This window comes from Variovorax sp. 770b2, assembly GCF_900115685.1.
Taxonomy (GTDB): domain Bacteria; phylum Pseudomonadota; class Gammaproteobacteria; order Burkholderiales; family Burkholderiaceae_C; genus Variovorax.
In genome coordinates this window covers 1-449,792 of record NZ_FOXJ01000003.1, presented here as the reverse complement: position 1 = coordinate 449,792, position 449,792 = coordinate 1, and the positions used below count along the sequence as shown (strand labels likewise).

Below are 449,792 nucleotides of genomic sequence, written 5' to 3'. Positions count from 1 at the left end.
ATGGCGCGTCGAACTCCATCATCGGCAGCGGCAACGTGCAGCTGGACCTCACCACGCGCGAGATCCTGCACAACGGCACGCGCGAGGTGCTCACGGCGCGCGAGTTCGCGCTGATGCACGCCATGCTGGAGCGCCCCGGCGCCATCTTCTCGCGCGAGCAACTGGAGAGCCGCATCTACGGCTGGGGCGAAGAGGTGATGAGCAACGCGGTCGACGTGATCATCCACAACATGCGCCGCAAGCTCGGTGCCGACACCATCCGCAACGTGCGCGGGCTGGGGTGGCGCGTGGTGGATTCATGAGCGCCGCGCCGGGCCGCCCCGGGCAAGCTCGCACCGCAGTGCGAGGCACGGAGGCTGTGCAATGAGCGTCCAGTCGCGCCGGTGGTATTCGCCGGGGTCCCTGCGCAACAAGCTGCTGCTCTGGCTGGTGCTGGTGCACGTGCTCGCGGCCATCGGCGTGGCGTGGTTCACCTACACGAGCTACGACCGCCTCATCGTCACCTTCAAGGACGACCAGATGCAGACGCTGGCCGACTCCTACGCCAGCAACGAGAACGTGCCGGTGCTCAAGCCGGGCGACAGGCAGGGCATCTACCACCGGGGCGCCTTCATCGTGCAGATCTGGAGCGCGCGGGGCGAGCTGCTGGCCACCTCCTGGCCGTCGCTGGCCGTGGGGCGCCAGCCGGGGGCGGGGCTGCACGTGGTGAGGCTCGGCCCCGGGGACAACGAGACATGGCGCGTCTATTCCACCGGCGCGGTGCCCGACGGCGGGCGCTTCAGCGTGCAGGTGATCCAGAACGGCGGCTTCGTGCGCGCGCTGGTGGAGCGGCGCGCGCTGCAGTCTGCAGCGCCCATCGCCTTGCTGCTGCCGCTGTCGCTGGCCGTGCTGTGGCTGGTGGTCTGGACCTCGTCGCGCAAGCTGCGCAGCGTGGCGCTGGACGTAGCGGCGAAGGACGAGCGCAGCCTGTCGGCGCTGTCGGTGTCCCACGTGCCCGACGAGATCGCGCCGCTGGTGGAAGCCTTCAACAGCCTGCTCGTGCGCCTGCGCCAGGCCTTCGCCGCGCAGCGGCGCTTCGTGCAGGACGCGGCGCATGAGCTGCGCACGCCCATCGCCGCGCTGGGCCTGCAACTGGACAACATGCGCGCCGAGGTGCCCGGCGAACGCGCCGCGGAGCACTACGCGCAGCTCAAGGGCGGCGTGACGCGCGCCCAGCACCTCATCGAGCAACTGCTGCGCATGTCGCACCAGGAGAGCCATGCGCAGCGCGAAGCCTCGGTGCCGCTGGAGGTGGCGTCGGTGCTGCGCGACAGCATCGCGCAACTCATGGTGATTGCCGACCGGCGCCGCATCGACATCGGCTTCGACGGTGAGATCGACACGACGGTGACCGCGCCGCCCGCGGAACTGCACAGCATCTTCGGCAACCTGATCGACAACGCGCTGCGCCACTCGCCCGAAGGCGGCATCGTCGACGTGCGGCTGCACCAGGTGAACGGAGAGCCGGTGGTCGATGTCGTGGACAACGGCCCCGGCATTCCGCCCGAGGCCATGGAGCGTGCCTTCGACCGCTTCTACCGCGTGCCCGGCACCACGGCCGAAGGCAGCGGCCTGGGGCTGGCCATTGCGCAGATGGCGGCCGGGCGCAACGGCATGCGCATCGCGCTGGAAAACCGCACGGACGACAGCGGCGCGGTCTGCGGCCTGCTGGCGCGGGTGCATCTGCGCGCGGCTTAACGGCCAGTTAACTCTCGCATAAAGGACGCGTAAAGCAGCGTTTCTACAGTGAGCCCAGGCCGAGAGAGCGGCCGCCTTTCGAGGGTCTTCCTCGGTTTCCAACAGGAGCTCACATGCGAAACATCACCCACCTGCTGGCCGTGCTTGCCACCAGCCTTGCCGCCGTCGCGGCCCATGCCGAAGCCTACGAAGGCGTGCACCAGGGCGCAAACCTGCGCGAGCGCGACGCGGTGGCGGCCGAAGCCGTCTCCACGGCACATGCCCCCAACCAGAACGTGACGCGCGGCTCGCGCGGCGCCGACCCGTTCACCTCGACCGCATCTGCCCAGTCGGTCTACGAGGACGCCGTGCTCACCGCCCATGCACCCGACCAGAACGTGAGCAGCGGATCGCGCGTGAACAGCGTCGTCGTCTCCACGATGCCGGCGGCGAAGGCGCAAGCCTCCATCGCACCCGCCACGCGCTTCTGAGCCGGCGAACGCGATGGACGATGCCGACCCGAAAGACGGCTATACGCGCCGCGCCGTGCTGGTCACCAGCGCTGCCGGCGTGGTGGCGGCCACGCTGCCGCTCGGTGTCGATGCCGCGCCGGCCGCCGACACCGCGGCGCTTGCGAACGTGACGCTGCGCATCAACGGGCAGCCTCGGTCGCTGGCCATCGATCCGCGCGTCACGCTGCTCGACGCGCTGCGCGAGCACCTGCGCCTCACGGGTGCCAAGAAGGGTTGCGACCACGGCCAGTGCGGCGCCTGCACGGTGATGGTGAACGGCCGCCGCATCAACAGCTGCCTCACGCTGGCCGTGATGCACGACGGCGATGCGGTGACGACCATCGAGGGCCTGGGCGACCCGAAGAAGCTGCACCCGATGCAGGCCGCCTTCGTCAAGCACGACGGCTACCAGTGCGGCTACTGCACGCCGGGGCAGATTTGCTCGGCCGTCGGCATGCTGGACGAAATGCGCCGCGGCATGCCCAGCCATGTGACGCACGACATCGCCGTGCGCCCGCTGTTCAGCGATGAGGAACTGCGCGAGCGCATGAGCGGCAACATCTGCCGGTGCGCGGGGTATCCGAACATCATCGAGGCCATCCGAGAGGTCGCGGGAAAAGCGGCGGGAGAAACTGCATGAGAGCCTTCACCTACGAACGCGCGCAGAGCCCGGCCGACGCCGCCGCGGCCGTGCAGCGCCAGCCCGGTGCGAAGTTCATCGCGGGCGGTACCAACCTGCTGGACCTGATGAAGCTGGACATCGAGCATCCGGCGCACCTGGTCGACGTGAACCGCCTGGGGCTCGACCGCATCGAGGCCACGCCCGAGGGCGGCCTGAAGATCGGCGCGCTGGTGCGCAACAGCGACCTGGCGGCCGACATCCGCGTGCGGCAGGGCTATCCGCTGCTCGCGCGTGCCTTGCTCTCCGGCGCCAGCGCCCAGCTGCGCAACAAGGCGACCACCGCGGGCAACCTGCTGCAGCGCACGCGCTGCTTCTACTTCTACGACACCAGCAAACCCTGCAACAAGCGCACGCCCGGCAGCGGCTGCGCGGCGATGGAGGGCTTCAACCGCATCCACGCGATCCTCGGGGCGAGCGACCAGTGCATTGCGGTGCATTCGTCCGACATGGCGGTGGCGATGCGCGCCTTCGATGCGCGCGTGGAGACCGTCTCGGCCAGCGGCAGCAGCAGCAGCAGCAGCGTGCGGCAGATTCCCATCGCCGACTTCCATCGCCTGCCGGGCGCGACGCCGCACGTGGAGACCGCGCTCGCGCCGGACGAACTCGTCACGGCCGTGGTGCTGCCCGCGCCGCTCGGCGGGCGGCAGCTCTACCGCAAGGTGCGCGATCGGGCGTCGTACGCCTTCGCGCTCGTCTCGGTGGCTGCGGTGGTCGTGCGCGAAGGCCGCACCGTCACGCAGGCGCGCCTGGCCTTCGGCGGCCTTGCGGCCCGGCCCTGGCGCAACGAGGAGGCGGAGCGGCGCCTTGTGGGCACCGACGGCGGCGCGGACGCCCGCCGTGCCGTCGCCGACCTCCTGCTCGCTGAAGCGCGCGGCCACGGCCACAACGATTTCAAGATTCCCCTGCTGCGCCGCACGCTCGATGTGACGCTGGCGCAGGCGATGACCACCGCCTGAACCCAAGAAGGCATCACCATGCAATTCACCACAGCCGCCGGCCCCAGCCCGCTGGACCGCGAGCGCATCCTGGGCAAGCCGATCGACCGCATCGACGGCCCGCTCAAGGTCAGCGGACGCGCCCGCTACAGCTACGAGTACCACGAGGAAGTGCCCAACGCGGCCTACGGCTGGATCGTGCTGGCCGGCATCGCCAAGGGCCGCATCGTCCGCATCGATACCGCCGAGGTGCGGCGCGCGCCGGGCGTGCTGCTGGTCTACACCTATGCCAACGTGCCGCGCATGGTGCCGCGTGGGCGCGCGAACCTGGTGTCGCAGCTCTCGGGGCCCGAGGTGCAGCACCATGGGCAGGCCGTGGCCTTCGTCGTGGCCGAGACGCTGGAGCAGGCGCGCGCCGCCTCGTTCCTGATCCGCATCGACTACGAGAGCACCGCGGGCCGCTTCGACCTGGCCGCCGCGCAGGCCACCGCGGTGAAGCCCGGCGACGACCCGAGCGCCGGCAGCGAGAGCGCCGCCGACACGGCCATCGGCGACTTCCAGGGCGCCTACGACGCGGCGCCCGTGCAGCTCGACCAGAACTACGCCACGCCCGACCAGCACCCCGCGATGATGGAGCCGCAGGCCACCATCGCGCGCTGGGACGGCGACCGGCTCACGCTCTACACCTCGCACCAGATGGCCAACTGGGCGGCGAGCGACGTGGCGGCGATGGTGGACGTGCCGGTCGAGCAGGTGCGCGTGGTCTCGGCCTTCGTCGGCGGCGGCTTCGGCTCCAAGCTGCGCACGCATGCGGATGCGGTGCTCTCGGCCTTCGCGGCGCGCGAACTCGCCCGGCCGGTGAAGACGGCGCTGGCCCGCGAGCAACTGCTCAACCACACGACGCGGCGCGCCGCGACGCTGCAGCGCGTGCGCCTGGGCGCCACGCCCGATGGCCGGCTCACCGCCATCGGCCACGAGACCTGGACCAGCAACCTGCCGGGCCGCAGCTACTACGAGGGTGCATCGCGCCAGACGCGGCTGCTCTACGCCGCGCCCAACCGCATGACCGCGCACCGCCTCGCGCCGCTCGACCTGCCCGAAGCCGCCGCGATGCGCGCGCCGGCCACCGCGAGCGGCCAGCTGGCCTTCGAGGTCGCGCTCGACGAGCTCGCCGAGAAGCTGCGCATGGACCCGGTGCAACTGCGCATCCTCAACGACAGCCCGTGCGACCCCGAGCGCGGGCCGTCGCGGCCTTACTCCGGCCGCAAGCTCATCGAGTGCCTGCGCGAAGGCGCGAGCCGCTTCGGCTGGGCGCGCCGCAGTGCCACGCCGGGCCGGGTGCGCGAGGGCCGCTGGCTGGTCGGCATGGGCGTGGCGAGCGCCATCCACCACCATTCTGTGCGCCCGTCGAGCGCGCGCCTGCGGCTCGATGCAGAAGGGCGCCTGACCATCGAGACCTCGATGACCGACATCGGCACCGGCACCTACACCGTGCTCGCGCAGATTGCCGCGGAGATGACCGGCATCCCGATGGACCGCATCGGCGTGCGGCTCGGCGACACGGCCTTTCCGGCCGGCGCGGGCTCGATCACCTCCATCGGCGCATCGAGCGCGGGCGCTTCGGTCTTCCATGGTTGCGAGGATCTGTGCGCCACGCTCGTGCGGCGCGCGGGGTTCGACGTGAAGACCGCGCGTTTCGAGCGGGGCCGCATCGCCTCCGGCCGGCAATCGCGCGCACTGGGCGAGCTGGCCGGCGCCGAAGGCCTGAGCGTGCTCGGCACCGTGGAGCCCGGCGACCTGCACCGCCGCTACGCGCAGGCCGCGTTCGGCGCCCACTTCTGCGAAGTGGGCGTGGACATCGACACCGGCGAGACCCGCGTGCGCCGCATGCTCGGCGTGTTCGCGGCCGGGCGCATCCTCAACATGAAGATGGCGCGCAGCCAGGCCATCGGCGGCATGGTGTTCGGCGTGGGGGCGGCGCTGACCGAGGAGGCCGTGGTCGACGTGCACCACGGCTATTTCGTCAACCACGACATGGCCGAATACTTGGTGCCGGTGCATGCCGACATCCCGGCCATCGACGCGGTCTACCTGCAGGATGCGGACGACCTCGCGAGCCCGATCAAGTCCAAGGGCATCGGCGAGCTGGGCACCTGCGGCTCGGGCGCGGCGGTGGCCAACGCCATCTACAACGCGACCGGGGTGCGGGTGCGCAGCTACCCGATCACCCTCGACAAGCTGCTGCCGGGGCTGCCGTCATTTCCTTTTTGAATCGGCGCATGTCCCGATTCAATTTGACGCTCCTCATGCCCGCGGCGAACACTAGCCGGCATGAGCAGTGAGCAGAAGATCGAGTTTTACAAGGGCCCCGCAGGCGGCTGGGGTGCACTTCGCAGCGTGACGAACGCGCTGCTGCGGCAGGACATTCCCCTCAAGGGCGCCAAGACGCTGCTCTCGGCCAACCAGCCCGACGGCTTCGACTGCCCCGGCTGCGCCTGGCCCGACCGCAACCACGCCTCGACCTTCGAGTTCTGCGAGAACGGCGTGAAGGCCGTGGCGGCCGAAGCCACCGCGCGCCGCGCCGGCCCCGAGCTCTTCGCCAAGCACACCGTGGCGCAACTGGCCGAGCAGAGCGATTTCTGGCTCGAAGACCAGGGCCGCCTCACGCACCCGATGGCCTACGACGCGGCCAGCGACAAATACATTCCCATCGGCTGGGACGACGCCTTCGCGCTGATCGCGCGCCACCTGAACGCGCTGCCCGACCCGAACCAGGCCATCTTCTACACCTCGGGCCGCGCGAGCAACGAGGCTGCGTTCCTGTATCAGCTCTTCGTGCGCGAGTACGGCACCAACAATTTCCCCGACTGCTCGAACATGTGCCACGAGCCCAGCGGCAGCGGCATGCGCCCGCAGATCGGCGTGGGCAAGGGCACGGTCACGCTGGAGGATTTCGAGAAGGCCGACGCCATCTTCATCTTCGGCCAGAACCCCGGCACCAACCATCCGCGCATGCTCGGCGAACTGCGCGCGGCTTCGAAGCGCGGCGCGCGCATCGTGAGCTTCAACCCGCTGCGCGAGCGCGGGCTGGAGCGCTTTGCCGACCCGCAGGACAAGCTGGAGATGGCGACCATGGGCTCCACGCCCATCAGCACGCACTACTTCCAGCTGCGCGTGGGCGGCGACTTCGCCGCCGTGAAGGGGATGATGAAACATGTCATCGAGCGCGAAGACGCGCTCGTCGCACGCGGCGAAGCCTCGGTGCTCGACCACGCTTTCATCGCCACGCATACCACCGGCTTCGAATCGCTCGCGGACGATCTGCGCGCCGAATCGTGGGACGTGCTGGTGCAGGAATCGGGCCTCACGCAAGAGCAGTTGCGCGCCGCGGCCGAGGTGTACCTCGGCGCGAAGAAGGTCATCGCCTGCTGGGGCATGGGCATCACGCAGCACCAGCACTCGGTGGCGACCATCCAGATGATCGTCAACTGGCTCATGCTGTGCGGCCACATGGGCCGCGAGGGCGCGGGCGCCTGCCCGGTGCGCGGCCACAGCAACGTGCAGGGCGACCGCACCATGGGCATCTGGGAGAAGCCGCCGGTGGCGCTGCTCGACCGGCTGCAGCAGGTGTTCGGCTTCGAGCCGCCGCGCGAGAACGGCCTGGACACGGTCGAGGCGATCCAGGCGATGCTCGACGGCAAGGGCCGCGTGTTCTTCGCGCTCGGCGGCAACTTCGCGGCCGCCACGCCCGACACCTACCAGACCTGGAAGGGCCTGCAGCAGTGCGACCTCACGGTGCACGTGACCACCAAGCTGAACCGCAGCCACATCGTGCACGGGCGCGAGGCGCTGATCCTGCCGTGCCTGGGCCGCACCGAGATCGACATGCAGGCCAACGGCCCGCAGGGCGTGACGGTGGAAGACTCGATGAGCATGGTGCACATCTCGATGGGCATCAACCCGCCCGCGTCCGAGCAGCTGCTCTCGGAGCCGGCCATCGTGGCGCGGCTCGCGGCCGCCACCATCGGCGCGCGCAGCAAGACGCCGTGGCTCTGGCTCGTCGAAGACTACGCACGCATCCGCGACAAGATCGAAGCGGTGTTCGACGACTTCAAGGACTTCAACACCCGCGTCGCCAAGCCCGGCGGCTTTCGCCTTCGCAACACCGCGAGCGAGCGCGTGTGGGCCACCGCCTCGAAGAAGGCCGTGTTCTTCACGCACGCCGTGCCGCGCGACACGCCCTCGCACCGGGCGCGCCTGCGCATCCGCGACACGCTGGTGTTCACACTCTTCACCACGCGTTCGCACGACCAGTACAACACCACCATCTACGGCATGGACGACCGCTACCGGGGCGTCTTCGGCCAGCGCCGCGTGGTCTTCATCCACGCCGAGGACATCCGCGCGCTCGGCATGAAGGATGGCGACTGGGTCGACCTGCAGACCGTGTGGAACGACGGACAGGAGCGCCGCGCCGACCGCTTCAAGCTCGTGGCCTACGACATTCCGCGCGGCAACATCGCGGCCTACTACCCCGAGACCAATCCGCTGGTGCCGCTGTCGGCCGTGGCCGAGAACGCGGGCACGCCGACCTCCAAGTCCATTCCCGTGGTGCTGGTGCCGCACGAGCTGCCGATCCAGAAGCTGTCGGAGGACGCGGCGGACGGGATGGTGGCAACTGCATGAGGCGCCGGGCCGTTCCCAGGGCGAATAACGCAGCGCGGAGCGCAGAGGTTGTCGAATGAGCGCACTGCTCGAAGACAGCCTCTCGGTCGCCATCCTGCGCATGCTCGCGCAGGAGCCGGTGGGCAGCGGCGTCTCGCTGCCGCGCCTGGGCAAGCGGCTGGGCCAGGGTGCGAGCGTGCTGATGCGCCGGCTCACGCTGATGGGCGATGCGGCCATCGGCGGCGTGCGCGGCCCCGGCTGGGTGCGCGTGGAGCAGCACGACGACCGCTGGGTCGCGCACCTGGAAGCCCCCGGGCGCGCGCAGGTTCAAACACTGCCCCCGGCTGACGAAAACGCCGGCTGAGCGGACAATGGCCGGCCTACCCGGAGCCACCCTGTCCATGCCACAGCCAGACCTCGCCGATTCCGAAGACACCCTGCCATCGCTCTCCCGGCACGCCGTGCGCGTGTTCGGCGAACGCGGCGTGGCCCCTGAAGGCGCGGTGCGCGACGACACGCTGGCCGCCGAGGTGCCGGTCGCGCTGGTCTTCAACGGCGTCTCGCACGCGGTGATGATGGCCACGCCGCTCGACCTGGAAGACTTCGCGCTCGGCTTCGCGCTGAGCGAAGGCATCCTGGACAGCGCGGCCGACTGCCGCGGCATCGAAGTCCAGACCATCGATGCCGTCTCGGCGGGCCTCCCCGAGGGCATGCCCGGCATCGAAGTGCAGCTGGACATTGCCACCCGCAGCTTCGAGCGCCTGAAAGGCCGCCGCCGCAGCCTCGCGGGTCGCACGGGATGCGGCGTCTGCGGCGTCGAGAGTTTCGCGGGCCTGGACATCACGCCGCAGCCCGTGCCGCCACGCGACTGGATCGAACGCATCGATCTGGAAACCGTGCTGCGCGCCTTCGCGGCACTGCCCGCGCGCCAGGTCCTGAATGCCGAAGCCGGCGCGATCCACGCCGCGGGCTGGGCCACGGTGCAGGGCGAACTCACCGACGTGATGGAAGACGTGGGGCGCCACAACGCGCTCGACAAGCTCTTGGGCCGGCTCGCGCGGGCGGGGCGCCTCGAGGAGCCGGGCTTCGTGCTGATGTCCAGCCGCGGCAGCCACGAACTCGTGCGCAAGTGCGGGCGCCTGGGCATCGCGGCGATGGCGACCATCTCGGCGCCCACCGCGATGGGCGTGCGCATGGCCGAGCTCAGCGGCCTGCGCTTCTGGGGGCTGTGCCGCGCGCCGCGCGGCGTGCTCTATGCGGACGGGCTGCCGCCGCCTTCGAATGCGCGCACTGCATCGGCCACTGCCTCTATCCCCTGATCGCTCAGGTCGGTCGTCGCCACGCTGCGGCGGCGCTCCCAGGCCTTGAAGTGCAGCTCCTGCGACTTCTGGTAATGCGGGTCGTAGTGCAGCGCCATCAGTTCGGCAAAGAGCTTGGGCAGGTCGGCCTCGTGCGCCCATTGCTGCCAGCGCGCCACCGTTTCCTTGCCCTGCAATTCCTTGAGCACGCCGAGCTTGTCGGCGAGCGCGTCGCGGTCGTCGCCGAGGTAGGCGTAGTCGCGCAGCAGGTAGGCCAGTCGCGCTTCGGGCGTGGCCGCGACCTCGATGCAAGGCGCGCCGCGCATCTGCGCCACCAGCGACAGCGGCAGCGAGAGCCGGCCGATGCGGATGCTCTCGCCTTCCACGTACAGCGGGCGCTTCAGGTCGATGGTTTCGAGCACGGTCGCGATGCGCGTCTCGAAATGCTTTTGCGAAGGCTGCGGCACGCCGGGCAGCGAACCGAGCAAAGAGCCCTTGTGGCTCGCGAAATCTTCCAGGTCGAGGGTCTGCTCGCCGCGCTCGGCCAGCGCATGCAGCACGCGCGTCTTGGCGCTGCCCGTGGCGCCGCAGATCACGCGCAGGTCCAGCTGCGGGGTCAGCGAATCGATCTGCGAGATGACGTGGCGGCGAAAGCTCTTGTAGCCGCCGGCGAGCTGCTGCGCGTCCCAGCCGACCAGCCTCAGCCACGTCACCATCGAGCCGCTGCGCATGCCGCCGCGCCAGCAATAGACCAGCGGTTTCCACTTCTCGGGCCGGTCGGCCAGCGTCTCGCGCAGGTGCCTGGCGATGTTGGCCGCGACCATCGCGCCGCCGATGCGCCGCGCCTCGAAGGCACCGGTCTGCACGTAGAAGGTGCCGACGACGCGGCGCTCCTCGTCGTCGAGCACCGGGCAGTTGATGGCACCGGGAATGTGGTCGAGCGCGAACTCGGCCGGCGAGCGGGCGTCGATGATCGTGTCGAAGGGGTGGTGGTCGCCGACCCGCACGGGCTGGCGATGACTCATGGCAGGAACCTCATGCCCCGATTGTCGCCGGAGGCCTCAGGCGTAGGCCGGACCCAATCCGCGGCGCAAGCGAGCGCTCGCAAAGTCCACCAGCGTCACCAGCACGAACATCGCGATCAGCACCGTCATCGCCTGCTGCTGCTGGAAGATCGACAGGTGGAAGTACAGCAGCTGCCCCAGCCCGCCGCCGCCCACGAAGCCGAGCACCGCGGCCATGCGGATGTTCATCTCCCAGCGGTAGAGCGTGTAGGCCACCCACTGCGGCAGCACGATCGGAAGGCTCGCATAGCTGAACGCGGTGACCGGGCCGGCGCCCGAGAGCGTGAGCGCGTGTTCGGGTTCGCGCGGCGCGTTTTCCAGCGCCTCGGCGAACAGGCGCCCCAGCACGCCGGTGGTGTGCAGCGAGAGGGCCAGCGCGCCCGCGAACGGCCCGATGCCGGCGGCCAGCACCATCAGCGCGGCCCAGACCAACTCGGGCACGCTGCGCAGGAAATTGAGGATGAAGCGCGCGACATGCCGCGGCACCCATCCGGCGCGGCCCGAGGCGGGCAGCGCGAGCACCGCGCCCGCGATGGCCGCCAGCACCGTTCCGAGCGCCGACACCGCTAGCGTCTGCAGCGCACCGCTGCCGACCTTCGCGAGAAAGTCCGGCGACACATCGGGCGGGAAAAACTCTGCGATGAACTTGCCCATGAGCCGCAGCGATTCGGCCGAGCCCAGCGCGCGGTAGTCGATGCCGAGGTAGACGAAGCTCGCGACGACCGCCACCGCGATCAGCCCCACGGCGAACCAGCAGCGCAGGCACGGCGGCGGACGCGGCGGGAGGTTGTTCATGCGAGCAGTCTCCGCAGCGCATTGCTCATCACATCGGCCAGCAGCACGAGCGCGAGGAACACGAGCAGGATGCTGCTCGCCTCGCCGCCGTTGAGCATCTTCATCGACTGGTCCATCAACTGGCCGAGGCCGCCGGCGCCGACGAAGCCCATCACCACCGAGGCGCGCACTGCGCATTCCCAGCGGTAGACGGTGTACGAGGCCAGCTCCTGCGCGGTGTGCGGCAGGAGGCCGTAGCACAGCGCCGCGAGCCGGCCGCTGCCGCTTTCGAGCAGCGCGCGTGCGGGCCGCGTGTCGGTCGATTCGAGGATCTCGGCGTAGACCTTGCCGAGCATGCCGCCGTAGGTGATGGCCAGCGCCAGCACACCGGCCGCGGGGCCGAGGCCGAGCGCGCGCACGAAGAGCAGCGCCCAGACGATTTCGGGAATGGCGCGCAGCACCATCAGCAGCCAGCGCGCGGCCTGCCGCACGATGCCGGCCTGCGCGCGCCCCGGCCCCGGGCCGATGCGCGAGATGGAGAGGGCGCGCGTCGTGACGAACGCGAGCGGCGCGCCGATCAGGAGTGCGAGCGCGGTGCCGGCCGTGGCCATGGCCAGCGTCTCCAGCGTGGCCTTGGCGAGCAATGCGAGGAAATCGGGCGAACCTGCAGGCGGAAAGAAGCCCGCGAGAAAACCGCCGATCACCGCGAGATTGCCGCTGCCGAACAGCGCCCACGGCTTGAACTCCGAGAGTGCCAGCATCGGCCAGGCGATGACGAGCGCGGCGAGCCAGCCGGCCAGCCGCCGCATCGCCTGCGGATCGCGGTGGACGATGGCGGCGGTCATGGACAGTCCGGGCGCTGGAAAGCCGCTTCAGCGGCGACGGGCCGAGGCGCCCGCTGCACCGCCACGCCGCCTTCGCTCGCATAGAGCGCCTCGAGCATCGCGGGCGTGACTTCGGTGGTCGGCAGGTCGAACATCACCTGCCCGCTCCGCATGCCGACGACACGCGGGAACCAGCGCAGCGCGAGGTCCACCGCATGCAGCGAGGCGACCAGCGTGGCGCCTGTCGCTTCGCTCTGCGCGACGAACTGGCCGATGGCCGCATCGGCCAGCGTCGGGTCGAGCGCGGAGACGGGTTCGTCGGCCAGCAGCAGGGCCGGCCGCTGGTACAGCACGCGCGCGATGCCCACGCGCTGCAACTGCCCGCCCGAGAGGCGGTCGCAGCGCTCGAAGAGGCGGTCTTCGAGCGAGAGGCGCGACAACACCTCGTGTGCGCCTGCAATGTCCGAAGGGTGGAAAAGCGATCCGAGCGCGCGCAACATCGACCACTCGCCGAGCCGGCCCGAAAGCACCGCGGTCACCACGCGCAGGCGCGGCGCAATCGGCGGCGCCTGGTGCACGGTGCCGATGCGTGCGCGCAGTTTCTTCAGTGCGCCGGCCGGCAACTGCCAGGGCTTCGCGCCCAGCGCCTGCACTTCGCCTTCACCGGGCCGCAATGCCGCGCCGAGCACGCGCAGCAGCGTCGTCTTGCCCGCGCCCGAAGGGCCGATGACGGCGATGCGCTCGCCATCGCGCGCGGCCAGCGTCACCCCGGCCAGCGCGCGCTGGCCGTTGGGATGCACCACGCCCACGCCGTCGAGCGAAAAACTCATCCGCGCGTCCCGCTCACTTGATGAGGCCAGCCGATTTCCCCGCCGTCTCGATCCCGTCGTAGTTCGACGACTTCGTCGGGATGAACTTGCTCGCGCGCTGCAGCGCCATGATTTCTTTTTGCACCGGGTTCGACGCGTCCAGCTTCAGGAACGCATCGGTCAGCTTCTTCTGCAGTGCGGGGTCCATGCCCGGGCGCACCGTCCAGTTGTAGTCGTAGTAGGTCGGCGTGGTCGCGAGCACGCGCACCTTGGCGGCGTTGGGGTTCTTCGACTCGACCAGCTTGTCCCACACCGACGCGTTGAGCACGCCCGCTTCGGCACGCGATGCGGCCACGAAGGCCACGGTGGCGTCGTGCGCGCCCGAGAACGCGACCGTCTTGAAGTCCTTCTCGGGGTTGATGCCGGCCTGCAGCAGGAAGTAGCGCGGCATCAGGCTGCCCGAGGTGGACGAGGGTGCGCCGAACGCGAAGGTCTTGCCCTTCAGGTCGGCCAGCGTCTTGGCGGGGCTGTCGATGGGCACGATGAACTTGCTGGTGAACACTTCGTCTTCCGCGCGCTGCACGATCGGCACCGCGCCGCCGTTGGTGCGGATGCGTGCCTGCACGAAGGTGAAGCCGCCCAGCCAGGCCATGTCGATCTTGTTGGTGGCCAGGCCCTCGACCACGGCGGCGTAGTCGGTCACGGGCGTGAACTGCACGTCCATGCCGGTTTCCTTCTTCAGGTAGTCGCCCAGCGGCGTGAACTTGCGCTGCAGCTCGGTGGGCGCCTCGTCGGGAATGGCCGAGACGCGCAGCACGCCCTGGGCGAGCGCGCCGAAGCTGGCGAAAGAAAAAGTCAGCGCAAGCGCCAATCGGGAGAGTTTGTTCATGGGGATGCCAGTGATGATGAAAAAAGGGGGTGTATTCAAGGGCGTGGGCGCAACGCGGGCAGGGCTTCGATAATCGCGGCTTGTCTCATTCGACCGAACCGCTGCCATGACCGCTGCCATGACCGATGCCGCACCCTCCAAGCTCCTGAATCCGCTGGCGCCGCTGCGGCTCACCAGCTTCTCGCATGGCGGCGGCTGCGGCTGCAAGATCGCGCCCGGCGTGCTGTCGCAGATCCTGAAGAACCACGCGGGGGGAATGATCCCGCCCGAGCTCATGGTGGGCATCGAGACCGCCGACGACGCGGCAGTCTACAGGCTCAACGACGAGCAGGCGCTGATCGCCACCACCGACTTCTTCATGCCCATCGTGGACGACCCCTACGAGTTCGGGCGCATCGCGGCCACCAACGCCATCAGCGACGTGTACGCGATGGGCGGCCGGCCAATCATGGCGCTGGCGCTCGTGGCCATGCCGATCAACCAGCTGCCGGTGGAAGTGATCGCCGAGATCGTGCGCGGCGGGCAGGACGTGTGCCGCGCGGCGGGCATCCCGATCGCGGGCGGCCACACCATCGATTCGGTCGAACCCATCTACGGCCTCGTCGCGATGGGGCTGGTGCACCCGGACCGCGTGCGCCGCAACGCCGATGCGAAAGCCGGCGACGTGCTGGTGCTGGGCAAGCCGCTGGGCGTGGGCGTGCTGTCGGCGGCGCTCAAGAAGGAGCAGTTGTCCGAGGCCGGCTACCGCCAGCTGATCGAGAACACGACGAAGCTCAACACGCCCGGCATCGCGCTCGCGGCACTCGATGGCGTGCATGCGCTGACCGACGTGACGGGCTTCGGCCTCGCCGGCCACACGCTCGAACTGGCGCGGGGCGCGAAGCTCACCGCCGTCGTCGAATGGTCGAAGGTGCCGCTGCTCGACAACGTCGAGGCGATGGTTGCGGAGGGCTTTGTCACCGGCGCATCCGGCCGCAACTGGGCGGGCTATGGCGCCGACGTGGAACTGGCCGCGGGCCTGCCGCCCACTGCGCAGAACCTGCTGAGCGATCCGCAGACATCGGGTGGCCTGCTCGTGAGCTGCGCGCCCGAAGCGGTCGATGCGGTGCTGGAGATCTTCCGCAAGGAAGGATTTGCAGAGGCGGCTGTGATCGGCCGTGTCGAAGCCGGAAAGCCCGCGCTGCGCGTCGTGTCCTGAACCTGGGTATTTCTCTCTCCCCCGCTGGGGGAGGGCCGGGGTGGGGGCATGCGGCGACCGATCGAGCGCGGCTGGTTCGTGAGCGCCGCGTGCCCCCGTCCCAACCTTCCCCCAAAGGGGGAAGGAGCAAGACAAAGTCAAAGACAAAAACGGCGGAAGGGGGAGGGAGTCGAACCCTCCCGGCGACGCATGGCGCCACCCACTGGGTTTGAAGCCCAGCCGCCCCACCAGGGACGATCCCCTCCCATGAGCGCTGTTCACGGGCTCGCCCCGAACAGCGACGTATCGGGCCGCAGCAGGTGCGTGTCTTTCACGCGCCGCGTATAGCCCACACGATCGAAAAACTCGAGCAGCTGGATCGCGCGCTTGCGCCCCAGCCCCGTCGCGTCGCGAAAACTCGCGGCCTGCAAACCCTCGGGCCGCGCGAGGCAATCGCGCGCCAACCCGGCCAGCCGCTCGACGGTCGCCAGCGGATAGTACAAGTCCTTCACCACCTGGAAGGTCTCGCCGCGCCGCGCGAGGCTCGCGAGGGTCTGGCGCACCATCGCCTCGCTCGCGCCGCTGTCCTTGGCGAGGTCGCGCACCCAGGGCGGGTCGAAGCCGCCATCGGCGAGTCTGGGCAGCAGCTTCTGCGCGAGCTTCTGCTCCACCTCGTTGAGCCGCGCCGCATGGTCGGGCAGGTGCAGCCAGGTGCCGCTGCGCACCAGCGCACCGCGTGCAACCAGCGCATCGAGCGCATGGCGCCACAGCGCATCGTCGGTGCGCGGGCCGGCCAGGCGCTTGAGGCGGCGCGCATCGGGGCCGACCTCATCGGGCGCCGTGCGATGAAATTCCGCGAGGCGCTCGGTGACCTGCTCTTCGAGCGCAGCCAAATGTTCCTGCGCGATGGCGGTGTGCACGATGCGCACCGCATCGCCGGGCAGCGGCAACGCGGCCTCGTCGGCCAGCGAGAGCGCACCCGCCAGCTGCGCGGCGTCGACACCGAGCGGCGCGTTGTGCAGCAGCGCCGCCACGCGCGGCGCGCGGTCGTCGATGGCCCAGGCCGCGAGCGTGCGCAGCCGCTCGGGCGTGCGCCGGTAGCGCACCGGCGCGAAGGGGTCGAGCACGCGCACGCCGGCCACGGTGCGCGTGGCCGAGGCATCGCGCAGCACGCCGCGGTCGCCGTGCCATGCGCCGACCTTCTCGCGCAGCACCAGCTGGGCCAACGCCGTCTCTCCGGGTGCGAGCGCATCGCGGTCGAGCAGCGCGACCGAGGCCATCACGTCGCTGGCGCCGAGGTGCGCATGCACCGTGGCGCCGGACCGCAGCGGCTTGGCCTCGTCGGGCCACAGCGTGAGCAGCACGTCGATGCGATCGGTCGCGAGCGCGATGGCCAGCGTGCAGACCCAGTCGCCGCGGTGCGCTTCCTCCTTCGTCACGCCGGCCAGCGCGAGCGCGCAGCGTTGTCCCGCGTGCGCCGATTCGGCCTGCTGGTTCTGCGCGTGGATGCCGCGCACCCGCACCGGACGCTCGCCGGACCCGAGCCGCAGTTCGTCGCCGATACGCACCGTGCCGCTGAAGACCGTGCCGGTCACGACGGTGCCGACGCCCGGCAGCGTGAAGGCGCGGTCCACGGCGAGGCGGAAGGCCAGATCGTCTTCGCGCGCGTGTTCCTCGCGTGCGACATCCAGCAGCCGCGCGCGCAACGCGTCGATGCCCTCGCCGGTGGTGGCCGACACCGAAAGCATCGGCGCGTTCGCGAGCGGCGTGGGCGCGAGCAGCGCCGCGACCTCTGCCCGCACCTCCGCAATCCTCGCCGCATCGACGCGGTCGGCCTTGGTGATCGCCACCGTGGCATCGCGCACGCCGAGCAGCGCCACCACGGCCAGGTGCTCGCGCGTCTGCGGCATCACGCCGTCGTCGGCCGCCACCACGAGCAGCGCATGGTCGATGCCGGTCGCGCCGGCCAGCATGGTGTGCAGCAGGCGCTCGTGGCCCGGCACGTCGACGAAACCGAGCGACACGCCATCGGGCGCATGCAGGTACGCGTAGCCCAGCTCGATGGAAATGCCGCGCCGTTTTTCCTCGGGCAGCCGGTCGGTGTCCACGCCGGTGAGCGCGCGCACCAGCGTGGTCTTGCCGTGGTCGATGTGGCCTGCGGTGCCGATGATCATCGCGTCGGCCCCGTCACATGAAATTGCGCGTGTGCAGCGCGGAGAGCCGCTCCGCCTCGTCGCGGTCGAAGCCCAGCCGCGCGAGGCGCGCGCGGCGGCCTGCTGCCATGTCGCGCTGCAGTTGCTGCACGGCCGCGTGGCCGCGCGCGATGGCGTTCGGAGACAGCTCGCCCGCCGCGAGCAGCACCAGCGCATCGAACACTTCCTCGTTGAGCCCCGCGGTGCTGGCCAGCGCGTCGTAGCGCACCTCGATGGCGTTGCGCAACTTCGATTGATAGTCGGGCTGCACCGAGAGCCGGTACTCCAGGTGCGCCATGCCGAAGGCCACGTGCCGCGCCTCGTCGCGCGCGGTGAGCCGCGCGATCTGCCGCGTCACCGGATCGGGCGCATTCGCCTGCAGGAAATTCAGCAGGTTCACGAAGCTGCCCTCGCCCAGCACGGCGAGCAAGAAGGTGGCGACCGAGAAATCCGGCGCGTCGAACAGCGTGCGCAGCGACGCCTGTCCGCCGGCCGTCGAGAGCGCGGGTTCGTGGCCGCGCAGCGTCGCGCGGCGCGTGAAAACCTCGACGTGCCGCGCCTCGTCGGCGCATTGCAGCGCCAGCAATTGCAGCACCTCGCGGTAGTGGGGATGGATCTGCCCCAGGTGCCGTGCGGGCACCAGCAGCGCGGCGTTCTCGTTCTCGATGAGGTACGTCATCACCTGCACCACGGCGGCTTCGATGGCGGGCGCCAGGCTGAATTCGGCGCCCCATTCGATAGCGGTTGCAGGGTCCCATTGCGCGGCCGCGGCCTGCCGGTAGAGATCGCCCGCCGTCGCGGCCCAAAGCTCGTGGCGGCGGTGCAATGCGAAGAAGAAACCGGGGCTGCCGGCCTCGACCGTGGCGCCGCGCGCGGCCAGTCCCCAGCTGGCTTCCGCATCGTCGGCAGGTGTGCCGTTGATGCCGCCGAGCGCGGTGCCCGTCGCCTGCGCATCGCGCCAGCGGCCTTCGGCATGCGGGCCGCGCGTGATGCGGGCTTGCGGCAGGCCGTCGACCGTCTCGAAGCGCAGCGGGTGCCCCTGGCTGCGGCACCACGCTTGCAGGTGCATCTCCCAATCCGGCGAGCGCCCGCGCACCTGCAGCTCGCCCCCCACCGGCCGTTCGGCCAGCGCGCGGCGAATGAGCAGCAGGGCGCCCTGGTCCAGGCCCAGCGACTCAATATCGATAGTCGGGGTTGAGGATGGCGCCATCGCGGCTGTAGAAGTTCTCGTCGTCCACCGCGCGTTCGAGCAGCGCGTAGCCGCTGGTGCGGCCCGCGCGCCATTCGCGCAGGCCTTCGAGCTCGAGCAGCGGCCGCACCTGCGGGTCGTCCCAGCGCATCGCCATCAGCAGCGAGACGAAACGCTCGATCGGTTCGGCGGGTGCGCCGGGGCTGGTGGTGAAGTTGCAGTGGTCGTAGGCACCGGTGCGCGCGATGACGCGCGTGCTGCCCGAAGGCAGCGTGCCGTCCAGGCCGAAGGCCAGGTGGTTGCCGTCGATGAGGCAGCAGGCATCGACCTCGCCCGCCATCAGCGCCACGGCCGCATCGCGTTCGCCGCCGATGTGGTCGCCGTGCTTGCCGCCGAGCACGTCGAAGTAGCGCAGCAGGAAGTCGCGCGGTTTCACGAGGCCTTCAGTGCGCAGATGGTCGAGCGGGATCAGCGTGGCCTGCGGCGAATCGAGCGCGCCCATGCCCACCGTCTTGCCGCGCAGGTCGGCCAGCGTCTGGATCGGGCTGTCGGCGCGCACGACGATGGCCGAGCGCAGGTCGCAGTCGGTGTCGCGCATCGCCACCGCCTGCACCTGCTGGCCGCGGCTGCGCGCGATGCGGTCGGCGCGCACCCAGGCCAGCGGCGAGTTCCACGCCAGGTGCAGCGTGCCGTCGAACTGCGCCTGGACCTGGCGCTCGTAGTTCGAATACAGCACGTAGTCGAAGGGCAGGCCGTTCTTCGCGAAGAAGGCCTTGAAGCCTTCCCAGATGGTGACCACCTTGGGCGCGTAGGCGACCGCGCCCATGATCAATACCGGTTCGGACATCGGGGATCCTTCAGAACAACGGCAGGCCGGTGATGGCCTTGCCGATGAAGTCGTAGAGCACGTCGGAGGTCGGCGCCATCACGCTCGATGCGCGCGCATCGCGGAACAGGCGCTCGATGCCGGCTTCCTTGCGGAAGGCCGCGCCGCCGCACACGCGCATGGCGATGTCGGTGACTTCGAGCGCGGTTTCCGCCGCCGCAGCCTTCACTTCGAGCACGCGCAGCATGGTGTCGGCGCGGCCCGCGCCGATGGCGGCCACGGTGTCGTCCAGCAGCGTCTGCACCATGTCGGTCTTGATGCGGGCGCGCGCGAGGTAGGCGCGGATGGTGGGCAGGTCGGCCAGCGACGAATCCAGGTGCACGTGCCTGGTCTGGCTCACATGGCCGATGGCGCGGCTCAATGCGCCTTCCATGAGGCCGACGGAGCAGGCCGCGCTGAGCACCGAGAACCAGGGCAGCACCACGCCCATCATCGTGTCGAAGCCCTTGCCGTCTTCGCCCAGGCGCGCATCGGCCGCGATGCGCACGTTCGTCGCGGTGATCGGCGTGGAGGCGTTGCCGCGCAGCCCCAGGCCATCGAAGCGGCCGGGCTGGGTGAGGCCGTCGGCCTTCGCATCGACCAGCCACAGCGTGCTCGCGCCTTCGGCCGCCAGCGGCTTGCTGGACCAGACGTAGCTGTCGGCCTCGAAGGCCGAGGTGACCCAGCTCTTGCGCGCATCGAGCACCACGTTCGCGCCGTCCGCGCGGGCGGTGCCGGTGGGCGCCCAGAAGTGGCTGCGCGAATCGGCCTCGGAGAAGGCGAGGGTGCCCAGGTGCTTGCCTGCGGCGATCGCCTTGCGCACGGCCTCGGGGCCCTGCTGCTCGAGCACGGCGGTGGCGCAGTAGTGCATGCACACCACCATCGCGGTGGAGGGGCAGGTCTGCGCGATGCGCGAGACCACCTGCGCGGCCTCCTTCAAGCCGAGGCCCTGGCCGCCGACCGACGTGGCCGAGACCAGCCCGAGCAGGCCCGCCTTGCCCAGCGCCTGGATCGTCTCTCGTGGAAAGCGTGCCTCGCTGTCGGTGCGCAAGGCCAATGGCTGCAGCGTTTCCGTTTCGATACCGGCGAGCACGTCCAGATGATTCATCGCTTTGTCCTGATGGGGTGAGGTTGAGGTTGAGGGAAGGAACTACACCAGCCGCTCGCGCAGTTCGGCGAGCTGGGCCGTGAAGGGGGCGCTGTCTTCGAGGCAGCGCAGGTCGAGAAGGAGGCGGTCTTCCGCGATGCGGCCGATCACCGGCAGCGGCAGGCCGCGCAGGGCCGTGGCGAGCCTGTCGAGTGCCGTGCCCAGGCCCTTCTTCGCGGTGCCGGCCGGCGCGAGCGCAAGGCCGGCCGAAGGCAGGCGCTCCACCGGCAGCGAGCCCGAGCCGATCTGGCCCAGCAGCGGCACCACCTGGACGGTGAAGCGCGGCGACACGGCGGCCTGCACGGCGGGCAGGAGCGCCTCGGCCATCTCTCGGATCGCCTCGGCGGGGCGGGTGAGCAGGCGCAGCGTCGGCAGGTCTTTCGCGAGCCGCTCGGGCCGCAGGTACAGCGAGAGCGTCGCTTCGAGCGCGGCCAGCGGCAGCTTGCTCATGCGCAGCGCGCGCTTCATCGGGAACTTGCGGATGCGGCCCACGGCCTCCTTGCTGCCGACGATGAGCCCGGCCTGCGGGCCGCCCAGCAGCTTGTCGCCGGAGAAGGTGACCACGTCGCAGCCGGCCGCGAGCATCTCCTGCGGCAGCGGTTCGCGCGGCAGGCCGTAGTGCGCGAGGTCGACCAGCGAGCCGCTGCCCAGGTCCGTGGCCAGCGGCACGCCGCGCGCATGCGCGATGCCGGCGAGCGTGGCCTCGTCGACCGCGGCGGTGAAGCCCTGCACCGCGTAGTTGCTCGTGTGCACCTTCATCACGAGCGCGGTCTGCGCGTTGATGGCGCGTTCGTAGTCCTGCGGGTGCGTGCGGTTGGTGGTGCCGACCTCGACCATGCGCGCGCCGGCGCTGGCCATCACGTCGGGCATGCGGAAGGCGCCGCCGATCTCGACCAGCTCGCCGCGCGAGACGATCACCTCGCGCTCGCGCGCCAGGGCCGCGATGGTGAGCAGCACGGCCGCCGCGTTGTTGTTGACCACCGTCGCGGCCTCGGCGCCGGTGATGGTGCACAGCAACTCTTCGACCAGCGAATCGCGATCGCCTCGGCTGCCGGTGGCCAGGTCGTACTCGAGGTTGTTGGGCGAGGTCATCACCGCGAGCAGCCGCTGCAATGCGGCATCGGCCAGCAGCGCGCGGCCCAGGTTGGTGTGGATGACGGTGCCGGTGAGGTTCAGCACGGCGCGCATGCGCGGTGCGAGGCGACTGTGCACGCGGGCGGCGAGGGCGTTGCCCAGGGCCTCTTGCCGCACGTCGGCAGCGGAGAGTTTGCCGGCCACGGCCCGCGCACGAAGCCCTTCGAGCAGCGCGCGCGCTTCACCGACAACGAGGGTGTGCCCATGCTCGGCCAGCAGGGCGCGCGGCGCATCGGCGCGCAGCAGTTGATCGACAGAAGGCAGATCCTGGGGCCTTGCCGTCGAGCCGTGGACCACGGACTCTTCGGGCGCCGCCATCAGCCGCCCCCGCCGTCGTCGGAGATTTCTTCAGGGTCGCCGAACAGCAGCATCAGGTTGTGGCCGCTGCGCTGGTGACCGGCTTCGGAGACCAGCAGGTCGAGCGTGACGCTGGCCAGGTCGTCGGCGACGGGTTCGACCTCGGGGTCTCGCTCCATCGCGATCTGCTTGAGGTAGTGGCCGCAGCTGTCGCAGCACTCGGCCTTCACCGCGCCTTCGCGCGCGCCGGTGGCGGGCAATTCGATGCCGGGCTCGGGCGTGAGCGATTCGAAGTGGATGCCCTTGGTGCTTTCGCAGTGCGTGCACTTGATGCGCACGTAGTGCCACTCGGTGCTGCACAGCGAGCAGTGCAGGTAGCGAAAGCCCGCCTCGTCCGCGCCGATGCGCGTGATGCTCGCGGTGGGCGCGCTGCCGCAGCACGGGCACTCGTTGCCGGGATCGGTGCGGCCATAGATGTTCTCGCCGTTGCGGTCGGCCACCTGCAGAACGAGCTGCGTCCAGTAGGCCTGCAGGCCCGAGGCGATCAGCGGCGCCGCGGCCAGGTCGAGGCCGAACATGATGCGGCGCGAGAGCAGGTCGGCCTGCTGGTCGAGCCAGGCGTCGTCGGCGGCCACCACGCGGTCGAGCGTGTCGCGCGCGGCGCCTTCGGGCAGGCGCGCGCGGAAGAGGCCGAGCAGGCGCCGCAGCTGCGTGCGCCACACCGCGTCGCGGGTCCAGCCGAAGGCGGGCATCGGCGGCTTGAGCACCTTCGCGGCGGCTTCGAGCGCTTCGGATTCGGGGAGAGAGACGGCCGGGTAGTCCTGCAGCACCTGGTGCTGCGCCTGCGCGAGGTCGGCGATGAAGACCAGGTACTCGCGCATCGGATGCGAGGCCGCGAGTTGGCGCAGCCGCAGCTGCCGGTCGGAGAACACGGCCGCGCGCACAGGCAGTCGCAGGAACGGCATCTGCCGCCCGGCCTGCATGGCGATTTGCTCTGGGTCGAGGACGCGCGTGGTGCGGATCGGTGGCGGCGTACCGGTGGGGCTCGTCATCGGCGCAGTATCACTCACCACGCGTCATTTTGCGATGCCAAAGGGGATGGTTCAGCTTGGCCCATCCTTCGGTGACGGTGCCGCGCGTCATCGCGCGCAGCGTGCCCTTGACCCAGATCGCGGCGTAGATGTGCGTGATGACCGAGAGGATCAGCACCACCGCCGAGACCGCATGCACGACCACCGCGATGCGCCGCAAGAGGATCGGGAAGAAGCCGACGAACCACGGGCTCCAGAACATGAAGCCCGTCACCAGCAGCAGCAGGAGGCTGATGCCAAAGGCCCAGAACACCAGCTTCTGCCCGGCGTTGTACTTGCCCACCGGCGGCATGCCCGACTTGTCGCCCTTGAGCATCTTCGGCGCGTTGGCGATCCAGTCGCGGTCGCCGCGGTCCAGCAGGTTCTCGCGCCACATCGTGAAGAACAGGAACACGAAGCCCAGCACCATCAAAAGGCCCATGAAGGGGTGCAGGATGCGCGTCCACGGGCCACCGCCGAAGAGCGTGCTCAGGAAGAACAGGCTCGGGTGGAAGAAGGCCAGGCCCGAGAGCGCGGCCGCGAAGAACATGATCGCGACGAACCAGTGGTTCATGCGCGTGGCGTCGCGGTAGCGGCGAAGGTAGTAGCGGGTCATCGCGTTCTCCTCATGCACGGGGTGCGTCGCGTGCGGGATCGGTGGCGGTCGATGCCGGAGGCGCTTCGATCACCACCACGTCGTCGGGCTTGCCGTCCAGGTCGGCATCCGGGTGCTCGTCCTTCGGCTCGATCGGCCCGGTCTTCATGTAGTGGAAGAAGCTGCCGACCACCGCGCCGATCATCGCGACCATCGCGAGCGGCTTGGCCACGCCCTTCCAGAGCGACACCAGCGGGCTGATGTGCGGGTCCTTCGGCAGGTTGGCATAAAGGCCGGGGCGGTCGGCATGCTGCAGCACGTACATGACGTGCGTGCCGCCCACGCCGGCCGGGTCGTACACGCCGGCGTTCGCAAAGCCCCGGTCCTTCAGGTCGACGATGCGTTCCGAGGCGTACTCGTGCATGTCTTCCTTGGTACCGAAGTGCAGCGCGCCGGTGGGGCAGGCCTTCACGCAGGCCGGCTCCAGGCCCACGCCCACGCGGTCGGAGCACAGCGAGCACTTGTAGGCCTTGTTGTCGGCCTTGCTGATGCGCGGCACGTCGAACGGGCAGCCGGTCACGCAGTTGCCGCAGCCCACGCAATGCTCGCTGATGAAGTCGACGATGCCGTTGGTGTACTTGACGATCGCGCCCGGCGCCGGGCAGGCCTTCAGGCACCCCGGGTCGTCGCAGTGCATGCAGCCGTCCTTGCGGATCAGCCATTCGAGCTTGCCGGCCTCGGGCTCGACTTCTGAAAAACGCATCACGGTCCACGAGGCGGGCGTGAGGTCGTTCGGGTTGTCGTAGGTGCCGTGCGTGGTGCCGACTTCGTCGCGCAGGTCGTTCCACTGCATGCACGCGACCTGGCAGGCCTTGCAGCCGATGCAGGTCGACACGTCGATCAGCTTGGCCACCTCCTGCACCTGCGGGCGATGGCGGATGTCGGGCGAGGGCGTGGTCGTGGCCGAGCGGGCGGCGATGTCCAAGGTTTGAAGAGAAGACATCGCTCAGGCCTTTTCGATGTTCACGGTGAACGACTTGTACTCGGGCGTCTGCGTGTTCGCATCGCCCACGAAAGGCGTGAGCGTGTTCACCAGGTACCCAGGCTTCGCGATGCCCACGAACCCCCAGTGGTTCGGCAGCCCCACCGTGTGCACCGTGCGGCCATCGACCTGCAGCCCGACGATGCGCTTGGTGACCAGCGCCACCGCCTTGATGAAGCCCCGCTTGCTCCACACCTTCACCATGTCGCCGTTGGCGATGCCCTTTTCCTTCGCGAGCTCCTCGCCGATCTCCACGAACTGCTGCGGCTGGATGATGGCCGAGGTGCGCACGTTCTTGGTCCAGTAGTGGAAGTGCTCGGTGAGCCGGTAGCTGGTCGCCACGTACGGAAAGTCCTTCGGCACGCCCAGGCGCTCCAGGTCGCCCTTGAAGATGCGCGCCGCGGGATTGGCGCGCGCCTTCGGGTTGTTCGGGTGCATCAGGTTGTTCACCAGCGGCGACTCGAAGGGCTCGTAGTGCTCGGGGAGCGGTCCCTCGGCCATGCCGGTGGGTGCGAAGAGCCGCGCCACGCCTTCGGCCGTCATGATGAACGGGCGCACCGCCTCGGCTTCCATCGGGTTCGCATCGGGCCGGATGTCGGGCACGTCGGCACCTGTCCATGCCTTGCCGTTCCACGCGATGAGGCTGCGCCTGGCGATCCATGCCTTGCCGGTGGCCGGGTCGGTCGAGGCGCCGTTGTAGAGGATGCGCCGGTTCGCCGGCCACGCCCACGCCCAGTTCTGCACCATGCCGATGCCGAACGGGTCGGCGTTGTCGCGCCGCGCCATCTGGTTGCCGGCCTGCGTCCACGCGCCGCTGTAGATCCAGCAGCCCGAGGCGGTCGAGCCGTCGTCGCGCAAGAGGCCGAAGCCCGAGAGCTGTTCGCCGGCCTTGGCCGTCGGCGGCTTGCTCGGGTCCTTCGGATCGAGCAGGTCGGTGAGGGCGCGGCCGTTGTATTCCATCGCCAGCTCTTGGGCCGAGGGCGAGTGCGGGATCTTGTAGGGCCACGTCAGCTTGACGATCGGATCGGGGAAGGCGCCGCCGTCCTTGATGTAGGCCTGGCGCATGCGGTTGAAGATGCCCGCCACGATCTCGATGTCGCCCTTGGCCTCGCCCGGCGGCTCCGCGCCCTTCCAGTGCCACTGCAGCCAGCGGCTGGAGTTGGTGAGCGAGCCGTCTTCTTCCGCAAAGCAGGTCGATGGCAGGCGGAACACCGTGGTCTGGATGTCGGCGGTCTTCACGTCGTTGAACTCGCCGAAGTTGCGCCAGAACTCGCTGGTCTCGGTCTGCAGCGGATCGATGGTGACCAGGAACTTGAGCTTGGTGAGCCCGTCGATGATCTTTTTCTTGTCCGGGAACGAGCCCACCGGGTTGAAGCCCTGGCAGATGTAGCCGTTGAGCTTGCCCTGGTTCATGAGCTCGAAGGCCTGCAGGATGTCGTAGAGCTTGTCGATCTTGGGCAGGTAGTGGAAGGCCCACTCGTTCTCGGCCGTGGCCGCGTCGCCCCACCACGACTTCTGCATGCTGACGAAGAACTTGGGGTAGTTCTGCCAGTAGCTCATCTGGTTGGGACGCAGCGGCTTGAGCGCGCGGGTCTTGTAGTAGTCGGGCAGGTTCTGCTCGCTGTCCCGCGCGAGCGACATGTAGCCGGGCAGCGAGTTCGACAGGAGCCCCAGGTCCGTCAGGCCCTGGATGTTGCTGTGGCCGCGCAGCGCGTTCATGCCGCCGCCGGGCACGCCGATGTTGCCGAGCAGCAGCTGCACGATGGCGCCGGTGCGGATCATCTGCGAGCCCTGGCTGTGCTGCGTCCAGCCGAGCGCATACATGATCGTCATGGTGCGCGTGGGCGTGCTGGTGCTCGCGATGTACTCGCAGACCTTCAGGAACTTGTCCTGCGGCGTGCCCGTGATGCGGCTCACCAGCTCGGGCGTGTAGCGCGCGTAGTGCCGCTTCATCACCTGCAGCACGCACTGCGGGTCCTGCATGGTCATGTCAACCTTGGCCATGCCGGCTTCGTCCAGCGCGTAGTTCCACGACTTGGGATCGTAGTTGCGCTTCTCGGCGTTGTAGCCGCTGAAGATGCCGTCCTCGAACTTGTAGTCAGGCCCGACGATGAACGGCGCGTTGGTGTAGTTGCGCACGTACTCCGTCTGGATCTTGTCGTTGCTCAAGAGGAAGTTGATGACCCCCGCGAGGAACGCGATGTCCGAGCCCGCGCGCACCGGTGCGTAGTAGTCGGCCATGGCGGCCGAGCGCGTGAAGCGCGGGTCCACCACGACAAGGCGCGCCTTGTTCTGCTTCTTGGCCTCGATGACCCACTTGAAGCCGCATGGATGCGCCTCCGCGGCATTGCCGCCCATGATCAGCACGACATCCGCGTTCTGGATGTCCTGCCAGTGGTTGGTCATCGCACCGCGTCCGAACGTCGGGGCCAGACTGGCCACCGTAGGTCCGTGTCAAACGCGTGCCTGGTTGTCGAATACCAGCATCCCGGTCGAGCGGAATGCCTTGTGCGTGATGTAGCCGGTTTCGTTGGACGAGGCCGAGGCGCAGAGCATGCCCGAACTGGTCCAGCGGTTGACGGTCTTGCCGTCGGCGTTGGTGGTCTGGAAGTTGGCGTCGCGGTCGGCCTTGAGCAGCTTGGCGATGCGGTCCAGCGCCTCGTTCCAGCCGATGCGCTTCCACTCGGTGCTGCCGGGCTCGCGCACTTCGGGGTACTTCAGCCGCATGGGGCTGTGCACGAAATCGAGCAGGCCCGCGCCCTTGGGACACAGCGTGCCGCGGTTCACGGGGTGGTCGGCATCGCCCTCGATGTGAAGGATGTCGGACACCACGTTCTTGGCCTTGTCGCCCAGGCTGTACATGATGACCCCGCAGCCCACCGAGCAGTACGGGCAGGTGTTGCGCGTCTCGGTGGTGCGTGCGAGCTTGAAGTTGCGCGCCTCGGCCAGCGCCGCGGTCGGCGAGAAGCCGAGCGCGACGATGCTCGAGCCGATGAGGCCCGCGCTGCTGACACGGAAGAATTGCCGGCGGCTTATGTCCATGACATCACCTCCTGCACGGCTGAAGTGGGTTGTTTCATCGGGTGTTCTTCTGTTTTGCGTGGGAAAGGGAAATGGGGCCGGCCATGTGGCCGCTATTTGGGTGCCGTGCCATCGCCGCCGCTCGGGGCAGGCGTGCCACCGGATGCTGCGCCGCCCTGGCCGCTCATGCCGCCCACGGCTGCGCCGCCTTCGGACGGGCCTTTGTGGGCGGAGGTGGGATCGACCTTGTCGCCGGAGTCGGCGGGCTTGATGCCGCTCGGGCTGGCACCGGACGCGCCGGACGAAGAGGCGGGGGAAGCCGCGCCCGTCGCCGACGCGGTGGGCTTGGGATCGCAGGCGCTCAAGAGCAAACCCAGGGCCAGGCAAAGGCCGACGGTTTGCAAGCGCTGACATCGTGACATCGACACTCCTTGTGGGGGAAGGCGGTCCGGCTGTTTTTGTGGCTTCCGTTGTTGCCGATGGGGTAGCCCCGCCACGGTAACTGGATGCTTTTTTCGCATCATGCGACAGCATGCCGCCGCGAGCAAGGGCCCGAAGGGCGCAATAACCCTTGAATCGGCCTGTCGCCTTAGGCGTCGGCTATCGTTCGCGCCATGACCGACTCCCTCCGCCTTGGCTGGCGCACCCTCTGGCGCGACCTGCGCGCCGGCGAGCTGCGCCTCTTGATCGTTGCCGTGCTGCTGGCCGTGGCCGCACTCACGGCGGTCGGCTTCTTCGCCGACCGGCTGCAGGGCGGGTTGAAGCGCGATGCGCGGCAGCTGCTGGGCGGCGATGCGGTGATCGTGAGCGACAACCCGACGCCCGACGCCTTCGTGGCGCAGGCGAAATCGCTGGGCCTGGAAGGCACAGCCACCTATGGCTTCCCGACCATGGCGCGGGCCGACGACGTGCAGGGCGGCGCCAGCAAACTCGTGGCGCTGAAGGCGGTGACGGCGGGCTACCCATTGCGCGGCAACCTGCAGACCTCGACCACTTTCGCGGGGCCGGGCGCGATCACGCGCGACATCCCGCCGGCCGGCGAGGTGTGGGTCGATGCCTCGCTGCTCGATTCGCTGGGCCTGAAGATCGGCGACCCGCTGCTGCTGGGCGACACGAGCCTGCGCGTAGGCCGCATCATCACGCTGGAACCCGACCGCGGCGCCGGCTTCATGAGCTTCTCGCCGCGCGTGATGCTCAACCAGGCCGACGTGGCGCGCACCGGGCTCGTGCAGCCGGCCAGCCGCGTCGGCTACCGCTATGCGGTGGCGGGCAACGATGCGGCGGTCAAGCGCTTCACCGACTGGGCCGAGGCCAGCATCAAGAAGGGCGAGCTGCGCGGCGTGCGGCTCGACTCCTTCGAAGGCGGCCGGCCCGAGATGCGCCAGACGCTCGACCGCGCCGAGAAATTCCTGAGCCTCGTCGCGCTGCTCGCGGCGCTGCTCTCGGCCGTGGCCGTGGCGCTGGCCGCGCGCGGTTTCGCGGCCAGCCACCTGGACGACTGCGCGATGCTGCGCGTGCTCGGCCAGAGCCAGCGCACCATCGCGATGGCCTATGCCTTCGAGTTCGCGGTGATCGGCCTCGCGGCGAGCGCCATCGGCGTGGCCATCGGCTTCGCGGTGCACTACGTGTTCGTGCTGCTGCTGGCCGGGCTGGTGGAGACCGCGCTGCCCGCCGCCACGCTGTGGCCGGTGGCCTTCGGCCTGGGCATGGGGCTCACGCTCTTGTTCGCCTTCGGCCTGCCGCCGGTGCTGCAGCTGGCGCGCGTGCCGCCGCTGCGCGTGATCCGGCGCGACGTGGGCGGGCTCAAGCCCGCATCGCTCGCGGTGCTGGGCATCGGCGTGGCGGGCTTCGCTGCGCTGCTGATGGCGGCGAGCAGCGACATCAAGCTGGGCCTGATCGCGGTCGGCGGTTTCGCGGGTGCCGTGGCCGTGTTCGCATTGCTCAGCTGGCTCGCGGTGAAGGTGCTGCGCCGCAGCGTCAACGAGACCACCGCGCCGCGCTGGCTGGTGCTGGCCACGCGGCAGATCTCGGCGCGGCCCGCCTATGCGGTGGTGCAGGTCAGCGCGCTCGCGGTCGGCCTCCTGGCCTTGGTGCTGCTCGTGCTGCTGCGCACCGACCTCGTCGCGAGCTGGCGCAAGGCCACGCCGCCCGATGCGCCGAACCGCTTCGTCATCAACGTGATGCCGGACCAGAGCGATGCGTTCCAGAAATCGCTGCGCGATGCGGGCGTGGGCAAGTTCGACTGGTACCCGATGATTCGCGGCCGCCTCATCGCGGTCAACGACAAGCCGGTGACCCCCGACGACTACGCGGAAGACCGCGCCAAGCGCCTGGTGGACCGCGAGTTCAACTTGAGCAACGCCATGGAGGCGCCCGCGCACAACAGCATCACCGCGGGCGCGTGGAAGCCCGGCGCGGCAGGCGAAGTGAGCGTCGAAGAAGGCCTGGCCGAAACGCTCGGCCTGAAGCTGGGCGACACGCTGCGCTTCGACATCGGCGGCATGCAGAACGATGCGCGCATCACGTCGCTGCGCAAGGTCGACTGGGGCTCGCTGCACGCCAACTTCTTCGTGATGTACACGGTGGCCTCGCTGCCCGACGTGCCCGTGACCTACATGGGCGCCTTCCGCGCGCCCGAGACGCGCGGCTTCGACAACGCGCTGGTGCGCGCCTACCCCAACGTGACCAACGTGGACATGAGCGCGACCATCAACCAGGTGCAGCGCGTGCTCGACCAGGTGATCCGCGCGGTCGAGTTCCTGTTCGGCTTCACGCTCGCGGCGGGGCTGGTCGTGCTTTTCGCCGCGGTGACGGCCACGCGCGAGGAACGCGCGCGCGAGTTCGCGGTGATGCGCGCCGTGGGCGCGCGCGCCAGCCTCTTGCGGCAGGTGCAGCGCGCCGAGCTGATCGGCGTGGGGCTGCTCGCGGGCTTTCTCGCGAGCATCGTGGCCTCGGTGATCGGCTGGGCGCTCGCGCGCTATGTGTTCGAGTTCACCTGGACCGCATCGCCGATCGTGCCGGTTGCGGGCGCGCTGGCCGGCGCGGTGCTGGCATTGGCGGCGGGGTGGTGGGGCTTGCGCGACGTGCTGCGCCGCCCGGTGGTCGACACGCTGCGCCGCGCGGCCGAATAGGAGTCGACAGCGCCGTACAGTTTTTTTCTTTCGCGATCGGCAAGACGGGGCCGGGGATGCAATACATTCCCCGGCCCCGTATCCATTTCAAGAAGAGAAATTCCTGCATGCGCTTGGCGTCATTCCAGATCACCAACTTTCGCTCGATCAACGACAGCGGCCCCATCGACTCCCCACAGATCACGGCGATCCTCGGTCGAAATGACAGCGGCAAATCGAACCTGCTGCGCGCGCTTCACAGCCTGAACCCGGCCGAAGGCCTGGCTGAACTCAGTCCGATCAAGGACTTTCCGCGGCACCGCCGCCTGGAGGAATGCCAGGGCGACACGCCCGTCGTCGCGACGCGCTGGGCGCTCGACGACAACGAACGCGCCGAACTGAAGGCCATCCTTCCGCGTGCCTCCGATGTGCGCCACGTCACCGCGGGCCGGGGCTATGCCGCGACGCGCTGGACCGGCTTCGAAGGCCTGGGAGAACTCTCGCTCGACGTGTCGGACATCAAGGGCAAGGTCCGCAAGATCGTGCCCGCCGTCAAGGCCGCGGCCGAGAAGATTGCAGAAGGCGCCCGCGCCACGCTGGAACAGGAGGCCGACGCCTTCGACGCCGCGATGATCCCCAGCCCCGACTACATCAAGTGGTCGGAAGGCGCGGTGAGGGCGCTGCAGGCTTTGCGCCGGGCGATGGCCGCAGCGGATGCCGAGCTCAGCGACAAGCAGGAGCAGATGCTGGTCGAACTCGAGGACATGGCCCGCGCGATTGCCAACGACACGCCCGCGCTCGCGAAGGCCAGGCAATGGGTGCTCGAAAAACTGCCGCGCTTCGTCTATGTGGACGAATACCCCGCGTTGCCCGGCCGCCAGAACATCGCCGACCACCTCGTGCGCAAGGGCTGGGGCCAGGCGACGCCCGAGCAACGCAGCTTCGAGAAGCTCTGCAAGGTCGCGGGGCTCGATCCGCAGCAGCTGCAGGACCTGCTGGAGAAGAACGACCAGGCCACGCGCAACCAGCTCGTGAACCGCGCCGGCTCGGTCGTCACGTCGGAGATCCGCCGCGTGTGGAAGGACCGCGAACTCAAGGTCCGCTTCAACCTGGACGGCCCGTACATGGACACGCTGGTGTCCGACCCGAACGGCGCCTACGAGGTTGAAGTGAACCTGGACGAGCGCAGCCGCGGCTTCCAGTGGTTCTTCTCGTTCTACATCACCTTCTTTGCGGACACGCGGGGCGCGGGCGATGCCATCTTGCTGCTGGACGAGCCGGGCTTGCACCTGCACGCGCATTCGCAGGCCGACCTGCTCGCGCACTTCGAGCACGACTTCGGCAACCAGATCGTCTACACGACGCACTCGCCGTTCATGGTGCCCACGCACCGGCTGGACGCAGTGCGCACGGCCAGCATGAGCGCGGCGGCGGGGACGACGGTGAGCAACAAGGCGGAGGGCGATGCGCGCACGCTCTATCCGTTGCAGGCGGCGATTGCGCTGAGCCGGACGGGGAGCGAGCCGATGAAGTTGCCGCCCGAGGAGAGCGTGCCGCGTGTCGAGATACCTTCCGACGAGGCACGAGTGGTCGCAGAAACTGCCATTTGATCCAGTTCGGCACCCGCGTCAGCGCGCGGTGCCTTGCAAGAAGTCCTGGCCCATCGTGTTCACGTCGCGCCGGCCCGTCGAACGCTTCGTGCCGAAGTACTGATAGACGGCAGAAGCAGTAACTTCATCGGGTGTTCTCTTGATCCAGTTCGGCGAACACCTCGTCTGCAGATCGGAATTCGCTCCGTTCGATTTCGCAGTTGCCGAGCAACAGAAGTTTCAACAGTGCGGGAATCGCTTCGATCCCCGTGGCGTGACTGGTGAGATCGTCGATGGGTTTGACCTGCATGGAGGAATTCATTGCGCTTGCTCAGCTATTGCCATGGATCAGACTGATTGTGTTCTGAGTTCGGTCTTGCTTGTTTGTGCGACTGCGCCGTCGTCCCTGAACATGTGCTCCCCCGCAAAGTCCACGAAGGCCCGCACCTTCGGCGACAACTGCCGGCTCGATGACCACAGCGCCGAGAACTGCCCCTGGCGAACGAGGTGCGCCGCGAGCACGCGCTGCAGTTCGCCGCGGCACAGCGAATCGCGCGCGAGGAAGTCGGGCATGTAGGCCACGCCCAGGCCGGCGACTGCCGCGCCGAGCATGGCTTCCATGTTGTTGCACAGAAGCCCGGGCGGCAGCTGCGTGGGCAGGCCCGGCAGGTCCCAGTCCTCGATCTTTCCGCCGGTCACGAACTTGTAGCGCAGGCAACTGTGCCGGGCGAGGTCGGCCGGCACCTGCGGCACGCCATGTTCGGCCAGGTAGCCGGGCGAGGCCACGAGCACGAAGTTGAACGGGCCGAGCCGGCGCGCGACGAGCTGCGAGTCGCCCAGTTCGCCGCTGCGGATCGCCACGTCCACGCCCTCGGCGATCACATCGACCAGGCGGTCGTTGAAATCGAGGTCGAGTTCGATTTCGGGAAAGCGCGCCTTGAAGGCCGGCAGGATCGGCAGCAGGAAGCGGTAGCCGATGGTCGGCAGGCTCACGCGCAGGCGGCCGCGCGGGGCGGCCACCGCGTCCTGCATCATCGCCCGCGCGTCGTCGAGCTCGTCCAGGATGCGGCGGCAGCGCTCGTGGAACATCGCGCCTTCCTCGGTCAGCCGCACATGCCGCGTGGTGCGGTTGAAGAGCCGGAGGCCCAACTGCTGTTCGAGCCGCGCGACGTTCTTGCCGACGGCCGAGGCCGAGATGCCCAGCAACCGCCCGGCCTTGGCAAAGCTCAACAGGTCGGCCGCCCGCACGAAGGATTCGAGTCCGCTGAAGCTGTCCATGGATTAACAACCTTGGGTTGGGAGTGTGAGGATCGATGGCGCCATTTTCATTCCATTGATTCCTTTCTATCTTCTGTTCCTCCTTCTTCCCTTCTGCGTGAAAGCCTTCGATGTCCTCGCCCTCCGACCACAAGAACTGGCTGCTCGCCGCCGTCTGCCTCGCGGCGCTCGGCATGCCGCTGAGCTTCACCGGCCCGGCGGTGGTGCTGCCCGCGATCCGCGACGCGCTCGGCGGCAGCCCGGTGCAGCTGAACTGGGTGACCAACGCCTTCATGCTGAGCTTCGGCGCGACGCTGATGGCGGCGGGCGCGCTGGCCGATGCCTACGGGCGCAAGCGCGTCTTCCTGATGGGGCTCGCGGTGGTCGCGCTCGCCGGTTCGCTGCTGACGCTCGCGCCCGGCATCGTCGCCTTCGATCTCGTGCGCGCCCTGCAGGGGCTGGGCTCGGCGGCCGCGTTCGCGGCGGGCACGGCGGCGCTGGCGCAGGTGTTCGACGGCGCGGCGCGCACGCGGGCGTTCAGCTTCATCGGCACCTCGTTCGGCGTGGGGCTGTCGTGCGGCTCGATCCTCTCGGGCTGGCTCGCCGAGAGCTTCGGCTGGCAGTCGGTGATGCTGAGCCCGGGGGCGATCAGCCTCGTGGCGCTGTGCATCGCCTCCCCGAGCATGCGCGAGTCGAGCAACCCGCATGCGATGGGGCTCGATGTGCCGGGCACGGTCACGTTCACCGCCGCGCTGACGCTGCTCACGCTCGGCGTGCTGCAGGCGCCCGACAGCGGCTGGGGCAGCCCGTGGGTGATCGGTGCGCTGGCCGGCGCGGCACTGATGGGCGGGGCCTTCATCGCCATCGAGCGGCGCGTCGCGCATCCGATGCTCGACCTGTCGCTGTTCCGCTTTCCGCGCTTCGTCGGTGTGCAGTTGCTGGCCGCGGCGCCGGCCTATGGTTTTGTCGTGCTGCTGGTGCTGTTGCCGATCCGCTTCATCGGGCTGGAAGGGCGCAGCGCGATGGAGGCGGGCGTGTTCATGTTCGCGCTCTCGGGGCCGATCCTCGGGGTGCCGACGCTCGCGGCCTCGCTCGCGCACCGGTTCTCGGCGGGCGTGATCTCGGCGGTGGGGCTGCTGGTGTGCGCGGCGGGGCTGCTCTGGCTCAGCTACTGCGCGCCGGGCACGCCGCTGCACGCGATGGTGTGGCCGCTGCTCTTGATCGGCGCGGGCATCGGCCTGCCGTGGGGGCTGATGGACGGGCTCGCGGTGAGCGTGGTGCCGCGCGAGCGTGCGGGCATGGCGTCGGGCATCTTCAACACGGTGCGGGTGGCGGGCGAGGGCATCGCGCTCGCGCTGGTCGGGGCGGGGCTGACGGCGCTGGTCGCGCTGCAGCTGGGCCGCTTGCCAGCGCATCCGGGCGCGTCGTCGCAGGCGGCGCAGCGCGTGACGACGGGCGACCTGTCGCAGGCGCTCGCGCTGCTGCCGGGCGTGGACCGTGCGGCGCTGCTGCACGCCTACGGCGCGGCGTTCGGCACGCTGCTGTGTGTGCTGGCGGGCGTGACCGTGCTGACGGCACTGGTGGTGTTCGTGTTCCTGCGCGGCGAGACGCACGCTGAAGTGGGCGCGGTGGCGTTGGAGTCGTCTGCCTGTTGAACGTATGTCTTGCTCCTTCCCCTTCCGGGGGAAGGCTGGGATGGGGGCACGCGGCCTTCGATAGGCGGCTGATCTTCGATGCGCCGCTTGCCCCCACCCCAACCCTCCCCAGCGGGGGGAGGGAGCAAGGCAGAGGTCAGGGCTCTGCGGCCTCGAAGATGTCGCGCATCCACTGCGTGAACACGCGAACCCGCGCCGACAGCTGGCGGTTCTGCGAATAGAGCACGGTCACCGGCATCGGCGGCGGCGCGAAACCGGGCATCAACACCTTCAGCCGGCCGTCCGCCAGTTCGGCCGCCACGCGATAGCGCGGCACCTGCACCAGCCCGAGTCCCGCGATCGCCGAGCCCGTGTAGAGATCGGTGCCGGTCACCGAGACGGTGGCGGGCAGGTCCACGGTCGTCACCCGGCCATCGACCGTGAATTCGAGCGGCACCACCTTGCCCGTGCCGCTGGAGATGTAGTTGACCGCGCGGTGCGAGGCCAGCGCTTCGATGCTGCCCGGCTCGCCGTGGCGCGCCAGGTAGCCGGGGCTCGCGACCGTCACCTGCGGCAGCAGCGCGACGCGGCGCCCGACCATCGATGAATCCTGCAAAGTGCCTGCGCGCAGCACGCAATCAACGCCCTCGCGCACCAGGTCGACCAGCCGGTCGTCTTCGCCGATGTGCAGTTGCAATTCGGGATAGCGCGCAAGAAACCCCGGCAGTGCCGGCACCACGAAATGCCGCGCGAGCGTGCCCTGCAGGTTCACGCGCAAGAGGCCCTTGGGCGCCTCGTTCCTGAACGAGCCCTCGGCCTCTTCCATGTCGGCCAGGAGGCGCACGCACCGGCGGTAGTAGGCCTCGCCATCCTGCGTGAGGCGCACGGTGCGGGTGGTGCGCTCCAGCAGGCGCGTGCCGATGCGCTCTTCCATGCGCTTGATGAGCGTGGTGACGGTGGCGCGCGGGATCTGCAGGTCTTCGGAGGCCTGGGTGAAGCTCTGGCGCTCGGCGATGCGCACGAAGGCCTGCATTTCCTGGAAGCGGTCCATGGGGGTGTCTGCCGTCTATTGTTCAAGTAAACGGAATTGTATTGTCGATCGGCGGGTGATTATCTTTTGGATGGAACGATCAATCATTCGTCTCACCAACCAACCAACCACTGCAAAGGAATCGCACCATGACCACCACCACTTCAACCACCACCCGCAACAGCCGCGTCGCCATCGTCACCGGCGCATCGCGCGGCATCGGCGCCGCCGTCGCGCAGCGCCTCTCGAAGGACGGCTTCGCCGTCGCCGTCAACTACGCCACGGGCTCGGCGCAGGCCGACGCGCTGGTCGCCGAACTCACGGCGGCCGGCGGCAAGGCCATCGCGGTGAAGGCCGACGTGGCCAACGCACAGGAAGTGCGCGCCATGTTCGACACCGTCGAAGCGCAGCTGGGCAAGGTCGACGTGCTGGTCAACAACGCCGGCGTGCTCAAGACCGTGCCGCTGGCCGACCACACCGACGCGCTCTACGACCAGACCTTCGACATCAACGTGCGCGGCACCTTCAACACGCTGCGCGAAGCCGCCACGCGCCTGAACGCGGGCGGGCGCATCGTCAACTTCTCGAGCACCACGCTCGCGCTGAACATGCCCGGCTACGCGATCTACAACGCCACCAAGGCGGCGGTCGAGGCCTTCACGCACGTGTTCGCCAAGGAACTGCGCGGCCGCAACGTCACGGTGAACGCCGTGGCGCCGGGCCCGATCGCCACCTCGCTCTTCCTGGACGGCAAGACCGACGAGCAGATCCAGGCCTTCGCCAAGATGCCGCCGCTGCAGCGCCTGGGCCAGCCGGAGGACATCGCCTCGGTGGTGGCGTTCCTGGCCGGCCCGGATGCGGGCTGGGTCAACGGCCAGATCCTGCGTGCCAACGGCGGCGTCGCCTGAATCCCCTTCCGTTCATCCACCCACTCGATCCAGTCTTTCGGAGAAACACCATGCAAAAGCAAATCATCCTGGTCACCGGCGCAGGCACCGGCATCGGCAAGCTCAGCGCCCAATCGTTGGCCGAGGCCGGCCACGTGGTCTACGCGTCGATGCGCGACATCGCGGGCCGCAACAGTGGCCGCGCCGCCGAGATGCGCAGCTATGCAGCAGCCAAGGGGCTGCAGCTGCACCCGCTCGAACTCGACGTGCTCTCGCAGAAATCGGCCGACGCCGCCGCGGCCACCATCGTCCGCGAGCAGGGCCACATCGACGTGGTGATGCAGAACGCCGGCCACCTCGTGGTCGGGCCGACCGAGGCCTTCACGCCCGAGGAAATCACCAAGGTGTTCGACACCAACGTGCTCGGCGCGCAGCGCGTGAACCGCGCCGTGCTGCCGTACCTTCGGAGGCAGGAGTCCGGCCTGGTGCTTTGGATCAGCAGCACCACCACCAAGGGCGGCTTCCCGCCGTTCATGGGCCCCTACGGCGCGGCCAAGGCGGCGATGGATTCATTGGCCGTCACGCTGGCCTACGAGATCGCGCGCTTCGGCATCGAGACCTCGATCGTGGTGCCCGGCGCTTTCACCAAGGGCACCGACCACTTCCCCAGCGCCGGCAAGCCGGCCGATGCCGCCACCACGGCCGCCTACGGCCGCTACGACGGCGTGATGGACCGGATCGGCCAGAGCCTGTCGGCGCTGATGCCCGACGACGCCGACCCACAGGCCGTGGCCGACGAGATCGTGCGCATCGTGGGCCTGCCTGCCGGCACCCGCCCGATGCGTTCGCTGATCGACTTCGTGGGCGATGGCGCCAAGGAAGTGTTCGAGGTGTCGGAGCGCGTGCGCATCGACTTCGCGCATCGCATCGGCATGGGCGACCTGCTCGAGGCGAAGATCAAGCGCTGAAAGCCGGGGAGGGCGTCACGAAAATCCGGTGGATCTTCCTGTCCAATAGCGGCATGGACTATCCACCGAACGAGCTCGCGGAGCGCCTGACCGAACTCGAAATCAAGTCGAGCTACGCCGACGACCTGCTGGAGCAACTGAACATGACGATCTACCGGCAACAGCAGCAGATCGACAGCCTGATCCAGCAGGTGGCCCACCTTCGGCAGCAAAGCCAGAACGCCGGGCAGGACGGGGCGGCGCGCAATCTTCGCGACGAGCTGCCGCCGCACTATTGAAAGAAAACGCTCAGCCGTGCGAGTGCCAGAGCACCGCGAAGAAATGGCAGGTGCTGCCGGCCAGAACGAAGAGGTGCCACACCGAGTGGGCGAAGCGGATCTTGTTGTCGAAGAGAAAGACAACGGCACCCGCCGTATAGAAGAGCCCGCCGGCCACGAGCCAGCCCAGCCCCGCCGGTGACATGCGCTCGTACAGCGGCACCGCCGCCATCAGCGCCATCCAGCCCATCGCCACATAGAGCCCGGTCGACCACAGCGGATGCTGCAGCCGGTTGAACAGCTTGGCGCCCACGCCCAGTGCCGCCGCGGCGCAGATCGCGCCGAACAGCGTCCACCCCCAAGGGCCGCGCAGCACGCCGAAAAGGAAGGGCATGTAGCTGCCCGCGATGAAGAGATAGATGGCCGCGTGGTCCAGCCGGTTGAACCAGGCCTTGGCCCGCCCGATCGGCAGCGCGTGGTACAGCGTGGAGATCAGGTACAGCACGATGGCCGTGCCCGCGAAGAGCGAGACACCGACCACGCTCGCGGCCTGGCCCTTCTGCGCGGCGCTGTAGATCAGGATCGGCAGCGAGGCGATCGCCAGCACCAGGCCGAGGCCGTGGCTCAGGGCATTGAAGAGCTCTTCCATGCCGGTCTGGTCGCGGACCGCGGGCGCCGGCTTCTTCGCACCGGCGGAAAGGGGCTGCAGCTGCAGGGATGGGCCATTCGTCATCAGGAACAGAACCTCAAGAATCGGTTTTGGTTCCGCAAATCTGCGCGAAACTGGCAGATCATGTTACTTGACCTGCTGTTTACCGAGTTTGCGCGCCAATGTGCGCCGATGCATGCCAAGCCGCCGTGCGGTCTCGGAGATGTTGAAGCCGGTCTCGGCCAGCATCTCGTGGATGCGCTCCCACTCGAGCGTCTTGATCGAGGTCGAGCGGTTGGTCAGTTCCACCTCGGTGGTGCCGGTGGCGCGGCCGAAGGCGGCCTCGATGTCGTCGGTGTTCGAGGGCTTGGCCAGGTAATGGCAGGCGCCCAGCTTGATGGCCTCCACCGCGGTGGCGATGCTGGCAAAACCGGTCAACACCACGATCAGCGTCTTCGGGTCGTGCCGGTGCAGCATCTGCACGCAGGCCAGGCCCGAGGCCTCGCCATTGAGCTTCAGATCGACCACGGCATAGCCTGGCGACCGGGTCTCCAGCAGCGCCTGAACTTCTTCGGCATTGCTCGCGTGCATCACCGCATAGCCGCGGCGCTCGAAGGAGCGGCTGAGCGTGCGCGCGAAGGCGCTGTCGTCCTCGACGATCAGCAACTGGCGTTCGGCTTCGGCGGTTTCCGTCATGGCTTGGTGTGGGCGATGGGCCCGGTTGGCGCGACCGTTTCGTCGTCGGCTTCCTCTTCTTCCAGCACGACGGCCGCGAGCGGCAGCGTGACGGTCACGATGGCACCGCCCTCGGGCCGGTTGCGCGCCGCGACGCGCCCGCCCAGGGTGCGCGCCACGTTGGCGACCAGGAACAGCCCGAGCCCGCCACCGGGCCGGCCCTTGCTCGACTGGTAGGGCTTGCCGAACTCCTTGAGGATCGCCGGCAGGAAGCCGGGGCCGGCATCGGTGACCGTGATCGTCAGCGCGTCGGCATCGTGCGACGCTTCCAGGCGCAGCCAGTGCGGCGACGCCTCCAGGGCGTTGTCCAGCACGTTGCAGATCATCTGCTTCAAGGCCGAATCGGAGACCATGGGCAGGTCCTGGCCGAAGCGGTTGTCGTAGTCGAACTCTTCCACCGGCCGCGTGGCGCGCCATTCCTCCACGAGGTCGTCCAGGAAGGTGCTCACCGTGGTTTCTTCGGACGACTCGCCGCGCGCCTCGCCGGCCGACAGGAGGATGCCGCTCACGATGCTCTTGCAGCGCTGGATCTGCAGTTCCATCTCGGCCACTTCGGTCAGCAGTTCGGGGTCGGAGCTGAAGTGCGGCAGCCGGCGCCAGTCGCCCAGGATCACCGCCAGCGTGGCGAGCGGCGTGCCCAGCTCATGCGCCGCGCCCGAAGCGAGCAGGCCCATGCGCACGATGTGTTCTTCTTCCGAGGCGCGCTGGCGCAGGTCGGCCAGCCGCGCATCGCGCGCGCGCAGGTTGCCGCTGATGCGGGTGATGAAGATCACCAGCAGCGCCGCATTGAGCGCGAAGCACACCAGCATGCCCTGGATGTACGGGCTCCAGAGGCCCCGGTCGTGGTCCAGCGGCAGCGCGAGCGGGCGCGAGAAGAGGGCCAGCCCCGCGAAGCACAGGCTGGTGATGACCACGATGGTCCAGGTCGACCAGGCCTTCAGCAGCACCGCGCCCAGGATCACCTGCAGCAGGTAGAGAAAGACGAACGGGTTGGTCGCGCCGCCGCTCAGGTAGAGCTGGGCCGTGAGCGTCGCCACATCGACCAGGAGCGCCAGGAACAGCTCGCCGTTGGTCACCCGGCGGTGGGTGCGCGAGCGCAGCAGGCTCACCATGTTGAAGAGCGCCAGGCAGGTGAGCACCTGCAGCATGTTGTCCAGCGGCAGCCGGATGCCGAAGCCGTAGTGCACCACCAGGATGGTGGCCACCTGCCCGACCACCGCGAACCAGCGCAGCTGGATCAGCTGCTGCATGTTCTTGTGGCCGGTGGCGTTGTCCAGGCTCGCCACGCCGGCGCGGGGCGCATGCAGCGCGCCCGCGACCGCGGCCACGGCTTCAGTCGCGATGCGCATCGGGGCGGGGGAGGGGGTCGGCATGGGCCGCATTTTCGCCGCTGCCGCCAGGAGCCCTCCGGGCGCGCCCGCGCCCGTCGCGCCAGACGAACCACGCGCCGCCCAGCACCATCAGCGCGAGGCCATACCAGGTGAGGGCGTAGACAAGGTGGCTGTTGGGAAAGGCGATGACGGTGAGGCCGCGCACGGGGTAGCCGGCTGTTTCGGGGGAGAGCGACGGATCGGCCTCGGCATCGACGAAGTAGGGCGCTGCGTTGTCCAGCCCGCGTGCGGCCGCGATGGCCTGCACGTCGCGCGAGAACCAGCGGTCTGCGGCGGGGTCGTTCTTGCGGAGAAACCCGCCCTTGGGCTCGGTGATGCGCAGGAGGCCGGCGACGGTGACCTCGCCCTTCGCCTCGGTGGCCGCGCGGCTCGTGCGTTCGCGTGCTTCGGGTGGCACGAAGCCCCGGTTGACCAGCACGACGGTGCCGTCGGCCGCGCGCAGCGGCGTCAGCACCCAGAAGCCGGCGCCCAGGCGGGTGCTGGCCTGGGTCAGGGTTTCCTTGTCATTGAGGAAGGTGCCGGCGAGGCGCACATGGCGGTATTCGTCGTCGGCCGCGTTCACTTGCGGCCAGTCGGCGCGCGCGGGGGGCTGGGCGGCCGGGGCGTGCACGCGTTGGTCGACGCGGGCGATGAGATCGAGCTTCCAGGCCCTGCGCTCGACCTGCCAGGTGCCCAGCGCGAAGAAGCCGGCAAAGGCCAGCGCCGCGCAGACCGCCAGTGCCACCCGGGCGGCCGCGGAGCGCGGGCGGCCGGACGGTGGGTTGTGGCTGGGGTGGTCTGGCGCGGGGGGCGTCAAGGCATGTTCTTCATGTCGTGCACCGACATCGGCATCATGTTGGTGTTCATGTGATACATGACCCAGAGCGAGCCGGCCAGCGTGATGACCACGAGCACGATCGTGAAGATCAGTGCCAGCATGTTCCAGCCGCTCTCGGACTTGGCGTCCATGTGCAGGAAATAGATCATGTGGACCACGATCTGCACGGCCGCGAAGCCCAGGATGACCAGCGAGGTGGTGTTCGCGCTGGGGATCACCTTGCCCATGACGAGCCAGAACGGAATCGCCGTGAGGATCACGGCCAGCACGAAGCCGGTCAGGTAGCCCTTGAAGGTGCTGTGGCTTGCGGGGCCATCGTCGTGATGGTCGTCGTGCCCATCGTGTGCGCCATGGCCGTGCGCGGCGGTGTCGATGTGGGTGTTCATGCCATCGATCCCATCAGGTAGACAAAGGTGAAGACGCCGATCCACACGACGTCCAGGAAGTGCCAGAACATCGACAGGCACATCAGGCGGCGGCGGTTCGCGGCGGTGAAGCCGTGCTTGGGCAACTGGATCATCAAGACGATGAGCCAGATGATGCCGAAGCTCACGTGCAGGCCGTGGGTGCCCACCAGCGCGAAGAACGACGACAGGAAGGCGCTGCGCTGCGGGCCCGCGCCCTCGTGGATCAGGTGCGCGAATTCGTAGAGTTCCAGGCCGATGAAGCCGGCGCCCAGCAGGCCGGTGATGGCCAGCCAGACCAGCACGCCGCCCATGCGCTTTTTCTGCATCTCGAGCACGGCGAAACCGTAGGTGATCGACGAGAACAGCAGCAGCGAGGTGTTGATCGCCACCAGCGGCAGGTCGAACAGGTCGGCGCCCGAAGGGCCGGCCGCGTAGCTGCGGCCCAGCACGCCGTACACCGCGAACAGGCACGCGAAGATGAGGCAGTCGCTCATCAGGTAGAGCCAGAAGCCCAGCAGCGTGCCGTTCTCGGGATGGTGGTCGTTGCCGACGTGGAACAGCTCGAACACGGGCGGCTTGCCCGTGGCATCGCTGTGGGCGTGGACTTGGGCGCCCGCGGGGGCGTGGAGAGCGGTGGTATCAGACATGGGCTGCTGCCAGGAGGCGGGTGCGATCGCCTTCGGTGCGAACGACTTCTTCCGCGGGGATGTGGTAGTCGCGCTTGTAGTTGAAGGTGTGGATGATCACGGCGGCCAGCATGGCAACGAAGCCCACGCCTGCCACCAGCCACATCTGCCAGATCATTGCGAAGCCGCAGGTGGCGGCCAGTGCCGCGATGATGAAGCCGGCCGCGGTGTTCTTGGGCATGTGGATCGGCGTGAAACCGTCCAGCGGCCGCTCGTAGCCACGCTTTTTCATGTCGGTCCAGGCGTCGTTGTCATGGATGCGCGGCGTGAACGCGAAGTTGTAGGCCGGCGGCGGCGAGGAGGTCGACCACTCCAGCGTGCGGCCGTTCCACGGGTCGCCCGTGGTGTCGCGCAGCGACTCGCGGCGGATGTAGCTCACCACCAGCTGGATGATGAAGGAGGCGATGCCCAGCGCGATCAGCACGGCGCCGAAGGCGGCGATCTGGAACCAGATCTGCAGCGACATGTCCTGGAAGTGGCTCATGCGGCGCGTGACGCCCATCAGGCCCAGGATGTACAGCGGCATGAAGGCGAACCAGAAGCCGACGATCCAGAACCAGAACGAGCACTTGCCCCAGAACGGATCCAGCTTGTAGCCGAAGGCCTTCGGGTACCAGTAGGTGATGCCCGCCAGCATGCCGAACAGCACGCCGCCGATGATCACGTTGTGGAAGTGGGCGATGAGGAACAGGCTGTTGTGCAGCACGAAGTCGGCCGGGGGAACGGCCAGCAGCACGCCGGTCATGCCGCCGATCACGAAGGTGATCATGAAGCCGATGGTCCACATCATCGGCAGCTCGTAGCGGATGCGGCCGCGGTACATGGTGAAGAGCCAGTTGAAGATCTTCGCGCCCGTGGGGATCGAGATGATCATCGTCGTGATGCCGAAGAACGAATTCACGCTGGCACCCGAGCCCATGGTGAAGAAGTGATGCAGCCACACCAGGTACGACAGGATGGTGATCACGACGGTGGCGTACACCATCGAGGCGTAGCCGAACAGGCGCTTGCCCGAGAAGGTGGAGACCACTTCCGAGAAGATGCCGAAGGCCGGCAGGATCAGGATGTACACCTCGGGGTGGCCCCAGATCCAGATCAGGTTCACGTACATCATGGCGTTGCCGCCCAGGTCGTTCGTGAAGAAGTTGGTGCCGACGTAGCGGTCCAGCGACAGGAGAGCCAGCACGGCGGTCAGCACCGGGAAGGCGGCGACGATCAGCACGTTGGTGCACAGAGCCGTCCAGGTGAAGACAGGCATCTTCATCATCGTCATGCCGGGCGCGCGCATCTTCACGATGGTGGCCAGCAGGTTGACGCCGGAGAGCAATGTGCCCACCCCCGCTATCTGCAACGACCAGATGTAGTAGTCCACCCCCACGTCGGGGCTGAAGAGAATGCCCGACAGCGGCGGATACGCCAGCCAGCCGGTCTTGGCGAACTCGCCCACGAACAGCGACGCCATCACCAGGCCCGCGCCGAAGGTGGTCATCCAGAAGCTGAAGTTGTTCAGGAACGGGAAGGCCACGTCGCGTGCGCCGATCTGCAGCGGCACCACGAAGTTCATGAGGCCCGTGACCAGCGGCATCGCCACGAAGAAGATCATGATCACGCCGTGCGCGGTGAAGACCTGGTCGTAGTGGTGCGGCGGCAAGAAGCCCGCGTTGTCGCCGAAGGCGAAGGCCTGCTGGGCCCGCATCATGATGGCGTCGGAGAAGCCGCGCAGCAGCATCACCAGCCCCAGGATGATGTACATGATGCCGATCTTCTTGTGGTCGATGCTGGTGATCCAGTCGCGCCACAGCGTGCCCCACACCTTGAAGTAGGTGATCGCGCCCAGGAGGGCGATGCCGCCGAGCACGACGGCGATGAAGGTCACGAGCAGGATGGGCTCGTGGTAGGGAATCGCCTCCCAGGTGAGGCGGCCGAAGACGAGCTTCGTCAGGTCAAGGTTCGCAAGCATCGTCATTCTTCGGTGGTGCACATCGCCGTGACGTATCTACGCTTGGGCGAGTTGAGGGTGTCGGGTTGCCAGCTCTGCAGGGTGGCGACATTGAAGGCGCCGGGCTTGCCCATGCCGCCGTCCGCGTCGATGGCCATCATCTGGCTCATGCACATCTTGTTGCGGTCGACGCAGCGGTTGAGGATGGCGTTGTACAGGTCCGCATCGACGGTGGCGTAGTGGCGCACGGGCTCGCGCTCGCTGGGCACTTCCAGCTTCATGTAGCCCTCGCGGGTGAGCTCGCCCTCCTTGGAGGTCTTGGCCTTCTCGACCCACTTGTCGAAGTCGTCCTTGTCAAGGCCGTGGAACTTGAAGCGCATGCCCGAGAAGCCCGCGCCGCTGTAGTTGGCCGAGAAACCTTCGAACTCGCCCGGCTTGTTGATCACCGCATGCAGCTTGGTTTCCATGCCCGGCATGGCGTAGATCTGGCCGGCCAGCGCGGGGATGAAGAAGGAGTTCATCACCGAGGAGGCGGTGATCTTGAAGCTGATCGGCACGTCCACCGGGGCGGCCAGTTCATTCACCGTGGCGATGCCCTGCTCGGGGTAGATGAAGAGCCACTTCCAGTCGAGCGCCACCACTTCGACCACCAGCGGCTTGGTCTCGGGCGAGATCTGGCGCTTGGCGTCCAGGCGGCTGAGGGGCCGGTACGGGTCCAGCGTGTGGGTGCTGATCCAGGTGATCGCGCCCAGCGCAATGATGATCAAGAGCGGCGCGGCCCAGATCGCGAGTTCGAGCTGGGTGGAGTGGTCCCAGTCGGGGCTGTAGGTGGCCTCCTTGTTCGACTGGCGGTAGCGCCAGGCGAAGAAGATGGTCAGCGCGATCACCGGGATGATGATGATCAGCATCAGCACCGTGGAGACGACGATCAGGCGTCCCTGCTGGTTGGCGATGTCGCCGGAGGGGTTCATGAGCACCGTGTTGCAGCCCGCCAGCAAGGCGAGGGGGAGCAAGACGAGCCATCGGCGAAGGGAGTGGAGGGTGGGCATGCCGAAGAGAAAGAAAGAGGTGCGTGGGCTGCGCAAAGACTCCACAATCTACGACCAAAGGTTCCCGCCGCCTATTGGACGTTTTGTCCTATGGCGGGAATCCCCGTTCGGTGAGACGCTTGGAGCCTCTGTTCAATGGTCTACCTTTGTCACTGCCGGTGACACCCGAATTACAAAACGCAATGACGACGACGTCCAGCATCAGTCCGCAAGGCGCACAGCCTGTGCCGAACACGTCCGGAAACGGCGCCAGCCTGAGCCAGAGTGGCGACGCCGATCACTCGCACATCGCCCCGGGCGAGATCGCGGTCGGCGTGATCATCGGCCGAGCCTCCGAATATTTCGACTTCTTCGTCTACGGCATCGCTTCGGTGCTGGTGTTCCCATACGTATTCTTCCCGTTCGAGCAGCGTCTGGAGGGAATCCTTTACGCGTTCGTGGTCTTCTCTTTCGCCTTCATCGCACGGCCGTTCGGAACTGTCATCTCGATGGCGATCCAGCGACGATTCGGGCGCGAAACCAAGCTGACGATCGCGCTGTTCCTGCTGGGCACCTCCACGGCCGGCATCGCCTTCCTGCCGGGCTACGAGAGCATCGGGTTCACGGCGATCGTGCTGCTGTCGGTGTTCCGCTTCTGCCAGGGCCTGGCGCTCGGCGGCTCTTGGGACGGCCTGCCTTCGCTGCTGGCGCTGAACGCACCGCCCAACCGCCGCGGCTGGTACGCCATGCTGGGCCAGCTGGGCGCGCCCATCGGTTTCTTCATTGCCAGCGCGCTGTTCGCGTTTCTCTACGCGAGCCTGTCGATCAAGGACTTCCTCGACTGGGGCTGGCGCTACACCTTCTACGTGGCCTTCGCGATCAACGTGGTGGCGCTCTTTGCGCGCCTGCGCCTGGTGGCCACCGAAGAGTATTCGCGCCTGCTCGAAGAGCGCGAGCTGCAGCCCACCAGCGTGGTCGAGCTGACCCGCTCGCAGGGCACCAACCTCTTGATCGGCGCGTTCGCGGCACTCGCCAGCTATGCGCTGTTCCACCTCATCACCGTGTTCCCGCTCTCGTGGATCACGCTGTACTCGGACCAGTCGATCACCGAATTCCTGGTGGTGCAGATGATCGGCGCGGTGTTCTGCGCCGGCGGCATCGTGGCCTCGGGCCTGATCGCCGACCGCGTGGGACGCCGTTTCACTCTGGGCGGCCTGGCCGCGCTGATCGCGGTGTTCAGCGGTTTCGCCCCCACGCTGCTCGACGGCGGCCGCCTCGGGCAGGACGTGTTCATCCTGCTGGGCTTCGTGCTGCTGGGTCTTTCGTACGGCCAGGCTGCAGGTGCCGTGACCTCGAACTTCGAGCCCAAGTACCGCTACACCGGCGCGGCGCTCACGGCCGACCTGGCTTGGCTGATCGGCGCCGCGTTCGCACCGCTGGTCGCGCTGGGGCTGTCGGCGCACTTCGGGCTGGCGTACGTCAGCGTCTACCTGCTCTCGGGCGCGGCCGGCACGCTGGCGGCGCTGGGGCTGAACCGGGCGCTGGTGCGCGACTGATCCACCCTGTGACCCATCGCCGCTCGCTTCATCGCTGCATGACCACGTTCTTCGTGGTCCTGTCGATGCTGTTCTCGCAGCTGGCGCTGGCAAGCTATGTCTGCCCGGGCGTGCCTGACACGGCTTCGATGGCTGAAATGATGGCGACGGGCGCGCCCTGCGAAGGCATGGACATGGCCCAGCCGGTGCTGTGCTTCCAGCATGCCGCCGACCTGTCGCTGTCCTTCGAATCAGTCAAATTGACCACCCCTTCGCTGCCTGCCATCGTGCAGGTGGTGGTCATGCCGCTGGTGCTGGTGTCCGAAGGCCACGCACTTCCGCAGCAGGCTGTTCTCGAGCGGCAGCATCCGCCGCCCGACCCTGTTTTTCTCGCCACGCGCAGACTTCGCGTCTGAAATCTCCGTCGACTGACCGGTGCTGGTGCGGCTCGTCCGCTTGCCAGCGATTGCCTCGTTCGTCTGCGGAGTTTTCATGTCCATTCCCTTCCCACGCGCGGTCGCGCTGGCCGTTGCGTTGCTGCCGTACCTTGCGACGGCCGCCCCCCTGTCTCTCGAGGCGGCGCTTCGGCTTGCGGCTCAGCGCTCTGAAACCACCCGCGCCGCCCGTGCCGGCGCATTGAGTGCCACGGAGGCGGCGCAAGCCGCAGCCCAGCTCCCCGATCCCACGCTGCGTATCGGCGTCGACAACCTCCCCGCAACGGGGCCGGATCGCTTTCACACAACCCGCGACTCGATGACGATGAAGCGCATCGGCATCAGCCAGGAATGGCTGTCCGCCGACAAGCGTGCCGTGCGGCAGGCGGCCGCCGATGCCTCGGTCGGCCGCGAGGCGGTGCTGGTGCAAGCCGCTGCCGCCGACACCCGCCGGCAGACAGCGCTCGCGTACGTGGACGCCTTCTACATCGGCGAGAGCCTGAAGCTCGCGACGCTCATGGCGCACCATGCGCACGAGGAGTTGGAGGCATCGCGTGCACGCCTGTCCTCGGCCGCAGGGAGCAGCCAGGACGTGTTGGCGTTGGCCGGTGCAAGAGGCGTCTCGGAAGACGAGACGGCCGACATCCTGCAGCAGCAAAGCGCCGCAGGCGTCGCGTTCCAGCGATGGGTCGGCGTGCCGCCCGACGAGCTGCTGCCTCCGGGCGCCATCGCGCTGCCGTCCGAAGAAGCCTACGTCGCCGCGCACCCCACGGTCGCGGCGATGCAGCGCGATGTCGATGTGGCAGGGCAGGCGGCAGCCGTCACCGCCTCCAACCGCAAGCCCAACTGGACCTGGGAGGTGGCCTACGGCCAGCGCACCGGCTATTCCGACATGGTGTCGGTGGGCGTGAACATCCCGCTGCCCGTCGCGCCCGGCGAACGCCAGGACCGCGACACCGCCGCCAAGCTGGCGCTGGTCGAGAAGGCCGAAGCCGATCTGGCCGAAGCCACGCGGGCCGCGACCGCCGAATACCGGTCGTTGAGCGGCGATGCACAGCGCCTGCAGCAACGCATCGACCGCTATCGCGCCGGTGTCGTCGTTGCCGCCGGCCAAAGAACGGCCGCTGCAACGGCAGCCTACCGGTCCAACCAGGGCAGCCTGGTCGGCCTGTTCGAAGCCCGGCATGCCGAGGTCGAAGCGCAGCGCAAGCTGCTCACGCTGCAGCGCGACCTTGCGAAGACCCAAGTCCAACTGGCCTTCCGGCCGCTCACTGCCGAGGTGTCGCAATGAACCGCAGGACACGCACGATCGGCGCCTCGCTGCTGGCGGCACTGCTGCTTGCAACGGGCGCGTTCTACCTGGGCCGCGAGACAGCCCGGCCCGTGGAGGCATCGATGGCCGCCACGCCCGCGGCTGAAGGCCGCAAGGTCCTCTACTGGCACGACCCCATGGTGCCGGGCCAGCGCTTCGACAAGCCGGGCAAGTCGCCCTTCATGGACATGCAGCTGGTCCCCATGTACGCCGACAGCGCAACGGGCGCGGCGAACGAGACGGGCGTGACGGTGAGCCCCGCGGTCCAGCAGAACCTCGGCATCCGGTACGCCAGCGTGCGGCGCGCGCAGACCTCCGCGTCCTTCGACGCGGTCGGCGCCGTGCAGTTCGACGAGCGGCTCCACGTTGCCGTGCAGACGCGCGTTGCCGGGTATGTCGAACATCTTTCGGTTCGCGCGCCGATGGAGCGCGTGCGCAAGGGCCAGGCGTTGGCAACGCTCTTCGCGCCCGACTGGCTCGGACCGCAGAACGAGCTGCTCGCGCTCAAGCGTTCGGGCGTTGCTCCTGACCTCATTGCGGCCGCGCGCGATCGCATGCGGGCCATGTCCATTCCCGCCGAACTCATCCGGCGCAGCGAAGAAACGGGCACGGCGCAGGCGCGCTACGTTCTTGCCGCACCGGCCGATGGCGTGGTGGCGGAACTGGGCGTGCGCGAAGGCGTTGCAGTGACGCCGGGCATGACGCTGTTCCGTATCGCGGGCCTGGAAAAAGTCTGGGCAGTGGCAGAGATTCCCGAAGCGCAGGCCGTGCGTCTCACGCGCGGCCAGAAGGTCAAGGCGATCCTTCAGGCCGATGCGGCGCAGTCTTTCGATGGCGCGCTCGACGAAATCCTTCCCGAGATCAACGCATCCACGCGCACCTTGAAGGCCCGCTTCGAGGTCGACAACCGAAACGGGAAACTGACGCCCGGCATGTTGCTGCGCCTGCAGGTAGCCGGGCCCGCCAGCACGCGGCTGGTCGTGCCGTCCGAGGCCGTCATCCGCACCGGCAAGCGCGCAGTGGTCATCGTGCGAAAGGCCGACGGCGCCTTCGAGCCGCGCGACGTGTCGCCGGGCGCGGACCAGGGCGACGACACCGAAGTCGTCGCAGGCCTGAGCGAGGGCGACCAGGTCGTGGCCAGCGGCCAGTTCCTGATCGACTCCGAGGCCCGGCTGCGCTCCGTGCTGGGCAACATGGCTTCACCCGCCGCCGCTGCTGCTGCACCACCGCCCGCCGCGCTTCACAAGGCAGAAGGCAAGGTGGAGAGCGTTGCGCCCGATGGCATCACCATCTCGCACGGCCCTGTCGCAACGCTCAAATGGCCCTCCATGACGATGGGCTTCGCCAAGGCATCGCCGAACGCTTTCCCGGACATCAAGCCCGGCGACCAGGTGCGCTTCGCGTTCAAGGAAGGCGGCCCGACAGGCTACGAGCTGGTCTCCGTGCAGCGTGTGCAACCGGGCGCCAGGCAATGATCGCCGCCCTGATCCGCTGGTCGGTCGGCAACCGCTTCCTGGTGCTGATCGCGACCCTGTTCCTGGTGGCCGCAGGCGGGTGGTCCGTTGCACGCACACCGCTCGATGCACTGCCCGATCTCTCGGACACGCAGGTCATCATCCGCACGCCCTTTCCCGGCAAGGCGCCCCAGGTGGTCGAAGACCTGGTCACCTACCCGCTGACCACCACCATGCTCAGCGTGCCGGGCGCCAAGACCGTGCGCGGCTACTCGTTTTTCGGCGACTCGTTCGTCTACGTGCTGTTCGACGACAAGACCGATCCGTACTGGGCGCGCTCGCGCGTGGTGGAGTACCTGAACCAGGTGCAGAGCAAGCTCCCCGCGGGCGCCAACGCCTCGCTGGGCCCCGACGCCACGGGCGTGGGCTGGGTCTACGAATACGCGCTGGTCGACCGCACGGGAACGCGTGACATCGGGCAACTGCGCGCGCTGAACGACTGGTTCCTCAAGTTCGAACTGAAGACCGTGCCCGACGTGGCCGAGGTCGCCAGCATCGGCGGCATGGTGCGCCAGTACCAGGTGGTGCTGGACCCCGACCGCATGCGCGCGCTCGGCATCACGCAGTCGACGGTCGTGCAGGCCTTGCAGAAGGCCAACCAGGCGTCCGGCGGCTCGGTCGTCGAATTCGCCGAAGCCGAGTACATGGTTCGCTCGCGCGGTTACCTGCGCTCGCTCGACGACTTCCGCACCATCCCGCTGGCCGCGACGGGCGCGACGCCCGTGCTGCTGCGCGACGTGGCCACGGTGCAGATCGGCCCCGAGATGCGCCGCGGCATCGCCGAGCTCGACGGCGAGGGCGAAGTGGCCGGCGGCGTGATCGTCATGCGCTCGGGCAAGAACGCCCGCACCACCATCGAGGCGGTCAAAGCGAAGCTGGAGACGCTCAAGCCCAGCCTGCCGCCGGGCGTGGAGATCGTGCCCACCTACGACCGGTCGCTGCTGATCGACCGCGCCGTCGAGAACCTGCGTGGCAAATTGATCGAAGAGTTCATCGTGGTCGCATTGGTCTGCGCGGTCTTCCTGTTCCATTTGCGCTCGGCGCTGGTGGCCGTCGTGGCCTTGCCGATCGGCGTGCTGGCGGCCTTCGTCGTCATGCACTGGCAGGGCGTCAACGCCAACATCATGTCGCTGGGCGGCATTGCGATCGCCATCGGCGCGATGGTGGACGGCGCGATCGTGATGGTCGAGAACGTGCACAAGCACATCGAGGCTTTCGAGACGGCGCAGGGCCGGCAGCCGACAGTGGCAGAACGATGGACGCTCGTCGCCGATGCATCGGTGGAGGTCGGCCCTGCGCTGTTCTTCTCGCTGCTGGTGATCACGCTGTCCTTCGTGCCCGTGTTCTCGCTCGAGGCGCAGGAGGGGCGGCTGTTCTCGCCGCTGGCCTTCACCAAGACCTACGCCATGGCGGCTGCGGCGGGCCTGTCGGTGACGCTGATCCCGGTGCTCATGGGCTACCTCGTGCGCGGGCGCATTCCGCACGAAGCCGCCAACCCCGTCAACCGCTTCCTGATGGCGGTGTACCGGCCCGCGCTGGAGCTGGTGCTGCGCTTTCCCAAGGGAACCCTCGTCGTGGCCGCCGTGCTGCTGGCGCTGACCGCGGTGCCGCTGATGCGGCTGGGCGGCGAGTTCATGCCGCCGCTGGACGAGGGCGACCTGCTCTACATGCCGTCCGCGCTGCCGGGGCTGTCGGTGTCGAAGGCCTCTGAACTCTTGCAGCAGACCGATCGCCTCATCAAGACCGTGCCGGAGGTTGCACGCGTGTTCGGCAAGGCCGGCCGCGCGGACACCGCGACCGACCCCGCGCCGCTCGAAATGTTCGAGACCACCATCCAGTTCAAGCCCAAGTCGCAATGGCGCGCGGGCATGACGCCGGACAAGCTGGTCGAAGCGCTGGACAGTGCGGTCAAGGTGCCGGGCCTGACCAACGTGTGGGTGCCGCCCATCCGCAACCGCATCGACATGCTGGCCACGGGCATCAAGAGCCCCGTGGGCGTCAAGGTGGCGGGGGCCGACCTGGCCACCATCGATGCGTTGACCACGCAGATCGAGGCTGCGGTGAAGAACGTTCCCGGCGTGTCGTCGGCGCTGGCCGAGCGGCTCACCGGCGGACGCTATATCGACGTCGATGTAGACAGGCTCGCGGCGGCACGCTACGGACTCTCGGTGGCGGACGTGCAGGCCGTGGTGTCCACGGCCATCGGCGGCGAGAACGTGGGCGAGGTCATCTCGGGGCGCGAGCGCTACCCGATCAACGTGCGCTACCCGCGCGAGATCCGCGATTCGCTGGAGCGGCTGCGGCAACTGCCCTTCGTGACCGACAAGGGCGCGCAGTTGCTGCTGGGCGATGTCGCACGCATCGCCGTCGAAGACGGCCCGCCGATGCTGCGCAGCGAGAACGCGCGGCTGTCGGGCTGGGTCTATGTCGATGTGCGCGGCCGCGACCTGCGCTCCGCCGTCAACGACATGCAGGCCGCGGTCGACAAGGCAGTGAAGATGCCCGCCGGCTATGCCGTGTCGTGGTCCGGCCAGTTCGAGTACCTGGAGCGCGCGACCGAGCGGCTGAAACTGGTCGTTCCGGTCACGCTGGCGGTCATCTTCGTGCTGCTCTACCTGCTGTTCCGCTCGTTCGCCGATGCGGCGCTGGTGATGGCGGCCGTGCCGTTCTCGCTCATCGGCGGTTTCTGGCTGATCTGGGCGCTGGGCCATTCGATCTCCGTGGCCACGGCGGTGGGCTTCATCGCGCTGGCCGGCGTGGCGGCCGAGTTCGGCGTGGTGATGCTGGTCTACCTGAAGAATGCGCTGGCGCGCCGCCTCGAAGCCGGCGAGCCGATGAACGACCAGACCCTGCTGGCCGCGATCCGCGAAGGCGCCGTGCTGCGCGTGCGGCCCAAGGCCATGACGGTGGCCGTCGTGATGGCGGGGCTGCTGCCCATCCTGTGGGGCAGCGGCACCGGTTCGGAGGTGATGACCCGCATTGCCGCACCCATGGTGGGCGGCATGGTCACCGCGCCGCTGCTGAGCATGCTTGTTGTTCCTGCCGCCTGGTATTTGCTGCGCCGTCGCGGCGATGCCGCGCGGGCTCGTTTGCCTGCCGTTTCCATTCAACCTACCGAAGGAGTCATTCAATGAAAGTCTTGCATCCCCTCGCATTCGCGCTGCTCGTCGCATCGGCCGCTGCGGCCCAGGCCCAGATGTCGAAGGACGAGATGTCGTCCATGAAGACGCCGGCCCCGGGCCAGCAGGCAGCCTCGATGCTGACCGATGCCGTCGTCCAGAAGATCGATCAGGCCGGCGGCGTGATCGTGCTGAAGCACGGCGACATTCCCAACATCGCCATGCCGGCCATGACCATGGGCTTCGATGTGGCGGACAAGAAGATGCTCGATGCGGTCAAGCCCGGCGACAAGGTCCGGTTTCATGTGGAAATCGTGAAGGGCAAACCGACCGTGACGCATCTGGAAGCTGCCCGCTGATTCGCTTGGGCGCCGGGCGTATCGCTCCGGGAAGAATGCCCGCCAGCCATCGCTGGCGCGCGCTGGCTTAGGATCGCTTCATGTTCTCCGCCGCCATCTTCGACATGGATGGGCTCCTCATCGACTCGGAGCGGCCCATCATGGCCGCCTGGATCGAAGCGGCCCGCACGCTCGACATCGAGCTTTCGCACACGCAGTACCTGCAGGTCGTGGGCCTCGCCACCGTGGAGTCCGAGGTGATCCTGGGCACGCTGCTCGGCGGGCCCGATGCCTACCGCCATGCGATCGCGCACGTGCGCAAGCTCTTGCAACTGGAGCGCTCCGACGGCACGCCGCTCTTTCCCATCAAGCCCGGTGCGGCCGAGTTCCTCGCCGCATTGCGCCAGCGCGGCACGCGCTGCGCGGTGGCATCGTCTTCCACCAGCGGGCAGATCCAGGCCTGCCTCGGGAGCCTCGACGTGCTCCATCACTTCGATGCTTTCGCGGGCGGCGACGAGGTGGCGCGCGCCAAGCCCGATCCGGCGCTCTACCTGCTCGCGGCTTCGCGCCTGGGCGTGGACCCGTCGCAGTGCATCGCTTTCGAGGACAGCGAGAACGGCGCCAAGGCCGCGCTGGCAGCGGGGCTGCGCGTGGTGATCGTGCCGGACCTCAAGCACCCGCCCGCATCGATCGTCGAGCGCGCCTTCCATGTGCTCGATTCGCTGCACGACGCGACGGCGCACCTGCCGCGGTGGTTCCCCGGCGAACTGGTGCGGCCATGATCAAGATCGGCACGCTCTGCCACGTCGTCGACAGCTGCCTCGCCTCGCCGATGACCGAGCGCGCGGTCGGCCGCATCGTCGAAGTGGTCTCGGCGCCCTATGAAGCGCCCGGCGAGCGCTACCTGCCCGGCACCTACTACGACGTGCTGTTCGAGGGCTGGACCTTCTACTGCCGCAGCGACAAGCTCGTGCCCATCTCCGATCCCGGCGCGGATGTCGGCCGCTGGGAGGACGAATTCATCGACGTCCCGGCGAGCCCGGCTCAGAGCACTTCGTCGCGCAGCTGCGGGAACACCTTCGAGACCTTCGCGAGCAGGTAGTCGCCGTAGCGGCCGCTGAAGGCGTGCACATTGGCGCGGTCCCAGCGCTCTGCACTGTCGTCGAGCGCCTGGGCGCCCGCAAGACCTTCGATGCGCTGCACGCGCGCCTCGAAATTCGGATCGAAGAACAGCGGAAACGACAGCCGGTCGCGGCCGGAGGTGTTGCGCTTCACGCGGTGCGGCGTCGACTTGTAGAGCCCGCCGGTCATGCGGTCGAGCATGTCGCCGATGTTGCAGACGAAGGAGCCGGGGATCGGCGGCGCGTCGATCCAGCCGCCCGGCGTGTGCACCGCGAGGCCGCCGACATTGTCCTGGTGCAGGACGGTGAGCAGGCCGTAGTCGGTGTGCTCGCCCACGCCCCATTGCACGTCGAGCCCTTCGGGCACGGGCTGCGAGGGGTAGTTGAAGAGCCGGAACAGGATCAGCGGATCGGCCGTGTACCGCTCGGCGAAGTACGCGGCGGGCAGGCCCAGGCTCAGCGCGATGCCTTCCATCAGGCGATGGCCGAGCTGCGTCACCGCGGCCATGTACTCCAGGATGGTCTCGCGAAAGCCCGGCACGTCGGGGAAGAGATTGGGGCCGTGCACCGGCGTCTTCGCCTGCACCAGCGGGTGCGCCGCGGGCAGCTCGGTGCCCAGGTACAGGCCTTCCTTCCAATCGGGCCGGCCCGAGGTCAGCTCGCCGCCGAGCGGAAAGAAGCCGCGCCACGCGCGCCCGCCGAGGGCCATGCGCCACTGCATCTTGGTTTCCTCGGGCAGGTCGAAGAACCGGTGGCTCAGGTCTTCGAGCCGCTGCACCAGCGCCGCATCCACGCCGTGGCCCGTGACGTAGAAGAAGCCGTGCGCGCGGCAGGCGGCGCCGATCTGCGCGGCCACGTCGTCGCGTGCGGGCGTGCCGGCCACGAGCGGCGCGACGTCGATCACGGGCAACGAGAGAAGAGGGGCGGTGCTGGTGGTGGTCATGGTCGAAGCGGGCATGTCATGCGTCGCGCGCGAACGGCGAGCGGATGTCCGAGAGGAACTGCTGCGCACGCGGGTGCTGCGGCCGGTTGAAGAAATCGTCGGGCGTCGCGCGCTCGAGCACCTTGCCTTCGTCCATGAAGATCACGCGGTCGGCCACCTCGCGCGCGAAGCCCATCTCGTGCGTGACGCAGACCATGGTCATGCCGTCGCGCGTGAGGTCGCGCATCACCAGCAGCACCTCGCCGACCATCTCGGGGTCGAGCGCGCTGGTGGGCTCGTCGAACAGCATCAGCGGCGGCTGCATCGCAAGGGCGCGCGCGATCGCCACGCGCTGCTGCTGGCCGCCCGAGAGTTCGCTCGGCCATGCATTGGCCTTGTTCGCCAGGCCCACGCGGTGCAGCAACGCCATCGCGCGCTCCTCGGCGTCCTTGCGCGTGAGGCCGCGCAGCTGCATCGGCGCCATCGTGCAGTTCTGCAGCACCGTGAGGTGCGGGAACAGGTTGAACTGCTGGAACACGAAGCCGATGCGCGAGCGGAACGCGTTCACGTCGGTGCCCGGCGCGTGGATGTCCTGCCCCTCGAAGAGGATGCGGCCCGACTGGATCGGCTCCAGCCGGTTGAAGGTGCGGATCAGCGTCGACTTGCCCGAGCCCGAAGGCCCGCACACCACGACGACCTCGCCCTTGTGGATGGTCTCGTCGATGTCGACCAGGGCTTGGTAGCTGCCGTACCACTTGTTGACGTTCTGCAGTTCGATCATGCGGACACCTTGGGGGCCGAGGCGGAAGAGGTGGTGGAGGCGAGGGTGGACATGCCGCGGCGCGCGAGCCGGCGCTCCAGCCAGTAGGCGAAGCGCGACAGGCCGAAGCAGAGAATGAAGTACGTGCCACCCAGGATCAGGTAGATCTGCGCCGGCTTGGTGAACACCTGCGTGTTGATCTGCGTCGCGATGAACGACACCTCGGCCAGGCCGATGATGTAGCCGAGCGATGTCTCCTTGATGGTCGAGACGAACTGGTTCACCAGCGAGGGCAGCATGCTGCGCAGCGCCTGCGGCAGCACCACCAGGCGCATCGCGCGGAAGTAGCTGAGGCCCAGCGCGCGGGCGGTTTCCATCTGCCCGCGCGGCAGGCCCTGGATGCCGGCGCGCACGATCTCGGCGAGGTAGGCGGCATCGAAGATCACCAGCGCGATCAGCATGGTGGTGAACTGGTCGGTCTTCACGCCCGTCACGCTGGGCAGGAAGAAGTAGGCCCAGAAGATCACCATCAAGAGCGGCAGGCCGCGCACCACGAAGACCAGCGCCGTGACGGGCCAGCGCACCCAGCGCCACGGGCTTACGCGCGCGAGGCCGAGCACGATGCCCAGCGGCAGCGCGAGCACGAGGCCGCAGGACGCGAGCAGCAGCGTGAGCACCAGCCCGCCGAGCGGGCCGTTCGGGTACTGCCCGATGAGGAAGTAGACCCAGTAGTCGTTGATGATCTGAAGCATCGCGTCAAGGTCCTCAGATCGTTCGCACGGGGAAGCGGTGGTGGTACCAGGTGGCCAGGCCCGTGATGGCCAGCGACACCGTCAGGTACGCCGCGCTCGCGAACGCGAACGACTCGAAGCTGCGAAAGGTCGCGCTCTCGACCTGTCCGGCCTGGTACATGAGTTCGGCCACGCCGATCACGGTGGCGATCGAGGTGTTCTTCCAGAGGCTCAGCGTCTGCGAGATCAGCGGCGGCACCGTCACGCGCAGCGCCTGCGGCAGGATCACGCGGCGCATGGTGTCGAGGTAGCTGAAGCCCAGCGCGCGGCCCGCCTCGAACTGCACGGTCGGGATCGCGCGGATGCCGCTGCGGATGTCCTCGGCCATGAAGGCGGCCGTGTAGAGCGCGAGCGCGACGATGGCGCTGTAGGCCTCGATGTGCCCCGCATAGAGCCACTGCTTGATGCCGTCGGGCAAGAGCTCCGGCGCGCCGAAATACCAGAAGAGCATGTGCGCGAGCAGCGGGATGTTGCGGATCGATTCCACGTATGCGAAGCCCAGCCAGCGCAACGGCGCGATCGGCGAAAGGCGCAGCAGCGCCACCACCAGCGCGATGGGCAGCGCCAGCACGAGCGAAGCCGCCAGCAGCTGCAGCGAGAGCAGGAGGCCCGCGACCAGCATGTCGTGGTACTTGCCGGTCAGCAGCAAGGAATAGTCGAACAGGGGCATGGGGGGCGACAGTATCACCGTCGCGGAGGGTATGGGCTCAAGCTCCCTCCCCCGCTGGGGGAGGGTCGGGATGGGGGCACGACGGCGTCTGATGCGTCGCGGCCTGTGCGAGGGCTGTCAGCCCCCATCCCTGCCTTCCCCCAGCGGGGGAAGGAGAAACACCAGGTCAGTCGATCTTGTCGCTGTCCAGCTTGAAGTCGCGCGTCTCGAAGCCCGATGCGGTCGTCGGGCCGTACCACTTCACGAAGATCTTCTGCGCCTCGCCCGACTTCTCCAGCTCGCGCAGCGTGTCGTCCACCACCGCCTTCAGGCCGCTCTCGCCCTTCTTGATGCCGATGGCCAGCGCCTCGGTGCTCAGGTTCTGCTTGAGCACCACGTACTGCGCCTTCGCCGGGCCCAGCTTGGCGTAGCTGCGCAGCAGCGCGGCCTCGTCGTCCACGTAGCCCACGCCCTTGCCTTGCTGCAGGGCCTGGAAGGCCTGCTGGCTCGTGTCGAAGGTCACGACTTCGGCGGTGGGCACGGCCTTGCGGATGTTGGGTTCCTGCGTGCCGCCGCGGATGGTCAGCACCTTCTTGCCGCCCAGCTGCGGGATGTCGGCGATGCCGCTGTCCTTCTTCACGATGGCCTTCTGGCCGGTCACGAAGGTGGTGAGCGAGAAGTCGATCTGCGCCTCGCGCTCCTTGTTGTGCGTGAGGCCGGCGGCCACCAGGTCCACGTGGCCCTGCTGCAGTTCCGGAATGCGCGCGGCCACGGCGATCTGCTTCAACACCGGCTTCACGCCGATCTTCCTGGCGATGGCGTTCACCAGGTCGACTTCGTAGCCGACGATCTGGCGCGTCTTGGGGTCGACGAAGGTGGCGGGCTCGTCGGTGCCGAGCACGCCGACCACGAGCTCGCCCTTTTTCTTGATGTCGGCAAGCTGGTCCGCGTGGGCGACGGTGCCCAGGAGAAAGGTGGAGGCGGCAAGGGCCGCGGCGAGCAGGGTGTGGCGCATGGTTGTTCTCTCTCCGGTTGGAAATTCAGGGCCGAACCATATCAATAAAACCTCAGATTATTAAATCGTCAATCGACATATGCATATGGCGGGTATGGGCGGCCTGCGGGCCTTGCTGGGGTAAATTCGCGGGCTTCCCCGGCATCACATCCAGCGAGGTCTTCATGATCATCAAACCGCGCGTGCGCGGCTTCATCTGCGTCACGACCCATCCCACCGGCTGCGAGGCCAATGTCAGGCAGCAGATCGACCACGTCCTGGCCCAGGGCCGGATCGCGCAAGGACCGAAGAAGGTGCTCGTCATCGGCGCATCGACCGGCTATGGGCTGGCCGCGCGCATCACCGCGGCCTTCGGCAGCGGCGCCGACACGCTGGGCGTTTTCTTCGAGCGGCCGGGCAGCGAGAGCAAGCCCGGCTCGCCCGGCTGGTACAACACCGCCGCCTTCCATCGCGCGGCGGCCGAAGAAGGCCTCTACGCCAAGAGCATCAACGGCGACGGCTTCTCCGACGACGTGAAGCAAAAGACCATCGATGCGATCCGCGCGGACCTCGGCCAGGTCGACCTCGTCGTCTACAGCCTGGCCGCGCCGCGGCGCACGCATCCCAAGACCGGCCAGGTCTTCAACTCGACGCTCAAGCCCATCGGCAAGGCCGTGACCCTGCGCGGCCTGGACACCGACAACGAGGTCGTCAAGGAAACCGTGCTGGAGCCCGCCACGCAGGAAGAAATCGACAACACCGTCGCCGTGATGGGCGGCGAGGACTGGCAGATGTGGATAGACGCGCTGCAGGCGGCCGGCGTGCTGGCCGATGGCGCGAAGACCACGGCCTTCACCTACCTGGGCGAGCAGATCACGCACGACATCTACTGGAACGGCTCCATCGGCGCCGCCAAGAAAGACCTCGACCAGAAGGTGCTCGGCCTGCGCGCCGGGCTGGCCGCCAAGGGCGGCGATGCGCGCGTGTCGGTGCTGAAGGCGGTCGTGACGCAGGCAAGCTCGGCCATTCCGATGATGCCGCTGTACCTGTCGCTCCTGTTCAAGGTGATGAAGGAGAAGGGCACGCACGAAGGCTGCATCGAGCAGGTCCACGGCCTCTTTGCCGAGAGCCTCTACGGCAGCACGCCGCACCTGGATGCCGAGGGGCGCCTGCGTGCGGACTACAAGGAGCTGGCCCCCGACGTGCAGGCGCGCGTGGTCGAGCTCTGGCCCCAGGTCACGAGCGAGAACATCCACGCGCTCACCGACTTCGCGGGCTACAAGACCGAGTTCCTGCGCCTCTTCGGCTTCGCGGTCGAAGGCGTGGACTACGAGGCGGACGTGAATCCCGATGTGGGAATTCCGAACCTCGTGCAGGCCTAGGAATCGCCCGGAGGGATACTCCCGCCCATGCAGATTCAAGAAAAGCCGCCCGCCGGCACGCCCTTCGAGTGGATCGGCGGTGAGCCGAAGGTGGAGGCGCTGGTCGAGCGCTTCTACGACCTGATGGACCTCGAACCCGCCTACGCGCAACTGCGCGCGGTGCACGGCACCAGCCTGGACAACGCGCGCCAGCGCCTCTTCTGGTTCCTGTGCGGCTGGCTCGGCGGCCCGCAGCACTACACCGACCGCTTCGGCCATCCGATGCTGCGCGCGCGGCACCTGCCGCAAAGCATCGGCGGCCACAGCATCGGCATCAAGGAGCGCGACCAATGGCTGGCCTGCATGGACCAGGCGATGGGCGAGACCGGCGTGCCCGATGACTTGCGCGCAAGGCTGCGAACTTCGTTCTTCCAGACAGCCGACTGGATGCGCAACCGCGGCGAATAAAAACAGACATCGACTCCGAAAGACTTTCCCTCATGAATCCCATCGTCATCATCGGCGGCGGCCACGCCGCGGCCCAGCTTTGCGCGGGCCTTGCCGAAGCCGGGCAGGGCGCGCGCGTGCACCTGGTCTGCGAAGAGGCCTGCGAGCCGTACCACCGGCCGCCGCTGTCCAAGGCATTTCTCAAGAGCGCCGAAGAAACCACGCAGCCGCACAAGGCGGCCGACTGGTACCGCGAAGCGGGCATCACGCTGCACCTGGGCGATGCGGCCGTGACCATCGACCGCGAGGCCCACACCGTCACGCTGCGCTCGGGCGCGGTGCTGCCGTGGGAGCGCCTGGTGCTCGCCACCGGCACGCGCGCACGCCAGATGCCCGAGCTGCAGCAGGGGCTGGAGAACGTCGCGAGCCTGCGCGCCGCCGACGAGGCGCATCGCCTGCGCGAGCGGCTCGCCGGCGCCGAGCGCATCACCGTGCTCGGCGGGGGATTCATCGGCCTCGAAGTGGCGGCCACCGCCAAGGCGCTCGGCAAGAGCGTGCAGGTGATCGAGAGCGCGCCGCGCCTCCTGGGCCGCGCCGTGTCGCCCGAGCTGTCGGCGCATGTGCTCGCGACGCATCGCGCGGCGGGCATCGACATCGTGCTCGGTGCGCAGACCGGCGCGTTCGAGGTCCAAGGCGATCGCCTGGTGTCGGTCCAGGTCAACGGCGTGAAGCAGCCGGTCGATCTGCTGCTGCTCGGCATCGGCGCCGTGCCAGAGACCGCATTGGCGCAAGCGGCGGGCATCGAGTGCGCCGACGGCATCGTGGTCGATGGCCACATGCAGACCAGCGCGGCCGACGTGCTCGCCGTGGGCGATTGCACGCGCTTTCCGGACCGCCGCGCGGGCCGCACGCTGCGGCTCGAATCCGTGCAGAACGCGAACGACCAGGCGCGCACCGCAGTCGCCACGCTGACCGGCGCCGCACGCGCGCACGATGCGGTCGCGTGGTTCTGGTCCGACCAGGGCAGCATGCGGCTGCAGATGGCGGGCCTGATGGCGGCCGAAGGCACGCCGGGTTTGACCAGCGTGCGCCGCCCCGGTCCCAAGCCCGAGGCGTTCTCGCTGTTCCACTATGTCGACGGACAGCTCGCATGCGTCGAATCGGTCAACGCGCCGGTCGATCACATGATGAGCCGCAAGCTCCTCGAAGCGGGCCGCAGCCCCGATGCGGCGGCGATCGCGGATGCGGCGATTCCGCTCAAGAACCACCTGGCGTAGGCGCGCAGCGCCCCGAGGGGCGCCCGCAGGCCGGCTTCAGCGCCGCACCGGCGCCAGCAGCACCACCAGCGCGCCCGCGCCACCCTCGGCCGGCTTGGCCTGCACGAACGCGAGCACCTCGTTCTTCTGGATCAGCCAGCGCTGCGTCTTGGTCTTGAGCACCGGCTGCTTGCCGGGCGAACCCAGCCCCTTGCCGTGCACCACGCGCACGCAGCGCAGGCCCTGCTTGTGCGAGGTGCGGATGAAGCCGCCGAGCGCCTCGCGCGCCTCGTCGCTGCGCAGGCCGTGCAGGTCGACCTGCGCCTGGATCGACCAGTCGCCCTTGCGCAGCCGCGCCGTCACGTCGGTGCCGATGCCCGGGCGGCGAAAGCTCATGGCGTCGTCGACATCCAGCAGCGTGGTCACGTCGAACTCGTCGGAGAGCGATTCGCGCAGCACGCGCTGCTCGTCGAGCTGGTGCTGGACCGGAATCGGCGCGGGCGGCTCGGGTGCGAGCGGCACCGAGGCCTTGCGGCGCAGCGGCTCTGTGGCGCCGATGGCGCGCGCGAACAGGTCTTTCTCGGCGGCGCGTTTGCGTTCGGCGGCGGCCTTGGCGGCCGCCTCGGCCGCTTCGCGCTCGCGCGTTTCGGCCAGCACGCGCTGCACCTGCTTGAGGTCGGCGAGGTTTTTGATGGAAGGGGGGCGCGAGGCCATCAGAGCACTCCTTTCTCGGCCATCGAGAAGCTCTGGCCCGGGCTCACGATGACGTGGTCGATCACGCGAACGTCCACCAGCGAGAGCGCGGCCCGCAGCGTCTGCGTGAGCGATTCGTCGGCGCGCGACGGCTCGATGCTGCCGCTGGGGTGGTTGTGCGCCAGCACCACGGCCGCGGCCTGGTGGTGCAGGGCGCGCATGACGATTTCTCGCGGGTAGACGCTGGCCTGGGTGAGGGTGCCGCGAAACAGTTCCTCCAGCACGATCAGCCGGTGCTGCACGTCCAGGAACAGCACCGCGAACACCTCGTGCGGCCGCGAGCCGATGTGCAGCTGCACGTACTGCTTGACCGCATCGGGCGAGTCGAACACCGTGCGTTCCTTGAGCTGCTCGGCCATGGCGCGGCGGGCCAGTTCGAGCACCGCGATGAGCTCGGCGCGCTTGGCGTCGCCGCCCATGCCCTTGACGATCTTCAGGTCTTCGGGGCCGGTGTGCAGGAGCCCCGAGAGGCCGCCGAAGCGCTCCAGCAGCTCCTGTGCCATCTGGAGCACGTTCTTGCCCGGCACGCCGGTGCGCAGCAGCAGCGCCAGCAGTTCGGCATCGGCCAATGCGGCGGCGCCCCGCGCGATGAGTTTTTCGCGCGGGCGGGCGTTGGCGGGGAGATCCTTGAAAGCCATCGAAACCTTGGGAAACCTTGAATGGGACGGGTGCAAGCCCCCCGTCCTTAAAATGCAGTCCAGTTTATCGGGACACCCACCTTGTCTTTGCCTACCTCCGCTGCTCCCATGTCCCCAATGTCCCATGTCGTGACTTCCGGCTCCTTCCTGACCCTGCACTACCGGCTGGCCGGTCCGGCGGGCGACATCATCAACACCTTCGCCGACAAGCCGGCGACCCTGTCGCTGGGCACCGGCGAACTTTCGCCTGCGATGGAGCAGCGCCTGCTGGGCCTGGAAGAGGGCACGCACGCCACCTTCGAGCTGCCTGCCGGCGAAGCGTTCGGCGACCGCAATCCCGAGATGCAGCAATGGGTGGCGAAGAAGCTGCTCGCGCAGATGGGCGACCCCGACGAGAAATACGCGGTCGGCGACGTGGTGCAGTTCCCCACGCCCGACGGCACGGGGAGCTACGCGGGCGCGGTGATCGAGTCGAACGAGACCGGCGTGCGCTTCGATTTCAACCACCCGCTGGCTGGCCAACCCGTGACCTTCGAGGTCCGATTGATCGGCGTGCTGTGAACCCGGGCATCGAGGAAGTCCTTCTTGCCGAGCCGCGCGGCTTTTGCGCGGGCGTGGACCGCGCCATCGAGATCGTCGAGCGCGCCATCGCCAAGTTCGGCGCGCCGATCTACGTGCGCCACGAGATCGTGCACAACACCTACGTGGTCAACGAGCTCAAGGCCAAGGGCGCGATCTTCATCGAGGACCTGGCCGACGTGCCGGCCGGCGCCACGCTGGTGTTCAGCGCGCACGGCGTGAGCAAGGCAGTGCAGCAGGAGGCTCGCGACCGCGGCTTCGACATCTTCGATGCCACCTGCCCGCTGGTGACCAAGGTGCACGTGGAGGTCGCCAAGCTCGCCAAGGAGGGCTACGAATTCATCATGATCGGCCACAAGGGGCACCCCGAGGTCGAGGGCACGATGGGCCAGCTCACGAGCGGCATCCACCTGGTGGAAGACGTGGCCGACGTGGCCGATGTGTCGCCCGCGCAGACCGAGAAGCTCGCGGTCGTCACGCAGACCACGTTGAGCGTGGACGACGCGGCCGAAATCGCCGCCGCCGTGCGCGCGCGCTTTCCGAAGGTGCGCGAGCCCAAGCAGCAGGACATCTGCTACGCCACCCAGAACCGCCAGGACGCGGTGAAGATCATGAGTCCGCAGGTCGACATCGTGATCGTGGTCGGCAGCCCCACCAGCTCCAACAGCAACCGGCTGCGCGAACTGGCCCAGCGCCTGGGCACCGAGAGCTACATGGTCGACTCGGCCGACGAGCTCAAGCCCGAGTGGTTCGAGGGCAAGGGCCGCGTCGGCCTCACGGCCGGCGCCTCGGCGCCCGAGGTGCTGGTGCGCGAGGTGATCGATCGCGTGCGGGCCTTCGGCGCGGTGTCGGTCCGCAAGATGGACGGCATCGAGGAAACCATCAAGTTTCCGCTTCCCAAGGGCCTCAAGCTCGACGACATTCCGCCGCCAGGACACATCTCTTGAACCAGCAAACGACCCACTGGCGCTCTGAAATAGAGAGCGCCTCCCGCAGGCTGAGCGAGCGCGCCGCCGATTTTCTGCGCCAGACCCCGCTCTGGAAGCTGCCGGCCTCCGCCTTCGGCCTTGCGACGCCCGGCGCAGAGGTGTGGCTCAAGCTCGAGCACATGCAGGTGAGCGGCAGCTTCAAGGCCCGCGGCATGATGAACCGGCTGCTGGCCAACGACATTCCCGAGAGCGGCGTGGTCGTGGCCTCGGGCGGCAATGCCGGCATCGCGACCGCAGCCGCCGCCAAGGCACTGGGCGTGCGTTGCCAGGTGTTCCTGCCCGGTGTCTCGCCCGAAGCCAAGCGTGCGCGTCTGCGGGCGCTGGGGGCCGAGGTGGTCGTGGTCGGCGAGCTCTATCCCGATGCGCTGGCCGCCTGCCTCACGCGGCAGAAGGAAACCGGCGCGCTGCTGACGCATGCCTATGACCAGCCTGAAGTCGTGGCCGGCGCGGGCACGCTGGGGCTTGAGATCGAAGCGCAGGGCGGTCTGCCCGATTCCGTGCTCGTGAGCGTGGGCGGCGGCGGCCTGATCGGCGGCCTCGCCGGCTGGTTCGAGAAGCGCGCCCGCGTGGTGGCGCTGGAGCCAGAGAAGGCGCCAACGCTGTTCCGCGCGCGGGAAGCCGGCGAGCCGGTCGATGTCGACGTGGGCGGCATCGCGGCCGATTCGCTCGGTGCACGCCGTATCGGCGCGATCTCCTGGGAGATCACGCAGCAGCAGGTGCAGGACGCGCTGCTGCTGTCCGACGAATCCATCCGCGCCGCGCAGCAGTGGCTGTGGAAAGAGCTGAAGCTCGCCGTGGAGCCGGCCGCGGCACTGCCGCTGGCGGCGCTGCAGACCGGCGCCTACGTGCCGCGCGAGGGCGAGAAGGTGTGCCTGATCGTCTGTGGTGCGAACGTGGATCCGGCCACCGTCGCCTGAGGTACTCGGGGCGGGGCAGGGCGCAGGCATCGCGCCCACCTAAAATCCCCGCATGCTCGACATCACCCTGCTCCGAAAAGACTTGGCCTCCGCTGTGGCCGGCCTCGAAAAACGCAAGAAGAACCAGCCCTACCTCGACGTGTCGGCGTTCACCGCGCTCGAAGCCGAGCGCAAGACCGTCCAGACCCGCTCCGAGGAAATCCAGGCGCGCCGCAACACGCTGAACAAGCAGATCGGCCCGCTCAAGGCCAAGGGCGAGTCGACCGATGCGCTGATGGCCGAAGTCAACGCGCTCAAGGCCGAGCAGGAATCGCACGCCAGGCGCCTCGAAGAGATCCAGCCCGAGTTGCAGGCCCTGCTGCTCGCGGTGCCCAACCTGCCGCACGCCAGCGTGCCGCTCGGCGAGGACGAAACCGGCAACGTCGAGATGCGCCGCTGGAGCCCGCAAGGCGGCGCCGGCGCCAACGCCACGCCGCTCGCTTTCGCGGCGAAGGACCATGTGGACCTGGGCGCACCGCTGGGGCTCGATTTCGAGATGGGCGCCAAGCTGGCCGGCTCGCGCTTCACCGTGATGAAGGGGCCGATCGCCCGCCTGCATCGCGCGCTTGCGCAGTTCATGCTCGACATCCAGACCGAGAAGCACGGCTATGCCGAGTGCTACGTGCCCTACATCGTCAATGCCGCCACGCTGAGCGGCACCGGCCAGTTGCCCAAGTTCGAGGGCGACCTGTTCGCCGCGAAGAAGGGCGGCCAGGACGGCGAGCCCGCGCCCGATCACTCGGCGCTCTACCTCATCCCGACCAGCGAAGTGCCGCTGACCAACTTCGTGCGCGACGAGGTGGTGGCCGAGTCGCAGCTGCCGATCAAGCTCACGGCCCACACACCGTGCTTCCGCTCCGAGGCGGGCAGCGCGGGGCGCGACACGCGCGGCATGATCCGCCAGCACCAGTTCGACAAGGTCGAGATGGTGCAGGTCGTGCATCCCGAGAAGAGCTACGACGCGCTCGAGCAGATGACCGGTCACGCCGAGGCGGTGCTGCAGGCATTGGAACTGCCGTACCGCGTGGTGCTGCTGTGCACCGGCGACATGGGCTTCGGCGCTACCAAGACCTACGACCTGGAGGTCTGGCTGCCGGCGCAGGACACCTACCGCGAGATCAGCTCGGTCTCGAACTGCGAAGCCTTCCAGGCGCGCCGGCTGCAGGCCCGTTTCAAGAACGCGCAGGGCAAGAACGAACTCGTGCACACGCTGAATGGCTCCGGCCTGGCGGTGGGGCGCGCGCTGGTGGCGGTGCTGGAGAACCACCAGAACGAAGACGGCTCGATCAACGTGCCCGCCGCATTGCGGCCCTACATCGGCGGACTGGAACTGTTGCGCGGTTGAATGCGCGGCCCGGACGCCCCGTTTTTATCCGCTATAATCGTGGGCTCGACAGCACCGGAGAGGTGGCAGAGTGGTCGAATGTACCTGACTCGAAATCAGGCGTACTAGCGATAGTACCGAGGGTTCGAATCCCTCCCTCTCCTCCAATAAACAAGCGCCCTTGGGCGCTTTTTTATTGCCTGCTCAGGGCGAACCGCTCAGCAGCGCCCCTTCTTTGCCTGGCCGGGCGGGCAATGGTAGCCACCGTCGCGATCGTCATGGCGGTCGTGCTGTTCGTACCGGTCATGGCGATGGCGTCTTTCGCGGCGTTCCGCCCGCCGCCAGTCGCCTTCCGTCCAGCGCCAGCCGCCGTCGGCCCGCACCCATTGACCCGGCGCATAGGCGTAGTCCGGACGCGCGGCCACGAAATAGCCCGGACGCCAGGCGTAGGCGCGTTCGTTCCATTGCCAGTGCCCTGGCACCCAGGTCTGCCCGGAGCGAGGGCGCGGCAGGCTTTCGTAGCGCGGGGCCGGTGGAGGCAATTGGACGATGCCGGGCACGTTGATGTTGACGGACACCTGCGCCAATGCAGGCAAGGCCGTTGCGGCCAACGTGGCGGCCAGCAGGATGTGGGTGATCCTCATGAGAGTCCCGTATTTGTTGTGACTGGACTTTCACAACGCAGCGCGGCGAAAAAACGAAGACAGGGATGTCCCCCGCCGGGACCGCCGGACGCCTGCTGGACTAAGGCGCGGGCCCGGCGACGATGTCCGGCATCTTCGCGGTACGCGGCTGGATCGACGCGCGCGGCTGCCTTGCCGCCGGCGGTGCCTTCGCATGCGGGGTGCCGTCGATCACGTCGAGCCGGTAGCCGAAGCTGCGCAGCGCCACCAGCATGAAGCCGTTGGACGGCCGCAGGTCGAGCTTGGCTCTCACGCGCGACAGGTGCGTGTCGAGCGAGCGCGAGAGCACCTGGAAGTCGGCCCCCCAGATCTCTTCATAGAGGTGCTCCCGCGACAGCAGGCGCCCGATGTTCCGGAAGAGAAACAGCGCCAGGTCGTATTCGCGGTGCCGCAGTTCGACGCGCCGGCCCCGGACCTTGACGGTGCGCCAGGCCGGAAGGAACTGGTAGGGCCCGAAGACCAGCTGGGGCTCGTGCAGCGCCGGGTAGGAGCGGCGAAGCAGTCCGCCGATGCGCGCTTCGAGCTCGGCGCCGGAGACGGGCGCGATCAGAAAATCGTCGGCACCGGCATGAAGGCTCATCGCCATGTCCGCGGCGTCGACCCTGGGCGTCGTGAAAAGAATCGGAAGGCGGTTGGCGGCGGCGCGCCGTATCGCCCTCACCAGCGCCGGGCTGTCGATGCCGGGCAGGCGCCAGTGCAGGATCAGCAGATCGAAACGCTGCGCCTGCATCGCCTGCACCAGCGTGGTTTCGTCCGTGTATTCGTGGCACTCGTGTCCGAGGCTCGTTGCGGTGTGGTTGACCAGTCGCAGCTGATCCCGCTCGTTGTCGAGTATTGCTATGCGCATTCCATCCCCTTGCTTCACGCGGCTCCTCGCGGAGGCGTGCCTCATCTTGGACGAAGCGGCGTCGGTCGGCAATGCTTTGGCGCGTAAAAGAGAGCAATAGCGCTCTGCGGCCGGGATTTGGTCGATGTTGACGACCGTATGGAATGCGGTTCCATCGCGCGCGCCGGAAAAGCTCTTGCGGGCCTCGCCGCGTGGGCCTCAGAGCCAGTTGCCGGTCTGCGGCATCTGAACCTTCTCGGCCGGGTCGTCGCTGGTGACGAACGAGCCGATGACGATGCTCAGGAGCGAGATGAAGATGCTCGCGAAGAGCGCGGTCCAGAAGCCCGAGACCTTGAAGCCCTTCACCAGCGAAGCCACCAGCAGGATCATCAGCGCGTTGATGACCAGCAGGAACAGCCCGAAGGTCACCAGCGTCAGCGGCAGCGTGAGCACGATCAACAGCGGCTTCACCACCGCGTTGGCCAGGCCGAGCAGCAGCGCCGACACCACCAGCGCCCCGGTGCTGTCGAACTTGAGCCCGCGAAACAGGTGGCTGGCCACCCAGAGCGAGACGCCGGTGATGGCCCAGTGGACGAGGAAGGGGGTGATGTTGTTCAGCATGTCGGTGGCGTGTGGCAGCAGACGCAGAGTTTGTTTCCGTCCGGATCGCGGAAGTAGGCGCCATGGTAGTCCGGGTGGTAGTGGGGCCTGGGGCCCGGCGGGCCCTCGCAGGTGCCGCCGTTGGCCAGCGCGCTGGCGTGCGCGCGGTCCACGGTGGCGCGGTCGGCGGCCAGCAGCGCCACCATCTGGCCGTTGCCGATCGTGGCTGGATGGCCGTCGAAGGGCGCGCCGACCAGGAACAAGGGGCGCGGCGCATCGGGGCTTTGCCAGCCGGCCCAAGGCGTGGCGTCGTCGCGAAAGCGCAGCGTCAGGCGCAGTTCGCCCATGAGCGCCGTGTAGAAACCGAAGGCGCGCTCGAAGTCGGTCACGCCGACGAAAACATGGGACAGCATGCGGTTGGGTTCCTTCTTGTTTGGTGAGTCTGCGGATATTCGCGAATATCTGCGAATTGTGGTGACCGGCCTTCTGTGGTTACCTTGGGAAACAATAGCTGGCGGCCCGTTAATATCGCCATCTCTCGGTGCCTCTTTCATGGGGGCCCATCTTCAATTGCCGGATAAGAACAAGGGGCCTGTGCCATATGGCCAATCCGTCGATCGCGAGCTTGACACCGGCACCGGCCTCGGCCGACGAGGCTGAATCATGGGTGCGCGGCGAGCTGATCCGCAGCCTGATGCGCTCTGCGCGCGGCTCCTACATCGTGTCCGCGGCGCTCATGCCGGCCATGGTCGGCCTGAACTGGGCCTACGTGCCTCGCTGGGAACTGCTCACCTGGCTCCTGGCCGGCTTCATCGCCACGGCCTGCCGCGCCTGGGGCGCGCGCGTCTATGCGGTGCGCTACGCCGGGCGCAGTTCCGCGGCGCAGCAGCAGTTCACCGAACGCTATGGCTTCATCTGGAGCACCAGCGCGGTGGTGTGGGGGCTGTCGATCCTGCTGTTCTTCGAGCGCACGCCACAGGTGAACCAGTTCATGAGCTGGCTGATCGTGGCCGGCGTGGGCACCTTTCCGCTCAACGGCCTCGCGCTGCATCCGCCGCTGCTCAAGCGCTATGTCAACACGCTGTTCATCACGATGCTGGGCGCGGTGCTGCTGCGCCTGATCACCATCAACCTGCACCAGCCGCAGTTCCAGTACGGCTACCTGATGCCGATCCTGCCGATCCTGCACTGGTTTCTGCTGCTGCGGGCGGGGCGCCACATCCACGAGACGGCGCGCAACAGCCTGGAGCTGCTGTTCCACAACCACATCCTGATCAAGTCGCTCACGCAGCAGCGTCAGGCGGCGGTGTCGGCGGTGGCGATGAAGAAGCGCTTCCTGGCCAGTGCGGCGCACGACATGCGCCAGCCGGTGCTGGCGCTTTCCCTGTACGCGGACTGGCTGCGCAACGAGCCCGAGCTGGTGCTCGAACTGGCGCCGAAGATCGTGCGCGCCACGCACGCGGTGAATGCGCTGTTCGATTCGATGTTCGACCTCGCGCGCATCGACTCGGGCCAGGTGCGCCTGCACATCGAGCGCGTCGACGTCTCCGAGCTGCTGCACGACCTGGAACTGCAGTACCGCCCGGTGGCCGAGAGCCGCGGCCTGGACTTCCGCGTGCACGTGACCGCGGGCTCCTTCCTCACCGACCCGATCCGCGTGCGCCGCATGATCGGCAACCTGCTGGCCAACGCCATCAAGTACACGACCGAAGGCGGCGTGCTGCTGGCCGCGCGGCAGACGCGCGAGGGCATGCGCGTGGAGGTGTGGGACACGGGCATCGGCATCGCGCCCGAGCACCTGCGCGACGTGTTCCTGGAGTTCTACAAGGTGGCCGACCACGCCGGCACGTCCGACGGCTTCGGCCTGGGCCTGGCCATCGTGGCGCGGCTCTCGCACGTGCTGGGCCACCCCATCAGCGTGCGGTCGCGGCTGGGCAGCGGCAGCGTGTTCCGCGTGGCGCTGCACGATGCCGACGAAGCGGTGGCCCAGGCGCGCGTGAGCGCCTCGGGCGGCTGAAGAGGAAAGTACTGCCTGCTGCCCAAAGGGCCCAAAGAGCCCAAAGAAAACCGCGCACGGGGCGCGGTTTCGAAGGGGCAGTCTCTCGCCGCCGGGATCAGCCCGACAGCAAGCCGTTGGTACGGGCGTAGTGCAGCGCTTGCGTGCGGCTCTTCACACCGAGCCGGCGGAACAGGCGCCACAGGTGAACCTTCACCGTGTGCTCGCTGATCTCCAGGTCGGTCGCGATGTCGCGATTGCTCATGCCCTTGTCGAGCATGGCGATCAGCTGCGTCTGCCGTTTTGAAAGCTTGCTGCTCGCCAGCGGCGGCTCGTCGGCTTCTTCCGACCCCGCCATCAGCAGGCCGCGCAGAGCGGCCGCCAATTCGTTGGAGCTTGCCGACTTCTCGATGTAGGTGTCGGCACCCGCCTCGATGCAGGCGTCTTCCATGTCCGCGGCCGGTGCCGCCGAATACACGGCGATCGGCACGTTGGGGTAGACCTGCTTGACCGCGATCACGCCCGAGACGCCATTCGTGTCCGGAAGCTTCAGGTCCAGGCAGAAAAGGGTGGGCGCGCCACGCTGCTGCACCGAGCTGGCGAGCTTGTCGAGCCGCTCGAGCTCGACGATGTTCTCGGCGGGTCGCAGGCGTCGCAACACCATCACGATCGCGTCGCGCATCAGGGGGTGGTCGTCGATGACATAAATGCTCATGTTTTCTTCCTTTGTGATCGCACCGTCTTCTCTCGTCTCGCTCACCGGCGGATAAGCCGGTGGGCCCTTGCCGGGTCAACTTCCATCTGTTGTGGTCGTTGCTTCCGCCAATGCCTCCAGCGCCTCTGTCACGGCGCGTGTTTGTTCTGTGTCGATGGGTTCCATCTGCGCGGCCATCGCGGCCAGCGCCGCACCGCGCTCAACCTGCAAGACCGCGATGGTACGGCCGGCTTCCTGCGGCGAGGCAAATCCACGGCTCTGCAGCAGGGTTTCGCCGCGCGCATCGAGCAGCTTGAAATAGAAGAGTCCGTCGCCGCGCTCGCGGTATTGCTTGAAGCTGGGCCTGGCGACCTTGGCCGCCTTGGCGTTGCCCTTGTCGCGGCCCGCCGCGAGGTTGCGCAGGCCCACCGCGTGGCGCAGGCGCGTCATGAAGGGCTGCGACAGGGCGCTGGCCTTCTCGGCGCCGATGAGCAGGATGCGCTCGATCTCGGCCGGATCGCTCATCAGCGCCTCGTAGCGCTTTCGCAGCGGTGCCACTTCGACTTCGATGCGCTCGAACAGCAGTTGCTTGGCGTCGCCCCAGCCGATGCCGTCGGCGTAAGCCTTGCGAAGCATCTCGGTTTCCTCGGCATCGGCAAAGGCCTGGTAGATCTGGAAGAGCGCGGAGCCCTCGGTTTCCTTGGGCTCGCCGGGCGCGCGCGAGTCGGTCACGATGCTGGCGATCTGCTTCTGCAGGTACGCGCGCGGCGCGAACAGCGGGATCGTGTTGCCATAGCTCTTGCTCATCTTGCGGCCGTCCAGGCCGGGCAGGGTGGCGACGGCATCGTCGATCTCGGCTTCGGGCAGCGTGAAGTGCTCGCCGTACTGGTGGTTGAAGCGCTGCGCCATGTCGCGCGCCATCTCGATGTGCTGCACCTGGTCGCGGCCCACGGGCACCTTGTGGGCGTTGAACATCAGGATGTCGGCGCCCATCAGCACCGGATACATGAAGAGGCCGGCGGTCACGTCCGCGTCGGGGTCCTCGCCCTTGGCGATGTTCTTGTCGAGCTGGGCCTTGTAGGCGTGCGCGCGGTTGAGCACGCCCTTGCCGGTGACGCAGGTGAGGAACCAGGTGAGTTCGGGAATCGCTGCGATGTCCGACTGGCGGTAGAAGGTCACGCGTTCCGGGTCGAGCCCGCAGGCCAGCCAGCTCGCGGCAATTTCGAGCGTGGAGCGCTGGATCAGCGCCGGCTGCTGCACCTTGATGAGCGCGTGGTAGTCGGCCAGGAAGAAGAAGCTCTCCACGCCCGGCGCGACGCTCTGCCGCACCGAGTGGCGGATCGAGCCGACGTAGTTGCCGAGATGGGGCGTGCCGGACGGGGTGATCCCGGTCAGGACGCGCAGGGGAGCGGAAGAAGACGAGGCCATGGAACGAACAGACTTAGAGCAGCAATGCCTTGAGCGGCGTGATGATGAGGTTGATGACGAAGTAGCCCACGTCCATCAGGGGCCGCAGCCAGAAGGTGCTGACCACGCCGGCGAGCACCAGCGCCATCACGATGAAGAAGCCGTAGGGCTCGATGCGCGCGAGAAAATTCTGCGCCGGTCCGCTGGGCAGCAGCCCGGCCAGCACGCGTCCGCCGTCGAGCGGAGGCAGCGGAAACAGGTTGAAGGCCCACATCACGAGGTTGACCAGAACGCCGCCCTGCGCCATCTTGATGAAAAAGGTTTCATCGACACCGGCCGCGACCAGCGCCACCAGCAGCAAGGCCCAGAGGATGGCCTGGATGAAGTTCGACACCGGCCCCGCCAGCGCCACCCAGATCATGTCGCGCTTGGGATGGCGCAGCCGTCCGAAGTTCACCGGCACCGGCTTGGCATAGCCGAACAGGAAGGCACCCGAGGTCGCGAAGTACAGCATCAACGGCATCAGGATGGTCCCGATGGGGTCGATGTGCTTCAGGGGATTGAGCGTGACCCGGCCCATCGACTCGGCGGTGTTGTCGCCGAAGTGGCGAGCCACATAGCCGTGGGCCGCCTCGTGCACGGTAATCGCGAAGATCACGGGCAGTGCGTAGATCAGGACGGTCTGTATGAGATTGGAAATATCCACTGGGCGATTGTGTCAGACGAGCATTAGTTATCGGTCCCAACTTCTTTCAGAGACCGAGCACGCCGAGCGCCCCGCGTCCCTGCCGCACCACCACCGGATCGTCGCCCGTGCCCATGGGCGTCAGGTCGACCACGGTGGTCGGTTGCGACGGGCAGGCGCCGGCGTCGATGACCGCGCCGATCTGCTTTTCGAAGCGTTCGCGAATAGTCTGCGCGTCGTTCAGCGCCTCGGTCTCGCCGGGCGCGATCAGCGTGGTGGCCAGCAGCGGCGCGCCGTGCAGCGCGAGCAGCTCCAGCAGCACCTTGTGGTCGGGCACGCGCAGGCCGATGGTCTTGCGCTGCGGATGGCTCACGCGCCGCGGCACTTCCTTGGTCGCTTCGAGCAGGAAGGTGTACGGGCCCGGCGTGGCGGCCTTCAGCAGCCGGTATTGCTTGTTGTCGACCCGCGCATAGTTGGCCAGCTCGCTCAGGTCGCGGCACAGCAGCGTGAGGTGATGCTTCTCGTCGACCTGGCGGATGCGGCGCAGCTGGTCGACCGCGTCCTTGTCGTCCAGGTGGCAGGCCAGCGCGTAGCTGGAGTCGGTGGGCACGGCCACGATCTCGCCGCGCGCGAGCAGCGTCACGGCTTGCTTCAGCAGCCGCTGCTGCGGGTTCTCGGGATGGACTTCGAAGTACTGGGCCATGGAACTGTCTCCTGATCAGGATTCCGCCGGTTCGATGGGCACGCGGCGCTCGCGCACCGTGAGCCACGCACCGGCGGCGCCGCAGACCGCGATCATCGAAATGCCGATGAGCGAATAACGGTCGGGCACTTGGGAAAAGATGAGCCAGCCGCCCAGCATGGCAAAGGCGATCTGCGCATAGAGGTACGGCGTGAGCGTGGAGGCCGGCGCCCGCTGGTAGGCCAGGATGAGGATGAAGTGCCCCACCGTTCCCATGAACCCCATGAGGCACAGCAGCGCCCACCATTCCCACGAAGGCAGGGCGGTCCATGCGAAAGGCAGCGCGAGCGACGCGATGAGCGCGCCGACCCAGCCCGTATAGAAATGCATGGTGAGCGGGTTCTCGGTCTGCGCGAGCTTGCTCGTGAGCACCTGGAACCAGGCGTTGGTCAGCACCAGGCCGATCGGCAAAAGGATCGCCCAGCTGAACGCATCGCCGCCTGGCCTGAGGATCACCAGCGTGCCGATGAAGCCGCCCGCCACCAGCGCCCAGCGCAGCGGCGAGACGTACTCCTTGAGCGTGGTCGCAGCCAGCAGCGTGATCACCAGCGGCGCGATCAGCACGATCGAGGTGAACTCGGCCAGCGGCATGTAGCGCAGGCTCAGGAAGGCCAGCGTGCTCGACACCAGCAGCAGCGCGCCGCGCAGCAGCTGGTAGCGGGGGTGCCGGGTGCGCAAGAGCGCCGTTCCGTGCAGCGGCAGCAGCACCGCCGTGGTGGCCGCGGCCTGGAAGGCATAGCGGAACCACACGCCCATCAAGATGGGCACGCCGGCCGTTGATGCCTTGGTGGCCGTGTCCAGCGTGGCGAAGCAGGCCACGGCGACGATCACCATGCCGATGCCCGCGAGGATGCGTTCGGATTCCTTGCTGCGGCTCATTTGCTGTGCGGCACGTGCGTTCGCCAGTGCGGCGCTGGCCGCGCTGTCGATGCCGGGCCCGGGGCTCTGGCTCACTGCTGGATGCGATGGCCGAGCAGTTCCCACACCGGCGTCAAGGCGCCAGGCAACGGTGGCAGCTTGCCGAGATCGCAATGGCTCTCGTCGGGGCTGTGGAAATCGCTGCCGCGGGATGCGGCGAAATCGAACTCGAGCGCCTTGTCGGCGTACTCGACATATTCGGCCGGGGTGTGGCTGCCGGTGACGACCTCGATCGCCTGGCCGCCATGCGCCTTGAATTCGAGGAACAGCGCGTATTCCTCGTTGGCCGAGAACTTGTAGCGGCCCGGGTGCGCGATCACGGCCATGCCCTTGGCGGCGGTGATCCAGTGCACGGCATCTTTCAGCGAGGCCCAGCGGTGCGGCACGTAGCCGGGCTTGCCTTCGGTGAGGAATTTGCGGAACACCTCGGAGGTGTCGCGGCAGTGGCCCTGCTCGACCAGGAAGCGCGCGAAGTGCGTGCGCGAAATCAATTCGGGATTGCCGACGAACTTCAGCGCGCCTTCATACGCGCCGTGGATGCCGACCTTGGCCAGCCCTTCGGACATTTCCTGTGCGCGCTTGCCGCGCCCGCCGCGCGTGTCGTAGAGGCCCTGCGTCATCGAAGCGTCGTCGGGGTCGAAGCCCAGGCCGACGATGTGCACGGTTTCGTTCGCGAAGGTCACCGAGATCTCGGTGCCGGTGAGATAGCGCATGCCGTTCTCGCGCGCCGCGGCCGCTGCGCGGTGCTGGCCGCCGACTTCGTCGTGATCGGTGAGGGCCCACAACTCGACCCCGTTGGCGGCTGCGCGAGCGGCCAGCGCTTCGGGCGTCAATGTGCCGTCGGAGACCACGGAGTGGCAGTGAAGATCGGCATTGAGAATAGAGGACACCCCGCCATTCTAGGGGGTCTGGAACCCTGATGCGGGCGCATGGATGCTGCGCGAGGTGCTACTAAATAAATAGCATTACTGCGCCGCTGCATGCGGCTCAGCGCTTCTTGCGGAAAGCCGCCCAAGCGGCCACCGCCGTGAAGCTCGCGACGATCGCCACCACGATCCAGAACCCGTGCTTGTGCTCCGCGAGCGGAATGCCGCCCACGTTCATGCCGAACAGGCCCGCCAGGATGTTGATCGGCAGCGCCAGCACCGTCACCACCGTCAGCACGAAGAGGCTGCGGTTGTTGTCCTCGTTGACGTTGGCGGCGATCTCTTCCTGCAAGAGCTTGATGCGCTCCTGCAGCGCCTGCATGTCGCGCAGCACCACCGAGAACTCCTCGGTCGAGCCGCGAAGCTCCTGCGCGTCGGGCTCCGACATCCATGACGGCGGCCCTTGCAGCAGGCGAAACAGCGCGGCGGGCTCGGGCGCCAGCAGCCGCTGCAGGCGCACGAGCAAGCGGCGCAGCACGCCCAGCCGTGCGCGCTTGTGGTCGAGCCGGCCGGCGAGCAGTTCGTCTTCGATGTGGTCGATGCGCGAGGTGACGCCGCGCACGATCTTCACCAGCACGTCGGCCTGCGCGCGCAACAGGTGCTCGAGCAGCTCGGTGCTGGAGCGCGGCGCATCGCCCGCCTTCACGGCCGTGCGCAGCGCATCGACCGAGCGCAGCGGCTTGGTGCGTGCCGTGACCACCAGGCGCGGGCCCACGCTGATCCACAGCGTGGAGATGTCCGAGGGCTCGAAGCTGAACTCGAAGTGCACGTCGTTGATGACCGCGATCAGCGAGTCGTCGGCACGTTCGATGCGCGTGGAGGGCAGGCCGTCGTGCAGCGTCTCGTAGAAGGTGTCGGAGAGCTTCGCGTGCCGCACGAGCCAGCGCTCCGCCTGTGCGTGGCTCAGGTTGAAGTGCAGCCACACGTACGCGCCGTTGCCGCCATCGGCGGCGTTATCGGCAGTGTCTTCGGGCTGCGCGCCGAGCCACGCCGCCGCCTGCGCCGAATCGATGGCGCGCGCGGGCTCGGGCGCCGCGGCATCGAACAGGTAGCCGCAGATCAGCCCGGCTTCGTCGCCGCCATAGGACTGGGCGGCGAGATCATGGAATGCCGACAAGGTGCGTGATCAGAAAAGACGTGTCAGAAAAGACGGGTGAAAAGCCAGTAGAGCGAACCCGACAGCAGCATGGCCACCGGCAGCGTCAGCACCCAGGCGAGCGCCAGGTTGCGCAGCGTGGACATCTGCAGGCCGGAGCCGCTGGCCGTCATCGTGCCGGCCACGCCGGAGGAGAGCACGTGCGTGGTCGAGACCGGGAGGCCATACATGTCGGCCGCGCCGATGGTGAGCATCGCCACCACCTCGGCCGATGCGCCCTGCGCGTAGCTCAGGTGCGTCTTGCCGATCTTCTCGCCCACGGTGACCACGATGCGCTTCCAGCCGATCATCGTGCCCAGGCCCAGCGCGATGGCCACGGCGATCTTGACCCACAGCGGAATGAAGCGCGTCGCGTCGTCCAGTTCCTGGCGGAGGGCGTTGACCCGCAGCTTGGTCTCCTCGTCGAACTTCGCGGCGCCGCTCTTGTCCAGGTGGCGAATGGCTTCGGAGGCCAGGTACATGTCGTTGCGCACGTTGGCGACGGCCTCGGCCGGCACCGCGGCGAGCGAGCCGTGCTCGCGCACCTGCTGGCCGATGCTGCCGGCGGTCGCGGCCAGTGCGGGCACGACCCTGTCGTTGAACTCGCGGGTGCGCACATAGGTGGAGAGCGCGTCGCGCGCCGCCGCGGGCACCAGCGCAGGCAGCGAGGTCGGCACGCCGCGGCTGAGCGCGTTCTGCGCCATCTCGGCCACGGCCACGAACTTCACCGTCTCGTTGGCGGGCATCGCGCGGTTCAGCGCGTACGCCATCGGCACCGTGCCGACCAGGATCAGCATGATCAGCCCCATGCCCTTCTGTCCGTCGTTGGAGCCGTGCGCGAACGACACGCCGGTGCAGGTGAGGATCAGGAGGCCGCGAATCCACCACGGCGGCGGCGTGTTGCCCTTGGGCTCTTCATAGAGGGCGCGGTTCTTCACGAAGGCGCGCAGCGCCAGCAGCAGCAGGGCCGCACAGCCGAAGCCCACCATCGGCGAGAGCAGGAGCGAATAGCCCACCTTGGTGGCCTGGCCCCAGTCGACGCCGCTGGTGCCGTCGCGTCCATGCATGAGCGCGTTGGCAATGCCCACGCCGATGATCGAGCCGATGAGCGTGTGCGACGAAGAAGCCGGCAGGCCCAGCCACCAGGTGCCCAGGTTCCAGATGATCGCGGCGATCAGGAGCGCGAACACCATCGCGAATCCTGCCCCCGAGCCCACCTGCAGGATCAGCTCCACCGGCAAGAGCGCGATGATGCCGAAGGCCACCGCGCCGCTGGACGCCAGCACGCCCAAAAAATTGAAGAAGCCCGACCACACCACCGCGAAGTTGGGCGGCAGCGAATGGGTGTAGATCACCGTGGCCACCGCGTTGGCGGTGTCGTGGAAGCCGTTGACGAACTCGAAGCCCAGCGCAATCAGCAGCGCCACGCCCAGCAGGATGTAGGGCACCCAGGTCGTCATGGGCGCACCCGAGGCCGTGACGTCGCCCACCAGGCTCCACGCCGTGAAGAGCAGTCCCGCGGCCAGGAGGCCCACGAAAGTGATCAGCGTGACCGGGCCGGGCTTGGCGTCCAGCTTGGGCCGGTGTGCCGCAGCGGGCGCGGCCGGCATCTCCGTGTTCGGGGCGGCGAGCGTGTTCATGGGCGGTTTTTGAGGTGTTGGAGTGGCTGCACATGGTGTTCGCGGCGTGTGACAACGGCGTGTCGGCCTACGGAAAGCCGCCGTCAAACCGTCACGCCGCAGTCATACGGGGCGTGCAGCATGCTTTTTTCTTCTCCCCAACTTCTTCTTTTCCATCATGCTGACCAGCGCCCTTCCAGACCACGAAGACCTGATGCAACGCATCGCCCGCGACCTGATCGACAGCTACGACGAAGAGCTCGAGCTGGAGATCGAAGACCGCAACATCGACGGCCTGGACCCCTCGGCCCCCACCGCCACCGACAAGGCCGCGCGCCAGGCCTACTTCAAGGAACTGTTCCGGCTGCAGGGCGAGCTGGTGAAGCTGCAGGACTGGGTGCAGCACAGCAAGCAGAAGGTCGTCATCCTGTTCGAAGGCCGCGATGCGGCGGGCAAGGGCGGCGTCATCAAGCGCATCACCCAGCGCCTGAACCCGCGCGTGGCCCGCGTGGCCGCGCTGCCCGCGCCCAACGACCGCGAACGCACGCAGTGGTACTTCCAGCGCTATGCCGCGCACCTGCCGGCCGCCGGCGAGATGGTGCTCTTCGACCGCAGCTGGTACAACCGCGCCGGCGTGGAGCGCGTGATGGGCTTTTGCAGCGACGACGAGTACGAGGAGTTCTTTCGCACCGTGCCCGAGTTCGAGAAGATGCTCGTGCGCTCGGGCATCAAGCTCATCAAGTACTGGTTCTCCATCACCGACGACGAGCAGCACATGCGCTTTCTCGGCCGCATCCACGATCCGCTCAAGCAATGGAAGCTGAGCCCCATGGACCTGGAAAGCCGCCGCCGCTGGGAGGAATACACCAAGGCGAAGGAAATCATGCTGGAGCGCACCCACATCGCCGAGGCGCCGTGGTGGGTGGTGCAGGCGGTGGACAAGAAGAAGGCGCGCCTGAACTGCATCAGCCACCTGCTGGGCCAACTGCCCTACCAGGAAGTGGCGCACGCGCCGGTCGAGCTGCCGTCGCGCGTGCGGCACGACGACTACCTGCGCCAGCCGGTGCCCGCCAACATGATCGTTCCCGAGATCTACTGAACGCGGAGATCTACTGAACGGTTTCGCGGTGGTTTGGCCGCCCGGCGCTTTGCCTTCACACTGCGCCATGGCCCGTCGTTCCACTGCTTCCGTCTTCGCCCGCGCGTACGAGCGCAACCTGAAGGCGCTCACCAGGATCACCCTCCGCAACAGCAAGCGCGTGGCGGGCCAGGTGCAGCGCGCGACTGCCAAGCGCCTGAAGCCGCCGCCCGGCAAGGGCGACTGGCTCAGCGGCGTGGCGATCGGCGCGGGTGGCGCGCGCGGCTATCACCTGTTCCGCCCCGCGGGCCTGCAGCTCAAGCCCGGCGAGAAGCTGCCGCTCATGGTGATGCTGCATGGCTGCGGCCAGACCGGGCGCGACTTCGCGGCCAGCACGCGCATGAACGCACTCGCCGTGCGCCAGCGCTTCCTGGTGCTCTACCCCGAGCAGGACCGGCTCGCGCATCCGCAAGGCTGCTGGAACTGGTACGAGCGACGCTCCGGCAAGGCCGACGCCGAGGCCGCGACGCTGATGGCCGCGGTCGACCAGGCCTGCATGCTCTACCCCGTGGACCGCGAGCGCGTCGCGCTGGCCGGCCTGTCGGCCGGGGCCAGCATGGCGGCGCTGGTGGCCACGCGCTATCCGCAGCGTTTTCGCGCCGTCGTCATGCATTCGGGCGTGGCGCCCGGTGCCGCGAAGTCGTCGGCCACCGCGCTGGGCGCGATGCGCGGCCAGAACGTGCCGCCGATGCCCGTCACCGCGGTCGGCAAGGCGATGGGCGCCGCGGCCGTCTTCGCGACCCTGCCGCCGATGCTCGTGCTGCACGGCGATGCCGATGCGGTGGTGGCGCCCAGCAATGCCGTCAACAGCGCCGCCGTGTGGGCCACGGCCATGGGCGCGCGGCCCGGCTTGCCACGCGACGTGCAGCGCGGCAAGCGCCGCCCGATGCGCGTGACCGACTTCAAGCGCAAGGGCCGCACAGTGGTTTCGCTGTGCGAGATCGCGGGGCTGGGGCATGCGTGGAGCGGCGGTGCGTCGAAGCTGCTGTTCAGCGATGCGGCCGGGCCCGATGCCACGCGCATGACCTGGGCCTTTGCGACCACGCAGTTCAGGCACGCGGCCAAGGCGGATTGAACAAACCTCTCAGGCCGTGACGCTTTCGCGCGCCGCCGCGCGCCACGCACCGGGCGCCATGCCCTTCTCGCGCTTGAAGGCCTTGCTGAACGCGGCTTCCGATTCGTAGCCCACCGCGCCGGCGATGGTGCCCATCGCTGCATTGCCCTGGCCCAGCATGTTGCCGGCCTTGAACATGCGCCACTGCGTGAGGTACTCCAGCGGCGCCTGGCCTACGCGTTCGCGAAAGCGCTGCGCGAAGGCCGAGCGCGACAGGCTCGCGGCAGACGCCAGTGCTTCCACCGTCCAGTCGCGCGCCATGTCCTTGTGCATTGCGCGCAGGGCGGGGCCGATGCGCACGTCGGCCAGCGCGGCCAGCCAGCCCGTCTGCGAATCGCCGACGGCCGCGACGTGGGCGCGCACCGCCTGGACGAACACGATGTCCGCCAGCCGGCTCACCAGCAGGCCGGAGCCCAGGCCGGGCTCGCCGGTTTCCATTGCGAGCAGTTGCAGGGTGCCCTGAAGCGCCAATGCGCGGGCTTGTTCCATCTTCACGTGCAGCAGCACCGGCAGCAGGTCCAGCAGCGGGCGCGCGGCGCGCTGGTCGAAGTGGAACCAGCCGCAGATCACCGAGCACGCAGTGCCCGTTCCACCGAGCTCTACAAGGCCGCCGATGCGGTCGCGAATGACCGAGGCGCAGCTCACCGCGGGCGTGTTCGGGTGATCGCGCAGCACATAAGGCGTGCCATGCGCCAGCACATAGCAGTCGCCCGCGGCCAGCGCGACGGGCTGGTCCACGCCTTCGACCTCCAGCAGGCAGCCGCCGCGCACCACGAGGCCGAACCGCGCGCTCTCGCCGCCGGCCAGGCTCACGCCCCAGGGGGCGCCGGCTTCGAGCCGGGCATACAAGGCGCTGCGCACGCGCATGGCGGCGAAGACGTCGTCGAGCGGGTCCATGAAGGCTCCTGTGGCAGTGGACGAATGGACAAGATTGTCGGCTTTGCAGGCATTCACTGTCCACCGGCCGGGGCAGAAACTGCGGTCTCACTCATCCGCCGCCACAGGAGCAGACACCATGAATGCCAAGACCCATTCCGCCGAGATCGCCGATGTCGCCGACCTCTCCGAACTCGCCGACCGCTACGTCGCCCTCTGGAACGAGACCGATGCCGGCGCCCGCCGCGCGGCCATCGCCACGCTGTGGGTGCCCGAGGGCGAGCACTTCGTGCGCACGCTGCAGGTCAAGGGCTACGAAGCGCTCGAGCAGCGCGTCATCGGCTCGCACGAGAAAAACGTGCGCCATGGCGGTTTCCGTTTCCGTGCGACGGGCGACGCCCAACTGCTTCAGAACGCCGTGATGTTCCATTGGGAGATGGTGCCTGCCGCCGGTGGTCCGGTGGCCGCGCTCGGGCTGGAGTTCCTGCTGCTGGCCGGGGACGGCCGCGTCGCCGTCGACTACCAGTTCATCCTGCCGACGCCTTCGGCCTGAAGCCCGGCGATGACCTCCGAGGTCATTGCCGCAGCGCCGCCTTCACCGAACACTCGAACTCATCATGACGTCATCGAACATCGCTGCTCCTGCAGCGCCGCTTTCATCCACGCCCAGCCACGGCGCGAGCGCGGCAAAGCCCGGGCCGCTCGCCCTGTGGGTCATGCTCAGCGGCACCTTCCTGGTGGTGCTGGACTTCTTCATCGTCAACGTCGCGCTGCCCTCGATGCAGCGCGAGCTGCTCGCGAGCACCGCCACCCTGCAGCTGGTGGTGGCGGGTTACGGCCTGGCCACCGCCGCGGGCCTGATCACCGGCGGCCGGTTGGGCGACTTGTTCGGTCGCCGCCGCATGTTCATGCTCGGCCTGCTGCTGTTCACGCTGGCTTCGGCCGCCTGCGGCTTCGCGCCGAATACCGAGTTGCTGGTGGCGGCCCGCGTGCTGCAGGGCCTGGCCGGTGCGTTGCTGCAGCCGCAGGTGCTGGCGATGATCGGCCTGGCCTACACCGGCGAAGACCGTGCGCGCGCCTTCGCGGCCTACGGGCTCACGCTGGGGCTCGGCGCGACGTTGGGCCAACTGGCAGGCGGATTGCTGATCCATGCCGACCTGGCCGGGCTCGGCTGGCGCAGCTGCTTTCTCATCAACGTGCCCATCGGCCTCCTGGCCTTGGCGCTGGCGCGGCGCGTCATTCCGCCGCTGGCGAACAGCAGCACGAGCAGGCTCGACCTGATCGGCATGCTGCTCGTGGCGGCCGGCTCGGTGGCGGTGGTGCTGCCGCTGGTCGAAGGGCGCGAGCAGGGCTGGCCGCTGTGGAGCTGGCTGTGCCTGGCGGCCGCATTGCCGCTGCTTGCCGCCTTCGGATTCCAGCAGCGCCGCCTTGCCGCGTCGGGCGGCGCGCCGCTGGTGGCGCCCGCGTTGCTCGCGAACCGCCGCTTCGTCATGGGGCTTCTCACCACGCTGGCCTTCTACGTTGGCAACGCCTCGCTGTATTTCGTGCTGGCGCTCTACCTGCAACAAGGTCTCGCGCTGGACCCTCTGACCTCGGGCGTCGTCTTCACGTCATTGGCGGTCGGCTTCTTCGCGACGTCGATGGCCGGCGCACGCCTGGCACGCCGCTTCGGCGGCAAGCCACCGATCGCACTCGGCGCGCTCGTGCTGGCGGCGGGGCATGCGCTGCAGTTCGCCAACGTCGCGGGATGGAGCGGGCACTCGCATGTGGTCGCATGGATGGTGCCGTTGCTGCTGGTGCAGGGCGCGGGGCTGGGCATGGTGATGGCGCCGCTGGTGTCCACCGTGCTGGCCGGGCTGCCGCCGCAGCATGCGGGTGTGGCGTCGGGCGTGCTGTCGATGGTGCAGCAGGCGAGCAATGCGCTGGGCGTGGCGCTGATCGGCATCCTCTTCTATGGGCGGCTGGGCCATGCGCCGGATGCGGCGGGCTATGCGGGCGCGTTCGGTGTGGCGTTGGTGTACCTGATGGTGTCGGCGTTGGTGGTGGCTGTGCTGCATCGGCGAGGCGCTGGCAAGGTCGGCGCATAGAGGCGAACAGCAATCCGTTGCGGACCTTGCCCAAATTGGGTGGGCTCATGCCCGATTTGGGCTTTTCGACGCGTGCCACACTCGTTCCCGCACAACAGGAACGACACGCATGGCAACCGATCTGCAACGGCTGACTCAAGACCTCCGCGACTTCGCCGAAGCGAGAGACTGGGAGCCCTTCCACTCGCCGAAGAACCTCGCATCGGCGCTCTCGGTGGAAGCCGCTGAACTGCTCGAACATTTCCAGTGGCTCACCGAAGCGCAGAGCCGATCGCTCGATCCCGAGAAGCGCGACGAGGTCGGCGCCGAGATGGCGGATGTGTTCCTCTATCTGCTGCAACTTGCAGACAAGCTCCACATCGACCTGGTCGATGCGGCCCGGCGGAAGATGGTGGTCAACGCGCAAAAGTATCCGGTCCCCGTCGATCCGCCCGCCTGAGTACCTCCGTGTACGCCACCCGGCGTATTTCCCCTTCTTGGTGCGTTCCGCAGACTCCTCTCCATCGCCAGCCACGCGCTGTCGACAAGGTTCAACCAACCCCGGAGCAGGAGTCCACATGCAACGTCGTTTCACACTCAAGGCGCTCGCCGCCGCCGCCCTGCTGGCCAGCATTTCCGCTGCGCCCGCATTCGCCGCCGACACCATCAAGGTCGGCGTGCTGCACTCGCTGTCGGGCACGATGGCCATCTCGGAAACCGTGTTGAAAGACACGGTGCTGATGGCCATCGAAGACATCAACAAGAAGGGCGGCGTGCTGGGCAAGCAGCTCGAGCCCGTGATCGTCGACCCGGCCTCCAACTGGCCGCTGTTCGCTGAAAAGACCAAGCAACTGCTCGGGCAAGACAAGGTCTCGGTGATCTTCGGCTGCTGGACCTCGGTGTCGCGCAAGTCCGTGCTGCCGGTGGTCGAGGAAATGAACGGCCTCCTGTTCTACCCCGTGCAGTACGAGGGCGAAGAGCTCTCCAAGAACGTGTTCTACACGGGCGCCGCACCCAACCAGCAAGCCATTCCGGCCGTCGACTACCTGATGAGCAAGGAAGGCGGCGGCGCCAAGCGCTGGGTGCTGCTGGGCACCGACTACGTGTACCCCCGCACCACCAACAAGATCCTGCGCGCCTACCTGAAGAGCAAGGGCGTGAAGGACACCGACATCGACGAGAAGTACACGCCGTTCGGCCACAGCGACTACCAGACCATCGTGGCCGACATCAAGAAGTTCTCGGCCGGCGGCAAGACGGCGGTGGTCTCCACCATCAACGGCGACTCCAACGTGCCCTTCTACAAGGAACTGGGCAACGCGGGCCTGAAGGCCAAGGACGTGCCGGTCGTCGCTTTCTCGGTGGGCGAGGAAGAACTGCGCGGCGTGGACACCAAGCCGCTGGTGGGCCACCTCGCGGCATGGAACTACTTCATGTCGATCAAGAACCCGACCAACACGGCGTTCATCAAGCAGTGGAGCGACTACGCCAAGGCCAAGAACATCGCTGGCCACAAGGACAAGCCGCTCACCAACGACCCGATGGAAGCCACCTGGATCGGCATCCACATGTGGAAGCAGGCGGTCGAGAAGGCCAAGAGCACCGACACCGACAAGGTGATCGCTGCGATGGCCGGCCAGACCTTCACGGCGCCGTCCGGCATCGTCTCGAAGATGGACGAGAAGAACCATCACCTGCACAAGAGCGTGTTCATCGGCGAGATCAAGGCCGATGGCCAGTTCAACGTGGTGTGGAAGACGCCGGGTCCCGTGAAGGCCAAGCCCTGGAGCCCGTACATCGAAGGCAACGACAAGAAGCCTGATTACCCGGCTGGCAAGTCGATGTAACTCGTCGACAAGTCCCTGGCTCTTGCTCCCTCTCCTCTTGGGGAGAGGGCAGGGGTGAGGGCAACGGCGGTCGATCTGGCCGCCGTGTCCGTTGGAAGGCCGCAAGCCCTCACCCCAACCCTTTCCCCGCGGGGAGAGGGGGCAACACGAACTTCAAGATGCTTCGACGAACCCTTCACTGCGCATTCGCCGCCATGCTGTTCATGGCAACGGCCGCCCACGCGCTGACCGCCGACGAAGCCCGGGCCATCGCCTCCGGCGAGTCCGAAGCCCGCATCGCCGCGCTCAACAAGGCCGTCCTCACCGCCGACGACAAGACCGCCGCGTTCATCCAGGCCATGTCCGATGACGCCGTGAAATACACCGAAGACAAGGTCTTCGTGATGAAGGACGGTCCTGAAGGAAAAGGCTACGACCCCGTGACCGGCACCGAATCGAAAGTGCCCGACACCGCCGAAGACGTCGTCAACAACAACCTCATGCGCGGCGCGCTCGATGCCGCGCAGGCCGCGCTCAAGCTCACGAGCAAGGACGACGCGGTGCGCGCGGAAGCCGCACAGGCCCTGTTCAAGGACCCCGACGAATCCCGTATACCCATGGTCGAGAAGGCACTGGCCGCCGAGACCAACCCCAAGATCAAGGCGCAGCTGGAACTCGTGCGCGCCGCCGGCATGCTCACCAGCGCCGACAAGGCCAAGCGCCTCGCCGCGGCCAAGGAGCTGGGCAACAACCGCAACCCCGACACCAAGCTGCTGCTGAACCAGCGCCTGGCCGACGAGACCGAGGCCGACGTGAAGACGGCGATTGCCGCCTCCATCGCCAACATCGACGGCGCGCTGGTCTGGGGCGACCGCATCAACGCCGTGTTCAGCGGCATCAGCCTGGGCTCGGTGCTGCTGCTCGCGGCGCTCGGCCTGGCCATCACCTACGGCCTCATGGGCGTCATCAACATGGCGCACGGCGAGCTGATGATGATCGGCGCCTACGCCACCTACGTGATGCAGGGCATCTTCCAGAAGTACATGCCCGAGGCGGCGTTCGGCTGGTACCTGGTCGCCGCGATTCCCGTGTCGTTCCTCGCATCTGCGCTGGTGGGCGCGGTGCTCGAGCGCGGCGTCATCCGCTTCCTCTACGGCCGGCCGCTGGAGACGCTGCTGGCCACCTGGGGCATCAGCCTGATGCTGCAGCAGCTGGTGCGCACGCTCTTCGGTGCGCAGAACGTCGGGGTGGAAAACCCAGGCTGGATGAGCGGCGGCTTCACGATGCTGAGCAACGTCACGCTGCCGTGGAACCGCATCTGCATCATCATTTTTGCGGTGCTCGTATTGCTCGCGATGGGCTGGCTCATCGGCAAGACGCGCCTGGGCCTGTTCGTGCGGGGCGTCACGCAGAACCGCCCGATCGCCTCATGCATGGGCGTGAACACCGCGCGCATCGACACCTACGCCTTCGCGCTCGGCTCGGGCATCGCGGGTCTGGCGGGCTGCGCGCTGAGCCAGATCGGCAACGTCGGACCGGACCTCGGCCAGAGCTACATCGTGGACAGCTTCATGGTGGTGGTGATGGGCGGCGTCGGCCAGCTCGCGGGCACCGTGTATGCGGCGTTGGGGCTGGGCATTCTCAACAAGTTCATCGAAGGCTGGGCGGGCGCGGTGCTCGCGAAGATCGCGGTGCTTGTCTTCATCATCATCTTCATCCAGAAGCGCCCGCAAGGCATCTTCGCGATGAAGGGCCGGAGCGCGGAAGCATGAGCAAGGTCACGTTGCCAACCAAAGGGCCGCTGTTGAGCGGCAAGGGCTGGACGGCCTTCTTCATCGCGCTGATCGTGGTGTGCGCCGTGGCACCGGTGCTCAACATCGTGGTGCCGGCCGACAGCCCGCTGCACATGAGCGACTACGCGGTGGCGCTGCTCGGCAAGATCATGTGCTACGCCATCTGCGCGCTGGCGATGGACCTGATCTGGGGCTACACCGGCATCCTCTCGCTGGGCCACGGCCTGTTCTTCGCACTCGGCGGCTACATGATGGGCATGTACCTCATGCGCCAGATCGGCCGCGACGGCAACTACAAGAGCGACCTGCCGGACTTCATGGTGTTCCTCGACTGGAAGACGCTGCCCTGGCACTGGACCTTCAGCGACAGCTTCATCGCCACGCTGATCATGATCGTCGCGGTGCCGGGCGTCATCGCCTTCGTGTTCGGCTTCTTCGCCTTCCGCTCGCGCATCAAGGGCGTGTATTTCTCGATCATCACGCAGGCCATGACCTTCGCGGCGATGCTGCTGTTCTTTCGCAACGAGACGGGCTTCGGCGGCAACAACGGCTTCACCGACTTCAAGCGCATCCTGAACATCCCGATCGCCACGCAAGAGATGCGCATGACGCTCTTCGCGCTCACGGGCCTCACGCTGCTGGGCTTCTTCCTCTTCGCCAAGTGGCTCATCGGCAGCAAGTTCGGCCGGGTGCTGCAGGCCATCCGCGATGCGGAAACGCGCGTGATGTTCTCGGGCTACAACCCGCTGCCTTACAAGCTCACCATCTGGGTCATCTCGGCCGTCATGTGCGGCGTGGCCGGCGCGCTCTATGTGCCGCAGGTCGGCATCATCAACCCGGGCGAGATGAGCGCGGCCAACTCCATCGAGATCGCGATCTGGGCTGCGGTCGGTGGGCGCGCGACGCTGATCGGGCCGATCATCGGCGCCTTCATCGTCAACGGCGCCAAGAGCTGGCTGACGGTGGCGTATCCCGAGTACTGGCTGTACTTCCTGGGCGCCTTGTTCATTGCTGTCACGCTGTTCCTGCCGAACGGCATCGTGGGTCTGGTGAAGAAGTGGTTGTCGCGCGAGAAGGCGGCACCCGCCGCACCGAGCGCAGGCCGCGAGGAAGCGCAGCGCGCCATGGCCGCAGGGCAGGGCATGGCGCCCGAGGCACTGCATGCGCCGCTGGCCGCCGACGTGAAGGGAGCCCGCGCATGACGCCCGACCTGATGGAAGCCGGCGCCGAGCGCGCAGCGAGAGCAGGCAGCATTCACTACGCGAGCGGCAGCACCGAGTCGGGCGGCCGCGAGGCCGGCTTCGGCCGCATCGCCACGCCGGGCGAAGTCGACATCACGCACGGCCGCATCCTGTACCTGGAAGACGTGAGCGTGAGCTTCGACGGCTTCAAGGCCATCAACAAGCTCTCCCTGGACATCGCGCCGGGCGAGCTGCGCTGCATCATCGGCCCCAACGGCGCAGGCAAGACGACGATGATGGACATCATCACCGGCAAGACGCGGCCCGATTCGGGCACGGTTTTCTTCGGCAGCACCATCGACCTCTTGCGCCACCGCGAGGCCGACATCGCCCAGCTGGGCATCGGCCGCAAGTTCCAGAAGCCGACGGTGTTCGAGCACCTCACCGTGTTCGAGAACCTGGAGCTCGCGCTCAAGACCAACAAGGGCGTGCGCGCGTCGATGCTGTTCAAGCTCGACTCGGCGCAGAGCGACCGGCTGGCCGAAGTGCTGGAGACCATCCACCTGGCCGAGAGCGTGTCGCGCCTGGCCGGCAACCTCAGCCACGGCCAGAAGCAGTGGCTGGAAATCGGCATGCTGCTCATGCAGGACCCCAAGCTGCTGCTGCTCGACGAGCCCGTGGCCGGCATGACCGACGAAGAAACGGCGCGCACCGCCGAGCTCTTCCTCACCCTCAAGGGCAAGCATTCGCTGATGGTGGTGGAACACGACATGAGCTTCATCCGCACGATCTCCGAGATCGTCACGGTGCTGTGCGACGGCTCCGTGCTGGCACAGGGCACGCTCGACGAAGTGCAGGCCGACGAGCGCGTGATCGAGGTCTATCTGGGCCGCTGAGGAAACGAACGCCATGCTGACAGTCAAGAACATCCACCAGTACTACGGCGGCTCCCACATCCTGCGTGACGTGAGCTTCCAGGCCACGCTCGGCAAGGTCACCGTGCTGCTGGGCCGCAACGGCGTGGGCAAGACCACATTGCTCAAATCGCTGATGGGCCTGGTGCCCATCAAGAGCGGGAGCATCGAACTGGAAGGCAAGCCGATCCAGAAGGCCACGCCTTACGACAGGGCAAGAGCGGGCATCGGCTTCGTTCCCCAGGGCCGCGAGATCTTCGCGCGGCTCACGGTCGAAGAGAACCTGCGCATGGGCCTGGCCTACAAGAGCGGCAGCACGCCGATTCCGTCGGAACTGTTCGAGCTGTTCCCGGTGCTCAAGCAGATGATCAACAGAAGAGGCGGCGACCTCTCGGGCGGGCAGCAACAGCAGCTGGCCATCGCGCGCGCCCTCGCGCCCAAGCCCAAGCTCTTGATCCTCGATGAGCCCACCGAAGGCATCCAGCCCAGCATCATCAAGGACATCGGCCGCGTCATCCGCATGCTGGCCGACCGCGGGGACATGGCCATCGTGCTGTGCGAGCAGTACTACGACTTCGCGCAGGAACTGGCCGACGACTACCTGGTGATGGAGCGCGGCGAGGTCATCGCGCGGGGCCTGGGCAAGGACATGGAGGCGCAGGGCGTGCGCCAACTCGTGGCGATCTGACCGCAGGCAGCGGCCCTTCGAGGCCTTGCCCGATACCGGGCCTTTGGCATCTGCGTATCGGCCGATTTCAGGGTTTACCCTAAAATTGACCCCTGCCCGTCGCCGCCGGGCACCCCTCCAGGAGCCTGGCCTTGAACGCCTCCCCACCCGCGCTGGACAGCGCGGACACCGCCATTCCCGTTTCTTCCCCGTCGTCGAAGCCCGTCAATTTTTTGCGGGCCGTGCTCGCGCTCGGCGTCGGCGGCTTCGCCATCGGCACGGGCGAATTCGTCATCATGGGCCTGCTGCCCGAAGTCGCGAGCGACATCGATGTCAGCATTCCCCAGGCCGGCCATGTCATCAGCGCCTATGCGCTCGGCGTGGTCGTCGGCGCCCCGGTGCTGGCCGTGCTCGCGGCAGGCTGGGGCCGGCGCGCATTGCTGATCGCGCTGATGGCCGTGTTCGCCGCCGGCAACTTCGCCAGCGCCATGGCGCCCGGGTATCTCTCGCTCAACCTGCTGCGCTTTGCCACGGGCCTGCCGCACGGCACCTACTTCGGCGTGGCCGCGCTCGTGGCCGCCACGCTCGCGCCACCGGGGCGCCGCGCGCGCGCCGTGGGCCTCGTGATGCTCGGGCTCACCGGCGCCACGCTGGTCGGCGTGCCCATCGCGGCGTGGCTCGGCCAGCTCTTCGGCTGGCGCGCGGCCTTCGTGTTCGTCGGCGTGATCGCGCTCGTGGCCGTGGTGCTCCTGCGCCGCGATGTGCCCGACATCGCCGCCGCGGCCGGTGCCAGCCCGTGGCGCGAGCTCGGTGCGCTCAAGCGCAAGCAGGTGTGGTTCACGCTGGGCATCAGCGCCATCGGCTTCGGCGGCATGTTCGCGGTGTTCAGCTACATCAAGCCCACGCTGACCGAGGTGGCGCACCTGTCGGTGCACAACGTGCCCTTCGTGCTCGCGCTGTTCGGCCTGGGCATGGTCACCGGCAATATCGTGGGCTCGCGGATGGCGGACAAGTCGCTGATGCGCACCATCGCCGGCGTGCTGGTGTACGCGGTGCTGGTGCTCGCGCTCTTCACCTTCGCGGCGCAGCACGTGGTCACGGCCGCCATCGGCGTGTTCCTCATCGGCACCACCGTGGCCATCGGCCCGGCGCTGCAGATCCGCCTGATGGACGTGGCCGGCGATGCGCAGACGCTGGCCGCCGCGCTCAACCATTCGGCCTTCAACATGGCCAATGCGCTCGGCGCGTGGCTGGGCGGCGTGGCCATCTCGGCCGGCCTGGGCTGGACCTCCACCGGCTGGGTCGGCGCGCTGCTCGCGCTCGCGGGCATCGGCATCTTCGGCTGGGGCGTGATGAGTGCGCGGGCCGATGCGCGCCGCCGTCCGCAAGTCGCCGCCTACGAAGGCTCGGCGGGTTGAGCGTCGCGATGTAGGGCAGGGCGGCTAGCCGCCCGATTCCCGGTTCGACGCGAAGCGCACCTTCGCATTGCGCAGGTGCACCTGCATCGCCTTGCGTGCGGCGCTCGCGTCCTTGGCGGCGATGGCGTCCACCAGCGCCTCGTGTTCCTGCAACGCCAGCTGCCAGATCGATTCGCCGACGAAGTGCGATTCCAGCTGCGTGTAGAGCTCGCCCGTGCGCTGCGCCCACAACTGCTGCACCAGCAGCTGCAGCGCGGCATTGCCGCTGGCCTCCGCGATGCACAGGTGAAAACCTTCGTCCAGTGCAATGGCCTCGGGGCTGTGCGTGGACTGCACCTTCATCTGCGCGAGGATCGACTTCAGCTGCCGCAACTGCGCAGGCGTCGCATGTCGCGCCGCCAGCGCCGCGCATTCGGCCTCCACCAGGATGCGTGCGGCCAGCACGTCGAACGGGCCGGGTGCGGACTGCCCCTTGGCCAGCGGAAGCTCGCGACGCCGCAGGTGATGTTCCTGCACGAAGACGCCGGTGCCCGCACGCAGCGCGACCAGGCCCTCCATCTCCAGCGCGATCAGCGCCTCGCGCACCGAGGGCCGGCTCACGCCCAGCAGCTCGGCCAGTTCGCGCTCGGCCGGCAGTCGCTCGCCGGGCGCGTAGTGGCCGCTGTCGATGTGCTCCCTGATCTGCTCGGCGATCTGCCGGTACAGCCGTTTGGTCTCGATGGCTCGGAAAGGAGGTTTGCTCATTCGGGGTAGGCGTGTGTCGGGTCGGAGCTTATACGGAGCGGCTCGGGCCCCGGCAGCGCATCGTCCGGACTTCGCCCCGGGGTAAACCATGATGCATCAAAGATTGCCAAGTGGCCTTACCACCTGTCCAATGGCCGCGCCGACAACAACACAACGGAGACAACCGATGCAGATGTCTTTTTCGCGCGCCGCCTTGCTTGCCATGGCGCTTTCCGCACCCCTGGCCCATGCGCAGGCCGAAGACCCGCTGGACCTGAAGATCCGCAACGGCTGGGCCGTGGCCGCCCAGCAGGACACGCCGATCGCCGCACGCAGCAACAAGGCCTCCTACCCGATCCTCACGGGCACCGACGCGGCCCAGGCCTGGCAGTACGCGGGCTCGGGCAACTGGATCAGCGGCTTCTTCCCCTCGTCGCTCTGGATGCTGCAGGCGCAGAACGCCACCCAGGGCTGGGACACGCGCGCAGCCGCATGGACCACGGGCATGGGCAACCAGTCGACCAACACCGGCACGCACGACGTCGGCTTCATGGTGTTCACGCCGTACGGCAACGGCTACCGCATGACCGGCAACGCGAGCTACCTGCAGACCATCCTCACCACGGCCAACTCGCTGTCGAGCCGCTACGACCCCGACGTGGGCGCCGTGCGCTCATGGGGTTCGATCAGCGACACCACGAACTTCCAGGTGATCATCGACAACATGATGAACATCGAGCTGATGTTCTGGGCATCGACCCACGGCGGCTCCAGCACGCTGTACGACCGCGCGCGCAGCCACGCGATCAAGACCATGCAGAACCATGTGCGGCCCGATGGCAGCAGCTATCACCTGGTCGTGTATTCGCCGACCACCGGCGCGGTGAAGTCGCGATCGACGGTGCAGGGCTACTCGGACAGTTCGACCTGGGCGCGCGGCCAGGCCTGGGGCATCTACGGCTTCACGACGACCTACCGCTTCACCGGCGAGCAGCAGTTCCTGGACACCGCGCGGCGCATGGCCGACTGGTTCATCGGCCACCTGCCGGCCGACAAGGTGCCGTTCTGGGACTTCAACGACCCCGCCATTCCCAACGCACCGCGCGACAGCTCCGCGGCCGCCATTGCCGCGAGCGGGCTGATGGAACTGTCGCTGCTGGAGACCGACGCCACGCGCGCCACCACCTACCGCAATGCCGCCAGGACCTTGCTCGGCGCGGTGCTGAGCCCGCCGTACCTCGCGACGCTCGGCTCGCCGAGCAACACGCAGGCGCTGCTGCTGCAGTCGAGCTATCACAAGAACGAAGGGCTCTACAACCAGGGCACCGGCTGGGGCGACTACTACCTGCTCGAAGCCATGCTGCGCGCACGCCGCCTGCCGCCGGGCTCGGCACCGCTCGCGACAGTGGGCGTGACGGCCAGCAGCGCGCAGGCCGGCAACCCCGCCACGGGCGCCACCGACAACAACGCGGCCACGCGCTGGAGCGCACAGGGCGACGGCCAGTGGCTGCGCATCGACCTTGGCGCCGGCGCGCTCGTGCACAAGGTCGGCGTGTCGTTCTACCTGGGCGACCAGCGCAGCGCGCGTTTCGACATCGAGACCTCGCCCGACGGCCTCGCATGGACGCCCCGCTGGCAAGGCCGCAGCAGCGGCCAGACCGCCGGCATGGAGTACTACGACATTCCCGATGCGAGCACGCGCTACGTGCGCATCGTCGGCCACGGCAGCACCGCGAGCGACTGGAACAGCGTGACGGAGATCGCCGCTTACTGAGCCAACCCCCAGGCTTCGCGCACTTCGTGTCGCTGCGCCAACCCCCTTGCAGGGGCCGATGCCTGCGGCCCGGTGGAGCCGGTTCCGCGGTATCTCTGGAAGGGGGCGTGATCCTTCTAGCGCCGCGGTTCGCGTTTGCTGAGTGGCCGGCTAGGGGCGCGTGGCGTGCGGCGCTGTCCGCTCGCGCAGGAGCGTCGCGAAGTTCTGCAGCTCGGCCGCGTTCAGGTCCGACACGGCCCATGCCTGCATGCCGCCTTGCGCCCAGTGCGCGAGCTGGTAGCCCTGCCGCGCGGAGAAGGCGGGCGCCTGCGCCTTCGCGTCGGCCGTGGGCCAGACGAAGAGGTTGATGACATGCGGGCCTGACCGGTAGACCAGCGCCGCCACCGTCCGCCCGTCCAGGTAGTCGAGCCGGCCGCCGGTGAGCGCGAAGCCTTCGGCGGCCAGGTCGACCACGGGCGGCGAGAAGTCGAGCTTGCCTGCGAACCACGGCTTCACCGTGTGCTGGTCGGTCGAGGCCACGTCGGCCAGATGCGAGGCCATCAGCGAGCGCACATGGTTGGCCGTGACGGCCTCGCCCAACGCGTCCTGCGGCGCCATCGGGACCGCCAGCAGAACGAGCGCAAGACCCCAGGCCGTGGCCGCCCCGGCGCCGAAGCCGACCAGTCCCTGCCACCAGCCGCGCCGGTTGCGCACCGGGACGGCAGGTGCGGCAACGGTCGTCGCGCCTGCCTCGGAACGCAGCGCCTGCGCAATGCGCCCGGCCAGCGCCGCCGGCGGCGTGTGCCGCACGGCATGGCGCCGGACCATCAGCCCCAGCTCGTCGTCAGGAATTGGCATGGTGTGTCCTTTCCGCCGTGTGGCCCGGGCGTTCGTCGCGCAGGCTTTCGCGCAGCAGGGCGCGGGCGCGCGAGAGCCGCGACATCACCGTGCCCAGCGGCACGCCGGCAATGCGCGCGATGTCTTCATAGCGCATCTCCTCCAGCTCGCGCAGCACGATCACTTCGCGATAGACCGCGGGCAGGGCGTCGATGGCGGCGTTGATGCGCTCGCCCTGCACGCGTTGCTCCCATTGCCGGGCCGGATCGCTCGCATCCGGAGAGGCCGGGGCCGCGGCCTCGCTGTCGCGCAGCTCGTCGAATTCCAGCTGGTCGGCCAACTGCCGGTTCTGCCGCATCCAGTCGTAGCAGGCATTGCGCACGATGCCCAGCAGCCACGGCCGCGCGTTCTCGCCGCGCAGGCTCTCGAAAAAACGAAAAGCTCGCAGGTACGCCTCCTGCACCGCGTCGTCGGCCAGCTGGTCGTCGCGCAACAGCCAGCGCGCAAGGTTCCATGCCGCATCGAGATGCGGCAGCGCGGCGGCTTCGAACTGGCGTGTGCGGTCGGTCAGATCGGTCAATGGGCTTGTTCTTCCTGCATGACGCGGCGGCCACGCGTTTTATTCCATCTTTTTTTCGGGGCCTGCGGGGAATAAGCGGGGCGCGCCGTGCGTCATGCCTTGCGTCGATTCTCTTTCCACTCTTTGTCTGGAGTCTTTCATCATGATCGCCATTCCCCGGTTTGCGCGCATCCTCGCCGTTCTCGCGGCCTCGAGCACCTTCGCTTTCACCGCACTGGCCGCGGGCCCCAAGGCCTACGTCGGCAACTTCAAGGACAGCACGGTCAGCGTGATCGACACAGGCACTGAGCGGGTGCTCGCCACGGTGCCGGTGGCCGCGGGGCCGGACGGCATCGTCATCTCCCCGAACGGGCGCAGCGTGTTCGTGAGCGGGGCCAGCGCCTCCGCACTGAGCGAGATCGATGCCGCGACCGACAGCGTGACGCACACCATCGAGGTCGGCAAGGGCCCGCAGGGCCTGGCCGCGACGGCCGACGGCCGCTGGGTGCTGGTGGCTGTCAACGGCGACGACCGCGTGGCCTTCGTCGACACCGCGACGCACACCGTGAGCGCCACCGTGCCCGTGCCCAAGCCGCACACCATCGCCGTGCGGCCCGACGGCCGGCAGGCCTACGTCGCCTCGCAGGAGCCGGGGCACTTCGCGCTCGTGGTCATCGACCTGGCGGCACGCAAGGTGGTGGCCGAGATCCCGCTTGAGAAGGCGCCGCGCGACCTGGAGTTCGGCCACGACGGCAAGGCGCTGTACCTGACGCTGGCGGGCGCAGCCGCCGTGCAGGTGCTGGATCCGGCGACGAACCAGTGGCAGACGCCCGTCGCCACGGGCGTCTCTCCTCACATCGCCCAGCACTTCGCCGGCATGGCCAGCGGCGTGGTGGTCGTGCAGGGGCCGGGCGAGGTCATGCTCTTCGACCCGGCGGCGCGCACGCCGGGTCGAAGCATCGGCGTGGGCAAGCAGCCGCACTGGCTGGACATCTCGGCGGACGGCAAGAAGCTGTGGGTGAGCAACGAAGGCTCCAACGACGTGAGCGTGGTCGACCTGGCGGGCGGGCCGGCGCACACCGTGGCGGTGGGCAATGCGCCGCGCAAGATCGCCGTGCAGCGCACGGCCGGCCCGGGCAGCGCGCACGCCGGCGGGTCGGCGCACGTTGCCATCCGCAACTTCGCTTTCGAGCCCGCGCAGGTCACCGTCAGCGTCGGCCAGACCCTGACGTGGCAGAACGACGACGGCGCGCCGCACGGCGTGGTCTTCAAGGACGCTTCGGCCGGCATCGACCTGTTGCTGCCCGGCAAGGCCTTCGCGCGCAGCTTCGACAAGCCGGGCGTATATGACTATGTCTGCTCGGTGCACCCATACATGACGGCGCGGGTCACGGTGGTGGCGCCGTCGCGCGCTGCGGCTCCTTCGGCTCAGCGCGCGCCGAGCGCTTCATAGAGCTTCAGCGCCGCGCGCGCGGTCTGCTCATCGCAGATCAGCACCGACAGCAATTTCGCCCGCAGCACGGCCGCGATGATCGGCGCCTTGTTCTCGCCGCCCGAGGCGACGATCACCGTCGGGATGCGCGCGAGTTCTTCCAGAGAAGGCGCCACCACGCGCTGGTTCAGCGCGTGCTTCACGGGCTTGCCGTGGCGGTCGAGGAACTGGCCGATGATGTCGCCCACCGCCTTGGCCTGCCGGAGGCTCGCCACCGGCACGTCCTTGGGCAGCCCGTAGCGCACCAGCAATGACCGCGTGCTCAGGTCGCCCACGCTCAGCAGCGCGACGTCGTTGGCCGCGATCTGCCCGAAGGCTTCCTTGAACACGTCCTGCGAGACGATGGTGTCGCGCGACTTCGCGCTGCCCGCATACAGCGGCGCCGCCAGGTAGCTGCACTGCGCGCCGAGCCGCGCCGCGAACGCGCTGGCGGTCTCGAAGGTGTTGATCTCCAGGCCGCGCGTGAGCCCGCCCATGATCGAGTTGACATGCAGGTTCGGCCACTGCCCCGGCGCAATGTGGCGGATCGCCTCGCGCAGCGTCGCGCCCCAACCGACGCCCAGGCCACGCACGCGCTGTGTCTCCAGCAGCCTCGACAGGTATTCGCCCGCCGTGCGGCCCAGCAGCACGGGAATGAGGTCGGGGCTCTCGGGCGTCGGAATGATCACCGCCTCGCGCAGCCCGCACACCGTGCGCAGTTCTTCTTCGAGCCGGAGGCACCCCTCGTGGCGCGAGTTGATCTTGATGCTCACGAGCCCGCTTTCGCGCGCCTCGCCGAGCAGCCGGTTCACGCGCAGCCGCGTGAGCCCGAGCTTCGTGGCGATGCCGTCCTGCGTCAGGCCCTCCATGTAGTAGAGCCAGGCCACGCGCACCGCCACCTGATCTTCCTCTGCCATGCGAATGCTCCGTTGTTGTGTGCCGATTCTGCCGCGTGATGGTGAAAACACCGGGTAGTCACCTGCTTGAAACAAATGCATTTCAGAATATACACTTGTTCATCGCCGACGATCCGGCGCAAGAATCCCCTGGAGACATGAGCGAACAGACATCCCCGTTGCGGGCCGCATTGCGCGATGCCGCGGTCACCAAAGAAGTCGTCCTCGAGCGCGCCGCGGTGCGCGCGATGCCCGACGTTCTGCGCCGCGTCGCGCCCGGTGCGCGCTGGATGCTCGTGACCGACGAGACGACATGGGACGTGGCGGGCGAAGCCGCGCAGGCGTTGCTCGAAGCGGGCGGCATTGCGCTCGCGCCACCGCTCTTGCTGCCCGCGCGCCCGCGCCTGAAGCCGCGCGTGTCGGCCTCGGCCACCATCGCCCGCAAGCTCGCCGCGCACGACCTCACGCCGGTGGCCGTGGGCTCGGGCGTCATCAACGACCTGGTCAAGCACGCGGCGTCGATCGCGGGCAAGCCTTACGTCTGCCTGGCCACGGCAGCCTCGATGGACGGCTACGCGGCCTCCGGCGCAGCGCTGCTCGACGAAGACGGCTTCAAGCGCACGCTCGCCTGCCCGCCGCCCGTCGCGGTGCTGGCCGACCTGGGTGTGCTCGGCGCCGCGCCCGCGCGCATGACGGCGTGGGGCTACGGCGACCTTGCGGGCAAGACCGTGGCCGGCGCCGACTGGCTGCTGGCCGATGCGCTGGGCGTCGAAGCCCTGAGCCGCCGCCCCTACGACATGGTGCAGGCGCACCTGCGCGACTGGCTCGGCGCGCCCGGCCGCATCGCCGCGCGCGATCCCGAGGCCACGGGCGACCTCATGGCGGGCCTGCTGGTCAGCGGCTTCGCAATGCAGGCCCACGGCAACTCGCGCCCGGCCAGCGGCAGCGACCACCAGTTCTCCCACCTGTGGGAAATGGAGAACCTGCAGATCGGCGGTGAACCTGCTGCGCACGGCGCCTGCGTGGGCGTCGGCTGCGTTGCCATGCTCGCGATGTACGAATGGCTGCTGGCGCGGCCCGACGCCGCCTTTGCATCGGCCGCGACACACGCGCAAGACGGCTTCGATGACGTCGCACTCCTGCGCGAGATCGATGCAGCTTTCGACCGCGATGAATTCCGCACCGCCGCACGCGAAGAGATGCATGCCAAGCGCGCCACGGGCGGTCGCCGCGCCCGCATCGAAAACCTCGCCGCTCTTTGGCCCGACCTGCGCGCCCGACTCTCGCATCAACTCATCGGCGCATCCGACATGCAGCAGCGCCTGCGCACCCTCGGCGGTGCTGCGCACCCCGACGACCTCGGCATCGCCGCCGCGCGCCTGGCCGCCGACTACCGCCGCGCGCGTCTCATCCGCCGCCGCTACACCGTGCTCGACCTGCTCGACGACCTGGGCTGGCTCGATGCCGCGATCACCGATCTCTTCAGCCCCGGCGGCTTCTGGTCCGCCTGAACCTGCACCCACGATCCACAGGAGACAGCGATGATGAATCCCCACCGACGCAGCACCCTGGCCACGCTGGCCATTTCATCCGCGCTATGGCTTGCCAGCGCCATGCCCGCGGCCGCCCAGCCCGTGCAGATCCAGTGGTGGCATGCCATGGGCGGCGCGCTCAACGAGCGCGTCGACGAGCTGGTGAAAAACTTCAACGCCTCGCAGCAGAAGTACGTGGTGGTGGCGGTCAACAAGGGCAGCTACGACGAGGTCATCAACGGCACCATCGCCGCCTACCGCGCCAAGCGCGCGCCGGCGCTCGTGCAGATCTACGAGCGCGGCTTCATGACGATGCTGTTGTCCGACGCGACGATGCCCGTGCAGGACCTGCTCGACCAGCGCGGCTACAAGGTCGAGTGGGCCGATTTCGTCAAGCCCGTGGCGGGTTTCTACAGCTACAAGGGCAAGCTCATGACGATGCCCTTCAACTCGTCGTCGCCCATCCTCTGGTACAACAAGGCGCACTTCGAGAAGGCCGGTTTCGCCAAGCCCGGCGAGACCTGGCAGGAGCTGGAAAAACAGCTCTACGCCATCAAGCAGAAAGGCATCTCGGCCTGCGGCTCGGTGCTCGCGGGCGACTACCACTGGAGCCTGCTGGAGAACTACAGCGCCATCAACGACCTGCCCTATGCCACCAAGGCCAACGGCTACCAGGGCCTGGACACCGAGTTCACCTACAACAAGACCTCGGTGGTTTCGCAGGTCGGGCGCATCAAGAAGTGGATCGACGACGGCGTGATGCAGATCGCCGGCCAGGGCCTGAGCCCCGAGCAGCTCTTCACCTCGGGCAAGTGCTCCACCTTCTTCGCCTCCACGGCCGCGCACAGCGGCATCGAGCGCGAGGCCAAGATCGACTGGAGCGCCACCTACCTCCCGTGGGAAGAGGGCAAGCAACCCAGGAACAGCACCATCGGCGGCGCGTCGCTGTGGGTCATGAAGGGCCAGAAGCCGGCCGAGTACGAAGCCGCCGCGGCCTTCCTGGACTACCTGGCCAAGCCCGAGACGCAGGTCTGGTGGCTCAAGGCCACGGGCTACGTGCCGCTGACCAACAAGGCCTACCAGATGGCCAAGTCCGAGGGCTACTACAAGGACCACCCGACGCGCGAGATCGCGATCCTGCAGCTCACGCGCGGCACGCCCACGGCCAACTCCACGGGCTTTCACTTCGGCAACTTCACCCAGACCATGATGGCCCAGCGCGACGAGTTCGAGAACGTGGTGGCGGGCAAGAAGACGCCGCAGGTGGCGATGGACGATGCCGTCAAGCGCGGCAACGAAATCCTTCGCCAGTACGAGAAGCTCAACAAGGGCCGCTACTGAAGCGGCACCGGTACCGGTCCCGGAAGAACGAAGCATGGCCAAGCCCGAAGCGGGACTCAAGCGCGCGCACTTCAAGGACGTGCGCCTGCCCGTGCTGCTGCTCCTGCCGCAGCTCACCATCCTGCTGTTCTTCTTTTTCATTCCGTCGTTCCGCGCGCTCGGGCAGGCCTTCTTCCTGTCCGACCCGTTCGGCAACACGGTGCACTTCGTCGGCTTCGACAACTTCGCGCAGCTGCTGCAAAGCGAGACCTACCACGAGTCGGTGAAGGTCACGGTGGTGTTCACCCTGCTGCAGAACCTGCTCACCATCGCGGTGGCGCTGGTGCTGGCCTTCGCGAGCGACCGGGTGATCCGCGGGCGCGGCATCTACAAGGCGATCATCCTGCTGCCCTATGCGATCGCGCCGGTCATCGCGGGCATCCTGTGGGCCTTCCTGTTCAACCCGTCGGTCGGGCCGCTCGCGCAGGTGCTGCATGCGATCGGCCTTGCGTGGGACCCGAACCGCGTGGGCTCGGACGCGATGATCCTGGTGATCCTGGCCGCCTCGTGGAAGCACGTCTGCTACGACTACATCTTCCTGCTCGCGGGCCTCTTGGCAGTGCCTTCGTCGCTGCTCGAAGCGGCGGCCGTGGACGGCGCGGGGCCGCTCAAGCGCTTCTTCAGCATCGGGCTGCCGCTGCTCATGCCCACGATGTTCTTCCTGGCGGTCATGAACTTCGTCTACGGCTTCTTCGAAATCTTCGCCATCGTCGATGCGGTCACGCAGGGCGGGCCGGCGGGTGCGACGAATGTGCTGGTGTTCAAGGTCTACGTGGACGGGTTCATCAACCTGGACCTCGGCTCCTCGGCCGCGCAGTCGGTCATCCTCATGATCTTCGCGCTCTTCATGACGCTGCTGCAGTTCCGTTATGTCGAGCGGCGCGTGAGCTACGACGTATGAGCCGCATTCCAAAGGAACACGCCCATGGTTGAACGCGCCCCCGTGCTCGATGCCGTCTGCCACGCGATCCTGCTCGTGGGCGTGGCCTTCGTCTGCGTGCCGCTGTACCTGGCCTTCGTGGCCGGCTCGCTCACCATCGGCGAGGTGCAGCAGGTGCCGCTGCCGTGGCTGCCCGGCGACCAGTTCGTGCAGAACCTGCGCACCGCGTGGACGCAGGCCAACTTCGGCCGGCTGTTCCTCAACTCTTTCGTCGTGGCGCTGGGCATCACGTTCGGCAAGATCGCGGTGTCGCTGCTGTCGGCCTTTGCGATCACGTATTTCCGCTTCCGCTTTCGCATGACGGCCTTCTGGCTGATCTTCGTGTCGCTGATGCTGCCGATCGAGGTGCGCATCTCGCCGACCTACGAGTCGGTGGCCAATGCGGCGCTGCCGGTGCAATGGCTGGTGGAGACGCTGCACCTGTCGGCGGTGTGGAACGCGGTCACCGGCCACAGCATCGACATCCAGCTGTCGTGGAACATGGTCGATACGTACCCGGGCCTCATCCTGCCGCTGATCGCCTCGGCCTCGGCCACCTTCCTGTTCCGCCAGTTCTTCCTCACGGTGCCCGACGAGCTGTGCGAAGCGGCGCGAATCGACGGTGCCTCGCCGATGCATTTCTTCTGGACCATCCTGCTGCCGCTCTCGCGCTCGAACATCGCGGCGCTCGCGATCATCCTGTTTCTCTACGGCTGGAACCAGTACCTCTGGCCGCTGCTCTTCACCACCGACAAGGACATGGCCACGGCGGTGATCGGCCTCAAGCACCTGATCCCGCGCTCCGATTCGCAACCGGCCTGGAACGTGGCGATGAGCGCCGCGCTGCTCACCATGCTGCCGCCCATCCTCGTGGTGGTAGCGTTGCAGCGGTCGTTCGTCAAAGGGCTGGTGGACAGCAGCAAGTGAAGCGAAAACAGCCAACAAGGACACTGCAGAAAATGATCATCGTGGGACACCGCGGCGCACGCAACCTCTGGCCCGAGAACAGCCTGGGCGGCTTTCGCAAGCTCATCGCGTCGGGCGCCGACGCGGTCGAGTTCGACGTGCAGGAAACGCGCGACGGCACGGCCGTGGTCATTCACGATCCGCTGCTCGACCGCACCACCGAAGGCACCGGCCCCGTCCGCGACCGCACGGGCGCCGAGGTGCTGGCGACGCGGTTGCGAGAAGGGCAGGGCGAGCAGGGCGGTGACAAAGGCGAATGCGTGCCGTCGCTCACCGAAGTGCTTCGCCTCTTTGCGCCCACGCGCATGGAGCTGCATGTGGAGATCAAGACCGATGCGGCCGGCGAGCTGCCCGCCGGCGCGGTGGCGCGCATGGTGCAGGCGCTGCACGACGCGGGCGTGGCGCAGCGCAGCTACCTCACCTGCTTCGTGCCCGAGGTGCTGGAGCAGGTGCTCGCCTGCTGGCCCGGCGGCCGCGTGCTCGCCTCGCTCGACCACCGCTCGGCCGAGATGCTCGGCGGCATCGGCCGCGCGCTCGCGCGCTATGCGGCGATGCCCGGGTGCGTGGTCGCGGTCGAGAAGAAGCTGCTCGCGGCCACGTGGTCGCAGTGCCTCGCCGCGCTCGGCACCGATCGACTGGGCGCATGGGTCATCAACGAGCCCGAGGAGATCGCGCACTGGCTCGCGATGCCGATACGGCAGATCACCACCGACCGGCCCGACCTGGCGCTGGCCGCGCGCCGATGAGTGCACGGCCGATATCGCGGCGGCGCCTGCTGTGCGGCGGGCTCGCCGCCGCGTCGCTGGGCCATCCCTTTCTTCGACTGCATGCGCAGCAGGCATCGCGCGCCCCCTTCACGCTGGGCGTGGCCTCGGGCACGCCCCGGCCCGACGGCATGGTGCTCTGGACCCGGCTCGCGCCCGAGCCGCTGCAGGGCGGCGGCATGGGCGATGCGCCGGTCGATGTGCGCTGGGAAGTCGCGGAGGACGAGCGCTTCCGTCGCATCGTCGCCAGGGACACGGCGATCGCCACCGCCGATCTCGCGCACTCCGTGCATGTCGAGGTCCAGGGGCTGCAGCCGGGCCGCCCGTACTGGTACCGCTTCACCGCGGGCGGCGCACGCAGCCCTGTGGGCCGCACGCGCACCGCGCCGGCCGAAGGCGATGAAGCCGCGCAGCCGCTGCGCTTCGCGTTCGCGTCGTGCCAGCAGTACGAGCAGGGCTACTACGCGGCCTACCGCGACATGGCCGCGCAGCCGCTGGACTTCGTCGTCCACCTGGGCGACTACATCTACGAAAGCTCCTGGGGCTCGCGCCACGTGCGCCGCCACGAAGGCGGCATCCCGACGCAGCTGGCCGAGTTTCGCGACCGCTACGCGCTCTACAAGACCGACGTGCACCTGCAGGCCGCGCACGCCGCCTTCCCCTGGCTCGTCACCTGGGACGACCACGAGGTGGCCAACGACTACACCGACGACGTCTCTCCGCGCACCATCGACTCCGCGCAGTTCCTGGCGATCCGCGCCGCCGCATATCAAGCGTGGTACGAGCACATGCCCGTGCCCGCGCGCATGCGGCCGCGCGGCGCCGATGCCACCATCTACGGCCGCCACCGCTTCGGCCGCATGCTCGACGTGCTGCTGCTCGACGGGCGCCAGTACCGCTCGCACCACGCCTGCCTTGCGGGCCGCAGCGCCTCGCCGCTGGCCGATTGCGCCGACCGGTCCGCACCGGGGCGCAGCTTCCTCGGCGCGAAGCAGGAGGCGTGGCTTGCGGACGAACTGGCCGCGCCGCCCGCGCGCTGGACCGTCGTCGCCCAGTCCACGCTGCTCGCCGAAGCCGACCGCAAGCGCGGCCCCGAGCACGGCTACTGGATGGACGGCTGGGACGGTTACGCGGCCTCCCGCACGCGCCTCCTCGACGCGCTGGCCGCGAACAAGGCGCGCGGCGGCGATGCGCTCGTCATCAGCGGTGACGTGCATGCCTTCTGGGCCGCCGACCTGCGCAGCGAGCCGCAGGGCCCGGCGGTCGCGACCGAGTTCGTCGGCGGCGCCATCACCTCCGAAGGCCCGAGCGCCGCCAGCGTGGCCAACATGCGCGCGAAGAACGAGCACCTGCGCTACGGCCGCGCCGACAAGCGCGGCTACGCGCTCATGACGCTCGATGCGCGCGGCTGCGCGGTCGAGTTCCGCGCGGTGGAAGACGAGAAGAACGCCGACTCGGCCGTGGCCCCCATGGCCCGCTTCTCGGTGGCGCGCGGCGCGCCCGGCGTGCATCTCGAAACCACCTGAAATCTCCGGCGCCTGCAGGATTGCGCGGCCGTGCCTATGATGGCCGCCGCCCCCCCATCTCTCCCTCATCTCCCTCGGAGCGCGCCCCCATGAGCATTCCCCCCCCCCGACTCGGCCGCACCGGCCTCACCGTTTCCCGCCTCGCCCTCGGCACCATGACCTTCGGCCTGCAGACCGACGAGGCCGTGTCGCACCAGATCCTGGACAAGGCGGCCGAAGGCGGCATCAACTTCCTGGACACCGCCGACGTGTACCCGCTGGGCGGCACCGTCGAGACCACCGGCCGCACCGAAGAGATCATCGGCAACTGGCTCGAAAAGCAAGGCCCCGCGGGACGCCGCCGCTTCGTGGTCGCCACCAAGGCGGTCAACAAAGTCGGCCCCAACCCCTGGGACCAGGGCGCATCGCGCAAGCACCTGCTGGACGCCATCGACCTCTCGCTCAAGCGCCTGAAGACCGACCACGTCGACCTCTACCAACTGCACATGGACGACCGCGAGACGCCGCTCGAAGAGACGCTGGAGGCGCTCGATGTCATCGTCAAGTCGGGCCGCGCGCGCTACATCGGCGTGTCGAATTTCCTGGCCTATCGCCTGGCCCGTGCGCTCGGCAAGTCCGACCTGCACCGGTTCACGCGTTTCGTGTCGGTGCAGCCGCGCTACAGCCTCCTGTTTCGCGAGATCGAGCGCGAGCTGCTGCCGCTCGCGAGCGAAGAGGGGCTGGGCGTGATCCCCTACAACCCGCTGGCCGGAGGCCTGCTCACCGGCAAGTACAAGCCCGGCGCCAAGCCCGAGGAAAACACCCGCTTCACGCTCGGCACCGCCGGCGGCATGTACCAGGACCGCTACTGGAACGAGCGCAGCTTCAACACCGTGACGCAGTTGCACAAGCTGGCCGACGAAGCGGGCGTGCCGCTCGCGACGCTGGCGGTGGCGTGGGTGATGGCCAATCCGCTGATCACCGCGCCGCTGCTCGGTGCAAGCCGGCCGGAGCAGTTGGACGCGACGATCGCGGCGGCGGAATACAAGCTCGATCCGGCGCTCAAGCAGAAGCTGGATGAGCTCACAGCCGAGTACCGCAAGGGCGACGCGCCGCGCTGATTTCCTGTCTTGCTCCTTCCCCCGCTGGGGGAAGGCTGGGATGGGGGCAAGCAGCGCTTGTTTGGCGCCGTGCTTCATCGACCGCCGCCGTGCCCCCACCCCGACCCCAGCAGGGGAGGGAACAAGACGACAAGCAAGATGCTCAACGCCTGCTGCCGCCTGGGTCTCCTTGCTTGACGCCAGGTGTAGGAACCGGACTGCAATCGGGCAGGTCTTCCTGGAAAGGCACCAGGTCGATTCCAGCGTAGTTGCCCCCCTTGAAGGTGGAGGACGGAGAGCTCAAGTGCGAGCTCGTGTGGACCGGTGTGCCTTCGAGCAACTGCTGGACGGCCCGCGTTGCGGCCTCGGCCCGACGCTTGGCAAGCAGCTTGGCGTCTTTGGCGTTTGCCGGGGCTAGGCCGTCGACCGTGACGCTTTTCAAGCGTGGAAATTCGCTCCTCCATTTGTCGAGCCATGCCACCAATTCCACGACTTCGGATTTTTCGAGGGTTGCGGAGTCCGCCATGAAATCAAGATCCATTGCAAATGACCTCGAGCAGGCATGAGCAGAATCCATTGCCAATATCACCGCCAGCAGGGGCAAGAAGAGCTTACCCCGCATAGCTAAATCCATAGGCGACATAGCCCGTGATGCTGTCCGCATTCCTAAGTGCCCGCTTCGTATCCTTGGCAATCGACAGGCTTTCACTCATTTTGTAGATTTCGTCCATTGAACCGAAGGTGTCGCTGAAATGTGTGACTTCGTGGATCAGGGTTTGCAATTGCGAGTCGGCCTCCGCGGATCTGTCGCGAAGCTCGCAGAAGCCAACAGCGATACCGATGGTGTGTGTCTTGACATCTGGACCGCAGACCTCGGCAATCAGTCCGGCCTTGTTCCCTGACGGCGTGCAGCCGACACTGCGCATCAACTGCTCAGAGTAGCGCACAAAGCTGTCGCATGTCAGCCCTTTGAGGACGCGCAAACACTTGGACAAACCGTCCCGCAAGTGCTGCCTCGTCTTCTCATCGTCTATTCCAAACCACTGGATAACTCTGGCTTTTTCGGGCTTTCCCCAAAGATCCAAGTCTTTCAGGCGGCGTTCAACCATCTTCACGGCATCGGCGCGCAAGCCGAGTACCAAAGTGCAGAACTGCTTGTTGGTCATGTTCGGGCAGATGTTCTCCGTCTGCTCGGCCTCCGGCGGATGCTCGACGAGGTCGTCGACAACCTTGCTGCTCGCCGCCACTGCCGCTGAATCCCCTGCGAACCAGCCCGGGAGTGCGGTGAAGCTTGGGCTGAACTCCTTCACCGCTCCAGCCATTGCGTCATCGTAAGTGAACGAATGCACCAACGTGGCAACGAGTGGAGGTGGCAACGGGCAGTGACAGACCACCACGTCACCTTCCAACGCGATTTCGGTTTTGTAAAACAGGCCTCGGCGAGGTCCGCCAGCTTTGGCAATGATGCCGACGCTGTTGCAGCCCTCACAGTAGGCTCGTCCTCCGATCAGCGCGATCCGATGGCCGTGGACATCCATCATGGGACCGCCATAGGGCAACACTGCTCCGCCTGGCGCCGGTGGGTCGCCCACCACCACGATTTTTCGCAACATTTCGAGAGTCTCCAAAATTGAGGATGGCGACTTGTATGTGGATTCACGTGATGCCAGCCTCGATCGCTGCCACTGACGTTGGTCGCATGAAGAATTTTTCACGCCCCATGGCCATTTCTGCCTCCCGACGAACCGACCCTTCCTGCAAGCGGGAGAGAGAACACGAGAGGAAGGCCGACATCGCATGGGACGCGGGTGGTGATCCTTCCTCCTCTGGGGGCAGGCGGGGGAAGAGCAAAACCGGAAACTGTCAGAACTGTCAGTTAGTCGACAGCGAAGGGTTTGAACCGGGTTCTTAGAGTGAACCCACCATGGTTCTCTTTGCTGCAACTCCTTCTTCCTTCAAGACGACAGCCGTTGCGCTCGCCGCACTGCTGCTCGCAGGCTGCGCCGTCGGCCCCGACTACGTGCGGCCCTCCATGGACCTGCCGGTCGCCTACAAGGAAACCGGCCCCTGGAAGACCGCCACACCCCAGGTCATCGACGCCAGCCACCCTTGGTGGGAGGCCTACGGCGACGTCACGCTGAGCGCGCTGGTCGTGCAGGCCAACGCCGCCAACCAGAACATCCGCGTCGCCGAAGCCCAGTACCGCGAGGCACAGGCCATTGCCGCCGCCGCGCATGCGGGCTTCTTCCCGACCGTGGGCGTCAACGCAGGCGGGACCCGCGCGCAGACCAACAGCACCGGCGCCCTCAAGCTGGGCACCACCGACACCCTCGGCCTCGCCGCGAGCTGGGAGCCCGACCTGTGGGGCGCCGTGCGCCGTTCCGTCGAGGCCGGCAATGCGGACGCACAGGCCAGCGCCGACGACCTGGCCGGGGCGCGCCTGAGCATCCAGACCACGCTCGCGCAGGACTACCTGCAGATCCGCGTCATCGACCTGCAGCGCGACCTGTACGCCAGCACCACTGCGGCCTACGCCCGGGCGCTCGAACTCACGCAGCACCAGTACGCCGCAGGCACGGTGCTGCGTTCCGACGTGGCCCTCGCGCAGAGCCAGCTCAAGTCCGCCGAAGCGCAAGCCGTCGATCTCGAAGCGCAGCGCAGCCAGCTCGAACATGCCGTCGCCGTGCTGACGGGGCAGGCGCCCGCATCGTTCACGCTGGAGCCGTTCGCACTGGCTGTACCCATGACACCTGCATCGCTCCCGCTCTCCGATGCCGTGCGCATGCAACTGCCAGTCACGCCCGCGGGCCTGCCTTCGGAACTGCTCGAACGCCGCCCCGACATCGCCGCCGCCGAGCGCCGCGTGCAATCTGCCAACGCCAACATCGGCGTCGCCAAGGCCGCCTACTACCCGCAGATCGTGCTCAGCGCCAGCGGCGGCTTCAGCGCCGGCAACCTCGCATCGCTCTTCAACACACCCAGCCGCGTGTGGTCGCTCGGCGCCGCGCTCGCGCAAACGGTGTTCGACGGGGGCCTGCGCAAAGCCCACACCGACCAGGCCGTGGCCGTCTACGACGCCTCGGTCGCGCAATACAAGCAGACCGTGCTCGGCGGCTTCCAGCAGGTCGAGGACAACCTTGCGACCCTGCGCGTGCTCGACCGCGAATCCGCGCTGCAGGCAGAGGCCGTGCAGGCCTCCCAACTCGCCGAGCGGCTGGCCCTGAGCCAGTACCGCGCAGGCACCGCCACCTACTTGAGCGTGGTGACGGCGCAGCAACTCTCGCTCACCAACCAGCGCACCGCCGCGCAGGTGCTCGGCCGCCAGCTCGCGGCCAGCGTCTCGCTGATCGCGGCCACCGGCGGCGGCTGGACCGCCGACGCCGCCGCTGCAACGACTTCCGGAAATTGATGCCATGACGACGACAACCCAAGCCCCCCTTCAGCGCCGCTCGACCTGGGTCGCGGCCGCCACGCTCGTGATCGTGCTGGGCGGCGGCGCCTGGGCGCTCAACCACAACAAGGCCTTCGGCGCCAAGCCCGAAGCACCCAGGACGCCGCCGGTGCAGGTGACCACCGCGCGCGTCACGCCGCAGAACGTGCAGGTCTACCGCTCGGGCATCGGCACCGTCGCCTCGATGGCCACGGTCACGGTCAAGGCGCGCATCGACGGGCAGCTCGACAAGGTCGGCTTCGTCGAAGGGCAGGACGTGAAGGCCGGGCAACTCCTCGCACAGCTCGACCCGCGCACCCTGCAGGCGCAGCTCGCGCAGGCGCAGGCCACCAAGGCGAAGGACGAAGCCCAGCTCGCCAACGCCCGCGCGGACCTGAAGCGCTACACCACGCTCATCGCGCAGGACGCCGCCACGCAGCAGCAGCTGGACACGCAGAAGGCGCTGGTCAACCAGCTCGCCGCCACCGTGCAGACCGACGCCGCGCAGGTGCAGTTCGCCGAGGTGCAACTGAGCTTCACGCGCATCGTCTCGCCGATGAACGGCCGCGTCGGCGCGCGGCTGGTGGACCCCGGCAACATCGTGCACGCGGCGGACACCAACGGCCTGGTCGTCATCAACCAGATCGACCCCATCGCCGTGCAGTTCACGCTGCCCGAAGACGCGGTGCAGGACATCAACCGCGTGCAGCAGCAGAGCAACCAGCCGCTCGCGGTGGTGGCCTACGACCGCGCCGGCAACCAGATGCTGGGCGCCGGCAAGCTCATCCTGCTGAACAACCAGATCGACACCACCAACGGCACCGTGCAGCTCAAGGGCAGCTTCGCCAACCCGCAGCACGCGCTGTGGCCCGGCCAGTACGTCAACGTGCGGCTGGACCTGGACCGCCGGCCCGATTCGCTGACCGTGCCCGCCGCCGCCGTGCAGCGCGGCCAGGACAGCACCTACATCTGGGTGGTCGATGCCGAGAACAAGGTCAACAACGTGCCCGTGCACGTGCTGCAGATCGCCGACGGCGTGGCCGTGATCGACAAGGGCCTGGCGGCCGACCAGCGCGTGGTGGTCGATGGGCAGTACAAGCTCAAGCCAGGCTCCAGCATCGTCGAGCCGCCGCTCGCCAAGAAGGCGGCGGCCGCCACCGCTGCCACCACCCCCAGCGGGAGCGGAAATTGAGCATCTCCGCCGCCTTCATCAAACGCCCCATCGGCACCACGCTGCTGGCGCTCGCCATCCTCCTGGTCGGTGCGGCGGTGTTTCCGCTGCTGCCGGTGGCGCCGCTGCCGCAGGTCGACTTTCCGACGATCCAGGTGTCGGCCAACCTGCCGGGCGCGAGCCCGGAGACCATGGCGTCCAACGTGGCGCAGCCGCTGGAGCGGCAGTTCTCGCTGATCGCGGGGCTCTCGCAGATGACCTCGACCAGTGGCCTGGGCTCCACGCAGATCACGCTGCAGTTCGACCTGGATCGCAGCATCGATGCCGCCGCGCTCGATGTGCAGGCGGCCATCAACGCCTCCACCGGCCAGTTGCCGGCCAACCTGCCGAGCCCGCCCACGTTCCGCAAGGTCAACCCGGCCGATTCGCCGATCCTGATCCTCTCGGTGCAGTCCAAGACGCTGCCGCTCACCGAGGTGAACGACTACGCCGACAACATCCTCGCGCAGCAGATTTCGCAGATCGCGGGCGTGGGCCTGGTCAACATCGGCGGCGCGCAAAAGCCCGCGGTGCGCGTGCAACTCGACCCGACCAAGATGGCGGGCCTCGGCCTGAGCCTGGAGGACGTGCGCACCGTGCTCGCATCGGCCACGGTGAACGCGCCCAAGGGCACGATCGACGGGCCGAACCAGAGCTTCACCGTCTACACCAACGACCAGCTCCTGAAGGCGCAGCCGTGGAACGACGTGCTGCTGGCCTACCGCAACGGCGCGCCGATCCGCGTGCGCGACATCGGCGTGGCCGTGGACGGCCCCGAGAACGCGAAGATCGCCGGCTGGGCCTATGCCGGCGCCGCCGCGCCCGAGGGCAGCACCGTGCAGAACGGCCGCTCCATCGTGCTGGCCATCACCAAGCAGCCGGGCGCCAACGTGATCGAGACGGTGGACCGCATCAACGCCGCGATGCCGCGCCTGAAGGCGTCGATTCCGCCGACGGTCGATGTCAACGCGATCATCGACCGCACGCAGACCATCCGCGCGTCGGTGAAGGACGTGGAGTTCACGCTGCTCCTGACCATCGCGCTGGTGGTGGCCGTGATCTTCGTGTTCCTTCGCAACGTGCCGGCCACGCTGATCCCCAGCGTGACGGTGCCGCTCGCGCTCCTGGGCACGGTGGCGGTGATGTACCTGCTGGGCTACAGCCTGGACAACCTCTCGCTCATGGCGCTGACCATCGCGGTCGGCTTCGTGGTGGACGACGCCATCGTGATGCTGGAGAACATCTACCGCTACGTGGAAGAGGGCATGTCGCCGATGGAGGCGGCCTACAAGGGCGCGGGCGAGATCGGCTTCACGATCATCTCGATCTCGGTGTCGCTCATTGCCGTGTTCATTCCACTGCTGCTGATGGGCGGCATCGTGGGGCGGCTCTTTCGCGAGTTCGCGGTGACGGTCACGCTCACCATCGTGGTGTCGGTCGTCATCTCGCTCACGCTCACGCCGATGCTGTGCTCGCGCTTTTTGAAGAACGAGCATGCGCGCAAGCACGGGCGGCTCTACCAGCTGTTCGAGCGCGGCTTCGACGCCATGCTCAACGGCTACAAGCGCGGGCTGCATGTGGTGCTCGACCACCAGTTCATCACGCTGATGGTCTTCATCGCCACGGTGGCGGCCACGGGCTTTTTGTTCATGGTCATTCCCAAGGGCTTCTTTCCGCAGCAGGACACGGGCTTCATCTCGGGCTTTGCCGAGTCGGCGCAGGACGCCTCGTTCGCCTCCATGAACGCCCGCATGCTGGAGCTGGCCGACGTGGTGCGCAAGGACCCCGACGTGACCGGCTTCGGCATGAACGGCAGCTCCTCCACCTACAACACCGGCAACTTCTTCATCAGCCTGAAGCCCAAGGACGAAGGCCGCAACGCCACCGCCGACGAGATCATCACGCGGCTGCGCCCGCAGCTGGCCAAGGTGCAGGGCGTGAACCTGTTCCTGCAGGCGGGGCAGGACATTCGCGTGGGCGGCCGTTCGTCCCGCACGCAATACCAGTACACGGTGACCGACGCCAACCTGGACGAGCTCAACACCTGGGCGCCGAAGCTGCTGACACGCTTCAGGGAACTGCCCGAGATCACCGACCTCGCATCCGACCAGCAGAACGCCGCCGCGTCCGCGGTGCTCACCATCGACCGCGACCGCGCATCGAGCTTCGGCATCTCGCCCGCCACCATCGACGCGACGCTGTATGACGCGATCGGCCAGCGGCAGGTGGCGCAGTACTTCACCCAGCTCAACAGCTACCACGTGGTGCTGGAGGTAACGCCCGCGCTGCAGCAGGACCCGGCGCTCTTCAGCAAGCTGTACCTCACCTCGCCGCTCACCGGCCAGCAGGTGCCGCTCTCGACCTTCGTGAAGGTGGACACCAGCAAGACCGCGTACCTCTCGATCAGCCACCAGGGCCAGTTCCCGGCGGTGACGATCTCGTTCAACCTCGCGCCGGGCCATGCGCTGGGCGATGCGGTCAACGCCATCAACAAGGCGCAGGCCGACATGGGCCTGCCGCAATCGCTCAGTGGTTCGTTCCAGGGCACGGCGCAGGCCTTCCAGGATTCGCTGTCCTCGCAGCCCTACCTGATCGCCGCGGCGCTGGTGGCGGTGTACATCGTGCTGGGCCTTTTGTACGAGAGCTACATCCACCCGCTCACGATTCTCTCGACGCTGCCCTCGGCCGGCGTGGGGGCGCTGTTGATCCTCATGGCGGGGGGCTACGACCTCAGCGTGATCGCGCTGATCGGCATCATCCTGCTCATCGGCATCGTGAAGAAGAACGGCATCATGATGATCGACTTCGCGCTCAAGGCCGAGCGCGAGCAGGGCATGGCGCCGCAGGAGGCGATCTACCAGGCGTGCCTCTTGCGCTTCCGCCCGATCATGATGACCACCATGTGCGCGCTGCTCTCGGGCCTGCCGCTGATGCTGGGCCACGGCTCGGGCTCGGAGCTTCGCCGGCCGCTGGGCTACGCGATGGTCGGCGGGCTGATACTCTCGCAGGCACTCACGCTGTTCACCACGCCGGTGGTCTACCTGTACCTGGACCGCGCCCACTACTGGTACCTGCGCCGCAAGGAAGCGCGCACGGCCCGCAAGGCCCTCAAGGGTGCAGTCGGGGGCGAAGAGACCCCGCCGGTGGCCGAAGCGCACGGCTAGGTGCCAGCCGAATGGAGCGAGACAAAAGCATGAAGATCCTGATTGTCGAAGACGAGCTGAGAACCGCGGACTACCTCTCCAAGGGGCTGACCGAGCAGGGCTGCACGGTCGACATGGCGCACAACGGCATCGACGGCCAGCACCTGGCGCTCACGCACGAGTACGACGTGATCGTGCTGGACGTCATGCTGCCGGGGCAGGACGGCTTCGCGGTGCTGCGCGCGCTGCGCGCCGTCAAGGAGACGCCGGTCATCATGCTCACCGCCCGCGACCGCGTGGAAGACCGCATCAAGGGCCTGCACGAAGGCGCGGACGACTACCTCATCAAGCCCTTCTCGTTCCTCGAACTGCTGGCCCGCCTGCAGGCGCTGAACCGCCGCGGCCGCAAGCAAGAGCCCGTGCAGCTGCGCATCGCCAACCTGCAGATCGACCTGCTCGCGCGCAAGGCTTTTCGCGGCGCGACGCGCATCGACCTCACGGCCAAGGAGTTCGCGCTGCTGGCCGTGCTCGCGCGCCGCCAGGGCGAGATTCTCTCGAAGACCGCCATCGCCGAGCTGGTGTGGGACATGAACTTCGACAGCAACACCAACGTGGTCGAGGTGGCCATCAAGCGGCTGCGCGACAAGATCGACGTGCCCTTCAGCCCCAAGGTGCTGCACACCATCCGCGGCATGGGCTATGTCATGGAACTGCGGGACACCGAGAACGAAGCACAAGGGGAGGGCGGCGCCCTGTGAAACTCGAGAAGGGCTCCATCACCGCGCGGCTGGTGGCGATGTTCGCGGTGGTGGCGCTGGCCACCTTCGCGCTCATCGGCGCCGCGCTGCACGGCGTGCTCGCGCGCGAGCTGGAGCGCCACCAGTACGAAGAGCTCGACACCACCGTCAAGAGCCTGCAGTTCTGGATCCAGGCCATCGGCACGCCCGAGCGCTGGTCGCGCGTGCAGGCCCGCATGGACGCGCTCACGCCCGAAGACGGCAGCGTGCGCTTCTGGGTGCTGAGCGACGACCCGCGCTTCCAGTACGGCAAGGGCCTGGCCGAAATCGATGGACTTACCCGCGAGGCCAACGGCCGCAGCACCGACATCCTCCTGCCGGGGCAGGAGCGGCCGTTCCGCACGCTCTCGGTCCACGTGCCGCCGTTCGAGAACCGGCCGGCGGTGCGGCTCATCGTGGGGCGCAACTCGGAGCCCTACGAACGCACGCGCGAGACCTTCCTCACGGCCCTGCTGGCCCTGGGGCTGGGCGGCGTGCTCGTGGTGGCCTTGGCGGGCTACTGGATCGCCCGCCTGGGGCTGCGGCCGCTGGAGCGGCTGTCGGGCGAGGCGCTGGCGCTGCGGCCCAAGACGCTGTCGCAGCGCCTGCAGACGACGGCGCTGCCGGTCGAGCTCTCGGCGCTCGCCGAGGCTTTCAACGGCGCGCTCGCCCGGCTCGAAGAGGCCTACGGCCAGCTGGAGGCCTTCAACGCCGACGTCGCGCACGAACTGCGCACGCCGCTCGCCAACCTCATCGGCAGCACGCAGGTCGCGCTCTCCCGCCAGCGCAGCGCGGGCGAGTTCCAGGAGGTGCTGCAGGCCAACCTGGAGGACCTGGAGCGGCTGCGCTCCATCATCAACGACATGCTGTTCCTCGCACGCGCCGATCGCGGCGAGGTGGCCACCGGGCTCGTGCTCACGCCCGTGGCGCAGGAGGTGCGCAAGACCATCGACTTCTTCGAGTTCGTGCTCGACGAAAGCGGCTCGCGGGTCGGCATCGCGGGCGACGTGCAGGCCCAGGCGCGGCTGGAGAGCGCGCTGTTCCGCCGCGCCATGTCGAACCTGCTGCAGAACGCCATCGAGCACTCGCGGCCGGGCGCGCAGATCACCGTCACGCTGCGGGAGGAACCGGCTGCGACCTGGATCGCCGTGTCGAACCCCGGCGCGGCCATCGGCGAGCAGCACCTGCAGCACCTGTTCGATCGCTTCTACCGTGTGGATGCCGCCCGCAACGACGGCGGCGAGCACCACGGCCACGGCCTGGGCCTGGCCATCGTCAAGGCGGTGGCGAGCATGCATGGCGGGCAGGTCAGCGCATCGAGCGAGGACGGGATGAACACCTTCGCTTTCAGCGTCTCGCGGGCCGGCTGAAACGGCGTTCTCGAATGGCCTGCGCCCGATACGTTCTTGGGCCATGCCGGACAATCGGGGTTCGCATGAACCCCGCTCCCACCCCGCACCCGCTTGGCGCATCGACCGAAAGGCTGGCATGGCACAGCTGATGTCGCTGCTGGTGCAGAACGCGATCCTCGTGGTGTTCGTCGCCAGCTTTGCCGCACGCCTGGGGCTGCCGGTGCCGGCCGCCGCGGTGCTGGTGGTCACGGGGGCGCTGCTGGCGGCGGGCGATGTGTCGGTCATCGGCGTGGTGCTCGCCGCGGTCATCGCCAACCTGCTGGGCGACGGCGCCTGGTTCTACGCGGGCCGCCGCTTCGGCTACCGCTTCATGCGCCTTTTGTGCCGCATCTCGCTGTCGCCCGACTCGTGCGTGCGGCGCGGCGAATCGCTCATCACCGACTGGGGCGGCCTGTCGCTGGTGGCCGCCAAGTTCGTGCCGGGCGTCTCGGTGGTGGCGCCGCCGATGGCCGGCGCGCTGGGCATGTCGGTGCGGCGCTTCATCGGCTTCGACGTGGGCGCCGCGCTCATCTGGACGGGCCTGTTCCTGGGCCTGGGCTGGGCCTTCCGAAACCAGATCCAGGAAGTGCTCGCCGTGCTGGCGCAGGCCGGCGGCATTGCCACCGCGGCGATCGCGGTGCTGCTGCTGGTGATCCTGGCCGTGCGCTACTGGCGCCGCCGCGCCTTCATGCGGCTCACCGGCATGCCGCGCATCTCGGTGGACGAGCTGTACGACATGCTGGGCGGCGAGGAGCCCCCCTTGATCATCGACGTGCGCGGCAAGGCCGGCGTGCAGGTCGATCCGCGCCGCATTCCGGGTGCGCTGCCCTACACGCTCAAGGCGCTGCAGCACCGCCACCTGGACCTGGCGATCGACCCGAACCGCGACGTGGTGCTGTACTGCAACTGCCCCAACGAGGTGTCGGCCGCGCAGGCGGCGCGCGTGCTGCTGGCGCGCGGTGCGCGGCGCGCCTTGCCGCTCACCGGCGGGCTCGATGCCTGGGTGGCCTCGGGCCGGCCCACCAGCCTGCATTGATTGAGCCTGCGCCTGCAGGAATCGAACGCGCGTGCTAAGGTGACTCGGGGCCGGGTTAACCCTTGGCACCCCCCTCTTTTCGCTCCCACCGCTCCCCAGTTACCGAGGCCTCCAGTGCCACTCCCCGACGCTCCCACCCCCACCGCGGCGAACATCGCCCGGGCCGACAAGGCCCACAGTGCCAGCCATGGCGGCGCCTCCTCCGCGCCACCCCCCGCGCAACCTCCCGCGCTGACACCCGCACTGACCTTCGTCTTCGCCGTGGCCTGCGGCCTGTGCGTGGCGAACATCTACTACGCCCAGCCGCTGATCGGCCCGATCTCCGATGCGCTGGAGCTTCACGCGGGCCTGGCCGGCCTGATCATGACGCTGACCCAGCTGGGCTACGGCGCGGGCCTCCTGCTGCTGGTGCCGCTGGCCGACGTGGTCGAGAACCGGCGGCTCATCATCGGCGCGCTGTTCGGCGCGGTCATCGGGCTGGTGGGCATCGCGCTCTCCAATTCGGCCGTGACCTTTCTCGCGGCATCGTTCGTGGTCGGCGCCTGCGCGGTCGCGGCGCAGGTGCTGCTGCCCTTTGCCTCGCACCTGGCGCCCGAGGCATCACGCGGCAAGGTGGTCGGCAACATCATGGCGGGTCTCCTGGGCGGGATCATGCTGGCGCGGCCCTTTGCGAGCATGGTGGCCGCGAGCCTGGGCTGGCGCGCGCTGTTCTGGATCTCGGCCGTGCTCATGGCCTCGCTCATCGCCGTGCTGTGGCGCGTGCTGCCCGAGCGCCGGCCGCATGCGTCCATCGGCTATGCGCGCACCATGGCGTCGCTGCCGGGCATCGTGTGGAACACGCCGCTCTTGCGCCGCCGCGGGTGGTACCAGGGAATGATGTTCGCGGCCTTCCAGGCCTTCTGGACGGCCGTGCCGCTGGCGCTGGTGCATGAGTTCGGGATGGGACAACGCGGCATCGGCCTCTTCGCGCTGGCGGGTGCGGCGGGCGCCTTGCTGGCCCCGGTCGCGGGGCGGCTGGCCGACCGTGGATGGACCCGTCCCGCGACGGGCGCGGCCATCGTCGTCGCGCTGCTGTCCTTCGTGCTGGGCGCCGTGTCGATGCACTTCCATTCGCTGGCCGGGCTGGTCGCAGCCGGCATCCTGCTCGATGGGGCGGTGCAGCTGTGCCAGGTGCTCAACTTCCGCAGCCTCTTCATGCTGGCGCCTGAACTGCGCGGCCGGCTCAATGGCCTCTTCATGACGTTCATCTTCATTTGCGCCGCGGTGGCTTCGGGCATTGCGGCCGCGGTGTATGCGTTCCACGGCTGGACCGGGTTGTGCCTGCTGGGGGGTGGGTTTGTGTCGATGGCCTTGCTGCTGTACCTGACGGAATTCCGACGCCGGCCCGTGCCTTTGGCAGTCGGCGGATAAGCGGGACTGCCGCCGGCACGCGATGAATCCACCGGGCTTCTCGCGAAAGATCCCCGTCACGCAGATGGACGCCGAAGGTGGTGCGGATCAGGAGGCGCTGATGGAGGGGCTGGGCGAGCGCGGCTTGCTGCCGCAAAACAAAAACTCCGGACGGACCGACAGGCCCCCGAGCGAAATCCCGCGATAGCGAGGAAAACGCCCAACCCGATTGACGTTGGGCAACAGTGTCATTCGGTGCATCGACCTAAAACCTGAAGTCCAGAACTTCGGGAGCAGGAAATGTTGCGCAGAACTCTTGTGGTCGGCGATCCGCCGATCTGCGGCGGCCGGGTGCTGCCTTATGTCGGTGCACTGAGCTCGACCATCCACGGCCATCAGGTCGCCTTGATAGGCGGCCGAGCCTATTGCGAGGGATGCCACAGCGTCGGCATCATCGCCAAGGCCGGCGGCCCGCGACGCGAGGGCTTCATCTCGGAGGTCGCGTTGGCTGGAGATGTGGTCATGTGCCAATGTCCTCGGCCGCAGCCCATCGCCTCCATGCTTCAAACCACCTCCTGCCATGACGATCTGTGGCACGGCGCCGACGGGGAGCCGCCACCCGATGACGTGATGGCTCTTGCGCTCGTGGATGAACACGCCGGGCGCATCGGCATGAAGAGGCTGGTGGACGACGGCGTGAAGCATCCGCCGGAGGCTGAGCAGACCGAAAACATCTGCCCGGACATGACGAACAAGGCGTTCTGTACTTTGGTGCTGGACCTGCGGGACAAGGCGGTATCGCTCATCGAGAAAAAGCGGCTGCCGGAGCTGGAGCGCTGGGGAGAGCTCGAGCAGCTTCGGGTGAAAGACTGGTTCGGTGCGTCGGATCAACCGATGCGCGAGTACCTGAGAACGGGCCTCGTCGCTTGCGCGCGGGTGCTTCGCGCTTTGAATTGCAGCAACTTCGTTCGCTTTTCCGAGACCGCGTTGAAGAACGTGGGCTGCATACTGCCGCGCAATGCCGAAGACGCTGCTGCGGCGGTCTGCAAGCCGGATACCAGAACTCGCACCATCGCGATCAACCTGAAGTTCTGTGAGCTTCGTCCGCTTTCCGCAGACGAGGACTCGATGCTTTCGACATTGATTCACGAAGTCACTCATTTCGACGACTGCTTCTGCAGCTTCGACACCCTCTACTACCTGCGCTCGAGTCGGGCCGCAGCGAAAGCGGAGCCTGAAAAGATGAAGACCAACGCAGACAGCATTGCCGGCTACATCGTCTGGGGCGAGGTGTTCTATGCAAGCTAGAGCGCTCGCATCGATCCTTCTTTTCGCGGCTTGTGCTTGCGCATCGGCATGCCAACGCATCGTTCAGGTCCCGCTGGCCTTCACCGATGGTTCAGCCGATCTCGACAGCGCCCAGGTCGTCAAGCTGGTTGCATGGATCGATCGCGCCCAATCGATGTTCGCGAGATACATCGATGCCTCTGTCGAAACGGGGGCGTCGATCGAGGCGACGGGAACGTCCCTCGCCGCGACACAGGCGCTGGCGCGCAGGCGTGCCGAGAACACCGGGCGTGCGCTGCGCATCCTGCTCCCTGTGGAGTTGCCCATCAGGCTCTCCTCGCATGCCTATCGGGAGAGAAAGCAGCTTGGCGTGTCGAGCAACGATTTCGCATCGGTGCAGCTCTATCCGGACGCCATGGCCTTGGACCTGCCGGACTGCAACCCGCAGCCGCTTCCCGGGTTCAGGGAGGAGCGCTGAGATTTGCCTGAGGGCATCGAGCCCCCAGATTTCACCGTCGTCCGGTGCGGCTGACGATCAGTCCCATCGCGTCATCGCGTCATCGGGCAGGACAGGATCAGTCGCTCCGTGAGAGGCGAATTGCTCCAGCCGGGCAGGGCGCGCTTCCGATAGGACTCCTGCGGCTTTCCTTGCGCACGGCCCTTGGTGCATAGCTCCATGCTTCATCCTTCATTGGTTGGCGTGCCTGTGTTGTAGGCCGATCCGGCGCGGCGCACTGTCAACCAACGTCACCGCATGGACTTTTTCCTCGAACCCGCGGACCAATTCTCCCACCCCTCCCCAGTGGTAGTCTTCCTCCCCCATGAACCTCCGCACCAAGATCGTCGCGCTGGCCGTCGCCCCGCTGCTCGTCGCACTGGTGCTCGTGGCCCTCGCGGTGCGGCACCAGGAGCACGACCTCGCACAGCGCGAGCGCGCCCTCATCGAGCGCAGCTACATGGCCCAGCGGCGCAGCGAATTGCGCAGCTACGTCGAGCTGGCCGTGAGCAACCTGCGGCCGCTGTACGACTCCGGCCAGGACGACGAGGCCACCCGCAACGAGGCCCTGCGCCGCCTCGCCGCGCTCGACTACGGCGACGACGGCTACTTCTTCGTGTACGACCTGGAGGGCAACTCCCTCATGCATTCGCGCCAGCCCGAGCTGGTCGGCCAGAACCTCTGGGGCATGCGCGATTCGCACGGGCGCTTCACCATCCAGGAGCTCATCAAGGGCGCGAAAGAAAACGGCGGTGCCTACGTCGAGTACGAATGGCGCAAGCCCTCCAGCGCGCAGATGGCGCCCAAGCTGGGCTACGTGACGACGCTGCCGCGCTGGAACTGGATGGTCGGCACCGGCCTGTACCTGGACGACATCGAATCGACCATGGACGCGCTGGACAAGCAGATGAACGCCAACGTCACCGCCACGCTGCTGTGGATCGCGGGCATCGCGGCGCTGTGCCTGGGCGTGGTGAGCGCGGCGGGCCTCTTCTTGAACCTCAGCGAACACCGCGTGGCCGAAGCCAAGCTGCGCCTCCTCGCGCGCCGCGTGGTGCAGTCGCAGGAAGAAGAGCGCGGCCACCTCGCGCGCGAGCTGCACGACGGCACCAGCCAGACGCTGGTGTCGGCCAAGCTGCTGATCGAATCGGCCGTCGATGCGCTCGGCCGCGACCACCAGCCCGCGCCGCCGGCGCTCGGCAAGGCGCTGCAGCGCCTCAATGATTCGCTCATCGAGGTGCGCCGCATCTCGCACCGCCTGCGCCCCGCGCTGCTCGACACGCTGGGCCTGCCCGCCGCGCTGGAGCGCCTGGGCCACGAGTTCGGCGAAGAGGGCAGCATCGACGCGTCCATCATGGTCGAGGGCGAGCCCTTCGAGCTCTCGCAAGAGGCCAAGACCGCGCTCTTTCGCGTGACGCAAGAGGCGCTCACCAACGTGCGCAAGCACGCGGAGGCGCACCGCGTGCACATCTCGCTCGGCTTTACCGACGAGGCCGTGCGGCTGGAGGTGAGCGACGACGGCGTGGGCTTCGACGTCGAGGCGATGCAGCTGGACCCCAGCCACGGCATCGGCCTTCGCAACATGCGCGAGCGCATCGAGGCGATCGGCGGGCGCCTGGCGATGCGCTCGGGCCGCGGCCACACATCCATCGAGGCCGAGGTGCCGGCCCACAGCGCGAGGCCGGAATGACAGCAGCAGCAGCAGCAGCACCATCGGCAGCGCAGCCACCCAAGCCCATCCGCCTCTTCATCGTGGACGACCACCCGCTCGTGCGCGACGGCCTGCGCGCGCGCCTGGGCGCCATGCCCAACCTGGAGATCGTCGGCGAGGCCGGCAGCGGCGCCGAGGCGCTCGCGCTCATCGACACGGTGCGGTGCGACCTCATGCTGGTCGATGTCGGCATGAAGGACATGAACGGCATCGACCTGGCCGCGCAGGTGCTGCAACGCGACCCGGGCCAGGCACTGCATCCCGCGCCGCACATCGTGATGCTCAGCATGTACGACAACCCCGAGTACGTGCAGAAGGCCATGCAGGTGGGCGCGCGCGGCTACGTGCTGAAGGACGCGCCCGCGGCCGAGATCGTGGCCGCCATCGAGGCGGTGTCGGCGGGCGGCACGTTCCTCAGCCCAGCGGTCTCGAAGAAGCTCTTTCGCAACCAGGCGCCACGCCCGCTGCTCACGCCGCGCGAGAGCGAGATCCTCACCGCGCTCGGACGGGGCGAATCGAGCAAGCAGATTGCGCGCGACCTGTCTTTGAGCGTGCGCACGGTGGAGGCGCACCGCCAGAGCATCAAGCGGCGGCTGGGCATCGAAGGGCAGGCGGAGCTCATCAAGTACGCGGTGGAGCATGCGCGGGAGTTCGGGCAGAGGTGATTGGCTGTCGATCGTGACTGGCTGATTTGCCCGTGGCGGACGCGCCGTTTTTGCAGCTGCCGACGCTGCGAAAAGTGAACTGCAGGAGCGCTCTGTCAGGGCTTTGTGTATTGCTGCTTTTGTGCGGCGATTAGCTGCGCAATTCGAGAATTACTCGGCAGAATTTTTTGCTGCGCGGGGCTGAGGTTCTCTACAGTGAATGCCCTTGTGACTCGATGACCCACCAAGTGGGCGACGAAGGCAGCACACGCAAACACACCGAACAGAGATCAATGAGCAGATGAACCGCTCCGCTTCACGGCGGGCTGTCGCGGCGATGAGCAGCGATGCGAACGTGAGGCACAAAAGGCGACGGCCACGGTGCGCGAACACCATGACCGTCTAACCGCATGACGTGCATAACCTTTAAGAAAGCACAACACATGGCTGATCGAATTATGTCCCGGGGTCCCCGGACGAACTCTTCCAACGCATCCGCGCAAACCGCATCGGATGTTCTTGAGAACAAGCTGGAGCAACTGCACACGCTGCTGTGGTGCTGCTACGGCTCAGACGATGGATGGTTCGAGGAGGTGGGGCCAGCGCATCGGGAGAACCTGGTGTGGCTTGCTTCTGATCTCGCGCAGGATGCGAAGGCGTTGTATCAGGAGGTGGGACCGATCGGGTAAGGGCTCGGGGCGCCAAGTGTTCATCGCGGCTTGGCGCTCACTTTAGATTTTGAACGGGACTCGCGATGACGTTCGCGTGCAGCGATTGGCGACGTTCGGAGGGATCGGGAGAATAGGTACCATCGGCCAATTGCAGACGTTGCTCGTGTCCCCGCGCAACAACTTGGCTTCGCCTCGATGCAAATCAAAAGCGGCCCCGCCACACCACAACTTAAGGCAGACGGATGCTTCGATTTCTTGGGTTGCTCTGCTTTTCCGCCTGCGCTGGCGTAGCCTTGGCGACCGCCGGTACCTGTGGAGTTGGCTTGTTCGCGGGAACATTCGCTTGGTGCGGACTCCCTTTCTATTGGATCGTAGGATTTCCGATAGCAATTCTGTGTGCCCTGGTCTTCGGTCTGCCCGCATACGCGGCGATGAAACGTTGGAACCTCAAACGTTGGTGGCAATTTGCTCTTGGCGGCCTTTTGCTTGCCGTTCCATTTTGGAACGAGCTTGCCATGCCGTTCGACTCCGTACGCTGGGCTCAGTCGGGGCTGTTCGATTCGCTTAACTATCTTGGTTCAGGCGCAGTTGGAGGTCTGGTCTTTTGGCTGCTTGCTGTTCGAAACACACAGAATGGAAAGCCTTGATCTGCACTTAGAGAAGAGCTCACGGGGTCCAGTCCCAATCTTCGGGCAATACGTACTCAATACCGAATAGATTGTCGGGAACACTACCTGAGCCAGCGGCGAGAGGCCGCTTTGGAGCGAATCGAACTTCGGCTTTGGGCCCGAAGCGGAAGTTCGCCTTCGTCGAAAGCGGACATTGAGCAGAAATTGCTCCACTGCTCAACGGTGATGTGGTTGTCCAAGACGCCAACGGGCGGGGACAGTGAACCAGCGCATAAAGCACTGCCCCTGCATCGCGCGCCCTTAGCCAGACAGACCATCCGGTTACAGTCGCGTTGATGGGAGGTACAGCGATGGTCAAGATCTCGGGAGTTGCGGCAATTTCTCTCTCCGTCCTGGTGTGCGCAAGTAGTGCGTTGGCAGACACGGAGACCGAGCTTCTACCTAGGGACATCGGACGTGGTGTTCATATCTCTGTGCCGCGCGAGTGGCGTTCACAGCATGCTCTAGTCGAAATGGAGGAGCGCATTCGAGCGGCCGACGCAGGAAAGCCGGGGATTGCTGGAACGGTTGGCGACCAGGTGAAAACCAAGGCGGTGCTGCTGGCAGTAGGGCAGTTCGAGGACCGTACGTCATCGCAGATCAAAGTGACGAGCCAACAGCCCCCGACCATTACCCGGGCGTACATCGCCGGGGCAACGGACGAAACGCTGAAAGCCCTGGCCCCTCGCATGGAGGACTATTTGAGGGAGTACGCGCGTCACTTGGGCAACACATTAATCTCGGTGACTCCAATGCGGGTAGTCACGTTCGGTGGCCAGCGTGCCCTCACCAGCGAGTCGGTGCGTACATCGAAGTACGGGAACCTAGTTCAGCGCCAATACATCGTCGCAACGCCGACGCAGACGCTGCTCTTCACCCTGGTGTTCCAGGAAGCCGAAGCGGCAATGCAGCGGCCGCTGTTCCAGCGCGTGGAGCAGTCCGTGCGGGTGGACTGAGGGCAGGCGACGTAACTACGAGGCTGGACTGGGAATGTCTTGCTCCGGCTAGGAACTTCACGATGAGCCATTTCCGCAATGGTCTGGGCCGACTACCAGCCGTGTAGTTGAGCGTCTGGTGTTGGCCGCTTACTGCCATTCTGGTTGTAGACCGGGCCGCGTATAACCCCAAACCCGCACAACGCCAGCTTCAAGCGAGTACGGAATGCTGTGACGCCGGAGGGTGTCGCATAGCCAGGTCGAAGAGGCGGCTTGTAGCTCCATCCACTCCAAGTCTGCAACGGGATGGACTTGATAGTAAAACTCGCCGTCCCACGCAGTGCAGAAGTCCGGCGGCGCGAACACGCTGCGAGCCCGGAACTGAGGGCGCTGTTCAGAAGGCGCCGCGAGCATCTCGGTCCGAAGCTCCGCCCACTTTGTGTGATTGAGCATTGGATGCAGCTCACCGCGCTGAACCATGGCTGCCAGTCGTTTCATATCCGCCTCGCTCGGTCGAGGCATCGTCTGGGGACCCCATTCAAATTTATGTTCGACGCTCACGCGATCCCTTCAAGTTCAGGATTCATCTCCGGCCGAATTCTGCCGCGCCTCCCAAGTTCCGCTTCTGGCCGATAGTACCCATTCGCCATATGGCACCAAAAATCAGCAACCAGTCTGAAGCGGCCTCTTGCTTAGCCGGTAAATGGCCCGCAGACCGTCTTGTCTTCAGGACGAAAGCTACGCCGCGTGCCTCGGCGCGCATGTCGCGACCATCCATCGCCCGCTGATCCGACGATGCCTCGGTGCCCGGTAAGATTCACGCGCATGTGACCGTGGCGATTCAAAAGAGAAGAGCGCTGCCGCCAGCGCTCGATTGCCCCAACCAGATGCCCGCTCTTCAAATGCTCGACCTTCCCTGCAGCCCAGCCGCCGACCGCAACAAGCAGCCGATCCTCGATGCCTTTGCCCGCATCGTCGGCGAGCAAGGCACCGTGCTGGAAATCGCCTCCGGCACAGGCCAACACGCCACATGGTTCGCCGCCTCCATGCCCCAATGGACCTGGCAACCCACCGACGCAGACCCCCGCACGCTCCCCGCCCTCGCAGCCCGCGTCGCAGAAGCCGCACTCCCCAATCTCCGTCCACCGCTCCTCCTCGACGTGATGTCACCTCAATGGCCATCGCAGGGCCACGCGTTCGCTGAAGGAGGAGAAGGAGGGGAGGGGGAAGAACAAAAGTTCGACGCCATCTACTGCGCCAACATGCTGCACATCGCGCCCTGGCCCACATGCGCCGCCCTGATGCAAGGCGCCGCGCGGCATCTGCGTCCTGGCGGGTTGCTGATCACCTACGGGCCTTACCTCGAAGACGACGTGCCGACAGCGCCGAGCAACACGGCGTTCGACGAAGACCTGCGCGCCCGCAATGCCGCATGGGGCATCCGCCGCCTGGAAGACGTGGCGGCCGAGGCGCGCCGCGCAGGCCTCGCGTTGCGCGAGCGGCATGCGATGCCTGCGAACAATTTGCTGTTGGTCTTCAGCTTCCAGTGAATACTGCGGACCTACGCTCCCAACACCACCCGACCCAAACAAGCCCATGAAAAGCCTCGCTGCTGAAGTTGTCAGATACCTCTGGGCACTGGTGTTCCTGGCCGACGACACGTTTCGCGACGAAAACTTTGTCGCCGACGAGATCGAGCGGGTCAGCTTCGAAATGTCTGACCAGTACTCACCCGAGGAGCAGCAGGCCGTCATGACGGAAGCTCGCGCTTGGCTGGCCGCTGCTACTGCAGAGCCAGACGCCGATGGGTACACACCGCGAAGACTGTTGACTCCCGAGCAACGCGAATTTCTTGAATCTCTGGCTACCGGGGCCTTCATGAATGCTGCCGGCTGAAAAGTTTCAGTCGGCCATTAGCGGGCCGAGGGCGGCCCCTCGTCGCGTTGATCAACCGGGGTTGTACTGCGCCGCGACATCCAACACCCACACCACCCCGAACCGGTCCTTCAACATCCCATACAGCGCGCACCACTGCGATGCGGCAATCGGCTGCAACACCGTCGAGCCCTCGGCCAGCTTCTCCCACAGCGAAGCGATCTCTTGCGCCGTCTCGCCGCGCACCGAAACGTAGAACGCGTTGTCGCCCTGTTGCCTGCGGGAGGACTTCCGGATGTTCCGCGCCGAGCGCATCCAGGATGTGCAGGCCACCGGCGCGAGCTTCAGGCCGCAGCGGGTGGCGTTGCTGCGGCGGTATCTGGCCGAGCTGGCGGAGCGTTAGGGCTTGGTAGCGTTGGCGGCGTTACGGCTGCTGTTCGCAGGACACTTGTGGTTGTTGCCCCTCCGCCAATTTCCACTGCGCTTGTTGGCTCTCCTACCTTTACCCCATGCAAGAACGCTTCCTCTCCGACATCCTCCAGAACAGCAACAACCGAACCATCCTCGAGCGATGGAACGCCTTGTCGCTCCCAGACGGATGGTTGGTCGCCGGCTGTCTTTTTCAAACGGTGTGGAACCTGCGCTCGGGCAATGCGCCGGAAGCAGGCATCAAGGACTACGACCTGTTCTACTTCGACGCCAGCGACACGAGCGAGGCAGGCGAGCGTCGCGTGCAAGCGCAAGTGGACGAAGTGCTCGGCGATCTCGGCATCACGGTCGAAGCTTCGAACCAGGCGCGCGTTCATCTCTGGTACGAGTCGTACTTCGGTCACCCCTACGAGGCACTGCGCAGCGCCCGCGACGGGATCGATCGCTTCCTTGTTCCGGCGACATGCGTCGGCGTCCGGCCAGGCGAGCTCTACGCGCCGAACGGCCTTGTCTTGTTGTACGACGGCGTGCTGACGATGAATCCGCTGATGCCGCATCGCGATCTGTTCGGCGCGAAGGCTGCGTCGTATCGCACGCGGTGGCCGTGGTTGCAGGTTCAGCCGGATGGTGTCCCGCACGTCGCGGCTGCTTCACGCTAAGCGTTCGGCGCAACGCCTTCTCAACGGCACCACTGTTGCTCGCAGGGAACCCCGTCGTTGTTCCCGTCCATCTTCACGCCGGGGCAGTTCTTCAGGAAGTAGGTCGCCTCCGCGCAAGAGGTCATCTGCGAGCAGTACTTGCGCCCGTCGCACGAGAAGTTCGCCGCTGCAGTCGAAGGGGCCGGCTTGCTGGAGAAATTGAGCGCCGCCGGCTGCTCGCTCTGCATGGCCGAAAGCCGCTTCGCCTGGTAGTGCTCATAGCCTTTCCAGGCACCGAAAGCCAAAAGCGCAATCACGAGCAGTCGCATCATGTTCGGTCTCCTCCGCCTCCGGGCGTGTGCGCGCGAGCTTACTTGAGCCCAGCGAAAACAGCCAGAATCGCAGCTCCTTCAAAGAGCGAAGAAGAACAGACACATGCTGAAGAAAACCCTCGCCCTGCTCGCCCTCCTGCTCCTCGCAGCCCTCGCCTACCTCGCCCTCTGGCCCGTCCCCGTCAAGCCCGTCGTCTGGTCCGCGCCCGCCGACCTCGGCTACACCGGCGCCTTCGCGGTGAACGACCATCTGGCCCAGCTCAACATGATCGACCTCGGCCGCGAAGAGGGCCCCGAGCACATCGCCATCGGCCCCGACGGCAAGCTCTACACCACGGTGCTCAGCGGCAACATCCTTCGCATGAAGCCCGACGGCACCGCGCAGGAAGTGTTCGTCAACACGGGCGGGCGCGTGCTGGGTTTCGACTTCGATGCGAGCGGCAATCTCATCGCGGCCGACGCCATCAAGGGGCTGCTGTCGGTGAGCCCTTCCAAGCAGATCACCGTGCTCACCAACCAGGTCGACGGCCAGCCGATCCGCTATGCCGACGGCGTGGTGGTGGCGCGCAGCGGCACGATGTATTTCACCGATGCATCGACGCGCTTCTCGCCGGCCGAGTGGGGCGGCACCTTCGAGGCCAGCGTGCTCGACATCCTCGAGCAATCGGCCACGGGCCGCGTGCTCGCCTACGACCCGGCCGCCAGGACGACGCGCGTGGTCGCGCGCGGCCTGGCGTTCGCGAACGGCATTGCATTGAGCGCCGACGAAAAAAGCCTGTTCGTCGCCGAGACGGGCAAGTACCGCGTCTGGAAGATCAACATCGAGGCGCGCGATCTCGATGCCGCCGCGGGCACCAACCCGCAGGCCGCCGTTCTGCTCGACAACCTGCCCGGCTACCCCGACAACCTCATGCGCGGCCTCGACGGCAAGCTCTGGGTGGGCCTGGTGAAGCCGCGCAACCCGACCATCGACAAGCTGGCAGACAAGCCGTTCCTCCGCAGCGTGACGATGCGCCTGCCGCGCGCGCTGTGGCCGGTGCCCAAGGCCTATGGCCACGTGGTGGCGTTCAGCGAAGACGGCAAGGTGCTCGCGAGCCTGCAGGACGCGACGGGCGCCTACCCCGAGACGACGGCCGTCACCGAGACGCGCGAGCGGCTCTATGTGCAGAGCCTGCATGCGAAGGGGCTGGGCTGGTTGAAGCGCTAGGGCCTGTCGATACGAACGCGCTGCGGCCGATGGCGCAACGCCGGGTCCGCTGCCTGCGACAGAATCACGGCTTCACGAGAGCCACATCCCCATGTTCTTTTCTCGCAAACCGAAGCCGCCTCCTTCCAGGCTCATCCAGCTCCACGAGTACCTCGACCTGCTGCAGGGCGGCACCGAGGAGCTCGCCCCCAGCGATGCCGTCAAGCGCAGTGCGGTGGCGCTTGCGCAGAGCCTTCGTGAGCCGCTGCGGCTGAAGGACTGGGCGGCGCCCGAGCTCGCGCAGGTCTTCGCCCGGCGCGCCAAGGCGCACGATGCGCTGCTGGTGCATGTGCCGCTGGACATTCGCGATTGCTTCTTCATCGTCATCTTCAGGAATGGCGCATCGACCGCGCAGGAGCACCTGGTCTTCGACATCGGCGCGGAGTACCAGACGCCCATGCTGGACTGTCCCGATTTCGGTGTGACGGAGCAAGCGAACGAAGCCAACATCCGCCACTGGGTCCCGTTGCTGAAGGACGAGGCATCTGCATTCGCCGTCATCGAGTTGCGCGGTGGAACGTACATGCAGGTGTATGCCGATGCCAAGGGCTTTCATCTGGAGCACCAGCTGGTCACCACGGGAGCGCACTATCACAGCGTCGAACCCTTGAGCGCCGAGGCGGCCGTCGACACGCTGGTGTCCTATGCGTGCGGAAAGTACGAATGGGCCTACAAGCGCTGGGAGTGGCTCGCGCTGTAGGCGTTTTTTTCAGACCGGTGCGTAGGCGCCCGTGCCCCCTGGCCAGGCCGTGAGCACCTCGTATCCCCCGGGCGTGACGGCCACCATGTGTTCCCACTGGGCGGAGAGGGACCTGTCCTTCGTCACGACGGTCCACCCGTCGGGCATTTGCCGGGTGTCGCGCTTGCCTGCGTTGAGCATCGGCTCGATGGTGAAGACCATCCCCGGCGCCAGCGTGAGGCCTTGCCCGCGCTGCCCGTAGTGCAGCACCTGCGGCTCGTCGTGGTAGATCTGGCCGATGCCGTGCCCGCAGTATTCGCGCACCACGCTGAAGTGCTCGCGCTGCGCGACCGACTGGATGGCATGGCCCACATCGCCCAGCGTCGCGCCGGGCCTGACCTGCCGGATGCCGGCCAGCATGGCTTCGTAGGTCGTCTCCACCAGCCGCCGCGCCAGCACGCTGGGCTCGCCTACGAAGAACATGCGGCTGGTGTCGCCGAACCAGCCGTCCTTGATGACGGCGACATCGATGTTGACGATGTCGCCCTTCTTCAGGATCTTGTCGGCCGAGGGGATGCCGTGGCACACCACCTGGTTGACGGAGGTGAGGATGGTCTTCGGATACCCCTCGTACCCCACGTTGGCAGGAACGGCGCCCTGCACGTTCACGATGTGGTCGTGGCAGATCCGGTCGAGCGCTTCGGTGCTCACGCCCGGCACGACGTGGGGCTCGATCATGGCGAGCACCTCCGCCGCAAGCTGGGCGGCCCGTCGCGACATCGCGAGTTCTTCTGCGGACTTGATGGGAACGCTGCCGCCGGTCACTGGGGCTTTCCGTTCGACGATGAGCGCGGTTTGCCAGCCGGGGCCGTGGCGGCTGCGGTGATGTCCAGGCCCCCCGACAGTTCGGCCTGGATCAGCAGTTGGCAGACCTCCCGGTAGTCCAGCTCCGGGTGCATCTCGGTCAGCATGCCGACCCGCATCCAGTGCTCTGCCTGCGAATTGATGGACCTGCTGAGGGCGTTGCCCGCCACGCGAAGGTTCTCATGCATCAGGTCCGAAATCTTGACGATGCCCATGGGCTACCTCTATATGAAACGTATATGCATTATATACATTGCATATAGTCTGGCGTCGTCCGGGCAGGCGGGGCGCGAGGAGGCTCCGGAGGCCGCTCGCGCCAATCAATCGGTATGCGCCACCGCCTTGATCTCGATCAGCTGGTGCGGAAACGCCAGCGCCGTCACGCCGACCAGCGTCACCGCCGGCCGATGCGTTCCCATGTACGCCTTGAACACCGGCACCAGTGCCTCCGTGTGCGCTTGCGGGTCGGTCACGTAGATCACCAGCTCGGCAAGGTTCGTCTTCGTCACGTGGAATCCCGCGAGCACGCGGTCCAGGTTGTCCAGCGTCTGCCGGGTCTGCACGGCGATGTCGCCTTCGCCGACGAATGCGCCCTGCATGTCGTGCGAGAACTGCCCCGAGATGTAGATCGTGCCGTTCACGCTGTACCCTTGGCCGACGCCGAAGGTCTCTTCCCATGGCACGCCGTGGCTGTAGAGGGCGGGCTGCTGTTTCATAAGCGCTTTCTTTCTTTCTGTTCTGGAGAGTGATGAACGACTGTAGTCACGCCATTGGCGAAGCGGCTTCTACACAGACGCGAAGAACTTTCCACATCGCCGACCAGAACGATCACCACCATCACCACGGCCACGGCCACGGCCACCACCCATGCTGCGTGCGAACCTGAACGAGATCCTGGTCTTCCTGGCCGTCGTCGACGAGGGCAGCTTCATTGCCGGCGGACAGGCCATGGGCCTCACGCGGTCGGCCGCGGGCAAGGCGGTGAGCCGGCTGGAAGACCGGCTCGGCGTGCGCCTCTTGAACCGCACGACGCGCACGTTGAGCCTCACCGACGAAGGCCGGGTGTTCCACGCGCGCGGCCTGCAGATCCTCTCGGCGGTCGACGAAGCCGAGGCGAGCGTGGCGGGCCGCAGCGGCACGCCGCGCGGCGTGCTGCGCCTGACCGTGCCCGATGCCTTCGGCCGGCTCGTGGTGCTGCCGCTGCTGCAAAAATACCTCGCGGCCTGGCCCGAGCTGCAGGCCGAGGTGAGCTTCGCCGATCGCGTGGCCGACATCGTCGAGGACGGCTTCGACCTGGCCGTGCGCATCGGTGCGCAAGAGGCCAGCGCCGACACGGGGCTCGTCTCCCGCGTGGTCGCCAAGTACAAGGCCGCGCTGTGTGCTTCGCCCGCCTACATCGCCGGGCGTGGCGAGCCGCAGGACATCGATGCGCTCGCGGCACACGACTGCCTGTTCTTCAGCAGCCGCAATCAAAGACAGAGCTGGCGCTTCCGGAGTGACGATGGCGCGTGGGTCAAGGCCCAGGGCCGCAGCCGCCTGCGGCTGGACAGCGGGGAGGCCCTGCGCGATGCCGCCGTCGCGGGACTGGGCATCGCGCTGCTTCCGGATTTCCTGGTGGCGGACGACCTGGCCGCGGGCCGCCTGCAGCAGGTGCTGCCGGGTCTCGATGCAGGGGACGTGAAGATCCTCGCGCTCTATCCGACACGGCGCCTGCTGGAGCCGCGCGTCAGGCGGTTCATCGACCTGATGGTCGAAACGCTGGGTACCTGAAGCGCATGCGCACGCTGATCGACATCTCGGTGTGGTTCCTGATCGGCATCGCGGTGGTCCCGCTGCTGCTGCTGGGCCTCTACGTGCTTGCCGACCACTTCGAGCTCAAGCTCGCCGATCGGCTCCTGGACCTGGCCGTCCGGCTCCTGAAGCTGCAGTGGTTCAGCGGCGGCCTGCTGAACGCCGTGGGGGGCCTCGCGATCGCTGCGCTGGGGGTCTGGGCGGTGCTGCACTTCGCGCCGCTGCTGCACCGGCTCCCGGCCGCCTTGCTGGTGCCGTTCGGGCTCTGGCGGACCTGCCTGGGCGTGGCGGTGCTCAGGGAACTCTGGAAGGCGGACGAGTCGCCCTGAACACCCGGTGACCCGCGCGGCGGGCAAGGTCACTGCGCCCCGGAGAGTGCGAGGGCGTCCGCGCCCGCCGGATAGCGCAGCTTGGCGCTCGCATCGTTCGCAGCACGCCACACGGCTTCGGCCACGTCGTTTGCGGTGGTCACTGCCGCCGGGTTGCCCAGCGTCGCGAAGATGGACTGCGCCAACGGCGCATACGCCTCGGGAATCAGACCCTGCATGCGCTGCGCTCCGTTCTCCGTGAAGCGCGTGCCCGGCCCATAGCCCGGCGCCACGAGCTTCACGCGAACGCCGAAGGGTTCGAGCTCGAACGCGAGCGATTCGGTGAAGCCCTCGATCGCGGTCTTGCTCGCGGTGTATGCCGCCACCAGCGGCATGGGCGCCAGCGTGACGGTCGAGGTCACGTTGATCACCAGCCCCGATTGGCGAAGCCGGAACTGCGGCAGCACGGCCTGGGTCATCGCCATCATGCCGAACGTGTTCGTCTCGAAGATCTCGCGCACGGTGGCCATCGGCGTCGCCTCGAACGCGCCGAAGAGACCCAGGCCCGCGTTGTTCACGAGCACGTCGATGGGGCCGGCAGCGTCGAGCGCGGCGGCGATGCTCTCGGGTTTCGTCACGTCCAGGGGCAGCACGCGCAGGCGCTCCGAGCGGGGCAGGAGTTCGGCGCGCGGCGTGCGCATGGTCGCGACGACATGCCAGCCTTGCGCATGAAAGTGGCGCGCGGTTTCCAGGCCGTAGCCAGACGAGCAGCCGGTGATCAGGACGGTCTTCATTGGGATTTCCTTGGTGAGTGAATGGAAGATGCGTCACGATATCGGCGATGGGCAGGACTTTCTATAATCATCAGTCCATCATTTGTTTGCAGGAGTCCTGAATGGCTGATCCCCTTGCAGAGGTCGTCTCGCTGCTTCGGCCGCGCGCGGTGTACTCCAAGGTCATCAGCGGCGCCGGCGCGTGGGCCGTGCGTTACTCGGCCTTCGGCGAGCCAAGCTTCTGCACGATGCTCGAAGGCGAATGCGTTCTCGCAGTCGATGGGCAGGAGCCCCTCACGCTCTCGGCCGGCGACTTCGTGCTCATGCCGTTCACGCCCGGGTTCACGATGTCGGGCCTCACACCGGACGTGCCGGCGGTCCCGGTCTTCGTGAACCCCAAGCTCGCACCCGCGCCGGTCGACGACATCCGCCACGGCAGGCGCGAAGGCCCGCCGGACGTGCGCATGCTCGGCGGCTACTTCGCGTTCGATTCGCCGGATGCCGCGCTGCTGGCCTCGCTGCTCCCGACGCTGCTGCACGTGCGCGACGTCGGGCGGCTGTCGGTGCTCGTGCAGCTTGTGAGGGAAGAGTCGCTCGAAGCGAAATCGGGGCGCGACCTGGTGCTCGAACGATTGGTCGAGCTGCTGCTGATCGAAGCGCTGCGCTCCACACCCGGCGAAGGCGCGCCGCCGGGGCTGCTGCGTGGGTTGGCGGACGCGCGGTTGTCCATCGCGCTACGGCACCTGCACGGCGACCCGGCGCAGCCGTGGACGGTCGCCGAGCTCGCGAAGAAGGCGGCGCTGTCGCGGTCGGCGTTTTTCGAGCGCTTCTCGCGCGCCGTCGGGCTGCCGCCGATGGAGTACCTGCTGGCCTGGCGCATGGCGGTGGCGAAGGACCTGCTCGCTCGCAACGACTTCGGTATTGCGGAAGTTGCCGAACGCGTGGGCTACGGGTCGGCCAGCACGTTCAGCACGGCGTTCAGCCGGCATGTGGGGCAATCGCCGGGGCGCTATGCGCGGCAGCACTAGCCTGCGCTGGTGCTCTGGAGCGCGATGCGAAATCGCAGCTCCGGCGTGCCCCCCAGCTCCGGCGTCTTGATGAACGCTTCCACGAGCACGCCGCCATTGGCGCGAATGACGTGCTGCGAGGCCAGGTTGTCCGGACTGGTCGTGATCTCGACATAGCCCAGCCCAATGGAAGCGGCCTCCGGCAGCAGTGAACGCAACGCCTCCTTGGCGTACCCCCTGCCGCTTTTCCATGGCACGACGGCGTACCCGATGTGGCCGAGGCAATAGGAGGGCAGGCTGTTCGTGCCGGGCTGCCAACGCAGGCCGATGCTGCCGCAGAACTCGCCGTCCCACAGCCACCGCCGATAGCCAGGCAGGCGCGGGACCTGGGTGCCATCGGGGAGCGTGACTTGCGGGCCCATGGCTTCGCGGTCCACGAGGCTCTTCAGGAAGCCGTCGGGATCCGCCCGTATCAGCAGGAGTTCTTCCTGCGCGGCTTCGGGCCGCAGGTTGTTGGGCGACCATCCGCGTTCGAGCGCGGCGACGTAGCCCGCCAGGTGCGCGTGTGACGGCCAGACGAGTTGTACCGGTGAAGTGGCTTCGGAAATTGGCATGGGATCGATTTTCGGCGAGAGGACCGGACCTCACGCCGCTTGCGATCGCCATGCAATCACACCCTGTGTCCGCGCCCGCACCTCGGGGGAGGCCAGGCAGGTCGCAACAGCCTCGTAGCCCGGCGCTCCAGGGTAAGGCGCGACCCGGCTGGGCGGGCTGTGATTGGCAGGGCAGAGGATGATCGATTCGTCGGGACCCACCGCGCCCAGGTCCAGGATCACGCAGGAGCGCGTCATCAGGAAGAGCGGCCGCGCGTCGGGCCCGCGGCGGCGCAAGTGCGCGATCACGGCTTGCTGGGTGGCAGCGTCCAGTCCCTGTTCCACCATGTCGACGACCACGGCGGCCCGGCCTTCGGCCTCGAGCCCGGCAAGCAGCGCGATCAACGCATCGGACACCGTCGCGCCCTCGTCGACAAGCCATGCCAGGGCCTGTTCGACACGCCGTGCGAGGACCGGGTCGGCGGCGAGTTGCGCTGTCGCACCGTCGCCTTCCAGCCGACCGAGCCCGAGGAATACGGCGGACGGCAGGATCTCGGCCAGCCGCATCGCGAACCGGGTCTTGCCGCTGCCCAACGGGCCGACGATGTAGTTCAGCGGACGGACATCGCGCAGCCTGAACAGCTCGCCACCCCAGGGCCAGGGGAGTTCGAATTCGATGTCGGGTCCCGTGGCCGATGCCAGCAGCTGCGTGAGCGCCTGGGCCGTCGGCGTCCGCCCTCGGGCGAGGTCGGCCCGCAGATGGCGAACCTTCTCGACGGTGCCCGCGAGCTGATGAACGCGACCTTCGAGCGCCGCCTGGTGCGCGGCCAGCGCGGTCTCCAGTGTCTCGGCATCGCCCTGCAGCACACGCGCCACCTGGGCGAGGCTCAGGCCCAGCGCGCGCAGGGCCACGATCTCGGCGCCGCGCGTCATCTCGCCGGGGCCATAGGAGCGCCATCCGGCGGCGTTGCGCGCCGGGTGCACGAGGCCGCGCTGCTCGTAGAGGCGCAGGGCCTTGGCAGAAACGCCGAGCCGCCTTGCGGCCTCGGCGGGGTTCAGGAATCGGGCGGAAGCATTCAAGAATCACCTCGTGGTTTGACCGGACACCGCCTTTATCGAGGCGGCCGCAGGGGCCGGGTCAAGCGGGTTCGAGGTGCACCTTACCGCAGCGGCGCCATCGTGGGCGCCTTGCGGTCCGGCACGCGGGGCTTGGGCTTCACCACGGCTTTTTCCGGCGCGGACGGGGAGAGGAATTCGTACTTCAGGTCCAGCTTGCGCTTGACCTTTTTCCAGTCCGGCACCGGCCCCGTGTCGGAATTGCGCAGGCACTGGCCGGCGATGTAGGTCTTCTGCGTCGAGCGCTCGAACTTCAGGAAGAGGCCCGAGACGCTGCCGATGTAGGCGTCGATCTCCGCGCCGTTCGCCACGCCGATGTCTTCGTCCGAAAATACATCGGGCTGCATCGTCATGCCGGCGCCCATGACGTTGGGATGCGTGTGGAAATACGCCACCGCCACGGCTTCGGCCCCCACCGGCATGCAGCCCTTGTTGCGCAGCCGCAGCCCGGGGCTCACGCTGTTGCGCTCGCCCACGAAGTACGGCGCGACATGAAACTTGTTGTTGAACTTGCAGATGACGCCGCCGAACTCGTTGCGGTTGCCGATCGACTGCACCAGCAGCGCCTGCAGCGCGGCGCGCGCGGCCTCCTCGGGGGTGTCGAAGGGCTGGTCGGGTTCGGGGAAGGGCGGTGGGGTGAAGACGGTGGTAGCCATCGTTCGAGTCTGCCGGGGGCGAGGGCGGTTTGCCATCTGCCGGAGTGGATATGACGGGCGGCCGAAGTGTCGGGGCAACATGGCAAGGCGCCTGTCCATGGGTGTTGGAAGGAGGTCGATCACACCGTCGTCGATGCACGTGTCGTGGATCGACAAGTCTTGCGTCCAGGTCAGCGCCACGCCACGCCATGTTCGTCACAGTGCGCTCCTGGAGCAACGTGAGGTCGCTGGTGCACTGGAGCCCCCGCAAGATATCGCGACGCTCAATGTGATGTCACCCACACTTGCTTGCCCGGCAGAGGCGGCATTGCGAAGCTCGACTTCAGGCGTGCAATCTCCTCGCTCGGGCCGAGTCCGAAGAAGCGCTTGAACTCGCGACTGAACTGCGACGCGCTTTCATATCCCACCTCGATGCTCGCGGCGGACGCCGTCTTCTCGTTTCGCAGCATCAGCAGGCGCGCCTGATGAAGGCGTACCGACTTGAGGTACTGCATGGGAGAACTCTGGGTGATGGTGCGAAAGTGGGCGTGAAACGTGGGGATGCTCATGCCCGCCTCGCGTGCCAGGCGGTCGACGGTGAGGCGATCGCTGAACGTGGTGTGGATGCGCCGCACGGCCTTGGCGATCTTTCCGAACTGGCCCCGGCCGGCGAGCGCCGCGCGCATCGATGCACCTTGCTCGCCGATGAGCACGCGGAAGTAGATCTCGCGCACGATCGCCGGCCCGAGCAACACAGCTTCCACCGGTGAACCCATCGCCTCGAGAAACCGGAGGACGGTCTGCGCCAACGCGTCGTCCATCGGTGTCGAGAACATGCCGGCCGGCGCGCTCGGTGCACTCTCGATGAGTTCATCGACCTGCAATGCAAGACCGGCGAGGACGGTGAGATCGAGGCTGAAGTAGATCGCAAGCAAGGGCGCGTCGGCGCTTGCATCGGTTTCCATGGTGAACGGCACCGGCACGGACACCGCGAGGTAGTGCTGCGCGTCGTAGAGGTAGACCTCGTTCGCCCAGAGTCCGCGCTTGCGGCCCTGGCAAACCACGACGATCCCGGGTTCATAGAGCACGGGGGTCGATGCCAACGGGCGATCGGAGCGAAGAAAGCGCACGTCCGGCAGCGCCGTCAGTGTGTAGCCCTCCTGCGGCGCGAGCCGCTTCAGGAGCGCGACCATGCGGGCCTGCCGCTCCTCGCGGGCGCCGGCTGCGAGATCGGGAGGCGATGCGCGCAATTTCTTCATTCATCGCACTGTGCATCAATACGGGCTGAAGATGAGCGGAAATCAGGTGCCGCTCATAGGAATAGGCAAACCAAACATCGCATCGGGACTGGCGCTCGGCGCCTTCGATTCCGAGAATCGATGCATGAAAAACACCAGGACATTCTTCATCACAGGGGTCAGCAGCGGCTTCGGTCGTGCCATCGCCAATGCCGCACTGCACGCGGGCCATCGCGTCGTCGGGACTGTTCGAAGCGAACAGGCGGCGGCGGAATTCAGAACGCAGACTCGCGAAGGGGCGCATGCGAAGCTGCTCGACGTGACGCAGTTCGACGCCGTCGCACCGCTGGCCGCTGCCGTCGAAGCCGAGCACGGGCCGGTGGACGTCGTGGTCAACAACGCGGGGTACGGCCATGAGGGCATCCTGGAGGAATCGTCGCTCGACGACATGCGCCGCCAGTTCGATGTCAACGTCTTTGGCGCGGTCGCGGTCATGAAGGCGTTCCTGCCGTTCATGCGCCAGCGCCGACGCGGCCATATCGTCAACATCACCTCGATGGGGGGCTACATCACGATGCCCGGCATCAGCTACTACTGCGGCAGCAAGTTCGCCCTGGAAGGGATCTCCGAGACGCTGGCCCAGGAGGTGAAGGGCTTCGGCATCGCGGTCACGGCGGTTGCCCCGGGATCGTTCAGGACAGACTGGGCGGGTCGCTCGATGGTTCGCAGCGCCCGTTCCATCGATGACTACGACAGCCTGTTCGATCCGATCCGGCAATCGCGCGTGGACAAGAGCGGCAAGCAGCTGGGCGATCCCGACAAGGCCGCGGCGGCGATCCTCGCCCTGGTGGACATGCCGCAGCCGCCGCAGCACCTGCTGCTCGGCAGCGACGCGCTCGGGCTGGTCCGCGCCAAGCTGGACGCCACGCAGGCGAGCCTGACGCGCCATGAGGCGCTGACGCGATCGACCGACATGGCTTGACGGGCGCGTGCATCGGTCCCGGCCGATCGACGCGCAAGCATCGTCAGCGCGTGTTGACGACGCCCAGTTCCTTGGGCGACGGCACCGCTGCCAGCTTGCTGCCGGTCCGGGCAAACACCCAGTCCACCAGCGTGTTGGCGACCAGGCTCACCCCCGGCTGGCCGGGCGCCGCTGCACCCGGCGTGCCCGCGAGCGAATCGTCGGCCGAGACGAAATCGGTGTGCTTGTAGTACTGCGACGAGACCACGGGATCCACGCGCGACTTGGCCACTGCCTCCGCGGACTGCACCGTGCCTGTCGATCCGATGTTGGTGTAGTCGGTCACCAGCGGAAAGACGGACGGATTGGTCGGCGACGCAGGGCCCTGGTGGGCGTAGTACAGCGGCACGTTGACGACGCTCTTGTCCACATCGATATGGATGCCCTTGTGGTCGAAGACGAAGGTCGGGCCCGCGCCCACGAACGACATCTCCGCCTCATAGCGCTCCGAGGGATACCAGTTCGCCGTGACGATTTCGCGGGCATCGACGGTCCGCTGGCCGCTGGTGCGGAAGTTGTACGCGATCGGTTGGATGTTGGTCCGGTTCGTGGTCCACGAATAGCCGCGAAGGAACTGGCTGGCCTTGCCGACACCGACCTTGGTCGTGGCCGGGATCGACGAGCCGCCGCCCGCCTCGAGCCAGCCGTACACCTTGGCCGGGTCGATCTGGCCGATGCGCGGCACGCACTTGCCCGAGGGCAGGATGTCGCAATCGGCCTCCGTGCCGACGACCGGCTTGAAGTCGAGCAGCCCCAGGCTTTCGCCCAGGCTCACGATCAGGGAGTCCTGCAGGTTGACGGCCAGCGGCGCCGGTGGCGTCGTGGGGGCCGTGGTCGGGCTGGTGTCGAAGCCCATGCCGGCGCGCGCGACCTGGCTCAGCCGGATCGCGCCGAGAAAGGCGTTGCCGGTGTCCGCGGCGGTGCCGGGGAAGGCGGTCGTGGTGAGCATGCCTGCCTGGCGCGGCGGAAACAGCGATTCCGCCTTCTGGTCTTCGGTCGTGTAGCGCAGGCTCGCCATCTCGCGCGCGCCGACCGCCGGCCCCGATGCCGAATTGGCGCCCGCGGCATCGGTGTAGACCGCGCGCGCGCCGCTGCGCAAGTCATCGATCGCGGTCTTCAGCGTCGTGACCTGCGTGGGGGTGGGCGAGGTGAGGGTCCCGTAGCCGCCGCCGTCCAGCATCACGATGCCGGCGAGGTTCTGCTGGCCGCGCAGGCCATCGGTGCCCAGGCGGCCTGCAAAGACGCTGGTGAAACTGCCGCCCTGCGAATGGCCCGCGAGGAAGACGTTCTTGCTGCCCGACTCCTGCTTGACGAGCGCGATCATGTTCTCGACGTCGCGCGCGTAGGTCTCGAAACCCCAGTCCGCCATGAAACCCAGGTCGCTCTGCAACAGCGGACGCCAGGTGGAGTCCACGGCGCCGACCAGGGTCTTGGGCGACGCGACGGGGAACTTGCCTTGCCCATCCAGCGCGGTCCGCCCATCGGAACCCATGACGGACTTTCCGAAGTAGTAGCTGACGGCGGCTGAAGGGTTCTTGTCGACCAGCGCGTTGCGGGCGCCCAGCGTGTCGGCCAGGTGCGCGCCGCGGCGCTGCACGATCCACACCTCCAGCCGGCAATCGACGGGGGCGGTGCCGTTCACGCAGCCGCCTTTCTTTTCATTGGCCTTCTGCACCAGCTGCGCGGCCAGGTACATCCAGTGGCCCGGCGTGCTGGAGAAGCCGGGCATGACCACCATCACCGCATTGGCGGCCCGCGGCGTCTCGCCGTCCAGGGCCGAACGCACGCGCAGGAAGGTGGCGGCATTGAACTCCTTGGGGGTCTGCAGCACGCTCGGATCGGTGGGCTGGGCGCCGCCTTCGATCTGCACATATTCGCCCACCACATCCGGATAGTCGGGCATGCGCGCCTTGGCGAGCGGATCGACGACGGGGGGATTTGTGACGGGAGGCGGGGAGCCGTTCCCCGAGGGTGGCGGCACGATCACGGGGAATTGCGTGCCCCCTCCGCCTCCGCCGCCGCAGGCCGCGAGTGCGATGGCCACCAGCGCAGCTGCGCCGCTCAGGCGCATCGGCCTTCTTTTCGAATTCATCATCTTGTCTCCGTAGCTGTTTTTATGAGACCGGGACGCCGCGCCTCATGAGAAAGCCGCGTCGCCGGTCGCATCCGGCCACGTGACCGGGTGCTCCTTGATGCTAGGAAGAATGCCTGCCGACGTGTTCCCGCTTCGCGCCAGAGAATTTGCAGATCCCGCCAAACTGCACTACGCTCGCGCGCCGATTCGAGCTTCAGCTGCGGCCCTGCCTTGGACCCCTTCAGCGCGACCCTTCCCACTTCCTACGTCAACGCCTTCGTCGAAGGACTGGCCCTTTCGCATGCGGACCTGAACCTGCTGGTGCGCCGCGCCAGCATTGACGCCCGATTGCTCGCATTGCCCGGCGCGCGGGTGACGCAGGAGCAGTTCGCAACCCTGTTCCAGCTGCTGGTGGCGCACCTGGAGGACGAGATGCCCGGCCTCTATGGCCGGCCGCTGCGCCGGGGCACGCTCAAGATCCTGCTCATCCTCATGCTGGACGCGCCCGACCTGGCGACGGCCATGCGGCGCTGGCAGCAATTCGACCGGGTGCTGCACGACGATTTTTCCTTCGAGGTCCGCCGCGAGGGCGCACTGGCCTCGATCGCCATCAGGCTCTACCCGACCCAGGCGCGCAGTGCGCGGCTCGTGCAGGAACTGCACCTCAAGCTGGTGCACGGCATCGCCTCGTGGATCGTGGGCAAGCGGCTGGGCATCGAGCGGGTCGATTTCGCGTTTCCCCGGCCGCCCGACGCGGCCGAGTACGTCTACATCTTTCCGGGACCGGTCTACTTCGACCAGCCGGCCACGGCGATGTACATCGATGCGGCCTATCTGCAGCAACCGGTGCGAAGCCGCACCCGCTCGGAACTACGCGACTTCCTGCAAGGCGCGCCGCAGAACTGGTTCTTCGTGCCCTTCGACAAGACGCTGCTGAGCCATCGCCTGCGCAGCCACCTGGAGTCGCGCCTGCACGAGAGCAGCAACATCCAGTCGGCGGCGCTGGCCCTCAATTGTTCCGAGCGCACCCTGGCGCGCCATCTCAGCGCGGAGGGAACGACGTTCCAGCAGGTGAAGGACGTGCTGCGCCGCGACATCGCGGTCCAGAAACTGCTCAAGAGCCGCGAGAGCATCGCCGCCATCGCGCGCGCGACGGGCTTCGCCACCGTCAGCGCTTTCCACCGGGCGTTCCGTTCGTGGACGGGAAGCACGCCGCTGGCATACAGGCGCCAGGCGGGCCGCGCGCACCGCGTGGCGGCACCCCAAGGGGTGACGCTCACGCAATGAGCATGTTCATTGCGCGCCACTGTGCGACTGCGCCACGACGCCACTGCGCACCATTGCGCGAGCGGCGAGCGGGTCGATCTCCCGGATGACGCGAGCGCGGTGAGGCGGCCTTTTTCGTCGGCGATCGACGCCCGTTACTTCATCAACTCGCTCAAGCTCACCGGCCTGACCTTCCCGCCATCCACTGTCGCCACCAGCGGGTCGACGATGGTGCCGCCGACGGCGTCCACGCCCTTGAAGGAGCCTGCATTGGTCTTCTCGGGCAGCTGGATGAGCGCATCGCCGATCCTGGCGCGGATGGCCGCGGCGTCGGTGGTCGTGCCGGCCATCTTCATCGCGCCCGCGAGCGCGTGGACCAGCGCGTAGTTGTAGGAAGACTCGGTGGTCGGATCCTTGTCGGCACCGTAGGCCTTGCGATAGGCCGCGGCAAAGGCCTTCGGACCTGCGCGATCGTCGTACGACACCGGCAGCACGCCGATTGCGCCTTCCAGGGGCGCGAGGCCGCCCGTGACCTTGGCCATCTCGTCGAGCTTGGCCTGGTCCATGATGAGGAAGCCGCCCTTGAAGCCCAGCTCGCGCGCCTGCTTGGCGACCAGCGCCGTGGGCTCGGAGGGACCGCCGATGAACAGCACGTCGGGCTTCTCGGCCAGCACGCGGCTCACGCCGCTGTAGAAGTCGGCCGAGCGGTTGTAAGACATGGGGTTGTTCGACACCACGGTGCCGCCGGCCTTGGTCCAGGCCGGTTCGAACAGCGCGCTCCAGTTCTTCGCGTACTCGTGGTCGCCCGGCAGCATGCCGACCTTCTTGCCGTACTTCTTCATCTCGTAGCGGGTGAAGGGCTCGATGTACGAATTGAACGTGGGCGGAATGCGGATGGTGAGCTTGTTGCCGGTCTCGGTGATCTTGGGCGTGCTGGAGTACGCCATCACGATGAACTTCTCCTGCTCGTTGAAAGCCTGCATCGCATAGATGCCGCCCGAGTGCGGCACGAACACGGCCGGCGTCTGGTGTTGCTGCACCAGGCGGCGCGCGTTGATGGCGGCTTCGGCCGGCGCGTACTTGTCGTCGAGCGCCACCAGCTCCAGCTTGACCTTCTTGCCGGCCACCTCCAGGCCCGCCGCGTTGATTTCCTTGATGGCCATCTCCATGCCGTTGACCACGTTCTTGCCATAGAGCGCGGCGCCGCCGCTCAGCGGTCCGGTGAAGCCGATCTTGACGGTCTCCTGTGCAAAGGCCGCGCCTGCGCCGAGCAGCAGGACGGCGAAGGGCAGGGCGGCAAGCCTGCGGCGTGAAAGGGCGGTCTTCATCATTGCGTTGGTCTCCTGGTTGTAGTGGGGTCAGGCCCCGATGTACGCGGCCCGCACGGCCTCGTTGTTGAGCAAGGACTCGCGATCGCCCTCCAGCGCGATGCGCCCGCGTTCGATCACATAGGCGCGATGCGCGATGGCCAGCGCCGAGTAGGCGTTCTGTTCGGCCAGCAGCACGGTCGTGCCCTGCCTGTTGATGCGCTCGATGACCTCGAACACCTGCTTCACCACCAGCGGCGCCAGGCCGAGCGAGGGCTCGTCGAGCAGCAGCACCTTGGGCCGCCCGAGCATCGCGCGGCCGATGGCCACCATCTGCTGCTGGCCGCCCGAGAGCGAGCCGGCCGGGTCGTGCTGCTTCACTTCGAGAATGGGGAAGAGGCTGAACACCTCGTCCAGCGAGCGCTGGATGCCGGCCTTGTCGCGCCGGTGCACATAGGCGCCGAGCGTGAGGTTCTTGCGCACCGACATCATCGGGAACAGCTTGCGCCCCTCAGGGCAATGCACGAGGCCCGCAGCCACGATCTCCGCCGGCCGATGTCCCGCGATCTCGCGCTCGCCCAGGCGGATGCGTCCCGCGCTCGGGCGCTGGATGCCGCTGGCCGCCATGAAGATCGACGTCTTGCCCGCGCCGTTCGCGCCCAGCAGCACGACCAGCTCGCCGGGCTCGGCATGCAGCGTCACGCCGCTCAATGCGCGAAAGCTGCCGTAGTGCAGGTCGACGCCTTCAAACCGCAGCATGGTCGGCTCCCAGGTAGGCTTCGATGACATGCGGGTTGCGGCGTATTTCGGCGGGCGTGCCCTCCGCGATCTTCGCGCCGTTGTTCAGCACGACGATCTTGTCGGCCAGCCGCATGATCATGTCCATCTTGTGTTCGATGAGGCACACGGTCTTGCCGTGGTCCACCAGCTTGCGGATCAGCGCGGCCAGGCCCACGGTCTCCTCGGGGTTCACGCCGCCGGCCGGTTCGTCCAGCAGCATCAGCTCGGGGTCGGTGGCCAGCGCGAGCGCAAAGGCCACGCGCTTGCGTTCTTCCTGCGTGATGTCGGCCGCGATGCGGTGGGCCACGTGCGAGAGGCCCACGAAGTCGAGCGCCTCCTCGGCCTTGTCGCGGCACAGGCGTTCCTCGTCGCGCAGGCGCCGGCTGTTGACGAGCACGTCCCACAGGCCCGAGTGCGTGCGCAGCCGGTGGCCCACGATGAGGTTGTCGAGCACCGTCGCGTTGTCGAACAGGTGGGTGCTCTGGAAGGTGCGCGCGATGCCAAGCCGCGCGATGTGGTCGGGGCGCATGCCGGTCACGTCCTTGCCGTTGAACACGATGCGCCCCGAGCTCGGCTTGTGCGTGCCCGCCACGAGGTTGAAGAAGGTGGTCTTGCCCGCGCCGTTGGGGCCGATGATGGCGCTCACCTGGCCGCGTTCGAAATGCGTGCTCACGCTGTCCACGGCGGTGAGGCCGAAGAACTGCTTGGTCAGGTCGTGGATCTCAAGCATTTGGCTGCGCCTCGGTGGTCGTGGCTTTCGGGGCGGAGGGCGCGGAGGGCGCGGCGGCGCGCTTCGCATCCGCGCGCCGCGCGCGGCGCTTGAGCCAGGTGCCCACGATGCCGTCGGGCAGGAAGATGATCAGCGCGATCAGCACCGGCCCGAACACCACCATGCGGTAGTCCTGCAGGAACTGCAGGCTCTGCGTCAACCACGTCACGAGAAAGGTGCCCACCAGCGGGCCCAGCAGGGTGCCGATGCCGCCCACCAGCACGAACATCACGAGGTCGAAGGTCACGGCCTCGCTCGCCAGGTCGGGCCCGAGAAAGCGCACCTGCCCCGCATAGAGCGCCCCGGCAAAGCCCGCATACACCACCGACAGCACGAACGACAGCGTCTTGGTGCGCATGAGGTCGGTGCCCAGCGCTTCGGCCAGCGCGTCGCTGTTGCGCACGGCCATGAAGCTGCGCCCGAGCAGCGAGCGCACGATGCGCGCCATGACCCAGACGCCCAGCGCCAGGAAGGCCAGCACCAGGTAGTACTGCGACAGCGGCGTGCCGAACTGCAGCGGCCCGATGCCCGTGGGCGCGGGGATGCCCATGATGCCCACCGGCCCGTGCGTGAGGCTTTCCCACTTCTCGATCAGCAGGAACATGATGTAGCTCACGCACAGCGTGAAGATCGAGAAGTAGTGGCCCTTCAACCGCAGCGACAGGATGCCGATGAAGTAGCCCAGCACCGCAGTCACGAGGCCCGCCGCCGCGAACGCGATCCAGAACGGCACCTGATGGTCCACCGTGAGAATGCCCACCGTGTAGGCACCCACCGCCATGAACGCGCCGTGCGCCAGGTTGAACTGCCCCGTGTAGCCGGTGATGAGGTTCAGCCCCAGCGCCGCGATGGCCATGATGAAGGCCTGCGTGGCCACCGAGATCAGGTAGTTGTTCTGCGCGAACAGCGGAAACGCCAGCGCAATGGCCGCGAGCAGCGCCCATCCGGCCTTGCCTTGGAAGAGCCAGCCCATCACCGCGCTCCCTTCGGCGTGAACAGGCCTTGCGGGCGGAACGACAGGATCACCACCAGCAGCACGAAGGCGATGATGTCCTTGTAGTCGGTCGAGAAATAGAAACCGCCGAAGCTCTCGGCCATGCCGATGATCAGCCCGCCCACGATGGCGCCGGGAAAGCTCCCCATGCCCCCCAGGATGATGATCACGAAAGCCTTGGTGATGACCAGGTTGCCCATGGCCGGATACACGAGGTTGATCGGCGCATAGAGCACCGCCGCAATGGCCGCCAGCGCCCCCGAGATCGCGAACACCAGGAGCGTCACGCGCGTCGCATCGATGCCCACCAGCGCCGCGCCGTCGCGGTTCTGCGCCATCGCGATGATGGTCGAGCCCAGCACCGTGTGATTGAGAAAGAGGTGCAGCAATACCATCAGCCCGAACGCTCCCGCGATGATGAGCAGGCGCTGCAACGGCGCCGTGAGCCCGAACACTTCGACGATCTGGCCGTAGGGCGTGGGCATGCGATGGAAGTCCGCGCCGAACATCGCCTGGGCGCCGGCCTCGATGAACAGCAGGATGCCGATGGCGGCGATCATGTCGTGCAGTTCCGGCGCATTGCGCAGCGGATGGAACACCAGCCGCTCGGCCAGCATCGCGATCACCGCGACCACCACGGCGGCGCCCGCCATGGCGAGCCAGTAGTTCAGGCCGAAGGCCGTCATGAGGTAGTAGCCTGCGAACGCGCCTGCCATGTAGAAGGCCCCGTGCGCGAAGTTCGGCACATGCAGGATGCCGTAGACGAGCGTGAGGCCCAGGGCCACCAGGCTGTAGACGCCTCCCACGGTCAGGCCATTGAGCAGTTGCTGAAAGAACAGTTCCACGTCGCTCCTTGTTCGTTGTGCCGTGTTCGGCAGCGCGGAACGATGCCGGCTGCCAAGGCACAGGATTGTGAAAGCCAGCGTGGGATACGTCGACTCAGGTTTGCCCGCACCAGCGCTGTCGCTTCAGCGACTCGACGGTGGTCGCTGAAGCGGCTGCGCTCCGGAGGCGACGCTGCAGCATCACCTCGCGCAAGCGCCATGCCCTCGCGAGAGGGCCGCAAGAACCTCGGGCGCTCAGTTCAGTTCGCCGTACTTCTGGTAGGTGCCCTTGAGCGCAACCTGTCCCACGCCGGGTTTCGACCAGTCGCACACGCCGTCCGGGAACACGGTGTTCAGCCGTGCCCATTGCGTGGGCGTGAACGTGGGCACGTAGTCGGCCGTGACCAGCGGCTTGAGCTGGCACTTGCTGATGTCGTTGGTCGCCGGCGCGCCGGCCTGTTGCCGCGGTTCGCCGTGCAGCGGGTACAGCGCCGAGCAGATGCCGGTGGCGCCGTAGGCCGGCGACTCGTTGAAGCGCGTGCCGTTCACGTCGAAGCAGGCATCGGTCGCCGTGCCCGGCTTGTGGGCGACGACCTTGTCGATCGACAGCGGCGCGGGATCGTCCGTGATGCCGTCGAGCCAGGCGGTCATCACGTCGAGTGACAGCGATGCGAGCGGATAGCCCGTGCGCGGGCCGACCCAGATCACCTGGTTGTCCGTGCGGCCGTTGGCGCGCTGCAGCCGTGCGCGCACCACGAGATCGCGCTCGTGCGAGTGGATGTCACCCGATGCGTCGTTGTAGGTGCGCGAATGCAGGATCGGCACCTGCGCCAGCCCGCCGCCGCCCGAATTGACGAGGCCGCTTTCGTAGGCGCGCTGCAGGGCCAGCGGGTCGCCCACGGTGCGCTTGGGCACCGGGTTGCCGTCCTTGTCGTAGCCGCCCACCTTCTCGTTGAGCAGCACGAACTCTTCGGCGCTGATGGTGCCCTTGTTGACCGCCTCCAGGCCGTACTGCAGGCCCACGTTGTCCAGCGGACTGCGCGCGAAACCGGTGGCCGGGTCGCGGCCCACGATGTTGGTGCGCATGTCGGCGGTGGTGCAGCGCGCGCCCTTGGGGTTGTTGATCGGGTCGTAGACCTTGGTCGTGTCCTTCAGTGCGCAGCCTGCCGCGTTGGTCGCGACGATGGTGTTGACGAAGCTCAGGTCCCAGGCGCGGCAGGTGCCGTTGGTGAAGCCGTCCACAGCCGCGCGCTTGGGGTTGGTCCAGGTCGCCAGGTCGGCCTTGTAGACGTTCTCCAGCAGGCGGCAGTCGGCCACGTGCAGGCTGCCGTCGGGGAAGGTCAGCGACGGTTGCAGGCCGTCCAGCAGGCCCGGGTAGATCTGCGTGATCACCAGCTGCTGGATGGCGCCGCCCGAGCCGCCGCTGCCGGCGGTCCACTTGGGCATGCCGTAGGTCTTCACAAAGAGTTCCTTGAGCATCATCAGCGTCTCGCCCTGCAGCACCGCGTTGCCGCGCTGGCCGTTCACGAGCTCGGTGGAGATCATGTAGGCGAAGCCGCGCGAGAGCTGAAGGTCGGCGAGCGCATCGGTCGCCTGGTTGACGCCCTGGTTGTACTGCGTGCCGGCCCCGCCACCGAAGCTCACGACGAGGCGGTGGTTCCAGCCCGCGCTGGGCTTGTACTTTGCCGGGTCCACGCTGTCGGCCGTGGGCTCGTCGAGCACGGCGATGCGGTAGATCGTGCGCCCGACGGTGCCCGAGTCGACGCGCACGATGTAGGGCACCTTCTTGCCTTCGATGGTCGTGGTCTGCGCCAGGTCCGACGGACGCGACAGCGGATCGGCCAGCGGCTTGAAGCTGCCCGCGGCCGTGCGGTAGAAGTAGTCGAAGCGCCGCGTGGCCGAGCAGTTGGCGTCCAGCGGCGCGCCCATGTTCGACTCGACGGTGCGGCATTCGTAGGGCGCGAGCAGCGGGCCGGCCAGGATCGGCCCGGTCTGCGCGTAGTTGGTCAGCACGAGCCTGGCTTCGGAAGCCGAGCGGCCCTGCGCGCTCGCGGTGACCGACAGCGTGTTCTCACCCTCGGTCAAACCCTTTATCACGCCGCGCAACTTGCCGGTATCGTCGGCACTGAGTTGTTCGGTGACCGTCTTTCCGTTCAGCGCCACCGTCAGCTGCGACGTGCTGCTGCCTTGCGGCGGCTTCACCTCGACCAGTGCGTCGCCGCCGCTCACGTACTGCGGCTGGCGATCGAGGGCTTGTCCAGTTGCGCCGGCGGCGGGTTGTTGTTGCCGCCGCCGCCGCCGAAGATGGGCGGAAAGGCGCTGCCGTTGTCCGAGGAGCCTCCGCAGCCCGCGAGCATTGCCGCGCCGGCGAGGGCGAATGAAAGTAGATGCAGGTGTCGCGAATGCAGCCGCGCATGCGGCTGCGCGATCGATGCCGAATCGAGCGTGTGTTTCATGGTTGTCTCTCAGTTGTTCTAGGAATCGACCCGATGACTCTCTTGCTGCCTCCTCGGGTCGGAGCCGACTCTAGCCAGCGCGTCCCGACCCGTGTTCTCGGATCGCGCCAACTTCGTTTGCATATCGCGCCATGTTGATTGCCACGGCCAAGGAACAGCGAAGCGCGCAGGCTTTCGAGCAGCGGCCGACGCTGCCCATCTCCTACGTGCAGAGCTTCCTGCACGGCCTTGCGCTCGAGGGCGACACGCTGCAGCGGCTGCTGCGCCAGGCCACCATCTCGCCCGCGCTGCTGGCGCAGCCCGCAGGCCGTGTGACCGAGGAGCAGTTCTCGCAGCTGTTCCGCGGCGTCGCGCTGGAACTGGACGACGAGATGCCCGGCCTCTATGCGCGGCCGCTGCGCTGCGGCACGCTGAAGATACTGAGCATCCTCATGCTCGATGCACCCAACCTGCACACCGCGCTGCGGCGCTGGGCGCAGTTCAACCACGTGCTGGACGACGGCTCGCGATTCACCGTGCGCCGCGACGAGCGCCATGCATGGGTGCGCGTGGACGCCTATCCGCCCAGGAGCCGCAGCGCGCGCCTGGTGCAGGAGCTGCACCTGAAGCTGGTGCACGGCATGTGCTCATGGGTGATCGGCGCGCGCATCGAACTGGCGCGCATCGACTTCAGCTTTGCGCGGCCGCACGACGCGGCCGACTATCTCTTCATGTTTCCGGGCCCGGTGCATTTCGACCAGCCGCACACCGCGATGGCCTTCGACCTCAGGTACCTCGAGCGGCCGGTGCAACCGCACTCCAAGCTGGAGCTGCGCAGGTTCCTGATGCGCGCGCCGCTGGACTGGCTCTTCGTGCCGGTGGGGCAGAGCAGCACGACGCAGCGCGTGCGCACCTTCCTGGAAGCGAACCTCGGATTCGACAGCGACATCGCGCATGTGGCCGCGGCCTTCGGACTTTCGGCGCGCACGCTGGTGCGCCATCTGCAGGCCGAGGGCATGAAGTTCCAGGACATCAAGGACGCGCTGCGGCGCGACATCGCGATCTCGCGCCTGACGCGAGGCACCGAGCCGCTGATCGCCATCGCCGTCGACCTGGGCTTCTCGAGCGTGGCGGCTTTTCACCGCGCCTTTCGCAGTTGGACCGGCGGCACGCCCGGCGACTACCGTGATCGCGAGGCGATCGCGGCGTCGCGCGAATTGCCGGAGGCCTTGCAGCAGGCCGGGACACGGTGATCGATGGCGTGGGCGCGTCGATGCGACGCTTGCCGTCACGGTCCGGCCAACGCCGCCTGCGTGTGCTCGATGTGCTTCTCCAGCAATTCCACCGCGAGGGGGATGTCTTTCGCGATGCAGGCCTTCAGGATCTGAGTGTGTTCGACCTGCGATGACTTGCGCCCCACCTTGTGCGACTGCAAGGCCCGCAGGTGCCGGGCGATGCCTCGCACGCTCTCCTCGATCATCTTGAGCAGTTTGTCGCGCCCACAGGGGCGGTAGAGCGTCAAGTGGAATTCGAGATTCAGATCGGCCCACTCCTGCGGCGATTCGCTGCCTGCGTAGCGCGCGATGATTTCCCTGGCGGCGCGGTGATTGGCGGGGCGCAGGTGCGGGATCGCCAGCTTGAGCGCTCTCGTTTCCAGCGCGATCCGGATGTCCAGCGCCTCGATCAGGTCCTTGATCGACTGCGATGCAACGGTCGATCCCTGGTGGGCGCGGTGTTCGATGAGGCCTTCGGCCTCCAGGCGCTTGAGTGCCTCGCGAACGGGGATGCGGCTGACACCGAAGCGCTCGGCCAGCGCCTGCTGCTTCAACTGCACGCCGATCCCCAGTTCACCGCTCAGGATGAGTTGCCGCAAGGATTCCGTGACGGAATCGGCCGAGAGGATCTGATCGCCGATCGGTGCCTGGGCCACCATTCGAACTCCCTTGTTGTCTTCACCATGAACTGCGCGGAATTCTACGGAAGATCCAATTGCGGATCCGTCGTTCGGAGGAGGGCAGAGGTCCACAGCGCAGCGGCTCCCCTCGATGCAGCGTCAAGGAACGGGTAAACAGATCCTTGATTGGATCCAATCTGGAACGCTTCTTGCTCGATACCTTCTTGAAGGCGAGGGCGAAAGCAAAGGCTACGAAATCGTGCGTTGTGCCCCATATTGGATCCAATGTTGGATTTTTTCATGGAGCCATTCGGTAGGTGTTTGCCCTCGATTGACCCCGCCCCGGTTGCGGCGGGCGCGACTAGCTGCCTAACATCGGCGCCTGTCTATACATCGATAGACAAAGCCCAATCATCTTTCTGGAGAGTTCATGTCCGAGTCGAGTTATCTGAACGGCACTTGCGTTTGGTCTGGTGCTGAGATGGGCCAAAACCATCGATGGGTCAAACAGTTTCCCTCGATCGTCCTGGCGCAAATCGATACAGCGTTGCAGAAGACGGAGGGGCTCGATTGGCGCAGGATCGATCGCCAGAACTTCCCGCTGCCCGATGCCACCGCGTTCTTCGACGAGGTTCGCGAAGAGCTGGAAAACGGCTCCGGCATGGTCAAGGTCCGCGGCCTCGACGTGAGCCGCTACCACCAGGAGCAGCTGCGCCGGCTCTGGTATGCCTTCGGTGCCCATCTGGGCACGCCGATGTTCCAGAACTACCGCGGCGAGGTCATGCGCGAGATCAAGGACGAGGGAATGGGCGTCGGTGCGAAGCTCTATGGGGCGACCGTCGACGAGCATGGCAAGCAGTTCCTGTCGTCCGGTGCCCGCACGTTGTCGCCGGGACAGCTGCGTTTTCATACCGATCGCTGCGACGTGGTCGGGCTGCTGTGTGTCCGCCAGGCCTCCGAAGGCGGCGTCAGCAAGCTCGCCAGCAGCGCGACCGTCTACAACAGGATCCTGGAGCGCCGGCCCGATCTGCATGCCCTTCTTTGCAAACCGATTCCCCGCAGCCGGTTCGGCGAGGAGGCCGGTGGCGAACATGTGGCCTACGATCTTCCGATCTTCGGCGTGCGGGACGGCAAGCTCACGAGCCACTTCTCGCTCACCTACATCGAGAACGCGCAGATGCTGCCCGGTGTCCGCAAGCTGAGCGATGCCGAGTGGGAAGCCATCCACCTGCTGATGGACGTCGCCGAAGCAGAGTGCTTCGAGATGCGCTTTGCGCCCGGCGACATTCAGCTGCTGAACAACCACGTCGTCTATCACGGCCGCACGGCTTTCAAGGACAACGTGCAGACCGGCGAGGACCGGATGCTCATGCGGCTGTGGCTCTCGGTGCCCAACTCCCGCGCGCTGCCCGGCGACCATGCCGTGCTGTGGGGCGATGTCGCCTCGGGCAAGCCGCACGGCGGGATCGCGCAACCCGCGGCGGCGCTGCCTGCCTGAATGAAGCAGGGCATCGAAGCCGCCGCCTCTCAATTCCAATCAACCAACGGAGCCCCGACATGAAATTCCACAAGCGCAAGCAAGCAACTTCCAACGCACGGCCGATCTCCTCGGTACTTGCCGCACTCATCGTGAGCGCCGTGTCGTGCACCGCCTTTGCGGCACCGGACTACGGCAAATGCGAAGTCACGGGTCAGCGCGGATCGGTGAAGCTGGAAACGGTGGTCCCGGGCGCGCTTTCCGTGCGACCCGTGCTGCCCTCTCCGGGGTGGTGGAACGGGGACTCGATCGACACGATCAAGGACGGGTTCGAGTACTGCATGGCCGCCAACATGGCGTACCGCGCGGGCCTGGATCGCGTGGTGGTGGTGAACCGCTCGTTCGCGCAGATCCTCACCGGACAGGCCCAGGGCTTCGACATCGCGTTGAGCCAGATCACCATCACCGACGAGCGAAAGAAGGTGGTGAACTTCACCGACCCGTACTTCAGCTCGGACCAGGGGATTCTCGTGAAAGCCGGTGTCAAGGCCGACAAGGAGAGCATCAAGAAGATGCGTCTCGGCGTGAAGCAGGGGACCACCATCCTCGGCTACCTTGCGGACAACGTCAAACCCGTGGAACAGCCCAAGGTCTTTGCCGAGGCGGCCGCGATGTACGCGGCACTGGCCGCCGGCCAGGTCGATGCCGTCCTGTACGACACGCCCAATCTGCTGGCCCGCGCCAAGCAATCCAACGGGATGTTCGAGGTCGTCGGCCGCTACGACACGGGTGAGCGCTGGGGTGGCCTCGTCAACAGGGATTCGGTGAACATGCCGACCTTCAACAAGTTGATCGAGGAGATGAAGCGCGACGGCACGTTCGCGAGACTGGCGAACCAGTACCTGACGCCCACGCTCGGTGCCGATCCCACCAAAGTGCCTGTCTTCAACCCCTGAGACCCGAGACCCCGACCATGAACAGTGCACCGCAGCAGTCCGCCGGAATGCCTTCTCCAGTCGCGGGGCAGGAGCGCCGCCTGAACATCGGAGGCATGCCGAAAGTGCCGCTGGTGCTCTTTGCCTTTGCACTGGTGGGCGTGCTTCTGGTCGTCGCGGCCAGCTGGTACACCCTCCAGTCCCTGCGTGAAGCCTTGAGGGGCAGCGCCTGGGATGGCTGGTGGACATCGGCAGGGGCAGGGGCCCTGGCGATCGCGTCGCTCGGCGTGGTCTGGCCACTGGTGCGCGCGTTCCATCGCTGCCGGGGCGTTCGGGCGGCGGCGCGCCGCATGGATGTCGTGGCGGCGCGCATCGAGAGATCCGATGCCTGCGTGCAGAGCTGGATTGCGCTGGGCTATACGCTGGCGCAATTCATCGTGGTGCTGGGCTTTCAGTTCCTGCTGGCCAACAACCAGGCGGTCGCCAAGACCTTCTTCCTGGTGCCGTTGATCGTCAAGACATTCCCGCTGGTCCTGGATGCGTTCTGGGTCAACGTGAAGATCTTCCTGATCGCGGAGGTCCTCGTGCTGGTCTGGGGCTTGATCGTGGCGCTGGCGATGTTCGCTCCCGGGGCGGCCGGAAAGCCCTTGCGCTTCATCGCCACCGCCTACGTGGACGTGTTCCGGTCGATCCCGGCTGTGCTGGTGATCTACCTCGTCGGCTTCGGCCTTCCCTTGACGGGCGTGCCCATCCTGAAGGACCTGTCCCTCACGACCTATGTGGTGGTCGCGTTGACGCTGACCGTGGGTGCCTACGTCGCCGAAATCTATCGCGCGGGGATCCAGAGCGTTCACTGGAGCCAGACGGCCGCTTCCCGGTCGCTGGGGCTGTCGCACATGCAGACGCTCCGGTTCGTGGTGGTGCCCCAGGGCGTGCGCCAGATCATTCCGCCGCTTCTCAATGCGTTCATCGCGCTGCAGAAGGACACCGCGCTGGTCAACGTGGTCGGGGTCGTCGACTCGTTCAATCAATCGATGATCGTTGCCTCGAACTACTACAACCTGTCCGCCGCGACCACCGTCGCGCTGCTCTTCATCGTCATTTCCATCCCGCAGACGCGCTTCGTGGAGCGCATGGCCCGCCGCGACCGCGCCCGCATGCGGGCGGGCAACGCTTAACAAAGTTTCAACATGTCCTTTATCGAGATCCGGGAAATTTCGAAGTCGTATGGCGACCTGCCGGTGCTCAACCGGTTGGCGATGTCGGTCGAAGAGCATCAGGTGGTCAGCCTCATCGGCCCGTCGGGGTCGGGGAAGTCGACGCTGCTGCGTTGCATCAACGGCCTGGAGCCCATCGATTCGGGAGAGATACGGGTGCACGGCGACCGCATCACGGGGCCGGGTGTCGACGTCAACGCCCTGCGCCGCGACATCGGCATCGTTTTCCAGGGCTACAACCTGTTCCCGCACATGACCGTGCTGCAGAACGTGACGCTCGCGCCGATCCAGGTCCTGAAGCAGCCGAGGGCCGAGGCCGAAGACCGCGCCATGGAATTGCTCAAGCGCTTCAGCCTCGCGCACAAGGCGAAGGAATATCCCGATCGCATGTCGGGAGGCCAGCAGCAGCGCGTCGCGATCGTCCGCGCACTGGCCATGGACCCCATGGTCCTGCTGCTCGATGAAATCACCTCCGCGCTGGATCCCGAACTGGTGTCCGAAGTGCTCAACATCGTGCGCGACCTGGCGAACGAAGGCATGACCATGCTGCTGGCAACCCACGAAATGGGTTTTGCGCGGGAGGTTTCGTCGAAGGTGTGTTTCCTGTGCGATGGGGTCGTCTGCGAGGAGGGGCCTCCGGAACAGATCTTCGCCGAGCCGCAGCGGGACCGGACCCGTTCGTTCCTGCGCAGCATCCGGGAGGCAAAGCGCATCTAGCGCGAACGATCGTGGCGATCGCCGGCTGCATGGCGATGGTCAACAAGTTTCTTGATGGCCGATGAGGAAGAAAAGAGGCGTCGAACGATGACTTCGTGCGGATCGCATCTTCACCGTCTTCATGGCGGCGTTGCTGCGATGAGCGGCTCCAGCTCGGCCCGCAGCCGCCGGATCGCCACCTCGTGCCGCAGCGTCTGCGCCCCGCGCCCGTACGTCATCGCCTTGCGCACCAGCCGCAATTGCTCGCGCTGCAGCTGCGTCTTCAGCCATCTCGCGCGCAGGCCGAAGGTCCAGCCCATCTCGCGGCGGACCTTGTAGCGCTGCAGCGGTGCGCCAAGGCGCACCCATTCGTCGTCGCGGATCAGTTCGCGCTCGGGCACGAAGTAGGCCGCCAGCGCATGCAGGTACGCGCCGTCCTCGCGCGCGGCCACCCGCCAGAAGAGCCCGGCCGCGATCATCGCGGGGATGCCCTTGACGAGAAGCATCACGGCCATCTCGCCGTAGCCGCCGTCGAAGAGGTCTTCCAGCCACGGCGAGTTCCAGATGAAGTGCATGGCCCACGCGAGCGCGAAGCACAGGAAGGCCACGGCGATCCGCGTCGCCTTCGATCGCTCCGGGTGCAGCAGGAACCACGCGACGCCGAAGGACGCGATCGTGGTGTAGGCCGCGTGGCTCCACAGGCCGCTCAGCAGCCCGCGCGTGAACAGGTTCAGGAACACCGGAACCACCTGGTTCTCGAGCGGAAAGTGCATCGACGCGTTGACGGTGTACGTGAGGTTCTCGACCACCTGGAAGCCCAGCCCCGCCATCGCGCCCACGATCAGCACCGAGAGGTAGGTCTGGAACTGGTTGCGCGCGACCAGCACCAGCAGGATGACGCCCGCGAGCTTCAGGAACTCCTCGGTGATCGGCCCCGCGATGGCCGGCCCCCAGACGGCCACGAAGTCCGGCGACACCAGCTTCGCGCACAGGCCCTGGATGGCGATGTTGGCCGGCGCGGCGAAATACACCGCACCCAGGCCTCCCCATGCGAAGGCCAGCACGAAGGCCTCGGGCGGGTGCTGCTCGAGCAGGTCGAGCGTTCGAAAGACCAGAACAAAGATCAGCGTGTACACGCCCCACACCAGGAGCCCCAGCAACGCGGTGACGGGCACCACGCGGAACCCCATCGAGAACATGTTGACCGTGTAGAAGAGTCCGTTGACGATCATCGCCGCCAGCAGCCAGAACGCTGCGCGTTGCGGTTGGAAGAACGAGTCGGTGCCCACCGGCCACTCGCCGCGGTCCTGCTCGGGGCCGGCGAGGGCCCCGGGGCTTTCTGCGCTCATGGCGAGGCCTCCAGGTCCATGGACTCCAGCATGCCGCGGGCCTCGGCCATCGCTTCGTTCAAGCCGTCGCTGGCGCCGTAGAAATCGATCTGCACGAGCGACTTGCGCTGCAGGTCCACCACCTGCCAGAAGCGGCCGGCGAGCTTGGATCCGTAGTACGCGAAGGTCTTGCCCTGCAGGCCCCACGGCGTGACGAAATCGGAGACGTCGCCGTCGATCTCCAGGTGCTGGCCCCGCTCCATGAGCCGCTGCTGGCGCACCAGCGGTCCGTCCGGCCCACCCACCCAGGGACCGGTGGTGACCAGGAACTTGTGGCCGCCCTTGAAGAGCATCAGCGACCTGCCTGCCCTGGAGCGGGCCACGTCCATCTCCCATCCGTCGGCGGGCTCGAACCGGGCATGGCCGACGGACACGGTCTGCCCCGCGGGCAAGGGGCGCGCGCCGGGCGTGCGGTTGTTCCAGAAGGTCAGGCCGCCCACGTAGAAGGCGATGGCCAGGAGTACCGCGAGTGCGCCTGGCCAGGTGCGGTACGGGATGCGGCGTGACGGCTCGGGCATGCGTCGATCGTGCCATACGATGCCGGCGACCCGGCCGCGACTTCATGGCAAAGTGCCGGCCATCCCATCGAGTCAAAAGTACGCACGCCATGGAACAAAAGATCGAAGCGCCCACCCCTGCCGAACTTCATGCCATCGCGCACCAGTTGATGCATGCGGCAGAACTGGTGTCCGAGGCGACGGGCCTGGCGTTGTCGGGAACGACGGCCGACCTGGCGGCGCTGCAGAAGGTCGTCGATTCGAAGATCGTCGAGCCGGAGGCCACGTATTCGCTGCAGGCGCTGGGCCTGGCGTTCGGCAAGGTCTTCATCCAAACGCAGGCGCACTGGGACTGGTGGATGGTCGAAGACGAGTACGGCAGGGACCCTGCGATCCGCTACAAGCAGACGACGCTGTTGCTGTTTCCCAAGACGATGCTTTCCAAGCGGATCGAGGACGGGGAGCAGGTCGATGTGGCCGAGATCTTCAAGGGGTTGCAGGAGACGGTGCGTGAGGTGCTGGCGGAGCATTACCCGGGCGCGTGACGACCGCCGATCACGCGCGGGAATTTGCCTCGCGGAACAAGAAAAAGGAAGTGCCTGTGAATGCTCCGACCGAAATAAAGGCGGCAATCGCCTTGTCGACTGCGGTTTTTGTGGTCGAGGCTTTTCAGTACGTATGGAGCGTGGCGTCGAGCAGCGAAGCGCGTACGGATTCGGATCTTGGCTGCTTTGGGTGGTCTACCCGCAACGGCTCGGAAACTATTCCGCTTGGAACTGGTTGATGACTGCGACACTTTGCTTCATGGAGCTTCTGGCCCTGGTCCTGTTGTTCCGAGGCAGGGGCGGCGCCTGGTATTCATCGGCAACCGGAAATGCCGACTCGAACATTGGACACTCATGACAAGCAAGCACTTCATCCCACTCGGTCTTCGTGTCATGCTCGGTTTTGGCGTCTTCGTGGCGTTGGCTTCGGCCATCATGTACGGCGCCAGCTTGCTGCCGTCACCTGAGCAAGGTTGTCGTGAGCACTGCGCCGTGCTGGGGAAAAGCGGAACCATGGTCCCGATCTATCGCTGGGAGCAAACGGCCGGCATGCATGGCACCGGGCCGGCTGAATGCAAGTGTTCGTAGTTCTTTGGTTTCATGTCAAGGCGGCTTCGCGGCAAACCTGTCGAGTGAGCTGGCCACGTCGATACAAAGGGGCTCAATCTCGTATGCGCGCTTCTCGAATCTTTGCTGTCCCCGTGATTGCCTGCCTTGCGGGCGCAATTGCCGCCGGAGGATGCAGCCGCAGCGAAGCGCCTTCCGCTCAAGCTGCCCCCGGCGGCTCGACCGTCAGCATCACGAACATCGCACCGAGCACCAGCGAAGTTCTGAGTGTCGGGCAATCGGTGCATCTGAAGGTCAGCGTGGCCTATGCATTGACTGCCGACTCCGGAACGCTGGGACTTGTAATCCAAGACGCAAACAACGCCCCTATCGCGCAATCGCTCGACGTTGTTCTCAAGGGCAGCGCCAGCCAAGTGTTGGAAGCGGATTTCATGGTTCCCGACACGAGGGCGATTCATGTCTTTGTTCCGCTGTCGGCCCAGGGTCAAGCGGCAACTTCTACGGTGACCAGTCGCGCCTTCAAGGTAGTGCCCAGGTAGTTGCAAGACCCTCCTGGTGTCGTGCAGAGCGTGCCAACTGGATCATCCACGTGAGCATCGCTAACGCCACGATGCGCCGCGCTCGCCCGCCGGGCCGCTAAAGTCCATGCACGTCCACAAGACCCGCCATCACCCCATGCCCGACACCACCGTGCCAACGCAACGCTCCCGCATGCCGCTGTTTCGACTGCTCCCGCTGGGCGTCTTCCTGCTGATGGTCGGTTGCGCGAGCCCACCCACGCCGCAGCGGCCGCCCGTCTCCAGCATCCCGCCGCTCACGGCCGAGCAATCGAACAGCATCACGATCCATGCGCTGGGGCTCGTGGGCACGCCGTACCGCTATGGCGGCAACACACCCGAGGGCGGCTTCGATTGCAGCGGGCTCATCGGCTATGTGTACCGCAGCAGCCTGGGGCAGGTGCCGCCGCGCACGGTGGCGCGCATGGCGTCGTTCGGCCGGCCGGTGGCGATGTCCGAGATCCGTTCCGGCGACCTCGTGCTCTTCGGCAATGCCGCGCCGTCGCACGCAGGCATCTACGTGGGCGACGGGCGCTTCGTGCATGCGCCATCGACGGGCGGCGAGGTGCGGCTCGACCGGCTCGATGGCGTGTACTGGTCGCGCCAGCCGATGCAGGCGCGCCGGCCCTGAGCCGCTGAAGCCGGCTAGATATCCAGCACCGGGAACGACTTCACCAGGTCGTCCAGTGCCTTGAGTTGCGCGAGCAGCGGTTCGAGTTGCGCCAGCGGCAGCGCGCTCGGGCCGTCGCACTTGGCCTGTGCCGGGTCCGGATGCGCTTCGAGAAAGAGACCGGCCAGGCCGACGGCCATGCCGGCACGCGCCAGGTCCACCAACTGCTCGCGCCGGCCACCGGACGCGGCGGCGCCGGCCTCGCGCTGCTGCAGTGCATGGGTCACATCGAAGATGACGGGCAGGTCTTGCGACACCTTCTTCATCACGCCGAAGCCCAGCATGTCGACCACCAGGTTGTCGTAGCCAAAGCAGGTGCCCCGGTCGCACAGGATGATCTGCCCGTTGCCGGCTTCCCTGCATTTCTCGACGATGTTCAGCACCTGCGTCGGGCTCAGGAACTGCGGCTTCTTGATGTTGATGACGCGGCCGGTCCTGGCGAGCGCCACCACCAGGTCGGTCTGCCGCGCCAGGAAGGCGGGCAACTGCAGCACATCGACCACCTCGGCGACCGGGGCCGCCTGCCAGGGTTCGTGCACGTCGGTCAGCAGCGGCACGCCGAACTCGGTCTTGACCTCTTGCAGGATCTTCAGGCCCTCGTCCAGGCCCGGGCCGCGGTACGAATGGATCGACGAGCGGTTGGCCTTGTCGAAGCTGCCCTTGAAGACATAGGGAATGCCCAGCTTGCCGGCAACGCGCACGAACTCGGCCGCGGTGCGCAGGGCCAGGTCGCGTGACTCGAGGACGTTGACGCCGCCGAACAGCACGAAGGCGCCGTCGTTGCGAACGTTGATCTGGGGATGGATGGTGACGGTGGACATGGGGCGAGCTTTCTCTGGATACGTGGCGGCATTCTCACGCCCTGCGGGAGGCGATCCGGTCTTGCCCAGGCGCCCCCTCGGGTTTTCCATTACGCAGTGCCACGCGGCCCGCCCACGCGGTCCGACGGATGGCAACGCGCCCCCATGCGGCAAAACTCCCCGGTTCCAATATCGAGGAGACATCCGCATGCAAACCCTCCGCCGCCACCTGGTGTGGCTGGTCGTGGCCGTGGTCGGCGCGTTCGCGCTCGGCACCGTCGCCCTGACCCGTGGCGAAAGCGTCAACGCCCTCTGGGTGGTGGCGGCCGCGATCTGCACCTACCTGATCGCCTACCGCTACTACAGCCTGTTCATCGCCGACAAGGTGCTGGGCCTGGACGGCAACCGCAAGACGCCCGCGCACCGCCACAACGACGGCCTGGACTATGTGCCGACCGACAAGAACGTGCTGTTCGGCCACCACTTCGCAGCCATTGCCGGGGCAGGCCCACTGGTGGGCCCGGTGCTCGCCGCGCAGATGGGCTACCTGCCCGGCCTCTTGTGGATCCTGGCGGGCGTTGTGTTCGCGGGCGCGGTGCAGGACTTCATCATTCTCTTCATCTCCACGCGGCGCGACGGCCGCTCGCTGGGCGACCTAGTCAAGCAGGAGATGGGCGTGGTGCCCGGCATGATCGCGCTCTTCGGCACCTTCATGATCATGATCATCATCCTGGCGGTGCTGGCGCTGATCGTGGTGAAGGCGCTGGCCGAATCGCCGTGGGGCACCTTCACGGTGGCCGCGACGATTCCGGTGGCGCTGTTCATGGGCATCTACCTGCGGTTCATTCGCCCGGGGCGCATCGGCGAGGTCTCGCTGATCGGCTTCGTGCTGCTCATGCTCGCGATCTTCGGCGGGCAGGCCGTGAGCCAGAGCGCCGAATGGGCGCCGCTTTTCACCTTCGACGGCAAGGCGCTCACCTGGATGCTGGTGGGCTACGGCTTCATCGCCGCGAGCCTGCCGGTGTGGCTCTTGCTGGCACCGCGCGACTACCTCTCGACCTTCCTGAAGATCGGCACCATCATCGCGCTGGCCATCGGCATCGTGTTCGTGATGCCGACGCTGCAGATGCCGGCCATCACGCAGTTCGCACAGGGCAATGGGCCGGTGTGGTCGGGCAGCCTGTTCCCGTTCTTGTTCATCACCATCGCGTGCGGCGCGGTGTCGGGCTTCCATGCGCTGATCTCCTCGGGCACCACGCCCAAGATGCTGGACAACGAGCGCCATGCGCGCTTCATCGGCTACGGCGGCATGCTGGCCGAATCGTTCGTCGCGGTGATGGCGCTGGTGGCGGCCTCGTGCATCGAGCCGGGCGTGTACTTCGCGATGAACAGCCCCGGCGCACTGGTCGGAACGACCGCGCAGCAGGTGGCGGCCACCGTGTCGAGCTGGGGCTTCGTGATCACGCCCGAGATGCTGCTGCAGACGGCCAAGGACGTGGGCGAGACCACCATCCTCGGCCGCGCGGGCGGTGCGCCGACGCTGGCCGTGGGCATGGCCCACATCCTTCACCAGGTGATCGGCGGGCAGGCCATGATGGCCTTCTGGTACCACTTCGCGATCCTGTTCGAGGCGCTCTTCATCCTCACCGCGGTGGACGCCGGCACCCGCGCCGGCCGCTTCATGCTGCAGGACTTGCTGGGCAGCTTCGTGCCCGCGCTCAAGCGCACCGATTCGCTGCCGGCCAACCTCGTGGCAACCGCGTTGTGCGTGGCGGCCTGGGGCTACTTCCTCTACCAGGGCGTGGTCGATCCGCTGGGCGGCATCAACACGCTGTGGCCGCTCTTCGGCATCTCCAACCAGATGCTCGCCGCCGTGGCGCTGCTGCTGGGCGTGGTGGTGCTGTTCCGCATGAAGCGCGAGCGCTATGCGTGGGTGGCGATTGCACCGGCCGTGTGGCTGCTGGCCTGCACGCTCACGGCGGGCTGGCAGAAGATCTTCTCGGCCGACCCGAAGATCGGCTTCCTCTCGCACGCGGCCAGGTACACCGAAGGCCTGGCCAACGGCGTGCTCGTGGCGCCGGCGAAGACGCCCGAGGCGATGTCGCGCATCGTCTTCAACGACCGCCTCGATGCGGCGCTGTGCGCGCTCTTCATGTTCGTGGTGCTGAGCGTGCTGGTCTACAGCATCAAGGCCTGTCTCGCGGCGCGCACGGCCAACCGGCCGACCACGCACGAGACGCCCTTCGAGCCCGTCGGCACATCGGCCGCGGCCGCCCACTGAGCACGCGCATGGCCCTCGCATTGCCCGAAGCCGGGCGCTACTTCGCCCGCTCGCTCAAGCAATCGCTGCGGCTGATGGTCGGCCTGCCCGACTACGACGCCTACCTCACCCACATGGCGGCCACGCACCCGGACCGGCCGCCGATGAGCTACGAGGCGTTCTTCCGCGAGCGGCTGGAGGCGCGGTACGGGGCGGGCAAGGGGCGTTGCTGTTAGGGGCCGGTCCGTATCTCGTTCGCTTGACCCGCGCGGAACGCGGGTGATAGCCTGCTCCGCCTGCGAGGAGCAGGCTTTCTTTTGCGCTGGGCAATCCAGTGAACGAACCGAGAACGGACCCAATGACTTTTTCCAAGCGCCCATTCCCCGTCAAGAACCCCGCGCCGCTGCGCACCACCTGCCAAGGCGTGCTGCTCGCGTGTGCTCTGCTGGCTGGCAACGCCATGGCCCAGAAGCCGCACCAGGGTGCGCTGGACGCGGCCACGCAGCAGAAGGACGAGGCGCTGAAGCTGCTGGAGCGCATGGTCAACATCGACTCCGGCTCGACCGTGACCGAAGGGCTGGCCAAGGTCCGTGAGATCGCCGTGGAGGAACTGCGCCAGCTCGGCGCGCGCATCGAGACCTTTCCGGCCGACCCGCACCCCGGCAGCAACGTGGTCGCCACGCTGACGGGGCAGGGCAAGAAGAAGATCCTCATCCTCGCCCACATCGACACCGTGTTCAAGGACGGCACGGCCGCGGCCAAGCCGTTCTATATCAAGGACGGCCGCGCCTACGGCCCCGGCGTGATGGACAACAAGGGCGGCGTCGTTGCCGGGCTGCAGGCGCTGAAGGTGCTGCAGAAGATCGGCTTCAAGGACTACGGGCAGATCACCTTCCTGATCGACACGAACGAGGAGATGGGCTCGGTGGGCACCACCGCGCTCATCGAGCGCGTGGCCAAGCAGCACGACGTGGCGCTGAACCTGGAGCCGGGCCGCCCGGCCGACGGCCTCGTGGTGGAGCGCAAGGGCTCGGCCACCGCGCTGGTCGAGGTGAAAGGCCTGGCCGCGCACGCGGGCGTCGCGCCCGAGACCGGCCGCAACGCCGCGATGGAGGTGGCGCACCAGGTGCTGCAGCTCTCGAAGACGGCGGACGCGGCGAAGAAGACCACGGTCAACTTCACGGTGCTCACGGCCAACGGCGCGACCAACGTGATTCCGGCCAGCGCGAGCGCCAAGGGCGACGTGCGCGTGGCCACGCCGGACGAGTTCGATCGCGTCGAGAAGGACCTCATCCGCATCTCGCAGAACAAGCTGATCCCCGACACTGAAGTGCGCGTGCGCCTCGTGCGCGGCCTGCCGCCGATGCCGCGTTCGCCCGCGTCGGACAAGCTGGTCGCGATGGCCGAGGGCATCTACGCCGAGATCGGCAAGAAGCTCACCATCGAGAGCAGCGGCGGCGCGGCCGACGCGAGCCTGGTGGCGGGCGTGGGCGTGCCGGTGCTCGACGGCTTCGGCATCGTGGGCGGCGGCATCCACACGCCGGAGGAATATGCCGAGGTCGAGAGCGTGGTGCCGCGGGTCTACCTGCTGTCGCGCATGCTGATGGACCTGAGCGCTCGATGAGCGCTCGATGAGAGTTCAGTGAGCGCGCATTGAACGCTCGTTGAGCCGACCAGCCTCAGGCCCCGCCTGAGGCGCCCTGCGTGAATTCCAGTTTTTCTTCCGGCGCGCGCAGGGCCACGATGCATCCACATCAATGACCTGTGGAGAACGTCGATGGCATCCGAACTCAACCAGATCGCCAGCTGGTCGCTGCGCTGGCGCATCTTCCTCGCGTGCGTGCTGTTTCTTGCGGCAGCACTCGCCGCGGCGGGGCCACCCGACCGTGGCCTCGAACTGCACGCGGCGCAGCGCTTCCAGCTTGCGCTCGAAGCCCAGACCGCCCGCGACTACCGCACGATGCTCCAGCAACTGCGCGAAGCCGCCACGCAGGGCGATGCCGAGGCGCAGGAGATGCTCGGCATGGTGCTGCTCACCGGGCCCGTGCTCTACGGCATGTCGGTGCGCGCGGACCGCTGCGAGGCGCGCCAGTGGATGCGCCAGGCCGCGGCGCAGGGGAGCGAAACGGCCAAGGTGCAACTGACGTTTCTCAACCGCCTGCGCAATTCGCCCGCGGGCGTGATCGCTTGCGATTGAGATGACGTGAAGCGGGCGAGCGAGCGGGCCGGCGGGTATGAGCGGCCCGCTCGTTGCGCCTCAAGGCACCCTGGACGCGCCGAGCAGGTAGTCGGTCACCTCGTCGGAGAACCGTTTGAGGCGCCCATCGACGAGCACGCCGTCCGAGCCGCCCGGGTCGGGCTGCGCGCCGGGCATGCCGTGCGCGACGAGCGCCTCGGCGCAGCCGACCCAGTCGCCGTCGTCGGTGGGCTGGTTGAGCGAGGCCCACGACAGCGAGCCGCTGACGTTGTCGCCGAAGCCGTGCTGCTCGGTCCATGCGGCGCCGTGCGCGAGCAGGAAGCGCGCGAGCGCCGCATCGCCGCGGAACACGGCGTGGTTCAGTGCCGAGCCGTCCCAGTCGCCGCCGGTCGTGGCGACCGGCCAGCCGAGCTCGACCATGAGCTGCACGGCCGCACCGCAGCCCGGCTGCGCGGCCAGCTCGGGCAGCAGGCGCAGTTGCGTGGGAGAGAGTGTGGAAATTACCTGCGGATGTTCCGCCAAGATGCGCCGTGCGGCAGGCCCGTCGCCGCGCGCGCATGCGGCGATGAACTCATCGTCGGGCGGCAACTGCGCGTCGCCGCCGGCCCGCTGTGCGAGCAGTTGCGCCACCTCCGTCAGCCCGAAGCGCAAGGCCAGCCTGCGCGCATCGACACCCTCGGGCGTGCGCACCGACGCGTCGGCACCCGCGTCCAGCAGCGCCTCGATGTGCGCAGCCGAACGCCGCCGCCGGATGGCCCACAGCAGCGGCCGCCCCCAGTCGCTCGTGGGTTCGCCGGGCGCGGCTTCGTTCGGATCGCCGCCGTGCGCGAGCAGCAGTTGCAGCGATTCGAGCTGGTCGAGATCGAGCACGCGGTAGAGCGCGTTCGTGCCGCCGACGCGCGCGCCGGCCTTCAGCAGCAGGCGCGTGCAGGCGGGCGCTTCGAGCGAGTGGTAGAGCGATTCGCCGTCGTTCGGGTCGGCGCCGGCGTCCAGCAGCAGCCGCGTGATTTCCACATCGCGGTTCTGTCCCGCGGCGCCGTACAGCGCGGAGAGGCGGTCCTCCACGGACGGCGCAGCGAGCGACGCCGGCGGCCAGCGGCTGCCGATGGCCTGGTTCGGATCGGCCCCGGCATCGAGCAGCAGCTTCGCGCAGGCGCGCAGGCGCTCGCGAAAGGCCGGCAACTGCACCAGGCTGGAGAAGGCGACCGCATTGAGCGGCGGCAGCGAGAGCGGGCCGCCTGCGCGCCGGACCCAGTCCGGATCGCGCGCGATGGTCTGTCGCAGCACGTCCTCATCGCCGATGGCACACGCGAGGTGCGGGTCGTCGCCCAGGAGACCGGGGCTTTCTTCGAGCAGGCGCGCGGCCACCGCGGGCCTGGCGAGGTTGTTGCCGCCCGAGATTTCGCCCGCATACGCGGCGCGCAGCCAGAGCAGCACCGCGCGGGTCGGGTCGTTCGCCTGCGCGATGCGTGCGAGCACAAAGCCCTGCAGATCGACCCACGACACGAAGCCGTATTCGCGCGCAAGGCACGATTGCGCGTCGTGCAGGCGCAGGCCGAGCGCGGCAATGGCCGCATCGTCCTTGCGGGCGGCGGCAGGCAGTGCGTCGCGGAATCGGGAGAGGGCGGCGGGGTCGCCGCCGCGGTAGCTGGCAAGCAGCGCTTTGGCCTGCTTCTTGAGATGCCCGAGATCGGGCCGTGCGGGAATGCGTTTCACATGAACCTCCGTGCATGAAGCGCCGACGACCCGCAAATCCGGCTGCACAAAGGAGCTGGTTGGTAGCGCCGCGCGAGCGCGCAGCAGCATGCGAAAGCAAGTGGGTTCAACCCTTCCCGCGGGCCCGGGCGCGGCTTGCACCGCGGGGGCGATGTTAGGCCATGAGGCCCGGGAGGGTCAACGCGAACCGGTCATCGCCGCGAAGCCTTGCGCAAGATCGCGCTGCAGATCGGCCGGCGCTTCGAGGCCGATGTGCAGCCGCACGACCGCGCCGCGCGCGCTCCAGTCGGTCACGCTGCGCGCCGCACGCATGTTGGTCCATGCCACGAGGCTTTCGTAGCCGCCCCACGACGAACCGCGGCCGAAGAGCGCGAGCGCATCGACGAAGCGCTCGACCGCCGCGTTTTCGGTGCCTGGCTTGAACTCGAACGAAAGCAGCCCGTTGGTGCCGTTGCAATCGCGCTTCCAGATGTCGTGGCTCGGGTGCTGCGGCAACGCGGGGCAGAACACCGTCGCCACCTCGGGCCGTGCCTGGAGCCAGTGCGCCACTTCGAGCGCGTGCCGCTCGTGCATCTGCAGCCGCGCCGAAAGCGTGCGCATGCCGCGCAGCACCAGCCAGGCATCGTCGGGGCTCACGGTCATGCCGAAGGCATCGCAGCGCTCATTGAGCGGCTGCCAGGCTTCGCGCGTGGTGGCGACGGTGCCCATCATCACGTCGGAGTGGCCCGAGAGGTACTTGGTGGCGGCCATCGTGGAGATGTCCGCGCCGAGTGCGAGAGGCCGGTACTGCACGCCCGAACCCCAGGTGTTGTCCGCCGCGAGCAGCGCGCCGCGCGCATGCGCAAGTTCCGCGAGCTTGGGCAGGTCGCACATCTCGTAGACCAGCGAGCCGGGGCATTCGGCGTAGACCAGGCGCGTGGCGGGCTCGAACAGCGCCTCGATGCCGCTGCCATCGGCCGCGAAGAAGCTGCTGCGGATGCCGTAGGGCGCGAGGAACGAATGCACGAGATTGCGCGTCGGCTCGTACACGCTGTCGGACATCAGCACGTGGTCGCCCGGCTTCAGGTACGACAGCAGCACCATGCCGATGGCGGCAAGACCCGTTGGGAACAGGCGCGTGCGATACGCGCCTTCGAGTTCGCTCACCGCATCTTCGAGCGCGAAGGTGGTGGGCGTGCCGCGTGCACCGTAGCTGAAGGCGCGCTCGTCGCCGCGGCGCGCGCGCGTGTCGCGCATCGCGGCCACGCTGTCGAACAGCACGGTGCTGGCGCGCACCAGCGGCGTGTTGACGGGCGTGCCACCGAAATAGGCAGGCGATTTGCCGGTGCGCGTGAGCCGCGTGTCCAGGGCCTGTGCAGCGGGGTCTTCTTTGTGCGAGTCGGACATGGTGGTGTTCTGTCGAGCGTGGGCTAGGCCTCTATGGTGCGTCAATCCGCCTTCGCGCCGGAGAGCTTGACGATGCGGGACCACCGGTCGATGTCTTGCTTGAGCTGCGCGGCGAAGGCTTCGGACGAGTTGGCCACCACTTCGCTGCCGCCGTCGTTCACCAGCTTGGTCACCTCGGGCAGGCGCAGCGTGCGCACGATGGCTTCGTTGAGATAAGCCACGCGCTCGGGCGGCGTGCCGGCCGGCGCGAAGAAGCCGTACCAGTCCTCGAAGCGCGCGCCGGCATAGCCCAGCTCTTCGAGCGTCGGCGACTTGGCGAACACGCCGATGCGGCGCGGGCTGGTCACCGCGAGCACGCGCAGCTTGCCGTTCTGCACGAGACCCGCGACCGAGGCGGTCGAGGTGACGAGCACGTCGACCTGTCCGCCGAGCAGGTCCGTGAGCGCGGGGCCGGCGCCCTTGTAGGGCACGTGGGTCATGTCGATGCCGTTGTCCTTGGCGAGCACCACGCCCACCAGGTGCGAGAGCGTGCCGTTGCCCGGCGTCGCATAGGTCACCTTGCCGGGCGCGGCCTTGGCCTTGGTGGCGAGGTCGGCAAAGCTCTTGAGCGGCGAGTTGGCATCGACCACGAGCGCGAGCGGCGCGGCGTTGATCTGCGTGATCGGGATGAAGTTCTTGATGGGATCGAACCCGGCCGAAGCGTAGAGCGTGGGGTTCACCGCCATGATCGACACCTGCGAGGTGAGCACGGTGTAGCCGTCGGGCCTGGACTCGGCCACCGTCTTGGCACCGATGTTGCCGCCCGCGCCGCCGCGGTTGTCGACCACCGCGGCCTGGCCCATGATTTCCGGCAGGCGCGTGGTGACCAGCCGCGCCGTCGCGTCGTTGCCGCCGCCGGGCGGGAAGGGCGAGATGAACTTCACCGTCTGCGAGGGAAAGCCGTTGCGCGCGGGCAGCGGGTCGGCCGATGCGGGCTGCAGGGCCAGTGCCGCTAGCCACGCGGCGGCGACGGCAAGGCGGGCAAAACGTGAAACGCGAAAGGCAGACGACATGGCAGGACTCCTGGGATAGGAACGGACAACGACGAGCGAAAGAAAGCGGTGGCTAGTTGTGCGATGCAGCGGAGGGCAGCCTGAAAGCCGCGCGCTCCTGCGCATCGAGCTGCGCGACCAGGCCTGTCTCCCACGCGAGGTAGCGGCGCGCGGCCTCCTTGTTGCCGTCGTGCCGGTCGTGCACGAAGAACAGGTAGTCGATGCAGTCGGCATCGGCGGGCAGCACGGGCGTGGCCTGGATGGGCAGGCCGGCGGCGCGCCATGCGGGCATGCCGCCTTCGAGCAGCAGCGGGGCGTGGCCCGCGAGTTCGGACGCGGCGGCCCATGCGGCCAGCGCGGCATCGTCGGCGACGAGCACGATCTGTCGCGTCTCGCCGGTCGCGTCGGCGGCCAGGCGCGGACGGATCGACCAGCGTGCCTGCGGAATGTGGCCGGCGCGAAACTGCATGCTGCCGCGCAGGTCGAACAGCGCGACGTCGCCCTGCGCGAGCCGCGCAGACAGTGATTGCGCATCGATGGTCTTCAACGCGGGAGCGGTCGGCGCAGCTGCAGGGGCGAGCGACAGCCCGCTCGCCAGCCCGCCTTCGAGCACGCTCGCGTCGTGCCCCATCTGCCGCAGCCAGCTCGCGACGGTCGGCGCGCGCACGCCGTCGTTGTCGAACAGCACGAGGCGCGCGCCGCGCACGCCGACGTACTGGTCGCCGGCCTGCATCAGCTGGCCGCCGGGCGTGTGCTGCGCGCCGGGCAGGCTGCCGGCGGCGAACTCCTCGGGCGTGCGCACGTCGCAGAGGAAGAGGGTGCGGCTCGTCTCCGCAGCCCACTGCTGCACGGTCTTGGCTGGCACCGTGGGCACGTCGAAGCGTTCCGCGAGCGCCTTCGCTGCGGGACGCAAATCGGTGTTGCCGCTGTCGGCCGCATAGCGCTGCGTGCCGCCGTGCCCCAGCGTGTGATCGTTCAGGTACCAGCCCTGCGTGCCGTTCTCCAGCGCGTAGACGGGGTTCGGCAGCCCGAGGTTGATGAGCGTCTGCGCGCCGATGATGCTGCGCGTGCGTCCCGCGCAATTGATGACGATCGGCGTCGTGGTGTCGGGCACCAGCCGCCGCACGCGGTAGGCCAGCTCGCCGTTCGGGCAGCAGGTCGCGCCGGGGATGTTCATCTTGTGGAACTCGCTGACGGGGCGGCCGTCGAGCACCACGACCTTGTCCTTGCGCGCGAGCATCTCGGCCAGCTGGTCGGCGCTGACGCGGGGCGTGTGGTACGTCTCCTCGGCCAGTTCGCCGAAGGTCTTGGAGGGCAGGTTGACGCCCGCGAAGAGCACGTAGCCCGCGGCCTTCCAGGCGGGGGCGCCGCCTTGCAGCACGTGCACGTCGGTGTAGCCCAATGCGGCGAGTTGCCCGGCCGCGCGCTCGGCCACGTCGGATTCGCCATCGTCATATGCGACCACGCGCACGCCGCGGCGTGGCACGAGGCGCGGCGCATCGACCTCGAGCCGGCTGAAGGGCAGCGGGATGCCGTAGAACAGGTGCGCCTCGCCGTACTGGCCATGCTCGCGCACGTCGAGCAGCGCGATCTCGCCGCCGTCGTGCAGCCAGGATTTGAGGGTCTTCGGGTCGATGTGGGAGGTCATGAGGGCAAGTCGTCGGGACGAACGAGGTCCTGCAAGGCGCGCGCCTCGCATGAAAGAAAGTGAATCGAAGAAGAAGGAGGAGGAGAGGCTTAGCGGGGCTTAGCGGCGCGTCTGCACGCCGATGCCCATCGTCTGGTACGTGCCTGCAGCCATGTCGTAGGCGGTGCGCGCGTTCAGCGTCTCCAGCGCGCGGCCGTACATGTGCAGGTGGCGAATGACCTGCTCGCCCTGGATCTCTACCGAGTGGATGTCTTCAGGCATCAGCGCGATGCCTCGTCCCTGTTCACCAGGTGCGACGACGACCAGCGCCGTCTCTTCCAACTTGCCGACGCCCGGCACCGCACCGTCGTCGGTGCGTGCATACACGCGGTTGTGCTCGGTGCCTTCGACGGCCGCGATGCAGGCCCAGGTGGTGTGGTTGTGCGGCACGATCTTCTTGCCCGGGCGCATCACGTTCAGGTAGAGCGCGTAGCTCTGGTCCGGGTCTTCGGCGATCAGGTAGCGGGCCTGGTGCTCGCCGGCTTCGGGTGGCGGAAAGTCCGCCGCGCCCCAGTACTCGGCGTGGGCGGCCAGCCCTTGCAGCGAATCGAGCACCGCATCGAGCGTTTCGCGGGTTGGTTCAGCGCCGCCGATGGCTTTCTTCATCTGGCCGATCGATGCCTCGACCGCCTGGCGGCGTTGCTCGGATGGGATGCTCATGCGGTTTCTCCAGTGGGGTTGCCTGTTTGGTGTGCATTCACTGTAGTGACGGCGGCGTGGCGCCACAATCCAAGCAGCGCAAGAAACACATCAATAAAATTAATGTATGCCCACGCTCGATCTTGAACTTCTGCGCTCGTTCGCGGCCGTCGTCAGCCACCACAGCTTTGCGGCGGCGGCCGTCCACCTGGGGCGCACGCAGTCGGCGATCACGCAGCAGATGCAGCGGCTGGAAGAGCAGATCGGCCACCCGCTCTTCGTCAAGCAGGGCCGCCAGAAGCGGCTGACCGCGCACGGCGAACGGCTGCTGAGCTACGCGCACCACATGCTCGCGCTCAACGACGAGGCGCTGCGCAGCCTCCGGCAAGGGCAGCTCGAAGGCAACCTGCGCATCGGCGCGCCGCACGACGTGGCCGAGACCATGCTGCCGTTGCTGCTGACCGAGGTGGCGCGCACCTCGCCGCTGTTGCAGCTGGACATCCACATCGGCCGCAGTCCGTATCTCATGACCTCGCTCAAGAGCGGCGAGGTCGACATGATCATCTCCAACCGCGCCGATCCGCAGTCGCAGTTCGAAGGCGTGGTGCTGCGCAACTCGCCCACCGTGTGGCTGTGCGCGGCGGGCTACGTGCACGACCCGACGAAGCCGGTGCCGCTCATCATGGCGGATGGGCCGAGCATCTTCCGCCGCATCGGGCACGAGGCGCTGGACGCGGCGGGCGTCGCGTGGACGCCGCGCTACACCTCGTCGAGCCTGATCGGCATCAAGGCGGCGCTGCGGGCGGGGCTCGGCGTGACGGCGCGTGGGGTCGAGCAGCTCGATGCGGGCCTGCGCGTGCTGGGCGCGGGCGACGGCATGCCGCGGCTGCCGGATCTCGCGTACTACCTGTACGTGCGCAGCCATGTGGTGAACCCGGTGACGCGGCAGGTGTTCGAGACGTTGAAAAAACACTTGCGGCTGCCGCGCACCGACATGCCGGCTTGAGGCGTTTGCGACGGCGCCGAAGGCGCGGTCAACAGCGGCAAGGGGCATGACGCGATCGCGAGCCCCAAGGCCGGGCTGGCCTTCGCGCTGACGCCGCAGCACGAGCTGTACCTGAACGCGGGCGTGGGCTTTCACAGCAACGACGTGCGCGGCGCGACCATCGCCATCGACCCGGCCAGCGGCACGGCGGCCGACCGCGTGCCGGCGCTGGTCAAGGGGCGGGGCGCGGAGGTGGGCTGGCGCTTCCAGCCCGACGAGAACTTCACCGCGACGGTGGCGCTGTGGCAACTCAAGCTCGACTCCGAACTCGTGTACGTCGGCGATGCCGGCTCGACCGAGCCCGGGCGCGCCAGCAGCCGCCGCGGCATCGAGGCCACGGTGCGCTGGAAGATCGACCGCGCCTGGCGCGTGGAGCTCGACGGCGCGGTGTCGCGCGCGCGCTTCAAGGGGCTTGCGCCGGAAGGCGAGGGCAACCATGTCGACAACGCCGTGGAGCGCGTGTTCGCCGCGGGCCTGACCTACATCGACGGTCCGCTGACCGCATCGCTGCGGCTGCGCTATCTCGGCCCGCGCGCGCTGGACACCACCAACACGCTGCGTTCGCGCTCGGCCACGCTGCTGAATTTCGGCGCGCGCTACGCCGTCAACAAGAACCTGACGCTCGGGCTCGACGTGTTCAACCTGGCCGGCAAGAAAGACAACGACATCGAGTACGCCTATGCGTCGTGCTCGGCGGGCGAAGTGGTGGCGGGCGCTTGCAACGGCGGCGTGAACGACCGGCATGTGCATCCGATGGAGCCGCGCACCGCGCGTGTCGGCGCACGCTGGACGTTCTGAGCGCCGTGCGGTCCGCGTCGGTTCATCGGTCAGTTCATCGGGGTGAGATGCGAATGCGGATGTGCCGGCGAATGCGCGTGGGCATGCGGTGTCGCGTCGTCCGTCAGCGCCACGACATTCGCGTGGCCGTGGCGAACGCCGCGCAGCGAGATCAGCTGGTCCACCACGCTTTGCACGGCGGCAACCGGACCGCGCAGCATCACGCACTCCATGCAGTTGCCGTGATCCAGCGGTGTCTGGTGGCAGGCGACGGCCATGCCATGGTGCGCATGGCGCAGCGCAAGGAGCCGCGAGGCCAGCGCGGGCTCGCGCGTGTCGTACACGTAGCTGACGTTCGCGATGCACGAGGACACGGCGGCGTCGAACTGCATGCCCCGCAGGCCCGCGCGGCCCAGCCCGTAGCGGATCAGGTCACGCACGGCCTCGGAGCGGCTCGTGTAGCGCTTCTGCGCAATGAGCATCTCGAACTGCCGTGCGAGTTGCGCGTCGAGGGAAATGGTGAAGCGGTTCATCGGCGGTATGCCTGCAGGTACGCGAGCTGCCACCTGTCGGATTCAGGCCGGATTCAGTCAGGAGAACGGCAGCACCTTCACGTCGAGCACCCGTTCGCACAGCCACACCGTGGCGACGGCCACCGCGGCCATCGAGCCGCCGTGCAAGACCAGCGGCGGATACCGCCGCCAGTTGCGCAACCCCAGGAGCACCACGAGCGCCACCGCCACCACCGCCAGCTGGCCGGCTTCCACCCCCAGGTTGAACTGGAGTAGCGCGAGCACGAACTGGCGCGTCGGCAGTTCGAGTTCGCCCAAGGCGCCCGCGAAGCCGAAACCGTGGACCAGGCCGAACAGGAAGCTGAAGAGCTTGCGGCGCCCGCGCAGCACCGGCCAGATGTTGTCAAGCGCTGCCACGATGATGGTGACCGCGATCGCGGGCTCGACGATGCGCGGCGAGACCGTCACGATCTTCAGTCCCGCGAGCGCCAGCGTGATCGAGTGCGCGATGGTGAACATCGTCACGATGCCGAGCATCGGCAAGGCGGCGTCCTTCCACGCGAGCACCGGCGTCCAGCTGCCGCCCTGGCGTTTCAGCACGGCGGGCAGCAGGAGGCAGATCAGGAACAGGATGTGGTCGTAGCCGATGAGGATGTGGTGGATGCCGTCGGCGAAGAAGCTGGCGGGCGCCGCGGCCTCTTGCGCCCCCGCCCACTCGATGGAGACGGGGCCGGCCGACGGGTCCAGCGAGCGCAGCAGCGACGTGGCGGCACCCCTGGTTTCGGCGCGCAGCAGGCCGCGGTGCGTCGGGTCCACGTCCTGGAAGAGACGGTAGTCGATGGACAGCGCGTCGGCCGCGCCGCACGGTGCGCGCATCTGCAGCACGAGGTAGGCGCCGTCGATGCGGTTCTCGATGGCGGGCGGTCGGGTGTCGGCGGGCGCGCACTGGCCACCCTGAAGCCGCAGCCGCCCCAGCGCATAGGCCTTGATGTCGTCCAGGCGGGTGCGCACCTCGCCCCAGGAAAGTTTCTGGTCGGCGTTGGCGTCCAGGTCCAGCACCGCATCGAGGTCGCGCAGCGCGATGTCCCAGCGCAGGTCGATGCGGTCGCCATCGCGTGAAAGTTGCAGGTAGGCGTCGCTGGCCTTGTGCGCGTGGGCCGGAAGCACAAGCAAGGCGAGCATCCAGAAAAACAGCGAGGCCAGCAAGGAGCGATGGGTGCGCGAGGTCATGGCTTGGCGTTCAAAGCAGCGCGTCGACGCGCGCATCGCGCAGGCCGATCCGCTGCACCAGGGCCTTGACTTCGGCGCGCGCCGGTTCGTTCTTTGCCGCGACGGCCGCGCGTGCGAACAGCAACAGGTCGATGGGTTCGCGCTGCAGTTTCACGTTGAGCCTGGCGAGGTCGAGCGCGCGCTTTGCATCGCCTTCGACGTCGAGCGCGAACATCGCTTCCTCGCGCGCATGGACCGCGGTGATGCCGGGCCGCTCGGCGGCCGCGCCGAAGCGGGCCTTGAGTTCGTCCGCGTCCGCGCGCGCGCCCCCGAGACCGCGCGCGGCGATGGCCATGCGCAGCAGCACTGCATCGCTGCGCGCCTCGGCGTCGAGCAGGGCGGGAATCTCCTTGGACCGGCCGGCGCGCTGCAGATAGTCGCTGTAGGCGAGCAGCAGGTAGCCCGAGCGCTCGGCCTGCAGGGCGCGGCGATAGGTGGCGTCGGCCTCGGCGGGGCGGCCGGCGAGCTCCTCGATCTCGGCCAGGCTGGTGAGCAGCCACTGGCGCGTGCCGGCCTGCTCGCGGGCCTGGAGCTGCGGGTCGTCCAGCAGTTTTTTCAAGGTGCCTCGCGCCTCGTCGTGGTTGCCTCGCAAGCCGGCGTTCTCCGCCATGCATGCAAGCGCGTAGAGCGCCGGACCGACCCGGCCGAGCGCGCGGCAGGCCGCGTCCGATTCGCTGTAGCGGCCGCGCACGCGGTAGATGGTGGCCAGCGTGATCCAGGCCTGTGCGTTGGACGGTTGCCGGGTGAGTGCGGTCTTCAGCAGCGCCTCCGCGCCGTCGAAGTCGTGCAGGAACTGCGCGATGGTGGCGCGCATCACCAGCACGGCCGGCGGTGTTTCGTCGGGTGGGGTGGCGGCCCAGTGGGCGAGGGCGCCCATGGCATGGCCGGCGTAGCGCGCGTCGCCCTGCGATCTCGCGAGTTCGAGGTAGCGGGTGGCGGCGGCGATGGCCACGGTCGCGTCAGTCGGCCGTTGCTGGAGTTCGCGGCGCAGCGTGCGCGCCTCGCGCGACCATCCGGCGACGGATGGCAGCGATTCGACGACCTCGTTGTCGTCGGCGGGAACACGGGGCGCGGCGCCGACGCAGGTCGTCGCCGCGGCCATCCAGAGGGCTGCGGCGCACGCCTGCAGTGCGTACCGCGCGGGCAGGCGCCGGTGCATCGCCGTCACTCGGTGGAGACGGGGTCCCTGGTTTCCGAGGTCGGCGGCGGATCGAACATCGCGACGTCCGCTGCCTCGGCCGTGTCGAGCCCGCCGCCGGTCACCAGCGCCTTGACGTAGGCAATGAAGGTGTCGTACGCGTCCGCTTGTGGTGGGGGGGGCGTCGGCGGCTGGCCACCGCCGGCGGGCGGAAAGGGATAGAAGCTGAAACCCCCGCCGCCGCCGCCACCACCGCAGCCCGCGAGGGTTGCGGCGACCAGGAGCGGGCCGGCGACGCGATAGAACTTGTTCTTCGTCATGGCGTTCTCTTTATTGAGCGCCTGGCAGCGGCGTGTTCAGGTAGGGGAAGGTTTCCGGGAACTGCGCCGCGCTCTGCATCGCGCCATCGGTGATCGGCGCCGAACCCGCGGGCGCGTCGGACGGCTTGCAGCCGACCTTGAGCGTGTCGGTGGCGCCGGTGGCCACGCACAGCACACCCATGGCCACGCGCAGTTCCGCATCGACCACGTCGTCGCCGGGGCGGCGGCCGTTCGGGAAGCCGGCCGTGTCGCCACCCAGGACGCCCAGGTTGTTCTGGTCGGCCTTGGGGGTCGGCGCGGTGCCGGTGTTCAGCCGCAGCATTTCCGAGGCGGTCACGTTCGCGGGCTTGTTGACGCCTTCGACGCCGGTAAGGAACGCGGCCACGAGGTCGGTGCGCGGGAAGTTGGTCGGCGCCGGTGCCGAGGGGAACAGCGTCTGCACGAGCGCAGGCAGTGTCGGGTTGGTCACGTAGTCGGCGAACTGGCCGTCGTCCTTCGGCCTGGAGCTGTTGAAGCGGTCCTTGTCCTTCAGGCCGATGACGACCTCGTTGACCAGCGGCATGCCCAGGCGCGAGACCTGCGCCCATGCGCCGCCGGCCAGCGTGGCGGTGCCGTGGCCGCGCTTGGGCGGGCTGGCGACGAGCTGGCCCTGGCGCACGCTCGCAGTGGTCCAGCCACCGATGATCGGCTTGCCGGCCGTGGTGACGCAGGCGATGGGCACCTCCAGCGCCATGGTGGTGACGTTCTTGCCCGCGAGCGCGTCGGGGTTGGCGTTCGGCTGGCCGAGCGGGTTCAGGTTGATCAGGTCGAAGACCTGGCCCAGCGCCACGCTGAACGGGTCCTTGCGCTGCCCGACGAACACGCGGCCCGGTGCCGTGCAGCCCGGGATATTGACGTTGTAGAGATGCTGGGCCGCATAGGCGGCGTAGCCCGTGGGGCCGCCGAAGGTCTTGTCGCCGATGTTGTCGGTGGGCTTGTCGAATTCCTTGACGCCGCCGGCCGCGGTGATGGCCTCGCTGGTACCGGTGCGACGGTCGCCGCGCACGATGTTCAGCGTGAAGGTCTCGCGCAGGTTGCTGGTGGCCTGGTTCGGGCCCGTGATGCCGCCGGCTTGCACGAGCGGAATGGAGACCTGCTTGCCGGCGATCGGCAGCTGGATGTCGCGCAGCGTGTTCTTGAAGCGGAACTGGAAGGTGATGTTCTCGACCGCATCGCCGTCGGTGTCCAGGTGGATCTCGTAGAGCGCGTTCGGGTCCATCGCGAAGTAGTTGGGGCCGCCGTACGGGCTCTGGTCGGGCTGGTAATTCGCGATGAGGGTGACGTAGTCCTGGCGGCCGGTCTCGTAGCTGCGGAACATGTAGAAGTCGGTGGCGTCCACCTTCGGTGTGCCGGCAATCGAGGGCGCCTCGCGGTGGCTGGAGGCGAAAGCGCCGGATGCCGTCAGCGTGCAGGCCGCGAGAACGCAGGCGTGCAAGGGAATTCGAACGAAATTCATGGCTGTCGCCCTCGGTAGGAGTCGGTTATGGAAGAGGTCCAGACCGAATACGGAGACAAGCGACGATCGGTTTGTAGGACAGCGGGCCGGGAACTTCATACGAATGCGCGCTGCTTCATACGGGCGGTGACATATCTCCCGCTTTCGACGACTTTGTGGCGGGAGGCCTTGCAGGGTGACGATTGTTCGCAGTGTTATCCGGGCCGAGCCGGAACACTGCGGCGATGCCTTCTTCTCGCACGCTTCACATCCAGAGTCCCGCCATTCCCGTTGTTCTCGGCCGCCCGGCGCTCGAGCCCGTGCGGTTATCGGGCCGGGAGTGCGTCAATGCATTGTTCGAATACGAACTGCTGCTCAAGACGCCCGACGACCTGAGCCTCGGCGCCAGCGGCGCGGCGGATTTCAACCTCGATGATTTCATCGGCCGAGAGATCGGCTGCCTCATCGAATTGGACGAAGGTGCGCCCCGCGAGATCAACGCGCTCATCACCGATGCGGCCTTCTGGGGCGAGGAAGGGCGGCATGTGCAGTACAGGCTCACCCTGCGCCCGTGGCTGCACCTGGCCACCTTGCGCACCGACTGCAGGATCTTCCAGAACCTGAACGTCGTGCAGATCCTGGATGCACTGCTGGCCGACTACGCGTTTCCGGTCGACAAGCGCCTGATGGAGGCGTACCCCTTGCGCGACTACCAGGTCCAGTACAACGAAAGCGACTTCGATTTCTTCTGCCGCCTCTGCGAGGAGTGGGGCATCAGCTACCACTTCGCGCACGCCCAGGGAAAGCACCGCCTCGTTCTGTGCGATGCGATGGGCGCTTACGGCGCCAGCGAGAGTGCCGCGTACCGGCAAGTGGAATACCACCCGCCCGGCTGGAAGCTCGATGCCGAATACCTGCACAGCGTCGTTCCCTGCCACCGGCTCACGAGCGGGCAGTACGCCAGCCGGGACTATGACTATTCACGGCCCCGCGCCGACCTCGGCACGAGCCGCAAGGACCCGCGCCCGACCGGGCAGGCCGACCAGGAGGTCTACCAATGGCACCACGCTTTCGCCGGCAGTCACTGTGCGCAACCTCGCGCGGGCATGCAGGCGGCCAACGATCCGCAAGGCGAGGGCCGCCAGATCGCCTTGCTGCGCATGCAGGCGCTGCGAACCCACGGCGCGAGGGTACAGGCCAGCGGCAATCTCCGCGGCATGGCGGCCGGTTGCACGTTCAGGCTGGCGAGGCATCCCAGGGAGCGCGCGAACGCGGAGTACCTTGTCCTGGAGACCCGCTTTCTCATCGAGGAGGTGGCACAAGACAGCCAGGTCAAGGAGGCGGCTGCCGGCAGAAAGCAGCAGTGGCGCGTCAGCGTCGACCTGACAGCCCATCCCGTCGTCGAAGTGCTTCGCCCGGTGCTCGCTCGTTCGAAGCCTTTCACGCATGGCCCCCAGGTTGCCGTCGTCGTGGGGCCCGAAGGCCAGAACCTCTGGACCGACGAGCTCGGCCGCATCAAGGTGCAGTTCCCCTGGGACCGGCTGGGCCTGAAGAACCAGCACAGCACCTGCTGGATTCGCGTGAGCTCGCCCTGGGCCGGCAACCAGTTGGGCGGCGTGCACATCCCGCGCATCGGGCAGGAGGTCATCGTCGATTTCATCGGCGGCGATCCGGACCTGCCGGTGTGCACGGGGCGCGTGCACAACCAGTCGAACCTGCCGCCGTGGGCACTGCCCGGACAGGCGGCGCTCTCGGGTTTCAGGTCGAGGGAGTTGACCAAGGAAGGCGGCAACAGCGCCGCAGGCCGCAGCAACCACCTGGTGCTGGACGACACCGACGCGAAGATCCAGGCGCAGCTCAAGTCCGACCACCAGCACAGCCAGCTGAGCCTGGGGCACATCACGCGCATCGAGGACAACGCGGGGCGCAAGGACCCGCGTGGCGAGGGCTTCGAGTTGCGCACCGACGGGCATGGCGTCGTGCGGGCCGCGGACGGGCTGCTCATCACCACCGAGGCGCGCGGCAATGCCTCCGGCCACATCAAGGCCATGGACGAGACGCTGGCCCGGCTCTCAGGAAGCCGCGGGCAGCACGAGAGCTTGTCGATGGCCGCCCAGCAGGCCGAAGCCCACGCGACAGGCGACCAGGATGCAGTGACCCGGGCATTGAAGGCGCAGAACGACGCGATCAAGGGGCCTGGCGGCAACCCCGCCGAAGGCCGTTTCCCCGAACTGGCCGAACCGCATCTGGTGCTGGCCAGCCCGGCGGGCATCCAGAGCACGACGGCGCAGTCCACGCACATGGCCAGCGGCGAGCATCACGCGCTGACCAGCGGTGGCCACACCAGCGTGAGCGCGGGCAAGAGCTTCCTGGTCAGCGTGAAGCAGGCCATCCGCATGTTCTCGTACAAGGCCGGCATCCGGCTGGTGGCGGCTGGCGCGAACATCGAATTCAAGGCGCTGCAGCAGAGCATCCACCTGCTGGCCAAGCTCGATATCACGCACGCCGCCAACCGCATCACGATCACGGCGAAAGAGGAACTGGTGGTCAACGGCGGCGGCAGTTTCAGCCGCTGGACTGCGCAGGGCATCCAGCACGGCACCCAGGGCCGATGGGTCGAGCACGCGGCCAGCCATTCGTTGATCGGGCCGATGAGCCAACCGGTCGAGCCGACTGCCTTTCCGCGCCCTGAGCTGAACCTTGCTTCGCGCAAGGACGCGACGCATCCCTTCTCTCTCTGAGCGCAGCCATGATCATCAGCCCTCCCTTCCTGCCCGATCGCGCCGGATCATCCGAAGAAGCCTGGCTCGACGCCGCGATGGCGCAGCCCGCATCGCGCCTGGCAAGTACCAATGCGCCGGAAGGCTCGTTTCCCTTGAGCCTGAAGCTGGGGTGGCACAACGGGGTTCACATCCAGGCCCCCGCGTCGGGCGGCGCCCATCTGCCCGTGCGCGCCGTGGCCGACGGCAAGGTCGTTTTCGTTCATGCGCCGACGGCACCGAACAACGACCTCGGTCATCCGCTCAACTACAACCCGTTCCACGCCGACACGCCCACGGCTGCGTGGACCAGCGACGGGTTTGTCGCGATCGAGCACAGGACCGACATCGGTGCAGAAGGGAATGTGGCGACGGAGGTCGTCTACTACAGCGCCTGCATGCACATGGCCGGCATCGCGAATTGTCCGAAGACGGCGGCTCCGTGGACAGTCGGCGATGCGGTCTGTCGCAAGGACGCGTTGGGAACACCCGGCCAGATCTACGGACATGAAGGGCAAGTCCACTTCGAGATTTGCTGCGACGAGGCGAATCTCCGGCGACTCACACGGCGAGGTCCCGATTGGGTTGACCCCTTGGCGATGCCGCCGCCCACTGCGAATGGCCGCGTCGACAGCATCTTCGGCAGCGTCTACATCTATCTGCCGGCCGCTGCGCCTACCAGCACGACCATGCCGACCAGCCAACTGCGCGTGGCCAACGGTTCAGGCGGCGCGGCAAGCGCCGGCTCCGGTCACTTTCTGCCCAACACGCTGCACAACCCCCAGTGGGTGCAAATCACATGCGAGAAGGGCGCCGCGACGCTCACCAGCTACGACAGCTTGGGTGCGCGCATCGGCGCACCGCGCAGCGACAGCCGGTACGACTACATCGGCGGTGCCGGCGCGTCAGCCGCCGTCAAGGCTGCGGCGAACCAGAGTTTCGAATACGACCTGTACGCCGTCTGCAGCGACCGCCACGGCGCGCTGGACGCTGCGACGCGCGCCGCGAGCAGTCCCAGCGGCTGGTATGAGTTGCTGCGCTTCGGACGCAACCTGGGCCCCGACCCGCTGCCCGCCAACGCCGCCCATTGGCGCAAGATCGTCACGCCTGCAGGCGAGGTCTGGGCAGACCTGAACGCGCCAGGCACCTTCAAGTTCAGCGACGCCGACTTCCTGCCGGTCATGGGCTGGAACTGCTTTGACGATGACCCGAATGCGGACCTGCGATGTGACTCGCTCCGCATGAAAACGCTGATCCGCGATCCCGACCCGAAGAATGAACAGCGCATGGAGCGCGCGGAACTGGCGAGGCGACTGGGCGATGCAAGCGTACGAACAAAGCTGCGCCGCACGATCTGCAAGTTCCCGAGCGAATGGGATCGCACGACGATCGAGGCGCGCTACGGCTGGCTGGAAACCGAGGATTTCAAGACGGCCGATGACGACGCTGCCGGCGCGCAGAAGTGGGATCGCTTTGTGAAGCATGCCCGTGCGGTGACTTTTGCCGATCTGCCGAAGGCGTTCCTGGACGCCGATTGGCGGTTTCATCCGAGGGAGTTTGTTGGGGTGATGCGCAAGTGCGGATGGTTGAGCGAGAGGGAGGTCAAACAATTGGTCCCTTTGAGCGCGCTTCGATATGGGAGAGATCCCCGCAATGGGATTTCCGGGTATTTGTGGGAGCCAATTTCGAGCCGCAGTGTGGACGCCCAAAACAATCCTGTATTGAAAGATCACCGCCTTTCGCTCAACCGAATGATGCGCAAGTACTTGATCAATACGCCGATGCGGCAAGCATCCTTCTTCGGCAACGCGATTCAGGAAACGGCTTGGCTCAGCAGACTCAGCGAAAGTGGAGGGGGCAGCTACTGGTACACCCCTTGGCACGGGCGTGGGTTCTTGCAACTCACCCACGCCAGCAACTATCTGGCCTATTGGGATTGGCGAGGACGTCACATTCCGGTGGCATTGAAGACAGCTCTTGAAACCGCTCAACGTACCGAAGAAGTGAAATCGCCCAGGCTTCGAAACGTGACTGCAATGCACGACGTCAATTTCAACGGACTTACCCCGGAAATACAGAGTTGGCGCACGGCAGTCGAGGCGCCTCGTCAGCCTCAGAGCGCAGAAAACACTTTGGCGCCAGCCGACAGCGCCGGCTTTTACTGGGCATCGCTCGGGATGGCGCGGTATGCCGACGGTGCGCATGTGCTGGAGCGCGTCGTGGTCAACACAATCAACGGCCAAGGAACGAAGGTGTATTACCGAAGCCCCGCTTTCTGGCAAGCGTCTGCCGCCGTCAATCTGCCGTCCAGTATCGCGAATCTGTACAGCGCTGCACTCAATGGATTCGACTCTCGCTGCTGTGCCTATGGATATGCAGTTGCCGTCCTGACCGAAGAATACTTTCCAGACAGCCGAGGCTTGCTCGGATTGGCCTTTCCGGAAGGCAATTCGCCAAGGAGCGTTGAATGAAGCGATGGCTGCTCCTGATCGTGATGTACGGGTGCGCTTGGACCGCATGCGCTCAAGCTCGCGCGAGACCTGATTTCCCCAAGACCTCGACGCCCACGATTGCCAACTTCGGACCCGGCTGCCGCATCCAAGTCGCGCAGCCATCCGCTTCGCGCTTCGATATCACCTATGCCCGCGAGTCGGGGTGGGGAGGCGGAATGTTTGTTTTGAATGACCTGAAATTTCTGCCGGGCGAATGGTTTTTCGGTCTTGTTTGCTACGCGGCCAGTGAAGGCCATGTACGCGAGGGGTGGGCCCTTCCATCGTCGAGTGGAGGCTGGGCGCTCCGCAAGAGCGAATCCAGCGAGCAGCTTCTGCCACTGCGAGCACTGCGCTTCTATGAATTGACTGCCAAGAATTCGCGTGGTTGGGCCGTTGCGGTGGATGACATCTCTGGTGACGAACGCTTTCGGCAGCGAGAGTTGTCCTATTGCCTGATTCGCGATTCCAAGGCGGTCTGTGGCGGGGGTTATATGGGTTATTTGCGAGATTTCCAGCGGCATAAAGATGCCGACTTGACGCCGCGCATTCTCGATTTGCTGCGCAATATTGAATTCTTGGAGGATGCACCACCGCCCTCATTGAATGAACCTGTTCGCGTCCCGCAATGACTCTTGTGATGATCCTGCTCGAGGTGTCGGTTTTTCAACATACGCGAAATCGGCAACAAGCAATGCCAGGAAATTTTTGTCAAAAGAATACTGCCGTGATATGGATCGCCTGCTTGCTATTTTTCTCGCTCATTGCACCTGCGCATTCGCAATTAAGAATGAATAGAGAGAAATTTTCTGAAAATATCAAATCCGGGTGTGGATTGAAATTTGACAGAGAGACTGTAGAAAAAATAGAAAATTCGAGTATTTCTGCATCGAAAATCGATGGTCAAAATTATATTTCCGCCGAATTTACTCTGAAGATCCGTGAAGCAAAAAAAGAGTTGGAAGCCCGAGTGGATGTGTATTGCTCAGTGCAAGGAGATTCGCCAGAAATATCGAAATCTTTCGTGGCGCCCCGTGACCAGATCGAGCAAGAGGATTCAGGCGGCCGGTACTACAGACATGTAGCTTGGCAAAGAAATGCGTCCGGAATCAATTGGAAAGGACAGGTCGCGCATGTCGATGCGCTTCATGGCGATGGTGCGGTATTACCTGTGAATTTCTATCTGATTTGCTTGAGAGTGAAAGGCAATTCATGCATTCATATCGATGTGCAGCCGCCAAGAACAGCAACAGGAAAAGTGCAGTCGGCCCTCATGAAAATGATCGGCCGCATCGAGTACTTCGAGTAAAGGACAGGTGGTTCGCTCAGGTCGACCAGATCCGCGGCGTAGCCGCAGGCAACTCCCAAAGCTCGCCTCGCCACGCCTGCCACACCTGCCGCAGCAATTGCATCGCAGGTTCCACCACCGGCGCCAGCACGCGCAGCACGACGACCTCGGCATGCGGGCTGGTCGCACCGGCGCTGTCGAACAATCCATGCGCCTCGAGCAGCGCGCGCGCATGCGCCAGCAGCGATTCGCGTCGTGCCCGCGTGGCCGGCGAGCCCGACACGAAGAACAGCGATGCGATGCACTTGTGCCCGCCGAAGCCCAGCGGACTTTCCAGCAAGCGCCGATCCACCGCATCGATGCGCCCGCGCTCCAGCCACACCCCGGGCACCTCGATGTGCTGCAGATAGCTGCCGCGCTCGAACGGCTGGTTCGCGTTCGGCAGGCCGAGCGCGGTCACGTCCCACCCGATCATCTCGGCGCCCGGTTCGACCTCGATCGTCAGCCGGTTCTCCGCCTGGCAGCCGCTGTAGCAGATCGCCTCCAGCGGCAGCCATTCGAGCCGCGCGCCCTTGGCGAGGCGGATGCGCGTGCGCTGCAAGGCCAGTTCACCTTCGGAGCGATAGAAGCGCGAGGCACCCGGCGTGGTGATCAGCCCGTGGCTGCCATCCGCCCCCTCGATGTCGATGTCGAGCGTGTCGCCGCCGACAAGGCCGCCGGGCGGATGCACCAGCACGTTGTGGCAGATCGCATCGCCCTCGGGGTACAGGCTCTGCAGGATGCGCAGCGGTCCGTCGTGACGGAAACGGGCGACGGTGCGGTCAGCTTCTTGTTGATAGTCGAGGTGGAGACGGGCGTGCCAGGGCATGCGAAGAGTCTAGTCGCGGCTTGTTGGGGAAGTACCGCGGAACCGGCTCGGCCGGGCCGCGGGTGCCGCCCCCGGCAGGGGGAAGGCGAAGCGGCACGAAGTGCGCGCAGCCTGGGGCGAGCCTGTTGCCTATTTCCAGGCGCCGTCGTGCGCCGCCGCCGATTCATCCAGCAGCGCCGGCCCGATGCATTCGATCGGATGCGGCGATGCGCGGAACACGTCGCGGCACGAGAGCTCGGCATCGCGCTGGTCCTGCCGCTCGCCGCGGAACACGCGCAGGCGCTCCGCGTCGATGCCGAACACCACGCGGCCGATGTTCGACAGGAAGATCGAGCCCGAACACATGACACAAGGCTCGCCCGAGGCGTAGATGGTGGCGCCTGCGAGTTCCTCGCGCGAAATTCCGCGCCCGGCCAGCGCGCGGATCGCATTCGTCTCGGCGTGGGCGGTGCAGTCGCCGCTCTCGCCCGTGCTGTTGTAGGCCTCGGCCAGCACCTCGCCGGCGGCGGAGACGATGATGGATCCGAAGGGCCGGTTGCCACGCCGGCGGGCCAGGTGCGACCAGCCGATGGCCTTGCGCAGATACCGCCCGTCGCGCTCGTCGAGCGCGGTTTCTTCGGGGAGCGAGGTGGTGTTGTTTGGGCTGTTGAAATTCATGCGTTGGAAATCATGCGTTCGTTGCGCGATGGGAGCATCGAGGTGTTGAAGATGGCGTCGGCCGCGGGCTTGACCTTGAGTCCGAAGACCTCGGCCACCTCGTCGACCTGCTGCTCCAGCGTGAGCTTCTTGATGTCGCCGAGGCCGTGGCTGCGCGTGTCCGCCGCGCCCACATATTGCGCCGTGACGCCCCAGCGTTCAAGCTCGATCTTCTCGTCGAGGATGGGTTCGCGTTGGCGCATGGCGGCGATGCTCGGTGCAGGGTTGGCAAAGGTCTGGACGATGGCGCGGTTGGTCGCGCGCAAAAAAGCGGCGACCACCTTGGGGTTCTGCGCGATGAGGTTGCTGCTCGCGAGGATCGCGTTGCCGTACAGGTCGACGCCCGCGTCCGCGTACTTCAGCACCGAGAGCTCCTCGGGCTTCATGCGCGCGAAGAGCGAGATGGCCGAGTCGTGGAAGTAGGTGGCGGCATCGACGTCGCCGCGCACCATCACGTTGTCGCGCGCGCTGAAGTCGGTGGTCTGCCACTGGAAGGCGTCGCCGCGCATGCCCTGCTTGCGCGCCACCATCGGCCAGGCGCGGCGGGTCGATTCGACGGCGGCCGCGGCGACCTTCTTGCCCTGCAGGCTCTTGAAGTCACCGGTCACACCGCGGTCCTTGCGGCCGATGATCACGAAGGGGGCGCGGTTGTAGTACTGGTACACGGCCTGCACCATCGGCGTGCCGGGGTTCTGCGCGTTGAACTCGACCAGCGAGCTGATGTCGCCCAGCCCCATCTGGTAGACGCCGCTCGCGATGCGCGTGATCGAGGCGACCGAGCCGGCGCCCGTGTCGATGGTCACGTCGAGGCCTTCGTCCCTGTAGTAGCCCTTGGCGTGCGCGAGGAAGAAGGGCGCGGTCTGGCCGTTGATGCGGAAGTCGAGCGTGAACTTGACCGGGGTGAGCTTGACGGCACCCTGGGCCATGACGGACGGGGCGGCAAGGGCGGCGGCTGCAGCAGCGGCGGACGTGGCCGCGAGAAAGGATCGGCGTTGCATGGTGGGGCCTCGGAATCGGTGGTCTTGAATCCCCTGCGAAAGAGCAGAAGGCGCTTCAAGAGCAATTTCCGGGCGGCGCACGTTCGTGGTGCGTGCGCTGCTGAACGCTTCTACTCTTGCCCGCATCCATGCACGACGCATGCCAAGGGCTTTTGCTCGGGCTTTGCGTGGAAACGCGTGCATTGGCGAACGGGGCGCGCCACAATCCGGGCGCGCAATTTGCAAGGCAACTTGCGCAGAGTAGAAGCGTTCAGCCGCGCGATGCCCCCCGCATCCCGGCAGGAAATTGCTCTTTCAAGTTCGTACGTACCCACGCGCAACAGAGAAGGAGTCCACGCATGCTCGTCACCCGACAACCCGTCTTCCGCAAGTTCTGGCATGCCGTCATGCCGCTCACCGAACTGGCCCACGGCCCCAAGCCCTTCAGGCTGCTGGGCGAAGACATCGTTCTCTTCATCGACGCCGACGGCCAGCCGGCCGCGCTGCGCGACCGCTGCTGCCACCGCACCGCGAAGCTCTCCAAGGGCTGGTGCGTCGATGGCGAAGGCAAGGCCTGTGGCAATGGCGCGATCCAGTGCGGCTACCACGGCTGGACCTACGACCGCAGCGGCCAGGTGATCCGCATCCCCCAATACGAGGCCGACCGGAAGATCTCGCCCGAGTACCGCACCACCGCCTACCGCTGCACTGCGCGCTACGGTTACGCATGGGTGGCGCTCGAAGAGCCCATCGCCGACATCCCCGAGATCGCGGAGTTCACCGACCCCGCCTACCGCACGATCTTCCAGTTCTACGAGGAGTGGCAGACCAGCCCGATGCGCGCGCTCGAAAATTCATTCGACAACTCGCACTTCAGCTTCGTGCATCGCGCCACCTTCGGCGTGGCCGCGAGCCCGAAGCCGAGCAGGTACGAGCTGGTTGAAAACGAATCGGGCTTCCATGCCGAGACAGTCATCGAGGCGACCAACCCCGTCAAGTTCCACGCGATCAGCGGCGTGACCGATGCGATCACCACGCGCCACATGCGCAACGCGTATTTCCTGCCGTTCTCGCGCCGGCTCGACATCGAGTACCCGAGCGGCGTTCGGCACATCATCATCAACTGCTTCACGCCCATCGACGACGGGCGCATGCAGCTGTGCCAATGGCTGTTTCGCAACGACACCGAGGCCGACTGCGCGGCGCAGATGCTGATCGACTTCGACGCGGAGATCACGCGCGAGGACAAGGACATCCTCGAATCGACCGACCCCGATGCGCTGGTGGACACGCGGCGGCGCGGCGTGGAGTATTCGATGGAGTCGGACCGGCCCGGCATGCTGATCCGCAAGCACCTGATGCAGTTGCTTGCGAAGCATGGCGAGGCGGAGATCTACCGCGGCATGGAGAGCGCGACGATTCCCATCGCCAAGGCCGCCTGAGCGGCCACTGCATCACGCGTGTGCGGTGACGGGGCTCGGGCGCGCGCCGCGCGAGGGCGCTTCTTCGTAGCGGTCCATGCCGAGCCCGTCGGTGCGGATGTCCGGCTGCTGGCCCATCACCATGTCCGAGATCAGCTTGCCCGAGCCGCAGGCCATGGTCCATCCCAGCGTGCCGTGGCCGGTGTTGAGGAACAGGTTCGCGTAGCGCGTGGCGCCGACGATGGGCGTGCTGTCGGGCGTCATCGGGCGCAGGCCCGTCCAGAACGTCGCGCGCGGCAGGTCGCCGCCCGGGAACAGGTCGCTCACCACCTTCTCGAGCGTGGCGCGGCGGGCCGGGTTCAGGCGCAGGTCGAAGCCGCCGAGCTCGGCCATGCCGCCGACGCGGATGCGGTTGTCGAAGCGCGTGACGGCGACCTTGTAGGTTTCGTCGAGCACCGTCGATTGCGGCGCGAGCGATTCGTCGACGAGCGGCACGGTGAGCGAGTAGCCCTTGACCGGATAGACCGGAATGTCGAGCCCCAGCGAGGCGATGGCGGCGCGCGAGTAGCTGCCGAAGGCCATCACGTAGCGATCGGCCGTGAGCACCTTGCCGGTCGTGGTGCGCACGCCGGTGATGCGGCCGCCCTCGGTTTCAAGACCGTCGATGGCCTGGCCGAAGCGGAAGTCCACGCCCAGGCCGCGCGCGATGTCGGCGAGACCGCGGGTGAAGAGGTGGCAGTCGCCCGTTTCGTCATTGGGCAGGCGCAGGCCGCCGGTGAGGCGGTCGCGCGCGCCGGCCAGTGCCGGCTCGACGCCGGCGAGCGCGTCGCGGTCGAGCAGTTCGTAAGGCACGCCGCATTCCTCGAGCACCGCGATGTCGCGCTGCACCGCATCCAGCTGCGCCTGCGTGCGAAACAGCTGCAACGTGCCGCCGGTGCGGTGCTCGTACGCGAGGCCGGTGTCGGCGCGCAGTTGCTGCAGGCACCCGCGGCTGTATTCGGCCACGCGCATCATGCGTTCCTTGTTGACCGCATAGCGCTCGGGCGAGCAGTTGCGCAGCATCGCGGCCATCCAGCGCAGCTGGAACAGCGTGCCGTCCGGCCGGATCGACAGCGGCGCGTGCTTCTTGAACATCCACTTGATCGCCTTCAGCGGAATGCCCGGCGCGGCCCACGGCGTGGAGTAGCCCGGCGACACCTGCCCGGCGTTGCCGAAGCTGGTTTCCTCCGCGGGGCCGGCCTGCCGGTCGAGCAGCGTGACGTCGGCGCCGGAGCGCGCGAGGTAGTAGGCCGTGGTGGTGCCGATCACGCCGCCGCCGAGAACGATGACTTTCATGGTGTATTCGCTGATTCGTATGGAATACATGGAATCTAAAGTGCACAATGCAGTGGATTCCATTGTTTTCAATCGATTGACGATGGAATCCACTGCCGAAAATCGTCCAATGCCGCCCGCGGAGTGAAATGCCGGAACTCGACCGAATCGACCGCAAGATCCTCGACCTGCTGCAACGCCAGGGCCGTGTCTCGATGACCGAACTGGCCGAGCACATCGGCCTCTCCGCCTCGCCCTGCGCCGAGCGCGTCAAGCGCATGGAGCGCGACGGCGTCATCACCGGCTACCACGCGCGGGTGTCGCCCGAGGCGTTGGGCAAGACGCTGCTGGTGTTCGTGGAGATCAAGCTCTCGGCCAAGTCGGGCGACGTGTTCGACAAGGTGAAGCAGGAGCTCCTGCACATGCCCGAGGTGCTCGAATGCCACCTCGTCTCGGGCAGCTTCGACTACCTGGTGAAGGCGCGCCTGAGCGGCATGAGCGAATACCGCCATCTGCTGGGCGACATCCTGAAGAAACTGCCGGTGGCCGCCGAATCGCACAGCTATGTGGTGATGGAAGAAATCAAGGAAACCCTGGTGCTTGCGGTGGACCGCTGAGCGCCACGGCTACCATCGCCCGCTCGTTCGCTGAACTCTCACTCCACCCACCAAGGACACCGGCAATGAGCATTTCGATCCGCCGCGACGGCACCACCGGCACGCGCCACATCCTCAAGATCCGCAACCACGAGATTCCGGTCGATGCCTCGCCGGCCGGCGGCGGCAGCGATGCGGGCCCCGAGCCTCACGACCTGTACGACGCCTCGCTCGCGGCCTGCAAGGCGCTCACGGTGCTGATCTATGCGCGCCGCAAGGGCATTCCGGTGGAAGACATCGAGGTGGTGGTCGACCGCGACGACAGCGAGGAGCGCAAGGGCGTCTACCGCCTGAAATCAGGCCTGCGCCTGACCGGCGACCTCACCGAAGCCCAGCGCGACGAGCTGCTGCGCGTGGCGGGCAAGTGCCCGGTGCACAAGCTCATGACCGAGGTGAGGACCGAGATCGAGACGGGCTGGGCCTGAGCCTCGCCCGCTCACTCCCAGAGCACCGCCTGCCCGCCCTGTTGCCAGCCCTCGGCCAGCGGCATGTAGCGCGCCTCGATCACGCTGCGGCGGATCTTCAGCGTGGGCGTGAGCAGGCCGTTCTCGATGCTCCACGGTTCGCGAACGACGATCAGGCAACCGAGCCGCTCGTGTTCTTCGAGCGCGGCGTTGGTGGTGTCCATCAACTGGTGCAGCTCGCGCTTCACCGAGTCGCGGCTCTCGGCCTGGCCCTGCGGTGACAGCATCACCAGCGCGAACGGCCGCGGCAGCCCGAGGCCCGCGACGCACACCGTGTCCACCAATGGGTGGTTGCCCAGCGCGTTCTCGATCGGCACCGGCGCCACGTAGCGGCCCTTGCCGGTCTTGAACATGTCCTTCACGCGGCCGACGATGCGCAGGTACCCGTCGGCATCGATCACGCCCTGGTCGCCGGTGCGCAGGAACCCGTCGGGCGGCAGCGTCTGTGCCGTGGCCTCGGGCATCTTGTAGTAGCCCAGCATCTGGCCCGGGCCGCGCACCTGGATCTCGCTGTCCTCGCCGATGCGGCACTGCACGCCCGGCTCGGGCAGGCCGACCGTGCCGATGCGCACCTTGCCCGGCGGATTGATGTGCGAGATGGCGAAGTTCTCGCTCATGCCGTAGCCCTCGAGCAGGTCGAGCCCGAGGCTTCGGTACCAGACCAGCACCTCGGGCGAGAGCGGCGCCGAGCCGCTGAATGCCACGCGCACCTGGTCCAGGCCGAGCGCCACGAGGATCTTGCGGCGCAGCCGCGTCGAGGCCACCGGCAACGCGAACGCCAGCTTCTGCAGCCATGGCGGAATCTTCTCGCACACGCCCTGGCGAAAGCGCACCCACAGCCGCGGCACCGAGAAGAAGAGCGTGGGCCGCGCGCGGCGCAGGTCCTGCTGGAAGGTCTCCAGGTTGTTCGCGAAGAAGACGCGGCAGCCGAAGTACAGCGACGTCGCTTCGACCAGCGAGCGCTCCGCCGCATGCGCGAGCGGCAGGTACGACAGCATGCGGTCTTCGGGCGTGATCGAGAACAGCGCGTCCGACACCTGGGCGATGTCGATCATGCTGCCGTAGCTGTGCATCACGCCCTTGGGCTGGCCGGTGCTGCCCGAGGTGTAGAGGATGGTCGCGAGCGCGTCGCGGGAGGGCAGGGCGATGTCGGCGAGCGGCGCATGCATGGCCAGCAGGTCGTGCCACTGCATCACCGGGTTGTCGTGCGGCAGCGGCGACATCGGCAGGCCCACCACCGGCAGCCCGATGGGCAGGGCGTGCTGCAGCTCGGTCCAGTTGTCGCTGGTGCCGTCCATCTTGCCGAGGAACAGGAGACGCGATTCGCTGTGCTCGAACACGTAGCGCGCATTGGCCGCGCTCAACGTGCAGTAGAGCGGGATCGTCACGTGGCCCGCCATCCAGATCGCGAGGTCGGCGATCAGCCAGTGCGCGCTGTTGCGGCCCAGGAGCGCGATGTGGCTGCGCGGCGGCAGCGCCAGGGTCTGCAGGTAATGCGCGATGCGCCGCGCCTCGTCGGCCACCTGGCGCCATGTGTAGTCGACCGTGCGGCCGTCGGCGAGCGGCTGCGTCAGGTACACCGTCTCGGGCATGGTGCGCTCCCAATGCAGCAGGCGGTGCAGCAGGGTGTCGGTCGAGGTCGTCATGGGCGCGTGGTCCTTGCGTCGGAGCAGCCGTAAGATACATACAGTCCGGACTGTATGTTAACTTCGACGCCCGATGGAACCTGCTCGAAAATGACGAGGGATTTCCCGGGTACCCTCTGCCGCTGCCGATGAAAACCGCCCCACCGCTTCCCTTGTCGAAGGCCGCCGCACCTGCGCCGCCGCCGGCCCGCCGCACCCAGGCCGAGCGCAGCAGCGCGATGCGCGAGCGCCTGCTGGCCGCCGCCATCGAAAGCCTTTCGCAAGACGGCTACGCGGGCAGCACGCTCAGCAGCATCGTGCGGCGCGCGGGCGTCTCGCGCGGCGCGCAGGTGCATCACTACCCGAGCAAGCAGGCACTGATGCTCGACGTGGTGGACGACCTGCTGCGCCGCGTCTACGGCGAGCTCGGCCGCACGATGCTGTCGATCGCCGACGAAGACGACCGGCTCGATGCGCTGGTCTCGATGCTGTGGAAGGGCATCTACTCGACGCCGGTCTTCAGTGCGTACCTGGAGTTGCAGGTGACGGCGCAGCGCGACCCGGCGCTCGCGCGCGCATTGGGTGTGATGTGGCGCCGCACCCGCGCGCTGTTCGACCCGGCCATCGCGCACTACTTCGCGCCGCGCGCCGGTGTGGAACCGCAGGTGCTGAAGACCGCGTTCTACCAACTGACCCACCTGATGACGGGGCTCGTCGCGCAGGGGCAGGACGTGGACCCGGGCGCGCTGGTGGAGCAGCTGGCGCTGTGGAAGCGCCAGGCGCGGGCGTTGATGCGTGCGCGCAAGGTGCAGGCCCCGCCGCCGCGACCGCCGCATTGGGGCCAGGGCGAAGACGCCTGACCGGCGCCGGCTACTTCGCTTCGGCGTGCTTGCGCGCGGTCTCCACGCGCTTGGCATAGCGATCGCCCCAATCGGCCAGGGGCCCGAGCGCCGCATTGAGCGTGGCGCCGAGTTTGGTCTCGGAATACTCCACGCGCGGCGGCACTTCGTGGAAAGCCTCGCGGTTGACGATGCCGTCGGTTTCCAGTTCGCGCAGCTGCTGGATCAGCATCTTCTCGCTGATGTCGGGCAGCAGGCGCTTGAGCTCGCCGAAGCGGCGCGGCTGCACGTGCAGCTCCCACAGGATGACCGCTTTCCACTTGCCGCCGATGACTTCGAATGCGGGCCCGATGCCGCAGTTGTAGGGCTTCTTCGCCTTCATGCGCTGCTCCAATACCTGCTTTTTGGTAAGTACCTGACTTTATGGTAGGTACTTGACCGTTGGCAAGTGGAATTCCTACGATGCAGCCATCATCACAACCTGCATTCGATTCGCCATGAGCAACAAGGAAATTTCAGTGATCGGCCTGGGCGCGATGGGCACCACCATCGCACGGCTTTACCTGGACCAGGGCTACAAGGTCACGGTGTGGAACCGCACGGCCGAGAAGGCCGATGCGCTGGTCGCCAAGGGCGCCGTGCTGGCGCACAGCGCGGCCGAGGCCGTGCGTGCCGCGAAGGTCGCGGTGATGTGCGTCTACGACTACCGCGCCGCCGAGGCCATCCTCGCGATGGACGGCGTTGCCGCTGCGATGGATGGCCGCTTGCTGGTCCAGCTGAGCACCGGCAGCCCCAGCGATGCGCGCGATGCCCAGCTGTGGGCGCACCGGCAAGGCGCCACCTACCTCGAAGGCGCCATCCAGGCCGCGCCGGACCAGATGGGCCAGGCCGACACGCCGATCCTCATGTCGGGCGCGCAAGCCGTTTTCCGCGAGGCGGAGCCGCTCCTGAAAGTGCTGGGCGGCGGCACCGTGTACCTGGGCGAGAAGGCCAGCGCCGCGGCGGCGATGGACCTCGCGACGCTCTCCACCATCTACGGCACGCTGCTCGGGTTCATGCACGGCGCACGCATTGCCGAGCACGAGGGCTTCGACGTGGCCGAGTTCGGCCGCATCGTCGCGGGGATCATGCCGACCTTCGCCGCGTTCCTGCAGCACGAAGGTTCGGTGATCCAGTCGGGCGACTTCAAGATTTCGCAGAGCCCGATGCGCATCTCGGTCGAGGCGACGCAGCGCATCCTGCAGACGGCGCAGGAGGCGGGCATCAACACCGAGTTCCCGGCGTTTGCCGCGGGCCTTTTCAAGCGCGCCGATGCGGCAGGGCTCGGGGGCGAGGAGATCGCGGCGCTGATCAAGCTGCTGCGCTGAAGACGCGGGTGGCTGCACGGGGTTCGCGCCTGAAAACCCCTTCGCCCTTCATGAAGATTTCCTGAAGTTGCCGGTCGGGGCTTGGCAGATACTTCGCCCCTTCCGACCTTCGGGCGACTTCGCCCCGCACTCACTCCCATGAACCTTCTGCTTGTTGAGGACGATCTCGATCTCGGCAACGGCGTGCGCATCGCGCTGGCCAACCAGGGCATGGACGTGGTGTGGGTCCGCCGCCTGGACGACGCCCTGCGCACGCTGGACGGCGGCACCTTCGACATGGTGCTGCTCGACCTGGGCCTGCCCGATGGCGACGGGCTCGATCTCCTGTTCCGCCTGCGCCGCGACCGGCAGATCCTGCCGGTGCTGGTGCTGAGCGCGCGCGATGCGCTCGACGACCGGCTGCGCAGCCTGGACGACGGCGCGGACGACTACCTCGTCAAGCCCTTCGCGCTCGCCGAGCTGCTCTCGCGCGTGCGGGCGCTGGCGCGCCGCAGCTACGGCTTCAACGACGAGACCATCCGCATGCGCGGCCTCGCGCTGCACGAGCCGACGCGCGGCGTGATCGTCGACGGCGAGCCGGTGGAGCTCTCGCGCTGCGAGTTCGACCTGCTGGCGCTCTTGCTCAAGCGCACCGGCCGCGTGGTCACGCGCCGCGTGATGGAAGAGCAGGTGCTGCCCGGCGGCCAGGCCAACGGCAGCAACTCGCTCGAGGTGCACATCTCCAACCTGCGCAGGAAGATCGGGCAGGGCTACATCCGTACGGTGCGCGGCATCGGCTACGTGATCGATATGCAGTCGCTGGTGCGGAGCACGCCCAGATGATGCGGGCCCTGGGGCTGCGCTGGAAGAAATGGAAGCAGCCTTCCCTGATGCGGCGCCTGCTGCTCGCGCAGATGGCCGTGGTGGCCCTGCTGTGGACCATGGCCATCGCGCTGCTGCTCTACGACTCGTACGAAGACCCCGAGCTGCTGAAGTACGAGAAGATTTTCCGCTCGATTCTCTCGATCGCGGAAAACCTGGCCGATCAACCCGCCCGGCAGCAGCAGAGCCTGGCGGCCTTCGACATGGCGCTGCTCGAATCCGTGGGCGACGGCGATGCCGCCTCCGACACCGCGCCGGTCATGCAGGTGTGGCAGAAGGACAAGCTGATCTACCGCTCCACGGCGGCCGTGCCCGTGATCCTCAACACGGTGCCCAACCGCATCGAGACCGTGAAGGCGGGCGGCCGCGAATGGCGCGCGCGCACGCTGGTCTCTTCCAATGGCGACACCCGCGTGATGCTGGCCGAGACCAGCGTCTGGCGGTTGACGGTGACCGTCATGTACCGCGGCTTCTACGTGCTGCCGCTGGTGATCAGCCTGCCGTTCCTGATCTTTCCGGCATGGCTCTCGATGCGCGTCGCGCTGCGCCCCTGGCGGCAGGTGACCAAGGAAACCTCCGAGCGCGGGCCCGCCGACATGACGCCGCTGTCGTACACGCCGCCGCACAAGGAGCTGCAGCCGCTGGTGCAGAGCATCAACAGCCTCCTGCAGCGCGTGCGCGACAGCACCTCGCGCGAGCGCAGCCTCATCGCCGACGCGGCCCACGAGTTGCGCACGCCGCTCGCGGCCATGCGCGTGAACGTGGAAGCGCTGAAGGAGCAGAGCACCGACGAAGGCCAGCGCGAACTCATGGGCAACCTGCTGCGCAGCAACGATCGCGCCGCACGGCTGGTGGGGCAGTTGCTGCAGCTCATGCGCAGCGATGCGGTGCTGCACGGCGACCTGCCCGTCATGCTGTCGCTCGATGCGCTGGTGCAGGACCGGCTGGCGATGATCGAAGGCCTCGCCCGCGCCCGCGGCGTGGAGCTGGAGCTCGACTGCGAGGGCCATGTGCCGGTGCTGGGCGAGCGCGAAAGCCTGGCCTCGATGGTCGACAACCTCATCAACAACGCCATCAAGTACAGCCCCGAGAACGGAACGGTCATGGTGCGGGTGGCCCGCGAGGGTGCCCGGGCGGTGCTGACCGTGGCGGACCGGGGGCCCGGCATTCCGCCCGCGCTGCGGGAGCGCGTGTTCGACCGGTTCTTTCGCAACCCCGACCAGACGCAAAGCGGCAGCGGGCTGGGCCTGGCGATCGTCAAGTCGGTGATCGACAGGCACGGTGGCGAGGTCGTGCTCGACGAAGCCCTGGGCGGCGGCCTCCGGGCCACGGTGCGGCTGCCGCTGGCGGCGGCCGAGGCCCCCCAGCCCATGCTCTGCACCTGAAACCTCCCTCCGGACACGGCCAAAGGGCTTGGTCAGGTCCATTCAGGGGCAGAGATTTACAATGCATGGCTACCCCCCGGCGCCGTCTACAGGACACTTTCAACAATGAAGTGGGTCATTCTTGCGATCTTCGCGCTCAGCGCGCTCTACGTTCACTTCCGCGGGCAGGTCCGGCATCGTTTCTTCAGACAGCTCTCTGATCACTCGACCTTCCTCGCCCCGCTGAACGTCTTCATGTACCTTTTCTCGAAGGTGCCGGGCACGCCCTACCTGTCGCCCGCGCAGTTCCCCGAGATGCGGGTGCTCGAAGAGAACTGGGAAGTCATCCGCGAAGAGGCGCTGGCCATGCGCAATGGCGGCAGCATCAAGGCTTCGAGCCAGTTCAACGACGTGGGCTTCAACTCCTTCTTCAAGAGCGGCTGGAAGCGCTTCTACCTCAAGTGGTACGACGAGGCGCACCCCTCGGCCGCCATCCTGTGCCCGCGCACGACCGAACTGCTCAAGGGCATCGGCACCATCAAGGCGGCCATGTTCGCCGAGCTGCCGCCAGGCAGCCGCCTGGTGCGCCACCGCGACCCCTTCGCCGGTTCGCTGCGCTACCACCTGGGCCTGTGGACACCTGGCGTGGAAGGCTGCTACATCGACGTGGACGGCCAGCGCTACCACTGGCGCGACGGCGAGGCCGTGGTGTTCGACGAGACCTTCATCCACTACGCCGAGAACACCACCGACCACGACCGCGTGATCCTGTTCTGCGACATCGAGCGCCCGCTGAAGTACCGTTGGGCCAGCGCCGTGAACCGCTGGTTCGCCAAGAACCTGCTGGCCGCCGCAAGCTCGCCCAACGATGCGGGCGACAAGACCGGCGGCATCAACCGCGCGTTCAAGTACATCTACCAGATCCGCGTGGTCGGCAAGCGCCTGAAGGCCTGGGACAAGCGCGCTTACTACCTCGTGAAGTGGGCCATCTTCGGCGGCCTCGCCCTCTGGATCTTCTGGTAGTCAGGCCAGGCGCCCGGCGTGGGCGCCGACCATTTCCGCCAGCGCGTCGGCCACGGCCCTGACGCGCGGCGAGCGCCTCACATCGGGGTGCACCACGCTCCACACCTCCCGCATCACAGGCCGGCCGTCGCCGGGCACTTCGACCAGTGCGGCGTCGTCGCGCGCCATGAAGTCCGGCAGCATCGCCAGGCCCAGGCCGCCGCGGCAGGCGTTGTGCAGGGCCGTGAGGTCGTTGCTGCGCAGGACGAAAGGGCGCGCGCCCGCAAGCGCCGCCAGCAACTGCTGGTGCGGCACGTTGCCGGGCGCGTCGCTGTAGCCGAGAAAGTGCCAGTCGGCCTCCGCGCGCGTCAGCCACACCGGCGCGGCGTAGAGCCGGAAGGCCAGTTCGCCGAGCTTGCGCGCGGCCAGGCCCGGTTCGGTCGGGCGCATGAAGCGGATCGCGATGTCCGCGTCGCGGCGCTGCAGGTTGGCGCTGCGCAGTTCGCCGACGATGTCCAGCGCGATGCCCGGCCATCGGTCGCCTTGCGCGGCTTGCGCGGCCCACAGCGGCACGATGAAGTGACTGGCAAAGGCCGGCGGCGCCGAGACGCGCACCGTGCCCTGATCCGCCGTGTTCGCGGCGGCGGCACGGGCGAAGGCCAGCACCTCTTGTTCCAGCCGCTCGGCGGGTGCGAGCAGCGCTTCGCCTTCCTGCGTCAGCGCCCAGCTTCGCGGCAGGCGGTCGAAGAGGCGCACGCCGATGTGCGACTCCAGCGCGCCGACGCGGCGCGCGACCGTCGAGTGCTCCACGCGCAACTGCCGCGCCGCACCCGAGAGGCTGCCCTCGCGCGCCACGGCCACGAAAAAGCGGATGTCGTCCCACGCAAGCGACGCGAGAGAAGCGGGCGCGATGGCATCGGGGCGGTGAGCTGGCGATTCGTGCACAACGGATGCGAAGTTTTGGGGAATGGCCAAGCATTCTGCCCGCCGATATCGTCCTGTGCATCGTTTGTCACTTCACAGGAATCGCCATGAGCACCATGCAACAACCCATCATTTCGTACGGCGCGCCCGTGTCCCTCGACATCGCCCAGCGCGTGGCCGCGGCCGCAGAAGCCCAGGCGCGCGCCAACGGCTGGCCGATGGTCATCGCGGTGATGGACAGCGCCGCCAACCTCGTGGTGCTGCACAAGATGGACCACGCGCAGACCGGCAGCGTTGAGATCGCGCAGGCCAAGGCGCGCAGCACCGTGCGCTTCAAGCGGCCGACGCGCGTGTTCGAAGAAGCGCTGGCCGCGGGCGGGCTGAACCTGCGGCTGCTGGCCACCGAGGGCGCCTGCCCGCTCGAAGGCGGCCTGCCACTGATGCACGAGGGCTGCCTCGTCGGCGCCATCGGCGTCTCGGGCATGCAGTCGACGCAGGATGCGCAGGTGGCGGCAGCGGGCGCAGCGGCGCTCTGACCGCCACCCTGGCCACGAGGTTCAGGCCTCGGCCAGCACCAGCCGATCGCGCCTGGTGCGTGCCCAGCCCACGAGCACGGCGAGCAGCGTGCCGCCGACCACGTCGAGCAGCACGTGCTGCCGCGTTGCGAGCGTCGAATACACGATGCCGAAGGCCCATAGCAGGTTCAGCCATTGCGTCCACGCGGGCGCGCCCACGCTGTGCAGCTGGCGGCGCAGCAGCATGGCCGTGAACACCGCGAAGGCCACGTGCAGCGATGGAAAGGCATTGCCGCCCACGTCGGTGGCCTTGAGGAACTGCAGCGCCGGGTACTGCGACCAGTCGACCGCGAACACCGGCACCGTGGTCGGAAAGAACCAGAACACCGCCAGGCCGATGGCCGCCATGACCGCGGCGCCCCGCGCGCAGACCCACAGCTCGGCCTTGTCTTTCGCGAGGGCGGGAGCCAGCGAAATGTAGAACCACAGCGAGCCGTAGAGCAGCATCGCGTCGTCGCTCACGGCCACCCAGTGGTCGATGGGCGTGAGCGGCATCACCGCCGGCGTCGACGGCGGGTTGTGCATCACCCAGAAGTACAGGAAGAAGAAGCCCGAGATGCCGGCCGTGGTGCCGATCATCTTGACGAACCAGAGCGTCGCGATCCGCTGTCCCAATGCCATGTACCAGGGCACGGAAGGACGGGATGCGGGGCTCGAGCGGGATGTCACCGATGCGGCTTTCGGGAAGGGGGAGCGCCACAGCTTATGCAACTGCATTGCGTGAACATTGCGCCTGGGCGGCGCAGGGGCTCTCCTAGAATGTCCCGCCCGTCCGCGCCACTGCCACCCCCTCAGCCTCCCATTCCCCTCATGAGAATCCTGCTTGTCGAAGACGAAGTCGATCTGGCGCAGGCGCTCGCCTCGGCCTTGCGCCAGAACCAGGCGGTGGTCGATGTGGCGAGCTCGCTGCGCGAAGCCGAGGAGGCCGCGCTTGGCGCGCAGCACGACGTGATCGTGCTCGACCGCGGCCTGCCCGACGGCGACGGCCTCTCGCTCGTGGCGTTCCTGCGCCAGAACGACATCGCCGCCGCCGTGCTGGTGCTCACCGCCATGTCCGACGTGGCCGAGCGCGTGCTGAGCCTGGACGGCGGCGCGGACGACTACCTGGCCAAGCCCTTCTCGATGGACGAGCTCATGGCGCGCGTGCGTGCGCTGGCGCGGCGTCCCGCGGTGCGCGCCAACCTGGTCATGACCATCGGGCAATTGCGCTTCGACCACCACGCACGGCAGGCCCACGTGGGCGAGACGTGCCTCACGCTGCCGCGCCGCGAATTGCTGGTGCTGGAGACCCTGCTGGAGCACCGCGGCCGCACCGTGCTGCGCGAGGCGCTGCAGGACCGCGTGTACGGCCACAAGGACGACATCCAGTCGAACGCGCTCGACACGCACGTCTCGCGCCTGCGCTCCAAGCTGGACAAGGCCGGCGCGCAGGTCGAGATCCACGCGATCCGCGGCGTGGGCTATCTCATCTGCGCGGCGTCGGCAGCATCGGCACCGTGACGCCATGAGCCTGAGCCTGCTCTCGCTGCGCTGGCGCCTCATCTGGAGCCTGATCCTGCTGCAGGTGGTGGTCGGCTCGCTGGTGCTGGGCGGCTTCATCGGCCTGGCCTGGGTGCTGGGCCGCGTGGTCGACGAGACCGGGCAGGAGACCGTCGCGGTGATCCAGCGCGCGCTGACCCGCGACGCCACCGGAAAACTGATCGTGGTACCGACCGCCGAATTCCTGCGCCTGCAGAAGGGCGACCCCAGCTTCTGGTTCATCGCGCGCGATGCCAAGGGTGCGGAAGTGCGCCACGGCGACATGCCGCCCAGGTACGCCACGCTCATCACCACGCTGGACGGCATGGCGCGCACGGCCATCGAGCCCGAGAAGGACAACACCCAGCCCAAGGCCCGCTTCGAGCGCGTCGAGACGACCGCAGGCCCGGTCAACGTGCTCGCGCAGACCGGCAGCCCGCTGTCGGTGAAGAACACGCTCAAGGGCACGGGCCTCGTGTTCCTGTTCCTGGTGGCGCCGATGGCGCTGCTCACCAGCCTGGGCGTGATCCTGGCCACGCCCTTCGTGGTGAAGCGCGGCCTGCAGGGCGTGGTGGCCACGGCCGAGCATGCGGAGGGCATCGACGTGCACGAGCGCACCACGCGCCTGCCGCTCGCGAACGTGGCCAGCGAGATCCGCCCGCTGGTCAACGCCGTCAACCGCGCCTTCGACCGGCTCAACGAAGGCTACGACCGGCAGGAGCGCTTCCTGGCCGACGCCGCGCACGAGCTGCGCACGCCGATCACCACGCTGCAGATCCACCTGGAAGGCCTGCCGAACGACCCGCTCAAGGTGAAGCTGATGCAGGCCTCGGCGCGGCTTGCCACGCTGGCCGAGCAACTGCTCGACCTGCAGCGCCTGGACCACGTCGTGCCGCAGGAGCAGCCGGTGGACCTGAAGGCGCTGTGCGAGCGCGTGGCGGCCGACATCGCGCCGCTGGCGATCCAGAACCGCTGCACGCTCTCGGTCGATGCGCCGCAGGCGCTGATGGTGCGCGGCGATGCGCCGTCGCTCGAACGCGCGCTCACCAACCTGATCCAGAACGCCATCGAGCACGGCGGGCAGGGTTGCGATATCCAGGTGCGGCTGTGCGCGCCCTCGTGCATCGAGGTGCTGGACTCGGGGCCCGGCATTCCCGAAGCGGATCGCGAGCGCGTGGTGGCGCCGTTTCACCGGCTCGTGCCGCGCGGACGGGGCGCGGGGCTGGGCCTTCACCTCGTGGCCGAGGTCGCGCGGCTGCATCGCGGGCAACTGACCATCGGATCGAGCGAATCGGGCGGCGCGAAGATGCGGCTGGAGCTGAACCTGCACGCCTGAGAGCCTCGCCGCCATGAACCTCATCGACCGGCTGCCCGAGCCCACGAACCTTGCCAGCGCGCAGGCGCTGATCGCGCGCGTGCAGGCGGTGCTCGACGCCCAGGGGCTCGCCATGCGCGCGCCGCCGCCCGAGCCCACCACCTGCTGCGGGCGCGGCTGCAACGGCTGCGTGTGGGAGGGCTGGCTCGCCGCGGTGAACTACTGGCGCGACGAGGCCTCGCTGTTGCTGGTCTAGCGCTGGCCTAGCGCTGGCCTATCGCCCTAGCGGGTCTCCCAGAACCCGCGGTGCGTGGCGATCATTTCCTCCGCCACTTCAGGCACCGGCCCGATCACCTCGATCTCTTTCTGCCCGCGCGCGAACACCTCGCGGCACGGCAGGCTGAGCGTCGGGTTCTCGGGGTGGTCGCCCGTGAGCGCGAGCAGCGCCGATTCCTCGGCGCCGTAGACCACGCGTCCGATGTGCGCCCAGTAGCTCGTGCCCGCGCACATCGCGCAGGGCTCGAAGGTGGTCACCAGCGTGCATTGCCAAAGGTAGTCGGCCGGCCAGTTCTGCGCGGCGTGGCGCGCCAGCGTGGCCTCGGCGTGATTCACCGTGTCGATGTTGCCCTGCTCGGCGAGGATGGTTTCGCCATCGGGCGCGACGAGCACTGCGCCGAAGGGGTGGCGGCCCATCGCCATCGCGCGGCGGGCCACCTCGTCGGCGCGCCGCAGCGCGCGAATGATCTGGTCGCGGGTCATGCCGGCCTCATTGGTTCTGTGAACCGCGGTGGGCCCAGCCGGTGGTGTGCTTCTCGATCACGCTGAAGAGCTCGTACATCAGCATCGCCATCGCGCCCACCACCATCAGGCCCGCGAAGGCCAGGCCCATCTGCATGGCCGATCCGGCCGAGATCAGCAGGTAGCCGATGCCCTCGTTGGCGGCCGTCATCTCGCTCACCGTGGTGCCGACGAAGGCCAGCGTGATCGCCACCTTCAGCGAGCCGAAGAAGTAGGGCATGGAGCGCGGCAGGCCGATCTTCATGAGCACGTCCCAGCGCTTGGCGCCCAGCACGCGCAGCACGTCTTCGAGCTCGGGCTCCAGCGTGGCCAAGCCTGTCGCGATGTTGACCATGATCGGAAAGAAGCTGATCAAGAAGGCCGTGAGAATCGCCGGCCCCGCGCCGATGCCGAACCACACCACCAGGATCGGCACGAAGGCCGCCTTGGGCAGCGCGTTGAAGGCCGTCATGAGCGGGTAGATCGCCGCATACGCGATGCGCGAACTGCCGATGACGAAGCCCATCAGCACCCCCACCACGATCGCCAGGCCAAAGCCGGCCATCGTGACCCAGAAGGTGCGCCACGCGTGGCCCGCGATGATTTCCTTGTATTCCCAGAACTGCGTCCAGATGCGCCACGGGCTCGGGAAGATGAAGTCCGAGACCTCGAAGCCCGCGCAGACGATCTGCCACAGCAGGAGCACCGCGACCAAGAGCAGCCAGGGCGACCAGCGTTCGATTTGCTTGGTGTTCTTCATGGCGCGCCGATCAGTGGGACACGGCTGCGGCCGTCTGCGCCGCGCCGATGCCGGTGTTGCCTGCACTTCCACGTATGGCGCCGATGTGCCCGCGCAGCTCCAGCACGATGTCGGTGAACTCCTTCGTGTAGGTGAGTTCGAGCTCGCGCGGACGCGGCAATTCGATCTCGCGTTTCACCACGAAGCGCCCCGGGCTCTTGCTCATCACGTACACCGTGTCGGCCAGGAACACCGATTCGCGCAGGTCGTGCGTCACCAGAATCACGTTGAATTGCTGCTCGGTCCAGAGGTCGCGCAGGATGCACCAGAGCTCCTCGCGCGTGAACGCGTCGAGCGCGCCGAAGGGTTCGTCCAGCAGCAGCATCTTGGGCTCGTGGATGAGCGCGCGGCAGATGCTCGCGCGCTGCTGCATGCCGCCCGAGAGCTGCCACGGAAACTTGTCCTCGTAGCCCGCAAGGCCCACCTTCTGCAGCAGCTTGCGCGCGCGCTCGACGTACTCCTTCCGCTTGGCCTTGAAGTTCGAGCGGTAGGGCTCGACGATCTCCAGCGGCAGCAGCACGTTGTCGACCGTGGTGCGCCAGGGCAGCAGCGAGGGCGCCTGGAAGGCCATGCCCGAGATCTTGAGCGGCCCGGTCACGGGCGAACCGTCGATGCGGATCTTGCCCATCGAGGGCATCTTCAGGCCCGTCGCGAGCTTCATGAAGGTCGACTTGCCGCAGCCCGAGGGCCCGACGATGGCGATGAATTCGCCGCGCTTGACCTTCAGGTCGATGGCCTCGACCGCGAAGTGGTTCTCGCGCAGCAGTTCCTCGTTGTAGGCGAGCCAGACGTCCTGGAAGTCGACGAAGTGGGCGGCGGCGTCGCTCGGTGCGCCTGCCATCACTTGCGCAGGATCCCGCTGAGTTCGGCGGCCGGCGGCAGCAGCGCGGCCGTCCACACGGCATCGGGGCTCACGCGGGTCTTGGTGTTGAAGGCGTCGGACACCTGCGAGGCCATGAGCGACATGCGGCCCGCGTTGACGGCGCCGAAGCCTTCGCTGCGCGCGTCGGCGCTGTTGATCACGGTGTCGATGGCCAGTTGCAGGCGGCGGGTTTCCAGCTTGCTGTCGATGATGCCGTCGCGCGCCTTCACCGATTCGATGCCCATCGCCGGATTGGCGATGACTTCCTTGGCGCCCTTGGCAAAGGCCGAGAGGAATTTCTTCACCGCTGCCGGGTTCTCCTTGATGAGCTTGGGCGACGCGATGATCACGTTGCCGTAGAGCTTCACGCCGTAGTCGGGGTAGGGAAGCACCACCACGTCGGCCGTCTTGGCGCCGCGCGCCTCCAGGTTCAGCAGCGAGGTGAAGGTGAAGCCGGTGATGGCGTCGATGTCGCCGCGCAGCAGCATGGTCTCGCGCAGCGTCGGGTCCATGGCGGTCCAGTTCACGGCGCCGATGTTGTTGGCCTTGGCGAAGATCGGGAACGCACGGCGGCCTGCGTCGAACACCGGTGCGCCGAGCTTCTTGCCGGCCAGGTCCGCGGGCTTGGTGATGCCGCTCTTCTTGAGCGCCATGACCGAGGCCGGCGTGTTGTTGTAGACCATCATCACCGCGACCGGCTTGTTCGGGCTGTCGGGGTTGTTGGCGTGGAATTCCATCAGCGCCGCGAGGTCGGCAAAGCCCATCTCGTAGGCGCCCGAAGCCACGCGCGTGACCGTGCCGCCCGAGCCGTTGCCCGCATCGATGGTCACGTCCAGGCCGGCGGCCTTGAAGTAGCCCTTGGCGGCGGGGTGCAAAAAGAGCGCGGCCGGTCCCTCGAAGCGCCAGTCGAGCTGGAACTTGATCGGCGTCGGGGCCTGGGCAAAGGCCGGTGAAAGGCCGAAGCTGAGGGCCGAGGCGGCGAGGAAGGACTGGAGCAGTTGGCGCTTGTTCATGCGGGATCCGTGAAGGTGAATGCTTCGGCATTCAAGCAAAAACGGTGCCCGCACGCGATTGGTGCGAACCCTTCCGGGCCGGCCATGGCGGTGCGCGGCGGAATGCTTGCGGTGCAAAAACACGAAAAAACGCCCCGCTGCGTCACCACGGCGGGGCGTTTCGATGGAAAGCAGCGCGTATTACTTCAACGCCGTCGTCGCATTCGCTACGGCCAGCGCCGTCATGTTCACGATCCGCCGCACGGTCGACGAAGGCGTCAGTACATGCGCCGAGCCCGCGCCGCCCAGGAGGATCGGGCCGACCGTGATGCCGTTGGCGCCGGTCATCTTCAGCACGTTGTAGAGGATGTGCGCCGAGTCCAGGTTCGGGCACACCAGCAGGTTCGCCTCGCCGGTGAGCGTGGTCTCGGGCAGCGCGGTGCGGCGCACTTCTTCCGAAAGCGCGGCGTCGCCGTGCATCTCGCCGTCGCATTCGATGTCGGGCGCCATCTGCGCGAACAGGTCGCGCGCCAGGCGCATCTTGCGGGCCGAGCCGCGGCTGGAGGTGCCGTAGTTCGAATGCGAGAGAAAAGCCACCTTGGGCGGCAGGCCGAAGCGGCGCACTTCCTCGGCGGCCATCAGCGCGATGCTCGCGAGCATCTCGGCGCTGGGGTCCTCGTTCACGTTGGTGTCGGTGATGAACACCGTGCGCTTCTCCAGCGTGAGCGCGTTGAGCGTCGCGAAGCCCGGCGCGCCGCGCTTCAGGCCGATCAGGTTGCGGATGTGCTCCAGGTGCACGTCGAAGCGCCCGACCAGGCCGCAGATCATCGCGTCGGCATCGCCCAGGTGCAGCATCAGCGCGGCGATGGTGGTGTTGGAGCGGCGCACCATGGTCTTGGCGGCCTCGGGCGTCACGCCGCGGCGGCCCATGAGCTTGTGGAAGGCCTCCCAGTACACGCGAAAGCGCGGGTCGTCCTCGGGGTTGACGATCTCCACGTCGGTGCCGATGCGGATGTGCAGGCCCGCCTTCTTGATGCGCGCCTCGATCACGGCGGGGCGGCCCACCAGGATCGGGTGCGCCAGGCCTTCATCGACGGCCAGCTGCGCGGCGCGCAGCACGCGCTCGTCTTCGCCTTCGGCATAGGCCACGCGCTTGGCGGTGGCCAGCTTGGCGGCGGTGAACACCGGGCGCATGAACATGCCGGTCTGGTAGACGAAGCGCGTCAGGTGCTGGCGGTAGGCCTCCATGTCCTCGATCGGACGGGTGGCCACGCCCGAAGCCGCGGCCGCCTTGGCCACGGCCGGCGCGATGCGCAGGATGAGGCGCGAATCGAAGGGCTTGGGAATGATGTAGTCGGGCCCGAACGAGAGCTCCTGCCCCGCATAGGCCGTGGCCACTTCCTCGCTGATGTCGGCCTTGGTGAGGTCGGCGATCTCGCGCACGCAGGCCAGCTTCATTTCTTCCGTGATCTTGGTGGCGCCGCAATCGAGCGCGCCGCGGAAGATGTACGGAAAGCACAGCACGTTGTTGACCTGGTTCGGGTAGTCCGAGCGGCCCGTGGCGATGATGCAGTCGGGCCGCACGGCCTTGGCCAGCTCGGGCCGGATCTCGGGCTCGGGGTTGGCCAGCGCCAGGATGATGGGCTGCGTGCCCATGGTCTTGACCATGTCGGCCGACATCACGCCGGGCGCGGAGCAGCCGAGGAACACATCGGCGTCCTTCACCACGTCGGCCAGGGTGCGGGCGCCGGTGTCTTTCTGGGCGTAGCGCGATTTGGATTCGTCGAAACCGCCCGCGCGGCCGATGTAGATGAGGCCCTTGGAGTCGCAGGCGTAGATGTTGGCGGGCTTGGCGCCCAGGCCCACCATCACGTCCAGGCACGCGATGGCGGCGGCGCCGGCGCCCGAGACGGCGATCTTCACGTCCTCGATCTTCTTGCCCACGAGTTCCAGGCCGTTGATCAGCGCCGCGGCCGAGATGATGGCCGTGCCGTGCTGGTCGTCATGGAATACCGGGATGTTCATGCGCTCGCGCAGCTTCTTCTCGATGTAGAAGCACTCGGGCGCCTTGATGTCTTCCAGGTTGATGCCGCCCAGCGTGGGCTCCAGCGCCGCAATGATCTCGACCAGCTTGTCGGGGTCGTTCTCGGCCAGCTCGATGTCGAACACGTCGATGCCGGCGAATTTCTTGAACAGGCACCCCTTGCCTTCCATCACCGGCTTGGCCGCCAGCGGGCCGATGTTGCCCAGGCCCAGCACCGCGGTGCCGTTGGTGATGACGCCCACCAGGTTGCCGCGTGCCGTGTATTCGGTTGCCAGCGACGGATCGGCCGCGATGTCCAGGCAGGGATAGGCCACGCCCGGCGAATAGGCCAGCGACAGGTCGCGCTGGTTCAGGAGGGGCTTGGTCGGGGTGATCGAGATCTTGCCCTTGACGGGCGAGCGGTGGTACTCGCGCGCTGCTTCGCGAAGTGCTTCTTCTGCGGGGGACAGGGGTGCAGCCATGAAATGTCTCCTTGTGTCTGACGGGCAACGAGGCTACCGCAAAAGCGTGACCCGTTCCCGCGGGGGGAATGCCGAAAACGCCTGAACCCATAGCCTGCGCGAAACCGGGCCGGCCGGTTCGCTAAACTCCGGCGCTGTTAACCAAGGTTAACCATAGCAAGGCGAGCTTGCCGCGGAGGGCGGCCGGCACCGTCGACCCACTACAAAGACACAAAGACAACGGAGGGGCAGCGCATGACACCCGGACCTTTCACCAGCACCGACCCGGACGTCGTGGTCATCGGCGGAGGCCCTTCGGGCTCCACCGTGGCCGCGCTGCTCGCGGACAAGGGCCACGACGTGGTCCTGATCGAGAAGGCGCAGCATCCGCGCTTTCACATCGGCGAATCGCTGCTGCCGATGAACATGCCGCTGTTCGACCGGCTGGGCGTGCGCACCGAGGTCGAGGCCATCGGCATCAAGAAGCACGGTGCCGAGTTCGTCTCGCCCTGGCACGACCACTCCAGCCACTTCAATTTCGGCGAGGCGATGGACAAGAGCTTTCCGTACGCGGTGCACGTGCGCCGATCGGAGTTCGACGAACTGCTGTTCCGCCATGCCGGCAAGCGCGGCGCGCGCACCTTCGAGGGCCAGCGCGTCACCGGCGTGGACATGGACGCCGGCAGGGGCACGCCCGACAACCGCCCCCTGGTGAAGATCAAGGCCGACGACGGCACCGAGACCAGCTGGCGCCCGCGCTTCGTGATCGACGCGAGCGGGCGCGACACGCTGCTGTCGAACCAGTTCGATGCCAAGCAGCGCAACCGCAAGCACGCGAGCGCCGCGCTGTACGGCCATTTCGCCAACGCCGAGCGCCGGCCCGGGCGCTTCGAGGGCAACATCACGCTCTTCTGGTTCGACCACGGCTGGTTCTGGTACATCCCGCTGAAGGACGGCACCGTGAGCGTCGGCGCCGTGGCCTCGCCCGCGTACTTCAAGCGCCGCCAGGGGGCGTCGCTCGAAGACTTTTTGATGGAGACCATCGCGCTCGCCCCCAAGCTGGCCGCGCGCCTTGCGAACGCCACGCTGATGGAGGGCGCCACCACCACCGGCAACTACGCCTACGACTCCAAGTTCTGCCGCGGCGACCGCTTCATGATGGTGGGCGATGCCTACGCCTTCGTCGACCCGATGTTCTCCTCGGGCGTGTACCTGGCGATGAACAGCGGCTTCGAGGCCGCGACCTGTGCCGACCACTGGCTCAAGGGCGAGTCGAAGGAGGCCGAGCGCGCCTTCCGCCACTACGAGAAGGTCATGAAGCACGGACCGAAGATGTTCTCGTGGTTCATCTACCGCATCACCTCGCCGGCGATCCGCCGCCTCTTCATGAACCCGCGCAACGTGTGGCGGATGCAGGAGGCGATGCTGTCGATCCTGGCCGGCGACCTGTTCCGCGACACGCCCATCGGCCCGCGTTTCTGGGGCTTCAAGGTGACGTACTACGCCTCGTGCATCGGCATCCTGCCGCAGGCCATCAAGACCTGGGCATGGCGGCGGCGGAACCTGAAAGAGTCGCTGGAAACGGCCAAAACCTAGCCCGCCGCCAGGCTGCGCGCACTTCGCGTCGCTGGGCCTTCCCCTGCCGGGGGCAACACCCGAGGCCCGGCAAAGCCGGTTCCCCGGTGTTTCCCGATCAGTCCGGGGCGACGGTGTGCTGCGCCAGCGCTTCGAGCGCCTTGACCAGCGCCGAGTGATCCGACTGCCCGTGTCCGAGCGCCGCGCAGGCGTTCATCAACTGTGCCGCGCCCGCCGTCTGCGGCAGCGCCACGCCCAGCGAACGGGCGCTCTGCAGCGCGAGGTTCAGGTCCTTCTGGTGCAGCGCGATGCGAAAGCCCGGCGCGAAGGTGCGCTTGATCATCCGTTCGCCGTGCACTTCCAGGATGCGCGAGCTCGCAAAGCCCCCCATCAGTGCCTGGCGCACCTTGGCCGGATCGGCGCCCGCCTTCGAGGCGAACAGGAGCGCCTCGCCCACCGCCGCGATGTTCAGCGCCACGATGATCTGGTTGGCCACCTTGCAGACCTGGCCGTCGCCCACGGCGCCCACCAGCGTGACGTTCTTGCCCATCTTGTCCAGCAGCGGCTTCACGCGCTCGAAGGTGCCTTCGTCGCCGCCGCACATGATGGTGAGGCTCGCGGCCTTGGCGCCCACTTCGCCGCCGGAGACCGGCGCGTCGATGTAGCCGCAGCCCAGCGCCACGATGCGCTTGGCGAAGGCCTTGGTGGCGATCGGGTCGATGGAGCTGCAGTCCACCACGATCTTGCCGCGCGAGTCCTTCAGGCCTTCGGCCACGCCGTGCGTGCCCGGCTCGCCGAACAGCACTTTCTCCACGTCGGGCGTGTCCGGCACCATGATGAAGATGATGTCGGCCTGGCGCGCCACTTCGGCCGCCGAGGCGCAGATCTTCGCCTTCGAGATGAAGGGCTCGGGCGTGTTGCCCTGCGTGTTCACGAAGAGCTGGTGGCCCGCGTCGAGCAGGTGGCCCGCCATGGGCGCGCCCATGATGCCGAGGCCGATGAATCCGATTTTCTGGGGCGTTGTCGTCATGTCTCTTTTTCCGATCTGAGGTTGTCTTTTATTGCGTGAGCGCTTCGCGCCAGCCCAGGCCATCGACGGTGTCGCTGCGCGGCTTGTATTCGCAGCCGATCCAGCCGTCGTAGCCCAGCGAATCGATGTGCTTGAAGAGCCACGGGTAGTTGATCTCGCCCGTGCCCGGCTCGCCGCGGCCCGGGTTGTCGGCCAGCTGGATGTGGCCGATCTGCGCCAGGTGCCTGGTGAGCGTGTTGCCCAGCTCGCCCTCCATGCGCTGCGCGTGGTAGATGTCGTACTGCACCTTCAGGTTGGGCGAACCCACCGCCTCGATGAGGGCGAGCGCCTTGTCGGTGCGGTTCAGGTAGAAGCCCGGGATGTCGAAGGTGTTGATCGGCTCGATCAGCATGCGGATGCCCGCGGCTTCCAGCTCCCGCGCGGCCAGGCGCAGGTTGTCGATCACCGTGCGGTTGACCACGTTGATGTCGGCGCCCTCGGGCACCTTGCCGATCAGGCAGTTGACCTGCGGGCAGCCGAGCGCGCTCGCGTAGTCGATCGCCATGCCGATGCCCTCGGCGAATTCGCCCGTGCGGTCGGTGAGGCAGGCGATGCCGCGCTCGCCCTTGTCCCAGTCGCCGGCGGGCAGGTTGTGCAGCACTTGCTGCAGGCCATTGGTACGGAGCGCCGCGGCGAGTTCCTTTTTCTCGAAGGGGTAGGGGAAGAGGTATTCCACCCCCTTGAAGCCCGCCTTGGCGGCGGCTTCGAAGCGTTGCATGAACGGCAGCTCGGTGAAGAGCATCGTGAGGTTGGCTGCGAACTTGGGCATGTGCGTGTCTCCTTGCTCAGTCCAGCATCTCGGCCGCCACCGCGGTGGGCGCATCGGCCGGATGTTCGGCCAGCGGCTCGAACTCGGTGATGTTGTCGATCTCGGTGCCCATCGCGATGTTGGTCACGCGCTCCAGCATCACCTCGATGACGACCGGCACGCTGAACTCGGCCATGAGTGCCTCGGCGCGCTGGATGGCCGGTGCGATCTCTTCCTGCTTGTTCACGCGGATCGCCTTGCAGCCCAGGCCCTCGACGACCTTCAGGTGATCGACGCCGTAGCTGCTCTCGATGCCGGCGTCGGGGCCCGCGTTGATGTTGTCGAACGCGAGCTGCACGCAGTAGTCCATCTCGAAGCCGCGCTGCGCCTGGCGGATGAGGCCCAGGTACGAGTTGTTCACCACGATGTGGATGTACGGCAGCTTGAACTGCGCGCCCACGGCCAGCTCCTCGATCATGAACTGGAAGTCGTAGTCGCCCGAGAGCGCGACGATCTTGCGCGTCGGGTCGGCCGCGCGCACGCCCAGCGCGGCGGGAATGGTCCAGCCCAGCGGGCCGGCCTGGCCGCAGTTGATCCAGTGGCGCGGGTTGTACACGTGCAGGAACTGCGCCGCGGCGATCTGCGACAGGCCAATGGTGCTCACGTAGCAGGTGTCGTTGCTGAAGTTGTTGTTCATGCACTGGTACACGCGCTGCGGCTTCATCGGCACTGAGTCGAAGTTGGTCTTGCGCAGCATGGTCTTCTTGCGCTCGATGCACGACCTGGCCCACTCGCGGCGGTCGGTGAGCTTGCCCGCGGCCTTCATCTCCTCGGCGACGGCGACGAATTGCTCGAGTGCGGCCTTGGCATCCGAGACGATGCCGAAGTCGGGCGTGAACACGCGGCCGATCTGCGTGGGCTCGATGTCCACGTGCACGAATTTGCGGCCCTTGGTGTAGACATCGACCGAGCCCGTGTGGCGGTTGGCCCAGCGGTTGCCGATGCCCAGCACGAAGTCCGAGGCGAGCATGGTCGCGTTGCCGTAGCGGTGGCTGGTCTGCAGGCCGCACATGCCGGCCATCAGCGGATGGTCGTCGGGAATGGAGCCCCAGCCCATGAGCGTGGGGATCACCGGCACGCCGGTGGCTTCGGCAAAGCGCACCAGCAGGTCGGACGCATCGGCGTTGATGACACCGCCGCCGGCCACGATCAGCGGGCGCTCGGCCGCCTGCAGCATGCCGATGGCCTTCTCGATCTGGGCGCGCGTGGCGGCCGGCTTGTAGGGGACGAGCGGCTCGTAGCTGTCGATGTCGAATTCGATCTCGGCCATCTGCACGTCGAAGGGCAGGTCGACCAGCACCGGACCGGGACGGCCCGAGCGCATCAGGTGGAAGGCCTGCTGGAACACCTGCGGCACCTGGCCGGGCTCGCGCACGGTGACCGACCACTTGGTGACGGGCTTGGAGATCGATTCGATGTCGACCGCCTGGAAGTCCTCCTTGTACAGGCGGGCGCGCGGCGCCTGGCCGGTGATGCAGAGGATCGGGATCGAATCGGCCCAGGCCGAGTACAGGCCCGTGATCATGTCGGTGCCCGCGGGGCCCGAGGTGCCGATGCACACGCCGATGTTGCCGGCCACCGCCCGCGTGTAGCCCTCGGCCATGTGCGAGGCACCCTCGACGTGGCGCGCGAGGATGTGCGAGATGCTGCCGCGCTGGCGCAGCGCCGAATACATCGGATTGATGGCCGCGCCGGGCACGCCGAAGGCCTGCGTGACGCCTTCCTTTTCCATCACAAGCACTGCGGCCTGGACTGCTTTCATTTTTGCCATGGGACTGTCTCCGTTAAGTGACGTCCACTTTAGGAAGCGGGGGGCATTCGAAGAAGACGGCTGGGGACCATAAAACCTATTCCGCGTTGGAATAAGTGGCTACCATGGTCGCCGCCGGGCCGCCCCAAGGCGACCGCGTCCCCTTGGGGGGCAGCGATACATGCAGTGATGAGCGTGGGGGCAAGGAGTACTCATGGACAGACTGTTGGCAATGGAAATGTTCGTGCGGGTCGTGGAGACCGGCAGCTTCTCGAAGGCGGCGCGCGAATTCAACACCACGCAACCCACCGTGACCAAGCAGATCGCGGCGACGGAAACGCGGCTTAAGGTGCGGCTGCTCAACCGCAACACGCGCGGCGTGAGCCTCACCGAACCGGGCGCGCTCTACTACGAGAAGTGCAAGACCATCGTGCGCGATGCCGAGGAGGCCGACAGCATCGTGCAGTTGCGGCAGAACCAGGCGCAGGGCCTCCTGCGCGTGGGCACCTCGGTGGCGTTCGGTCGGCGCGTGGTGGTGCCGCTGGCGCTCGAGTACATGCGCCGGCATCCGCAGGTGCAGCTCGATTTGAGCTTCGAAGACCGCTACGTCGACCTCATCGCGCAGGGCATCGACGTGGCGATCCGCATGGGCAAGCTGGCCGATTCGTCGCTGGGCGCGCGCTACCTGGGCGCGAATCCGTGGGTCATGGTCGCGGCGCCCGCCTACCTGAAGAAGCACGGAACACCCAAGCGCGCGCAGGACCTGGGCGCGCACGTGGCGCTCATCTACAGCAGCGTGGTGGGCGACGAGTTCTGGCGCATGCACACGCCCAAGGGCGAGCCGGTGACGGTGCCGGTCTCGGGGCGCTTTCGCTCGAACAACCTCTCGGCCGTGCTCGCGGCGGCGCGCGACGGGCTGGGCATCGCGCTCATGCCGCGCTACGTGGCGAGCGAGTCGATGGCCGCGGGCAAGGTGGTCGCGGTGCTGGGCGACCACGCGCTGCCCGAGCAGGAGATCCACGCCGTGTTCCCGTCGCCCAAGCTGGTGCCGGGCAAGGTGTCGGGCTTCGTGGCGTTCCTGCAGGGGCGGTTCGACGAAGGCTGGTGGTCGGCCTGATACGCACCAGCGGTTCATCGGCATCCGTTCGGGCTGAGCTTGTCGAAGCCTCGCGCGGCGCCTCGACAAGCTCGGCGTGAACGGTTCGATTTCTTCAGGCCTTCACGAACGCTCCGTGCAGGCCCAACGGCAGCGCATACGGCAGCGTGGCCTGTGCCACCGGCCCGGCGGCCAGGTGATCGGCCGCGAAGCACGAGAGCACCGTCTTCTGCCGCCCGAAGTCGAGCACCGTGCCGAGCACCCAGCCCGGGCGCGAGCCATCGGGTACGAAGACGTGCTCTTCCACCACCGCTTGCGGCCCGTAGCCGAAGCGCTGGCTGCGGCCGGTCTCGATGTCGGTGCGCGCGACCGCGCCGAAGCCCGGCAGGTCGGGCCGTGTCTGCGTCGCGTGAACGACGTGGCGATGGCGCAGCCCGACGCGGCGCGGATCGATGCGCGGGAACTCGGCGTCCAGCGCCAGTTCGGTCTGCACGGCCTTGCCGGTGCCCAGGTTCAGCGTGGCGGCCGTCAGGCGCGGCGCGGCGCGCTTCACGAGGCGCCCGCGCATCACTTCGCGGTTGGTCGTGAACACCGCATCGGCGTTTTCCGAGCGCACGTAGTCGATGTGGATCAGCGTGCCGCGCGGCGTGTCTTCCTCCCACGCGTTGCCCACGTGGAACAGGAAGCCGGCCGGCAGTTCGAGCACCTGCCGCCGCTCCCAGTCTTGCTTGTCCACGACCAGCGCGCGCATGCCCAGTTCGGGCCGCCAGACATGGGCATCGAGAAAGCTCGCACCGGCTTCCTTGCGCTTCGTGTCGTAGACCAGCGGCGGCATCAGGAACACCAGGTGCCGCGCGGTCACCGCGAAGTCGTGGACCATCGGCAGCTCGGGCACCGGCACCGCGGCCGCACGGCGGAGGGCCCCGTCGGCGCCGATCTCGTACAGCGCCAGCAGGCTCTGGCCGCTGGCGACGCCGAAGTTCCAGACGGTGCCGTCCGGGTCCACCCTGGGGTGGGCAGAGAAGGGCATGCCCGCGAGGTCGGGGCGCCAGGTCTTCACGCCCAGCGTGTCCAGCGTGCGCGCGTCGATGCGCGTGGCCGAGCCGCCCTCCCACAGCGCCAGCACCTCGCCCTGCAACGGCAGCACGCTGGTGTTGGCGACGTTGATGCTGTCGGCTGAAGCCGGCGGCTCCACGCCCGGCGGCATGGTGCCGAAGGCTTCCATCAGGTGACGTCCGGCGCGCACCTCGGCCACGCGCTTGGGCGTGGCGACATAGCGGCCCTGGTGGCGAACGTCGGCCCCGTCGATCACGAAGCGATGCACCATGCCATCGCCATCGAACCAGTGGTGATAGCGTTCGCCGCCCAGGTCGTGGCCCGCCGGGCCGATGCGAAACAGCGTGCCGGCGACGGCGTCGGGAAAGCGCCCGCGCACCGTGGCGCGGGTGAGCGGCAGGTCGTCCGGCGGCGTGGCGAAGCCGGTCTTCCAGCGCGTGCCGGCGGCCTCGAAATCGGTCTGCCAGTCGTCCTTGCCGGCGGCCGCGCGAGCAAGGGGTGCAAGAAGGGGAAGCGCACCGGCCGAGGCCAGCAGGCGCATGAGTTCGCGTCTTTGCATGGCGGCCTCAGCGCAGGTGGATGACGGCCTGCAGGTCGGCGTCCACGCCGATCGCGGCGGCGTCGAACTCGGGCGCGCCGCGGTTGCCCTTGGCGTCGTTGGAGAAGCCGTAGCGTTCGGTCGGCATGCCCACGAGGTTGGTGTCCAGCTTGCCGTTGCCGTTCTCGTCCGCGAACACGCGCACGGCATAGCGCCCCGGCGCCAGGCCGGGGAACACGAGCCGCGCCGCGCCGGCGCGCATCGGCACCATCTGCGAGGCCACCGCGGTGCCCGCGAAGCCGGCGGTGCTGTCGAACAGCGCGACGTACAGCGTGGCGTCGGCGGCGGGGCCGTCGGCCACGCTCAGGCTCAGGTCGGCGGCCAGCGCGCCCAGCGGCGCGAGGAGGGCGGCGGCGCACATCGCGCGCACGGCCGGGCGGGAGGGGAGAGCGGGAAGACGCATGGCAAGGCCTCGTTGCAGTGAAGAGGCCCCGACGATCCCGCAGGCGCCGGGCGGTGCCCAGCGGCATGCGACGAAATGCGCAAATGCGTGCGCCAAGTGCGGCAAGTGCGCGCGACCGGCGCGACCGGCGCGGGAAGTGCCGGCGTCCGCCCGGGGTTCAGCCCTTCTTGCGGTTCTCGGGCAGCGCGGCCGGGTCGGCGGCTTCGGGCGTCTGCGGCGGCTCGATGGTCTGGTGGCCGTTGCCCACGTGGCCCGAGTCGGCGAACAGGCTCCACGCCGCCATGAACAGCGCCGCGATCACCGGTCCGATCACGAAGCCGTTGATGCCGAAGATCGCCATGCCGCCGATGGTGGACATGAGCACGATGTAGTCGGGCATCTGCGTGTCCTTGCCCACCAGCACGGGGCGCAGGATGTTGTCGACCAGGCCGATCACGAACACGCCCACGAAGATCAGCACGCCGCCCTGCCAGAAGTGTCCCGTGGCCAGGAAGTAGATCGCCACCGGCCCCCAGATGAGCGCCGCGCCCACCGCGGGCAGGAGCGAGAGGAAGGCCATCAGCACCGCCCACAGCAGCGCGCCCTGCACGCCGAGGAACCAGAAGGCCAGCCCGCCGATGGTGCCCTGCGCGATGGCCACGGCCACGTTGCCCTTCACGGTGGCGCGGATCACGGTGGTGAACTTGTTCAGCAGGTAGTGCGTGTGCGGCTTGGCCAGCGGCACGGCGTCGCGCATGGTCTTGGAGAGCGTCGCGCCGTCGCGCACCAGGAAGTAGAGGAGGTACAGCATCACGAAGAAGCTGACGATGAAATCGAAGGTGTTCTGGCCGATGGCCAGGGCCTGGCTCGCGATGATCTGGCTCGCCTGCCCGGCGGCCGCCGAGATGCGGGCCTGCCAGGCCGCCATGTCGCCGAGGTTGAAGCGCTCCACCAGGTTCAGCAGCCATTGCGGCGAAGCATCCAGGATCTGCTGGAAGTAGGCCGCGAAGTTGATCTGCCCCGAGCGGATGTTCTGCGTGACCAGCGCGATTTCCTGCACCAGCGACACGCCCACCATCGCCAGCGGCAGGATCACGATGAACAGGCAGATGGCCAGCGTCGAGAGCGCGGCGGCATTGGGCTTGCCGCGCATCTTCTTGAGCAGCCACTTGTAGAGCGGCGTGAACAGGATCGCCAGCGCCACGCCCCACAGCACCGCGCCGAAGAACGGCAGCAGCACCCAGACGAAGGCGGCGGTGACGATGGCGAGCAGGGCGAGGAACACGCCGCGCTGGAGTTGGGGTGAATTCATAGGTGTCTCGGACTGTAGCCGAGCGGGGTGGCGCGATCCTGTCAGCGGGCACGCCCTTGTGCGGCGCAGCGCTGGGGCGGAACGAATTCGCCCGCAGCCCTTGCCAGACCGTCGCGGCGTGCTATTTCATCGATAGCGCGCCGCGGCACTAATGCACGGACGGCTTCAGCGTTTGCTGCGCGGCAGCGCGACCGGCGCCAGCGTGGCGCGCAGGCGGCTCGGCGCATCGGGCTCGGCGGCGGCTTCCACCTCGAGCGCGCGCTCGACGTTGCCGATGTGCTCCAGCATCAGGCGGCGCGCCTTGTCGGTGTCGCCTTCTTCCAGTGCCGCGACGATGGCGCCGTGCTCCGCGCACGATTGCCCCGCCTCGTGCTTCGACTGGTAGAGCGTGGCCGCCAGCGTGGTGCGCGCCGTGAGGTCGCGCAGCACGTCGACCAGCAACTGGTGCCCCATCTGCTCGGCCAGACAGACATGGAAGTCAGCCAGCAGGAAGGCGCGCGTGGCGGCATCGGCGCCTTCGATGGCGCGCTGCTCGTCGGCGATGTGGTCGCGCAGCTTGCGGATCACCTGGCCCAGCGGCCGGCCTTCGCTCGCGGCCAGGATGCCCGCCTCGACGATGCGGCGCGCCGAGAAGGCATCGCGCGCTTCCTCGGCCGAAGGCTCCACCACGTACCAGCCGCGGCGCGACTGCACCTCGACGAAGCCGCGCGCCTGCAACTGCATGAGGGCTTCCCGCACCATCGTGCGGCTCACCGCGAAGTTCTCGGCCAGGGCCTGCTCGCCCAGCCGCTCGCCCGGCGCGAGCTTCTGCGCGAGGATGGCCTCGACGACGCGCTCGGCGATGGCGGTGGGGCTGACGTCGGTGGCCATTGTTTTCAGTGGGCGGTGGAAGCTGCGGTGCCGGTGTTTACCACGGGCACTGCGGGTGCCTCCGCCAGCGGCTCGTCGTCCGGCGAATAGGTGCCGTCGAGCACCGCGTGCGCGCGCTCGCGGTCGATGTCGCCTTCCCAGGCCGCGATCGCCACCGTGGCCACGCAGTTGCCGATCAGGTTGCCCAGTGCGCGGGCGATGCCCATGAACCAATCGACCGACAGCACCAGCACCAGGCCGATGGCGGGGATCGCCGGAATCGCGTGCAGCGTCGCGGCCAGCACCACGATGGCCGAGCCCGGCACGCCGTGCGCGCCCTTGGAGGTGACCAGCGCGATCGCCAGGATCGTGAGCAGGTCGGCCATCGAGATCGGCGTGTTGGTGGCCTGCGCGATGAACACCGCGGCCAGCGTGATGTAGATCGAGAAGGCATCCAGGTTGAACGAATAGCCGGTCGGGATCACCAGCCCCACCGTCGAATCGCGGATGCCCATGCGGCGCAGCTTGGCCATGATCTGCGGCAGCACGCTGTCGGACGAGGTGGTGGCGAACACGATGGTGAGCTCTTCGCGCAGGTACCGCAGCAGCTTCCAGAGGCTGAAGCCCGAGAAGCGCATCACCAGCCCCAGCACCACGAACACGAAGATCAGCACCGCGCCGTAGAAGAGCGCGACCAGCATGCCCAGCTGCTTGAGCGAGCCGATGCCGTACTGCCCCACCGTGAACGCGATGGCACCCAGCACGCCCAGCGGCGCCAGCTTGATGATGATTCCCATGATCTTGAAGAGCACCAGCGAGAGCGCGTCCACCACCACCGCCACCGGCTTGCCGCGATCGCCCAGGAGCGAGAGCGCGCAGCCGAACAGCACCGCGAACAGCAGCACCTGCAGCACGTCGCCCGTGGCGAAGGCGTTGACCACCGTGGTCGGAATGAGCTTCATCAGGAACTCGACCGTGCCGCCGCTGGTGAGCTTGTCGGCGTTCGAGGCATAGGCGCTCATGGCGGCCGGATCGAGCTTGGCCGGGTCCACGTTCATGCCCACGCCCGGCTGGAACACGAAGGCCAGCACCAGGCCCATGCCCAGCGCGACGGTGGTGAGCACCTCGAAGTAGATCAGCGCCTTCACGCCCACGCGGCCCACGCGTTTCAGGTCGCCCGCGCCCGCGATGCCGTGCACGACGACGCAGAAAACGAGCACCGGGATGATCATCTTGATCAGCTTGATGAAGCCGTCACCCAGCGGCTTGAGCTTGACGGCGTACTCGGGCCAGAAGAGGCCGGCGAGCACGCCGAGCACCAGCGCGATGACCACCTGACCGAAGAGCGATTTGGCGAAGCGAGGCATGGAGTCTCCTGTCTTTATGTCTTGTCGAGGGTTGCATGCAAGGATCGCTTTTTCTTGCATGCAAGAAATGTAGGCAAGAAGGGTTCGGGCGGGGCAGAGGGTATTCCCGACACGAAGGGCTCTGACCGGCGAGATGGGCCAGCTGCTCGCAAGGCACGACTGCATGGACGCCTTGCCGGTGCCCGACATCCCCTTGCGCGTGTACGCGGGCACCAAGGGCCCGCGCGGCCGGTGGATGCCGTTCGGCGACGAACCGAACGACGGCATCGTCTCGGTGAAGGAGGTTCAGCTCGGCTCGGTTCCGGTGCAACTGCTGCCGACCATCCACACCCTCATCATGAATTCGCGCCAGGTGGCCGCCGACATCGCGACGGCGTTGAAGTGACGCGCTTCAAAGCGAGAGCGGCCTGCACCCGAACGCCTCCGCAGGAACGAAGCGAACACCCAGCAACCGCTGCCGCTCGCACTCCCGCTTGAACCCCGCCGTGCAGACCAGCATGCCCCGCACGTCCACCGCGCGCACGACGCCGAAGTTTTTCATCCGGCGCGCGTCCACCACGGCCTTGGTGATCGTCTCCAGGCAAGGCACCTGCGGAAAGTACCTGTCGAAGACCGGCTCGCCGCTGGCCAGGTCTTTCTCCACCGTGAACTCCGAGCGCTCCATGTCGAGCACCGGCAGCCAGGTCGAGGTGAGCATGAACGCATACGACTTGCGCGCAGGCTGGCGGTCCGACTGCAGCATCGTCACCGGGATGCAGCGCACCGCCATGCCGGCCGCGCGGCACACCTGCGCGAAGCGCGCCGAGACCAGCCAGCCCTCCATGCCGTAGTCGAAGTCGACCACGCCGTGCCTGGCGCGGTACTCGTATGCGGCGGTAATGGCGAAGCGGTCGGGGTTCGGGTCCGAAGGGTCCCACTGCCAGTCGTGGTTCAGGTCGCCCGCCAGGCGCGGCGGGCAGCCGTGCGCCTTGCCGGTGTCGTCGTATTCGAGGACGTAGTGGCTGCTGCTCATGGGCGGCCATTTGAGTCGTCGTTCGGGTGGCCGTTCGTCGCGATGCAGGCGTGCCCGACCGCCGCCATCTGCGCCAGGTGCGCCGCCGCCTGCGCGAAGAGCGCGGGCTGCGCCTCGAAGGCGAAGCGCGTGTGTTCGGGCAGATCGAGCGCGCCGGCGCCTTCGGGCGTGAGGGCGAGCGCAAGGCCCTCGCCCCGCACCGCGAGCGCGAGGACCTCCCCGCTGCAGGCCAGGTCCTGGCTGGTGCGCTCCAGGTACAGCGCGTCTTCCTCCAGGATGCCGGTGGGTGCCTTTCCGCACACGATGTGCAGCACGTCCAGCGGCTCGCCCAGCGAGGCGAAGCCCAACGTGAGCCACAGCATGCCGTCGTCGTCGCCCACGAAGAGTTCGACCACCTCGAAAACGGTGGCGACAGGTTCCGGCGCGGCGTGGTTCATGCGGAATGGTGTGAAGGCTTCCGCGGGGACTCTAGGAGCCCGGCGGGCGCTGCGCCAGTGTCGAAAGTCACCCCCTTGCCGTAGCGGGCATGTGGGCCTTCATTTCATTTCACTCTCGTACCATGGCCCGCATGCGAACACTCCCACTCCCCACCGGCGGCCAGATGCCGGTCCTGGGCCTTGGCACCTGGCGCATGGGCGAGGTGTCCGGCCGCCGCGCGGCAGAGGTCGCCGCGGTGCGCGAGGCCATCGGCCTGGGCTACCGGCTCATCGACACGGCCGAGATGTACGGCGAGGGCGGCGCCGAGACCGTGCTCGGCCAGGCCATCGGCGAGGCGCTGCGTGCGGGCGACGTGCGGCGCGACGAGCTCTTCATCGTGAGCAAGGTCTACCCGCACAACGCGAGCCGCCGCGGCACGCGCGAGGCTTGCGAGCGCAGCCTGAAGCGTCTCGCGCTCGATGCCATCGACCTGTACCTGCTGCATTGGCGCAGCAGCCATCCGCTGCGCGAGACGGTCGAGGCGATGCATGCGCTCGTGGCCGATGGGCGCATCGCGCACTGGGGCGTGAGCAACTTCGACACCGACGACATGGAAGAGCTGGAGGGCGTGATCGGCGGTGGCCCGGGATGCGCAGCGAATCAGGTCTATCTGTCGCTCGGTGAGCGCGGCCCGGAGTTCAATCTGTTGCCATGGCTGCGCGAACGCGGCATGCCATTGATGGCCTACAGCCCGATCGACCAGGGTGCATTGGCCGATGACGATGGGCTCAGCGAATTGGCGCAGCGCCTCGGCGTGACCGCCGCGCAACTCGCATTGGCCGCGGTGATCGCGCGGCCCGGCGTCGTCGCGATTCCGAAGGCGGTGCGCAGCACGCACCTGCAAGAAAACCTCGCCGCCGCCGAACTGAAGCTCGATGTGGCGACCCTTGCCGAGCTGGACCGCCTGCACCCACCGCCGCGGCGCAAGACGCCGCTGGCGATGATCTGAAGCGCTGGTATCTCTAGTGCGCCTCGGCCTGCTTGGCCGCCGCAATGACGGCCTGTTCGTCGTGCTTCGCGCCGTTGAGGAACAGGTTCAACAGCACCGCCACAATCGATGCCAGCAGGATGCCCGACTCGATCAGCGAGTGGATCGCATGCGGCATCCATTGCTTGAAGTTGGGCGCGATCAGCGGAATCATGCCGACGCCGATGGCCACCGCGACGATCATCGCGTTGTGGCGATTGGTCTTGAAGTCCACGCCCGAGAGAATGCGGATGCCGGTGGCCGCGACCATGCCGAACATCACGAGGCCCGCGCCGCCGAGCACCACGGTGGGCAGCGACTCGACCAGCGCGGCCATCTTGGGCAGCAGGCCCAGCACGATCAATATCGCGCCGCCCGCCACGCACACGTAGCGGCTCTTGATGCCGGTGACGGCCACCAGGCCCACGTTCTGCGAGAAGCTGGTGTACGGAAAGGTGTTGAAGACGCCGCCGATCAGCGTGCCCAGGCCGTCGGTGCGCAAGCCCCGGGCGAGGTCCTTCTGCGTGATCTTGCGCTCGGTCATCTCGCCGAGCGCGAGGAACATGCCGGTCGATTCGATCATCACCACGATCATGATCAGCGTCATCGTCAAGATCAGGATCGGGTCGAACTGCGGCATGCCGAAGTGAAAGGGCAGCACGATGTCCACCCACGCGGCCTTGCCGACTTTCTCGTAGGTCATGAGGCCGGTGATGGAGGCCACGACCGCGCCGATCACGATGCCCAGCAGCACCGAGATGTTGGCGACGAAGCCCTTGGCGTACTTGACGATCAAAAGGATCGACACGAGCACCAGCGCCGCCACGCCGAAGCCCGGGAGGTCCGCGTACCTGGGGTTGGGCACGGTGGGCATGATCGCGAAGCCCTTGGGCACCGCGGGAATGGAGCTGCCCGGCGAGGTGACTTCGGCGAGCCATTTCGCATACACCGGGTCGACCAGCGCGGGCGCCGTCGGGCCCACTGGGTTGCCGAAGATCCAGTTGATGCCCACGCGCATCAGGCTGATGCCGATGACCGCGATGATGGTGCCCGTGACCACCGGCGGAAAGAACCGCAGCATGCGGCTCACGAGCGGCGCGATGAGTATCGACACCACGCCCGCGCCGATGATGGCGCCGAAGAGCAATTGCGCGCCGTTCTGCCCGGGGTTGGCATTGGCAATGGTCACCATCGGCGCGACCGATGCGAAGGTCACGCCCATCATCACCGGCAGCTTGATGCCGAAGAACTGCGTGGCGCCCAGCGCCTGGATGAGCGTGGCGATGCCGCAGCAAAAGAGGTCGGCCGAAATGAGCAGCGCGACTTCGTCGGGCGAGAGCTTGAGCGCGCGGCCGACGATCAGCGGCACCGCGACGGCGCCCGCATACATCACCAGCACGTGCTGCAGGCCGAGGGCCGCGAGCTTGCCCGAGGGCAGGCGCTGGTCCACCGGGTGGACTGTCAAAGCAGTGGAAGAGGTCTCGGCCGTCATCGTGTATCTCCTGGCGCAGCAAGGGGAGAGAAGGCGGACGGCGCATCGTGTCGCGGCGTCCACAAAGTGTGTACGCGAAACTGTATACAATTTATGCGGCAATACGGATGCAGGAAAACCCGCATCGCCCGCGCGCAATGGTGTCGGGCTGTTTCCTGTCCCGGTTCCAGCGGTTCCAGGTCTCTAGGCGAGCAGCGCCTTGACCAGGTCCAGCTGCCGGTCGGGCTTGTCGGTGCCCAGCTCGAGGCTGGCCTCGATGCGCTCCAGGTGCTCGGTCATGCAGGCCACGGCACCTTCCACGTCGCCCTTGCGGCAGATGCGAAGGAAGTCGGAGTGCTCGTCCGACGAGCAGTGCGGGTCGTTGGACGAGTGATAGAGCATTGCGATCAGCGAGCTGCGCGCCACCAGCTCGCGCACCAGCTCCGTCAGCGTGTGGTTGCCCGTGGCCTCGGCCAGCGCCACGTGGAAGTCGCCCAGCACCTTCTCGCGCACCGTGCCCATGGCCGGGCTCTGGCGCAGCGCCGCGCGCTCGAACTTGATGTGCTGCTCCAGCACCTGGTAATCGCGCGGCCGTGCATTCGCGATGAAGAGGCGCACCACCTCGCTCTCCAGGATGCGGCGCACCGCGAACACCTCGCGCGCCTCCTGCACCGTGGGCTGCGAGACGAAGGCGCCCTTGTCGGGAATCATCTCGATGAGCTTGTCCTTGGACAGCATCAGGAGCGCCGCGCGCACCTTGGTGCGGCTCACCGAATAGACGCGGCCCAGCGCCTCTTCGCGCAGCCACGTGCCGGGCGGCAGGCGCTTCTCGACGATGGCGGTGGCGATGTCCTGGGCGATGCGCTCGATGGAGCTTCCCTTGCCAACGGCTACACCGTTCTCGGCCGGCGTGGCGATGGGTTCGGTCGGGGCGGGGGATTTGGAACTGGCGCGGGGCATGCGGAGATTGTGGCTCAGCGTTCGATGGCCATGCCCGCGCTGCCCGTATCACCCGCGGAGCGTGAAGCCTTCGAGCGCGCCCGTCATGGTCTTGGGCAGGGGGCGGGCCAGTTCGCCGCGCTTGCTGGTCTTGAGTTTCAGCGTGACGAGCGATTCGATGAGCTTGGTGCCCGCGGCCACGCCGTCGATCACCGGCACGCCCAGCAGCTCGCCGATGTGCTCGCACAGGTCGGTCATGCCGGCGCAACCGAGCACGATGCAGTCGGAGCCGTCTTCTTCGAGCGCGCGCCGGCATTCGTCGACGATGCGTTCGCGCGCGCGCGAGCCCGGCTCTTCGAGTTCGAGCACCGGCAGTTCGCAGGCGCGCACGTTGGCGCAGAAGCGCTCCATGCCGTAGATCTCGGCCAGGTGCCAGGCCTGGCCCATGGTGCGGCCCAGCGTGGTGACCACGCTGAAGCGGCTGCCGATCATGCTGGCCAGGTGCATCGCCGCCTCGGCGATGCCCACCACCGGGCCGCGCGCGAGTTCGCGTGCGGCCTTCAGGCCCGGGTCGCCGAAGCAGGCGATCACGTAGCCGTCGATGCCGTCGCGCTCGCCCGCGGCGATCTCCTGCAAGAGGCCGGGCACGGCCAGCGCCTCGTCGTAGTGGCTCTCGATGGAGACCGGTCCCATGGCCGGGCTGACCGCGACGATCTCGGTGCCGGCGTGCGCCACCGCGCGGGCGCAGGCACCGATCTTCTCGGTCATGCTCCAGGTGGTGTTGGGATTGATGATCTTGATGCGCACGGCGCGGCCCTTTCTTTCTCTTCAGTGTTTCAAGTCTTGTTGTTGCGGTTCAGGAGCACGTAGAGCACGAAGCCCAGCCCCATGCCGATGAACCACGCATAGTTCGCGCCACCGCGCAGCGCCGGCACCATCACGCAAAGGATCGGCACGAGTGCCGAGGGCACCAGCGCCTGGATCGCCTTCGGGTTGTAGCCGTTGCTGTACCAGTACTTGCCCTGCTTGCTCATGGTGTAGAGCGCGTCCACGTCGATCTGTTGCTTCCTCACGATGTAGTAGTCGGCAATCAGGATGCCGAACAGCGGGCCGATGAACGAGCCCAGCACGTCGAGCGTGTAGTGGATGACCTCGGGGCTGTTGTACAGGTTCCAGGGCGTGAGAAAGATCGAGCCCACCGCGGCGATCATGCCGCCCGTGCGCCAGCTGATGTGCTGCGGCGCCACGTTCGAGAAGTCGAAGGCCGGCGACACGAAGTTGGCCACGATGTTGATGCCGATGGTGGCGATCATGAAGGTCAGCGCGCCCAGCACGACGGCGGTGGTGCTGTCGATCTTGCCCACGGTGTGCACCGGATCGGTGATGAGTTCACCGAAAACGGGCAGCGTGGCGGCCGTGGTGATCACGGTCAGGAGCGAGAAGAACACGAAGTTCACCGGCAGGCCCCAGAAGTTGCCCTTCTTCACCGCATCGAAGCTCTTGCCGTACCGCGAGAAGTCGCCGAAGTTGAGCATCGGGCCGCTGAAGTAGCTCACCACCAGCGCAATGGCCGAGAGCATCACCGGCAGCGCGTCCCAGCCCTGGAACTTGATGCCGCCCAGGTTCAGGTCGATCTTGCTCCAGCCGGCTTTCCACACCAGCCAGCCGCACAGCACGGCCATCACCACGTACACCGCGGGCCCGGCCCAGTCGATGAACTTGCGGATGGCTTCCATGCCGTGCCAGAACACGAAGGCCTGCAGCACCCACATGACCATGAACGCGACCCAGCCCAGCGTCGAGAGGCCCACGAAGCCGTGCATGGCCACGTCGGCATACGGCGCGAGGTTGGGGAACATGTGCAGCGCCAGCACCATGAAGGCGGCCGACGCGAGGTACGTTTGCACGCCGTACCAGGCCACCGCGATCAGCCCGCGGATGATGGCCGGGATGTTCGCGCCCAGCACGCCGAAGGGCGCGCGGCACACCACCGGATAGGGCACGCCCGTCACCTGGCTGGGCTTGGCCACCAGGTTGCAGAAGAACTGCACGATCACGATGCCCACCAGCAGCGACACCAGCACCTGCCAGCTCGACAGGCCCAGCGCGAACAGGCTGCCGGCCGTGATGTAGCCGCCCACGCTGTGCACGTCGGACATCCAGAACGCGAAGATGTTGTATTGGCCCCAGGTCTGTTTCTTCAGCGGCGCGAGGTCCTCGTTGGTCAGGCGCGGGTCGTAGCCGGGCTTGATGAGGGCGTTCGATTCCGCGTGCGGCGCAAGGCCCGCTTCGCTGGCCCCGGCGGGGGCGTGGCTGACGACTGTGCTCATGGTCTTTTCCTCGTGCAGAAAGTGTTTGAGATGAAGCCCGCTTTTGACGCAAATATCGCGCCACATATCGAGTGCGTTATTTGTATACAAAAATTGGACGCAATCAAGATCATTCGGGGAATCATATATCCGTAGATTCCCTGATGCGTGCTGCTGGAGGGGCGTCGCGCCGATCTCGACGGGCGCATGGCGCGGCATTCTTCGCCCGCATGCAGGCACGTCCCGGTGTCGCGAGACAGGGGTGCGCCTTGCCACCCCGCGAAGGGACGCCGGCCCGCGCGGGGCTCAGCGTCCGATGGCCGCAATCAACGTGTTACAGAGACAGGGGCAGTCGCACGACAAAGGACGTGCCTTCCTTCGCCGAAGACGTCACGGTGGCGCATGCGTGGCGCATCGAAACCCATCGTCACGGCGGGCGCGATGTCCGCCTTGAGCTTTCGCAGCGGATAGGCGGCATAGACCTGGTCGAAAGCCTCTGCGCACAGCGCGCTCAGATCGCCAAGCAGCGGCCGTCCATGTCCAAGATCGCGCTTTTTCGGCGCCGCGAAAAGCTTTTGGTTAGCTGCCGCGGCGAGTGCGCCGGAGTTGCGTCAACAAGCTTCGGCGCTCCGCCGGGTAAACGGTCTCACTGATCTCGAGCAATTCGTTCTTGATGTTCTTGTAGTGCCGCAGAACGCGCAATCCCGCGGAGCCTTTGGGTACCTGCAACGCCGCAGCCATGGCGGCATCGATCAATACCGCATCTGCAATTTGCACGACGTCTGTGATCGACTCGTTGCACCGCCCCTCGATCATCGAACTGATCAGCACTTGGGGTTGCTGCATGACCTCTTCCTGGATCTTCGCGAAACGAATGTCCACGTAGAAGTTGGCCACCGCCAGGGGTTTGCCATCGCGTGTGTCGACCCGATATCCACTGAACACCAGCCATTTGCTCCCCAACGGCGCTTGCAACTGACGGGCGCCGCTTCGGTCCAGCGTGAATTCCCTGACAGTCACGATCTGGCGAATCTCCGATGCCGCCACGCGGACGAGATCCTCGATCGAATCGACCGTCTGCACGTAGTGCGTAGAGGCATCGACGCTCTCCACGCGGGTACCGACCGACTTCTTGCGAGAGACATAGCCCCTGTCTTGCAGTATGTCGAGCGCGGCGCGAACCGTCTGTCTGCTGACACCGTATTGCTGCGCCATGGCGATCTCGGTGGGCAGGAGACTGCCCACCGTATAGCGTCTTCCGTTGATTTCTTCGGTCAGCCGCCTCGCAAGGTCGACATAAAGAGAGGAGGGGGCGGTGCTGGCAGCTCTTGGCATTGGAACCCGACTTAAGTCCGGACATTCTACAAGTCCGGACTGGCGGCGGCCTCAGGCGAAGAACCGATCGATGGCCGCTTGGGGCAAGGCCATGCCTGTCGCCTTGGCTTTTTCCAGGACGACCCAAAAGTACCGATAGGTGGCTCGGTCATGCAGTTCTCCCTTGTACTGCGTCGGCCCCCAGTCTGCTGTCTGCGCGGCCAGCAGGATCTCGGCCGCATCGGCGACCTCCTCGTAAGCGGGCTGCATGGCTTCAACGATGGGCTTGATCTGCGCGGGATAGATGCTCCACATCCGCAGGTATCCAAGTTCGTTGCGCGCGCGGCTTGCGTCCTGGCGCACCACGTCTGCATCCTTCAGGTTCAGGCAAACGTTGTGCGAAGGCACGACACCGTTGGCCAGTGCTGCGGCTGCAACCTCGGCCTTGGCGCGGACGATCAGCCGGTGTTCGAACTGGCCGGGACTGCGCATCTGGGAAGCCGCGATCGCGCCGTTGTGCCCGCTCACGAAGTCCATCAGGCCGAAGTCGATGACCTCCAGGTTGGGGATGGTCGCGATCTGCGCGACATCGCGCAGGGCGCCGTGGGTTTCCACGAGGACATGAAGCGGAATCGCGCGGCTCAGCTGGAGGTGGCGGGCCGTTTCCTGCACGTACGCTGCGGCTGTTTCTGCTTGAGCGAACGAGGTTGCCTTGGGAATGGTGATGTAGGCGATATCGCGGCCGGCCTTCGCCAGCAGGATGTCCACGTCCTCTTTCCACGATCGATGTGCGGGGTCGTGGATGCGTGCGCCGATCCGCTTGAAGACATTCTGCGGCGAGGCAATCGAGTCTGCGACCATGTTCGCGTGGGCAATCTCTTCCCCCGCTGGCGCTCCATCCTCGCAGTCGGCGGTGATGTCGAAGATCGGGCCGTATTCGCTCTGCAGCGCGAGCGCCTTGTCGATCAGCTTCTTGCTGCCGGCGAAGTGCTCGCAAGCGGCCAGCACGGGGAATGGCTTCTCGCCGGCGAACAGCGCGTCTTTGGGATGTACAAGTTTTTGCATGGGATTTTTCCTCAGAGTCGGAGTTGCTTCTTGGGGATGACGACGGTGTAGTCGAGGTCCAGCACGACCTCGGCAGGGAAGCGGGATTTCGGGGCGTTGGCGTCGGGAAGCGCAATAGCGCGGGCAGTGCCGACGTTCTTGGCGCCGATCGTGCGCAGACGCAGGGCGCCGAGCTGGCCGCTCAACGCATAGGTCTCCATGACTTGCGTCACGCAGCTGAGGGTGTCGCCGGCGAACACCGGTGCCACATGACTGCCCCCGTTGATCGCGAGCATGCCCAGACAATTCTCCAGCCCGTCGTACGCCAGCGACCTGCAGATCGACATCACATGGCCACCGTAGACCAGGCGTTGGCCCGCGGTCGACTGCGCCATCAGGTGAGCATCGAAATGGGCCTTCGCGGTGTTCTGATAGAGGCGAGCCGCGATGCTGTGATCGCTGTCATTGACCGTCATGGACCCGATGTGGTCGATCCGTTCTCCCGCCGCGTAGTCTTCCCAAAGATCATCGAATCCGGTAACGCGGGTGACAGATGCCGGCTCGATGAACGCGGGGACGATGAGACGTGATGCATCGACATGCGAGGGCAGTGGCGGTACTGGCAGTGCCGGTGCAGCCGCGCCGTCCGCTGCTCGCTTGTGCACCATGACCCATCGCACGAAAGTCAAGACCGCTTCATCTCTCTGGTTCGTCGCGATGGAGCGCACGTAGACCACCCCGCTCTTGCCACTCGAGTTCTCCTTGGTCCCCAGCACCTGGCTCGTCACCGCCAGGGTGTCCCCGGCATGGACCGGCCGAAGGAAGCGCGCATCGGCATATCCGAGATTGGCGATGGCGTTGAGCGAAAGCTCCGGGACGGTCTTGCCGAAGACGACGTTGAACACCAGCAAGTCTTCCATCGGCGCCGATCGAAGGCCCAGCGCCGAAGCCGTGGTTGCCGCGGTATTCAGGGCTGAGCGACTGCCTGTCAGACCAATGTAGAGCGTGCGGTCGCCCTCGCTCAAGGTTCGAGGAACACCGTGCCGGAGCATCTGCCCCGGTTCGAAGTCCTCGAAGAAGTTGCCGATCCTGCTTTTCGACATGTCAGGGTTTCCTCTCGGGGCAATGGTTAAAAAACTTCATATGTACGTACTTAGTGCTTGTATCATATGTCGAACTCGGTTCTTTGTACGTACACATGGAGAAATAAATGTTCAGTTCAGGTGCGTTGTCGGATATCAGGGTCGTCGACCTCACGCAGATGCTCGCGGGGCCTTTTTGCACGCAGGTGCTCGCCGACCAAGGAGCGCAAGTGGTCAAGGTGGAGCCGCTTGAGGGGGAGGGGATGCGCCGCACCGGTCCGTTCCTGCCGGACGATCGGCTTCGGTCCTTCGGGGGCTATTTCCAGAGCGTCAATCGAAACAAGGGCTCGATCGCACTGGATCTGAAAAATCCGGAAGGACGCCAGGTGCTGAAGGAATTGGTGGCGTCGGCGGACGTGCTGGTCGAAAACTTCCGCGGTGGCGTGATGGAGAGACTCGGGCTCTCCTACGAAGAGCTTTCGCAGATCAACCCTGCTCTGGTGTATGCCGCCGTGCGCGGCTTCGGCGATCGACGCAGCGGCGAGAGTCCGTACTACCAATGGCCCGCCTACGACGTGGTCGCTCAGGCGATGGGCGGCATCATGGGCATCACCGGACCCGACGAGCACTCGCCCACCAAGATCGGGCCGGGGGTCGGCGATACCGTGCCTGCGCTCATGCTCGCGATCGGCATCCTTTCTGCGGTCCACCACGCACGCAGGACAGGGCAAGGCCAATTCGTCGACGTGTCGATGGTCGATTGCGTCCTGGCTTTGACCGAACGCATCGTCTACCAGCACTCCTACCAAGGCTCCAGCCCGAAGCCCGAGGGCAACCGGCACCCCTTGCTCTGTCCCTTCGGGCTTTTCCTTGCGAAGGACGGCTGGGTTTCCATTGCCTGCGCGACCGACGCGCTATGGCGCAAGCTGGCCCATGCGATGGGAAGACCCGAACTGGCGGAGTCCGCGGAATGCGCAACCAACGCCGCTCGCGTGGAGCACGCGGATTTCGTCATCCGGGCGTTGGAGGCCTTCACCAGCCAAAGAACCAAGGACGAACTCAAGGGCATCCTCGGCGGGGTCGTTCCTTTCGGACCGGTCTACACGGCAGAGGACGTGTTCGAGGACGCGCATTTCCACAAGCGCGACATGCTGGTGGAAGTGGACCACCCCGGAAGCGATCACCGGGTCACCATTGCCGGCGTGCCGATCAAGTTGAGCCGCACGCCAGGCGGAATCGCCCGGCGTGCGCCGATGGTCGGCGAAGACACGGATCACGTGCTCAGGTCGATCGGAATGACCGCCGACCGCATTCAGGAGCTCCGCGCAACGGGCGCAGTGGGCTGAGCATGCGCACGGAAACACATGCGGCCCGGGCCGTTCGCCAGGCGTGCGCGGATACCGACGCATTCGCACGCACCTCAAACGCTCTCTGCAACCAGGACATTTACATCATGACCCGTTCCCATTCGACGACACGGCGTTCCCTGTCGCTTCTGCTGCTCTCCTTCGCGGCCATCGGACCAGCGGCGGCAGCCGCGTATCCGGAACGCGCCGTCACCTGGGTCGTTCCTTTTGCGGCCGGTGGCCCCGCCGACGCTCTTGCCCGGAACATCGCCGAGAAGGTCGCCGAGAAACTGGGTCAACCCATCATCATCGACAACGTGGGCGGCGCAGGGGGCACCATCGGTGCGGCCAAAGTGGCGCGGGCGTCAAAGGACGGCTACACGTTCCTGCTCGGGCATGTGGGGCAGATGGCTGCGGCGCCGTCGCTGTACAAAAAGCTTCCCTACGATCCGGCCAAGGATTTCGAGCCGGTCTTCAGGCTGCCCGATACACCGCTGATCTTGCTCGTCGCAGTCAACTCGCCCAACAAGACCGTTCAGCAACTGGTGACAGGAGCCAGGGCAAAGCCGGGCACGATCAACTTCGGCAACGCAGGCGTTGGATCGACATCCCATCTGGTGGGCGCCCTGTTTGCTCAACGCGCGAATATCGAAGTGACGTCTGTTTCCTACAAAGGCGCGGCGCCGGCCATGGTGGACGTGCTTTCCGGTCAGGTCGATGCGATGTTCGACCAGAGCAACACCGCGCTGACTCAGGTCCTGGGCGGCCGCGTGCGAGCCATCGCGCAGACCGGCGCAAAGCGTTTGCCGCAATTCGCGGACGTCCCCACTGTCTCGGAAACTGTCATCCCCGGCTTCACCGCAGTAACCTGGTACGGCCTCTACGCTCCGGCGGGCACGCCTGCCTCCGTGCAGGCGGCGATGTACCGCGCCTACCGGATGGCCATCGACGAGCCCGCCCTGCGCAGCCGCTTGGCTGCTCAGGGCATCCAACTGCTGCAGGACGATGAATACAGTGCCGACGCGCTGAGGAAACTCACGACAGAAGAACGAGCGCGTTGGAAGGACGTGATCGACCAGGTGAAGATCGTCGTCGAGTAGATCGAGCCGATGCCACTGCGGTGGAACATGAATCCCGCACTGCAGATGCACGGTCAAGACGGCCGGGCGCACGTGGCCGATATACAGCGGGATGCGCTCGCTCCGCTGCCGGCAATCAGATCTACCGGGACACTCGCTCGGCGCCTCCCGGGCAAGCGGCGCCCGTCGCGATCCAGGCCTGGATCAGCCGGCCGAATTCCTTCTGCGTTCCGGGCGCCGGCTTTCGGCCTTCGCCTGGATGCCACGCCCAACCCACCAGCGGGTCGTCCGCCATGTGCTTGTGGATCTTCTCCAGGTTCATGCCGCCGTTGAGGGCCGGGTCCTTGATCTGCTTGCAGATCTCCGCGAGCGAGCGACCCTGCCAGGCCATCGATGCGGGCGCGAGGTGCCAGGCCGGATGGCCCGGTATCGATGCAATGGACGCGCCCTGCGTGCTCACGTTGGCCGCCTGGTGGCAGGCGGTGCAGCGAAGGCCTGGCAGCCCCTTGCCGGACTGGCCGGCCTGCAGATAGGGCACATGGGTGTGCAGGTTCTCTCCCTGCGTCGGCACCCGCGCGGAAGGGTGGCAGTTCAGGCAGCGCGGGCTCTGGATCACCTTGCTGGCCTCCAGGAAGATCGCCGCCGAGCGGGCCGCCGGGTCGGCGATCGCATCGAACTCGCCCGGCGCCTTCAGCGTTTCAGGCGGTGGCGCCGGCGGTGCCGCCTGCAACGCGGGAAGCGCCAGCAGCGCGAGCGCCGCCAGGAGCATCGGCAAGCCCATCGGTCGGCGCTTCATGATGTCCCTTTCAGCTGGGCCGCATCCAGCGGCAGCGCAAACGCCCGTCGGCCGGTGGCCGCGAAGACCGCATTGGCGACCGCGGCGATGGCCCCGGCCGTGCCGGGCTCCCCCACGCCGCCGGGCTCGGCGGTGCTGGCAATCAGGTGCACCTCGATCGGTGGCGCCTCCTGCATCCGCAGCACCGGATAGGTGTCGAAGTTGCCCTGCTCGACGCGCCCGTTCGCCACCGTGATGCGCCCGTAGAGCACCGACGAAAGCCCGAAGATCACGCCGCCTTCGATCTGCGCGACCACCACGTCGGGGTTCACCGCCACGCCCACGTCGGCCGCGCAGACGATGCGCTCGAAGCGCAGCTGCCCCGCGCTGTCGACCTGCACCTGGGCCACCATCGCAAAGAAACTTCCGAAGCCGTCGAACACGGCGATGCCGCGCCCCCTTCCCGGGGGCAGCGCTTCGCCCCATCCGGACTTGGCCACCGCGAGGTTCATGGCAGCCAGCGTGCGCGTCGACTTCTGCAGCAGCGGGCGCCGGAACTCCACCGGATCGATCTTCGCGCGATGGGCCAGGTCGTCCATGACGCTCTCGACGATGAAGACATTGCGCGTCGGGCCCACGCCGCGCCAGTTCCCCGTGCCCATGCCGGTTGGTGCCTCGTTGCGCGTGAAGTCCACGAAGACGTTCGGAATGTCGTAGGGACCGCTCGCCCCGTCGATGATGTCCAGGTCGATGTTGTCCTTCTGGTAGGCGGGCAGCCAGCGCGCCATGATGTTGGGCCCGACGATGCGATGGCGCCAGCCGGTCGGTCGGCCGGCGGCATCCAGCGCGACGTTCACGCGGCTGTGGTTGTGGAAGCGGTAGTAGTCGTGCCGCATGTCTTCCTCGCGGCTCCAGGTGATCTTCACGGGGCCCTTGACCTGCTTGGCGAGCAGGACGGCCTGCGTGACGTAGTCCACTTCCAGGCGCCGGCCGAACCCGCCGCCCAGCAGCTGGTTGTGGAACACCACGCGCTCGGGCGGCAGCCCCGCGGCCGCGACGGCCACCTGGTGGGCCCGGCCCACGATCTGGCTGCCGCACCACACGTCGCAGTCGCCGCCGCGAAAGTGCACGGTGCAATTGATCGGCTCCAGCACCGCATGCGCAAGCAGCGGCAGGCGGAAGATCGCCTCGTACCTGCTCGCGGCATTCGCTTCGGCGCTGGCGATGCTGCCGGTGTCGACGGCGACCAGCCCCGCACGGTCGAGCGCGGCATCGGACTGCGCCACCATGCTGGCCGTCGACACGCCGGCGTTCGCGCCCTCGTTCCACTCGATCTTCAGGGCACGGAGTCCCTTGAGCGCCGCCCAGGTGGTTGCACCCACCACGGCCACGGCGTCCTCGATCTGCACGACCTGCTCCACGCCCTTGATCTTCATCGCCTCGGTGGCGTCCACGCTGGCGAGCTTGCCGTTGAACACCGGGCAGGCGGCCACCATCGCGTAGCGCAACCCGGGCATGTGCATGTCGATGCCGAATTTCGCCGCGCCTTTCACCTTGTCCGGCGTGTCGACGCGGCGGTAGGACGTGCCGATCAGCTTGTGGCTGCCCACGGGCTTGAGCGCGGGGGACGCAGGCACCGGCAGCCGGGCCGCGGCATCGGCCAAAGCACCGTAGCCGATCCGGCGTCCGCTGGCGGAATGCATCACTTCGCCGCGCACGGCGACGCAGTCCTGGGCCGAGACCTTCCAGCGCTGTGCCGCGGCCTCGACGAGCATCATGCGGGCGGACGCGCCGGCGGCACGCAGCGTCATCCACGAGCCGCGCAGCGAGCCCGATCCGCCCGTGATCTGCCCGCCGAAGAGCGGACTTCCGTAGAGCTTCTCGTCGGGTGGCGCCGCTTCGAACTTCACGCGCGCGGGGTCGACTTCCAGCTCCTCGGCCAGCAGTTGGACCTGCGAGGTATAGGCGCCCTGGCCCATCTCCACGTACGGCAGGATCAGCGTGACCTGGCCGGCGCGGTCGATGCGCACGAACGGGTTCGGGGCAGCGGCGGTGCCGGCGGTACCGCCCGTACCGGCCGTGGCGGCCTGTGCGGGCGATGCAAAGCCGATCAGCATGCCGCCGCCGGCCGCGGCAGCAGCCACGAAGACGGCGCGGCGGGTGAGTCCTTCGCGCGCGGCAGGCGCAACAGGCGCGGCAGGTACGGCGCTCATCGGTCGCGCTCCCTGGCGCGGGCCGGCTTCGCGGACGCCAGCTGCGTCGCGGCGTGCTTGATGCCCGCGCGGATGCGCCCATACGTGCCGCATCGGCAGATGTTTCCCGACATCACGGCGTCGATGTCGCCATCGCTGGGCGCGGGGTTCGCACTCAGCAGGGCCGCGGCGGACATGAGCTGTCCCGACTGGCAGTAGCCGCATTGGACGACTTCGAGTTCGAGCCAGGCGCGCTGCAGGGCCTTGCCGACGGCCGAGCGGTCCAGCGCCTCGATGGTGCCGATCCTCGCGCTCCCGATCGAGGCGACCGGCGTCACGCACGATCGCCGCGCCTCGCCGTTCACGTGGACCGTGCAGGCGCCGCACATCGCGATGCCGCAGCCGAACTTGGTTCCCGTCAGCCCGAAGCTGTCGCGCAGCACCCAGAGCACCGGCGTGTCCGCGTCGACGTCCGCGGTCATCGGTTTGCCATTGACCACCACCGAGTAAGCCATGTGGAAGACCTCTCTTTGTTCCTCGCCGGTCGATCGTAGTCACCATGGCGTTCCCGGGCCCGGCGGATATTGCGGGGTCTAGGGCGATCTTGCGGTGGCGTTCGCGCCCCTGGATCCGGCAGGGTTCACCACTGCCCCCGGTACGCGCAGGGCGTCATGCCGCGACGACTGCGGAACACACGCGTGAACTGGCTGGGGTCGTCGTACCCCACGGCGGCCGCGACATCGGCGACCGGGTGCCCCGTGGTCCTGAGCAGTTCGCACGCATGCGCCACGCGCGTCTCCACGAGCCACTGATAAGGCGCCGTGCCCGTGGACACCTTGAAGGCATGACAGAAGTGGTGATAGGAGATGTCGACCAATGCCGCCAACGTGCGCAACGGAACCTCCACGCGCAGATCGCTGGTCATGGCATCGCACACGCGCCGCAGGTGCCGCGGCGGCAGTCCGCCCCTCTTGCTGTCGGGGATTTTTCTCCAGGCCACCGAGTGGTGCTTCAGCAGGTGCAGGACGAGCAGGCTCGCACGGCTGTCCATCTCCAGCCGCGTGGCGGGCTCTTCCTGGTCGAAGGCCCGGCGCAGGTACGCGTCGAGTTCGGGAACGAGTTGCGGATCGGAGCGCATCACGCGCTCGTTGTGCAGGATTTCCGCCTGGCTCGAAACCCCGCCCAGGTATTCCGTGGCGGCCGTTTGCACGAAGGCCTCGCTCATGTAGAAATGTGCGAGCCGTATCGGCTCGCTCGCCACAAGCCACAGGTTCCGCGATGCCGATTGGAGAAAAAAACCACCCGCGGTCAGTTCCTCGACCGTTTGCAAGGTCGGCGGCAGCACGCGGCGCACGCAGCCGCCCGACACGCGCCAGCCCAGGGTGTGAAAGGGCCGGTTGTCAGGTCGCGCCGAAGTGTCGAAGCCCTCGGGCGCATCCCACAGGGCGACGGGCATCGCCCACCCTGCGGAGAGACCGGCATTCTTGAGCGCGATCATTCCCGGGCTCGGAATGAGCCGGATCGATCTGTCGCTGCCCTCTTCGGTCGCCGCTCGCATAAGGATTTCCAACCGCAACGTCGCTTTCTCGCAGACACGTCATTGAAAGAATCCGACGGTGGCAGCGACGATTGATGTCCGTCCCTGACCGGATACTAGATCGCCGCATACGGCGGGACAACCGGGAGAACGCAGGCCGAGCGCGCCGACGCATCGGCGATACGTTCGGCAACGAAGTCTGCGCGCCTCGGCACCTTCGGCGCGCCTGGCCTACTGCGCCGCCACCTTCACGAACACCGGGTTCGAGTAGAACCACAGGTCGCTGTAGTTGCGCGCATTGATGGCGTTGAAGCGCGCCACGTTGTCCGCACCGGTCGTCTGCGCATCGAACAGCGGCTCGCCGCCGGCCGTTTCGTTGGGCACGTCGGTTCCCAGGTTGGTGCCTCGCAGGCGGAAGTACTGGTTGCCGCCGGCCTTCACCGTGTAGCTCACGGCGAAGTAGCCGTCGCCATCGAGCTTCCAGTCGCTGCGGGTGAAGCGCTTGACCACGCGGGTCGACGGGTTGGTGTCGCGCGCGTAGCCCGGCGTGCCCGGGGTCTCGCGGCCGGTCACGTCGCCGGCGATCAGGTCGACGTGGTCCACCACCGGCTTGACGTTGGCGAAGACGCCGCTGCCGAGCTGGAACTCGTAGTTGTTGCGCTCGGGGCTCTTGAAGCGGATGGTGATCTTCAGGTCTTCGCCCGGCGCGGCGGCCACTTCGGCGCCCATCTCGCCCGCGGCCCTGGCGCTCTGCACCTTGAAGTCGAGCGCGTCGATCAGGCCGCCGTTCACCGCGAAGAGCTTGCCCGCGCGCAGGGCCGCGAGCAGCGACTTCGGGTCCTTGATGTCGCCCCAGAGGTGATTCTTCGCGTACTCGCCCGGCGCATAGCCGCTGCTGTACTGGCCTTGCGAAACGGTGAAGTGGTAGTCGGAATCCGCCACGTTCCAGATGTGGCGGCCTTCGGACAGCAGCGCGTCCCAGGTGCCGCCAAGTTTCGCGACCAGGTAGTCCACGCCGCCGTAGGTGCGGGACGGCAGGTTGGCCGGGATGTAGGCGCTGTTGTAGCCGCCGCGGTCGGGCTCCATCTGGTTGCCGACCATGCCTTCGAGCGAGAACATGATGTTCGGCGCGGCGTCGTTCATCTCGCGCAGCTGGGCGATCGTGTACTTGCCCGGGTTGCGCGAGGGATGGTTGATCTGCAGGTAGCTGGTGTCGGGGTAGTTCTTCTTGAGCCAGGCGATGGCCGCGAGCACGTCGGCGTGCGTCGAGAAGGCCTTGGTGTCCTTCGCATTCCAGGCGCTCACGTCCTCCGGCGCAAAGAGCGAGGCGGCGCGGTCGGTGAAGAGGTATTCGAACTGGCTCACGGCCTTGAGCGCGGCGTCCGACATAGGGCTGTCGGTGAGGATGCCGACGTTGCCGTGGTCGTGCGTGGGCATGTCCCACTCGAAGGACGAGAAGATCGTCTTGTCCGCGTACTTGCCGCCGGCCTGCAGCGCCTTGATGCGGGGCACTTCGTACGTCGCCATGCCTTCCGAGAAGGGAATCTGCGCGGCCAGCTTCCTGCCGTCGTTGTCGTACGAGGACAGGCGCAGGTGGTTGGAGATGGCCGCCCAGTCGAGCCCGAAGTTGTCGAAGGCCTTGGCCAGCACCTGGTCGAGCGTGGAGATCTGCTGCGTGTCGTCCGACTGCATGGTGTGGATGTGCAGGTCGCCGACGGTCCAGCGGCCGGTCGGCCCGGTGGGCGGCGCGGGAGGCGCAGGCGGCGGGGAGGGTGGCTGCGCAGCAGGCGCGGGCGCCGGCGCTGCCGGAGCGATGGGCAGCCCGGCGAATGGATTGCCACCGCCGGAGCCGCCGCCGCAAGCGGTCAGCGCGGCCGCGGCGAGCGCGAGGGTAGAGAAGAGGGCGGCGGGGGAGCGGGGTGCGAGAGGATGGGATTTCATGACGGCAGACATGGCGACGGCCAGCACAAGGCTGGCCGTCGCTTCGGGGTTTCAAGAGAACCCGGAGTCTGGAATCCTGTCGTGACGCGGCGATGAAAGTGAAGTGAAAGGTTTGAACGGGAAAGGCCGCAGTCCGGGCCGCAAGAACGCTCGCTACAGTGAACGGCCGGCAGACGTCACCTGCCAGAAAAAGGACAACACGTGCGACACCTTCTCCCATCGATTCTTGCCGCCGCTCTCGCGACCCTGTCGCTAAGCGCGGTTGCCCAACCGATCACCAGCGAAAGCTGCAACGCCAAGCGCGACGCCATCGAGCACGACATCGACGCGGCCAAGGCCAAGGGCCAGGCGCAGCGGGTGCGCGGCCTGGAGCGTGCACTGAGCGCCAACCAGCGCAACTGCAGCCAGGAGCGGCTGCAGGCCGAGCACCGCAAGCGCGTTCAGGCGCAGGAGCGCAAGGTGGCCGAGCGGCAGCGCGAACTCGCGCAGGCGAAGGAGAAAGGCCGCGCCGACAAGATCGCGCAGCGCGAAGGCAAGCTGCGCGAGGAAGAGGCCGAGCTCGAGAGACTGAAAGCCGCCCACTGAAGGGCGCGGGCGGCCTCGGGGCTCGCGGGGCTCAGGCCAGCAGGTCGCTCAGCGTGCGCGCCACCACCTTGGTGGCGCGGCGCAGGTCTTCGAGCACCACGCGCTCGTCGCTGCGCTTGGCGTGCGACTCGAGCACGGTGCGCGGGCCGGCGCCGTAGATCACGCCGGGAATGCCGGCTTCGCCATAGAGGCGCACGTCGGTATACAGCGGCGTGCCCATGGCCCTGACCGGCTCGCCGAACAGTTCGCCGCCGTGCTTCTGGATCGCATCGACCAGCGGCTTGTTGCCCGCCAGCGGCTTCATCGAATTGGCCAGGAGCAGGCGCTTGATGTCCACCGTGATGCCGGCGCTCTCTGCGGCCGCATCGGCGATCACCTTGCGGATCGCCGCCTCGACTTCGACCGGGTTCTCTTCGGGGATCATGCGGCGGTCCAGCTTGAACACCACCTTGCCGGGCACGACGTTGGTGTTGGTGCCGCCTTCGATGCGGCCAACGTTGAGGTAGGGGTGCGTGATGCCCTCGACCTTCGAGGTGACCTGCTGGTAGAGCGTGTTCTGCGCGTAGAGCGCGTTGAGGATCTTCACCGCGCCCTGCAGCGCATCGACGCCGGTGGTCGGAATGGCGGCGTGCGCCATCTTGCCGTGCACCGTCACTTCCATCTGCAGGCAGCCGTTGTGGGCCGTGACGACTTCGTAGCTGAAGCCGGCCGCGATCATGAGGTCGGGCTTGGTCAGGCCCTTCTCCAGCAGCCAGCCCGGGCCGAGGATGCCGCCGAATTCTTCGTCGTAGGTGAAGTGCAGCTCGACGCTGCCCTTGGTCGGCTTGGCGACCGCTTCGAGCGCGCGCAATGCGAAGGTGAAGCTCGCGAAGTCGCTCTTGCTCACTGCGGCGGCGCGGCCGTAGAGGCTGCCGTCGGCGATCTCGCCGCCGTAGGGGTTGTGCGTCCAGCCTTCGCCCGGAGGCACCACGTCGCCGTGGGCATTGAGCGCGACCGTCAGGCCGCCGTTGCCGTCCTTGCCATATTTGCGGCGCACGATCAGGTTGGTGATCGATTCGAGACCGTAGTCCTTCACTTCCTGCGCGGGCACGGCATGCTTCTCGGCATCGAGGCCGAAGTCCTTCAGCAGCTCGGCGGTGCGCTCGGCGTGCGGTGCGTTGTTGCCGGGCGGGGTGTCGGTGGGCACGCGCACGAGTTCCTGCAGGAACTTCACTTCCTCGTCGAAGTGGGCGTCGATCCAGGCGTCGAGCTTGGCGTAGTCGGTCATGGTTGTTCTTCTATCTATCGATCGATCAGTGGGCTTGTTCGGCCGCGAGGTTGTCCAGCAAGAGCTGGAAGGCCTGCACGGCCAGTTGGATGTCGTCGTTGGTGCTCGATTCGAGCGGGTTGTGGCTGATGCCCGAGTTGATGCCGCGCACGAACAGCATGGCCTGCGGCATCACCTCGTGCAGCTTCATCGCGTCGTGGCCGGCGCCGCTGGGCATGCGAAAGAGCGGAATGCCCAGGGCATCGACGGCCTTTTCCCAGCGCTGCTGCCAGGCGGGAGCGCTCGGCGCGGCGGAGGCGCGCATGGATTCCTCGAGCTCGTAGCGCACGCCGCGGCGCTCGCAGATGGCCTTGAGTTCGGCGAGCACGTCGGCCGTGAGCGCATCGCGCTGCGCGTTGTTCGGTGCGCGCATGTCCAGGCTGAACTTGCAGCGGCCCGGCACCACGTTGATGGAGCCGCTGGGCACTTCGAGCATGCCCACGGTGCCCACCGAGTCGCCGTCTTTCGCGGCGCGCTGCTCGGTGTAGAGGATGAGTTCGGCCACCGCGGCGGCCGCGTCGCGACGGCGGTCCATCGGTGTGGTGCCGGCGTGGCTGGCCGTGCCGATGACTTCGCCCACGAAGCGCACGCCGCCGTTGATGGCGGTGACGATGCCCAGCGGCAGGTCCAGTTCGGTGAGCACCGGGCCCTGCTCGATGTGCACCTCGACGAAGCCGAGGTAGCGCGCCGGATCGCGCTGGATCTTCGCAATCTCTTCCTGCTTCAGGCCCGCGTGCTGCATGGCCTCGCGCATGGTGATGCCGTCGGCGTCCTTCTGGTCGAGCCAGCGCTGGTCGAAGTGGCCGATGAGCGCGCCCGAGCCGAGAAAGGTCGCCTTGTAGCGCTGGCCTTCTTCTTCCGCGAAGCCGACGACCTCGAAGGCGAACGGCAGGCGCTTGCCCTGGCGCTTGAGCTCGCGCACGCAGGCGATCGGCACGAAGATGCCCAGGCGCCCGTCGTACTTGCCGCCGTTGCGCACGGTGTCGTAGTGCGAACCGGTGAGCAGGGTCTTCGCATCTGCGCTTGCGCCTTCGTAACGGCCGACCACGTTGCCGACCGCATCGATGTGCACCGAGTCGAAGCCCACGTCGCGCATGAGTGCGCTGATCTGCGCGGCGCAGGCGCGGTGCGCATCGGTGAGGTAGGTGACAGTGAGCTGGCCTTTCTCGGCATAGCCGGGGTCGGTGTGCACCGAGAGCTGTTCCTGCCAGTCCCACACGTCGTTGCCGAGCGAGATGTCGGCGGCGAACTTGTCGTCCAGGCGGATCTCCGCGATGCGGTGGATGTTGCGCAGCGCTTCGCCGAGTTCGAATTCAGGGTGGTTGAACAGGCGCCGCTCGAAGGTGTCGATGATCTCGCGCTTTGCGAGGCCCGTGCCGCGCGGGCCGCGCACCGCGAGGATGAACGGGAAGCCGAACTTCGCGTTGTAGTCGGCGTTGAGCTTCTGGATCTTGGCGAACTCTTCGGGCGTGCAGTCGGTCAGGCCCGCCTTGCCCTGCTCGTTGGTCGATTCGGCCGTGAGCGTCTTGCTGACCATCGCCTTGCCCGCGAGCTCGGGGTGGGCGCGGATGAGGCCGATCTGCTCGTCGGTCGACGACGCGGCCAGTGCCTGCACCAGGGCGTGTTTCAGGTGCGCGAGCGTGCGGAAGGGGCGTGCTGGCAATGCACGTTGCGCGATCCAGGGCGAGTGTTCGTAGATGCCGTCGAGCAGCGCGACGGCTTCGGCCGGCACGGCCGCGTTCAGTTGGGAGATGGTGAGGCTCATGGGTCAGCTTCCTGTGACGGCCGATGCGGCGTCCGATGTGTAGGGATGCGCCAGCCTCCAGTGCCGCGCAATGTCCACGCGGCGGCAGACCCACACGCGGTCGTGCTGCGCGATGTGGTCCAGAAAGCGCTGCAGCGCGGTGATGCGGCCGGGCCGCCCGAGCAGGCGGCAGTGCATGCCGATGCTCATCATCTTTGGGCTGTTGTCGCCGTTCGCATCGCCCTCGGCATAGAGCGCGTCGAAGGTGTCCTTCATGTACTGGAAGAACGGGTCGGCGTGCGAGTAGCCCTGCGGCAGCGCGAAGCGCATGTCGTTCACGTCGAGCGTGTAGGGCACGATGAGCTGCGGCACCACGCTGCCGTCGGTCTTCTGCACTTTCATCCAGAAGGGCAGGTCGTCGCCGTAGTAGTCGCTGTCGTATTCGAAGCCGCCGTAGTCGGCCACCAGGCGGCGGGTGCGCGGGCTGTCGCGGCCGGTGTACCAGCCGAGCGCGCGCTCGCCGGTGAGCTTTTCGATCGCTTCCATGCCCAGGCGCATGTGCTCCCGCTCGGTGGCTTCGTCCAGGTTCTGGTAATGAATCCAGCGCCAGCCGTGGCAGGCGATTTCGTGGCCCAGTTCCTTGAAGGCGGCGGTGAGCTCGGGGTAGCGCTCCAGTGCCATGCCCACGCCGAACACGGTGAGCGGCAGGCCGCGCTTTTCGAACTCGCGCAGGATGCGCCAGACGCCCGCGCGCGAGCCGTATTCGTAGATGCCTTCCATGCTGATGTGGCGGTCCGGGTAGCTGGCCGGATTGAACATCTCGGAGAGAAACTGCTCGGAGCCCGCGTCGCCGTGCATCACGGCGTTCTCGCCGCCTTCTTCGTAGTTCAGGACGAACTGCACCGCGATGCGCGCGCCGCCGGGCCATTGGGCGTGTGGAGGGTTCCGGCCATAGCCGACGAGGTCGCGCGGGTAGGGCAGGGTGGTGTCGTAGACGGTCATAGGCTTTTCAGGACAGCGCGAGGGAGATGTCGTTGGTCGGAACCTTGCGGTCGAAGGTGAGGTTGGCCTCGACGTGTTCCAGGTGTTCGGTCATGAGGCGCACGGCGCGCTCTTCGTCGCGGGCGGCCAGCGCCTTCACGATGTCGGCGTGCTCGTCGTTGGAGTGCTCGGCCGCGCTGGTGCTCTGGTACATGAGCGTGATGAGGGCGCAGCGCGAGATCAGCTCGCCCAGGATCTGCGCCAGCACCGTGTTGCCCATGAGCTCGGCCATGCGCACGTGAAAGTCGCCAAGCAGTTCGGTGCGGCCCGAGATGTCCTCGCCCGACACGGCCGACTTTTCAAGCGCGACGTGTTCCTTGAGCGCCTTGATCTTGGCCGGCGTGACGGTACGCACGAATTCGCGCGTCATCTCGGCCTCGAGCATGCGGCGCACCTTGAACACCTGCTTGGCCTCGTCCACCGCCGGCGCCGCCACGAAGGCGCCGCGCGCGGGCTCCAGGCGGATCAGCTTGTTCTGCGAGAGCTGGAACAGGGCCTGGCGCACCAGCGTGCGCGACACGCCGAAGTGATCGGCCAGCTTCTGCTCGGCCAGCTTGGTGCCGGGCTGCAGGCGGTGCTCGACGATGGCCTTCGTGAGGGCATCGACGATCGAACGGGTGGTGGAGGACTCCATGTTTTTCATGATAGACCCAAAGCCAGTAACTGTATACACTTTTGTCCACCGGAATTTCCCGCACCCGATCCGCTTTTTGAAGGAGCGCCCCATGGGCTTGAGCACTCACGTACTGGACACGATGCACGGCGGCCCCGCGGCCGGCATGGAGGTGGCGCTGTACACCACCGACGGCGACGCCGCCACGCTGGTGAAGCGCTTCACGCTGAATTCGGACGGCCGCAGCGACGGGCCGCTCTATGACAACCACTCGCTGAAGACCGGCACCTATCGGCTGGTGTTCGATGTCGCGGGTTACTTCAAGTCGCGCAGCGTGAAGCTGCCGGAGCCGAACTTCCTGAACAAGGTGTCGCTGGACTTCGGCGTGGCGCACACCGACCAGCACTACCACGTGCCGCTGCTCGTGAGTCCGTGGAGCTACTCCACGTACCGCGGGTCTTGAGGTCAGTCCCCTTGCTGCTGACCTTCTGTGAGGGTGTCGAGTTGAAAGCGCCCGCTCTTGTCCCACAGCCAGGTGTCGGTCCACGTCACCGCGCCCAGGCGCGTGGCGGCCGGGAAGGGCGCAGCCTGCAGCACGGCGCGTTCGATCTCCGCAATGACCTCGGGCGCATGCTGCGGCGCGCGCAGCCAGTGCATCGAGACCACCTTGCCGCCCGTGTCGAGGTTCACCTGCAGCGTGCCGACCGCGTAGAGCATGGGCGGCAGCTGCCCGCTGTAGATGCGCGACCGGTTGAGGTCATAGACGTGGCGCGCGGCATCGCGCCGGTAGTCGCGCGCGGTGGCCGCGTTCGATGCGCGCGGCACGGCGCCGGATGCGCCGGCCTTGGCGCCGCTCAGCTGGCCGGGAACGGCCCCTGGGCTTCCGCAGCCGGCGAGCCAGAGGGCGCACGAAAGAAAGGATGCCGCCAATGCAACATGGGCAAGGCGGCGCGGCGTAAGCTGGGCATTCATCGCCGGGTTTATACCGTGAGTCTTCGCGGGCCCGGCAACCGAAGGTATCGGGCATGAGCGGTGCGGTCGACCAATTGCTGGCGCGCCTCCGAAAGGAAGACGCGGTGCTGGTGCGCGTCGAGTCCACGCAGGGCTCGGCGCCGCGCGAGGCCGGCACGTGGATGGCGGTGTGGGCCGATGCGCTCACAGCCACCATCGGCGGCGGCCAGCTCGAATTCCAGGCCACGCAGGAAGCGCGCGAATTGCTCGCCGGCCAGCGCGCCATCGACGGCATCCAGCGCTACCCGCTCGGTCCCAGCCTGGGGCAGTGCTGCGGCGGCGTGATGTACCTGTCGTACCAGCGCATCACCGCGGCCGATGCACCCGCATTGCAGCGCGAGCTGGTCGCCAAGCTCAAGCCCGTGGCGCTGTTCGGCGGCGGCCACGTGGGTGCGGCTCTTGCACGGCTGCTTGCCGCGCTGCCGTTCTCGGTGCGCTGGATCGACAGCCGCGACGGCGTGTTCCCGGACGAACTCCCCGCGCAGATCGACACCGAGCATTCCGAGCCCGTGCAGGACGCCGTCGCCGCGCTCGCGCCGGGCAGCCGCGTGCTCATCATGAGCTTCAGCCATGCCGAGGACCTGGACATCGTCATCGCGTGCCTGAAGCGCCTGCGCATGCGCAACGACCTGCCCTACATCGGCCTCATCGGCAGCAAGACCAAGTGGGCCACCTTCAGCCACCGGCTCGAAGCCCGCGGCTTCACGGCCGACGAACTGGCGCGCATCACCTGCCCCATCGGCGTGCCCGGCATCACGGGCAAGGAGCCCGAGGTGATCGCGGTCGCTGTGGCGGCACAGTTGTTGCAATCGCTGGGCTGAACAGGGTTTTCCCGGCGGCGACGCCCCAAAAAAGCATCCCGCTCCTTGCCAAAACTGTATACACTTTCGGTCCACAACAAGCCGCAGCGGAGCGAGGCCCATTTCATGGAGCCTGCGTTCGCGGCACTTTCTCTGCTTACAGCGCCCGCAGTGGTGAGCAGGCTGAAACCCCTCGCTGACGCCCCACGCGTCCAGAGGGTTACGCAGATGTGGAGGAACCGTAGCGAGCGACCCGAGATCGCGTCGAGGACCGGAACCGTACCCAGGTACGGTGAGGACCGCAGATGCGAGATCGGGGCGCGCAGCAGGTTCATTCACATCTGATGCGAGAGAGCACATGGAAAGCTATTACCTCGACTGGGCCAACCTGCTGCTGCGCTGGGTCCACGTCATCACCGCCATCGCCTGGATCGGCGCCTCCTTCTACTTCGTGATGCTGGACAACAGCCTCGAGAAGCCGCAGGACCCCGAGTCGCTGGCCAAGGGCGTGGGCGGCGAGCAGTGGGCCGTGCACGGCGGCGGCTTCTACAACATGCAGAAGTACACGCTGGCGCCCAAGAAGCTGCCGGACCACCTGCACTGGTCGTACTGGGAAAGCTATTCGACCTGGATCACCGGGTTCACGCTTTTCACGATGTCGTACCTGTGGAACGCGAGCACCTACCTCATCGACAAGTCGAAGATGGACTGGCAGCCCGGTGCCGCCATTGCCGTGGCGCTGGCCTTCTTCGTGGTGTTCTGGATGGTCTACGACGGCATCTGCCAGATCTTCGGGCGCCGCAAGAACGGCGACACCATCGTCGGCGTGCTGATCGCGGTCTTCATCGTCTTTGCGACCTGGCTGGCCTGCCAGTGGTTCGCGGGCCGCGCGGCCTTCCTGCTCGTGGGCGCCATGATGGCCACCACGATGAGCGGCAACGTGTTCTTCTGGATCATCCCCGGCCAGCGCAAGAACGTCGCGGCCCTGCGCGAAGGCCGGCCGGTCGATCCGGTGCACGGCCAGCGCGGCAAGCAGCGCAGCGTGCACAACACCTACTTCACGCTGCCCGTGCTGTTCGCGATGCTGAGCAACCACTACAGCTTCACGTACACGCACAAGTACAACTGGATCGTGCTGCTGCTGATCATGCTCGGCGGCGCGGCCATCCGGCAGTTCTTCGTGGTGCGCCACCGCTTCAAGCTCGGCAACGCGGGCAACCCGCTGCCGTATGCGCTGGTCGGCATCGTGGTGCTGGGCCTGACCATCGTCTGGATGAAGCCCGAGCCGGCTGCCGCTCCCGTGGCTGCAGCGGCGGCGCCGGTGGTCGCATTCACGGACGTGCAGAAGGTGCTGGAGCAGCGCTGCTTCATGTGCCACGGTGCGGCCGTGCAGATGAAGAACGTGCGCGTCGATTCGCCCGAACAGGTGGCGGCGCATGCACAGGCGATCTACCAGCAGGTCGTCGTGACCAAGATCATGCCGATGAACAACGCCACGAACATCACGGACGAAGAGCGAGCGCTGATCAGCCGCTGGTTCCAGGCCGGAGCCAAGACAAACTAGACCGCGGTCAAGAGAGCGGGCCACCGCTCCCCGCACAATCGCCGGATGGAGACAACGCAAGCCATGACCGCATCGACCCCGTCCTTCGGGCCCGCGCCCGATCCGCGCGACGCACCCCGCGCCTTCCTCGAACACCTGTACCGCGTGGCGGTGGACCGCGCGCTGCCGCTGTCCACGCTGGGCGCTCATCTGCCGAGCCCACCCAAGGGCCGCACGCTGGTGCTCGGCGCCGGCAAGGCCGGCGGCTCGATGGTGCAGGCGCTCGAAGCCCTGTGGCCGGCCGACGCGCCGCTCTCGGGCCTGGTGGTCACCCGCTACGACCACATTCCGCCGCGCCCCGAAGGCGTGCCGCAGCGCATCGAGATCGTCGAGGCCGCGCACCCCGTGCCCGATGCGGCGGGGCAAGAGGCTGCCGAGCGCATCCTCGCGCTCACGCAGGGCCTCACGGCCGATGACCTCGTGCTGTGCCTGATCTCGGGTGGCGGCTCCTCGCTGCTGGTGCTGCCGGCCGAAGGCCTCACGCTGGCCGACAAGCAGCGCATCAACAAGCAACTGCTCGACAGCGGCGCCGGCATCGGCGAGATGAACTGCGTGCGCAAGCACCTCTCGCGCATCAAGGGCGGCCGGCTGGCCGCGGCCTGCGCGCCGGCGCGCGTGGTGACGCTCACCATCAGCGACGTGCCGGGCGACGACGCGGCCGTCATCGCAAGCGGCCCCACGGTGCCCGATGCGACGACGTGCGCCGATGCGCTCGCCATCCTCGACCGCTACGGCATCGAGGTGCCTGCGCCCGTGCGCGCCCAGCTCGAAAGCGGCGAGCTCGAAACGCCGAAGCCCGGCGACAAGGCCTTCGCCGGCCACGAGACCCACATGATCGCCACGCCCCAGCAGTCGCTCGAAGCCGCGGCCAAGGCGGCGCGCGAGGCCGGCATCGAGGCGCACATCCTGAGCGACGAGATCGAAGGCGAATCGCGCGAGGTCGGCAAGGTGCATGCCGCATTGGCCCGCGCCGTGGCCCACCGCGGCCAGCCGTTCGCGCGGCCCTGCGTCATTCTTTCGGGCGGCGAGACCACGGTCACGATCCGACCGCGCCAGCCGGGCCAGGCCAAGGGCCGCGGCGGCCGGGCGGGCGAGTTCTGCATGGGCCTGGCCGGCGCGCTCATGGGCCAGCCGCAGGTCTGGGCGCTGGCCGCCGACACCGATGGCATCGATGGCGTGGAAGACAACGCCGGCGCCTTCGTCACGCCCGACACGCTGGCGCGTGCCACCGCCGCGGGCAGGAAGCTGTCGGACCACCTCGACCGCAACGACGCCTACGGCTACTTCGACGCCGTCGGCGACCTGTTCGTGACGGGACCCACGAACACCAACGTCAACGACTTTCGCGCGCTCTTGATCCTGTAACGGAGCGAGAAAGGGCGATTTCCGGGCCCCGGCGGGGTTGGGTGAAGTCGGGTTAATCTATGCCCCCGGTGGCGATTTGCCGCCGTTGTCGCATGCGCACCCCCAAGAGGTGCCGCGTCGCGCACCCCAGATTTCCCCTTTTCATCATCCAGTCCCGAAGGAAAAGTTCGCCATGACCGCCACCTACACCGACACCCGCCTCCTGATCGACAACGAATGGGTCGACGCCACCGGCGGCAAGACGCTGGACGTCGTGAACCCCGCCACCGGCAAGGCCATCGGCAAGGTGGCGCATGCCAGCATCGCCGACCTGGACCGCGCCCTGGCCGCCGCCCAGCGCGGTTTCGAGAAGTGGCGCAACACGCCCGCCAACGAGCGCGCCGCCGTCATGCGCCGCGCCGCGGGCCTCATCCGCGAACGCGCCGGCGACATCGCCAAGCTGCTGACGCAGGAGCAGGGCAAGCCGCTGGCCGAAGCCAAGGGCGAGACGCTGGCCGCCGCCGACATCATCGAGTGGTTCGCCGACGAAGGCCGCCGCGTCTACGGCCGCATCGTGCCCTCGCGCAACCTGGCCGCGCAGCAGCTCGTGCTGAAGGAGCCGCTGGGCCCCGTCGCCGCGTTCACGCCCTGGAACTTCCCGATCAACCAGATCGTGCGCAAGCTCGGCGCCGCACTGGCCACCGGCTGCTCGTTCCTGGTGAAGGCCCCTGAAGAAACCCCGGCCTCGCCCGCCGCGCTGCTGCAGGCCTTCGTCGACGCCGGCATTCCGCCCGGCACCGTGGGCCTCGTGTTCGGCAACCCCGCCGAAATCTCGAACTACCTGATCGCCCACCCGATCATCCGCAAGGTCACCTTCACCGGCTCGACCCCCGTCGGCAAGCAGTTGGCCGCGCTGGCCGGCTCGCACATGAAGCGCGTCACGATGGAACTGGGCGGCCACGCGCCGGTGATCGTTGCCGAAGACGCCGACGTGGCCCTGGCCGTCAAGGCCGCCGGTGCCGCCAAGTTCCGCAACGCCGGCCAGGTCTGCATCTCGCCGACCCGCTTCCTGGTGCACAACAGCCTGCGCGAGGAATTCGCCCGCACGCTGGTCAAGTACACCGAAGGCCTGAAGCTGGGCGACGGCCTGGCCGAAGGCACGACCATCGGCCCGCTGGCCAACGCACGCCGCCTCACCGCGATGGCCTACGTGCTGGAAGATGCGCGCAAGAAGGGCGCGACCGTGGCCGCCGGCGGCGAACGCGTCGGCGACTCGGGCAACTTCTTCGCCCCCACCGTGCTGACCGACGTGCCGCTGGACGCCGACGTGTTCAACAACGAGCCCTTCGGCCCCATCGCCGCGATCCGCGGCTTCGACACGCTCGACGAAGCCATCGCCGAAGCCAACCGCCTGCCGTTCGGCCTGGCCGGCTACGCCTTCACCAAGTCGATCAAGAGCGCGCACCTGCTGAGCCAGAAGCTCGAACTGGGCATGCTGTGGATCAACCAGCCCGCCACCCCGTCGCCCGAAATGCCATTCGGCGGCGTGAAGGATTCGGGCTACGGCTCGGAAGGCGGCCCCGAGGCGCTCGAGGCTTACCTGAACACCAAGGCCGTTTCGATCATGGGCGTTTAGTCTTCGGCGCTGGCGTTCCAGAAAGCTTGCTGGACGCCATCGAGCGCTTCGAGTTCTGTAATCACCTGGTCGAGTTCCAGTGGCTCGACCGCGGTGGCGTACAGCGTTGCCTCGATCTCCGTGTCGGCCGGCCCGAAGGCGTGCTGGTCGACATCGCGCACCGGGTAGTTCGCGGCTTCGAGCAGAAGCAGCAGCTGGTCCATCACCGCGGGCCGGGCTGCACGCGAGCAGATCACCCGCACCGTGTAGGTCGCCTCGCTCGATTCTTCCTTGATCGGGCGGCGATTGATGCGATTGACCACCGGCAGCAGCAGCGTGTTGCTCGCCAGCACGAACAGCGCCGCAATCGTCGCTTCACCGATCAGGTCGGCGCCCGCGCAGGCGCCCACTGCCGCCGACCCCCACAGCGTGGCCGCCGTGTTCAGGCCCGTGATGTTGGTGCCTTCCTTCATGATCGCGCCCGCCCCCAGGAAGCCGATGCCAGAGACCACATAGGCCGCCACGTGCACGGCCCCATCGTGACCGTGCAGCCGGTTCGCCATGTCGACGAACACCGCCGCACCCACCGCGACGAGCGTGTTGGTGCGCAGGCCCGCGGCGCGCTGCCGTATCTGTCGTTCCAGGCCGATCAGCGAGCCGAGGATGAAGGCGATCGCCACGCTGACGAAGGTGTCGAGCAGCGAGAGCAGGTTGAAGTTTTGAATGGCTTGCATCGGATGTTTTTTCATAAGAGCGCGTGCATTCAGTCCGAAGCCTGCATGCGCCGGGCGTGTTCGCGCCAAGCCCTCTTCTCGACTGTCCGGACGTTCGGTGCCTCCGCGAGATGCGCGAGGTACGCCGCCAGCAATGGAAGTTCGGCGTCGGACCTGTCACCCAGGAACTCGCGCACCGTGACGAGATTGCCGTAGCTCCTCGCATACTTCGCAGGCGTGTCGTCGACCGCGATGATCGATTCGAGTGGATAACCCTTGGATTTCAATTTCTGCAGATTCTTGATCGTCTGATAGCCGCCTGTCGTGAAGTCTCGCGCCGTCGTGCAGCGCGCGCTTGACCACATGAACTCCAGTGCGCCGTTTGGAAAGATGCGTTCGACCACCTGCGACGCGTAGCTTTCGCCTGATGCAGTCCAGATGCCGACCTTGAACTGCGCGAGAACGCTGCTCAAGAAGTCGGCGAGGTGCGGTCGCAAATGAACGCGATACGGCCCTACGCGGAAATCCTCGTCGTGCGAGAGCGTGCTTTCGGTGGCGTGGATCAGCGTTTCGTCGAGGTCCAGCACCAATAGTTTGCGGGGCTTGGGTGTCACATGCATGTCAGAAGGCCTCACATCGGGAGCACAAGCATATTTGAGGTCGATGGATGGGCCCATTTGCAGCAAGGCAAGGCGCGTGTTCGGAGGCGGCACTCCCGCCGACGATGGGCTCTCTGTTTCGCGAATGCCCCCGCCTTCGGCGCCTCCTTGATTTCGCGAAACAGAGACCACCATCAGCGTGAGCACTTCAGAGCGGTCGTTGATCGTCAGTTCATGCAGAGCGTGCCCAGGTGCGCAGGGCATCGGGTGCTCCCCGCAGCGAAATAAAGGAGGAGGGCGAAGCCCGGGGGACATTCGCGGAGGGGAGTACCCGGTGGCCTGTGCACGCGCCCCGAACAACGGCCTCAATCTTCACTGCCACCCATACCGCCGCGCATACCACCCCTTCACCGTCTGCGTGAGAACCGCGTAGCCCACCAGCATCAACACCAGCCAAGGGAAGTACGCCAGCGGCAGCGCCTGCAGCTTGAAGTAGTGCGCGAGCGGCCCCATCGGCAGCCAGATACCCACCGCGGCAATCGCCGCACCCATCGCCAGCAGCGGCCAGGCCGCGCGGCTTTGCAGGAAGGGAATCTTGCGGGTGCGGATCAGGTGAACGATCAGCGTCTGCGACAGCAGCCCCTCGATGAACCAGCCCGACTGGAACAGCGTCTGATGCGCCACCGTGTTGGCGGAGAACACGAACCACATCACCGTGAAGGTCAGGATGTCGAACACCGAGCTCAACGGCCCGAAGAACACCATGAAGCGCCCCAGGTCGGCCGGGTTCCAGCGCTGCGGCGACTTGAGGAATTCCTCGTCCACGTTGTCGAACGGAATGGCGATCTGCGACACGTCGTACAGCAGGTTCTGCACCAGCAGGTGCAGCGGCAGCATCGGCAGGAAGGGCAGGAACGCGCTCGCCACCAGCACCGAGAACACATTGCCGAAGTTCGAGCTCGCGGTGAGCTTGATGTACTTGAGCATGTTGGCGAAGGTGCGGCGGCCTTCGACCACGCCTTGCTCCAGCACCATCAGGCTTTTTTCCAGCAGGATGATGTCGGCCGATTCCTTGGCCACGTCCACCGCGCCGTCCACCGAGATGCCGATGTCCGCGGCGCGCAGTGCCGGTGCGTCGTTGATGCCGTCGCCCATGAAGCCCACCACGTGCCCGTTGGCATGCAGCGCGTGCACGATGCGTTCCTTGTGCGCGGGCGTGAGCTTGGCGAACACCTGGTGCTGCTCGACCAGCTCGCGCAGTTCGTCGTCGCGCAGGTCCTCGATCTCGCGGCCGAGCACGATGCGGCCGGCCTCGATGCCCACGTCGCCGCAGACCTTGCGCGTGACCAGTTCGTTGTCGCCCGTGAGAACCTTCACCGCCACGCCGTGCGCGGCCAGCGCGCGCAGCGCAGGGGCGGTCGATTCCTTCGGCGGATCGAGAAACGCCACGTAGCCCAGCAGCGTGAGACCCGATTCATCGGCCACGCTGTACGCAGGCTTGCGCGCATCGGCAGCGAGCGTGCGGCTCGCCACGGCCACCACGCGCAGGCCCTGCGTGTTCAGCTCCGAGGCCACGCGGTGAATGCGCGCGAGCAGTTCGGCATCGAGCGCCAGCACCTCGGCGCCGCGCTCGACGGCGGTGCACACCGACAGGATCTCTTCCAGCGCGCCCTTGCAGATCAGCAGGTGCTCGCTGCCGCCGTTCTCCACCACCACTGACATGCGGCGGCGCGAGAAGTCGAAGGGCACTTCGTCGATCTTGCGGTAGGCCGTCTGCAGCCGTGTCTCGGGCTGCATCTCGGCGTGATTGAGTACCGCCTTGTCGAGCAGGTTCTTCAAACCCGTCTGGTGAAAGCTGTTCAGGTAGGCGAGTTGCAGCACATGGTTCGAGACTTCGCCCCACGCGTTGGTGTGGCGCTCCAGCACGATGCGGTCCTGCGTCAACGTGCCGGTCTTGTCGGTGCACAGCACGTCCATCGCGCCGAAGTTGTGAATCGCTTCGAGCCTTTTCACGATCACCTTCTGGCGCGACATCACGACCGCGCCCTTGGCCAGCGTGGCGGTCACGATCATCGGCAGCATCTCCGGCGTGAGGCCCACCGCGATCGACAGCGCGAACAGCGCGGCCTCCCACCAGTCGCCCTTGGCCACGCCGTTGATCACCAGCACCAGCGGCGCCATCACCAGCATGAAGCGGATCAGCACCCAGCTCACGCGGTTGATGCCGGCCTGGAAGGCACTGGTGCCGCGGTCGGTGGCCGTCACGCGCTGCGCAAGGGCGCCGAAAAAGGTGCGGTCGCCCGTGTGCACGATGAGCGCGGTGGCGGTGCCGCTGATCACGTTGGTGCCCATGAAGAGCAGGTTCTCGCGTTCGAGCACGCCGGCTTCGTGGTCGCCGCGATCGATCGAAAACTTCTCGACCGGCATCGCCTCCCCCGTGAGCGCGGACTGGCTGATGAACAGGTCCTTGGCCGTGAGCAGTCGCGCATCGGCCGGGATCATGTCGCCGGCCGAGAGCGCGATCACGTCGCCCGGCACGAGGTCGCGCATCGGCACCTCGACGCGCACCGTGCCCGCGTGCGTGGCGTCGAAGCCCTCGTCGCCCGCCGCGCCGGCCTTGCGCCCCGGCGCGGGCCGCAGCACCGTGGAGGTGTTGCTCACCATCGCCTTGAGCCGGTCGGCCGCCTTGTTGGAGCGCGACTCTTGCAGGAAGCGCAGCACCGTGGACAGCACCACCATGCTGCCGATCACGAGCGTGGCCTTCATGTCCTCGGTGACGTAGGAGATCAGCGCCAGCACCGTGAGCAGCAGGTTGAACGGATTGCGGTAGCACTGCCACAGGTGCGTCCACCACGGCAGCGGCTGCTCGTGGCGCACCTCGTTGCTGCCCAGGCGCTTGCGCAGCACTTGCGCGTGGCCTTCGCTCAGGCCCTGGGGCGAGCTGCCGAGCCGCACGAGCATCTCGCCGGCATCGGTGCGCGACGCGGCGGCCAGCGCCTTCGCGATGTCGGGCGGCATCGCGACCGAGGTCACGCCGACCGGCTTGGAGCCCAGCAGCGTCTGCCAGCGCTCGAAGTGATGCAGCATGTGGCGGCTGCGCAGAAAGCTCTCGAAGAAGGACTTCAGGACGTTTTTCATTTTGTTTTCTCCTTGAGGAAATCAGGGGTCAGCGCGCGAAGGCCCAGGTGAAGCCCAGCGTCCACCACGCAGGTGCGTCGGCGCGCAGGCCGCGTGCGCGGCTCAGGTCGACGCTCAGCGTCTCGACCGGCGTCCAGCGCATGCCGGCGCGCCATGCGTTGCCGCCGCCTTCGCGAAAGCGCTCGGCGACGAACGAGATGGAGGGCAGGGCGGACCATTCGAGAGAGGCGCCCGAATGGCTGGTGCTCGGCTGCGCGCGGTAAAAGTCGCGGCCCAGGTTGATGTGCGCGCGCCAGCTGTCGGCGATCTGCCAGGTCACGGGGACCACGATGCTGCTGCCGGACAAACGCAACGCGGTGGCGTGTGCGTCGCCTTGCCAGCCGGCCGTGGCGAGCACGCCGGCGCTCAGGCTGTCGTTGACTGCGAAGGCCCACTTGATCTGCGGACCGGCGCGCACGGTGCGGCCTTCGCCGCCGTGCTCGCGCTCGAGATTCAGTCCGAGTTCGACCGGGCCGACGCGGCAGGCCGGGCCGATGTGCAGCAGTCCTTGCGAGGCGTGCGCATGGCGGTCGGACCAGGTCTCCAGCTGGCACTGGCCCGGATCGAGGATCGCGGCGTCGTCCACCGAATGATGGCCACCGGCGGCATGCGTCTGCGTTGCTGCAAGGCCGCAGAGGTATGCCGCCCAGAGGTGCAGGGATGGGCGCGAGGGACGTTGGGGATAGAAGCGGGGTGCGTCGAGGCGGCCGTTCGTGGCCGTCCGTGCGACACGCCGCAGGCGTTCGCGGGTCATGGGAGGTCTCCTTCGGGCACAGCGGGCCGCGAAGGAGAGCGCCTCCCGCTTCACTCAGCCGGCAGGTGTCCTCCGCAGCGCGGCGCTGCGTGGGGTGGATGCAATCGATGGGTTCAATGAAGGCGGCGCGCTAAGGCGCGAGCGAGGGTCCGGGTCCATGGTGGCCTCCTTGCGATCTGCGGTGCGGTCTTGTGGGCGCGGCGTCAGCGGTGCGCTGCGCGGGGCGGCTGCTCGAGCAGCAGGAAGAAGCTGCGGATGCGCCGCGTGGTCCAGAGCGCGGCGGCCCGGTCGAGCGTTTCGTTCTCGACGTCCTGCGCCGTCGGCGCGTGCGCAGGCTCGTGCGCCGTGGCGCGAACGGGTTCCTGCATCGGCGGCTGTTGCTGCTGCTGCTGACGGGTTTGAAATTGACGCATGACAAGGCTCCTTCGCGATGAAGGGCCTCGCGCACGGACACGCAAGCTGACTGAAAAAGTCAGTGACGCGAAACGACGGGATTCGGGAGGGGAGAACCGCTTGCCTTGAGGGCGAACGGGTCACGCTGCGTGCACGGCGGCCACAGCGCGAGAGAGCCTGCGCTAGAGGGCCGGATGTGTCACGCCTGCCGAGGCACGCGTCTTCTTGTCACTGATCCAACTGGCACTGTCCACGCACGGGGCTCCGAAGTAAAGATGCGGGATTGTTGCACCGCGTCACAATGAGCGTCAACCGTTTTGGCCATGTCCTGCACTGCGAGCAGGGTCGTTATCGCCTCATTGTTGCGGTTTGGCGTCGACCCGCGCTGCAATCTTTCAACAGGCTTTCAGTTCAATGACGAAACCCTCCGTCCTGTTCATCTGCACCGGCAACATCTGCCGATCCCCCACCGCCCACGCGCTCCTGCTGCACAAGGCCCGCCTCGCAGGCATCTCCATCGATGTCGACAGCGCCGCCATCTCCGACGAGGAGCGCGGCAACCCGCCCGATCCGCGTTCGATCGCCGAGGCGCGCCGGCGCGGCATCGCGATGCACGCGCACTGCGCGCGGCAGGTCCGCGCGAGCGACTTCGAGCGCTTCGACTGGATCGTCGGCATGACAGCGCGCCACTGCGCCGCGCTGCGCCGTCTCGCACCCGCGGGCGCCGCCCACAAGGTGCACATGCTCACCGAGTTCGCCGAGGCCGACGAAGGCGATGTGCCCGATCCCTGGTATGGCGGGCAACAAGCCTTCGTCGAGGCCTTCGACCTGATCGAGCGCGGCGTCGACGGCCTGCTGGCGCGGCTGGTCGAGCCGCCTACCAGCGCACCCGCACGCCCACCGACGCGTTGAGCGAGCTCTTGATGCGCGCCGGGCCGCCCGAGGCCCACAGCTTGCCGAGTTCGCCGTAGATCGCGGTGCGGTCGCCGAGCGCGAGCGTGACGCCGCCGGCCACTTCGGTGCTGCTCGAACCCGTCTCGCTGCGGATGGCCGTGCCGCCACCCAGGTTCAGGAACTGCGCCACGTCCGCGCCGCCGGAGGCGTGGAACACGTTGATGCGGCCGTAAGGCTGCAGCGTGCCGGCACCGGTGGCGATCTCGCCCTTGATGCGCACGCCCGCGCGCACGATGAGGCCGTCGTTCGGGTCCTGCGTCACGCGGGCGCCCGAGATGCCCGTGTCGTCCATGCGCAGGGTCTGGTGGATGAGCTGCAGCTGCGGCTCCACGGTCCAGCCGCTGCCGATGTCGAAGGCCTTGCCGACTTCGACCGAGGCCAGCAGGCTCTTGCCCTTGCCCGAGCTGCCCAGGGTTGCGATGGGCTGCACGTTGTAGCGGTGCTGGCCGGCCTGCAGCACGGCATCGGCATACCAGCCGCCGTCGTTCTGCCAGGTGGCGTAGACGCCCAGGTAGCGGTTGCGCAGGTCGTTGGTGCCCGCGTCCAGCCCTTCGATGCCGCGCGCGAAGCCGTTCACGCGAACGTTGCCTTCGAGCTGCCCGACGTAGACGCCGGCGCGCCAGTTCGTGTCGGCCCACAGGTCGGTGCCGGCCTGGAAGCCGTTCAGGCGCCCGTCGCTGCGCGCATTGGCGGTGCCGCGCTGGCTCACGTCGATGTCGGTGCTGATCACGCGGCCCCAGGCGCGGCGGCCAGGGCCGCCGGTGTTGGCGATGTCGAGCCGCGCGTCCTCGCCGCCGCGCAGGTGCAGGTTGCCCAGCATCGCGACGTTGGCCTGGCGCAGTTGCTGCGCGAGCGCGGCGTACAGCGGCACTTCGATGCGGTAGGTGGGCAGGCCGCCGGTCCCGCCTGGGCCGCCGGGGCCGCCAGGTCCGCCCGGAATGCCGCCGCCGGTGGTGGAGCGCAGGTACCAGTTCTCGCCGGCGCCGCTGGCGTCCGCGGCGTACAGCCGGTACTCGTAGGCGCCCGCGTCCACGTGGCCGCCGGACAGCGCGAACGCGTTCTTGGTGGTCTGCGCGGTGGTGGTCGCGCCGTTGAGGGCGCTGATCACCTCGATGCCGTTGCCCGTGGTCAGTGCGCCCAGGCCGCCGAGGTTGACGATCTGCACCGTGGTGTGCCCGCTGGCCGTGGCCCCGGCGCCGTTGAGCACCAGCCGGTCCGATGGGCCCGTGGCATTGAGCACCGCGCCCAGCCGCAGGATGCCGTTGTTGCCCGCGTACGGCCCGTTGACGGTGAGCGTGGTGCCCGGCGCCGCGCCCGCCAGCGAGACGGTGCCGCTGTTGGTCAGCGAGGCCACGGTCTGGCTGAAGCCGCCCAGGTCGAGCGTGGCACCGGCGGCCACGCTGGTGGCGGAGGCCGCGCTCAGCGCGTTGGCGGCGCCCGCGCTCAGCGTGCCCGCGTTCACTTGCGTCGCACCCGAATAGGTGTTCGTGCCGGTCAGCGTGAAGTCGCCCGTGCCTTGCTTGACCACGCTGCCGGTGCCGCTCAGCGTGCCGCCGAAGGTGGTGCTGGTGTTGTCGCCGCCGGTGGTGAGCGTGGCGCTGCCGAGCTTGAGCTCGCCGCCCGCGCTGCCGCCGCCCGAGAGCGAGCCGATGGTCTGGTTGAAGCCGTTCAGGTCGAGCGTGGCGCCCGCCTTGTCGGCCACTGCGAGCGGTGCGGTGGGGGTGAGCATGTCCGCCGCACCCAGGCGCAGCGTGCCGGCCGCGACGGTGGTGGCGCCCGTGTGGGTGCTGGGGCCCGCGAGCGTCAGCGTGCCATCGCCCGACTTGATGAGTTCGCCGCTGCCGCTGAGCGCGCCGCTGGCGGTCAAGTTCAGACCCGCATCGACGACCTCGATGCCGCCGCCCGCCGCGCCCACATCCACATCGCGTGCGGTGCCGGTGAAGGTGGTGCCCGTGACCTGCAGCCGCCCGCCATTCAGCGCGACGTTGCCGCCTGCCGCGCCCAGGTTGGCATCGGCCGAAACGGACAGTGCGCCACCTTGCACCGCGGTGCCGCCGGTGTAGGTGTTGGCGCCTCCCAGCACCAGCGTGCCGTCGCCGGTCTTGGCGATGCCCGCGGTGCCGGCAAGCACGTTGTTCAGCGTGGCGGTGAAGCCCGCAGACCCCGCGCCGCCGTCGCCCACGCGGATCTCCGCCTTGGCACCTGCGCCGGCGCCCAGCAGCGTGAGCGGGTCGCCGGTCAGCGTGTAGCCGCTGGCCGCGAACTGCAGGCCGGTGGCCTGCACGGGGCCGGGGGTGTTGTCCACCGTGACCGTCCCCGGCGCGCCGGTGAAGATCGCAAAGCCCGGTTGCGGCTGCATCGGCACCGTGATGCTGCCCAGCGCGTCGGTCCATACCGGCGAGGTGGTCGACCAAGTGCCGGTGCCGCCGCCTGCCTGCGTCGGGCTGGCGAGGCCGTTCGCGTTCCAGAAGTCCAGCGTCACGCCCGTGGCGTTGACGAGCGTGAAGCGCTTGTCGGCGGTGAGGTTCTGCAGCACCAGCGCCGCGCCGCCGGGCACGCCGCCCAGCGTCAGCGTGCCGCCGCCCGTGAGCGCGCCGCCGTAGTCCACGAGCCGGTACACGCCGGGGCCGAAGCCGCCGGTGTCCGTCACGTTGATGGTGGTGTTGCCCGCGATGAGGAGGTCGCCGCCCACGCTCACGCTGTCGCTCTGGCCGGGCGTGGCGAAGTTGGGGCCGGGCGCGCCGAACTGGTAGTCGAACACGCTGCCGTTGGCGAGCGACAGGTTGCCGCCGATGGTGAGCGTGCCCATCGCGCCGGGGGCGCCCGGTGCCAGCACGGCAGTGTTGTTGAGCGTGACATCGCCGCCGATGCGGCCAGTGCCCGACAGCGTGGCGCCGCCCTGTATCGTGACCGCGCCGCTCCCGGTGGCGCTGCCGGTCGCGTTGCCCACCTGCAGCGTGCCGCTGGCGGCCACGGTCGGCCCCGAGTAGGTGTTGGCGCCGTTCAGCGCCAGCGTGCCGGTGCTGCCCATCGAGATTCCCCCGGCGCCGCTGACCGTGCCGCCGATGGCGATGTTCTTGGCGCCTGCGATGCCGAGGTTGGCGTTGAGCACGACGCCGTTCGCCAGCGCCACGTCGCTGCTGGCGGCGAGCGTCGCGGTGCCGCCCACCGTCAGCGCGCCGGTGCCCAGCGCGGTGTTGCTGCCGACGCTGAGCGTGCCCGCCTGGAGGGTGAGGCCGCCGCCGAAATTGTTGGCACCGTTGAGCGCCAGCGTGCCGGCGCCGTTCTTGATGAGCGAACCGCTGCCGCTGACCACGCCGTTCAGCGCGAGGTCCACCGCGCCGCCCACCGTGAGCCCTGCGCCGAGCGCGACCGCGTTGGTCAGCGCGAGCGCACCGCCGGTGCTCGCCAGCGTGGCGGCGCCCGTGACGTCGAGCGTGCCGGTGCCCAGCGACGTGCTGGTGCCGAGCGACAGGGTGCCGCCTGCCAGCGTCACGCCGCCGCCGAAGTTGTTGGCGCCGCCCAGGGTGACGTCGGGGCCGTTGATCGCGAGTGCCCCCGCGCCGCCGACGATGCCGTCCAGCGCGATCGCATTCGCACCCGTCAGGCCCAGCGTGGCGCCGGCGCCCAGCGTGACGCCGTTGGCCAGCGCGATGCCCGGCACGCCCGCCTTCAGGGTCGCGCTGCCGGACACGTCGAGCCCACCCGTGCCGAGCGCGAGGCTGTTGCCCACGCTCAGCGTGCCGCTGCCCAGCGCGACACCGCCGCCGAAGGTGTTGGCGCCGTTCAGGGCCAGCGTCGCCGTGCCGTTGTAGCCGAGCCCGGCACCGCCGGACACCGGGCCGTTGAGCGTGATGTCGTTGGCGCCACCGACGGTCAGGCCCGCATTCAGCACGACCGCGGTGCCCACGCTCACGCCTGCACTGGCATCGAGCGTGGCGGCACCGCCGACCACGAGCGTGCTCAGGCCCAGCGACGTGTTGGTGCCCAGGCCGAGTCCGCCGCTCTGCAGCAGCACGCCTCCGGAAAAGGTGTTCGCGCCGCCCAGCGACAGCTTGGCCGTCCCGCTGCTCGTGATGCTGCCCGCGCCGGTGATCGTGCCGTTGAGCGCGAGGTCGCTGGCCCCGTTGACGGCGAGCGGCCCGTTGAGAACGAAGTTGTTGCCCAGGCTCACGTTCGCGTTCGCCGAGAGCGAGCTGGAGCCGCCGACCGTGACCGAACCCAGGCCGAGCGCGGTGTTGTTGCCCACGGTGAGCGCGCCGCCGCCCAGGTTGAAGCCGCCGGTGAAGGTGCTCGCGCCGTTGAGCGTGAGCCCCGGCGCGCCGGCCAGGTTGATGCCGCCCGTGCCGGTGATCTTGCCGTTGATCGTCAGCGCGCCGCCGCCGCCGCCCGCGCCGAAGTTCAGCGTGCTGTTCAGAACTATGTTGTTGCCGAGCGCGACACCGGGTGCACCGGTCAGCGACCCGGCGCCACCAATGGTCAGGTCGCCCGTGCCGAGCGCGCCGCTGGTGCCGACGTTGATCGCGCCGGCCTGCAGCACGGTGCCGCCGCCGTAGTTGTTGCTGCCGGTGAGCGACAGGCTTCCGCTGCCGAGCGTCAGGCTGCCGGCGCCCGCGATGTTGCCGCCCAGCGTCAGGCTCCCGGCGCCGTTGAGCGTGAGCGCGCCGTTGAGCTGCACTGTGTTGGTCAGCGTGCCCGTGAACGCGGTGTTGAGCGTTGCCGGGCCGCCCACGATGAAGAGGCCGGTGCCCAGCGAGCCGGCCGAGCCGAGCGTGAGGCCGCCCGCGTTGAGTGCCAGTCCGCCGCTGAAATTGTTGGTGCCCGAAAGGGTGAGGGTGCCGGTTCCGTTCTTGACCAGGCCGGCGCCCCCGCTGATCGTGCCGCCGAGCGTCAGGCTGTTGGCGCCTTGCACGGTCAGGCCGGTGGTCAGGTTGATGTTCTGCGCGAGCGTGATGCCTCCGACCGAGGCCTCGATGGCACCGCCGTTTCCGGTCATCGTGCCGGTGCCGAAGGACAGCGCGTTGTCGAAGATCGCGGTGCCGCCGTTGAGCATGGCGGAGCCGCTCACCAAGGCGCCTTGCAACGTCCAGGTGCCGCTGTTGACGACGAGGTTCTCGAAATTGAGGTACTGCAGCGCGGAGACGCTCCCGGTGCCGCCGTTGCCCGAACCCGGCGGGTTGACGGTGTTCTGCAGCACGAGCGTGTCGGTGCCGCCGATGCCCGCGTCGACCGTGCCGGTGGCGGCGAAGGTGAGCAGGCCGGGCGGCAGCGTGGGCGTCGGAAGGGTCACGGCCGGCAGCGGTAGCAGCGGATTGGCGATCGACGATCCGGTCACCGCGGTGAAGGTGTCGTTGCTCAGCGCCGTGCCCAGCGAGACGCTGCCGTTGATCGTGCCCGAGTTGACGAAGGTGTTGCCACCGGTGGTGGGGCTCGCGAAGGCCACGCGGCCCGTGATCGTTCCGGTGTTCGTGAAGTTGACGTTGCCGCCGCCGTAGATGGCCACCGCGATCGCGTTGACCGGGTCGAAGACGCCAAACGCGTTGATGCCGATCGTGCCGCTGTTGTTGAACGTCGTGGTTCCGGCGTTGGCGATGACGGCGGCCGTGCCGAGCAGGCCGAAGGTGCCGTCGAAGGTGCCCTCGATCAGGCCCTGGTTGTTGACCAGCACGTTGCTGCTGGTGGGCGCGATCAGGTTGCCGATCGTCAGGGCCCGCGCGAGCACCAGGGAACCCGCGGCATTCGCATCGATCGCGCCCAGGTTGGTGAGCGTGATGTCGTTGCCGCCCAGGGTCATCGCGGTGCCGCCGGGCGAGGTGCTCATGGTGCCGGTCGACTGCACCGTGACGATGAGGCCGTTCGCGGGGCTGAGAAAGCTGTTCGGACTCAGGAGGGTCGCCGGGCCATCGCAACTCACCGAGGCACCATCGGCGGGCGATGGCGGCGTGCATGCCGCTGCGGCCTCTCCGCTGTGAAGCTGCAGCGCCGCCAGCATTGCCAGTGCCGGCAGCATGCTTCGGCGCAGAACGCGGGAGCTGCTTGACCCCCCTGAACCACTGCTCTTGGTCAGTTCCGATGCGACCCGGAACTCCCCCAACCGACGATCAAAGATGACACGGTAGACATGGTTCACAGCTCGCCTCCAGCTTTGTAATGGCTGTGATTATTTGTATCGAGTCGTGGGAAATGAAAGGGTACCGAAAGGCCTAACACGAGCGCGGCGGCGCCATGAATGAGGTCAAAGGACTTGGCCGGCGTCGCCGGCGACGCTACTCGCAGAGTGCGCGAATGCCGGGCGGAATCGGCACCGCGCGGATGCCGCCGCCCTCGCGTTTCGCCGCGAAGATCCGCACTTCTTCGCATTCGAGGATCAGGTCGTCGCCGCGCGTCACGCGGTAGGTCTGCACGAAGCTCTTGTCGCGCCACTCGGCGATGCGCACCGCGATCTGGAGCGTGTCGCCGTAGCTCGCGGTCTTCACGAAGCGCGTGTGCGTGTCGACCAGCGGCGTGCCGATCACGCCCAGCGTTTGCATCGTTTCTTCCCAGCGCGGCACCCCGCATTCAGCAAAGAAGTGGCGCGAGGCCGCATCGATCCAGCGGAAGAAATTGGGAAACCAGACGATGCCGGCCGGGTCGCAATCGCCGAACTCGACGCGTGCGGTGTAGGTGATCTCTTTGCCTGTTGTACTCATCAGCCCATTCTCGTTGGCAGCCACAGGGCGATGGCCGGGAACGCGATCAGGATCACCAGGCGCACGATGTCCGTCGCGATGAACGGCAGCACGCCCTTGAAGATGGTGGTGAAACTCACGTCCTTCACCACGCTCTTGATGACGAAGACGTTCATTCCCACCGGCGGATGGATGAGCCCCAACTCCACCGTCATCACGATGATCACGCCGAACCAGATGGGGTCGAACCCCAGGTGCACGATCACCGGAAAGATGATGGGCACCGTGAGGATGATCATCGCCATCGCGTCCATCAGGCAGCCCAGCACCAGGTACATCACCATGATGAGCGCGAGCACGCCGTAGCGGCCGATGCCCAGGCCCGTGAGGAACTCGGTGAGCTTCTGCGGGCTTTGCGTGATGGTGAGGAAATAGCCGAACAGCAGCGCGCCGATCAGCACCGTGAACACCGCTGCCGCCGTGCGCGTGGCCGAGAGCAGCGCCTCGCGGATCTTTGGCCCGTCGAGCTTGCGCCGCACCAGGCCCAGGATGAAGGCGCCGCTCGCGCCCACGCCGCCCGCTTCGGTCGGCGTGAAGAAGCCGCCGTAGAGCCCGCCGATCACGAAGACGAAAAGCACCAGCGGCGCCCACACGTTCTTCAGGTCCTTGAAGCGCTCCGACCAAGGCTTCACTTCGCCGCCGGGGAGCCAGTCGGGCCGCAGCTTCACGATGATGGCAATGGTCAGCACGTACATCGCCATCGCCAGGATGCCCGGCACGATGCCCGCCATGAAGAGCTTGCCGATGTCCTGCTGCGTGAGGATGGCGTAGACCGCGAGCACCGTCGAGGGCGGCAAGATCGCGCCCAGCGTGCCGCCCGCGGCGATCACGCCGGTGGAGAACGATTGCGGGTAGTTGAAGCGCCGCATCTCCGGATACGCCACCGCCGAGAACGTGGCCGCCGTGGCCACCGACGAGCCGCAGATCGCCGCGAACCCGCCGCAGGCCACCACGGTGGCCACGCCCAGGCCGCCGCGCAGGTGGCCGATCATCGAGTTGGCCGCCTTGAAGAGCTCGCGGCTCACGCCCGACACCGACACCAGCGCGCCCATCAGCATGAACATCGGGATCACGCCGAAGGTGTAGTCGGTCACGGTGCGCATGGAGGTCTGGCCCACCAGCTTCAGCGCGGGCCCGGGGCCCACGAGATAGCTGTAGCCGACAACCCCCACGAGGCCCATCGCCATGCCCACCGGCACGCGCAACAGCATCAATGCGAAGAGGGCGACGAAGCCCAGGACTGCAACTGCATCGGGGCTCATTCGTCGGCTTTCTGTTCAGCGTGAACTTCTTCGAGCTGCTCGGGGTGAAAGATCAAGCGGTACGTGCGAATGGCGATCAGCAGCACCGCGCACACGTCGCCGAACCACGCCACCGCATAGAACGGCCAGGTCGGAATGTTCATGTCGTAGGTCAGCACGTTGTCCACATAGGTGCCGCGCACCTTGTCGAACAGCATGGCGGTCTGCACCGCCACCACGAACAGCAGCACCAGCGTGGCGAAGACGTCGATCACGCGCTTCATGCGCGGGCCCGCCGCCGTCCACACCAGGTCGACCGTGATGTGGCCGCCCCGGTAGCTGGTGGCCGCGATGCCCCAGAAGATCAGGATGCCCAGCAGCATGCGGCCGAAGTCGTAGGCGTCGGGAATCGAGGTGTCGAAGAACTTGCGCAGCACCACGGCCACGAAGATGTTGAGCGCAACGATCCCCACGAAGATGGCGGCGAGCCATTCGATCGTGTTGATCGCGCGGTCCATGAGATTGACTGGGCGTTGGGCCATGGGTCTCCGTTCTTTTTCAGGGGCCGCCGCGCACGGCCGCCCGAAGCGGCCGGCCCGCCCCGGTAGGGGGTTGGCGAAGCGACACGAAGTGCGCGCAGCCTGGGGGCGAGCAACAGTTACAGCGCCGATTTGTATTTGGCGAGGCTGGCCTTCAAGGCATCCATCACCGCCTTCGGGTCCTCGCCCACCTTCTTCACGCTCTCGGCCCATTGCGCTTCCGACGGTGCAGCGGCCTTGCGCCATGCATCGAGTTGCTCGGGCGTGAGCTTGTAGACCTCGTGGCCGGACTGCGCCGCGATCTTGGCGTGCCCCGCGAACTCGAAGTCGGCCCACGGCGCGGCCACCTTCTGCGCCCACTCGCTGGTGCAGTGGTCGTCGATCACCTTCTTCTGCCCGGCGGACATCGCGTCGTACTTGCCCTTGTTCATCACCCAGACGAAGGGCGTGACGTACAGCGGCGCATCCATGTGGTACTTCACCACCTTGTCGATGCCGAAGAGGCCGATCGAACCCCACGGGAAGGTGATCGCATCGGCCACGCCGCGCTCCAGCATGTCGCGCGACTCGGGCGCCGAGGCCTGCACGTTGGTGCCGCCCAGCGAGGTGATCAGCTGGCCCACGGTGCTCGTGGCCGGCCGCACCTTCAGGCCCTTCACGTCGGTGGGCACCACGATCTTCTTGCGCGAGTGGAAGGTGCCGGGGTCGTGCACGAACGCGAAGCAATACTTCACGTCCTTCATCTCCTTGGCCGCGTAGTTGCGGTACCAGGCGTCGATGGCGGCCGAGCCTTCCTTGCCGTTGGCAAAGAGGAAAGGCAGCGATGCACCCGCCATCACCGGGAAGCGGCCCGGCTGATAGCCCGGGTTCACATACGAGAAGTCGGCGATGCCGTCGCGCGCCATGTCGTAGTGGTCGAAGGCCTTGCCCAGTTGCTCCGACGGAAACAGGATCGCGGTGAGGGTGCCGTTCGAGGCCTTCTTGATGTCGTCGGCCCACGCCTGCAGCGCGGGATTGAGCGGATGCTGCGCGGGCACCCAGCTCGAGAGCTTGAGCTGCACGGGCTTGTCCTGCGCCTGCACGGCGGGCGTGCCGAGCACGAGCGCGGCGCAGGCCGCGAGCAGCGCGATGGGCGAGGTGCGCAACGCGTGCAACGCACGTTGGGGGCGCGTGCCGCGATAGCGGGGGTGGTGAGTGGTTTGCATGGTCTCCTTCGTTATGGTGTGTAGAAACTCGGGGATCGCTCAGGTGCCGCCGGTGGGCTTGCTGCGCTTCATCCAGCGGATGGGCTGGGCCTTGACCGGGCGGGCGGGCGCGCCGTGCGCGACCAGCGCGGCATCGAGTGCGCGGCCGGCATCGTCGGCCAATGCCGCGGTGCGTGCTGCCGCGATGGACTGCGCGCGCGCGGCGGGCGCAAGGCCGGGCTGCGCCGCGAGATGGTCGGTCACGTGCAGCAGGTTCTCCTTGCCGCGTTCGTTGGTGCTGCCATAGCCCTTGATGAGCCGGCCGCACAGCGCGATCTCCTGGCCCAGCGCCCAGGCCTCGCGCGTGCCGTGCTCCACCGCCGCGAGCCAGCGTTCGATCAGTGCCTGCTCCTCGGCGAATCGGCTGCCGCGGCGGCGCAGCCAGCGCAGCGAGGACAGGAGCCGCAATGACGCCATGCCGAACACCGAGTGGCTGCCCACCTTCAGCGGCAGCGCCCAGGGTTCGCGGCCGCGCGCCTGCCGGCCGCGGTCCCATGCGGTCACGCGGCGCGACAGCGCGGGCGGCAGCAGCGCGGCGAACTCGGCGGCGCCGGGCTTGAAGTGGTCGTAGACCTTCACGATGTCTTCGTCGGTGGCGCGCACTTCCTTTCGCACACGCTGCGCACGGCTCGCGCGGCCCTTGAGCGCGGCCACCCGCACGATGTCGTCGAAGGCCATCCACAGCGCGAGCCAGCGCGCGGCCTCGCGCGTGATGGCAAAGCCGTGGGCGCCGGCCGGATCGGCGGCGCGCTCGGCATCGAGCACCTGGCCCAATCGGTCGGCATACAGCGTCGCGTAGGCGGCGTCCTGGTAGTCGAGCACGCGGGCATGGCCGAGCGTGAGCATGTCGTGCACGGCGGGCGGAAAGCGCCGCGCCAGGTCGTCTGGCAGTGCACGCGGCGGGGGAGGCGCATCGCTGGTGTCGCCGGCCATCACGCTGTTCACGAAGGCGGCCTGCGTGCGCGGCGCACTCACGGCATCGAAGGCGGCCGCGAAGCCGCGCAGGCTGGCGGCGGCCATCTTGCCGAGCTTCTCGGGCGCGCTCGTGTCGCCGCCGCGCACCACGTGCTCGTAGGCCTCGCGCGGAAACGGGAAGAGGCCGCTGCCTGCGATGGCGCCCAGCATCACCGCGCTGACCACCGTGCCGCTGTCGCGCGCGATGGCGTTCATGTCGAACACGTGGTGCTCGCGGCTGAAGGCTTTCACCACGTCGACGAGGCGCTGCGCATCGGCGCGGCCGTCGCCGGGCTCCATGCGCTCGGCGGTGGTGAAGATGCGGGCCGACGAGCTGATGACCAGCGTGCGCAGCGGCGCGCTCATGCCGTTGCCGATCTGCCGCGCGGTCTCCAGCAGTTCCGAGGAGACGATCGCATCGAGCGCGCCCGGCACCGGGCTCAGGCTGAACACCGGGCGCCTGCCGGCCAGTTGCGCGAGCGGCACGGGGAACACCTCGATGTAGTAGGTGGTGGCGCCGGTGCGTTGCGCCACGCCGGGGATCGATGTGCTCTGCGCGGCGTAGCCGGCATGGCGGGCGATGTCCACCAGCCATTCGGTGAGCACGCCGCCGCCTTCGCCGCCGAGGGCGCAGACCAGGAGCGTGAGGGGGCGGTTGTGTTCCATGGCGCGGCTCATGCGGTTCATGCGGGTTGCAGCGCGCGCACCATCGCGCCGCGCAGCGAGTGCACGATGCGCTCGTGCCACTTCGGGTTCTGCACCACCTCGGCGCGATAGAAGCTCGGGCACAGCGTGGCCGCATGCGCGTTCGCGCCGCACAGGCCGCAGCCCACGCAGCCGTCGATCACGGTGGCCACGGGGTCGACCTTGAGCGGATCGGGGTTGTCCTTGAGCGTGAGCGTGGGGCAGCCCGACAAGCGGATGCACGCGTGGTCGCCGTTGCACACGTCTTCGTCCACGCCGTATTTCACGCGCACCACGCGCTCGCCTTTTTTCAGCAGGCCTGCAAGCCACGGCTTGATGCGGCGCTGGCGCTCGAGCTGGCATTCGCCCTCGGCGATCACCACCTTCAGGCCGTTGAAGTCGCTGGTGAGCGCCTCGGTCAGCGTCTTGCGCATGCGCTCCACGTCGTAGGTGGTCACGGTGCGCATCCACTTCACGCCCAGGCCCGTGAGCGTGGCCTCGATGGTCTGGTTCTTGTCGACCAGGCTCTGCTGCTTGTCGACGGCGCGCTCCTTCGTCTCGTCGTCGGGCGTGGAGATGATGTCCTGCGTGCCGGTGGCCGAGGTGTAGCCGTTCTTGAAGATCAGGAGCACCGCGTCGTCGTCGTTGAAGAGCGCGCTCTGCACGCCGGTGAGCAGGCCGTTGTGCCAGAAACCGCCGTCGCCCATGATCGACAGCGTGCGGCGGTTCATCATCGGCGCCACGCCCGCGCGGCTTGCCAGGCTCATGCCGTAGCCCAGGATCGAGTGGCCCATCGAGAACGGCTCGAAGGTGCCGAAGGCATGGCAGCCGATGTCGGCCGCGATGTGCACCGGCCCCGTCTCCTGCTGCGCGAGCTTGAGTGCGGAGAACACCGGGCGCTCGGGGCAGCCGATGCAGAAGCTCGGTGGCCGGTTGGGCAGCGGCGTTGCCAGCTGCCGCGCCACCGCCTCGCGGCGCTCGCGATTGCCTGCGAGCCAGGCCTCTGCGGAAGACAGGGCCTCGCCGGTCTCGATGTACTTCGCGGCGAATTTGCCGATGCCGCCCGACAGCACCTCGACGCCGTACTCGCCGGCCGCGGGCAGCATGTCCTTGCCGTGCAGCGGCGTCTGGATGTCGCGCCGGCGCAGCAAGGTGGCGATGTCCTGCTCGATGTATTCGGGCTGGCCTTCTTCCACCACCAGCACCGCGCGCTTGCCGATGCAGAAGTCGGCCACCTGCTCGGGCACCAGCGGGTAGGTCACGTTGAGCACGAGGATCGGGATGTCGGTTTCGCCGAACGCATCGGCCAGGCCCTGCTGCTGCAGGCTGCGGATCAGTGCGTTGTAGAGACCGCCCTGCACCACGATGCCCAGGTCGACGTGGCGCCCACCCGGTATCAGTTCGTTGAGGCCGTTCGCCACGATGTAGCGCCGCGCCGCCGGAATGCGTTCGTCGCCCTTGAGCTTTTCGTGGCGGAAGGTGACGGGCGGGTGCGCGAGCCGCATGTAGTCGAAGCCCGCGGGCTCGGTCATCAACGCGCGGGTGGAGACGGCGGGCGAGACGTTGTCCTTGCACTCGAAGCTGCCGCGCACGTGGCAGGTGCGGATGCGCAGCTCCATGAGGCACGGCATGTTCGAGGTTTCGGAGAGGCGAAAGCCTTCTTCCACCATGCGCACCATCACGCCCAGGTCGGGCCGCGGATCGAGCAGGCACATGCTGGACTTGAGCGCGTAGGCATGCGTGCGCTCCTGGATCACGCTGGCGCCTTCGCCGTAGTCCTCGCCCACCACGATCAGCACGCCGCCGGTCACGCCGGGCGAAGAGAGGTTGGAGAGCGCATCGGCCGCCACGTTGGTGCCGACTATCGATTTCCAGGTGACCGCGCCGCGCAGCGGGTAGTGGATGGACGCGCCGAGCATCGCCGCGGCCGAGGCCTCGTTCGAACATGCCTCCACGTGCACGCCCAGCTCGTCCATGTAGGCCTTGCCCTGGACCATGACGTCCAGCAGGTGCGACACGGGCGCGCCCTGGTAGCCGCCCACGTAGGCCACGCCCGATTGCAACAGGCCCTTGGTGATGGCGAGGATGCCCTCGCCGTGGAAGGTGGCGCCTCTGCCGAGACGCAGCATTTCTACTTCCTTGCTGAATGAGACTTCCAAGAGATTCGGCTCCGATGTTCGTGGTTGGGGGTGTTTTCGGGTGCGCGGTGCGCTGCGTCCGCATGGCGCACTCGCAGATGTCGTACGGCGGTGTTACTTGGGTGGAGGCTTCGCGGGTGCGGCGGGAAAGCGCGCAACGTAGTACGCGAGGGTGTCCAGGTCGTCCGGCGCAATGCGGCTCACCGCCTCGCCCATCGCCTGCGTGTAGCCGGGGCGCTTGCCCGTGCGAAAGCCCTGCAGCGAGAGCTGCAGGTAGTCTTCATGCTGCTGGCCGATGCGCGGCACCTGCTGGCCGCCGCTCAGGTCGGCGCCGTGGCAGATCACGCAGCGATGCTCCTGCGCGAGGGCCTGGCCGCGGGTCATGCGCGCGGCGTCGGGTGGTGTGGCGGCGGGCGGTGCGGGCACCGCGGGCAGCGTGGCGATGAACTCGGAGAAGCCGCGCAGGTCGGCATCGGTCATGGTCTTGGCGACCGCGGTCATCGCGGGGTTGTCGCGCCGGCCCTCGCGAAACAGGAACAGCTGCGTGATCGCATAGAACGAATGTTGGCCCGCGAGCACCGGCGTGCCTGCCATGTCACTGCGGCCGTTCCCGCCGTGGCACGAGGCGCAGAGCGACGCATAGCGTTGCGCATAGCTGGGCTGCGCCGATGCGGCCGATGGCGCAGGCTTCGCGCCCTGCGCAACCGCCGATGACAACGCCAGCGCCATGAAGCCCGCCGCGATCGCTTTGGAAATGACGCCGGCTCTCTTCATCGGCCGCCGTAGCTGATGCGGTAGATCGCCCCGGCGTGGTCGTCGCTCAGGAGCATCGAGCCATCCTTCAGCACGAGAAAGTCGACCGGCCGGCCAAGGTAGGTGTTGTTTTCCACGAAGCCCGTCATGAAGGGCTCGACCTTCGCGCCGCCCTTGCCGTCGGGCCAGGCGACCGCGATGTCGGCGTACTTGGTGGTGCGGTTCCACGGGCCGTGGCGGGCGATGAACATCGCGCCGCGGTACTTGGCCGGGAAGCTCTTGCCGTTGTAGAAGGTGAGGCCCAGCGCGGCGGCGTGCGGGCCGAGCAGGGCGGCGGGCTTCTGGTAGTCGTCGCAGCGCTTGCCCCAGCCGAATTCCGAATCGAGGAGGTTGCCCTGGTGGCAGTACGGGTAGCCGAAGTGCTGGTCGGGCTTGGCCACCACGTTGAGCTCGTCGTTGGGCAGGTCTTCGCTGAGCCAGTCGCGGCCGTTGTCGGTGAACCAGAGGTTGCCGGTCTTGGGGTCGAAATCGAAGCCCACCGTGTTGCGCACGCCGCGCGCGATCGTCTCGATGCCGCTGCCGTCGGGGTTCATGCGGAAGATGCGCGCATGCGCGTCGTCGGGCTCGCACAGGTTGCAGGGCGCACCGACCGCGTAGTAAAGCTTGTCGCCGTGCATGCGCAGGTAGCGCCAGCTGTGGTCCTGTCCGCCGGGGAGCTTGTCGTTCAGCACCACGGGCGTGCCGGGGTTGTCCAGCTTGTCCTCGATGCCGTCGTAGCGCACGATCTGCTTGTGCGTGGCCAGGAAGAGGGCGCCCTTGTAGAACTCGATGCCGGTGGCGAACTCGGTCTTGTCGATGATGGTCTTGGGCTTGCGGTCGCCTTTCTCCGCGATCGCATAGACCTTGTTGCCCACGAAGAGCGTGCTCACGAAGACGGTGCCCTTGGCGCCCTGGCGCAACTCGCGCGCATCGAGCACGCCCGAAGCCCAGGTCTCCACCTTGAAGCCCGGCGGGAGCTTGAACCTGGCGGTGGGCAACTGGTCGGGCGCGGTGGGAATCGGGAAGGAGGGCACCGGTGCCAGGCGCGTGGCGGCTTCATTCTTGGGGCGGCCCTTGGCCCATCCCGGTTCTTCGGCCGGAGGCTGCTGGGCCCACGCGGCGGCAGCAGTCAAGAGCAGGGCGGCGAGGGCCGCATGCGGACGGAGTCTGGCCATGTCGTGTCTCCTTCTTGTCGTGGGTGTTCGAACGGGCCGACTGGGAGGTCGGCTGAATACCGCCCGCCAGTGTGCGTGCCATGGGGCCTGCGTTCAATAAAATAATCGAGCTAAGCAATATGAATGGCATGCATATCGACTCCATCGACCTCAACCTGCTGCGTCTGTTCGATGCGGTCTACCGCGAGCGCAGCGTGAGCCGCGCCGCGGAGTCGCTGGGGCTTACGCAGCCCGCGGCGAGCCATGGCCTCGGGCGGCTGCGGCTGCTCCTGAAAGACGCGCTCTTCACACGCGCTCCCGGCGGCGTGGCGCCCACGCCGCGCGCCGACCGGCTCGCGGTGGCGGTGCAGGTGGCGCTCAGCACGATCGAGGCGGCGCTGCACGAGCCCGACCGCTTCGAGCCGCTGGTGTCGCGCAAGAGCTTTCGCATTCACATGAGCGACATCGGCGAGGGGCGCTTCCTGCCCGCGCTGATGGCCCGGCTGGGCGAGCTGGCGCCCGGCGTGCGGCTGGAGACCCTGCCGCTGCTGCCCGCGGAAGTGGCACCCGCCCTCGACAGCGGCCGCATCGACTTCGCCTTCGGCTTTCTCTCGAACGTGCGCGACACGCAGCGCGCGCACCTCCTGAAGGACCGCTACATCGTGCTGCTGCGCAAGGGCCATCCCTTCGTCAAGCGCCGGCGCAAGGGGCAGGCGCTGCTCGAGGCGCTGCAGGAGCTCGACTACGTGGCGGTGCGCACGCACGCCGACACGCTGCGCATCCTGCAACTGCTGAACCTGGAGGAGCGCCTCCGCCTCACGACCGAGCACTTCATGGTGCTGCCGGCCATCGTGCGCGCGACCGACCTGGCGGTGGTGATGCCGCGCAACATCGCGCGCGGCTTCGCGGAGGAGGGCGGCTATGCCATCGTGGAGCCGCCGTTTCCGCTGCGCGACTTCAGCGTGTCGCTGCATTGGAGCAAGCGCTTCGAGGGCGATCCGGCCAACCGCTGGCTGCGGCAGGTGATCACCGCGCTCTTTTCGGAACGCAGGTGAAAGAAGTGCGCTGCGTTCATGCAGTGGTCAGGCTCGGCATGCCAGCATCGCGCCCGTCATGAAGAAACGCATTCCCTCATTCCTGCGCCACGTCGGTCCCGGTGTCGTCACCGGCGCGGCGGACGACGACCCCTCGGGCATCGCCACCTACACGCAGGCGGGGGCGCAGTTCGGCACGGGCCTCCTGTGGACGGTGTTTCTCTCGCTGCCGTTCATGGTGGCGATCCAGCTGGTGTCGGCGCGCATCGGCCGGGTCACGGGAAAGGGCGTGGCGGCCAACCTGCGCGAGCACATGCCGCGCAGTTTTCTCATCGTGCTGGTGGCGTTGCTGGTGGCCGCCAACACCATCAACATCGCGGCCGACATCTCGGCCATGGGCGAGGCGCTGCAGCTGGTGGTGGGCGGCGGTGCGCACTTCCATTCGCTGGTGTTCGGCGTGGTCACGGTGCTGCTGCAGGTGTTCGTGCCGTACCGCAAGCTCGCCCACATCCTCAAGTGGCTGACGCTCACGCTCTTCGCCTATGTGGCGGCGGTGTTCGTGGTGCAGGTGGAGTGGGCGCGGGTGCTGCACGACCTGGTCGTGCCCCGGCTGCAATGGCGCGGCGACTACTGGATGATGATCGTCGCGCTCCTGGGCACCACGATCTCGCCCTACCTGTTCTTCTGGCAGGCCTCGCAGGAGGTCGAAGAGCTGCGGCTGAAGGGCGGCAGGCGCGGCACCGACAAGCAGGTGCGCCACGACCTGCGCCGCGTGCGGCTCGACACCTGGGTGGGCATGACCTTCTCCAACCTGATCGCGTTCTTCGTGATGGTCGTCGGCGCCTCCGTGCTGTACGCGGCCGGCGTGCACGACGTGACCTCGGCGGCGCAGGCGGCCGAGGCGCTGCGGCCATTGGCCGGCGACTTCGCCTTCTGGCTCTTCGCCGGCGGCATCATCGCCACGGGCCTGCTCGCCGTGCCGGTGCTCGCCTCGTCGGCCGCCTACGCGGTGGCCGAAGCCTTCGGATGGGAAGAGGGCCTGGAGCGGCACTGGCGCGAGGCCAAGGAGTTCTACGCCATCATCGCGGTCGCCACGCTGGTGGGCACCGCGCTGGACTTCACGCCGATCGATCCGATGAAGGCGCTCTACTGGAGCGCCGTGATTAACGGCGTGGTGGCCGTGCCGATCATGGCGGCGATGATGATCCTGGTGACGCGCGAGAAGGTGATGGGCGCCTTCACCTCGGGGCGCCGCATGCGCTGGCTGGGGTGGGGCGGCACGGCGCTGATGGGCTTCGCGGCGCTGATGATGGGGTGGGACATCGTGCGCTGAGGCGCTGAAGCCACCACCGTTCGACAACCGAAAGTACGCGCCCTGGAGCGCGTATTTTTTTGCCCCGCGTTTGTCGGGTGCGCGCGTGTATCACGCCGACGAAATCCCCTACAAGGTTCACACCAAGTTGCTGCGTCGCAACATTCTTTTGGGGTGCATGGCGCGCGAAATACGATGAAAGCCTTCGATTCCGGAAACCCCGATTCGCATCGCAACTCCAGGATGAAATCTTTCGCGCTCAAAGACCTTCGTGAAATGTTTTTGGCCCAAAAACGGTCACCGAAAATGTTGCAACCACTTGTACATTGGTCTGGCAATGTGAACTGATTGTTACCGCGGAGCACCGGCATTTCTCCTAGAGCGGCCGATGCACGACGGGTCCATTTCACGCGCACATGCATCGTTGCCAAATTCACTCAAGACCTGGAGAAGTGCATGAGTACCGTCGATCAACAGGGCCGCACCGCCCCCCTCACCTCGGGGCAGATGGCGATGTGGCTCGGCGCAAAGTTCGCGTCGCCCGACACCAATTTCAATCTCGCCGAAGCCATCGACATCGACGGCGGGATCGACCCCGACATCTTCATCGTCGCCATGCGGCAGGTGGCCGATGAAACCGAAGCCACGCGCTTGAGTTTCGTCGACACGGCACAAGGACCGCGCCAGGTCGTCGCACCGGTTTTCACCGGCGAGATTCCCTACCTCGACCTGAGCAACGAGAGCGATCCGCAGGCCGAGGCCGAGCGCTGGATGCGCGCCGACTACACCCGCAGCATCGACCTCGCGCACGGGCAGCTGTGGCTCTCGGCGCTGATCCGCCTCGCGCCCGATCGCCACATCTGGTACCACCGCAGCCACCACATCGCGCTGGACGGCTTCAGCGGCGGACTGATCGCGCGCCGCTTCGCCGACATCTACACCGCGATGGCCACCGGCAGCGCAGCGGTGCCCGAGGAGTCGCGCCTCGCACCGCTCTCGCAACTGGCCGAAGAAGAACATGCCTATCGCGAGTCCGGCCGCTTCCCGCGCGACCGCCAGTACTGGGCCGAGCGCTTCGCCGACGCGCCCGATCCGCTCAGCCTCGCCTCGCACCGCTCGGTCAACGTCGGCGGCCTGTTGCGCCAGACGGTGCACCTGCCCGCGGCCAGCGTGCAGGCCCTGCAGGCCATCGCGCAGGAGCTGGGCAGCACGCTGCCGCAGATCCTGATCGCCACCACCGCGGCCTACCTGTACCGCGCCACGGGCATCGAGGACATGGCGATCGGCATCCCCGTCACCGCGCGCCACAACGACCGCATGCGCCGCGTGCCCGCGATGGTGGCCAACGCGCTGCCGCTGCGCCTTGCGATGCGCGCCGACCTGCCGATTCCGGAACTCATCCGCGAAGTCGGCCGGCAGATGCGGCAGATCCTGCGGCACCAGTCGTACCGCTACGAGCACCTGCGCAGCGACCTCAACATGCTGGTGAACAACCGGCAGCTCTTCACCACCGTGGTCAACGTCGAGCCCTTCGACTACGACTTCCGCTTTGCAGGCCATGCCGCCAAGCCGCGCAACCTCTCGAACGGCACGGCCGAGGACCTGGGCATCTTCCTGTACGAGCGCGGCAACGGGCAGGACCTGCAGATCGACTTCGACGCCAACCCCGCGGTGCACACCGCAGAGGAACTGGCCGACCACCAGCGCCGTCTCATCGCCTTCATCGACGCCGTGATCCGGCTGCCGCTGCAGGCCATCGGCCACATCGACCTGCTCGGCGCCGAAGAGCGCAAGCAACTGCTGGTGACCTGGAACGACACGGCGCACGCGGTGCCCGACACGCACCTCACCGCGCTGATCGAAGCGCAGCTCGCCGCCAACCCGCAGGCCATCGCGTTGCGCTTCGACGGGCAGGAGATCGACAACGCCGAACTGAACCGCCGCGCCAACCGTCTCGCGCACTTGCTGCGCGCACGCGGCGCGGGCCCGGAGCGCACGGTGGCGCTCGCGATTCCGCGCTCGATGGACCTGATGATTGCGCTGCTCGCCACGCTGAAGACCGGCGCGGCGTACCTGCCGGTCGATCCGGATTTTCCGCAGGACCGCATCGCCTTCATGCTCGGCGACGCGCAACCGGTGTGCCTCGTCACCATCGAAGCCCTTGCGGAGTCGCTGCCGAAAGCCGCCCCTGCTTTGCTGCTCGATGTAGCGCAAACGATTGCGGATCTGGCGAGTTGCGACGACACCGACGCCGGCATCGCGATCGACCCTTCGCATCCGGCCTACGTGATCTACACCTCGGGCTCCACCGGCATGCCCAAGGGCGCGGTCGTGTCGCACCGCGCCATCGTCAACCGCCTGCGCTGGATGCAGGACCGCTACGGCCTGGAGGCCGACGACCGCGTGCTGCAGAAGACGCCGTCCAGCTTCGACGTATCGGTGTGGGAATTCTTCTGGCCGCTGATCGACGGCGCCACGCTGGTGCTCGCGAAGCCGGGCGGCCACAAGGACGCGGCCTACCTGGCCGACCTGATCGCTGAAGAGCGCATCACGACGGTCCACTTCGTGCCCTCGATGCTCGAGGTCTTTCTGCTCGAACCCACGGCCGCCGCATGCACCACGCTGCGGCGCGTGATCTGCAGCGGCGAGGCCTTGTCGCCCGCGCTGCAATCGCAGTTCCAGCAGTGCCTCTCGTGCGAACTGCACAACCTCTACGGTCCGACCGAGGCCGCGGTCGACGTCACCTCGTGGGCGTGCGAACGCACGGCGGACGACGATGCATCGAAGAGCGTCCCCATCGGCCGCCCGATCTGGAACACCCAGATGCACGTGCTGGACAGCGGCATGCAGCCCGTGCCGCCCGGCGTGACCGGCGAGTTGTACATCGCGGGCGTCGGCCTCGCACGCGGCTATCTCAAGCGCCCGCTGCTGAGCGCCGAGCGCTTCATCGCCAACCCCTACGGCGCCCCCGGCAGCCGCATGTACCGCAGCGGCGACCTCGCACGCTGGCGCAAGGACGGCAGCCTCGACTTCCTCGGCCGCGCCGACCAGCAGGTGAAGATCCGCGGCCTGCGCATCGAGCCGGGCGAGATCGAATCCGCGCTGCTGCAGCACCCGCAAGTCGCGCAGGCCGCCGTGGTGGCGCGCGAAGACGTGCCGGGCGAGAAGCGCCTGGTGGCCTACGTCGTTGCAACCGATTCGGCCGATCCGCAAGCGGCCGAGCTGCGCACGCACCTGGCGCAATCGCTGCCCGACTACATGGTTCCTTCAGCCTTCGTCAGCCTCCCGTCGCTGCCGCTCGGACCGAGCGGAAAGCTCGACCGCAAGGCACTGCCGCCACCCGAAGTGCAGGCTGCCACGCCCTACGCCGCACCGCGCACGCCGACCGAAAAGATCCTGGCCGGTCTCTGGGCCGAGACGCTGCACCTGCCGCGCGTCGGCGTCAACGACAACTTCTTCGAACTCGGCGGCCACTCGCTGATGATCGTGCAGCTGATGTCGATGATCCGCCAGCAGTTCATGATCGACCTGCCGGTCGACACGCTGTTCCAGGTCTCCACCATCGCGGGCCTTGCCGAACTGCTCGACCAGGAATCGGTCGCGCGCCCGAGCCTGACTCTGATGCCGCGCCCCGCGCGCATTCCGCTGTCCTTCGCGCAGCGCCGCCTGTGGCTGATGAACCAGCTCGAAGGCGCGAACCCGGCCTACAACATGCCGCTCGCGCTGCGCCTTTCCGGCGTGCTCGACGGCGCCGCGCTGCATGCGGCACTCGGCGACCTGGTGCAGCGGCATGAAAGCCTGCGCACCGTCTACCCGAACGAAGACGGGCTGCCGTACCAGCACATCCTCGACGGCGCGGATGCGCGCCCCGCGGTGATCGAGGCCGACAGCAGCGAAGAAGAAATCGCTGCGCAACTTCATGCCGCTGCGGGCCATGCCTTCGACCTCGGCAGTGCGGCGCCGTTGCGTGTCTACCTGTTCAGGCTCGCTGGCGACGAGCACGTGCTGCTGCTGCTCACGCACCACATCGCCGGCGACGGTGCCTCGCTGCTGCCGCTGGCACGCGACCTCAGCGTGGCCTATGCGGCGCGCTGCGAAGGCAAGGCGCCCGGCTGGGAGCCGCTGCCGCTGCAGTACGCCGACTACGCGCTGTGGCAGCAGGAACTGCTCGGCAGCGAAGACGACGCCGACAGCATGGCCGGCCGGCAGCGCGAGTTCTGGCGTTCATCGTTGAGCGACCTGCCCGAGCAACTGGCCTTGCCCGTCGATCACGCGCGCCCGCTCGTGCCCACCTACCGAGGCGACGTGGTGCCGCTGCAGATTCCGGCGCACGTGCACGAACGCATCCTGCAACTGGCGCGCGATGGGCAGGCCAGCGTCTTCATGGTTCTGCAGGCCGCGCTCGCGGGTCTTCTGAGCCGGCTCGGCGCGGGCGACGACATCGTGATCGGCAGCCCGGTCGCCGGGCGCAGCGACCACGCACTGGACGAGCTCATCGGCTGCTTCGTCAACACGCTGGTGCTGCGCACCGACACCTCGGGCCAGCCGAGCCTGCGCGAGCTGGTCTCGCGCGTGCGTGCCACCAACCTCGCGGCGTATGCGAACCAGGAGTTTCCGTACGACCGCCTCGTGGAGCTGCTGCGCCCCGGCCGCTCGCGCGCCAACCTGCCGCTGTTCCAGGTGATGCTGGGCTTCCAGGGCACGAGCCGCCTGTCGTTCAGCCTGCCGGGGTTGTCGATCACGCCGCAGCCGGTGGCCATCGACACCGCCAAGTTCGACCTGTCGTTCATCCTCGGCGAGCAGCGCGGCGCCGATGGCCTGCCGGGCGGCATCTCCGGCGGCATCCAGTACAGCACCGACCTGTTCGAGCGCAGCACCGTCGAGGCCATGGGGGCGCGGCTGGTGCGTTTGCTGGAAGAGGCCTGCGACGCGCCAGACGACGCGGTGAGCGGCATCCCCATCCTGAGCGCGGAAGAAACCGGCCGCCTGCTGTCCGACTGGAGCGGGTGCACGCGCGATCTCGCACCGCTCTCGTTCGCCGCCATGGTGGCGGCGCATGCCGCGGAGCGCCCGCATGCGCCCGCGGTGGTGCTGGACGACGCGACCGTCAGCTACGCCGAACTCGACGCCCGCGCCAACCGGCTCTCGCACCTGCTGCGCGCGCAGGGCATCGCGGCCGGCGCCATCGTGGCGACGGTGTTGCCGCGTTCGCTCGACCTCATCGTGGCGCACCTGGCCATCGTCAAGGCCGGCGCAGCCTACCTGCCCATCGACCCGAACCACATGGCCGCGCGCAGCGCCTTCGTGTTCGAAGAAGCCGCGCCCGCCGCGGTGCTGACGCACGATGCGCTGTTGCCCGAACTGGCCGGCGTTCCCCGCTGCATCGCGCTCGACTGCGACAGCATGGTGGCGGCACTGGCGATCCAGTCGGACGCGCCGCTCGCGCAAGCGGCCGATCCCCAGGATGCCGCCTACATCATCTACACCTCCGGCTCCACCGGCGTGCCCAAGGGCGTGGTGGTGCCGCATGCGGGCCTGGGCAGCCTGGGCACCGCGATGGCCGAGCGGCTCGCCATCGACCACGACTCGCGCGTGCTGCAGTTCTCCTCCAGCGGTTTCGACGCCTCGGTGATGGACCAGTTGATGGCCTTTCGCGCCGGCGCCGCGCTTGTGGTGCCGGGGCCGGAGCAACTGCTCGGCACAGACCTGGCCGACCTGCTCGAAAGGCAGGCCGTGAGCCACGCGCTGATCCCGCCTGCCGCGCTCGCGACCTTGCCGCACGGCGAGTTCCCGCACCTGCAGACGCTGGTGGTCGGCGGCGATGCCTGCTCCGCCGCGCTGGCGGCGAAGTGGTCAGAGGGCCGCCGCATGGTCAACGCCTACGGCCCGACCGAGATCACCATCTGCGCGAGCATGAGCGCGCCGATGAGCGCCGAAGAGTTGCCTTCCATCGGCCAGCCGATCTGGAACACGCGGATGTATGTGCTCGACAGCGCCTTGCAGCCGGTGCCGCCGGGTGTCGCGGGCGAGCTCTACATCGCCGGCAGCGGCGTGGCGCGCGGCTACCTCGACCGGCCCGCGCTGAGCGCGGAGCGCTTCGTCGCCGACCCGCATGGCGCACCCGGCAGCCGCATGTACCGCAGCGGCGACCTCGCACGCTGGCGCGCCGACGGCAGCCTCGACTTCCTCGGCCGCGCCGACCAGCAGGTGAAGATCCGGGGCTTTCGCATCGAGCCGGGCGAGATCGAATCCGTGCTGCTCAAGCACCCGCAGATCACGCAGGCGGCCGTGATCGCCCGCGAGGACACCCCCGGCGAGAAGCGCCTCGTCGCCTACTTCGTCGCGGACGCCGATCCGCAGCCGACCGAGCTGCGCGCCCACATGGCGCAGGCCCTGCCCGACTACATGGTGCCCTCGGCCTTCGTGCACCTGCCATCGCTGCCGCTCACGCAGAGCGGCAAGCTCGACAAGAAGGCGCTGCCGGTGCCCGAGCAGCAGCCCGTCGCGCTGTACGTGGCGCCCCGCACGCCGACCGAAAAGCTGCTCGCGGGCCTCTGGTCCGAGACGCTGCAGCTGGCGCGCGTCGGCATCCACGACAACTTCTTCGAGATCGGCGGGCATTCGCTCATGGCCATCCAGCTGGGCATGCGCATCCGCCAGCAGGTGCGCGCGGACTTCCCGCACGTCGAGGTCTACAACCGGCCGACCATCGCCGACCTGGCCGCCTGGCTGGACGATGCCGGCGGCACGACGCAAGCCCTGGACCTGTCGCGCGAACTCGACCTGCCCGCGCACATCCGCCCGCAGGCCACGGCGCCGAAGCTCGCGCCGCGCCGCGTGTTCCTCACCGGCGCCAGCGGCTTCGTCGGCAGCCACCTGCTGGCCGCACTGTTGCGCGACACCGCGGCCTGCGTGGTCTGCCACGTGCGCGCCCCCGACGAGCAGGCCGGCGAGCAGCGCCTGAAGCGCACGCTGGCCCAGCGCCAGCTCGGCGCGATCTGGGACGACGCGCGCATCAAGGTCGTGACCGGCGACCTCGGCAAGCCGCGCCTGGGCCTGGATGACGCCGCCGTGCAGCTGGTGCGCGATGGCTGCGACGCCATCTACCACTGCGCCGCGCAGGTCGACTTCCTGCACCCCTACGCGAGCCTGAAGCCCGCGAACGTCGACAGCGTGGTCACGCTGCTCGAATGGACGGCAGGGGGCCGCGCCAAAAGCATGCACTACGTCTCCACGCTCGCGGTGATCGACCAGAACAACAAGGAAGACACCATCACCGAGCAATCGGCGCTGGCCTCCTGGAGCGGGCTGGTCGACGGCTACAGCCAGAGCAAGTGGGTCGGCGATGCGCTGGCCCGCGAGGCGCAGGCGCGCGGCATGCCGGTGGCGATCTACCGGCTCGGCGCGGTCACCGGCGACCACACGCACGCGATCTGCAATGCCGACGACCTGATCTGGCGCGTGGCGCATCTCTATGCCGACCTGGAAGCGATTCCCGACATGGACCTGCCGCTGAACCTCACGCCGGTGGACGACGTGGCGCGCGCCATCCTCGGCCTGGCGGGGCAAGAGGCGTCGTGGGGCCAGGTGTTCCACCTGATGAGCCAGGCGGCGCTGCGCGTGCGCGACATTCCGCACGTCTTCGAGCGCATGGGCATGCGGCTGGAGCCGGTCGGGCTGGAGCCCTGGCTGGAGCGCGCGCATGCGCGGCTGGCCGTCGCGCAGGACCGGGACCTGGCCGCCGTGCTCGCCATCCTCGACCGCTACGACACCACGGCCACGCCGCCGCAGGTGAGCGGCGCGGCCACGCATGCGCAGCTCGAAGCCATCGGCGTGCCGATCCGCCCGGTGGACCGCGACCTGCTGCAGCGCTACTTCGTCGACCTGGGCATCGATACCAAGGCGCGCCGCGCCCTGGAAACCACCACCTCATAGGAGCGAACGAACGCCATGGCACGCTATCTCATCGCCGCAACCGCCTTGCCGGGACACGTCCTGCCGATGCTGGCCATCGCGCAGCATCTGGTGAAACAAGGGCACGAGGTGCGGGTGCACACCGCAAGCCAGTTCAAGTCGCAGGCCGAGGCCACCGGCGCGGGCTTCACGCCCTTCGGGCGCGCGATCGACTTCGACTACCGTGATCTCGACAAGCGCTTCCCCGAGCGCCAGCGCATCGCCTCGGCGCATGCGCAGATGTGCTTCGGCCTGAAGCACTTCTTCGCCGATGCGATGGCCGCGCAGCACGCGGGCCTCTGCGCGATCCTCGAAGACTTCGAGGCCGACGCCATCCTGGCCGACACGATGTTCTGCGGCACCTTCCCGCTGCTCCTGGGAAAGGAGCGCGAAGACCGACCGGCGATCGTCGGCATCGGCATCTCGGCGCTGCCGCTCTCCAGCTGCGACACCGCCTTCTTCGGCACCGCGCTGCCGCCCTCGTGCACGCCGGAAGGGCGGGTGCGCAACAAGGCGATGAACGTCAACCTCAAGCAGGCGATGTTCGGCGAGGTGCAGCGCTACTTCGACACGCTGCTGGCGCGCGCGGGCCTGCCCGCGCTGCCGGATTTCTTCGTCGACGCGATGGTCAAGCTGCCCGATCTGTACCTGCAGCTCACCGCGCCTTCGTTCGAATACCCGCGCAGCGACCTGCCCGCGTCGGTGCATTTCGTCGGCCCGCTGCTCTCGCCTGCGAGCCGCGACTTCACGCCGCCCGAGTGGTGGCACGAGCTGGACGACGGCCGCTCGGTCGTGCTGGTCACGCAGGGCACGCTGGCCAACCAGAACCCCGCGCAGCTGATCGGCCCGACGCTCCAGGCGCTGGCGGGCGACAGGAACATCCTGGTCATCGCCACCACCGGCGGCCCGGTGCCGCCGGCCCTCGCGGCGAACCTGCCCGCCAACGCCCGCGTGGTGCCCTTCCTGCCCTACGACCGGCTGCTGCCCAAGCTGCACGCGATGGTCACCAACGGCGGCTACGGCTCGGTCAACCATGCGCTGAGCCTGGGCGTGCCGCTGGTGGTGGCCGGCACCTCCGAAGAAAAGCCCGAGATCGCCGCGCGCGTGGCCTGGTCGGGCGCGGGCATCAACCTGGCCACCGGCCAGCCGGGCGCGCGCCAGGTCGGCGACGCCGTGCGCAAGGTGCTGGGCAACTCCACCTACCGCCAGCGCGCGGCGATGCTGCGCGAGGACTTCGCGTGCCACCGCGCGCTCACCGGCATCGCCGGCGCCCTCGAGGCGCTCGTGCAAACCGCCGCGCCCGCGGAAATGGCCTGAACGCCGCACGCGACCCCTACACAACCCGCGCACGACCCGTGCGCAACACGTACACCAGAGGAAATCGCAGATGAGCAATCCCTTCGACGACAAGAACGCCAGCTTCCAGGTGCTGGTGAACGACGAGGGCCAGCACTCGCTCTGGCCTGCCTTCATCGCCGTGCCCGCCGGCTGGCAGGTGGCGCTGGCGCCGACCGACCGCGACGCCTGCAGCGCCTACATCGAGGCGAACTGGCAAGACATGCGCCCGCGCTCGCTCGTGGCCAGGGACCTCGATGCCGCCCGGGCATGAGGATGTTCGCCCTGCACCGGCGCGGCGCCGCATGGGCGCATGCATCCCGGTTCCAGTCGCCGGTGGCTGGTGACGTGGTCGGCGTGATCGGCATGACCGGGGTGACCGGCGTGACCGGCGTGACCAGGGTTTTCGCGCCGGACGGCGAACGCGCCGCGCCCGAGGGGCGCATCGACATTCCCGCAAAGCCGCAGGGAGCCGCCATGCAACGGCCACGCAGGCCGCGCCGGCGATGAGCGTCTTCTCCGCCTGGCCGTACTTCATGCTCGTGCTGGTGGTGCTCGGCATGCTGGTGCTGCCGGTCTTCAGCGCGGCCGACGAGCCGCCGCAGCGCGACCGGCGCACCGCGACGCTGGACGGGCTGCGCGGCTTTCTCGCGCTGAGCGTCTTCGTGCACCACCTGATGGTGACCCACGGCTACATCGAGCGCGGCGAATGGACCTTTCCGCCTTCGGGCTTTCCCACCCTGCTCGGACAGGTCGGCGTGGGGGTCTTCTTCATGATCACGGGCTTCCTGTTCTGGGGCAAGCTGCTCGACGCCGAGGGCCGGCCGGACTGGCGCAGCCTCTACGTGGGCCGGCTCTGGCGCATCGGCCCGATGTACCTCCTGGCGATCGGCCTGATGTTCCTGGTCGTCGCCTGGAGAACCGGCTTCGCGCTCAGGGAGCCGGCGTGGTCCGTGCTGGGCGCGGCACTGCAGTGGCTGGCCCTGGGCATCGTGCCGCAGCAGCCCGACATCAATGGCTATGCCGGCACGGCCTTCATCCTCGCGGGCGTGACCTGGACGGTCTTCGTGGAATGGCTGTTCTACGGATCGCTGCGCTTGATGGCGCCGCTCGCGCGCGGCGGGCGCACGCCGCGCTTCGTCGCCGCCGGCTTGTTGCTGCTGTGCCTGCCGGCGCTGACGGTCGCGGCGCTGCCGTCGGCCGGCTCGCCCACGCAGCCCACGCTTGCTCTGGTGGTCGGCGCGCTGGCCTGGGTGCTGGCGTCGTTCCTCGGGGGGATGCTGTCGGCATGGTTGATCCGGCAGGGCGGCGCGAGCCAGGCGGCAGGGCGCCTGCCGGACTGGGCGGGCTCGCTGCTCGCGCTGGCCTGCCTGGCTGCCGTATTCCTCGGGTTCCCGCACATGGTCGGCCCGGCCCAGGTCCTGCTGCTCTGGGCTTTCTTTCACCTGGCCTGCCGCGGCAGCACGCTGTTCGGCCTGCTGGCCACGCGCGTGGCCCGGCGCATGAGCACGGTGAGCTACAGCATCTACCTGCTGCAGGGGCTCGTGCTGACCGTGATCTTCGCGATGCCGCCGGTGCGCGATTTCGCGATGGCCGGGGCGATGCAGTACTGGACGGTGGGCACGGTTTGCGCGCTGCTGCTCGTGGCGGCATCGGTCGCCAGCTACCGCCTCGTCGAGAAGCCGGGCATCGCACGCGGCCGGCGCGCGCGATCCGGCGCATGAAAAAGATCGAGGCCATGGTCACACCTTCCCGCCGCCGCCACCGGCCGAAGCATTCGCTGCAAGGAAATCGACGATGAGCGATCTCTCATTCCCGTTCGGTGCCGTCGTCGTCACCTATTTCCCGACCGGCGAACAGGTGGCGAACCTGCACGCGCTCGCCGCGTCGTGCGCGCACCTGTGCGTGGTCGACAACACGCCGCAGGCAGGCGATTGGCATCGGGCGCTCGTGGATGCGGGCATCCCCGTGCTGCACAACGGCAACCGCGGCGGCATCGCGGGCGCCTTCAACTGCGGCATTGCCGACCTCCAGGCGCGGGGCGCCGAACTCTTCTTCCTGCTCGACCAGGATTCGAAGCTGCCGCCCGGCTACTTCGATGCCATGTGCCAGGCCGCGACGGTGGCCCGGGAGCGGAAGGGCGAAAGCGAGGAGGACGCCGCCTTCCTGATCGGCCCGCTGGTCCACGACACGAACCTGGACGCGCTGATCCCGCAATTCGGCCTCGAGGGCAAGCGCGTCTACCAGTTCGACCTCAGGCAGCCTTTCACCGAACCGCTGGTGCGCTGCGCCTTCATGATCTCCTCGGGCTCGCTCGTTTCGCGCGGCGCCTGGGCCAAGGTCGGCCGCTTCGACGAGCGCTACGTGATCGACCACGTGGACACCGACTACTGCATGCGGGCCCTGCGCCGCGATGTGCCGCTCTACCTGAATCCGCACGCCGTGCTGCGGCACCAGATCGGCGATATCCAGGCCCGGTCGCTGTTCGGCTGGAAGATCCACTTCATCAACTATCCGGCCTCGCGGCGCTACTACATCGCGCGCAATGCGCTGGACCTTTCGCGGGCGCATGTGCGCGCCTTTCCCGCGATTCTTTTCATCAACGTTTACACGCTCAAGCAGATCCTGCCCATGCTGATGTTCGAGCGCGACCGGCTGAAAAAGACCGTCGCGCTGGTGCTCGGCTGCTTCGATGGCCTGTTCGGGCGGCTCGGGCCCCTCGGCGAGGCGCATCCCCGGGTGGGCAAATACCTGAGCCGCAGCGATTGACCTCGACCCTTCATGCGCCGCGCGCGCGCCGCGCCGCGCTCGCCTTCATCTTCGTGACCGTGCTGATCGACTTCCTGGCGTTCGGCCTGATCCTCCCCGGCCTGCCGCACCTGGTGGAGCGCCTGGCCGGCGGCAGCACCGCGACGGCGGCGTACTGGATCGCGGTGTTCGGCACGGCGTTCGCGGCGATCCAGTTCGTGAGCTCGCCGATCCAGGGCGCGCTGTCCGACCGCTTCGGGCGGCGGCCGGTGATCCTGTTGTCGTGCCTGGGGCTGGGCGTGGATTTCGTGTTCATGGCCCTGGCCGACAGCCTGCCGTGGCTGTTCGTCGGCCGGGTGGTGTCCGGCGTGTTCTCGGCCAGCTTCACCATCGCCAATGCCTACATCGCCGATGTGACGCCGCCGCAGGAGCGCGCCAGGAGCTACGGCATCGTGGGCGCGGCGTTCGGCATGGGCCTGGTGTTCGGGCCGGTGCTCGGCGGGCAACTGAGCCACATCGATCCGCGCCTGCCGTTCTGGTTCGCGGCCGGCCTGACGCTGCTCAGCTTCTGCTACGGATGGTTCGTGTTGCCCGAATCGCTGCCGCCGGAGCGGCGCAGCCGGAAGTTCGACTGGTCGCACGCCAACCCGGTCGGATCGCTGGTGCTGCTCAAGCGCTATCCGCAGGTGTTCGGGCTGGCGGCGGTGATCTTCCTCGTCAACCTGGCCCAGTACGTCTATCCCAGCGTTTTCGTGCTGTTCGCCGACTACCGCTACCACTGGAAGGAAGACGCCGTGGGCTGGGTGCTCGGCGCGGTGGGCGTGCTCAGCGTGCTGGTCAACGCGCTGTTGATCGGGCCGGGCGTGAAGCGCTTCGGCGAGCGCCGTGCCCTGTTGTTCGGCATGGGCTTCGGCGTGCTCGGCTTCATCGTCTACGGCTTCGCCGAGGCCGGCTGGGTGCTTCTGGCCGGACTGCCGTTGGGCACCTTGCTGGCGTTCGCCGGACCGGCGGCGCAGGCGCTGGTCACCCGCGAGGTCGGCGCCGCCGAGCAGGGCCGCATCCAGGGGGCGCTCACGAGCCTGGTGTCGGTGGCCGGCATCGTCGGGCCGGCGATGTTCGCCGGCAGCTTCGGCTATTTCATCGGCGCGGACGCGCCGGTGCATTTGCCGGGCGCGCCTTTCTTCATCGCCGCGGTGTTCCTCTGCATCGGCACGCTGATCGCGTGGCGTTGCGCACAGCCGAAGGCGGCAGCGACGGCGGTGCCCGAGCCGACCTGATGCGCTGCCCTGGGCGCGTCTTGCGCCCATGGCCCGGGAATTGCTCGCTCTCTCCAGGGTTTCCCCCTAGGTCGCATACCCGCGCCCACATACGCAATATGGCTCTCGCGGTATGTGGGATGCGGCCCAAGCGACTAACGTCCAGGCTTGGCCGGAAACACCGAGCCGCCCACGAGTCCGAAGAGCATGAGTACAGAGCGCAACCACATCCAACCCGTCCGCTTTTTCCACCGCGGCAAGATCGTCGACGTCAGCGGCGTGCACCCGACCCGTTCGGTGCTCGACTGGCTGCGGGAAGACGCGCATTGCACCGGCACCAAGGAAGGCTGCAACGAGGGCGACTGCGGCGCCTGCACGGTGGTGATCGGCGAGCTGGCCGGCGACGCCAACGCGCCCGGCGCCATCGGCGGGCTGCAACTGCAGACGGTCAACGCCTGCATCCAGTTCCTGCCCACCCTGCACGGCAAGGCGCTCTTCACGGTCGAAGACCTGAAGGCGCAATGTGCCACGCCGCAATCGCAAAAGTCGCCCGACAAGAAGCACCCCGTCCACACGCTGCACCCCGTGCAGCAGGCGATGGTCGACTGCCACGGCTCCCAGTGCGGCTTCTGCACGCCGGGCTTCGTGATGTCGCTGTGGTCCACCTACGAGCACCACCAGGCCGAGGGCACGCAGCCCACGCGCCAGCAGCTGGCCGACGACCTCTCGGGGAACCTCTGCCGCTGCACCGGCTACCGCCCGATCCTCGATGCGGGCCAGCGCATGTTCGACCTGCCGGGCGTGCGGCTCGACACCAAGCCCGTGGTGGCCGCGCTCACCGCCCTGCAGAACGACGGCCAGGACCTGAACTACGCCGCGCCGCTCGGCGCCCGCATGGACCACTTCCACGCCCCCAGGACCATCGCCCAGCTCGCCGCGCTGCGCGAGCAGAAGCCGCGCGCCCAGCTGCTGGCCGGCTCCACCGACGTCGGCCTCTGGGTCAACAAGCAGTTTCGCGACCTCGGCGACATCATCTATGTGGGCGACGTGGCCGAAATGAAGACCATCGAGACCCGTGGGAACGACCAGGGCGGCGAACTCTACATCGGTGCCGGCGCCTCGCTCGAATCCGCCTTCGAAGCCCTCGTGCAGCGCGTGCCCAGCCTGCAGGACGTGTGGCTGCGCTTCGCCTCGCCGCCGATCCGCCACGCCGGCACCATGGGCGGCAACGTGGCCAACGGCTCGCCCATCGGCGATTCGCCGCCGGTGCTGATGTCGCTGGACACCCAGATCGAACTGCGCCGCGGCGACGTGGTGCGCCGCATGCCGCTGCCCGACTTCTACATCGACTACATGAAGAACCAGTTGCAGCCCGGCGAGTTCGTGCAGGGGCTGGCGATTCCGCTGGCTGCCATGCGCCGCCAGGTGCGCGCCTACAAGATCAGCAAGCGCTTCGACTGCGACATCTCGGCGCTGTGCGCGGGCTTTGCGATCGAACTGGAGGAGGGCAGCGACACGGTGAAGGCCGTGCGCCTGGCCTTCGGCGGCATGGCCGCCACCGTCAAGCGTGCAGCGGGTGCCGAGGCGGCGCTCGTCGGCAAGCCGTGGACGCAGGCCAGCGTCGCCACCGCCAAGCTCGCGCTGGCGCAGGACTTCAAGCCGCTGTCGGACATGCGCGCCTCGGCCGACTACCGGCTGCAGGTGGCGCAGAACCTGATCCAGCGCCTCTGGCTGGAAACCCGCACCGAAGACGCGCTCTCCCTCGAAGAGACCAGCGTGTGGAGCGTGATGCCCCATGCCGCCGTCAAGGCAGCAGCGCAAGGACTCTGACCATGAACAAACCCATCGACGCCCGCCTGCTGCAGCCCGCCGAGGCCTTTGCCGACTACCTGAAGAACACCGCCGCGCGCATCGACCCCGTGGCCGAAGCGGTGGCGCACGACCTGGGCGCACGCGTGGGCATCAGCCGGCCGCACGAGTCGGCGCACCTGCATGTGGCGGGTGAGGCGACCTACATCGACGACATTCCCGAGCTCACCGGCACGCTGCATTGCGCGCTGGGGCTTTCGCCCGTGGCCAATGGCCGCGTCACGGCGTTGTCGCTCGATGCGATCCGCGCGATGCCCGGCGTGGTTTCGGTACTCACGGCCGACGACATTCCCGGCACCAACGACTGCGGCTCGATCATTCACGACGACCCGATCCTGCTGCCGGTGGCAGACGGCGGCGAGATCCGCTACCTCGGCCAGCCCGTGTTCGCGGTGATCGCCGAAACGCGCGAGGCTGCGCGCCGCGCCGCCGCCAAGGCCAAGGACGCGATGACCGTCGAGGCGCAGCCGCCCGTCATCACCCCGCAGGACGCGCATGCGCGCGGCCACTACGTGGTGCCGCCGATGCACATCGTGCGCAGCGGCGGCAGCGCCAACGAAGGCGACGAGGCGGCCGTGCGCGCCGTCATCGCCAAGGCGCCGCACCGCCACAGGTCCACGCTCGACGTGGGCGGGCAGGAGCAGTTCTACCTGGAAGGCCAGATCAGCTACGCCATTCCCAAGGAAGGCGGCGCCTTGCACATCCACTGCTCCACGCAACACCCGAGCGAAATGCAGCACCTGGTGGCGCATGCGCTGCACCTGCAATCGAACGAGGTGCACGTCGAATGCCGGCGCATGGGCGGCGGCTTCGGCGGCAAGGAATCGCAGTCGGCGATCTTCGCGTGCGTGGCCGCCATTGCGGCGCGCCAGCTGCAGCGCCCCGTGAAGCTGCGCCTCGATCGCGACGACGACTTCATGATCACCGGCCGCCGCCACTGCTTCTGGTACGAGTACGACGTGGGCTACGACGACGAAGGCCGCATCCTCGGCGCGGAGATCACCATGGTCTCGCGCGCCGGCCACTCGGCCGACCTGTCGGGCCCGGTGATGACGCGCGCGCTCTGCCACTTCGACAACGCCTACTGGCTCCCCAACGTGGCCATGCACGGCTTCTCGGGCAAGACCAACACGCAGAGCAACACCGCGTTCCGCGGCTTCGGCGGCCCGCAGGGCGCCATTGCCATCGAGAACATCATGGATTCGGTGGCGCGCGAATTGAAGCGCGATCCGCTCGATGTGCGGCGCGTCAACTTCTACGGCAAGGCGGAGAACAACATCACGCCCTACCGCCAGACGGTGACCGACAACATCGTCCACGAGCTCGTGGCCGAACTGGAGGCCAGCAGCGACTACCGCGCGCGGCGCGAAGACATCGCCGCGTTCAACAAGAAGAGCACGGTGCTCAAGCGCGGCCTGGCGCTCGCGCCGCTCAAGTTCGGCATCTCGTTCAACGTGAAGCACTTCAACCAGGCCGGCGCGCTGGTGCACGTGTACACCGACGGCTCGATCCTGGTGAACCACGGCGGAACCGAGATGGGGCAGGGCCTCAATACCAAGGTGGCGCAGGTGGTGGCGCACGAACTGGGCGTGAGCTTCGAGCGCGTGCGCGTCACCGCGACCGACACGACCAAGGTGGCGAACACCTCGGCCACGGCCGCATCGACCGGCGCCGACCTGAACGGCAAGGCCGCGCAGGATGCGGCGCGGCAGATCCGCGAGCGTCTCGCGGAGAGCGCCGCCGAACGCCACGGCGGCAAGGCGAGCGACGTGCGCTTCGCCAACGACAAAGTCGAAGTCAACGGCCGCTCGCTGGCCTTCAGCACCGTGGTCGGCGAGGCGTACCTGGACCGCAAGCAACTCTGGTCCGACGGCTTCTACGCCACCCCGGGCCTGAGCTGGGACAAGGACAAGATGCAGGGCCGCCCGTTCTTCTACTACGCCTATGGCGCGGCGGTGAGCGAGGTGGTCGTGGACACGCTCACCGGCGAATGGAAGCTGCTGCGCGCGGACATCCTGCACGACGCGGGCAAGTCGCTGAACCCCGCCGTGGACATCGGCCAGGTCGAAGGCGCCTTCATCCAGGGCATGGGCTGGCTCACGACCGAGGAGCTGGTGTGGCACCCGGCGAGCGGCAAGCTCACCACGCACGCGCCGAGCACCTACAAGATCCCGACCGCCAACGACTGCCCGCCCGTCTTCAATGTGCGCCTGTTCGAAGGCCAGAACTTCGAGGACTCCATTCACCGCAGCAAGGCCGTGGGCGAGCCGCCGCTCCTGCTGCCGTTCTCGGTGTTCTTCGCGATCCGCGATGCGGTGTCGGCGGCCGGCGGCCACAGGGTCGATCCGCCGCTGAAGGCGCCGGCCACGAGCGAATCGATCCTGCGTGCGCTCACCGCGGTGCAGGCCACGGCCGGCGAATGAGCACCGGCCGTGCTCGCACGGTCCGAGCGTCCACCCGACATACCCCCTACGGACTTGCGAATGCTGCGCTGTATAACTGTTTGCACAGACCAACGAGGTGTGAACAGCCATGAGAGACCAAGCGCTTTTCGACAAGATCGACCTTCATCTCATCAGGGTGCTGCACACCGTGCTGACCGACCGCAGCGTCTCGCGCGCCGCCATTCGCCTGGGGATGTACCAGCCGGCCGTGTCGGCCGCGCTCAAGCGCCTGCGGGAGCTGTCGGGCGATCCGCTGCTGGTGCGCTCGGGCTCGGGCATGGTGCCCACCGATGCGGGGCTGCGGATGATCGAGCCCGCGGCCAGCATCCTGCGTGCGGCCGAGATGCTGTTCTCCGATGCGCGCGGCTTCGAGCCGCAGTCGGCGGCCACCACCTTCCGCATCGCGGCCAGCGACTACATGGACCCGCTGTTCCTCCCGATGCTGGTGGCGCACGTCAAGCGCGAGGCGCCGCTCTGCCAGATCGAGATCCACGCGCTCTCGCCCGACTCGGACTACCACGGGCACCTGGCGCTCGGCCAGGTCGACCTGGTCATCGGCAACTGGTTGAAGCCCCCGGAAGACCTGCACATGGCGCGGCTCTTCGGCGACGAGGTGGTGTCGCTGGTCAACCAGGACCATCCGGCGGTGCGCCGCGGCTGGGACCTGGAGACCTGGCTTGCGGCCGAGCACATCGCGCCCACGCCCATGCACCCGGGCGGGCGCGGCATCATCGACCAGATGCTCGACGAGCTGGGGCGGCAGCGCAACATCACCGCGCGCTGCGCGCACTTCAGCCTCATCCCCGACATGGTGGCATCGAGCCTGCTGGTGCTCACCACCGGCCGCCAGTACTGCGAGCGTTTCGCCGTGCGGCTGCCGGTGAAGATCCTCGATTGCCCGGTGGCGCTGCCGCGCCTCATGTACTACCAGCTCTGGCACGAACGCACCCATTCGTCGAGCTCGGCGCGTTGGCTGCGCGAATGCATCAAGGACGTGGCGGCGTCGCTGCGGCCCGCGTCTTCCGCCATACCTGGCGTGTCCGGCGCGGCAATGCGCCTGCCCGCCGCCCCTGAAAAACCGGACCCCTGAGAAACCCCCGTTCGCGCCGGCGTCGTGAGCGGGGCAACGATGAAACCGCCACTACAACAGCTGGAGACAAGCGAAATGAGTACGTTGGAACAGGCGCCCAAAGGCGCCGAGCCCCGCACACCGGGGCATGTCGAGTCCGCGCGTCCGCGTGCGGCTGTGGGCAGCGCAAGCGGCTCGGGTCTGCTTGAACGCGTGTTCAAGCTCAGTGCGCACAACACCACGGTGCGCACCGAGGTCATCGCGGGGCTCACCACCTTCCTCACGATGGCCTACATCATCTTCGTGAACCCCACGATCCTCGGCGACGCGGGCATGCCCAAGGGCGCGGTCTTCGTGGCGACCTGCCTCATCGCCGCGCTGGGCACGCTGATCATGGGCCTGTACGCCAACTACCCGATCGCCATGGCGCCCGGCATGGGCCTGAACGCCTACTTCGCCTACGTGGTGGTGCTGGGCATGGGCTACACGTGGCAGGTGGCGCTGGGCGCGGTGTTCATCTCGGGGTGCCTCTTCTTGATCGTCACGGTCACCGGGTTGCGGGAGCTGTTCATCGCGGGCATACCGCAGTCGTTGCGAACGGCGATCACGGTGGGCATCGGCATGTTCCTGGCGCTCATCGCGCTCAAGAGCGCAGGCGTCGTCGCCGCATCGCCCGCCACCTTCGTCACGCTGGGCGACCTGCACTCGCCGCCAGTGGTGCTCGCCACGCTGGGCTTCCTGGTCATCGTGACGCTCGACCGCCTGAAGGTGCGAGGGGCGATCCTGATCGGGATCATGCTGGTGACGGTGCTGTCGTTCTTCTTCGGCGGCAACAAGTTCCACGGCGTGTTCGATGCGCCGCCGTCGATCGCGCCCACCTTCATGCAGCTGGACATCCTGGGCGCGCTCAAGGGCGGCATCCTGAACGTGGTGCTGGTGTTCTTCCTGGTCGAGATGTTCGACGCCACCGGCACGCTGATGGGCGTGGCCAAGCGCGCGGGCTTGCTCGTGCCCGGCAAGATGGAGCGCATGAACAAGGCGCTGCTGGCCGACAGCGGCGCGATCTTCGCGGGCTCGCTGCTCGGTACCTCCAGCACCACGGCGTATGTGGAAAGCGCGGCGGGCGTGCAAGCGGGCGGCCGCACCGGCCTCACGGCCGTGGTCGTGGCAGTGATGTTCCTGGCCTGCCTCATGATCTCGCCGCTCGCGGGCTCGGTGCCGGCCTATGCCACCGCACCGGCGCTGCTCTTCGTGGGCTGCCTCATGCTGCGCGACCTGGTCGAGCTGGACTGGGAAGACACCACCGAGGTCATCCCCGCCGCGGTGACCGCGTTGGCCATGCCCTTCACCTACTCGATCGCCAACGGCCTGGCCTTCGGCTTCATCACCTACGCGGTGCTGAAGCTGTGCACCGGCCGGGCACGGGAAGTGCATGCGATGGTGTGGGTGATCGCGGCGATCTTCCTGTTCAAGTTCGCCTACATCGGCGGACACTGAGCCGAGCGCCGTCGGGCGCCGATGGTCGCGGAAGCCGCTATTAAACTTATAGCTGCTTCCGCTTTGTTGCTGTTGAACGAGACAAACCCACGAAACCCGGCATGACAACCCCCCGACTCCAGCTCGCGCACATCACCAAGCGGTACCCCGCGGTGGTGGCCAACAGCGACATCTCGCTGGCCGTTGCTCCCGGCGAAATCCATGCCGTTCTCGGCGAGAACGGCGCGGGCAAATCGACGTTGATGAAGATCATCTACGGCTCGGTCAAGCCCGACGAAGGCACCGTCACCTTCGACGGCCAGGCGGTGGCCCTGCGCAACCCCCAGCAGGCGAGGGCGCTGGGCATCAGCATGGTGTTCCAGCACTTCAGCCTGTTCGACACGCTCACCGTGGCCGAGAACGTGTGGCTGGGCCTGGACAAATCGCTGCAGCTGGCCGAAGTGGCCCGCAACATCACCGCCAAGGCCAGCGAATACGGCCTCGATATCGACCCCTCGCGCCCCGTGCACACGCTCTCGGTGGGCGAGATGCAGCGGGTGGAAATCATCCGCGCGCTGCTCACCAACCCCAAGCTCCTGATCCTGGACGAGCCGACCTCGGTGCTCACGCCGCAGGCGGTCATCAAGCTCTTCACGGTGCTCAACAAGCTGGCCTCGGAGGGCTGCAGCATCCTCTACATCAGCCACAAGCTGCACGAGATCCGCGAGCTGTGCACGGCGTGCACGGTGCTGCGCGGCGGCAAGGTCACAGGCGTGTGCAATCCGCAGAACGAGAGCAACCAGTCGCTCTCGCGGCTGATGATCGGCAGCGAGCCGCCGCCGTTGCAGCACCGCCCGGTGCATGCGGGCGCCGTGGCGCTGCGCGTGAAGAGTCTCACGCTCGCGCGCGAAGACCAGTTCGGCGTGGACCTCGACGGCATCTCGTTCGATGTGCGCGCCGGCGAAGTGGTCGGCATTGCGGGCGTCTCGGGCAATGGCCAGAAGGAACTGCTCTACACGCTCTCGGGCGAGGACGTGCGCGCCGAGTCATCGATGGTCCAGGTGTTCGACAAGCCCGCCGGCCGGCTGCGCCCGCGTGCGCGCCGCGCGCTGGGCCTGCACTTCGTGCCCGAGGAGCGACTGGGCCGCGGCGCGGTGCCCACGCTGGGCCTCGCGCACAACCTGCTGCTCACGCGCAGCAACGCGGTCGGGAAGGGCGGATGGATCCGCACCTCGGCGCTCGAAAAGCATGCCAAGGGCATCATCGAGCGCTTCAACGTCAAGGCGGGCGGTCCGAACGCCGCGGCGCGTTCGCTCTCGGGCGGCAACCTGCAGAAATTCATCGTCGGCCGCGAGATCGACGCCAATCCCAAGCTCTTCATCGTCTCGCAGCCCACCTGGGGCGTGGACGTGGGCGCGGCCGCGCTCATTCGCGGCGAGATCCTCGCGCTGCGCGATGCCGGCTGCGCGGTGCTGGTGGTGAGCGAGGAGCTCGACGAGCTGTTCGACATCAGCGACCGCCTGCACGTGATCGCCAAGGGGCGCCTGTCGCCCTCCATCGACCGCGCCGCGGCCACGTTGCCGCAGATCGGCGAATGGATGAGCGGTCTCTGGAACAAGGAGCCGGCCCATGCTTAAGCTCGAACCCCGCCCGGAGCTCTCGCGCTTCTGGACCTTCGCCTCGCCGATCCTGGCGCTGCTCATCACGGTGCTGATCGGCGTGGCCCTCTTCGCCGCGCTCGGCAAGGACCCTGTGAAGGGCCTCATGGTGTTCTTCTACGAGCCCATCAAGAACGGCTACGCGCTCGGCGAACTGATGATCAAGGCGACGCCGCTGCTCATCATCGCGCTGGGCCTGGCGGTGTGCTTTCGCTCCAACGTGTGGAACATCGGCGCCGAGGGTCAGTTCGTGTTCGGCGCCATCGTCGCGGGCGGCGTGGCGCTCTTGGCCGACAAGAACACGGGCTCGTGGATCGTCGTGGCCATCCTCGTGGCGGGCACGCTCGGCGGCATGGTGTGGGCGGGCATCGTGGCGTTCCTGCGCGACAAGTTCAACGCCAACGAAATCCTCGTGAGCCTGATGCTGGTCTACGTGGCCACGCTGCTCCTGAGCTACATGGTGTTCGGGCCATGGAAGGACCCGAACGGCTACAACTTCCCGCAGTCCAAGACCTTCGAGGCGGTCACGCAGATTCCGCGGCTCTTCAAGGGCTCGCGCGTGAGCATCGGGCTGATCATTGCGCTGGTGGGCGCGGGGGCGCTGTGGGTGTTTTTGTTCCGCACGCGCGCGGGCTTCGCGCAGCAGGTCGGCGGCCTCGCGCCGGCGGCGGCGCGCTATGCCGGCTTCTCGGCGCGGCGCGCGGTGTGGGTCGCGCTGCTCACCTCGGGCGGCGCGGCGGGCCTGGCCGGTGCGCTCGAAGTCGCCGGGCCGCTCGGCCAGCTCACGCCTTACGTGCCGGCCGGCTACGGCTTCGCGGCCATCATCGTGGCCTTCGTGGGGCGGTTGCATCCGGTGGGCATGGTGTTCTCGGCCATCTTGATGAGCATGTTCTACATCGGCGGCGAGCTGGCGCAATCGCGCCTCGGGCTGCCCAAGTCGCTGACCGGCGTGTTCCAGGGGTTGCTGCTCTTCACGCTGCTGGCCTGCGACACGTTCATCGCCTACCGCATCCGCCGCAAGGCGGCAGCCAAAGCCATTCTCACGACGAGTTCGCTGCAAGCCAGCACGCCGCTGACCGCGCCAGTGGCGCGGCCGACCGAGGGAGCCCTCTGACATGGACAGCTACGCACTCCTTCTCGGCTCCACGCTGAGCGCCGGCACCGTGCTCGCCATCGCGGCACTGGGCCTCTTGATCAACGAGAAAGCCGGCATCGTCAACCTCGGCGCCGAAGGCATCATGCTCTGCGCCGCCATCGCCGGCTTCGCGACGGTGGTCATCACGCACAACCCCTGGCTCGGCTTCCTCGCGGGCATGGCGGCGGGCGCCTTGCTCGCGGCCTTCTTCGGCGTGCTGGTGATCTGGCTCAACACCAACCAGTACGCGACGGGGCTCGCGCTCAGTCTGTTCGGCGTGGGCTTCTCGGCCTTCGCCGGCATCAACTTCGTGCAGGCCAAGCTGCCCGAGAGCGTGTCGTATGCGATCCCGGTGCTGGCCGACATTCCGCTCGCCGGCCCCGCCCTCTTTCGCCATCACCCGATGGTGTATTTCGCGGTGGTGCTGACCTTCGGGCTCATCTGGTTCCTGTACCGCACGCGCGCCGGCCTCGTGCTGCGCTCGGTCGGCGAATCGCCCGAGTCGGCGCATGCGCTGGGCTACCCGGTGCGGCGCATCCGCTTCATGGCGGTCGTCGCGGGCGGCGCGCTCTGCGGGCTGGCGGGCGCCTACCTCTCGACCGTCTACACGCCCCTGTGGGTCGAAGGCATGGTCGCGGGCCGCGGCTGGATCGCGCTGGCGCTCACCACCTTCGCCACCTGGCGGCCGATTCGCGTGCTGCTGGGCGCCTACCTCTTCGGCGGCGTCACGATGCTGGGCTTTCACCTGCAGAGCAGCGGGGTCGACGTGCCGCCCCAGTTCCTCAGCATGCTGCAGTACATCGCGCCCATTGTGGTGCTGGCGCTGATCTCGCGCAACCCGGCCTTCATCCGCATCAACATGCCGGCTTCCATAGGGAAACCGTTCTACCCCGGCTCATAATCGCGTTTTTCGTTTTCCCGCCAACCCGTCCTTTTTGAGGATTTCCGACAATGAATGATCTGAACAAGCGCTCCCTGCTCAAGCTGGCCGCCCTCACGGCGGTCGCTTCGGCAGCCCTGATCGGCTGCGGCAAGAAAGAAGAAGCGGCAGCACCGGCCGCGGCCCCCGCGCCCGCCCCGGCACCCGCTGCAGCCGCGCCGGCCCCGGCTGCGCCGCTCAACATCGCATTCGCATACATCGGGCCGGTGGGCGACGGCGGCTGGACCTTCGCGCACGACAACGGCCGCAAGGCGCTGGAGAAGGAATTCGGCGACAAGATCAAGACCACCTTCGTGGAAAGCGTGCCCGAAGGCGCCGACGCCGAGCGCGTGTTCCGCGACATGGTCGGCCAGGGCAACAAGCTGATCTTCGGCACCACCTTCGGCTACATGGAACCCATGCTCAAGGTCGCCACCGACAGCAAGGACGTGAAGTTCGAGCATGCCACCGGCTACAAGACCGCCGACAACATGCGCACCTACGACAGCCGCACCTACGAAGGCGCGTACATGGCCGGCGTCATCGCCGGGGCCATGACCAAGAGCAACACGCTGGGCGTGGTCGGCTCGGTGCCGATTCCCGAAGTGCTGCGCAACATCAACAGCTTCACGCTGGGTGCGCAGTCGGTCAACCCGAAGATCACCACCAAGGTCGTGTGGGTCAACGAATGGTTCAGCCCGCCCAAGGAAACCGAAGCGGCCACGGCCCTCATCAACGGCGGCGCCGACATCCTGTTCCAGAACACCGACTCGCCCGCCGTGCTCAAGACCGCGCAGGAAAAAGGCAAGCGCGCCTTCGGCTGGGATTCGGACATGACCGCCTACGGCCCCAAGGCCCACCTGGGCTCGGCCACCATCAACTGGGCGCCGTACTACATCAAGGCCACGCAGGACGCGCTGGACGGCAAGTGGGCCACCGGCCAGGCCTGGTGGGGCGTGAAGGAAGGCGCCATCGACCTCGTCTCGATCGCCGAGGACGTGCCGGCCGAAACCAAGGCCAAGGTCGAGGAAGTGAAGAAGGGCCTGAAGGACGGCAGCTTCGTGATCTGGAAGGGCCCGATCCTCGGCCAGGACGGCAAGGAAGTGGTCGCCAAGGACGCGGTGGCCGACGACAAGTTTCTGACGGGCATCAACTTCTACGTCAAGGGCGTGGAAGGCAAGGTGCCGGGCGGCGACAAGAAGTAATCGCCCCGGCGATGCAAACGAAAAGGGTCGCCCAGGGCGGCCCTTTTTTCATTCCAGGAGGGATTCGCACCATGAAGCTGATGCTCATCGCCGCAGGCGCCGCGCTGCTGTCGGCCTCGCTGTCGTTCGCTGCCGGGCCCGCGAAGTTTTCGAAGGATGAGCAAGCCCTTCAGAAGGCCGTCTCCGACACCGAGATGTGCTTTCACTTCGCGGGCGAATTCAACGGAGACGGCTCCGCGCACGACAAGGAAGTCAACCGCATGCAGCGCAAGCACTGCGGCAAGGTGGGCCAGCAGCTGCTGCAGAAGGCTTATCGCGCGAATCCACAGGATGCGCGTCTCTATCCCGCGGTGCTGATGCTCAACAGCCTGAGGACGGAGTTCCTGTCCAAGGCCGAGGTGACGCGGCTCTGCGCCGTATCGAAGACCGAGCTGGTCTGCCAGTAAAAGGTCAGTGAGGCCGTGACCGCTTGCCCGCGACCACCACCTCCGCGCTGTCGACGAACCCCCGGATCAACCGCTGCCGAGGCGACGCCCGCAGCCACAGGACGCCGAAGCGCCGCGGGTCCGACGGCATCGGCAGCGGGATCTTCGCCACGCGCTGGCCTTCGAGCAGCGGCGATGCGATGTCGGGCACCAGCGAAACGCCCAGCCCGCGATCGACCATCATCGCGATCGCCAGCAGCGAGCTGAGCTCGAAGCGCTCCTGCGGCACGATGCCCGCGGCGCGCAGGTAGCGGTCGGCCTGCTTGCCGCCGCCCAGCGCCCGGTCGTAGCGGATGAGCGGCGAGGTTCGCAGCAGCTCGTGCGGATCGCGTCTGGCGAGGCGGCTGGGCGCCAGCAGCACGAGCGGTTCTTCCCGCAGCAGCGACCAGTCGAAGGTCTTGGCGAGCACGTAGGGTGGATAGAGGCACACGGCCGCATCGAGTTCGCCTTGCTGCACCGCCTTGTAGAGCGTGGCCGTCGTGCCCGATTGCAGGAACACCTTCACGCCGGGATGCGTCTTCACGAAGCGCGCGAGGATGTCTGGCAGCAGGCTGTGGATGGCCGTGTTGATGGTGCCGATGAGCAGCTCGCCGCCGGCCGCCTCGCTGTTGAGCAGCGTCTTGATGTCGCCCACCTCGCGCAGCAGGTTGCGCGCACGCTGCACCAGCAGGTGCCCCGCCTCGGTCGGCTGCACCGTGCGGCCTGCGCGGGCGAGCAGCGGCGCGTTGAGTTCGCGCTCCAGCGTGCGTATTTGCTGGGCCACGGCGGCGGGGGTCAGGTCGAGCCGCCGCGCGGCCTCCGACATCGACCCCGACTCCACCACCAGAAGAAAGCTTTGCAGGTAGGCTGTTTCCATGAAAGATAGATTTTCTATGATCTGATCATAGAAGCCATGTGTTTTTCTTTGCTCATGCGCTGCGCACACTGCGCTGCATGAGAAGCAAACTGTTCGTTCCCGGAACCCGCCCCGAGTTGTTCGCCAAGGCCTTGAGCGGCGCGGCCGATGGCGTGTGTTTCGACCTGGAGGATGCGGTGTCCGAGCCGCGCAAGGGCGAGGCGCGCGATGCCGTGCGGCAACTGCTGCAGAGCGGCGAGCCGGCCGCATCGGGCAAGACCGTGATCGTGCGCGTCAACGCGATGGACACGCCGCACTTCGCGGACGACATTGCGGCGATCGCCCAGCCCGGCGTGCACCTCATCAACATTCCCAAGCCCGAGAGCCCGGCGCATGTGCGCGCCGCGGTCCAGGCCATCGAGCGTGCCGAGCAGGCCAACGGCGTGCGCGCGCCCATCGGCCTGCTGCTGAACATCGAGGCGCCCTCGGCCTTGCGCACTGCAGCGCAGCTTGCGCTGGCGCATCCGCGCGTGGCGGGGCTGCAGCTGGGGCTCGGTGATCTGTTCGAGCCGCTGGGCATCGCGCGCCGCGAGCCGGCCGCGATCCAGCAGGCGATGTTCGCGATGCGCATCGCCGCAGGCGAGGCGGGTGTCTATGCCTACGACGGCGCGTTCGCGGACATCCGCGATGCCGAAGGATTCCGCGCCGAGGCCATGCTGTCGCGCAACCTTGGGTTCCTCGGCAAGACCTGCATCCACCCGAGCCAGATCGCAATCGCCAACGAGGTGTTCCGCCCGACAGATGAAGAGATCGCGCACGCCTGCAAGGTGGTCGAAGCCGCGCGCGACGCCGATGCCAAGGGCGTGGGCGCCTACGTGGTGGACGGAAAAATGATCGACATCCCTTTCGTGATTCGCGCACGCGCCATCGTCGCGAGCGCGCGCAGCCTGGGCCTGCTGCCGGGCTGAGTTTTTCGCTTCCTTCCGCTCTATTCAAAAAAATCAGGAGACAAGACAAATGAAGTTTTCCCCGTCATTTCGCCTTCGCACGCTCGCCGTGGCTGCTGCCGCGGGTGGCTGCCTGTTGAGCGGCAGCGCATTCGCGCAGACCGCGTACCCGACCAAGACCATCACCATCGTCGTGCCCTATCCGGCGGGCGGCTCCAACGACACCTTCGCGCGCCAGGTGGCCAAGGAACTGGGCGATGAATTGAAGCAGCCGGTCATCATCGACAACCGCCCCGGCGCGAGCGGCAACACCGGCACCGGGCAGGTCGCCAAAGCCGCGCCCGATGGCTACACGCTCGTGGCCGTGTCTTCGAGCATGACGACCAACGCGGCCGTGCAGTCCAGGCTGCCGTTCGATCCGGTCAAGGGCCTCGCGCCCATCGCCATGTTCGCCAAGGGGCCCTTCATCGTCGCGGTGAACAACGAGTTCCCCGCGAAGACGCCGGCCGAACTCATCGCGGCCATCAAGGCCAAGCCGGGGCAGTACAACTACGCGTCGTCCGGTTCGGGCAGCGTCAACCAGTTCGGCACCGAACTGCTCAAGGCCAAGGTGGGCGACCTGCAGATCGCGCACATCCCCTACAAGGGCATGGGCCCGGCCGTGACCGACCTGATCGGCAACCAGACGCAGCTCCTGATCTCCAGCGGGCCGTCGCTGCTGCCGATGGTGCGCGCCGGCAAGCTGCGCGCGGTGGGCATCACGAGCCTGAAGCCCAGCCCGATCGCGCCCGACCTCACGCCGATTTCCACAGCGGTGCCCGGCTATGAATTCGAACTCTGGTGGGGCCTGCTCGCGCCCGTGGGCACGCCGCCCGATGTGGTGGCCAGGCTCAACGGCGCCGTGAACAAGATCATCGCCAAGCCCGAGATCACCGCCAACTTCCTGCGCGAAGGCGCCATCGCCACGCCGCTCTCGCCAGCGCAGTTCGGCACCGTCATCGCCGAGGACGTCGAGCGCTGGAAGAAGCTGGCCAAACAGCAGAACATCACCGCCGACTGAGCATTGAAGAAAGAAAGATCCATGAGCCAGGACGCCCCGCACGCCGCCCCGCACGACGACACACGCCTGCCCGCGCGCACCGGCCCCGCGGGGCCGTTGAGCGGCCTGCGCGTGCTCGACCTGAGCGCCTACATCGCGGGCCCCTACGGCTGTTCGCTGCTGGCCGACCAGGGCGCCGAGGTCATCAAGATCGAACCGCCCACGGGCGACAACCTGCGCAAGTACCCCTCTACGCTCGAAGCCGAGAGCCGCGCCTTCATCGGCGTGAACCGCAGCAAGCTGGGCGTGGTGCTCGACCTGAAGAATGCAGACGACCTGGCCGCGCTGATGGCGCTGGTGCGCACGGCTGACGTGCTGGTGCACAACTTCCGCCCCAGCGTGCCGCCGCGGCTGGGCATTGCGTACGACCAGTTGAAGGCAATCAATCCGCGCCTGGTCTATTGCAGCCTCACGGGCTATGGCGAGACCGGTCCGCTGCGCGAGAAGGCGGGCTACGACCAGGTGCTGCAGAGCATGACCGGCATGTGCGCGCTGCAGGGCAAGCGCGGCGAGCCGCCCGAGATCATCTACGGCTCGGTGGTCGATTACTACGCGGCCGCACTGGTGGCCGCGGGCGTGGCCTCGGCGTTGTACGAACGCGAGAAGAGCGGGGAGGGCCAGTTCGTCGGCGTGTCGCTCTTGCGCTCGGCGCTCACGATGCAATCGGCGCGCATGGTGTGGGCCGAGGGCGAGCCGAAGGACGTGGGGCGCGACATGCGCTCGGGCGGCATCACCGGCCTGCACCCGACGCGCGAAGGCCACCTCTACATCTCGGCCAACACGCCGCACTTCTGGCAGGCGCTGTGCGCCAAGGTGGGCCTGCCCGAACTCGCGGCCGACGAGCGCTACGACTCGGTGCGCAAGCGCGCGCAGCATTTCGCCGAGATCGTTCCGCGCCTGCGCGAGGCGCTGGCTTCGCGCACCGCACTCGAATGGGAAGAGCTCTTCGGCGAGGACGTGCCCTGCGCGGCGGCCCGCACGGTCGAGGACATGTTCGACAACGCGCAGGTGCTGGCCGAGGACATGGTCGCGAACTTCGCGCATCCCACGCTCGGCGCGTACCGGGGCTTCACGCGCGCCGTGAAGTTCGGCCGCACGCCGGGCCCCGAGCCCTTTGCCGCACCGACGCTGGGGCAGCACACGGGCAAGGTGCTGAAGGCCGCGAACGCGGCGGACTGAAACACGCATGGACGTCAGCTACCCCAACAGCAGCGGCTCGCGCCGACCCGCCAGCGCGGCGCCGGCGGGCGCGTGCGATGCGCACATGCACATCTACGACGGCCGCTTCGCGCTGCATGGCTCGCCCGATGCGATGGTCGACAAGGCCACCGCCAGCGACTACCGCCTGCTGCAGCAACGCATCGGCACGCAACGCACGGTCGTCGTGCAGCCGCGCGTGCACGGCACCGACAACAGCGTGACGCTCGATGCCATCCGCGCGCTCGGCCCCGCGCGCACGCGCGGTGTCGCGGTGGTCCACCCTGACGTGAGCGATGCCGAACTCGCGCGCCTGCACGCGGGCGGCATTCGCGGCATCCGCTTCACGCTCTACACGCCGGCCAATGCAGCCACCGATTTCTCCATGGTCGAGCCGCTCGCGCAGCGCGTGCATGCGCTCGGCTGGCATGTGCAACTGCACTGGAGCGCCGGCCAGATCGCCGCGCACGCCGACCTGCTCGCCCGCCTGCCATGCACCATCGTCTTCGACCACCTCGCGCGCCTGCCGCTGCCCGATGCGCTCTCGCACCCCGCGTTCGATGTGGTGAGCCGGCTGCGCGACGACGGCCGCACATGGATCAAGCTCTCCGGCCCTTACCTCGACTCGAGGGTGGGCGCCGCGGGCGGCTACGCCGACACGACCGCCATCGCCAGGGCCTGGGTCCGCCAGGCCCCCGAGCGCGTGGTGTGGGGCAGCGACTGGCCGCACCCGACCGAGCCCGCCGTCAAGCCCGACGACGCCGCGCTGTTCGACCTGCTGGGCCAGTGGGTGCCCGACGCGGCCACGCGCCATCGCGTGCTCGTCGACAACCCGGCGCTGCTCTACGGCTTTCCTGAAACGACGACAAAGACCGAGACAACTGAATGACGAAGAGACGCATCCTGAAATCGATCGCCGCGCTGGCCGCGTGCGCCCCGTTGCTCGGCTGGGCCGCATGGCCCGACAAGCCCATCCGCATGGTCGTGCCCTATGCCGCGGGCGGCGGTGCCGACAACACCGCGCGCGTCGTCGCGCAGCAGCTGAGCGTTGCGCTCGGCCAGCAGATCGTCATCGACAACAAGCCCGGCGCGGGCGGCGTGATCGGCGAGGACAACGTGGCCAAGGCGCCTGCCGACGGCTACACCGTGCTCTACGACGCCTCCGCGTTCTCGGTGAATCCGTCGCTGCGCAAGTTGCCGTTCGACGCGGCGAAGGATTTCATTCCCGTCTCGCTGGTGGCCACAGCGCCGCAGATCCTCGTCGTGCCCGCCACCGCGCCGTACAAGACGGTGGCCGAGTTCCTGGATTACGCGCGCAAGAACCCCGGCAAGCTGAGCTTCGCCTCGGCAGGCGGCGGCACCGGCTCGCACCTGGCGGGCGAGGCGCTGAACGAGCAGGCCAAGGTCAACCTGATGCACGTGCCCTACAAGGGCGGCGCGCCCGCGCTGACCGACGTGATGGGCGAGCAGGTCTCGGCGTACTTCGGGAACGTCGCCTCGACGCTGGGCTACGTCAAGTCGGGCAAGCTGCGCGCACTGGCGGTGAGCTCCAGCAAGCGCGTGAACGGACTGCCCGACACGCCCACGCTCGCCGAGTCGGGCCTGCCGGGCTACAACGTGGTCGAGTGGAACGGCGTGTTCCTGCCCAAGGGCACGCCGGCGGATGTCGTGCAGCGACTGGGCAAGGCGGTGCAGGCGGCGGTCAACGACCCCACCGTGAAGCAGAAGCTGCTGCAGTTCGGCCTGGAGCCCGCGGGCACCACGCCCGAGGCGTTCGCCAAGTTCGTGCAGGACGAGACGGGCCGGGTGAGTGCGCTGGCGCGGGCGCGGAACATCCGGGTCGATTGAGCCGCTGACGATGAGGCCGATCAACGCGCGCAATCCGGCGGAACCGGCCCCGGATACTCCATCTCCTGCATCACCCAATCCCGCCGCGCCTGGCCATGCCGCGCGGCGATCTCGCACAGCGTGCGGTCCAGTTGCTGCACCGGCTTGAGCGACGAAGACAGCGCCAGGCGCATCGATGCTTCGCGCGCCGGTTGCGTCACGAGCACCAAGCCGCTGCGCAGCGTGACCGGCCCGGACGCAGACACCGCATCGACACTGACGTGCCCCGTGCGCGTCCACGCATCGGCAGCCAGCGCGAGCGCAATGTCGTCGGCGCCGTTCTGCACCTCGACCTGCCAGCGCTCGCCGCGCCAGAACGCGGCCTTGTTGAGCAGGTAGCTGCCACCTCGCTTCATGTTCAGGCCGAAGGGGGCGCTGTCGTGCTCGGGGCTCCACGACGTCACACCCAATTCACCGGCGATCGACTTCGCCTTCGCCGGCCCGCCGAGCGCCTCGACCAGCGCCAGCATCGTCGGCACCGAGGCGGTGATGCCCGTGGTCGTTGCGACGTCGCGGTCCATCACGTAGCGCTGGTGCGGCACGTAGGTCGCGCCGGGGTGGCGCTTCCGCAGCGTCTTGCGGTCGTACCAATGGCCTGCGAATCGCCGGCCGTCGAGCAGGCCCGCATGGCCGACCACCAGCGCGCCGGAGCAGACGCCGATCACCCGCGCGCCCCGCGCCGCCTGCTGCTTCAGCCAGGCGGCCACCGCGGGATCGTCTTCGACGATCATCGCGGGCACGATCACATAGTCAGCCCCCGAGGGATTCGCCCGATCGAAGCTCGCGAAGTCCTGCGCGCCCTCCACCTGAAGCGCGGGATACAGGTTCACCCGCCCGCTCCTGGGCGCCACGATCCGCACATCGGCCACGTTGGCACGTTTCAGCACCGCGTGGGGCAGCAGCAGATCGGTCATCTCGGTGCCCTCGTTCAGAGCGAGCACCGCGACCACCGGCTTGCCCGCGCGGCGCGGCTTCAGGGCGTCCACGAAGGCCTGCTGCTCGCGCTCCCTGGCGGCCGCATCGGCCTGTGCGGGCGGCAGCGGCGCGCCCGCGCCGCATGCTGCGAGGGCAAAGGCTGCAATACTGGCGCCGATCAGCGCCCACACCGCTCTCCACATGGCTCTGTTCTCCTGTCAACGTGACGATGACCCGAGGTTAAGAATGCCGACCCCGACCCACAAGGACGAAGACACCGCGGTTTCTGCCAGCGAGGTGGTGCTGGTGGTGTTCGACGGCGTCGAGGTGCTCGATGCCGCCGGCCCTGCCAGCGTGTTCAGCAAGGCCGAGGAGATGCGCCCCGGCACCTACCGCCTGCACATCGCATCGCCCGGTGGCGGCACCGTGTCGACCAACGGCGGATTGCAATTCGGCGGCACGCTGACGCTGCAGCAGTTGCCCGCCACCATCGACACGCTGATCGTGGCCGGCGGTGACGAGCCCGCGGTGCGCGAAGCCATCATCGAGCACCGCATCGGCGTATGGCTGAAAGAGGCCGCACCGAACATCCGCCGCGTCGCCAGCGTGTGCAGCGGCGCCTTCGCGCTCGCGGCGGCGGGCCTGCTCGATGGCCGCGAGGCCACCACGCACTGGCGCTGGTGCGACCAGCTGCAGGCGCTGCGGCCGCAGACGCGCGTGCAGCGCGAGCGCATCTACGTGCGCGATGGCCCGGTGTGGACGTCGGCCGGCGTCACGACCGGCATCGAACTCGCACTCGCCTTGGTCGAGGACGATCTCGGCCACGCCGTGTCGATGGACATCGCGCGCACGCTCGCGCTGCCGATGCTGCGCGGCGCGGAACAGCCGCAGCTGAGCCAGGCGTTGCAGGCGCAGGGCGCGGCGAGCCATCGGCTGCGCGAGCTGGTCGCGTGGATCGGCACGCATCCGCAGGAGGCGCTGTCGGTCGAGGCGTTGGCCGAGCGCGTGCAGATGAGCCCGCGGAATTTCGCGCGCGCGTTCGCGGCCGAGACGGGCAGCACGCCCGCGCGCTTCGTCGAACAGACGCGCGTGGCCGCGGCTGCGCAACTGCTCTTGCAGACGCAGTGGCCGCAGGAGCGCATCGCGGCGCACAGCGGTTTCCGTTCGGTGGATGCGCTGCAGCGTGCATTCGCGCGGCAGCATGGCGTGACGCCGCAGCGCTATCGGGATGCACGCGAGGCAGAGCAGCGCTGCAAGCCAGGAAACTAGCGAGTCACACCGGTTCACAGTTGATCCGCGCGGACCGAGACTTTCTCGACATATTCAGTTGCCGCGCCGGCCTTCTCTTCTCTACAGTGAATGCCCCGACATCAACCGAACCCACCTTGTGGGCGTGGAGGCCAGCACCCAGCGATCCATACATGCGTGAACCGCTTACCTCGCGGCGGGTCGTCGATGCGTCTCTTGCGCATCGATGCAAACGCGAGGCACAAAAGGCGACGGCCGGGGGCGCGAAAAACCCCCAGCCGTCTGACCAAATGAAGTGCAACCGCTTTTAGAAAGAGCACCCCAAGTGGCTAAACGAACTATAGCCCGGCGCAACACGCCGGTACCTCCCGAAGTCTCCGCCCAGACCGCATCGGACATTCTCGAAAACAAGCTCGCGCAGCTGAAGTCGCTGCTGTGGTGCTGCTACGGCGACGCCGACTGGCTGTGGGAGGCGGGCGTACAGTGCCGGGACAACGTGATGTGGATCGCATTCGATCTTGTGAGCGATGCAGTCGATCTGCATCAGGAATGCATGAGCAAGGGCGCTCGCATCTGACACCGGCCCGGGCTACCATCGGCCCGGCGCGGCTGCTCTGCATGAGCCTCCGCATGGAGGAGGCCCCATGAAGATCAGCCCGTTCGACGAAAGCCCGGAGCACCGCAACATCCTGCCCTACGACCCGGCGTATGCCGAGGTGTTCGCACAGGTGCAACGCTACGTTCAGGAGCGCCTCGAAGGCGTGGCGCTCGTCCACATCGGCAGCACCGCCATCCGCGGCTTGCGGGGCAAGCCGATGGTGGACATTGCCGCCATCACACAGGCTGAGAACCTTCGCGCCGCACAACAAGCGTTCGAGGCGCTGGGCTTTCATCGCCGTGCTGTCTGGGTCGACAAGGACGAAAAGCCCTATGTCTGCGGCCGCATCGCGCACGACGCACGCACGTTCAACATCAACATCCACATCTGCCACCACGGCGATCCGGTTCATGCGGACTCGCTGGCCTTCATCGATATCCTCGAGCGGCGTCCGGACCTGCGCACGCGGTATGAAGAGGCCAAGGACCGCGCGCATGCGATCGATCCCGTCAACCCGGAAATCTACAACCGCGAGAAAGCGGCGGTGATCCAGGAGATCCACGCGCAGATCGAGCACGCGGAAAAGCAAGGAACACGATCGCTCTCTCGACCAGGAACCTGAAGGACCTCCCGTGCATTCCTACGCACCCAGCATCAACTCCAGGTTCTGAACGGCCGCGCCGGATGCGCCTTTGCCCAGGTTGTCGAAGACGGCGGAGAGCAGCACCTGGCCGTGGCCTGCGTTGGTGAACACGCCCAACTGCAGGTCGTTGGTTCCGTTCAGCGCCTGCGGATCGAGGTGCGTCATCGCCTTCGCCTCTTCGAGCGACATGACCTTGACGTGGCGCGCGTTCGCGTAGTGATGCGCAAGGCATGCCTGCAGCCGGGCGCCATCGACGCCGCTCGCCAGCAAGCGCAATTCGATCGGCACGGTCAGGACGATTCCCTGCCGGTAGGCGCCATAGGCCGGCACAAAGAACGGACGGTGCGCGAGCCCGGCGTAGCCCTGGATTTCAGGCGTGTGCTTGTGCGCGAGGGCCAGGCCGTAGACCTGGGACGGCGCCACGTTCGGCACGCCGCCCGATTCGTGCGCATCGATCGCGGCCTTTCCGCCTCCCGAATAGCCGGAGGTCGCATAGACGGTCGCCGGGTATTCGCGCGGCAGCAAGCCCGCTTCCACCAGGGGCCGCAACAGGGCGATGGCACCTGTCGGATAGCAGCCCGGATTGGTGACGCGCCGCGCTTGTGCAATCCGTTGCGCATGCCCCGGGGCCATCTCGGGAAAGCCGTAGACCCAGTCCGGGTGCGTGCGATGCGCTGAACTCGCGTCGATCACACGAACGCCCGGGTTCCGGATGAAGCCGACAGCTTCGCGCGCAGCCGCATCCGGCAGGCAAAGAATCGCGATGTCGCACGCATTGATCGCCTCCTCGCGACGCTGCGGGTCCTTGCGTTCGGCTGCCGGCAGGGTCAAGAACTGCAGGTCGGCGCGATCGCGCAAGCGCTCGTGGATCTGCAGCCCGGTGGTGCCCTGGTCACCGTCGATGAAGATGGTCGGAAGACTCATGGTGTTGCGCGCTCCTGCATGGCTCTTTGGATGGATATGTCGGATTTTTCCTCGATCGATAAAATATGAAAAGTTGAATTTGGCAAACCTCTGGTTCATTTTTCCTGAAGAAGAGATCTCACATGCGCGAAATCAGCCTCGACCGCTTGCGCACGCTGGTCGCGATCGCAGACCACGGTTCCTTCGCGGCCGCGGCGCAGGTGCTGCATCTCGCGCCGCCGACGGTCAGCCTGCACATCGCCGAGCTGGAGCGACGCGTGGGCGCTCCGCTCCTGTCCCGGCGGCGCGGGAACGTGCGGCCGTCCGCAGTCGGCGAGTTGCTGGTGGAACGTGCGCGCCGGCTGCTGGTCGAGATCGAGTCGACGCTGGACGACGTGAGCCGGCAGGTGCTCGGGCTGGCCGGACGCGTGCGGCTCGGCGCCTCGACGGGCGCGATCTCGCACCTGCTGCCGCAAGCCATCGCGCGGCTTCGCCAGGATCATCCGGACATCGATGTGCAGATCGCGGTGCTGACCTCGCAGGACGCGCTGGCGCACCTGGCGCAAGGCAAGCTGGACATCGGGCTGGTCGCGCTGCCGCAGTCGCCGGTCGCGGGGCTCACGATCCGGCCTTGGCGCCGCGACCCCGTCATGGCCTTCCTGCCGGCCGATTGGAGCGCTCCCGCCAGGGTCTCGCCGGCGTGGCTCGCGACGCAGCCGCTGATCCTCAACGACGCCACCACGCGCCTGTCGCGCCTCGTCTCGGAATGGTTCGCGCTCGGTGGCCACCGGCCTGCACCACGGATCGAACTCAACTACAACGATGCCATCAAGAGCCTCGTTGCTGCAGGCTACGGGGCGACGCTCCTGCCGCATGAGGCGGGCGCTTTGCAGCCGGACGCGCGCATCGCGATGCGTCCCCTGCGCCCGGCCCTTTGGCGGGAGCTGGGCATTGCCCACCGGTCGGGCCATGTCGAACGCGCGACGCAGCGCGTGCTCGACGCGCTGTGGGCGCTCAAGGCACGTTGAGCGGCCAGGTCACGACGACCGGCTTGCCTTTGGCTTCGCTCTGCACCATCGCCCGGTGCGCCTCTCGCCCACCTGGCTGCGTGTGCGATTGACCGCCGGAAATTCACTGCGCGGTGTCTTCAGTCTCCATGGGCGGTTCCTTCCATCCCAGCACCCGCGACAACCCGCGCCCCATCACCCAGGGCAGTTCCTCGCGGGGAATGAAGTCGAGCGCTTCGACGAAATGATCCACCGCCTCCCGGTAGGTGCAGGGCAAGCGCGAGACGTCCGATCCCCAGAAGGTGCGGCGCGGCCCGAAGTGCTCGTACACGCGCTTGAGGTGCGGCCGCAAGTTGGCGAAGGGATAGCCCTCGGTGCTGTAGCACGGGGCCGCCGAGGTTTTCACCGAAACGTTCTCCAGTGCGCCCAGGCGCAGCATCGCGTCCAGGTCCGCGAAGCAGGCGTCGTCGCGCAGGTCGCTGCGGCGTCCCAGGTGGTCGATGATCAGCTGGAGCCCGGGATGGCGCCGCGCGATGCGCTCCAGCGCGTCGAGCCGCCCCGGAATGAGCAGCATGACTGGGATGCCCAGCCGCTCGCAATCGGCCCAGAACGCGTCCAGCGTGGCGTCGTCCAGCCATGCGTCCCACGGCGGCTTGTGGAAGGTCATGCGGATGCCCGCCATGTGCGGGTGCGCGAGCCACGAGGCCAGCGCCTGCGGTGCACCGGGCGCGGTCGGATCGATGCGGCCCATCACGGCGAATCGCCCCGGGTATTGCGCGGCCGCCTCCAGCGCGGTGTCGTTGCAGTCGCCCACGGGCGAGGGCGGCACGATCACCGCGCGCGCCACGCCGGCGGCGTCCATCAGGGCGACCATCTCCTCGGCGCCGATGGGCTCGGCGCGGTGCGGCCGGGCGCCGGGCACGGCAACGAAGACGGGGCTTGCGCGATGCTCAGCGGGCCACGGGCGCCCGGGCCGGTGGGCCTCCCACACATGCACCTGGGCATCGGTGACTATCACGCGGCGCCGCGCGGGTTGCGGAAGTACAGGTCGATGGCGTTGAGCCCCAGCACGCGGCGCATCGCCGCATCGGGCACCGCCTCGTCGAGCCACGCGATCGTGCTCGCGTAGGTGGTGGACTCCACGCCCACGAAGGGGCAGTCGCTCGCCCACAGCATGCGGTCGTGGCCCACGCGCCAACACAGTTCGCGGGCGAGTTCCGCGGCATGGTCGCCCAGGCGGTAGCCGCCCGACAGCTTGACCCAGGTGCGGCCCTTCTCGACCGAGCGCGTGACGGCTTCGAAGCCCGCGCAGCGCTCGCGCAGCACCGGGTCGGGCCGGCCGATGTGGTCGATCACAATCTTCACGCCCGAGCGCTCCAGGTGCGGCAGCACCTGTGGGATGCGGGGGCCGTCCAGGTGCAGGTGCACGTGCCAGTCCATGTCGGCGAGCCGGTACAGGAACTTGCGGTAGTCGAAGCTCGAAAGGTCCGGCAGCTCCTTCATGCTGATGAAGGGCAGGCGCACGCCGACGAAGCCCTCGCGCGCCAGTGCCTCGAGTTCGTGGCGGGTGGTGGACGGATCGAGGATCGCGGTGCCGCGCCACAGCGGCCGCGTGCGCAGCGCCTCGGCCATGTAGTCGTTGCAGTCGCCCCAGGGGCTGGCCGCGGCGATCACGCAGAACTTCACGCCGTGTTCGTCCAGCGTGGCCTCCAGCTGCTGCGCGGTGAACTCGTAGTCGGGGCTGTGCCGCGGGTCGGGCAGCAGCGGCATGTTCTTGCGGAAGACGTGGACGTGCGTGTCCACCAGCGGCGCGTCGGGGCGCTGCACGAGGGTGTCGGGAGTGTCGGAAACAGGCATCTCAGATCTTGATGTTGGCTTGCTTGATGACCTGCGCCCACTTGAGCCGGTCGCGTTCGAACACCGCGGCCATCTCGGCCTGCGTGCTCGCCTTGGGATCGACGCCCAGCCCCAGCAGGCGCTTGCGCAACTCCGCCTCGGCCAGGATGCTGCGCATGGCCGCATTGAGGGCGGCGGCGATGGCGGGCGGCGTGCCCTTGGGCGCGAAGAGCGCGTTCCACCCGGTGACCTCGTAGCCGGCCACGCCCGCCTCCTTCACGGTGGGCACCTTGGGCAGCCACGGCGTGCGCGCGGGGCCGGTGGTGGCCAGCGCCCGCAGCACGCCGGCATCGATGCCGCCGCGCAGGGCCGCATAGGACTCGAAGCCCACGTCCACGTCGCCGCGCTGCAGCGCCATCTGCACCTCGCCCGAGGTCCTGAACGGCACGATGGCCGCATTCAGCTGCGTGACCGACTTGAAGAGTTCGCCCGAGAGGTGCTGGGTGCTGCCTGGGTTGATGGTGCCGAGCGTGAGCTGGCGCTTCTTGCTCTCGGCCAGCAGCGCTTTCAGGTCGGCGAACGGACTGTCCTTGGCGACCAGCAGGTTCAGGTCGAAATAGCCGAGCGATGACACCGGCACGAAGTCCGCCTGCGGATCGAACGGCAGCTTCAAGAGGCTCGTGGCGATGGTGGTGCCGTTGCTGAACAGGATCAGCGTGTAGCCGTCGTGCGCCGCGCCGAGCACGTACTGCGCGGCGACCACGCCGCCCGCGCCCGGGCGGTTGTCGATGACGACCTGCGTGCCGAGCTTCTCGCCGAGCTTTTGCGCCGTGAGGCGCGTGGAGATGTCGGCCAGGCCGCCCGGGCCGAACGGCACGACGATGCGGATCGGCTGCGAGGGGTATTTGCCCTGGGCTCGCACGGCGGTGGCCCCGGCGAGGCTCGCACCCGCCGCGAGCGCCCCGAGGACGACGCGGCGCCGGCTCGGGTCATGGAAAAAACGAGGATGCATGGTGTCTCCGCTGTCTTGTGCACGGTCTTGTGCTTGATCGGCGGCAGTCTAGGGACGGGGCTGGCCCGCGCACAACTGAATTGTTTGGCGCGGGCATGCACGGCATTCATGCCCCCGGCGAATCACTCATCCCGCGCCGGCAGCGAGGTGCTCGCGCACGAGCGCGGCGGCCGTGTCCGCGAGAAAGCTTTCTTCCGCGCGCAGCGGCACGCCGGGGCGCGTGGCCACGACCAGGAGGCGCGTGATCTCCGGGCCCTCGATGGGCACCGCCGCCACGCCGTCGCCGGCCCGCACGCACAGCCGGGGCACGACGGTCAGGCCCAGGCCGCCGCGCACCATCTCCACCGCCATGGCCGTGCGCTGCGCCTCGTAGCGCCAGCGCACCTGCTCGCGCAAGGGCCCGAGCGCATCGTCGATCGTCATGCTGTTGCCCGATGGCAGGCTGATGCGGATCATCGGCTGCGCAAGCAGCTCACCCCAGGCGACGCTGCGCCGCGCTGCGAACGGGTGATCGGCGGGGCAGGCCAGCACGAAAGGCTCGCGCGCGATGGGCTGCGCCGAGAGCTTCTCGGGCACGCCCTGCGCCAGGGTGATGCCGAAGGCGGCCGTGCCGGCCTGCACGAGTTCCGCCACTTCCACCGGCGAGCTGTCGAAAAGCCGCACCTGCACCTGCGGAAAGCGCTCGGCCGCGCGCCGCAGCAGCGGCACCAGGATGCTCGCCGAGACCGTCGGCACGCAGCCGAACGCGACCCAGCGCGTGGCGTCCTGCCCGTGGCGGCGCACATCGTCGAAGGAGACTTCCAGCTGCTGCACCGCGCTGCGCGCGCGCGGCAGCAGGGCGTTGCCGGCCTCGGTCAGCGCGATGCCGCGTGAGGTGCGCACGACCAGCGCCGCGCCCAGGCTTTCTTCCAGCTTGCGCATCCGGTGGCTGATGGCGGTCTGCGACAGGTGCAGCCGCGCCGCGGCCATCGCGAAGCTGCCGCTTTCCACCACCGCGAGGAAGGCCTGGATGCCGAGGAAATCGATCTGCACTGCTTGTCTCCAATCGTTCTTTGCAGGGGAGCCCGCATGGCGTGAATATAGACATCGCGATAAACACCGCGCCGCCTGCGCTTATGCTGTGCGGGATCACAACGCAGAGTCTCCCCGCCATGACCGATTTCCGCCCCGCCTACGACCCGCGCTTCGACACCATCCCCGCCGACCGCCTCCCCGAACTGCTGCGCGCCATGCCCAAGGCCGAGTTGCACATGCACATCGAAGGCTCGCTCGAACCCGAGCTGATCTTCGCGCTCGCGCAGCGCAACGGCGTGGCCATTCCGTATGCCAGCGTCGAAGACCTGCGTCGCGCATACGCCTTCACCAACCTGCAGAGCTTCCTGGACATCTACTACGCCGGCGCGAGCGTGCTGCTGAAAGAGCAGGACTTCTACGACATGGCCTGGGCGTATCTCGAGCGCGCCGCGGCCGACAACGTGGTGCACACCGAGATGTTCTTCGACCCGCAGACGCACACGGCGCGCGGAGTGGCGATGCAAACGGTGATCGCCGGCCTGCACCGCGCGTGCGTCGATGCAGAGCCGAAGCTCGGCGTGAGCGCCTCGCTCATCCTCTGCTTCCTGCGCCACCTGAGCGAAGAAGAGGCGTTCGAGACGCTGGAGCAGGCGCTGCCGTTCCGTGACAAGTTCATCGGCGTGGGACTCGATTCGAGCGAGGTCGGCCATCCGCCCGAGAAGTTCGCGCGCGTGTTCGCACGCTGTCGCGAGCTGGGCCTGCACCTGGTCGCGCACGCGGGTGAAGAGGGCCCGCCCGACTACGTGTGGAGCGCGCTCGATGTGCTCAAGGTCGAGCGCGTCGACCACGGCGTGCAGAGCGCGAAAGACCCGGCGCTGATGAAGCGGCTCGCGCAAGACCGCATTCCGCTCACCGTGTGCCCGCTGTCGAACCTCAAGCTGTGTGTGTTCCCGGACCTCGCGCAGCACAACCTCGGCGCGCTGCTCGATGCGGGGCTGGTCGCCACGGTCAACTCCGACGACCCGGCCTACTTCGGCGGCTACATGAACCAGAACTTCACGCAGACCTTCGCAGCCACCGGGCTCAACGTGCAGCACGCCTGGCAACTGGCGGCGAACAGCTTCGAGGGCAGCTTCATCGACGAGGCGGCCAAGCGCGCTTACGTGGACCGGCTCAACGCCGTCTTCGCGAGCTTCTGATCGGCAGCAACTGGCCGCGGCACCAGCAGCGGCATCGCAACCAGCGCGCAGGCGCTCGCTGCGAGCCACACCATCGGCCAGCCCTGCAGCGCGAGCAGGTGCGGAATGGAAAAGGGCGTTACGAAGCACACCAGGAACACGCTGGTGTTCGCCATGCCCAGCGCGGTGCCGGCGCGCGCCGCGCCGGCCAGCGTGGCCAGCTCGGTATAGGCCACGCCGTGCCACGCCGACACGCACACGCCGCTCACCCCCAGCAGCACGACCAGCGCGATGCGCAGCGCCGATGAGTCGGCCGTGTGCGTGCCCGCGGCCATCACCAGCACCGCGAGTGCGGCGAACAGCGCCACGCTGAGCGCGCTGCAGGCGCGCAGGTAGGCGGGGCGGTTGCGGCGGCGGTCTGTCCAGCGGCCGCTCCACACGCGCATCACCATTGCGCCGACCTGCGTGAAGACCATGGTGGCGGTGATGGTCGCGAGACCCGCATGGCCGAAGTCGTGCAGGAACACCGTGCCGAAGGACAGCACCGCGAACTGCGGCGCGCAAAGAATGCCGATGCCCAGCACGATGCGCCAGACGCGCGCATCGCGCAGCGGGCCGGTCTTCGGGGCTTCGGCCGTGGCCGCCGGGATGCTCGGCGCATTCCGCGCGATCGGTGGCTCGTGCACCCACGCCCAGCTCATCACCGCGCTCAGCGCGCACAGCAGCGCGAGCAGGCCGTAGAGCGCGGCAAAGCCGAAATGCAGCGCGACGAACGGCAGCACCAGCGCGCCGATGCCGCCGCCCAGCGGCACGGCGGTCTGGCGGATGCTCATCGCGAGCCCGCGTTCGCTGGCATCGAACCAGGTCATCACTGCGCGGCCGCTCGCGCCATTGACGCTGCCACCCAGCAGGCCGACCAGCAGCAGGCCCGCGGCGAGCCAGCCGAGCCCGGGGATGTGCCGGGCGCTCGGCGCGGCCCAGAGCGCCATGGCGACGAGTGCGATCGCGGTGCTGCCCAGGCCCGTCAGCAGCACCGGCCGATCGCCCCAGCGGTCGGTCAGGAGGCCCCACGGCAACTCGCTCACCGCGATGCCCAGGCCCATCAGGCCGAGCACGAGGCCGAGCGTGGCGTTGTCCAGCTGGTAGCCGGTGCGCATCAGCACGGCGGTCATCGGGATGCCGCTGAAGGCCACGGAGAACGCCGCGTTGGCGGCCACGCCCGCGGCCAGCACCTTCCAGCGGTGGCGGGGCGAAGGGGAGAGGGAAGCAGGCGAGTGGGTCATGGTGCGGCGAAGTTTCCGCCGTTGCAAAGGTTTTGAAAATCAGAAAATAATGAGTGAACCGTCCACAAAAACAGGACGATAAGAAAAAGGATGAATCCATGTCCCAGGTGATGTTCGATCTCGACGTGCTGCGCAGTTTTTCCACCGGCATCGCGCTCGGCAGCTACGCCCGCGCAGCCGACCGGCTGGGGCGCTCGACCTCCGCGGTGAGCGCGCAATTGAAGAAACTGGAGGCGCAGGCCGGCACCGTGCTGTTCCGCAAGGCAGGCCGCGGGCTGGAACTCACCGACGCCGGCGAAACGCTGCTGGCCTACGCCCACCGCATGCTCGAACTCAACGAAGAAGCGGGTGCTGCCATGCGCGGTGCCGACCTCCAGGGCTGGGTGCGACTGGGCCTGCAGGAAGACTTCGGCGAGACGCTGCTGCCCGCGGTGCTCGGGCGCTTTGCGCGCGCGCATCCCAAGGTGCGCATCGAGGCCTGCGTGGCGCGCAGCGCCGAGTTGCGCGAGCGTTTGGAACTCGGCAAGCTCGACCTCGCGCTGGCCTGGGATGCGGGCGACCATCCGCCGTCGCTGCATGCCGAGCGTGTGGCGCGCCTGCCGCTGCAATGGATCGGCCCCGCCTCCGGCGATGTGCTCGATGCAGCCTGGTGGAAGGAGCGCGAGCGCCGCGAAGGCGCAGGTCGCGGCGCGCGCAAGTCCAGGGAGCCGCTGCCGCTGGTGCTGCTCGATGCGCCGTGCCCGCTGCGCGACATCGTCACCCAGACGCTCGACCGCGCCGGCGTGCCATGGCGCCATGCGTTCACCAGCGCCAGCCTTGCCGCCTTGTGGGCCGCGAGCTCGGCGGGCCTCGGCCTCACGGTGCGTACGCCGTTCGGGCTGCCGTCGCATGTGCGCGCGATCGACCGCACGGCGGTGGGCCTGCCGGCGCTGCCGCAGATGTCGATGGCGCTCTACCGCGCGCAGGCCAACGCCGAGGCACCGGTCGGGCGGCTCGCCACGCTGCTGCTGGAGGCCGTGCGGCAGCATGTGCAGATGGCTCCGGCGCAAATGCACTGAGCACAATCCGTCGGATCGTGCCGTTCCCCCGAAGGCGGCGCGGCGCCACCGTCAGCGAATAGTTCAGCGAGCAACCGGCGCAGCCGTGGACGCGGCCCGCCGCGCGAGCCAGTTCCACCCGGCGCCTGCGGCCATGAGCACGCAGGTGCCCAGGAACACGGCCCGCATGCCGATGTGCCCGCCCACGAAGCCACCGAGCAGGGGGCCGGCCACCTGACCCGTGTACTGCGCCGAGGTCGAGTAGCCGAGCATGTTGCCGGCCACGCGCTCGGGCACGTTGTGGCGGATCACGCTCGCAATGCAGGGCAGCAGCCCGCCGAGCGAGAGCCCCATCAGGAAGCGCAGCACCACCAGCTGCCAGCCCGAGGCGACGAAGGCCTGCGGAATCAAGAGCACCGCCGACACCGCCAGGCACCCGACGATCACGTTCCAGTGGCCCACGCGGTCGGCCAGCTTGCCCAGGCGCGAGGCCGAGAGGATGCTGCCGAGCGCGGCGGCGGACATCACGAGGCCGGCCGTCATCGTCACGCGGCTGGGGTCTTCGACCAGCGTGGCGACGTAGACGGTGATGATCGGCTCGATCGACATGTTGGCCAGCATCAGCAGCATGCCGGTGAAGAGCATCGCGACGAGCGGGCGCTTGTCGGGAATGGCGGCCCAGCCGGTGTCGGGCGTGTCGCTGTGCTTTGCGCTCGAGGGTGCCTTTTTTTCCTCGCGGATCAGGAAGGTGGTGGCCAGAAAGGCCACGAAGATCATCGCGCCCGCTGCGAAGAAGGTCGCGCGGATGCCGATGAGCGGCGGCAGCGCGCCGCCCACCAGCGGACCCACGAGGTTGCCGGCCATGATGGCCGAGGACATGGTGCCCAGCGCCCAGCCGGTGCGGTCCTTGGGCGTCTGCGTGGCCACCAGCACCATCGAGCCCGAGGCGTAGCCGCCGAGCAGCCCCGCGAGCAGCCGAAGTCCGACGAGCTGCCAGACGTTGCCGGCCATGCCGATCAGCGCCATCGCCACCGCCATGCCCAGGCTCGCGCGGATCAGCATGGGCTTGCGGCCATAGCGGTCGGCCAGCCGGCCCCACAGCGGCGCGACCAGCGCGGCGCTGAAGAAGGTGGCGCCATAGGCCACGCCGGACCATTGCACGATGGCCGCATGGTCCTTCACGCCCAGTTGCTCCACGTAGAGCGGCAGGAAGGGCAGCAGCAGCGTCATCGCCACGATGGTGGTGAAGGAGCCGAACATGCAGACGGCGAGGTTGCGCTGCCAATGCGCATGAGCGGCGCTGGCGTGGGTGGCGCTGCTGGCGGAAGTTGTCGGGTTCGTCATGGGGCGAACCATTGTCCGGCCATGGGGCCGGACCCGCGCCTGCCGATTCGCGGCGGCACCCATCGTGGCGTTGCATGGGTGCCGCCATGTGCCCTGGTCGGCGCCGGTCGGTGCCGGTCGTCGCGACCGGTCGCCGCCGGTCAGGCCGTCTTGAGCTGCTCGGGATCGATCGGCAGCTTGCGCACCCGCTTGCCCGTCGCCGCGAAGATGGCGTTGGTGAGCGCAGGCGCCAGCCCCGAGGTGCCGGGCTCGCCCATGCCGCCGGGGGCTTCCCTGCTTGCGACGATGTGGGTCTCGATGAGCGGCGTCTCGTTCATGCGCACCACGCGCACGTCGTGGAAGTTCGATTGCTCGATGCGCCCGTCCTTCACCGTCGCCTTGCCCCAGAGCGCACCCGAGATGCCGAAGATCACGCCGCTCTGCACCTGCGCCTGCACGGTGTCGGGGTTGACGATCACGCCCGCATCGAGCGCGCAGACCACGCGCTTGACGTTCACGTCGCCCGACTTGGCGACCTCCGCATCCACCACCAGCGCCATGAAGGTGCCGAAGGCGAACTGCACCGACACGCCGCGCCCCTGGCCCGCGGGAAGGGGCTGGCCCCAGCCGGACTTTTCGGCAGCGAGCTTGAGCACCGCCAGCGCGCGCGGGTTCTGCGCGAGCAGCGCGGTGCGGAAGGCGACGGGGTCGGCCTTCGCGGCGGCCGCGAGTTCGTCGATGAAGCTCTCGACCACGAAGACGTTGTGCGTCGGCCCCACGCCGCGCCAGAACGCGGTGGGCACCGGCGGCTCGTGGTTCACGTAGTCGACCAGGATGTTCGGCAGCGCGTAGGGCGGTTTCTCGGCGCCGTCGATGGTCTCGGGATCGAAGTTGTTGTTGTAGGCCGGCGGCAGCCAGCGCTTGAGGATCGAGGAGCCGGTGATGCGGTGGCTCCATGCGACGGGCTTGCCCTCGGCATCGAGGCCGGCGCTCACGCGGTCGTAGAAGTAGGGGCGGTACATGTCGTGCTGCGTGTCTTCTTCCCGCGTCCAGATCACCTTGACGGGGCCGTCGACCTTCTGCGCGATCTGCACGGCGCGCGTGATGCTGTCGACCTCCAGCCGCCGGCCGAAGCCGCCGCCCAGCAGGTGGTTGTGCACCGTCACCTTCTCCACCGGCAGGCCCGTGACCGCAGCGGCCGCGGCCTGCGCGCGCGTGAGCACCTGCGTGCCGACCCACACCTCGCAGCTGTCCTTGCGCACGTGCACGGTGCAGTTCAGCGGCTCCATCGCCGCATGGACCAGGAAGGGCACCTCGTAGACCGCCTCCAGGCGCTGCGCCGCGCCGGCCATGGCCTTGGCGTTGTCGCCTTCCTTGCGCACGACCGCGCCCTGCTTCTGCGAGGCCTGGGCCATTGCCTGCACGATGCTTTCCGTGCTCACCTTGGCGTTGGCGCCGTCGTCCCATTCGACGACCAGGGCGGCAAGGCCCTTCTTTGCCGCACCCATGTGGTCGGCGACGACGGCCACGCAGTCGTCCAGGCGCACGACCTGGCGCACGCCGCGCACCTTCAGCGCCGCGGCGTCGTCGATGCTGCGCACGCGCCCACCGAAGACTGGCGACTGCTTCAGCGTGGCGACCTTCATGCCGGGCACGCGCGCATCGATGCCGTACATCGCGGTGCCGTTCACCTTGGCGGGTGTATCCAGGCGCCTGGCGGCGGTGCCGATCAGCTTGAAGTCGGCTTGCGGCTTGAGTTCGACCTTCTCGGGCACGGGGAGCTTCGCCGCATCGGCGACCAGCGCGCCGTATTTGAGGCGGCGTCCGCTCGCGGCGTGGACCACTTCGCCACGCACGGCGCGGCACGAGGCCGGCTCGACACGCCAGCGTTGCGCCGCCGCCTGCACGAGCACCGTGCGGGCCGTGGCACCGGCGCGCCGCATCGGCTCGTAGGCCCCGCGGATCGTGGTGGAGCCGCCCGTCACCTGGAAGCCCAGCAGCGGGTTGCCATAGAGCTTGTCGCTCGGCGGCGCGTGTTCGAGGCGCACGCTGGCCAGGTCGATCTCCAGCTCTTCGGCAATGAGCATCGGGATGCTCGTGTACGTGCCCTGGCCCATTTCGATGAAGCCCATGACCACGGTCACCTGGCCATCGGGAGCGATGCGCACGAAGGCATTGGGTGCCCATGGCGCAAGGGTGGGGCCGGCCGCGCTGGTCGTGCCGGCCGCATCGGCCGTGGAAGGCGCGGCGCCGAGGCCCACGCCGATGAGCAGGCCGCCGCCCAGCGCGGCGCCCACCGAGAGAAAGCCGCGGCGCGACAGCGCGGCGTCGGCTTCAGGGGGTGTCAGTCGGTCGAAGATCATGTCAGGCCGCCTTCCTTGCTGGTGCTGCTGTCTTGCCGGAAAGGGCGCGTGCCGCTTCCTTGATGCCGGCGCGAATGCGCACGTAGGTGCCACATCGGCAGATGTTGCCGCTCATGGCGCCGTCGATCTCTTCGTCGGTGGGCGCTGTGTTCTTGCTCAGGAGGGCCGTGGCCGACATCAACTGGCCCGATTGACAGTAGCCGCATTGCACGACGTCCAGGTCGAGCCAGGCCTTCTGCAGTGCGCGCCCGACGCGTGTGCCCGCGAGCGACTCGATGGTGCTCACGTTGGCGTTGGCCACCGATTCGACGGGCGTGATGCACGAGCGCGTGGCCACGCCGTCGATGTGCACCGTGCAGGCCCCGCACATTCCGAGGCCGCAGCCGAACTTGGTGCCCGTCATGCCGAGCACGTCGCGCAGCACCCAGAGCACGGGCGTGTCGCCGTCGACGTCGAGCGGGCGCTCGATTCCATTGACTTTCATAGAGCTTCTTTCTTGTGGCGCCGCGTGGGACGGCTGGTTGACCGGTCGGAGGATGTCACGTAGCCTTTCGACTGGAATGTCGAAATTACCTCTTTTCAGGACATCATGCAGAAACGCATCGCCGTCGTCGTTTTTCCGGGCTTCCAGATCCTGGATCTCGCGGCTCTCGCCGCCTTCGAGCTGGCGAACCAGCAACTGGGCAAACCTGTCTACAAGGTAGAACTGCTGTCCGAAACCGGGGGCGTGGTGCCCAGCTCGATCGGCATCGACGTCGACACCAAACGGTTCACCGCCTCGAAGTTCGACACGCTGGTGATGACCGGCGCACTCACCGTGGAGCCCACCTCCGACACCCTGTGCAAGATGCTGCGCGCGGGCGGGCGCAGTTCGCGCCGGCTCGCGAGCATCTGCACCGGCGCCTTCGGGCTGGCCGATGCGGGCCTGCTCGACGGCCGGCGCGTGACCACGCACTGGGCCTTCGCGCAGGAGCTGCAGAAGCGCCACCCGCTCGCCATGGTGCAGCCCGACCGCATCTTCATCAACGACGGTGCGCTCTGGACCTCGGCCGGCATGACGGCGGGCATCGACCTGATGCTGGCGCTGGTGGAGCAGGACCTGGGCGTCGACGTGGCGCGCCTGATCGCGAAAAAGCTCGTCGTGTACCACCGCAGGGCGGGCGGGCAGTCGCAGTACTCGGCGCTGCTCGAACTCGAACCCAAGTCCGACCGCATCCAGCAGGCGCTGGTGCACGCGCGTGCCAACCTGCGCGACGCGCTCTCGGTCGAAGACCTCGCCGAGGTGGCGCACCTGAGCCCGCGCCAGTTCAGCCGCGCCTTCAAGTCGGAAACCGGCCAGTCGCCCGCGCAGGCCGTCGAGCACCTGCGCGTGGAGGCGGCGAAGGCGCTGATCGATGCGGGCGCGCTGGCGCTGAACGTCGTGGCCGATGAAACGGGCTTCGGCGATCCCGAGCGCATGCGCCGCGCGTTCCTTCGCACGCTGGGCCAGCCGCCGCAGGCCGTGCGACGGGTGGCGAGGCAGGTTGCGGAGGTGGCATAAAAGGAGGTTTATATGACATTTACGCCATCGCACTGACGGAGGAAACTTCCCTTCACGCCGCAACCACGCGGCTTCCAAAGGAACCTCCAATGACTGCTACACCCAAGGGCACCGCCCTCATCACCGGCGCTTCTTCAGGCATCGGCGCCATCTACGCCGACCGGCTCGCCCGCCGCGGCTTCGACCTCGTGCTGGTCGCGCGGAATCACGAGCGCCTGCAGGCGCTGGCCGCGAAGCTCACGGCCGAGACGGGCCGCAAGATCGAGACGATCGCCGCCGACCTCACGGAAAAGAAAGACATCGCGCGCGTCGAAGCCGCCATCCGCACCAATCGCGACCTCACGCTGCTGGTGAACAACGCCGGCGTCGGCGCCACCGCGCCGCTGCTCGCCTCGGACATCGAGAAGATGGAAGAGATGATCGCGATCAACGTGAATGCGCTCACACGCCTTACTTATGCGGCCGTGCCGGGCTTCGTGGCGCGGGGCGCGGGAACCCTCGTGAACATCGCGTCCATCGTGGCGGTCTCGCCCGAAACGCTCAACGGCGTGTACGGCGGCAGCAAGGCCTTCGTGCTCGCGTTCAGCCAGTCGCTGCAGCACGAGCTGGGCGAGAAGGGCGTGCGCGTGCAGGCCGTGCTGCCGGGCGCCACGGCCACCGAGTTCTGGGGCATTGCCGGCCTGCCGGTGCAGCACCTGCCCAGCGCGATCGTCATGACCGCCGAAGACCTGGTCGATGCAGCGCTCGCGGGGCTCGACCAGGGCGAGAAGGTCACGATCCCGTCGCTGCCGAGCCAGGACGAGTGGGACGCTTTCGATGCGGCGCGGCGTGCCATGTCGGGCCGGATTTCCAGCTCGGTGCCTGCTTCGCGCTATGGCGTGAAGGGCGTGAAGGGCGCGAACGCAGAGGCAGCCGCAGTCGCCTGAAAACGGTCGCACTAAAATCCGCACCCCGCAGTTGGGCGTCCCGGCCGGCTGCGGGTTTTTGCTTTTCCGGGGCCATGTAGAGGACCACCATGTACAAAAACCTCGCGGGCCGCGCCGTTCTGGCGTGGGCGGCCGCCTGTTTTTTATCTCCCGCTTTTTCGCAGACGCAGGCTTCGACGAAACCGCTGAAGATCGGCTTCGTCTACGTCACGCCGGTCACCGATGCCGGCTGGGTGCGCCAGCATGAAGAGGGCCGCAAGGCCGTCGAGGCGGCGCTCGGGGCGAGGGTGAAGACCACCTTCGTGGAGAACGTGGCCGAAGGGGCCGATGCCGAACGCGTGATCCGCGACCTCGCGCAGCAGGGCAACCAGCTCATCTTCACGCCCAGCTTCGGCTACATGGAACCGACGCTCAAGGTGGCGCGCGATTTTCCCGATGTGAAGTTCGAGTCGATCACGGGCTACAAGCCCGCGGCCAACGTGGCGACCGCGAATGCGCGCTACTACGAAGGCCGCTATCTCGCGGGCATCGCGGCCGGGCGCATGACGAAGACGAATGTGGCGGGCTACGTGGCGGGCTTTCCGATTCCCGAGGTGCTGCAGGGCATCAACGCGTTCACCCTGGGCATGCGCTCGGTGAACCCGAATGCGAAGGTCGCCGTGGTGTGGCTCAACGAGTGGTTCGATCCACCCAGGGAGCGCGACGCGGCGATGGCGCTCTTCAACCAGAACGCCGACGTCGTCGCCTTTCACACCGGCTCCACCGCCGTGATGGCCGCGGCGCAGGAGCGCGGAAAGATGGCCATTGCGTACCACTCCGACATGCGCAAGATCGCGCCCGATGCGCAGATCGTCGCGGTCACGCACCAGTGGGGCGGCTACTACACGCAGCGCGCGAAGGCGGTGCTCGATGGCACCTGGAAGAGCGGCAACCTCTGGGGCGGCGTGAAGGAAGGAATGATCCGCGTCGGCGACTTCGGCACCAAGGTGCCCAAGGCCGTGCAGCAGGAAGTGCTGGCGCGGCAGCAGGACATCGCGGCCGGCAAGCTGCAGCCGTTTCGCGCGGTGGCGGCCGATGTGCGCGACAACGAGGGCCACGTCGTGATCGCCAAGGGGTCCCAACTGAGCGACGAGCAGATCCTGAAGATGAACTGGCTGGTCGATGGCGTGCAGGGCCGCGTGACGCGTTGATCAACCCAGCCGCTCGACCACGAAGTCGACGAAGGTGCGCAGCTTGGCGCTCGGCCGCGCTTCGGGCAATCGCATGATGTGCACCGGGCGCGTCGGCAGTTCCCACTCCGCAAGCAACTGAACCACCTGGCCCGAGGCCAGGGCGGGGCCGAGCAGCGCATCGGCCTGCACGACCACCCCCACGCCGGCCATCGCGGCGGCGAGCAAGGCCTGCCCGTTGTTGGTGGTGAGCGGGCCGCGCACGGGCACATGCACCGTCTGGCCGTCGCGCGTGAAGCGCCATGAATGGTTCGGGCCCCAGGTGGCAAAGCCCAGCAGCGGGAACGCTTCGAGGTCCGACGGGTGCTTCGGCTGGCCGTGGCGCGCGACCCATGCGGGGCTCGCGACCGCGAACATGCGCGCGAGCGCGAGCGGCCGTGCGATGAGGCGTTCATCGACCGCCGCGCCCGAGCGGATGCCGCAGTCGAAGCCTTCTTCGGCCAGGTCGACCACGCGGTCGTTGAGCACCAGATCCACCTTCACCTGCGGATAGGCGGCGATGTAGTCGCCGATCACCGGCGTGAGCCGGTGCGCGCCGTACGCCACCGGCGCCGTGACGCGCAGCACGCCCTGCGGCTTGGCGCGCAGCGACTCGGCCACGCCATCGGCGGTGTGCACGCTCGCGAGCACATCGCGGCAGCGCTCCAGGTAGGCCGCGCCGATCTCCGTGAGCGCATGGCGCCGCGTGGTGCGCTCGAGCAGGCGCGCGCCCAGCTGGTCTTCGAGCGCGCGGATGTGCTTGCCGACCATCACGGCCGAGAGATCGAGCGCCTCGGCCGCAGCGGCGAAGCTGCCCGCGTCCACCGTCGCGACGAAGACTTCCATGGCGCGCAGCTTGTCCATATTGAGAACCCAGAGTTTCGAATTGCCGAACCGGATGGCAATTTATCAAACTATCAGTTCGCAAAACAATGGGCGCTTCTTGATTCATTCAGCGAGGTTTGTCATGAAGATTCTTGTGGTGGGCGCTACGGGTGCCATAGGCAGTGCGGTGGCCGGGGTGCTGGCCGAACGCGGGCACGACGTGGTGCGCGCAGGTCGCACGCGAGGCGACCTGCAGGTCGATATCACGAGCGATGCGAGCGTCCAGGCGCTATACGCCGCGGTGGGGCGTGTCGATGCGATCGTCTCGGCGGCTGGCGGCCTGTTCTTCGGGCCGCTCGCCGAAATGCGGCCGGCCGATTTCAACGTCGGCCTGCAGGACAAGCTGCTCGGCCAGGTGCGGCTCGCGCTGCTGGGCCAGCATGTGCTGGCCGATGGCGGTTCGATCACGCTGACCACGGGGGTGGCGGCCGAAGACCCGGTTCGTGGGGGAAGCAATGCGGCGGCGATGAATGCGGCGGTCGAAGGGTTCGTGAAAGGCGCAGCGATCGAGTTGCCGCGGGGCCTGCGCATCAATGCGGTGAGTCCGACGCTGCTGACGGAATCGTTGGCGGCGTATGGCGCGCTCTTTCCGGGTGTCGAGACCGTACCGGCCGCGCGCGTGGCGCTGGCCTATGTGCGCAGCATCGAAGGACCGCTGACGGGACGCGTGTTTCGCGTGTGGCAATGAAGAGGCGCACACGGCTTGCAGGCGCGCTGCTCGCGCTCGCCACGACGGTCGCCACTGCCGCACCGCCTGTCGTGCAGGCGCTGCCCGAGCGCTGCCCGAGGACTGGTACCCGGAGAGCGTCGCCATCGGCCCGGACGGTGCGTTCTACGTCGGCAGCTGGCGCCAGGGCGCGGTCGCCCGGTTGAAGCCGGGCGCCGCGCCGAAGGCCGAGGTGCTCGTGAAGCCCGGCGCCAATGGCCTGGCGAACGGGCAGGGCGTGCTGGTCGATGCGAAGCACCAGGCCCTGTGGGTGTGCTCGGGCAACAGCGGCTTCACCACCGTGCCGCAGACGCCGAGCGCGCTCAAGCGCTACGACCTGGCCACCGGCGCGCCGCGCGCGAGCTACGCGGTGCCCGATGCGGGCTACTGCAACGACCTGGCGCAGGACGCGCACGGCAACGTCTACGTGACCGACTCCTTCCATCCGCGCGTGCTGCGGCTCGCGCCGGGCGCGGCCGCGTTCACGGTCTGGAAGGAAGACCCGGCGCTCGCCGGCGAAGGGCCCTACAAGGGGCTGAACGGCATCGCCATCGATGGCGGGCGCGACGTGTACGTGAGCCTCGTGGCGGCGTCGTCGCATCTGCTGCGCATCGGGTTGGGCGCGGACGGCCGGGCGGGCGAGGTCACGCGCGTCGAGGCGCCGCGCGTGATGAAGAACGTCGATGCGATCCGCGCCTGGAAGCCGGGGCGGCTGGTGCTGTTCGAGAGCAATGCCTTCGGCGACGGCCCGTACGGCGGACAGGTCACGGTGGCGCGGGTCGAGGGCGCGAAGCTCGGACTGCAAACGGTGGTGGCCGGGCTCAACGATCCGTCGTCGGGCGCGGTGCGGGGCGACCGCGTCTATTTCATCGAGTCGAAGTACGCGCTGCTGACCACGCGCAAGGACGGCGACGGGCCCGTGCCGCGCGGCGTGCCCTTCGACATCCAGTCGCACGCGTTGCCGCGGGATTGAGGGGCGCTGGAGAGTGCATTCCGCATATAGCACTCATATGCGCATGGAAATTGCGGCGGCGCGGGGCTGCATTACCCTCCGCAGCCACGATGAAAAAAGCCTACCGCGCCTCCCTCCTGCGATTCGACGACGCCGGCCTGCCCGTTTTCGATGAAGACGGCCTCCTGGTCGTCGCCCCCGACAGCGCCGGTCGCCAGCGCGTCCTCGCTGCCGGCAGCCACGCCGCCGTGTCGCCGCGCCATCCCGATGCCGACGTGACCCATCTGCCGGGCCGCATCCTTGCGCCGGGCTTCGTGGACATGCACATCCACTTTCCGCAGACCGACATCATCGGTGCGCCATCGCCGGGCCTCTTGCCCTGGCTCGAGAACTACACATTCCCCGCAGAAGCCAAGTTCGTGGACCCCGCGCATTCGCGCGAAGTGGCCGATGTGTTCTTCGACGAGCTGCTGCGCAACGGCGTGACCACCTCGCTCACCTTCGCGACCTCGCACGTCGCCTCGGTCGATGCCTTCTTCGAGAGCGCGCAGCGCCGCCAGCTGCGCATGATCACCGGCAAGGTGCTGCAGGACCGCAACTCGCCCGACGGCGTGCGCGACCAGACCGAGCAGAGCCTCGTCGATACCGAGTCGCTGATCCGCAAGTGGCACAACGTCGACCGCCTGGGCTACGCCATCACGCCGCGTTTCGCGCCCACCAGCACCGATGCGCAGATGCGCGGTGCCGGCGAATTGGCCGCCAGGTACGGCGACACCTGGATCCAGTCGCACGTGGCCGAGAACCGCGACGAGGTGCAGTGGGCGCGGGAGCTCTACCCGAAGTCGCGCTCGTACCTGGACGTGTACGCCGGCTTCGGCCTGATGCGCGAGCGCGCCGTGTACGCGCACTGCATCTACATCGACGACGAAGACCGCCGCCTGATGCGCGAGACGAAAACGGCCGCGGCCGTGAGCCCGACGAGCAACCTGTTCCTGGGCAGCGGCTTCTTCGACTTCGGCGCGGCCGACCGCATCGAGTCGCCTTACGGCCTGGCGAGCGATGTGGGCGGCGGCACCAGCTTCAGCCCCTTCCACACGATGCTGGCCGCCTATTACGTGGGCCGCGAGGGCCAGACCAAGACCGGCCTGAGCATCCCGCCCTCGCGGCTGTGGTGGCACCACACCGGCGGCGCGGCGCGTTCGCTGGGACTGGGTGGCGTGGTGGGCAACCTGCAGCCGGGCTGCGAGGCCGACTTCCTGGTGCTGAATCCCTCGGCCACGCCACTGCTGGCGCGCAAGACGAAGCTGGCCAACAACCTCGAGGAACTGCTGTTCGCGATGATCGTGCTGGGCGATGACCGGCTGGTCGAGCGCACCGTGATTTCGCAGGCGGGCTGAGCGAGGAGGGCGGGGCGTTTGGCGCGTGCCACAATTCGCGCCATTCCCCCCGCAGCAGCATCGGCGACCGCATATGAGCATCAAGAGCGACAAATGGATTCGGCGCATGGCCGAGCAGACCGGCATGATCGAGCCCTTCGAGCCCGGCCAGGTCCGCGAAGCCTCCGGCCACAAGATCATCAGCTACGGCACCTCCAGCTACGGCTACGACATCCGCTGCGCGCCTGAATTCAAGGTCTTCACCAACATCCACAGCACGGTGGTCGACCCGAAGAACTTCGACGAGAAGAGCTTCGTGGACATGCACGGCGACTACTGCATCATCCCGCCCAACAGCTTCGCGCTGGCGCGCACCGTCGAGTACTTCCGCATCCCGCGCAACGTGCTGACCATTTGCCTTGGCAAGAGCACGTACGCGCGCTGCGGGATCATCGTCAACGTGACCCCGTTCGAGCCCGAGTGGGAAGGCTACGTGACGCTGGAATTCAGCAACACCACGCCGCTGCCCGCCAAGATCTACGCGGGCGAAGGCTGCGCGCAGGTGCTGTTCTTCGAGAGCGACGAAGTCTGCGAGACCAGCTACAAGGACCGCGGCGGCAAGTACCAGGGCCAGCGCGGCGTGACGCTGCCCAAGACCTGATCCCGGTGCCCTGACTGCCGGTTACGCCACCGGCCCCGGGGGCAAGTACCATCCAGCAACTATCCGGCCACATTTCTGCAAGGCCGGGAAGGAGACTGCGATGAGATGGGAAGGCAACGAACAATCGGACAACGTTGAAGATCGCCGCGGCGAAGGTGGCGGCGGCGGTGGTGGCGGAGGCGGCTTCATCGGCGGCCGCGGCATCGGCATCGGCACCATCGCGGTCGCGCTGATCGCCGGCTGGGTCTTCGGCATCAACCCGCTCACCGTGCTGAGCCTGCTCAGCGGGGGCGGCGGTACCGAGCAGGTGCAGCAGGCACCGCAGGGCCCCGCACCCAAGCCGCCTTCCGGCGACCGCGAAGCGGCGTTCGTCTCGACGGTGCTCAAGAACACCGAAGTGGTGTGGACCGACATCTTCCGGCAGAACGGCGGCAGCTACCAGGCGCCCCGGCTCGTGCTGTTCCGCGGCGCCACGCCCACGGCCTGCGGCACGGGGCAATCGGCCATGGGCCCGTTCTACTGCCCCGGCGACAAGAAGGTCTACATCGACCTGGGCTTCTACGAAACGCTGAAGAACCAGCTCGGCGCGCCGGGCGAATTCGCGCAGGCCTACGTCATCGCGCACGAGGTCGGCCACCACGTGCAGGACGAGCTGGGCATCACCGCCAAGGTCGACGGCATGCGCGGGCGCCTGAGCCAGTCGCAGAACAACGCGGTGAGCGTGCGCGTCGAGCTTCAGGCCGACTGCTTCGCGGGCGTGTGGGCGCACCATTCGCAGGAGTCGAAGAAGTGGCTCGACCCGGGCGACATCGAGGCGGCGATGAACGCCGCGCAGAAGATCGGCGACGACGCGCTGCAGCGTTCCGCGGGCCGCGCGGTCGTGCCCGACAGCTTCACCCACGGCTCCAGCGCACAGCGCCAGAAGTGGTTCGGCGCGGGTTATCAGAGCGGCGACATGAAGTCGTGCGACACCTTCAACGCGCGCAATCTTTGAGCTTCGTGGGCGCGCAAGGCCCATGTTTGTTGACTTAAGTGCTATTGAATAAATAGCAATACCGCCGGCGCGGACGTTGTCACGGCGCCGTCACTGCCGTTTTTTGCGGCAATGCGACAATAGCGGGCTCAATGACAAGCTCCTTCTCCAATCTATCGCTGGCAGAACCGCTGGCCCGCGCCGTAGCCGAAATGGGCTACGAGACCATGACACCGATCCAGGAGCAGGCCATTCCGGTCGTGCTTTCGGGCCAGGATGTGATGGGCGCCGCGCAGACCGGCACCGGCAAGACGGCGGCGTTCTCGCTCCCCTTGCTGCAGCGCATGCTCAAGCACGAAAACGCCTCCACCTCGCCCGCGCGGCATCCGGTGCGCGCACTGGTGCTGTTGCCCACGCGTGAACTGGCCGACCAGGTCGCGCAACAGGTCAAGCTGTACGCCAAGTACACCAACCTGCGCAGCACGGTGGTGTTCGGCGGCATCGACATGAAGCCGCAGACGCTGGAGTTGAAGCGCGGCGTCGAGGTGCTGGTGGCCACGCCGGGGCGCCTGCTCGATCACATCGAAGCCAAGAACGCGGTGCTCAACCAGGTCGAATACGTGGTGCTCGACGAAGCCGACCGCATGCTGGACATCGGCTTCCTGCCCGACCTGCAGCGCATCCTGAGCTACCTGCCCAAGCAGCGCACCACGCTCCTGTTCTCGGCCACGTTCTCGCCCGAAATCAAGCGCCTTGCCGGCAGCTACCTGCAGAACCCGGTCACCATCGAAGTGGCACGGCCGAACGAAACGGCCTCCACCGTGGAGCAGCATTTCTACAGCGTCTCGGACGACGACAAGCGCCGTGCGCTCAAGCAGATCGTCAAGCAGCGCGGCATCACGCAGGCCTTCGTGTTCGTCAACAGCAAGCTCGGTTGCGCGCGCCTCGCACGCTCGCTGGAGCGCGACGGTCTGCGTACCACCGCACTGCACGGCGACAAGAGCCAGGACGAACGCCTGAAGGCGCTCGCTTCGTTCAAGGCCGGCGAAGTCGACCTGCTGGTGTGCACCGATGTCGCGGCCCGTGGCCTCGATATCAAGGACGTGCCCGCCGTCTTCAACTTCGACATTCCGTTCAACGCCGAAGACTACGTGCACCGTATCGGCCGCACCGGCCGCGCCGGCGCCTCGGGCCTGGCCGTGAGCTTTGCCAGCGGCGGCAACGATGCGCGCCTGGTGGCCGACATCGAGAAGCTGATCAAGAAGAAGATCGAGCTCGAACCCGTCGAGTTCGAGGAAGACCGCCCGCGCGGCCGCATCAACGACGGACGCCGCCACTGGCGCGAAGAAGGCGAAGCCGGCGACGCACGCGACGTGCTCGACCAGCCGCGCGAACGCAGCAGCAGCAGCTTCGGTGCCGACGCCCCCCGTCGCGGCACCGGCGGTGGCGGACGCCCGCACCGTGCGCCTTCCGCACCGCGCGATCCCTTCTTCGACAAGCCCTACGAGCCGGGCGAGGCCGATGCCACGCCGGCATGGGAAGCCGCCGCCAAGGCAGCGCCCGCGCGCGGCATCTCGAGCAACATCAAGAGCAAGCGCAAGGTCGCGGCGCTGTTCAAGAGCGCCGAGCCGAGCTGATCGGCTCCAACGCTGCGAAAAAAAAGGCCGGGTGATCCCCGGCCTTTTTTCTTTGGCTGACCCGACCGGTCAGATCACCTTGAAGTGATGCGTTCCATCGCGTCCCAGTTGCGCGACCAGCCCGTACTCCCAATCCAGATACGCCTGCATGGCTTCCGCGGGCGCATCGGTGCCTTCGTAGGGCCGGCGATAGCGATCGGTGCGCGCCGTCGCAAGGCGCGTCTCGCCGGTCTCGGCGTCGAAGCCCGCCGCGAACCACGCCGCGTTGCCACCGGTGAGCACCAGCACTTCGGCATCGCGTTGTCCACGCGCATCGAGCAGCGCGCGCAGGTCGGCCGCGGCATAGCGCGCGAGCAGGCTGCTGCCGCATGTCAGCACATAGCGCTGCGATGCAGGAATCACCGCATCGACCGCGCCCGCGAGCTGCGCGCGAATCACATACCAGGCACCCGGGATGTGGCGTTTCACATAGTTGGCGCTGGTGGTCACGTCGAGCACGGCGGTGCCGGGTTGCTTCAACAATTCGGCCAGTGCCTTGGGAGCGATTTCTCCGACGGTCGCTGCAACCGGCGGGTAGGTGGGCGATGGCGTCGCGGTTTCAGTGAACGCCGAAGCAGAAGGCGCCGTGTCGGGCACATAGACCTCCCACCCCATCTGCGCGAGCCACGACGCGCTCATCGATGCGCGCACGCCGTCGTCGTCCGCCAGCACGATGCGCGCGCCGCGCACCGGCACCTGGTGGTCGGTCTCCTGCACCAGTTGTCCGCCGGGCGCGCTCGCAAAGCCGGGGAGATGGCCCGCCGCATATTCCTCTGGCGTGCGCACGTCGAAGCGATAGACGGTGCGGCCCGGCGCCTCCAGCGTCTGCAACGCATCGAGCGCGATGCGCCGCACGCCGGCCTTGTCGGCCACGCGCCGCGCATCGACCTGTGCCTGCGCGCGATGCGCATCGGACACCGCGGCCGGCGCCTGCCGACCGGCCCCATGGTCCAGCACCTGCCCTGCGAGCTTCCATCCGATCGTGCCGTTGCGCAGCGCCGCCACCGGGTTCGGAATGCCCGCATTCACCAGCGACTGCGTGCCGATGATGCTGCGCGTGCGGCCCGCGCAATTGACGATCACCTGCGTCGCCGGATCGGGTGCCAGCTCGCGCACCCGCAGCACCAGTTCCGCGCCGGGCACGCTCGTGGCCGAGGGAATGCTCATCGTCTGGTACTCGTCGAAGCGGCGCGCATCGAGCACCACCACGTTGGCCTTGCCTTCGACCAGCGCCTTCACCTCGGGCGCGGAGAGCGAGGGGGTGTGCCGCTCGTGCTCGACCAGTTCGCCGAACGACTTGCTCGGCACGTTCACGTCGCCGAACAGCTCGCCGCCCGCCGCGCGCCATCCTTCCAGGCCGCCTTCGAGCAGATGCACGTTCGTGTAGCCGAGCGCAGCGAAGGTGCGTGCCGCGAGCGGCGCGAGATCGGTGCCGTCATGCGCGCCGTACAGCACGATGAGCGTGTCCCGCCGCGGAATGCGCCGCCAGGCCTCGATCTCGATCTTCGAGAGCGGCAGGTTCGCGGCCCACAGCGGGTGTTCCTGCGCGAACGGATCTTCCTCCCGCACATCGAGCAGCGCCGTCTCTTCGCGCGCAACGAGTCGCTCGCGCACGGCGGAAAAGGGCAGGAGAGGGAAGGCAGCGGTCGTCATGCGAATGTCGATCTGAGTTCGTCGGAGCGGTCCCAGAGGTTGGGAAGCAGCGTGTTGGAGTAGCCTGAGACGAAGGGCTTGCGCCCGCCCTCGGCCGGGTAAGTATGCCGCCGTACCGCGCCGATGTTGGCGCCGTAGACGTGAATGCTGATCGACACGCGGTCCGCATGCGCGTTGTGCACACGGTGCAGGTCGCCGACGGTGGGCGACACGGCCTCCACGTCGCCGGCATCGAGCCGCACCGCGTCGCCCTGCGGCTGTGCGCGGCCACTGCTGTCGAACACATGGCCCTGGCTGTATTCCGCGCCGCGCAGCATGCCGATGAGGCCCCACACCGTGTGGTCATGGATCGGCGTGGCCTGCCCCGGTCCCCAGACGAAGCTCACGACCGAGAAGCGTTCGGTGCTGTCGGCATGCAGCAAGAACTGCTGGTAGCGCGCCGGGTCGGGCCGCGCGAACGCATCGGGCAGCCAGTCGTCGCGCGCCACCAGCGCGCGCAGCAGCGCACCGCCTTCGGAGAGGATGCGGGGCTCGTCGGGCGCGCTGTCGAGCAGCCGGCCGAAAGCGCCGACGAAGTCGCGCAGCGGCGCGATCACGCGGGGCGCTTCCAGAGCTGCGTGTCGGTGATGGCGCGCACGTCCACCCGCACCGGCAGGATGCCGTCGCGCGCCGAGCGGTCGGCCACGGCCTGCAGCAGGGCGATGTCGGCTTCGCTCACCGGCCGGCCCGCCACCGAGGCACGCGACGTGATGATGCGCGCCGACTCGATCGGCAAGCGCGTGAGCTGGCTGTAGGCCTGCGCATAGGCCTCGGGATTGGCCAGCGCCCAGTCGCCCGCGCGGCCCAGCCGGTCCAGGAACTGCACGATGGCCGCGCGCCGGGCCGGATCGGCCAGCGAATGCTCGCTCGCGGTGATGAAGCCCAGCGCGGTGTTGATGCCGCGCCCGTCGCGCAGGATGCGCCCACCCTGCTGCACCGCGATCGTGTAGTACGGATCGAAGACGGCCCACGCGTCGATCTGCCTGGAGGCGAAGGCGGCCGCCGCATCGGTCGGCAGCACGAACTTCACCGTCACCTCGCTGCGCGGCACGCCGGCCTCTTCGAGCGCGCCGTAGAGCTGGTACTGCGAGATGCTGCCGCGCGCCGACGAGACGATCACCGTCTTGCCGCGCAGGTCGCCCACGCTGCGCAAGGGCGAATCGGGCTGCACCACGATGCCCAGCGAATCGGCCTTGCCGACGCGCGTGGCGACGATCTTCAGCGGCGTCTTGCCGACGGCCGCGGCGAGCACCGGCAGGTCGCCGGCCATCGCGGTGTCGACGGCGGCGCTGCGTTGTGCCTCGAACAGCGGCGCGGCACCCTGGAAGTTGGCCCAGCGGTAGGCGAAGGGTGCGCCCTCGAGCGCCTTCGACGCCTCGAACAGCGAACGCAGGCCACCGGCCTGGTCGCCGAGGATCAGCGTGGTCTGCGACTGTGCCCACGTGCGCAGCGAACCGGTTGCGGCCAGCGAGAGCGCGGCACCTTGCTTCAGCCAACTGCGGCGCGAGGCCTTGGAGAACAGCAGATCGGTCATGCGGCAACTCCCGCCGGCAGCAGCGCGCGCTTGCCCGCGCCGACCAGGATCGCATCGTTCTGCGGCGTGTGGATGCGGCTGCACAGCACGTCGCGGTAGTGGCGCTCCAGCGGGTTCTGCCGCGTGAGGCCGTGGTTGCCGCTCAGCTGCAGCGCAAGCTCGACCACGCGGATCGCGTTGTTCGTCACCGTGTACTTGAGGAGCCCGCTGTCGGTGGCCGGCTGCGCGTGGCCGTTGTCGACGGCCGAGGCCGCGTCGTCGAGCAGCACGCGGTTGGTGCGCAGCAGCGCCTCGATCTCGCCGACATGTTCCTGCACGCGCGGCAGGCTCGCGAGCGGCGCGCCCAGGCTGCCGGGTGCGCGCTGGTTCAAAAAGTCCACCAGCCAGTCGCGCGCGGCCTGTGCCACCGCGTCGTAGAGGCTGCCGAGCAGCACGACCATCCAGGCCTGCTGGGTGGCGTGCGCGTCGATGTCGGTCTGGCTGCCGGCATCGGGCGCCCAGTCGGCCGGCGTGCGCAGGTCGACCGCGTGGTCCAGGTCGATGGCGACGTTCTCGAAGATCACTTCGTGGCTGCCCGAGGCGCGCAGGCCCAGGTGGTCCCAACTGGCGATCACGCGCACGCCGGGGGCGTTGCGGGGAACCAGGAACACGCCGGTACTCGGTGTCGGCTCCTCGGTGCGTGCCCACACGGCGAGCCATGTCAGGCCCTCGATGCCGGTGGTGTAGAGCTTGTGGCCGTCGATGCTCCAGCCGTTGCCGTCGCGCCGTGCGACGGTCGATGGCAGGCCGCCGCGCGAGGGCGATCCGAGCGCCGGCTCCACGCGCAGCGCATTGATGAGCGCGCCGTGCTCCACAGCGTCGCGCGCCACGCGTTCGCGCAACTGCGGCGGCCAGCGGTTGTCGCCGCGCGTGAGCGCATGGTGCTGCAGGTAGGTCATCGTGAGGATCAGCGCCGTGGCCGGCTCGCCGCGCGCCACGGCCGCGATCACGCGCCGGGCCGTCGCCAGCGTGGCGCTGCCGCCGCCATGCACCGCGGGCGCAACGAGGCCGATGAGGCCGCTGGCCTGCAACGCCTCGAAGTTCTCTTGCGGAAAGGCGCCGCTGCGGTCGTGGTCGGCCGCGGTCGCTGCGAACCGGGCCGACAGCCGGGCCAGCAGCGCGGTATCGACGGTGGCGGAAGGGGGTTGTTCTTCAGGCGTGGCCGACGGGCGGCGCAAGGGGAGTGCACTCATGGTTCCCGCACGGTACCGGCCCGTCGGCGGCACGAAAACGACGCATCCCGCATATGCAAACTCGTTTTTCTGCGTTCGCTTTTGGAAGGCGCCTCGGTACGGTCTCGCTTCTCTCCCATGACTCCCGTGGGCATGGAAGACGAAAGACCGCAACGCATGAAACCCGATTTCCCCCTCGATCGCCGCAGCCTGCTGCAGGCCGCCGCCGCATGGAGCGCAGCCGCCGCCGGCCTGGGTGCGCATGCGGCCCAGGCCGCAACGCCGTCGCGCGACCTCTCGGGCGTGACCTTGCGCGTCGGCACCTACAAGGGCCTGTGGCGGCCGCTGCTGCAGGCTTCCGGCCAGGCCAACACGCCCTACAAGATCGATTGGCGCGAACTCAACAACGGCGTGCTGCACATCGAGGCCATCAACGGCGATGCGCTCGACCTGGGTTCGGGCAGCGAGATCCCGCCGGTGTTCGCGGCGCGGCAGAAATCCAGCGTGCGGCTCGTCGCGGTGACGCACGAAGACCTCAACAACCAGGCCACGCTCGCCCGCAAGGACGCCCCGATCCGCTCGATCGCGGACTTCAAGGGCAAGCGCGTGGGCTACGTGCGCGCCACCACCTCGCACTACTACCTGGCCAAGCAGCTGGCCGAGGCGGGGCTCTCGTTCAGCGACATCCAGGCCGTGAGCCTCACGCCCTCGGACGGCCTCTCGGCCTTCGCGCGCGGCGATCTCGATGCGTGGGCCATCTACGGCTACAACGGCCAGCTCGCGCGCACCCAGTACGGCGCGCGGATCATCAAGACCGGCGTGGGCTACCTCTCGGGCAACTTCCCGATCTACGCCAATCCGCGCGCGCTGGACGACACGCTGCGCCGCGCGGCATTGAGCGACCTGCTGCAGCGCCTGCAGCGGTCGTTCGCGTGGATCAACGGCAACTACCTGGCCTATGCGCGCGCGCAGTCGGCCGAGACGCGCGTGCCGGTCGGCGACATCGTCGAACTCTTCAACGGCCGCAGCGGCGACTACAGCCTCGGCCCGGTCAGCGACGCCGTGGTGCGCAGCCACCAGGACGTGGCCGACACCTTCCTGAAGATCGGCGTGCTCGACGGCCCCGCCGATGTGAAGCCTCTCTGGGACCGCAGCTTCGAAAGCGTGCTGCGCCTGCCCGCCGCCTGAAACACACCAACACCCCCACACCTCGACAACAAACAAAGGACTCCCGTGAGCCAGAACATCCAGAACGACGTCGAATTCATCGGCATGATCCAGGGCCAGAAGGTCTCGGAGATCCACGCGGCCAAAGGCCCGGCCATCGACCGCGACTACGTGCGCGCCTTCGCGCAGGCACACGAGAACGCGGGCTTCGACCGCGTGCTGGTGCCGCACCATTCGACCGGCCCCGATGCCACGCTCACCGTGGCGTATGCCGCCTCGGTGACCGAGCGCATCCACTTCATGCTCGCGCACCGCCCGGGCTTCGTGGCGCCCACGCTCGCGGCACGGCAGTTCGCCTCGCTCGACCAGTTCAGCGGCGGCCGGCTGGGCGTGCACTACATCTCGGGCGGCTCCGACGAAGAGCAGCGCCGCGACGGCGACTGGCTCGACCACGACCAGCGCTACGCCCGCACCGACGAATACCTGGACGTGCTGCACAAGGTGTGGACCGCCGACAAGCCCTTTGACCACGAAGGCGCGCACTACCACTACCAGAACGCTTTCTCCGAAGTGAAGCCGCTGCAGACGCGCAACGGCAAGCCGCACGTGCCGGTGTATTTCGGCGGTGCGTCGGAGGCCGCGATCCCGGTCGCCGGCAAGTACGCCGACGTGTATGCGCTGTGGGGCGAATCGCTCGACCAGGCGCGCGAGCTCACCACGCGCGTGCGCGCCGAAGCCGCCAAGCACGGGCGCAGCGTGCGCTTCTCGGTGTCGTTCCGCCCGATCCTCGCCGAGACCGAAGAGGCCGCGTGGGCGCGTGCGGAGAACATCCTGGCCGAGACCAAGCGCCTGCGCGTGGTGCAGGGCTACAACCGCGGCGGCCCGCAGCAGAGCGAAGGCGCCAAGCGCCTGCTGGCCGCGGCCGACAAGGGCCCGCGCGTGGACAAGCGCCTGTGGACCGCCGTCGCACAGGAAATCGGCGGCCGCTCCAACAGCACCGCGCTGGTCGGCACGCCCGGGCAGGTGGCCGATGCGCTGCTCGACTACTACGACCTGGGCGTGACGACCTTCCTCATCCGCGGTTTCGATCCGCTGGAAGACGCGACCGACTACGGGCGCGAGCTGATTCCGCGCACGCGCGAACTCGTTGCGCAGCGCGCCCAATCGCAACGCAAGGCGGCCTGAGCGATGAGCGCCGTTCTCTCCATCGACCGCAGCGCGGCCCAGCCGCTCAAGCTCAACCCGAACCCGCAGCAGAAGTACTGGTTCGATCCGGTCCCGCCGCGCACCAGCGTGCAGGCCGAGCGCCGCCACCGGCAGGAGCGCCTGGCAGGCGCCTTCCGCCTGTTCGCGCGCTTCGGCTTCGCGCAGGGGCTCGCGGGCCACATCACCGCGCGCGATCCGGAGCTTGCCGACCACTTCTGGGTCAACCCGCTGGGCATCCACTTCTCGCGCATCAAGGTGTCCGATCTGCTGCTCGTCAATTCGAAGGGCGAGACGGTGATCGGCGACAGGCCGCTCAACAAGGCGGCCTTCGCGATCCACGCGGCGATCCACGAGCACAACCCGAAGATCGTCGCCGCCGCCCACACGCACTCGACCTACGGCAAGGCCTGGTCCACGCTGGGCCGCAAGCTGGACACGATCACGCAGGACAGCTGCGTGTTCCACGACGACGTGGCCCTCTTCGACGACTTCACCGGCATGGTGGTCGACACCAGCGAGGGCGACCGCATCGCAGAGGCGCTGGGCGACAGGAAGGGCGCGATCCTCAAGAACCACGGCATCCTGACCGCGGGCCCGACGGTGGAGGCGGCCGCGTGGTGGTACATCGCGCTGGACAACGCCTGCCACACCCAACTCCTCGCCGAGGCGGCCGGAAAGCCGCAGCCCATCGACGAGGAAACCGCGCGCCATACGCACAGCCAGATCGGCGGCCCGGAGGGGGCCATCCATTCCTTCTACAGCCTCTACGAAGGCCTCGTGGAAGCGGAACCCGAGCTGCTGGACTGAAGAAAAAAACTTGCTGGAGCCGTCGATGACCGCATCTCTTTCACGCCGCAGCGTTCTGCGCACAGGCGCCGCCGCCGCCGTGGTCGCCTCGGGCGGCCTGATCGCCTCGCAGGCGTTCTCGCAGCAGGCGCGCAAGCTCACCTTCGCATGGAACGCCGCCGCGTTCTGCCTCTCGCCGGTGGTGGTGGCGCAGGAGCGCGGCTACTTCGAGCGCAACGGGCTGCAGGTGGACCTGATCAACTACACGGGCTCGACCGACCAGCTGCTGGAGTCGCTCGCCACCGCCAAGGCCGATGCGGCCGTGGGCATGATCCACCGCTGGCTCAAGCCGCTGGAGTCGGGCTTCGACGTGAAGATCGTCGGCAGCTCGCACGGCGGCTGCGTGCGCCTGGTGGGCGCCAAGGCCGCGGGCGTGACCAGCCTCGCGAGCCTGAAGGGCAAGATCATCGGCGTGTCGGACATCGCGAGCCCGGGCAAGAACTTCTTCTCGATCCTGCTCGCCAAGAACGGCATCGACGCCGACCGCGACGTCACCTGGCGCCAGTACCCGGCCGACCTGCTGGACATCGCGGTGCAGAAGGGCGAGATCCACGCCATTGCCGATGGCGACCCGAACGTCTACCTGATCGAGAAGCGCAACAAGGGCGTGTTCGTCGAGGTGGCGAGCAACCTCTCGGGCGAATACAAGGACAAGGTCTGCTGCATCGTCGGTGCGCGCGGCGAGCTGGTGCGCAAGGACAAGCCGACCGTCGCGGCACTCGTGCGTTCCATCGCGCAAGCGTCGGCCTACGTGTCGGAGAACCCGAACGAATCGGCCAGGCTCTTCGCCAAGTACTCGCCCAAGGTGCCGATCGAAGACCTGCGCGCGCTGCTGGGTACGCTCACGCACAACCACCATCCGCTGGGCAAGAACCTGCGCGACGAGGTCGAGTTCTATGCGCGCGATTTCCGCGGCGTCGGCGTGCTCAAGAAGACCACCGACCCGGTGAAATTCGCCGATCACGTGTCTTTCGACCCGCTGGCATGAGCGCCGTCATCGATCGGGTGCTGGAGGCGCCGCCTGCGCCGGGAAACTGGCGACGCGCCGGCATCGAAAAGGCTGCGCCGGCTTCCTTTCCCGTGCGCGCAACCGAGGGCTTCTGGCGGACCGGCGTGCTCGCGATGGCGGCATGGCTCGCCCTCGGCCTGCTCACGATCTATTGGCCGAACAAGGCCGTGGGCTTCAGCGACTGGGCCTACACCGACGAGTTCGGCATCGCCGCGATCGCCGTGGGTGCGCTGTTGCTGGCCGTTGCATTGCTCGGGTCGCACGCAGGCCGCGTGGCCCGCGTGCTGCGGCCTGCGGGGCCGTGGCTGGTCGCGCTGCCGGTGCTCTTCGCGATCTGGGAGATCGCGACGGCCAAGCTGGCACTGCTCCCGACGCCGTTCTTCGCGCCGCCGCAGAGCCTGGTCGAAACCTACATCGACGACTGGCGCCGCCTCGGCGAAAGCCTGCTGCATTCGACCCGGCTGCTCGCCCACGGCTTCGTGCTCGGTGCGCTTGCGGGCTTTCTCACGGGCGTGACCATCGGCTGGTCGCGCATCGCGGGCTACTGGGTGCATCCGGTGCTGCGCTTCGTCGGGCCGGTGCCGGCGTCGGCGCTGTTGCCGCTCGCGTTCTTCTTCTTTCCGTCGAGCTATGCGGCGGCCGTTTTCCTGATCGCGCTCGCCACGGGTTTCCCGGTGGCGGTGCTCACCTGGTCGGGCGTGGCCGGCGTCAATCGCAACTACTACGACGTGGCGCGCACCATGGGCGCGAGCGAGCGCTTCCTGGTGCTGCGCGTGGCGATTCCCGCCGCGCTGCCGCAGGTGTTCGTGGGCCTGTTCATGGGGCTGGGCGCCGCGTTCTCGGTGCTCGTGACCGCCGAGATGATGGGCGTGAAGGCGGGCCTGGGCTTCTACCTGTCGTGGGCGCAGGGCTGGGCCTCGTACTCGAACATGTACGCCGCGCTGATCGTGATGGCCGTGCTGTGCTCGGGCCTCATCACGCTGCTCTTCAAGGTGCGCGACCGCGTGCTGTCGTGGCAGAAGGGGACCGTGAAGTGGTAGCCGCCGCCATCACCGATGCGGGCGTGCGCCAGGCCGGCGCGCACATCGACATTCGCGGCGTGAGCCACTGGTTCGACGTGCCCGCCGGTCCGTTGCAGGTGCTCGACGACATCGACCTCACGGTGAAGCCCGGCGAATTCGTCGCGCTGCTGGGCCCGAGCGGCTGCGGCAAATCGACGCTGCTGCGGCTGGTCGCGGGCCTGGAGCCCGCCACCGCCGGCCGCATCACGCAGGACGACGCGCCGATCACCCGGCCCGACCCGTCGCGCATCGTCGTCTTCCAGGACCCGACGCTCTACCCGTGGCGGAGCGTCTGGGACAACGTGGCGCTCGGCCTGCAGGCGCGCGGCGTGCTCAAGGCGCAGCGCGGGCGGGTCGACGAGGCGCTCAGGCTCGTGGGCCTCACCGACTTCGCCAAGGCTTTTCCGCACCAGCTCTCGGGCGGCATGGCGCAGCGCGTGGCACTGGCGCGCGCGCTGGTCAACGACCCGCAGTTGCTGGTGCTCGACGAACCACTCGGCAAGCTCGATTCGCTCACGCGCATCGCGATGCAGAGCGAGCTGGTCAACCTCTGGCAGCGCGCGGGCTTCTCGGCACTGCTGGTGACGCACGACGTGGAGGAGGCGCTCTTCCTCGCGAACCGCGTGATCGTGCTGAGCGACCGGCCGGCGCGCATCGCGGCGGAGATCGTGGTCGACCTGCCGTACCCGCGGCATCGTGGCCATGCGCGGCTCGCAGAGCTGCGTCACGAAGCGCTGCGGCACCTGGGGCTGGACGCCACCTGGTGAGATGAACAGCACGCCCGAGGCCGATTGGCTCAACCTGCTGATCGGCCTGCTCCAGGGCGCGCAACTGCAACTGCTGCGGGTGCTCGATGCGCTCGGGCTCGCGGCGAAGGTGCATGGGCAGGCGGCGTGGCCATGGGCACACCGGCTGTCGGGCGAGAACCTGCTGATCGACCTGGGCCAGGCGCGCAATCTCGCGTGGACGCTGGTGTGCATGGCCGCCGCGGTGCTGGCCTTGCTGGTCGCGCTGTCCTGGCGGCGCCGGCGCCTCTACGTTCTCGCGCTGGTGCCGATGCTGCTGATCGCAGCGCCATGGCCCGAGGCGCAGGTGGTGCTGGTGCCTGCGACGCCGACGAGCTTCCAGTCGTCGCCGACCGGCTTCACGGCCGCCTCCATCGCCAAGGGCCGCTTGCTCTACGCGCAGAACTGCGTGGCGTGTCACGGCGCGGACGGCAAGGGCGAAGGGCCGCTTGCCGCTTCGCTCGCGGTGTGGCCGCCGAACCTGAGCGGCCCGCTGCTGTGGCGGCGCGCCGATGGCGACCTGCTCTGGCGGATCCTGCACGGCACGCGCGGTGCGCAGCGACAGCCCACGATGCCCGGCTTCGCAGCGCGGCTCGACGAAGCCGACGCCTGGGCGCTGATCGACTACATGAAGGCGCAGGGCGCGGGCCAGAGCCTGCGCGCGCTCGGCAACTGGCCCCAGCCCATCGGCCTGCCCGACATGGCGGTGCGCTGCGGCGCGCAGCCGCCACGGCTGCTCGCAAGCTGGCGCGGGCAGCGCGTGCGCATCGTGGCGGGCAACGCCACGCCGGCGGAAGACCCGCGGCTCGTGACCGTCCAGTTGGTGCCGCCTTCGCAGACAACGCCGCCCGCCGCCGACTGCGTGGCCGACTCGCCCGCCGCATGGGAGGCGCTGGCCCTGATCGCCGGCACCGATCGCCTCGCCGGCACGCAGCTCATCGCCGACCGCGACGGCTGGCTGCGTGCGCGCGGCGAGCCCGGCAAGGCGGGCTGGTCCGACGACGACCTGCTGTGCCGCAGCGAACGCGCGTCCGCTGCATCGGCCGAGGGCGCCGCGCTGCCCGCCGATGGGCTGGGCGCACTCATCGCCCGCATGGACGCGGAGCCGGTGCGCTTTATCAAGGGCGGCTTCATTCACTGATTTTTTTTCACCGGACACGAAAGACCCCATGCCCTCGACCCTCGACCCCTCCCGCCGCAAGCTCCTCACCCAAGGCCTCGCCGCGGCCACGGCGGCCGCCTTGCCCGCCTTCTCGTTGCCGGCGCGCGCGCAGGGCCGCCCGGTGCTCAAGGCCGGCGACCAGAAGGGCGGGCTGCGCGCGCTGCTCGAAGCGGCCAATGGGCTGGAAGGCCTCGGCTACGACATCCAGTGGTCCGAATTCCCCGCCGCCGCGCCGCTGGCCGAAGCGCTGAACGCGGCGGCGGTCGATTCGGGCCCCATCGGCGATGCGCCGCTGATCTTCGCGCTGGCCGCGGGCACGCGCGTGAAGGCCATCGGCGCGAACCGCTCCGACTCCTACGGCACGGCCGTGCTCGTGCGCCCCGATTCCACGCTCAAGACCGCGGCCGACCTCAAGGGCAAGAGCATCGCCACCAACCGCGGCTCCATCGGCCACTACGTGACGCTCAAGGCCATCACCGCGGCGGGCCTGAAGCCCGAGGAGGTGAACATCCGCTTCCTCGCGCCGGCCGACGCCAAGCTCGCGCTCACGCAGGGCTCGGTCGATGCCTGGGCCACCTGGGAGCCCTATACCGCGCTGGCCGAGGTGAGCCATCACGCGCGCGTTCTCGTGAGCGGGCGCGGGCTGCTGCCGGGGCTGAGCTACCTGGCTGCGACCGATGCGGCCATCGCCGCCAAGCGGCCGGTGCTGCAGGACTTTTTGCAGCGCGTGGTGAAGGCGCAGCTCTGGTCGTACCGCAACGTGGATGCCTACTCGGCCGCGCTGGCCCGCATCATCGGCATCCCGCCCGAGGCGGCGAAGCTGCAGTTCGAGCGGCGCCAGCAGAAGTGGGTGGCCATCGATGCGAAGGTCATCGCCGACCAGCAGGGCACGGCGGATTTCTACCGGCAGGTGGGGCTCATCAAGCAGCCGCTCGATGTGAAGGCCACGTTCGACACCGGCTTCGGCGTCGCGGGCTGAACGAGGCTGAGGGGGCTAGCCCGGCGACACCTGCCAGGCGTCCGGGCGATCGGCCCGGTACGTCTGGGAGAGCGCGCGAAACTCCTGCGGCGCCATGCCGTAGGCCCGGCGAAAGGCGCGGGTGAAGTCCGACGCGCTCTTGAAGCCGACCGCATAGGCCACGTCCGTCACCATCATGTGCGGATAGCGGGCGAGCTCGTCGGCCGCTTGGCGCAGCCGCAGGTGCCGGATGTAGGCGCCCAAGCCCCCTTCGTGCTGGAACATGCGGTAGACCGTGGGGCGCGGCAGGTGCAGCGCGTTGAGCACGCCGTCGGGCGTCAGTTCGGCCCGGTGCAGGTTTGCCTGGATGTGGCGGCGCACCCGGCCGAACAGCGCCGCCCGCGCCACCGAGCGCGCATTGCCGCTCAGGCCCGCCTGCTTGCCGAAGGCGGCGACCACCAGGTGCGCGGCCGTGCGCACGGCGCTGTCGGCCGCGGCAGCCGTCATGCCCGAGATGTTGGCGCCCAGCGCCGCCACGTGCTCCAGCGCCAGCCGCGTGAGCGGCGTCGCGTCCTGGATCGTGCGGCCGTGGATGGCTTCGGGGTCGGGAAAGGTCTCCTGCACCAGCGCGGCCGGCACGAAGAAGGTGAGCACCCGGCAGTGGCTGCGCCGCATGCGCACCGGCTGGTTCATGTCCAGCGCCAGGATCTTCGCGGTGGAGATTGTGGAACTGGTCGAACGGGTGGCGCTTGTGCCGTGCCGCAGCGCGACGTCGTCCACGCCACCCTCGGCGAACACGTGGAACACGTAGTCGCGCACGCTGTCCGTGGAGATGCGGGCCAGCGAGCGCTCCAGCAGCATCGCGTCGGATCGGCAGTCGGTGAAGAGCAGGCCCTCGACCTTGTAGCGGTCGATCTCCGCCCGGAAGGGCTGCGCGACGTCGGCCTTGGACGGCAGCACGTCGATCACGTGGCCGACGCGCTCGCGCCAGGCCAGCAACTGCCGGTGTTGCGGCTCTCCAAGCACGCTGAAGTGGCTGTGCGCCACGCCGCCGCCGCAGGCCGCAAGGCTGGAGACCGGGGAGGCGCCTTGGGAGCCGGGAAGGTTCATGGGGAGGAGAAATCCGCGACGTGCGGCTGCGAGGTCACTGCGCCAATGAACAGGAAGAACCGTTAAAAAAAGCGCAAAACCGAGGGAATTCTCTCAATAACTGAGACGGACGGTCAAGTCCGCCGGACCGGTGCCAGCACTCTTGCCTTCGCGCGGCTGCATGGCCGAACCGATTTCTTGAGCGAATGAGTACCGAAATGTCCACAGGAAAAGCCGATCCCGCCACAGCCACCGGTGCCGTCGGTCATCTCTTCAACAAGGTGAACGAGGACGAGCTGGCCGCCCTGATGTTTTCCATGGAGCGCGGCGATGCGCCGGGCGCCTCGCGCATCGCGCGCCACATGCTGGCCCTGATCGCCGCGGCCGCGAAATCCCGGCCGCCTTCGGCCATCGAGACGAGGCCGCGCACGGCCACTGCGCCGGCCGCGGGCGAGGTGCCGTCGAACGGGCCGCTGTCGCCGCGCGAACTGCAGGTGCTGCAGCTGGTGTCGCAGGGATGGACCAACCGCCGGATCGCCGAGGCGCTCAGCCGCTCGGGCAACACCATCGACACGCAGATCAAGAGCATCTACCGCAAGCTGGACGTCAACTCGCGGACCCGGGCGGTCCGCAAGGCGATGGAGTCGGGCCTGCTGAGCTGGGACGCCGGCCGTCCGCAATAGCAATAACCAGCTCAGGCGAGGGCTTCAGGCGCCGCTGCGTTCCGCGGCGCGCGCCAGTTGCGACAGGCGCTTGACCAGCGGCTCGAAAAGCTCCGCCGAGGTATTGCCGTAGCCCAGCACCAGCCCGTTGTCCGACGGCAGCGGCTGCACCGAGAAGCTCGAGAGGGCCGCGGGCGCCAGGTGATGGCGCAGCGCCTCGGCGGCAATCCGGCGGTCGTCGAAGCGGGGCGGCAGGCGCACGGTCAGGTGCAGGCCGCAGTAGCCGCCGTCGATCTCGTGCGGCACTTTCAGATGCCGGGTCAGCGCCAGCCGCAGCGCCTGCTGGCGGTCGCGATACAGCCGCCGCATGCGGCCCAGGTGCCGGCCGAACTGCCCGCTTTCGATGAAATCGGCCATGGCCAGCTGTTCGTGGCGATGCCCGCCGCGCAGCATTTCTTCGAGCGGGGCCTGCACGGCCGCCATGAGCTGCGCCGGCAGCACCAGGAAGCCCAGCCGCAGCGACGGGAACATCGTCTTGCTGAAGGTGCCGATGTAGAGCACGGGCGCATCGGCCACCAGCCCCTGCATCGCGCCGATGGGCTCGCCGGTGTGGCGGAACTCGCTGTCGTAGTCGTCTTCGATGATCCAGGCGCCGTGCCGGCGGGCCTCGGCGATCAGCGCGAGCCGGCGCGCGATGCTCAGCACCGAGCCGCCCGGGTACTGGTGCGAGGGCGTCGTGTAGATCAGGCGCGGCGGGTGCTTGCGCCAGTCTTGCGCGCTCGCGTCCAGACCTTCCGGATCGACGCGGATGGGCACCATGTGCATGTCGCCCGCGCGCATCGCCGCCTTCACGCCGCGGTAGCCCGGGTCTTCGATCCAGCCCGTTTCGCCGGGGTTCGACAGCAGCCGCACGCACAGCGAGATGGCCTCCTGCGCGCCCTCGGCGATGACGACCTGCCGCGCCTCGCACCGCACGCCGCGGGCAATGGCCAGGTGCCGCGCGATGGCCGCGCGAAGCCGGGGCTCGCCCAGCGGGTTGCCGTAGCCGAGCGTGGCCGGGCTCGCGGTGCGGATGGCGCGGTCGAGCGCGCGCCGCCAGGCGGCGATGGGGAAGTGCGACAGCGCGGGCACGCCGGGGCGCAAGGCCGCGTCGGGTTCGGCGAAGGGCGTGCCGGGCTTGATCGCGGCCAGGCGCCGCGCGGTGGCGGGCGTGCCGGCCGATTTGCCGGCGCGCCGGGGAAGGGTGGGCGACGACAGTTCGGTCACCCGCGTGCCCTGGCGGTCGGGCTGCACGTAGCCTTCGGCGGCCAGGTGCTCGTAGGCTGCGGTGACGGTGTTGCGCGAAATGGCGAGCGCCTCGGCCAGCGCGCGCGAGCCGGGCAGTCGGCTGCCGGGGGCGAGGCGGCCGTCGAGGATGGCGCGCTTCAGGCGCTCGTGCAACTGGCGCTGCATCGGGCCGGCGTCGCGGTCCCTGGCGAGCGGGGATTCGAGCAGTGCGGCGAGGTCTGGCGGGTTGGGCATGAAAGCGATGGATGCAGCGTGGCACCACGAAATGAATACCCCGTGGTACTTTTCATGGCGCCACGGCGGGCGTACTTTACCGCTCTCCGGCATTGCCGCTTCTTCGCTCCTGAAAGACTCTTCATTCATGCCCGCCCGTCACAACGAATTCGGTCAATCCATCGGTCCCGAGGTCCCCGGCTGGACACCGCGCGCCCTGCCGCCGCGCCGCGCCATCGAGGGCCGGTACTGCCGCCTCGAACCGCTCGATGCGGCAAGGCACGCCGACGACCTCTACGCCGCTTATGCACAGGCCCCCGACGGCCGCGACTGGACCTATCTCTTCGTCGAACGGCCCGCCGACCTGACCGCGACCCGCGCGCACCTCGAACGCGCCGCGCAGACGGCCGATCCGATGCACTTCGCGGTCATCGACCGCCAGAGCGGCCACGCCGTCGGCACGCTCGCGCTGATGCGCATCGACCCGGCGCACGGCGCGATCGAGGTGGGCAGCGTTACCTTCTCGCCGCTCCTGAAACAGACGCCGATGTCCACCGAAGCGCAGTACCTGCTGATGAAGTTCGCCTTCGACGAGCTGGGCTATCGGCGCTACGAATGGAAGTGCGACAACTTCAACGAGCCGTCCAAGCGCGCGGCCGCGCGGCTGGGGTTCCAGTACGAGGGGCTCTTCCGGCAGGCGGTCGTCTACAAGGGCCGCAGCCGCGACACGGCGTGGTTCTCGATCATCGACAGCGAATGGCCGGTGCTGCGCACCGCATTCGAGCGCTGGCTCGCGCCGGAGAACTTCGATGCGCAGGGGCGGCAGCGCATGGCGCTGGACAAGTTCCGGCTGCCGCGCGCGGACTGAGAGCGGGGCCTACGCGGCCTTGCGCGCCTTTGCCGGTTTCCTGGCGGGCGCCTTCTTCGCCGCTGTACGCGCGCCCGGTGCCGGCAACTGCTCGCGCAGAAAGGCCAGGAAGGTGCGCACCACCTCCGGCAGCGTGCGGTCGGCCAGTGTCTGCAGTTCGACCGCGCGCCCGCGCATGCCGGGCTCGCGGATTTCGGCCGCATGCAGTTCGCCGCGCTGCACGCGTTCGCGCACGGTGATTTCTCCGGTGATGGCAAGACCGCCGCCATGCAGCACGAAATTGGCGAGCGCCTCGAAGCGGTTGCTCACCAGCACGGGCTCGAACACGAGGCCGCGGTTGCTGCACCCCACGTCGAACAGCTGGCGCACGGTGTTCTCGGGGCTGCTGAGCGCGATGGGAAAGGGATGCATCTGCGCGAGCGTCACGCTGCGCGACTTCGCCAGCGCATGGTCGGGCCGCATGATCGCGAACACCGACGCCGGCTGGCGATGCTCGACCCGGATGCCGCGCACCGCCGCACGGCTATAGGTGAGGCCGATGTCCGCCTCGCCGAGCAGCACGGCGTCGCTCACCTGCGTCGGGCCGGTGGCATCGAGCCGGAACCGCACGCCCGGATACTGCTCCCGAAAGGCCGCGATGGTGCGTGGCAGGAACTCGTTGGCAAAGCCCGAGGAGCAGGCGATGCGCACCCGCCCGCTCAGTGGGCCCTGCAGCGCCTGGATGTCCGAGAGCACGCGCTCGGCCTCCAGCGCGCCGCGCAGCGCGTGCGCCGCCAGCAGCTCGCCCGCGGCGCTGGGCGCCATGCCGCGCGGGCGGCGCTCGAAGAGCGGCACCCCGAGCAGCCCTTCCAGCGTGGCCACCTGGCGGCTCACGGCCGAAATGCTGACGTTCAGCCGCGCGGCTGCCTCGGTGAGCGAGCCGGTGCGGGCCACCTCGAGGAAGTAGCGCAATGAGGTTTCCTGGAGGCGGCGGCTTGGCATGGGCTGGGTGAAGGGAGTGAGGGGGGTGAGAGGGGATGAGGGCGACGCGCGAGGTTTGCAGGAAATGCAAAGGTAGCTCAAGAAAATAGCAATTGTTGAAAAGGTGTCCGCTTTTTATGCTGCGCGGATACCCCTTCTCCACTTGCTCCCTCTGCACTGCCAACCCATGCCCATCGATTCCGCGCCCGCTCTTTCCCGTCGAACGTCCCGTCGAACGCCTCGCCGCCTGATGGCACTGGTGCCCGCGGCCTTCCTCCTCTTGGGCCACGGCCTTGCAGAGTCGGCCGAACTTTCGCCGGCCCTCGCCGAGCGCCATGCGCAGGCCACCTACCGCGAATACTTCGAACTGCTGGCCCTGCCCAACGATGCCACCGTGGCGGAAGACATCCGCAAGAACGTCGACTGGCTCGAGCAGGCCTTCCAGAAGCGCGGCTTCAAGACGCAGCAACTGCCCAACAACGGCAAGCCGATGCTCTACGCCGAGTTCCCGGGCAGCGACCCCGCGCGAAAGACGGTGCTCTTCTACATGCACCTGGACGGCCAGCCGGTCATTCCCGCGCAGTGGGCGCAAAAGAGCCCGTGGACGCCCGTGCTCAAGCGCAGGACGGACAAGGGCGAGTGGGAAGAGATCGATTCGGCCCCGCTCTTCAGCGGCCCGCTCGACCCCGAGTGGCGCGTGTTCGGCCGGGCCTCGGCGGACGACAAGGGCCCGATCATGATGCTGCTGGCGGCCATCGATGCGCTGAAGGCAGGGGGCGGACAGCCGGCGGTCAACGTCAAGGTGATCCTGGACAGCGAGGAAGAAAAGGGATCACCCTCGATCAGCCAGGTCATGCAGGCGCACCGCGAACTCTTGCGCAGCGATGCCATCGTGATCCACGACGGCCCCATGCACGCGACCAACCGGCCCACGCTGGTGTTCGGCAACCGCGGCGCGGCCGATGCCCGGCTCACCGTGTACGGCGCCAAGGTGCCGCTGCACAGCGGGCACTACGGCAACTACGCGCCCAACCCGGCGCAGCGCCTGGCCAGCCTGCTGGCCTCGATGAAGGACGACACGGGGCGGGTGACCGTTCCCGGCTACTACGACCGCGTGAAGATCGGCGAGGCCGACCGCAAGATCATGGCCGCCGTGCCCGACGACGAGGTGGCGCTCAAGCGGCGCCTGGGCATCGCGCGCACCGACCGGGTCGGCGCCAACTACCAGGAGGCGATGCAGTACCCCTCGCTGAACGTGCGCGGCATGGCCTCGGCGGCCGTGGGCGACAAGGTGGCGAACATCGTTCCCGACAAGGCCGAGGCCGAGATGGACCTGCGCACCACGCCCGACTCCGACGCGCCCTACCTCGGCAAGCTGATCGAGGCGCACATCGTCAAGCAGGGCTACCACCTCGTGAAGGGCGCACCGACGGACGAGGAGCGCGCCCGCTACGACAAGATCGCCAGCTTCTCGTACCGCAGCGAGGGCGCCGACGCGGCGGGCTCGCCGATCAATTCACCGATCGGGCAGTGGGCCTACAAGGCGCTGACCGACACCTTCGGCGCCACGCCCGCGCCCGTGCGCATCCGCATGATGGGCGGCACCGTGCCGACGGCGGAGATCGTGCGCGTGCTGCAGGTGCCCTTCGCGATCATTCCGCTCGTGAACGCCGACAACAACCAGCATGCCGCGAACGAGAACCTGCGCATGGGCAACTACGTGACCGGCGTGCAGACGGTCTACGCGCTGATGACGCACGGGCTCTGACTCCCGACAGCGCGGGCGTTCGTCAGGCCTGCTTGCCGGGCTTCTGCGCCGCTTCGCACTTCACCTGGATCAGCTCGCGCGCGTCCAGCGTCGCGCCGATGCGCACCGCGCTCAGGCACCCGCCCCACACGCAGCCCGTGTCGGTCGAGAGCAGGTCGGGCCGGGAGAGCCAGCCGAGCGTGGACCAGTGGCCGAAGGCGACGGTGGCCGCGGCGGTCTTGCGTCCCGGCACGTCGAACCACGGCAAGAGGCCTTCGGGGGCGGGGATCGCGCCGTCCTTGGTCTCGAACTCCATCTGGCCCTCGGGCGTGCAGTAGCGAAGGCGCGTGAGCGCGTTGACGATCACGCGCAGGCGCGCGCTGCCGGTGAGCGTGTCGCGCCATTGCGCCGGCTCGTCGCCGTACATGGTGAGCAGGAAATCGCCCAGCGCCGGGCCGCGCAGCACCGATTCGACCTCCGAGGCCAGCGCGAGCGTGTCGCCCACCGTCCATTGCGGCAGCACGCCCGCGTGGACCATGAGCAGGTCGCCGCCACCGACCTGCATGTGCAGCGCCATGTGCTGGTTGCGCACCCAGTCGAGCAGCGCCTGGCTGTCGGGCGCTGCCAAAAGGTCGGCCAGCGTGTCCTTGCGGCCGGCCTTGCGCGCGCCGTGCGCCACGCCCAGCAGGTGCAGGTCGTGGTTGCCCAGGAGGCTCAGCGCCGAGGCGCCGTAGCCCTGCACGCGCCGCAGCACGGCGGCCGAGTCCGGCCCCCGGTTGACCAGGTCGCCGAGCAGAACGAGGGTGTCGCGGCTGGGGGAGAAATCGATCTCGCCGAGCAGCCGCCCGAGGGCAGGGTCGCAGCCCTGCACGTCGCCGATACAGTAAAGTGCCATTCCTTCATTCTCTCCCCCTGTTCATGGATGTCTTCCTGCTGGCCTTGCTGACCACCCTCAATGCGGTGTTCGCAATGTCCGAAATGGCCCTTTCAACCAGCCGGCGCGCACGCCTCGCAGCCCTGGCCGAAACGGGGGACACCGGCGCGGCCGCCGCGCTGAAACTGATGGAGGCGCCCACCCAGTTCCTCTCGACCGTGCAGATCGGCATCACCTCGATCGGCATGCTGAGCGGCATCGTCGGCGAGGCCGCCTTCGCCGCGCCGCTGGCGGTGTGGATGGAAAGCGTGGGCATGGGCGCGGGCACCGCCAGCATCGCCTCCACCGCGGTGGTGGTGACCTGCATCACCTTCTTCACGATCATCTTCGGCGAGCTGGTGCCCAAGCGCATCGGCCAGCTCTACCCCGAGCCGGTGGCGCGCTGGGTGTCGCGCCCGATGCGTGGCCTGGCCAAGGGCGCCAAGCCCTTCGTGTGGCTGCTGGCCGGCGCCACGGCCACCATGCTCAAGGTGCTGCGCATCGACGCCAATGCGGCGCGCTCGGTGACCGAAGAAGAAATCTCTGCCAGCCTGGAGGAAGGCGTTGACGCCGGCGTCATCGAGCAGCATGAGCACCAGATGGTGCGCAACGTGTTCCACCTGGACGACCGTCGCCTGTCGTCGCTGATGATCCCGCGCGCCGACATCGAATGGCTCGACGCCTCCAACACCGTGACGCAGGCGCTGCAGAAGGTGGCCGATGCGGCAGCGCTCAACCTCGTGCATTCCTGGTATCCCGTCTGCCGCAATTCGCTGGACGACGTGGTCGGCGTGATCAGCGTGGCGCACCTGCTGCGCCTGGGTTCCGCCCACAAGGGCGTGCTCGGCCAGGAGGCCACGCCCGCCGTGTTCGTGCCCGAGACGCTCACCGGCATGGAGCTGCTGGAGCAGTTCCGTGCCCGCGCCGGCCGACTGGTGTTCGTGGTCGACGAATACGGCGTGGTGCAGGGCCTCATGACCCCGCGCGACCTGCTCGAAGCCATCACCGGCGAACTGCAGCCCGGCATGCAGACCGACGCCTGGGCGCGCGAGCGGCCCGATGGCGTGTGGGAGCTGGACGGCCTCATGCCCGTGTCGGAGCTGCGCGCGCGCCTGGGCATCCGCGAACTGCCCGAAGAAGAGCGCGGCCGCTACAACACGGTGGCGGGCCTTTTGATGTCGGTGTCGGGCCGTCTGCCCGCGGTGAGCGAGCGCATCGAATGCGCGGGATGGATCTTCGAGATCGCCGCGCTCGAAGGCCGCCGCATCGACCGCGTGCTGGCCTCGCCCGACCCCACGGCGTCGGGCGAAGACTAGCCGGGCACGACCATGCTGTCGCTGCTCGCACTGAGCTGCCCGCAATGCTCCGCGCCGCTGCCGCGCGCCGCACGGTGGCGCACCGTCAACTGCAGCTACTGCGGCGCGACCATCACGCGCGGCGAGGAAACGGTGGAGCGCGAGAGCTTTCGCGCGGCCTTGCGGCGTGCCAATGCAGGCGTCGCAGACGTCGCAGGCGGACGCATCGTGCAATGGCGCGGCGCGCGCTACCGCGTGCTGGCGCCGCTGGGGTTCGGCGAGCACAGCGAAGTGCTGTTCGCCGAACGGCTCGGCGCGGTGCCCGAACGCGTCACGTTGAAACTCGCGCGCGAGGCATCGGACAACGATGTGCTGCTGCGCGAGGGCGCGGTGCTGCAGGCACTGCAAAGTCTCTCCGTTCCGGGCGCCGCCTACTTCACGCGCCGGCTGCCGCAGCCTTTGGGCACCGGCATCACCGAAGGCCTTGGCGATGGCAAGCGACAGGCGTTGGTGCTGCGCCATCCGACCGGTTTCTGGGGCAGCCTGCAGGACGTGCAGCAGGCCAACCCGCAAGGCATCGACGCGCGCCACGCCGTCTGGATCTGGCGCCGCATGCTCGAGGTGCTGGCCTTCGTGCATGGCGCCGGCTGGGCGCACCGCGATCTTTCGCCCGCGCATGCGCTCGTGCATCCGCGTGACCATGGCGTGCTGATCGTCGGCTGGTCGCAGGCGCGGCAGGCCTCGGGCGCCGCGCATGCGGCCGCCGCGGCGCGTGACCTCGCGCAGGCCGCGTGGACCGTGCGCGCAGTGCTGCACGGCGGCGCGGCTGGCGACCCTGGCTTCGGTACACACACGCCCGCACCGCTGGCCGCACTGCTGCGCCAGTGCAGCGAAGACACCGCCTTCTGCGAACGCCTCGGCGCGCAGGGCATCGAGCAGGCGCTGTCGGCCGCATCGCGCGAAGCCTTCGGCGCACCGCAGTTCGTTCATTTCGATCCCGCGCCGCGCGTCGGCGCCTGACACGCCAAGGAGCCATTCATGGGTTACGGAAACTACTCGCACGCCGCCCACACGGCGCTGATCGCCGACCGCGCCGCCAAGCCCGGCGCCGAGGTGTTCACGCAAACGGCCACGCATGCGCTGATGAACCCTCAGGGGCTGAAGGTGCGCGAATCGCGCGACAACGCCGACCACCCCAACTCGCTGGGCATCGTGTTCGCGCTCGACGTCACAGGCTCCATGGGCGACATTCCGCAGACCCTCGCGCGCCGTGAGCTGCCGACCTTCATGAAACTCCTGACGGACTGCGGCGTGGCCGACCCCCAGCTCCTGTTCATGGCCATCGGCGATGCGACTTCCGACCGTGCACCGCTGCAGGTCGGCCAGTTCGAATCGACCGCCAACCTCATGGACCAGTGGCTCACCTGGAGCTACCTGGAAGGCGGCGGTGGCGGCAGCGGCGAAGAGAGCTACGAACTGGCCTTCTACGTGATGGCGCAGCACACCGACATGGACTGCTGGGTCAAGCGAAAGAAGCGCGGCTACCTGTTCGTGACCGGCGACGAACTGCCGTACCCCGCCGTCTCGCGCCACCAGATCGAAGGCCTCATCGGCGAGAAGCTCGACGAGGACATTCCCATCGAGGAAGTCATCGCCGCCGCGGCCGAGACCACGAACCTGTTCTTCCTGATTCCCGACGCCCAGCGCCGCCGCCGCTGCGAGCCGCGCTGGCGCGAACTGCTCGGCGATCACGTCATCTGCATGGATTCGCCCGACGACGCCTGCGCCGTGGCGGCCGGCATCGTCGCACTCACCGAGAAGGCCGTGCCCAACCTGGACGGCCTGGCCAAGGTGATGGGCGCGACCGGCATGGCCAAGGAGCGTGTCGGCGGCGTGCTGCACGCGCTCGATGCGTACGCCGCGCTGCTCGACCCGACCGCGCCGCGCCGCGCGCCGCCGGCCGCCAGCGGGCCGCGGTCGTCGTGGTGGAAGCGGCTGTTCGGCTGAACACCGTGTGACCACCGCCGCGGCCACGCGCTACGTCTCGCTGCTGGGCCTGGGCTTCGGGGACTGCGGCAAGGGCCTCTTCACCGACCACCTGTGCGGCGCGTGGCAGGCGCACACGGTGGTGCGCTTCAACGGCGGCGCGCAGGCCGGCCACAACGTGGTGCTGGCCGACGGCCGGCACCACACCTTTTCTCAATTCGGCGCCGGCAGTTTTCATGCGGGCGTGGCGACCGTGCTCGCGAGCGCGGTGGTGGTGCACCCGACGGCACTGCGCGTCGAAGAAGAAGCGCTGCGCCGGGTGGGCGTGACCGATGCCTTTGCGCGTCTCATGATCGATGCGCGCTGCCGCGTGACCACGCCGTTCCACCAGGCCGCGGGCCGGCTGCGCGAATGGGCCAGGGGCGCGGCGGCGCATGGCACTTGCGGTGTGGGTGTCGGCGAGACGGTGCGGCAGGCGCTGGCTGCGCCCGCCGATGCGTTGCGCTACGGCGACCTCATGCATCGTGCGCACGCGCTCGAAAAGCTGGAGGCTTCGCGCGTGGCATTGCGCCGCGAGTTCGCAGGCATGGCGCCATCGCACCCCGAGGCCGCGCAGGAGCGAGCATTGCTCGGCGATGCCTCGCTCGCCCAGCGTTGGCTCGACGCCGCAGCGCCCTGTGTCCGCCTGTCGCCGCCTGCAGGCGCCGACGCCATCGGTGCGAGGCTCGCGCGTTCCGGCACCGTGCTGTTCGAAGGCGCGCAGGGCGTGCTGCTCGACGAATGGCGGGGTTTTCATCCGCACACCACGTGGAGCACGATCTCCACGGCCGCCGTCGAAGCCGTGCTGCATGACGCGGGCATCGACGCGCCCGTGCAGCACCTGGGCGTGCTGCGCAGCTACCTCACGCGCCACGGCCCGGGCCCATTGCCCACGCACGATCGCGCCCTGGACGCGCGATTCGCCGAACCGCACAACGCCGACGAAGGCTGGCAGGGTGCGTTCCGGCGCGGCCATCCCGATGCGGTGCTGCTGCGCCATGGGCTCGCAGCGGCCGGGCCGCTCGACGGGTTGGTGGTGAGTCACCTCGATGCCGTCGAAGGCGCGGGCCTGCGATGGTGCACCGGCTATCGCACTGCTGGCGGCACCCACATTTCATCGCTGCCGTTCAGCGACGAGCCAGACCTCGATCACCAGCACGCATTGACCCAATTGCTGCAAGACGCGCAGCCCCTTTATGAACCGCACCCCATCGCCACCGCGCCGGAGTGGGTGGAGCGCGTCGAAGCCCTCGGTCGCCTTCCCGTGCGCCTGGGCGCCTTCGGCCCGACGCGCAATACCGTGCGTGCGCGCGAGCACATCCGAAAGGCCAAGGCCGCATGACGCCCAACATTCCCCTGATCGTCGGCGCTGCGCTCAGCGCCCTCGCCGCGCTGCTGCACATCTGCGTCATCTTCGGCGGACCCGCGTGGTACCGCTTCTTCGGCGCGGGCGAGCGCATGGCGGCGGGGGCGGCGGCCGGGCACTGGTATCCGCCCATCCTCACGCTGCTGATCGCCTGCGTGCTGGCGACCTGGGCCGCCTATGCGCTCTCCGGTGCCGGTGTGTTGCAGCCCTTGCCATTGCTGGCTTTCGTGCTGCCCGCGATCACCGCCGTCTATCTGGTGCGGGGGGCTCGTTGCCGTGGCGCTGTTCGTGTTCGACCGGCGGCGCCTGAGCGCCTTCTGGGTGTGGAGCTCGGCCGTGTGCCTCGTGTTCGGCCTCGTGCACCTGCTCGGACTGGTGCAGGTCTGGGAGACCCTTTGAGCGAGCGCCTGGAGCGAGGCGCCGATCGATCAGCGTGACAGCAGCGCCCGCAGCCAGCGCAGAAGAAGCCAGCCCGCAATTGCCAGGACTGACGAGACCAGCAGCGCTTCGGTGGTGAGCGCGCGCTCGGCCATCTGTACGAGGTCCACCGTATTCTGGTACTCGATAAAGTAACCGCCCCGCGTGAAGAGCCGGATGAATTCCACACCCGCCTGAAGAACGCGATGCAGACCGAGCACCGCAAGCAAGGCGAAGGTCACGTAGGCCCATGGCTTGTGCAACTTGCCCCACCAGAGCGCGGCGGTGATGCCGACCAGCAGCAGGCACACGGCGACCGGCAGCACCAGCGAGAGAAGGAACGACACGGGCGCGTCAGCCTTGCGCTTCGAACCCGGGCGCCTGGCTCATCTCGGAGGCCTTGTAGATCTTGTGCTGCGCGATCGGGCTGCCTGCGTCGGCAACCACCAGCAGCCGCCAGAGCGGCTCGCGCACCGAGCATGCCTGTTCCTCGCCCGTGAGCTGGAACTTGGGCGACCCGGTGGAGGTGCCCTTCACCACGACGCGCAGAAGCGTCGCGCCCTTCGCGTTCGACACCTCGATGCCGTAGCCGATGTTCTTGCCGGTGAGGTCCTCGGCGTTGTAGCCGTAGCCCTTGAAGTGGCGCATCACGTAGTCCATCGCGGCGGCCTGGACTTCTTCGCGCGAAGCCGGCGGGGGCGGGGCCGCGACGTCCGGCTCGGCCTCGGCCACGACCGGCACGCTGCCCCGCGTCGCGGCGGCCTTCACTTCCGCCTCGTCGGGCGTCCAGCCGCGCGCGCCGCGCACCAGCACCGCAAGCTGCTGCTCCGGCTCCCAGCTGGCGACGTGCCACTCGGCATCGTCGCGCACGCGTGTGGACACCTTCGCGGCTTTGTTGCTCTCCAGCTCGGCGATGGCGACCCGGTTGGTCTGCAGCACGGCCCGGAAGCCCTGGTCCGCATCGAAGGTCCGCTTGAGCAAGGCCAGGCGGTCCTTCGCGCGCTGGACCTGGAAGGGGCTGCGCGTGCCGCCGCCGGGGCGATGTTGCGTATCGAGCGATTCGAGGCAGAACCAGCGCCCGCCGGCGCCCACGCTCACGTATTCCGCCCAGACGGTCGCAATGACGTTGTCGCCCGTTGCCAGCCAGGCCTGGTCGAACGGCTTTTCCCGCGCGTCGAACACCCCCATCTTGGCGACGATCTCGACCGGCGTGAGCCGGGGTCCTGAGAGTCGCATCTCATCGATGACGGCGAGTACGTGGGGGTCGACTTCCTTGTCCATGCGGGTGGGTTCGTGGCGTGTTTGGGGGGTGGGAGTATGCCGCATCGGGGGCGGGGCCGGCTGCGCGCGGGCCATCGCACTTGCCCGGTCGGCCGCAATCGGCCATTCTTGCGCCGCGCGCTCGTTCGAGGAAAGGAATCGGCATGACCGGGACGGATCTCCCCCGCATCTATCGAAGCTACATCGCCTGCCTGAATGCGCGGGACTGGCCGGGTCTTGGCAGGTTCGTTCACGCCGAGGTTCATTACAACGGCCGGCGCATCGGCCTGTCCGGCTATCGCCAGATGCTGGAGAGGGATTGCGACGAGATCCCCGATCTGCATTTCGACATCCGCTTGCTCATCGCCGAGCCGCCGCATATCGCCAGCCGGTTGCGGTTCGACTGCTCCCCGAAGGGCGTGTTTCTCGGGCTGCCGGTGAACGGCCGGCGAGTCTCTTTCACCGAGAACGTGTTCTATGAATTCCTGGACGAACGGATTGCGAACGTCTGGTCCGTCATCGACAAGGCGGCGATCGAAGCTCAACTCATGAACGACGGCAAGGCCGCAGCGCCGGGACGCACGGCGGCCCCCGAAAAAGCGAAGCAATCCCCATGAAGATGATCCTGACCTCCGCGACGACCCCGGACGAATACATCGCGTGCCTGGGCGGCTGGCAGCGAGACTACGCCGCCGCATTGCGGCGCGCCGTCCGCGAGGCTGCGCCCGAACTGCAAGAGCGGCTCAAGTGGGGCCACATCGTCGGCTTCCACACCGGCCCGGTGCTCCTGATACGGGCGGAACCCGACCGCGTGCTCTTCGGGTTCTGGCGAGGCCAGAGGCTCAAGCACATCGAGCCGCGCCTGAAGCCCGGTGGCACGTACGAAATGGCGACGCTCGAACTCAGGCAAGACACGCCGCTGCGCGAGGCGACGGTCTCGCGCCTCGCGACGGAGGCTGTCGAACTCAATCGCCTGTTCGGCGACCCCACTGCAAAGGCGTCGGCCTGAGCACGCCAAAAGACATGGCTTTCGGAAGGCGTGGAAGGCCGGCATTTCGCGGTGCCGCCCGTGTCACGAAAGAGCCATCGTCGGCATCGGGCCGATGGGTGTCGTCGCGTGCGATCGGCACCTCTTCGTTCTAGACTGGAATCCATGGCAAGAGGCATCGTGGTTACCTTCGTCTCGCGACGCAATTCCCTTCGCAGCAGACTGGCGCATGCCAGCCTCGCGCATCTGGGCGGGAGCCGGTTCACGGTGCTCTCGTGCGGCCAGCCGGGAAAGATCGCCGCGAACCTCCATCCCGCCGCCGTCGCCGCGCTCGACAACGCAGGCATTGCGCCGCCCGATGCGCCAGCACGCAGCTGGGATGAGCTGACCGCATCGGGCGCCCCGCGCGCGGAGTTCGTCATCACCCTGGACGAATCGACGCTTCCTTCCCAGCCGCGATGGCCGGGCCAGCCCGATTCGGCGCTGTGGGCCTTCCCCGACATTGCCGCGATCGGCAATCCCGAAGACGCGGTGCGCGCGGCCATCCAGATGATGTTCGTGCTGCGCCGGCGCCTGGAGCTGTTCGCGAGCCTGCCGCTGCACGGCGCGGACCGCGCGGCGATCCGTTCGGACCTGCGGGACCTGGCGCACATGCGATAGGTGGACAGGCCGACAGGTCCGGGGCGACTTCACATCGGCGGCATCCTGTCGAACTTCGGCAGCGCCGGGTCCAGAAAATCCCATGCGTGTCCGCGCACGCCGTAGGTGACCGCCTGCGGCCGATAGCGGCCCGGGTCGTCCAGGCTCGCGGCATGCACGGTGAACACGTCGGGCATCGCGGCGAAGGTCATGTACACGGGCGATCCGCAGGCGGGGCAGAAGGCGCGGGTCTTCACGTTGCCGCTGTCGCCGACCAGGTCCCACAGCGTGGCCTCGCCGCTGTGCTTCACGCCGCCGCGCGGAAAGGTGAGGTACGAGCCGTGGCCGGTGCCGCTCTTGCGCTGGCAGTCGCGGCACTGGCAGTCGTTCTGGAAAACCGGCTCGCCGGAGATCTCGTAGCGGATCGCGCCGCACGCGCAACCGCCGGTGTAGGGCTGGTTCATTTTTCGTGTCCTTTCGACGGTGAGGTCTTCAATGCCAGTTGCCGATCTGCACGTCGTCGGGCGCGGGCCGGCCCTTGCCGGTTTCCACCAGGTCCCGCAGGCTCAGCAGGAACACGGCCCACTTCCTGCTGCAGTGCGCGGTGAACTCGACGGCCTCGCGCCAGTTCGTGTGGCCGAAGCGGACGATGGTGTATTCGCCATCCTCGGCCAGGTCGAAGACGACGTCGGTGCCGATCCATTCCTCGGGGCCCGTCTTCACGCGCCAGTGCACCTTCTTGCCGGGCTCCAGCGCCAGCACGTCCATGCCGAAGCCGCCGATCTTTTCGCCGTCCGGCGTGCTGAATTCGAAGGCGATGTTGCCGCCGGGCCGGGCGTCGCCGGTGGTCTCTTTCGTCCACCAGCCCGCGGCACCCTCGACGCTCGAGATGGCGGCGTAGACCTTCGAGGCGGGGGCCTTGATTCCGACCCTGTGAATGATGTCGATCATGGTGTGTGCTCCGTTCAGTTGCGTTGAGGGAAGTGCGCGTACGCCGCGTGGCGTGATGGCAAATCTATTCGGGCAAGCGCGCGGAGTGGGAGTAACAAGATCGTCGTGAATCGCAGGGTTCGCGTCGCGTCGCACCGGCCGTAGGGGTGAGGCGCGTGATCTCGGCGAGGCTTCCGATGGATATCATCGCCCTCCAGATCAAAGGAGCGCATTCATGGGGAACAAGGTCCAGGGCGTGATCGCCGTCGTGTGGGGTGGATGGGCGGTGACCCGCTGGATGAATCTTCCGCAAGCCGCTGCCGGCGCCGAAGCCGGCTACTCGGCCGGAAAATCCGCAGGCATGCTGTGCTTCGCCATCGCGTTGCTGGCGTTCGGGGCCTACAAGCTGTTCAAGCGCTAGCGCGTGTCGGTGGCTCCGCCGCTTGTGCGGGCGCTGAGACGCGGCGCCCTGTCTCTTATCGAAGCCGGGCCTGAATGCTCCTCAGATTCGACAGCCACGCAAGGTAGTCTTCATCGTCTTCGCCCAACTCCGCCCACGTGTCGTGCCCATCCGCTTCGGGGTCGTCGATGATGGCCTGGATCGCATCGATCGCGGCTTGCTTCAGCGAGGCCGGCGGGGCGGCCTTTTCGGCGCACCATGCGACGACATCCGGATGGACGTCGCCGCCGTCCTTCCCGCTGAGCACGGCGAGCACCGCGCCGGCCGCGACGACGCTTTCCGTCGAGCCCGAGGTCAATGTCTCCTCGATGAACGGCAGCGCGCTGGGCGCCTCCTGCAACTCGCCAAACCAATCCAGCGCATCGTCATTGCCAAAGCTTTCCGCAGACCACGTGCCCATTGCCGAACTCCTGTGCGTGTGTGTGAGAGAGTGCACGCAGCCTAGCATCAGAATATCCACGGCCCCATGACAGAGGAGGATTCCATGGCAGTGATCGCGCAGGCGCAGCGGATGGCAGAACTGCAGCGGCTTGGCCTGTCCGCGCCCTTGGTGCGGCTGGCGGCCGGCGAATGCGTTCACGAGGCGTTCAGGGCGAGTTGTCTCGGGCCCGCGTTCTACGTTTATCACGGCGCCGATGCGCCAGCCGGCCCGCCATTGATTCCGCTGTGGGACAGCGGCGACACGGTCTTCGGCGTGCGGGAAGAATCCGATGGCCTGGCGTTCATCGAGTTCAGCATCGAGACCCCCGATGAATTCGAACGCATCGCCAGGACCGAGCAAGGGTTCTGGGCAACTCGCTTCGACTTCCTGTACGAATGCGATCTGCCCGGCGACGAACTTCAACGCGCCGCGGCCTCGGTGGGGTTTCGATTTCTGGATCGACACTTGGCGGCGAGAGAAGAAGCCGAGGAACGGCTCGACACTTTCAAAGGCCATCGGTCGTGGCTTCGGGAACTGGTGGAGACGATCGATGAGGAAGCTCTCCGGCGCTAGCAGAATTCGCCAGGCTCCCGAACGCAACCCGCGAGAACGCGCGCATGAAACTGAATTGGTCCTATCGCCTGCCGAAAGAACGCCAGGTCGGCGCAAGAGCCCCGGTCGCAAGCGCCGAAACGGTGCTGGTCGCCTTTCACTACGACAAGGCGGATTTCTACGAGAGCACGCTCGTCGCGCTCGACCGGACGACGGGCGAGGAACGCTGGCGCGCCACCATTCCCCACGTGATCAGTGAGCCCGTGCCGGCATCGGATGGCTCCGTGTACGTCAGCAGCTTTTCCGGAATGGTCCACGCCTTCGATCGCACCGGCGAGAAGCTGTGGGACGGACGATGCGGCGATCGCAACATGGGCAGGGCTTGCCTCGTCGACAACGACCGGCTCGTTGTCGCGGAAACCGGCGGCGGCGCGTCCAAGACATGGTGCCTCGACGTGCGCACGGGCTCGATCGTCTGGGCTTTCGAGAACCAGGGCCACAGCTATGCCCTTGCCGCGAACCACGGGCGCGTCGTTCACGCGACGGTGCTTGCGAAGGGCGCGGGCGTTCGCCTCCATTGCGTGGACGCCTCGAGCGGACACCCGCTCTGGGCCGTCGACAGCGCGGAGTGGATGTTCCATCCGGTCGTGCAGGACCAGACCGTTCTGATCGGCGCCCGCGGATCGCTGCGCGCCTATTCACTGCATAGCGGCGAGTTGCTTGCAAGGCTGGACCTGGAAGACAAGGAAGCCATCGACGGGCAACTGCAGGTCTCGGGCGATCGCATCTATTTCGGCACGAATGCGGGACGCGTTCGCTGCGCGGTGATGCAGAGCAAACGCTCCTTTTTCAAGACCAGGCTCTCGCTCGAGAGTGCGTGGCAGGCTGCATGCGAAGGCGGAATCCGCGGGCGCCCGGTCATGGCCGGCGAAGCACTGGCAGTGCTCGCGCCAGAGGAGGGAATCGTCTTCCTGGGCCCAGCCACCGGGCAACGGCTTTCAGCGCTCAAGATGGGCAACGGCGATGGCGGCGGCCTGCTGCATGACCGCGAGTGGCTCTATGGGGCGCTGGGGCGGGAGGTTCGGGCCTTGGGTCCGGGGTAGAACCATGGGTCGGCCGTAGCTCAAGTGCGTTCGAAAACGAACTCGACCTCGCAATCCGTTGTCGCAATACTTTGAACCGCAGCGTCCGAGGCAACGACGAAGAGCGGCTCCCGCGCAGGCACCTCATAGGGGCTGAAGACAACAGCCACCTCCTTGCCCGCGATGCGGCAGTGCAACGCCGTATGGGTCGACGAGTACTGCAGGAAGCGCGAAGCCACGACGGCATTCACCAGGTCTTCGATGCTGCATCGATCGGGTATCTCGAACGTCTGCGCCAGCGGCCCCATCTGGTCGTCCTGTGCGCAACACGCTTGCCGACGGACTTCAATCTTCATGTCGCTTCTCCGTTGCGAGGGCCCGCGCCCGCATGACGCGTCTGTCGCGCCTGTCGGTTCACGAGGCAGACTGGTCGTCGTCCGCAACCTGCAGTTTCGTCGCGATGCCATAGAGCGCCAGCATGCCCAGCACGTGCCCGATGGCAACGCCCGGCTCGCCCGATTCGATGCGCGCGATCGTCTGCACGTGCACACCCAATCGTGCAGCGGCGGCCGACTGGCCTTCGCCGGCACGCGTGCGCGCCAGCTTGGCCTGCGCCCCCATGTGCCTGATCGCCTGGAGGGCGTCGCCATCGATGTCTGCCGAGATGCGTTTGCCTTGAGCCATGGCGGGATTGTCGCTGCACAATCCAGCCGTGCCCCGAACCCCGACAGACCCCCAGCCCGCGCCCACGCCCACACCGTATTGGCTCTATCTCCTGGAGTGCGAAGGCGGCGTGTACTACGCGGGGATCGCGCTCGATGTGGAGCAGCGCTTTTTCCAGCACGTCTTCGGGCTGGGCGCCAAGTTCACACGGGCGCGTCCTCCGTTGCGCGTGCTTGCCGCCCGCGTCTATCCGGACAAGGGGGCCGCATTGCGGGCGGAAATCCAGGTCAAAGCACTGCCTCGAACCCGAAAGCTGGCCTTCTTCGAGGCGGCCGCGTAGCTCGCGATCGCGGCCCAGGAAAGAAAAAAGTATGACGATCAAAATGCTTCTGGATTTCCTCTCATGTGCCCGCAGAGCAGGCTGCGAAATGGCCTTGCCGCGTATCCCCGCCCGGTCCGTGTTTCGCTCGACCCTCGCCCTGATTTTTGCGGTCACACTCGCAGCGTGCGCCAGCCTGCCTCCGCAAATCGCCGCCCCGCCGACCGAGGCCATCGGCGACTACGCGCAGACGCCGCTGGCCACCCTCACGCAAAAGGTGCTCCCCACCGACGGCCGCTCGGGCTTTCGCCTGCAGCCCTACGGCCCCAATTCGTTCGCCACGCGCATCGCGCTGGCCAGGCTGGCCACCCGCAGCCTCGATGTGCAGTACTACCTCCTGCCGGGCGACAACACCGGCCGCACCTTGATGCGCGCGATGCGCGATGCCGCGGCGCGCGGCGTTCGCGTGCGCCTGCTGGTGGACGACCTCTACACCTCCGGCGAAGACGACCTGTTGCTGGGCCTTGCCAGCTACCCCAACGTCCAGGTGCGCCTGTTCAACCCGTTCCCCGGCGGGCGCGGCAGCCAGCTCACCCGCTTCATCAGCTCCGGCCTGGACTTTCGCCGCGTGAACCGGCGCATGCACAACAAGCTCTTCGTCGCGGACAACGCGGCCGCCGTGGCCGGTGGCCGCAACATGGCCGACGAGTACGTGATGAATGCCGAGGGCAGCAACTTCATCGACATGGACACCTTCGTGGCCGGGCCGGTGGTGCGCGACCTGTCCGCCGAGTTCGACCACTACTGGAACAGCGAGGTGGTCTACCCGCTGGAGCGCATCGCGCACAGCGCATTGAATCGCGCGCAGCTGCAGGACAACTTCGAGCGCCAGACCGCGAGCGCCAGGCCGCCCCAGGCGAGCGAGATGCCGCAGGACGGCAGGCCGGCCCATCCGAGCGACGGCGAACCGGCCCTCGTGCCGCTTGCGATCGTGCCCATGCTCAACCTGCCCTTCGAGCTGGCGAACGGCCGCTTGAGCCCGCTGCTGTGGGCCAACGCGCGGGTGCTGTTCGATCCGCTGACCAAGACAGAGGGGCTCAACGAGCGCGAAGGCTCGATCAAGGGCACCGTCACCGAGGGCGTCATCCACTGGCTCATGGGCGCCGACAAGAACATCAAGATGGTGTCGCCGTATTTCGTGCCGAGCGACGAGGCCGTGGCCAATCTCGTGCGGGCGCGCAAGGCGGGCCTGGGCGTGGAGCTGGTGACCAACTCGCTCGCATCGACCGACGAGCCCTGGGTCTACGTGGGCTACTGGCCGCACATCAAGGAACTGCTGGCCGCGGGCGTCACCATCTACGAGATCAGCCCGTCGCTGAGCGTCAAGCGCCGCAAGCTCGGCATCTTCGGCCACCGCACCGGCGCGCTGCACATGAAGAACGCGATCCTGGACCACAAGGAGGTGTTCCTCGGCTCGATGAACCTGGACCCGCGCTCGGCCAAGCTCAACACCGAGCTGGGCCTGATCATCCAGAGCGAGGAAATGGCGCAGCAGCTGGAGAGCTTCGCGGATGCGGGCAGCGCCTACACCCTGCGCCTCGATGCCGCCGGCCAGAGCGTCGAATGGGTGGAAGAAGACGACGACGGCAAGCAGACGGTCTACGACGTGCCACCGGAAACCACCGCGTGGCAGCGGCTGCGATTGCGCCTGCTGGCGCCGTTCATTCCCGAGCAGGAGCTCTAGAGTTTCAGGGCTGGCGCGGTGCCTCGGGACGCAGCCGCCGCAAGCGCACGGTGAGCTCCTTCACCAGCTGAAGTTCGCCGCGCCGCTTCGCCACGTCGAGCGCTTTCGCAAATGCCTCCCCGGCCGTCGCGTTGTCGCCGAGGGCCAGCGCGATGAGCCCGTGCAACCGGCCTGCGGCCGTGAAGTCCGGATCGAAGGCCAGCGCCTTCTCGATGTGGGCAAGGGCCGTCTGCTCGTCCTCCCGCCGGTGATACGCGAGCGCAAGGCTCATGCGCAGCAGCGCGCCGTCGCGGCCCGCGGCCAGCATGCGCTCCAGCGCCTCGGGCGAGGGGCCGGGCGGGGACGAAGAAGGTGAAGAAGAGGGTGGTGTGGTCGGCGTGGTCATGGCCCCTGGCATTGAAGGTTTGTTGCCAAAGAATACGTCTTGCACGCGGCACCGGTGAATAAACTGCGCCGATGAAAAGCAAGAGCCTGGGCATCGGAGCGGGCTTGGCCGTGGGCGTTGCCATCGGCCTGGTGCTGGACAACATCGGCATGGGAATCGGCATCGGGCTCGCGCTGGGCATCGCGCTGTCCCTGGCCGTCGACAGGAAGGACAAATGACGCCATGAGCGCTGCGGACGATATGGGCCATGTGGACGACATGGAAACCTGGTTGCTGGAAGCAGGCGACGAAATCATCGAGAAGAGGGCGGAGCAAGGCGAAGCCTCGCTCTCGCGGCCCGAGCATGCGATCTATTGCATGTGGGCCCTCGACTACGCGGTAAGGAACGCGGGTTCTCTCGATGCGCTGGAAGACGTGCACGAGACGGCGATCGAAGATCTCGCCGCCTTTGCCCGCGCGCAGCAGATCGGCGTGCTCTCCGCGCTGCTCGACATGGCAGCGGACGAGGAAGCGTTCATCGATGCGTACTACGAGCAGTTCGACGCCGCCTGCACCGAACTGAGACGCTGCAAAGAAACGCGGCATTGAGCGGGCTAGGCCGCTCCCGATCAGCGCGCATGCGTTGTGCAAACGGTCGCTTCAGGCGTGGGCAGGCGCCTTCGCACCGATCATCCAGCAGGCCGCGGTGAAGCGCACTTCGTCCGCATGCACGAACGGATCGAAGGCGGCGCGCACGGTGCCGATGACCTGCCGGCGCGTCGCCTCGTCCATGTCTTGGAGCACCTGGCCGACGGTGCCGAGGCGCGTGAAATAACCGACCAGGTCCTTCTCGGGAAAGGCGCAGTCCACATCGATCGGCTGGATGTCGATCCCGGTCCACCCACTCTCTTGCAGGATGGACGCGACCCGGTGCCTGTCTGCAAAGGCAAACTGCCCCGGCGCACCCGGCGCGCGCACCGGCATGTCCGGCAGCAGCGGCGCCGCTGCGCGCTCGGCCGTGGTCATGTAGGGGTTCTCCGCGGGGCTTCGCCACGCGATGACCTGCAGCGGCGCACCGGCGCTCGCCGCGCGGCGCAGGTTCGTGAAGGCGGCCACGGGATCGTCGAAGAACATCACGCCGAAGCGCGAGATGACGAGGTCGAAGCGCGCGGGCGCGAAGGCGTGCGTCTGCACGTCGGCGCCGACGAAGCGGGCGGTCGAGCCTTCACGCTCGGCGCGGTCGCGGGCCACCGCGATCATCGGCTGCGAGATATCGACGCCGAGGCATTCGCCCTGCACGCCGGCCGCCCGCGCCGCAGCGAGCGTCGTGCTGCCCGTGCCGCAGCCCACGTCGAGCACCCGCCGCGCCGATGCGTTGCGCACCGTGTCGGCGAGCAGGTCTTCGAAGGCGCTGAACATCCGGTCGAGCGTCGCCTGTCCGTCGATCCAGGCGCGGCCTGCGCGTCCGTTCCAGAGTGCGGCCTGTTCGTTGTCGTTCGGGTGCTGGGCGTTCATGGTCCTGATCCTTTCATGTGCCTCGAAAAAAGAGGCCGAAGCTAGACTGTGCAACTTCAAGTCGACTTGAGGTCAAGAGGTGCAGCATCTGGACATCGCCGAGGTGGCGCGGCAATCGGGAATCCCGGCCTCGACGCTGCGGTTCTACGACGAAAAGGGGCTGATCGTCTCGACCGGCCGGCGCGGCCTTCGCCGCCTGTTCCATCCCGGCGTGCTGGAGCGGCTGGCGCTCATCACGGTGGGCCGGGCCGCCGGTTTTTCGCTCGATGAAATCGCGCGCATGTTCGCGCCGGAGGACGGCCCGCGCATCGACCGGCAGATGCTCGCGGCCAAGGCCGACGCGCTCGACCGCACCATCCGCGAGCTGGGGGCCCTGCGCGACGGCCTGCGGCACGCGGCCGTGTGCCCCGCGCCGAGCCACATGGAGTGCCCCACGTTCCGCCGCATCCTGAAGGCGGCCGCGTCGGGCGCCATCGGCGGGCGAAAGAAGAAAACGCCGACCCCCAAGGGAACCAATTCCTGACACGACCCCACCCACGAACGAGGCGAAACTAGCGCCTTCGCACACAGGCTCCGCGCCTCAATGCCGTTGCTCCAGGAAAAAGAACCTTGTCATCCAAAGCCGCCCGCATCGCACTTTCCGCTTCGGCCGCCGCCATCGGCAGCCTCGCCGCCTACTGGACTCTCCTTGCAACGCGCCAGGGGCACATCCTCTTCAATGCCCGCAAGCACCCCGTCGTTCAGCTGTCGGACGACTTCTCCACCTACTCGCACACGGTGCCGGGCGGCATGGTCCGCGGCTATGTCTACCACCCGCAGGGCGAGGAGGCGGTGCGGGACCTGTTCATCTATTTCGCGGGCCGCAGCGAAGACGTTCGCGCCACCGCGCAGGCGCTGCACTGGCTGCCGGACGGCTTCGGCTTCGCCGCGATCAACTACCGCGGCGTGGCCGACTCGCAGGGGCAGCCCTCGGAGATCGCCTCCGTCGAAGACGGCGGCCAGTTCGCCAAACACCTGCGCCGCGCCTTCCCGAATGCGCGCCTGCACGTGGTCGGCCGAAGCCTGGGCACGGGCGTGGCCATCCAGCTCGTGGCGCGGCAGGAGTTCGCGAGCCTGCAACTGGTCACGCCCTACGACTCGATGCTCGAAGTCGCGAAGCGGCGCTTTCCGCTCGTGCCGCTGTCGCTGCTGCTGCGCAACCGGTTCGACTCGCTCACGCACTGCGCGGAGGTCGCCGCGAAGACACAGGTGCTGCTGGCCGAACGCGACGACGTCGTGCTGCCGGAGCGTTCGCAGAAGCTCATCGCAGCATGGCCGACACCGGTGTCCGTGGAGACCGTTCCTGGCTCGGACCACTACAACATCATGGGGCTCGAAGAGACCTGGCTGCGGCTGATCGACTTCGCGTTGACGGCGGTATTGCCGGAGCCGAAGGCGGCGTGAGGTGAGCGAAGGCAGAAGATCCTTCGTCGTCCGCTACCTGGGGCCATTGCTGCCGTTGGGCTTGGCGGCCTGCGGCCTCTGGGTGCTGTTCTCCGGTCAGTACACCTATCGCCCGGGGCGAGGGAACTGGACCGTCACGCTGCTGGCGCCCGACGCTCAGCTGATGGGGCTTTTCATGATATTTCTCGCCGTGCTGGCGACGGCGTTCGGCGTATCCGGCCGGAAGGAATGGGGGTGTTTTCGGATCGGTCTTGGGGGAGCGGTGCTGTGCCTCGTCGTCGAGGGGGCGCGACAGCTCATGCGAATCGCCGTTCATGCCTAGCCAGGGCGCCATGCCTTGCGCCTGAGGCTTCGAAGAAGGCCTGCACCTGCATCGAAGCCACGGCAAACCCCGCTCGCGATCAAGCCCGTGACAGCCAGCATTGCCGCGGTGTGAACACCGACCGCTGCGAACGCAAGCATCAGCGAATCGGATGCGGCGATCTGCCCGCCCGCCCCATCTCCCATGCAGAGCGGGATCAGCGCCGGCACCAGCATCAGCCCCGCCCCATGCGCGGTGGACATCATGAAAGACCAGAGCGCGAGCCCGGCATGCCCTGCCGGTGCACGCGCAGCCCTGGGGGTGCGGCGCCACAGGTGAAGCACCGCGACTGCAACGAACAGTCCACCCGCCAGCACCTGCACCACCGCGCGGTCCATCGACAGGCCGAACGCCACCGCGCCGGCCACCAGCGCGATCGATGCCGCATGCCCGACCGCGATCGGCATCAGCGCCCGGAGGGCCTGCGCCCTGTCCCCCGAGCGCACGCCCCACGCGGCGGCCAGCATCCAGCCGGTGGCGGGGTTCAGCCCATGCAGGGCGCCGACGCCCGCGACCGCGAGCCAGGGCCAAAGGCCTGCGTTTGCGACGACATCCGCCACGACATCCGCCACGACATCCCCCGCGTTCAGTCGTCGCCGTGGCAGCACGAGCCTGCCGCTGGCTTGGCTGCCTCCGGCGCCGGCTCGTACCGGTCGTGGTGCCGCACCCAATCCATCGCGTAGACCGGGTTGTGCTCGTCGCGTCCCTTGGGCGTGAGGTCGAGCAGGTTGTAGGTGCCCATCATCACTTCGACCCCGCGCTCGTAGGTCGAGTAGGTGTGGAACACCTCGCCCGCATCGTCCTTGTAGAACACGCTGACGCCGGGCGCTTCCTGCGCGGGGAAGGGCCGCACGCTGTAGTTGTAGTAGACCTCGCCCTTGCCCTCGGCCCACTCCTGCGGCTTGAAGCTCACGCCGAAGTCGTAGTTGAAGTCGCTCTCGCAAGCCGACACCCACTTGAACTGCCAGCCCATGCGCTGGCGAAAGCGCTCGATCTCGGCCAGCGGCGCGCGCGAGACGACCAGCATCGTCACGTCGCGGTGTTCCAGGTGCACCTTCATGCCCGCGATGTGATCGGCCATGTACGAGCAGCTCGGGCAGCCTTGCTCCCACTCCGGGCCGAGCATGAAGTGCTGCACCACCAGCTGGCGGCGGCCTTCGAACAGGTCGGCGAGCCGGCGCGGGCCCTCGGGGGTGTCGAAGGTGTAGTCCTTCTCGACGCGCGTCCACGGCAAGGCGCGGCGCTCGCGGGCGATCTCGTCGCGCAGGTGCGTGAGCTCCTTCTCGCGCGCCAGCAGCGCCTTGCGCTGGGCGAGCCATCGGTCCTTCGACACGACGGCGTGGTTCTTCAGGCGGGTCGTTTCTGCGGTGAGGGTGTTCATGATGGGTTCTCCTTGGGTTGACGGGCCGCTCAGGCCCTGGCGGATTTCGGGCGGCGCACGGCGCGCACCTTGCCGCTGCCGCCACCGCCGCAATAGAAGAGGTCGGCCCCGTCGGATTCGAGCCCGCTGATGCCCACGCCGCGCGGCATTTCCAGCCGCTCGAGCACGGCGCCGCTCTGCGGGTCGATGTGGCGCAGCTCGCTCTCGTCGCCTTCCCAGGTGGCGTGCCACAGCTGGCCATCGACCCAGGTCACGCCGGTGACGAAGCGGTTCGATTCGATGGTGCGCAGCACCGCGCCCGTCGCGGGGTCGATCTGGTGGATCTTGCGGTCGCGGTACTGCCCGACCCAGAGGCTCCCCTCGGCCCAGGTGAGGCCCGAATCGGTCCCATGGCCGGGCGCGGGAATCGACGCCAGCACGTCGCCGGTCGCGGGATCGATCTTGTCGATGCGCTGCTCGGCGATCTGGTAGAGGTGCTTGCCATCGAAGGCGGTGCCGGCATCGGCGGCGCGGTCCAGGGTGCGGGTGGTCTCGCCGCTCCCGGGGTCGAAGGCGATCAGCCGGGCGCCGACGGCGGCCCAGACGCGCTGGCCGTCATGGGTCACGCCGCCCACGTTGTCGGCGCCCGCGAAGGGGCCGTACTCGCGCACGATCTCGGCGGCGCGCAGGGTGGCCTGGGGAATGTCTTTCTTGCTCGTCATCGTTGGCTCCTTGTGGGGTGCGCCGCGGATCGGCGCCCTGGAGACAACTTTAGGCAATCGGCAGCGAAGAGGGGAGTAACAAGATCGTCGTGAATCCCGCGAGCGGCGGCGCGAGCCAGCGCTGCGCCCGCGCCCGCCCGTTGGCGCGCACGCGCCCCTCGGCCTCCAGTTCGGCGAGCGCGCGCTGCACGGTGCGCTGGCTGGCCCCCAGCGCGAGCGCCAGGGCCGAGGTCGACCACGCCGCGCCGTCCGAGAGCAGCGCCACCAGCGAGGCCTGCTCGCCATCGATGGGCGGCGCGAGCAGCACCACCTCGCGCCCGTCGCGCGGCTTGAGCGCGAAGCCGCGCGCGGTGGCCTCGATGCCGGCCTCCGCCGCGACCAGCGCGCGCAGCCGGCCGATCTCCACGCGCAGGCGCGCGCGCAGCGTCTCGTCGGGGTGGCGGGTGTTGAAGGCGTAGGCGATCAGCGCTTCGCGTTCGACATCGCCGGGCCATGCCTCCGCGAGCGCGCGCGCCAGTGCGAAGAGCACCGGCCGGCGCGCGAGCGGCCGCCACGCATCGCCGGCGCCCACGCCGCGGCGGCAGGCATCGACCACCAATGCGTCCGAGGCCAGCAGCGCCGCGACCTCATCGAGCCGCAGCGCCTGTTCGCCACCGGGAAAGAGCCGCCGCGCCGCGGGGCGGTCGAGCGCGGCCTGCGCTTCCGCCACCTCGGCCGCGAGCGCCGGCACGCGGGCGCGTCCGGCCGCCTCGTGCGCGCGGGCGAGTGCAGCCCGCGCGGGGCCGAGGCGCAGCGAGCGCAACGCGAGCTCCGCCGCGGTGAGTTCGGCCACGGCAGCGAGCGCCGGCGACAGCGCCTGGCCATCGAGCAGCGCCAGCGCGGCGGCGGCTTCATCGAGGCGCCCGATGAGCAGCAGCCGGCGCGCCGCGATGAGCCGCGCCTGCCGCGCGTTGGCGAAATCGTCGTGCGCTTCCAGCGTGGCCGCGGCCGCCGCGAGCGCACGCGGCGTGCCGCCGAAATCGCGCATGGCCATCGCCACCTCGGCCTCGGCGACCACGCAGCGCGCACGCGCGAGTTCTTCGTGCGCGCCGAAGGCCCGCGCGGCGCGGCGCAGCAACTCGCGGGCGCGCGGGTGTTCGCCCAGCTGCGCCATGGCGATGCCGCGCAGCGCCAGCGCGGGCGGATCGTCGCGCAGCGCAACGCGCTTGAGGGCGCCGAGCGCATCCCCTGCGGCGAGGGCGCGTGCGGAGGCGGCGATGAGGGAATCCATGGGCGCCGAGGCTACACCGGCTCATGGGCGGGCCCTCACGCTTCCTCCTGTCCTACAGGCGTCTGGCCGCGCGACCCCCAGGATCGCCCCATGAGCAAACTGATCCTTGCGCGCCCGCGTGCGGCCGCCTTCTTTGGAGGCTGCGCAGTCTTCGCAGTCTGCACCGCCGCTATCGCCGAACCCGTGAAGGTGCCCGTCGACAGCAACGACAAGGGCACCGTCTACATCGCCCCCAACGTCAACTCGACCGAAACCTCGGCCTACACCAAGGGCGCGACGGTCGGCGTGGAGCGGCCCGACGGCAGCGGCACCTACATCGGCACCGACACCTCCATGCCGCGGCCCGTCTACTCGCTCGGCGCGAGCACCGGCGGAAGCACGTCGTTCAACGGCGGCGTGACCTCCGACGGCAAGGCCAACAACGGGGTGAAGGCCGGCGTCACCATCAAGTACTGACGCGGCAGGCGCGAAGGACGTTGCGATGGCCTCACTGTCTCGCGAACGCCTTGCGCCCCTTGGTCTCCGCCGCCTGCAACTCCTTGGCCGTCAGCACGTAGGCCGTGTTGTCCACCAGCCGCCGCACCGCGAGTTCGATGAAGGCCTTCGCCCGCGCGGGCTGCGCGGCGCGGCTGCCGTAGTACACGAAGGTGCTGGAGTGGTCGTCCACGTGCCGCGTCAGGAGCGGCACCAGGCGCCCCTCGCGGATGTGGGTCGCGGCGATCACGCCGGTCATCAGCCCGAGCACATGGCCGGCCAGCACGGCTTCGGTCTCCAGCGCCTCGTCGTTGATGCACAGCGCGGGCACCACGTGGTGCTCGATGCGCGCGCCTTCCACCTTCACATACCAGGGCAGGACCCGGCCGGTGCCCGGGTGCCGAAAGGCGCTGCAGCGGTGCGCGGCGAGCGCGTTCAGGCTGTCCGGCGCGCCATGCTGTTGCAGATATGCCGGTGCCGCGCAGATGATGAGCTGCGACGGAAAGAGCCGCCGCGCAATGACGCCTTCGGCCGTCGACTGCCCCACCCGAAACCCCACGTCCACGCGGTCTTCCACCCAGTTGCCGATGCGGTCGTCCAGCTGCACGTCGGGCTGCACCCCGGGGTGCGCGCGGCAGAACTCGTCCAGCAGCGGCCACAGCACGGGCGCGAAGGTCGAGCGGGGCCCCACGATGCGCAGCGGCCCCGCGATCTCGTCCTTGGCCTGCCGCGCCATGTGCAGCGCGCGCTGCAGGCCCACGAGCGCGGGCTGCGCAGCTTCGAGAAACTGCCGGCCCTCGTCGGTGAGCGAGAGGCTGCGCGTCGTGCGGTGAAAGAGCCGCACGCCCAGGTGCTGCTCCAGCTGGGCCAGCGCCTGGCTCGCCGCTTGCGGCGTGATGCCTTGTGCCACGGCCGCCTGGCGCAGGCTGCCGAGCTCGGCGGTCTTGGCGAAGGTGGCGATGGAACGCAGTTCGTTGATGGGCATGGGATGCTCCTTTCGACCTACTCATTATCAAGAGCAACTTGCCAGTCCTTCAAGGCCGGAGGGGCTATTCGCATGCCTGGCAGAAACCTAAAGTGAGTTCACGGGCCGGCGCTGCGGGCGACGGCCGTTCTTCCCTGCGCGCGGACTCGCTCCCGCTGCGGCGCGCGCCTCCCCCCGATGAAACAAGGAGCGAAAGCGACATGACCACGACGACGCCCGACAAATTCACCATCTCCCGACGCGGCCTCCTCAAGACCGGTGCCGCGGCCGCCTCGGTGCCCGCATTCACCGCCGCACCCGCAGTGGCCGCGCCGGCTCCGGCGCCCGGCGGCGCGGCGCTCGCCCGCGTGACGCTCGTGGTCAACGGCAAGACGCAGCGCCTGTCGCTGGACACGCGCACCACCTTGCTCGATGCGCTGCGCGAACACCTGCACCTCACCGGCACCAAGAAGGGCTGCGACCACGGCCAGTGCGGCGCCTGCACCGTGATGCTCGACGGCCGGCGCATCAACTCGTGCCTCACGCTGGCGGTGATGCACGAGGGCGCGAAGGTGACCACCATCGAAGGCCTGGGCGCACCCGGCCGCATGCACCCGATGCAGGCCGCGTTCGTCAAGCACGACGGCTACCAGTGCGGCTACTGCACGCCGGGGCAGATCTGTTCGGCCGTGGGCATGCTGGGCGAAATCGCGCAGGGCGTTCCGAGCCATGTGAGCGCCGACCTCACGGCCAGGCCGCAGCTCTCCACCGTCGAGTTTCGCGAGCGCATGAGCGGCAACATCTGTCGATGCGGGGCCTACAGCAACATCGTCGAAGCGATCTCTGAAGTTGCGGGCGTGGCGGGGGTGAAAGCATGAGAGCCTTTACCTACGAGCGGGCCACGTCGCCCGCGCAGGCCGTCTCGGCCGCGGCACGCACACCGGGCGCACGCTTCATCGCAGGCGGCACCAACCTGCTGGACCTCATGAAGCTGGAGATCGAGACGCCCGGCCACCTGATCGACGTCAACGGCCTGGGCTTCGACAAGGTCGAGAGCACACCGAACGGGGGCCTGCGCATCGGCGCGCTGGTGCGCAACACCGACCTCGCCGCGAACGAGCGCGTGCGGCGCGACTACGGCGTGCTCTCGCGCGCGCTGCTCGCGGGCGCATCGGCCCAACTGCGCAACAAGGCGACCACCGCGGGCAACCTGCTGCAGCGCACGCGCTGCCCGTACTTCTACGACACCAACCAGCCGTGCAACAAACGTCAGCCCGGCAGCGGCTGCTCGGCCATCGGCGGGTTCAGCCGCCAGCACGCGGTGATCGGCGCGAGCGAGGCCTGCATCGCCACGCAGCCCAGCGACATGGCCGTCGCGATGCGCGTGCTCGATGCGGGCGTGGAGACGGTGCGCGCCGATGGCTCGCGCCGCACGATTCCGATTGCCGACTTTCATACGCTGCCCGGCGCCACGCCGCAGGTCGAGACCGCGCTCGCGCCCGGCGAGCTCATCACGGCAGTCACGCTGCCGGCGCCCGTGGGCGGCAAGCACGTCTATCACAAGGTGCGCGATCGCGCGTCGTATGCGTTCGCGCTGGTCTCGGTCGCCGCGATCGTGCAGCGCGACGGCTCGGGCCGCGTCGCGCTCGGCGGCGTGGCGCACCGGCCGTGGCGCGTCGAGGCGGCCGAGCGCGAGCTGCCCCGCGGCGCAGCGGCCGCCACCGCCGTGCTGCTGGCCGGCGCCCGACCGACCGAACAGAACGCCTTCAAGGTGACGCTGGTCGAACGCACCCTCGATGCGGTGCTGGCAGATGCCAAAGAAGCCAGGAGCTGAGCGATGAAATTCGACACACCCGCCACCACCAACCCGATCGACCAGCTCAAGGTCGTCGGCCAGCCGCTGGACCGCATCGACGGCGCGCTCAAGACCACGGGCACCGCGCCCTATGCCTACGAACGCCACGACGTCGCGCCCGATGCGGCCTACGGCTACATCGTCGGCGCTGCCATCGCCAAGGGCCGCATCGTCGCCATCGACCAGGCCCGCGCGCGGGCCGCGCCCGGCGTGATCGCCATCGTCACCGCCGAGAACGCGGGCAAGCTGGGCAAGGGCAACTTCAACACCGCGCGGCTCCTGGCCGGCCCCACGGTCGAGCACTACCACCAGGCCGTCGCGCTCGTGGTGGCCGAGACCTTCGAGCAGGCGCGCGCCGCCGCGCAACTGCTGCGCGTGGAGTACGCCCGCGCGGAAGGCGATTTCGACCTGGCCGGCGCGAAGGCATCGACCGACAAGCGCACCACCGACAGCAACAAGACCGTCGGCGATTTCGCGGGCGCCTTCGGCACGGCCGAGGTGAAGCTGGACGAGACCTACACCACGCCCGACCACTCGCACGCGATGATGGAGCCGATGGCCTCCACCGCCGCATGGCGCGGCGACAAGGTGGTGGTGTGGACGTCGAACCAGATGATCGACTGGACCCGCACCGACCTTGCGGCCACGCTGGGCATTCCGAAGGACAACGTGCGCCTGGTCTCGCCGTTCATCGGCGGCGGCTTCGGCGCCAAGCTGTTCCTGCGCGCCGACACGCTGCTGGCGGCGGTCGGCGCCCGCATCGCGCGGCGGCCGGTGAAGGTGGCGCTGCAGCGGCCGCTGGTGGCCAACAACACCACGCACCGGCCGGCGACCATCCAGCGCATCCGCATCGGCGCCACGCGGCAGGGAAAGATCACCGCCATCGGGCACGAAAGCTGGTCGGGCAACCTCGTCGGCGGCAAGCCCGAGAACGCGGTGCAGCAGACCCAGCTGCTCTATGCCGGCGAGAACCGCCTGACGGGCACCCGGCTCGCCTCGCTCGACCTGCCCGAAGGCAATGCGATGCGCGCGCCGGGCGAGGCGCCGGGCCTGATGGCGCTGGAGATCGCCATCGACGAGCTGGCCGAGAAGCTCGGCATGGACCCGGTGGAATTGCGCGTGCTCAACGACACGCAGGTGGACCCCGCCAACCCGAACCGCCGCTTCTCGCAGCGCCGCCTCATCGAGTGCCTGCGCACCGGCGCGCAGCGCTTCGAATGGGCGCAGCGCAACGCGAAACCGGCGCAGCGGCGCGAAGGCCGATGGTGGATCGGCACGGGCCTGGCAGCCGCCTTCCGCAACAACCAGGTCATGAAATCGGGCGCCCGCGTGCGGCTCGACGGGCGCGGCGTGGTCACGGTGGAAACCGACATGACGGACATCGGCACCGGCAGCTACACCATCATTGCGCAGACGGCCGCCGAGATGATGGGCGTGCCGATCGACAAGGTGGTGGTGCGCCTCGGAGACTCGTCGTTCCCGGTGTCCGCGGGCTCGGGCGGGCAGTGGGGGGCCAACAGCGCGACCGCGGGCGTGTACGCCGCGTGCGTGAAGCTGCGCGAGGCCGTAGCGCAGCGCGCGGGGCTCGATGCGGCCACCGCGAGCTTCGCGGACGGCATGGTCCGCGCCGGTGGACGGAACGTGTCGCTTGCTTCAGTGGCGGGCGAGGGCGGCCTCGTGGTCGAGGACACGATGGAGTTCGGCGACCTCGCCAAGCAGTACCAGCAGTCCACCTTCGGCGCGCATTTCGTCGAGGTGGCCGTGGACGCCTACACCGCCGAAGTGCGCGTGCGGCGCATGCTCGCCGTGTGCGCGGCGGGGCGCATCCTGAACCCCAAGTCGGCGCGCAGCCAGGTCATCGGCGGCATGACGATGGGCGTGGGCGCGGCGCTGATGGAAGAGCTCGCGGTCGACAAGCGCCTGGGCTACTTCGTCAACCACGACCTGGCTGGCTACGAGGTGCCGGTGCATGCCGACATTCCGCACCAGGAGGTGATCTTCCTGGACGAGACCGACCCGATGTCCTCGCCGATGAAGGCCAAGGGCGTGGGCGAACTGGGCATCTGCGGCGTCGGCGCGGCGGTGGCGAACGCCATCTACAACGCGACCGGCGTGCGGGTGCGCGACTACCCGGTCACGCTGGACAAGCTGCTGGGGCGCATGCCGTCGCAGGCAATCTGAAGCTGCAGCGCGGGGCCTGCGACTAGACTGCCGTGCATCACTGCATGAGGAGACCCTTGATGGCTATCGACACCCTCGCCACCTGGCACCGGCTCGTCAAAGAGCGCGACGTGAAGGGCCTCGACGCCCTGTTGGACGACAGCGCCGTCTTCCTCTCGCCCGTGGTGCACAAGCCGCAACTGGGCAAGGCCATCACCGCCAAGTACCTGGGCGCGGCCTTCCACGTCTTCTTCAACGAGACCTTCCGCTATGTGCGCGAGCTCAAGGGCGAGCGCGATGCGGTGCTCGAATTCGAGGTCGAGATCGACGGCCTCTCGGTCAACGGCGTGGACATGATCAAGTGGAACGACGCGGGACGAATCACCGAGTTCAAGGTGATGCTCCGCCCGCTGAAGGCCGTGAACCTCATCCACGAGAAGATGGGCGCGATGCTGCAGGCCGCATCGTCGCTGTCGTAACCCGAAGCCTCAGACCAGCGTGCCGTACACGATGAACCCGTCGTGCGTGGCCACCTTGTCGTAGAGCGTGCGCCCGGCCGTGTTGGTCACATGCGTCTGCCAGTAGACGCGGTGGCCGCCCACGCGCTTCACGTGCGCATACACGCCCTGGATCAATTGGCGACCAACACCCTGGCCGCGCTCCGATGACAGCGTGTAGAGGTCCGACAGGTAGCAGGTCGGCTCGATGCGCGTCATGCTGCGGTGAAAGACGTAGTGCGTGAGCCCCACGAGTTGCCCGTCGCGCTCCGCCACGAGCGCATGCACGGGTTCGTAGGCATCGAAGAAGCGCTGCCACGTGACCTGCGTGATCTCATCGGGCAATGCGGTCGGGCCTTCGCGTCCGTAGAAGGCGTTGTAGCCGTCCCAGAGCGGCTTCCAGCCTGCGTAGTCTTCGGGCACCGGTGGGCGGATGAGAAGGGAAGAAGTCGTCATGCGTCGGTTGCCTGCACGTTGGAAAAACGTGCGATTGCAACACGACCCGGGCTCAGCGCAGGAAGAAATCGTTCAACGCCGCATCGGGAAGCCGCCCGCGCAGCCCGATCGCCACCACGGCCGCGCATGCGTCGTCCGGCGCCGCGGCCTTGCGCAGCGAACCGTGGCGGCCCGCAAACTGCACCTGCGACCACTCGTCGCCGCCCGCGCCGTGGCCGGTTCGCAGCACGCCCTTGAGCCGCAGCACGCCGGGCGGCACTTCGCGCAGCCAGGCGCGCAACGCGGCGGCGGGAATGACCGCCTCGGGCTGCGCGCTCCAGGTGGTGAACAGCGCGCCGTGGTCCGGCGCGTGGTCGTGGTCGTGGGAGTCAGGGTGATCGCCATGATCGTGGGGGTGGCAGTCGGGCCCGCAGGCATGGCCGGCCTCGCGCGCAGACGCAGACGCAGGCAGCAGCGGGCCCGTCAGCAGCGACAGCGGCACCGTCGACTGCGAGGTCTGGATGCACGGCGTGCCGGGTGCGGTGGCTTCCACCCAGGCCCGTGCCTCGGCCAGGGCGGCCTCGCTGGCCAGGTCGATCTTGTTGACCACCACCAGGTCGGCCGATCTCAACTGCCGCGCCAGCGTGTCCGCCAGCAGCGGGTCGCGCGACTGCCTCGCCGCGGCGCTGGCGTCGACCAGCACGATCACGCCTTCCAGGCTCAGCTCCGGCGCGGCCATGCCGATCTGCGCGATGCGCCAGGGGTCCGACACGCCGCTGGCCTCGATCACCACCGCGTCGAACGGCGTCTTCGCCTCGATCACCTGCACCAGCGCGCGCCCCAGGTCGTCGCCGATCTGGCAGCACACGCAGCCATTGGTGAGCGCGACGGTATCGCCGTGCGTGGCGGCGATGAGGCCCGCGTCGATGTTGAGCGCGCCGAAGTCGTTCACCAGCACCGCCATGCGCAGGCCCTTCGCCTCGCGCAGCCAGCGGTTGAGCAGCGTGGTCTTGCCCGCGCCCAGGAAGCCGCCGATGACGGTGAGGGGCAGGCGCTTCTCGTGTGCCGTGGTCACGCGGTTTTCGACCCCTCTGTCGGGTTCTCTGCCGGTCCCTGCGCCAGGCCCCTCTGCGCCTGGAACACCCGGCCCGACAGCACGGTGCCCCACACGCGTGCGTCCTTCAAGGCCATCGGGTCCAGTGCGAGCGGGTCGTCTTCCAGCACGCAGAAGTCGGCCCGCTTGCCGCACTCGATGCTGCCGATCTCGTGGTCCAGCTTCAGCGTCCATGCCGCGCCGAGCGTGATGGCGCGCAGCGCCTGTCCCACCGTGATGCGCTCGGCCTCGCCCAGCAGCCGGCCCTTGGGCGTGATGCGGTTCACCGCGCACCATGCGGTGAAGAGCGGCCCGAGCGGGGTGACCGGCGCGTCCGAGTGGATGGCCAGCGGCACGCCCGCGGCCAGCGCGCTGCCGCAGGCATCCAGCCGGTTGGCGCGGTCGGGGCCCATGGTCATCTCGTAGTGCTGGTCGCCCCAATACCAGATGTGGTTGGCGAAGAGGTTCGCGCACAGGCCCAGCGAGGCCATGCGGCGGAACAGCGGCGCATCGATCATCTGGCCGTGCTGCAGCGTGTGGCGGTGGTCGGGCCGCGGCGCGAGCGCCAGCACGCGCCCGATGGCATCGATCGCCACCTCGCTGGCCTCGTCGCCGTTGGTGTGCGTGTGGATGGTGAGGCCGGCGCGGTGGTAGGTCTCGAAGTCGGCCTCGTACTGCGCGGGCGCCGTGACCCAGATGCCGTTGGGCGCACCGTTGAAATGCCCCGGCCAGCGCAGCCGCGCCGAAAAGCCCTGGATCGAGCCGTCCAGCATCATCTTCACCAGGCCGTAGCGCAGGCGGTCGGTGTTGCGCGGCACGAGGCTCTTCACATGCGCCGCGCCCAGCGCTGCGCCGTGCGTGCCGTGAAAGGCCTGGAACGCGGGCAGGATGCGCACGCCGAAGCCCTCGTCGCCGGTGGTCTTCTCCAGCACGCCGCAGTCCTCGGGCGTGAGCTTGTTGACCAGGTCGGTCGCGGTGGTCACGCCCTGCAGGCAGGCCAGCTTCGCGAAGGAGCGCACGCCGGCCTCGGTCATCGGCGCGAGCAGGCCGGCGTTGCCGATCTTGCGCAGCACCAGGAACATGGCGGCCGGCTCCTGCAGCTCGCCGGTGGGTTCGCCCTGGCTCGTGCCCTCCGGGAACTTGACGACGCCTTCCACTTCGTTGTCGCGCGTGATCTGGGCTATGCGCAGCATCGCGGTGTTCACGTTCATCAGGTGGCCGTTGGCATGGCCGATGACGATGGGCCGCGTGGCGCTCGCGCGGTCCACGTGCCGCACCGTCATGCGTTCGCCGCCGAAGTAGATCGGGTCGAACCCCCAGGCGACCAGCGGCTCGGTGTCGGGCACGCCGTCGGCGGTCATCTTCGCGGCGACTTCGGCAAGGCGCGCCACCACCTCGTCCATCGAGCGCAGGCCGCTCCACACCTGGCCCTCCGGGTCGCGGCGGTCGAACCAGCCGAGATACGTCCAGTCCCACATGCTGCCTTCCTTCAGGTGGCAGTGGCCTTCGACCAGGCCCGGCATCAGCACCTTGCCGGCAAAGCGTTCGTCCAGCGTGAACGCGCCCCAGGCCTGCATGTCCGCGAGCGCGCCGACGGCGAGCACGCGGCCCTCGCGCACCGCCACGTGCGTGGCGTGCGGCTGCATCGGGTTCATGGTGATGATCTTGCGAGCGGGGTAGACGGTGGTGGTTGCGTTGTTTTGACTCATGGCGACTCTGGAATCGAAAGAGGAGGGCGCGGCAGTCCATCGACGACGTCGACGCGCCTGCAGCGCACCCAATGCTCGGGCGCGACTTCGCGCAGCGGCGGCAGCTCGGCCGCGCAGGCCGGCTCGGCCACGGGGCAGCGCCCCGCGAAGCGGCAGCCCTTGGGCGGATCGATGGGGCTGGGCGGATCGCCGCTCAGCTTGATGCGGCTCGCCGCGCGGCGGCGCCCACCGCTCACCGTCGGCACCGCCGACATCAGCGCCACGCTGTACGGGTGCAGCGGCCGCGCGAAGAAGCCGCGCCGCGGCGCGCGCTCCACGATCTGGCCGAGGTACATCACTGCGATGTCGTCGCAGATGTGCTCCACCACCGCCATGTCGTGCGAGATGAAAAGATAGGTCAGCCCCAGCTCGCGCTGCAGCCGGGCGAGCAGGTTCAATATCTGCGCGCGGATCGCGATGTCCAGCGCCGACACCGGCTCGTCGCACACCACCAGCTCGGGGTTGGTGGCCAGCGCCCGCGCAATGTTGATGCGCTGGCGCTGCCCGCCCGAGAACTGGTGCGGAAACAGGTGCTGCTGCTCGGGCCGCAGGCCCACCGCCTCGAAGAGTTCGGCCACGCGGCGGGTGCGCTCGCCGGGCGTGCCGACACGCATCAGGTCCAGCGGCGCGCGCACCGCCGCGCCCGCCCGCTCGCGCGGGTTCAACGAGGAGAACGGGTCCTGGAAGATGATCTGCATGCGCGTGCGCGCCTGGCGCAACGCCTCGCCCTGCAGCGCGCCCAGGTCGGTGTCGCCCAGCTGCATGCGGCCGGAGGTGATGGGCGCGAGCCGCATCACCGCCAGTGCGGTCGTGGTCTTGCCCGAGCCCGATTCGCCGACCACCGCGAGCGTGCTGCCGCGGCGCACCGCGAACGACACGCCGTCCACCGCCTTCACCACCTCGGGCGTGCGGCCCCAGCCGACCTTGCCGCGCGGAAAGTACACCTTCAGGTCTTCGACCGCGAGCAGCGTGTCGGTCTTGCCGATGAAGGTCATGCGGCCTCCTTTGCGCGTGGGCCTTGCGCGTCGATCGCACCGATCGCACCGATCGCACCGGCCGCGCCGGCATGCAGCCAGCAGGCGGCGCCGTGCGGCACGCCCGCCGCCACCTCGCCCTCCACCGCGAACATCGGCGGCACCTCGGCCGCGCAGCGGGCCATGGCGCGCGGACAGCGCTCGCGAAAGGCGCAGCCCGTGCCCAGTTCCCAGATCGAGGGCACCACGCCTGCGATTTCCGCGAGGTCTTCGCGCGCGTCGCCATCCCATGCCGCGCTGCTGCCCAGCTCGGGCAGGCAATCGATGAGGCCGCGCGTGTAGGGGTGGCCGGGTTCGGACAGCACCTGCGCGGTGGTGCCCTGTTCGATGACGCGGCCGGCATACATCACCATCACGCGGTCGGCCATCTCGGCCACTGCGCCCATGTCGTGCGTGATGAGCATGATGGCCGTGCCCTTCTCGCGCTGCAGCTCGCGCAGCAGGTCGAAGATCTGCGCCTGCACCGTCACGTCCAGCGCGGTGGTGGGCTCGTCGGCGATCAGGATGTCGGGCCGGCAGGCCAGCGCCATGGCGATCATCACGCGCTGGCGCATGCCGCCGGAGAGCTGGTGCGGGTAGTCGTCCACACGCCGCTCGGGTGCCGGAATGCCCACCTGGCGCAGCATCTGGATGGTGCGCTCGCGGGCCTGGCGCGCGTTCATGCCGGCATGCAGCTGCAGCGATTCGCCGATCTGGTCGCCCACGGTGAACACCGGGTTCAACGAGGTCATGGGCTCCTGGAAGATCATCGAGATGCGGTTGCCGCGCACCTGGCGCATGCGCGCGTCGGTGGCCTGCACCAGGTCTTCGCCCTGGAACAGCACGCGGCCCTCGCGGATGCGCCCCGGCGGCGACGGAATGAGCCGCAGCAGCGCCAGCGCCGTCATGCTCTTGCCGCAGCCCGATTCGCCGACCACGCACAGCGTCTCGCCGGCGCGGATCTCGAAGTCGACCCCGTTGAGCACCAGCGCCTGGCCGCGGCGGGTCTTGAACTCCACGTGCAGGTCCTGCACGCGCAGCAATGCGTCGTCGTTCGTTGCCATCAGCGTTCCCTCAGCTTGGGGTTCAGGGCATCGTTCAGCCCGTCGCCGATGAGGCTGACGGCCAGCACCGTGACGAAGATTGCCGCGCCCGGAAAGGCCACGGCCCACCAGCACGAGAGCACGTACTGCCGGCTGGAGCCGATCATCAGGCCCCAGCTCATCTGGTTGGGATCGCCCAGCCCGAGGAACGACAGGCCCGCCTCGAACAGGATGGCCGCACCGATGGCCAGCGTGGCCGACACCACCAGCGGCGGCAGCGCGTTCGGCAGGATCACTTTCCAGATGATGCGTGCGTCGCGCGCGCCGATGGCCCGCTCGGCGCGCACGAACTCCAGCCCGCGGTACTTCATGAACTCGGCACGCGTGAGGCGCGCGGTGCCGGTCCAGCTGACGATGCCGATCGCCAGCGTCACCGTCACCAGCGTGGGCGAGAAGAGCGTGACCACCACCATCGCGAACAGCAGCGCGGGCAGCACCTGGAAGAACTCGGTGAGCTTCATCAGCGCCGCGTCGACCTTGCCGCCGTAGTAGCCCGCGAAGGCGCCCAGCGTGATGCCGATCGCCACCGACAGCAGCGCGGCCACCGCGCCCACCAGCAGCGTGGCGCGCCCGCCGTAGATGAGCGCGGTGAGCACGTCGCGCCCCAGGTAGTCGCTGCCCAGCCACGCGTCTTCGCTGAAGGGCGGCGTGAGCGGCGCGGTCCTGATCTCGAACGGGTCGGCCGGATAGAGCCAGGGCCCGGCGATGGCCGCGACCAGCACCAGCACCAGCATGACCATGCCGGCGATGGCGGCGGGGTTGCGCAGGAACATGCGCATCGCCTCCATGCCCGGGTGCTCCACCGGCACGGCGGGCGAGGCGCTGGAGGCCTTGGAAGATGCTGCGGCAACGGAGGGCATCGTGATCACCTTGCTTGACATGCTCGCCTTGCTCATGAGGCCTTGATCCGCGGGTCGATGAAGCGATAGCACAGGTCGGTGAGCTGGTTCATCACCACCACCACCACCGAGGAGAACAGCAGCACGCCCAGGATGGTCGGGTAGTCGCGCCGCAGCACCGATTCGAACGCCAGCCGGCCCAGGCCCGGCCAGTTGAAGACCGTCTCCACCAGGATCGCGCCGGCCAGCACGTTGCCGAATTGCAGCCCCAGCACCGTGACCACCGGCAGCAGCGCGTTGCGCAGCGCGTGCTTGTAGAGCACCACGCGGTCGGCCAGGCCCTTGGCGCGCGCGGTGCGGATGAAGTCGGAGCCCAGCACGTCCAGCATCGAGGAGCGCGCGAGCCGGCTGTACTGCGCAAGGTACACCAGGCTCAGCGTGAGCGTGGGCAGCACCAGGTGGTGGGCCACGTCCAGCACGTCCTTCAGGCCGCCGCCGGTGGAATCGATGGAGCGCATGCCCGCCACCGGAAGAATGGGGAACACCGACGCCAGCAGGATCACCAGCATGATCCCCAGCCAGAACACCGGCGCCGCGAACCCCACCAGCGACAGCACCGTGATGAACTGCGAGAGCCAGCCGTTGGGCTTGCGCGACGACAGCACGCCCAGCGCCGTGCCCGCCACGAAGGCCAGCAGCACCGAGCTGAGCACCAGCAGCAGCGTGGCCGGCACGCGCTCGGCAATCATGTCGGTGACCGGCAGGTTGAAGAAGTACGAGTAGCCCAGGTCGCCCCGCGCCACCTTGCCCAGGTACACGCCCAGCTGCACCGGCAGCGGCTTGTCCAGGCCGTACTGCGTGCGCAGCTGCGCCATCAGCTCGGGCGACATGCCGCCGCTGGCGCCGGCGATGGTTTCCACCGGGTCGCCCGGCGCGGCGTGCACCAGCACGAAATTGAGCACCACCACCGCGAGCACCAGGCCGATGGCCTGGAGCAGTCGCGAGGCTGCGTAGCGAAGCGTTCCCATGTCGCGTGCGGCCTTGCCGGCCTTACTTGAAGTAGACCTCGTCCAGCGGCGACAGCGGCCCCCAGATGGTGGCGGGCACGTTCCCCAGCTTCTTGCTCGCGATCGTGTGGTAGGGCACCTGGTTGATGAACTCGATCGGCAGGTCGTCCGTCACGATCTTCTGGAAGGTCGCGTAGTAGGCCTTGCGCTGGGTTGCATCGATCAGCCCGCCGGCGGTGTTGAGCAGCTCGTCCACCTTCGGGTTGGCATACGACTGCGTGTTGGTCCAGATGATCGGCTTGATGTTGGTCGACAGGTACGTGCGGTGCACGCCGATGATCGGGTCGCCCCAGTTGAACACCACGTCCATCGACATGTCGAAGTCGTGCGAGGCCAGCCGCTTGGCCCACGCCGGAAAGTCGGCCGAGGCGCGCACCTCCACCGTGATGCCCACCTTCTTGAGCTGGCCGCGGATGTATTCGGCCACGTTCTTCTGCTGGTCGTCGGCGCCCGGCAGGTAGTCGATGGTGAGCTTGAAGCGCTCGCCGTTCGCGCCGGCCTTGTAGCCCGCGGCGTCCAGCATCTCGCCGGCCTTCTTCAGGTCGAGCGGATAGCGCACGAGGTCGTTCACCGCGAAGGGACTGTTGGCCACCAGCGGGCCGTCGGACACCGTGGCGAAGCCGCCCATCAGCGCCTTGGTGATGAAGTTCTTGTCGATGGCCGTGGCGATGGCCTTGCGCACCTGCGCATCCGACAAGGGTTTCTTGGCCGTGTTGAAGGCCAGCCAGTTGAGCGCGCCGATGCCGTCGTAGCCCTTGGGGGTGAGCGACACCTTCGGGTCGTTCGCCATGCGCTTCAGGTCGGTGGGCAGCGTGGCGAAGGGCAGCATCTGGATGTCCCCGCGCTCCAGGCCGAGCATGAGGCTGGCCATGTCGGGCGTGACGTTGACGATGATCTTGTCCAGGTAGGGCTTGCCGGGCAGGAAGAACTTGTCGAAGCGCTCCAGCACGATGCGCTGCGCCGGCTTGAATTCGGTCACGCGGAACGGGCCCGAGCCGACCACGTCGGTGGAGTTGCGCGGATGGCTCTTCAGGTCCTGCCCGTCGCCGTAGATGTGCTTCGGAAGAATGGGGCACAGCGCCGGCGACATCGCCAGGACGATGGCCGGGTGCGGCACGCTCATGCGGATGATGGCCGTCTGCGCATCGGGCGTCTCCACCTTCTCGACCGGACCGAGCATGGTGGTGAACGGATGGTTCGCCTTGATGGCCATCACCGAGAACGCCACGTCCGCCGAGGTGACCGGCTTGCCGTCGTGGAACACCGCGTCCTTGCGCAGCTTGAGCGTGAGCGACTTGCCGTCGTCGGCCAGCTTCCACGATTCGGCCAGGTAGGGCTGCGGGTTCCACTTGTCGTCAAAGCGCAGCGGGCTGGCGAAGATCTGCGTCGAAGGCATGGCGGTGGCAATGCCCGACTGCACCGCGCCGTTCAGGTGCCGCGGCGTCTGCGTGCTGCCGATCACCAGCGTGCCGCCGCGCCTGGGCTCATCGGCGGCCGATGCGGGCAGCGGCAGCAGGGCGCTCGCGGCCACCGAGGCGGCCGAGAGCAGGGTGGCACGGCGCGTGAAACGGAGAAGGGACATGAGAGGACCTCTGGAAATTCGACACAGGCAACAAGCTTCGGCCGCTCGGGCCTTGCTGTCGAAGATAGGCGCTGGGTGCCTGCGGGCGAAGAGCCACTTGCTCGCGACTCGCAGGGCCAGAAGCCACGGGTTTGCCCCGTTGTGCAGCAGCGGCGTGCGCCACTTCGGTGAATGCGCGCGGGCGGTGCGCGGTCTCGCCTACTTCTCGTCCCGCAGCCAGTACCACTTGTAGAGCGCACGCTGCCCGATGCGCCGGAACGGCGCGAACGCGCGCGACTCCACCAGCCCCATCACGTTGGGGAAGGGCAGTGGCGAGTGATAGATCGGCAACTCGAACACGTCCTTGCCCGTGTCCTTGCCCGCCACGCGCTCGGCCAGCCGCTTGCCGGCCCAGGTCGAGAACGACACGCCGTTGCCGCCGTAGCCCACCGCGTACCAGATCTTCTTGTCCGCATCGGGCTGCGTGATGCGCGGCATCATGTCGTGGCTCATGTCCACCCAGCCCCACCACGAGTGGTCGATGCGGATGTCGGTGAGCGGCGGGAACTTGCGCGCAATGGCATCGGTGAGCAGCTTCAGGTGCACCGGGTGCTCCGCATCGGCCCCGCTCACCGCGCTGCGGCTGCCGATCTGCAGCCGGTTGCCCTTCAGGAGCCGGTAGTAGAAGCGTAGCGTGCGCGTGTCCGTCAGAAAGGTCTGCGATTTGAAATTGGTCGCGGCCAGTTCCGCATCGGAGAGCGGCCGCGTCACCACCGAGTTCGAGAGGATCGGCATGATCCGGTTCTTGAGCATCGGGTTCAGCGCCTGCCCCGTGTAGCCGCCCGTGCACACCGCCACGCGGCGCGCGCGCACCGTGCCGGCGGGCGTGCGCAGGTGATGAATGCCGTCGATGGTGTGCCAGCCCTGCACCGGGCTGGAGGTGTGCACCGTCACGCCCAACGCGCGCGCCCGGCGCATCAGCCCGAAGGTGAACTTCAGCGGATGGATGCCCACGCCCTCGGCCTCGAACATCGCGCCCTTGGCCTCGCGCTCGTCGCAGTAGTCGCGCCGCAGTTCCTCGGTGCCCATCATGCGGGTGGCGTAGCCGAAGGTCTCGCGCATGAGGCGCGCCTCGGCCTCCAGGGCGACGAGTTTCTCGGGCCGGTGCGCCACGTGCAGGTGCCCGCCGTCGAACGCATCGCAGTCGATCTGCGTGGTGAGGTGGCGGAAGTTCTCGAAGCCGCTGCGGATCTCGGCATCGAGCTTCTTCGCGGTGTCCAGGCCCCAGCGCTCGATCCACTGCGAGCGCTTCAGGCGCCCGCTCGCGTTCTGGCCCTGCCCGCCGCTGCGGCTGGAGCAGCCCCATGCGGCCTGGTTGGCTTCCAGCACCGTGGCCTGGATGCCGTGCTCCTGCGCGAGGTACAGCGCGGTCGACATGCCCGTGGCGCCCGAGCCGATGATGGCCACGTCCACGTCGATGTCGCGCAGCAAGGGGCCGTCGTCCTCGGGCGGCGTGCCGGCGCTGGCCACCCACCAGGTGGGCGCGTAGGCGCGGCCGGCGCCGGGGTCGGGTGCGAGCAGCGGGTCGTATTGCGGGTCGTAGGGGCGGAACGGGTCTTGTGGCGGTTGCATGGGGGCGGCGCCGTCGATGGTCGCGGCGCTGGCGGCACAGGTGAATCGGGCGGTCCCTGTCGCGATGGTCATGAGAGGGCTCCAGTGAAGAAGGCCGTGGCGTGGCCGCCGGCCTTCGTGCTTGCTCTGATGCTTGCGCTACTTCGCAGGCAGGTTCGGCCTGGCCTTGCGGAACACGTTCTTCAGGTGGATCTTTCCGTCCCTGAAGGTGAAGACGTCGATGCCGTCGGTCTCGATGCGGCCGCCGTCGGCGGCGGTGCCGGTGAAAGTCCATTGCGAGGTGCCGAACTCGCCGTGCACGAAGTGCTGGCCGTTGACCCACTGCGCATCGGGCACCGCCTGCCAGGCACCCGCGAAGGCCTTGCGCACCGCCTCCGTACCCACGTGGCGCGCGCCGCAGGCGTCGGGGCCTCCGGCGGTCTGGAAGATGCAGTCCGGCGTCATGAAGCCCATCAGCGCGTCGATGTCGTGGCGGTTCCAGGCGTCGCTGAAGGCGGCCAGGGTGCCGGTGGTCACTGCAGCAGAGGAAGCGGGAGAGGAAGAGGATGAGGAAGAAGGCTGGACGGTCACGCGGGAACTCCGGAGCGGAAATGAATGGCACAAGCCTAGGCAGCGGGGTGCCGGCGCGATAGGTCCAGATGGGGGGATTCGACCGAGCCAGAACGCCGCCGGCGCACCACCAGGGCCCCATGAAGGGGGTGCCTGTCCTAAACTGCGGCGCACCATGCCCCCGAACCCGCGATCCACCCAGTGGGCGCAGCTTTTTGCGCTGCCCGACCAGCCGGCGCTGCCGCTGCAGGCCCGTTTGCGTACCGCCGTGGTGCAGGCCATCCTCGAAGAGCACCTGACACCCGGCGCGCCGCTGCCCTCGTCGCGCGAGCTCGCGGCGCTGCTCGGGCTGAGCCGCAACACCGTGACTTCGGCCTACCTGCAACTGATCGACGAAGGCTTCCTGGAGGCGCGCCCGCGCAGCGGCGTGTTCGTGGCGCACAACGCGCGCCCGCTCTCGGCGGTGCACGCCGAGCCGCTGGTCGGCCGCAGCGGCCAGGCGAGCCAGCCGCCCGACTGGTCGGGCCGGGTGCTGCGCTCGCTGGTCGACAAGCCCACGCTCTCCAAGCCCGACCGGTGGCGCGACTACCCGTACCCTTTCGTCTACGGCAACTACGACCCGCAGCTCTTTCCGACCGAAGACTTCCGCGAGTGCTGCGCGCGCAGCCTGGCGCGCTCGCAACTGCCGCACTGGACCCCCGACTTCGAGACCGACGACGTGCCCGACCTCATCGAGCAGATCCGCACGCGCCTCTTGCCCCGGCGCGGCGTGTTCGCGCTGAAGGAAGAGATCCTGGTCACCATGGGCGCGCAGCACGCCTACTACCTGCTGGCCGAGGCGCTGTTCGACGAGCAGACCCGCGTGGGGCTGGAGGAGCCCGGCCACCCGCACGCACGCAACAGCTTCTCGCTGCGGCAGCCCAAGTGGGTGGAGGTGGATGTCGATGAAGACGGCCTCGTGGTCGATGCACTGCCCGCCGCCGACTACATGTTCGTCACCCCCTCGCACCAGAGCCCGACCACCGCCACGCTGAGCCTGGAGCGCCGGCAGTGGCTGCTGCGCAAGGCCGAGCTGCAGGACTTCGTGATCATCGAGGACGACTACGAGGCCGAGAACCTGTACGAAGGGGCGCCGATGCCCGCGCTCAAGAGCCTGGACAAGACGGGCCGCGTGATCTACGTGGGCTCCGTGTCGAAGAGCCTGTCGCCGGCGCTGCGGCTGGGGTTCATCGTGGCGCCGCGGGCGTTGATCAAGGAGCTGCGGTTGATTCGCCACGCGATGGTGCGGCACCCGAGTGCGTTCCTTCAACACGCCTACGCGCTGTTTCTTTCGCTGGGGCACCACGAGTCGCATGCGCGGCGGGTGAACCATGCGATGCAGGAGCGGCTGGCCATTGCGGCGCAAGCGCTGCGGGATCACATGCCGGATTTCGAGTTCAGGCTGCCCTCGGGCGGGGCGTCGATCTGGGTGCAGGCGCCGACGTGGGTGGATGCGACCGAACTGTCGTTGATGGCGCGCAATCACGGCGTGCTCATCGAGGCGGGGGATGTGTTTTTTGCACGGCCGCCGTATCCGTGTCCGTTCTTCCGGCTGCGCTTGTCTTCTATTGCTGCTTCTCAGATTCCGGCGGGGATTCGGGCTTTGGGGATGGCTGTTGAGGAGTTGGCTTTGGCGCGTGGCGAGAAGAGAGCCGCGGGGCTTCGAACGCATTGATCTGGTTTTTTTCCCGAGGCCGGGTCTCGCCCCGGCGGGCGACCTACTTTTCTTTGCTTCGCCAAAGAAACGTAGGCAAAAGAAAGGCGACCCCACTGTCTGCGACCCCTTCGCTGCGCTACGGGGCAACCTGCGGTGCTCGCGTTTCGCGGGGTTTCGCAGAACTCGCCTTCGGCTCAAACAGCTGCGAGCCCTGATCCGCGAAACGCTGCGCTCCTCGGCGCAGCCAGAGGGGGTGGGGCACCAACGAGCCATCGCGTTGCTCGGCTCGCGATCGGGCCTTTGCTTCGCTCGGCGGGGTGGATTTGCTCCCTCTCCCCAAGGAAGTGCCCAGGCCAAGGGCAAGGCCCGATGCCCCGTCTGAGTGCCATATGCACCAGAACAAGGGTATTCACGGACACGCTGGCTCTATCCCCGCATCCGCGCTGGTACTTCCTGGCTGCGGGCGATGCGTGCAAAGTCGCTCCGATTCACCCAATGGAGAAACTCGATGACCATGTCCCGCCGTCTCCCCCTCCAGCTGGCCATGCTGGCCGCCGCGCTCACGCTGTGCGGCGTCTCTTCTGCGCAAACCAAGGAAGTCACCTTCGCCCACCAGGACATGCTCGTCCCGCTGCGCCTGGTCATGGAATCGGGTGAGGTCGAAAAAGCCACCGGCTACAAGATCAACTGGCGCATGTTCTCCGGCGGCGGCGACGTCATCCGCGCGATGGCTTCAGGCGACGTGCAGATGGGCGAGACCGGCTCCAGCCCGCTCACCGCCGCAGCCAGCCAGGGCCAGGACATCAAGCTCTTCTGGATCTCGGCGGACATCGCCAACGCCGAGGCGCTCATCGCCCGCAACGCCTCGGGCATCAACAGCATGAAGGACCTCGCGGGCAAGAAGGTGGCCACGCCCTTCGTCTCCACCGCGCACTACCAGCTCATGGCCGGCATGAAGATGGACGGCGTCGATCCCAAGAGCGTCAACGTGATGAACATGCGCCCGCCGGAAATCGCCGCCGCATGGGAGCGCGGCGACATCGACGCCACCTTCATCTGGGACCCGGTGCTCTCCAAGATCAAGGGCACGGGCAAGACCATCGCCACCTCGGGCAGCATCGGCAAGCGCGGCGCGCCCACCTTCGAGGGCATCGTCGTCAACGCCAAGTGGGCTGCGGCCAACGAGCCTTTCATGGTCGCGTTCGTGAAAGCCCTGAACCGCGCGAACGAAGAGTACAAGGCCACCGGCAAGAGCTGGACGCCCGATTCGCCGCAGACCAAGGCGATGGCCAAGTGGACCAAGGCCGACCCCAAGGACGTGTCCGCCGCGATGGCGCTCTACACCTTTCCGACCATGGCCGAGCAGGTCTCGCCCACGTGGCTGGGCGGCGGCGCGGCCAAGGCGATGGCGGGCACGGCGGCCTTCCTGAAGGAGCAGGGCCGGGTGCAGGAAGTCAAGCCCGACTACGGCGCCTTCGTGACCACCGTGTACGTCGACAAGGCGATGGGCAAGTAAGCCAGCCAGCAGCAACCAGATGCCCACGCTCGACATTCGCGACCTCACGGTCAACTACGCCGTCAAGGGCGGCACGCTGCAGGCGCTGGCGCCCGTCAACCTCACGATGCACGACGGCGATTTCGTCGTCGCGCTCGGTGCCTCGGGCTGCGGCAAGACGACGCTGCTCAACAGCATCGCGGGCTTCCTGCCGCCATCGACCGGCGAGATCCTGCTCGATGGCAAGCCCGTCGTCGGCCCCGGCGCGGACCGCGGCGTCGTGTTCCAGAAGCACGCGCTCATGCCCTGGCTCAACGTGCGCGACAACGTGGCGCTGGGCCTGCGCCTGGCCGGCAAGGGCAAGGCCGAGCGCGACCGCATCGCTGAAGACAAGCTCGCGCTCGTCGGCCTGCAGCAGTACGCGGAGCGCGCGGTGTACGAGCTCTCGGGCGGCATGCAGCAGCGCGTGGGCATTGCGCGCGCGCTGGCGAGCGACCCGGCCGTGCTGCTGATGGACGAGCCCATGGGCGCGCTCGATGCGTTCACGCGCGAGCAGGTGCAGGAGATTCTTCTCAAGGCCTGGTCCAAGTCGAACAAGATGGTGTTCTTCATCACCCACTCGGTGGAAGAGGCGCTGTTCCTCGCCACGCGCCTCATCGTGATGAGCCCCAGCCCCGGGCGCATCTCGCACGTCTACGACAACGTGCCGTTCTCTCGCCAGTACCTCTCGCACGGCGACTCGCGCAAGGTGAAGTCGGAGCCCGAATTCATCCGCATGCGCGAGGAGGTCTTGTCGATCATTCATCATCGCGAGGCCGCCCATGCCTGAGGTCACCATCGCATCGCCCGCCGCTGTTGTTGTTGCCATGACGCCGCCATCGAAACCCGCCGCATCGCCGCCGCCCGCACCGGGCGCCAAGCTCAAGACCAGTGCCTTCAAGGTGCCGGGCGAGGGCTCCAGCGTGGTCATCAGCGTGGTCACCGTGGTGTCGCTGGTCGTGCTGTGGTTCGTCGTCACCAACATGGGCTGGGTCAAGCCGCTCTTCCTGCCGACGCCGCAGGCGGTGTTCCAGCAGTTCTACGAATACCTCACGGGCCAGGCCAACGACAAGCCGCTGTGGCAGCACTTCCTGGCGAGCATGTTCCGCGTGTTCTCGGCCTTCTTCCTTGCGTGCGCGACGGCCATTCCGGTGGGCATCGCGATGGGCATGAGCCGCTTCTGGCGCGGCATCTTCGATCCGCCGCTGGAGTTCTACCGGCCGCTGCCGCCGCTCGCGTATCTGCCGCTCATCATCATCTGGTTCGGCATCGACGAGCTGCCCAAGGTGCTGCTGATCTTCTTGAGCTGCTTCGCGCCGCTGGCGCTGGCCGCGCGCTCGGGCATGCGCAGTGCTTCGCAAGAGCAGATCAACGCCGCGTACTCGATGGGCGCGAGCTACATGCAGGTGATCCGCCACGTCATCTTGCCCTCGGCGCTGCCCGACATCCTCGTGGGCATGCGCATCGCCATCGGCTTCGGGTGGACCACGCTGGTCGCTGCCGAAATGGTCGCGGCCAACATGGGCCTGGGTCAGATGGTGCTGAACGCGTCGAACTTCCTGCGCACCGACATCGTCATCATGGGCATCATCGTCATTGGCGTGGTGGCTTATCTGTTCGACCTGCTGATGCGGTGGCTCGAGCGACGCCTGGTGCCCTGGAAAGGGCGCATGTAGGCGCCGAGATCGGCGACACCTGCAACGCGGGCGGCATCGCCGGCATGGCGGGCGGATCGCCCAGCGGCACCATCGACTTCTCCAGGAAGTCGAGCATCGCGCGCATCGCCGCGCTGTTGTGGCGGCGCTGCGAATACGCCGCGTAGAGCCAGTGCTCGTGCGGCATGTGCTCGCGCAGCACCGGCACCAGCGCGCCGCGCTCCAGGTGCGACTGCGCAAGCGGCTGCGGCACATACGCCACGCCCACGCCGCGCAGCGCGAGCTCGATGAGCGCGATCGCGTCGTTCGCCTCCATGCGGCTGTGCACCGCCACCTCGTGCGCGCGGCCATCGGTCTCGAAGGGCAGGTGCGTGGTCGGCATCGCCGAATAGCTCAGCACGTCGTGCCGGGCCATGTCCTCGGGCACCTGCGGAATGCCGCGCCGCGCCCAGTAGGCGGGCGAGGCGCACACCACCATGTCGTACTGCACGAGGCGGCGCACGATGAGGTTCATGTCGTCGATGCGCCCGCCCGTCAGGTGAATGTCGATGCCTTCCTCGATCAGGTCGATGGCGTGGTTGGTGAACACCAGGCTCACATACACATCGGGGTAGAGATTGATGAACTCGGCGATCACGTCGGACATCCAGCCCGCGATCAGCCCGTTGGGCGCGCTCATGCGAAGGCGCCCGCGCGGCGTGGCGCCGTGGCCCTGCAGGTCGTTGAGCGTGTTCTCGGCCATGGCCACCAGTTCGGTGCTGCGATCGAGCAGCACCTGGCCTGCATCGGTGAGGCTCAGCGAGCGCGTGGAGCGGTTCAAGAGGCGCACGCCGCTGCGCGTTTCGAGCTCGGCCACATAGCGGCTGACCGTGGCCTTGGACATGCCGAGCGAATCGGCGGCGCGGGAGAAGCTGCGGCGGAAGGCAACTTCGCGGAATGTTTTGATGAGATCGAGGCCGTCCATGGTGGTGCATTGTTCCAGCATGGACGGAGGGGTCATGGACAGTAGGGGCATCGCAGGGGCCGTGGCTATACTGCGCCGGTCACGTAAAAAAGACGTGATCGGGATTGGACTCCTGAAGCATCTCTGCGACGAAAGCCGCAGTCACCCCCGCAGGGTCTGCGGCTTCGTCATTCGTGCCCCAACAAGTTTTTGGCGGCTCGACGGGCGGGCGCAAGCCCGGCCGGTTCTCGCAAGAGGTGCCCGGTAGTCCAACTCGTCGAGTCGCCGCCTCCGATTGGACTCGGGAGCGGCGGTTTCAGTAAACCGCACCTCTTGGAGGCCATGCATGGCTCACGTTCCCTCGTTCCCCGGACCCCCCGAAACCCTCGGCGCTCAATCGCTCGCGCTGCAGGCATGCGATGACGTCGAAAGTCTTCACGTCGTGCAGCGCGCTTATGCGTGTCTCGAAAAACTCATCGGTCCGCAGCACTCGCGCGACACGGAAGAGATCGCGCCGGACCGCACGGAAATCAGCGCGCTGATGGCGCTCGTCAATGAAGAACTGCGGCGGCGCATCGGGGCTGCGGATACGACGATGCAGTCGCTGCGCATCGCGTTGAGTGCAGGTGCTGCGCCATCGATGAGCGAGCGCCCTGCCTGAGCTCGCCTGAGTAAGGAAGACTGCTTTGCCAGCGCGTGATGGCGGGGTATCGTTATCGGGAACGTCGCTGGCCTCTGCGGCCACGCACATCCAACCGATGCCACCCACCCCCATGAGCGAAGCCCCTCCCAACGCGCCGCCGCTGCAACCCCGGATCGAAAGCCGCATCCTCTCGCTGCGCGAACAGCGCGTGATGCTGGACTCCGACCTCGCGGTGCTCTACGACGTGCAGACCAAGGTGCTGGTGCAGGCGGTCAAGCGCAATGCCGAGCGCTTTCCGGCCGACTTCATGTTCCAACTCTCGCCCAAGGAGTGGGCGGCTTTGAGGTCACAAACCGTGACCTCAAACCCCGGCCGCGGCGGTCGGCGCACGGCGCCTTACGTGTTCACCGAGCAGGGCGTGGCGATGCTGTCGTCGGTGCTCGGCAGCCCGCGCGCCATCGCGGTGAACATCGAGATCATGCGCACCTTCGTGCGCGTGCGCGCGCTGATCGCCACGCACCAGGACCTGGCCAAGCGCCTGAGCGAGCTGGAGCAGAAGACCGAGCAGATCGATATGCGGCAGGACGCCTTCAGCCGGAATACGCGCAATCAATTGCTGCAGGTGTTCGAGGCGATCAAGGCGCTGACGGTGCCGGATGATCCGCCGAGGCGGGCTATTGGGTTTGGGACGGGGGAGGAGAAGGCGAAGCCAAAAAAATAGTGGAACCGCGAACAACGGGGCGCCGCTATTTGTGACTGCGGCTCAGCAATGGCCATGACCGATGTCAGCTTTTAAAAGCGATGACGCTCGGCAATGTGTATTTAATTAGATCGACAAGCGAACGATTTTATTTATTCAAAGCTTTGATGTAATTTTTTTGGGCGCGAGCGAAGGCCTCGTCTATTTTTTCGCCCCAACCATCGGCTAAAGATAATACGAGTTCTAATTTGTATCTTCCATCGACGGGATTATTTGAAAGCGTTTCTGATAAAAACAATGGGAGCTTTGCTGCTTCATCAATAATTCTTCCGGCCGTCCCAATGAAAAGATTTTGTAATTCATAAAATATTTCATCGGTGCTTGTGAAGCGAACCTCTTCCTCCCAATTTAGCGAACTTTGGCACATCTCACTAAATAAACGGGCCGTGACAACAATATCTTTGTCGTTTCCTGGTGTTCCGGGTTCGCCCCAAGCGCGGGAGAATTCATTATTCGCTAGCTCAGTAAACGCCTTGCTGATGGATGTAATTTCTCCGAGTTTAAGTTGAAACCATGAAATAAATTCTTTATGGTTGATCTTCGAGTTGGGTTTGACGTATAGGCCACGCTTCAATGCGCCCCATCGCTGTAGCACGGGCTCCATTTCGAATCGTAATACCTCTGCTGTCAGTCGATATTCCCAATAATCGTCCTTTTCCAAAATTAATCGCTCTGCAAGATAACTCAGGCGCCCAAATTCTTCGAGGTGTCGAGCTTCATATTTTTGCCTGAGTTTGACGGCGGTTTTCCAACTTGCTCAGAAATTGAGCGCTCGTGGTCGCGTTGCCATTCAAACAAAAGGCCCGACGGATATTTCAATGGATCATCATCTACTAGTTTATGGCAGTTGCCACAAAGCCAGATGGCATTTGAAATTGCGCTTCGATCCGCTGAGGACATTTTTTCGTCATATCGAGCAGATCCCAAGTTGGCCCCGTAGATGTGTGCAGCTTCTCCAATATTCACTGAATCCAGTGAGGCCAATGAGGGGCCACTAGTTATCGCACCGCAGTTGGGGTTTGAGCACTGATTCGCGGCTCTTTTTGCTATTGTGGATATGACCGCTTGTTTGAATTTATCTTCGGCTGCCATGGCGTGTTATTGATTATTAAAAAGAGGAGTTTTAAATTAATGCGAGTCCAAAGGGTGAAAAATGAGCCCCGAGAGCATCCGGTTTTTCTTCAGCCAACGCAATAGCTCATTGGACGCACGCGCCGCGGCTCGAAAAACCGAGCCTCATCCAAACCGGCTCCAACTGCGTACATCTCCCAACAGCACTCACCCGACGTGCCCTCGAGGAGAACCCGCCATGCCCCAAACCCTCACCTCCGCCCTCCACTGGGCAGAAAAAGGCCTGATCCCCGACCCCTTCCTCCGCCGAGGCATCCGCCGCCTCCTCAGGGACCGTCTGACCGAGTTGCAGGCCGGCAATCCCTTGGCCATCGCTGACCTCACGCAGGCCTTCCTCACCCAGATGCGCTCCTCCCACCTGGCCCCTCTCCCAGAAAAAGCCAACGAACAACACTACGAAGTCCCCGCCGCCTTCTTCGCCCAGGTCCTCGGCAACCACCGCAAATACAGCAGCTGCTACTGGCCCGAAGGCACCCACACACTGGAGCAAGCCGAATCCGCCGCCCTCACCGCCACCTGCGAACGCGCCGGCCTCATCGACGGTCAAGACATCCTGGAGCTGGGCTGCGGCTGGGGCTCCCTCACCCTGTGGATGGCCGAGAAGTACCCCAATAGCTGGATCACAGCCCTCTCCAACTCCAATTCCCAACGCGAATACATCGAAGCCCAGGCCGCGCAGCGAGGCCTCGCCAACGTCCGCGTGCTGACCCGCGACATCAACGCCTTCGACACCGACGAGCGCTACGACCGCATCGTCTCCGTCGAAATGTTCGAGCACCTGCGCAACTGGCCGCAGGCCTTCGCCAATGTCGCGCGGTGGCTCAAGCCGGAGGGCCGTTTCTTCATGCACGTCTTCGCTCACCGCGAGGCGCCGTACCCCTTCGAGGTGCGCGATGCGAGCGACTGGATGAGCAAGTACTTCTTCGCCGGCGGCATGATGCCCAGCGACGATCTCGCGCTGCACTGCCAGGACGACCTGCGCCTCTTGCGCCGCTGGCGCTGGGAGGGCAGCCACTACCAGCGCACCGCCGAGGCGTGGCTTCGCAACATGGACGCGCGCCGCGACGAGCTGCGCCCGCTGTTCCAGGCCACCTACGGCGCCGAGGCCAACGTGTGGTGGACGCGCTGGCGGCTGTTCTTCATGTCGGTGGCGGAGCTGTTCGGTTTCGATGGCGGGCAGCGCTGGTGGGTCAGCCACTACCTCTTCGAGCGGCGCGCGTCATGAGGCTCGCCCCCAGGCCTCGCGCACTTCGTGTCGCTTCTCCTTCCCCCTACCGGGGGCAACACCGATGGCCCGGCGAAGCCGGTTCCATGGTGTTCCTCGAAAGTGCGGAAGTGGCTGTCTCATGAGCGGTATCGCCCTGGCTGGATTGGCATGGACCGCGCTGGTCGTGCTGCTGACCTGGCTCGCCAGCCTCGCGCGCCATGACGTGAGCCTCGTGGACCGCGTGTGGCCCGTCTGCATCGTCGGCGCGGGCCTCGTCTACTTCGCGCTGCTGCCGGGCCACACGCCGCGGGGCCTCTGCATGGCAGTGTTGGGCACGGCCTGGGCGGTGCGGCTTTGCCTCTACATCACCTGGCGCAACTGGGGACATGGCGAAGACCGCCGCTACCAGGCCATCCGCGCGCGCAACCAGCCGGGCTTCGCGTTCAAGAGCCTGTACCTCGTGTTCGCGTTGCAGGCGGTGCTCGCGTGGTTCGTCTCCGCGCCGTTCCTGCCGGGCATGGCAGCGGCGCGGCCGATCGGGTGGATCGACATCGCGGGCATCGCGCTCGCGCTCTTCGGCCTTTTCTTCGAGGCCATCGGCGATGCGCAGATGGCGCGCTTCAAGGCCAACGCCGCGAACGAAGGCAAGGTGATGGACCGCGGTCTCTGGCGCTACACGCGCCACCCCAACTACTTCGGCGAGGCCTGCGTCTGGTGGGGCCTGTGGCTCATCGCCATCGGCGGCGCGGGCTTGAGCGGCGCGGCGTGGACCGTCGTCTCGCCGCTGCTCATGACCTGGCTGTTGTTGCGCGTCTCGGGCGTGCGCATGCTCGAAGCCGACATCGGCGAGCGCCGCCCCGCGTACCGCGCGTACATCGCGCGCACCAATGCTTTCGTGCCGGGGCCGGTGCGTAACTCCAAGGCACCATGAGAAAAGAACCTTGGCGCTTCGCGCTGACGTTGCTGGCGTTGCTGGCAAGCAGTGCCGCATCCGCAAACGGACCCGCGAGCGGCGAGTGGAACTTCCGCGTGCTGCTCGACGATTCGCCCATCGGCGAGCATCGCTTCACGCTCGCCGCCAACGGCGAAGAGCGCAGGCTGACGAGCGAGGCCGAGTTCGCGGTCAAGCTGCTGGGCATCACGGTCTATCGCTACCGTCACACCGCCACCGAGCAGTGGCGCGGCGACTGCCTCCGGCAACTGGTGTCGAAGACCGATGACGACGGTACGCCCGAGAAGGTGAATGCCGAGGCGGCCGGCGACAGCGCGCTGGCCGTCGTCACGCCCAAGGGCACGCAATCGCTCGACGGTTGCGTGATGAGCTTCGCCTACTGGAACCCGGCCATCCGCCAGCAGGAGCGGCTGCTCAACGCGCAGAACGGCAAGTTCGAAGCGGTGCAGGTGAGCCGCGCGGGCAGCGGCACGGTGCAAGTGCGCGGCCAGCCGGTGGCGGCCACGCGCTGGCGCATCGCGACGCCGGCGCAGCCCATCGACGTCTGGTACTCGCAGCAGGGCGAGTGGGTGGGGCTGGACTCCACCGTCGGCGGCAACCGCAAGCTCAGCTACCGCCTGAAGCCGTAGCGCTGCTTCGTCGCCTCGCGTCATGGAAGGGATTTATCTTTTTCCCGGAACGCCATAGAGTCCCGGCCTGGGCATCAACGAAGGAGACGCACATGAGCAGCAGCGAAGTGATCAAGGCGGGCCAGCTGGAGATTCGCTACCTGGTCGATGGCACCGCGACCGGCGGCCTCGGCGTCTTCGAGCTCACCCTGCCGCCGGGCGCCAACGTGCCGCCGCCGCACAGCCACCGGGACAACGAAGAGTTCTTCTACGTCGTGGAGGGCTCGGTCACCTATTCGGTCGATGCCGAAACGCGCGAACTCCAGCCCGGCGAATGGATGTCGACGCCGCGCGGCTCGGTGCATGGCTTTCGCAACGGCGGATCGCAAACGGCACGCGCCCTCGTCGTGCTGACGCCGGACATCGGCGCGGCGTACTTCCGGGAGGTCGCGGCCGTGGTCAACGTGGGCGGGCCGCCCGACCGGGCGGCACTGGTCGCGGTGATGTCGCGCTACGGGCTCACGCCGGCTGCGCCGCCGCAGGCCGCGGCAGCCGGCTGAACCGGTTGCACCGGATCAACGCGAGGCGACTGCCCTGGGCGCATCGACCGGATCGACCGCATCCGCCGCATCTGCGGGTGACGGACTGCGCCCGATCATCCACGCGCACAGCGCCGACACCGCCCCCGCGAACAGCACGTACATGCAGATCTGCCACGGCTCGCCGCCGCCCGATTTGAGCAGCGCGGTCGCGATGATCGGCGTGATGCCCGAGGCGAAGATGCCCGAGAACTGGTAGACGAAACTGATGCCCGTGTAGCGCACCTTCGCGTCGAACAGATCGCAGAAGAGGGCGGCTTCCGGTCCGTACACCGAGGCGTACAGAATGCCGAACGGCACGATGATCGCGAGCCACACCAGGAGCACGTTGCCCCCGCTGTGCGTCATGAGCCAGAAGCCGGGGAAGGCCGACACCGCGGTGATGATCGATCCCCACATGTAGACCTTGCCGCGCCCCATCCTGTCGGAGAGCCGGCCGAAGAAGGGAATGAAGAAGATCATCACGATCGCCGCAGCCATCACGCCAAGCAGTGCATCGGTGCGGCTGATCTTGATCGTGCTCGTGAGGTAGTTGATCGAGAACACGCCGAAGATGTTGAAGAACACCCCGTCGATGTAGCGCGCGCCCATGCCCTTCAACACATTGCCGGGGTAGCGGCGGATCATGTCCATGAACGGAATGCGCAGCTCCGCGTTGCGCGCCTTCACGGCCGCGAACTCGGGCGTTTCCTGCACGTGCAGGCGGATGTACATGCCCACCAGAACCATCACGCCGGAAATGAGGAACGCGATGCGCCAGCCCCAGGCCATGAACTGCGCGTCGGTGAGGAGGGACGACAGCAGCGCCACCACGCCCGAGGCCAGGCACAGGCCAATGGCCAGCCCGATCTGCGGGAGCGAGGCATAGAAGCCGCGCTTGTCCTTGGGCGCATATTCGTACGCCATGAGCACCGCGCCGCCCCATTCGCCGCCCAGGCCGATGCCCTGCGCCACGCGAAGCAGCAAGAGCAGCACGGGCGCCGCGATGCCGATCTGCGCATAGGTAGGCACCAGGCCGATGAGGAAGGTGGCCACGCCCATGATCATCAGCGTGATGATGAGCATGCTCTTGCGGCCGATCTTGTCGCCGAAGTGGCCGAAGATCACGCCGCCCAAGGGCCGCGTGACGAATCCCACCGCGAAGGTCGTGTAGGCCAGCAGGACCGACACCACCGGGTCGCTGCCCGGAAAGTACAGCTTGCTGAACACGATGCCGGCCACCACGCCGTACAGGAAGAAGTCATACCACTCGATGGTGGCGCCCACCAGGGCGGAGATGACCACCCTGCGAATCGCTTTCTCGTCGGTTGCGCTCATGTGTTTGTCTCCAATGCGTTGTTGTCGTGGCGGCCTCTGCGGGCCTTTTTTTCAGGAACCCCTGGCGTCCTCTCTGATCAGCTCGACGGCCTTCTCGGCCATCATCACGGCGGGTGCGTTGGTGTTGCCCGACACCAGCGTCGGCATCGCCGAGCAATCGATGACCCGCAGGCCCGCGATGCCGTGCACGCGAAGGCGTGCATCGACGACCGCGAGCGGGTCGCTGCCCATGCGGCAGGTGCCGGTGGGGTGGAAGATGGTGGCGCCGTTGTTGCGGCAGAACTCGAGCAGGTCTTCGTCGCTCGATGCATCGGGGCCGGGCTTCACTTCGCGCTTCACGTAGGGGCGCATCGCGGGCGCATCGGCAATGGCGCGTGCGGCCCGCACGCCGGCCACGGTGGTCGCGCGGTCGAGTTCGGTCGCCAGGTAGTTGGGCTGCATCTCGGGCGGCTCGGCCGCATCGAGCGAGCGGATGCGGATGTGCCCGCGCGATTCGGGCCGCAACTGGCACACCGACATCGTGAAGCCCGAGTACGGATGCACCTTGCCGCCGGCCATGTCGGCCGAGAGCGTGGCCACGTGGAACTGGATGTCGGGCGTGGCGGCGACCGGCTTGCCGTGTTCGTCCTTCAGCGCGCGCATGAAGCAGCCGCCCTGGTTGATGCCGACCGCGAGCGGGCCGGTGCGATGCAGAAGCCACTCCATGCCCATGCCGATCTGGCCGATCCACGAGTTGAGCTGGTCGTTGGTGGTGATGGGCTTCGTGCACTCGTAGCCGAGGCGAATCTGCAGATGGTCCTGCAGGTTCTCGCCGACGCCGGCGAGGTCGTGCACCACCGGAACGCCGAGGCGATCGAGCAGCGCGCGCGGCCCGATGCCCGAGAGCTGCAAGAGCTGCGGCGACTGGATCGAGCCGGCCGACAGCAGCACCTCGGCGCGGCAGCGCGCGGTCTTGAGTTCTCCGCCTTGCCGGTAGGTGATGCCGACGGCGCGGCGGCCTTCGAACACCAGCTTGCCCGCGAGCGCATCCGTCTCGATGCGCAGGTTGGGGCGGTGCTTCGCGGGCGTGAGGTAGGCCTTGGCGGTGCTGCAGCGCCAGCCCTTGTGCGTGGTCAGCTGGTAGTAGCCCGCGCCTTCCTGGGCAGCGCCGTTGAAGTCTTCGATGCGCGGCACGCCGGTCTGCTGCGCGCCGCCGATGAAGGCCTCGATGAGCTCGTGCTTCGCCGCGATGTCCGACACCTTCAGCGGCCCGTCGCCGCCGTGGAAGGCATCGCCGCCGCGCTGGTTGCCTTCGGACTTGATGAAGTAGGGCAGCACGTCGTCGTAGCCCCAGCCGGCGTTGCCGAGCGCGGCCCAGTGGTCGTAGTCCTCGCGCTGGCCGCGGATGTAGATGAGGCCGTTGATCGCGCTCGAGCCGCCCAGCGTCTTGCCGCGCGGCCAGTAGATGCGCCGGCCGTTCATGTTCGGATCGGGGTCGGTCTCGAAGCGCCAGTTGTAGGTGGGGCTCCACATCGTCTTGCCGTAGCCGATGGGCAGGTGGATCCAGAGCGACCGGTCGGGCGGCCCGGCTTCGAGCAGCAGCACGCGCGTGGCGGGGTCTTCGCTCAGCCGGCCCGCCAGCACGCAGCCGGCCGATCCGGCGCCGACGACGATGTAGTCGAACTCTTCATCACGCATGCAGGGCACCCGGGGAGTGGAACAATCGCTTCCGATCCGCCGCATCCTAGGTTATTGTTTTTCGGAACGCAATGTTCCATTTTTAAGGTTTACCCGCATGCCACGAGCCGCGCGCGCGCCTGCCGCAGTGATTCCTGCCGCTCCCTTGGTTGTCGAGGAATCGACCTCCGGGTCATCTGCCGAGCGCAGCCTGCGGCTGCTGGCTCTGCTGGCCAACGAAGGCCGTGCGTTGACGCTCGCCGACCTGGCCGCGCAGCTCGGGCTGCCCAAGGGGACGGCGCATCGCATCTGCACGCAGTTGCTGGCCACGGGTTTCCTGGCGCGCGACGTGGACGAGCGCTCGTTCAGCGTGGGCCCGGCGCTGCGCAAGCTGGCGTTCGACACGCTGAACCACGGCGTGGTGCGCGGGCTGCGGCACGAGGTGCTGTCCGAGCTCGTGCGCAAGGTCGGCGAGACCTGCAACCTCACCACGCTCGATGGCGCGCAGGTGCTGTACCTCGATCGCGTCGAGGCGCAATGGCCGCTGCGCCTGACGCTCGACGTGGGCTCGCACGTGCCGCTGCACTGCACCGCGAGCGGCAAGCTCTTTCTCGCGCAGATGCCGAAGACGGCGCGGGATGCGCTCATCGACAACTTGCCGCTCGAACGCATGACGGCGAACACCATTACCAAGGCCGATGCACTGCGTGCCGAGTGCGACGAGATCGCCAGGCGCGGCTACTCGCGCGACCGCGAGGAGTTCATCGCGGGGCTGGTGGCGGTGGCTGTTCCCGTGCGCGATGCGGCGGGCGAGGTGCGCGCGGCGCTGGCGGTGCATGCGCCGACGGCGCGGATGTCGATGGAGGATGCGGTCAAGCGCATCGATGCGCTGAAGGCGGCTGCGGGGAAGATGAGCGGTTTGCTCTGAGGGCGCGTGCGCAGGCCACCGGGTGCTCCCCTCCGCGAATGTCCCCCGGCCCGCGGCCTCCTCCTTGATTTCGCTGCGGGGAGCACCCGATGCCCTGCGCACTACAGGCGCTGTCGTTGCGCCGGGCGATCAACCGCTGCGGCGATCGAACGCGTGGCTCATTGCTCGTAGCAGATGTCCAGCCTGACGAGGGCGCCGTGGCTGTCGATGCGGTCGGCGCGAAAGTAGTAGCGGCCGCGGTAGCTGTCCAGGTGAAGGGGCAGGGCGACGGGGTCGCCCCAGCTCGTCAGTGCGAAGCCTTGATCGCGCAGCCATTGCAGCAGGGCGTTCAGGCGCTGCGGGTCTGCGTCTGCGCGGATGTCGGCGTCTGCGGGTGGCGTGCCTTGAGGGTCTTGCTGCCATCGCGCGAAGCTGCCGAGCAATGTGAAGGCGTGCCCTTGTGTGCGCAGGGCGTCGAGCAGCGTGGCGGTGGCTTGCAGGTCGATGCGCTCGCGCTGCTTGCGGAACACCAATGCGTATTCGTGGCGACGGTCGGTGCGTGCATCGGCATCGGTTTCATCGCTCTCGTGCGGATAGATGAGCACGCGCTCCTCTTCCATCACGAAGAGCGAGCCCAGGATGCGCGCGAGATCGAAGGCGAGGGGCAGCACGCGGTCGTTGAGGCGGATGTTTTCCACCATCGCGATGCAGGCGCCACCTTCGCGCAGGCCCGCGCGGACGCGGTAGAAAACATCGCGCAGGCCATTGAGGTGTTGCGCGTAGCTCTGGCTGCCGTAGAGCTGGGAGGCCGCGGGCGCGCCGGGCCAGCGGCAGCCGAAGAAGGGCACGTTGGTGAGGCACAGGTCGAAGGGCGGGAGCGCGGTGTCGTCGAACGCATCGCACGAGCCGTGCAGGAGCGTCGTGCCATGCGTGAAGTCATGACGTGCCAGCCGCTCATGGATGAGGTCGATGCGGCCGGCATCCACTTCGCAGCCCGAAGCCGCCCGGCCTTCGAGCCGCGCCGCCAACAACGTCGTGCCGAAGCCCGCGAACGGATCGAACACCGTCTCGCCCGGTTGCGAGAACTGCCGCACGAAGGGCAGCATCTGCTCGACCCATCCGCAGTCGCGCCCGCCCATCGGATCTTGCGCGCGCAGGTCGTCCGGCAGCCGGTAGCGCGGCGATTCGCGGTCGAGCATCAGCCAGCTGTGGCTAGCCATGGGAAAGAGCCCGTTCGCTGCGGGTGTCGAGCAGCACGTCGTGTCCCGGCTCCCAGCCTGCGCAGAGCTGGCCGTCCGCAAAGTAGACGAGTTTGTAGATATCGCCGGTCGCATGGCGTTCGTGCATGGCGCCGTAGTCGGCGCTTTCGAAGACGACGTTCAGCCCGCTCGCGGTGCGCAGGTGCAGGTTCCAGAAGTAGTAGCCCTCGGTGAGGCTTTCGAGGGTCCACCCGCGCGAGACCCCGGGGTCGTCGAGGCAGGCGGTCAGCAGTGCATCCATCGACACACGTTCGGCGCGCAGGTAGCGCGCGGTGGCGTTGTCGCGGTAGCCGTCGTCCAGGCGCGAGAACTCGCGGAAGACGACGGTGCCGGCGCCGCATTCCCGCGCCCATGCGAGGTAGGCGGCCACGTCGTGCGGCTGCGCGACGCCGCCGCGCTGCAGGATGCACACGAGGCGCAGTGGAACGGCATCGGCCAGGTGCCGCGCGGTGCGCTCGAACACGGCCTGGTCGCCGATCGCCACGTCGGGGCGGAACCGCATGATGGTCTGGTTGATTGCGCCGTCGTGGTGATGGCGGGACAGCTCCAGCCAACTCAGGCCGAAGCGCTGCAGCGCGCGCCGCAGCACCTGGCCCTGCGGTGCGGCGAAGCCGGCACCGTTGGTGTAGAGCACGCGGTCTTCGATGACCGGGCCGTCGCTTTCGCTTGCAGTGAGCGTTTGGAGCAGCCGAAGCATCCAGTCGGCATCGTCGCTGGTCTCCAGGCCCGAGAGCGACCACGAGAGCGGCACGCCGCGCAAGGCTCGCAGCGCGCGGGCGAGGCCTTCGAAGTAATCGGACGCCGGCCGCAGCCGCGAGGCCGGCGTTCCGCCCTCGGTCTTGCGCAGGTTCTCCGAGCAGAAGCTGCAGCGCGCCGAGCAGGGCCGCACGGACGCATACGGCGTGAAGGTGATGGGCTGCGCAAAGCGCCGCTCGGCGCCGCCGATGGTGTGCGTGTGCCAGCGCGCGGCTTCATGCAGGGGCGGTGCGCGACGGATCAACTGGCCTACCGATTCGCGCAGCCGCTCGAACAGTGGCGAGCCCGCGCTGCGCGGCAGGTCCGCAAGGGCAACTTCGAGGAGATTGGCAGGGCGCATGGCGGGCGTGGGAGGAGGGCGAAAATCGCAGCACCCGCAACGATACGACAGCGCCGCCGCCGATTGGGAAATAGCGCGCAATCTGTTAGAACCGCCAGATGCGCACCTCCCTCGTCCTCATCCCGCTCCTGTTCGCCGCCCTGGCCGCGAATGCGGACGTGGTGCGTTGCACCGATGCCAACGGGAAGATCTCGTACACCGATGGCAAGTGCCCGTCGGACAGCAAGCAGTCGCGGCAGGTGGCGATCGACGAGACGCCGCCACCGCCGGTTCCGATGCCGCGTCCGCAGAGCGAGGAATCGCGGCCGCCGACCTACACGCCGCCGCCGGTCGCCGCGCCGTCGGGTCCGGCCATCATTCCGCGCAACCCCATCGCCGAGGCGCCGCCGACCGACCCGCCGGTGTACATCCTCGGGCCCGAGCCCTATTACGACGGACCGCAGCGACACGCCAACCGTCCGCCCCGCGTGCGCGATCCGGGGCCGCCGCCCGGCCAGCGGCCGTGCCAGAACCTCGCAGGCATCAAGCGCAGCAACTGCTGAAGACCGCAGGGCGCAGGCCCCGCATTCCATCCATGCCTCTTCCCGCGCCCGAGCACCCGCGCCACTGGACCGTCCATTGCGACGGCAGCGCCATGCCCAACCCGGGCCGCATGGGCATCGGTGCGGTCGTCACGCAGCCCGACGGCACCCGCCACACGCTCTCGCAGGCCACGCACACGACCGGCTGCAACAACGAGGCCGAGCTGCGCGCGCTCACGCTCGCCCTGCAGGAGGCGCGCGCCCGCGGCGCGCGCGCCGTGGTGGCATACAGCGACAACAGCACCCTGGTCGAGCAGCTCGGCACGGCCGATGCCCGGCCGATCGCGCGCCTGGCACCGCTCTACGACGACGCCCGCGCATTGCTCGGCACGTTCGACGAAGCCCGCGTGCAATGGATTCCGCGCCATCGCAACGGCGAGGCCGATGCGCTGGCCCGCGCCGCCCTCGGCGCAGGGCCGAAGCCGCCGCCCAAGCCCTGGAAAAAGCGGCGCTAGAAAGCGGCGTTGACCGAGGTCCTTATCATTCGGGTCGTTCCCGAACCACAGACTCCCATGACCGAAGAAACAACCCGTCCGCCCCTTCCCGATCGTCTCTGCACCGATGCGCGCAGCCCGCACCACGTGGCGGCCGTCTTCGAATTCCCCATCGGCATCCGCTTCAACGGCAAGGAGCGGCTGGACGTGGAGGAGTACTGCATCAGCGAAGGCTGGATCAAGGTGCCGGCGGGCAAGGCGGTGGACCGCAAGGGCTACCCGCTGCTGCTGAAACTCAAGGGCACGGTCGAGGCCTACTACCGCTGAAGCCGTTCCCTCAGCGCCACTGCAGCAGCAGCGACCACGGCTGGCGGCTCATGTGGCGGTCGATGCACCCGGCCACGCCCGTTGCATTGACCGTGCATCCCTCGGGCAGGTAGCTGGGGTCCAGCAACTTCGTACCGGGCGCGAATGCCAGGCGCCGCAGGGTGACCGACTGGATCACGTTGCCGCCCACGGTGTCGAAGCCCGTGGCATCGACACCCACCACCACATCGCAATGCATGGGCAGCGCCTCGCCGCCCGTGGGGCGCTGGGCCAGCACTTCGCCGATGCGCTCGAAGGTGTCGTAGCCCGCGCCGATGCCGCGCGCCTGGCAGACCAGGTCGCCCACGCGCGGCGGCGTGCGCATCAGGTCGCAGGCGCGCATCGCGTAGCGCGTCGGCCGGCCCGCGGCTTCGTCCAGGCCCGCTCTCCACGCGGCGCCGGCATAGTCGGCATGCGCTTCGGAGAAAACGAACTCGTCCGCGCCGAGCCCGGCCCGCTGCGCGAGCCAGCTGATGAAGGCGGCGGACCATGGCGCATCGATCACCGCGGCGCGGCTCAATGCGGCGTCGATGGATTGCGGCTCCGATGAATCGGGCGCGGCATCCGGGTCGGTGCCGCGAAGGCGCACGCCGGTCGCCTGCCAGTAGCCGAGCACGCGCTGCCAGGGTGCGAGCTCCTGCGCGGTGGCGCGGAAGTCTTCGGCCTCCCACGCGCCGGCATAGGTGAGGCGGCCCTCGGCATCCATGGTCTGGCCGCCGAAGGCCTGGTGCTCCTGTTGCGCGAAGGTGGCCATCGCGAGTGCGCGGGAGGGCGAAGGGATCTGCGTGGCGGTGTCCAGGCAGGCCGCCGCCGACGCGGTGCCCGATGCCGCCAGCCAGAAAAGAAAAACGCCCACGGCCAGGCTCTTCGGAGATGAAGAAATGGCGGTGGGCGGATTCATGGCGAAGGAGCATAGCCCGTCGGGCCATGCACCGGTCGCCATGCGCCTCCTGCTAGTTGCAGTACTGCGCGTCGTTGTCGGTGTTGACCGGCGCGGGCGGATCGGCCAGGAACTGCTGCACGGGGACGACGGTCGCCTGGCAGTTCGCATCGGTGGTCAGGTCGAACACATGCCAGATGGGCGTCGACGAGGTCTCCCCGGCCGGCGGAGCGAAGATCGACTGCGCGCCGCGGTTGGCCACCTCTATCCGTGCCGGAGAGCCCGTCTGCCCTGGGTCGAAGGTGCCGGAATAGTTGTGGACGACGAACCGGTAGGTGCGGTTCTTCGCGAGCTTCGCGAACGTGGTGACCTCGGGGCCGAAGCTGAACCGGTCGTCCACATCGAGGCCGATGAACGGCGCCTCGGTGAGCGAGCCCTTGTTCTCGAAATACACCAGCTCGTTGGCGTTCGCGCCGAAGGTGTACGAGTCCAGGTCCAGGGGGAGTGCTCCCCAGGTCAGCTTGACCGAAACCGCCGAGCGCGTGAGCGTCAGGCAGCCGTCGAGCGCGAAGTCTGCGTCGCCGATGGACACCGTGGGCGCGTTGGAGATCTCGGTCGCGGTGCTGGCGATGACGAAGGCCGCGCTCGTGCGCTTGGCCTGCACCGAGAACTCGCCGTTCGCGTTGGTCAGCGCCGTGGCCATGCCGGTGTACGACTTGCCTTCGGAGGCGACCAGTGCACCGCTCACGCGTTCACCAGCCGCGTTCTGCACGCAGCCGTTGATGCGCACGGTGTTGTAGATCTGGTCCGCGTTCCAGGTCGTGAAGTGCGTGACCGTGCCTTCGTAGTACTGCGAAGGCGCGGTGCCCTGCAGCGTGGCCGTGCCCTCCTGCACCCAGAGGCCCGAGACGGTGTCGTAGTGGAAGAGCGGCACGCTGGGCGGCAGCTCGTCGGCGCGCGAGGAGGGCGCAATGCGCACCGTGGCGTCCATGCCGGCCGCAAGGTTCAGCGGGGCGCCGTCGGCATCGACGAAGCTCGCGTCCAGGGCGCCGAAGCTCTCGATCGGCGCACTGCCGCCGTCCGTGCCGGCCAGGTAGTTGCCGGGCATCACGTTGACGTCGCTCGCGGGTGCGATGGGCGTGACGCGTGCGGTCACCGGGCCGGTGGGCGCGCTGCCGTCGGCGCGGCGCAGCGAGTTCGCGCGCAGGCGGACCATGGCGGTGGAGCCGGGCACGACGATGTCGTGCGCGGTTTGCGGATCGAAGGTCTCCGTCACCGCCACCGGCAGCATGGGGATGTTGATGACCGTCGACGAACCCGAGCCCGACAGTGCTGCGGTCGCGCGGCTCTGCGGCACCATGCCGGCCTTCGCGAAGCTCAGCAGCACCGACGCGGCGGGCGCGATCTCGGTGAGGGTGTAGCTGCCGTCGGCGGCGGTAACGGTGGACGATGAGCCGGTGCTGACAGTGACCTGGCCCACGCCTTCGCCGCTGATCGCGTTCGTGACGCGGCCGGTGACCTTGGCTTTCTCTACCGGCGGCGGGGGCGGTGGGTTCTGCTCCGGCGGCGGCGGCACCGGGATGATCGGGTAGTACACCTCGCCGCTGCCTCCGCCTCCGCAGGCTGCGACGGTCAGGGCGCCCAGGACGGCTGCAGTGGCCGCCCACAGTTTGAATTTCATGATGATCCCCTCTCTCTCTGGATGAACGATTTGTGAAGCCATGTCGCAGGCTCGAATCGCCAGCCGGCAGGGCTGCCCGATGGTGCTGAGCACGGGCTCGCGCCGCCAGTGCCGAAGGGCACATGTCAAAAGACACGTGAGGAAAGGCACGTGAGGAAAGGCACATGAAGAAGGACACGTGCCGAAAGACACGTGTCGAAAGTCACCCCGGATGCGAGAGGTGGCCCCGCGAGGCCCGTGAAGACGGGCCCGCGCCGCCGCGCGTCAGGCCAGCAGGCTGAAGAGCGAGCGCAGCACGCTCACGGTGGCCAGCGCGATCAGCAGGTTCAGCACGTGCTTGCTGAACTGCTCGGGCGACACGCCCTTGAACGAGCGCTGCCCCCACCAGATGCCCGCCAGCATCGCGGGCGCGAGCCACACCGCCCACTTGAGCGTGTCCGGCCCGAGCAGGTTGCCCGATGCATGCGCGGACGAAGGCATGAGCGCGGCAGCGATCAGAGACACCACATCGCTGAACAGCAGCAGCGCGATGAGGGTCGCGCGCAGCACGGCGGGCGCCATCTTCGCGGTGCTCAGCAGCACCGCGACGGCGATGCCGCCGATGGCCGCCACCCCGTTGATGAAGCCCGAAGCCAGCCCCGCCGCGAGCCGCACGCCGCGCGTGGGCACGAGCGTGACGTGCGCGCCACCGCGCAGCAGCAGCGCCGCCGCCATCAGCAGCGCGCCGATCAGGAGGCGCAGCGGCGTCTCCGGCAGCCACGCGAGCAGCGCCACGCCGAGCGGAATGCACAGGAGGTTGCCCACCATCAGCCAGCTGAGCCAGGGCATGTCGATATCGCGCGCAATGCCGCGCAGCTGGCTCAGGCTCGCGAGGATTTCGAGCATGAAGATGGCCGGCACCACCAGTGCGGGCGACACCACCAGCGACATGCCCGCCACCGTGATGGCCGAGAAGCCGAAGCCCGCGAAGCCGCGCACGATGCCGGCCGCAAACACCACGCAGAGGCTGTAGACGAGCAGTGCCGGCGCGAGCGGCGGAACCAGCAGTTCGGCCGCCGTCATGCCTCGAAGAGCGGCAGCAGCTTCAGGCGCTGCACCTTGCCCGAAGGCCCGCGCGGCAGGTCGGCGACGAAGCGGTAGTGGCCGGGCGTCTTGTAGCGGCCGAGCGCGGTGGCGCTGAAGGCGCGCAGCTCGTCTTCGGTGCAGGCGCAGCCTTCGCGCAGCACGATGCACACGCCGATCTCCTGGCCGTAGTGGCGGTCGGGCACGCCCACGGCCGCGGCCTCCAGCACGGCGGGGTGCTGCAGCAGCGCCTCGTCGATCTCGCGCGGCGCGATGTTCTCGCCGCCCTTGATGATCAGCTCCTTGATGCGGCCGGTGACGAAGAAGAAGCCGTCCTCGTCGCGGTGGCCGAGGTCGCCGGTGCGCAGCCACCCGTCGGGCGTGAAGCTCGCGCGCGTGGCCTCTTCGTTCTTGTAGTAGCCGAGCATCACGTTCGGCCCGCGGATCACGAGCTCGCCGGTGGTGCCGTCGGGCACGGCCGCCAGCGCCGCATCGACCACGCCGGCCATGCAGCCCGAGGCGCGGCCCACCGAGCCGAGCTTGCGCGCGGCCGGGTCCATCGGGTTGGAGAACGAGGGCGCCGCCGTTTCGGTGAGCCCCATGGTCTCGACGATGCCGATGCCGAACATCTGCTCGAACGCGCGATGGTGCTCGGGCGGCAGCGCCGCAGAGGCCGAGCGGCAGAAGCGGATGGCCAGCGTCTGCGCGAGCGGCGGCTTCGGCCCTTCGAGCAGGTACGAGATCATGGTGGGCACCACGTTGATCCAGCTGCACTGCGTTTGCGTCGCTTGCTCCCAGAAGCGGCCGGCCGAGAACTTCGGCGGCATCGCGAGGCTGCCGCCATGCGCGAGCGGCGCGAGCATGGTCACGGCGAAGGCGTTGATGTGATAGAGCGGCAGCACCGCGAGCACGCGGTCCGCGGGCTGCAGCGCGTGCTCGGCGCTGATGGCGTGCGCATTGGCCGCGAGGTTGCGCTGCGTGAGCATCACGCCCTTGGGCACGCCGGTGGTGCCCGAGGTGTACATCAGCAGCGCGACGGCTTCGGGGGCCGGCGGTGGCGCGTCGCCCGTGGCTTCGGTTTCGTCCGGCAGCGCCGGGCCTTCCGGATCGACCACGATCACCGTCACGGGCCGATCGAAGGCCTGCACCATCTCGCGCACACGCGCTTCCCATTCGGGCGCCACGCAGACCACGCGGCAGTCGGAGTGCGAGAGCACATAGCGCATCTGCTCGGGCTGCGACAGCAGGTTGACCGGGTTCACGCAGTAGCCGGCGTGCATCGCGCCGAGCAGCAGGCGCAGCGTCTGCAGGCCGTTGGGCATGACGACCGAGACCGTCTCGCCCGCCGTTGCACCGTGCCTGGCCAGCACCTCCGCCACGCGGCGGCAGCCGCGTGCGAGTTCGCCGTAGCTGATGTGGCGCTCGCTCTCGGTGCTGCGGGCGTACACCGCGTGCGGCTGCAGCGCCGCCTGGCGCTCGATCAGCGCATGGACGGTGGAGGCTGCCGCGCCGCTCATTTCGCTCCGTGCCGGGCGAAGTACGCGCCGAAGATCTCGTCCTCGCTCGGCACCTTCTCCGGAATCGGCCGCGACACGCGCGTGATGTTCAGGTAGTGCCGGTAGTTCATGTTGTCGGAGAAGTTGTTCTTGCCCCAGGTGCCGCAGCCCATCGAGAGCGAGAAGGGCAGGCCGTTGTCGAAGCTGCCGCCGGTGGCGATGCAGTGCGCCTGGTCGACGATCACGCGAGACACCGGGAGCGTGAGGCCCAGCGTCATGGCGCGTTCAGGCACGGTGCTGTGCAGGCCGACCGAGTGGCCCGCGCCTTCGTAGGCATAGATGCGCTCGACGGTGGCGGCGGCTTCGTCGAAGTCGCGTGCGGCGTAGATGGCGAGCACGGGGCTCAGCTTCTCGCCGGAGAACGGGTGGTCGTGGCCCACGCCGTCTTCGGCCACCATGAGGATGCGCGGGTCTGTGGCCGCGATGGCGAGCCAGCCGTCGCGGTTGGCGCCAGCTACTTCTGCCGCCCGCTCCGCGATCTTGCGTGCCGACTGGCCGATGACGGCGGCCGAGAGCTTGCCCTCGGGCCACATCAGCGATTGCAGCGTGGCCTTCTGCGCGGCCGCGAGCATCACGGCGCCGCGGTCTTTGAGCGCGGCGAGCATCGAGGCGCGCACCGCATCGACGATCACCAGGCTGTTCTCCGACGAGCAGCTGGTCGCGTTGTCGAAGGTCTTGGAGCGCACGATGCGCTCGGCGGCCGCGTTCACCTCGGCCGTTTCATCGACGATGCCCGCCACGTTGCCCGCGCCCACGCCGAAAGCCGGCGTGCCGCTCGCATACGCGGCGCGCACGTTGGCCTGCGAACCGGTCGCCACCACGAGGTCGCACAGGCGCATGAGCTCCGTCGTCGCCTGCTTGTTGATGGGCAGGGGCAGCAGTTGCACCAGGTCGCGCGGCGCGCCGATGCGGTCGAACTGTGCGTGGATGAAAGCGATGAGCCGCGCCGCCGTCGACCAGCCCTTGGGCGACGGCGCGACGATGACCGCGTTGCGGCCCTTGAGCGCGTTGATGATCTTGTTGGCCGGCGTCGCGCCCGGGTTGGTCGATGGCGTGACCGCGCAGACCACGCCCACGGGCCGCGCGATCTCCACGATGCCGCGCGCCGGGTCTTCGCCGATCACACCGACCGAGCGCGCGCCGTGCAGGTCGCGCAGCAGGCCGAAGGTCTTGCGATGGTTCTTGCGGACCTTGTCCTCGACGTTGCCCACGCCGGTGTCGGCCACGGCCAGCTCGGCCAGCTCGCGGTTGCGCGCCGGCTCGATGATGGCCCAGCCGGCCGCGACCACGGCGGTATCGACCTGTTCCTGCGACCAGGTTTCGTAGAGGCGCTGCGCGGCGCGTGCGCGCGCCACGAGCTCGGCGATGGGGGAAGAAGAGGGGGCTGCGTTTTCCATGGGGCTGTCTGTCTGCTTGTCTGTGTATGTCGGTCAATCGACTTTGATGTGAGCTTCTTTCGCGAGCTTCTGCCAGCGCACGAGTTCGGTCGCCACGACCTTGCCCAGTTGCTCGGGCGTGCCGCCGACGCCTTCGCTGCCTTGCGCCAGCAGCTTCTCGCGGATCTCGGGCTCCTTCACCACGGTGTTGATCACGCGGTTGAGCTTGTCGATGGCGGGCTGTGGCGTCTTGGCGGGCACGAAGACGGCATACCACGAGTCCACGTCGAAGTCGGGAATGCCGGCCTCCTGCATCGTCGGCACGTCGGGAAAGGCCGCGCTGCGCTTGGTGGTCGAGACCGCGAGCGCCTTGAGCTTGCCGGCCTTCACGAACTGCGCGGCCGCGGGAATCGATACCCACAGGAGCGGCACCTGCCCGCCCATCACATCGGTCACGGCCGGGCCGCCGCCGCGGTAGGGGATATGCGTCATCTGCGTGCCGGTGCGCAGCTTGAGCAACTCGCCCGCCAGGTGCCCGGGCGAGCCGTTGCCCACCGAGGCGAAGGAGATGCTGTCGGGCTTGGCCTTGGCCAGCGCGACGAGCTCGGCCACGGTGTTCGGCGCGAACTGGTTGTTGGCCACCAGGATCTGCGGCAGCGAGGCCACCAGGCCGACCGGCGCGAAGTCTCTCGCGGTGTCGAAGCTCAGCTTGGTGTAGATGGCCGGGTTGATGGTGTGCGAGGAGAGCGTGAAGAGCACCGTGTAGCCGTCGGGCGCCGACTTGGCCACGACCTCGGTGCCGATGGAGCCGGCCGCGCCGCCGCGGTTGTCGATCAGCACCTGCTGGCCGAGCAGGGTCGAGAAGCGCTCCTGCACGATGCGCGCGATCACGTCGGTGCCGCCGCCGGGCGGGTAGGGCACGATCAGCCGGATCGGCTTGTTCGGGTAGTCGTTGCCGTTTTGCGCCTGCGCGGCGAAAGGTGCTGCCAAGGCTGTGACGGCCAACAGGCCCGCGCGCAGCCAGGGGGCGAGGAACAGGTTCATTCGGATCTCCTTCTCTTTATGGTGGATGTCGGCAGCGCGGTCGCGCGGTAGCCCAGCGTCACGCTCGCATCGCGGGCGCAGGCCATGAGGCGGTCGGCCAGGCCGCGCGCCTGCGTGCGCGCGAAGCGGATCGAGGGCACGCTCATGCCGACGGCCGCGACCGCTTCGCCGCGCGCGTTGAACACGGGCACCCCGAGGCCGCACACGCCCAGGCGCCATTCCTCGCGGTTTTCCGCGTAGCCGCGGGTGCGCGTGCGTTCGAGTTCTGCAACGAGCGCATCGAAGTCGGTGATGCTGTTCTTCGTGTGCGCGGCCAGCGTGCCCAGGCGCTCGTGCAGCGCGGGCACGTCGGGGGCTGCCGCTGCCAGCAGCGCCTTGCCCGAGGCCACGCAGTACGCCGCCGCCCGGCCGCCGATGCGCGAATACGCGGCCACCGGCAGGGGGCTGTCGAATTTGTCGAGGTACACGATCTCGGCGCCGTCGAGCACCGCCAGGTGGATGGTCTCGCCCGTCCGCTGCGCGAGCGCTGCCAGGTGCGGCCGCAGCAGCGCGCCGACGTCGGCCGCATCGGAGACCAGCGCGCCCAGCTCGAACAGGCGCAGGCTGGGGCGGTAGGCGCTGGTGTCCGGGTCCTGCACGGCCCAGCCGCAATCGACCAGCGTCTGCAGCGTGCGGTGCGCATTGCTGCGCGCCATGCCGAAGGCCTGTGCCAGGTCGGTGACGCGGCAGGGGCGCTGCTGGCGCGTCATCCATTCGATGGCGGCGAGACCCTTGGCGAGCGTGGAGTCCATGAGGCTTTCAGTGTTCCAAATATTGGAACGTCGTTCCCGGATGTGAAACGCAATGTACGAAGCACCGACTCTCTTTGTCAATCGGGGACTTGGATGTAATGCAAAACTATTCAGCGCCGATGGCGCCCCGCCATGAGGTCGATCACCTCGCGAAAGATGGTGTTGCCGGTGGAGGTGGCCAGGTCGAGCACGTGGCTGCGGCTGTAGTACGGGCTCAGGTCGAGCCCGACGCCGATGCCCGCGATCTCGATGTCGCCGCGCTGCTCCTGGCGTGCGACCACGTCGCGCAGATGGTGGTCCAGGTAGTGCGCGTCGTTGGCGAGATGCGTGGCGCTGTCCATCGGCGAGCCGTCGGAAATCACGAGCAGCAGCTTGCGCGCCTCGGGGCGCTGGCGCAGGCGCACGCAGGCCCAGTCGACCGCCTCGCCGTCGATGCCTTCGCGGAACAGGTCGGCCTTCAGCAGCGCGGCCATCGCGGGGCGGGCGCGGCGCCATGGCGTGGCCGCGGCCTTGAAGACGAGGTGGCTGCGCTCGTTGAGGCGGCCGGGGTGCGGTGGCTTGCCGGCGCGCACCCATTCGCGCTGCGGGCGGCCGCCGGTCCAGGCGCCGGTGGTGAAGCCCAGCACCTCGCTGGCCACGCCGGCTTGTTCGAGCGCACGCGCGAACACGTCGACCATCATCGCGACCGATTCGGCGTGCTCCTTCATCGAGCCCGAGCAGTCGATGAGAAAGCTCACCATGCAATCGGCCACGGGCTCCATGCGCTCGGTGCGGAACAGGCGCCGCTCGGTCGGCGAGGCGACGAGCTGCGCGAGCCGGCGCCCGTCGATGAGGCCTTCTTCCTGCCCGCCGTCCCAGCCGTCGCGCGTGGGGTCGGCCAGCAGCGCGCGCAGTTCACGGGCCAGGCGCGCGACGTTCACGCCTTGCGCGGCGATGCGGCGGTCGAGTTTTTCGCGGTGGTCGGCGAGCACTTCCTTGCGCGCGAGCGTGGCCGCGTCGTGCTCGCGGTCGTAGGCGGTGGTGAAGACGCGGTAGGCGCCGCCCGCCTCGTCCATCACCGCGCTGCGGCCCGACTCGGCAGTGGTGAAGCGCTCGATGATCTCGCGGTCCATGTCGGCGACGAGGCTGAACACGCTGCGCTTGTCGTCCACGTGCGGGTCGCGCGCATCGGCGCTTTCTTCGCCGGCCTCGTGCAGCATCGTGGCGACGGTGCGGGCGATGGCGAGCGCATGCACGGCGTAGGCGGCCTGGTCCGCGCGATCGCGGCGCAGGCCCGCGAGAGCATGGCCGATCAGCGGCGCGAGGTGAAAGCGCGTGGCTTCGAGCATGTCTTCGGTTTCCTCCACCACCTGCTGGCCGCTCACGCGGGCGCGGCAGATCTGCGCGATGGCATAGAGCAGCAGGCCGCGCGCGGTGTCGGTCAGGCCCGAATGGTGGAAGGCGAGCGACCACTGCTCGTGGCGGTGCCGCAGGTTGTGACGCATGCCGGCCATGACCTCGGGCGCGAGCGCTTCGACGCGGAACTGCTCGAGCATCTCGAACAGCATGCGTTCGACCGGCTCTTCGGGGCGAAGGCTTTCATGCAATGCCGCATCGGACGCGGTGAGCCGCAATGCGAGCCCATCGGCCACGCCGCGGAACGAGGCGAAGTCGTCGGTGTCGGCCGAGGGATGCAGGTGCGGCGCGAACCACGGCAGCGCCACGCGCCCCCGGTGCAGGCGCTTGCCGCGAAAGTGCAGGTCGCGCTCGCCGCTGAAGGCCCGCACCACGCCCGCGCAGAGCTCGGCGACCTGCTCCTCCTGCCGCACGCGGCGCTGCATCGCGCTCGCGGACGTGTCGGTCATTCGCCCGAACCCGACGACAGCTGGTGCGACTCCTTGAGTTCCTGGTCGAAGCAGCGCTGGAAGTACTCGGCCACGAGCGGCCGTTCGGCGTCGTCGCACTTGTTGACGAACGAGAGGCGGAACGCCAGCGCCGGGTCCTTGAAGATCTCGACGTTCTCGGCCCAGGTGATGACGGTGCGCGGCGACATCAGCGTGGAGAGGTCGCCCGCCGCGAAGCCCTTGCGCGTGAGATCGGCCACGGCCACCATCGCCGCGACGAGCTTGCGGCCCGCATCGTCCGCGAGCGAGGGCACGCGCGCCTGCACGATCGCGATCTCTTCATCGGCCGGCAGGTAGTTGAGCGAGGCGACGATGTTCCAGCGGTCGATCTGCGCATGGTTCAGGCGCTGCGCGCCGTGGTAGAGCCCGTTGAGATTGCCCAGGCCCACCGTGTTGGCGGTGGCGAACAGGCGAAAGAACGGGTGCGGCCGCAGCACCTTGTTCTGGTCCATCAGCGTGAACTTGCCGTCGCGCTCCAGGATGCGCTGGATGACGAACATCACGTCGGGCCGGCCTGCGTCGTACTCGTCGAAGATGAGTGCGACAGGACGCTGCAGCGACCACGGCACGATGCCTTCCTGGAACTCGGTGACCTGCTGGCCCTCGCGCAGCACGACCGCGTCCTTGCCCACGAGGTCGAGCCGGCTGATGTGGCCGTCCAGGTTCAGGCGCACGCAGGGCCAGTTCAGGCGCGCGGCCACCTGCTCGATGTGCGTCGACTTGCCGGTGCCGTGCAGGCCCTGCACCATCACGCGCCGGTCGCGCGTGAAGCCCGCGAGGATCGCGAGCGTCACGTCGGGGTTGAAGCGGTAGACGGCATCGACCTCGGGCACGTGGTCATCGAGTCCTTCGCAACGGGTGAAGGCGGGCACCTGCAGGTCGGTGTCGATGCCGAACACCTCGCGCACGCTCAGCATCCGGTCGGGTCGCAGGTCTGCGGTATCGGTCACGGTGGGCTTTCGAAAAGAAGGTGGGGATCAGGCCGTGGCGCGGTCGCTGCCCGCGTCGGCGTCGATGCGGCTGAGCGCGAGCGCGGCGCGTTGCAGCGCGGGCAGCAGCGTCTTCGCCTTCGCCGCGTCGAGCCGCATGATCGGCGCCTGCACCGCGATGCAGAGGTTCGATGGCGCCTCGTCGCCCGAAGGCACCAGCGCGGCGATGCACAGCAGGCCGGGGAGAAACTCTTCGTTGTCGATCGCATAGCCGTGCTTGCGCACCTGCTGCACTTCTTTCTCCAGCGCCGCGGCATCGGTCATCGTCTTGGCGGTGTACGTCTCCAGCGGCGCGTTGGAGAGCAGCCGGCGGCGCTGCGCCGCGCTCATCTGCGAGAGAAAGATCTTGCCGCTGGCCGAGCAATGCACCGGCACGCGCGAGCCCGGGTGCAGGTAGAAGCGCAGCGGCGCGGCGGTCTCCACGCGGTCCAGGTACACGACCTCGCTGCCCGAGAGCGAGGTGAGGTTGCAGCTCTCGCCGATTTCTTCCCCCAGTTGACGCAGCACCGTATGGCGCGCACCGTGCAGGCTGTCGTTGAAGAGCAGGTTCTCGGACAGCCGACGCAGCCGCGTGCCGATGCCGTAGTGGCGCCCGTCGCCCTCGCGCTGCAGGAGCCCCGCGCCTTCGAGCTGCTGCAGCATGCGGTGCAGCGTGGGCTTGGGCATGCCGGTTTCCTCGACCAGGCCCTGCAGCGAGTAGCGCTGGTCCTTGGCGGCCATGACTTCGAGCAGGCCGAAGAGGCGCATGGTGGGCGTGTCGCCCGCCGGTTCGGCAGCTTCCGGGGGCGCTCCGAGGGAAAGGCCTTTGACGATCTTCATGCGGCGGATCATAGTTGTTTTGCAAAAAACAAGACAAGGCGTACCGATTTTTGTAAATTGTTTGACGCCACGGCAATGCCGTCCTATATTCCGCCGGAATGAATTTCGGAACAAGCGGTTCCGACTTTCGACATGCGACCGACCGCCCCAATCTTTCAGGAGACGCCTTCCATGAGCCAGAAAAAACCCGCCGCACCCGCCCGCGAAGCCGTCACGGGCGTGCAGAAGATGACGCCCTCCGAGGCCTTCGTCGAGACCATGGTCGCCAACGGCGTGACCGACATCTTCGGCATCATGGGCTCGGCCTTCATGGACGCGATGGACATCTTCGCGCCCGCCGGCATCCGCCTGATTCCGGTGGTGCACGAGCAGGGCGGCGCGCACATGGCCGACGGCTATGCGCGCGTGTCGGGCCGCCACGGCCTGGTGATCGGGCAGAACGGCCCCGGCATCAGCAACTGCGTGACAGCCATTGCAGCCGCCTACTGGGCGCACAGCCCGGTCGTGATGATCACGCCCGAGACCGGCACCATGGGCATGGGCCTGGGCGGCTTCCAGGAAGCCAACCAGCTGCCGATGTTCCAGGAGTTCACCAAGTACCAGGGCCATGTGAACAACCCCAAGCGCATGGCCGAATACACGGCGCGCTGCTTCGATCGCGCCATCTCCGAGATGGGCCCGACACAGCTCAACATTCCGCGCGACTATTTCTACGGCGAGATCACGGTCGAGATCCCCAAGCCGATGCGCGTGGAGCGCGGCGCGGGCGGCGAGAACAGCCTGAACGCAGCAGTCGAACTGCTGGCCTCGGCCAAGTTCCCGGTGATTCTTTCGGGCGGCGGCGTGGTGATGGGCGATGCGGTCGAGGAATGCAAGGCCTTGGCCGAGCGCCTCGGTGCGCCGGTGGCCAACGGGTACCTGCGCAACGACTCGTTCCCCGCGAGCCATCCGCTCGCCGCGGGCCCGCTCGGCTACCAGGGGTCGAAGGCCGCGATGAAGCTGATCGCGCAGGCCGACGTGGTGCTCGCGCTCGGCTCGCGCATGGGCCCCTTCGGCACGCTGCCGCAGCACGGCATGGACTACTGGCCGAAGGACGCGAAGATCATCCAGGTCGAGGCCGACCACACCAACCTCGGGCTGGTGAAGAAGATCACCGTCGGCATCCACGGCGACGCCAAGGCCACCGCCAAGGAACTGCTCAAGCGCCTGCAGGGCAAGACGCTGGCCTGCGACGCCACCAAGGCCGAGCGCGCCGACAAGATCAAGGCCGAGAAGGCCGCGTGGGAAAAAGAGCTCGACGAGTGGACGCATGAACGCGACCAGTACAGCCTGGACGCCATCGAGGAAGCCAAGGGCGAGAAGACGCCCACCGGCGGCAGCTACCTGCACCCGCGCCAGGTGCTGCGCGAGCTGGAAAAGGCCATGCCGCCGCGCGTGATGGTCTCCACCGACATCGGCAACATCAACGCCATCGCCAACAGCTACCTGCGCTTCGAGGAGCCGCGCAGCTTCTTCGCGCCGATGAGCTTCGGCAACTGCGGCTACTCGCTGCCCACGATGATCGGCGCCAAGTGCGCCGCGCCCGACCGTCCGGCCGTGGCCTATGCCGGCGACGGCGCCTGGGGCATGAGCATGTCGGAAATCATGACGGCCGTGCGCCACGACATTCCGGTGACCGCCGTGGTCTTCCACAACCGCCAGTGGGGCGCGGAGAAAAAGAACCAGGTCGATTTCTACAATCGCCGCTTCGTCGCGGGCGAGCTCGAAAGCGAGAGCTTCGCGGGCATCGCCAAGGCGATGGGCGCCGAGGGCATCGTGGTCGACAAGCTCGAAGACGTGGGCCCCGCGCTCAAGAAGGCCATCGACATGCAGATGAACGAAGGCAAGACCTGCGTGATCGAGATCATGTGCACCCGCGAGCTGGGCGACCCGTTCCGCCGCGACGCGCTCGCCAAGCCGGTGCGCTTCCTGGACAAGTACAAGGACTACGTCTGACCGAATCGCTGCTCACGCTGAACGCCGGGTCGTCGTCGATCAAGGTCGCGCTGTTCGCGGCGACCGGCGAGCGCGATGCGCTGCCGGCTGCGCGCTGGTCGGGCCAGGCCGATGGGCTCGGTGCGGGGCTGAAGGCGCGGCTGCGCGTGCGCGATGCAGAAGGCCGCACGCTGCACGATGCGGCGCTTGAAGGCGACCAGCGCTCGCACCAGGGCGCGCTCGCCGCGCTGCTCGAATGGCATGCGCAGCAAGGCAGTGGCGACCGCATCGCGGCGGTCGGCCATCGCATCGTGCATGGCGGCGTGAACTTCGTGGCGCCGGTGCGCATCGACGATGCGGTGCTGGCCGAGTTGGCTGCGCTCGAACCGCTCGCGCCGCTGCACCAGCCGCACAACCTGGCGGGCGTGCGCGCTGCCATGAAGGCTTTCGACGGCGTGCCGCAGGTGGCGTGCTTCGACACGGCTTTCCATTCGACGCAGACCGAAGTGAACCGACGCTTCGCGCTGCCGCGTGCGCTGCACGATGCAGGCGTGCGGCGCTATGGGTTCCACGGGCTCTCCTACGAATCGATCGTTGCGCAGTTCACGCACATCGCGCCGGAGCTGGCAGACAAGCGCGTGATCGTCGCGCACCTGGGCAATGGCGCCTCGATGTGCGGCATTGCGCGGGGCCGCTCGGTCGCGACGACGATGAGTTTCTCGCCGCTCGACGGCCTCACCATGGGCACGCGCTGCGGGCACCTGGATGCGGCTGTGGTGCTGTACCTCATGCGCTCGCACGGCATGTCAGCCGAACAGGTCGAGACGCTGCTGTTCCGTGAATCGGGGCTGCTGGGACTCTCGGGCGTATCGAGCGACATGCGTGAGCTCGAAGCGTCCACCGCACCCGAAGCCGCCGAAGCGATCGCGCATTTCACCGAGCAGGTCGTGCAACACATGGGCAGCCTCGCGGCCGCGCTGCGCGGTGTCGATGCGGTGATCTTCACCGGCGGCATCGGCGAGAACGCCGCCGGGTTGCGCGAACGCATCCTCGAAGATTGCGAATGGCTGGGTGTGAATGTCGATGCGGCTGCCAACCGCGATGGCGCGCGGCGGCTCACGACCGCCGAGAGCCCCGTCAGCGCCTGGGTGCTGCGTACCGACGAGGAAGCGGTCATCGCCCGCCACACCGCGCAGGTGCTGCGCGGCTGAGCATCAGCTCGGCTGGATATCGGCCGCCTTGATGACGTGCGCCCAGCGCGCGATCTCCTCGGTGAGAAAGGGCGCGAAGCGGTCCGGCCCGCGCGCATCGATCACGAAGCCCTGCTGGCGCATGCGCTCCTCCAGGCCCGGCTGTGCGAGGATCTTCACCACCTCCGCGCCGAGCTTCTGCACCGCGGCGTCGGGCATGCCGGCGGGCGCCATCATCCCTGTCCAGTTTTCCACCTGCAGCGTGGGCATGCCGGCCTCGGCTGTCGTCGGCACGTCGGGCAGCAGCGGGTAGCGCGCCTTGCTCGCGATGGCGAGCGCGCGCAGCTTGCCGCCTTTCACATGCGGGATCGATTCGGGGATGTTGGAGAACACCACGTCCAGCTGCCCGCCGATGAGGTCGGTCATGCAGGGCGCGCCGCCCTTGTAGGGCACGTGCTGGATGGCGGACTTGTTCAGGTCGTTGAAGAGCGCGAGCGTCAGGTGCGGCGGCGTGCCGCTGCCGCTGGAGCCGGCGTTGAGCTTGCGCTCCTTCGCCGCGGCGATCAGGCCCTTCAGGTCCTGGATCGGGCTGGCCACCGGCACCACGATCAGCATCGGGCTGCCGGCGATCAGCGCGACCGGGCGCAGGTCTTTCTGGAAGTTGAACGGCGACTTCGGAAACAGCGTCACGTTGGCCGCATGCGTGAGCGTGATTGCCAGCAGCGTGTTGCCGTCGGGCGCAGCCTTGGCCACGAGGTCCGCGCCGATCTGGCCGTTGCCGCCGGGTCGGTTGTCCACCAGCACGCTGACCTTCCAGCGCTCGCCCAGTTGCTGGCCGATCTGGCGCGCCATCACGTCTGTGAGGCCGCCCGCCGGAAAGGGCACCACGTAGCGCAGCGTGGCATCCGGCTTCGGGTAGTCGCCGCCTTGTGCTCGCGCCAGCGCCGGCATGAGCGCACCGAGCGATCCCGTTGCGGCCAGGGCCGCAGTCCCTTGCATCCATTCGCGTCGTTTCATCGTGTTGTCTCCTGTTGTTGTGTTCGGGGGAATGACGCTCTGCGGCGTCTCTACGCTCGCCACTGCGCGAGCAGCGCGTCGGGCACCTCGATGCCTTCGGCCTCGGCGCGACTTCGCAGGTCTTCGCGCCGCGCGCCGGGCAGGCGCACACCGTCGTCGCGCAGCATTTCGGCCACCAGCACCTCGACGCGGTCCAGGTAGCTCGCCGAACCCGCGAGCGCGCCGGGGTCGATGACGATGAAGGCCTGGCCGATGCGCGGCCGGTTGCCGGCGTCCTCGAAGAAGCTCGAGGCCTCGAAGCCGAACTGCGCGCCGATGAGCGCCGTGACCAGCAGCTCGACCACCAGCGCCAGCATCGCGCCCTTCGGGCTGCTCGCGGCGCCGATGGGCAGCATCGAGCCTTCGAGCGCGGCCTGCGCGTCGGTGGTCGGCTGGCCGTTGCGGTCCACGGCCCAGCCAAGCGGGATCGGCTTGCCCTGCCTGGCCGCGACCATGACCTTGCCGCGCGCTGCTTCGGAAAGGCTCAGGTCGATCATCAAGGGCAACGCCCTGCGGCGCGGGAACACCGCTGCCACCGGGTTGGTGCCGAAGATCGGATGACGCCCGCCCGCTGCCGGCATCGCGGCCGGAGAGTTCGCAAAGCCCAGGCCGACCATGCCCGCGTCGGCCACCGCGCGCAGGTGATCGACCACCACGCCGCAGTGGTGGCTGCCGGTCACGCCTGCGATGGCGATGCCGAAATCGCGCGCGCGGGCAATGGCTTCGGCCACCGCCATCTCGCAGGCGGCGAAGGCGAGGCCCTCGTGCGCGTCGATCAGCGCGGCAGCGCCTTTCTCGCGGCGCAGCGTGGGCACCGCATCGCCGTTGACGCGGCCATTGCGAAGGTGCGTGGCGTACTGGGCGACGCGGCCGAGGCCGTGCGAGCCCAGGCCTTGCGCCTCGGCCAGCACCAGTGCGCGCGCGGTGGCTGTGGCCATCGCGTCGTTGGCGCCGGCTTCGCGCAGGGTCTCGGCCACGACCTGCCGCGCTTCCTGAAGGCTCAGTGTCGTCATGGTTCCAGCGCCTCCAGCACCTTCTGCGCGATGAGGCTGCTCACGCGCTCGTTCGATTCGGCCGTCACGCCCGCGATGTGCGGTGTCAGCAGCAGGTTGGGGCAGCCCTCGAAGTGCGCGCTGGCCGCGAGCGGCTCGGCATCGAACACATCGAGCGCTGCGCCACCGAGCCGGCCTTCGCGCAGCGCGAGCGCCACCGCGGCCTCGTCGACGATGCCGCCGCGCGAGGTGTTGATCAACACGGCACCGCCCTTCATCGCGGCGATGCGCGCGGCGTTGAACAGGTTGCGCGTGCCATCGACCAGCGGCACGTGCAGGCTCACCACATCGGCTTGCGCTACCAGTTCATCGAGGTTGAGTGCTTGGGTGCCGTTCTCCGCGAACGCCGGATGGCTCGCATCGATCATCGCGTCGAAGGCCACCGTGCGCATGCCCAGCGCCTTCGCGAGCCGCGCCGTCAGTTGTCCGATCGCGCCGAAGCCGATCAGCCCGAGCGTCTTGCCCGACAGCTCGCGCCCGTTGGAGAGCGCGTTGCGCGGCCATCGGCCCGCGGCGACGTCGGTCGTCGAAGCATAGGCGCCGCGCAGCAGCAGCATCGCGCTCGCAATCACGTACTCCGCCACGCTCAGTGCATTCGCACCCGTGGCCGGAATCACGCGGATGCCGCGCGCCTCGCAGCCCGCCACGTCGATGTTGTCCAGCCCCACGCCCAGGCGGCCCACCACCGTGCACTGGGCCAGCGCATCGAGCAATTCGCCGCGCACCTGCGTGCGGTTGCGCACGACGAGGGCGTTGGCCCACTTGGCTTCGCGGAACAGGCGGGCGCCGTCGTCCACCAGGGCCACGTCGTAGAGAACGTCGTGCCGCACGCGCAGAAGCGCGACCGCGGCGGCGTCCATGAACTCCGCAATGACGATGCGCTTCATGGCGCGGTCAGGCCGATTCGTACAAGCGCGTCATCACGAACTCGCGGTGCCCCAGCGCCTCGGCCGCGGTGAGCCGGCCGTTGGCGGTGCGCAGCATGCATTCGAGCAGCTGGTCGCCGGCCTGGTCGAGCGTCATCTCGCGCTGCAGGAGGCCCGAGGTGTCCACGTCGACGTGCTCGCTCATGAGGCGCACGGTGCGCGGGTTCGCGCAGATCTTGATGACCGGCAGGATCGGGTTGCCGATCACGTTGCCCTGGCCCGTGGGGAAGAAGTGCACCGCGTAGCCCGAGGCGGCGCACAGCGTCACCATCTCGGCCGCGGCGCTGGACGAATCCATGAACCACAGGCCCGGGCCGGTGGGCACCTCGGCCTTGTCGAGCACGCCGTCGACCAGGCACTTCTTGCCGATCTTCTGGATGTTGCCCAAGGCCTTTTCCTCGATGGTCGTGAGGCCCCCCGCGATGTTGCCCTTGGTGGGCTGAGAGTCGGAGAGGTCGCTGGTCTTGTGGCGGTTGATCATGTCCTGGTAGCGGTTGAACATGAACATGAAGCGCTCCTTCACGTCGGGCGTGCGGCAGCGGTCGGCCACGATGCGCTCGCCGCCGGTGATCTCGGAGGTTTCGCCGAACACCAGCGTGTTGCCGGTCTCGTAGAGCTTGTCGAAGGCGTTGCCCACGGTGGGGTTGGAGCCGCAGCCCGAGGTGGTGTCGCTCTCGCCGCACTTGGTGGAGACCCACAGCTCGTGGATGCCGCAGGGCTCGCGGCGCTTCTCGCTCGCGTTCTGCACGAACTCGCGCGCCACCTTGCTCGCGCGCAGGATGGTGTCGTGGTCGCCGTGGCCCTCGATGCCGAAGCCGGCCACCGGCTTGCCCGTGGCGGCGATGCCGTCGACCACCTTCTGCGTCCAGCTGTCCTCGATGCCGATGACCACGACGGCCGCCACGTTCGGGTTGCAGCCCGCGCCGATCAGCGTGCGGAAGTGCAGTTCCAGGTCGGCGCCGAACTGCAGGCGACCGTAGGGGTGCGGAATGGCGAGGGCGCCCTTGATGTTGTGGGCCACCGCCTCGGCGGCCGCATTGGAGAGGTCGTCCAGCGGCAGGATGATGACGTGGTTGCGCACGCCGACGCGGCCGTTTTCGCGGCGGTAGCCGAGGAAGGTGGTGTCTTTGGAAATGATGGACATGCTGTGCTTTCGGATTCGTGGGTGATGAAGGTTGGCGAAGCGCGAGGGGCGGGTGCTTACCAGCGCTTGGTCTTGATGTTCTGGACGTGCGCGTGCTCGCCCGCCTTGATCGGCGCGACCACCTTGCCCATGTCGATGCCGTACTTCCACACCGTGTCGCCGGTGGCCATGTCCCTGAGCGCGACCTTGTGGCCGATCGGGATGTCCTGGCGCGCATCGACGCTGGTCATCCGGTCCTCGTCCATGATCCAGCCGGTGAGCGACATGCCGGCCTTGACGCCTTCCACCACCACGACCGCGACCGTGTCCTTGGCGTCGTGCAGAACGAAATGAATCATCGTTGTCTCCTGTTGTGACTCGCTGAGAATTTGCAGCCGGGCCAGTGTCCGAGTGCGTGTCTCCGGGTGTCAAACAGGTCATATGGATGACTTGAATGAATCGCGATGCGGCTGAACAATCGCGCCATGCCGCGCCCGACCGATCCTTCCGTGTTCGAACCGATTCCCGCCGACGCCGCGGGCGCGCCGCTCTATCGGTTGGTCAAGCGCTCGCTGCTGCGCGCCATCGAGTCAGGGCGCTGCGCGGCCGGCAGCACGCTGCCGAGCGAAAGCGAACTGGCGGCGGCGCTCGGTGTATCGATCGGCACGCTGCGCCATGCGACCGACGACCTGGTGGCCGAGCACATCCTCGTGCGGCGACAGGGGCGCGGCACTTTCGTTGCGGTGCACAACGCGGACCGCTTCATGTTCCAGTTCTTCCACGTGGAGCGCAGCGATGGCCTCCGGCAAGCGCCGCAAGTGGAGTTCGTGGCCTTCGAGCGCGTGCGCATGGAAGAAGAGCCCGCGCAGGCGCTGGGCCTTCGCACCGGCGAGCCGGCCATCCAGATCGACAACCGCCTGCTGCTGCAGGGCAGGGCGGTGATCCACGACCGGCTCACGCTGCCGGCGCTGCTCTTCAAGGGCCTGACCGAGAAGCGCTTTCGCGAGCGGCCGAGCACCATCTACCACCTCTACCAAACCGAGTTCGGCATCACCGTGACGCTGGCGCGCGAACGCGCCCGTGCGATGACGGCCGACCGCAGCGTGGTGCGCATCCTCGGCGTGGCACCGGGCGCGCCGGTGATGGAGGTGCGGCGCACCGCGCTCACCTTCGGCGACAAGCCGGTGGAGTACCGCGTGTCGACCATCAACACGGCGCAGTACGAATACGTGCACCTGCTGTCGCGGCCGGCCTGACCGCGCTGGCTAGCGCGCAGCCGGCATGCGCGGCACGGTCGCGCCGCAATGCCGAAGGAAATCGGCGGTCGCGCGGCCCAGCAGCTTGTCGCGGTGCATCACCGTTGCAAGCCTGCGCATGCCCGCAGGCAGCCGGGTGCGCAGTTCGACGAGGTGCCCGTCTTCCAGCGCCTGCGCCACCGTGTAGCGCGAGAGGCAGGCCAGGCCCGTGCCCGAGGCCACCACGCGCTTGATCGCCTCGGTGCTGCCGAGCTCGAAGCCCACGCGCACCTGTTCCAGGTTCTGGATCAGCCAGGCATCGGTGACCTGCCGCGTGCCCGAGCCCAGTTCCCTCAAAACCCAGGTGGCCTGCGAGAGCTGGCGGTGCGTGGCGATGCGCCTCGCGAGCGCATGGCCCGGCGCGGCGACGATGACCAGCTCGTCTTCGCGCCAAGCGCGCACCACGAGGTCGGGGTGCGTTTGCGGCCCTTCGATGAAACCGACATCCACCTCGAAGCCCGCCACCGCCTCGATCACGTCGCGCGTGTTCGCGATGTGCAGGTGCACCTGGCTTTGAGGATGCAGCGCGGTCCACTGCGACACGCGCTCGGGCAGCAGGTATTCGCCGATGGTGAAGCTGGCCGCCACGCGCAGCGGCGCCGCATGTTCGCCGCTGAAGAGCGCCTGCACCTCGCTGGCCTGGTCGAGCAGGGCCTGCGCCTTGGGGAGCAGCGCGCGGCCGTTTTCGTTGAGCACCAGCCGCCGGCCGATGCGGTCGAACAGCAGCGCGCCGACCGAGGTTTCCAGATCGGCCAGCGCGCTGCTCGCGGCCGATTGCGAGCGCGCGACCCGGTCGGCCGCCGCGCGGGTGCTGCCGCCCCGCGCAGTGGCCACGAACACTTCGAGCTGGCGCAGGTTGAGGCGCAGCCGCTGCGGGGATTGCTGATCTGTTTTTCCGGTCATGGTGAGCGATATTCTCCGCTTTTCCGATTGATGGCGGCTCCCTAACATCGGCACGGCCCCCGCTTGAAAACAAAGGACCGCCAGTGTTCAGTTTCCTCTCCCGAGAACCCGTGCACGACCCGCTCACCGCGCCGACGCCCACGGCGGACACCGAGGTCAAGACCACCACCTGCTACATGTGCGCCTGCCGCTGCGGCATCCGCGTGCACCTGCGGGAAGGCGAGAAGGGCCCCGAGGTGCGCTACATCGACGGCAACCCGGACCACCCGCTGAACCAGGGCGTGATCTGCGCCAAGGGCTCCTCGGGGATCATGAAGCAGGTGTCGCCCGCGCGCATCACGCAGCCGCTGCTGCGCAAGGCCGGCAGCGAGCGCGGGGCGGGGGAGTTCGAGCCCATCAGCTGGGAGCGTGCCTTCGACATGCTGACCGAGCGGCTCGGCAAGATCCGCGCGACCGACCCGAAGAAGTTCGCGCTCTTCACGGGGCGCGACCAGATGCAGGCGCTCACCGGCCTCTTCGCGCGCCAGTTCGGCACGCCCAACTACGCGGCGCACGGCGGCTTCTGCTCGGTCAACATGGCCGCGGGAATGATCTACACCATCGGCGGCAGCTTCTGGGAGTTCGGCGGGCCCGACCTGGAGCGCGCCAAGCTGTTCGTGATGATCGGCACGGCCGAAGACCACCACAGCAATCCGATGAAGATCGCGATCAGCAAGTTCAAGCGCGCGGGTGGGCGCTTCATCTCGATCAACCCGGTGCGCACGGGCTACTCGGCGATTGCGGACGAGTGGATTCCGATCAAGCCCGGCACCGATGGCGCGCTGTTCATGGCGCTGCTGCACGAACTGATCGGCAACGAGCTGGTGGACCATGCGTTCCTCAAGCGCTTCACCAATGCGCCGCAGCTCGTGGTGCTGGACGACTGCGAGCGCGAGGGCTTGTTCGCCTTCGATCCCGAGCGCGGCCCGCCCGGCGATGGGCGTCATCCACACAACAAGCTGGTGTGGGACAAGGCAAGCGGCAGCGTGAAGCCTGCGTACCCCGAGGGCATCGCCGATGGGTGCGATCCGGCGCTCGAAGGGCACTACACGCTGGACGACGGCACGCGCGTGGCGCCGTCGTTCCAGCTGCTGCGCGAGCGCGTGGCGCTCTGCACGCCCGAGTGGGCGCAGGCCATCACCGGCATCGACGCGGCGCGCATCCGCAAGCTCGCCCGCGAGATGGGCGAGACGGCGCTCAAGCAGGCCTTCGAGATGCCGATTCCATGGACCGATGCCTGGGGCAAGAAGCACCCGACCACGCAGGCGCGGCCCGTGGCCTTTCATGCGATGCGCGGATTGGCGGCGCATTCCAACGGCTTTCAGACGGTGCGCGCCCTCGCGGTGCTGATGAGCGTGCTCGGCACCATCGATGCACCCGGCGGCTTTCGCCACAAGGCGCCGTATCCGCGCCACATCGTGCCCAACTACCGGGCCTTCAACGACCCCGGAATGATCCAGCCGAACACGCCGCTCAATGCCGCGCCGCTGGGTTTTCCGGCGAGCCCCGACGAACTGGCGATCAACCCCGACGGCTCGCCGATCCGCATCGACCATGCGTTCTCGTGGGAACACCCGCTGTCGGCGCACGGGCTCATGCACAACGTGATCACCAACGCGGTGAAGGGCGACCCCTACCGCATCGACACGCTGATGATCTTCATGGCCAACATGGCGTGGAATTCGAGCATGAACACCATGGGTGTGCGCGAGATGCTCAACCGCAAGGACGAGAAGGGCGAGCACATGATTCCCTTCCTGGTGGTGTGCGACGCCTTCCAGAGCGAGACCGTGGCCTTCGCCGACCTCGTGCTGCCCGACACCACGTACCTGGAGCGGCACGATGTGATGGGCATGCTCGACCGGCCGATCTCGGAGTTCGACGGACCGGTCGATTCGGTGCGCGTGCCGGTGGTGCCGCCAACGGGGGAGTGCAAGCCCTTCCAGGAGGTGCTGATCGAGCTGGCGTCGCGGCTGAAGTTTCCGGCTTTCACCACGCCCGAGGGCGGGCGCAAGTACACCGGGTATCCGGATTTCGTCGTCAACTTCGAGCCGCAGCCGGGCATCGGTTTTCTGATGGGCTGGCGCGGCAAGGACGGCACCGAGCATCTGCGCGGCGCACCGAATCCGAAGCAGTGGGAGGCCTATGCAGAGAACAATTGCGTGTTCCAGTACCACATGCCCGAGACCATGCACTACATGCGCAACTGGAACCGGGAGTACCTGGACTTCGCGAAGGACAAGGGTTGGCGCCAGCGCAACGATCCGGTTCAACTGGCGCTGTACTCCGACACGCTGCAGAGCTTTCGCCTGGCGGCGCAGGGCAAGAGCGCAGGGCGGCAGCCGCCCGATGCGCTGCGCGAGCGCATCGACACCTACTTCGATCCGCTGCCGTTCTGGTATCCGCCGCTCGAGGAAGCCGCGACCGACCTGGAGGCCTATCCGCTCAACGCGCTCACGCAGCGGCCGATGGCGATGTACCACTCGTGGGATTCGCAGAACGCGTGGCTCCGGCAGATCCACAGCCACAACTACCTGCATGTGAATCCGCTCACCGCCGAGGCCGCGGGCATCGCGGATGGCGGCTGGTGCTGGGTCGAGAGCCAGTGGGGCAAGGTGCGCTGCATGCTGCGCTACAGCGAGGCGGTGGAACCGGGCACGGTGTGGACCTGGAATGCGATCGGCAAGGCCGATGGCGCTTGGCAACTGGCGCCCGGCTCGGACGAGGCGCGCAAGGGCTTCCTGCTCAACCACCTGATCAGCGAGGAGCTGCCGTGCGAAGGCACCGCGAGCGGCCGCATCAGCAACTCCGACCCGATCACCGGGCAGGCCGGCTGGTACGACGTGCGCGTGCGCATACGGCCGGCCGAACCCGGCGAGCCTGAAGAGACCTTTCCGCAGATCGCGAGCATGCCGAGTACGCCCGGCGTGCTGGGCAAGGCGGCGAGTGTGTTGACCTACTTTGCGGGGCGCCGGAAATGATGCAATGGCTGAAAGACCTGATGGGTGGCGGCGCCGCCAGCGCCAGCTTTGCAGAGAGCCAGCCGAGCCTGCGCGCGGAGCAGGGCGAGACACTCGCCAAGCAGCTCGCCCTGGTCATCGACCTGAACGTCTGCGTCGGCTGCCACGCCTGCGTCACCTCGTGCAAGCAATGGAACACCTCCGGCAGCGCCGGCCCGCTCGCCGACGAGCGGCCCTATGCCGCCAACCCGACCGGCACCTTCTTCAACCGCGTGCAGACCTACGAGGCCGGCGCCTTTCCGGCGACCGAGACGGTGCACCTCCCCAAGAGCTGCCTGCACTGCGAAGACCCGCCCTGCGTGCCCGTGTGCCCCACGGGCGCGAGCTACAAGCGCAAGGAAGACGGCATCGTGCTGGTCGACTATGACAAGTGCATCGGCTGCAAGTACTGCGCCTGGGCCTGCCCCTACGGCGCGCGCGAGCTCGACGAAGAACGCCAGGTCATGACCAAGTGCACGCTCTGTGTCGATCGCATCTACGACGAGCTGCTGCCCAAGGAAGACCGCAAGCCCGCCTGCGTGAAGGCGTGCCCCACGGGCGCGCGGCTCTTCGGCGATGTGAAGGACCCGGACTCCGAGGTGTCGAAGGCCATTCGCGAACGCGGCGGCTACCAGCTGATGCCCGAGTGGGAAACGAACCCGGCCAACCAGTACCTGCCGCGCCGCATCACGCAGTCGACGACCGACGCACAGGGATAACGGCATGCATCCCGCGTTCTCCATTCTTTTCTTCACCACGCTGTCCGGTGCGGCGCAGGGGCTGGTGTTCACGCTCGCGCTGGCCGTGCTGTTCGGCCTTGGGGTCGCACCCGGTTTCCTGACGCTGGCCCTCGGCGTCGCCGAGGTGCTGCTCGTGGCCGGTCTCGCGGCTTCGTTCATGCACCTGGGCCGCAAGACGCGCGCATGGCGCGCGGTGCTGATGTGGCGCACCTCGTGGATGTCGCGCGAGGTGATCGTGCTGCCGGGCTTCATCGCGCTGGTGGCACTGTGGTGGTTGTCGCTGCGCTTCGGTGCGGGCGCGCCATGGTCGTGGCTGCTGCCTGTGCTGGTGCTCTTCGGCGCGGTCGCGCTCTGGTACTGCACCGCGATGATCTATGCGTGCCTGCGCTTCATCCAGGAGTGGGCGCATCCGCTGACCATCGTCAACTTCACGCTGATCGGGTTGTCGTCGGGGCTGGTGCTGGCGTGCGCGATGGCGGCGCTGGCCGGCGAGGCGCGCTTCGTGCAGGTCTTCGGCCCGTGCGCGCTCGTCGCCACGCTGGCGGCGTGGGCCGCGCGTGGACAAGCGTTGCGGCGCAACGCGGGCATTCGTCACAAGTCGACGCTGCAATCGGCCACGGGCATCCGCACCGAGAAGCTGGTGCAGAAGTCGATGGGCATGTCGGCCGGCTCGTTCAACACGCGCGAGTTCTTCCATGGCGCGTCGCTGGCGGCGCTGAAGAACATCAAGCTTGGCTTCCTGCTGCTGGCCTTTGCATTGCCCGCGGTGCTGCTGGTGTGGGGCCTCGCGAGTGCGGCCATGCTGCCCTGGCTGCTCGCGGTGCTGGTGCAGGCGCCGGGCCTCCTGGCCGAGCGCTGGTTTTTCTTTGCACAGGCCAAGCACCCGCAGAACCTGTACTACCAGGTCGTGTCCTGATGAAACCGCCACAGCGCCAGGGTTAGCACGCTGGTTCGGGGTCGCACGCTGACGCGCACTCCGACCTTTCAGGCTTCGAAGTTCAGCGCAAGGCCCGGCGTCGGCCAGTCGTCGATCGCGATCAACCGGCCGCTGCCCGAGAGCGTGACGTAGGCAGTTCGTCGTTCGCGTCCGCCGAAGCAGATGTTGGTGGTGTAGCGGTCGGGCAAGGGCACGTGCTCGACCGTGCTGCCATCGGGCGCGACGATGCTGATGCCGCCATGCAGCAGCGTCGCCACGCAGAGGTTGCCGAGCGCATCGACGGCCATGGAGTCGAAGCGCTGGTAGTGCCCGCCCGGCGAGGCGCACAGCATGCGGCCGCCATGCGGCGAAGGCCAGCCGTCCTTGCGCACGCGGCCGGGTGCGGTGATGTCGAAGGCCCAGACGCGCGCGCCTTCGGTCTCGGCGTAGTAGAGCGTGTTGCCGTCGGGCGAGAGCGCGATGCCGTTGGGCGTCATCACCGGCCGCGCGATCGCGCGGGCGGCGCTGCCATCGCTGTGGCCGTAGAAGAGGCCGCCGCGGTCCATGTCGCGCTCGCGTGTCTTGCCCAGGTCGGTGAAGTAGAAGCCGCCGTGGGTGTCGAACACGATGTCGTTGGGGCCGCAGAGCGCGCCGTGCTCGACGGTGTCGTACAGCCGCTCGACGTGGCCGGTCGCGAGGTTCACGCGCTCGATGCGGCCGCCTGAATAGTCCTCGGCCTGGCCCACGGGACGGTGGCAGCCGTCGGCCTCGGTGTGCCATTTGAAGCCGCCGTTGTTGCACACGTAGACCGCGCCATCAGGCCCGATGGCCGCGCCGTTCGGGCCACCGCCCAGGTCGGCCACCACCTGCACCAGCCCGTCGTGCCGCACGCGCGTGAGCGTGCCCCGCGCGATCTCGACCAGCAGCACGGAGCCGTCGTCCATGGCGATCGGGCCTTCGGGGAATTGCAGGCCGGTGGCGAGTTCGCGGATTTGCATGGGGGCTCCTTGCGGCTACTTCTTGCCGTGCGCCATTCTGTGACTTCACGCCGTTGGCGGAAAGCGCGGCGCAGCCCACTCGGGCGGGCTGCGCGACCATTCCTTCAAGAACTCCAGCAGATGCCGCACCCGTGCCGGCATGTTGCGGCGCGTGGAGAACACCACGTTGATCACCATCGCCTCGGGCACGCAGCCGGGCAGCAGCGCTTCGAGCGTGCCCGCGCGCAGCTCCTCGGACACCATGTAGTGCGGGTGCACCGAAATGCCCGCGCCCTGCAGCGCCGCCTGCTTCAACGCATCGCCCAGGTTGGAGCGCACGGTGCCGCGCACGCGAACCTCCTGCCGCACGGGGCCCTCGAAGCGCCATACGCCCGCGCCCGACTTGACCGTGTGCACAAGGCAGTTGTGATGCACGAGGTCCGTCGCCTTCGCGGGCCGGCCGTGCGCGCGCAGGTACGAGGGCGCGGCCACCACCACCTGCGGCGACACCAGCAGCGGCTGCGCCACGTAGCTCGCGTCCTCCAGCGACGCGGCGATGCGGATCGACAGGTCCAGCGCCTCGGCCACGAGGTCCGAGCGGCCGTCGTCGTGCACCACCGTGACCTCGATGTCGGGATAGCGCCGCGTGAACTCGGCCATCAGCCGCATGAGGTGATAGGCGCCGAACGAGGGTGGCGTGCCCACGCGGATCGCACCGCGCGGCAGGTGCACCGCGTCGCGCACCTCGCTCTCGATCGCGTCGTAGCGCTCGAGCAATTCGCGCCCCGATGCCAGCACGCGCGCACCAGCCTCGGTCAGCGCGACCTGCTTGGATGTGCGCTTGAGCAACTGCGCGCCCATCGACGCCTCGAGCCAGGCCACGTGCTTGGTGATGGTCGCGCGGGAGAGCGACAACTGCGTGGCGGCCCGCAGGAAGCTGCCGCAGCGCGCCACTTCGCTGAACACCTGAAGGCAGCGCAAACGGTCCATGGATTGTCTTTCAAGGTTTCGAAACAGGAAACCATGGATTGTCGAACAGGGTGACCCAAGCGGCAACCTCGCTCCTAGACTTGGGTGGAACGCCGAGGCAAGCCTTCCAAGGGCAGGGCGAATTGAAACAAAAGATGAACATCACCGAATCTTCCGCGGCCGGCGTGCTGCCGGCGCTGGCGCAGCAACTGCACCGCTTCTTCCATCACCTGGACGAGCGCCGCTACGCGCCGATGCTCGAACTCTTCACCGACGACTGCCGCTGGCTGCGCCAGGGCCAGTGGCTCGACGGCAAGGCAGCGGTGCGCGACGCGCTCGATGCGCGGTCCGCGGCCTTCGACACCCGCCATGTGATGAGCAACGCCTTCGTGAGCGCGCTGTCGCCGGACGCAGCGACCGCCGTGCTGCAGGCCAGCATGACCGCCTACCGCTACCCGGCCGGCCAGGGCGATGACGCGGTGCCGACGATCGCCGGCCCGTTTCGCTTCAACCTCGTGACGACCACCTTCCGCCTCGTGGCGGGGCAGGGCTGGCGCATCGCCGAGCAACGCATGGTGGCGGCCTTCGCCTTCGCGCAATGACCGCAATGACGAATCTGCCCGCATTGCCCGCCGGGTTCCAGCACCGCAGCCCGGCGACGCGGCTCGTGCTTCGCGAAGGCGCGGTCGCGAGCCTGTGCGATGAACTGGCCGCGCTCGGCATCGCGCGGCCGATGCTGCTGTCGGGGGCGCGCACCCGCACATCGGATCTGTTCGTCGGTGCGATGCAGTCGATCGAAGGCACGTCGTTCGTGCTGGCCGAACCTGTGCCCGCGCATTCGAGCGTGCGCCTCGTCGAGCAGCTCGCGGCGCGGGCGTGCGCCGAAGGCGTCGACGGCCTGGTCGCCATCGGCGGCGGCAGCGCCTCGGACACCGCCAAGGCCGTCGCGCTGCTGATGGCCGAGGGCGGGCGGCTGGCCGACCATGCGGTGCGCTTCACGCCGCCCGCCACGCTGGTCGCGCCGCGGCTCGTGGCGCCCAAGCTGCCCATCGTCGCCATTCCGGGCACGGCCTCGGGCGCCGAGGTCACGGTGAGCCTCGGCGTGCGCGATGAGGACGGCGCCAAGCTCCTCTTCTCCGACATCCAGCTGGCCGCGCGGCTGGTGCTGATCGACCCGCGCGCCAACCTCGGCGTGCCCGCCGCACTGATGTGCGCGACCGGCATGAACGGCCTCGCGCACTGCATCGAGGGGCTCTATTCGCGCGAACGCTCGCCGTTGACCGAGACCATCGCGCTCGAGGCGATGGCGCGCTTCGCGACGGCGCTGCCGGCCGTGCACCGCGATCCGCAGGACGTGGCCGCGCGCGCCGCGCTGCTGTATGCGGCGCATCTCTCGGGGCTGGTGCTGGTGAATGCGCGCACTTGCCTGCACCACGCCATCTGCCATGCGATCGGCTCGGTCACCGGCGTGGGCCATGGCGATGCCAATGCAGTGATGCTGCCGCATGCGGTGGCGTTCAACGCCAACGCCGCCGCTCCGGCGCTCGCGCGTGCCGCCGCCGCACTCGGCGCTGGCCACGATGCCGCATCGCTCGTGGGCGCGATCCGCTCGCTGCAAGCCAGCATCGGCGTGCCCACCCGCCTGCGCGACATCGGCGTGCCGGACGGCGCGCTGGAGCGCATCGCCGCCAAGACGATGCGCGAGCGCGGCCTTTACTACAACCCGCGCCAGGTCGCCGATGCGGCCGAGGTGCGGGCCCTGCTCGACGCGGCGTATTGAGCGCACGTCCCTTCGCAACCTCCGCAACCTCCCGCCCCAGGAAACACGCATGACCCTTCGCATCATTCCCAGCGGCGCCACGCTCGGCGCGCGCATCGAGAACCTCGACCTTTCGCAGCCGCTGCCGGACGACGTGTTCGAGCAGCTGCTGCAGGCGCTCGGCCGCCATGGCGTGCTGAGCTACCCGAAGCAGGAGCTCACGGCCGCGCAGCTGCGCGCGTTCTCGGCGCGCTTCGGGCGTCTGGAGGTCAACGTGGCCGGTGCCTACCAGGAGTCGGGCCTGCCCGAGGTGATGGTGCTGTCGAACATCGTGGAGAACGGCAAGCCCATCGGCCTGTCCGACGCGGGGCAGGACTGGCACACCGACATGTCGTACAGCCACATGATCGCGTTCACCAACGTGCTCTACGGCATGAAGATTCCGCACCGCGACGGCCAGCCGCTGGGCAACACCGAGTTCTGCAACATGCACGCGGCCTGCGACGGCTTGCCGGAAGAATGGAAGCAGCGGCTCGACGGCATGACCGTGCTGCACGACTTCGACAAGTTCTGGGAAATGATGCGGCGCGAACGCGGCAGCACGCGCCCGCCGCTCACGCCCGCGCAGCGCGCGGCGAGACCGCCGGTGTCGCACCCGCTCTTTCTGCGGCACCCGATCACGGGGCGGCGCGTGCTCTATGCCAACCCCGGCTACGCAGTGCGCATCAACGAGATGGACGAGCGCGAGAGCGACGAAGCGCTCGAGTTCCTGTTCGCGCACCAGACCCAGCCGGCGTACCGCTACGCGCACCGCTGGCAGGTCGGCGACGTGCTGATGTGGGACAACATGGGCACCATCCACAACGCCATTCCCGATTACCGGCCCGATGAGCCTCGGCTCATCAAGCGCTGCCAGGTGATGGCCACGCGCTTCTTCCACGACGACGGCACGCCGCGCGAGGCGGCCGAGGCGCTGGGCGCATGACGGCGTGGCGCGCGCCGCGCAGGGTCGCGGATTGCTACTCGATCGCCGACCTGCGCGCGCTTGCGCGCCGCCGCCTGCCGCGCGCCGTGTTCGACTTCTACGACGGCGGCGCCGAGGACGAGCGCACGCTCGCCGCCAACGCGCAGGCCTATGCGCAATGGCGCTTCGCGCCACGCGTGCTGGTCGACGTGGCCGCCGCCTCGTCGGCCTGCGCCCTGCTCGGCGCAGCGGCCGGCATGCCCGCGGCCATCGCGCCGACGGGCGCGGCCGGTTTCGGCTGCCGCAATGCCGACCTGGCGCTCGCGACCGCGGCAGCGAAGCTGGGCATTCCATATACGTTGTCGAGCAGCGCCACCACCGCCATCGAGACCATCGCCACGCGCGCGCCGGGGCGCCACTGGTTCCAGGCCTACGTGCTGCGCAACCAGGACTTCTTCTGGCAGCTGATCGAACGCGCGCACCACGCCGACTACGAGGCGCTGGTCATCACCGTGGACCTGCCCGTGGGCGGCAAGCGCGAGCGCGACTTTCACAACCACTTCTCGATCCCGTTCCGCTTCTCGGCGCGCAACATGCTCGACTTCGCCTCGCGGCCGCGCTGGGCGCTCGACATGCTCGTGCGCGGCATGCCGGTGATGGAGAACCTGCGCGGGCTCGAAGCCGCCGCCACCAGCGCGACGGCCATCGCCTCGTCGGTCGGCCGCAGCTACGACCCTTCGTTCGACTGGGCTCGCCTGGCCCAGGTGCGCGACCGCTGGCCGCGCAAGCTCATCGTCAAGGGCGTGAGCCGCGGCGACGACGCGCAGCGCCTGGCGAAGATGGGCGTGGACGCCATCGTCGTGTCGAACCACGGCGGCCGCCAGCTCGACGGCGCCGTGGCCAGCCTGGAGGCACTGCCCGAGGTGCTGCGCGGCGTTGCGGGGCGCGTGCCCGTGCTGGTCGATGGCGGCATCCGGCGCGGCAGCGACATCGCCCGGGCGCTGGCGCTCGGCGCGCATGGCGTGCTGCTGGGCCGCGCGACGCTCTATGGCGCCGTGGCCGCAGGCGAGGAGGGCGCGCAGCGTGCGCTGGGCATCCTGCACGACGAACTGCTGCGCACCATGCGGCTGTGCGGCGCGCCTGGCGTGCAGCACCTCACGGCCGATCTGCTGCGGCCGGCCGGCGAGGCCGCGCCGCCCGAGCAGCCCGCGTGCCGCGAGCGCGTACCTGCACGCCACATCGAACCCGCGATTTCCTGACCCCTTGAAAGAGACAAAACCATGACGAGACAAACCCCGAGAAATAACCCGAGCGCTACCCCGAGAAGGCGCGTTGCATTGCGCGCCGCCACCCTCACCGTCGCCGCGCTGCTGGGCGTGGCGTCGCTCCCGGCGCGCGCCGACGGCACGTACCCCGACAAGCCCATCCGCCTGGTGGTCGGCTACAGCGCCGGCGGGCCCACCGACGTGCTCGCGCGCGTGCTGGGCCAGGACATCGGCGCGACGCTGGGGCAGTCGGTCATCGTCGACAACAAGGCGGGCGTCAACGGCAACATCGCCACCGAGTTCGTGCAGCGCGCCGCGCCCGATGGCTACACGCTCATCGTCAACACCATCTCGCACAACGTGAATCCGCTGCTGCAGCCCGCGCGCATCAAGTACGACCCGATCAAGGACTTCACGCCCATCAGCATGGTGGCCGTGCTGCCGCAACTGATCGTGGTGGCAGGCGACTCGCCCTACAAGACGCTGGACGACCTGGTGAAAAAGGCCAAGAGCAAGACCGACGCCGTGAGCTACGGCACCGCCGGCGTGGGCGGCTCGGCGCACCTGGCGGCCGCGTTGCTCGAGCAGAAGACCGGCACGCACATGAACCACATTCCGTTCAAGGGCAATGCGCCGGCACTGACCGAGGTGATGTCGGGCCGCGTCGACTTCATGTTCTTCCCGATGATCGGCGCGTCGGAGTACGTGACCAGCGGCAAGCTGCGCATCCTGGCCGTGACCACTGCCAAGCGCCACGCCGACTATCCGCAGGTGCCCACCACGGGCGAGCTCGGCTTTCCGGGCTTTGACGAGTACTCGCAGCCCATCGGCTTCATCGCGCCGGCCGGACTGCCCAAGCCGATCGCCGACAAGCTGGACAGCGCCATTGCCGCGGCGCTGGCCAAGCCCGCGCTGCAGGAGAGGCTGCGCTCGCTCGGCGCCGACGTGAAGCACCTGGGCCCCACCGAATACCGCGACTGGCTCGCCAAGGACCGCGCGCGCTGGGCCGAACTGATCCGCAGCGCGAACATCAAGGCGGAATAGGCATGCGCTGGATTCATTTCTCGGCGCCCGGCGCCGCTGCCGCCTACGGCATCCTGGAGGCCGACGACCGCATCCGCGAAGTGCGCGGCACGCCCTTCGGCACGCACGAGCCGACCGGGCGCACGCACCGGCTGGCCGACGTGAAGATCCAGGTGCCGCTCGTGCCGCGCACCTTCTACGCGGCCGGCCTCAACTACGTGAAGCACATCCGCGAATACGCCGAGCAGACCGGCAACCCCGTGGCCATTCCGCCGCAGGCCGACATCGGCTATCGCGCCGTCAACGCGCTGGTGGCGCATGAGGAGGCGGTGGTGATTCCGCCCGACGCGCAGCAGGTCGAGTACGAGGGCGAACTGGTGGTGGTGATCGGGCGCGAGGCCAAGGGCCTGAGCGAGGCCGATGCGCTCTCGTGCGTGCTGGGCTACACCATCGGCAACGACGTGAGCGAGCGGCTGTGGCAGGCCTCGGACCGCACCTTCTGGCGCTCGAAGAACTGCGACACCTTCAAGCCCATGGGGCCGTGGATCGAGACCGACTTCGACATCGATGCGGCCGAGACCACGGTGCGCGTCAACGGCAAAGTGCGCACGCATTTCCGCACCGGCGAGATGCTCTACGACATCCGCACCTTCATCAGCCGCATGACGCGCTACCTCACGCTGCACCCGGGCGATGTGATCTGGATGGGGACCGACGGCAAGTCGCCGCGCATCGTGGCGGGGGACACCGTGGAGGTGGAAATCTCCGGGCTGGGTCTGTTGCGCAATCGCTTTGTCGCCCGGTAGGGGTGAGGCTGCCGTGCCGCGGCACGCGGCGCTCTGTAGGGCTCGCCCCACAGTTATTTCGCGGCGATGCGGCGTTCGGTAATCTGAAAGTATCAGTGCAGCGCGGCCTTGCCCGCGCTGCACGCGCTTCGTCTTTGCAGAGGGGAATGCCCCGGATATCATTTGCAAACTGCGGCAGCCTACGGCTGTGCGCCGCGCGTTCGTGCAATAAATAAAGACAGCGAATCGGCCTGAGGTTTCGTTCATCCAAGGCCGGCAAAGACAAGAGCGACGAACAGCGCTGAAGGATCACGGGGGAGGCGCCGCGGCATGCGGCGGTGGATCGAGAGTCACAGGGGAGAGAAAAAAATGTCGGACTTCAACGCTGCGTCGCTGGGCGCGCAGCTGCGTTCGGGCGCAGCAGGCACTTTGCAGCGCGACCGGCTGCTGGTGCTGCACACGCCGCTGGGCGACAACAAGCTGCTGGCCGAAAGGCTGGACGGCATCGAGTCCCTGGACGACGGCGGCTTTCGCTTCGAGCTCACGGCGCTCAGCGACGACGCGCACATCGAGCTCAAGACGCTGATGGGCCAGGGCGTGCGCCTGGATCTGCAGACCGCACAGAGCCGCACTGACCTCCGCCCCTTCCACGGCCACGTGACCGAAGCCGAATGCGTATCGAGCAACGGCGGCATGGCGCGCTACCGCATCGTCATCGAACCGTGGCTCGCGTTCCTGCGGCATCGCCAGGACAGCTGCCTCTTCCAGCACCAGAGCGTGTTCGACATCGTCGATGCCGTGTTCGCGCGGTATCAAAGCCAGGGCAAGCTGGCTGTGCAGTGGCGCTGGGAGATCGCGCAGCGCGACATCTATCCGGTGCGCGGCATCACCACGCAGTACCACGAGAGCGACTTCGACTTCGTCGCACGCCTCCTGGCTGAAGAGGGCCTGTGCTACTGGTTCGAACACGCGACTGGCAAGGACGGCAACCTCGGCAGCCACACCCTCGTCATCGCCGACCACAACGGCGCCTTCCGCGCCAACACGCAAGCCACCATCCGCTTTCACCGCGCCGATGCGAGCGAGAGCGAAGACACCATCCAGCAATGGCGCGGCAGCCGCCAGTTGCAGACCAACAGCCTCGCGCAGCAGAGCTGGGACTACAAGAGCGTGAGCGCGAGGCCCGTGCAGCAGCAGAGCCGGGGCTCGGGATCGGGCGCAAGTGCGGGTGCAGGTGCATCGTC

The 449,792-nt window shown here is 67.9% G+C and carries 429 protein-coding genes and 2 tRNA genes (1 of these 431 running past the window's edge); 222 read left to right on the top strand and 209 right to left on the bottom strand.

Features of this window, described 5'->3' with window-relative positions; genetic code table 11:
* The 9 genes from BM133_RS21370 to fdhD form a co-directional block, all read left to right on the top strand.
* Nucleotides 1-302 carry the 3' portion of a response regulator gene (locus BM133_RS21370; protein WP_093438045.1) on the top strand. It extends 358 nt beyond the left edge of the window, so only the last 302 of its 660 coding nucleotides appear in the window; its start codon lies beyond the left edge, outside the window; it ends in the stop codon at nt 300-302.
* Nucleotides 303-363: 61 nt separating this feature from the next.
* Nucleotides 364-1,737, top strand: a complete 1,374-nt coding sequence (locus BM133_RS21365) for a sensor histidine kinase (RefSeq protein WP_093438042.1) — start codon at nt 364-366, stop codon at nt 1,735-1,737.
* A 113-nt stretch (nt 1,738-1,850) separates the two neighbouring features.
* The gene (locus BM133_RS21360) at nt 1,851-2,207 is read left to right on the top strand and encodes a hypothetical protein (protein ID WP_093438040.1); all 357 of its coding nucleotides are present in this window, start codon (nt 1,851-1,853) and stop codon (nt 2,205-2,207) included.
* Nucleotides 2,208-2,220: 13 nt separating this feature from the next.
* Nucleotides 2,221-2,868: an aldehyde dehydrogenase iron-sulfur subunit PaoA gene (gene paoA / locus BM133_RS21355; RefSeq protein WP_093438037.1), complete on the top strand. Its 648-nt coding sequence runs from the start codon at nt 2,221-2,223 to the stop codon at nt 2,866-2,868.
* On the top strand, nt 2,865-3,866 hold the full coding sequence (locus BM133_RS21350; protein WP_093438034.1) for an FAD binding domain-containing protein: 1,002 nt from the start codon (nt 2,865-2,867) through the stop codon (nt 3,864-3,866). The genes paoA (BM133_RS21355) and BM133_RS21350 overlap by 4 nt, the downstream gene beginning before the upstream one ends.
* Before the next feature lie 18 nt (nt 3,867-3,884).
* Nucleotides 3,885-6,116 carry a xanthine dehydrogenase family protein molybdopterin-binding subunit gene (locus BM133_RS21345; protein ID WP_093438032.1) on the top strand — a complete coding sequence of 744 codons (2,232 nt, stop codon included), beginning with the start codon at nt 3,885-3,887 and terminating at the stop codon, nt 6,114-6,116.
* 60 nt (nt 6,117-6,176) lie between these two features.
* A complete protein-coding gene (locus BM133_RS21340) occupies nt 6,177-8,531 on the top strand; it encodes an FdhF/YdeP family oxidoreductase (RefSeq protein ID WP_093438029.1) in 2,355 nt (784 codons plus the stop codon).
* 55 nt (nt 8,532-8,586) lie between these two features.
* Nucleotides 8,587-8,874, top strand: coding sequence for a hypothetical protein (locus tag BM133_RS21335; protein WP_093438027.1), 288 nt, complete (start codon nt 8,587-8,589; stop codon nt 8,872-8,874).
* A gap of 37 nt (nt 8,875-8,911) precedes the next feature.
* Nucleotides 8,912-9,829: a formate dehydrogenase accessory sulfurtransferase FdhD gene (fdhD, locus tag BM133_RS21330; protein ID WP_093438024.1), complete on the top strand. Its 918-nt coding sequence runs from the start codon at nt 8,912-8,914 to the stop codon at nt 9,827-9,829.
* Here fdhD and mnmH read toward each other — a convergent pair.
* From mnmH to BM133_RS21305, 5 genes are read right to left on the bottom strand one after another with little or no spacing between them, the layout of a single operon-like run.
* The gene (gene mnmH / locus BM133_RS21325) at nt 9,763-10,833 is read right to left on the bottom strand and encodes a tRNA 2-selenouridine(34) synthase MnmH (RefSeq protein ID WP_093438022.1); all 1,071 of its coding nucleotides are present in this window, start codon (nt 10,831-10,833) and stop codon (nt 9,763-9,765) included. The genes fdhD and mnmH overlap by 67 nt on opposite strands.
* Nucleotides 10,834-10,869: 36 nt before the next feature.
* The gene (gene phnE / locus BM133_RS21320) at nt 10,870-11,667 is read right to left on the bottom strand and encodes a phosphonate ABC transporter, permease protein PhnE (protein ID WP_093438020.1); all 798 of its coding nucleotides are present in this window, start codon (nt 11,665-11,667) and stop codon (nt 10,870-10,872) included.
* Nucleotides 11,664-12,491 carry a PhnE/PtxC family ABC transporter permease gene (locus BM133_RS21315; protein WP_093438018.1) on the bottom strand — a complete coding sequence of 276 codons (828 nt, stop codon included), beginning with the start codon at nt 12,489-12,491 and terminating at the stop codon, nt 11,664-11,666. The genes phnE and BM133_RS21315 overlap by 4 nt, the downstream gene beginning before the upstream one ends.
* On the bottom strand, nt 12,488-13,300 hold the full coding sequence (locus BM133_RS21310; protein ID WP_093438015.1) for a phosphonate ABC transporter ATP-binding protein: 813 nt from the start codon (nt 13,298-13,300) through the stop codon (nt 12,488-12,490). The genes BM133_RS21315 and BM133_RS21310 overlap by 4 nt, the downstream gene beginning before the upstream one ends.
* Nucleotides 13,301-13,313: 13 nt before the next feature.
* Entirely contained in the window at nt 13,314-14,168 is an 855-nt protein-coding gene (locus BM133_RS21305) for a putative selenate ABC transporter substrate-binding protein (RefSeq protein ID WP_093438013.1), read from the bottom strand.
* Nucleotides 14,169-14,274: 106 nt separating this feature from the next.
* On the opposite strand from BM133_RS21305, the gene selD reads away from it, so the two are divergent.
* On the top strand, nt 14,275-15,366 hold the full coding sequence (selD, locus tag BM133_RS21300) for a selenide, water dikinase SelD (RefSeq protein ID WP_093438010.1): 1,092 nt from the start codon (nt 14,275-14,277) through the stop codon (nt 15,364-15,366).
* 153 nt (nt 15,367-15,519) lie between these two features.
* Here selD and BM133_RS21295 read toward each other — a convergent pair.
* From BM133_RS21295 to BM133_RS21240, 11 genes are all read right to left on the bottom strand, one after another.
* Nucleotides 15,520-15,612 (bottom strand) — tRNA-Sec (locus BM133_RS21295).
* Between the two features lie 11 nt (nt 15,613-15,623).
* The gene (gene selB, locus BM133_RS21290) at nt 15,624-17,519 is read right to left on the bottom strand and encodes a selenocysteine-specific translation elongation factor (RefSeq protein WP_093438009.1); all 1,896 of its coding nucleotides are present in this window, start codon (nt 17,517-17,519) and stop codon (nt 15,624-15,626) included.
* 13 nt (nt 17,520-17,532) lie between these two features.
* Nucleotides 17,533-18,747, bottom strand: a complete 1,215-nt coding sequence (locus tag BM133_RS21285; RefSeq protein ID WP_093438006.1) for a ferritin-like domain-containing protein — start codon at nt 18,745-18,747, stop codon at nt 17,533-17,535.
* Complete coding sequence (locus BM133_RS21280) at nt 18,713-19,573, bottom strand: phosphate/phosphite/phosphonate ABC transporter substrate-binding protein (protein ID WP_093438004.1); 861 nt, start codon at nt 19,571-19,573, stop codon at nt 18,713-18,715. The genes BM133_RS21285 and BM133_RS21280 overlap by 35 nt, the downstream gene beginning before the upstream one ends.
* A gap of 10 nt (nt 19,574-19,583) precedes the next feature.
* Nucleotides 19,584-20,699, bottom strand: a complete 1,116-nt coding sequence (locus tag BM133_RS21275; protein ID WP_093438002.1) for an acyl-CoA dehydrogenase family protein — start codon at nt 20,697-20,699, stop codon at nt 19,584-19,586.
* Nucleotides 20,700-20,741: 42 nt separating this feature from the next.
* The gene (selA, locus tag BM133_RS21270; protein WP_093438000.1) at nt 20,742-22,190 is read right to left on the bottom strand and encodes an L-seryl-tRNA(Sec) selenium transferase; all 1,449 of its coding nucleotides are present in this window, start codon (nt 22,188-22,190) and stop codon (nt 20,742-20,744) included.
* Nucleotides 22,190-23,221 carry a formate dehydrogenase accessory protein FdhE gene (gene fdhE, locus BM133_RS21265; protein WP_093437998.1) on the bottom strand — a complete coding sequence of 344 codons (1,032 nt, stop codon included), beginning with the start codon at nt 23,219-23,221 and terminating at the stop codon, nt 22,190-22,192. Before fdhE ends, selA begins: the two co-directional genes overlap by 1 nt.
* 10 nt (nt 23,222-23,231) lie before the next feature.
* Nucleotides 23,232-23,855 carry a formate dehydrogenase subunit gamma gene (locus tag BM133_RS21260; protein WP_093438265.1) on the bottom strand — a complete coding sequence of 208 codons (624 nt, stop codon included), beginning with the start codon at nt 23,853-23,855 and terminating at the stop codon, nt 23,232-23,234.
* Between the two features lie 10 nt (nt 23,856-23,865).
* Entirely contained in the window at nt 23,866-24,837 is a 972-nt protein-coding gene (gene fdxH / locus BM133_RS21255) for a formate dehydrogenase subunit beta (RefSeq protein WP_093437996.1), read from the bottom strand.
* A gap of 3 nt (nt 24,838-24,840) precedes the next feature.
* Nucleotides 24,841-27,918, bottom strand: a complete 3,078-nt coding sequence (fdnG, locus tag BM133_RS21250) for a formate dehydrogenase-N subunit alpha (RefSeq protein WP_143100174.1) — start codon at nt 27,916-27,918, stop codon at nt 24,841-24,843.
* A gap of 92 nt (nt 27,919-28,010) precedes the next feature.
* Nucleotides 28,011-28,319 (bottom strand): hypothetical protein, encoded by a 309-nt coding sequence (locus BM133_RS21240; protein ID WP_093437989.1) that lies wholly within the window; start codon nt 28,317-28,319, stop codon nt 28,011-28,013.
* Nucleotides 28,320-28,511: 192 nt separating this feature from the next.
* Between BM133_RS21240 and BM133_RS21235 the strand changes: the two genes are divergently transcribed.
* Nucleotides 28,512-31,028 carry an ABC transporter permease gene (locus tag BM133_RS21235; protein WP_093437986.1) on the top strand — a complete coding sequence of 839 codons (2,517 nt, stop codon included), beginning with the start codon at nt 28,512-28,514 and terminating at the stop codon, nt 31,026-31,028.
* A 107-nt stretch (nt 31,029-31,135) separates the two neighbouring features.
* Complete coding sequence (locus tag BM133_RS21230) at nt 31,136-32,617, top strand: AAA family ATPase (RefSeq protein WP_256219296.1); 1,482 nt, start codon at nt 31,136-31,138, stop codon at nt 32,615-32,617.
* 124 nt (nt 32,618-32,741) lie between these two features.
* Here BM133_RS21230 and BM133_RS35215 read toward each other — a convergent pair whose 3' ends face one another.
* Both BM133_RS35215 and BM133_RS21225 read right to left on the bottom strand, forming a co-directional pair.
* Entirely contained in the window at nt 32,742-32,906 is a 165-nt protein-coding gene (locus BM133_RS35215) for a hypothetical protein (RefSeq protein WP_218158395.1), read from the bottom strand.
* 38 nt (nt 32,907-32,944) lie between these two features.
* Complete coding sequence (locus BM133_RS21225; protein WP_093437984.1) at nt 32,945-33,874, bottom strand: LysR family transcriptional regulator; 930 nt, start codon at nt 33,872-33,874, stop codon at nt 32,945-32,947.
* Nucleotides 33,875-33,984: 110 nt separating this feature from the next.
* On the opposite strand from BM133_RS21225, the gene BM133_RS21220 reads away from it, so the two are divergent.
* The gene (locus BM133_RS21220; protein ID WP_093437981.1) at nt 33,985-35,508 is read left to right on the top strand and encodes an MFS transporter; all 1,524 of its coding nucleotides are present in this window, start codon (nt 33,985-33,987) and stop codon (nt 35,506-35,508) included.
* Nucleotides 35,509-35,644: 136 nt separating this feature from the next.
* Here BM133_RS21220 and BM133_RS21215 read toward each other — a convergent pair whose 3' ends face one another.
* Entirely contained in the window at nt 35,645-36,538 is an 894-nt protein-coding gene (locus BM133_RS21215) for a LysR family transcriptional regulator (protein ID WP_093437979.1), read from the bottom strand.
* A 128-nt stretch (nt 36,539-36,666) separates the two neighbouring features.
* Here BM133_RS21215 and BM133_RS21210 point away from each other — a divergent pair, with 128 nt between their 5' ends.
* From BM133_RS21210 to BM133_RS21200, 3 genes are read left to right on the top strand one after another with little or no spacing between them, the layout of a single operon-like run.
* Nucleotides 36,667-37,425 carry an SDR family oxidoreductase gene (locus tag BM133_RS21210; protein WP_093437976.1) on the top strand — a complete coding sequence of 253 codons (759 nt, stop codon included), beginning with the start codon at nt 36,667-36,669 and terminating at the stop codon, nt 37,423-37,425.
* 50 nt (nt 37,426-37,475) lie between these two features.
* Complete coding sequence (locus BM133_RS21205; protein WP_093437974.1) at nt 37,476-38,372, top strand: SDR family oxidoreductase; 897 nt, start codon at nt 37,476-37,478, stop codon at nt 38,370-38,372.
* A 53-nt stretch (nt 38,373-38,425) separates the two neighbouring features.
* Nucleotides 38,426-38,650 (top strand): SlyX family protein, encoded by a 225-nt coding sequence (locus BM133_RS21200; protein WP_042580573.1) that lies wholly within the window; start codon nt 38,426-38,428, stop codon nt 38,648-38,650.
* A 10-nt stretch (nt 38,651-38,660) separates the two neighbouring features.
* Here BM133_RS21200 and BM133_RS21195 read toward each other — a convergent pair whose 3' ends face one another.
* The 8 genes from BM133_RS21195 to cyoA all read right to left on the bottom strand — a co-directional run bounded on the left by BM133_RS21195 (nt 38,661) and on the right by cyoA (nt 46,302).
* Entirely contained in the window at nt 38,661-39,362 is a 702-nt protein-coding gene (locus BM133_RS21195; protein WP_093437971.1) for a PAQR family membrane homeostasis protein TrhA, read from the bottom strand.
* Nucleotides 39,363-39,425: 63 nt separating this feature from the next.
* The gene (locus tag BM133_RS21190) at nt 39,426-39,974 is read right to left on the bottom strand and encodes a response regulator transcription factor (RefSeq protein WP_093437970.1); all 549 of its coding nucleotides are present in this window, start codon (nt 39,972-39,974) and stop codon (nt 39,426-39,428) included.
* Complete coding sequence (locus BM133_RS21185) at nt 39,971-41,362, bottom strand: ATP-binding protein (RefSeq protein WP_093437966.1); 1,392 nt, start codon at nt 41,360-41,362, stop codon at nt 39,971-39,973. Before BM133_RS21185 ends, BM133_RS21190 begins: the two co-directional genes overlap by 4 nt.
* Nucleotides 41,346-42,200: an SURF1 family protein gene (locus BM133_RS21180; protein WP_093437964.1), complete on the bottom strand. Its 855-nt coding sequence runs from the start codon at nt 42,198-42,200 to the stop codon at nt 41,346-41,348. Before BM133_RS21180 ends, BM133_RS21185 begins: the two co-directional genes overlap by 17 nt.
* Nucleotides 42,197-42,607, bottom strand: coding sequence for a cytochrome o ubiquinol oxidase subunit IV (gene cyoD, locus BM133_RS21175; RefSeq protein WP_093437961.1), 411 nt, complete (start codon nt 42,605-42,607; stop codon nt 42,197-42,199). Before cyoD ends, BM133_RS21180 begins: the two co-directional genes overlap by 4 nt.
* Nucleotides 42,604-43,275, bottom strand: coding sequence for a cytochrome o ubiquinol oxidase subunit III (cyoC, locus tag BM133_RS21170; protein ID WP_093437959.1), 672 nt, complete (start codon nt 43,273-43,275; stop codon nt 42,604-42,606). The genes cyoD and cyoC overlap by 4 nt, the downstream gene beginning before the upstream one ends.
* A complete protein-coding gene (gene cyoB / locus BM133_RS21165; protein WP_093437956.1) occupies nt 43,268-45,280 on the bottom strand; it encodes a cytochrome o ubiquinol oxidase subunit I in 2,013 nt (670 codons plus the stop codon). Before cyoB ends, cyoC begins: the two co-directional genes overlap by 8 nt.
* Nucleotides 45,277-46,302: a ubiquinol oxidase subunit II gene (gene cyoA / locus BM133_RS21160; protein WP_093437954.1), complete on the bottom strand. Its 1,026-nt coding sequence runs from the start codon at nt 46,300-46,302 to the stop codon at nt 45,277-45,279. The genes cyoB and cyoA overlap by 4 nt, the downstream gene beginning before the upstream one ends.
* Nucleotides 46,303-46,484: 182 nt before the next feature.
* On the opposite strand from cyoA, the gene BM133_RS21155 reads away from it, so the two are divergent.
* The 8 genes from BM133_RS21155 to BM133_RS21120 all read left to right on the top strand — a co-directional run bounded on the left by BM133_RS21155 (nt 46,485) and on the right by BM133_RS21120 (nt 55,635).
* Complete coding sequence (locus BM133_RS21155; RefSeq protein WP_093437951.1) at nt 46,485-47,837, top strand: MFS transporter; 1,353 nt, start codon at nt 46,485-46,487, stop codon at nt 47,835-47,837.
* A gap of 38 nt (nt 47,838-47,875) precedes the next feature.
* On the top strand, nt 47,876-48,232 hold the full coding sequence (locus BM133_RS21150; RefSeq protein WP_093437949.1) for a hypothetical protein: 357 nt from the start codon (nt 47,876-47,878) through the stop codon (nt 48,230-48,232).
* A 76-nt stretch (nt 48,233-48,308) separates the two neighbouring features.
* Nucleotides 48,309-49,541, top strand: a complete 1,233-nt coding sequence (locus BM133_RS21145) for a TolC family protein (RefSeq protein WP_093437947.1) — start codon at nt 48,309-48,311, stop codon at nt 49,539-49,541.
* Nucleotides 49,538-51,037, top strand: a complete 1,500-nt coding sequence (locus BM133_RS21140) for an efflux RND transporter periplasmic adaptor subunit (protein ID WP_093437945.1) — start codon at nt 49,538-49,540, stop codon at nt 51,035-51,037. Before BM133_RS21145 ends, BM133_RS21140 begins: the two co-directional genes overlap by 4 nt.
* Nucleotides 51,034-54,210 carry an efflux RND transporter permease subunit gene (locus BM133_RS21135; RefSeq protein WP_093437942.1) on the top strand — a complete coding sequence of 1,059 codons (3,177 nt, stop codon included), beginning with the start codon at nt 51,034-51,036 and terminating at the stop codon, nt 54,208-54,210. The genes BM133_RS21140 and BM133_RS21135 overlap by 4 nt, the downstream gene beginning before the upstream one ends.
* On the top strand, nt 54,207-54,554 hold the full coding sequence (locus BM133_RS21130) for a copper-binding protein (protein ID WP_177224896.1): 348 nt from the start codon (nt 54,207-54,209) through the stop codon (nt 54,552-54,554). Before BM133_RS21135 ends, BM133_RS21130 begins: the two co-directional genes overlap by 4 nt.
* Before the next feature lie 80 nt (nt 54,555-54,634).
* A complete protein-coding gene (locus BM133_RS21125) occupies nt 54,635-55,315 on the top strand; it encodes an HAD family hydrolase (RefSeq protein ID WP_093437940.1) in 681 nt (226 codons plus the stop codon).
* The gene (locus BM133_RS21120; RefSeq protein WP_093437937.1) at nt 55,312-55,635 is read left to right on the top strand and encodes a hypothetical protein; all 324 of its coding nucleotides are present in this window, start codon (nt 55,312-55,314) and stop codon (nt 55,633-55,635) included. The genes BM133_RS21125 and BM133_RS21120 overlap by 4 nt, the downstream gene beginning before the upstream one ends.
* On the opposite strand, the gene BM133_RS21115 is transcribed toward BM133_RS21120, so the two are convergent.
* The 5 genes from BM133_RS21115 to BM133_RS21095 all read right to left on the bottom strand — a co-directional run bounded on the left by BM133_RS21115 (nt 55,578) and on the right by BM133_RS21095 (nt 59,791).
* Nucleotides 55,578-56,612, bottom strand: coding sequence for an isopenicillin N synthase family dioxygenase (locus BM133_RS21115; protein WP_093437935.1), 1,035 nt, complete (start codon nt 56,610-56,612; stop codon nt 55,578-55,580). The two genes, BM133_RS21120 and BM133_RS21115, sit on opposite strands and share 58 nt — an antisense overlap.
* 1 nt (nt 56,613) lies before the next feature.
* Nucleotides 56,614-57,357 carry an amino acid ABC transporter ATP-binding protein gene (locus BM133_RS21110; RefSeq protein ID WP_093437932.1) on the bottom strand — a complete coding sequence of 248 codons (744 nt, stop codon included), beginning with the start codon at nt 57,355-57,357 and terminating at the stop codon, nt 56,614-56,616.
* Nucleotides 57,354-58,088 carry an amino acid ABC transporter permease gene (locus BM133_RS21105; RefSeq protein WP_093437930.1) on the bottom strand — a complete coding sequence of 245 codons (735 nt, stop codon included), beginning with the start codon at nt 58,086-58,088 and terminating at the stop codon, nt 57,354-57,356. Before BM133_RS21105 ends, BM133_RS21110 begins: the two co-directional genes overlap by 4 nt.
* Before the next feature lie 13 nt (nt 58,089-58,101).
* Nucleotides 58,102-58,797 carry an amino acid ABC transporter permease gene (locus BM133_RS21100; RefSeq protein WP_093437928.1) on the bottom strand — a complete coding sequence of 232 codons (696 nt, stop codon included), beginning with the start codon at nt 58,795-58,797 and terminating at the stop codon, nt 58,102-58,104.
* 166 nt (nt 58,798-58,963) lie between these two features.
* Nucleotides 58,964-59,791, bottom strand: a complete 828-nt coding sequence (locus BM133_RS21095; RefSeq protein WP_093437925.1) for an ABC transporter substrate-binding protein — start codon at nt 59,789-59,791, stop codon at nt 58,964-58,966.
* Between the two features lie 164 nt (nt 59,792-59,955).
* On the opposite strand from BM133_RS21095, the gene fabV reads away from it, so the two are divergent.
* The 3 genes from fabV to BM133_RS21080 are packed head-to-tail and all read left to right on the top strand — an operon-like array spanning nt 59,956 to nt 62,855.
* A complete protein-coding gene (gene fabV / locus BM133_RS21090; RefSeq protein WP_093437922.1) occupies nt 59,956-61,152 on the top strand; it encodes an enoyl-ACP reductase FabV in 1,197 nt (398 codons plus the stop codon).
* Nucleotides 61,153-61,179: 27 nt separating this feature from the next.
* On the top strand, nt 61,180-61,599 hold the full coding sequence (locus BM133_RS21085; RefSeq protein WP_093437920.1) for a group II truncated hemoglobin: 420 nt from the start codon (nt 61,180-61,182) through the stop codon (nt 61,597-61,599).
* Between the two features lie 32 nt (nt 61,600-61,631).
* Nucleotides 61,632-62,855 (top strand): NAD(P)/FAD-dependent oxidoreductase, encoded by a 1,224-nt coding sequence (locus BM133_RS21080; protein WP_093437917.1) that lies wholly within the window; start codon nt 61,632-61,634, stop codon nt 62,853-62,855.
* A gap of 36 nt (nt 62,856-62,891) precedes the next feature.
* Here BM133_RS21080 and BM133_RS21075 read toward each other — a convergent pair whose 3' ends face one another.
* The gene (locus tag BM133_RS21075) at nt 62,892-63,548 is read right to left on the bottom strand and encodes a Smr/MutS family protein (protein ID WP_093437915.1); all 657 of its coding nucleotides are present in this window, start codon (nt 63,546-63,548) and stop codon (nt 62,892-62,894) included.
* A complete protein-coding gene (gene radC / locus BM133_RS21070) occupies nt 63,548-64,225 on the bottom strand; it encodes a RadC family protein (protein ID WP_093437912.1) in 678 nt (225 codons plus the stop codon). The genes BM133_RS21075 and radC overlap by 1 nt, the downstream gene beginning before the upstream one ends.
* 117 nt (nt 64,226-64,342) lie before the next feature.
* Between radC and BM133_RS21065 the strand changes: the two genes are divergently transcribed.
* The 5 genes from BM133_RS21065 (at nt 64,343) to BM133_RS21045 (ending at nt 68,240) form a co-directional block, all read left to right on the top strand.
* Nucleotides 64,343-64,786 (top strand): FKBP-type peptidyl-prolyl cis-trans isomerase, encoded by a 444-nt coding sequence (locus tag BM133_RS21065; protein ID WP_093437911.1) that lies wholly within the window; start codon nt 64,343-64,345, stop codon nt 64,784-64,786.
* The gene (gene ispH, locus BM133_RS21060) at nt 64,783-65,751 is read left to right on the top strand and encodes a 4-hydroxy-3-methylbut-2-enyl diphosphate reductase (RefSeq protein ID WP_093437908.1); all 969 of its coding nucleotides are present in this window, start codon (nt 64,783-64,785) and stop codon (nt 65,749-65,751) included. The genes BM133_RS21065 and ispH overlap by 4 nt, the downstream gene beginning before the upstream one ends.
* Nucleotides 65,748-66,710, top strand: a complete 963-nt coding sequence (locus BM133_RS21055) for a threonine/serine dehydratase (protein WP_093437906.1) — start codon at nt 65,748-65,750, stop codon at nt 66,708-66,710. Before ispH ends, BM133_RS21055 begins: the two co-directional genes overlap by 4 nt.
* Nucleotides 66,711-66,762: 52 nt before the next feature.
* Entirely contained in the window at nt 66,763-68,094 is a 1,332-nt protein-coding gene (serS, locus tag BM133_RS21050) for a serine--tRNA ligase (RefSeq protein WP_093437903.1), read from the top strand.
* A gap of 56 nt (nt 68,095-68,150) precedes the next feature.
* Nucleotides 68,151-68,240: transfer RNA gene (locus BM133_RS21045), tRNA-Ser, on the top strand.
* A gap of 51 nt (nt 68,241-68,291) precedes the next feature.
* Here BM133_RS21045 and BM133_RS21040 read toward each other — a convergent pair.
* The 4 genes from BM133_RS21040 to BM133_RS21025 all read right to left on the bottom strand — a co-directional run bounded on the left by BM133_RS21040 (nt 68,292) and on the right by BM133_RS21025 (nt 70,595).
* A complete protein-coding gene (locus tag BM133_RS21040; protein WP_093437900.1) occupies nt 68,292-68,717 on the bottom strand; it encodes a YXWGXW repeat-containing protein in 426 nt (141 codons plus the stop codon).
* Nucleotides 68,718-68,817: 100 nt separating this feature from the next.
* Nucleotides 68,818-69,603 carry a response regulator transcription factor gene (locus BM133_RS21035; protein ID WP_093437896.1) on the bottom strand — a complete coding sequence of 262 codons (786 nt, stop codon included), beginning with the start codon at nt 69,601-69,603 and terminating at the stop codon, nt 68,818-68,820.
* A gap of 198 nt (nt 69,604-69,801) precedes the next feature.
* Nucleotides 69,802-70,203: a phage holin family protein gene (locus tag BM133_RS21030; protein ID WP_093437893.1), complete on the bottom strand. Its 402-nt coding sequence runs from the start codon at nt 70,201-70,203 to the stop codon at nt 69,802-69,804.
* A complete protein-coding gene (locus BM133_RS21025) occupies nt 70,197-70,595 on the bottom strand; it encodes a VOC family protein (RefSeq protein WP_093437891.1) in 399 nt (132 codons plus the stop codon). Before BM133_RS21025 ends, BM133_RS21030 begins: the two co-directional genes overlap by 7 nt.
* A gap of 188 nt (nt 70,596-70,783) precedes the next feature.
* Between BM133_RS21025 and BM133_RS21020 the strand changes: the two genes are divergently transcribed.
* Nucleotides 70,784-72,199 (top strand): surface-behavior sensor histidine kinase ShkS, encoded by a 1,416-nt coding sequence (locus BM133_RS21020; protein ID WP_093437888.1) that lies wholly within the window; start codon nt 70,784-70,786, stop codon nt 72,197-72,199.
* Between the two features lie 97 nt (nt 72,200-72,296).
* On the opposite strand, the gene BM133_RS21015 is transcribed toward BM133_RS21020, so the two are convergent.
* The 8 genes from BM133_RS21015 to BM133_RS20980 form a co-directional block, all read right to left on the bottom strand.
* On the bottom strand, nt 72,297-72,893 hold the full coding sequence (locus tag BM133_RS21015; protein WP_013543036.1) for a LuxR C-terminal-related transcriptional regulator: 597 nt from the start codon (nt 72,891-72,893) through the stop codon (nt 72,297-72,299).
* Nucleotides 72,894-72,968: 75 nt separating this feature from the next.
* On the bottom strand, nt 72,969-74,300 hold the full coding sequence (locus BM133_RS21010) for a tryptophan--tRNA ligase (protein WP_093437885.1): 1,332 nt from the start codon (nt 74,298-74,300) through the stop codon (nt 72,969-72,971).
* Between the two features lie 13 nt (nt 74,301-74,313).
* The gene (locus BM133_RS21005) at nt 74,314-74,985 is read right to left on the bottom strand and encodes a site-2 protease family protein (RefSeq protein WP_093437882.1); all 672 of its coding nucleotides are present in this window, start codon (nt 74,983-74,985) and stop codon (nt 74,314-74,316) included.
* Nucleotides 74,986-75,031: 46 nt separating this feature from the next.
* Complete coding sequence (locus BM133_RS21000) at nt 75,032-75,667, bottom strand: L-threonylcarbamoyladenylate synthase (RefSeq protein ID WP_093437880.1); 636 nt, start codon at nt 75,665-75,667, stop codon at nt 75,032-75,034.
* 15 nt (nt 75,668-75,682) lie between these two features.
* Nucleotides 75,683-76,660 carry a DMT family transporter gene (locus BM133_RS20995; protein WP_093437877.1) on the bottom strand — a complete coding sequence of 326 codons (978 nt, stop codon included), beginning with the start codon at nt 76,658-76,660 and terminating at the stop codon, nt 75,683-75,685.
* Nucleotides 76,657-77,514, bottom strand: a complete 858-nt coding sequence (locus BM133_RS20990) for a 3',5'-nucleoside bisphosphate phosphatase (RefSeq protein ID WP_093437874.1) — start codon at nt 77,512-77,514, stop codon at nt 76,657-76,659. Before BM133_RS20990 ends, BM133_RS20995 begins: the two co-directional genes overlap by 4 nt.
* Nucleotides 77,515-77,611: 97 nt before the next feature.
* Nucleotides 77,612-78,667, bottom strand: a complete 1,056-nt coding sequence (locus tag BM133_RS20985) for a transporter (RefSeq protein WP_093437872.1) — start codon at nt 78,665-78,667, stop codon at nt 77,612-77,614.
* 23 nt (nt 78,668-78,690) lie between these two features.
* Nucleotides 78,691-80,325: an inorganic phosphate transporter gene (locus tag BM133_RS20980; RefSeq protein ID WP_093437869.1), complete on the bottom strand. Its 1,635-nt coding sequence runs from the start codon at nt 80,323-80,325 to the stop codon at nt 78,691-78,693.
* Nucleotides 80,326-80,482: 157 nt separating this feature from the next.
* On the opposite strand from BM133_RS20980, the gene ppk2 reads away from it, so the two are divergent.
* Both ppk2 and BM133_RS20970 read left to right on the top strand, forming a co-directional pair.
* On the top strand, nt 80,483-81,403 hold the full coding sequence (ppk2, locus tag BM133_RS20975; RefSeq protein WP_177224895.1) for a polyphosphate kinase 2: 921 nt from the start codon (nt 80,483-80,485) through the stop codon (nt 81,401-81,403).
* Nucleotides 81,404-81,470: 67 nt separating this feature from the next.
* A complete protein-coding gene (locus BM133_RS20970) occupies nt 81,471-82,517 on the top strand; it encodes an extracellular catalytic domain type 1 short-chain-length polyhydroxyalkanoate depolymerase (RefSeq protein WP_093437864.1) in 1,047 nt (348 codons plus the stop codon).
* Between the two features lie 9 nt (nt 82,518-82,526).
* On the opposite strand, the gene BM133_RS20965 is transcribed toward BM133_RS20970, so the two are convergent.
* The gene (locus BM133_RS20965; RefSeq protein ID WP_093437862.1) at nt 82,527-83,453 is read right to left on the bottom strand and encodes an AraC family transcriptional regulator; all 927 of its coding nucleotides are present in this window, start codon (nt 83,451-83,453) and stop codon (nt 82,527-82,529) included.
* Nucleotides 83,454-83,571: 118 nt separating this feature from the next.
* On the opposite strand from BM133_RS20965, the gene BM133_RS20960 reads away from it, so the two are divergent.
* From BM133_RS20960 to BM133_RS20920, 9 genes are all read left to right on the top strand, one after another.
* The gene (locus BM133_RS20960) at nt 83,572-83,985 is read left to right on the top strand and encodes a hypothetical protein (protein WP_093437860.1); all 414 of its coding nucleotides are present in this window, start codon (nt 83,572-83,574) and stop codon (nt 83,983-83,985) included.
* A gap of 64 nt (nt 83,986-84,049) precedes the next feature.
* Nucleotides 84,050-85,519, top strand: coding sequence for an MFS transporter (locus BM133_RS20955; RefSeq protein WP_093437858.1), 1,470 nt, complete (start codon nt 84,050-84,052; stop codon nt 85,517-85,519).
* Nucleotides 85,520-85,628: 109 nt separating this feature from the next.
* Nucleotides 85,629-85,958, top strand: coding sequence for a nucleotide pyrophosphohydrolase (locus BM133_RS20950; RefSeq protein ID WP_093437855.1), 330 nt, complete (start codon nt 85,629-85,631; stop codon nt 85,956-85,958).
* Nucleotides 85,959-86,076: 118 nt separating this feature from the next.
* On the top strand, nt 86,077-87,345 hold the full coding sequence (gene urtA, locus BM133_RS20945; protein ID WP_093437852.1) for an urea ABC transporter substrate-binding protein: 1,269 nt from the start codon (nt 86,077-86,079) through the stop codon (nt 87,343-87,345).
* 194 nt (nt 87,346-87,539) lie between these two features.
* On the top strand, nt 87,540-89,096 hold the full coding sequence (urtB, locus tag BM133_RS20940) for an urea ABC transporter permease subunit UrtB (protein WP_093437849.1): 1,557 nt from the start codon (nt 87,540-87,542) through the stop codon (nt 89,094-89,096).
* Nucleotides 89,093-90,319: an urea ABC transporter permease subunit UrtC gene (urtC, locus tag BM133_RS20935; RefSeq protein WP_093437847.1), complete on the top strand. Its 1,227-nt coding sequence runs from the start codon at nt 89,093-89,095 to the stop codon at nt 90,317-90,319. Before urtB ends, urtC begins: the two co-directional genes overlap by 4 nt.
* Complete coding sequence (urtD, locus tag BM133_RS20930) at nt 90,316-91,194, top strand: urea ABC transporter ATP-binding protein UrtD (RefSeq protein ID WP_093437844.1); 879 nt, start codon at nt 90,316-90,318, stop codon at nt 91,192-91,194. Before urtC ends, urtD begins: the two co-directional genes overlap by 4 nt.
* A gap of 13 nt (nt 91,195-91,207) precedes the next feature.
* Nucleotides 91,208-91,900 carry an urea ABC transporter ATP-binding subunit UrtE gene (gene urtE / locus BM133_RS20925; RefSeq protein ID WP_042581180.1) on the top strand — a complete coding sequence of 231 codons (693 nt, stop codon included), beginning with the start codon at nt 91,208-91,210 and terminating at the stop codon, nt 91,898-91,900.
* A 131-nt stretch (nt 91,901-92,031) separates the two neighbouring features.
* Nucleotides 92,032-93,297 carry an MFS transporter gene (locus tag BM133_RS20920; protein ID WP_093437842.1) on the top strand — a complete coding sequence of 422 codons (1,266 nt, stop codon included), beginning with the start codon at nt 92,032-92,034 and terminating at the stop codon, nt 93,295-93,297.
* 24 nt (nt 93,298-93,321) lie between these two features.
* On the opposite strand, the gene BM133_RS20915 is transcribed toward BM133_RS20920, so the two are convergent.
* Nucleotides 93,322-94,041, bottom strand: coding sequence for a FadR/GntR family transcriptional regulator (locus BM133_RS20915; protein WP_093437839.1), 720 nt, complete (start codon nt 94,039-94,041; stop codon nt 93,322-93,324).
* Nucleotides 94,042-94,207: 166 nt separating this feature from the next.
* On the opposite strand from BM133_RS20915, the gene BM133_RS20910 reads away from it, so the two are divergent.
* Nucleotides 94,208-95,794: a discoidin domain-containing protein gene (locus tag BM133_RS20910; protein ID WP_177224894.1), complete on the top strand. Its 1,587-nt coding sequence runs from the start codon at nt 94,208-94,210 to the stop codon at nt 95,792-95,794.
* 150 nt (nt 95,795-95,944) lie between these two features.
* Here BM133_RS20910 and BM133_RS20900 read toward each other — a convergent pair whose 3' ends face one another.
* Together BM133_RS20900 and BM133_RS20895 are read right to left on the bottom strand one after the other, a co-directional pair.
* The gene (locus BM133_RS20900) at nt 95,945-96,631 is read right to left on the bottom strand and encodes an anti-sigma factor (RefSeq protein WP_093437835.1); all 687 of its coding nucleotides are present in this window, start codon (nt 96,629-96,631) and stop codon (nt 95,945-95,947) included.
* On the bottom strand, nt 96,618-97,190 hold the full coding sequence (locus tag BM133_RS20895) for a sigma-70 family RNA polymerase sigma factor (RefSeq protein WP_256219295.1): 573 nt from the start codon (nt 97,188-97,190) through the stop codon (nt 96,618-96,620). The genes BM133_RS20900 and BM133_RS20895 overlap by 14 nt, the downstream gene beginning before the upstream one ends.
* Before the next feature lie 142 nt (nt 97,191-97,332).
* Here BM133_RS20895 and BM133_RS20890 point away from each other — a divergent pair, with 142 nt between their 5' ends.
* Nucleotides 97,333-98,622 carry a YVTN family beta-propeller repeat protein gene (locus tag BM133_RS20890; protein ID WP_093437832.1) on the top strand — a complete coding sequence of 430 codons (1,290 nt, stop codon included), beginning with the start codon at nt 97,333-97,335 and terminating at the stop codon, nt 98,620-98,622.
* On the opposite strand, the gene BM133_RS20885 is transcribed toward BM133_RS20890, so the two are convergent.
* Nucleotides 98,598-99,557 (bottom strand): sugar-binding transcriptional regulator, encoded by a 960-nt coding sequence (locus BM133_RS20885; RefSeq protein ID WP_093437830.1) that lies wholly within the window; start codon nt 99,555-99,557, stop codon nt 98,598-98,600. The genes BM133_RS20890 and BM133_RS20885 overlap by 25 nt on opposite strands.
* 137 nt (nt 99,558-99,694) lie before the next feature.
* Between BM133_RS20885 and BM133_RS20880 the strand changes: the two genes are divergently transcribed.
* From BM133_RS20880 to BM133_RS20850, 7 genes are all read left to right on the top strand, one after another.
* The gene (locus BM133_RS20880; RefSeq protein ID WP_093437827.1) at nt 99,695-101,047 is read left to right on the top strand and encodes an iron-containing alcohol dehydrogenase; all 1,353 of its coding nucleotides are present in this window, start codon (nt 99,695-99,697) and stop codon (nt 101,045-101,047) included.
* A 30-nt stretch (nt 101,048-101,077) separates the two neighbouring features.
* Nucleotides 101,078-102,409, top strand: coding sequence for an extracellular solute-binding protein (locus tag BM133_RS20875; protein ID WP_256219294.1), 1,332 nt, complete (start codon nt 101,078-101,080; stop codon nt 102,407-102,409).
* Nucleotides 102,410-102,443: 34 nt separating this feature from the next.
* Entirely contained in the window at nt 102,444-103,349 is a 906-nt protein-coding gene (locus BM133_RS20870; protein ID WP_093437825.1) for a carbohydrate ABC transporter permease, read from the top strand.
* A gap of 24 nt (nt 103,350-103,373) precedes the next feature.
* Nucleotides 103,374-104,294: an ABC transporter permease subunit gene (locus BM133_RS20865; RefSeq protein WP_093437823.1), complete on the top strand. Its 921-nt coding sequence runs from the start codon at nt 103,374-103,376 to the stop codon at nt 104,292-104,294.
* A gap of 32 nt (nt 104,295-104,326) precedes the next feature.
* Nucleotides 104,327-105,079: a glycerophosphodiester phosphodiesterase family protein gene (locus BM133_RS20860; protein ID WP_093437821.1), complete on the top strand. Its 753-nt coding sequence runs from the start codon at nt 104,327-104,329 to the stop codon at nt 105,077-105,079.
* Nucleotides 105,076-106,623, top strand: coding sequence for an alkaline phosphatase D family protein (locus BM133_RS20855; protein ID WP_093437818.1), 1,548 nt, complete (start codon nt 105,076-105,078; stop codon nt 106,621-106,623). Before BM133_RS20860 ends, BM133_RS20855 begins: the two co-directional genes overlap by 4 nt.
* 89 nt (nt 106,624-106,712) lie before the next feature.
* A complete protein-coding gene (locus BM133_RS20850) occupies nt 106,713-107,723 on the top strand; it encodes an aldo/keto reductase (RefSeq protein ID WP_093437816.1) in 1,011 nt (336 codons plus the stop codon).
* A 142-nt stretch (nt 107,724-107,865) separates the two neighbouring features.
* Here the strand turns inward: BM133_RS20850 and BM133_RS20845 are convergent, their stop codons facing one another.
* Nucleotides 107,866-108,243, bottom strand: a complete 378-nt coding sequence (locus BM133_RS20845; protein WP_143100173.1) for a hypothetical protein — start codon at nt 108,241-108,243, stop codon at nt 107,866-107,868.
* Between the two features lie 70 nt (nt 108,244-108,313).
* Nucleotides 108,314-109,315 (bottom strand): M35 family metalloendopeptidase, encoded by a 1,002-nt coding sequence (locus BM133_RS20840; RefSeq protein WP_093437811.1) that lies wholly within the window; start codon nt 109,313-109,315, stop codon nt 108,314-108,316.
* 311 nt (nt 109,316-109,626) lie between these two features.
* Here BM133_RS20840 and BM133_RS20835 point away from each other — a divergent pair, with 311 nt between their 5' ends.
* The 14 genes from BM133_RS20835 (at nt 109,627) to BM133_RS20775 (ending at nt 126,510) form a co-directional block, all read left to right on the top strand.
* Nucleotides 109,627-111,111, top strand: coding sequence for an efflux transporter outer membrane subunit (locus tag BM133_RS20835; RefSeq protein WP_093437809.1), 1,485 nt, complete (start codon nt 109,627-109,629; stop codon nt 111,109-111,111).
* 4 nt (nt 111,112-111,115) lie between these two features.
* Nucleotides 111,116-112,324 carry an efflux RND transporter periplasmic adaptor subunit gene (locus BM133_RS20830; protein WP_093437807.1) on the top strand — a complete coding sequence of 403 codons (1,209 nt, stop codon included), beginning with the start codon at nt 111,116-111,118 and terminating at the stop codon, nt 112,322-112,324.
* Nucleotides 112,321-115,506, top strand: a complete 3,186-nt coding sequence (locus BM133_RS20825) for a multidrug efflux RND transporter permease subunit (RefSeq protein WP_093437805.1) — start codon at nt 112,321-112,323, stop codon at nt 115,504-115,506. Before BM133_RS20830 ends, BM133_RS20825 begins: the two co-directional genes overlap by 4 nt.
* A gap of 29 nt (nt 115,507-115,535) precedes the next feature.
* A complete protein-coding gene (locus BM133_RS20820; RefSeq protein ID WP_093437802.1) occupies nt 115,536-116,243 on the top strand; it encodes a heavy metal response regulator transcription factor in 708 nt (235 codons plus the stop codon).
* A complete protein-coding gene (locus BM133_RS20815; RefSeq protein ID WP_093437800.1) occupies nt 116,240-117,631 on the top strand; it encodes a heavy metal sensor histidine kinase in 1,392 nt (463 codons plus the stop codon). The genes BM133_RS20820 and BM133_RS20815 overlap by 4 nt, the downstream gene beginning before the upstream one ends.
* A gap of 118 nt (nt 117,632-117,749) precedes the next feature.
* Entirely contained in the window at nt 117,750-118,688 is a 939-nt protein-coding gene (locus tag BM133_RS20810) for a VTT domain-containing protein (protein WP_093437797.1), read from the top strand.
* 231 nt (nt 118,689-118,919) lie between these two features.
* Nucleotides 118,920-120,098, top strand: coding sequence for an MFS transporter (locus BM133_RS20805; protein WP_093438256.1), 1,179 nt, complete (start codon nt 118,920-118,922; stop codon nt 120,096-120,098).
* 279 nt (nt 120,099-120,377) lie between these two features.
* Nucleotides 120,378-121,385, top strand: coding sequence for a M35 family metalloendopeptidase (locus BM133_RS20800; RefSeq protein ID WP_093437795.1), 1,008 nt, complete (start codon nt 120,378-120,380; stop codon nt 121,383-121,385).
* Nucleotides 121,375-121,842: a hypothetical protein gene (locus tag BM133_RS20795; protein ID WP_093437792.1), complete on the top strand. Its 468-nt coding sequence runs from the start codon at nt 121,375-121,377 to the stop codon at nt 121,840-121,842. The genes BM133_RS20800 and BM133_RS20795 overlap by 11 nt, the downstream gene beginning before the upstream one ends.
* A 343-nt stretch (nt 121,843-122,185) precedes the next feature.
* On the top strand, nt 122,186-123,550 hold the full coding sequence (locus BM133_RS20790) for a cache domain-containing protein (protein ID WP_093437790.1): 1,365 nt from the start codon (nt 122,186-122,188) through the stop codon (nt 123,548-123,550).
* Entirely contained in the window at nt 123,547-124,236 is a 690-nt protein-coding gene (locus BM133_RS20785; RefSeq protein WP_093437787.1) for a response regulator transcription factor, read from the top strand. Before BM133_RS20790 ends, BM133_RS20785 begins: the two co-directional genes overlap by 4 nt.
* Nucleotides 124,237-124,658: 422 nt before the next feature.
* Nucleotides 124,659-124,904, top strand: a complete 246-nt coding sequence (locus BM133_RS20780) for a hypothetical protein (RefSeq protein WP_256219292.1) — start codon at nt 124,659-124,661, stop codon at nt 124,902-124,904.
* Nucleotides 124,905-125,317: 413 nt separating this feature from the next.
* Nucleotides 125,318-125,533 (top strand): hypothetical protein, encoded by a 216-nt coding sequence (locus BM133_RS34710; RefSeq protein WP_143100172.1) that lies wholly within the window; start codon nt 125,318-125,320, stop codon nt 125,531-125,533.
* A gap of 332 nt (nt 125,534-125,865) precedes the next feature.
* Nucleotides 125,866-126,510 carry a hypothetical protein gene (locus BM133_RS20775; RefSeq protein WP_143100171.1) on the top strand — a complete coding sequence of 215 codons (645 nt, stop codon included), beginning with the start codon at nt 125,866-125,868 and terminating at the stop codon, nt 126,508-126,510.
* Between the two features lie 129 nt (nt 126,511-126,639).
* Here the strand turns inward: BM133_RS20775 and BM133_RS35770 are convergent, their stop codons facing one another.
* The gene (locus tag BM133_RS35770) at nt 126,640-126,969 is read right to left on the bottom strand and encodes a DUF6678 family protein (RefSeq protein ID WP_371286352.1); all 330 of its coding nucleotides are present in this window, start codon (nt 126,967-126,969) and stop codon (nt 126,640-126,642) included.
* Between the two features lie 422 nt (nt 126,970-127,391).
* Here BM133_RS35770 and BM133_RS20765 point away from each other — a divergent pair, with 422 nt between their 5' ends.
* Complete coding sequence (locus tag BM133_RS20765) at nt 127,392-128,039, top strand: DUF938 domain-containing protein (RefSeq protein WP_093437775.1); 648 nt, start codon at nt 127,392-127,394, stop codon at nt 128,037-128,039.
* A gap of 46 nt (nt 128,040-128,085) precedes the next feature.
* On the top strand, nt 128,086-128,385 hold the full coding sequence (locus BM133_RS20760) for a hypothetical protein (protein WP_093437772.1): 300 nt from the start codon (nt 128,086-128,088) through the stop codon (nt 128,383-128,385).
* A 51-nt stretch (nt 128,386-128,436) separates the two neighbouring features.
* Here the strand turns inward: BM133_RS20760 and BM133_RS20755 are convergent, their stop codons facing one another.
* Nucleotides 128,437-128,697, bottom strand: coding sequence for a VOC family protein (locus BM133_RS20755; RefSeq protein ID WP_256219291.1), 261 nt, complete (start codon nt 128,695-128,697; stop codon nt 128,437-128,439).
* Here BM133_RS20755 and BM133_RS35765 point away from each other — a divergent pair.
* Nucleotides 128,660-128,767: a hypothetical protein gene (locus tag BM133_RS35765; RefSeq protein ID WP_371286350.1), complete on the top strand. Its 108-nt coding sequence runs from the start codon at nt 128,660-128,662 to the stop codon at nt 128,765-128,767. The two genes, BM133_RS20755 and BM133_RS35765, sit on opposite strands and share 38 nt — an antisense overlap.
* A gap of 106 nt (nt 128,768-128,873) precedes the next feature.
* Entirely contained in the window at nt 128,874-129,452 is a 579-nt protein-coding gene (locus BM133_RS20750) for a nucleotidyltransferase family protein (RefSeq protein ID WP_093437770.1), read from the top strand.
* 20 nt (nt 129,453-129,472) lie between these two features.
* On the opposite strand, the gene BM133_RS20745 is transcribed toward BM133_RS20750, so the two are convergent.
* Nucleotides 129,473-129,760 (bottom strand): excalibur calcium-binding domain-containing protein, encoded by a 288-nt coding sequence (locus BM133_RS20745; RefSeq protein ID WP_256219290.1) that lies wholly within the window; start codon nt 129,758-129,760, stop codon nt 129,473-129,475.
* A 106-nt stretch (nt 129,761-129,866) separates the two neighbouring features.
* On the opposite strand from BM133_RS20745, the gene BM133_RS20740 reads away from it, so the two are divergent.
* Nucleotides 129,867-130,970, top strand: a complete 1,104-nt coding sequence (locus BM133_RS20740) for an SMP-30/gluconolactonase/LRE family protein (RefSeq protein ID WP_093437766.1) — start codon at nt 129,867-129,869, stop codon at nt 130,968-130,970.
* Nucleotides 130,971-131,061: 91 nt separating this feature from the next.
* Nucleotides 131,062-131,709 carry a hypothetical protein gene (locus BM133_RS20735; RefSeq protein ID WP_093437764.1) on the top strand — a complete coding sequence of 216 codons (648 nt, stop codon included), beginning with the start codon at nt 131,062-131,064 and terminating at the stop codon, nt 131,707-131,709.
* 9 nt (nt 131,710-131,718) lie between these two features.
* On the opposite strand, the gene map is transcribed toward BM133_RS20735, so the two are convergent.
* The 3 genes from map to BM133_RS20720 all read right to left on the bottom strand — a co-directional run bounded on the left by map (nt 131,719) and on the right by BM133_RS20720 (nt 133,268).
* Nucleotides 131,719-132,513 (bottom strand): type I methionyl aminopeptidase, encoded by a 795-nt coding sequence (map, locus tag BM133_RS20730; protein ID WP_256219289.1) that lies wholly within the window; start codon nt 132,511-132,513, stop codon nt 131,719-131,721.
* Complete coding sequence (locus tag BM133_RS20725) at nt 132,510-132,767, bottom strand: ParD-like family protein (RefSeq protein WP_093437762.1); 258 nt, start codon at nt 132,765-132,767, stop codon at nt 132,510-132,512. Before BM133_RS20725 ends, map begins: the two co-directional genes overlap by 4 nt.
* A gap of 105 nt (nt 132,768-132,872) precedes the next feature.
* Nucleotides 132,873-133,268 (bottom strand): RidA family protein, encoded by a 396-nt coding sequence (locus tag BM133_RS20720; RefSeq protein ID WP_093437760.1) that lies wholly within the window; start codon nt 133,266-133,268, stop codon nt 132,873-132,875.
* Between the two features lie 151 nt (nt 133,269-133,419).
* On the opposite strand from BM133_RS20720, the gene BM133_RS20715 reads away from it, so the two are divergent.
* Entirely contained in the window at nt 133,420-134,322 is a 903-nt protein-coding gene (locus BM133_RS20715; RefSeq protein ID WP_093437759.1) for a LysR family transcriptional regulator, read from the top strand.
* Nucleotides 134,323-134,327: 5 nt separating this feature from the next.
* Nucleotides 134,328-134,672 carry a hypothetical protein gene (locus BM133_RS20710; RefSeq protein ID WP_093437757.1) on the top strand — a complete coding sequence of 115 codons (345 nt, stop codon included), beginning with the start codon at nt 134,328-134,330 and terminating at the stop codon, nt 134,670-134,672.
* Between the two features lie 29 nt (nt 134,673-134,701).
* Here BM133_RS20710 and BM133_RS20705 read toward each other — a convergent pair whose 3' ends face one another.
* Entirely contained in the window at nt 134,702-135,445 is a 744-nt protein-coding gene (locus BM133_RS20705) for an SDR family oxidoreductase (RefSeq protein ID WP_093437756.1), read from the bottom strand.
* A gap of 101 nt (nt 135,446-135,546) precedes the next feature.
* Here BM133_RS20705 and BM133_RS20700 point away from each other — a divergent pair, with 101 nt between their 5' ends.
* Nucleotides 135,547-136,452 carry an AraC family transcriptional regulator gene (locus tag BM133_RS20700; protein ID WP_093437754.1) on the top strand — a complete coding sequence of 302 codons (906 nt, stop codon included), beginning with the start codon at nt 135,547-135,549 and terminating at the stop codon, nt 136,450-136,452.
* Here BM133_RS20700 and BM133_RS20695 read toward each other — a convergent pair.
* The 4 genes from BM133_RS20695 to BM133_RS20680 form a co-directional block, all read right to left on the bottom strand.
* Nucleotides 136,449-137,045: a GNAT family N-acetyltransferase gene (locus BM133_RS20695; protein WP_093437753.1), complete on the bottom strand. Its 597-nt coding sequence runs from the start codon at nt 137,043-137,045 to the stop codon at nt 136,449-136,451. The two genes, BM133_RS20700 and BM133_RS20695, sit on opposite strands and share 4 nt — an antisense overlap.
* A 30-nt stretch (nt 137,046-137,075) precedes the next feature.
* Nucleotides 137,076-138,104: a MerR family transcriptional regulator gene (locus BM133_RS20690; RefSeq protein WP_093437751.1), complete on the bottom strand. Its 1,029-nt coding sequence runs from the start codon at nt 138,102-138,104 to the stop codon at nt 137,076-137,078.
* A gap of 80 nt (nt 138,105-138,184) precedes the next feature.
* On the bottom strand, nt 138,185-138,796 hold the full coding sequence (locus BM133_RS20685) for a DUF4329 domain-containing protein (RefSeq protein ID WP_177224893.1): 612 nt from the start codon (nt 138,794-138,796) through the stop codon (nt 138,185-138,187).
* Nucleotides 138,797-139,059: 263 nt separating this feature from the next.
* On the bottom strand, nt 139,060-139,968 hold the full coding sequence (locus BM133_RS20680) for an AraC family transcriptional regulator (protein ID WP_256219288.1): 909 nt from the start codon (nt 139,966-139,968) through the stop codon (nt 139,060-139,062).
* A gap of 190 nt (nt 139,969-140,158) precedes the next feature.
* Here BM133_RS20680 and BM133_RS20675 point away from each other — a divergent pair, with 190 nt between their 5' ends.
* Nucleotides 140,159-140,995, top strand: a complete 837-nt coding sequence (locus BM133_RS20675) for an oxidoreductase (protein WP_093437747.1) — start codon at nt 140,159-140,161, stop codon at nt 140,993-140,995.
* Between the two features lie 43 nt (nt 140,996-141,038).
* Here BM133_RS20675 and BM133_RS20670 read toward each other — a convergent pair whose 3' ends face one another.
* Entirely contained in the window at nt 141,039-143,126 is a 2,088-nt protein-coding gene (locus BM133_RS20670; RefSeq protein WP_143100169.1) for an alpha/beta fold hydrolase, read from the bottom strand.
* A gap of 213 nt (nt 143,127-143,339) precedes the next feature.
* Between BM133_RS20670 and BM133_RS20665 the strand changes: the two genes are divergently transcribed.
* Nucleotides 143,340-144,395 (top strand): AraC family transcriptional regulator, encoded by a 1,056-nt coding sequence (locus BM133_RS20665; RefSeq protein WP_256219287.1) that lies wholly within the window; start codon nt 143,340-143,342, stop codon nt 144,393-144,395.
* Nucleotides 144,396-144,529: 134 nt separating this feature from the next.
* Here the strand turns inward: BM133_RS20665 and BM133_RS20660 are convergent, their stop codons facing one another.
* From BM133_RS20660 to BM133_RS20630, 7 genes are all read right to left on the bottom strand, one after another.
* The gene (locus BM133_RS20660; protein WP_093437744.1) at nt 144,530-145,702 is read right to left on the bottom strand and encodes an ABC transporter substrate-binding protein; all 1,173 of its coding nucleotides are present in this window, start codon (nt 145,700-145,702) and stop codon (nt 144,530-144,532) included.
* A gap of 30 nt (nt 145,703-145,732) precedes the next feature.
* Nucleotides 145,733-146,440 (bottom strand): ABC transporter ATP-binding protein, encoded by a 708-nt coding sequence (locus BM133_RS20655; RefSeq protein ID WP_093437742.1) that lies wholly within the window; start codon nt 146,438-146,440, stop codon nt 145,733-145,735.
* A complete protein-coding gene (locus BM133_RS20650; RefSeq protein WP_093437741.1) occupies nt 146,427-147,191 on the bottom strand; it encodes an ABC transporter ATP-binding protein in 765 nt (254 codons plus the stop codon). Before BM133_RS20650 ends, BM133_RS20655 begins: the two co-directional genes overlap by 14 nt.
* On the bottom strand, nt 147,184-148,203 hold the full coding sequence (locus tag BM133_RS20645) for a branched-chain amino acid ABC transporter permease (RefSeq protein ID WP_093437739.1): 1,020 nt from the start codon (nt 148,201-148,203) through the stop codon (nt 147,184-147,186). Before BM133_RS20645 ends, BM133_RS20650 begins: the two co-directional genes overlap by 8 nt.
* Nucleotides 148,203-149,069, bottom strand: a complete 867-nt coding sequence (locus BM133_RS20640) for a branched-chain amino acid ABC transporter permease (protein WP_093437738.1) — start codon at nt 149,067-149,069, stop codon at nt 148,203-148,205. The genes BM133_RS20645 and BM133_RS20640 overlap by 1 nt, the downstream gene beginning before the upstream one ends.
* A gap of 234 nt (nt 149,070-149,303) precedes the next feature.
* Nucleotides 149,304-151,277 (bottom strand): DUF6351 family protein, encoded by a 1,974-nt coding sequence (locus BM133_RS20635; protein WP_093437736.1) that lies wholly within the window; start codon nt 151,275-151,277, stop codon nt 149,304-149,306.
* Nucleotides 151,274-151,504 carry a hypothetical protein gene (locus BM133_RS20630; protein WP_093437735.1) on the bottom strand — a complete coding sequence of 77 codons (231 nt, stop codon included), beginning with the start codon at nt 151,502-151,504 and terminating at the stop codon, nt 151,274-151,276. The genes BM133_RS20635 and BM133_RS20630 overlap by 4 nt, the downstream gene beginning before the upstream one ends.
* Before the next feature lie 131 nt (nt 151,505-151,635).
* On the opposite strand from BM133_RS20630, the gene BM133_RS20625 reads away from it, so the two are divergent.
* Complete coding sequence (locus BM133_RS20625; protein ID WP_093437734.1) at nt 151,636-152,736, top strand: AraC family transcriptional regulator; 1,101 nt, start codon at nt 151,636-151,638, stop codon at nt 152,734-152,736.
* 35 nt (nt 152,737-152,771) lie between these two features.
* Here BM133_RS20625 and BM133_RS20620 read toward each other — a convergent pair whose 3' ends face one another.
* Entirely contained in the window at nt 152,772-153,416 is a 645-nt protein-coding gene (locus BM133_RS20620) for a GntR family transcriptional regulator (protein ID WP_093437732.1), read from the bottom strand.
* A gap of 391 nt (nt 153,417-153,807) precedes the next feature.
* On the opposite strand from BM133_RS20620, the gene BM133_RS20615 reads away from it, so the two are divergent.
* The 4 genes from BM133_RS20615 to BM133_RS20600 are packed head-to-tail and all read left to right on the top strand — an operon-like array spanning nt 153,808 to nt 157,723.
* Entirely contained in the window at nt 153,808-154,875 is a 1,068-nt protein-coding gene (locus BM133_RS20615; RefSeq protein WP_093437731.1) for a TauD/TfdA family dioxygenase, read from the top strand.
* Nucleotides 154,876-154,934: 59 nt separating this feature from the next.
* Nucleotides 154,935-155,810, top strand: coding sequence for an ABC transporter substrate-binding protein (locus BM133_RS20610; RefSeq protein ID WP_093437729.1), 876 nt, complete (start codon nt 154,935-154,937; stop codon nt 155,808-155,810).
* Nucleotides 155,811-155,827: 17 nt separating this feature from the next.
* The gene (locus BM133_RS20605) at nt 155,828-156,967 is read left to right on the top strand and encodes an amino acid ABC transporter permease (RefSeq protein WP_093437727.1); all 1,140 of its coding nucleotides are present in this window, start codon (nt 155,828-155,830) and stop codon (nt 156,965-156,967) included.
* 12 nt (nt 156,968-156,979) lie between these two features.
* Nucleotides 156,980-157,723: an amino acid ABC transporter ATP-binding protein gene (locus BM133_RS20600; protein WP_093437726.1), complete on the top strand. Its 744-nt coding sequence runs from the start codon at nt 156,980-156,982 to the stop codon at nt 157,721-157,723.
* 119 nt (nt 157,724-157,842) lie between these two features.
* On the opposite strand, the gene BM133_RS20595 is transcribed toward BM133_RS20600, so the two are convergent.
* The gene (locus tag BM133_RS20595; RefSeq protein ID WP_093437724.1) at nt 157,843-159,051 is read right to left on the bottom strand and encodes a PrsW family intramembrane metalloprotease; all 1,209 of its coding nucleotides are present in this window, start codon (nt 159,049-159,051) and stop codon (nt 157,843-157,845) included.
* Nucleotides 159,048-159,608 (bottom strand): hypothetical protein, encoded by a 561-nt coding sequence (locus tag BM133_RS20590; RefSeq protein ID WP_093437723.1) that lies wholly within the window; start codon nt 159,606-159,608, stop codon nt 159,048-159,050. The genes BM133_RS20595 and BM133_RS20590 overlap by 4 nt, the downstream gene beginning before the upstream one ends.
* 89 nt (nt 159,609-159,697) lie before the next feature.
* On the opposite strand from BM133_RS20590, the gene BM133_RS20585 reads away from it, so the two are divergent.
* The 5 genes from BM133_RS20585 to BM133_RS20570 all read left to right on the top strand — a co-directional run bounded on the left by BM133_RS20585 (nt 159,698) and on the right by BM133_RS20570 (nt 161,887).
* A complete protein-coding gene (locus BM133_RS20585; RefSeq protein WP_177224892.1) occupies nt 159,698-160,132 on the top strand; it encodes a DUF3806 domain-containing protein in 435 nt (144 codons plus the stop codon).
* Nucleotides 160,129-160,371: a hypothetical protein gene (locus tag BM133_RS34705; protein WP_143100167.1), complete on the top strand. Its 243-nt coding sequence runs from the start codon at nt 160,129-160,131 to the stop codon at nt 160,369-160,371. The genes BM133_RS20585 and BM133_RS34705 overlap by 4 nt, the downstream gene beginning before the upstream one ends.
* 115 nt (nt 160,372-160,486) lie before the next feature.
* On the top strand, nt 160,487-160,720 hold the full coding sequence (locus tag BM133_RS20580; RefSeq protein ID WP_143100166.1) for a hypothetical protein: 234 nt from the start codon (nt 160,487-160,489) through the stop codon (nt 160,718-160,720).
* An 83-nt stretch (nt 160,721-160,803) separates the two neighbouring features.
* Complete coding sequence (locus tag BM133_RS34700; protein ID WP_143100165.1) at nt 160,804-161,238, top strand: hypothetical protein; 435 nt, start codon at nt 160,804-160,806, stop codon at nt 161,236-161,238.
* Nucleotides 161,239-161,374: 136 nt separating this feature from the next.
* Nucleotides 161,375-161,887 (top strand): C40 family peptidase, encoded by a 513-nt coding sequence (locus BM133_RS20570; RefSeq protein ID WP_093437716.1) that lies wholly within the window; start codon nt 161,375-161,377, stop codon nt 161,885-161,887.
* Nucleotides 161,888-161,901: 14 nt separating this feature from the next.
* Here BM133_RS20570 and kdsA read toward each other — a convergent pair whose 3' ends face one another.
* The gene (gene kdsA, locus BM133_RS20565) at nt 161,902-162,747 is read right to left on the bottom strand and encodes a 3-deoxy-8-phosphooctulonate synthase (protein ID WP_093437715.1); all 846 of its coding nucleotides are present in this window, start codon (nt 162,745-162,747) and stop codon (nt 161,902-161,904) included.
* A gap of 187 nt (nt 162,748-162,934) precedes the next feature.
* Here kdsA and BM133_RS20560 point away from each other — a divergent pair, with 187 nt between their 5' ends.
* The 4 genes from BM133_RS20560 to BM133_RS20545 all read left to right on the top strand — a co-directional run bounded on the left by BM133_RS20560 (nt 162,935) and on the right by BM133_RS20545 (nt 167,183).
* Entirely contained in the window at nt 162,935-165,007 is a 2,073-nt protein-coding gene (locus BM133_RS20560; protein ID WP_093437713.1) for a carbon starvation CstA family protein, read from the top strand.
* Nucleotides 165,008-165,015: 8 nt separating this feature from the next.
* Complete coding sequence (locus BM133_RS20555; RefSeq protein ID WP_013542989.1) at nt 165,016-165,222, top strand: YbdD/YjiX family protein; 207 nt, start codon at nt 165,016-165,018, stop codon at nt 165,220-165,222.
* Nucleotides 165,223-165,344: 122 nt separating this feature from the next.
* Nucleotides 165,345-166,610 carry a glutamate carboxypeptidase gene (locus BM133_RS20550; RefSeq protein ID WP_093437712.1) on the top strand — a complete coding sequence of 422 codons (1,266 nt, stop codon included), beginning with the start codon at nt 165,345-165,347 and terminating at the stop codon, nt 166,608-166,610.
* A gap of 153 nt (nt 166,611-166,763) precedes the next feature.
* Nucleotides 166,764-167,183 (top strand): SEL1-like repeat protein, encoded by a 420-nt coding sequence (locus tag BM133_RS20545; protein ID WP_093437710.1) that lies wholly within the window; start codon nt 166,764-166,766, stop codon nt 167,181-167,183.
* A 60-nt stretch (nt 167,184-167,243) separates the two neighbouring features.
* Here the strand turns inward: BM133_RS20545 and BM133_RS20540 are convergent, their stop codons facing one another.
* The 5 genes from BM133_RS20540 to BM133_RS20520 all read right to left on the bottom strand — a co-directional run bounded on the left by BM133_RS20540 (nt 167,244) and on the right by BM133_RS20520 (nt 173,663).
* Complete coding sequence (locus BM133_RS20540; RefSeq protein WP_093437709.1) at nt 167,244-168,899, bottom strand: ankyrin repeat domain-containing protein; 1,656 nt, start codon at nt 168,897-168,899, stop codon at nt 167,244-167,246.
* 177 nt (nt 168,900-169,076) lie between these two features.
* Nucleotides 169,077-170,285, bottom strand: coding sequence for a cystathionine beta-lyase (gene metC, locus BM133_RS20535; RefSeq protein ID WP_093437707.1), 1,209 nt, complete (start codon nt 170,283-170,285; stop codon nt 169,077-169,079).
* 41 nt (nt 170,286-170,326) lie between these two features.
* The gene (locus BM133_RS20530; RefSeq protein ID WP_093437706.1) at nt 170,327-171,337 is read right to left on the bottom strand and encodes a Bug family tripartite tricarboxylate transporter substrate binding protein; all 1,011 of its coding nucleotides are present in this window, start codon (nt 171,335-171,337) and stop codon (nt 170,327-170,329) included.
* A 52-nt stretch (nt 171,338-171,389) separates the two neighbouring features.
* The gene (locus BM133_RS20525; protein ID WP_093437704.1) at nt 171,390-172,964 is read right to left on the bottom strand and encodes a rhodanese-like domain-containing protein; all 1,575 of its coding nucleotides are present in this window, start codon (nt 172,962-172,964) and stop codon (nt 171,390-171,392) included.
* A 99-nt stretch (nt 172,965-173,063) separates the two neighbouring features.
* Complete coding sequence (locus BM133_RS20520) at nt 173,064-173,663, bottom strand: cysteine dioxygenase family protein (RefSeq protein WP_093437703.1); 600 nt, start codon at nt 173,661-173,663, stop codon at nt 173,064-173,066.
* Nucleotides 173,664-173,769: 106 nt separating this feature from the next.
* Here BM133_RS20520 and BM133_RS20515 point away from each other — a divergent pair, with 106 nt between their 5' ends.
* The gene (locus BM133_RS20515; RefSeq protein WP_093437701.1) at nt 173,770-174,648 is read left to right on the top strand and encodes a LysR substrate-binding domain-containing protein; all 879 of its coding nucleotides are present in this window, start codon (nt 173,770-173,772) and stop codon (nt 174,646-174,648) included.
* A gap of 54 nt (nt 174,649-174,702) precedes the next feature.
* Nucleotides 174,703-175,485, top strand: coding sequence for a TonB-dependent receptor domain-containing protein (locus BM133_RS20510; protein WP_371286351.1), 783 nt, complete (start codon nt 174,703-174,705; stop codon nt 175,483-175,485).
* A 29-nt stretch (nt 175,486-175,514) separates the two neighbouring features.
* Here BM133_RS20510 and nikR read toward each other — a convergent pair whose 3' ends face one another.
* The 5 genes from nikR to BM133_RS20485 are packed head-to-tail and all read right to left on the bottom strand — an operon-like array spanning nt 175,515 to nt 180,198.
* On the bottom strand, nt 175,515-175,997 hold the full coding sequence (gene nikR / locus BM133_RS20505; protein WP_093437700.1) for a nickel-responsive transcriptional regulator NikR: 483 nt from the start codon (nt 175,995-175,997) through the stop codon (nt 175,515-175,517).
* Nucleotides 175,998-176,054: 57 nt separating this feature from the next.
* Nucleotides 176,055-177,206 carry a HupE/UreJ family protein gene (locus BM133_RS20500; RefSeq protein WP_093437699.1) on the bottom strand — a complete coding sequence of 384 codons (1,152 nt, stop codon included), beginning with the start codon at nt 177,204-177,206 and terminating at the stop codon, nt 176,055-176,057.
* Between the two features lie 10 nt (nt 177,207-177,216).
* Complete coding sequence (locus BM133_RS20495) at nt 177,217-178,404, bottom strand: tetratricopeptide repeat protein (protein WP_093438248.1); 1,188 nt, start codon at nt 178,402-178,404, stop codon at nt 177,217-177,219.
* A gap of 5 nt (nt 178,405-178,409) precedes the next feature.
* Nucleotides 178,410-178,703 carry a hypothetical protein gene (locus tag BM133_RS20490; protein WP_093437697.1) on the bottom strand — a complete coding sequence of 98 codons (294 nt, stop codon included), beginning with the start codon at nt 178,701-178,703 and terminating at the stop codon, nt 178,410-178,412.
* A 10-nt stretch (nt 178,704-178,713) separates the two neighbouring features.
* Entirely contained in the window at nt 178,714-180,198 is a 1,485-nt protein-coding gene (locus BM133_RS20485; RefSeq protein ID WP_093437696.1) for a DUF4331 domain-containing protein, read from the bottom strand.
* A 224-nt stretch (nt 180,199-180,422) separates the two neighbouring features.
* On the opposite strand from BM133_RS20485, the gene BM133_RS20480 reads away from it, so the two are divergent.
* Genes BM133_RS20480 through BM133_RS34690 form a run of 4 tightly spaced genes read left to right on the top strand, consistent with a single transcriptional unit; the run spans nt 180,423 to nt 186,734 of the window.
* On the top strand, nt 180,423-182,918 hold the full coding sequence (locus BM133_RS20480) for a type VI secretion system Vgr family protein (protein ID WP_093437695.1): 2,496 nt from the start codon (nt 180,423-180,425) through the stop codon (nt 182,916-182,918).
* Nucleotides 182,919-182,926: 8 nt separating this feature from the next.
* A complete protein-coding gene (locus BM133_RS20475) occupies nt 182,927-185,407 on the top strand; it encodes a M23 family metallopeptidase (RefSeq protein ID WP_093437692.1) in 2,481 nt (826 codons plus the stop codon).
* The gene (locus tag BM133_RS34695) at nt 185,404-186,057 is read left to right on the top strand and encodes a hypothetical protein (RefSeq protein WP_143100164.1); all 654 of its coding nucleotides are present in this window, start codon (nt 185,404-185,406) and stop codon (nt 186,055-186,057) included. The genes BM133_RS20475 and BM133_RS34695 overlap by 4 nt, the downstream gene beginning before the upstream one ends.
* Before the next feature lie 8 nt (nt 186,058-186,065).
* Entirely contained in the window at nt 186,066-186,734 is a 669-nt protein-coding gene (locus BM133_RS34690; RefSeq protein WP_143100163.1) for a hypothetical protein, read from the top strand.
* Nucleotides 186,735-186,750: 16 nt separating this feature from the next.
* Here BM133_RS34690 and BM133_RS20470 read toward each other — a convergent pair whose 3' ends face one another.
* From BM133_RS20470 to BM133_RS20460, 3 genes are all read right to left on the bottom strand, one after another.
* The gene (locus tag BM133_RS20470; protein ID WP_093437690.1) at nt 186,751-187,581 is read right to left on the bottom strand and encodes an urease accessory protein UreD; all 831 of its coding nucleotides are present in this window, start codon (nt 187,579-187,581) and stop codon (nt 186,751-186,753) included.
* Nucleotides 187,582-187,710: 129 nt separating this feature from the next.
* Complete coding sequence (locus tag BM133_RS20465; protein WP_093437688.1) at nt 187,711-188,238, bottom strand: nucleoside deaminase; 528 nt, start codon at nt 188,236-188,238, stop codon at nt 187,711-187,713.
* Nucleotides 188,235-189,275: an ABC transporter substrate-binding protein gene (locus tag BM133_RS20460; protein ID WP_093437686.1), complete on the bottom strand. Its 1,041-nt coding sequence runs from the start codon at nt 189,273-189,275 to the stop codon at nt 188,235-188,237. Before BM133_RS20460 ends, BM133_RS20465 begins: the two co-directional genes overlap by 4 nt.
* 338 nt (nt 189,276-189,613) lie before the next feature.
* Here BM133_RS20460 and BM133_RS20455 point away from each other — a divergent pair, with 338 nt between their 5' ends.
* Nucleotides 189,614-190,696: an aromatic ring-hydroxylating dioxygenase subunit alpha gene (locus tag BM133_RS20455; protein ID WP_093437683.1), complete on the top strand. Its 1,083-nt coding sequence runs from the start codon at nt 189,614-189,616 to the stop codon at nt 190,694-190,696.
* Nucleotides 190,697-190,708: 12 nt separating this feature from the next.
* Here the strand turns inward: BM133_RS20455 and BM133_RS20450 are convergent, their stop codons facing one another.
* A complete protein-coding gene (locus BM133_RS20450; RefSeq protein WP_093437681.1) occupies nt 190,709-192,010 on the bottom strand; it encodes a D-amino acid dehydrogenase in 1,302 nt (433 codons plus the stop codon).
* Between the two features lie 128 nt (nt 192,011-192,138).
* Here BM133_RS20450 and BM133_RS20445 point away from each other — a divergent pair, with 128 nt between their 5' ends.
* Nucleotides 192,139-192,606 carry a winged helix-turn-helix transcriptional regulator gene (locus tag BM133_RS20445; RefSeq protein WP_013542969.1) on the top strand — a complete coding sequence of 156 codons (468 nt, stop codon included), beginning with the start codon at nt 192,139-192,141 and terminating at the stop codon, nt 192,604-192,606.
* Nucleotides 192,607-192,671: 65 nt separating this feature from the next.
* Complete coding sequence (locus BM133_RS20440; protein ID WP_093437678.1) at nt 192,672-193,070, top strand: OsmC family protein; 399 nt, start codon at nt 192,672-192,674, stop codon at nt 193,068-193,070.
* 11 nt (nt 193,071-193,081) lie between these two features.
* Here BM133_RS20440 and BM133_RS20435 read toward each other — a convergent pair whose 3' ends face one another.
* Nucleotides 193,082-194,755 (bottom strand): AMP-binding protein, encoded by a 1,674-nt coding sequence (locus BM133_RS20435; RefSeq protein WP_093437676.1) that lies wholly within the window; start codon nt 194,753-194,755, stop codon nt 193,082-193,084.
* Between the two features lie 128 nt (nt 194,756-194,883).
* Here BM133_RS20435 and BM133_RS20430 point away from each other — a divergent pair, with 128 nt between their 5' ends.
* On the top strand, nt 194,884-195,594 hold the full coding sequence (locus tag BM133_RS20430) for a TetR/AcrR family transcriptional regulator (protein WP_093437673.1): 711 nt from the start codon (nt 194,884-194,886) through the stop codon (nt 195,592-195,594).
* 10 nt (nt 195,595-195,604) lie between these two features.
* On the opposite strand, the gene BM133_RS20425 is transcribed toward BM133_RS20430, so the two are convergent.
* Nucleotides 195,605-195,955: a winged helix-turn-helix transcriptional regulator gene (locus BM133_RS20425; RefSeq protein WP_093437671.1), complete on the bottom strand. Its 351-nt coding sequence runs from the start codon at nt 195,953-195,955 to the stop codon at nt 195,605-195,607.
* A gap of 115 nt (nt 195,956-196,070) precedes the next feature.
* On the opposite strand from BM133_RS20425, the gene BM133_RS20420 reads away from it, so the two are divergent.
* From BM133_RS20420 to lpxO, 4 genes are all read left to right on the top strand, one after another.
* Nucleotides 196,071-196,940: an NAD(P)-dependent oxidoreductase gene (locus BM133_RS20420; RefSeq protein WP_093438246.1), complete on the top strand. Its 870-nt coding sequence runs from the start codon at nt 196,071-196,073 to the stop codon at nt 196,938-196,940.
* A 138-nt stretch (nt 196,941-197,078) separates the two neighbouring features.
* A complete protein-coding gene (locus BM133_RS20415) occupies nt 197,079-197,762 on the top strand; it encodes a response regulator (RefSeq protein ID WP_093437668.1) in 684 nt (227 codons plus the stop codon).
* Nucleotides 197,759-199,186: a sensor histidine kinase gene (locus BM133_RS20410; protein ID WP_093437666.1), complete on the top strand. Its 1,428-nt coding sequence runs from the start codon at nt 197,759-197,761 to the stop codon at nt 199,184-199,186. The genes BM133_RS20415 and BM133_RS20410 overlap by 4 nt, the downstream gene beginning before the upstream one ends.
* Before the next feature lie 105 nt (nt 199,187-199,291).
* Nucleotides 199,292-200,188 (top strand): lipid A hydroxylase LpxO, encoded by an 897-nt coding sequence (gene lpxO, locus BM133_RS20405; RefSeq protein ID WP_093437663.1) that lies wholly within the window; start codon nt 199,292-199,294, stop codon nt 200,186-200,188.
* Here lpxO and BM133_RS20400 read toward each other — a convergent pair whose 3' ends face one another.
* Nucleotides 200,189-201,079, bottom strand: coding sequence for a LysR family transcriptional regulator (locus tag BM133_RS20400; RefSeq protein ID WP_093438243.1), 891 nt, complete (start codon nt 201,077-201,079; stop codon nt 200,189-200,191).
* Between the two features lie 119 nt (nt 201,080-201,198).
* Between BM133_RS20400 and BM133_RS20395 the strand changes: the two genes are divergently transcribed.
* Nucleotides 201,199-201,627, top strand: a complete 429-nt coding sequence (locus BM133_RS20395; RefSeq protein WP_093437661.1) for a GlcG/HbpS family heme-binding protein — start codon at nt 201,199-201,201, stop codon at nt 201,625-201,627.
* 21 nt (nt 201,628-201,648) lie between these two features.
* Here the strand turns inward: BM133_RS20395 and BM133_RS20390 are convergent, their stop codons facing one another.
* Nucleotides 201,649-202,299 carry a phosphatase PAP2 family protein gene (locus BM133_RS20390; RefSeq protein ID WP_256219285.1) on the bottom strand — a complete coding sequence of 217 codons (651 nt, stop codon included), beginning with the start codon at nt 202,297-202,299 and terminating at the stop codon, nt 201,649-201,651.
* Nucleotides 202,300-202,476: 177 nt separating this feature from the next.
* Here BM133_RS20390 and BM133_RS20385 point away from each other — a divergent pair, with 177 nt between their 5' ends.
* The 3 genes from BM133_RS20385 to BM133_RS20375 are packed head-to-tail and all read left to right on the top strand — an operon-like array spanning nt 202,477 to nt 204,755.
* On the top strand, nt 202,477-203,166 hold the full coding sequence (locus tag BM133_RS20385; protein WP_093437658.1) for a response regulator: 690 nt from the start codon (nt 202,477-202,479) through the stop codon (nt 203,164-203,166).
* Nucleotides 203,167-203,170: 4 nt separating this feature from the next.
* The gene (locus BM133_RS20380; protein ID WP_256219284.1) at nt 203,171-204,520 is read left to right on the top strand and encodes a sensor histidine kinase; all 1,350 of its coding nucleotides are present in this window, start codon (nt 203,171-203,173) and stop codon (nt 204,518-204,520) included.
* A gap of 13 nt (nt 204,521-204,533) precedes the next feature.
* Nucleotides 204,534-204,755, top strand: coding sequence for an oxidoreductase-like domain-containing protein (locus BM133_RS20375; RefSeq protein ID WP_093437656.1), 222 nt, complete (start codon nt 204,534-204,536; stop codon nt 204,753-204,755).
* 26 nt (nt 204,756-204,781) lie between these two features.
* On the opposite strand, the gene BM133_RS20370 is transcribed toward BM133_RS20375, so the two are convergent.
* From BM133_RS20370 to BM133_RS20350, 5 genes are all read right to left on the bottom strand, one after another.
* Nucleotides 204,782-205,258 (bottom strand): nucleoside deaminase, encoded by a 477-nt coding sequence (locus tag BM133_RS20370; protein WP_093437653.1) that lies wholly within the window; start codon nt 205,256-205,258, stop codon nt 204,782-204,784.
* 7 nt (nt 205,259-205,265) lie between these two features.
* Nucleotides 205,266-206,036 carry an ABC transporter permease gene (locus BM133_RS20365; RefSeq protein WP_093437651.1) on the bottom strand — a complete coding sequence of 257 codons (771 nt, stop codon included), beginning with the start codon at nt 206,034-206,036 and terminating at the stop codon, nt 205,266-205,268.
* Nucleotides 206,037-206,046: 10 nt separating this feature from the next.
* Nucleotides 206,047-206,916 (bottom strand): ABC transporter ATP-binding protein, encoded by an 870-nt coding sequence (locus BM133_RS20360; protein ID WP_093437648.1) that lies wholly within the window; start codon nt 206,914-206,916, stop codon nt 206,047-206,049.
* On the bottom strand, nt 206,916-207,950 hold the full coding sequence (locus BM133_RS20355; RefSeq protein ID WP_093437646.1) for an ABC transporter substrate-binding protein: 1,035 nt from the start codon (nt 207,948-207,950) through the stop codon (nt 206,916-206,918). The genes BM133_RS20360 and BM133_RS20355 overlap by 1 nt, the downstream gene beginning before the upstream one ends.
* Nucleotides 207,951-208,130: 180 nt before the next feature.
* Entirely contained in the window at nt 208,131-210,434 is a 2,304-nt protein-coding gene (locus BM133_RS20350) for an NADP-dependent malic enzyme (RefSeq protein WP_093437643.1), read from the bottom strand.
* A 234-nt stretch (nt 210,435-210,668) separates the two neighbouring features.
* Between BM133_RS20350 and BM133_RS20345 the strand changes: the two genes are divergently transcribed.
* On the top strand, nt 210,669-212,009 hold the full coding sequence (locus tag BM133_RS20345) for an NAD(P)/FAD-dependent oxidoreductase (protein ID WP_093437640.1): 1,341 nt from the start codon (nt 210,669-210,671) through the stop codon (nt 212,007-212,009).
* 97 nt (nt 212,010-212,106) lie between these two features.
* On the opposite strand, the gene BM133_RS20340 is transcribed toward BM133_RS20345, so the two are convergent.
* Genes BM133_RS20340 through gcl form a run of 3 tightly spaced genes read right to left on the bottom strand, consistent with a single transcriptional unit; the run spans nt 212,107 to nt 215,636 of the window.
* On the bottom strand, nt 212,107-213,018 hold the full coding sequence (locus tag BM133_RS20340) for a 2-hydroxy-3-oxopropionate reductase (protein WP_093437638.1): 912 nt from the start codon (nt 213,016-213,018) through the stop codon (nt 212,107-212,109).
* A 28-nt stretch (nt 213,019-213,046) separates the two neighbouring features.
* Nucleotides 213,047-213,826 carry a hydroxypyruvate isomerase gene (gene hyi / locus BM133_RS20335; protein ID WP_093437635.1) on the bottom strand — a complete coding sequence of 260 codons (780 nt, stop codon included), beginning with the start codon at nt 213,824-213,826 and terminating at the stop codon, nt 213,047-213,049.
* Between the two features lie 16 nt (nt 213,827-213,842).
* Entirely contained in the window at nt 213,843-215,636 is a 1,794-nt protein-coding gene (gcl, locus tag BM133_RS20330; protein WP_093437633.1) for a glyoxylate carboligase, read from the bottom strand.
* A 193-nt stretch (nt 215,637-215,829) separates the two neighbouring features.
* Between gcl and BM133_RS20325 the strand changes: the two genes are divergently transcribed.
* A complete protein-coding gene (locus BM133_RS20325; protein ID WP_093437630.1) occupies nt 215,830-216,732 on the top strand; it encodes a LysR family transcriptional regulator in 903 nt (300 codons plus the stop codon).
* Nucleotides 216,733-216,826: 94 nt separating this feature from the next.
* Here the strand turns inward: BM133_RS20325 and BM133_RS20320 are convergent, their stop codons facing one another.
* The 5 genes from BM133_RS20320 to BM133_RS20300 all read right to left on the bottom strand — a co-directional run bounded on the left by BM133_RS20320 (nt 216,827) and on the right by BM133_RS20300 (nt 222,275).
* Nucleotides 216,827-218,326, bottom strand: coding sequence for a carotenoid oxygenase family protein (locus BM133_RS20320; RefSeq protein ID WP_093437628.1), 1,500 nt, complete (start codon nt 218,324-218,326; stop codon nt 216,827-216,829).
* Between the two features lie 7 nt (nt 218,327-218,333).
* A complete protein-coding gene (locus BM133_RS20315; RefSeq protein WP_093437625.1) occupies nt 218,334-218,768 on the bottom strand; it encodes a DUF2141 domain-containing protein in 435 nt (144 codons plus the stop codon).
* Nucleotides 218,769-218,925: 157 nt separating this feature from the next.
* Nucleotides 218,926-220,059 (bottom strand): AI-2E family transporter, encoded by a 1,134-nt coding sequence (locus tag BM133_RS20310; protein ID WP_093437623.1) that lies wholly within the window; start codon nt 220,057-220,059, stop codon nt 218,926-218,928.
* Between the two features lie 165 nt (nt 220,060-220,224).
* On the bottom strand, nt 220,225-220,929 hold the full coding sequence (locus BM133_RS20305) for a GntR family transcriptional regulator (protein ID WP_093437620.1): 705 nt from the start codon (nt 220,927-220,929) through the stop codon (nt 220,225-220,227).
* A gap of 5 nt (nt 220,930-220,934) precedes the next feature.
* Entirely contained in the window at nt 220,935-222,275 is a 1,341-nt protein-coding gene (locus tag BM133_RS20300; protein ID WP_093437617.1) for a C4-dicarboxylate transporter DctA, read from the bottom strand.
* Nucleotides 222,276-222,438: 163 nt separating this feature from the next.
* On the opposite strand from BM133_RS20300, the gene BM133_RS20295 reads away from it, so the two are divergent.
* Nucleotides 222,439-222,660, top strand: coding sequence for a hypothetical protein (locus tag BM133_RS20295; protein ID WP_256219283.1), 222 nt, complete (start codon nt 222,439-222,441; stop codon nt 222,658-222,660).
* A gap of 6 nt (nt 222,661-222,666) precedes the next feature.
* On the opposite strand, the gene BM133_RS20290 is transcribed toward BM133_RS20295, so the two are convergent.
* Complete coding sequence (locus BM133_RS20290) at nt 222,667-223,287, bottom strand: hypothetical protein (RefSeq protein ID WP_093437615.1); 621 nt, start codon at nt 223,285-223,287, stop codon at nt 222,667-222,669.
* The gene (locus tag BM133_RS20285; protein WP_093437613.1) at nt 223,284-223,724 is read right to left on the bottom strand and encodes a hypothetical protein; all 441 of its coding nucleotides are present in this window, start codon (nt 223,722-223,724) and stop codon (nt 223,284-223,286) included. Before BM133_RS20285 ends, BM133_RS20290 begins: the two co-directional genes overlap by 4 nt.
* A 131-nt stretch (nt 223,725-223,855) precedes the next feature.
* On the opposite strand from BM133_RS20285, the gene BM133_RS20280 reads away from it, so the two are divergent.
* A complete protein-coding gene (locus tag BM133_RS20280; protein ID WP_093438236.1) occupies nt 223,856-224,713 on the top strand; it encodes an aldo/keto reductase in 858 nt (285 codons plus the stop codon).
* Between the two features lie 13 nt (nt 224,714-224,726).
* Here the strand turns inward: BM133_RS20280 and BM133_RS20275 are convergent, their stop codons facing one another.
* From BM133_RS20275 to BM133_RS20245, 7 genes are all read right to left on the bottom strand, one after another.
* Nucleotides 224,727-226,223, bottom strand: coding sequence for a nucleobase:cation symporter-2 family protein (locus BM133_RS20275; RefSeq protein ID WP_093437611.1), 1,497 nt, complete (start codon nt 226,221-226,223; stop codon nt 224,727-224,729).
* A 183-nt stretch (nt 226,224-226,406) separates the two neighbouring features.
* Nucleotides 226,407-227,162: a GntR family transcriptional regulator gene (locus tag BM133_RS20270; RefSeq protein ID WP_093437608.1), complete on the bottom strand. Its 756-nt coding sequence runs from the start codon at nt 227,160-227,162 to the stop codon at nt 226,407-226,409.
* Between the two features lie 48 nt (nt 227,163-227,210).
* Nucleotides 227,211-227,948: an aspartate/glutamate racemase family protein gene (locus BM133_RS20265; RefSeq protein ID WP_042578040.1), complete on the bottom strand. Its 738-nt coding sequence runs from the start codon at nt 227,946-227,948 to the stop codon at nt 227,211-227,213.
* A 29-nt stretch (nt 227,949-227,977) separates the two neighbouring features.
* Nucleotides 227,978-229,471: an NCS1 family nucleobase:cation symporter-1 gene (locus tag BM133_RS20260; RefSeq protein WP_093437606.1), complete on the bottom strand. Its 1,494-nt coding sequence runs from the start codon at nt 229,469-229,471 to the stop codon at nt 227,978-227,980.
* Between the two features lie 558 nt (nt 229,472-230,029).
* Nucleotides 230,030-230,785, bottom strand: coding sequence for a GntR family transcriptional regulator (locus BM133_RS20255; RefSeq protein WP_093437603.1), 756 nt, complete (start codon nt 230,783-230,785; stop codon nt 230,030-230,032).
* 51 nt (nt 230,786-230,836) lie between these two features.
* Nucleotides 230,837-231,829, bottom strand: a complete 993-nt coding sequence (locus BM133_RS20250; RefSeq protein WP_093437601.1) for an HpcH/HpaI aldolase/citrate lyase family protein — start codon at nt 231,827-231,829, stop codon at nt 230,837-230,839.
* An 11-nt stretch (nt 231,830-231,840) separates the two neighbouring features.
* Nucleotides 231,841-232,911, bottom strand: coding sequence for a MaoC family dehydratase (locus BM133_RS20245; protein WP_093437598.1), 1,071 nt, complete (start codon nt 232,909-232,911; stop codon nt 231,841-231,843).
* A 107-nt stretch (nt 232,912-233,018) separates the two neighbouring features.
* Here BM133_RS20245 and BM133_RS20240 point away from each other — a divergent pair, with 107 nt between their 5' ends.
* Both BM133_RS20240 and BM133_RS20235 read left to right on the top strand, forming a co-directional pair.
* Nucleotides 233,019-234,236 (top strand): CaiB/BaiF CoA transferase family protein, encoded by a 1,218-nt coding sequence (locus BM133_RS20240; RefSeq protein WP_093437596.1) that lies wholly within the window; start codon nt 233,019-233,021, stop codon nt 234,234-234,236.
* 107 nt (nt 234,237-234,343) lie between these two features.
* Entirely contained in the window at nt 234,344-235,336 is a 993-nt protein-coding gene (locus tag BM133_RS20235; protein ID WP_093438233.1) for a tripartite tricarboxylate transporter substrate-binding protein, read from the top strand.
* Between the two features lie 121 nt (nt 235,337-235,457).
* Here the strand turns inward: BM133_RS20235 and BM133_RS20230 are convergent, their stop codons facing one another.
* The 5 genes from BM133_RS20230 to BM133_RS20210 form a co-directional block, all read right to left on the bottom strand.
* The gene (locus BM133_RS20230) at nt 235,458-236,111 is read right to left on the bottom strand and encodes an Isoquinoline 1-oxidoreductase subunit (protein WP_218158392.1); all 654 of its coding nucleotides are present in this window, start codon (nt 236,109-236,111) and stop codon (nt 235,458-235,460) included.
* Nucleotides 236,108-238,303 carry a xanthine dehydrogenase family protein molybdopterin-binding subunit gene (locus tag BM133_RS20225; protein WP_093437591.1) on the bottom strand — a complete coding sequence of 732 codons (2,196 nt, stop codon included), beginning with the start codon at nt 238,301-238,303 and terminating at the stop codon, nt 236,108-236,110. The genes BM133_RS20230 and BM133_RS20225 overlap by 4 nt, the downstream gene beginning before the upstream one ends.
* Entirely contained in the window at nt 238,300-238,797 is a 498-nt protein-coding gene (locus BM133_RS20220; RefSeq protein ID WP_093437588.1) for a (2Fe-2S)-binding protein, read from the bottom strand. Before BM133_RS20220 ends, BM133_RS20225 begins: the two co-directional genes overlap by 4 nt.
* Nucleotides 238,798-238,922: 125 nt before the next feature.
* Entirely contained in the window at nt 238,923-239,840 is a 918-nt protein-coding gene (locus tag BM133_RS20215) for a helix-turn-helix transcriptional regulator (protein ID WP_093437586.1), read from the bottom strand.
* A gap of 210 nt (nt 239,841-240,050) precedes the next feature.
* Nucleotides 240,051-241,760, bottom strand: coding sequence for a CehA/McbA family metallohydrolase domain-containing protein (locus BM133_RS20210; RefSeq protein ID WP_093438231.1), 1,710 nt, complete (start codon nt 241,758-241,760; stop codon nt 240,051-240,053).
* 201 nt (nt 241,761-241,961) lie between these two features.
* Here BM133_RS20210 and BM133_RS20205 point away from each other — a divergent pair, with 201 nt between their 5' ends.
* Nucleotides 241,962-242,345: a DUF1090 family protein gene (locus BM133_RS20205; RefSeq protein ID WP_177224891.1), complete on the top strand. Its 384-nt coding sequence runs from the start codon at nt 241,962-241,964 to the stop codon at nt 242,343-242,345.
* A 31-nt stretch (nt 242,346-242,376) separates the two neighbouring features.
* On the opposite strand, the gene BM133_RS20200 is transcribed toward BM133_RS20205, so the two are convergent.
* The 4 genes from BM133_RS20200 to BM133_RS20185 are packed head-to-tail and all read right to left on the bottom strand — an operon-like array spanning nt 242,377 to nt 247,079.
* Complete coding sequence (locus BM133_RS20200) at nt 242,377-243,612, bottom strand: M20 family metallopeptidase (RefSeq protein ID WP_093437580.1); 1,236 nt, start codon at nt 243,610-243,612, stop codon at nt 242,377-242,379.
* A 25-nt stretch (nt 243,613-243,637) separates the two neighbouring features.
* A complete protein-coding gene (gene uraD, locus BM133_RS20195; protein WP_093437578.1) occupies nt 243,638-245,416 on the bottom strand; it encodes a 2-oxo-4-hydroxy-4-carboxy-5-ureidoimidazoline decarboxylase in 1,779 nt (592 codons plus the stop codon).
* A 3-nt stretch (nt 245,417-245,419) separates the two neighbouring features.
* Nucleotides 245,420-246,397 carry an allantoinase PuuE gene (gene puuE, locus BM133_RS20190; RefSeq protein ID WP_093437575.1) on the bottom strand — a complete coding sequence of 326 codons (978 nt, stop codon included), beginning with the start codon at nt 246,395-246,397 and terminating at the stop codon, nt 245,420-245,422.
* 7 nt (nt 246,398-246,404) lie between these two features.
* Nucleotides 246,405-247,079: a GntR family transcriptional regulator gene (locus tag BM133_RS20185; RefSeq protein WP_093437573.1), complete on the bottom strand. Its 675-nt coding sequence runs from the start codon at nt 247,077-247,079 to the stop codon at nt 246,405-246,407.
* 82 nt (nt 247,080-247,161) lie between these two features.
* Here BM133_RS20185 and uraH point away from each other — a divergent pair, with 82 nt between their 5' ends.
* Entirely contained in the window at nt 247,162-247,512 is a 351-nt protein-coding gene (uraH, locus tag BM133_RS20180) for a hydroxyisourate hydrolase (RefSeq protein ID WP_093437570.1), read from the top strand.
* 2 nt (nt 247,513-247,514) lie between these two features.
* Here the strand turns inward: uraH and BM133_RS20175 are convergent, their stop codons facing one another.
* The gene (locus BM133_RS20175; RefSeq protein ID WP_093437569.1) at nt 247,515-248,021 is read right to left on the bottom strand and encodes a hypothetical protein; all 507 of its coding nucleotides are present in this window, start codon (nt 248,019-248,021) and stop codon (nt 247,515-247,517) included.
* 53 nt (nt 248,022-248,074) lie between these two features.
* Here BM133_RS20175 and xdhC point away from each other — a divergent pair, with 53 nt between their 5' ends.
* The 4 genes from xdhC (at nt 248,075) to BM133_RS20150 (ending at nt 253,443) form a co-directional block, all read left to right on the top strand.
* Complete coding sequence (gene xdhC, locus BM133_RS20170; RefSeq protein WP_093437566.1) at nt 248,075-248,881, top strand: xanthine dehydrogenase accessory protein XdhC; 807 nt, start codon at nt 248,075-248,077, stop codon at nt 248,879-248,881.
* A gap of 337 nt (nt 248,882-249,218) precedes the next feature.
* Nucleotides 249,219-250,424, top strand: a complete 1,206-nt coding sequence (locus BM133_RS20160; protein WP_093437561.1) for a urate hydroxylase PuuD — start codon at nt 249,219-249,221, stop codon at nt 250,422-250,424.
* Between the two features lie 63 nt (nt 250,425-250,487).
* The gene (locus BM133_RS20155) at nt 250,488-251,828 is read left to right on the top strand and encodes a glycerate kinase type-2 family protein (protein WP_093437559.1); all 1,341 of its coding nucleotides are present in this window, start codon (nt 250,488-250,490) and stop codon (nt 251,826-251,828) included.
* Nucleotides 251,829-252,000: 172 nt separating this feature from the next.
* Entirely contained in the window at nt 252,001-253,443 is a 1,443-nt protein-coding gene (locus tag BM133_RS20150) for an NAD-dependent succinate-semialdehyde dehydrogenase (RefSeq protein ID WP_093437556.1), read from the top strand.
* Here the strand turns inward: BM133_RS20150 and BM133_RS20145 are convergent.
* From BM133_RS20145 to BM133_RS20125, 5 genes are all read right to left on the bottom strand, one after another.
* On the bottom strand, nt 253,440-254,156 hold the full coding sequence (locus BM133_RS20145) for an MgtC/SapB family protein (RefSeq protein ID WP_093437553.1): 717 nt from the start codon (nt 254,154-254,156) through the stop codon (nt 253,440-253,442). The genes BM133_RS20150 and BM133_RS20145 overlap by 4 nt on opposite strands.
* A 29-nt stretch (nt 254,157-254,185) precedes the next feature.
* Entirely contained in the window at nt 254,186-254,998 is an 813-nt protein-coding gene (locus tag BM133_RS20140; protein WP_218158391.1) for an HAD family hydrolase, read from the bottom strand.
* A 108-nt stretch (nt 254,999-255,106) separates the two neighbouring features.
* Nucleotides 255,107-257,872 (bottom strand): magnesium-translocating P-type ATPase, encoded by a 2,766-nt coding sequence (gene mgtA / locus BM133_RS20135; protein ID WP_093437548.1) that lies wholly within the window; start codon nt 257,870-257,872, stop codon nt 255,107-255,109.
* Nucleotides 257,873-257,900: 28 nt separating this feature from the next.
* Nucleotides 257,901-258,665: a hypothetical protein gene (locus BM133_RS20130; protein ID WP_093437546.1), complete on the bottom strand. Its 765-nt coding sequence runs from the start codon at nt 258,663-258,665 to the stop codon at nt 257,901-257,903.
* Nucleotides 258,666-258,868: 203 nt separating this feature from the next.
* Complete coding sequence (locus BM133_RS20125) at nt 258,869-259,078, bottom strand: hypothetical protein (RefSeq protein WP_093437544.1); 210 nt, start codon at nt 259,076-259,078, stop codon at nt 258,869-258,871.
* A gap of 394 nt (nt 259,079-259,472) precedes the next feature.
* Between BM133_RS20125 and BM133_RS20120 the strand changes: the two genes are divergently transcribed.
* Nucleotides 259,473-259,970 (top strand): low molecular weight protein-tyrosine-phosphatase, encoded by a 498-nt coding sequence (locus BM133_RS20120; protein ID WP_093437542.1) that lies wholly within the window; start codon nt 259,473-259,475, stop codon nt 259,968-259,970.
* Here the strand turns inward: BM133_RS20120 and BM133_RS20115 are convergent.
* The 9 genes from BM133_RS20115 to BM133_RS20075 all read right to left on the bottom strand — a co-directional run bounded on the left by BM133_RS20115 (nt 259,936) and on the right by BM133_RS20075 (nt 275,507).
* A complete protein-coding gene (locus BM133_RS20115; protein WP_256219282.1) occupies nt 259,936-266,142 on the bottom strand; it encodes an autotransporter outer membrane beta-barrel domain-containing protein in 6,207 nt (2,068 codons plus the stop codon). The two genes, BM133_RS20120 and BM133_RS20115, sit on opposite strands and share 35 nt — an antisense overlap.
* A 136-nt stretch (nt 266,143-266,278) precedes the next feature.
* Complete coding sequence (locus BM133_RS20110; RefSeq protein ID WP_093437536.1) at nt 266,279-266,701, bottom strand: acyl-CoA thioesterase; 423 nt, start codon at nt 266,699-266,701, stop codon at nt 266,279-266,281.
* Nucleotides 266,701-268,002, bottom strand: a complete 1,302-nt coding sequence (locus tag BM133_RS20105) for a TRAP transporter large permease (protein WP_093437534.1) — start codon at nt 268,000-268,002, stop codon at nt 266,701-266,703. Before BM133_RS20105 ends, BM133_RS20110 begins: the two co-directional genes overlap by 1 nt.
* The gene (locus tag BM133_RS20100) at nt 267,999-268,523 is read right to left on the bottom strand and encodes a TRAP transporter small permease (RefSeq protein WP_256219281.1); all 525 of its coding nucleotides are present in this window, start codon (nt 268,521-268,523) and stop codon (nt 267,999-268,001) included. Before BM133_RS20100 ends, BM133_RS20105 begins: the two co-directional genes overlap by 4 nt.
* A 116-nt stretch (nt 268,524-268,639) precedes the next feature.
* Nucleotides 268,640-269,725 carry a TRAP transporter substrate-binding protein gene (locus BM133_RS20095; protein WP_256219280.1) on the bottom strand — a complete coding sequence of 362 codons (1,086 nt, stop codon included), beginning with the start codon at nt 269,723-269,725 and terminating at the stop codon, nt 268,640-268,642.
* 39 nt (nt 269,726-269,764) lie between these two features.
* The gene (locus BM133_RS20090; protein WP_093438228.1) at nt 269,765-271,384 is read right to left on the bottom strand and encodes an indolepyruvate oxidoreductase subunit beta family protein; all 1,620 of its coding nucleotides are present in this window, start codon (nt 271,382-271,384) and stop codon (nt 269,765-269,767) included.
* 17 nt (nt 271,385-271,401) lie between these two features.
* Entirely contained in the window at nt 271,402-273,561 is a 2,160-nt protein-coding gene (locus BM133_RS20085) for a thiamine pyrophosphate-dependent enzyme (RefSeq protein ID WP_093437529.1), read from the bottom strand.
* Between the two features lie 93 nt (nt 273,562-273,654).
* Entirely contained in the window at nt 273,655-274,314 is a 660-nt protein-coding gene (locus tag BM133_RS20080; RefSeq protein WP_093437526.1) for a c-type cytochrome, read from the bottom strand.
* Nucleotides 274,311-275,507 (bottom strand): PQQ-dependent sugar dehydrogenase, encoded by a 1,197-nt coding sequence (locus tag BM133_RS20075; RefSeq protein WP_177224890.1) that lies wholly within the window; start codon nt 275,505-275,507, stop codon nt 274,311-274,313. The genes BM133_RS20080 and BM133_RS20075 overlap by 4 nt, the downstream gene beginning before the upstream one ends.
* A 119-nt stretch (nt 275,508-275,626) precedes the next feature.
* On the opposite strand from BM133_RS20075, the gene BM133_RS20070 reads away from it, so the two are divergent.
* The 18 genes from BM133_RS20070 to BM133_RS19985 all read left to right on the top strand — a co-directional run bounded on the left by BM133_RS20070 (nt 275,627) and on the right by BM133_RS19985 (nt 303,345).
* Complete coding sequence (locus BM133_RS20070) at nt 275,627-276,541, top strand: LysR family transcriptional regulator (protein ID WP_093437524.1); 915 nt, start codon at nt 275,627-275,629, stop codon at nt 276,539-276,541.
* A gap of 58 nt (nt 276,542-276,599) precedes the next feature.
* A complete protein-coding gene (locus BM133_RS20065) occupies nt 276,600-277,853 on the top strand; it encodes an NRAMP family divalent metal transporter (RefSeq protein WP_093437521.1) in 1,254 nt (417 codons plus the stop codon).
* A 435-nt stretch (nt 277,854-278,288) separates the two neighbouring features.
* Nucleotides 278,289-285,767 carry a non-ribosomal peptide synthetase gene (locus BM133_RS20060; RefSeq protein WP_093437520.1) on the top strand — a complete coding sequence of 2,493 codons (7,479 nt, stop codon included), beginning with the start codon at nt 278,289-278,291 and terminating at the stop codon, nt 285,765-285,767.
* Nucleotides 285,768-285,782: 15 nt separating this feature from the next.
* Complete coding sequence (locus tag BM133_RS20055; protein WP_093437517.1) at nt 285,783-287,102, top strand: glycosyltransferase; 1,320 nt, start codon at nt 285,783-285,785, stop codon at nt 287,100-287,102.
* Between the two features lie 70 nt (nt 287,103-287,172).
* Nucleotides 287,173-287,394 (top strand): MbtH family protein, encoded by a 222-nt coding sequence (locus tag BM133_RS20050; RefSeq protein WP_093437515.1) that lies wholly within the window; start codon nt 287,173-287,175, stop codon nt 287,392-287,394.
* On the top strand, nt 287,391-287,630 hold the full coding sequence (locus BM133_RS20045; protein ID WP_143100161.1) for a hypothetical protein: 240 nt from the start codon (nt 287,391-287,393) through the stop codon (nt 287,628-287,630). The genes BM133_RS20050 and BM133_RS20045 overlap by 4 nt, the downstream gene beginning before the upstream one ends.
* The gene (locus BM133_RS20040) at nt 287,627-288,844 is read left to right on the top strand and encodes an acyltransferase family protein (protein WP_093437511.1); all 1,218 of its coding nucleotides are present in this window, start codon (nt 287,627-287,629) and stop codon (nt 288,842-288,844) included. Before BM133_RS20045 ends, BM133_RS20040 begins: the two co-directional genes overlap by 4 nt.
* A gap of 73 nt (nt 288,845-288,917) precedes the next feature.
* Complete coding sequence (locus BM133_RS20035) at nt 288,918-289,889, top strand: glycosyltransferase family 2 protein (RefSeq protein WP_093437508.1); 972 nt, start codon at nt 288,918-288,920, stop codon at nt 289,887-289,889.
* Nucleotides 289,886-291,145 (top strand): TCR/Tet family MFS transporter, encoded by a 1,260-nt coding sequence (locus BM133_RS20030; protein ID WP_093437506.1) that lies wholly within the window; start codon nt 289,886-289,888, stop codon nt 291,143-291,145. The genes BM133_RS20035 and BM133_RS20030 overlap by 4 nt, the downstream gene beginning before the upstream one ends.
* 186 nt (nt 291,146-291,331) lie before the next feature.
* On the top strand, nt 291,332-292,954 hold the full coding sequence (gene xdhA / locus BM133_RS20025) for a xanthine dehydrogenase small subunit (protein ID WP_093438223.1): 1,623 nt from the start codon (nt 291,332-291,334) through the stop codon (nt 292,952-292,954).
* A gap of 2 nt (nt 292,955-292,956) precedes the next feature.
* Complete coding sequence (xdhB, locus tag BM133_RS20020; protein ID WP_093437503.1) at nt 292,957-295,416, top strand: xanthine dehydrogenase molybdopterin binding subunit; 2,460 nt, start codon at nt 292,957-292,959, stop codon at nt 295,414-295,416.
* Nucleotides 295,417-295,525: 109 nt separating this feature from the next.
* Complete coding sequence (locus BM133_RS20015) at nt 295,526-296,527, top strand: LysR family transcriptional regulator (RefSeq protein WP_093437501.1); 1,002 nt, start codon at nt 295,526-295,528, stop codon at nt 296,525-296,527.
* Between the two features lie 75 nt (nt 296,528-296,602).
* Nucleotides 296,603-298,003 (top strand): NCS2 family permease, encoded by a 1,401-nt coding sequence (locus BM133_RS20010; RefSeq protein WP_093437498.1) that lies wholly within the window; start codon nt 296,603-296,605, stop codon nt 298,001-298,003.
* A 101-nt stretch (nt 298,004-298,104) separates the two neighbouring features.
* Nucleotides 298,105-299,619: an ABC transporter ATP-binding protein gene (locus BM133_RS20005; RefSeq protein WP_093437496.1), complete on the top strand. Its 1,515-nt coding sequence runs from the start codon at nt 298,105-298,107 to the stop codon at nt 299,617-299,619.
* A complete protein-coding gene (locus BM133_RS20000; protein ID WP_093437493.1) occupies nt 299,612-300,754 on the top strand; it encodes an ABC transporter permease in 1,143 nt (380 codons plus the stop codon). The genes BM133_RS20005 and BM133_RS20000 overlap by 8 nt, the downstream gene beginning before the upstream one ends.
* 1 nt (nt 300,755) lies before the next feature.
* Entirely contained in the window at nt 300,756-301,676 is a 921-nt protein-coding gene (locus BM133_RS19995; protein ID WP_093437490.1) for an ABC transporter permease, read from the top strand.
* A 50-nt stretch (nt 301,677-301,726) separates the two neighbouring features.
* Nucleotides 301,727-302,899: a BMP family ABC transporter substrate-binding protein gene (locus BM133_RS19990; RefSeq protein ID WP_042582280.1), complete on the top strand. Its 1,173-nt coding sequence runs from the start codon at nt 301,727-301,729 to the stop codon at nt 302,897-302,899.
* 71 nt (nt 302,900-302,970) lie between these two features.
* On the top strand, nt 302,971-303,345 hold the full coding sequence (locus BM133_RS19985) for a hypothetical protein (protein ID WP_093437488.1): 375 nt from the start codon (nt 302,971-302,973) through the stop codon (nt 303,343-303,345).
* A 4-nt stretch (nt 303,346-303,349) separates the two neighbouring features.
* On the opposite strand, the gene BM133_RS19980 is transcribed toward BM133_RS19985, so the two are convergent.
* On the bottom strand, nt 303,350-304,240 hold the full coding sequence (locus tag BM133_RS19980; RefSeq protein WP_093437485.1) for a LysR family transcriptional regulator: 891 nt from the start codon (nt 304,238-304,240) through the stop codon (nt 303,350-303,352).
* A 77-nt stretch (nt 304,241-304,317) separates the two neighbouring features.
* Between BM133_RS19980 and BM133_RS19975 the strand changes: the two genes are divergently transcribed.
* The 5 genes from BM133_RS19975 to BM133_RS19955 are packed head-to-tail and all read left to right on the top strand — an operon-like array spanning nt 304,318 to nt 309,310.
* Nucleotides 304,318-305,187 carry an HpcH/HpaI aldolase/citrate lyase family protein gene (locus BM133_RS19975; RefSeq protein WP_093438220.1) on the top strand — a complete coding sequence of 290 codons (870 nt, stop codon included), beginning with the start codon at nt 304,318-304,320 and terminating at the stop codon, nt 305,185-305,187.
* 49 nt (nt 305,188-305,236) lie between these two features.
* The gene (locus tag BM133_RS19970; protein ID WP_093437484.1) at nt 305,237-306,226 is read left to right on the top strand and encodes a tripartite tricarboxylate transporter substrate binding protein; all 990 of its coding nucleotides are present in this window, start codon (nt 305,237-305,239) and stop codon (nt 306,224-306,226) included.
* 21 nt (nt 306,227-306,247) lie between these two features.
* Entirely contained in the window at nt 306,248-307,444 is a 1,197-nt protein-coding gene (locus tag BM133_RS19965) for a CaiB/BaiF CoA transferase family protein (protein ID WP_093437481.1), read from the top strand.
* Nucleotides 307,445-307,451: 7 nt separating this feature from the next.
* Nucleotides 307,452-308,351, top strand: a complete 900-nt coding sequence (locus BM133_RS19960; protein WP_093437479.1) for an amidohydrolase family protein — start codon at nt 307,452-307,454, stop codon at nt 308,349-308,351.
* Entirely contained in the window at nt 308,348-309,310 is a 963-nt protein-coding gene (locus tag BM133_RS19955) for a tripartite tricarboxylate transporter substrate binding protein (protein ID WP_093437476.1), read from the top strand. The genes BM133_RS19960 and BM133_RS19955 overlap by 4 nt, the downstream gene beginning before the upstream one ends.
* Nucleotides 309,311-309,330: 20 nt before the next feature.
* Here the strand turns inward: BM133_RS19955 and BM133_RS19950 are convergent, their stop codons facing one another.
* The gene (locus BM133_RS19950; RefSeq protein WP_093437474.1) at nt 309,331-310,467 is read right to left on the bottom strand and encodes a DJ-1/PfpI family protein; all 1,137 of its coding nucleotides are present in this window, start codon (nt 310,465-310,467) and stop codon (nt 309,331-309,333) included.
* A gap of 43 nt (nt 310,468-310,510) precedes the next feature.
* Here BM133_RS19950 and BM133_RS19945 point away from each other — a divergent pair, with 43 nt between their 5' ends.
* The 3 genes from BM133_RS19945 (at nt 310,511) to BM133_RS19935 (ending at nt 312,732) form a co-directional block, all read left to right on the top strand.
* Nucleotides 310,511-311,533, top strand: coding sequence for a GlxA family transcriptional regulator (locus tag BM133_RS19945; RefSeq protein WP_093437471.1), 1,023 nt, complete (start codon nt 310,511-310,513; stop codon nt 311,531-311,533).
* Between the two features lie 304 nt (nt 311,534-311,837).
* Nucleotides 311,838-312,089: a hypothetical protein gene (locus BM133_RS19940; protein WP_093437468.1), complete on the top strand. Its 252-nt coding sequence runs from the start codon at nt 311,838-311,840 to the stop codon at nt 312,087-312,089.
* Between the two features lie 67 nt (nt 312,090-312,156).
* A complete protein-coding gene (locus tag BM133_RS19935) occupies nt 312,157-312,732 on the top strand; it encodes a GrpB family protein (RefSeq protein ID WP_093437466.1) in 576 nt (191 codons plus the stop codon).
* Between the two features lie 18 nt (nt 312,733-312,750).
* On the opposite strand, the gene argC is transcribed toward BM133_RS19935, so the two are convergent.
* Complete coding sequence (argC, locus tag BM133_RS19930) at nt 312,751-313,677, bottom strand: N-acetyl-gamma-glutamyl-phosphate reductase (RefSeq protein ID WP_093437463.1); 927 nt, start codon at nt 313,675-313,677, stop codon at nt 312,751-312,753.
* Nucleotides 313,678-313,799: 122 nt separating this feature from the next.
* Here argC and BM133_RS19925 point away from each other — a divergent pair, with 122 nt between their 5' ends.
* Nucleotides 313,800-314,684, top strand: a complete 885-nt coding sequence (locus BM133_RS19925) for a LysR family transcriptional regulator (protein ID WP_093437461.1) — start codon at nt 313,800-313,802, stop codon at nt 314,682-314,684.
* Nucleotides 314,685-314,787: 103 nt separating this feature from the next.
* Here BM133_RS19925 and BM133_RS19920 read toward each other — a convergent pair whose 3' ends face one another.
* From BM133_RS19920 to BM133_RS19905, 4 genes are all read right to left on the bottom strand, one after another.
* Nucleotides 314,788-315,681 carry an amidohydrolase family protein gene (locus BM133_RS19920; RefSeq protein ID WP_177224889.1) on the bottom strand — a complete coding sequence of 298 codons (894 nt, stop codon included), beginning with the start codon at nt 315,679-315,681 and terminating at the stop codon, nt 314,788-314,790.
* Nucleotides 315,678-316,520 carry an amidohydrolase family protein gene (locus BM133_RS19915; protein WP_093437456.1) on the bottom strand — a complete coding sequence of 281 codons (843 nt, stop codon included), beginning with the start codon at nt 316,518-316,520 and terminating at the stop codon, nt 315,678-315,680. The genes BM133_RS19920 and BM133_RS19915 overlap by 4 nt, the downstream gene beginning before the upstream one ends.
* A gap of 1 nt (nt 316,521) precedes the next feature.
* The gene (locus BM133_RS19910) at nt 316,522-317,511 is read right to left on the bottom strand and encodes a Bug family tripartite tricarboxylate transporter substrate binding protein (protein WP_093437453.1); all 990 of its coding nucleotides are present in this window, start codon (nt 317,509-317,511) and stop codon (nt 316,522-316,524) included.
* Nucleotides 317,512-317,637: 126 nt separating this feature from the next.
* A complete protein-coding gene (locus BM133_RS19905) occupies nt 317,638-318,543 on the bottom strand; it encodes a LysR family transcriptional regulator (protein ID WP_093437451.1) in 906 nt (301 codons plus the stop codon).
* Nucleotides 318,544-318,662: 119 nt separating this feature from the next.
* On the opposite strand from BM133_RS19905, the gene BM133_RS19900 reads away from it, so the two are divergent.
* Entirely contained in the window at nt 318,663-319,724 is a 1,062-nt protein-coding gene (locus BM133_RS19900) for an adenosine deaminase (protein ID WP_093437448.1), read from the top strand.
* Here the strand turns inward: BM133_RS19900 and BM133_RS19895 are convergent.
* A complete protein-coding gene (locus BM133_RS19895) occupies nt 319,685-320,986 on the bottom strand; it encodes an MFS transporter (protein ID WP_093437446.1) in 1,302 nt (433 codons plus the stop codon). The genes BM133_RS19900 and BM133_RS19895 overlap by 40 nt on opposite strands.
* Nucleotides 320,987-321,084: 98 nt before the next feature.
* On the opposite strand from BM133_RS19895, the gene BM133_RS19890 reads away from it, so the two are divergent.
* Nucleotides 321,085-322,044: a LysR substrate-binding domain-containing protein gene (locus tag BM133_RS19890; RefSeq protein ID WP_093437443.1), complete on the top strand. Its 960-nt coding sequence runs from the start codon at nt 321,085-321,087 to the stop codon at nt 322,042-322,044.
* 63 nt (nt 322,045-322,107) lie between these two features.
* On the opposite strand, the gene BM133_RS19885 is transcribed toward BM133_RS19890, so the two are convergent.
* The 3 genes from BM133_RS19885 to BM133_RS19875 form a co-directional block, all read right to left on the bottom strand.
* Entirely contained in the window at nt 322,108-323,367 is a 1,260-nt protein-coding gene (locus BM133_RS19885; RefSeq protein ID WP_093437441.1) for an MFS transporter, read from the bottom strand.
* A 140-nt stretch (nt 323,368-323,507) separates the two neighbouring features.
* Entirely contained in the window at nt 323,508-325,709 is a 2,202-nt protein-coding gene (locus BM133_RS19880; RefSeq protein ID WP_093437438.1) for a xanthine dehydrogenase family protein molybdopterin-binding subunit, read from the bottom strand.
* A gap of 1 nt (nt 325,710) precedes the next feature.
* A complete protein-coding gene (locus BM133_RS19875) occupies nt 325,711-326,193 on the bottom strand; it encodes a (2Fe-2S)-binding protein (RefSeq protein ID WP_093437435.1) in 483 nt (160 codons plus the stop codon).
* Nucleotides 326,194-326,298: 105 nt separating this feature from the next.
* On the opposite strand from BM133_RS19875, the gene BM133_RS19870 reads away from it, so the two are divergent.
* From BM133_RS19870 to BM133_RS19860, 3 genes are all read left to right on the top strand, one after another.
* Nucleotides 326,299-327,249, top strand: coding sequence for a GlxA family transcriptional regulator (locus BM133_RS19870; RefSeq protein WP_093437432.1), 951 nt, complete (start codon nt 326,299-326,301; stop codon nt 327,247-327,249).
* A gap of 89 nt (nt 327,250-327,338) precedes the next feature.
* The gene (locus tag BM133_RS19865; RefSeq protein WP_093437430.1) at nt 327,339-328,175 is read left to right on the top strand and encodes an SDR family NAD(P)-dependent oxidoreductase; all 837 of its coding nucleotides are present in this window, start codon (nt 327,339-327,341) and stop codon (nt 328,173-328,175) included.
* An 89-nt stretch (nt 328,176-328,264) separates the two neighbouring features.
* Nucleotides 328,265-329,365 carry a BMP family ABC transporter substrate-binding protein gene (locus BM133_RS19860; protein ID WP_093437427.1) on the top strand — a complete coding sequence of 367 codons (1,101 nt, stop codon included), beginning with the start codon at nt 328,265-328,267 and terminating at the stop codon, nt 329,363-329,365.
* On the opposite strand, the gene BM133_RS19855 is transcribed toward BM133_RS19860, so the two are convergent.
* Complete coding sequence (locus BM133_RS19855; RefSeq protein WP_256219277.1) at nt 329,366-330,229, bottom strand: LysR family transcriptional regulator; 864 nt, start codon at nt 330,227-330,229, stop codon at nt 329,366-329,368.
* Between the two features lie 121 nt (nt 330,230-330,350).
* On the opposite strand from BM133_RS19855, the gene BM133_RS19850 reads away from it, so the two are divergent.
* The 6 genes from BM133_RS19850 (at nt 330,351) to BM133_RS19825 (ending at nt 336,573) form a co-directional block, all read left to right on the top strand.
* The gene (locus BM133_RS19850) at nt 330,351-330,956 is read left to right on the top strand and encodes a short chain dehydrogenase (protein WP_093437422.1); all 606 of its coding nucleotides are present in this window, start codon (nt 330,351-330,353) and stop codon (nt 330,954-330,956) included.
* A 181-nt stretch (nt 330,957-331,137) separates the two neighbouring features.
* Nucleotides 331,138-331,947, top strand: a complete 810-nt coding sequence (locus BM133_RS19845) for a hypothetical protein (protein WP_256219276.1) — start codon at nt 331,138-331,140, stop codon at nt 331,945-331,947.
* A gap of 89 nt (nt 331,948-332,036) precedes the next feature.
* Nucleotides 332,037-333,323: a guanine deaminase gene (guaD, locus tag BM133_RS19840; RefSeq protein WP_093437417.1), complete on the top strand. Its 1,287-nt coding sequence runs from the start codon at nt 332,037-332,039 to the stop codon at nt 333,321-333,323.
* Between the two features lie 73 nt (nt 333,324-333,396).
* On the top strand, nt 333,397-333,963 hold the full coding sequence (gene dcd, locus BM133_RS19835; protein WP_013542862.1) for a dCTP deaminase: 567 nt from the start codon (nt 333,397-333,399) through the stop codon (nt 333,961-333,963).
* Nucleotides 333,964-334,063: 100 nt separating this feature from the next.
* A complete protein-coding gene (locus BM133_RS19830) occupies nt 334,064-334,957 on the top strand; it encodes a KPN_02809 family neutral zinc metallopeptidase (protein WP_093437414.1) in 894 nt (297 codons plus the stop codon).
* A gap of 131 nt (nt 334,958-335,088) precedes the next feature.
* Nucleotides 335,089-336,573 carry a DEAD/DEAH box helicase gene (locus BM133_RS19825; RefSeq protein ID WP_093437411.1) on the top strand — a complete coding sequence of 495 codons (1,485 nt, stop codon included), beginning with the start codon at nt 335,089-335,091 and terminating at the stop codon, nt 336,571-336,573.
* Nucleotides 336,574-336,642: 69 nt separating this feature from the next.
* On the opposite strand, the gene BM133_RS19820 is transcribed toward BM133_RS19825, so the two are convergent.
* Genes BM133_RS19820 through BM133_RS19805 form a run of 4 tightly spaced genes read right to left on the bottom strand, consistent with a single transcriptional unit; the run spans nt 336,643 to nt 341,070 of the window.
* Complete coding sequence (locus BM133_RS19820; protein ID WP_093437408.1) at nt 336,643-338,265, bottom strand: rhodanese-related sulfurtransferase; 1,623 nt, start codon at nt 338,263-338,265, stop codon at nt 336,643-336,645.
* A complete protein-coding gene (locus BM133_RS19815; RefSeq protein WP_177224888.1) occupies nt 338,262-338,861 on the bottom strand; it encodes a cysteine dioxygenase family protein in 600 nt (199 codons plus the stop codon). The genes BM133_RS19820 and BM133_RS19815 overlap by 4 nt, the downstream gene beginning before the upstream one ends.
* Nucleotides 338,858-339,838, bottom strand: coding sequence for an ABC transporter substrate-binding protein (locus BM133_RS19810; protein WP_093437406.1), 981 nt, complete (start codon nt 339,836-339,838; stop codon nt 338,858-338,860). Before BM133_RS19810 ends, BM133_RS19815 begins: the two co-directional genes overlap by 4 nt.
* On the bottom strand, nt 339,835-341,070 hold the full coding sequence (locus tag BM133_RS19805) for an acyl-CoA dehydrogenase family protein (RefSeq protein WP_093437403.1): 1,236 nt from the start codon (nt 341,068-341,070) through the stop codon (nt 339,835-339,837). The genes BM133_RS19810 and BM133_RS19805 overlap by 4 nt, the downstream gene beginning before the upstream one ends.
* Before the next feature lie 156 nt (nt 341,071-341,226).
* Between BM133_RS19805 and BM133_RS19800 the strand changes: the two genes are divergently transcribed.
* The 8 genes from BM133_RS19800 (at nt 341,227) to BM133_RS19765 (ending at nt 349,264) form a co-directional block, all read left to right on the top strand.
* Nucleotides 341,227-342,237, top strand: coding sequence for an ABC transporter substrate-binding protein (locus BM133_RS19800; protein ID WP_093438215.1), 1,011 nt, complete (start codon nt 341,227-341,229; stop codon nt 342,235-342,237).
* A gap of 84 nt (nt 342,238-342,321) precedes the next feature.
* Nucleotides 342,322-343,401 carry an LLM class flavin-dependent oxidoreductase gene (locus tag BM133_RS19795; RefSeq protein ID WP_093438212.1) on the top strand — a complete coding sequence of 360 codons (1,080 nt, stop codon included), beginning with the start codon at nt 342,322-342,324 and terminating at the stop codon, nt 343,399-343,401.
* Nucleotides 343,402-343,404: 3 nt separating this feature from the next.
* The gene (locus BM133_RS19790; RefSeq protein ID WP_093437401.1) at nt 343,405-344,229 is read left to right on the top strand and encodes a class II aldolase/adducin family protein; all 825 of its coding nucleotides are present in this window, start codon (nt 343,405-343,407) and stop codon (nt 344,227-344,229) included.
* Between the two features lie 25 nt (nt 344,230-344,254).
* A complete protein-coding gene (locus BM133_RS19785; protein WP_093437399.1) occupies nt 344,255-345,256 on the top strand; it encodes an ABC transporter substrate-binding protein in 1,002 nt (333 codons plus the stop codon).
* Nucleotides 345,253-346,317, top strand: a complete 1,065-nt coding sequence (locus BM133_RS19780) for an ABC transporter permease (protein WP_093437397.1) — start codon at nt 345,253-345,255, stop codon at nt 346,315-346,317. Before BM133_RS19785 ends, BM133_RS19780 begins: the two co-directional genes overlap by 4 nt.
* Nucleotides 346,311-347,105 carry an ABC transporter ATP-binding protein gene (locus BM133_RS19775; RefSeq protein ID WP_093437394.1) on the top strand — a complete coding sequence of 265 codons (795 nt, stop codon included), beginning with the start codon at nt 346,311-346,313 and terminating at the stop codon, nt 347,103-347,105. Before BM133_RS19780 ends, BM133_RS19775 begins: the two co-directional genes overlap by 7 nt.
* A gap of 1 nt (nt 347,106) precedes the next feature.
* Nucleotides 347,107-348,264 (top strand): c-type cytochrome, encoded by a 1,158-nt coding sequence (locus BM133_RS19770; protein WP_093437392.1) that lies wholly within the window; start codon nt 347,107-347,109, stop codon nt 348,262-348,264.
* A gap of 28 nt (nt 348,265-348,292) precedes the next feature.
* The gene (locus BM133_RS19765; RefSeq protein WP_093437389.1) at nt 348,293-349,264 is read left to right on the top strand and encodes an ABC transporter substrate-binding protein; all 972 of its coding nucleotides are present in this window, start codon (nt 348,293-348,295) and stop codon (nt 349,262-349,264) included.
* A gap of 15 nt (nt 349,265-349,279) precedes the next feature.
* Here the strand turns inward: BM133_RS19765 and BM133_RS19760 are convergent, their stop codons facing one another.
* Complete coding sequence (locus BM133_RS19760; RefSeq protein ID WP_093437387.1) at nt 349,280-350,353, bottom strand: helix-turn-helix transcriptional regulator; 1,074 nt, start codon at nt 350,351-350,353, stop codon at nt 349,280-349,282.
* Between the two features lie 197 nt (nt 350,354-350,550).
* Between BM133_RS19760 and BM133_RS19755 the strand changes: the two genes are divergently transcribed.
* Complete coding sequence (locus BM133_RS19755; RefSeq protein WP_177224887.1) at nt 350,551-351,015, top strand: response regulator transcription factor; 465 nt, start codon at nt 350,551-350,553, stop codon at nt 351,013-351,015.
* Nucleotides 351,016-351,039: 24 nt separating this feature from the next.
* On the opposite strand, the gene BM133_RS19750 is transcribed toward BM133_RS19755, so the two are convergent.
* On the bottom strand, nt 351,040-352,515 hold the full coding sequence (locus BM133_RS19750; protein ID WP_093437382.1) for a MocR-like pyridoxine biosynthesis transcription factor PdxR: 1,476 nt from the start codon (nt 352,513-352,515) through the stop codon (nt 351,040-351,042).
* A 127-nt stretch (nt 352,516-352,642) separates the two neighbouring features.
* Between BM133_RS19750 and BM133_RS19745 the strand changes: the two genes are divergently transcribed.
* Nucleotides 352,643-353,362, top strand: a complete 720-nt coding sequence (locus BM133_RS19745) for a GNAT family N-acetyltransferase (RefSeq protein ID WP_093437380.1) — start codon at nt 352,643-352,645, stop codon at nt 353,360-353,362.
* 9 nt (nt 353,363-353,371) lie between these two features.
* Here the strand turns inward: BM133_RS19745 and BM133_RS19740 are convergent, their stop codons facing one another.
* Nucleotides 353,372-354,343, bottom strand: coding sequence for a LysR family transcriptional regulator (locus BM133_RS19740; protein ID WP_093437377.1), 972 nt, complete (start codon nt 354,341-354,343; stop codon nt 353,372-353,374).
* Nucleotides 354,344-354,572: 229 nt separating this feature from the next.
* Between BM133_RS19740 and BM133_RS19735 the strand changes: the two genes are divergently transcribed.
* Entirely contained in the window at nt 354,573-356,090 is a 1,518-nt protein-coding gene (locus tag BM133_RS19735) for a M20/M25/M40 family metallo-hydrolase (protein WP_371286348.1), read from the top strand.
* A 22-nt stretch (nt 356,091-356,112) separates the two neighbouring features.
* On the opposite strand, the gene BM133_RS19730 is transcribed toward BM133_RS19735, so the two are convergent.
* Entirely contained in the window at nt 356,113-356,964 is an 852-nt protein-coding gene (locus tag BM133_RS19730; RefSeq protein ID WP_093437372.1) for a symmetrical bis(5'-nucleosyl)-tetraphosphatase, read from the bottom strand.
* 23 nt (nt 356,965-356,987) lie between these two features.
* Between BM133_RS19730 and BM133_RS19725 the strand changes: the two genes are divergently transcribed.
* From BM133_RS19725 to BM133_RS19705, 5 genes are read left to right on the top strand one after another with little or no spacing between them, the layout of a single operon-like run.
* Nucleotides 356,988-358,298, top strand: a complete 1,311-nt coding sequence (locus tag BM133_RS19725) for a hemolysin family protein (RefSeq protein ID WP_093437370.1) — start codon at nt 356,988-356,990, stop codon at nt 358,296-358,298.
* A gap of 12 nt (nt 358,299-358,310) precedes the next feature.
* On the top strand, nt 358,311-359,297 hold the full coding sequence (locus BM133_RS19720; RefSeq protein WP_093437367.1) for a protein kinase family protein: 987 nt from the start codon (nt 358,311-358,313) through the stop codon (nt 359,295-359,297).
* Between the two features lie 18 nt (nt 359,298-359,315).
* Complete coding sequence (locus BM133_RS19715; protein WP_093437365.1) at nt 359,316-360,284, top strand: hypothetical protein; 969 nt, start codon at nt 359,316-359,318, stop codon at nt 360,282-360,284.
* Nucleotides 360,285-360,291: 7 nt separating this feature from the next.
* On the top strand, nt 360,292-361,644 hold the full coding sequence (locus tag BM133_RS19710) for an adenylosuccinate synthetase (RefSeq protein WP_093437362.1): 1,353 nt from the start codon (nt 360,292-360,294) through the stop codon (nt 361,642-361,644).
* Nucleotides 361,641-362,105, top strand: coding sequence for a hypothetical protein (locus tag BM133_RS19705; RefSeq protein WP_256219275.1), 465 nt, complete (start codon nt 361,641-361,643; stop codon nt 362,103-362,105). The genes BM133_RS19710 and BM133_RS19705 overlap by 4 nt, the downstream gene beginning before the upstream one ends.
* Here BM133_RS19705 and BM133_RS19700 read toward each other — a convergent pair.
* Both BM133_RS19700 and BM133_RS19695 read right to left on the bottom strand, forming a co-directional pair.
* Nucleotides 362,097-362,432: a hypothetical protein gene (locus tag BM133_RS19700; protein WP_093437360.1), complete on the bottom strand. Its 336-nt coding sequence runs from the start codon at nt 362,430-362,432 to the stop codon at nt 362,097-362,099. The two genes, BM133_RS19705 and BM133_RS19700, sit on opposite strands and share 9 nt — an antisense overlap.
* Nucleotides 362,433-362,439: 7 nt before the next feature.
* Nucleotides 362,440-363,366 carry a DUF3883 domain-containing protein gene (locus tag BM133_RS19695; RefSeq protein WP_093437357.1) on the bottom strand — a complete coding sequence of 309 codons (927 nt, stop codon included), beginning with the start codon at nt 363,364-363,366 and terminating at the stop codon, nt 362,440-362,442.
* Between the two features lie 143 nt (nt 363,367-363,509).
* Here BM133_RS19695 and BM133_RS19690 point away from each other — a divergent pair, with 143 nt between their 5' ends.
* From BM133_RS19690 to BM133_RS19680, 3 genes are all read left to right on the top strand, one after another.
* Nucleotides 363,510-363,962 carry an ester cyclase gene (locus BM133_RS19690; protein ID WP_093437354.1) on the top strand — a complete coding sequence of 151 codons (453 nt, stop codon included), beginning with the start codon at nt 363,510-363,512 and terminating at the stop codon, nt 363,960-363,962.
* Complete coding sequence (locus BM133_RS19685; protein ID WP_093437352.1) at nt 363,959-364,354, top strand: DUF1801 domain-containing protein; 396 nt, start codon at nt 363,959-363,961, stop codon at nt 364,352-364,354. Before BM133_RS19690 ends, BM133_RS19685 begins: the two co-directional genes overlap by 4 nt.
* A 144-nt stretch (nt 364,355-364,498) precedes the next feature.
* Entirely contained in the window at nt 364,499-364,993 is a 495-nt protein-coding gene (locus BM133_RS19680; RefSeq protein ID WP_093437349.1) for a low molecular weight phosphatase family protein, read from the top strand.
* A 29-nt stretch (nt 364,994-365,022) separates the two neighbouring features.
* Here the strand turns inward: BM133_RS19680 and BM133_RS19675 are convergent, their stop codons facing one another.
* Nucleotides 365,023-365,436 (bottom strand): GFA family protein, encoded by a 414-nt coding sequence (locus tag BM133_RS19675; protein WP_093437347.1) that lies wholly within the window; start codon nt 365,434-365,436, stop codon nt 365,023-365,025.
* A 28-nt stretch (nt 365,437-365,464) separates the two neighbouring features.
* The gene (locus BM133_RS19670) at nt 365,465-365,923 is read right to left on the bottom strand and encodes an SRPBCC family protein (protein ID WP_093437344.1); all 459 of its coding nucleotides are present in this window, start codon (nt 365,921-365,923) and stop codon (nt 365,465-365,467) included.
* A 214-nt stretch (nt 365,924-366,137) separates the two neighbouring features.
* Between BM133_RS19670 and BM133_RS19665 the strand changes: the two genes are divergently transcribed.
* Entirely contained in the window at nt 366,138-366,323 is a 186-nt protein-coding gene (locus BM133_RS19665) for a hypothetical protein (RefSeq protein WP_093437342.1), read from the top strand.
* A 55-nt stretch (nt 366,324-366,378) separates the two neighbouring features.
* On the opposite strand, the gene BM133_RS35210 is transcribed toward BM133_RS19665, so the two are convergent.
* On the bottom strand, nt 366,379-366,762 hold the full coding sequence (locus BM133_RS35210) for a DUF4259 domain-containing protein (RefSeq protein WP_093437338.1): 384 nt from the start codon (nt 366,760-366,762) through the stop codon (nt 366,379-366,381).
* Nucleotides 366,763-366,846: 84 nt separating this feature from the next.
* Between BM133_RS35210 and BM133_RS35205 the strand changes: the two genes are divergently transcribed.
* Together BM133_RS35205 and BM133_RS19650 are read left to right on the top strand one after the other, a co-directional pair.
* Nucleotides 366,847-367,356, top strand: coding sequence for a hypothetical protein (locus BM133_RS35205; RefSeq protein WP_177224886.1), 510 nt, complete (start codon nt 366,847-366,849; stop codon nt 367,354-367,356).
* A 44-nt stretch (nt 367,357-367,400) separates the two neighbouring features.
* A complete protein-coding gene (locus BM133_RS19650; RefSeq protein ID WP_093437333.1) occupies nt 367,401-368,438 on the top strand; it encodes a PQQ-binding-like beta-propeller repeat protein in 1,038 nt (345 codons plus the stop codon).
* Nucleotides 368,439-368,458: 20 nt separating this feature from the next.
* Here BM133_RS19650 and BM133_RS19645 read toward each other — a convergent pair whose 3' ends face one another.
* Nucleotides 368,459-368,773: a hypothetical protein gene (locus tag BM133_RS19645; RefSeq protein WP_093437331.1), complete on the bottom strand. Its 315-nt coding sequence runs from the start codon at nt 368,771-368,773 to the stop codon at nt 368,459-368,461.
* A gap of 58 nt (nt 368,774-368,831) precedes the next feature.
* The gene (locus tag BM133_RS19640; protein ID WP_093437328.1) at nt 368,832-369,101 is read right to left on the bottom strand and encodes a helix-turn-helix domain-containing protein; all 270 of its coding nucleotides are present in this window, start codon (nt 369,099-369,101) and stop codon (nt 368,832-368,834) included.
* Nucleotides 369,102-369,129: 28 nt separating this feature from the next.
* On the opposite strand from BM133_RS19640, the gene BM133_RS19635 reads away from it, so the two are divergent.
* A complete protein-coding gene (locus BM133_RS19635) occupies nt 369,130-369,420 on the top strand; it encodes a GIY-YIG nuclease family protein (RefSeq protein WP_093438210.1) in 291 nt (96 codons plus the stop codon).
* A 118-nt stretch (nt 369,421-369,538) separates the two neighbouring features.
* The gene (locus BM133_RS19630) at nt 369,539-371,143 is read left to right on the top strand and encodes a phospholipase D family protein (RefSeq protein WP_256219274.1); all 1,605 of its coding nucleotides are present in this window, start codon (nt 369,539-369,541) and stop codon (nt 371,141-371,143) included.
* Nucleotides 371,144-371,147: 4 nt separating this feature from the next.
* On the opposite strand, the gene BM133_RS19625 is transcribed toward BM133_RS19630, so the two are convergent.
* Nucleotides 371,148-371,528, bottom strand: coding sequence for a hypothetical protein (locus BM133_RS19625; protein WP_256219273.1), 381 nt, complete (start codon nt 371,526-371,528; stop codon nt 371,148-371,150).
* Nucleotides 371,529-371,599: 71 nt separating this feature from the next.
* Here BM133_RS19625 and BM133_RS35200 point away from each other — a divergent pair, with 71 nt between their 5' ends.
* Together BM133_RS35200 and BM133_RS19620 are read left to right on the top strand one after the other, a co-directional pair.
* Nucleotides 371,600-371,746, top strand: a complete 147-nt coding sequence (locus BM133_RS35200) for a glycine zipper domain-containing protein (RefSeq protein ID WP_177224884.1) — start codon at nt 371,600-371,602, stop codon at nt 371,744-371,746.
* 4 nt (nt 371,747-371,750) lie between these two features.
* Nucleotides 371,751-372,116, top strand: coding sequence for a hypothetical protein (locus BM133_RS19620; protein ID WP_143100158.1), 366 nt, complete (start codon nt 371,751-371,753; stop codon nt 372,114-372,116).
* Nucleotides 372,117-372,167: 51 nt separating this feature from the next.
* Here the strand turns inward: BM133_RS19620 and BM133_RS19615 are convergent, their stop codons facing one another.
* On the bottom strand, nt 372,168-373,022 hold the full coding sequence (locus tag BM133_RS19615) for a class I SAM-dependent methyltransferase (protein WP_093437319.1): 855 nt from the start codon (nt 373,020-373,022) through the stop codon (nt 372,168-372,170).
* 79 nt (nt 373,023-373,101) lie between these two features.
* On the opposite strand from BM133_RS19615, the gene BM133_RS19610 reads away from it, so the two are divergent.
* The 3 genes from BM133_RS19610 to BM133_RS19600 all read left to right on the top strand — a co-directional run bounded on the left by BM133_RS19610 (nt 373,102) and on the right by BM133_RS19600 (nt 374,787).
* Entirely contained in the window at nt 373,102-373,545 is a 444-nt protein-coding gene (locus tag BM133_RS19610; RefSeq protein WP_093437317.1) for a helix-turn-helix domain-containing protein, read from the top strand.
* Between the two features lie 86 nt (nt 373,546-373,631).
* On the top strand, nt 373,632-374,465 hold the full coding sequence (locus BM133_RS19605) for an alpha/beta hydrolase (RefSeq protein ID WP_093437314.1): 834 nt from the start codon (nt 373,632-373,634) through the stop codon (nt 374,463-374,465).
* A 1-nt stretch (nt 374,466) separates the two neighbouring features.
* A complete protein-coding gene (locus BM133_RS19600) occupies nt 374,467-374,787 on the top strand; it encodes a hypothetical protein (protein WP_143100157.1) in 321 nt (106 codons plus the stop codon).
* Here the strand turns inward: BM133_RS19600 and BM133_RS19595 are convergent.
* Genes BM133_RS19595 through BM133_RS19580 form a run of 4 tightly spaced genes read right to left on the bottom strand, consistent with a single transcriptional unit; the run spans nt 374,784 to nt 378,178 of the window.
* Nucleotides 374,784-375,386, bottom strand: a complete 603-nt coding sequence (locus BM133_RS19595; protein ID WP_093438207.1) for a hypothetical protein — start codon at nt 375,384-375,386, stop codon at nt 374,784-374,786. The two genes, BM133_RS19600 and BM133_RS19595, sit on opposite strands and share 4 nt — an antisense overlap.
* A 26-nt stretch (nt 375,387-375,412) precedes the next feature.
* Nucleotides 375,413-376,207 (bottom strand): DUF899 domain-containing protein, encoded by a 795-nt coding sequence (locus tag BM133_RS19590; protein ID WP_093437309.1) that lies wholly within the window; start codon nt 376,205-376,207, stop codon nt 375,413-375,415.
* A gap of 29 nt (nt 376,208-376,236) precedes the next feature.
* Entirely contained in the window at nt 376,237-376,908 is a 672-nt protein-coding gene (locus tag BM133_RS19585; RefSeq protein ID WP_093437307.1) for a Vgb family protein, read from the bottom strand.
* 49 nt (nt 376,909-376,957) lie between these two features.
* Entirely contained in the window at nt 376,958-378,178 is a 1,221-nt protein-coding gene (locus tag BM133_RS19580) for a helix-turn-helix domain-containing protein (protein ID WP_093437304.1), read from the bottom strand.
* Nucleotides 378,179-378,268: 90 nt separating this feature from the next.
* Between BM133_RS19580 and BM133_RS19575 the strand changes: the two genes are divergently transcribed.
* On the top strand, nt 378,269-378,634 hold the full coding sequence (locus tag BM133_RS19575) for a hypothetical protein (RefSeq protein WP_093437302.1): 366 nt from the start codon (nt 378,269-378,271) through the stop codon (nt 378,632-378,634).
* A gap of 31 nt (nt 378,635-378,665) precedes the next feature.
* Here the strand turns inward: BM133_RS19575 and BM133_RS19570 are convergent, their stop codons facing one another.
* Nucleotides 378,666-379,637 carry a LysR family transcriptional regulator gene (locus BM133_RS19570; RefSeq protein WP_093437299.1) on the bottom strand — a complete coding sequence of 324 codons (972 nt, stop codon included), beginning with the start codon at nt 379,635-379,637 and terminating at the stop codon, nt 378,666-378,668.
* A gap of 200 nt (nt 379,638-379,837) precedes the next feature.
* On the opposite strand from BM133_RS19570, the gene paoA (BM133_RS19565) reads away from it, so the two are divergent.
* From paoA (BM133_RS19565) to BM133_RS19550, 4 genes are read left to right on the top strand one after another with little or no spacing between them, the layout of a single operon-like run.
* Nucleotides 379,838-380,494, top strand: coding sequence for an aldehyde dehydrogenase iron-sulfur subunit PaoA (gene paoA, locus BM133_RS19565; RefSeq protein ID WP_093437297.1), 657 nt, complete (start codon nt 379,838-379,840; stop codon nt 380,492-380,494).
* On the top strand, nt 380,491-381,450 hold the full coding sequence (locus BM133_RS19560) for an FAD binding domain-containing protein (protein ID WP_093437294.1): 960 nt from the start codon (nt 380,491-380,493) through the stop codon (nt 381,448-381,450). The genes paoA (BM133_RS19565) and BM133_RS19560 overlap by 4 nt, the downstream gene beginning before the upstream one ends.
* 3 nt (nt 381,451-381,453) lie before the next feature.
* On the top strand, nt 381,454-383,652 hold the full coding sequence (gene paoC, locus BM133_RS19555; protein ID WP_093437292.1) for an aldehyde oxidoreductase molybdenum-binding subunit PaoC: 2,199 nt from the start codon (nt 381,454-381,456) through the stop codon (nt 383,650-383,652).
* A 59-nt stretch (nt 383,653-383,711) separates the two neighbouring features.
* Nucleotides 383,712-384,110 carry a nuclear transport factor 2 family protein gene (locus BM133_RS19550; RefSeq protein ID WP_093437290.1) on the top strand — a complete coding sequence of 133 codons (399 nt, stop codon included), beginning with the start codon at nt 383,712-383,714 and terminating at the stop codon, nt 384,108-384,110.
* A 9-nt stretch (nt 384,111-384,119) separates the two neighbouring features.
* Here BM133_RS19550 and BM133_RS19545 read toward each other — a convergent pair whose 3' ends face one another.
* The 10 genes from BM133_RS19545 to BM133_RS19500 all read right to left on the bottom strand — a co-directional run bounded on the left by BM133_RS19545 (nt 384,120) and on the right by BM133_RS19500 (nt 395,189).
* Nucleotides 384,120-384,584 (bottom strand): GNAT family N-acetyltransferase, encoded by a 465-nt coding sequence (locus BM133_RS19545; RefSeq protein ID WP_093437287.1) that lies wholly within the window; start codon nt 384,582-384,584, stop codon nt 384,120-384,122.
* A 52-nt stretch (nt 384,585-384,636) separates the two neighbouring features.
* Nucleotides 384,637-385,638, bottom strand: coding sequence for a CobW family GTP-binding protein (locus BM133_RS19540; protein WP_093437285.1), 1,002 nt, complete (start codon nt 385,636-385,638; stop codon nt 384,637-384,639).
* Nucleotides 385,635-387,365, bottom strand: a complete 1,731-nt coding sequence (locus BM133_RS19535) for an amidohydrolase (RefSeq protein WP_093437282.1) — start codon at nt 387,363-387,365, stop codon at nt 385,635-385,637. Before BM133_RS19535 ends, BM133_RS19540 begins: the two co-directional genes overlap by 4 nt.
* Nucleotides 387,362-388,399 (bottom strand): ABC transporter ATP-binding protein, encoded by a 1,038-nt coding sequence (locus tag BM133_RS19530; protein ID WP_093437280.1) that lies wholly within the window; start codon nt 388,397-388,399, stop codon nt 387,362-387,364. The genes BM133_RS19535 and BM133_RS19530 overlap by 4 nt, the downstream gene beginning before the upstream one ends.
* Nucleotides 388,396-389,481: an ABC transporter ATP-binding protein gene (locus tag BM133_RS19525; RefSeq protein WP_218158390.1), complete on the bottom strand. Its 1,086-nt coding sequence runs from the start codon at nt 389,479-389,481 to the stop codon at nt 388,396-388,398. The genes BM133_RS19530 and BM133_RS19525 overlap by 4 nt, the downstream gene beginning before the upstream one ends.
* Nucleotides 389,481-390,401, bottom strand: coding sequence for an ABC transporter permease (locus tag BM133_RS19520; protein WP_093438205.1), 921 nt, complete (start codon nt 390,399-390,401; stop codon nt 389,481-389,483). The genes BM133_RS19525 and BM133_RS19520 overlap by 1 nt, the downstream gene beginning before the upstream one ends.
* A gap of 11 nt (nt 390,402-390,412) precedes the next feature.
* On the bottom strand, nt 390,413-391,387 hold the full coding sequence (locus BM133_RS19515; RefSeq protein WP_093437277.1) for an ABC transporter permease: 975 nt from the start codon (nt 391,385-391,387) through the stop codon (nt 390,413-390,415).
* A gap of 22 nt (nt 391,388-391,409) precedes the next feature.
* Nucleotides 391,410-393,008: an ABC transporter substrate-binding protein gene (locus BM133_RS19510; RefSeq protein WP_093437275.1), complete on the bottom strand. Its 1,599-nt coding sequence runs from the start codon at nt 393,006-393,008 to the stop codon at nt 391,410-391,412.
* Between the two features lie 198 nt (nt 393,009-393,206).
* Nucleotides 393,207-394,619 carry an NAD(P)/FAD-dependent oxidoreductase gene (locus tag BM133_RS19505; RefSeq protein WP_093438202.1) on the bottom strand — a complete coding sequence of 471 codons (1,413 nt, stop codon included), beginning with the start codon at nt 394,617-394,619 and terminating at the stop codon, nt 393,207-393,209.
* A gap of 138 nt (nt 394,620-394,757) precedes the next feature.
* A complete protein-coding gene (locus tag BM133_RS19500) occupies nt 394,758-395,189 on the bottom strand; it encodes a nuclear transport factor 2 family protein (protein WP_093437272.1) in 432 nt (143 codons plus the stop codon).
* A gap of 154 nt (nt 395,190-395,343) precedes the next feature.
* Here BM133_RS19500 and BM133_RS19495 point away from each other — a divergent pair, with 154 nt between their 5' ends.
* From BM133_RS19495 to BM133_RS19480, 4 genes are all read left to right on the top strand, one after another.
* Complete coding sequence (locus tag BM133_RS19495; RefSeq protein WP_093437269.1) at nt 395,344-396,882, top strand: MocR-like pyridoxine biosynthesis transcription factor PdxR; 1,539 nt, start codon at nt 395,344-395,346, stop codon at nt 396,880-396,882.
* A gap of 490 nt (nt 396,883-397,372) precedes the next feature.
* Nucleotides 397,373-398,380: a taurine ABC transporter substrate-binding protein gene (gene tauA / locus BM133_RS19490; protein ID WP_093437266.1), complete on the top strand. Its 1,008-nt coding sequence runs from the start codon at nt 397,373-397,375 to the stop codon at nt 398,378-398,380.
* Nucleotides 398,381-398,399: 19 nt separating this feature from the next.
* Nucleotides 398,400-399,188 (top strand): taurine ABC transporter ATP-binding protein, encoded by a 789-nt coding sequence (locus BM133_RS19485; protein ID WP_093437263.1) that lies wholly within the window; start codon nt 398,400-398,402, stop codon nt 399,186-399,188.
* Nucleotides 399,181-400,074 (top strand): ABC transporter permease subunit, encoded by an 894-nt coding sequence (locus BM133_RS19480; RefSeq protein WP_093437261.1) that lies wholly within the window; start codon nt 399,181-399,183, stop codon nt 400,072-400,074. The genes BM133_RS19485 and BM133_RS19480 overlap by 8 nt, the downstream gene beginning before the upstream one ends.
* Here the strand turns inward: BM133_RS19480 and BM133_RS19475 are convergent.
* A complete protein-coding gene (locus tag BM133_RS19475; protein ID WP_093438199.1) occupies nt 399,992-401,017 on the bottom strand; it encodes a LysR family transcriptional regulator in 1,026 nt (341 codons plus the stop codon). The two genes, BM133_RS19480 and BM133_RS19475, sit on opposite strands and share 83 nt — an antisense overlap.
* A gap of 325 nt (nt 401,018-401,342) precedes the next feature.
* Here BM133_RS19475 and BM133_RS19470 point away from each other — a divergent pair, with 325 nt between their 5' ends.
* Entirely contained in the window at nt 401,343-401,657 is a 315-nt protein-coding gene (locus BM133_RS19470; RefSeq protein WP_093437258.1) for a hypothetical protein, read from the top strand.
* A gap of 112 nt (nt 401,658-401,769) precedes the next feature.
* Nucleotides 401,770-402,360 (top strand): ORF6N domain-containing protein, encoded by a 591-nt coding sequence (locus tag BM133_RS19465; protein ID WP_093437255.1) that lies wholly within the window; start codon nt 401,770-401,772, stop codon nt 402,358-402,360.
* 127 nt (nt 402,361-402,487) lie between these two features.
* On the opposite strand, the gene BM133_RS35540 is transcribed toward BM133_RS19465, so the two are convergent.
* Both BM133_RS35540 and BM133_RS35535 read right to left on the bottom strand, forming a co-directional pair.
* The gene (locus tag BM133_RS35540; protein ID WP_256219272.1) at nt 402,488-403,060 is read right to left on the bottom strand and encodes a hypothetical protein; all 573 of its coding nucleotides are present in this window, start codon (nt 403,058-403,060) and stop codon (nt 402,488-402,490) included.
* Nucleotides 403,061-403,083: 23 nt separating this feature from the next.
* A complete protein-coding gene (locus BM133_RS35535; protein WP_256219271.1) occupies nt 403,084-403,491 on the bottom strand; it encodes a hypothetical protein in 408 nt (135 codons plus the stop codon).
* 217 nt (nt 403,492-403,708) lie between these two features.
* On the opposite strand from BM133_RS35535, the gene BM133_RS19455 reads away from it, so the two are divergent.
* The 4 genes from BM133_RS19455 to BM133_RS19440 all read left to right on the top strand — a co-directional run bounded on the left by BM133_RS19455 (nt 403,709) and on the right by BM133_RS19440 (nt 406,857).
* Nucleotides 403,709-404,755, top strand: coding sequence for an SAM-dependent methyltransferase (locus BM133_RS19455; RefSeq protein WP_093437253.1), 1,047 nt, complete (start codon nt 403,709-403,711; stop codon nt 404,753-404,755).
* A gap of 121 nt (nt 404,756-404,876) precedes the next feature.
* Nucleotides 404,877-405,668: a DUF1295 domain-containing protein gene (locus BM133_RS19450; RefSeq protein ID WP_093437250.1), complete on the top strand. Its 792-nt coding sequence runs from the start codon at nt 404,877-404,879 to the stop codon at nt 405,666-405,668.
* Nucleotides 405,665-406,318, top strand: coding sequence for a DUF6134 family protein (locus BM133_RS19445; protein WP_093437248.1), 654 nt, complete (start codon nt 405,665-405,667; stop codon nt 406,316-406,318). Before BM133_RS19450 ends, BM133_RS19445 begins: the two co-directional genes overlap by 4 nt.
* A 92-nt stretch (nt 406,319-406,410) precedes the next feature.
* Nucleotides 406,411-406,857 carry a cupin domain-containing protein gene (locus BM133_RS19440; protein ID WP_093437245.1) on the top strand — a complete coding sequence of 149 codons (447 nt, stop codon included), beginning with the start codon at nt 406,411-406,413 and terminating at the stop codon, nt 406,855-406,857.
* A gap of 15 nt (nt 406,858-406,872) precedes the next feature.
* Here BM133_RS19440 and BM133_RS19435 read toward each other — a convergent pair whose 3' ends face one another.
* Together BM133_RS19435 and BM133_RS19430 are read right to left on the bottom strand one after the other, a co-directional pair.
* The gene (locus BM133_RS19435) at nt 406,873-408,213 is read right to left on the bottom strand and encodes an MFS transporter (protein ID WP_093437243.1); all 1,341 of its coding nucleotides are present in this window, start codon (nt 408,211-408,213) and stop codon (nt 406,873-406,875) included.
* A 51-nt stretch (nt 408,214-408,264) separates the two neighbouring features.
* Nucleotides 408,265-409,890 (bottom strand): GMC family oxidoreductase, encoded by a 1,626-nt coding sequence (locus tag BM133_RS19430; protein ID WP_093437240.1) that lies wholly within the window; start codon nt 409,888-409,890, stop codon nt 408,265-408,267.
* Between the two features lie 97 nt (nt 409,891-409,987).
* On the opposite strand from BM133_RS19430, the gene BM133_RS19425 reads away from it, so the two are divergent.
* Entirely contained in the window at nt 409,988-410,797 is an 810-nt protein-coding gene (locus BM133_RS19425) for an IclR family transcriptional regulator (protein ID WP_093437237.1), read from the top strand.
* A gap of 158 nt (nt 410,798-410,955) precedes the next feature.
* Here BM133_RS19425 and BM133_RS19420 read toward each other — a convergent pair whose 3' ends face one another.
* On the bottom strand, nt 410,956-411,996 hold the full coding sequence (locus tag BM133_RS19420) for a DNA methyltransferase (protein ID WP_093437234.1): 1,041 nt from the start codon (nt 411,994-411,996) through the stop codon (nt 410,956-410,958).
* Nucleotides 411,989-413,131, bottom strand: coding sequence for a hypothetical protein (locus BM133_RS19415; RefSeq protein WP_093437232.1), 1,143 nt, complete (start codon nt 413,129-413,131; stop codon nt 411,989-411,991). Before BM133_RS19415 ends, BM133_RS19420 begins: the two co-directional genes overlap by 8 nt.
* Nucleotides 413,132-413,229: 98 nt before the next feature.
* Here BM133_RS19415 and BM133_RS19410 point away from each other — a divergent pair, with 98 nt between their 5' ends.
* Genes BM133_RS19410 through BM133_RS19400 form a run of 3 tightly spaced genes read left to right on the top strand, consistent with a single transcriptional unit; the run spans nt 413,230 to nt 414,473 of the window.
* Nucleotides 413,230-413,673, top strand: a complete 444-nt coding sequence (locus BM133_RS19410; RefSeq protein ID WP_093437230.1) for a DUF4124 domain-containing protein — start codon at nt 413,230-413,232, stop codon at nt 413,671-413,673.
* Between the two features lie 32 nt (nt 413,674-413,705).
* The gene (locus BM133_RS19405; protein ID WP_093437228.1) at nt 413,706-414,167 is read left to right on the top strand and encodes a ribonuclease HI family protein; all 462 of its coding nucleotides are present in this window, start codon (nt 413,706-413,708) and stop codon (nt 414,165-414,167) included.
* A 57-nt stretch (nt 414,168-414,224) separates the two neighbouring features.
* Nucleotides 414,225-414,473 carry a DUF3297 family protein gene (locus tag BM133_RS19400; protein WP_093437225.1) on the top strand — a complete coding sequence of 83 codons (249 nt, stop codon included), beginning with the start codon at nt 414,225-414,227 and terminating at the stop codon, nt 414,471-414,473.
* A gap of 10 nt (nt 414,474-414,483) precedes the next feature.
* Here BM133_RS19400 and BM133_RS19395 read toward each other — a convergent pair whose 3' ends face one another.
* From BM133_RS19395 to BM133_RS19350, 10 genes are all read right to left on the bottom strand, one after another.
* Nucleotides 414,484-415,413, bottom strand: coding sequence for a DUF2272 domain-containing protein (locus BM133_RS19395; RefSeq protein WP_093437222.1), 930 nt, complete (start codon nt 415,411-415,413; stop codon nt 414,484-414,486).
* Between the two features lie 52 nt (nt 415,414-415,465).
* Nucleotides 415,466-417,073, bottom strand: coding sequence for a carboxypeptidase-like regulatory domain-containing protein (locus BM133_RS19390; protein ID WP_093437220.1), 1,608 nt, complete (start codon nt 417,071-417,073; stop codon nt 415,466-415,468).
* Nucleotides 417,074-417,337: 264 nt separating this feature from the next.
* Nucleotides 417,338-418,135, bottom strand: a complete 798-nt coding sequence (locus tag BM133_RS19385) for a sulfite exporter TauE/SafE family protein (RefSeq protein WP_093437217.1) — start codon at nt 418,133-418,135, stop codon at nt 417,338-417,340.
* On the bottom strand, nt 418,132-419,652 hold the full coding sequence (locus tag BM133_RS19380; RefSeq protein ID WP_093437215.1) for an AMP-binding protein: 1,521 nt from the start codon (nt 419,650-419,652) through the stop codon (nt 418,132-418,134). Before BM133_RS19380 ends, BM133_RS19385 begins: the two co-directional genes overlap by 4 nt.
* Nucleotides 419,649-421,088, bottom strand: coding sequence for an acylating sulfoacetaldehyde dehydrogenase (locus tag BM133_RS19375; RefSeq protein WP_093437212.1), 1,440 nt, complete (start codon nt 421,086-421,088; stop codon nt 419,649-419,651). The genes BM133_RS19380 and BM133_RS19375 overlap by 4 nt, the downstream gene beginning before the upstream one ends.
* A 33-nt stretch (nt 421,089-421,121) precedes the next feature.
* Nucleotides 421,122-422,111 carry a tripartite tricarboxylate transporter substrate binding protein gene (locus BM133_RS19370; protein ID WP_093437211.1) on the bottom strand — a complete coding sequence of 330 codons (990 nt, stop codon included), beginning with the start codon at nt 422,109-422,111 and terminating at the stop codon, nt 421,122-421,124.
* Entirely contained in the window at nt 422,108-422,902 is a 795-nt protein-coding gene (locus BM133_RS19365) for an IclR family transcriptional regulator (protein WP_093437208.1), read from the bottom strand. Before BM133_RS19365 ends, BM133_RS19370 begins: the two co-directional genes overlap by 4 nt.
* Before the next feature lie 110 nt (nt 422,903-423,012).
* Nucleotides 423,013-424,746: a cobaltochelatase CobT-related protein gene (locus BM133_RS19360; protein ID WP_093437205.1), complete on the bottom strand. Its 1,734-nt coding sequence runs from the start codon at nt 424,744-424,746 to the stop codon at nt 423,013-423,015.
* Complete coding sequence (locus BM133_RS19355; protein WP_093437204.1) at nt 424,743-425,735, bottom strand: AAA family ATPase; 993 nt, start codon at nt 425,733-425,735, stop codon at nt 424,743-424,745. Before BM133_RS19355 ends, BM133_RS19360 begins: the two co-directional genes overlap by 4 nt.
* Nucleotides 425,736-425,762: 27 nt before the next feature.
* Nucleotides 425,763-426,605, bottom strand: a complete 843-nt coding sequence (locus tag BM133_RS19350) for an IclR family transcriptional regulator (RefSeq protein WP_093437201.1) — start codon at nt 426,603-426,605, stop codon at nt 425,763-425,765.
* A gap of 159 nt (nt 426,606-426,764) precedes the next feature.
* Here BM133_RS19350 and xsc point away from each other — a divergent pair, with 159 nt between their 5' ends.
* Together xsc and BM133_RS19340 are read left to right on the top strand one after the other, a co-directional pair.
* On the top strand, nt 426,765-428,588 hold the full coding sequence (gene xsc / locus BM133_RS19345) for a sulfoacetaldehyde acetyltransferase (protein ID WP_093437199.1): 1,824 nt from the start codon (nt 426,765-426,767) through the stop codon (nt 428,586-428,588).
* A complete protein-coding gene (locus BM133_RS19340) occupies nt 428,585-429,778 on the top strand; it encodes an acetate/propionate family kinase (RefSeq protein WP_093438197.1) in 1,194 nt (397 codons plus the stop codon). Before xsc ends, BM133_RS19340 begins: the two co-directional genes overlap by 4 nt.
* 3 nt (nt 429,779-429,781) lie before the next feature.
* On the opposite strand, the gene BM133_RS19335 is transcribed toward BM133_RS19340, so the two are convergent.
* From BM133_RS19335 to BM133_RS19315, 5 genes are read right to left on the bottom strand one after another with little or no spacing between them, the layout of a single operon-like run.
* Nucleotides 429,782-430,774 (bottom strand): Bug family tripartite tricarboxylate transporter substrate binding protein, encoded by a 993-nt coding sequence (locus BM133_RS19335; protein ID WP_093437197.1) that lies wholly within the window; start codon nt 430,772-430,774, stop codon nt 429,782-429,784.
* A gap of 50 nt (nt 430,775-430,824) precedes the next feature.
* Nucleotides 430,825-431,826, bottom strand: coding sequence for an Ldh family oxidoreductase (locus BM133_RS19330; RefSeq protein ID WP_093437195.1), 1,002 nt, complete (start codon nt 431,824-431,826; stop codon nt 430,825-430,827).
* Nucleotides 431,823-432,752 carry a hydroxyacid dehydrogenase gene (locus BM133_RS19325; RefSeq protein ID WP_093437192.1) on the bottom strand — a complete coding sequence of 310 codons (930 nt, stop codon included), beginning with the start codon at nt 432,750-432,752 and terminating at the stop codon, nt 431,823-431,825. The genes BM133_RS19330 and BM133_RS19325 overlap by 4 nt, the downstream gene beginning before the upstream one ends.
* A 7-nt stretch (nt 432,753-432,759) precedes the next feature.
* Nucleotides 432,760-433,935, bottom strand: a complete 1,176-nt coding sequence (locus BM133_RS19320) for a UxaA family hydrolase (protein WP_093437190.1) — start codon at nt 433,933-433,935, stop codon at nt 432,760-432,762.
* A gap of 56 nt (nt 433,936-433,991) precedes the next feature.
* The gene (locus tag BM133_RS19315) at nt 433,992-434,273 is read right to left on the bottom strand and encodes a UxaA family hydrolase (protein ID WP_093437187.1); all 282 of its coding nucleotides are present in this window, start codon (nt 434,271-434,273) and stop codon (nt 433,992-433,994) included.
* A 126-nt stretch (nt 434,274-434,399) separates the two neighbouring features.
* On the opposite strand from BM133_RS19315, the gene BM133_RS19310 reads away from it, so the two are divergent.
* Nucleotides 434,400-435,170, top strand: a complete 771-nt coding sequence (locus BM133_RS19310) for a GntR family transcriptional regulator (protein ID WP_093438194.1) — start codon at nt 434,400-434,402, stop codon at nt 435,168-435,170.
* 9 nt (nt 435,171-435,179) lie between these two features.
* On the opposite strand, the gene BM133_RS19305 is transcribed toward BM133_RS19310, so the two are convergent.
* Nucleotides 435,180-436,112 (bottom strand): LysR family transcriptional regulator, encoded by a 933-nt coding sequence (locus tag BM133_RS19305; RefSeq protein ID WP_093437185.1) that lies wholly within the window; start codon nt 436,110-436,112, stop codon nt 435,180-435,182.
* A gap of 83 nt (nt 436,113-436,195) precedes the next feature.
* Between BM133_RS19305 and BM133_RS19300 the strand changes: the two genes are divergently transcribed.
* Genes BM133_RS19300 through BM133_RS19290 form a run of 3 tightly spaced genes read left to right on the top strand, consistent with a single transcriptional unit; the run spans nt 436,196 to nt 440,806 of the window.
* On the top strand, nt 436,196-439,132 hold the full coding sequence (locus BM133_RS19300) for a molybdopterin oxidoreductase family protein (protein WP_093437182.1): 2,937 nt from the start codon (nt 436,196-436,198) through the stop codon (nt 439,130-439,132).
* Nucleotides 439,129-439,869: a 4Fe-4S dicluster domain-containing protein gene (locus BM133_RS19295; protein ID WP_256219269.1), complete on the top strand. Its 741-nt coding sequence runs from the start codon at nt 439,129-439,131 to the stop codon at nt 439,867-439,869. Before BM133_RS19300 ends, BM133_RS19295 begins: the two co-directional genes overlap by 4 nt.
* A 4-nt stretch (nt 439,870-439,873) precedes the next feature.
* A complete protein-coding gene (locus BM133_RS19290) occupies nt 439,874-440,806 on the top strand; it encodes a dimethyl sulfoxide reductase anchor subunit family protein (protein ID WP_093437180.1) in 933 nt (310 codons plus the stop codon).
* A 68-nt stretch (nt 440,807-440,874) separates the two neighbouring features.
* On the opposite strand, the gene BM133_RS19285 is transcribed toward BM133_RS19290, so the two are convergent.
* Entirely contained in the window at nt 440,875-441,804 is a 930-nt protein-coding gene (locus tag BM133_RS19285) for an SMP-30/gluconolactonase/LRE family protein (protein ID WP_093437177.1), read from the bottom strand.
* Nucleotides 441,805-441,849: 45 nt separating this feature from the next.
* Complete coding sequence (locus BM133_RS19280; RefSeq protein ID WP_093437175.1) at nt 441,850-442,773, bottom strand: LysR family transcriptional regulator; 924 nt, start codon at nt 442,771-442,773, stop codon at nt 441,850-441,852.
* A gap of 134 nt (nt 442,774-442,907) precedes the next feature.
* On the opposite strand from BM133_RS19280, the gene BM133_RS19275 reads away from it, so the two are divergent.
* The 7 genes from BM133_RS19275 to BM133_RS19245 form a co-directional block, all read left to right on the top strand.
* Nucleotides 442,908-443,354, top strand: a complete 447-nt coding sequence (locus BM133_RS19275) for a nuclear transport factor 2 family protein (protein WP_093437172.1) — start codon at nt 442,908-442,910, stop codon at nt 443,352-443,354.
* A 5-nt stretch (nt 443,355-443,359) separates the two neighbouring features.
* Nucleotides 443,360-444,532 (top strand): iron-containing alcohol dehydrogenase family protein, encoded by a 1,173-nt coding sequence (locus BM133_RS19270; protein ID WP_093437170.1) that lies wholly within the window; start codon nt 443,360-443,362, stop codon nt 444,530-444,532.
* 49 nt (nt 444,533-444,581) lie between these two features.
* Nucleotides 444,582-445,496, top strand: coding sequence for a TauD/TfdA dioxygenase family protein (locus BM133_RS19265; protein ID WP_093437167.1), 915 nt, complete (start codon nt 444,582-444,584; stop codon nt 445,494-445,496).
* The gene (locus BM133_RS19260; protein WP_093437164.1) at nt 445,493-446,734 is read left to right on the top strand and encodes an alpha-hydroxy acid oxidase; all 1,242 of its coding nucleotides are present in this window, start codon (nt 445,493-445,495) and stop codon (nt 446,732-446,734) included. Before BM133_RS19265 ends, BM133_RS19260 begins: the two co-directional genes overlap by 4 nt.
* A 78-nt stretch (nt 446,735-446,812) precedes the next feature.
* Nucleotides 446,813-447,784, top strand: coding sequence for a Bug family tripartite tricarboxylate transporter substrate binding protein (locus BM133_RS19255; protein ID WP_177224882.1), 972 nt, complete (start codon nt 446,813-446,815; stop codon nt 447,782-447,784).
* Between the two features lie 2 nt (nt 447,785-447,786).
* Nucleotides 447,787-448,569 (top strand): fumarylacetoacetate hydrolase family protein, encoded by a 783-nt coding sequence (locus BM133_RS19250; RefSeq protein WP_093437159.1) that lies wholly within the window; start codon nt 447,787-447,789, stop codon nt 448,567-448,569.
* 348 nt (nt 448,570-448,917) lie between these two features.
* Nucleotides 448,918-449,792: type VI secretion system Vgr family protein (locus BM133_RS19245; protein WP_143100156.1), on the top strand; the 875-nt coding region annotated here is incomplete at its 3' end.

Bases quoted from the DNA above. Each gene is read 5' to 3' on its own strand.
- BM133_RS19745 (WP_093437380.1), top strand. From the start codon at position 352,643: ATGCCCGCCCGTCACAACGAATTCGGTCAATCCATCGGTCCCGAGGTC.
- BM133_RS21275 (WP_093438002.1), bottom strand. From the start codon at position 20,699: ATGAATCATCTGGACGTGCTCGCCGGTATCGAAACGGAAACGCTGCAG.
- BM133_RS20240 (WP_093437596.1), top strand. From the start codon at position 233,019: ATGTTCAGTTCAGGTGCGTTGTCGGATATCAGGGTCGTCGACCTCACG.
- BM133_RS21015 (WP_013543036.1), bottom strand. From the start codon at position 72,893: ATGAGCATTTATGTCATCGACGACCACCCCCTGATGCGCGACGCGATC.
- BM133_RS20125 (WP_093437544.1), bottom strand. From the start codon at position 259,078: ATGCGTCAATTTCAAACCCGTCAGCAGCAGCAGCAACAGCCGCCGATG.
- BM133_RS20160 (WP_093437561.1), top strand. From the start codon at position 249,219: ATGGAAAGCTATTACCTCGACTGGGCCAACCTGCTGCTGCGCTGGGTC.
- BM133_RS20010 (WP_093437498.1), top strand. From the start codon at position 296,603: ATGAGTACGTTGGAACAGGCGCCCAAAGGCGCCGAGCCCCGCACACCG.
- BM133_RS21285 (WP_093438006.1), bottom strand. From the start codon at position 18,747: ATGGCGCCATCCTCAACCCCGACTATCGATATTGAGTCGCTGGGCCTG.
- BM133_RS20960 (WP_093437860.1), top strand. From the start codon at position 83,572: ATGAATGCCAAGACCCATTCCGCCGAGATCGCCGATGTCGCCGACCTC.
- BM133_RS20340 (WP_093437638.1), bottom strand. From the start codon at position 213,018: ATGACGACAACGCCCCAGAAAATCGGATTCATCGGCCTCGGCATCATG.
- BM133_RS21280 (WP_093438004.1), bottom strand. From the start codon at position 19,573: ATGTCCGAACCGGTATTGATCATGGGCGCGGTCGCCTACGCGCCCAAG.
- BM133_RS19875 (WP_093437435.1), bottom strand. From the start codon at position 326,193: ATGAAAGTCAATGGAATCGAGCGCCCGCTCGACGTCGACGGCGACACG.
- BM133_RS21000 (WP_093437880.1), bottom strand. From the start codon at position 75,667: ATGGCCCAGTACTTCGAAGTCCATCCCGAGAACCCGCAGCAGCGGCTG.
- BM133_RS19480 (WP_093437261.1), top strand. From the start codon at position 399,181: ATGCCTGAGGTCACCATCGCATCGCCCGCCGCTGTTGTTGTTGCCATG.
- BM133_RS20710 (WP_093437757.1), top strand. From the start codon at position 134,328: ATGCGCACGCTGATCGACATCTCGGTGTGGTTCCTGATCGGCATCGCG.
- BM133_RS21120 (WP_093437937.1), top strand. From the start codon at position 55,312: ATGATCAAGATCGGCACGCTCTGCCACGTCGTCGACAGCTGCCTCGCC.
- BM133_RS20065 (WP_093437521.1), top strand. From the start codon at position 276,600: ATGAAGAAACGCATTCCCTCATTCCTGCGCCACGTCGGTCCCGGTGTC.
- BM133_RS20245 (WP_093437598.1), bottom strand. From the start codon at position 232,911: ATGTCGAAAAGCAGGATCGGCAACTTCTTCGAGGACTTCGAACCGGGG.
- BM133_RS19250 (WP_093437159.1), top strand. From the start codon at position 447,787: ATGCGCTGGATTCATTTCTCGGCGCCCGGCGCCGCTGCCGCCTACGGC.
- BM133_RS21225 (WP_093437984.1), bottom strand. From the start codon at position 33,874: ATGGACAGCTTCAGCGGACTCGAATCCTTCGTGCGGGCGGCCGACCTG.
- BM133_RS19265 (WP_093437167.1), top strand. From the start codon at position 444,582: ATGACCCTTCGCATCATTCCCAGCGGCGCCACGCTCGGCGCGCGCATC.
- BM133_RS19410 (WP_093437230.1), top strand. From the start codon at position 413,230: ATGCGCACCTCCCTCGTCCTCATCCCGCTCCTGTTCGCCGCCCTGGCC.
- BM133_RS19330 (WP_093437195.1), bottom strand. From the start codon at position 431,826: ATGACGACACTGAGCCTTCAGGAAGCGCGGCAGGTCGTGGCCGAGACC.
- BM133_RS19375 (WP_093437212.1), bottom strand. From the start codon at position 421,088: ATGGAAAACGCAGCCCCCTCTTCTTCCCCCATCGCCGAGCTCGTGGCG.
- BM133_RS19415 (WP_093437232.1), bottom strand. From the start codon at position 413,131: ATGCGCCCTGCCAATCTCCTCGAAGTTGCCCTTGCGGACCTGCCGCGC.
- BM133_RS20885 (WP_093437830.1), bottom strand. From the start codon at position 99,557: ATGGCAGAGGAAGATCAGGTGGCGGTGCGCGTGGCCTGGCTCTACTAC.
- BM133_RS20820 (WP_093437802.1), top strand. From the start codon at position 115,536: ATGAAGATCCTGATTGTCGAAGACGAGCTGAGAACCGCGGACTACCTC.
- BM133_RS20175 (WP_093437569.1), bottom strand. From the start codon at position 248,021: ATGAATGCCCAGCTTACGCCGCGCCGCCTTGCCCATGTTGCATTGGCG.
- BM133_RS19390 (WP_093437220.1), bottom strand. From the start codon at position 417,073: ATGAAATTCAAACTGTGGGCGGCCACTGCAGCCGTCCTGGGCGCCCTG.
- paoA (WP_093438037.1), top strand. From the start codon at position 2,221: ATGGACGATGCCGACCCGAAAGACGGCTATACGCGCCGCGCCGTGCTG.
- BM133_RS21145 (WP_093437947.1), top strand. From the start codon at position 48,309: ATGTCCATTCCCTTCCCACGCGCGGTCGCGCTGGCCGTTGCGTTGCTG.
- BM133_RS20060 (WP_093437520.1), top strand. From the start codon at position 278,289: ATGAGTACCGTCGATCAACAGGGCCGCACCGCCCCCCTCACCTCGGGG.
- BM133_RS19685 (WP_093437352.1), top strand. From the start codon at position 363,959: ATGAAGATGATCCTGACCTCCGCGACGACCCCGGACGAATACATCGCG.
- BM133_RS20570 (WP_093437716.1), top strand. From the start codon at position 161,375: ATGCCCGACACCACCGTGCCAACGCAACGCTCCCGCATGCCGCTGTTT.
- BM133_RS20955 (WP_093437858.1), top strand. From the start codon at position 84,050: ATGACGTCATCGAACATCGCTGCTCCTGCAGCGCCGCTTTCATCCACG.
- BM133_RS20615 (WP_093437731.1), top strand. From the start codon at position 153,808: ATGTCCGAGTCGAGTTATCTGAACGGCACTTGCGTTTGGTCTGGTGCT.
- BM133_RS20900 (WP_093437835.1), bottom strand. From the start codon at position 96,631: ATGCCAATTCCTGACGACGAGCTGGGGCTGATGGTCCGGCGCCATGCC.
- BM133_RS19430 (WP_093437240.1), bottom strand. From the start codon at position 409,890: ATGCGTGATGAAGAGTTCGACTACATCGTCGTCGGCGCCGGATCGGCC.
- BM133_RS20840 (WP_093437811.1), bottom strand. From the start codon at position 109,315: ATGTTGCGAAAAATCGTGGTGGTGGGCGACCCACCGGCGCCAGGCGGA.
- BM133_RS19325 (WP_093437192.1), bottom strand. From the start codon at position 432,752: ATGAAGCGCATCGTCATTGCGGAGTTCATGGACGCCGCCGCGGTCGCG.
- BM133_RS20000 (WP_093437493.1), top strand. From the start codon at position 299,612: ATGCTTAAGCTCGAACCCCGCCCGGAGCTCTCGCGCTTCTGGACCTTC.
- guaD (WP_093437417.1), top strand. From the start codon at position 332,037: ATGAAAAAAGCCTACCGCGCCTCCCTCCTGCGATTCGACGACGCCGGC.
- urtC (WP_093437847.1), top strand. From the start codon at position 89,093: ATGAGCAAGGTCACGTTGCCAACCAAAGGGCCGCTGTTGAGCGGCAAG.
- BM133_RS20980 (WP_093437869.1), bottom strand. From the start codon at position 80,325: ATGAACACGCTCGCCGCCCCGAACACGGAGATGCCGGCCGCGCCCGCT.
- BM133_RS19470 (WP_093437258.1), top strand. From the start codon at position 401,343: ATGGCTCACGTTCCCTCGTTCCCCGGACCCCCCGAAACCCTCGGCGCT.
- BM133_RS19975 (WP_093438220.1), top strand. From the start codon at position 304,318: ATGAGAAGCAAACTGTTCGTTCCCGGAACCCGCCCCGAGTTGTTCGCC.
- BM133_RS20490 (WP_093437697.1), bottom strand. From the start codon at position 178,703: ATGACGAAGAACAAGTTCTATCGCGTCGCCGGCCCGCTCCTGGTCGCC.
- BM133_RS20415 (WP_093437668.1), top strand. From the start codon at position 197,079: ATGAACCTTCTGCTTGTTGAGGACGATCTCGATCTCGGCAACGGCGTG.
- BM133_RS20790 (WP_093437790.1), top strand. From the start codon at position 122,186: ATGAACCTCCGCACCAAGATCGTCGCGCTGGCCGTCGCCCCGCTGCTC.
- BM133_RS19515 (WP_093437277.1), bottom strand. From the start codon at position 391,387: ATGGGAACGCTTCGCTACGCAGCCTCGCGACTGCTCCAGGCCATCGGC.
- BM133_RS19275 (WP_093437172.1), top strand. From the start codon at position 442,908: ATGAACATCACCGAATCTTCCGCGGCCGGCGTGCTGCCGGCGCTGGCG.
- BM133_RS19725 (WP_093437370.1), top strand. From the start codon at position 356,988: ATGGATGTCTTCCTGCTGGCCTTGCTGACCACCCTCAATGCGGTGTTC.
- BM133_RS19675 (WP_093437347.1), bottom strand. From the start codon at position 365,436: ATGAACCAGCCCTACACCGGCGGTTGCGCGTGCGGCGCGATCCGCTAC.
- serS (WP_093437903.1), top strand. From the start codon at position 66,763: ATGCTCGACATCACCCTGCTCCGAAAAGACTTGGCCTCCGCTGTGGCC.
- cyoD (WP_093437961.1), bottom strand. From the start codon at position 42,607: ATGAACACCCACATCGACACCGCCGCGCACGGCCATGGCGCACACGAT.
- BM133_RS19315 (WP_093437187.1), bottom strand. From the start codon at position 434,273: ATGATTCATTTCGTTCTGCACGACGCCAAGGACACGGTCGCGGTCGTG.
- BM133_RS19270 (WP_093437170.1), top strand. From the start codon at position 443,360: ATGACGAATCTGCCCGCATTGCCCGCCGGGTTCCAGCACCGCAGCCCG.
- BM133_RS19990 (WP_042582280.1), top strand. From the start codon at position 301,727: ATGAATGATCTGAACAAGCGCTCCCTGCTCAAGCTGGCCGCCCTCACG.
- BM133_RS20785 (WP_093437787.1), top strand. From the start codon at position 123,547: ATGACAGCAGCAGCAGCAGCAGCACCATCGGCAGCGCAGCCACCCAAG.
- BM133_RS21025 (WP_093437891.1), bottom strand. From the start codon at position 70,595: ATGCTGTCCCATGTTTTCGTCGGCGTGACCGACTTCGAGCGCGCCTTC.
- BM133_RS35535 (WP_256219271.1), bottom strand. From the start codon at position 403,491: ATGGCAGCCGAAGATAAATTCAAACAAGCGGTCATATCCACAATAGCA.
- BM133_RS21140 (WP_093437945.1), top strand. From the start codon at position 49,538: ATGAACCGCAGGACACGCACGATCGGCGCCTCGCTGCTGGCGGCACTG.
- BM133_RS19985 (WP_093437488.1), top strand. From the start codon at position 302,971: ATGAAGCTGATGCTCATCGCCGCAGGCGCCGCGCTGCTGTCGGCCTCG.
- BM133_RS21345 (WP_093438032.1), top strand. From the start codon at position 3,885: ATGCAATTCACCACAGCCGCCGGCCCCAGCCCGCTGGACCGCGAGCGC.
- BM133_RS20550 (WP_093437712.1), top strand. From the start codon at position 165,345: ATGACTTTTTCCAAGCGCCCATTCCCCGTCAAGAACCCCGCGCCGCTG.
- BM133_RS20605 (WP_093437727.1), top strand. From the start codon at position 155,828: ATGAACAGTGCACCGCAGCAGTCCGCCGGAATGCCTTCTCCAGTCGCG.
- BM133_RS19310 (WP_093438194.1), top strand. From the start codon at position 434,400: ATGCCGCGCCCGACCGATCCTTCCGTGTTCGAACCGATTCCCGCCGAC.
- BM133_RS19625 (WP_256219273.1), bottom strand. From the start codon at position 371,528: ATGACCACGCCGACCACACCACCCTCTTCTTCACCTTCTTCGTCCCCG.
- BM133_RS19665 (WP_093437342.1), top strand. From the start codon at position 366,138: ATGGGGAACAAGGTCCAGGGCGTGATCGCCGTCGTGTGGGGTGGATGG.
- BM133_RS20630 (WP_093437735.1), bottom strand. From the start codon at position 151,504: ATGAAACACACGCTCGATTCGGCATCGATCGCGCAGCCGCATGCGCGG.
- BM133_RS20185 (WP_093437573.1), bottom strand. From the start codon at position 247,079: ATGAAAAACATGGAGTCCTCCACCACCCGTTCGATCGTCGATGCCCTC.
- BM133_RS19640 (WP_093437328.1), bottom strand. From the start codon at position 369,101: ATGGCTCAAGGCAAACGCATCTCGGCAGACATCGATGGCGACGCCCTC.
- BM133_RS19260 (WP_093437164.1), top strand. From the start codon at position 445,493: ATGACGGCGTGGCGCGCGCCGCGCAGGGTCGCGGATTGCTACTCGATC.
- BM133_RS19590 (WP_093437309.1), bottom strand. From the start codon at position 376,207: ATGAACACCCTCACCGCAGAAACGACCCGCCTGAAGAACCACGCCGTC.
- BM133_RS21185 (WP_093437966.1), bottom strand. From the start codon at position 41,362: ATGCGCATCGCGACTGAAGCCGTGGCCGCGGTCGCGGGCGCGCTGCAT.
- BM133_RS19980 (WP_093437485.1), bottom strand. From the start codon at position 304,240: ATGGAAACAGCCTACCTGCAAAGCTTTCTTCTGGTGGTGGAGTCGGGG.
- BM133_RS20005 (WP_093437496.1), top strand. From the start codon at position 298,105: ATGACAACCCCCCGACTCCAGCTCGCGCACATCACCAAGCGGTACCCC.
- BM133_RS19335 (WP_093437197.1), bottom strand. From the start codon at position 430,774: ATGAAACGACGCGAATGGATGCAAGGGACTGCGGCCCTGGCCGCAACG.
- BM133_RS20120 (WP_093437542.1), top strand. From the start codon at position 259,473: ATGACGAAACCCTCCGTCCTGTTCATCTGCACCGGCAACATCTGCCGA.
- BM133_RS19440 (WP_093437245.1), top strand. From the start codon at position 406,411: ATGAGCAGCAGCGAAGTGATCAAGGCGGGCCAGCTGGAGATTCGCTAC.
- BM133_RS20425 (WP_093437671.1), bottom strand. From the start codon at position 195,955: ATGAAGGCGAAGAAGCCCTACAACTGCGGCATCGGGCCCGCATTCGAA.
- BM133_RS20395 (WP_093437661.1), top strand. From the start codon at position 201,199: ATGAGCACCATGCAACAACCCATCATTTCGTACGGCGCGCCCGTGTCC.
- BM133_RS20145 (WP_093437553.1), bottom strand. From the start codon at position 254,156: ATGCAAGCCATTCAAAACTTCAACCTGCTCTCGCTGCTCGACACCTTC.
- BM133_RS35205 (WP_177224886.1), top strand. From the start codon at position 366,847: ATGGCAGTGATCGCGCAGGCGCAGCGGATGGCAGAACTGCAGCGGCTT.
- BM133_RS21315 (WP_093438018.1), bottom strand. From the start codon at position 12,491: ATGACCGCCGCCATCGTCCACCGCGATCCGCAGGCGATGCGGCGGCTG.
- metC (WP_093437707.1), bottom strand. From the start codon at position 170,285: ATGTCCGACTCGCACAAAGAAGACCCCGCTGCACAGGCCCTGGACACG.
- BM133_RS19720 (WP_093437367.1), top strand. From the start codon at position 358,311: ATGCTGTCGCTGCTCGCACTGAGCTGCCCGCAATGCTCCGCGCCGCTG.
- BM133_RS19925 (WP_093437461.1), top strand. From the start codon at position 313,800: ATGCGCGAAATCAGCCTCGACCGCTTGCGCACGCTGGTCGCGATCGCA.
- BM133_RS19380 (WP_093437215.1), bottom strand. From the start codon at position 419,652: ATGAGCGGCGCGGCAGCCTCCACCGTCCATGCGCTGATCGAGCGCCAG.
- BM133_RS21125 (WP_093437940.1), top strand. From the start codon at position 54,635: ATGTTCTCCGCCGCCATCTTCGACATGGATGGGCTCCTCATCGACTCG.
- BM133_RS20105 (WP_093437534.1), bottom strand. From the start codon at position 268,002: ATGAGCCCCGATGCAGTTGCAGTCCTGGGCTTCGTCGCCCTCTTCGCA.
- BM133_RS20325 (WP_093437630.1), top strand. From the start codon at position 215,830: ATGGACAGACTGTTGGCAATGGAAATGTTCGTGCGGGTCGTGGAGACC.
- BM133_RS20370 (WP_093437653.1), bottom strand. From the start codon at position 205,258: ATGACCCGCGACCAGATCATTCGCGCGCTGCGGCGCGCCGACGAGGTG.
- BM133_RS20620 (WP_093437732.1), bottom strand. From the start codon at position 153,416: ATGGTGGCCCAGGCACCGATCGGCGATCAGATCCTCTCGGCCGATTCC.
- BM133_RS20950 (WP_093437855.1), top strand. From the start codon at position 85,629: ATGGCAACCGATCTGCAACGGCTGACTCAAGACCTCCGCGACTTCGCC.
- BM133_RS20090 (WP_093438228.1), bottom strand. From the start codon at position 271,384: ATGGAACACAACCGCCCCCTCACGCTCCTGGTCTGCGCCCTCGGCGGC.
- BM133_RS20645 (WP_093437739.1), bottom strand. From the start codon at position 148,203: ATGGGCTGGCTCTTCCAAGGCAAGGCCGGATGGGCGCTGCTCGCGGCC.
- BM133_RS20675 (WP_093437747.1), top strand. From the start codon at position 140,159: ATGAAAAACACCAGGACATTCTTCATCACAGGGGTCAGCAGCGGCTTC.
- BM133_RS20050 (WP_093437515.1), top strand. From the start codon at position 287,173: ATGAGCAATCCCTTCGACGACAAGAACGCCAGCTTCCAGGTGCTGGTG.
- BM133_RS20315 (WP_093437625.1), bottom strand. From the start codon at position 218,768: ATGCGTCTTCCCGCTCTCCCCTCCCGCCCGGCCGTGCGCGCGATGTGC.
- BM133_RS20650 (WP_093437741.1), bottom strand. From the start codon at position 147,191: ATGCTTGAGATCCACGACCTGACCAAGCAGTTCTTCGGCCTCACCGCC.
- BM133_RS20860 (WP_093437821.1), top strand. From the start codon at position 104,327: ATGATCATCGTGGGACACCGCGGCGCACGCAACCTCTGGCCCGAGAAC.
- BM133_RS21085 (WP_093437920.1), top strand. From the start codon at position 61,180: ATGCAGATTCAAGAAAAGCCGCCCGCCGGCACGCCCTTCGAGTGGATC.
- BM133_RS35200 (WP_177224884.1), top strand. From the start codon at position 371,600: ATGAAAAGCAAGAGCCTGGGCATCGGAGCGGGCTTGGCCGTGGGCGTT.
- BM133_RS19420 (WP_093437234.1), bottom strand. From the start codon at position 411,996: ATGGCTAGCCACAGCTGGCTGATGCTCGACCGCGAATCGCCGCGCTAC.
- BM133_RS20130 (WP_093437546.1), bottom strand. From the start codon at position 258,665: ATGACCCGCGAACGCCTGCGGCGTGTCGCACGGACGGCCACGAACGGC.
- BM133_RS19715 (WP_093437365.1), top strand. From the start codon at position 359,316: ATGGGTTACGGAAACTACTCGCACGCCGCCCACACGGCGCTGATCGCC.
- argC (WP_093437463.1), bottom strand. From the start codon at position 313,677: ATGAGTCTTCCGACCATCTTCATCGACGGTGACCAGGGCACCACCGGG.
- BM133_RS19650 (WP_093437333.1), top strand. From the start codon at position 367,401: ATGAAACTGAATTGGTCCTATCGCCTGCCGAAAGAACGCCAGGTCGGC.
- BM133_RS35210 (WP_093437338.1), bottom strand. From the start codon at position 366,762: ATGGGCACGTGGTCTGCGGAAAGCTTTGGCAATGACGATGCGCTGGAT.
- fabV (WP_093437922.1), top strand. From the start codon at position 59,956: ATGATCATCAAACCGCGCGTGCGCGGCTTCATCTGCGTCACGACCCAT.
- BM133_RS35215 (WP_218158395.1), bottom strand. From the start codon at position 32,906: ATGCAGGTCAAACCCATCGACGATCTCACCAGTCACGCCACGGGGATC.
- BM133_RS20705 (WP_093437756.1), bottom strand. From the start codon at position 135,445: ATGAAGACCGTCCTGATCACCGGCTGCTCGTCTGGCTACGGCCTGGAA.
- BM133_RS20040 (WP_093437511.1), top strand. From the start codon at position 287,627: ATGAGCGTCTTCTCCGCCTGGCCGTACTTCATGCTCGTGCTGGTGGTG.
- BM133_RS21155 (WP_093437951.1), top strand. From the start codon at position 46,485: ATGACGACGACGTCCAGCATCAGTCCGCAAGGCGCACAGCCTGTGCCG.
- BM133_RS19790 (WP_093437401.1), top strand. From the start codon at position 343,405: ATGAGCGCCGTTCTCTCCATCGACCGCAGCGCGGCCCAGCCGCTCAAG.
- BM133_RS20235 (WP_093438233.1), top strand. From the start codon at position 234,344: ATGACCCGTTCCCATTCGACGACACGGCGTTCCCTGTCGCTTCTGCTG.
- BM133_RS19295 (WP_256219269.1), top strand. From the start codon at position 439,129: ATGATGCAATGGCTGAAAGACCTGATGGGTGGCGGCGCCGCCAGCGCC.
- BM133_RS20910 (WP_177224894.1), top strand. From the start codon at position 94,208: ATGCAGATGTCTTTTTCGCGCGCCGCCTTGCTTGCCATGGCGCTTTCC.
- BM133_RS20215 (WP_093437586.1), bottom strand. From the start codon at position 239,840: ATGCGAGCGGCGACCGAAGAGGGCAGCGACAGATCGATCCGGCTCATT.
- BM133_RS19525 (WP_218158390.1), bottom strand. From the start codon at position 389,481: ATGGCAACGAACGACGACGCATTGCTGCGCGTGCAGGACCTGCACGTG.
- xdhC (WP_093437566.1), top strand. From the start codon at position 248,075: ATGAGCGGTGCGGTCGACCAATTGCTGGCGCGCCTCCGAAAGGAAGAC.
- xdhA (WP_093438223.1), top strand. From the start codon at position 291,332: ATGAGTACAGAGCGCAACCACATCCAACCCGTCCGCTTTTTCCACCGC.
- BM133_RS34690 (WP_143100163.1), top strand. From the start codon at position 186,066: ATGATCCTGCTCGAGGTGTCGGTTTTTCAACATACGCGAAATCGGCAA.
- BM133_RS19755 (WP_177224887.1), top strand. From the start codon at position 350,551: ATGTCCACAGGAAAAGCCGATCCCGCCACAGCCACCGGTGCCGTCGGT.
- urtA (WP_093437852.1), top strand. From the start codon at position 86,077: ATGCAACGTCGTTTCACACTCAAGGCGCTCGCCGCCGCCGCCCTGCTG.
- BM133_RS20695 (WP_093437753.1), bottom strand. From the start codon at position 137,045: ATGCCAATTTCCGAAGCCACTTCACCGGTACAACTCGTCTGGCCGTCA.
- BM133_RS20875 (WP_256219294.1), top strand. From the start codon at position 101,078: ATGATGAATCCCCACCGACGCAGCACCCTGGCCACGCTGGCCATTTCA.
- BM133_RS19395 (WP_093437222.1), bottom strand. From the start codon at position 415,413: ATGAATCCGCCCACCGCCATTTCTTCATCTCCGAAGAGCCTGGCCGTG.
- BM133_RS20475 (WP_093437692.1), top strand. From the start codon at position 182,927: ATGATCATCAGCCCTCCCTTCCTGCCCGATCGCGCCGGATCATCCGAA.
- BM133_RS21310 (WP_093438015.1), bottom strand. From the start codon at position 13,300: ATGAGTTTTTCGCTCGACGGCGTGGGCGTGGTGCATCCCAACGGCCAG.
- BM133_RS20685 (WP_177224893.1), bottom strand. From the start codon at position 138,796: ATGGCTACCACCGTCTTCACCCCACCGCCCTTCCCCGAACCCGACCAG.
- BM133_RS19770 (WP_093437392.1), top strand. From the start codon at position 347,107: ATGAACAGCACGCCCGAGGCCGATTGGCTCAACCTGCTGATCGGCCTG.
- BM133_RS19485 (WP_093437263.1), top strand. From the start codon at position 398,400: ATGCCCACGCTCGACATTCGCGACCTCACGGTCAACTACGCCGTCAAG.
- BM133_RS35765 (WP_371286350.1), top strand. From the start codon at position 128,660: ATGTTCCGCGCCGAGCGCATCCAGGATGTGCAGGCCACCGGCGCGAGC.
- BM133_RS20870 (WP_093437825.1), top strand. From the start codon at position 102,444: ATGGCCAAGCCCGAAGCGGGACTCAAGCGCGCGCACTTCAAGGACGTG.
- selA (WP_093438000.1), bottom strand. From the start codon at position 22,190: ATGGCGGCGCCCGAAGAGTCCGTGGTCCACGGCTCGACGGCAAGGCCC.
- BM133_RS21215 (WP_093437979.1), bottom strand. From the start codon at position 36,538: ATGGACCGCTTCCAGGAAATGCAGGCCTTCGTGCGCATCGCCGAGCGC.
- uraD (WP_093437578.1), bottom strand. From the start codon at position 245,416: ATGAGCCTCACCATCTCCCAACTGAACGCGGCCGTGCCGGCCGAAGCC.
- BM133_RS19360 (WP_093437205.1), bottom strand. From the start codon at position 424,746: ATGACCGACACGTCCGCGAGCGCGATGCAGCGCCGCGTGCGGCAGGAG.
- selB (WP_093438009.1), bottom strand. From the start codon at position 17,519: ATGATCATCGGCACCGCAGGCCACATCGACCACGGCAAGACCACGCTG.
- BM133_RS20275 (WP_093437611.1), bottom strand. From the start codon at position 226,223: ATGACGGCCGAGACCTCTTCCACTGCTTTGACAGTCCACCCGGTGGAC.
- BM133_RS19505 (WP_093438202.1), bottom strand. From the start codon at position 394,619: ATGCAACCGCCACAAGACCCGTTCCGCCCCTACGACCCGCAATACGAC.
- BM133_RS19765 (WP_093437389.1), top strand. From the start codon at position 348,293: ATGCCCTCGACCCTCGACCCCTCCCGCCGCAAGCTCCTCACCCAAGGC.
- uraH (WP_093437570.1), top strand. From the start codon at position 247,162: ATGGGCTTGAGCACTCACGTACTGGACACGATGCACGGCGGCCCCGCG.
- BM133_RS21065 (WP_093437911.1), top strand. From the start codon at position 64,343: ATGTCCCATGTCGTGACTTCCGGCTCCTTCCTGACCCTGCACTACCGG.
- BM133_RS20775 (WP_143100171.1), top strand. From the start codon at position 125,866: ATGGTCAAGATCTCGGGAGTTGCGGCAATTTCTCTCTCCGTCCTGGTG.
- BM133_RS20590 (WP_093437723.1), bottom strand. From the start codon at position 159,608: ATGCCCGAGCCGTCACGCCGCATCCCGTACCGCACCTGGCCAGGCGCA.
- BM133_RS21350 (WP_093438034.1), top strand. From the start codon at position 2,865: ATGAGAGCCTTCACCTACGAACGCGCGCAGAGCCCGGCCGACGCCGCC.
- BM133_RS20305 (WP_093437620.1), bottom strand. From the start codon at position 220,929: ATGGCCACCGACGTCAGCCCCACCGCCATCGCCGAGCGCGTCGTCGAG.
- BM133_RS19945 (WP_093437471.1), top strand. From the start codon at position 310,511: ATGCCGACCCCGACCCACAAGGACGAAGACACCGCGGTTTCTGCCAGC.
- BM133_RS20100 (WP_256219281.1), bottom strand. From the start codon at position 268,523: ATGGCCCAACGCCCAGTCAATCTCATGGACCGCGCGATCAACACGATC.
- BM133_RS21040 (WP_093437900.1), bottom strand. From the start codon at position 68,717: ATGAGGATCACCCACATCCTGCTGGCCGCCACGTTGGCCGCAACGGCC.
- BM133_RS19885 (WP_093437441.1), bottom strand. From the start codon at position 323,367: ATGACGAACCCGACAACTTCCGCCAGCAGCGCCACCCACGCCAGCGCC.
- BM133_RS20210 (WP_093438231.1), bottom strand. From the start codon at position 241,760: ATGAAATCCCATCCTCTCGCACCCCGCTCCCCCGCCGCCCTCTTCTCT.
- BM133_RS19370 (WP_093437211.1), bottom strand. From the start codon at position 422,111: ATGAACCTGTTCCTCGCCCCCTGGCTGCGCGCGGGCCTGTTGGCCGTC.
- BM133_RS19350 (WP_093437201.1), bottom strand. From the start codon at position 426,605: ATGATCCGCCGCATGAAGATCGTCAAAGGCCTTTCCCTCGGAGCGCCC.
- BM133_RS21365 (WP_093438042.1), top strand. From the start codon at position 364: ATGAGCGTCCAGTCGCGCCGGTGGTATTCGCCGGGGTCCCTGCGCAAC.
- BM133_RS20485 (WP_093437696.1), bottom strand. From the start codon at position 180,198: ATGAATTTCGTTCGAATTCCCTTGCACGCCTGCGTTCTCGCGGCCTGC.
- nikR (WP_093437700.1), bottom strand. From the start codon at position 175,997: ATGAACCGCTTCACCATTTCCCTCGACGCGCAACTCGCACGGCAGTTC.
- urtE (WP_042581180.1), top strand. From the start codon at position 91,208: ATGCTGACAGTCAAGAACATCCACCAGTACTACGGCGGCTCCCACATC.
- BM133_RS20270 (WP_093437608.1), bottom strand. From the start codon at position 227,162: ATGCCCCGCGCCAGTTCCAAATCCCCCGCCCCGACCGAACCCATCGCC.
- BM133_RS20740 (WP_093437766.1), top strand. From the start codon at position 129,867: ATGCTGAAGAAAACCCTCGCCCTGCTCGCCCTCCTGCTCCTCGCAGCC.
- BM133_RS20230 (WP_218158392.1), bottom strand. From the start codon at position 236,111: ATGAAGCGCCGACCGATGGGCTTGCCGATGCTCCTGGCGGCGCTCGCG.
- BM133_RS19950 (WP_093437474.1), bottom strand. From the start codon at position 310,467: ATGTGGAGAGCGGTGTGGGCGCTGATCGGCGCCAGTATTGCAGCCTTT.
- BM133_RS21210 (WP_093437976.1), top strand. From the start codon at position 36,667: ATGACCACCACCACTTCAACCACCACCCGCAACAGCCGCGTCGCCATC.
- BM133_RS20255 (WP_093437603.1), bottom strand. From the start codon at position 230,785: ATGCCAAGAGCTGCCAGCACCGCCCCCTCCTCTCTTTATGTCGACCTT.
- BM133_RS20525 (WP_093437704.1), bottom strand. From the start codon at position 172,964: ATGACCTCCCACATCGACCCGAAGACCCTCAAATCCTGGCTGCACGAC.
- BM133_RS21220 (WP_093437981.1), top strand. From the start codon at position 33,985: ATGTCCTCGCCCTCCGACCACAAGAACTGGCTGCTCGCCGCCGTCTGC.
- BM133_RS20360 (WP_093437648.1), bottom strand. From the start codon at position 206,916: ATGGCAGGCGCACCGAGCGACGCCGCCGCCCACTTCGTCGACTTCCAG.
- mgtA (WP_093437548.1), bottom strand. From the start codon at position 257,872: ATGAAAAACGTCCTGAAGTCCTTCTTCGAGAGCTTTCTGCGCAGCCGC.
- BM133_RS19705 (WP_256219275.1), top strand. From the start codon at position 361,641: ATGACGCCCAACATTCCCCTGATCGTCGGCGCTGCGCTCAGCGCCCTC.
- BM133_RS21195 (WP_093437971.1), bottom strand. From the start codon at position 39,362: ATGACGAATGGCCCATCCCTGCAGCTGCAGCCCCTTTCCGCCGGTGCG.
- BM133_RS20855 (WP_093437818.1), top strand. From the start codon at position 105,076: ATGAGTGCACGGCCGATATCGCGGCGGCGCCTGCTGTGCGGCGGGCTC.
- BM133_RS20155 (WP_093437559.1), top strand. From the start codon at position 250,488: ATGACCGCATCGACCCCGTCCTTCGGGCCCGCGCCCGATCCGCGCGAC.
- BM133_RS19910 (WP_093437453.1), bottom strand. From the start codon at position 317,511: ATGCATCCTCGTTTTTTCCATGACCCGAGCCGGCGCCGCGTCGTCCTC.
- BM133_RS19285 (WP_093437177.1), bottom strand. From the start codon at position 441,804: ATGCAAATCCGCGAACTCGCCACCGGCCTGCAATTCCCCGAAGGCCCG.
- BM133_RS19670 (WP_093437344.1), bottom strand. From the start codon at position 365,923: ATGATCGACATCATTCACAGGGTCGGAATCAAGGCCCCCGCCTCGAAG.
- BM133_RS21230 (WP_256219296.1), top strand. From the start codon at position 31,136: ATGCGCTTGGCGTCATTCCAGATCACCAACTTTCGCTCGATCAACGAC.
- hyi (WP_093437635.1), bottom strand. From the start codon at position 213,826: ATGCCCAAGTTCGCAGCCAACCTCACGATGCTCTTCACCGAGCTGCCG.
- BM133_RS20310 (WP_093437623.1), bottom strand. From the start codon at position 220,059: ATGAATTCACCCCAACTCCAGCGCGGCGTGTTCCTCGCCCTGCTCGCC.
- BM133_RS19530 (WP_093437280.1), bottom strand. From the start codon at position 388,399: ATGACCTTCATCGGCAAGACCGACACGCTGCTCGCGGTCGAAGACCTG.
- BM133_RS20455 (WP_093437683.1), top strand. From the start codon at position 189,614: ATGCTCGTCACCCGACAACCCGTCTTCCGCAAGTTCTGGCATGCCGTC.
- BM133_RS20965 (WP_093437862.1), bottom strand. From the start codon at position 83,453: ATGGACCCGCTCGACGACGTCTTCGCCGCCATGCGCGTGCGCAGCGCC.
- BM133_RS19915 (WP_093437456.1), bottom strand. From the start codon at position 316,520: ATGCCTGTTTCCGACACTCCCGACACCCTCGTGCAGCGCCCCGACGCG.
- BM133_RS34700 (WP_143100165.1), top strand. From the start codon at position 160,804: ATGCGCGCTTCTCGAATCTTTGCTGTCCCCGTGATTGCCTGCCTTGCG.
- BM133_RS20545 (WP_093437710.1), top strand. From the start codon at position 166,764: ATGGCATCCGAACTCAACCAGATCGCCAGCTGGTCGCTGCGCTGGCGC.
- BM133_RS20385 (WP_093437658.1), top strand. From the start codon at position 202,477: ATGAGAATCCTGCTTGTCGAAGACGAAGTCGATCTGGCGCAGGCGCTC.
- BM133_RS20750 (WP_093437770.1), top strand. From the start codon at position 128,874: ATGCAAGAACGCTTCCTCTCCGACATCCTCCAGAACAGCAACAACCGA.
- phnE (WP_093438020.1), bottom strand. From the start codon at position 11,667: ATGAACAACCTCCCGCCGCGTCCGCCGCCGTGCCTGCGCTGCTGGTTC.
- BM133_RS20480 (WP_093437695.1), top strand. From the start codon at position 180,423: ATGCCTTCTTCTCGCACGCTTCACATCCAGAGTCCCGCCATTCCCGTT.
- BM133_RS20470 (WP_093437690.1), bottom strand. From the start codon at position 187,581: ATGCCCTGGCACGCCCGTCTCCACCTCGACTATCAACAAGAAGCTGAC.
- BM133_RS20465 (WP_093437688.1), bottom strand. From the start codon at position 188,238: ATGAATTTCAACAGCCCAAACAACACCACCTCGCTCCCCGAAGAAACC.
- BM133_RS19400 (WP_093437225.1), top strand. From the start codon at position 414,225: ATGACCGAAGAAACAACCCGTCCGCCCCTTCCCGATCGTCTCTGCACC.
- cyoB (WP_093437956.1), bottom strand. From the start codon at position 45,280: ATGACGATGCTTGCGAACCTTGACCTGACGAAGCTCGTCTTCGGCCGC.
- BM133_RS19800 (WP_093438215.1), top strand. From the start codon at position 341,227: ATGAAACCCGATTTCCCCCTCGATCGCCGCAGCCTGCTGCAGGCCGCC.
- BM133_RS20795 (WP_093437792.1), top strand. From the start codon at position 121,375: ATGCAAGCTAGAGCGCTCGCATCGATCCTTCTTTTCGCGGCTTGTGCT.
- BM133_RS19320 (WP_093437190.1), bottom strand. From the start codon at position 433,935: ATGTCCATCATTTCCAAAGACACCACCTTCCTCGGCTACCGCCGCGAA.
- BM133_RS20585 (WP_177224892.1), top strand. From the start codon at position 159,698: ATGGAACAAAAGATCGAAGCGCCCACCCCTGCCGAACTTCATGCCATC.
- BM133_RS21190 (WP_093437970.1), bottom strand. From the start codon at position 39,974: ATGACGGAAACCGCCGAAGCCGAACGCCAGTTGCTGATCGTCGAGGAC.
- BM133_RS20760 (WP_093437772.1), top strand. From the start codon at position 128,086: ATGAAAAGCCTCGCTGCTGAAGTTGTCAGATACCTCTGGGCACTGGTG.
- BM133_RS19680 (WP_093437349.1), top strand. From the start codon at position 364,499: ATGGCAAGAGGCATCGTGGTTACCTTCGTCTCGCGACGCAATTCCCTT.
- urtB (WP_093437849.1), top strand. From the start codon at position 87,540: ATGCTGTTCATGGCAACGGCCGCCCACGCGCTGACCGCCGACGAAGCC.
- BM133_RS20780 (WP_256219292.1), top strand. From the start codon at position 124,659: ATGGCTGATCGAATTATGTCCCGGGGTCCCCGGACGAACTCTTCCAAC.
- BM133_RS20715 (WP_093437759.1), top strand. From the start codon at position 133,420: ATGCTGCGTGCGAACCTGAACGAGATCCTGGTCTTCCTGGCCGTCGTC.
- BM133_RS20970 (WP_093437864.1), top strand. From the start codon at position 81,471: ATGGCCCGTCGTTCCACTGCTTCCGTCTTCGCCCGCGCGTACGAGCGC.
- BM133_RS19805 (WP_093437403.1), bottom strand. From the start codon at position 341,070: ATGAGTGCACTCCCCTTGCGCCGCCCGTCGGCCACGCCTGAAGAACAA.
- BM133_RS20320 (WP_093437628.1), bottom strand. From the start codon at position 218,326: ATGCAAAGACGCGAACTCATGCGCCTGCTGGCCTCGGCCGGTGCGCTT.
- BM133_RS20800 (WP_093437795.1), top strand. From the start codon at position 120,378: ATGTTGCGCAGAACTCTTGTGGTCGGCGATCCGCCGATCTGCGGCGGC.
- BM133_RS19280 (WP_093437175.1), bottom strand. From the start codon at position 442,773: ATGGACCGTTTGCGCTGCCTTCAGGTGTTCAGCGAAGTGGCGCGCTGC.
- BM133_RS19740 (WP_093437377.1), bottom strand. From the start codon at position 354,343: ATGCCAAGCCGCCGCCTCCAGGAAACCTCATTGCGCTACTTCCTCGAG.
- BM133_RS19520 (WP_093438205.1), bottom strand. From the start codon at position 390,401: ATGTCAAGCAAGGTGATCACGATGCCCTCCGTTGCCGCAGCATCTTCC.
- BM133_RS20055 (WP_093437517.1), top strand. From the start codon at position 285,783: ATGGCACGCTATCTCATCGCCGCAACCGCCTTGCCGGGACACGTCCTG.
- BM133_RS19475 (WP_093438199.1), bottom strand. From the start codon at position 401,017: ATGGACGGCCTCGATCTCATCAAAACATTCCGCGAAGTTGCCTTCCGC.
- BM133_RS19535 (WP_093437282.1), bottom strand. From the start codon at position 387,365: ATGAGTCAAAACAACGCAACCACCACCGTCTACCCCGCTCGCAAGATC.
- BM133_RS19425 (WP_093437237.1), top strand. From the start codon at position 409,988: ATGCCACGAGCCGCGCGCGCGCCTGCCGCAGTGATTCCTGCCGCTCCC.
- BM133_RS20680 (WP_256219288.1), bottom strand. From the start codon at position 139,968: ATGGTCGCGCTCCTGAAGCGGCTCGCGCCGCAGGAGGGCTACACACTG.
- BM133_RS20220 (WP_093437588.1), bottom strand. From the start codon at position 238,797: ATGGCTTACTCGGTGGTGGTCAATGGCAAACCGATGACCGCGGACGTC.
- BM133_RS20045 (WP_143100161.1), top strand. From the start codon at position 287,391: ATGAGGATGTTCGCCCTGCACCGGCGCGGCGCCGCATGGGCGCATGCA.
- BM133_RS20745 (WP_256219290.1), bottom strand. From the start codon at position 129,760: ATGCGACTGCTCGTGATTGCGCTTTTGGCTTTCGGTGCCTGGAAAGGC.
- BM133_RS21110 (WP_093437932.1), bottom strand. From the start codon at position 57,357: ATGATCGAACTGCAGAACGTCAACAAGTGGTACGGCAGCTACCAAGCC.
- BM133_RS19445 (WP_093437248.1), top strand. From the start codon at position 405,665: ATGAGAAAAGAACCTTGGCGCTTCGCGCTGACGTTGCTGGCGTTGCTG.
- BM133_RS19405 (WP_093437228.1), top strand. From the start codon at position 413,706: ATGCCTCTTCCCGCGCCCGAGCACCCGCGCCACTGGACCGTCCATTGC.
- BM133_RS21240 (WP_093437989.1), bottom strand. From the start codon at position 28,319: ATGTCACGATGTCAGCGCTTGCAAACCGTCGGCCTTTGCCTGGCCCTG.
- lpxO (WP_093437663.1), top strand. From the start codon at position 199,292: ATGAAGTGGGTCATTCTTGCGATCTTCGCGCTCAGCGCGCTCTACGTT.
- BM133_RS20660 (WP_093437744.1), bottom strand. From the start codon at position 145,702: ATGAAGACCGCCCTTTCACGCCGCAGGCTTGCCGCCCTGCCCTTCGCC.
- BM133_RS20295 (WP_256219283.1), top strand. From the start codon at position 222,439: ATGGACGCCTTGCCGGTGCCCGACATCCCCTTGCGCGTGTACGCGGGC.
- BM133_RS21340 (WP_093438029.1), top strand. From the start codon at position 6,177: ATGAGCAGTGAGCAGAAGATCGAGTTTTACAAGGGCCCCGCAGGCGGC.
- BM133_RS21010 (WP_093437885.1), bottom strand. From the start codon at position 74,300: ATGGCCTCGTCTTCTTCCGCTCCCCTGCGCGTCCTGACCGGGATCACC.
- BM133_RS20035 (WP_093437508.1), top strand. From the start codon at position 288,918: ATGAGCGATCTCTCATTCCCGTTCGGTGCCGTCGTCGTCACCTATTTC.
- BM133_RS19870 (WP_093437432.1), top strand. From the start codon at position 326,299: ATGCAGAAACGCATCGCCGTCGTCGTTTTTCCGGGCTTCCAGATCCTG.
- BM133_RS20835 (WP_093437809.1), top strand. From the start codon at position 109,627: ATGGTTCTCTTTGCTGCAACTCCTTCTTCCTTCAAGACGACAGCCGTT.
- BM133_RS19575 (WP_093437302.1), top strand. From the start codon at position 378,269: ATGAGCAAACTGATCCTTGCGCGCCCGCGTGCGGCCGCCTTCTTTGGA.
- BM133_RS19750 (WP_093437382.1), bottom strand. From the start codon at position 352,515: ATGCCCAACCCGCCAGACCTCGCCGCACTGCTCGAATCCCCGCTCGCC.
- BM133_RS19830 (WP_093437414.1), top strand. From the start codon at position 334,064: ATGAGATGGGAAGGCAACGAACAATCGGACAACGTTGAAGATCGCCGC.
- BM133_RS19550 (WP_093437290.1), top strand. From the start codon at position 383,712: ATGGCTATCGACACCCTCGCCACCTGGCACCGGCTCGTCAAAGAGCGC.
- BM133_RS19385 (WP_093437217.1), bottom strand. From the start codon at position 418,135: ATGACGGCGGCCGAACTGCTGGTTCCGCCGCTCGCGCCGGCACTGCTC.
- BM133_RS19960 (WP_093437479.1), top strand. From the start codon at position 307,452: ATGGACGTCAGCTACCCCAACAGCAGCGGCTCGCGCCGACCCGCCAGC.
- BM133_RS20610 (WP_093437729.1), top strand. From the start codon at position 154,935: ATGAAATTCCACAAGCGCAAGCAAGCAACTTCCAACGCACGGCCGATC.
- BM133_RS19795 (WP_093438212.1), top strand. From the start codon at position 342,322: ATGATCCAGGGCCAGAAGGTCTCGGAGATCCACGCGGCCAAAGGCCCG.
- BM133_RS19585 (WP_093437307.1), bottom strand. From the start codon at position 376,908: ATGACGAGCAAGAAAGACATTCCCCAGGCCACCCTGCGCGCCGCCGAG.
- cyoC (WP_093437959.1), bottom strand. From the start codon at position 43,275: ATGTCTGATACCACCGCTCTCCACGCCCCCGCGGGCGCCCAAGTCCAC.
- BM133_RS20515 (WP_093437701.1), top strand. From the start codon at position 173,770: ATGCCCACGCTCGATCTTGAACTTCTGCGCTCGTTCGCGGCCGTCGTC.
- BM133_RS19895 (WP_093437446.1), bottom strand. From the start codon at position 320,986: ATGACCCACTCGCCTGCTTCCCTCTCCCCTTCGCCCCGCCACCGCTGG.
- BM133_RS20495 (WP_093438248.1), bottom strand. From the start codon at position 178,404: ATGCACCGGCGCCTGCCCGCGCGGTACGCACTGCAGGCGTGCGCCGCA.
- BM133_RS20500 (WP_093437699.1), bottom strand. From the start codon at position 177,206: ATGACCTCGCGCACCCATCGCTCCTTGCTGGCCTCGCTGTTTTTCTGG.
- BM133_RS20765 (WP_093437775.1), top strand. From the start codon at position 127,392: ATGCTCGACCTTCCCTGCAGCCCAGCCGCCGACCGCAACAAGCAGCCG.
- BM133_RS20110 (WP_093437536.1), bottom strand. From the start codon at position 266,701: ATGAGTACAACAGGCAAAGAGATCACCTACACCGCACGCGTCGAGTTC.
- BM133_RS19810 (WP_093437406.1), bottom strand. From the start codon at position 339,838: ATGACCGATCTGCTGTTCTCCAAGGCCTCGCGCCGCAGTTGGCTGAAG.
- BM133_RS21035 (WP_093437896.1), bottom strand. From the start codon at position 69,603: ATGCGCATAGCAATACTCGACAACGAGCGGGATCAGCTGCGACTGGTC.
- BM133_RS19730 (WP_093437372.1), bottom strand. From the start codon at position 356,964: ATGGCACTTTACTGTATCGGCGACGTGCAGGGCTGCGACCCTGCCCTC.
- paoA (WP_093437297.1), top strand. From the start codon at position 379,838: ATGACCACGACGACGCCCGACAAATTCACCATCTCCCGACGCGGCCTC.
- BM133_RS20530 (WP_093437706.1), bottom strand. From the start codon at position 171,337: ATGTCGTCTGCCTTTCGCGTTTCACGTTTTGCCCGCCTTGCCGTCGCC.
- paoC (WP_093437292.1), top strand. From the start codon at position 381,454: ATGAAATTCGACACACCCGCCACCACCAACCCGATCGACCAGCTCAAG.
- BM133_RS19900 (WP_093437448.1), top strand. From the start codon at position 318,663: ATGACCGATTTCCGCCCCGCCTACGACCCGCGCTTCGACACCATCCCC.
- BM133_RS19820 (WP_093437408.1), bottom strand. From the start codon at position 338,265: ATGACGACCGCTGCCTTCCCTCTCCTGCCCTTTTCCGCCGTGCGCGAG.
- BM133_RS19455 (WP_093437253.1), top strand. From the start codon at position 403,709: ATGCCCCAAACCCTCACCTCCGCCCTCCACTGGGCAGAAAAAGGCCTG.
- BM133_RS21360 (WP_093438040.1), top strand. From the start codon at position 1,851: ATGCGAAACATCACCCACCTGCTGGCCGTGCTTGCCACCAGCCTTGCC.
- BM133_RS21095 (WP_093437925.1), bottom strand. From the start codon at position 59,791: ATGCGCCACACCCTGCTCGCCGCGGCCCTTGCCGCCTCCACCTTTCTC.
- BM133_RS19620 (WP_143100158.1), top strand. From the start codon at position 371,751: ATGAGCGCTGCGGACGATATGGGCCATGTGGACGACATGGAAACCTGG.
- BM133_RS19570 (WP_093437299.1), bottom strand. From the start codon at position 379,637: ATGCCCATCAACGAACTGCGTTCCATCGCCACCTTCGCCAAGACCGCC.
- BM133_RS20350 (WP_093437643.1), bottom strand. From the start codon at position 210,434: ATGGCTGCACCCCTGTCCCCCGCAGAAGAAGCACTTCGCGAAGCAGCG.
- BM133_RS21075 (WP_093437915.1), bottom strand. From the start codon at position 63,548: ATGGCCTCGCGCCCCCCTTCCATCAAAAACCTCGCCGACCTCAAGCAG.
- BM133_RS20810 (WP_093437797.1), top strand. From the start codon at position 117,750: ATGGCACAGCTGATGTCGCTGCTGGTGCAGAACGCGATCCTCGTGGTG.
- xdhB (WP_093437503.1), top strand. From the start codon at position 292,957: ATGAACAAACCCATCGACGCCCGCCTGCTGCAGCCCGCCGAGGCCTTT.
- BM133_RS19865 (WP_093437430.1), top strand. From the start codon at position 327,339: ATGACTGCTACACCCAAGGGCACCGCCCTCATCACCGGCGCTTCTTCA.
- BM133_RS20070 (WP_093437524.1), top strand. From the start codon at position 275,627: ATGAATGGCATGCATATCGACTCCATCGACCTCAACCTGCTGCGTCTG.
- urtD (WP_093437844.1), top strand. From the start codon at position 90,316: ATGACGCCCGACCTGATGGAAGCCGGCGCCGAGCGCGCAGCGAGAGCA.
- fdhD (WP_093438024.1), top strand. From the start codon at position 8,912: ATGCCACAGCCAGACCTCGCCGATTCCGAAGACACCCTGCCATCGCTC.
- BM133_RS21235 (WP_093437986.1), top strand. From the start codon at position 28,512: ATGACCGACTCCCTCCGCCTTGGCTGGCGCACCCTCTGGCGCGACCTG.
- BM133_RS20700 (WP_093437754.1), top strand. From the start codon at position 135,547: ATGGCTGATCCCCTTGCAGAGGTCGTCTCGCTGCTTCGGCCGCGCGCG.
- BM133_RS20670 (WP_143100169.1), bottom strand. From the start codon at position 143,126: ATGAATTCGAAAAGAAGGCCGATGCGCCTGAGCGGCGCAGCTGCGCTG.
- BM133_RS20380 (WP_256219284.1), top strand. From the start codon at position 203,171: ATGAGCCTGAGCCTGCTCTCGCTGCGCTGGCGCCTCATCTGGAGCCTG.
- BM133_RS19510 (WP_093437275.1), bottom strand. From the start codon at position 393,008: ATGTCCCTTCTCCGTTTCACGCGCCGTGCCACCCTGCTCTCGGCCGCC.
- BM133_RS19435 (WP_093437243.1), bottom strand. From the start codon at position 408,213: ATGAGCGCAACCGACGAGAAAGCGATTCGCAGGGTGGTCATCTCCGCC.
- BM133_RS20285 (WP_093437613.1), bottom strand. From the start codon at position 223,724: ATGAACCACGCCGCGCCGGAACCTGTCGCCACCGTTTTCGAGGTGGTC.
- BM133_RS35770 (WP_371286352.1), bottom strand. From the start codon at position 126,969: ATGGTTCAGCGCGGTGAGCTGCATCCAATGCTCAATCACACAAAGTGG.
- BM133_RS19890 (WP_093437443.1), top strand. From the start codon at position 321,085: ATGTCCCAGGTGATGTTCGATCTCGACGTGCTGCGCAGTTTTTCCACC.
- BM133_RS20625 (WP_093437734.1), top strand. From the start codon at position 151,636: ATGTTGATTGCCACGGCCAAGGAACAGCGAAGCGCGCAGGCTTTCGAG.
- BM133_RS19760 (WP_093437387.1), bottom strand. From the start codon at position 350,353: ATGAACCTTCCCGGCTCCCAAGGCGCCTCCCCGGTCTCCAGCCTTGCG.
- BM133_RS20300 (WP_093437617.1), bottom strand. From the start codon at position 222,275: ATGCCTCGCTTCGCCAAATCGCTCTTCGGTCAGGTGGTCATCGCGCTG.
- BM133_RS21030 (WP_093437893.1), bottom strand. From the start codon at position 70,203: ATGCTGAACAACATCACCCCCTTCCTCGTCCACTGGGCCATCACCGGC.
- BM133_RS20150 (WP_093437556.1), top strand. From the start codon at position 252,001: ATGACCGCCACCTACACCGACACCCGCCTCCTGATCGACAACGAATGG.
- dcd (WP_013542862.1), top strand. From the start codon at position 333,397: ATGAGCATCAAGAGCGACAAATGGATTCGGCGCATGGCCGAGCAGACC.
- BM133_RS19880 (WP_093437438.1), bottom strand. From the start codon at position 325,709: ATGATCTTCGACCGACTGACACCCCCTGAAGCCGACGCCGCGCTGTCG.
- BM133_RS20260 (WP_093437606.1), bottom strand. From the start codon at position 229,471: ATGAGCACAGTCGTCAGCCACGCCCCCGCCGGGGCCAGCGAAGCGGGC.
- BM133_RS20080 (WP_093437526.1), bottom strand. From the start codon at position 274,314: ATGAAGAGAGCCGGCGTCATTTCCAAAGCGATCGCGGCGGGCTTCATG.
- BM133_RS21205 (WP_093437974.1), top strand. From the start codon at position 37,476: ATGCAAAAGCAAATCATCCTGGTCACCGGCGCAGGCACCGGCATCGGC.
- BM133_RS20365 (WP_093437651.1), bottom strand. From the start codon at position 206,036: ATGAAGAACACCAAGCAAATCGAACGCTGGTCGCCCTGGCTGCTCTTG.
- BM133_RS20600 (WP_093437726.1), top strand. From the start codon at position 156,980: ATGTCCTTTATCGAGATCCGGGAAATTTCGAAGTCGTATGGCGACCTG.
- BM133_RS20075 (WP_177224890.1), bottom strand. From the start codon at position 275,507: ATGGCCAGACTCCGTCCGCATGCGGCCCTCGCCGCCCTGCTCTTGACT.
- BM133_RS19850 (WP_093437422.1), top strand. From the start codon at position 330,351: ATGAAGATTCTTGTGGTGGGCGCTACGGGTGCCATAGGCAGTGCGGTG.
- BM133_RS21200 (WP_042580573.1), top strand. From the start codon at position 38,426: ATGGACTATCCACCGAACGAGCTCGCGGAGCGCCTGACCGAACTCGAA.
- BM133_RS20725 (WP_093437762.1), bottom strand. From the start codon at position 132,767: ATGGGCATCGTCAAGATTTCGGACCTGATGCATGAGAACCTTCGCGTG.
- kdsA (WP_093437715.1), bottom strand. From the start codon at position 162,747: ATGTCCACCGTCACCATCCATCCCCAGATCAACGTTCGCAACGACGGC.
- BM133_RS21105 (WP_093437930.1), bottom strand. From the start codon at position 58,088: ATGCTTCAGATCATCAACGACTACTGGGTCTACTTCCTCATCGGGCAG.
- BM133_RS20880 (WP_093437827.1), top strand. From the start codon at position 99,695: ATGAGCGAACAGACATCCCCGTTGCGGGCCGCATTGCGCGATGCCGCG.
- BM133_RS20440 (WP_093437678.1), top strand. From the start codon at position 192,672: ATGAGCATTTCGATCCGCCGCGACGGCACCACCGGCACGCGCCACATC.
- BM133_RS21130 (WP_177224896.1), top strand. From the start codon at position 54,207: ATGAAAGTCTTGCATCCCCTCGCATTCGCGCTGCTCGTCGCATCGGCC.
- BM133_RS19935 (WP_093437466.1), top strand. From the start codon at position 312,157: ATGAAGATCAGCCCGTTCGACGAAAGCCCGGAGCACCGCAACATCCTG.
- ppk2 (WP_177224895.1), top strand. From the start codon at position 80,483: ATGCTGACCAGCGCCCTTCCAGACCACGAAGACCTGATGCAACGCATC.
- BM133_RS21150 (WP_093437949.1), top strand. From the start codon at position 47,876: ATGACCACGTTCTTCGTGGTCCTGTCGATGCTGTTCTCGCAGCTGGCG.
- BM133_RS20430 (WP_093437673.1), top strand. From the start codon at position 194,884: ATGAAAACCGCCCCACCGCTTCCCTTGTCGAAGGCCGCCGCACCTGCG.
- BM133_RS20450 (WP_093437681.1), bottom strand. From the start codon at position 192,010: ATGAAAGTCATCGTTCTCGGCGGCGGCGTGATCGGCACCACCACGGCC.
- BM133_RS20850 (WP_093437816.1), top strand. From the start codon at position 106,713: ATGAGCATTCCCCCCCCCCGACTCGGCCGCACCGGCCTCACCGTTTCC.
- BM133_RS20720 (WP_093437760.1), bottom strand. From the start codon at position 133,268: ATGAAACAGCAGCCCGCCCTCTACAGCCACGGCGTGCCATGGGAAGAG.
- BM133_RS20140 (WP_218158391.1), bottom strand. From the start codon at position 254,998: ATGCCCTGCGCACCTGGGCACGCTCTGCATGAACTGACGATCAACGAC.
- BM133_RS20520 (WP_093437703.1), bottom strand. From the start codon at position 173,663: ATGAGCATCCCATCCGAGCAACGCCGCCAGGCGGTCGAGGCATCGATC.
- BM133_RS20200 (WP_093437580.1), bottom strand. From the start codon at position 243,612: ATGACCGACTACGCCAAGCTCGACGCCTGGATCGACGCCCACTTCGAC.
- BM133_RS20830 (WP_093437807.1), top strand. From the start codon at position 111,116: ATGACGACGACAACCCAAGCCCCCCTTCAGCGCCGCTCGACCTGGGTC.
- BM133_RS20290 (WP_093437615.1), bottom strand. From the start codon at position 223,287: ATGAGCAGCAGCCACTACGTCCTCGAATACGACGACACCGGCAAGGCG.
- BM133_RS19855 (WP_256219277.1), bottom strand. From the start codon at position 330,229: ATGGAAGTCTTCGTCGCGACGGTGGACGCGGGCAGCTTCGCCGCTGCG.
- BM133_RS20460 (WP_093437686.1), bottom strand. From the start codon at position 189,275: ATGCAACGCCGATCCTTTCTCGCGGCCACGTCCGCCGCTGCTGCAGCC.
- BM133_RS19580 (WP_093437304.1), bottom strand. From the start codon at position 378,178: ATGGATTCCCTCATCGCCGCCTCCGCACGCGCCCTCGCCGCAGGGGAT.
- fdxH (WP_093437996.1), bottom strand. From the start codon at position 24,837: ATGTCTTCTCTTCAAACCTTGGACATCGCCGCCCGCTCGGCCACGACC.
- BM133_RS20355 (WP_093437646.1), bottom strand. From the start codon at position 207,950: ATGAACAAGCGCCAACTGCTCCAGTCCTTCCTCGCCGCCTCGGCCCTC.
- BM133_RS19560 (WP_093437294.1), top strand. From the start codon at position 380,491: ATGAGAGCCTTTACCTACGAGCGGGCCACGTCGCCCGCGCAGGCCGTC.
- cyoA (WP_093437954.1), bottom strand. From the start codon at position 46,302: ATGCCCACCCTCCACTCCCTTCGCCGATGGCTCGTCTTGCTCCCCCTC.
- BM133_RS20845 (WP_143100173.1), bottom strand. From the start codon at position 108,243: ATGGATCTTGATTTCATGGCGGACTCCGCAACCCTCGAAAAATCCGAA.
- BM133_RS19365 (WP_093437208.1), bottom strand. From the start codon at position 422,902: ATGGACTCCACGCTCGCCAAGGGTCTCGCCGCCATCGAATGGATGACG.
- BM133_RS21335 (WP_093438027.1), top strand. From the start codon at position 8,587: ATGAGCGCACTGCTCGAAGACAGCCTCTCGGTCGCCATCCTGCGCATG.
- BM133_RS34710 (WP_143100172.1), top strand. From the start codon at position 125,318: ATGAAACGTTGGAACCTCAAACGTTGGTGGCAATTTGCTCTTGGCGGC.
- BM133_RS20015 (WP_093437501.1), top strand. From the start codon at position 295,526: ATGAGAGACCAAGCGCTTTTCGACAAGATCGACCTTCATCTCATCAGG.
- tauA (WP_093437266.1), top strand. From the start codon at position 397,373: ATGACCATGTCCCGCCGTCTCCCCCTCCAGCTGGCCATGCTGGCCGCC.
- BM133_RS21115 (WP_093437935.1), bottom strand. From the start codon at position 56,612: ATGCCCGCTTCGACCATGACCACCACCAGCACCGCCCCTCTTCTCTCG.
- BM133_RS19955 (WP_093437476.1), top strand. From the start codon at position 308,348: ATGACGAAGAGACGCATCCTGAAATCGATCGCCGCGCTGGCCGCGTGC.
- selD (WP_093438010.1), top strand. From the start codon at position 14,275: ATGACCGCTGCCATGACCGATGCCGCACCCTCCAAGCTCCTGAATCCG.
- BM133_RS20555 (WP_013542989.1), top strand. From the start codon at position 165,016: ATGGCCCTCGCATTGCCCGAAGCCGGGCGCTACTTCGCCCGCTCGCTC.
- BM133_RS19465 (WP_093437255.1), top strand. From the start codon at position 401,770: ATGAGCGAAGCCCCTCCCAACGCGCCGCCGCTGCAACCCCGGATCGAA.
- BM133_RS20410 (WP_093437666.1), top strand. From the start codon at position 197,759: ATGATGCGGGCCCTGGGGCTGCGCTGGAAGAAATGGAAGCAGCCTTCC.
- BM133_RS19735 (WP_371286348.1), top strand. From the start codon at position 354,573: ATGGCACTGGTGCCCGCGGCCTTCCTCCTCTTGGGCCACGGCCTTGCA.
- BM133_RS20890 (WP_093437832.1), top strand. From the start codon at position 97,333: ATGATCGCCATTCCCCGGTTTGCGCGCATCCTCGCCGTTCTCGCGGCC.
- BM133_RS20445 (WP_013542969.1), top strand. From the start codon at position 192,139: ATGCCGGAACTCGACCGAATCGACCGCAAGATCCTCGACCTGCTGCAA.
- BM133_RS21100 (WP_093437928.1), bottom strand. From the start codon at position 58,797: ATGCCCCTGTTCGACTATTCCTTGCTGCTGACCGGCAAGTACCACGAC.
- BM133_RS20915 (WP_093437839.1), bottom strand. From the start codon at position 94,041: ATGAGCAAACCTCCTTTCCGAGCCATCGAGACCAAACGGCTGTACCGG.
- BM133_RS19305 (WP_093437185.1), bottom strand. From the start codon at position 436,112: ATGACCGGAAAAACAGATCAGCAATCCCCGCAGCGGCTGCGCCTCAAC.
- BM133_RS19615 (WP_093437319.1), bottom strand. From the start codon at position 373,022: ATGAACGCCCAGCACCCGAACGACAACGAACAGGCCGCACTCTGGAAC.
- BM133_RS34695 (WP_143100164.1), top strand. From the start codon at position 185,404: ATGAAGCGATGGCTGCTCCTGATCGTGATGTACGGGTGCGCTTGGACC.
- BM133_RS20580 (WP_143100166.1), top strand. From the start codon at position 160,487: ATGACAAGCAAGCACTTCATCCCACTCGGTCTTCGTGTCATGCTCGGT.
- BM133_RS19860 (WP_093437427.1), top strand. From the start codon at position 328,265: ATGTACAAAAACCTCGCGGGCCGCGCCGTTCTGGCGTGGGCGGCCGCC.
- BM133_RS21305 (WP_093438013.1), bottom strand. From the start codon at position 14,168: ATGAACAAACTCTCCCGATTGGCGCTTGCGCTGACTTTTTCTTTCGCC.
- BM133_RS20595 (WP_093437724.1), bottom strand. From the start codon at position 159,051: ATGAGCGCAGAAAGCCCCGGGGCCCTCGCCGGCCCCGAGCAGGACCGC.
- BM133_RS19780 (WP_093437397.1), top strand. From the start codon at position 345,253: ATGAGCGCCGTCATCGATCGGGTGCTGGAGGCGCCGCCTGCGCCGGGA.
- BM133_RS19825 (WP_093437411.1), top strand. From the start codon at position 335,089: ATGACAAGCTCCTTCTCCAATCTATCGCTGGCAGAACCGCTGGCCCGC.
- BM133_RS19645 (WP_093437331.1), bottom strand. From the start codon at position 368,773: ATGAAGATTGAAGTCCGTCGGCAAGCGTGTTGCGCACAGGACGACCAG.
- BM133_RS20560 (WP_093437713.1), top strand. From the start codon at position 162,935: ATGCAAACCCTCCGCCGCCACCTGGTGTGGCTGGTCGTGGCCGTGGTC.
- radC (WP_093437912.1), bottom strand. From the start codon at position 64,225: ATGGCTTTCAAGGATCTCCCCGCCAACGCCCGCCCGCGCGAAAAACTC.
- BM133_RS19450 (WP_093437250.1), top strand. From the start codon at position 404,877: ATGAGCGGTATCGCCCTGGCTGGATTGGCATGGACCGCGCTGGTCGTG.
- BM133_RS19965 (WP_093437481.1), top strand. From the start codon at position 306,248: ATGAGCCAGGACGCCCCGCACGCCGCCCCGCACGACGACACACGCCTG.
- xsc (WP_093437199.1), top strand. From the start codon at position 426,765: ATGAGCCAGAAAAAACCCGCCGCACCCGCCCGCGAAGCCGTCACGGGC.
- BM133_RS21020 (WP_093437888.1), top strand. From the start codon at position 70,784: ATGGCCAATCCGTCGATCGCGAGCTTGACACCGGCACCGGCCTCGGCC.
- BM133_RS19290 (WP_093437180.1), top strand. From the start codon at position 439,874: ATGCATCCCGCGTTCTCCATTCTTTTCTTCACCACGCTGTCCGGTGCG.
- BM133_RS21260 (WP_093438265.1), bottom strand. From the start codon at position 23,855: ATGACCCGCTACTACCTTCGCCGCTACCGCGACGCCACGCGCATGAAC.
- BM133_RS20420 (WP_093438246.1), top strand. From the start codon at position 196,071: ATGAGCAACAAGGAAATTTCAGTGATCGGCCTGGGCGCGATGGGCACC.
- BM133_RS19695 (WP_093437357.1), bottom strand. From the start codon at position 363,366: ATGGACAAGGAAGTCGACCCCCACGTACTCGCCGTCATCGATGAGATG.
- BM133_RS21080 (WP_093437917.1), top strand. From the start codon at position 61,632: ATGAATCCCATCGTCATCATCGGCGGCGGCCACGCCGCGGCCCAGCTT.
- BM133_RS20655 (WP_093437742.1), bottom strand. From the start codon at position 146,440: ATGCTGCGGTTTGAAGGCGTCGACCTGCACTACGGCAGCTTTCGCGCA.
- BM133_RS20225 (WP_093437591.1), bottom strand. From the start codon at position 238,303: ATGAGCGCCGTACCTGCCGCGCCTGTTGCGCCTGCCGCGCGCGAAGGA.
- BM133_RS19545 (WP_093437287.1), bottom strand. From the start codon at position 384,584: ATGACGACTTCTTCCCTTCTCATCCGCCCACCGGTGCCCGAAGACTAC.
- BM133_RS20345 (WP_093437640.1), top strand. From the start codon at position 210,669: ATGACACCCGGACCTTTCACCAGCACCGACCCGGACGTCGTGGTCATC.
- BM133_RS19970 (WP_093437484.1), top strand. From the start codon at position 305,237: ATGAAGTTTTCCCCGTCATTTCGCCTTCGCACGCTCGCCGTGGCTGCT.
- puuE (WP_093437575.1), bottom strand. From the start codon at position 246,397: ATGACCGTCTACGACACCACCCTGCCCTACCCGCGCGACCTCGTCGGC.
- BM133_RS19495 (WP_093437269.1), top strand. From the start codon at position 395,344: ATGCCCCCGAACCCGCGATCCACCCAGTGGGCGCAGCTTTTTGCGCTG.
- BM133_RS20250 (WP_093437601.1), bottom strand. From the start codon at position 231,829: ATGCAAAAACTTGTACATCCCAAAGACGCGCTGTTCGCCGGCGAGAAG.
- fdhE (WP_093437998.1), bottom strand. From the start codon at position 23,221: ATGACGAGCCCCACCGGTACGCCGCCACCGATCCGCACCACGCGCGTC.
- gcl (WP_093437633.1), bottom strand. From the start codon at position 215,636: ATGGCAAAAATGAAAGCAGTCCAGGCCGCAGTGCTTGTGATGGAAAAG.
- BM133_RS20435 (WP_093437676.1), bottom strand. From the start codon at position 194,755: ATGACGACCTCGACCGACACCCTGCTGCACCGCCTGCTGCATTGGGAG.
- BM133_RS19785 (WP_093437399.1), top strand. From the start codon at position 344,255: ATGACCGCATCTCTTTCACGCCGCAGCGTTCTGCGCACAGGCGCCGCC.
- BM133_RS20095 (WP_256219280.1), bottom strand. From the start codon at position 269,725: ATGCAAACCACTCACCACCCCCGCTATCGCGGCACGCGCCCCCAACGT.
- BM133_RS20735 (WP_093437764.1), top strand. From the start codon at position 131,062: ATGTTCTTTTCTCGCAAACCGAAGCCGCCTCCTTCCAGGCTCATCCAG.
- BM133_RS20375 (WP_093437656.1), top strand. From the start codon at position 204,534: ATGAACCTCATCGACCGGCTGCCCGAGCCCACGAACCTTGCCAGCGCG.
- BM133_RS19690 (WP_093437354.1), top strand. From the start codon at position 363,510: ATGACCGGGACGGATCTCCCCCGCATCTATCGAAGCTACATCGCCTGC.
- BM133_RS21135 (WP_093437942.1), top strand. From the start codon at position 51,034: ATGATCGCCGCCCTGATCCGCTGGTCGGTCGGCAACCGCTTCCTGGTG.
- BM133_RS20865 (WP_093437823.1), top strand. From the start codon at position 103,374: ATGGTTGAACGCGCCCCCGTGCTCGATGCCGTCTGCCACGCGATCCTG.
- BM133_RS20280 (WP_093438236.1), top strand. From the start codon at position 223,856: ATGCGAACACTCCCACTCCCCACCGGCGGCCAGATGCCGGTCCTGGGC.
- BM133_RS19995 (WP_093437490.1), top strand. From the start codon at position 300,756: ATGGACAGCTACGCACTCCTTCTCGGCTCCACGCTGAGCGCCGGCACC.
- mnmH (WP_093438022.1), bottom strand. From the start codon at position 10,833: ATGAGTCATCGCCAGCCCGTGCGGGTCGGCGACCACCACCCCTTCGAC.